The organism is Paenimyroides ceti, from assembly GCF_030409925.1.
This window is the reverse complement of record NZ_JAUFQU010000001.1, coordinates 3,112,417-3,521,785: the sequence shown is the minus strand read 5'-3', so window position 1 is coordinate 3,521,785 and position 409,369 is coordinate 3,112,417. Positions and strand designations below refer to the sequence as shown.

Annotated in this window: 372 protein-coding genes, 2 tRNA genes, 6 pseudogenes and 1 riboswitch (1 of these 381 cut by a window edge); of the genes and pseudogenes, 190 read left to right on the top strand and 190 right to left on the bottom strand. The window is 36.1% G+C overall.

Going from position 1 to position 409,369, the window contains the following annotated elements; translation table 11 throughout:
• From QW060_RS17160 to QW060_RS17090, 15 genes and pseudogenes are all read left to right on the top strand, one after another.
• Nucleotides 1-355 (top strand): annotated as a pseudogene (locus tag QW060_RS17160) (toll/interleukin-1 receptor domain-containing protein); the annotation flags it as partial.
• Between the two features lies 1 nt (nt 356).
• Complete coding sequence (locus QW060_RS17155; protein ID WP_290362366.1) at nt 357-1,022, top strand: hypothetical protein; 666 nt, start codon at nt 357-359, stop codon at nt 1,020-1,022.
• A gap of 2 nt (nt 1,023-1,024) precedes the next feature.
• Nucleotides 1,025-1,249 (top strand): hypothetical protein, encoded by a 225-nt coding sequence (locus tag QW060_RS17150; protein ID WP_290362367.1) that lies wholly within the window; start codon nt 1,025-1,027, stop codon nt 1,247-1,249.
• Nucleotides 1,250-1,314: 65 nt separating this feature from the next.
• Nucleotides 1,315-1,824: a hypothetical protein gene (locus QW060_RS17145; RefSeq protein ID WP_290362368.1), complete on the top strand. Its 510-nt coding sequence runs from the start codon at nt 1,315-1,317 to the stop codon at nt 1,822-1,824.
• 39 nt (nt 1,825-1,863) lie between these two features.
• The gene (locus QW060_RS17140; RefSeq protein WP_290362369.1) at nt 1,864-2,334 is read left to right on the top strand and encodes a TIR domain-containing protein; all 471 of its coding nucleotides are present in this window, start codon (nt 1,864-1,866) and stop codon (nt 2,332-2,334) included.
• Complete coding sequence (locus QW060_RS17135; protein WP_290362370.1) at nt 2,328-2,969, top strand: Nmad2 family putative nucleotide modification protein; 642 nt, start codon at nt 2,328-2,330, stop codon at nt 2,967-2,969. The genes QW060_RS17140 and QW060_RS17135 overlap by 7 nt, the downstream gene beginning before the upstream one ends.
• Nucleotides 2,970-3,001: 32 nt before the next feature.
• Nucleotides 3,002-3,160 (top strand): hypothetical protein, encoded by a 159-nt coding sequence (locus QW060_RS17130; protein ID WP_290364648.1) that lies wholly within the window; start codon nt 3,002-3,004, stop codon nt 3,158-3,160.
• Between the two features lie 86 nt (nt 3,161-3,246).
• Nucleotides 3,247-3,948 (top strand): dCTP deaminase domain-containing protein, encoded by a 702-nt coding sequence (locus QW060_RS17125; protein ID WP_290364647.1) that lies wholly within the window; start codon nt 3,247-3,249, stop codon nt 3,946-3,948.
• A 105-nt stretch (nt 3,949-4,053) separates the two neighbouring features.
• The gene (locus QW060_RS17120) at nt 4,054-4,626 is read left to right on the top strand and encodes a nucleotide pyrophosphohydrolase (protein ID WP_290362373.1); all 573 of its coding nucleotides are present in this window, start codon (nt 4,054-4,056) and stop codon (nt 4,624-4,626) included.
• A gap of 182 nt (nt 4,627-4,808) precedes the next feature.
• A complete protein-coding gene (locus tag QW060_RS17115) occupies nt 4,809-5,657 on the top strand; it encodes a nucleotide kinase domain-containing protein (RefSeq protein WP_290364794.1) in 849 nt (282 codons plus the stop codon).
• A 410-nt stretch (nt 5,658-6,067) separates the two neighbouring features.
• Nucleotides 6,068-6,373 carry a helix-turn-helix domain-containing protein gene (locus QW060_RS17110; protein ID WP_290362376.1) on the top strand — a complete coding sequence of 102 codons (306 nt, stop codon included), beginning with the start codon at nt 6,068-6,070 and terminating at the stop codon, nt 6,371-6,373.
• Entirely contained in the window at nt 6,370-6,636 is a 267-nt protein-coding gene (locus QW060_RS17105; RefSeq protein WP_290364646.1) for a HipA N-terminal domain-containing protein, read from the top strand. The genes QW060_RS17110 and QW060_RS17105 overlap by 4 nt, the downstream gene beginning before the upstream one ends.
• Nucleotides 6,637-6,773: 137 nt before the next feature.
• On the top strand, nt 6,774-7,598 hold the full coding sequence (locus QW060_RS17100; protein WP_290364645.1) for a type II toxin-antitoxin system HipA family toxin: 825 nt from the start codon (nt 6,774-6,776) through the stop codon (nt 7,596-7,598).
• A 394-nt stretch (nt 7,599-7,992) separates the two neighbouring features.
• On the top strand, nt 7,993-8,406 hold the full coding sequence (locus QW060_RS17095; RefSeq protein ID WP_290364644.1) for a hypothetical protein: 414 nt from the start codon (nt 7,993-7,995) through the stop codon (nt 8,404-8,406).
• Nucleotides 8,349-8,669, top strand: coding sequence for a hypothetical protein (locus tag QW060_RS17090; RefSeq protein WP_290364643.1), 321 nt, complete (start codon nt 8,349-8,351; stop codon nt 8,667-8,669). Before QW060_RS17095 ends, QW060_RS17090 begins: the two co-directional genes overlap by 58 nt.
• A gap of 199 nt (nt 8,670-8,868) precedes the next feature.
• Here QW060_RS17090 and QW060_RS17085 read toward each other — a convergent pair.
• A pseudogene (locus QW060_RS17085) lies at nt 8,869-9,212 on the bottom strand (PadR family transcriptional regulator).
• 139 nt (nt 9,213-9,351) lie between these two features.
• Between QW060_RS17085 and QW060_RS17080 the strand changes: the two are divergent.
• A pseudogene (locus QW060_RS17080) lies at nt 9,352-10,399 on the top strand (2Fe-2S iron-sulfur cluster-binding protein).
• Between the two features lie 26 nt (nt 10,400-10,425).
• Here the strand turns inward: QW060_RS17080 and QW060_RS17075 are convergent.
• Nucleotides 10,426-11,028 carry an FAD-dependent oxidoreductase gene (locus tag QW060_RS17075; RefSeq protein ID WP_290361715.1) on the bottom strand — a complete coding sequence of 201 codons (603 nt, stop codon included), beginning with the start codon at nt 11,026-11,028 and terminating at the stop codon, nt 10,426-10,428.
• Between the two features lie 52 nt (nt 11,029-11,080).
• On the opposite strand from QW060_RS17075, the gene QW060_RS28055 reads away from it, so the two are divergent.
• Nucleotides 11,081-11,212, top strand: coding sequence for a hypothetical protein (locus QW060_RS28055; RefSeq protein ID WP_317623155.1), 132 nt, complete (start codon nt 11,081-11,083; stop codon nt 11,210-11,212).
• Between the two features lie 54 nt (nt 11,213-11,266).
• On the opposite strand, the pseudogene QW060_RS17065 reads toward QW060_RS28055, so the two are convergent.
• Nucleotides 11,267-11,787: pseudogene (locus QW060_RS17065) on the bottom strand (MarC family protein).
• Nucleotides 11,788-11,954: 167 nt separating this feature from the next.
• Here QW060_RS17065 and QW060_RS17060 point away from each other — a divergent pair.
• Nucleotides 11,955-12,536, top strand: a complete 582-nt coding sequence (locus QW060_RS17060; RefSeq protein WP_290361713.1) for a DUF3109 family protein — start codon at nt 11,955-11,957, stop codon at nt 12,534-12,536.
• Here the strand turns inward: QW060_RS17060 and QW060_RS17055 are convergent.
• Nucleotides 12,522-12,971 carry a retropepsin-like aspartic protease gene (locus QW060_RS17055; RefSeq protein ID WP_290361712.1) on the bottom strand — a complete coding sequence of 150 codons (450 nt, stop codon included), beginning with the start codon at nt 12,969-12,971 and terminating at the stop codon, nt 12,522-12,524. The genes QW060_RS17060 and QW060_RS17055 overlap by 15 nt on opposite strands.
• Before the next feature lie 35 nt (nt 12,972-13,006).
• Here QW060_RS17055 and QW060_RS17050 point away from each other — a divergent pair, with 35 nt between their 5' ends.
• From QW060_RS17050 to QW060_RS17005, 10 genes are all read left to right on the top strand, one after another.
• Entirely contained in the window at nt 13,007-13,780 is a 774-nt protein-coding gene (locus tag QW060_RS17050) for a TatD family hydrolase (RefSeq protein ID WP_290361711.1), read from the top strand.
• Between the two features lie 57 nt (nt 13,781-13,837).
• Nucleotides 13,838-14,971 carry a 1-acyl-sn-glycerol-3-phosphate acyltransferase gene (locus QW060_RS17045; protein ID WP_290364649.1) on the top strand — a complete coding sequence of 378 codons (1,134 nt, stop codon included), beginning with the start codon at nt 13,838-13,840 and terminating at the stop codon, nt 14,969-14,971.
• Nucleotides 14,964-15,995 (top strand): asparaginase, encoded by a 1,032-nt coding sequence (locus tag QW060_RS17040; protein ID WP_290361710.1) that lies wholly within the window; start codon nt 14,964-14,966, stop codon nt 15,993-15,995. Before QW060_RS17045 ends, QW060_RS17040 begins: the two co-directional genes overlap by 8 nt.
• A gap of 110 nt (nt 15,996-16,105) precedes the next feature.
• Nucleotides 16,106-16,849, top strand: a complete 744-nt coding sequence (locus tag QW060_RS17035) for a DUF3575 domain-containing protein (protein WP_290361709.1) — start codon at nt 16,106-16,108, stop codon at nt 16,847-16,849.
• A gap of 105 nt (nt 16,850-16,954) precedes the next feature.
• Nucleotides 16,955-17,131, top strand: coding sequence for a hypothetical protein (locus QW060_RS17030; protein WP_290361708.1), 177 nt, complete (start codon nt 16,955-16,957; stop codon nt 17,129-17,131).
• A 1-nt stretch (nt 17,132) separates the two neighbouring features.
• Nucleotides 17,133-18,362, top strand: coding sequence for a metallophosphoesterase family protein (locus QW060_RS17025; protein WP_290361707.1), 1,230 nt, complete (start codon nt 17,133-17,135; stop codon nt 18,360-18,362).
• Between the two features lie 2 nt (nt 18,363-18,364).
• The gene (locus QW060_RS17020) at nt 18,365-21,400 is read left to right on the top strand and encodes an AAA family ATPase (protein WP_290361706.1); all 3,036 of its coding nucleotides are present in this window, start codon (nt 18,365-18,367) and stop codon (nt 21,398-21,400) included.
• A gap of 84 nt (nt 21,401-21,484) precedes the next feature.
• The gene (locus QW060_RS17015; RefSeq protein ID WP_290361705.1) at nt 21,485-22,063 is read left to right on the top strand and encodes an outer membrane beta-barrel protein; all 579 of its coding nucleotides are present in this window, start codon (nt 21,485-21,487) and stop codon (nt 22,061-22,063) included.
• A gap of 137 nt (nt 22,064-22,200) precedes the next feature.
• The gene (locus QW060_RS17010; protein ID WP_290361704.1) at nt 22,201-23,019 is read left to right on the top strand and encodes a UDP-2,3-diacylglucosamine diphosphatase; all 819 of its coding nucleotides are present in this window, start codon (nt 22,201-22,203) and stop codon (nt 23,017-23,019) included.
• Entirely contained in the window at nt 23,016-23,993 is a 978-nt protein-coding gene (locus tag QW060_RS17005; protein WP_290361703.1) for a glycosyltransferase family protein, read from the top strand. The genes QW060_RS17010 and QW060_RS17005 overlap by 4 nt, the downstream gene beginning before the upstream one ends.
• 69 nt (nt 23,994-24,062) lie before the next feature.
• Here the strand turns inward: QW060_RS17005 and QW060_RS17000 are convergent, their stop codons facing one another.
• The 8 genes from QW060_RS17000 to QW060_RS16965 form a co-directional block, all read right to left on the bottom strand.
• Nucleotides 24,063-25,607 carry an acyl-CoA carboxylase subunit beta gene (locus tag QW060_RS17000; RefSeq protein ID WP_290361702.1) on the bottom strand — a complete coding sequence of 515 codons (1,545 nt, stop codon included), beginning with the start codon at nt 25,605-25,607 and terminating at the stop codon, nt 24,063-24,065.
• 2 nt (nt 25,608-25,609) lie between these two features.
• The gene (gene accC / locus QW060_RS16995) at nt 25,610-27,055 is read right to left on the bottom strand and encodes an acetyl-CoA carboxylase biotin carboxylase subunit (RefSeq protein WP_290361701.1); all 1,446 of its coding nucleotides are present in this window, start codon (nt 27,053-27,055) and stop codon (nt 25,610-25,612) included.
• A gap of 3 nt (nt 27,056-27,058) precedes the next feature.
• Nucleotides 27,059-27,544 carry an acetyl-CoA carboxylase biotin carboxyl carrier protein subunit gene (locus QW060_RS16990; RefSeq protein WP_290361700.1) on the bottom strand — a complete coding sequence of 162 codons (486 nt, stop codon included), beginning with the start codon at nt 27,542-27,544 and terminating at the stop codon, nt 27,059-27,061.
• Between the two features lie 93 nt (nt 27,545-27,637).
• Entirely contained in the window at nt 27,638-28,954 is a 1,317-nt protein-coding gene (locus QW060_RS16985; protein WP_290361699.1) for a cryptochrome/photolyase family protein, read from the bottom strand.
• A gap of 123 nt (nt 28,955-29,077) precedes the next feature.
• Nucleotides 29,078-30,088 carry a sugar phosphate nucleotidyltransferase gene (locus QW060_RS16980; protein WP_290361698.1) on the bottom strand — a complete coding sequence of 337 codons (1,011 nt, stop codon included), beginning with the start codon at nt 30,086-30,088 and terminating at the stop codon, nt 29,078-29,080.
• A 20-nt stretch (nt 30,089-30,108) separates the two neighbouring features.
• A complete protein-coding gene (gene dut / locus QW060_RS16975) occupies nt 30,109-30,543 on the bottom strand; it encodes a dUTP diphosphatase (RefSeq protein ID WP_290361697.1) in 435 nt (144 codons plus the stop codon).
• Nucleotides 30,540-31,994, bottom strand: coding sequence for an oligosaccharide flippase family protein (locus QW060_RS16970; protein ID WP_290364642.1), 1,455 nt, complete (start codon nt 31,992-31,994; stop codon nt 30,540-30,542). Before QW060_RS16970 ends, dut begins: the two co-directional genes overlap by 4 nt.
• A 10-nt stretch (nt 31,995-32,004) precedes the next feature.
• Nucleotides 32,005-32,769, bottom strand: coding sequence for a DUF3298 and DUF4163 domain-containing protein (locus tag QW060_RS16965; RefSeq protein ID WP_290361694.1), 765 nt, complete (start codon nt 32,767-32,769; stop codon nt 32,005-32,007).
• 88 nt (nt 32,770-32,857) lie between these two features.
• Between QW060_RS16965 and QW060_RS16960 the strand changes: the two genes are divergently transcribed.
• Nucleotides 32,858-34,006: a cystathionine gamma-synthase gene (locus QW060_RS16960; RefSeq protein WP_290361693.1), complete on the top strand. Its 1,149-nt coding sequence runs from the start codon at nt 32,858-32,860 to the stop codon at nt 34,004-34,006.
• 110 nt (nt 34,007-34,116) lie between these two features.
• Nucleotides 34,117-34,527 (top strand): DUF2059 domain-containing protein, encoded by a 411-nt coding sequence (locus tag QW060_RS16955; protein WP_290361692.1) that lies wholly within the window; start codon nt 34,117-34,119, stop codon nt 34,525-34,527.
• Nucleotides 34,528-34,557: 30 nt separating this feature from the next.
• Here the strand turns inward: QW060_RS16955 and QW060_RS16950 are convergent, their stop codons facing one another.
• Genes QW060_RS16950 through QW060_RS16940 form a run of 3 tightly spaced genes read right to left on the bottom strand, consistent with a single transcriptional unit; the run spans nt 34,558 to nt 37,343 of the window.
• Nucleotides 34,558-36,213 carry a ribonucleoside-diphosphate reductase subunit alpha gene (locus QW060_RS16950; RefSeq protein ID WP_290361691.1) on the bottom strand — a complete coding sequence of 552 codons (1,656 nt, stop codon included), beginning with the start codon at nt 36,211-36,213 and terminating at the stop codon, nt 34,558-34,560.
• Between the two features lie 6 nt (nt 36,214-36,219).
• Nucleotides 36,220-37,194 carry a ribonucleotide-diphosphate reductase subunit beta gene (locus tag QW060_RS16945; protein ID WP_290361690.1) on the bottom strand — a complete coding sequence of 325 codons (975 nt, stop codon included), beginning with the start codon at nt 37,192-37,194 and terminating at the stop codon, nt 36,220-36,222.
• A gap of 11 nt (nt 37,195-37,205) precedes the next feature.
• Entirely contained in the window at nt 37,206-37,343 is a 138-nt protein-coding gene (locus QW060_RS16940; RefSeq protein WP_290361689.1) for a hypothetical protein, read from the bottom strand.
• A gap of 78 nt (nt 37,344-37,421) precedes the next feature.
• On the opposite strand from QW060_RS16940, the gene porZ reads away from it, so the two are divergent.
• The gene (gene porZ / locus QW060_RS16935) at nt 37,422-39,833 is read left to right on the top strand and encodes a type IX secretion system anionic LPS delivery protein PorZ (protein ID WP_290364641.1); all 2,412 of its coding nucleotides are present in this window, start codon (nt 37,422-37,424) and stop codon (nt 39,831-39,833) included.
• Complete coding sequence (recO, locus tag QW060_RS16930) at nt 39,833-40,549, top strand: DNA repair protein RecO (RefSeq protein WP_290364640.1); 717 nt, start codon at nt 39,833-39,835, stop codon at nt 40,547-40,549. Before porZ ends, recO begins: the two co-directional genes overlap by 1 nt.
• A 66-nt stretch (nt 40,550-40,615) precedes the next feature.
• Here the strand turns inward: recO and QW060_RS16925 are convergent, their stop codons facing one another.
• The 5 genes from QW060_RS16925 to QW060_RS16905 form a co-directional block, all read right to left on the bottom strand.
• Complete coding sequence (locus QW060_RS16925) at nt 40,616-41,878, bottom strand: hypothetical protein (RefSeq protein ID WP_290364639.1); 1,263 nt, start codon at nt 41,876-41,878, stop codon at nt 40,616-40,618.
• A 132-nt stretch (nt 41,879-42,010) separates the two neighbouring features.
• Entirely contained in the window at nt 42,011-43,906 is a 1,896-nt protein-coding gene (locus QW060_RS16920) for an OmpA family protein (RefSeq protein WP_290364638.1), read from the bottom strand.
• Between the two features lie 17 nt (nt 43,907-43,923).
• Nucleotides 43,924-44,844, bottom strand: a complete 921-nt coding sequence (locus tag QW060_RS16915) for a PorP/SprF family type IX secretion system membrane protein (RefSeq protein WP_290364637.1) — start codon at nt 44,842-44,844, stop codon at nt 43,924-43,926.
• Between the two features lie 269 nt (nt 44,845-45,113).
• Nucleotides 45,114-48,563, bottom strand: a complete 3,450-nt coding sequence (locus tag QW060_RS16910) for a choice-of-anchor L domain-containing protein (protein WP_290364636.1) — start codon at nt 48,561-48,563, stop codon at nt 45,114-45,116.
• Between the two features lie 106 nt (nt 48,564-48,669).
• Nucleotides 48,670-52,896 (bottom strand): choice-of-anchor L domain-containing protein, encoded by a 4,227-nt coding sequence (locus tag QW060_RS16905; RefSeq protein WP_290364635.1) that lies wholly within the window; start codon nt 52,894-52,896, stop codon nt 48,670-48,672.
• Nucleotides 52,897-53,130: 234 nt separating this feature from the next.
• Between QW060_RS16905 and QW060_RS16900 the strand changes: the two genes are divergently transcribed.
• Complete coding sequence (locus QW060_RS16900; protein ID WP_290364634.1) at nt 53,131-53,289, top strand: hypothetical protein; 159 nt, start codon at nt 53,131-53,133, stop codon at nt 53,287-53,289.
• 78 nt (nt 53,290-53,367) lie between these two features.
• Here QW060_RS16900 and QW060_RS16895 read toward each other — a convergent pair whose 3' ends face one another.
• Nucleotides 53,368-57,597 (bottom strand): choice-of-anchor L domain-containing protein, encoded by a 4,230-nt coding sequence (locus QW060_RS16895; protein ID WP_290364633.1) that lies wholly within the window; start codon nt 57,595-57,597, stop codon nt 53,368-53,370.
• 46 nt (nt 57,598-57,643) lie between these two features.
• On the opposite strand from QW060_RS16895, the gene QW060_RS16890 reads away from it, so the two are divergent.
• Complete coding sequence (locus tag QW060_RS16890; RefSeq protein ID WP_290364632.1) at nt 57,644-57,817, top strand: hypothetical protein; 174 nt, start codon at nt 57,644-57,646, stop codon at nt 57,815-57,817.
• A gap of 332 nt (nt 57,818-58,149) precedes the next feature.
• On the opposite strand, the gene QW060_RS16885 is transcribed toward QW060_RS16890, so the two are convergent.
• The 5 genes from QW060_RS16885 to QW060_RS16865 form a co-directional block, all read right to left on the bottom strand.
• Nucleotides 58,150-61,167, bottom strand: coding sequence for a choice-of-anchor L domain-containing protein (locus QW060_RS16885; RefSeq protein WP_290364631.1), 3,018 nt, complete (start codon nt 61,165-61,167; stop codon nt 58,150-58,152).
• The gene (locus tag QW060_RS16880) at nt 61,107-62,342 is read right to left on the bottom strand and encodes a choice-of-anchor J domain-containing protein (protein ID WP_290364630.1); all 1,236 of its coding nucleotides are present in this window, start codon (nt 62,340-62,342) and stop codon (nt 61,107-61,109) included. Before QW060_RS16880 ends, QW060_RS16885 begins: the two co-directional genes overlap by 61 nt.
• Nucleotides 62,343-63,169: 827 nt before the next feature.
• A complete protein-coding gene (locus QW060_RS16875) occupies nt 63,170-67,381 on the bottom strand; it encodes a choice-of-anchor L domain-containing protein (protein WP_290364629.1) in 4,212 nt (1,403 codons plus the stop codon).
• A gap of 125 nt (nt 67,382-67,506) precedes the next feature.
• A complete protein-coding gene (locus tag QW060_RS16870; RefSeq protein WP_290364628.1) occupies nt 67,507-71,334 on the bottom strand; it encodes a T9SS type B sorting domain-containing protein in 3,828 nt (1,275 codons plus the stop codon).
• Between the two features lie 136 nt (nt 71,335-71,470).
• Nucleotides 71,471-75,295, bottom strand: coding sequence for a T9SS type B sorting domain-containing protein (locus QW060_RS16865; protein WP_290364627.1), 3,825 nt, complete (start codon nt 75,293-75,295; stop codon nt 71,471-71,473).
• A gap of 219 nt (nt 75,296-75,514) precedes the next feature.
• Between QW060_RS16865 and hflX the strand changes: the two genes are divergently transcribed.
• On the top strand, nt 75,515-76,747 hold the full coding sequence (gene hflX / locus QW060_RS16860; protein WP_290364626.1) for a GTPase HflX: 1,233 nt from the start codon (nt 75,515-75,517) through the stop codon (nt 76,745-76,747).
• 44 nt (nt 76,748-76,791) lie between these two features.
• On the opposite strand, the gene QW060_RS16855 is transcribed toward hflX, so the two are convergent.
• The 5 genes from QW060_RS16855 to QW060_RS16835 are packed head-to-tail and all read right to left on the bottom strand — an operon-like array spanning nt 76,792 to nt 80,214.
• Nucleotides 76,792-77,652, bottom strand: coding sequence for a DUF3078 domain-containing protein (locus tag QW060_RS16855; protein WP_290364625.1), 861 nt, complete (start codon nt 77,650-77,652; stop codon nt 76,792-76,794).
• A gap of 41 nt (nt 77,653-77,693) precedes the next feature.
• A complete protein-coding gene (locus QW060_RS16850; protein WP_290364624.1) occupies nt 77,694-78,206 on the bottom strand; it encodes a DUF2480 family protein in 513 nt (170 codons plus the stop codon).
• 40 nt (nt 78,207-78,246) lie between these two features.
• Nucleotides 78,247-78,570, bottom strand: coding sequence for an iron-sulfur cluster assembly protein (locus QW060_RS16845; RefSeq protein WP_290364623.1), 324 nt, complete (start codon nt 78,568-78,570; stop codon nt 78,247-78,249).
• Nucleotides 78,571-78,572: 2 nt separating this feature from the next.
• Nucleotides 78,573-78,989: a SufE family protein gene (locus QW060_RS16840; protein WP_290364622.1), complete on the bottom strand. Its 417-nt coding sequence runs from the start codon at nt 78,987-78,989 to the stop codon at nt 78,573-78,575.
• A gap of 10 nt (nt 78,990-78,999) precedes the next feature.
• A complete protein-coding gene (locus QW060_RS16835; RefSeq protein ID WP_290364621.1) occupies nt 79,000-80,214 on the bottom strand; it encodes an aminotransferase class V-fold PLP-dependent enzyme in 1,215 nt (404 codons plus the stop codon).
• 190 nt (nt 80,215-80,404) lie between these two features.
• Here QW060_RS16835 and QW060_RS16830 point away from each other — a divergent pair, with 190 nt between their 5' ends.
• The 4 genes from QW060_RS16830 to QW060_RS16815 are packed head-to-tail and all read left to right on the top strand — an operon-like array spanning nt 80,405 to nt 84,130.
• Complete coding sequence (locus tag QW060_RS16830) at nt 80,405-81,256, top strand: heme/hemin ABC transporter substrate-binding protein (RefSeq protein WP_290364620.1); 852 nt, start codon at nt 80,405-80,407, stop codon at nt 81,254-81,256.
• A gap of 17 nt (nt 81,257-81,273) precedes the next feature.
• Nucleotides 81,274-82,305 (top strand): FecCD family ABC transporter permease, encoded by a 1,032-nt coding sequence (locus QW060_RS16825; RefSeq protein ID WP_290364619.1) that lies wholly within the window; start codon nt 81,274-81,276, stop codon nt 82,303-82,305.
• Nucleotides 82,305-83,090: a heme ABC transporter ATP-binding protein gene (locus QW060_RS16820; protein ID WP_290364618.1), complete on the top strand. Its 786-nt coding sequence runs from the start codon at nt 82,305-82,307 to the stop codon at nt 83,088-83,090. The genes QW060_RS16825 and QW060_RS16820 overlap by 1 nt, the downstream gene beginning before the upstream one ends.
• The gene (locus QW060_RS16815; protein ID WP_290364617.1) at nt 83,090-84,130 is read left to right on the top strand and encodes a hemin-degrading factor; all 1,041 of its coding nucleotides are present in this window, start codon (nt 83,090-83,092) and stop codon (nt 84,128-84,130) included. Before QW060_RS16820 ends, QW060_RS16815 begins: the two co-directional genes overlap by 1 nt.
• A gap of 51 nt (nt 84,131-84,181) precedes the next feature.
• Here the strand turns inward: QW060_RS16815 and thiL are convergent, their stop codons facing one another.
• The 4 genes from thiL to QW060_RS16795 all read right to left on the bottom strand — a co-directional run bounded on the left by thiL (nt 84,182) and on the right by QW060_RS16795 (nt 86,948).
• Nucleotides 84,182-85,228 carry a thiamine-phosphate kinase gene (thiL, locus tag QW060_RS16810; RefSeq protein WP_290364616.1) on the bottom strand — a complete coding sequence of 349 codons (1,047 nt, stop codon included), beginning with the start codon at nt 85,226-85,228 and terminating at the stop codon, nt 84,182-84,184.
• Between the two features lie 145 nt (nt 85,229-85,373).
• Nucleotides 85,374-86,207: a mechanosensitive ion channel family protein gene (locus QW060_RS16805; protein WP_290364615.1), complete on the bottom strand. Its 834-nt coding sequence runs from the start codon at nt 86,205-86,207 to the stop codon at nt 85,374-85,376.
• Nucleotides 86,200-86,412 carry a hypothetical protein gene (locus tag QW060_RS16800; RefSeq protein WP_290364614.1) on the bottom strand — a complete coding sequence of 71 codons (213 nt, stop codon included), beginning with the start codon at nt 86,410-86,412 and terminating at the stop codon, nt 86,200-86,202. The genes QW060_RS16805 and QW060_RS16800 overlap by 8 nt, the downstream gene beginning before the upstream one ends.
• 5 nt (nt 86,413-86,417) lie before the next feature.
• Complete coding sequence (locus QW060_RS16795; protein WP_290364613.1) at nt 86,418-86,948, bottom strand: RNA polymerase sigma factor; 531 nt, start codon at nt 86,946-86,948, stop codon at nt 86,418-86,420.
• A gap of 57 nt (nt 86,949-87,005) precedes the next feature.
• Here QW060_RS16795 and QW060_RS16790 point away from each other — a divergent pair, with 57 nt between their 5' ends.
• The 9 genes from QW060_RS16790 to QW060_RS16750 all read left to right on the top strand — a co-directional run bounded on the left by QW060_RS16790 (nt 87,006) and on the right by QW060_RS16750 (nt 103,495).
• Complete coding sequence (locus QW060_RS16790) at nt 87,006-87,176, top strand: hypothetical protein (RefSeq protein ID WP_290364612.1); 171 nt, start codon at nt 87,006-87,008, stop codon at nt 87,174-87,176.
• A 105-nt stretch (nt 87,177-87,281) separates the two neighbouring features.
• Nucleotides 87,282-88,832 (top strand): tetratricopeptide repeat protein, encoded by a 1,551-nt coding sequence (locus tag QW060_RS16785; protein ID WP_290364611.1) that lies wholly within the window; start codon nt 87,282-87,284, stop codon nt 88,830-88,832.
• A 66-nt stretch (nt 88,833-88,898) separates the two neighbouring features.
• On the top strand, nt 88,899-89,852 hold the full coding sequence (locus QW060_RS16780; protein ID WP_290364610.1) for an AraC family transcriptional regulator: 954 nt from the start codon (nt 88,899-88,901) through the stop codon (nt 89,850-89,852).
• Nucleotides 89,794-90,981, top strand: a complete 1,188-nt coding sequence (locus tag QW060_RS16775; RefSeq protein WP_290364609.1) for a helix-turn-helix domain-containing protein — start codon at nt 89,794-89,796, stop codon at nt 90,979-90,981. Before QW060_RS16780 ends, QW060_RS16775 begins: the two co-directional genes overlap by 59 nt.
• Before the next feature lie 657 nt (nt 90,982-91,638).
• Entirely contained in the window at nt 91,639-96,405 is a 4,767-nt protein-coding gene (locus QW060_RS16770; RefSeq protein WP_290364608.1) for a beta strand repeat-containing protein, read from the top strand.
• A 2-nt stretch (nt 96,406-96,407) separates the two neighbouring features.
• Nucleotides 96,408-99,266: an Ig-like domain-containing protein gene (locus QW060_RS16765; protein ID WP_290364607.1), complete on the top strand. Its 2,859-nt coding sequence runs from the start codon at nt 96,408-96,410 to the stop codon at nt 99,264-99,266.
• 54 nt (nt 99,267-99,320) lie between these two features.
• A complete protein-coding gene (locus tag QW060_RS16760) occupies nt 99,321-100,580 on the top strand; it encodes a gliding motility-associated C-terminal domain-containing protein (RefSeq protein ID WP_290364606.1) in 1,260 nt (419 codons plus the stop codon).
• Between the two features lie 15 nt (nt 100,581-100,595).
• Nucleotides 100,596-101,528 (top strand): PorP/SprF family type IX secretion system membrane protein, encoded by a 933-nt coding sequence (locus QW060_RS16755; protein WP_290364605.1) that lies wholly within the window; start codon nt 100,596-100,598, stop codon nt 101,526-101,528.
• Nucleotides 101,529-101,539: 11 nt separating this feature from the next.
• Entirely contained in the window at nt 101,540-103,495 is a 1,956-nt protein-coding gene (locus QW060_RS16750) for an OmpA family protein (protein ID WP_290364604.1), read from the top strand.
• A 52-nt stretch (nt 103,496-103,547) separates the two neighbouring features.
• Here the strand turns inward: QW060_RS16750 and QW060_RS16745 are convergent, their stop codons facing one another.
• The 4 genes from QW060_RS16745 to QW060_RS16730 all read right to left on the bottom strand — a co-directional run bounded on the left by QW060_RS16745 (nt 103,548) and on the right by QW060_RS16730 (nt 108,225).
• Nucleotides 103,548-104,243, bottom strand: coding sequence for a tyrosine-protein phosphatase (locus QW060_RS16745; protein WP_317623181.1), 696 nt, complete (start codon nt 104,241-104,243; stop codon nt 103,548-103,550).
• Between the two features lie 53 nt (nt 104,244-104,296).
• Entirely contained in the window at nt 104,297-105,424 is a 1,128-nt protein-coding gene (locus QW060_RS16740) for a lipoprotein N-acyltransferase Lnb domain-containing protein (protein ID WP_290364602.1), read from the bottom strand.
• Nucleotides 105,424-106,494 carry a putative type IX sorting system protein PorV2 gene (locus QW060_RS16735; RefSeq protein WP_290364601.1) on the bottom strand — a complete coding sequence of 357 codons (1,071 nt, stop codon included), beginning with the start codon at nt 106,492-106,494 and terminating at the stop codon, nt 105,424-105,426. Before QW060_RS16735 ends, QW060_RS16740 begins: the two co-directional genes overlap by 1 nt.
• Before the next feature lie 306 nt (nt 106,495-106,800).
• Entirely contained in the window at nt 106,801-108,225 is a 1,425-nt protein-coding gene (locus QW060_RS16730) for a tetratricopeptide repeat protein (RefSeq protein ID WP_290364600.1), read from the bottom strand.
• A 270-nt stretch (nt 108,226-108,495) separates the two neighbouring features.
• On the opposite strand from QW060_RS16730, the gene QW060_RS16725 reads away from it, so the two are divergent.
• Nucleotides 108,496-109,458, top strand: a complete 963-nt coding sequence (locus QW060_RS16725; protein WP_290364599.1) for a T9SS-dependent choice-of-anchor J family protein — start codon at nt 108,496-108,498, stop codon at nt 109,456-109,458.
• Between the two features lie 359 nt (nt 109,459-109,817).
• Entirely contained in the window at nt 109,818-110,558 is a 741-nt protein-coding gene (locus QW060_RS16720) for a CDP-alcohol phosphatidyltransferase family protein (RefSeq protein WP_290364793.1), read from the top strand.
• A 12-nt stretch (nt 110,559-110,570) separates the two neighbouring features.
• On the opposite strand, the gene QW060_RS16715 is transcribed toward QW060_RS16720, so the two are convergent.
• Complete coding sequence (locus QW060_RS16715) at nt 110,571-111,161, bottom strand: riboflavin synthase (RefSeq protein ID WP_290364598.1); 591 nt, start codon at nt 111,159-111,161, stop codon at nt 110,571-110,573.
• 59 nt (nt 111,162-111,220) lie between these two features.
• Between QW060_RS16715 and pdxA the strand changes: the two genes are divergently transcribed.
• From pdxA to QW060_RS16680, 7 genes are all read left to right on the top strand, one after another.
• On the top strand, nt 111,221-112,270 hold the full coding sequence (gene pdxA, locus QW060_RS16710; RefSeq protein WP_290364597.1) for a 4-hydroxythreonine-4-phosphate dehydrogenase PdxA: 1,050 nt from the start codon (nt 111,221-111,223) through the stop codon (nt 112,268-112,270).
• Nucleotides 112,271-112,342: 72 nt separating this feature from the next.
• The gene (locus QW060_RS16705) at nt 112,343-112,876 is read left to right on the top strand and encodes a YceD family protein (protein ID WP_290364596.1); all 534 of its coding nucleotides are present in this window, start codon (nt 112,343-112,345) and stop codon (nt 112,874-112,876) included.
• 9 nt (nt 112,877-112,885) lie between these two features.
• Nucleotides 112,886-113,080: a 50S ribosomal protein L32 gene (rpmF, locus tag QW060_RS16700; RefSeq protein WP_290364595.1), complete on the top strand. Its 195-nt coding sequence runs from the start codon at nt 112,886-112,888 to the stop codon at nt 113,078-113,080.
• 177 nt (nt 113,081-113,257) lie between these two features.
• Nucleotides 113,258-114,256, top strand: coding sequence for a beta-ketoacyl-ACP synthase III (locus QW060_RS16695; protein WP_290364594.1), 999 nt, complete (start codon nt 113,258-113,260; stop codon nt 114,254-114,256).
• Between the two features lie 31 nt (nt 114,257-114,287).
• Nucleotides 114,288-114,779 carry an acetyl-CoA carboxylase biotin carboxyl carrier protein gene (gene accB, locus QW060_RS16690; RefSeq protein WP_290364593.1) on the top strand — a complete coding sequence of 164 codons (492 nt, stop codon included), beginning with the start codon at nt 114,288-114,290 and terminating at the stop codon, nt 114,777-114,779.
• Between the two features lie 81 nt (nt 114,780-114,860).
• Nucleotides 114,861-116,210, top strand: a complete 1,350-nt coding sequence (gene accC / locus QW060_RS16685) for an acetyl-CoA carboxylase biotin carboxylase subunit (RefSeq protein WP_290364592.1) — start codon at nt 114,861-114,863, stop codon at nt 116,208-116,210.
• Nucleotides 116,211-116,414: 204 nt separating this feature from the next.
• Nucleotides 116,415-116,612, top strand: coding sequence for a cold-shock protein (locus QW060_RS16680; protein ID WP_290364591.1), 198 nt, complete (start codon nt 116,415-116,417; stop codon nt 116,610-116,612).
• A gap of 91 nt (nt 116,613-116,703) precedes the next feature.
• Here the strand turns inward: QW060_RS16680 and QW060_RS16675 are convergent, their stop codons facing one another.
• A complete protein-coding gene (locus QW060_RS16675) occupies nt 116,704-117,957 on the bottom strand; it encodes an aspartate kinase (RefSeq protein ID WP_290364590.1) in 1,254 nt (417 codons plus the stop codon).
• Between the two features lie 179 nt (nt 117,958-118,136).
• Here QW060_RS16675 and fbp point away from each other — a divergent pair, with 179 nt between their 5' ends.
• Nucleotides 118,137-119,144 (top strand): class 1 fructose-bisphosphatase, encoded by a 1,008-nt coding sequence (gene fbp / locus QW060_RS16670; protein WP_290364589.1) that lies wholly within the window; start codon nt 118,137-118,139, stop codon nt 119,142-119,144.
• 26 nt (nt 119,145-119,170) lie between these two features.
• On the opposite strand, the gene QW060_RS16665 is transcribed toward fbp, so the two are convergent.
• The gene (locus tag QW060_RS16665; protein ID WP_290364588.1) at nt 119,171-119,494 is read right to left on the bottom strand and encodes a single-stranded DNA-binding protein; all 324 of its coding nucleotides are present in this window, start codon (nt 119,492-119,494) and stop codon (nt 119,171-119,173) included.
• 183 nt (nt 119,495-119,677) lie between these two features.
• On the opposite strand from QW060_RS16665, the gene QW060_RS16660 reads away from it, so the two are divergent.
• The 3 genes and pseudogenes from QW060_RS16660 to QW060_RS16650 form a co-directional block, all read left to right on the top strand.
• The gene (locus tag QW060_RS16660; RefSeq protein WP_290364587.1) at nt 119,678-120,289 is read left to right on the top strand and encodes a hypothetical protein; all 612 of its coding nucleotides are present in this window, start codon (nt 119,678-119,680) and stop codon (nt 120,287-120,289) included.
• Between the two features lie 2 nt (nt 120,290-120,291).
• Nucleotides 120,292-120,849 carry a hypothetical protein gene (locus QW060_RS16655; protein WP_290364586.1) on the top strand — a complete coding sequence of 186 codons (558 nt, stop codon included), beginning with the start codon at nt 120,292-120,294 and terminating at the stop codon, nt 120,847-120,849.
• A 127-nt stretch (nt 120,850-120,976) separates the two neighbouring features.
• Nucleotides 120,977-121,312: pseudogene (locus QW060_RS16650) on the top strand (class 1 fructose-bisphosphatase); the annotation flags it as partial.
• Nucleotides 121,313-121,338: 26 nt separating this feature from the next.
• On the opposite strand, the gene QW060_RS16645 reads toward QW060_RS16650, so the two are convergent.
• On the bottom strand, nt 121,339-121,662 hold the full coding sequence (locus QW060_RS16645; RefSeq protein WP_290364585.1) for a single-stranded DNA-binding protein: 324 nt from the start codon (nt 121,660-121,662) through the stop codon (nt 121,339-121,341).
• Nucleotides 121,663-121,829: 167 nt separating this feature from the next.
• Between QW060_RS16645 and QW060_RS16640 the strand changes: the two genes are divergently transcribed.
• The 5 genes from QW060_RS16640 to QW060_RS16620 are packed head-to-tail and all read left to right on the top strand — an operon-like array spanning nt 121,830 to nt 125,721.
• Nucleotides 121,830-122,528 (top strand): hypothetical protein, encoded by a 699-nt coding sequence (locus QW060_RS16640; protein WP_290364584.1) that lies wholly within the window; start codon nt 121,830-121,832, stop codon nt 122,526-122,528.
• 1 nt (nt 122,529) lies between these two features.
• Entirely contained in the window at nt 122,530-122,988 is a 459-nt protein-coding gene (locus QW060_RS16635; RefSeq protein ID WP_290364583.1) for a hypothetical protein, read from the top strand.
• A gap of 27 nt (nt 122,989-123,015) precedes the next feature.
• Nucleotides 123,016-123,363, top strand: coding sequence for a hypothetical protein (locus tag QW060_RS16630; protein WP_290364582.1), 348 nt, complete (start codon nt 123,016-123,018; stop codon nt 123,361-123,363).
• Between the two features lie 31 nt (nt 123,364-123,394).
• Complete coding sequence (locus QW060_RS16625; RefSeq protein WP_290364581.1) at nt 123,395-124,924, top strand: bifunctional GNAT family N-acetyltransferase/carbon-nitrogen hydrolase family protein; 1,530 nt, start codon at nt 123,395-123,397, stop codon at nt 124,922-124,924.
• The gene (locus QW060_RS16620; protein WP_290364580.1) at nt 124,921-125,721 is read left to right on the top strand and encodes an NAD(P)H-binding protein; all 801 of its coding nucleotides are present in this window, start codon (nt 124,921-124,923) and stop codon (nt 125,719-125,721) included. Before QW060_RS16625 ends, QW060_RS16620 begins: the two co-directional genes overlap by 4 nt.
• Here QW060_RS16620 and QW060_RS16615 read toward each other — a convergent pair.
• From QW060_RS16615 to QW060_RS16600, 4 genes are all read right to left on the bottom strand, one after another.
• Complete coding sequence (locus tag QW060_RS16615) at nt 125,718-125,957, bottom strand: hypothetical protein (protein WP_290364579.1); 240 nt, start codon at nt 125,955-125,957, stop codon at nt 125,718-125,720. The genes QW060_RS16620 and QW060_RS16615 overlap by 4 nt on opposite strands.
• A 130-nt stretch (nt 125,958-126,087) precedes the next feature.
• Nucleotides 126,088-126,480, bottom strand: a complete 393-nt coding sequence (locus tag QW060_RS16610) for a hypothetical protein (protein WP_290364578.1) — start codon at nt 126,478-126,480, stop codon at nt 126,088-126,090.
• Nucleotides 126,481-126,564: 84 nt separating this feature from the next.
• Nucleotides 126,565-127,119 (bottom strand): pentapeptide repeat-containing protein, encoded by a 555-nt coding sequence (locus QW060_RS16605; protein WP_290364577.1) that lies wholly within the window; start codon nt 127,117-127,119, stop codon nt 126,565-126,567.
• A gap of 79 nt (nt 127,120-127,198) precedes the next feature.
• On the bottom strand, nt 127,199-128,269 hold the full coding sequence (locus tag QW060_RS16600) for an endonuclease/exonuclease/phosphatase family protein (RefSeq protein ID WP_290364576.1): 1,071 nt from the start codon (nt 128,267-128,269) through the stop codon (nt 127,199-127,201).
• 135 nt (nt 128,270-128,404) lie between these two features.
• Between QW060_RS16600 and QW060_RS16595 the strand changes: the two genes are divergently transcribed.
• From QW060_RS16595 to QW060_RS16585, 3 genes are all read left to right on the top strand, one after another.
• A complete protein-coding gene (locus QW060_RS16595) occupies nt 128,405-131,215 on the top strand; it encodes a TonB-dependent receptor (protein ID WP_290364575.1) in 2,811 nt (936 codons plus the stop codon).
• Between the two features lie 35 nt (nt 131,216-131,250).
• Nucleotides 131,251-132,645, top strand: a complete 1,395-nt coding sequence (locus tag QW060_RS16590) for a DUF5689 domain-containing protein (protein WP_290364574.1) — start codon at nt 131,251-131,253, stop codon at nt 132,643-132,645.
• A gap of 383 nt (nt 132,646-133,028) precedes the next feature.
• On the top strand, nt 133,029-136,214 hold the full coding sequence (locus QW060_RS16585; protein ID WP_290364573.1) for an AsmA family protein: 3,186 nt from the start codon (nt 133,029-133,031) through the stop codon (nt 136,212-136,214).
• Nucleotides 136,215-136,229: 15 nt separating this feature from the next.
• Here the strand turns inward: QW060_RS16585 and QW060_RS16580 are convergent, their stop codons facing one another.
• The gene (locus QW060_RS16580; RefSeq protein ID WP_290364572.1) at nt 136,230-136,739 is read right to left on the bottom strand and encodes an acyl-CoA thioesterase; all 510 of its coding nucleotides are present in this window, start codon (nt 136,737-136,739) and stop codon (nt 136,230-136,232) included.
• A 61-nt stretch (nt 136,740-136,800) separates the two neighbouring features.
• The gene (locus QW060_RS16575) at nt 136,801-137,772 is read right to left on the bottom strand and encodes an HU domain-containing protein (RefSeq protein WP_290364571.1); all 972 of its coding nucleotides are present in this window, start codon (nt 137,770-137,772) and stop codon (nt 136,801-136,803) included.
• Between the two features lie 21 nt (nt 137,773-137,793).
• On the opposite strand from QW060_RS16575, the gene dprA reads away from it, so the two are divergent.
• Entirely contained in the window at nt 137,794-138,990 is a 1,197-nt protein-coding gene (gene dprA / locus QW060_RS16570) for a DNA-processing protein DprA (RefSeq protein ID WP_290364570.1), read from the top strand.
• 25 nt (nt 138,991-139,015) lie between these two features.
• On the opposite strand, the gene QW060_RS16565 is transcribed toward dprA, so the two are convergent.
• The 15 genes from QW060_RS16565 to QW060_RS16495 all read right to left on the bottom strand — a co-directional run bounded on the left by QW060_RS16565 (nt 139,016) and on the right by QW060_RS16495 (nt 155,130).
• On the bottom strand, nt 139,016-139,705 hold the full coding sequence (locus QW060_RS16565) for a Bax inhibitor-1/YccA family protein (RefSeq protein ID WP_290364569.1): 690 nt from the start codon (nt 139,703-139,705) through the stop codon (nt 139,016-139,018).
• A 51-nt stretch (nt 139,706-139,756) separates the two neighbouring features.
• The gene (locus tag QW060_RS16560; protein ID WP_290364568.1) at nt 139,757-140,347 is read right to left on the bottom strand and encodes a lipoprotein signal peptidase; all 591 of its coding nucleotides are present in this window, start codon (nt 140,345-140,347) and stop codon (nt 139,757-139,759) included.
• Between the two features lie 86 nt (nt 140,348-140,433).
• Nucleotides 140,434-140,820 (bottom strand): TraR/DksA family transcriptional regulator, encoded by a 387-nt coding sequence (locus QW060_RS16555; protein WP_290364567.1) that lies wholly within the window; start codon nt 140,818-140,820, stop codon nt 140,434-140,436.
• 11 nt (nt 140,821-140,831) lie between these two features.
• Nucleotides 140,832-144,233, bottom strand: a complete 3,402-nt coding sequence (ileS, locus tag QW060_RS16550) for an isoleucine--tRNA ligase (RefSeq protein ID WP_290364566.1) — start codon at nt 144,231-144,233, stop codon at nt 140,832-140,834.
• A gap of 160 nt (nt 144,234-144,393) precedes the next feature.
• The gene (atpG, locus tag QW060_RS16545) at nt 144,394-145,257 is read right to left on the bottom strand and encodes an ATP synthase F1 subunit gamma (protein ID WP_290364565.1); all 864 of its coding nucleotides are present in this window, start codon (nt 145,255-145,257) and stop codon (nt 144,394-144,396) included.
• 70 nt (nt 145,258-145,327) lie between these two features.
• Nucleotides 145,328-146,902: a F0F1 ATP synthase subunit alpha gene (gene atpA, locus QW060_RS16540; protein ID WP_290364564.1), complete on the bottom strand. Its 1,575-nt coding sequence runs from the start codon at nt 146,900-146,902 to the stop codon at nt 145,328-145,330.
• Between the two features lie 37 nt (nt 146,903-146,939).
• Nucleotides 146,940-147,473, bottom strand: coding sequence for an ATP synthase F1 subunit delta (gene atpH / locus QW060_RS16535; RefSeq protein ID WP_290364563.1), 534 nt, complete (start codon nt 147,471-147,473; stop codon nt 146,940-146,942).
• 10 nt (nt 147,474-147,483) lie between these two features.
• Nucleotides 147,484-147,984, bottom strand: a complete 501-nt coding sequence (locus tag QW060_RS16530) for a F0F1 ATP synthase subunit B (protein ID WP_290364562.1) — start codon at nt 147,982-147,984, stop codon at nt 147,484-147,486.
• Nucleotides 147,985-148,078: 94 nt separating this feature from the next.
• On the bottom strand, nt 148,079-148,273 hold the full coding sequence (locus QW060_RS16525) for an ATP synthase F0 subunit C (protein ID WP_014165720.1): 195 nt from the start codon (nt 148,271-148,273) through the stop codon (nt 148,079-148,081).
• Between the two features lie 44 nt (nt 148,274-148,317).
• The gene (atpB, locus tag QW060_RS16520) at nt 148,318-149,475 is read right to left on the bottom strand and encodes a F0F1 ATP synthase subunit A (protein WP_290364561.1); all 1,158 of its coding nucleotides are present in this window, start codon (nt 149,473-149,475) and stop codon (nt 148,318-148,320) included.
• 80 nt (nt 149,476-149,555) lie between these two features.
• Nucleotides 149,556-149,975 carry a hypothetical protein gene (locus QW060_RS16515; protein ID WP_290364560.1) on the bottom strand — a complete coding sequence of 140 codons (420 nt, stop codon included), beginning with the start codon at nt 149,973-149,975 and terminating at the stop codon, nt 149,556-149,558.
• Nucleotides 149,968-150,195: an AtpZ/AtpI family protein gene (locus tag QW060_RS16510; RefSeq protein ID WP_290364559.1), complete on the bottom strand. Its 228-nt coding sequence runs from the start codon at nt 150,193-150,195 to the stop codon at nt 149,968-149,970. Before QW060_RS16510 ends, QW060_RS16515 begins: the two co-directional genes overlap by 8 nt.
• A complete protein-coding gene (gene porW, locus QW060_RS16505) occupies nt 150,173-152,752 on the bottom strand; it encodes a type IX secretion system periplasmic lipoprotein PorW/SprE (RefSeq protein ID WP_290364558.1) in 2,580 nt (859 codons plus the stop codon). The genes QW060_RS16510 and porW overlap by 23 nt, the downstream gene beginning before the upstream one ends.
• A 208-nt stretch (nt 152,753-152,960) precedes the next feature.
• Complete coding sequence (locus QW060_RS16500) at nt 152,961-153,656, bottom strand: ABC transporter ATP-binding protein (RefSeq protein ID WP_290364557.1); 696 nt, start codon at nt 153,654-153,656, stop codon at nt 152,961-152,963.
• A 4-nt stretch (nt 153,657-153,660) separates the two neighbouring features.
• Nucleotides 153,661-155,130 carry a DUF5687 family protein gene (locus tag QW060_RS16495; RefSeq protein WP_290364556.1) on the bottom strand — a complete coding sequence of 490 codons (1,470 nt, stop codon included), beginning with the start codon at nt 155,128-155,130 and terminating at the stop codon, nt 153,661-153,663.
• A 130-nt stretch (nt 155,131-155,260) separates the two neighbouring features.
• Here QW060_RS16495 and QW060_RS16490 point away from each other — a divergent pair, with 130 nt between their 5' ends.
• Nucleotides 155,261-155,410, top strand: coding sequence for a hypothetical protein (locus QW060_RS16490; protein WP_290364555.1), 150 nt, complete (start codon nt 155,261-155,263; stop codon nt 155,408-155,410).
• Entirely contained in the window at nt 155,407-155,814 is a 408-nt protein-coding gene (locus tag QW060_RS16485) for a hypothetical protein (RefSeq protein WP_290364554.1), read from the top strand. Before QW060_RS16490 ends, QW060_RS16485 begins: the two co-directional genes overlap by 4 nt.
• A 27-nt stretch (nt 155,815-155,841) precedes the next feature.
• Here the strand turns inward: QW060_RS16485 and QW060_RS16480 are convergent, their stop codons facing one another.
• The 7 genes from QW060_RS16480 to QW060_RS16450 all read right to left on the bottom strand — a co-directional run bounded on the left by QW060_RS16480 (nt 155,842) and on the right by QW060_RS16450 (nt 161,724).
• The gene (locus QW060_RS16480) at nt 155,842-156,018 is read right to left on the bottom strand and encodes a DUF4177 domain-containing protein (RefSeq protein ID WP_290364553.1); all 177 of its coding nucleotides are present in this window, start codon (nt 156,016-156,018) and stop codon (nt 155,842-155,844) included.
• A gap of 1 nt (nt 156,019) precedes the next feature.
• The gene (locus QW060_RS16475; RefSeq protein WP_290364552.1) at nt 156,020-157,027 is read right to left on the bottom strand and encodes a TerC/Alx family metal homeostasis membrane protein; all 1,008 of its coding nucleotides are present in this window, start codon (nt 157,025-157,027) and stop codon (nt 156,020-156,022) included.
• Between the two features lie 187 nt (nt 157,028-157,214).
• A complete protein-coding gene (locus tag QW060_RS16470; protein ID WP_290364792.1) occupies nt 157,215-158,210 on the bottom strand; it encodes an NAD(P)H-dependent glycerol-3-phosphate dehydrogenase in 996 nt (331 codons plus the stop codon).
• Nucleotides 158,211-158,444: 234 nt separating this feature from the next.
• Complete coding sequence (locus tag QW060_RS16465; protein ID WP_290364551.1) at nt 158,445-159,611, bottom strand: iron-containing alcohol dehydrogenase; 1,167 nt, start codon at nt 159,609-159,611, stop codon at nt 158,445-158,447.
• A 61-nt stretch (nt 159,612-159,672) separates the two neighbouring features.
• Nucleotides 159,673-160,254, bottom strand: coding sequence for a nicotinate (nicotinamide) nucleotide adenylyltransferase (gene nadD, locus QW060_RS16460; protein WP_290364550.1), 582 nt, complete (start codon nt 160,252-160,254; stop codon nt 159,673-159,675).
• Nucleotides 160,255-160,266: 12 nt separating this feature from the next.
• Nucleotides 160,267-160,839: a guanylate kinase gene (gene gmk / locus QW060_RS16455; RefSeq protein WP_290364549.1), complete on the bottom strand. Its 573-nt coding sequence runs from the start codon at nt 160,837-160,839 to the stop codon at nt 160,267-160,269.
• A gap of 24 nt (nt 160,840-160,863) precedes the next feature.
• Nucleotides 160,864-161,724, bottom strand: a complete 861-nt coding sequence (locus QW060_RS16450; RefSeq protein ID WP_290364548.1) for a YicC/YloC family endoribonuclease — start codon at nt 161,722-161,724, stop codon at nt 160,864-160,866.
• 275 nt (nt 161,725-161,999) lie between these two features.
• On the opposite strand from QW060_RS16450, the gene QW060_RS16445 reads away from it, so the two are divergent.
• The 6 genes from QW060_RS16445 to QW060_RS16420 all read left to right on the top strand — a co-directional run bounded on the left by QW060_RS16445 (nt 162,000) and on the right by QW060_RS16420 (nt 167,837).
• Complete coding sequence (locus tag QW060_RS16445; protein ID WP_290364547.1) at nt 162,000-163,070, top strand: NADH:flavin oxidoreductase/NADH oxidase; 1,071 nt, start codon at nt 162,000-162,002, stop codon at nt 163,068-163,070.
• A 150-nt stretch (nt 163,071-163,220) separates the two neighbouring features.
• Nucleotides 163,221-164,378: an MFS transporter gene (locus QW060_RS16440; RefSeq protein WP_290364546.1), complete on the top strand. Its 1,158-nt coding sequence runs from the start codon at nt 163,221-163,223 to the stop codon at nt 164,376-164,378.
• Nucleotides 164,379-164,567: 189 nt separating this feature from the next.
• Nucleotides 164,568-164,945, top strand: a complete 378-nt coding sequence (locus tag QW060_RS16435) for a hypothetical protein (RefSeq protein ID WP_290364545.1) — start codon at nt 164,568-164,570, stop codon at nt 164,943-164,945.
• Between the two features lie 97 nt (nt 164,946-165,042).
• The gene (locus tag QW060_RS16430; RefSeq protein WP_290364544.1) at nt 165,043-165,435 is read left to right on the top strand and encodes a hypothetical protein; all 393 of its coding nucleotides are present in this window, start codon (nt 165,043-165,045) and stop codon (nt 165,433-165,435) included.
• 12 nt (nt 165,436-165,447) lie between these two features.
• Complete coding sequence (locus tag QW060_RS16425; protein ID WP_290364543.1) at nt 165,448-166,410, top strand: helix-turn-helix transcriptional regulator; 963 nt, start codon at nt 165,448-165,450, stop codon at nt 166,408-166,410.
• Between the two features lie 206 nt (nt 166,411-166,616).
• Nucleotides 166,617-167,837: an MFS transporter gene (locus QW060_RS16420; RefSeq protein ID WP_290364542.1), complete on the top strand. Its 1,221-nt coding sequence runs from the start codon at nt 166,617-166,619 to the stop codon at nt 167,835-167,837.
• A 29-nt stretch (nt 167,838-167,866) separates the two neighbouring features.
• On the opposite strand, the gene QW060_RS16415 is transcribed toward QW060_RS16420, so the two are convergent.
• From QW060_RS16415 to QW060_RS16400, 4 genes are all read right to left on the bottom strand, one after another.
• Nucleotides 167,867-168,334 (bottom strand): DinB family protein, encoded by a 468-nt coding sequence (locus QW060_RS16415; protein ID WP_290364541.1) that lies wholly within the window; start codon nt 168,332-168,334, stop codon nt 167,867-167,869.
• 72 nt (nt 168,335-168,406) lie between these two features.
• The gene (locus tag QW060_RS16410; protein WP_290364540.1) at nt 168,407-169,489 is read right to left on the bottom strand and encodes a carboxypeptidase-like regulatory domain-containing protein; all 1,083 of its coding nucleotides are present in this window, start codon (nt 169,487-169,489) and stop codon (nt 168,407-168,409) included.
• 8 nt (nt 169,490-169,497) lie between these two features.
• Nucleotides 169,498-170,784: a branched-chain amino acid transport system II carrier protein gene (gene brnQ, locus QW060_RS16405; protein WP_290364539.1), complete on the bottom strand. Its 1,287-nt coding sequence runs from the start codon at nt 170,782-170,784 to the stop codon at nt 169,498-169,500.
• Nucleotides 170,785-170,786: 2 nt separating this feature from the next.
• The gene (locus tag QW060_RS16400; protein ID WP_290364538.1) at nt 170,787-172,544 is read right to left on the bottom strand and encodes a T9SS type A sorting domain-containing protein; all 1,758 of its coding nucleotides are present in this window, start codon (nt 172,542-172,544) and stop codon (nt 170,787-170,789) included.
• 178 nt (nt 172,545-172,722) lie between these two features.
• Between QW060_RS16400 and aspS the strand changes: the two genes are divergently transcribed.
• From aspS to QW060_RS16380, 4 genes are all read left to right on the top strand, one after another.
• Entirely contained in the window at nt 172,723-174,474 is a 1,752-nt protein-coding gene (gene aspS, locus QW060_RS16395) for an aspartate--tRNA ligase (protein ID WP_290364537.1), read from the top strand.
• A gap of 256 nt (nt 174,475-174,730) precedes the next feature.
• The gene (locus QW060_RS16390; protein WP_290364536.1) at nt 174,731-175,885 is read left to right on the top strand and encodes an efflux RND transporter periplasmic adaptor subunit; all 1,155 of its coding nucleotides are present in this window, start codon (nt 174,731-174,733) and stop codon (nt 175,883-175,885) included.
• Nucleotides 175,886-175,901: 16 nt separating this feature from the next.
• Nucleotides 175,902-179,075 (top strand): efflux RND transporter permease subunit, encoded by a 3,174-nt coding sequence (locus tag QW060_RS16385; RefSeq protein ID WP_290364535.1) that lies wholly within the window; start codon nt 175,902-175,904, stop codon nt 179,073-179,075.
• 2 nt (nt 179,076-179,077) lie between these two features.
• Entirely contained in the window at nt 179,078-180,547 is a 1,470-nt protein-coding gene (locus tag QW060_RS16380) for an efflux transporter outer membrane subunit (RefSeq protein WP_290364534.1), read from the top strand.
• Nucleotides 180,548-180,582: 35 nt separating this feature from the next.
• Here QW060_RS16380 and QW060_RS16375 read toward each other — a convergent pair whose 3' ends face one another.
• The 4 genes from QW060_RS16375 to pth form a co-directional block, all read right to left on the bottom strand.
• The gene (locus tag QW060_RS16375; RefSeq protein WP_290364533.1) at nt 180,583-181,671 is read right to left on the bottom strand and encodes a T9SS type A sorting domain-containing protein; all 1,089 of its coding nucleotides are present in this window, start codon (nt 181,669-181,671) and stop codon (nt 180,583-180,585) included.
• Between the two features lie 104 nt (nt 181,672-181,775).
• A riboswitch (cobalamin riboswitch) is annotated at nt 181,776-181,933 on the bottom strand.
• A gap of 7 nt (nt 181,934-181,940) precedes the next feature.
• Complete coding sequence (locus tag QW060_RS16370; protein WP_290364532.1) at nt 181,941-182,363, bottom strand: energy transducer TonB; 423 nt, start codon at nt 182,361-182,363, stop codon at nt 181,941-181,943.
• Complete coding sequence (locus QW060_RS16365) at nt 182,364-182,897, bottom strand: hypothetical protein (RefSeq protein WP_290364531.1); 534 nt, start codon at nt 182,895-182,897, stop codon at nt 182,364-182,366.
• Between the two features lies 1 nt (nt 182,898).
• Nucleotides 182,899-183,465 (bottom strand): aminoacyl-tRNA hydrolase, encoded by a 567-nt coding sequence (gene pth, locus QW060_RS16360; RefSeq protein WP_290364530.1) that lies wholly within the window; start codon nt 183,463-183,465, stop codon nt 182,899-182,901.
• A gap of 47 nt (nt 183,466-183,512) precedes the next feature.
• Between pth and cls the strand changes: the two genes are divergently transcribed.
• On the top strand, nt 183,513-184,976 hold the full coding sequence (cls, locus tag QW060_RS16355; protein ID WP_290364529.1) for a cardiolipin synthase: 1,464 nt from the start codon (nt 183,513-183,515) through the stop codon (nt 184,974-184,976).
• Nucleotides 184,977-184,978: 2 nt separating this feature from the next.
• Here the strand turns inward: cls and aspA are convergent, their stop codons facing one another.
• Complete coding sequence (gene aspA / locus QW060_RS16350) at nt 184,979-186,376, bottom strand: aspartate ammonia-lyase (RefSeq protein ID WP_290364528.1); 1,398 nt, start codon at nt 186,374-186,376, stop codon at nt 184,979-184,981.
• Between the two features lie 99 nt (nt 186,377-186,475).
• Between aspA and QW060_RS16345 the strand changes: the two genes are divergently transcribed.
• A complete protein-coding gene (locus tag QW060_RS16345) occupies nt 186,476-187,129 on the top strand; it encodes an NAD(P)H-binding protein (protein ID WP_290364527.1) in 654 nt (217 codons plus the stop codon).
• Here the strand turns inward: QW060_RS16345 and QW060_RS16340 are convergent.
• Nucleotides 187,117-187,476 (bottom strand): YraN family protein, encoded by a 360-nt coding sequence (locus QW060_RS16340; RefSeq protein ID WP_290364526.1) that lies wholly within the window; start codon nt 187,474-187,476, stop codon nt 187,117-187,119. The genes QW060_RS16345 and QW060_RS16340 overlap by 13 nt on opposite strands.
• Nucleotides 187,463-188,371 (bottom strand): S66 peptidase family protein, encoded by a 909-nt coding sequence (locus tag QW060_RS16335; protein ID WP_290364525.1) that lies wholly within the window; start codon nt 188,369-188,371, stop codon nt 187,463-187,465. The genes QW060_RS16340 and QW060_RS16335 overlap by 14 nt, the downstream gene beginning before the upstream one ends.
• A 301-nt stretch (nt 188,372-188,672) precedes the next feature.
• Here QW060_RS16335 and QW060_RS16330 point away from each other — a divergent pair, with 301 nt between their 5' ends.
• On the top strand, nt 188,673-190,445 hold the full coding sequence (locus QW060_RS16330) for a T9SS type A sorting domain-containing protein (RefSeq protein ID WP_290364524.1): 1,773 nt from the start codon (nt 188,673-188,675) through the stop codon (nt 190,443-190,445).
• 210 nt (nt 190,446-190,655) lie between these two features.
• Here QW060_RS16330 and QW060_RS16325 read toward each other — a convergent pair whose 3' ends face one another.
• From QW060_RS16325 to QW060_RS16205, 25 genes are all read right to left on the bottom strand, one after another.
• Complete coding sequence (locus QW060_RS16325) at nt 190,656-191,144, bottom strand: hypothetical protein (RefSeq protein ID WP_290364523.1); 489 nt, start codon at nt 191,142-191,144, stop codon at nt 190,656-190,658.
• 82 nt (nt 191,145-191,226) lie between these two features.
• Nucleotides 191,227-191,838, bottom strand: coding sequence for an RHS repeat domain-containing protein (locus QW060_RS16320; protein ID WP_290364522.1), 612 nt, complete (start codon nt 191,836-191,838; stop codon nt 191,227-191,229).
• An 834-nt stretch (nt 191,839-192,672) separates the two neighbouring features.
• A complete protein-coding gene (locus tag QW060_RS16315; protein ID WP_290364521.1) occupies nt 192,673-193,287 on the bottom strand; it encodes a hypothetical protein in 615 nt (204 codons plus the stop codon).
• Nucleotides 193,229-193,555 (bottom strand): RHS repeat domain-containing protein, encoded by a 327-nt coding sequence (locus tag QW060_RS16310; protein ID WP_290364520.1) that lies wholly within the window; start codon nt 193,553-193,555, stop codon nt 193,229-193,231. Before QW060_RS16310 ends, QW060_RS16315 begins: the two co-directional genes overlap by 59 nt.
• 287 nt (nt 193,556-193,842) lie before the next feature.
• A complete protein-coding gene (locus QW060_RS16305; protein ID WP_290364519.1) occupies nt 193,843-194,076 on the bottom strand; it encodes a hypothetical protein in 234 nt (77 codons plus the stop codon).
• Nucleotides 194,012-194,563 carry a hypothetical protein gene (locus QW060_RS16300; RefSeq protein WP_290364518.1) on the bottom strand — a complete coding sequence of 184 codons (552 nt, stop codon included), beginning with the start codon at nt 194,561-194,563 and terminating at the stop codon, nt 194,012-194,014. Before QW060_RS16300 ends, QW060_RS16305 begins: the two co-directional genes overlap by 65 nt.
• A 151-nt stretch (nt 194,564-194,714) precedes the next feature.
• The gene (locus QW060_RS16295) at nt 194,715-195,278 is read right to left on the bottom strand and encodes a hypothetical protein (protein WP_290364517.1); all 564 of its coding nucleotides are present in this window, start codon (nt 195,276-195,278) and stop codon (nt 194,715-194,717) included.
• Between the two features lie 153 nt (nt 195,279-195,431).
• A complete protein-coding gene (locus QW060_RS16290; protein WP_290364516.1) occupies nt 195,432-195,578 on the bottom strand; it encodes a hypothetical protein in 147 nt (48 codons plus the stop codon).
• Between the two features lie 882 nt (nt 195,579-196,460).
• Nucleotides 196,461-197,999, bottom strand: coding sequence for an RHS repeat domain-containing protein (locus QW060_RS16285; protein WP_290364515.1), 1,539 nt, complete (start codon nt 197,997-197,999; stop codon nt 196,461-196,463).
• Between the two features lie 78 nt (nt 198,000-198,077).
• Entirely contained in the window at nt 198,078-198,353 is a 276-nt protein-coding gene (locus tag QW060_RS16280; RefSeq protein ID WP_290364514.1) for a hypothetical protein, read from the bottom strand.
• 158 nt (nt 198,354-198,511) lie between these two features.
• The gene (locus QW060_RS16275) at nt 198,512-199,477 is read right to left on the bottom strand and encodes an RHS repeat-associated core domain-containing protein (RefSeq protein WP_290364513.1); all 966 of its coding nucleotides are present in this window, start codon (nt 199,475-199,477) and stop codon (nt 198,512-198,514) included.
• Between the two features lie 45 nt (nt 199,478-199,522).
• Nucleotides 199,523-200,011 (bottom strand): hypothetical protein, encoded by a 489-nt coding sequence (locus QW060_RS16270; RefSeq protein ID WP_290364512.1) that lies wholly within the window; start codon nt 200,009-200,011, stop codon nt 199,523-199,525.
• Between the two features lie 82 nt (nt 200,012-200,093).
• Complete coding sequence (locus QW060_RS28505) at nt 200,094-201,107, bottom strand: RHS repeat domain-containing protein (protein WP_397386083.1); 1,014 nt, start codon at nt 201,105-201,107, stop codon at nt 200,094-200,096.
• Nucleotides 201,108-201,273: 166 nt separating this feature from the next.
• Nucleotides 201,274-201,603, bottom strand: coding sequence for a hypothetical protein (locus QW060_RS16260; RefSeq protein ID WP_290364511.1), 330 nt, complete (start codon nt 201,601-201,603; stop codon nt 201,274-201,276).
• 69 nt (nt 201,604-201,672) lie between these two features.
• The gene (locus tag QW060_RS16255) at nt 201,673-201,912 is read right to left on the bottom strand and encodes a hypothetical protein (RefSeq protein ID WP_290364510.1); all 240 of its coding nucleotides are present in this window, start codon (nt 201,910-201,912) and stop codon (nt 201,673-201,675) included.
• Between the two features lie 583 nt (nt 201,913-202,495).
• The gene (locus tag QW060_RS16250) at nt 202,496-203,368 is read right to left on the bottom strand and encodes an RHS repeat domain-containing protein (protein WP_290364791.1); all 873 of its coding nucleotides are present in this window, start codon (nt 203,366-203,368) and stop codon (nt 202,496-202,498) included.
• Between the two features lie 166 nt (nt 203,369-203,534).
• The gene (locus QW060_RS16245) at nt 203,535-203,810 is read right to left on the bottom strand and encodes a hypothetical protein (RefSeq protein ID WP_290364509.1); all 276 of its coding nucleotides are present in this window, start codon (nt 203,808-203,810) and stop codon (nt 203,535-203,537) included.
• Nucleotides 203,807-207,379, bottom strand: a complete 3,573-nt coding sequence (locus tag QW060_RS16240; RefSeq protein WP_290364508.1) for an RHS repeat domain-containing protein — start codon at nt 207,377-207,379, stop codon at nt 203,807-203,809. The genes QW060_RS16245 and QW060_RS16240 overlap by 4 nt, the downstream gene beginning before the upstream one ends.
• 6 nt (nt 207,380-207,385) lie before the next feature.
• Nucleotides 207,386-210,397 carry an RHS repeat domain-containing protein gene (locus QW060_RS16235; protein ID WP_290364507.1) on the bottom strand — a complete coding sequence of 1,004 codons (3,012 nt, stop codon included), beginning with the start codon at nt 210,395-210,397 and terminating at the stop codon, nt 207,386-207,388.
• A 6-nt stretch (nt 210,398-210,403) separates the two neighbouring features.
• Nucleotides 210,404-211,369 (bottom strand): T9SS type A sorting domain-containing protein, encoded by a 966-nt coding sequence (locus QW060_RS16230; protein ID WP_290364506.1) that lies wholly within the window; start codon nt 211,367-211,369, stop codon nt 210,404-210,406.
• Nucleotides 211,285-211,827, bottom strand: coding sequence for a hypothetical protein (locus tag QW060_RS16225; RefSeq protein ID WP_290364505.1), 543 nt, complete (start codon nt 211,825-211,827; stop codon nt 211,285-211,287). Before QW060_RS16225 ends, QW060_RS16230 begins: the two co-directional genes overlap by 85 nt.
• Nucleotides 211,828-212,215: 388 nt before the next feature.
• Nucleotides 212,216-213,529, bottom strand: coding sequence for a Fe-S cluster assembly protein SufD (gene sufD, locus QW060_RS16220; RefSeq protein ID WP_290364504.1), 1,314 nt, complete (start codon nt 213,527-213,529; stop codon nt 212,216-212,218).
• Between the two features lie 59 nt (nt 213,530-213,588).
• Nucleotides 213,589-214,338 (bottom strand): Fe-S cluster assembly ATPase SufC, encoded by a 750-nt coding sequence (gene sufC, locus QW060_RS16215; RefSeq protein WP_290364790.1) that lies wholly within the window; start codon nt 214,336-214,338, stop codon nt 213,589-213,591.
• Nucleotides 214,339-214,474: 136 nt separating this feature from the next.
• Nucleotides 214,475-215,929, bottom strand: a complete 1,455-nt coding sequence (gene sufB / locus QW060_RS16210; protein WP_290364503.1) for a Fe-S cluster assembly protein SufB — start codon at nt 215,927-215,929, stop codon at nt 214,475-214,477.
• A gap of 69 nt (nt 215,930-215,998) precedes the next feature.
• Complete coding sequence (locus QW060_RS16205) at nt 215,999-216,328, bottom strand: HesB/IscA family protein (RefSeq protein ID WP_290364502.1); 330 nt, start codon at nt 216,326-216,328, stop codon at nt 215,999-216,001.
• 231 nt (nt 216,329-216,559) lie between these two features.
• On the opposite strand from QW060_RS16205, the gene QW060_RS16200 reads away from it, so the two are divergent.
• The gene (locus tag QW060_RS16200) at nt 216,560-219,085 is read left to right on the top strand and encodes a M1 family metallopeptidase (protein ID WP_290364501.1); all 2,526 of its coding nucleotides are present in this window, start codon (nt 216,560-216,562) and stop codon (nt 219,083-219,085) included.
• Nucleotides 219,086-219,156: 71 nt separating this feature from the next.
• Here QW060_RS16200 and QW060_RS16195 read toward each other — a convergent pair whose 3' ends face one another.
• The 3 genes from QW060_RS16195 to QW060_RS16185 all read right to left on the bottom strand — a co-directional run bounded on the left by QW060_RS16195 (nt 219,157) and on the right by QW060_RS16185 (nt 223,735).
• On the bottom strand, nt 219,157-221,055 hold the full coding sequence (locus QW060_RS16195; protein ID WP_290364500.1) for a M1 family metallopeptidase: 1,899 nt from the start codon (nt 221,053-221,055) through the stop codon (nt 219,157-219,159).
• 99 nt (nt 221,056-221,154) lie between these two features.
• Complete coding sequence (locus QW060_RS16190; protein WP_290364499.1) at nt 221,155-222,789, bottom strand: S8 family peptidase; 1,635 nt, start codon at nt 222,787-222,789, stop codon at nt 221,155-221,157.
• Between the two features lie 85 nt (nt 222,790-222,874).
• Complete coding sequence (locus QW060_RS16185) at nt 222,875-223,735, bottom strand: MBL fold metallo-hydrolase (RefSeq protein WP_290364498.1); 861 nt, start codon at nt 223,733-223,735, stop codon at nt 222,875-222,877.
• 189 nt (nt 223,736-223,924) lie between these two features.
• Here QW060_RS16185 and QW060_RS16180 point away from each other — a divergent pair, with 189 nt between their 5' ends.
• From QW060_RS16180 to QW060_RS16165, 4 genes are all read left to right on the top strand, one after another.
• Nucleotides 223,925-225,724 carry a hypothetical protein gene (locus QW060_RS16180; protein ID WP_290364497.1) on the top strand — a complete coding sequence of 600 codons (1,800 nt, stop codon included), beginning with the start codon at nt 223,925-223,927 and terminating at the stop codon, nt 225,722-225,724.
• A 142-nt stretch (nt 225,725-225,866) separates the two neighbouring features.
• Nucleotides 225,867-226,256 carry a ribonuclease P protein component gene (gene rnpA / locus QW060_RS16175; RefSeq protein ID WP_290364496.1) on the top strand — a complete coding sequence of 130 codons (390 nt, stop codon included), beginning with the start codon at nt 225,867-225,869 and terminating at the stop codon, nt 226,254-226,256.
• Nucleotides 226,257-226,282: 26 nt separating this feature from the next.
• Nucleotides 226,283-227,122 carry a DUF4349 domain-containing protein gene (locus QW060_RS16170; RefSeq protein WP_290364495.1) on the top strand — a complete coding sequence of 280 codons (840 nt, stop codon included), beginning with the start codon at nt 226,283-226,285 and terminating at the stop codon, nt 227,120-227,122.
• 25 nt (nt 227,123-227,147) lie between these two features.
• Nucleotides 227,148-229,124: a KUP/HAK/KT family potassium transporter gene (locus QW060_RS16165; protein ID WP_290364494.1), complete on the top strand. Its 1,977-nt coding sequence runs from the start codon at nt 227,148-227,150 to the stop codon at nt 229,122-229,124.
• On the opposite strand, the gene QW060_RS16160 is transcribed toward QW060_RS16165, so the two are convergent.
• The 7 genes from QW060_RS16160 to QW060_RS16130 all read right to left on the bottom strand — a co-directional run bounded on the left by QW060_RS16160 (nt 229,121) and on the right by QW060_RS16130 (nt 235,144).
• Nucleotides 229,121-229,561 (bottom strand): GNAT family N-acetyltransferase, encoded by a 441-nt coding sequence (locus QW060_RS16160; RefSeq protein WP_290364493.1) that lies wholly within the window; start codon nt 229,559-229,561, stop codon nt 229,121-229,123. The genes QW060_RS16165 and QW060_RS16160 overlap by 4 nt on opposite strands.
• Complete coding sequence (locus QW060_RS16155) at nt 229,562-230,545, bottom strand: DUF4837 family protein (protein WP_290364492.1); 984 nt, start codon at nt 230,543-230,545, stop codon at nt 229,562-229,564.
• A 132-nt stretch (nt 230,546-230,677) separates the two neighbouring features.
• A complete protein-coding gene (locus tag QW060_RS16150) occupies nt 230,678-232,243 on the bottom strand; it encodes a lytic transglycosylase domain-containing protein (RefSeq protein WP_290364491.1) in 1,566 nt (521 codons plus the stop codon).
• Between the two features lie 55 nt (nt 232,244-232,298).
• A complete protein-coding gene (locus QW060_RS16145; protein WP_290364490.1) occupies nt 232,299-233,486 on the bottom strand; it encodes a phosphoglycerate kinase in 1,188 nt (395 codons plus the stop codon).
• A 244-nt stretch (nt 233,487-233,730) separates the two neighbouring features.
• A complete protein-coding gene (locus QW060_RS16140) occupies nt 233,731-234,381 on the bottom strand; it encodes an NAD(P)-dependent oxidoreductase (protein ID WP_290364489.1) in 651 nt (216 codons plus the stop codon).
• A gap of 82 nt (nt 234,382-234,463) precedes the next feature.
• Entirely contained in the window at nt 234,464-234,664 is a 201-nt protein-coding gene (locus tag QW060_RS16135) for a helix-turn-helix transcriptional regulator (RefSeq protein ID WP_290364488.1), read from the bottom strand.
• A 6-nt stretch (nt 234,665-234,670) separates the two neighbouring features.
• Nucleotides 234,671-235,144: a hypothetical protein gene (locus QW060_RS16130; RefSeq protein WP_290364487.1), complete on the bottom strand. Its 474-nt coding sequence runs from the start codon at nt 235,142-235,144 to the stop codon at nt 234,671-234,673.
• A 367-nt stretch (nt 235,145-235,511) separates the two neighbouring features.
• On the opposite strand from QW060_RS16130, the gene mgtE reads away from it, so the two are divergent.
• The 4 genes from mgtE to QW060_RS16110 all read left to right on the top strand — a co-directional run bounded on the left by mgtE (nt 235,512) and on the right by QW060_RS16110 (nt 240,391).
• A complete protein-coding gene (gene mgtE, locus QW060_RS16125) occupies nt 235,512-236,828 on the top strand; it encodes a magnesium transporter (RefSeq protein ID WP_290364486.1) in 1,317 nt (438 codons plus the stop codon).
• 44 nt (nt 236,829-236,872) lie between these two features.
• Nucleotides 236,873-238,027 (top strand): DNA polymerase III subunit, encoded by a 1,155-nt coding sequence (locus QW060_RS16120; RefSeq protein WP_290364485.1) that lies wholly within the window; start codon nt 236,873-236,875, stop codon nt 238,025-238,027.
• An 80-nt stretch (nt 238,028-238,107) separates the two neighbouring features.
• Nucleotides 238,108-239,898 carry an XAC2610-related protein gene (locus QW060_RS16115; protein ID WP_290364484.1) on the top strand — a complete coding sequence of 597 codons (1,791 nt, stop codon included), beginning with the start codon at nt 238,108-238,110 and terminating at the stop codon, nt 239,896-239,898.
• Complete coding sequence (locus QW060_RS16110; protein ID WP_290364483.1) at nt 239,879-240,391, top strand: hypothetical protein; 513 nt, start codon at nt 239,879-239,881, stop codon at nt 240,389-240,391. The genes QW060_RS16115 and QW060_RS16110 overlap by 20 nt, the downstream gene beginning before the upstream one ends.
• 11 nt (nt 240,392-240,402) lie before the next feature.
• Here the strand turns inward: QW060_RS16110 and QW060_RS16105 are convergent, their stop codons facing one another.
• From QW060_RS16105 to ybeY, 5 genes are all read right to left on the bottom strand, one after another.
• On the bottom strand, nt 240,403-242,670 hold the full coding sequence (locus QW060_RS16105; RefSeq protein ID WP_290364482.1) for a helix-turn-helix domain-containing protein: 2,268 nt from the start codon (nt 242,668-242,670) through the stop codon (nt 240,403-240,405).
• Nucleotides 242,671-242,758: 88 nt separating this feature from the next.
• On the bottom strand, nt 242,759-243,370 hold the full coding sequence (locus QW060_RS16100; RefSeq protein WP_290364481.1) for an OmpH family outer membrane protein: 612 nt from the start codon (nt 243,368-243,370) through the stop codon (nt 242,759-242,761).
• 203 nt (nt 243,371-243,573) lie between these two features.
• On the bottom strand, nt 243,574-244,482 hold the full coding sequence (locus tag QW060_RS16095) for a class I SAM-dependent methyltransferase (RefSeq protein ID WP_317623180.1): 909 nt from the start codon (nt 244,480-244,482) through the stop codon (nt 243,574-243,576).
• Nucleotides 244,483-244,553: 71 nt separating this feature from the next.
• Nucleotides 244,554-246,428 (bottom strand): tRNA uridine-5-carboxymethylaminomethyl(34) synthesis enzyme MnmG, encoded by a 1,875-nt coding sequence (gene mnmG / locus QW060_RS16090; RefSeq protein WP_397386082.1) that lies wholly within the window; start codon nt 246,426-246,428, stop codon nt 244,554-244,556.
• Between the two features lie 42 nt (nt 246,429-246,470).
• Nucleotides 246,471-246,890, bottom strand: a complete 420-nt coding sequence (gene ybeY, locus QW060_RS16085; RefSeq protein ID WP_290364480.1) for an rRNA maturation RNase YbeY — start codon at nt 246,888-246,890, stop codon at nt 246,471-246,473.
• Nucleotides 246,891-247,537: 647 nt separating this feature from the next.
• Between ybeY and QW060_RS16080 the strand changes: the two genes are divergently transcribed.
• Complete coding sequence (locus tag QW060_RS16080; protein WP_290364479.1) at nt 247,538-248,137, top strand: hypothetical protein; 600 nt, start codon at nt 247,538-247,540, stop codon at nt 248,135-248,137.
• Nucleotides 248,138-248,254: 117 nt separating this feature from the next.
• Here QW060_RS16080 and QW060_RS16075 read toward each other — a convergent pair whose 3' ends face one another.
• The 3 genes from QW060_RS16075 to QW060_RS16065 form a co-directional block, all read right to left on the bottom strand.
• Nucleotides 248,255-249,760, bottom strand: coding sequence for a glucosyltransferase domain-containing protein (locus QW060_RS16075; protein WP_290364478.1), 1,506 nt, complete (start codon nt 249,758-249,760; stop codon nt 248,255-248,257).
• Nucleotides 249,753-250,697, bottom strand: coding sequence for a glycosyltransferase family 2 protein (locus QW060_RS16070; protein ID WP_290364477.1), 945 nt, complete (start codon nt 250,695-250,697; stop codon nt 249,753-249,755). Before QW060_RS16070 ends, QW060_RS16075 begins: the two co-directional genes overlap by 8 nt.
• A gap of 76 nt (nt 250,698-250,773) precedes the next feature.
• A complete protein-coding gene (locus tag QW060_RS16065; protein WP_290364787.1) occupies nt 250,774-252,024 on the bottom strand; it encodes an NAD(P)/FAD-dependent oxidoreductase in 1,251 nt (416 codons plus the stop codon).
• Between the two features lie 106 nt (nt 252,025-252,130).
• On the opposite strand from QW060_RS16065, the gene QW060_RS16060 reads away from it, so the two are divergent.
• The 35 genes from QW060_RS16060 (at nt 252,131) to QW060_RS15890 (ending at nt 285,654) form a co-directional block, all read left to right on the top strand.
• A complete protein-coding gene (locus QW060_RS16060) occupies nt 252,131-253,657 on the top strand; it encodes an HAL/PAL/TAL family ammonia-lyase (RefSeq protein ID WP_290364476.1) in 1,527 nt (508 codons plus the stop codon).
• A gap of 52 nt (nt 253,658-253,709) precedes the next feature.
• Nucleotides 253,710-254,441 carry a 3-oxoacyl-ACP reductase FabG gene (gene fabG, locus QW060_RS16055; RefSeq protein ID WP_290364475.1) on the top strand — a complete coding sequence of 244 codons (732 nt, stop codon included), beginning with the start codon at nt 253,710-253,712 and terminating at the stop codon, nt 254,439-254,441.
• Nucleotides 254,442-254,444: 3 nt separating this feature from the next.
• Nucleotides 254,445-255,668, top strand: a complete 1,224-nt coding sequence (locus tag QW060_RS16050; protein ID WP_290364474.1) for a beta-ketoacyl-[acyl-carrier-protein] synthase family protein — start codon at nt 254,445-254,447, stop codon at nt 255,666-255,668.
• An 8-nt stretch (nt 255,669-255,676) separates the two neighbouring features.
• Nucleotides 255,677-255,931, top strand: coding sequence for a phosphopantetheine-binding protein (locus QW060_RS16045; RefSeq protein ID WP_290364473.1), 255 nt, complete (start codon nt 255,677-255,679; stop codon nt 255,929-255,931).
• 1 nt (nt 255,932) lies between these two features.
• Nucleotides 255,933-256,811 (top strand): LpxL/LpxP family acyltransferase, encoded by an 879-nt coding sequence (locus tag QW060_RS16040; RefSeq protein WP_290364472.1) that lies wholly within the window; start codon nt 255,933-255,935, stop codon nt 256,809-256,811.
• A gap of 141 nt (nt 256,812-256,952) precedes the next feature.
• On the top strand, nt 256,953-257,864 hold the full coding sequence (locus QW060_RS16035) for a dialkylrecorsinol condensing enzyme DarA (RefSeq protein WP_290364471.1): 912 nt from the start codon (nt 256,953-256,955) through the stop codon (nt 257,862-257,864).
• Entirely contained in the window at nt 257,861-258,994 is a 1,134-nt protein-coding gene (locus QW060_RS16030) for a beta-ketoacyl-ACP synthase III (protein ID WP_290364470.1), read from the top strand. The genes QW060_RS16035 and QW060_RS16030 overlap by 4 nt, the downstream gene beginning before the upstream one ends.
• Before the next feature lies 1 nt (nt 258,995).
• Nucleotides 258,996-259,424 (top strand): hypothetical protein, encoded by a 429-nt coding sequence (locus QW060_RS16025; RefSeq protein ID WP_290364469.1) that lies wholly within the window; start codon nt 258,996-258,998, stop codon nt 259,422-259,424.
• On the top strand, nt 259,425-259,904 hold the full coding sequence (locus tag QW060_RS16020) for an ABC transporter permease (RefSeq protein ID WP_290364468.1): 480 nt from the start codon (nt 259,425-259,427) through the stop codon (nt 259,902-259,904).
• Complete coding sequence (locus QW060_RS16015) at nt 259,891-260,295, top strand: hypothetical protein (protein WP_290364467.1); 405 nt, start codon at nt 259,891-259,893, stop codon at nt 260,293-260,295. The genes QW060_RS16020 and QW060_RS16015 overlap by 14 nt, the downstream gene beginning before the upstream one ends.
• Nucleotides 260,296-261,291 carry a BtrH N-terminal domain-containing protein gene (locus QW060_RS16010; RefSeq protein ID WP_290364466.1) on the top strand — a complete coding sequence of 332 codons (996 nt, stop codon included), beginning with the start codon at nt 260,296-260,298 and terminating at the stop codon, nt 261,289-261,291.
• Complete coding sequence (locus tag QW060_RS16005) at nt 261,292-262,044, top strand: ABC transporter ATP-binding protein (RefSeq protein ID WP_290364465.1); 753 nt, start codon at nt 261,292-261,294, stop codon at nt 262,042-262,044.
• Nucleotides 262,034-263,311 carry an ABC transporter permease gene (locus QW060_RS16000; RefSeq protein WP_290364464.1) on the top strand — a complete coding sequence of 426 codons (1,278 nt, stop codon included), beginning with the start codon at nt 262,034-262,036 and terminating at the stop codon, nt 263,309-263,311. Before QW060_RS16005 ends, QW060_RS16000 begins: the two co-directional genes overlap by 11 nt.
• On the top strand, nt 263,286-263,735 hold the full coding sequence (locus tag QW060_RS15995; protein ID WP_290364463.1) for an acyl-CoA thioesterase: 450 nt from the start codon (nt 263,286-263,288) through the stop codon (nt 263,733-263,735). Before QW060_RS16000 ends, QW060_RS15995 begins: the two co-directional genes overlap by 26 nt.
• A complete protein-coding gene (locus tag QW060_RS15990; RefSeq protein ID WP_290364462.1) occupies nt 263,705-264,853 on the top strand; it encodes a beta-ketoacyl-[acyl-carrier-protein] synthase family protein in 1,149 nt (382 codons plus the stop codon). Before QW060_RS15995 ends, QW060_RS15990 begins: the two co-directional genes overlap by 31 nt.
• A gap of 1 nt (nt 264,854) precedes the next feature.
• Nucleotides 264,855-265,454: a beta-ketoacyl-[acyl-carrier-protein] synthase family protein gene (locus QW060_RS15985; protein WP_290364461.1), complete on the top strand. Its 600-nt coding sequence runs from the start codon at nt 264,855-264,857 to the stop codon at nt 265,452-265,454.
• Nucleotide 265,455: 1 nt separating this feature from the next.
• A complete protein-coding gene (locus tag QW060_RS15980; protein WP_290364460.1) occupies nt 265,456-265,713 on the top strand; it encodes a phosphopantetheine-binding protein in 258 nt (85 codons plus the stop codon).
• Between the two features lie 4 nt (nt 265,714-265,717).
• The gene (locus tag QW060_RS15975; protein ID WP_290364459.1) at nt 265,718-266,911 is read left to right on the top strand and encodes a beta-ketoacyl-[acyl-carrier-protein] synthase family protein; all 1,194 of its coding nucleotides are present in this window, start codon (nt 265,718-265,720) and stop codon (nt 266,909-266,911) included.
• Complete coding sequence (locus QW060_RS15970) at nt 266,911-267,963, top strand: beta-ketoacyl synthase N-terminal-like domain-containing protein (protein WP_290364458.1); 1,053 nt, start codon at nt 266,911-266,913, stop codon at nt 267,961-267,963. The genes QW060_RS15975 and QW060_RS15970 overlap by 1 nt, the downstream gene beginning before the upstream one ends.
• On the top strand, nt 267,960-268,736 hold the full coding sequence (locus QW060_RS15965) for a polysaccharide deacetylase family protein (RefSeq protein WP_290364457.1): 777 nt from the start codon (nt 267,960-267,962) through the stop codon (nt 268,734-268,736). The genes QW060_RS15970 and QW060_RS15965 overlap by 4 nt, the downstream gene beginning before the upstream one ends.
• Nucleotides 268,726-269,355 carry an outer membrane lipoprotein carrier protein LolA gene (locus QW060_RS15960; protein WP_290364456.1) on the top strand — a complete coding sequence of 210 codons (630 nt, stop codon included), beginning with the start codon at nt 268,726-268,728 and terminating at the stop codon, nt 269,353-269,355. The genes QW060_RS15965 and QW060_RS15960 overlap by 11 nt, the downstream gene beginning before the upstream one ends.
• A 546-nt stretch (nt 269,356-269,901) precedes the next feature.
• A complete protein-coding gene (locus tag QW060_RS15955) occupies nt 269,902-270,480 on the top strand; it encodes a porin family protein (protein ID WP_290364455.1) in 579 nt (192 codons plus the stop codon).
• A gap of 27 nt (nt 270,481-270,507) precedes the next feature.
• A complete protein-coding gene (locus QW060_RS15950) occupies nt 270,508-271,089 on the top strand; it encodes a porin family protein (RefSeq protein WP_290364454.1) in 582 nt (193 codons plus the stop codon).
• Nucleotides 271,086-271,661 carry an outer membrane beta-barrel protein gene (locus tag QW060_RS15945; RefSeq protein ID WP_290364453.1) on the top strand — a complete coding sequence of 192 codons (576 nt, stop codon included), beginning with the start codon at nt 271,086-271,088 and terminating at the stop codon, nt 271,659-271,661. The genes QW060_RS15950 and QW060_RS15945 overlap by 4 nt, the downstream gene beginning before the upstream one ends.
• Nucleotides 271,662-271,663: 2 nt before the next feature.
• Nucleotides 271,664-272,254, top strand: coding sequence for a porin family protein (locus tag QW060_RS15940; protein WP_290364452.1), 591 nt, complete (start codon nt 271,664-271,666; stop codon nt 272,252-272,254).
• A gap of 94 nt (nt 272,255-272,348) precedes the next feature.
• On the top strand, nt 272,349-272,720 hold the full coding sequence (locus QW060_RS15935) for a hotdog family protein (protein WP_290364451.1): 372 nt from the start codon (nt 272,349-272,351) through the stop codon (nt 272,718-272,720).
• On the top strand, nt 272,720-273,202 hold the full coding sequence (locus QW060_RS15930; protein ID WP_290364450.1) for a hypothetical protein: 483 nt from the start codon (nt 272,720-272,722) through the stop codon (nt 273,200-273,202). Before QW060_RS15935 ends, QW060_RS15930 begins: the two co-directional genes overlap by 1 nt.
• 1 nt (nt 273,203) lies before the next feature.
• Nucleotides 273,204-274,394 carry a DUF2062 domain-containing protein gene (locus QW060_RS15925; protein ID WP_290364449.1) on the top strand — a complete coding sequence of 397 codons (1,191 nt, stop codon included), beginning with the start codon at nt 273,204-273,206 and terminating at the stop codon, nt 274,392-274,394.
• Nucleotides 274,387-278,052, top strand: coding sequence for a 1-acyl-sn-glycerol-3-phosphate acyltransferase (locus QW060_RS15920; RefSeq protein WP_290364448.1), 3,666 nt, complete (start codon nt 274,387-274,389; stop codon nt 278,050-278,052). Before QW060_RS15925 ends, QW060_RS15920 begins: the two co-directional genes overlap by 8 nt.
• Nucleotides 278,030-279,556, top strand: a complete 1,527-nt coding sequence (locus QW060_RS15915; RefSeq protein WP_290364447.1) for a phytoene desaturase family protein — start codon at nt 278,030-278,032, stop codon at nt 279,554-279,556. The genes QW060_RS15920 and QW060_RS15915 overlap by 23 nt, the downstream gene beginning before the upstream one ends.
• Nucleotides 279,492-281,198 (top strand): C45 family autoproteolytic acyltransferase/hydolase, encoded by a 1,707-nt coding sequence (locus QW060_RS15910; protein ID WP_290364446.1) that lies wholly within the window; start codon nt 279,492-279,494, stop codon nt 281,196-281,198. The genes QW060_RS15915 and QW060_RS15910 overlap by 65 nt, the downstream gene beginning before the upstream one ends.
• On the top strand, nt 281,195-282,484 hold the full coding sequence (locus tag QW060_RS15905; RefSeq protein ID WP_290364445.1) for a phenylacetate--CoA ligase family protein: 1,290 nt from the start codon (nt 281,195-281,197) through the stop codon (nt 282,482-282,484). Before QW060_RS15910 ends, QW060_RS15905 begins: the two co-directional genes overlap by 4 nt.
• 42 nt (nt 282,485-282,526) lie before the next feature.
• Nucleotides 282,527-284,038, top strand: coding sequence for a glutamate--tRNA ligase (gene gltX / locus QW060_RS15900; RefSeq protein ID WP_290364444.1), 1,512 nt, complete (start codon nt 282,527-282,529; stop codon nt 284,036-284,038).
• An 87-nt stretch (nt 284,039-284,125) separates the two neighbouring features.
• Nucleotides 284,126-284,614 (top strand): lipocalin family protein, encoded by a 489-nt coding sequence (locus QW060_RS15895; protein WP_290364443.1) that lies wholly within the window; start codon nt 284,126-284,128, stop codon nt 284,612-284,614.
• A 29-nt stretch (nt 284,615-284,643) separates the two neighbouring features.
• Entirely contained in the window at nt 284,644-285,654 is a 1,011-nt protein-coding gene (locus QW060_RS15890; RefSeq protein WP_290364442.1) for an SPFH domain-containing protein, read from the top strand.
• A 63-nt stretch (nt 285,655-285,717) separates the two neighbouring features.
• On the opposite strand, the gene QW060_RS28500 is transcribed toward QW060_RS15890, so the two are convergent.
• From QW060_RS28500 to QW060_RS15870, 4 genes are all read right to left on the bottom strand, one after another.
• On the bottom strand, nt 285,718-285,972 hold the full coding sequence (locus QW060_RS28500) for a DUF6327 family protein (RefSeq protein WP_397386081.1): 255 nt from the start codon (nt 285,970-285,972) through the stop codon (nt 285,718-285,720).
• 11 nt (nt 285,973-285,983) lie between these two features.
• Nucleotides 285,984-286,334 (bottom strand): competence protein, encoded by a 351-nt coding sequence (locus tag QW060_RS15880; RefSeq protein ID WP_290364440.1) that lies wholly within the window; start codon nt 286,332-286,334, stop codon nt 285,984-285,986.
• Between the two features lie 5 nt (nt 286,335-286,339).
• Nucleotides 286,340-286,687, bottom strand: a complete 348-nt coding sequence (locus QW060_RS15875) for a YtxH domain-containing protein (protein WP_290364439.1) — start codon at nt 286,685-286,687, stop codon at nt 286,340-286,342.
• A gap of 167 nt (nt 286,688-286,854) precedes the next feature.
• Entirely contained in the window at nt 286,855-287,043 is a 189-nt protein-coding gene (locus tag QW060_RS15870) for a hypothetical protein (protein ID WP_290364438.1), read from the bottom strand.
• Nucleotides 287,044-287,087: 44 nt separating this feature from the next.
• Here QW060_RS15870 and QW060_RS15865 point away from each other — a divergent pair, with 44 nt between their 5' ends.
• Nucleotides 287,088-288,503, top strand: coding sequence for a dicarboxylate/amino acid:cation symporter (locus tag QW060_RS15865; protein WP_290364437.1), 1,416 nt, complete (start codon nt 287,088-287,090; stop codon nt 288,501-288,503).
• Between the two features lie 58 nt (nt 288,504-288,561).
• Here QW060_RS15865 and QW060_RS15860 read toward each other — a convergent pair whose 3' ends face one another.
• On the bottom strand, nt 288,562-290,247 hold the full coding sequence (locus tag QW060_RS15860; protein ID WP_290364436.1) for a glutamine--tRNA ligase/YqeY domain fusion protein: 1,686 nt from the start codon (nt 290,245-290,247) through the stop codon (nt 288,562-288,564).
• A 102-nt stretch (nt 290,248-290,349) separates the two neighbouring features.
• Between QW060_RS15860 and folB the strand changes: the two genes are divergently transcribed.
• From folB to QW060_RS15845, 3 genes are all read left to right on the top strand, one after another.
• A complete protein-coding gene (gene folB, locus QW060_RS15855) occupies nt 290,350-290,709 on the top strand; it encodes a dihydroneopterin aldolase (RefSeq protein ID WP_290364435.1) in 360 nt (119 codons plus the stop codon).
• 59 nt (nt 290,710-290,768) lie between these two features.
• Nucleotides 290,769-290,839 (top strand) — tRNA-Cys (locus QW060_RS15850).
• 110 nt (nt 290,840-290,949) lie between these two features.
• Nucleotides 290,950-291,501 (top strand): hypothetical protein, encoded by a 552-nt coding sequence (locus tag QW060_RS15845; RefSeq protein WP_290364434.1) that lies wholly within the window; start codon nt 290,950-290,952, stop codon nt 291,499-291,501.
• 9 nt (nt 291,502-291,510) lie between these two features.
• On the opposite strand, the gene QW060_RS15840 is transcribed toward QW060_RS15845, so the two are convergent.
• The 7 genes from QW060_RS15840 to rnr all read right to left on the bottom strand — a co-directional run bounded on the left by QW060_RS15840 (nt 291,511) and on the right by rnr (nt 297,573).
• Nucleotides 291,511-291,981: a hypothetical protein gene (locus tag QW060_RS15840; protein WP_290364433.1), complete on the bottom strand. Its 471-nt coding sequence runs from the start codon at nt 291,979-291,981 to the stop codon at nt 291,511-291,513.
• Between the two features lie 165 nt (nt 291,982-292,146).
• A complete protein-coding gene (locus QW060_RS15835) occupies nt 292,147-292,623 on the bottom strand; it encodes a lipocalin family protein (protein WP_290364432.1) in 477 nt (158 codons plus the stop codon).
• A 59-nt stretch (nt 292,624-292,682) separates the two neighbouring features.
• Nucleotides 292,683-293,375: a LysE family translocator gene (locus QW060_RS15830; RefSeq protein WP_290364431.1), complete on the bottom strand. Its 693-nt coding sequence runs from the start codon at nt 293,373-293,375 to the stop codon at nt 292,683-292,685.
• A 105-nt stretch (nt 293,376-293,480) separates the two neighbouring features.
• A complete protein-coding gene (locus QW060_RS15825; RefSeq protein ID WP_290364430.1) occupies nt 293,481-293,861 on the bottom strand; it encodes a DUF1634 domain-containing protein in 381 nt (126 codons plus the stop codon).
• The gene (locus QW060_RS15820; RefSeq protein WP_290364429.1) at nt 293,862-294,698 is read right to left on the bottom strand and encodes a sulfite exporter TauE/SafE family protein; all 837 of its coding nucleotides are present in this window, start codon (nt 294,696-294,698) and stop codon (nt 293,862-293,864) included.
• Between the two features lie 19 nt (nt 294,699-294,717).
• Nucleotides 294,718-295,389, bottom strand: coding sequence for a head GIN domain-containing protein (locus tag QW060_RS15815; RefSeq protein WP_290364428.1), 672 nt, complete (start codon nt 295,387-295,389; stop codon nt 294,718-294,720).
• Nucleotides 295,390-295,392: 3 nt separating this feature from the next.
• Entirely contained in the window at nt 295,393-297,573 is a 2,181-nt protein-coding gene (rnr, locus tag QW060_RS15810) for a ribonuclease R (protein ID WP_290364427.1), read from the bottom strand.
• 278 nt (nt 297,574-297,851) lie between these two features.
• On the opposite strand from rnr, the gene rpiB reads away from it, so the two are divergent.
• Nucleotides 297,852-298,283 (top strand): ribose 5-phosphate isomerase B, encoded by a 432-nt coding sequence (rpiB, locus tag QW060_RS15805; RefSeq protein WP_290364426.1) that lies wholly within the window; start codon nt 297,852-297,854, stop codon nt 298,281-298,283.
• Nucleotides 298,284-298,366: 83 nt separating this feature from the next.
• A complete protein-coding gene (locus QW060_RS15800) occupies nt 298,367-299,890 on the top strand; it encodes an NAD(P)H-hydrate dehydratase (protein ID WP_290364425.1) in 1,524 nt (507 codons plus the stop codon).
• Here the strand turns inward: QW060_RS15800 and QW060_RS15795 are convergent.
• Nucleotides 299,880-300,143, bottom strand: a complete 264-nt coding sequence (locus QW060_RS15795; protein ID WP_290364424.1) for a DUF1294 domain-containing protein — start codon at nt 300,141-300,143, stop codon at nt 299,880-299,882. The two genes, QW060_RS15800 and QW060_RS15795, sit on opposite strands and share 11 nt — an antisense overlap.
• Nucleotides 300,144-300,198: 55 nt before the next feature.
• On the opposite strand from QW060_RS15795, the gene QW060_RS15790 reads away from it, so the two are divergent.
• Both QW060_RS15790 and QW060_RS15785 read left to right on the top strand, forming a co-directional pair.
• Nucleotides 300,199-302,322 carry a Tex family protein gene (locus QW060_RS15790; RefSeq protein ID WP_290364786.1) on the top strand — a complete coding sequence of 708 codons (2,124 nt, stop codon included), beginning with the start codon at nt 300,199-300,201 and terminating at the stop codon, nt 302,320-302,322.
• Between the two features lie 220 nt (nt 302,323-302,542).
• Complete coding sequence (locus QW060_RS15785) at nt 302,543-302,815, top strand: hypothetical protein (protein WP_290364423.1); 273 nt, start codon at nt 302,543-302,545, stop codon at nt 302,813-302,815.
• 291 nt (nt 302,816-303,106) lie between these two features.
• Here QW060_RS15785 and QW060_RS15780 read toward each other — a convergent pair whose 3' ends face one another.
• Entirely contained in the window at nt 303,107-303,298 is a 192-nt protein-coding gene (locus tag QW060_RS15780; RefSeq protein ID WP_290364422.1) for a Sec-independent protein translocase subunit TatA/TatB, read from the bottom strand.
• A gap of 21 nt (nt 303,299-303,319) precedes the next feature.
• Nucleotides 303,320-303,523, bottom strand: a complete 204-nt coding sequence (tatA, locus tag QW060_RS15775; protein ID WP_290364421.1) for a twin-arginine translocase TatA/TatE family subunit — start codon at nt 303,521-303,523, stop codon at nt 303,320-303,322.
• Nucleotides 303,524-303,733: 210 nt separating this feature from the next.
• On the opposite strand from tatA, the gene QW060_RS15770 reads away from it, so the two are divergent.
• From QW060_RS15770 to purD, 13 genes are read left to right on the top strand one after another with little or no spacing between them, the layout of a single operon-like run.
• Complete coding sequence (locus tag QW060_RS15770; RefSeq protein WP_290364420.1) at nt 303,734-305,224, top strand: GH3 family domain-containing protein; 1,491 nt, start codon at nt 303,734-303,736, stop codon at nt 305,222-305,224.
• Nucleotides 305,224-306,102 carry a carboxypeptidase-like regulatory domain-containing protein gene (locus QW060_RS15765; RefSeq protein ID WP_290364419.1) on the top strand — a complete coding sequence of 293 codons (879 nt, stop codon included), beginning with the start codon at nt 305,224-305,226 and terminating at the stop codon, nt 306,100-306,102. The genes QW060_RS15770 and QW060_RS15765 overlap by 1 nt, the downstream gene beginning before the upstream one ends.
• Nucleotides 306,103-306,107: 5 nt before the next feature.
• Nucleotides 306,108-307,796, top strand: a complete 1,689-nt coding sequence (locus QW060_RS15760; RefSeq protein WP_290364418.1) for a DUF6909 family protein — start codon at nt 306,108-306,110, stop codon at nt 307,794-307,796.
• A 4-nt stretch (nt 307,797-307,800) separates the two neighbouring features.
• The gene (locus QW060_RS15755; RefSeq protein ID WP_290364417.1) at nt 307,801-308,754 is read left to right on the top strand and encodes a hypothetical protein; all 954 of its coding nucleotides are present in this window, start codon (nt 307,801-307,803) and stop codon (nt 308,752-308,754) included.
• 10 nt (nt 308,755-308,764) lie between these two features.
• Complete coding sequence (locus QW060_RS15750; RefSeq protein WP_290364416.1) at nt 308,765-309,979, top strand: oligosaccharide flippase family protein; 1,215 nt, start codon at nt 308,765-308,767, stop codon at nt 309,977-309,979.
• A complete protein-coding gene (locus tag QW060_RS15745) occupies nt 309,980-310,903 on the top strand; it encodes a glycosyltransferase family 2 protein (RefSeq protein ID WP_290364415.1) in 924 nt (307 codons plus the stop codon).
• The gene (locus tag QW060_RS15740; protein WP_290364414.1) at nt 310,893-312,203 is read left to right on the top strand and encodes a hypothetical protein; all 1,311 of its coding nucleotides are present in this window, start codon (nt 310,893-310,895) and stop codon (nt 312,201-312,203) included. The genes QW060_RS15745 and QW060_RS15740 overlap by 11 nt, the downstream gene beginning before the upstream one ends.
• Nucleotides 312,157-313,329, top strand: coding sequence for a glycosyltransferase (locus QW060_RS15735; protein ID WP_290364413.1), 1,173 nt, complete (start codon nt 312,157-312,159; stop codon nt 313,327-313,329). Before QW060_RS15740 ends, QW060_RS15735 begins: the two co-directional genes overlap by 47 nt.
• Nucleotides 313,316-314,545 carry an O-antigen ligase family protein gene (locus tag QW060_RS15730; protein WP_290364412.1) on the top strand — a complete coding sequence of 410 codons (1,230 nt, stop codon included), beginning with the start codon at nt 313,316-313,318 and terminating at the stop codon, nt 314,543-314,545. Before QW060_RS15735 ends, QW060_RS15730 begins: the two co-directional genes overlap by 14 nt.
• Nucleotides 314,523-315,602 (top strand): glycosyltransferase, encoded by a 1,080-nt coding sequence (locus QW060_RS15725; RefSeq protein ID WP_290364411.1) that lies wholly within the window; start codon nt 314,523-314,525, stop codon nt 315,600-315,602. Before QW060_RS15730 ends, QW060_RS15725 begins: the two co-directional genes overlap by 23 nt.
• A gap of 51 nt (nt 315,603-315,653) precedes the next feature.
• Complete coding sequence (locus QW060_RS15720) at nt 315,654-316,637, top strand: UDP-glucuronic acid decarboxylase family protein (protein WP_290364785.1); 984 nt, start codon at nt 315,654-315,656, stop codon at nt 316,635-316,637.
• On the top strand, nt 316,638-317,972 hold the full coding sequence (locus QW060_RS15715) for an exopolysaccharide biosynthesis polyprenyl glycosylphosphotransferase (protein WP_290364410.1): 1,335 nt from the start codon (nt 316,638-316,640) through the stop codon (nt 317,970-317,972). It begins immediately after the preceding gene.
• A gap of 28 nt (nt 317,973-318,000) precedes the next feature.
• Nucleotides 318,001-319,272: a phosphoribosylamine--glycine ligase gene (gene purD / locus QW060_RS15710; RefSeq protein WP_290364409.1), complete on the top strand. Its 1,272-nt coding sequence runs from the start codon at nt 318,001-318,003 to the stop codon at nt 319,270-319,272.
• Nucleotides 319,273-319,317: 45 nt separating this feature from the next.
• On the opposite strand, the gene QW060_RS15705 is transcribed toward purD, so the two are convergent.
• On the bottom strand, nt 319,318-319,551 hold the full coding sequence (locus QW060_RS15705) for a DUF6341 family protein (RefSeq protein WP_290364408.1): 234 nt from the start codon (nt 319,549-319,551) through the stop codon (nt 319,318-319,320).
• Nucleotides 319,552-319,666: 115 nt separating this feature from the next.
• Between QW060_RS15705 and QW060_RS15700 the strand changes: the two genes are divergently transcribed.
• Complete coding sequence (locus QW060_RS15700) at nt 319,667-320,596, top strand: DUF6427 family protein (RefSeq protein ID WP_290364407.1); 930 nt, start codon at nt 319,667-319,669, stop codon at nt 320,594-320,596.
• On the opposite strand, the gene upp is transcribed toward QW060_RS15700, so the two are convergent.
• Nucleotides 320,591-321,232: a uracil phosphoribosyltransferase gene (gene upp, locus QW060_RS15695; protein WP_290364406.1), complete on the bottom strand. Its 642-nt coding sequence runs from the start codon at nt 321,230-321,232 to the stop codon at nt 320,591-320,593. The genes QW060_RS15700 and upp overlap by 6 nt on opposite strands.
• 65 nt (nt 321,233-321,297) lie before the next feature.
• Here upp and QW060_RS15690 point away from each other — a divergent pair, with 65 nt between their 5' ends.
• From QW060_RS15690 to QW060_RS15680, 3 genes are all read left to right on the top strand, one after another.
• A complete protein-coding gene (locus QW060_RS15690; RefSeq protein ID WP_290364405.1) occupies nt 321,298-321,903 on the top strand; it encodes a DUF4254 domain-containing protein in 606 nt (201 codons plus the stop codon).
• A gap of 69 nt (nt 321,904-321,972) precedes the next feature.
• Complete coding sequence (locus QW060_RS15685; protein WP_290364404.1) at nt 321,973-322,248, top strand: hypothetical protein; 276 nt, start codon at nt 321,973-321,975, stop codon at nt 322,246-322,248.
• Between the two features lies 1 nt (nt 322,249).
• A complete protein-coding gene (locus QW060_RS15680; protein WP_290364403.1) occupies nt 322,250-323,278 on the top strand; it encodes a glycosyltransferase family 9 protein in 1,029 nt (342 codons plus the stop codon).
• Nucleotides 323,279-323,298: 20 nt separating this feature from the next.
• Here QW060_RS15680 and QW060_RS15675 read toward each other — a convergent pair whose 3' ends face one another.
• The 9 genes from QW060_RS15675 to QW060_RS15635 form a co-directional block, all read right to left on the bottom strand.
• On the bottom strand, nt 323,299-324,606 hold the full coding sequence (locus tag QW060_RS15675; RefSeq protein ID WP_290364402.1) for an NAD-dependent succinate-semialdehyde dehydrogenase: 1,308 nt from the start codon (nt 324,604-324,606) through the stop codon (nt 323,299-323,301).
• Nucleotides 324,607-324,650: 44 nt separating this feature from the next.
• Nucleotides 324,651-325,412 (bottom strand): tetratricopeptide repeat protein, encoded by a 762-nt coding sequence (locus QW060_RS15670; RefSeq protein ID WP_290364401.1) that lies wholly within the window; start codon nt 325,410-325,412, stop codon nt 324,651-324,653.
• Between the two features lie 5 nt (nt 325,413-325,417).
• Complete coding sequence (locus tag QW060_RS15665; RefSeq protein ID WP_290364400.1) at nt 325,418-327,214, bottom strand: BatD family protein; 1,797 nt, start codon at nt 327,212-327,214, stop codon at nt 325,418-325,420.
• Nucleotides 327,215-327,216: 2 nt separating this feature from the next.
• Nucleotides 327,217-327,990, bottom strand: a complete 774-nt coding sequence (locus QW060_RS15660; protein ID WP_290364399.1) for a tetratricopeptide repeat protein — start codon at nt 327,988-327,990, stop codon at nt 327,217-327,219.
• A 3-nt stretch (nt 327,991-327,993) separates the two neighbouring features.
• Nucleotides 327,994-329,028, bottom strand: a complete 1,035-nt coding sequence (locus QW060_RS15655) for a VWA domain-containing protein (protein ID WP_290364398.1) — start codon at nt 329,026-329,028, stop codon at nt 327,994-327,996.
• Nucleotides 329,029-329,032: 4 nt separating this feature from the next.
• Nucleotides 329,033-330,034: a vWA domain-containing protein gene (locus tag QW060_RS15650; RefSeq protein ID WP_290364397.1), complete on the bottom strand. Its 1,002-nt coding sequence runs from the start codon at nt 330,032-330,034 to the stop codon at nt 329,033-329,035.
• On the bottom strand, nt 330,027-331,634 hold the full coding sequence (locus QW060_RS15645) for a BatD family protein (RefSeq protein ID WP_290364396.1): 1,608 nt from the start codon (nt 331,632-331,634) through the stop codon (nt 330,027-330,029). The genes QW060_RS15650 and QW060_RS15645 overlap by 8 nt, the downstream gene beginning before the upstream one ends.
• Before the next feature lies 1 nt (nt 331,635).
• Nucleotides 331,636-332,499: a DUF58 domain-containing protein gene (locus tag QW060_RS15640; RefSeq protein ID WP_290364395.1), complete on the bottom strand. Its 864-nt coding sequence runs from the start codon at nt 332,497-332,499 to the stop codon at nt 331,636-331,638.
• A 93-nt stretch (nt 332,500-332,592) separates the two neighbouring features.
• Nucleotides 332,593-333,597, bottom strand: coding sequence for an AAA family ATPase (locus tag QW060_RS15635; RefSeq protein ID WP_290364394.1), 1,005 nt, complete (start codon nt 333,595-333,597; stop codon nt 332,593-332,595).
• 151 nt (nt 333,598-333,748) lie between these two features.
• Here QW060_RS15635 and QW060_RS15630 point away from each other — a divergent pair, with 151 nt between their 5' ends.
• Genes QW060_RS15630 through QW060_RS15620 form a run of 3 tightly spaced genes read left to right on the top strand, consistent with a single transcriptional unit; the run spans nt 333,749 to nt 336,186 of the window.
• Entirely contained in the window at nt 333,749-334,894 is a 1,146-nt protein-coding gene (locus QW060_RS15630; RefSeq protein ID WP_290364393.1) for an ATP-binding protein, read from the top strand.
• The gene (locus QW060_RS15625) at nt 334,887-335,615 is read left to right on the top strand and encodes a metallophosphoesterase family protein (RefSeq protein ID WP_290364392.1); all 729 of its coding nucleotides are present in this window, start codon (nt 334,887-334,889) and stop codon (nt 335,613-335,615) included. Before QW060_RS15630 ends, QW060_RS15625 begins: the two co-directional genes overlap by 8 nt.
• A 19-nt stretch (nt 335,616-335,634) precedes the next feature.
• Nucleotides 335,635-336,186: a DUF3575 domain-containing protein gene (locus tag QW060_RS15620; protein WP_290364391.1), complete on the top strand. Its 552-nt coding sequence runs from the start codon at nt 335,635-335,637 to the stop codon at nt 336,184-336,186.
• A gap of 31 nt (nt 336,187-336,217) precedes the next feature.
• On the opposite strand, the gene trpS is transcribed toward QW060_RS15620, so the two are convergent.
• A complete protein-coding gene (trpS, locus tag QW060_RS15615) occupies nt 336,218-337,186 on the bottom strand; it encodes a tryptophan--tRNA ligase (RefSeq protein ID WP_290364784.1) in 969 nt (322 codons plus the stop codon).
• A gap of 115 nt (nt 337,187-337,301) precedes the next feature.
• On the opposite strand from trpS, the gene QW060_RS15610 reads away from it, so the two are divergent.
• Nucleotides 337,302-338,066 (top strand): lysophospholipid acyltransferase family protein, encoded by a 765-nt coding sequence (locus tag QW060_RS15610; RefSeq protein ID WP_290364390.1) that lies wholly within the window; start codon nt 337,302-337,304, stop codon nt 338,064-338,066.
• 11 nt (nt 338,067-338,077) lie between these two features.
• Here the strand turns inward: QW060_RS15610 and QW060_RS15605 are convergent, their stop codons facing one another.
• The 3 genes from QW060_RS15605 to recA all read right to left on the bottom strand — a co-directional run bounded on the left by QW060_RS15605 (nt 338,078) and on the right by recA (nt 340,545).
• Nucleotides 338,078-339,085: a TQO small subunit DoxD gene (locus tag QW060_RS15605; RefSeq protein WP_290364389.1), complete on the bottom strand. Its 1,008-nt coding sequence runs from the start codon at nt 339,083-339,085 to the stop codon at nt 338,078-338,080.
• Between the two features lie 47 nt (nt 339,086-339,132).
• Nucleotides 339,133-339,444 (bottom strand): hypothetical protein, encoded by a 312-nt coding sequence (locus QW060_RS15600; RefSeq protein WP_290364388.1) that lies wholly within the window; start codon nt 339,442-339,444, stop codon nt 339,133-339,135.
• A 96-nt stretch (nt 339,445-339,540) separates the two neighbouring features.
• On the bottom strand, nt 339,541-340,545 hold the full coding sequence (gene recA / locus QW060_RS15595) for a recombinase RecA (protein WP_290364387.1): 1,005 nt from the start codon (nt 340,543-340,545) through the stop codon (nt 339,541-339,543).
• A 211-nt stretch (nt 340,546-340,756) separates the two neighbouring features.
• On the opposite strand from recA, the gene QW060_RS15590 reads away from it, so the two are divergent.
• The 11 genes from QW060_RS15590 (at nt 340,757) to QW060_RS15540 (ending at nt 350,435) form a co-directional block, all read left to right on the top strand.
• Nucleotides 340,757-341,683, top strand: coding sequence for a L,D-transpeptidase (locus QW060_RS15590; protein ID WP_290364386.1), 927 nt, complete (start codon nt 340,757-340,759; stop codon nt 341,681-341,683).
• A gap of 345 nt (nt 341,684-342,028) precedes the next feature.
• Complete coding sequence (locus tag QW060_RS15585) at nt 342,029-342,592, top strand: AraC family transcriptional regulator (RefSeq protein ID WP_290364385.1); 564 nt, start codon at nt 342,029-342,031, stop codon at nt 342,590-342,592.
• Between the two features lie 158 nt (nt 342,593-342,750).
• Complete coding sequence (locus QW060_RS15580; RefSeq protein WP_290364783.1) at nt 342,751-345,165, top strand: heavy metal translocating P-type ATPase; 2,415 nt, start codon at nt 342,751-342,753, stop codon at nt 345,163-345,165.
• 77 nt (nt 345,166-345,242) lie between these two features.
• Nucleotides 345,243-345,452 (top strand): heavy-metal-associated domain-containing protein, encoded by a 210-nt coding sequence (locus tag QW060_RS15575; RefSeq protein WP_290364384.1) that lies wholly within the window; start codon nt 345,243-345,245, stop codon nt 345,450-345,452.
• Nucleotides 345,453-345,553: 101 nt separating this feature from the next.
• Entirely contained in the window at nt 345,554-345,754 is a 201-nt protein-coding gene (locus QW060_RS15570; protein ID WP_290364383.1) for a heavy-metal-associated domain-containing protein, read from the top strand.
• Between the two features lie 183 nt (nt 345,755-345,937).
• Nucleotides 345,938-346,486: a helix-turn-helix domain-containing protein gene (locus QW060_RS15565; protein WP_290364382.1), complete on the top strand. Its 549-nt coding sequence runs from the start codon at nt 345,938-345,940 to the stop codon at nt 346,484-346,486.
• 147 nt (nt 346,487-346,633) lie between these two features.
• On the top strand, nt 346,634-346,864 hold the full coding sequence (locus QW060_RS15560; RefSeq protein WP_290364381.1) for a heavy-metal-associated domain-containing protein: 231 nt from the start codon (nt 346,634-346,636) through the stop codon (nt 346,862-346,864).
• A 33-nt stretch (nt 346,865-346,897) separates the two neighbouring features.
• A complete protein-coding gene (locus QW060_RS15555) occupies nt 346,898-347,341 on the top strand; it encodes a DUF3347 domain-containing protein (protein WP_290364380.1) in 444 nt (147 codons plus the stop codon).
• A 160-nt stretch (nt 347,342-347,501) separates the two neighbouring features.
• Nucleotides 347,502-348,539 carry a L,D-transpeptidase gene (locus tag QW060_RS15550; RefSeq protein WP_290364379.1) on the top strand — a complete coding sequence of 346 codons (1,038 nt, stop codon included), beginning with the start codon at nt 347,502-347,504 and terminating at the stop codon, nt 348,537-348,539.
• Nucleotides 348,540-348,666: 127 nt separating this feature from the next.
• A complete protein-coding gene (gene trhO / locus QW060_RS15545; protein WP_290364378.1) occupies nt 348,667-350,034 on the top strand; it encodes an oxygen-dependent tRNA uridine(34) hydroxylase TrhO in 1,368 nt (455 codons plus the stop codon).
• A 47-nt stretch (nt 350,035-350,081) separates the two neighbouring features.
• Entirely contained in the window at nt 350,082-350,435 is a 354-nt protein-coding gene (locus QW060_RS15540; protein WP_290364377.1) for an arsenate reductase family protein, read from the top strand.
• Between the two features lie 130 nt (nt 350,436-350,565).
• Here QW060_RS15540 and QW060_RS15535 read toward each other — a convergent pair whose 3' ends face one another.
• The 19 genes from QW060_RS15535 to QW060_RS15445 all read right to left on the bottom strand — a co-directional run bounded on the left by QW060_RS15535 (nt 350,566) and on the right by QW060_RS15445 (nt 369,927).
• Nucleotides 350,566-351,597, bottom strand: coding sequence for an Atu2307/SP_0267 family LLM class monooxygenase (locus QW060_RS15535; RefSeq protein WP_290364376.1), 1,032 nt, complete (start codon nt 351,595-351,597; stop codon nt 350,566-350,568).
• 77 nt (nt 351,598-351,674) lie between these two features.
• On the bottom strand, nt 351,675-352,877 hold the full coding sequence (locus QW060_RS15530; RefSeq protein WP_290364375.1) for an oxygenase MpaB family protein: 1,203 nt from the start codon (nt 352,875-352,877) through the stop codon (nt 351,675-351,677).
• Between the two features lie 85 nt (nt 352,878-352,962).
• Complete coding sequence (locus QW060_RS15525) at nt 352,963-354,336, bottom strand: NADH-quinone oxidoreductase subunit N (RefSeq protein ID WP_290364374.1); 1,374 nt, start codon at nt 354,334-354,336, stop codon at nt 352,963-352,965.
• A gap of 55 nt (nt 354,337-354,391) precedes the next feature.
• Complete coding sequence (locus QW060_RS15520; protein WP_290364373.1) at nt 354,392-355,804, bottom strand: complex I subunit 4 family protein; 1,413 nt, start codon at nt 355,802-355,804, stop codon at nt 354,392-354,394.
• A gap of 10 nt (nt 355,805-355,814) precedes the next feature.
• Nucleotides 355,815-357,704, bottom strand: a complete 1,890-nt coding sequence (gene nuoL / locus QW060_RS15515) for an NADH-quinone oxidoreductase subunit L (RefSeq protein WP_290364372.1) — start codon at nt 357,702-357,704, stop codon at nt 355,815-355,817.
• Between the two features lie 6 nt (nt 357,705-357,710).
• Complete coding sequence (gene nuoK / locus QW060_RS15510; protein WP_290364371.1) at nt 357,711-358,031, bottom strand: NADH-quinone oxidoreductase subunit NuoK; 321 nt, start codon at nt 358,029-358,031, stop codon at nt 357,711-357,713.
• Nucleotides 358,032-358,033: 2 nt separating this feature from the next.
• Entirely contained in the window at nt 358,034-358,540 is a 507-nt protein-coding gene (locus tag QW060_RS15505) for an NADH-quinone oxidoreductase subunit J family protein (RefSeq protein WP_290364370.1), read from the bottom strand.
• A 1-nt stretch (nt 358,541) separates the two neighbouring features.
• The gene (locus tag QW060_RS15500; RefSeq protein ID WP_290364369.1) at nt 358,542-359,081 is read right to left on the bottom strand and encodes a NuoI/complex I 23 kDa subunit family protein; all 540 of its coding nucleotides are present in this window, start codon (nt 359,079-359,081) and stop codon (nt 358,542-358,544) included.
• Between the two features lie 10 nt (nt 359,082-359,091).
• Nucleotides 359,092-360,123, bottom strand: a complete 1,032-nt coding sequence (gene nuoH / locus QW060_RS15495) for an NADH-quinone oxidoreductase subunit NuoH (protein WP_290364368.1) — start codon at nt 360,121-360,123, stop codon at nt 359,092-359,094.
• Nucleotides 360,124-360,125: 2 nt separating this feature from the next.
• Nucleotides 360,126-361,154 (bottom strand): 2Fe-2S iron-sulfur cluster-binding protein, encoded by a 1,029-nt coding sequence (locus QW060_RS15490; protein ID WP_290364367.1) that lies wholly within the window; start codon nt 361,152-361,154, stop codon nt 360,126-360,128.
• Between the two features lie 58 nt (nt 361,155-361,212).
• On the bottom strand, nt 361,213-362,580 hold the full coding sequence (nuoF, locus tag QW060_RS15485; RefSeq protein WP_290364366.1) for an NADH-quinone oxidoreductase subunit NuoF: 1,368 nt from the start codon (nt 362,578-362,580) through the stop codon (nt 361,213-361,215).
• Between the two features lie 6 nt (nt 362,581-362,586).
• Nucleotides 362,587-363,117 (bottom strand): complex I 24 kDa subunit family protein, encoded by a 531-nt coding sequence (locus QW060_RS15480; RefSeq protein WP_290364365.1) that lies wholly within the window; start codon nt 363,115-363,117, stop codon nt 362,587-362,589.
• Between the two features lie 5 nt (nt 363,118-363,122).
• Nucleotides 363,123-364,358 (bottom strand): NADH-quinone oxidoreductase subunit D, encoded by a 1,236-nt coding sequence (locus QW060_RS15475; protein ID WP_290364364.1) that lies wholly within the window; start codon nt 364,356-364,358, stop codon nt 363,123-363,125.
• 11 nt (nt 364,359-364,369) lie between these two features.
• Nucleotides 364,370-364,891: an NADH-quinone oxidoreductase subunit C gene (locus tag QW060_RS15470; protein ID WP_290364363.1), complete on the bottom strand. Its 522-nt coding sequence runs from the start codon at nt 364,889-364,891 to the stop codon at nt 364,370-364,372.
• 2 nt (nt 364,892-364,893) lie between these two features.
• A complete protein-coding gene (locus tag QW060_RS15465; protein ID WP_290364362.1) occupies nt 364,894-365,445 on the bottom strand; it encodes an NADH-quinone oxidoreductase subunit B in 552 nt (183 codons plus the stop codon).
• Nucleotides 365,446-365,455: 10 nt separating this feature from the next.
• A complete protein-coding gene (locus tag QW060_RS15460; RefSeq protein ID WP_290364361.1) occupies nt 365,456-365,821 on the bottom strand; it encodes an NADH-quinone oxidoreductase subunit A in 366 nt (121 codons plus the stop codon).
• Between the two features lie 177 nt (nt 365,822-365,998).
• Nucleotides 365,999-367,393: a di-heme oxidoreductase family protein gene (locus tag QW060_RS15455; RefSeq protein ID WP_290364360.1), complete on the bottom strand. Its 1,395-nt coding sequence runs from the start codon at nt 367,391-367,393 to the stop codon at nt 365,999-366,001.
• A gap of 69 nt (nt 367,394-367,462) precedes the next feature.
• Complete coding sequence (locus QW060_RS15450) at nt 367,463-368,545, bottom strand: imelysin family protein (RefSeq protein ID WP_290364359.1); 1,083 nt, start codon at nt 368,543-368,545, stop codon at nt 367,463-367,465.
• 23 nt (nt 368,546-368,568) lie between these two features.
• Nucleotides 368,569-369,927 carry an autotransporter outer membrane beta-barrel domain-containing protein gene (locus QW060_RS15445; RefSeq protein WP_290364358.1) on the bottom strand — a complete coding sequence of 453 codons (1,359 nt, stop codon included), beginning with the start codon at nt 369,925-369,927 and terminating at the stop codon, nt 368,569-368,571.
• A 650-nt stretch (nt 369,928-370,577) separates the two neighbouring features.
• Here QW060_RS15445 and QW060_RS15440 point away from each other — a divergent pair.
• The 4 genes and pseudogenes from QW060_RS15440 to metG all read left to right on the top strand — a co-directional run bounded on the left by QW060_RS15440 (nt 370,578) and on the right by metG (nt 377,448).
• The gene (locus QW060_RS15440; RefSeq protein ID WP_290364357.1) at nt 370,578-371,087 is read left to right on the top strand and encodes a hypothetical protein; all 510 of its coding nucleotides are present in this window, start codon (nt 370,578-370,580) and stop codon (nt 371,085-371,087) included.
• A gap of 185 nt (nt 371,088-371,272) precedes the next feature.
• A complete protein-coding gene (locus QW060_RS15435; RefSeq protein WP_290364356.1) occupies nt 371,273-374,671 on the top strand; it encodes a hypothetical protein in 3,399 nt (1,132 codons plus the stop codon).
• Between the two features lie 205 nt (nt 374,672-374,876).
• Nucleotides 374,877-375,185: pseudogene (locus tag QW060_RS28895) on the top strand (hypothetical protein); the annotation flags it as partial.
• Nucleotides 375,186-375,387: 202 nt separating this feature from the next.
• Nucleotides 375,388-377,448 (top strand): methionine--tRNA ligase, encoded by a 2,061-nt coding sequence (metG, locus tag QW060_RS15425; RefSeq protein ID WP_290364782.1) that lies wholly within the window; start codon nt 375,388-375,390, stop codon nt 377,446-377,448.
• 52 nt (nt 377,449-377,500) lie between these two features.
• Here metG and QW060_RS15420 read toward each other — a convergent pair whose 3' ends face one another.
• The 3 genes from QW060_RS15420 to QW060_RS15410 form a co-directional block, all read right to left on the bottom strand.
• Nucleotides 377,501-378,943, bottom strand: a complete 1,443-nt coding sequence (locus QW060_RS15420) for an amino acid permease (protein WP_290364354.1) — start codon at nt 378,941-378,943, stop codon at nt 377,501-377,503.
• Between the two features lie 126 nt (nt 378,944-379,069).
• Nucleotides 379,070-379,441 carry a GreA/GreB family elongation factor gene (locus QW060_RS15415; protein ID WP_290364353.1) on the bottom strand — a complete coding sequence of 124 codons (372 nt, stop codon included), beginning with the start codon at nt 379,439-379,441 and terminating at the stop codon, nt 379,070-379,072.
• A 415-nt stretch (nt 379,442-379,856) separates the two neighbouring features.
• Nucleotides 379,857-379,936: transfer RNA gene (locus QW060_RS15410), tRNA-Leu, on the bottom strand.
• Nucleotides 379,937-380,102: 166 nt separating this feature from the next.
• Between QW060_RS15410 and QW060_RS15405 the strand changes: the two genes are divergently transcribed.
• On the top strand, nt 380,103-381,044 hold the full coding sequence (locus QW060_RS15405) for a ribose-phosphate pyrophosphokinase (protein ID WP_290364352.1): 942 nt from the start codon (nt 380,103-380,105) through the stop codon (nt 381,042-381,044).
• Between the two features lie 24 nt (nt 381,045-381,068).
• Complete coding sequence (locus tag QW060_RS15400) at nt 381,069-381,674, top strand: 50S ribosomal protein L25/general stress protein Ctc (RefSeq protein WP_290364351.1); 606 nt, start codon at nt 381,069-381,071, stop codon at nt 381,672-381,674.
• Nucleotides 381,675-381,724: 50 nt separating this feature from the next.
• On the opposite strand, the gene pyk is transcribed toward QW060_RS15400, so the two are convergent.
• The 5 genes from pyk to QW060_RS15375 form a co-directional block, all read right to left on the bottom strand.
• A complete protein-coding gene (gene pyk, locus QW060_RS15395; protein WP_290364350.1) occupies nt 381,725-383,155 on the bottom strand; it encodes a pyruvate kinase in 1,431 nt (476 codons plus the stop codon).
• Nucleotides 383,156-383,157: 2 nt separating this feature from the next.
• Nucleotides 383,158-383,661, bottom strand: coding sequence for an IPExxxVDY family protein (locus tag QW060_RS15390; protein ID WP_290364349.1), 504 nt, complete (start codon nt 383,659-383,661; stop codon nt 383,158-383,160).
• A 69-nt stretch (nt 383,662-383,730) separates the two neighbouring features.
• Nucleotides 383,731-384,480, bottom strand: coding sequence for a ribonuclease III (gene rnc, locus QW060_RS15385; protein ID WP_290364348.1), 750 nt, complete (start codon nt 384,478-384,480; stop codon nt 383,731-383,733).
• A gap of 4 nt (nt 384,481-384,484) precedes the next feature.
• Nucleotides 384,485-385,738: a beta-ketoacyl-ACP synthase II gene (gene fabF / locus QW060_RS15380; protein ID WP_290364347.1), complete on the bottom strand. Its 1,254-nt coding sequence runs from the start codon at nt 385,736-385,738 to the stop codon at nt 384,485-384,487.
• 180 nt (nt 385,739-385,918) lie between these two features.
• Nucleotides 385,919-386,155 carry an acyl carrier protein gene (locus tag QW060_RS15375; RefSeq protein ID WP_002988156.1) on the bottom strand — a complete coding sequence of 79 codons (237 nt, stop codon included), beginning with the start codon at nt 386,153-386,155 and terminating at the stop codon, nt 385,919-385,921.
• 204 nt (nt 386,156-386,359) lie between these two features.
• Between QW060_RS15375 and purN the strand changes: the two genes are divergently transcribed.
• On the top strand, nt 386,360-386,923 hold the full coding sequence (purN, locus tag QW060_RS15370) for a phosphoribosylglycinamide formyltransferase (RefSeq protein WP_290364346.1): 564 nt from the start codon (nt 386,360-386,362) through the stop codon (nt 386,921-386,923).
• On the opposite strand, the gene QW060_RS15365 is transcribed toward purN, so the two are convergent.
• Nucleotides 386,920-387,420, bottom strand: coding sequence for a hypothetical protein (locus QW060_RS15365; protein ID WP_290364345.1), 501 nt, complete (start codon nt 387,418-387,420; stop codon nt 386,920-386,922). The two genes, purN and QW060_RS15365, sit on opposite strands and share 4 nt — an antisense overlap.
• A gap of 88 nt (nt 387,421-387,508) precedes the next feature.
• Between QW060_RS15365 and rnhA the strand changes: the two genes are divergently transcribed.
• The 3 genes from rnhA (at nt 387,509) to QW060_RS15350 (ending at nt 390,960) form a co-directional block, all read left to right on the top strand.
• Entirely contained in the window at nt 387,509-387,985 is a 477-nt protein-coding gene (gene rnhA, locus QW060_RS15360; protein ID WP_290364344.1) for a ribonuclease HI, read from the top strand.
• Between the two features lie 79 nt (nt 387,986-388,064).
• Nucleotides 388,065-388,994, top strand: coding sequence for a PfkB family carbohydrate kinase (locus tag QW060_RS15355; protein WP_290364343.1), 930 nt, complete (start codon nt 388,065-388,067; stop codon nt 388,992-388,994).
• 64 nt (nt 388,995-389,058) lie between these two features.
• Nucleotides 389,059-390,960 carry an amidophosphoribosyltransferase gene (locus QW060_RS15350; RefSeq protein ID WP_290364342.1) on the top strand — a complete coding sequence of 634 codons (1,902 nt, stop codon included), beginning with the start codon at nt 389,059-389,061 and terminating at the stop codon, nt 390,958-390,960.
• A gap of 8 nt (nt 390,961-390,968) precedes the next feature.
• On the opposite strand, the gene QW060_RS15345 is transcribed toward QW060_RS15350, so the two are convergent.
• Nucleotides 390,969-391,127, bottom strand: a complete 159-nt coding sequence (locus QW060_RS15345) for a hypothetical protein (RefSeq protein ID WP_290364341.1) — start codon at nt 391,125-391,127, stop codon at nt 390,969-390,971.
• Here QW060_RS15345 and QW060_RS15340 point away from each other — a divergent pair.
• A complete protein-coding gene (locus QW060_RS15340; RefSeq protein WP_290364340.1) occupies nt 391,126-391,545 on the top strand; it encodes a hypothetical protein in 420 nt (139 codons plus the stop codon). The two genes, QW060_RS15345 and QW060_RS15340, sit on opposite strands and share 2 nt — an antisense overlap.
• 58 nt (nt 391,546-391,603) lie before the next feature.
• On the opposite strand, the gene QW060_RS15335 is transcribed toward QW060_RS15340, so the two are convergent.
• The gene (locus tag QW060_RS15335; protein ID WP_290364339.1) at nt 391,604-392,896 is read right to left on the bottom strand and encodes an aminopeptidase P family protein; all 1,293 of its coding nucleotides are present in this window, start codon (nt 392,894-392,896) and stop codon (nt 391,604-391,606) included.
• 96 nt (nt 392,897-392,992) lie between these two features.
• Here QW060_RS15335 and QW060_RS15330 point away from each other — a divergent pair, with 96 nt between their 5' ends.
• The 6 genes from QW060_RS15330 to QW060_RS15305 all read left to right on the top strand — a co-directional run bounded on the left by QW060_RS15330 (nt 392,993) and on the right by QW060_RS15305 (nt 399,557).
• Nucleotides 392,993-393,847, top strand: coding sequence for a ChaN family lipoprotein (locus QW060_RS15330; protein WP_290364338.1), 855 nt, complete (start codon nt 392,993-392,995; stop codon nt 393,845-393,847).
• Between the two features lie 147 nt (nt 393,848-393,994).
• Entirely contained in the window at nt 393,995-394,855 is an 861-nt protein-coding gene (locus QW060_RS15325; RefSeq protein ID WP_290364337.1) for a succinate dehydrogenase cytochrome b subunit, read from the top strand.
• An 18-nt stretch (nt 394,856-394,873) separates the two neighbouring features.
• Nucleotides 394,874-396,874 (top strand): fumarate reductase/succinate dehydrogenase flavoprotein subunit, encoded by a 2,001-nt coding sequence (locus QW060_RS15320; protein WP_290364336.1) that lies wholly within the window; start codon nt 394,874-394,876, stop codon nt 396,872-396,874.
• 54 nt (nt 396,875-396,928) lie between these two features.
• Nucleotides 396,929-397,672: a succinate dehydrogenase/fumarate reductase iron-sulfur subunit gene (locus tag QW060_RS15315; protein ID WP_290364335.1), complete on the top strand. Its 744-nt coding sequence runs from the start codon at nt 396,929-396,931 to the stop codon at nt 397,670-397,672.
• A 410-nt stretch (nt 397,673-398,082) separates the two neighbouring features.
• On the top strand, nt 398,083-398,595 hold the full coding sequence (locus QW060_RS15310) for a hypothetical protein (protein ID WP_290364334.1): 513 nt from the start codon (nt 398,083-398,085) through the stop codon (nt 398,593-398,595).
• A 194-nt stretch (nt 398,596-398,789) separates the two neighbouring features.
• Entirely contained in the window at nt 398,790-399,557 is a 768-nt protein-coding gene (locus QW060_RS15305) for a nitrilase family protein (protein WP_290364333.1), read from the top strand.
• Nucleotides 399,558-399,607: 50 nt separating this feature from the next.
• On the opposite strand, the gene QW060_RS15300 is transcribed toward QW060_RS15305, so the two are convergent.
• Nucleotides 399,608-401,221 (bottom strand): Ig-like domain-containing protein, encoded by a 1,614-nt coding sequence (locus tag QW060_RS15300; RefSeq protein WP_290364332.1) that lies wholly within the window; start codon nt 401,219-401,221, stop codon nt 399,608-399,610.
• A 61-nt stretch (nt 401,222-401,282) separates the two neighbouring features.
• Nucleotides 401,283-401,963 carry a ComF family protein gene (locus QW060_RS15295; protein ID WP_290364331.1) on the bottom strand — a complete coding sequence of 227 codons (681 nt, stop codon included), beginning with the start codon at nt 401,961-401,963 and terminating at the stop codon, nt 401,283-401,285.
• Nucleotides 401,964-402,079: 116 nt separating this feature from the next.
• Between QW060_RS15295 and QW060_RS15290 the strand changes: the two genes are divergently transcribed.
• Nucleotides 402,080-403,621 carry a glycine--tRNA ligase gene (locus tag QW060_RS15290; protein ID WP_290364330.1) on the top strand — a complete coding sequence of 514 codons (1,542 nt, stop codon included), beginning with the start codon at nt 402,080-402,082 and terminating at the stop codon, nt 403,619-403,621.
• A gap of 36 nt (nt 403,622-403,657) precedes the next feature.
• On the opposite strand, the gene QW060_RS15285 is transcribed toward QW060_RS15290, so the two are convergent.
• A complete protein-coding gene (locus QW060_RS15285; RefSeq protein WP_290364329.1) occupies nt 403,658-404,098 on the bottom strand; it encodes a TerB family tellurite resistance protein in 441 nt (146 codons plus the stop codon).
• A gap of 216 nt (nt 404,099-404,314) precedes the next feature.
• On the opposite strand from QW060_RS15285, the gene QW060_RS15280 reads away from it, so the two are divergent.
• A complete protein-coding gene (locus tag QW060_RS15280) occupies nt 404,315-404,767 on the top strand; it encodes a deoxycytidylate deaminase (protein WP_290364328.1) in 453 nt (150 codons plus the stop codon).
• Nucleotides 404,760-406,331, top strand: a complete 1,572-nt coding sequence (locus QW060_RS15275; RefSeq protein WP_290364327.1) for a S41 family peptidase — start codon at nt 404,760-404,762, stop codon at nt 406,329-406,331. Before QW060_RS15280 ends, QW060_RS15275 begins: the two co-directional genes overlap by 8 nt.
• Before the next feature lie 179 nt (nt 406,332-406,510).
• Here the strand turns inward: QW060_RS15275 and QW060_RS15270 are convergent, their stop codons facing one another.
• Nucleotides 406,511-408,556, bottom strand: coding sequence for an insulinase family protein (locus QW060_RS15270; protein ID WP_290364326.1), 2,046 nt, complete (start codon nt 408,554-408,556; stop codon nt 406,511-406,513).
• Nucleotides 408,557-408,570: 14 nt separating this feature from the next.
• A protein-coding gene (locus QW060_RS15265) for a M16 family metallopeptidase (protein WP_290364325.1) crosses the window boundary here: on the bottom strand, nt 408,571-409,369 show its 3' portion. It continues 527 nt past the right edge of the window; only the last 799 of its 1,326 coding nucleotides appear in the window; its start codon lies beyond the right edge, outside the window; its stop codon occupies nt 408,571-408,573.

Below are 409,369 nucleotides of genomic sequence, written 5' to 3'. Positions count from 1 at the left end.
GGATGATGGAATGCCGAAAACCACATCTGGAATTACAGCCTCAAGAATTAAAGAAAAAATTAAAGAAAATGATAAATTCATATTATTAGCAACAGAAAACGCTATTAATTCAAAATGGTGTAATTGGGAACTTGGACTAGGTGATGCAGCTAAGTATATAAATAATATTGCGATCCTTCCTATTAAAAAGGATTACTCAGATTTTAGTGGAAATGAATATTTACAAATCTATCCATATATAGTAAATTTTGAAGCAATGACTTATTTTAAATCTAGCTATAGACATGCAGGTGCTTATGTTGTATTCCCCGATAACAGAGTTGTTTCATTAAAAGATTGGCTAAAATCAAAATAATATGGATGACAAAGTATTAAAGCATTTAGAGTTTATACAGAATACAATTAACCGTATGAGTACAAATTCATTTATCATAAAAGGTTGGGCAATTACATTGATTGGGGTAATTATAAGTTTTACAGAAATTGAGGGGAAATATTTATTTTATAATTCCACTTATAACTTCCCTATCGAGATGGTAATACTATTGTTAGTAATAGTATTATTTTGGTCATTTAACGCTTATTTTTTACAGCAAGAAAGAAGGTATATTTCAATTTATACGAAAACTATTGAGCAATTCAATAGCAACAATAGCTTAATTTTAGATATGAACTTTGAGAATTACTTTCCTTCAAATTCAAATAAACGAATATATTGGATAAGTTCATTTTTATGCTTTTTAGGATTTATATTTTCTGTTACATTTATAGATGAAATGATTTTCAAAATTATTTTTTCAGTTGCACTAGTATTTCTATCTATTTTCTTTGTTACTTATGTTATGCCTAAAAATCAATTATGTAAATATTGGACTTGTTTTATAGGTCGTACAATAGTTTCAATTTATGGTACAATGATTATTTTGTTATTATTAGTTAATCATTCGATGTTTAATAGCTACTCAAAAAAAATAGTCTCTACAACAATATGCAAATATGAAATTAATTCTTCAAAAAATTAGTTATGTACATAGGTTTTGAATTAAAGAATTTAGATTTTGAAGCTTTTGAAGCTTTTTATGAAATTGGAAGAAGAAGTTTTAATAAGTATAAAAGAACAGTAACAAAGACGCTTGAAAGCTTCATAAATGCAAATGGAAGTCTTAATGGCGATAAAATGCAATCAGCTTGGTTTCCAAAAATTAAGGCTGATGTTTTTTATCCCATTCTCATGCAGATAAAGATTTAGTAATAGCATTTGCCGGATGGTTAAAACATACATTTGATTTAAATGTTTTTATTGATTCCTGTATTTTGGGGAATTCTAAAAATCTACAAAAAATTATAGACGAAAAATATAGTAAAAACCTTGATGAGAAGTACATTTATGATAAAGTTTTATATGCTTCAAGTCATGTTCATATGATGCTTAATGCAGCATTGATGCAAATGATAGATGCTTGTGAGTGTATCATTTTTGTTAATACTCCATACTCTGTCAAACCAAGAGACGTTGTGAATAAAGTAGTGTCTCCTTGGATTTATTCAAAAATAGGAATGACTAAATTGACAAGAAAAAAGGAATTAAAGGAATATAGAGTGCAACCAATTTTTGAAAGTGATCGAACTTTTTCAGATAAGTTGAATATAGAATACAATTTAGATACTGATCACCTAACTAAATTATCAATTAATGATTTGAATAATTGGAAAAATAATTTTACAAAATTTAAATCCTTACTTACTTATATGAATAACGCTCTCACTGACAAAAGAGCACTAGATTATTTATATGAGTTGAAAGAATTTAGTCAAGTAAAATAAATTTATTTGATAGTATTAAAATCTTTAACATAAAACAATATGGGTAAAAAACATAACATTTTTATTAGTCATTATTATAAAGATGATGATAAAGTACAAGACCTAAAAAAAAGGTTAATTGATTCAGGATACGATGTACGTAATTATTCGGTAGATAGTACAAAGCATAAAGATGGACGTACTCCTTCAAAAGCGGTTATTGAGCGATATTTAAAAGCTAGGATAGCAGCTTCTAGTACATTTGTTTGTGTTATTGGTGATAAGACACATACACGTCCTTGGGTGGATTTTGAAATAAAAGAAGCTATTAAACAAGGAAAAAAAATTATAGGAATTTATAACCACGGTGATAAAGATAAGGTAGAAATTCCAAAGGCTTTAAAGGAAAATAATGTGAATATAATAGGTTGGAATTCTGTTGATAGAATAGGAGATTTAATTGAAGAGAGTAACGATAACAACCATAATTCAAACAGCCCAAATTACGCAATACAAAGAGTAAAATGTTAAGTGTATATACCTATGTAATTGACCATGATCTAGGTCTCGCACCTAATCCTTTTTGGGGTTACTGTACCTTAGCTGTCTGTAAACCAAAAATTCGCAAAAGTAAATTATTAAAAATTGGAGATTGGATTGTTGGTACTGGATCTGTGGCACTGGAGAAAAGGTTGAAAAGACCTTCTGGACATTACATTAATAAGATTATATGTGCCATGGAGGTAAGTGAAATTCTAACTTTGGAAGAGTATTGGAATGACCCAAGATTTTTTGTTAAAAGACCAAATGTAAATGGTTCATTAGCTCGCAAATATGGTGATAATATTTATTATCCTATTAATAACAATTGGGGACAATTAGATTCAGCACATTCAAACTCTGATGGTTCAATGAATATTAATCATCATAAAAAAGATTTAAGCGGCAAAAATGTTATAATTAGTGATAACTTCTATTATTTTGGTGACAATTTAATAGAGGTACCAACAAAATTTTTTGAATTATTCAAGTATGGTGTTGGTGAAAAGAAAAACCAGACTCCACTAGCTATAGAACTTATTGACTGGATTAAAAAAACACAAACAAAAGGAATTACAGGAGACCCAATTGATTGGATGAACCATATACAAACTAAGCTTTTTTAGAAATTAAAACAATTGGACATAAAAATTATATAATGAGTTGGAAAATAAAAAGAGAAAAAATATTTAATTTAAGTATTATTTGCATAATACTCGGTGCTTTATTTATAGGAGGAGCAATAGGGTGTATTTTTGAACATTTTTGGGTAGGTTTGTTTATTGGTTTGGGGATTGGTTTTTTCTTTCGGCGTTAATTTTACTCAAAACTCATAAGGAATTATTAGTTTATAATAAGGAAACTATTTGAATTTAACAAATTTTAAAACACACTTTATAAATTATGGCATTTTTAGGAAAAGAAGATCTAAAAGATATTCTGTGTAAAGAGAATATTATATTAGATGACAATGACACATGTTGTTATGAAAAAGATAATTTAAAACAAGCTTCTTATGAACTAAAGCTTGGTAAAGAGGTTTATCTCACCGATAATAAAAAACAAGTTAAAACAATTTTGACAGATAAAAAAGATGTAATAACTATCAATCCAGGACAATTTGCTTTATTGTTAACAGAAGAAACAGTCAATATGCCAGGTAATTTACTAGGATTTATTTCGATTAAGGCTTCTGAAAAATTAAAGGGGCTTATAAATGTATCGGGTTTTCATGTAGATCCAGGTTTTAAAGGGAAGTTATTGTTTTCTGTTTATAACGCTAGTCCTTCAAAAATTCAATTAACAAAAGGTAGTCCTTACTTTTTAATTTGGTTTAGCGAAATTAGAACCCCTTTAGAAAAGGAAGACTTATATAGTTCCAAAAATCATCAAGGACAAAATACAATAGAATCAAAATATATAACTCCATTAATTAATGGAGAAATGGCTTCACCGCACGTACTTTTGAAAAAAATTAATAGCCAAAAAGACTTCATAAATAGATTATTATGGATTGCAGGAATAATAACTACTATTTCCATCGGAATTACTATTAAAATATGGAGCGACTCTGATACTTTTAAAAAGGATATGAAATGGGATTGAAAGAAAAATCTATCAAAGAAGAAATTAAGGCTAAAAGTAATTTATATCTAAATGATTCATTATCTTTGTCAAAGATTGATAGTCTGATAAATAGGAAAATTAAAAATGAAAAGCTCAATAATAAATAGTCTTCATTTTGATAACGAAAACTTACCTCAAAACTTTAAAGTAAGATTTGAGGAGTATGATTATTTAGCTTATCCACAAGTTCGTGTCACTATTGATGGGAATCCTGTTGGAGATACTATTGATGATAACTCTTATAACAACGATGGTTACAGATACCACGATATTTTTCACCTTACTTTTGCGGCTTTACTTGGTTGGTCTCCTTGTACAAGATCAATGCTAAAAAGGAAAAGAAAAAGTGACATTGAAATAGACCGAATTGAAGATGGAGCTAGAGCTACAATTACTGAAGAGTGTATTTCGCTAATGATTTTTAGTAGAGCAAAACACAAAAACTTTTTTCAAAATATAAATGATATAGACTCTGATTTACTTTTAACTATAAAAGAAATGACATCGCCTTTTGAAGTTGCTACAAAAACCACAGAAGATTGGCGTAGTGCTATATTTGAGGCTTATAAAATGTTTTCTTTACTTATGAAAAATAAAGGTGGAAACGTTTTGTTTGATACAACTAATAAAATAGTTAAATTTGAAGAAATAAATTAATTTACTTTTAAATTTATATATAAGCTGGATTATTTCCAGCTTAATTTTTTTATGGAAATAATTAAAAAGTTAAGCAAACCTAAAAAGAGTATTGTATTTGATACATATTGGAAATTTGCGGCTAAAAGACAGGATATCTTTTTTAATAAAATTAATCATATAACCCATTAACTTCTGATCCAATACTCGAACGTCATCGTTTCACTAATGTATATAGAGCTTCCGATAGAGTAAGCCAATATTTAATACGTAATGTTATTTATAGAGACGGAGTTTCTTTCACTAAAAATGATTTATTGTTTCGTATACTTTTATTCAAAATTTTTAATAAGATTTCAACTTGGAAATATTTAGAATCAGAGATTAAAACTATCACAGTTGAAAATTTTGATTCTAAACTATACAGCACATTACTTTCAGAAGCTAAAAAAGCGAGAGAAGTAATCTATTCAGGAGCTTACATCATGACATCAGGAAAAAGCATATTTGGATACGATTTTAAACATGAAAACCACATTGAATTATTAAAGCAGTATGTACAAAGTGGTAAATTATTAAGACGTATTGAAAATGCTAAAAGCATGGAGGAGGTTTATAAAATTCTTCTAAATGTACCTACGTTTGGTAGTTTTTTAGCATATCAATACACAATTGATATTAATTATAGTACACTAACAAATTTTAGTGAAATGGATTTTGTTAAAGCAGGTCCCGGAGCTAAAGATGGAATAAAAAAATGCTTTATTGACCGTGGCGATTTTTCAGATGAAGACGTTATAAAATTTATGTGTGATATTCAAGAAAGTCAATTTGAAGCATTAGACCTAGATTTTAAGGATTTATGGGGTAGAAAACTTCAGTTAATAGACTGTCAAAATTTATTTTGTGAGGTAGATAAATATTCAAGAGCTATACATCCTGAGATTTCTGGAATTTCGAATAGAACAAGAATCAAACAAATCTATAAACCTGAAAAGAATAAAATTGATTATCTTTTTCCACCTAAATGGAAGTTAAATGTACCTCTATAAAGTTAAAATATAAGCATTTAGAAAACTTTAATTAACTTGATAAAATATTAAGAATATTGGATGCATTGTATGTTTTTTTAAGAATCTGAACTAGTACAAGAAATTAGTCCTCTGCGTTTGGCTAAATGAGAGAAGAATAATCACAACCGAAAATATTTCGAAAGATTTGCTTCTGCATTACAACTTAACGAAAAGCAAATGAACTCTGCTTTTACCGTATTTCAGAATGGATACCAAAAGCAGAAAAACTAATTCAAGAATCGTTTCTTACAAAAGAATTACAAGCTGATTATATAAAAAGTATAAACAGACAACTAAACAAATTGCTGTAATAAAATATTAGTTTTTTTGTATATTTGTACTACAATAGTAGTAGTTGTTTTGATTAAAGCTACTTAAATGCTACCATAATGTTATTTATATCTTTATCAAAAATACAAAAAAAAATCGTTGAAAGTATCCGTGCTCGACGATTACAAATGGAACTGACTCAAGAAGGTTTGTCGGAAAGAGCTGGTGTCCCATTATCAACATTGAGAAAATTTGAACAAAAGGGAGTAATTTCTTTGGATTCATTTTTAAAAATACTTTCAGTTGTTGGTGGATTAGAAGAGATAGTTGATGCTTTAAAACCCAAAGAGCAATATTTTAAATCTATTGATGAAGTGCTAAAATCAGAGGAAAAAACAACTAGAAAGCGAGGAAACAGAAAATGAAAACAGCTGTTAAAGAAATAAAAGTAGGTTTAAATTTCGGTTCTGGAATTCAATCTGTGGGGCGTTTAGCAATTCGTAATAGCATTATCTATTTTGAATATGATGAAGCTTTTTTGCAAAGTAATTTAGAAATTTCTCCCATAAAATTATCTTTAAAACGTGGAGTGATCGAGCTTCCTAAAAATCCTTTTGAAGGTCTAGCGGGAGTTTTCAACGATAGTTTACCCGATGGTTGGGGAAGGTTACTTTTGATCGTTTACTGAGTTCGGAAGGTGTTTCTCCGGCAGATATATCTCCGCTTGATCGTTTAGCGTATGTTGGATTAAATGGTTTGGGTGCTTTAGTTTATGAACCCGATCAAAGCCTAAATATAAACGATGAAATAATTGATTTGGATGTTTTGGCTACACACACCGAAGAAGTTTTAGAAGGTGAATCAGAAGAAGTCATTACAGAACTTTTAGCTTTGAATGGATCTTCTGCCGGAGCTCGACCAAAAGCATTGATTGGTGTTGATTCTGAAAGAAAAAACATAATACACGGCACAGATCAGTTAAGCAATGGTTTTGAACATTGGATGGTAAAATTCCCGAATTCGCAAGATGGAATGGATGCCGGTGCAATAGAATATGTTTACGCATTAATGGCTTTGGATGCTGGAATTGAAATGCCAACGATTCATTTGTTTCCATCACAAAAAGGGAATGGCTATTTTGCTGTAAAACGTTTTGATAGGAATGGAAACAAACGTTTACACATGCATACAGTTAGCGGTTTGATTCATAACAATTTTAGATTTCCGTCTCTTGATTATGAAGACTTACTATCATTAACTGGTGTATTAACAAAAGATATTAGAGAAGTAGAAAAAATGTTTCGTTTAGCCGTCTTTAATGTGATGGCACACAATCGAGACGATCACTCAAAAAATTTCACATTTCTGATGAATGAATTTGGCGAATGGAAATTATCACCTGCATATGACCTCACTTTTTCTAGCGGCCCAGGAGGAGAACAAAGTACAATGGTTATGGGAGAAGGGCGAAATATAAGTATCAAACATCTTACTAAATTAGGATTAGAAGCGAAGTTGTCAAAAGAATTCGTAGAAAATGTTATTGAACAAACTCGTTCTGCACTTGCTAAATGGATGCTTTTATCAAAAGATTTTGGAATCAGTAAGCCTAACAGAGAACTAATTCAGAAGGTAATTTCAAAATCATAAGCAATGATACAATTATCAAAAAATATTAAATAAAGTATTTTATTTATTTCTGTACCACTATTGTACAACACATTACTTATAACCCCTTGTAAACAAAGAGAGGTAAGATATTGTATCGGTAAATAATATAGTTCATATATAGAATAGGAAACGTTATAGTAAATGCTACAACGTTTTTTTTTAGATAGGTTTTGTTAGCCAATGCCTGTGGTACAAATTTCGAATATGACTAAAAGGTGTTTAAATTGTTTTTTTTAACATATTTTTTGTTATTTTTATAAAAACATGTGTTTTTTTAATAAAATATATTATCCAATTCAGAGAAAATAAGAAGCTTATACAGCGCTAAAGATATAAAAAGCATTATTTCCGAAAACAATAAACAATATAGTCTATGCAAAACAAACTACCCACAATCCATTTCAAAGCATCGCTTCGAGTAGCAAAGTATGTCGGGATATTAACATCTCATTTTCAAATCTTTCTGTTAACCAATCTTTTTGTTCTATTCTCAATATCTGCCACAGCACAACAATATGAGTGGAGCTGGGCAGTAAGCGCAGGTGGAGTACAAGGTGCCGATCTCATTTATGATGTAAAAGTAGGAAGTGACAATAACTATTATTTTATAGGTAGCCTGTATGGTAATATCGGGGTACAGCTCAACGGAAATCCTGTTGATGTTTATAACAGCTCGTTAGGCGGTGACGATATTTTCCTTTTTTCTACCACCTGCGACGGACAAATAAGATGGAGCCAGGCAATTGGAGGAGCAGTTCCGGGGATTTTGCCTATAACCTTGAATTAGACAGTAATGATAATGTATATGTAGGAGTCCAGATAAACGCTCTCAGTACTACTGTTTCTTTTAGTCCGGACGCTAACCATTCGATAGCTCCGCTTCCTAATCCACAAGCCTATAATCGTATTTATTTGGTGAAATATAATAGTAACGGGCAATATCAGGGAAAGAAAGCCTTGCAGGGTACTATCAGTTCAGTAGTAGATAGCGAAGCAAAGATTTCTGATATCGTAATAAAAAATGATACCCTACATTTTATTGTTGGCTGAACATCATAGTATTCAACAAAATGTTTCCGCGTAATTCAAAAAGTAATTCTACTTGTTGCTCGTTAATTTTTTTCATCTTTTCAGTTATTTGTTTCTTGCCAATTAAAACCCTCCATAAATACTTACAAACTATAAAGAAAGTATATTATGACACAGCATATTTATCTGATACATCCGAAAATCAGTAGATTCTAATCTTTTATAGATCCACACCAAAATCAGGGCGTACAATCGTTTGCATATTGCGTATAAAATTTTCAAGCTCTTCCATACGTGAAACCGTTTCCTTTCACCGCTTTCCGTCAATCTGTAATATTTACGGATTCTTCCATCCACTTTCTCCATTTCCACATCAAGATGACCTTCAGCCTCCAGTTTATGTAAGGCAGGGTATAATGCTCCTTCGGTAATATTCATCTCTCCCCCTGTAATCTCTTTTACTTTTTGTGTGATTTCGTAACCGTACATTTTTCCTTTTTGCTCTAGAAGTTTCATAATAATAGTACTCAAACTCCCTTTATAGAGTTGCTGTTGCTTTTTCATCGATAAACAATTTAGGTATAGCAAATATACATAAAATACTTATACATCCAAATTCTATGCATAAAGATTTCAAAGGTGACAGATGTCATAAAGGAAGTTTTTTATATTTTTTCTACATTTGCAGAAATTAATATTATATATGTCTAAATTCAATCTTTTAAAAGTTAAGGATATCCGTAAGGAAACCAGTCAGGCTGTTTCCATAGCATTTGAAGTTCCTGAACCATTAAAAGCTTCGTATCAATTTATTGCCGGGCAATATTTGAACATCAAATATATGCATGAGGGAAAAGAAATCAGAAGAGCTTATTCTATCTGTTCTTCTCCCAACAGTAAAGAATTACGAATTGCTGTAAAAGGAATCGATGGCGGTGTATTTTCTACTTTTGCAACTCAAAACCTGAAGATTGGAGATTCATTGGAAGTAGGCGTACCGGAAGGGAAATTCATTTTTGAACCTCAGCCTCATGTCCGAAATAATTATGCTGCTTTTGCGGCTGGTAGCGGTATCACTCCGTAATATCAATTGCTCAATCGGTTCTGGAAAACGAACCGGAAAGTACTTTTGTTCTGGTTTATGGAAATAAAAGACCGGAAGACACTATCTTTTACAGTCAGCTTCACGAATTACAACAAAAATATATAGGCCGATTTTATGTATACTATACCTTTACTAAAGTTCATCCGGAAGGAACTCTTTTCGGTCGTATTGAAAAATCTACTATCAATTTTGTTATTAATAACAAACACAAAGGAACTGATTTCAAAGCCTTTTACGTTTGTGGTCCTGAAGACATGATCGCTCTGGTGGGTAATGTATTAAGAGAAAACAATGTACCTGAAGATGCTGTTCTGTTTGAATTGTTCACTCCTTCTAACGATGGAAATGAAATCATAAAAACCGAAGGTACTGCTACAATAACCGTATTGGTCGATGATGTGGAAACTACTTTTGAAATCTCAAAACAAACTGATATTTTGGATGCAGCACTCAAACAAGGCATTGATGCGCCATACTCTGTCAAGGTGGTATTTGCAGTTCATGTATGTGCCGTGTAGTGAAAGGTACTGTAGAAATGAAGACAAACCATATTCTTACTGACAATGAAATCGCTGAAGGTCTGATCTTATCATGTCAGGCGTATGTTACTTCAGATGAAATATATGTCGATTATGATGATGTTTAAAAAAAGACTGCTTATAGCAGTCTTTTTTATTTCTTATCATGACTCTGAGCATCTGCTCCTCCATTCCATAAAGTAAGTATATCGGTAGCTACAGCAGCTCCACTTCCGGCAGCTATTGAAAGCTGACTTCTGTGCCCGGCAATGCTACCTGCCGCATATATTCCCTGCGTCACCAGATGATCTTCATTAACCAACTGAATCCTCTTCTTCTCAGCAATTGATTTTTTATGTGGAATCACATACTGCATAAGACCCTCAATGTTAAAGGCATTTCCATAATTGGTAGCGATAACGATGATTTTTGAAGCGTAGCTGTTTTTATTAGTATATACCATAAAATGATCAGACACCTTTTCTATTTTCATCACCTTTTCATCTGCTATCTGTTCTACATGAGGATATGTTTCTGACAAATCTCTGAGAGAACTTTGCAGTAAATCACTTCCCAATGTTCCTGGCTTTACACCATACACATTATTAAAAAGGGCATCTTGTAAATGTGAGGCTTTTTGGTGAGCAATAATTCCTATTCTTTTATTTTGGGCATATATTTTTTTATGTGCTGATCCAAGAATCAGAGCACAAGAAACTCCTGCAACACCACCTCCGACAATTAAAACATCAAACATGAATTATTTTGATTTTTCGTCAATTGATTTAGACATATTGAAAATAAGTAATATGCAAATCGCACACAAAAGTGCTACAATACATATTAAAGCAACGACACTGTCTCCTTTAAAAAGATTGTCGAAGTCTAATTTTAGAACATTAACAACAATCAAAGCAATAGCTATAGTGATGATAATGTAAGTAACATATTTCATTATAAAAACTTTTGAAGGAACTAAATTACTAATTAAAAAACTAAACGAACAAGCCTTTAACATTCGTTGCAAATAATTTAACAGCAATCGCTAATAAGATTACTCCGAATACTTTCCTGATGACACCAAGACCGTTTGACCCGATAATCCGTTCTATTTTTCCGGATAATTTCAACACAATATACACCAAAATAATATTAAGTAAAATAGCCAGTACAATATTGATCGTATGAAATTCTGCCCGTAACGATAAAATGGTCGTCATAGTACCGGCTCCTGCAATCAGCGGAAAAGCCAATGGAACGATAGATGCCGTATTCGGTTCTTCATCTCTGTAAAGACGGATGCCCAATATCATTTCTAATGCTAAAAAAAAAGCACAAAAGCACCCGCTACAGCAAACGAATTGACATCAATACCAATCAGTGATAAAATAGATTCCCCCACAAACAGAAAAGAAATCATGATAGCCGCTGCCACAATAGATGCCTTTTCAGACTGAATATGTCCGACTCTGGTTCTGAGATCTACCACTACCTGCTGTAATAATTTCTTTAAAATTAATTTCCATAGCTATACTTTAAAGAGTTTTTTCATATCTGACACTTTTACAAAGTTATTCGATAAAATTTAATATTCCTCTCAATACAAATGATTTATGATGGTAAATTTCAATGCTATTTTTAAAGTTTGTAACTTTGCAGGTTCAATTTAAAATAAACAACAAAATGTTTCAAATAGGAAATGCAATCGTATCTGACGAAGTCATTGAAAAAGAATTTGTTTGCAATTTAACAGCCTGTAAAGGGCAATGTTGTATTGATGGTGATGCAGGAGCCCCGCTTGATGAGAACGAGACAGAGATTTTGGATGAAATTTATGAAACAATAAAGCCTTATCTGAGAGCAGAAGGCATTAAAGCAATTGAAGATCAGGGAAAATGGGTTATCGGATCAGATGGTGAATATGAAACTCCTTTGATCAACGGCGGCGAATGTGCTTATGTTATTTTTGACGGTAATACAGCATTATGCGCGATAGAACAAGCGTACAATGAAGGATTAGTGAGCTGGAAAAAACCTATTTCATGTCATTTATACCCAATAAGAATAAAAGAGTATTCGCAATTCTCTGCCGTAAATTATAATAAATGGCACATTTGTGATGATGCCTGTACGCTTGGAAAAGAGCTCGAAGTTCCTGTTTACCGGTTTCTAAAAGAGCCGTTGATCAGAAAATATGGAGAAGACTGGTACAAAGAACTCTCGCTGGTAGCAGACGAATGGCAGAAGCACTCATCTAAGAAATAGCTTTTTATTGGCGTAATCGATGATCGCATGACTTCTCATCAGAATATCGGCACCGATAATTCCATGAACCGGTTTTACTTTATACTGATCTAAAGCGGCATTTACATGCGAGAGATCAAATATAATAATGGGGGTATTATCCGTTTTCCAGCGGCCGATAGACAAGGAATTATTGTTGGCAATTTTAGTTGCCATATTAATTGCCCCAGCTCCAGAAGCTGTTGTTTGAGAAGAAGTTGCCAAAAGATTAAAATGCTCAATAACAGAAAAATCAACACAACTGGTAGAAGCACCAGTATCTAAAATAAAATCGCCCAAAACTCCGTTTAAGCGAACTTTTATTAGCAGATGCTGCGTTTTTGAGATTTTGAAATTGATTTTTTTATAGCCTTTATCTTTTAATATAAAGTGTAATTCATTGTTTATATCGTTCATCCTAAAAATAAATAAAACCTAAAATACAAAAACAAATGCTTTTAATTGATACACACACTCACTTATATAGTGAAGAATTTTCACAAGACAGAGAGGAGATGATTCAACGGGCAATTCATGCAAATGTAAAGCATCTTTTTGTACCAGCCATTGATTCTGGCTATACAAAAGAAATGTATAAAGTAGAAGAGCAATTTCCAGACCATGTACACCTCATGATGGGATTACATCCCTGCTATGTAAAACCGAACACTTATTTACAGGAATTAGAATTTGTAGAACATGAGCTACAAAGAAGACCCTTTTTTGCTGTAGGTGAGATTGGTGTAGATATGTACTGGGATCAATCAACAAAGGAGATACAACAAGAAGCATTTCAAAAACAGATACAGTTGGCAAAAAAGCATCAGCTTCCCATAAACATTCACTGTAGGGATGCATTTGATGAAGTGTTTGAGGTACTCGAAAAAGAAAAAGCACCAAACCTATACGGTATATTCCATTGCTTTTCCGGAGATATCGATCAGGCAAAAAAAGCACTCTCCTACAATTTAAAACTCGGAATTGGTGGTGTAGTGACGTTTAAAAACGGAAAAATAGACCAATTTCTGAAAGAAATTCCAATCGAAGAAATTGTACTGGAAACAGACGCACCTTATCTCGCACCTGTTCCGTATCGTGGAAAAAGAAATGAAAGCAGCTATCTCACCTTAGTAGCAGATAAACTATCTGAAATTTATGGTTTATCTTTACACGAAGTAGCAGATATCACTACAAAAAACGCAAAAAGTGTCTTTAATTTCGAATAAAGCCTGTGAATTATAAAAAATAGTTGTTCATTTGCATCAATTAAATTAATGAAGATAATGTCAAAATTTGATTCAATACGCTTTTACGACGATTCAGAAGTCAATGAAGTTGTCATGAAAGTTGCATCCCACCCGATGCTGAAAGCGTTGGTTACCTATACTTTTCCCGATAAAACAGACGAAGAAATTCTTGCTATATATAAGAATATTCACTCAATAAGAGACTTTCAGAGAGAGATTATTTATCAAACCATGCAACGTGTTTTGAGAGATACCTCAGCAGGTCTCACCACTACCGGATTTGAAAAACTGGACAACAATACCGCTTATCTTTTTATATCAAATCACAGAGACATTTTATTAGACACAAGCTTACTGAATGTCAAGCTTCTGGAACATGACAAAATTATGACAGCCTCAGCTATAGGCGATAATCTTGTACAAAAAGCATTTACACTCATTCTGGCACATCTTAACAGGAATTTTTTGGTAAAAAGAAATCTTTCTCCAAGAGAATTACTGATGAACTCAAAACTTATGTCTGAGTACATTTATCATCTGTTGTCAGAAGAAAACCGCTCGGTTTGGATTGCTCAGCGCGAAGGAAGAACAAAAGACGGAAACGATGCTACGCATCCGGGAGTATTAAAAATGATCAGTATGGCATCAGATGAAAAAGATCTGATGGATTATTTTAAAAAAATCAAAATTGTACCGATTTCCATTTCATACGAATACGATCCTACTGACAAACTTAAAATGCCGCAATTGATGGCACAAATGAATCAGGAGGTATATATAAAAGAAAAAAACGAAGATTTCAATAATCTTATGAGTGGCGTTCTTGGTCAGAAAAAGGGCATTCATATTCATATAGGAGATTGTCTTGATCAAGAATTGGATGAGATAAAAGCAACGTATGACAACAGCAACAAACAGATTCAGGCAGTAGCCAAGGCTATAGACCATCAAATTATTGCCAATTATAAATTGTGGCCTACCAATTATATCGCTTATGACTTATTGAATAAAACCAATGCGTATGAAACATTTTATACAGAAAAAGAAAAACAGCTTTTCCTGAAACGTCTTGAATTGCGCATTGATAAAGAAAATACGGCTTTGGTCAATAGCTTTTTAGCCATGTATGCCAATCCGGTTGTTAACAAAGCAAACTTAGGCAATGAATAAGAAACCCTCTATCCTGCTAATCTATACCGGTGGAACCATAGGAATGGTAAAAGATTACCAAACCGGAGCTCTGAAAGCTTTTAATTTCAATCAGCTTTTGGAACGTATTCCGGAATTGCATCTTTTAGATTGTAGCATAGAAACGTTTTCTTTTGAAAATCCTATTGATTCTTCTGATATGAATCCGGCACATTGGGTACAAATGGCAGAAGTAATCGAAAATAATTATAAAAATTTTGACGGCTTTGTCGTTCTGCACGGTTCAGATACCATGTCATACTCCGCCTCAGCGCTGAGCTTTATGCTGGAAAACATTCAGAAACCCGTAATTTTGACCGGTTCACAGCTACCAATCGGCGATCTGCGTACAGATGCAAAAGAAAATCTCATAACAGCAATTCAGCTTGCGGCTCTGACAGAAAATAAAGTCCCGGTTATTCAGGAAGTGGGTTTATATTTTGAATACAAACTCTACAGAGGTAACAGAACCTCAAAAATCAGTGCTGAGCACTTCAATGCATTTACATCACCTAATCTCCCGCATATTGCAGAGTCAGGAGTACATTTAACCGTCAACCATACCTTATTACACCACTCTTCAGCAGATCACATTTTTCATATACACAAAAAAATGTCTTCAAATGTGGCCATAATAAAACTTTTCCCTGGGCTTACCGTACAGGCTCTCAATGCTTTCTTAGCGATTCCGGGGTTAGAAGGTCTTATTTTAGAAACTTTTGGAGCGGGTAATGCTCCATCCGGTTCCTGGTTTATCGATCCCTTACAAAAGGCAATTACTGCAGGACTGAAGGTAATTAATGTTACCCAATGTTCAGGAGGGAGTGTCAACATGGGCCAATACGAAACCAGTACTGCTTTAAAAGAAATCGGAGTAATTTCAGGAAAAGATATTACCACAGAAGCGGCTATAACCAAACTCATGTATTTATTGGGCAAACAGATTCCTACTGCTGATTTCAAAAAACAATTTGAAACCCCTATTTGCGGAGAAATGTCTTATTAATTTTCTATTTCACCTTCTTTTACACTTTTTTTTCAGATTAATTTTCTATAACTATCTACATAAATCTTTATATTTGATAGACCAGAGAATGCTTTGTTATGAAAAAAAATTTGCTACTCCTCTTTTTGTGCTTTATTGTCCTGAGCGGAAAAGCACAAGAATTTTCTTCTTCTTTAGATGAAGTAGCCCCTGTGGACACTCAAAACATTATTAAAATAAATATGATGGCTTTTGCAGCCCGAAATGTTTCTTTACAATATGAAAGAGCTATCGGGAACAAGACTACATTGGCAGCTAATGTGAATTTTATGACGCGTGGTAAGCTTCCTTTCTTATCTCAGTTTGAAAGCATTATAGATGATGACTTTACTTATCAATATGCCAAAACATTTAAAGTCTCAGGATTTCTTTTTACACCTGAAGTACGTTTCTATCTGGGGCAATCGGCTTTCAGAGGTTTTTACATTGCTCCGTTTGTTCGATATTCTACTTATAAAGGAGATATTAACCTTGAAATAGAAGTTGAACAGGGAAGAACAGATTCTTTTCCTATTTCAGGTCGTTTGAATGCTTTCTCAGGTGGTTTTTCACTCGGAGCCCAATGGAGGCTTTCAGAACATTTTTATCTGGACTGGATGATTATGGGACCTCATTTTGGGTTTTCGAACGGAAAATTTTCCGGAAGTAAAGATTTATCAGAATATGAAATTGAAGAGTATAAAGGCGAACTGAGTAATTTCGATATTCCTATGCTCAAAGTGGAATATGTGGTGAACGATAAAGGTGCCACAGCCCGTTTCAAAGGTCCATGGGCAGGTATCCGAACAGGATTTTCTCTTGGATACCGCTTTTAAACAAATCTATATATTATTCTTTACTAACGTCATTGACTTAAACACTCTCATTTGTCGTTTCTATAAAATCCACTTCTTCTGTAAAATATAAAAATATACCGTAAATTGCATACGATTTATTCAGATATGGGAAGAAGAAACGAAACCAACCGACTGGCTCATAAAAAGAAAGTCGATCAGAAAAAAACCAAAGAACAACAGACAGAGCGCATTCGAAAAGAAAAGTTGCAAACCATCTATAACAAACTCAATAACGACAAAGAATCAGGAAAACAGGAATAAGATGAGAATCCTTCATACAGCAGACTGGCATCTGGGCAAAAGACTCGATTATTTTTCCCGTTTTGAAGAACAGGTTGCTGTGCTCAATGAGATCTGCACTATCGCTGACCGGGAAAAAGCAGATGTGGTATTGGTTGCTGGCGATCTCTATGATAATTTCAACCCTCCCACTGAAGCAATAGAACTTTTATATAAAACCTTAAAAAGGTTGACCAACAACGGAAAAAGACCTGTTATAGCGATAGCCGGTAATCATGATTCTCCGGATAGAATTGATTCTCCAGATGTATTGGCACGCGAAAACGGAATTCTTTTCGCTGGTAAACCTACACTCGAATTTTCAGCTTTTACAGTAGAAAACAACTTTGCTGTTACCAAAGGTGAAAAAGGTTTTTTAGAAATACAATTACCACACTACTCGTATCCCCTGCGTTTACTTATTACTCCTTTCGCCAATGAGCATCGACTTAAAGAATATCTTGGAGAAAACGAACAAATCGGTCTTAACGAGGTTTTATCTAAAAATTGGCAGGAGTTAGCAGATAAATATTGCGACGAAAAAGGAGTCAACCTGCTTACTACTCATTTATATATGAACAAACGGGGAGGTCCTGTATTGGAAGAACCAGAAGGTGAAAAACCATTGCGGATTGGTTTTGCCGATATTGTCTACACTGACGCCATTCCCCGACAAATACAATATACTGCTCTGGGCCATCTACACCGCTATCAGGAAATCGGAGGGCATAACGCTCCTGTGGTTTATTCCAGTAGTCCTTTGCAATATTCATTCTCTGAAGCCGATCAGGAAAAAAAGGTCGTTATCATTGAAGCCGTTCCCGGACAAGAGGTGAGCTATTCTCCTATTGCGCTTACACAAGGAAAGCCGCTTATTCGTAAAAAAATGTATGATATCAATACAGCTGTCAGCTGGCTCGAAAACAATCCGGATTGTTTAGTAGAGCTTACATTGGTCACTGATACCTCAATATCTCAAAACGACAAAAAACGTATTGAAAAAGCACATAGTGGTATTATTTATATCATTCCTGAGGTTTTGGGTAACTCTGTACGAATAACGGATAGCGAACTATCGTCCAGAAGAAATAAAAGTATTGATGAAAATTTCATCACATATTATAAAAACAGAAATAATGATCAGTTGCCCTCAGAAGATTTGCTAAAAATATTTAAAGAGGTTTTAGGAAATCAGACTGATAAAGACACTTAATTATGCTTCCAATTTACCTATCTATTGACGGCCTTTATTCCTACAAGACAAAACAGGAAATAGACTTTACCCGACTTACTGAAGCCGGATTATTTGGTATATTCGGAAAAGTAGGTTCCGGAAAATCTTCTATTCTGGAGGCCATGACTTTTGCTCTGTATGGAGACACAAATCGTCTCAACTCAAAAAACAGAGCCTATAATATGATGAATCTCAATACCGATCATCTGAAAATTGTTTTTGAGTTTATAGGAAAAGAAAATAAAAAATACTCTTTTGAAGCCGGATGGAAAAGGAATGGTAAAAATTTTGAAAAAGTTTCTACTATTGAACGCAAAGCCTATGTATATGAAAACGGTATAAAAATTCCTCTTGAAAGTAACGATGCAGAAGCAGTCATCGGCATCAGTTATAAGAACTTCAACCGTACAGTAATTGTTCCTCAGGGTCAGTTTAAAGAGTTTTTAGAGTTAAAAGGAACTGATAGATCCATCATGATGAAAGAGCTTTTTAATCTCGACAGATATGATCTGTATCAAAAAGCTGCCGACCTGAAATCGGTTAACCAATCGGCTGTAGAACAGATACAGGGCTCTTTACAAATACTGACGGATTATACAGAAGAGACTTTTACTGCTCTGACACAAAACTTAGAGCATAAGGAAGCCTCTTTGATCCTTAAAGAAAAAGAATTTACGGTTAAGGAGGAAGAGATCAATAAACTGCATGAGATGAAAAAACTGCAATCTGATCTCATAGAAAGAAGGCAGGAATTAGAACTGATGAAGCAGCAAAAACAAGCCATTACAGATTTAAAACAGCGTGTCATCCTTTTTGAAAAAACAGAAAAAACCTTTAAAAACCTTTTAGAGGCTTTTGAGAAAGAATCAGACAACTTTCAACGTCAGAAAGAAGCATTAAAAGATACAGAAGAGAAACTCAGCAAGAAAAAAGCTCAGACAGAAGATGTTGCATCCGAATTTGAAAAAATTAATGATGAAATTTCAAAAAACGAATATTATAAAATTCTTATAGCTGATCTGGAAAATATGCTTTCGTACAAAAAGCAGTTAGGAGAACTTGACACCATCAATAATCGATTACAAAAGGCTGCTGTCTTTATTGAAAACACCAAAAAAAACCTTGATTCCAAACAGAAAGAACTTACATTAAAAAAAGAAAAAACAGAGTATCTCAAACGACAGAAAGCTGACACAGGTCTTCTGTTTGCGGTTGAAGCCTGGTTTCAAAAAAATAAAACCCTTAATCAGCATCTTGAGCAATCGCTCAAAACAATCGCCGATAAAGAAGTAATGCAAACAGAATTACAGCAATTTTTCATTGAGCACCAGCTAAAACCAGAAACGGCTAAAGAAACTCTGATGCAAAGAAATCTGGAATTGAAAGAACAGATACATCAGACACAGCAACATATCAACCAGCTTAATGTTCAAAAGCAACTGGTACAGTATGCAGATGAACTGCATAATGGAATCCCATGTCCTCTCTGCGGCTCAGAAGATCATCCGCATATTATGAAAAGTAGCGATGTAACAGAACGCTTACAGGAATTTGATTTACAATATGAGAAACTTTCAAAAAATCTGGATCAGTTGATCCAGCTTCAGAATCAATTAGAAATCATTACCGGTAAAACGGAATTGCTGCACCATGACCTGAAAAATGAAAAGGATACAAAAGAAGCTACTCTTGCTTCACTAAAGAAGCATCAGGAAGCTTTTATATGGGATGATTTTGATGCAGAAGACTATACTACATTTCATACTGTAAAAGAAACTTCGCAGAAAATTGAAAAAGAAATTGAGAACCATGAGATAGAACTGAAATCCATAAACAGTGAAGTAGAAAAGCTTCAAGGAGAATTGGAAAAATATACTTCAGCTGTAAAAAATATTGAAAAAGATGCCTCTCAAAAAATAGGTTCTATAGGGCAGCTTAAAGAGGCTTTCAAACAATTGAATACAGAAGATTACCTGAATCTCACTAAAGAAGATATTGTATCCAAGAAGGAAAAAATTACTGAAACCGTACAAACTAATGAAAAGCGTTACACAACGCTGATTGCTTTAAAAGAGAAGGTTCAGACAGATATGATACGCCTTGAATATCAGAAAACCTCTCAGGAGAAAAGTGTTGCTGAGATAGAAAATGCTGTTAGGACCTATTCTACCTCTATCCAACTTTTGTTACATCAAAATAATTTTGAGACCATAGAAGAAGTTCTCGCTATTCTCTCTCTCAATCTTGATACAGAAACCTGTCACAAAGAAATACGTGAATTTGAAGATCGTTTTCACCTGACAGAACACACAGTAGCCCAACTCGAAGAAAAAACCAAAAACCAACAATGGGATGCTTCTTATTATGACGCAGTTTTACTCAACTATCAACAATTGAAAGAGGGAAGAGAAATCTTAATTGGCGAAATAAAATCCGTTAAAGATCAATTAGAAGAACACAAAAAACGCAGTACAGAAAAAAAGAAATTATCAGAACAGCTTGAACAACTCGATTTACGGTCTAAAAACCTTAGTGTTTTAATGAATCTGTTTAAAGGAAGTGGTTTTGTAAATTTTATCTCTACTCAATACCTCGAAGAATTGTGCTGTATCGCCAATCAGCGTTTTGAAAGACTTACGAGAGGACAGCTGACCTTGGTTATTAATGAAGATAACGATTTTGAAGTTGTTGACCATCTGAATTCGGATAGACAGCGTTCCGTAAAAACCTTGTCGGGCGGGCAATTTTTTCAGGCCTCTCTTTGTCTTGCTCTTGCTTTGGCGGAAAACACCCGAAGCCTGAACAAAAATGAGAAAAACTTCTTCTTTATTGATGAAGGTTTTGGAACACAAGACAATGAGTCAGTGAATCTGATCTTTGAAACGCTTAACAATTTGCGCAATGAAAACAGAATTGTAGGTATCATCTCTCATGTTGAGGAACTGCAGGAGCGCATTCCAGCTTCTGTATCCGTTGTAAAAGACTCTGAAAGAGGCAGTTTAATAAAAATAAATTAGTTTTTAAGATAATTTTATCTTAAATTTTGTCAGTTTTGGCACATTATTTGTTTTATAAATGTTAAATCAAATATTAATTTACACATGAAAAAGAATTTATTTTTAATCGGACTTTTATTTTCTGCAGTAAGTTTTGTAAACGCTCAGGAAATTACTACACCTCAATATGCTGAAAAAGTAGGTACTAAACCTATTCAGCAAGGAAACTGGATGATTGGAGGTTCTTTAGGATCTTTAGGTTATTCATTTGAGGGAGAAAACTTTAATATCAACGTAACCCCAAGAGCCGGTTATTTCATTTCTGATGGAATTGCAATTGGTTTAGGAGTAAATGCAGGTTTAGAAACTGTAAAAGACGGTGATAATATCTGGAACTATGGTGTAATGCCATTCGTAAGATATTACTTTCCTGAAGGAGCAAGTTCTACAGGCCGTTTCTTCGGACAGGGTGAAATCGGTATTTCAGGTTCTAACGGAGGAACATCAGACACTTCGTTTGCATTTGGTATAGGTGCAGGTTATGCACATTTTATCTCACAAAACGTAGCATTAGAAGCTATTGCGGGATACAATTACTCAAAATCAAACGCTTCTTCAGCTCAGGCTCAGAATGGTTTAGGTTTTGCAGTAGGTTTCCAAATTTATTTACCAGGCAAAAAATAATCTTTACGATTATCGAATAGGAAAAAGAGGCTTTAGTAGCCTCTTTTTTTATGCGTAACTATTTGAAACTTCACTTTTTGATAAGAATTTTAAAACGTTTAAGTGACATTAGGAATGTATTTTTGAAAAAACTGACAATGAAAAGAAAAGTAGATCTGGTTGTAGTTTCTGATGTTCATTTAGGAACTTATGGTTGTAAAGCGAAGGAATTGTTATGTTATTTAAAATCTATCAAGCCCAAAACCCTTGTCCTTAATGGGGATTTTATCGACATCTGGCAGTTTAAGAAGAGTTATTTTCCCAAAAGTCATCTTCAGGTGATTAAGTATATCCTCAATCTTTCTTTAAACGGATGTAAAGTCATTTATATTACAGGAAATCATGATGAATTTCTCAGAAAATTTTCACCCATGAATTTTGGAAAAATTTTATTGATGGATAAAATAGTGATGGATTTACACGGGAAGAAAGCATGGTTTTTTCATGGCGATGTATTTGACGCCTCTGTACAGCATTCAAAATGGATTGCGAAACTGGGCGGCATTGGATATGATTATCTGATTCGCCTGAACAATTTTTCTAATTGGATTTTATCATTGATGGGAAAGGAAAAATACTCTTTTTCCAAAAAAATCAAAAACAGTGTAAAGAAAGCCGTCAAATTTATTACCAACTTTGAAGAAACTGCTTCTGAACTGGCTATTGAAAATAATTTTGACTATGTCATCTGCGGACATATTCACCAGCCACAAAAAAGAATGGTTGCCAATCATAAGGGAAAATGTATGTATCTGAATTCAGGAGACTGGATTGAAAATCTTACTGCTCTGGAATATCATTATGAAGAATGGAGTATTTATACCTACGATCCTTCCCACTTTACCATTACAGAAGAAGAGGATATTGACCTGAAACAGGAAGAAGAACTTATGAAAATTTATGCACTGCTCAAATGAAAATACTATATGCCCTCCAAGGTACGGGAAACGGGCACATTGCCAGAGCTAATGAACTGATTCCTAAATTCAAACAAGTCGCTGAGGTTGATGTATTCGTATCCGGAAATAATACTCAGCTTCCGTTAGATGGCTTTTACAAGCAAAACAAAGGACTTTCGCTTTTCTATTCCAAAAAGGGCGGACTTGATTATAAGAAAATTGTAGTCAAAAATTCACTGACACAGTTTTCCCGGGCGATTCTAAACTTTCCCATTCAAGAGTATGATCTTATCATTAATGATTATGAGCCTATCACGGCTTATGCCGCAAAATGGCATGGAAAAAAAATCATCGGACTCAGTCATCAGGCAGCTATTTTTTATGAGAATGTCCCAAAACCTCCCGGTAAACATCCGGTAAGTAAGCTGATTTTCAAAAAATATGCCCCAACAGATATTTCATACGGATTTCATTTCCAAAAATACCATGATGATATTTTTTATCCGATTTTAAGACAGCAGATAAAACAGCTGCAAACTGTTACGGGTTCCTATTTCTTAGTGTATTTACCGAGTTTTAATGATGTTGTTTTACAGAAAATTCTTACCCAAATCCCAGAGGTACACTGGTTGATTTTTTCTCCTTTTAAAAAAAATCCTGAACGCTATCTCAATGTCTCCTTTTACCCTATTGATCAGGAACTGTTTTTTAAAAAATTGGCAGCTGCGCAAGGTGTTTTGTGTGGTGCCGGATTTGAATTTCCCGCTGAAGTACTCTATCTGAAAAAAATGTTATATGTGATTCCTATTAAAGGACAGTTTGAGCAATACTGTAATTATGCCGCATTGACAAAAATGGGCGTAAGCGGTTCAGAGGATCTGAACGTTTCGAAGATCAGAAACTGGATTGATTCCCAAAAAATCATAACCGTTGATTTTGAGGATGAATCAGAAAAAATCATAGAAAAGGTATTCATAAATAATCCGCTATAAATCGATTTATTCTTCCAAAAAGACAAAAAAAAGCTGAAACCACTGGTTTCAGCTTTTTTATCAGATCGCTTACAAAGGAATATTGCCGTGTTTGCGTTTTGGTGTGTCAACCACTTTATTTTCAAGCATGGTAAATGCTTTAATAAGCTTGCGTCTTGTATCCTGTGGAAAAATTACCTCATCAATAAAGCCACGCTGCGCAGCTCTGTATGGGTTGGCAAATTTCTCTGCATATTCAGCTTCTTTTTCTGCCAGTTTGGCTACTGAATCTGCTGCTTCCGCAATTTCTTTCTTAAAGATAATTTCTGAAGCTCCTTTTGCTCCCATTACTGCAATCTCTGCTCCAGGCCATGCAAAGTTAAGATCTGCCCCAATGTGTTTGGAATTCATTACATCATAAGCTCCTCCATAAGCTTTTCTTGTAATAACGGTTACTTTAGGCACAGTTGCTTCTGAAAGGGCATATAATAATTTAGCTCCATGTACGATAATTCCGTTCCATTCCTGATCGGTTCCGGGAAGGAAGCCAGGAACATCTACCAATACCAGCAATGGTATATTGAAAGCATCACAAAAACGAACGAATCTGGCTGCTTTAATAGAAGAATTTACATCTAAACATCCGGCAAGAAACATAGGATTATTGGCTACGACTCCTACTGACTTTCCTCCGATACGAGAAAAACCTACAATGATGTTTTCTGCATAGTTTTTATGGATTTCAAAAAAGGAATCTTCATCGATGATATGATTGATTACTTCATGCATATCATACGGTTTATTCGCATTATCCGGAACAACCGTATTGAGTTCTTCTCTGTATTCTTCTACAACCTGATAAGGCAAATCAGCAGGAATTTCAGTATTATTCTGTGGAATATAGCTCAATAGTTTTTTTACATCTTCAAGGCATGCTATATCGTTTGCTGAGGTAGTATGTGCAACTCCTGATTTAGTAGAATGCGTAGAAGCACCTCCTAATTCTTCTGAAGTAACGGTTTCATTGGTTACCGTTTTTACTACATTGGGTCCCGTTACAAACATATAAGACGTATTTTCTACCATCATGGTAAAATCTGTCATTGCAGGAGAATAAACGGCTCCTCCGGCACAAGGTCCCATGATAGCAGATATCTGAGGAATCACACCGGACGCCTGCACATTTCTGTAAAAAATGTCTGCATAACCTCCTAAAGAACGTACTCCTTCCTGGATACGTGCACCACCAGAATCATTTAAACCAATCATCGGAGCTCCCATTTTAAGAGCCATTTCCATTACTTTACATATTTTTTCAGCATGAGTTTCAGACAATGCGCCTCCAAATACTGTGAAATCCTGTGCAAAAGCATATACAAGACGTCCGTTTACATTTCCATAACCGGTAATAACACCATCGCCTAAGTAATGTTCTTTATCCATTCCGAAATCTTTGGTACGATGGGTTACAAAAGCTCCTATTTCTTCAAAAGAGCCTTCGTCAAAGAAATACTCAATGCGTTCGCGCGCCGTAAGTTTCTTTTTTGAATGCTGGGTTTCTATTCTTTTTTCGCCGCCTCCTAATTTAGATTCGGCAATTTTATCTTTTAATATATTGAATTTATTGGATTCCATTTTTACAGTTGGTTTGGTAATCTTACTATTTTCTGGTCTGTTAGATATTGTTTCAATGCGATCAAAGCAGCTATCTCCGCCTCTTTAGCCTGATGTTCTTTAATGATATCCGCGCTGTAATATTTTTTTACAAAATTGGTATCAAAGTTACCTGAAACAAATGCTTCATGCTCAAAAACAAATTTTCCGAAAGGAAGCGTGGTACTTACTCCTTCAACTTTGTAATCTTCAATGGCTTTTAACATCAACTGAATCGCATCTTCTCTGTCTTTTCCATAAGTGATCAGTTTTGAAAGCATCGGATCATAGTATATAGGCACATCCATTCCCTGTTCAAATCCGTTATCAACACGTACACCTTCCCCTTCCGGCAAACGATATACTTCCAGATTACCAACAGACGGTAAGAAGTCGTTCATAGGATCTTCTGCATAAACCCTTAATTCCAGAGCATGTCCTTTGATCTTAAGATCTTCCTGTTGAACGGGTAATTTTTCTCCCCGTGCAACGCGAATCTGTAGTTCTACCAAATCCATTCCTGTAATCATCTCTGTTACCGGGTGCTCTACCTGTAAACGGGTATTCATTTCAAGAAAGTAAAAATTCTTGTTTTCGTCTAACAGGAACTCAACTGTACCCGCTCCAACATAATCACATGATTTGGCTACTTTTACAGCTGCCTCTCCCATTGCTTTTCGAATTTCAGGTGTCAATACTGCGGAAGGAGCTTCTTCTATCACTTTTTGATGACGTCTTTGTACTGAACATTCTCGTTCAAAGAGATAAACAATATTTCCATGGGTATCAGCCATGATCTGAATTTCGATATGTCTTGGTGAACCTACATATTTTTCAATAAAAACAGAACCATCCCCAAAAGCAGAAGTTGCTTCTGAAATGGCTCTCTGCATTTGATTTTCAAATTCTTCTTCCTTTTCAACGATACGCATTCCTTTACCTCCACCACCTGCAGATGCTTTGATAAGAATAGGAAATCCTACCTCTTTGGCTACTGCTTTGGCTTCATCAATATCAGTAATGGCATGATCTAATCCCGGCACCATAGGAATGTCATACGCTTTAACCGTTTCTTTTGCTGCAAGCTTGCTTCCCATAATATGGATGGCATGAGAACGAGGACCTATGAAAGTGATGTTGTTTTTTTCTGCTAATTCGGCAAAATCAGCATTTTCAGAAAGAAAACCATATCCCGGATGAATAGCATCTACCTGTAGCATTTTTGCTACTTCAATGATTTTATCCCCTAAAAGATAAGACTGATTTGACGGTGCTTCACCTATACATACGGCTTCATCAGCAAATTTCACATGAGGAGATTGTCTGTCGGCTACAGAATATACTGCTACCGTTTTTATACCCATTTTTTTTGCGGTTTTCATTACCCGCAGGGCAATTTCTCCGCGATTGGCTACTAATATTTTTTTCATGTTTTACTCAAATTCAATTAATAACTGTCCTTTTTCAACGGCCTGTCCTTTGTTTACTGCAATGGACTTTATGATACCGGAACGAGGGGAATCAAAACTGTTTTCCATCTTCATTGCTTCAAGAATCAGAAGATTTTCACCCTGCTGTACTTCTTGCCCTACTGATACATTGATTTCGAGGATCAATCCCGGCATTGGTGCTTTGATCGCATTGATGAGTTTTGCAGCACCAACTTCAAACCCCATTTCTTTAATAAGCTGATCCAGTTTATCGGCTATTTCCACTTCATACGCAGTATTATTAACTACTACTGTGTATTTCTTTGCATTGAAATCTTTAGAAGGAATCGTTGCTTTGTAAGAGGTATTGTGATGTAAAACATGAAACTCGTCCTTGTAGTTTTTTACGGCATCCAATGTTGCTGCCTGATTTTCAGAAAACTCAAACGTATCTGTCTGATTTACTGAAATCTTGAAAGTATGACTCATTATTGTTATTGTTTTTTTTAAGAATGTAAATTTATTGAAATAATAAATTTTCTCAAAAGATACTATATTAATTTTAAATGGAATAAGAAAAATTTAATTGTTTAAAAGAGCCTTTTTATAAACGTCAAGCGCCCTTTCTCTCGCTTGTCTATGATCTATTATCGGCTCAATATAGCGCTGTGTTCCATATTCCGGAACCCATTTTTTTACATAGTGAAGCTGTTTATCAAACTTTTTTGTCTGCTCTTCCGGATTAAAAATCCTGAAGTACGGAGCTGCATCACAGCCACAACCCGCTGCCCACTGCCAGTTACCATTATTGGCAGACAGATCATAATCCAGTAATTTTTGAGCAAAATAAGCTTCTCCCCAACGCCAGTCAATCAATAAATGTTTGCACAAAAAACTTGCTGTAATCATGCGCACCCGATTGTGCATAAATCCGGTTTCATTGAGTTCTCTCATACCTGCATCTACAATCGGATACCCTGTTTTTCCCTGACACCAGCGTTCAAATTCTGCTTCATCATTTTTCCAGGGAATACGTTCATATTTTTCCTTAAAACAGCGGTGTACTACTTTAGGAAAATGAAAAAGGATTTGCATAAAGAACTCTCGCCAAATAAGTTCATTGAGCCAGATTTCATTATGTTTTAACGCAAATTGAACACATTTTCTGATGGAAATAGTTCCAAACCGCAACGCCACTCCCAGATGTGTGGTATGGTCTAAAGAAGGGTAATCTCTGTAATGATCGTAAGTATCTATTATGTTTTTATCTAGTACAGGTACTGTATATTGAATGGCTGTTTTCTCAAATCCGATTTTATCCAAAGATGGGGGATCAGAAGGCTCTGTTTTGTATAAATGAGAAAGCAGTTTTTCCGATTCATATAAATATAGCGGTTTTTCTTTCAATAATACTTTCCACTTTTTGGAATACGGTGTAAAAACAGTATAAGGTGTTGCATCCGATTTAAGTATTTCATGTTTCTCAAATACTACCTGGTCTTTATATCCTGAGAAAAGAATATTTTTTGACTTTAAAAAAAGAGCGACTTCTTCATCTCTGTGTATCGCCTGGGGTTCATAATCCTGATTGGTGATGACCTCATGAATCGTATAGGTATTTACCAGTTCCTCAAAAACCTGTAAGGGCGTTCCGTAAGCTATATGTAAAACACTTCCATATTCTGAAAACCTTTTGTTTAGTTCTGTAACCGCCTGATGGATATAATCAACGCGAAGATCATAAGAATTCTCTAATCTCTTTAATATTGTTGTATCAAAAATAAAAACAGGTAAAACAGGATGACCTGATTGCAAAGCTTTATAAAAACCATGATTATCATCAATCCGCAAATCGCGTCGGAACCAGAAAACAGTTATTTTTTGTTGTGTGTTACTCATAAGTATCTATTAAATCATATGATTATACCAAAAACCAGATTGCTAAGAAATTTTGAAATCGATATATAGAATTTCGGCTAATGCTATAAAATCAATAAACCAACCGTACGGTTGGTTTATTGATTATTCTAAAACGGAATAATCACCGATGCTTACGTTTGTAAACTTACCATTGAATACAGCATGGTTTCCAATCATGGCATTGTCTAATGCTGCATTTTTGATAACTGCATGCGTTTGTATCAGACTATTTTTTATCGTAGCATTCTCTATTGAACTATGGTTTCCTACCGATACATTTGGACCGATTGTTGCATTTTTGAGTACGACATTTTCACCGATATAACAAGGCGGAATAATCGTAGCATTTTCTATAACAACTGTTTTAGAAACTAATTGCTCCCCGTCTTTATCCAGGAAGTTCAGCATGCGATTATTAGTATCAACCGTTACGTTTTTATTACCACAATCCATCCATTCCTCTACTTTTCCGGGAACAAATTTCAATCCTTTCTGTTTCATATTCTCAAGAGCATCTGTAAGCTGATATTCACCACCTTTAGCAATATCATTATCCAAAAGATACTGGAGTTCCATACGCAGGTTTTCTGCTGATTTGAAATAGTATATACCAATGATTGCCAAATCAGATATAAACTCTTTTGGCTTTTCAACAAAATCTATAATTTCATTCTTTTCGTTGAGCTGCACTACTCCGAATGCAGCAGGATCATCTACTGCTTTTACCCAGATTACACTATCAGCTGTCTGATCAAGTGTAAAATCTGCACGAAATAAAGTATCTGCATAGGCTACTACAACCGGTCCCTGCATACTATCCTTAGCACATAATATAGCATGTGCAGTACCCAAAGCTTCATTTTGATAATAGATCGTTCCTTTTGCTCCTAATTTTTGAGCAATTGCCAGTAAATCTTTTTCAACCTCTTTGCCAAAGCTTTTATGTATGATAAAAGCAATTTCTTCTACAGATTCTTTTAGGACTTTTGTGATGTCTTCTACCAAACGATGTACGATTGGCTTTCCGGCAATTGGGATTAATGGTTTTGGTATTGTTAGAGTATGTGGTCGTAATCTTGACCCACGCCCTGCCATTGGAACTATAATTTTCATTGTTTCGTTTGTTTTGTTTGTTATTTTACGCCTGTGCTTCCGAATCCACCGGCTCCTCTTTCCGTTTCAGTCAACTCAGACACTTCCATCCATTCTGCACGCTCATGTCTGGCAATAATCATCTGAGCGATACGCTCACCATCCTCTATAACAAAAGCTTCATTTGACAGATTGATGAGGATGACTCCAACCTCTCCGCGATAATCTGCATCTATTGTTCCTGGTGAGTTTAAACATGAAATCCCTTTTTTCAAAGCTAAACCGCTACGGGAACGTACCTGTGCTTCATAACCAATTGGTAATTCCAGAAACAGTCCTGTTGGTACCAGTATGCGCTGCATAGGCTGTAAGGTTATGGTTTCAGAAATATTGGCCCGTAAATCCATTCCGGCAGAAGCGATGGTTTCGTAGCTTGGCAATGCATGTCTGGAGTTGTTTATGATTTTTATTTTCATTTTAAAATTCTTTGAATTAGTTTTTGTTCTTTATAAGCAATAAGGGCAATAAACAGCAATAAGAATGTTATTCCTACGATATAGTTTTCTCTAAAATTATAAAAATATATATATGAGAAGAGTACTGAGGAACCCAAATAAAGTCCTATGGCTTTTTTATCATAAGGAATCGGATATGATTTTTGTCCCAATATATACGATACAGTCATCATAAATGCATACGCAATCAATGTAGTGATCGCAGATCCCAAAATACCGAGATATGGGATAAGTATAAAGTTAAACAGAACCGTAACCACAGCTCCTGCTACAGAAATATAAGCTCCTATTTTTGTTTTATCCTGTAATTTGTACCAAACAGACAAGTTGGTATAAATTCCCAACATCAGATTGGCAAGGATAATATACGGAACGATTTCCATCGCAGACCAGAAGTTTTCATTGGTGATATAAAACTGTTTGATGAAATCGGCGAAAACAATGATGACTAACATCATAAGACTCCCACATAACACAAAATATTTGGTAATAGTAGCATATTTTGTAGGGGCATCGTCATTTTTGGCATAACTGAAAAAGAAAGGCTCTATTCCTAACGTATACGCCATACGAAACAACACCATAAATACACCTAATTTATAGCAGGCTCCATAACGGGCTACATCAAATACAGCGGTTTCTTCAGGTAATAACTCTTTTAAAAATACTTTATCAAATGTTTCATTTACTACGAATGCCAACCCGGCAATCATAACCGGAAAACCATAAGTAAGCATATCTTTCCACAATTGAATATTGAAATGAAAACGCAGTTTCAAATAATATTTAGACAATACTATAAGGGTAAATATACTTGCTATAAGATTTGACAGGAACACATAGCCCACTTCAAAATGAGGTCTATACATTGCTTTAAAAAATTCAGAACCGGTTTCTTTAATGATGATCGGCAACAAGTATAAAAAGAAAATGGTCAGCAACGCATTGACTGCAACATTCATTATTCTTATTGCACTGTATTTTACAGGTCTTTGATGTGCTCTCAGTATAGCAAACGGAATTACAACCAATGTATCTAATACTAAAATCCATAAGAGAAAAGTGGTTACAACAGGTTGAATTTCGAAATAATGATCAATCTCATTTTTAAAAAGAAAGGCTATCCCTAAAAAAACAAAAGAAACGAGAAACAAGTACCATATAGAATTGTTGATAACTTCCTTTTTATTTTCGCGCTTATTGTAAAATCTGAAAAAGGCCGTTTCCATACCAAATGCGAGAATGACGTTGAAAAACATCATCCAGGAGAAGATTAGGGTATAATTTCCGTAGGCATTGTCCGGCAACCATTGCATGTGCAAAGGTGCCATAATAAAACCGATCATCTTTGGTATCACTGCGGCGATACCATAAATCAATGTTTGTTTAAATAATTTTTTATAGACACTCAATTTTTTTCACTTATTCTTTAAAATACAAGGGATTTAAATAGGATTTTATTTCTTTATAAGAAAACTTTAATTCCGTCGGTCCTTGTGCATACGGAGCAATTTCATAATGATTATATCGCACAATCAATTCGTCTTTGTTGATGATGATGTTTTCTGCCAGATAGAATTTATCATCTTCAAACATATACCCTTTCTCATTAAGAGAAACATTTTCTTCGAGATGGTTCATGGCATAAAACTTTTTCTTTGCAAGGTTTTTAAACCCTTCATAATTTACGAAAAGGTCTTTTTGAGCAACTTCTTTACCCGTAGTCAAGTCATAAAAGACAGAAATAACTCCCTGACTTCCATGAGCACCACCTGTAAAAGTATAGTGATCCATATCTATATTTACCAGCTCTTTTCCAAAGACGGTGTATTTGCTTTCTATTTTTGCCTCCCAGGGTACCGGTTCATTTGGAAATTGTTTTTTGATATCTTCGTAAGAAGTGATGAAGGAGTTTATTGCTTCTTCATATGTCTTAAATCGCTCGTTGTCCTGATCAAATACGACAATTTCTTTTACGATATCAAAAACCTGCTCATTGATTCTTTTAGAAACAGAATCTTTACTTAAAGCATGCGGAATTTTTACGATTACTTCTGTACAAGCCCCTTCTTCACATGGCAAAGTTGACTTTTGTTGGTAAGTAACCATCTCAAAAGCGATTTTTTGCTGCTTTTTGCAGCTGAGTAAAACAACTGAAAAACAGATTAATAGTATTATTTTCTTCATCTAATGCTTTTTTTAATTTTAATACAAAGCTATAATAATTGCGTCAGATTGGAGTATATTTGTATTAGTTTTTTTAAAAGCTCTTATTATGAAATTTAACACTAAAGTTATACATGGAGGACAGCAGCATGATCCTTCTACAGGAGCCGTTATGCCTCCTGTTTATCACACTTCTACATTTGCTCAAAAAAGTCCGGGTGTACATACCGGCTATGAATACAGCCGTGCAGACAATCCTACCCGTACTGCTCTCGAACACGCTCTTGAAAGCATTGAAAACGGAGCGCGTGGACTGGCTTTTTCATCGGGACTGGCAGCTATTGACTGTGTAATGAAATTACTAAAACCCGGAGATGAAGTTATCGCTATGGATGATCTTTACGGAGGCACTTATCGTCTTTTTACCCGTTTTTATGAAGACATGGGGATTCGTTTTCATTTTATCAGCATGAATGATTTGGCTGATTTTGAAGCTAAGATCAATGAAAAAACAAAGTTGGTATGGATTGAAACCCCTACGAATCCGTTGATGAAGCTTGCTGATATTGAAGCCATTGCCAAAATCACTAAGAAACATGGGGTTTTATTCGCTGTTGACAATACATTTGCTACTCCATATTTACAAAAACCTTTGGATCTGGGAGCTGATATTGTGATGCACTCTGCTACCAAATATCTCGGAGGTCACTCTGATGTGATTGCCGGTGCTCTTGTTATCAAAGAAGAAGCATTAGGAAAGCAATTGCATTTTACACAATTTGCCACCGGAGCTACATTAGGTCCACAGGAAAGCTTTTTGGTATTGCGCGGTATTAAAACGCTTCACTTACGAGTAGAACGTCATTGTTTTAACGGACAGAAAGTAGCTGAGTTTTTAGAACAACATCCATTAATTGACAAAGTATTGTATCCGGGATTAGCTTCTCATCCACATCATGAATTAGCTAAAAAACAAATGAAAGGCGGATTCGGAGGAATGGTTTCATTTACTTTTAAATCAGGAGCAAAACAGGATGCTGTTTCTTTCTTAGAAAAGCTTAAAGTATTTACACTTGCAGAATCTTTAGGAGGCGTAGAGTCGCTTGCGAATCATCCGGCTTTGATGACACACGCTTCAATTCCAGCTGAAAAACGTGCTGAAATAGGCGTTACCGACGACATGGTACGTTTGAGTGTAGGAGTTGAAGATATTGAAGATCTCATCAGTGATATCGAACAGGCATTGAATGCCAACTAAAAATAGCTGCCTATCGGCAGCTATTTTTAGTTTGGTCAGTTACTAAGTCGCATTTATAAAGAAATGTATGGGTAAAAAATTGTATCTTACATCCTTTAAATTGAAAAATCATGAAAAAAATAATTCTTACTATAGCATTTATAGCTGTAGCCCATGCAGGCTTTGCACAAAGCGATGCTTTTAAAAAAGATCTTAAGAAATTAATTGAAGTTTCAGGAGGTGGTCTGGAACAACAGATGAAGCTTATGGAAGGTCAGCTGGCTCCATATGTTTCTAAAGAAAAATTACCCGCCATCATGAAAGATATTACGGCAGAGATGGATAAATTAAACGAAAAAATAGTAGCTATTTATGCGAAACATTATACACCCGAAGATGTAAAAGAATTATTAGCTTTCTATAACTCCCCTCTTGGAAAAAAGCTAACAAGTAAGACTCAGGAGATTACTCCGGAGGCCTTAAACGCAAGTACAGAATTTCAGACATCCATCCAGGGTATTGTTTTAAAACATATGCAATAAAAAAATCCGCTATTCAGCGGATTTTTTATTTTATGCTTCACAACTCTGGCAGGTAACCAGATTGGCAACAAATTCTTTAGAAACACTCTGACTACGTTGGTAGTATAATGTTTTCACTCCAAGCTTCCACGCTTCTATCAATAGAGTATTTACTTCTTTGATAGGAATATTGGAAGGTATATTAATGTTCAGACTTTGTGCCTGATCAATGTATTTCTGACGAAGAGATGCCTGTAATATAATTTCGTACTGGCTTATTTCTTTGAATGTTTTGAATACATCTTTTTCTTCTTTAGTCAATTCATCCATGTGTTGTACACTACCGTGGTTCAACATGATGCTTCTCCATGTTTCTTCGTTGTCAATACCTTTTTCAATCAGCAATGCTTTAAGGTATTTATTTTTACGCATGAAGTTTCCTTTTGCCAGACCTGCTTTGTAATAGTTACTGCTATATGGTTCTATTCCGGGAGATGTTTGCCCTAAAATAGCCGAAGAAGATGTTGTAGGAGCTATAGCCATCAAAGTCGTATTTCTTCTTCCGTACCCTTTTAATACTTCCGGTTCTCCATAAATCTTTGCAAGATCCTGAGATGCTTTTAATGATTTTTCCTGAAGTTCTTTAAAGATTTTATTGGTCAGCATTTTTGCATCTAAACTTTCAAATGGAATTCTGTTCTTTTGCAGATAAGAATGCCATCCCATAACTCCCAATCCTAATGCACGGTGGTTTTTGGCAAATTTGTTGGCAGATGCCAGATAATAATTCCCTTCCGTTTTTGCGATGAATTCAGACATTACCGCATCCAGAAAATAGGTTGCCAGTTTTACAGCCTCTGTATCTTTCCATTCGTCATAGAGTTCTAAATTCATAGAAGATAAACAACAAACAAACGATTCGTCTTCTGATGAAGGCAGTGCTATTTCTGAACAAAGGTTACTTGAAGAAATCTTCATTTCTTTGTCAATATATACTTCCGGTTTGTTTCTGTTGACGTTGTCGGTAAAAAATAAATAAGGCAATCCTTTTTGCTGACGACTTTCTAAAACTCTTGCCCAGACTTCTCTCTTCTCACGATCTCCTTCAATCATATCCTGCATCCAGTAATCCGGGATACAAACTCCGTAAAATAAGTTTTGGATCGGGTTTCCGATGTCTTTGATCTGTAAAAATTCTTTAATATCCTGATGGTCTATGTCCAGATAAGTAGCAAATGCTCCTCTACGTACACCTCCCTGTGAAATGGTATCCATTGCCGTATCAAACAATTTCATAAAGCTTACCGCTCCACTACTCTTTCCGTTATCGGTTACTGCACTACCACGCTCTCTTAACTCTCCAAAATAACCCGAAGTACCACCTCCGATCTTGGTTTGCATGATTACTTCTCCAAGTTTATGCGTAATACTTTCAATATTATCTGGCACATATACATTGAAACAAGAGATTGGCAATCCTCTTTCTGTACCCATATTAGCCCAGATAGGAGAACTCAAACTCATCCATCCCTTTTCTATCATTTCAATAAAGGCTTCCGCTAACTCCGGTTTATATAAACGTTGAGCAGCAGCAGTTGCGATACGCTCAATTGCTTTTTGAGTCGTCTCTCCTTTTAATAAATATCCTCTATTTAAAATTTGCTCACTTTCTTCATTGAGCCACCATAATCTTTCTGTGGTTTCCATAGCTAATTAAAATAAATCGTCTGCTGTAATACTTTTGTCATGTTTTGTATAATCTACCGGTCTTTTTGCAAAGAAATCGTCCAAACTGTTTGCAAAGATTTCTTCTTCAAACCAGACCATCGGACTGTAATCATGCTCGCTTACATTGTATATTTTTTTCAATCCGATTTGTTGTAATGAAGTATCCAAACGATATTTCATAAAGTTGATCAGATTTTCTTTTGAGATGGTATCTAAACCTCCATTTTCAAAAATCCAGTCGAGTATTTCGCTTTCAATGTTTATGGAATGTTTTACAATTTCATTAATTTCTTCTACAGTTGCTTCATCAAAATAAGCAGGAAATTCTTCTTTGATTTTGTTGATGATATAGATCCCTGCGTTAGCGTGAATCTGTTCATCTACTGAAGTCCATGCAATGATATTGCTTACGTTTTTCATTGCTCCTTTGAAACGTGTAAATGACAATATGATGGCGAACTGACTGAACAAAGAAACATTTTCAATAAGAATCGTGAATAAAATCAAGGATTGCATATAGTTTTTCTTATCATCAGCCTTGGAATGTTGTAAAGCGTTTGAAAGATACTGGATTCTCTTATTGATCACAGGAATTTCTACTACTTTCTCAAACTCATTGTTATATCCCAATACTTCTAACAAACGGGAATACGCTTCTGAGTGACGAAACTCACATTCCGCAAAAGTACTTCCCAAACCATTGAATTCCGGTTTTGGCAAATGGTTGTATAAATTACCCCAGAATGATTTCACGTTTACCTCAATCTGAGCAATTGCCAACAAACTTCTTTTTACAATCTCACGTTCATTTAAGGTAAGATGCGAATGAAAATCCTGAATATCTGCAGTAAAATCTACCTCAGAATGCACCCAAAAAGATTTATTAATAGCATTTGTAAAATCCAAAATTTCAGGATATTCAAATGGTTTGTAATTTATACGTTTGTCAAAAATACTCATATCGAAAGCTTTTATTTTGTTAATGGTAATACTGTCTTATTTTTGAATTCCTCTAAAGAACTGCCGAATCTCTTCACAAGGCTTATTGCTGCTGAAGAATAACGGCAATATTGGAAAGATAAATATGAAAAACACTCATAAACAAGCATTTAAAAACTGTTATATTTCCCTCTAAAAGATTTTTAAAGATACTTATTAATCTTTCCATTCATAAAAAAACCTCCAAAATGTTATCCACAATTTGTACTCAAAATGTTCAAAAGATTTTTATTATTTTGAATAAATATTCGATTATTTACGTTATCTACCTATATTTGTCTAACATAAAAATAGATATGAAATTTTCTTATTCCTTATTCCTGTTATTCTTTTCAACTGTTTTGTTCGCACAGAATGAGGCCTGGAAAGGATATTTTTCGTACAATACGATAAGAGCTATTTCTGCCTCAGAATCAAAAACCTATTTTGCTACGGAAAATGCTCTCTTTTCTGTAAACGAAAATGTTTCAGAAAAAGACATATATAACACCATTAACGGATTTCAACTCAACGACATTACCAATCTTATCTATAGTGAAACTTATAAAAAGCTTGTTGCAACCAGCTTATCAGGCAGAATTGTCATTGTAGATGAAGCAACCGGTACTATTTCAAATCTGAACGATATCTATAACAAGCAATCGTTATCAGGAGCTGAAAAACAGATTAACAATATTGCTATAGCAGCCGGGTATGCCTATTTGGCAACCGGGTATGGAATTACCGCAATCCGGCTAAATGACAATAATTTTGGTGATTCTTATTATATAGGAGATAACGGTGCTTCTGTAAAAGTAACAAGTGTTGCAGTTATCGGCAACCGGATTTACGCTAATATCGAAGGTGTCGGCATCAAGTCTGCTTCTTTAAACACTAATTTGATTGATTATACCAACTGGACATTTTATAATACAGAAAACTGGCTGGATATTATTAATTTTCAGGATCAGCTTGTAGGCGTAAAAGAAGATCTTAGCATTCACAGAATTAATGCGACCGAAACAGTATCTTTCGGACAGGTGTTTGAAAATTTTATCCGTTTGTCGGTATTCAAAAATAATCTAACAGCTACTTCTACTTATAACTCCCTTAGTTATGATCAAAATTTTAACACCGTTTTTACCTATGGAACGTCAGCAAATGCAAAGGATTATAATGCTTCTCTTTTGAAAAACGGTCAATTATATGCCGGAACCTCTATGGACGGAGCATTTAAAATTGCGGTTTCCAATGCAGATTCTCCTATCTATATTTCTCCAAAAGGACCTTTGAGCAACAATGTCTTCAGAGCGTTTTACAATGAAAAAACAAAAGATTTATGGGCTATCTTCGGAGGATATACATTAGAATATAATCCCTATAATCCTGATCTGTCAAAGTATGGTATCAGCAGACAAAAAGAAAACGGTGAGTGGCAACTAATTCCTTATGACAAGATTGCTCCTCTTGAATCTACAAGTCACTTAAGTTTTCATCCGACTAATAATAATAAAATATACGTGAGTTCTTTTAATTCAGGACTTTTAGAAATCAATTTAAACAATAGCGATATTGCCAACAGCGAATTTATCCATTATAATCAAAATAATACCGGATCAGATGGCTTGGAACAATATGCACCGGATGTAAACTCTGTCCGTATCAACGGACCCGTTTTTGACCGACAAGGTACTGCATGGCTGACCAATACAGGAAGACCAACTAAACATCTGAAGTCTTTTAACAAAAACAATCAGTGGAAATCTTATGACCTCAGAGGCTATTTAAGCAATTCTCAACAGTTAGATAACTTTACCATACCCGTTATTGACAAAAACAATACAAAATGGATGGGAACCTCTTACAGCGGTATTATCGCCTTTAACGAGACCAGAAACAATAAGATTGTAAAAATAGACCGCAACAGTAACCTGCCAAGTCCTGCGGTATTTTCAGTCGCTCTGGACAACAACAATCAGTTATGGATTGGTACCGGAGCCGGTCTTCGCGTTCTTGCCTCTACTGATCAGTTCCTCACTGCAAGTAACCTGACTCCTTCTTCTATCATTATCATGGATGACGGAAAAGCTCAGGAGCTGTTCTATCAACAGACTATTTTAAAAATCAAGGTAGACGGATCTAATAACAAATGGGTTTCTGTAGCCGATGCCGGAGTATTTTTAGTTTCAGGAGACGGTCAGAAAACAATTTATCGCTTTGATACATCTAACTCTCCTTTACCTTCAAATAACATAATGGATATTGAAATCAATGATACTACCGGAGAAGTTTTCTTTGTAAGCGACAAGGGTATGGTCTCTTATAAAAACTACGCTACTTCACCTACCGATAATTTAGATGATGTTTATGTGTATCCAAACCCGGTCCGGCCTGATTTCACAGGAGAAGTTAAAATATCAGGATTAAAGGTAAAATCCAATATAAAGATTACGGATGTTTCCGGAAATCTTGTATACGAAACTACTTCTGATGGTGGAACGGCTTTATGGAATACCTTTAATTTTAACGGGAGAAAAGTAGCTTCAGGAGTTTATATGATTTTTGTTTCATCAGAAGACGGGTCTGAAAAGACAACTAAAAAACTTATGATTATCCGATAATGCATTTTAAAACAAAAGCCATTGTTTTACACACAGTGCGCTATCAGGAAAAGAGTTTGATTGTAAGATGTTTTACCGAAGCTTTCGGTATCACATCTTACTTTATTAAGAATGCTTTTTCCAAAAACAAAAACACTCTGAATATAGCTTATTTCCAACCTCTTACCTTATTAGAAATTAACGCCACACATAAAAACAAAGGTAATTTAGAATACATTACCAATCTGAGTCTGCTGCATCCCTATCAGAATATCAACAATGATTTCAGTAAAAGTACTGTTTTTATTTTTTTAGCAGAATTATACAGTATTGTCCTTAAGGAGGAAAAAGAGAATTCTTCCTTATTTTCTTTTCTTGAAGAATCATTGATTTGGTTTGACACCCATCCTTATTTTGCAGATTTTCATCTTTTTTCCATGATGGGAATTACTAAATTTCTTGGTTTTTATCCAAACACGGAAGATATTAGGGGCACTTATTTTAATCCTATTGAAGGAAAATTTATGTTTACTCCGGAACACCTCTGCTTCAATGAAGATGAGTCCTTTTTATTCAAGAAACTTCTGACTCACAATTACGTTTCTGATATTCCTGTTTTTAACGGAAATGAGAGGAAACTATTAATACGAATGCTATTACGGTATTTTGAACTTCACACAGTCGGGTTCAGGCAGCCTCTTTCTCTTGATATCTTATCTGAAATATATACACATTAAAAAAGACTGCTTTTAGGATAAAACAGTCTTTTTTTATAATTAATAATTAACGAAAAGAATTCATACTTATCGGGAGCTTCTTCCGCCACCGCCACCGCTTCTTGAAGAACCTCCGCCAGTACTCATACCGCTTGATCCTCTTGACATGGTAGCTCCTGAACTTCTTGAAAAAGATCCTCCGGAGTTAGAAGGTCTTGAAAATGAGCTGTTGGAACTTCTTGAACTGCTGCTGTCAAATGATCTTGATGGCGTCGATCTTTCAATGCGCGAGCTGTTTACTGGGGCACTTGATCGTGAACTGTTTATTGGAGCACTTGATCGTAACGTACTGCTGGAACGGTTTATGGTAGAGGAATTATCTGATCGTAGATTTACTCTTGAAGAATTGCTTCTTCCTCCGTTTGCATTAAAGTCTGAACGTACTGTTGCGCCACTGTTTCTTACACTTGAGCTGTTTCTTGATGAAGAAAAATCAGTCCCTCTTGAAGAAGCATTTACACTTCCTCTGTTATTGATCGTTGATCCGGTAACTGAATTTCTGGAATTTTCTCTTGATGCATTATTTCTTGAAGCGGCACTTCCACGAGATTGATCTAAAGCATATCGGTTGGTTACATTAGCATTTCTATTTGTAAATGATCTTCCCGGATTGCTTCTTTCATAAGCATTTCTACTTACCCCTGAATACATTCTATCTGCTCTTGAAATTCTTCTGTTGTCTGTATATACATATCTGTTTCTTGTGTTAATATGAGGATACACATGTCTTTGATATCTGAACACTGGCATTGGAGCCCAATAGCTGTAATAGGTTGGATAATATCCCCAATACCAAGGGGAATAATAAGGTCTGTAAGTTGCAAGCCAGAAATAATCAAAGAATATAGGCGTTCTGTAATAATAAGGCTCGTAGATATAGTTAGGACCATAAATATATGGATTACCAACAATCTGAACATTTACTGTACTTGAACGTTGTTTTTCTATTTCAATCGTTGCTACATCCTGAAAGGTATCCTGACCTAATACTGCCTGAATAACAATTACTCTGTTATCTCCTTCTGCCACTTCTATTACTCTCAGATAATCAACATAATTATCACCGTTTAAATCAAGGTTAGATAATTGTAATGAAGGGTCGTTCAGTTTTTTTTCAAAATCTTCCAAATCTCTTGCATCACCAAAAACAGATGCTACTGCCTGAAGATCAAGATTGTCAGATATATCGTAATTTTTCGCCACTACTGTTGCAGTAGAATTTCTTTGTGCTGTAACGAACTGCGTGCCCAGCAACAAGAAAAAAGCGAATATGATTTTATATGTTTTCATGACGGATTATTTAATTGTTTATTTTATTTACCATGCTTATTTCAAGGACTGTGCCAAAATAGAAAAGCCTCATTCTTTTAACAAAAAAAATGACCCGTAAGGGTCATTTTAAAAATTTATTGTAACAGAACTTTATTTCTGTGTGATGATGAATTCTGATCTTCTGTTGATCGCATCCTGCTCAGGTGTACAGTTTTCACCGCAATCAACTTTCGGCTGACTTTCTCCGTAACCCTGTGCCTGTAATCTGTTAGATGCAATTCCTTTTGATACAATATACTGTAACGTAGTTTTTGCTCTTTGATCAGAAAGTCTCAAGTTATAAGCGTCGCTTCCTTTATTATCAGTATGTGCTTCTATTTTAATTTTCATGTTAGGATTTCTTTCTAAAATCTGAACAAGTTTGTTTAATTCGAAAGCTCCCTGTTGTGTAATATGAGATTTATCAAACTCAAAATAGATATCTCCCAATACTATTTTTTCATCAATAATCAATAATTCGATCGGACGTAATTGTACCTCAACAGGCGCTTTTCCATTTTTAGTTTTTTGCAATGGAACATTTTTACTGTCATAATCTTTTCTTGATACCTGCAAAGAGTAATTTCTCCCACAATCTACATCATATCTAACTAAACCATAAGCGTCTGAATATTTTGTTTCAATGATGTTTTTATCCTGATCTAAAATACTTACCTGTGCATCTTTTAAGATTTCTCCTGTTTTTTCATCTTTTACAGTGATAAGGAATTCCGTTAAACATACGGGATGGACTTTGTATATATCATCTCTTCCCACACGGTTTGTAGAGATAAATCCGATGTTTTTATCAGTATAGAAAGACAATGCAAAATCATCTTTAGCCGTATTTATAGGATCTCCCACATTCATGGCAACAGAGCCCGGAACTTCTAAATCGATTGAGTATACGTCTAATCCTCCAAAACCTTGTCGGGCATCAGAAGCAAAGTATAATTTGTTATTATCTGCGATAAAAGGAAATGATTCGCGTCCTTCGGTATTAACTTTTTCACCCATGTTTACAGGCTCACCGTAACTACCGTCTTCATTAATAGATACCTTCCAGATATCCATTCCTCCAAGAGTACCTGGCATATCAGAAGCAAAATATAATGTTTTACCATCTGGTGTAACACTTGGATTACTTACCATATAATCTGCCCCGTTGAAAGGTACCGGCTCTAATTTACCCCATTTCTTTCCATTAAAGGTAGCTCTGAAAACACTTACCTTTCCTAATTTCAGACGTTTCTTTTTATCTACAGCATACTTTCTGTTTCTGAAACTCTCTGTTGAGAAATACATAGTTTGTCCGTCTGCAGTAATGGTTACAGGTCCATCGTGTAACTTCGAGTTCAATTCACTTACCGGTGTGATCTCTTTAAATTTACCTTCTTCAAGATCATAAGGAGCCGAATAGATGTCTAAATAAGGTTGATTATTCCATCCGTATGTTTTTTTCTTACCCGATCTTGATGATGTAAAATAAAAAGTATTGTCTTGTGTAAGAATTCCCGCAAAATCAGAATACTTAGGATCATTCATCCCACTGTCTTCAAATGTAAATAAAGCTTCCTGCTCTCTTAACTTTGGTATATAATCCGGATTCTGTAAAAATTTTATAGAGCGTAAATCATCCGGTTTCAAGTTAGCAAATTTTTTCATTGCTGCATTTGATGCCTCATATCTTCCGCTCGCTTTTAGCATCTGTGCATACTTATAATGAATTTCTGCATCAAGCCCAGGGTTTACTTCTAACGCTTTTGCATACCATTTAGCAGCTTCAACTGTATTAAAGATATTGTAATAGGATTCTGCTAATTGAATGTTTATGTAGTTATCGGTTTTGTCTCCTCTTGTTAATTTTTTGTATTGTTCAGCAGCATCCATAAACTGATATCTGCTGAATAATTCGTCTGCTAATTTTAAACGTTCTTCTGGAGTATTTTGTGCAAATCCTGTCATTACACACCCCATAAGCATTAAACTCAAGTATATTTTCTTCATAATTTTTATCTAAGTGATTAGAAATAACGAGGTGAACTGGATACTCTTTTCTTAAAGTAAATATCAAATAGTACAATTACTTCATGAGAAGCGGTTCCTGCTACTTTCAAATCCGAAACAATGTGATCATATGCATATCCAATACGAAGGTTTGGTAAAACAGCATAATTGATCATTGCTCCAAATGAGTCTTCTAATCTATAGGTAGCACCAAATTCCAATTTATTATTCCACATTGCATTTACTGAAGCATCTACTGATACCGGCGAGTTCATTGCCATTTTAAGCATGGTAGAAGGTTTTAGTTTCCATTCTTCATTAAGATCGAAAACATATCCACCTGTTAAGAACATGTGCATTACATCACTACCGAATTTTCTGTTATTTTTTTCGACATATGTATTCTGTAAGAAATTCGGCACACTCAATCCAATATAATACTTATCTGTATAATAGAATGCTCCGGCTCCAACGTTGAAAAGAGAATTGTTTTCATCTGAAGCAAAAGCAGGATCATTCGGATCAGGAACTCCCGGATTAATATCACTAAAGTAACCGATATTTTGCAAGGTTACACCTCCTTTAACCCCTAATGCTAAACGATGCTTTCCTCCCAGATCCAGCGTATAAGAAACGTCTGCATAGATTTTATTTTCTGTAATTGGTCCGATTTCATCTGATATAGCAGAGATACCGACTCCGACACTTTTACCGACTTTACTATGTCCAAAAATAGTAGTTGTCTTTGGAGCACCATCTAAACCAACCCATTGCTGGCGGTGCAAAACTCCTAAAGAAAGGCTCTCTTTTGAACCGGCGTAAGCAGGATTGAAAACACTTTGATTATACATATACTGTGTATAATGCGGATCTTGTTGTGCAAATATTTCATTACTACATAAAAACCCTAGTAAGACAGATACTAAAATTTTTTTCATATATCGATTTTTAATGTTAACAATAGTTTAATACTCAATTCTTTTTGTTTCATAATTTAAAACTTTATAATCCTGCAGTTTCTTTAGGAAAATCAAATATAATCAAATTTATTTTTTTTTTAACAAAAGTCACATTTTTAACAAAAAAAGAAATATCCTGAATAAAAAAGAGCTTCTTTTTGCGTCATTTTAACTTTGTATGTTGGTTATTATAAGACAATAACGTGTAAAACAATTACCACTATCAGTCTGACCGTCTATATACCTTATTATTTTATTTCTCTGGCAATCTGAACATATCCGGTCAATACCTCTGTTGTGGTTGTTATTTTATAATAATAAGTACCATCAGGCAGTTCTTTTCCGTTTTTGCTCTGTCCGTACCATTGATTTGTATATCCGTTACCATAGGAATATACTTCTCTTCCATCTCTGTTATAGATCGCAACCGCTAACGGATGATAATAGGTAAGATCAAAGGAGTCATTTAGCCCGTCTCCGTTAGGTGAAATTCCTTTAGGAACAGAACAGTTAATCACTTCAACTGAATAACTGCTGGAAAAAACACAATTGTCTTCATTTTTAATGTTTATGAAAACAGTATACTTTCCTAAAGAGAATATTTTTCCACTTTCATAAAGCTCTCCTTTTCCAAATTCTTCAGAAGAGTAAAACTGTCCCTGTGGTAGTTCTGGTAATACATAATTGGTACAGCTTACAATATCATCAGCTTCAAAAGGCATTAATTCTTCGGATGCTATAATTTGAAATGAACTAACCGACTGACAACCTGTTTCGTTATCTATAAGACTAATATAGATTGTTTGTGGCAAATTGTAGGGTTGATAAGCAGTTGCCCCCGAAATCGGAGAGACTTCATTTATAGCCTCACTTTCCGATTCATAATATGTAATGGTTACATTATTATTATTAATGTCGCTTATTATAGCCGCTTCTATACTTGTAAGGTCCACGATTGACGCAACTTCATTATATACACAGGTGATAATATCATCCGGTTTTTTCAGATCGATGATTGGTTTTCTTATGATTCTGAAAGAAACTATTTTATAACATCCTAAATCATCCTCTACCCTTACAAAGATTTGCTGTGGCAACTGTATTGGCTGATAGTTTTCCGGAGAAACGATTTGCTCTTCAACATCTTCAGCATCTTCTATATTTTCGTAATAGCCTACAATGAGTTGACTGGTATCTCCGAATTGAGAAAGGAGCTGGTCTTCATTGACAGTCAGATCTACCATTGGAATCTGATTTCTGAAGATACAAATCTCAATATTATCCGGAACAGTTACTGTTAATTCAGGATAAATTTCTATAATAATAGAATCGTTAATAGCACAGGTACTTCCTATAAATGTAGCCTCAATTTTGTATTCACCCGATTCGTTTACTTCTAAAATAGTTCCGTTTGCTCCAGGGATTAAAACCCCGTTTTTAAACCATTCAATTGTATAATTATCTGGATTAAGCTGTGAATCCAGCAGAACACTTTCTCCATAACACAAAGCTGTTCCTTCATCAATTAATCGGTTATCACCTATATTTACACTACCTAAATCAAAACTACCCCCTTCAAGAAAAACAGCTGAATCGTAAGAGGAATCCGGAAAACCTGATCCTCCAAAATCAGCAATCACAAGCTTTATATGATAGGTTTGCCCAGGAACAACCTGTGATTGTGCAATTAAAGGCACCGTATATCCTCTAAAGTTAATCGGTGCATTCATCGAAGCAGAATTCGTTCCGTTATAGTACTCTGCAAAATATTCCGGATTTACAGAGGCACATCCTCCATTATAAGCATTATTTCTGATAGTGGTAACTGAAACAGGTATATTGGTATTTGGAACAACCGCTAAATTGGTTGTCGTATTGGTTGCCAAATCTGTTAACAGGAAGGCAAATGCATCGGAATAATTACACTGAAACGTTCCATACTCTTCAGAAGCAAATATAAAGTTGAAACTGATTTGATTGGTTATCGCTACGAAATCAAATTCTAATTTTGTAGCATTTAAAAGTGGACCGGTAATTCCCTGTTGTGTCAATACATTTGTTAAATCAGTATCTCCTCCCCATACAGATCCTCCGGCACCCTGCACACCTAATCCTTTTGGTCCCGGTGCCGATGCAAAATTACCTGTTGATAATATAATTCCATCACCGAAAGGAAAAGAAGAACCATTTTGTTCAAAGTATCCGATTCCGTTAACGGTTCCAAAATTGGTTCCTGTACTCCATGTAATATTTGAAATATTAGCACAATCATTGTCTATCAAAACATCAGTCACTAACTCAGGTACTGTATACTGAGTATCATCAACTTTTATTGGTGGAGTCGGAGTTGTTACACAGACATCAAAATTTAGTGTATTATAAAAAGATGATGTATAAATTCTTATTTTGTAAATCTGACCGATCGCTAAATTATTTAATGTTAATGCCTGTCCTGTAACACATCCTATGTTTGCCATAGCTGTAGTACAATCTTCACCCTGATACACTACAATATAAGTTGTAGCATACGTTATGGACATGTTTAGCAATCTTATCATATGAGTAGGTGCTTCAGCGGTAAACTCAAACCATACATCATTCGCAGGAGTTCCGGCACATACTGTTCCGGTAGCCGACGGGGTTGCTCCTATTACTGTTCCCGGTACAGTCTCTACACATTCTATTCCATCATTTACCGGAACTGTAATTGCATCCGGACAATTATCATTAGAGATCAGTGCATTTACTGCCATAGGTCCCTGCCATACACTTGTTCCATCAACAGCTCCACAATTGGTACGCACCCAAAAATAATAGGTTACAGCCTGTGCCAAGTTTCCTACTGTCACAGTAGTATTTGTTGTATTTCCGGTGGGTGTTGTACCAGGAGTTACTGTATTTACTGGGCTTATATAGTAATCATATCCGGTTACAGAAGAACCTGTTGGTGCTGTCCAGGTGAGAACGGCGCTATCTGTTGTCTGCCCACTTACTGTAATACCTGTCGGAGCTGAACAAACCACACGTTTTACCAAAATATTGTCTATTGCTGCAGGCGGTTGTGTTCCTAATATGCCATCATTACGCCATTCAAAAACTAATTTTATATTTTGCCCAGCAAGAGCTGATAGATTAACAATACTGCTATTAGTTGTAAAAACGGAACCCTGATAGAAATCTCCTCCAACACGTACTCTTCCTCCACCATTAGTGATTTGTGTTCCCGGAGTAGGTACATAAGCTTCTGGCACTACCCAAACTCTGAAATAATCATAGAGACCGGTTTCTCCTACAGAGCGCCAATCAAATTGAATTTCCACATCTACTGTATTTGAAGGTAATGTGATAAGCTTAAAAGCCTGAGTTACTGATGCCGCACTTACGTTGTAATTATTAGACACCCCATTATTATCTGAAATGTATAAAGATTTTGTTCCTCCGTTGTTTACTGCTGTTCCAACAGACCATTTATTTGTTTGTGTTCCGTTTAAAAATTCCCATCCATGAGTTCCTTCGAAATCTTCTGTGTAAATGTCATTCACTGCAAGTATATCATACATCTTTTTACTTACATTCTGCTGAGCTATTTTTTCTGTTTCTAAATGTGGCCTTTTTTCATTTATCAAATGAATTATCTTAGGTACAAACGCAAAAGATGAAAGTGCAATAAATAAAAACAATAAGGTAATTTTTTTCATATTTGTATCGTAAAATTTGGTTGACTAACAAATATAAAAATATTTAGTTAACATTTAGTTAACAACCCAACAAAAAAACCTTTTTATTTAAAAATTCAATAATTAATTATTTAATTTCCCGTATTAATTGCACATAACCTGTAAACAATTCAGTATCAGTAACGATCTTATAAAAATAAGTATCGTCCGGTAGTGGTTCGCCCTGTTTGTTCTGACCATACCACTGATTCGTGTAACCCGGTCCGTAAGCATACACTTCCATTCCTTCTCTGTTATAGATCAATACTTCTAAAGGATGGTAATTTGTTAAATCAAACGTATCATTAAGACCATCACCATTCGGAGAAATTCCTTTTGGAATCGAGCAATCTATTACTTCTATTGTATAACTGCTGCTAAACACACAGTTATTTACATTTTGTACATTGAGATAGACAACATAATAACCCGGACCATAAACGGTCCCGCTTTTTATCAGTTCTCCTTTACCAAATGCTTCTGTACTGTAAAAATAACCTTCCGGCGCTTTTGGCAACGTATATTTGGTACAAATGATAATATCCTCTACTTTCACAGGTATGATTTCAGGGGATGCCACAATATCAACTGAGGTCATTAACTCACAACCCGTAGCTCTATCTGTAAAACGGATATAAATTGTTGCTGGCAAAGTATCTGGCTGATAATTTTGAGGAGAAGCGATAGCTCCAATTCCATCAATAGCATTTTGGTATGTTTCATAATAGTACAGCATTACATTTGGATTTGTCAACTGACTCACAATACCTGATCTTACACTTGTAAGATCTAAGGAAACCGGAATTCCATCATATACACATGCCACTATTTTTTCCGGATTTTTAAGGTCAACAACTTCTTTTGCGACCAATTTAAAGGACACAATACGGTGACAACCGGTTTTGTTATCGTCAATACGAACAAAAATTTCTGCCGGTAACCCTGAAGCCACGTAGTTTTCAGGATCGGTTATGACTTCATCTTCGAGCTCTGCCGCTGTTTCTGTTTTATAATACGCAACTTCTATATCAGAAAGATCCGGTATCAAAGACAGCATTTCATTTTCGTTTATGGTAAGATCAACTATAGGTATAAGCTGATTGAAAACACAGATTTCTATATTTTTAGGAAAAATAACTTTAATCTCCGGATAGATTTCTACCTTTACAGTGTCTGTTAGAGGACAAATGCTGTTTACAGGTATTGCCTCTATTTTATATTCTCCACTTTGAGTTATTTCTAAAGTAGGACCATTAGCTCCGCTAATCAAGACATTATCTTTATACCATTTAATAGTATAATCTTCAGAACTTAACTCTGAATCAATAATATAAGACTCTCCGGGACACAAAGCATTACCATTTTCAACTAATAAATCGCCCCCCAATTCAACGTTACCCAGATCAAAACTGCCTCCTTCTATAAATACTGCAGAGTCCATACTTATATCTTGCCTATCCTGAATTACCAATTTTATATGATAAGTCGTTCCCGGAACAACTTGACTTTGTGCTACCATCGGCACTGTAAGACCTCTAAAGTTTATTGGAGACAATAACGGATTAGCTCCTCCGTTCAAGTTATAATATTCCTGAAAATATTCCGGATTGGCATCTGTACATGCCGGAGCTCCAGTAATTGGATTTAGAGGAGAATAAATTCCTTTTCTAATAGTCACCACAGAAATCGGATCACTGGTATTCGGTACCAACGCTAAATTGGTAGTAATACCGGTAGTTGAATTGGTTAGAAAGAATGCAAAAACATCAGAATAACGACATTGAAACATACCATATTCATTGGAAGCAAATATAAAATTAAACTTGAGCTGTTCAGTAACTGCTACAAAATCGAATTCCAAAACAGATGCATTCCTATACACCTGATCAGGTTGATTCAGATAGTTATTGATATAAGTCGTTAACTGTGCATCACCACCCCAAATATTTAAACCAGATGCAGGATTACCGCCTCCGGGTCCCTTTGCCAGCTGTACATCTCCCGTAGAAAGAAGAATACCATCCTCAAACGAAAAGCTCGAATTATTTTTATCAAAATAACCAATACCATTTACATCGCCAAAATTCGATCCTGTACTCCAGGTAATGTTTGAAACGTTAGCACATGGATTATCAATTAACACTTCGGTTACCAGCTGAGGCACTGTATATTGTGTTTCACTTACCAAAACTGGATTGAGAAGCGTAATCACGCATATATTAAAGGTTGTATCAGTATTTATTTCAGAAGTATAAACCCGTACCTTATATGTATTTCCAACAGTAAGTCCTTCCAGACTTAATACATCTGTCTGAGCGCATGCAACAGGTATCAAATTTTGACCTTCACAAATACCTTGTTTATATACTGCAATATAAGTAGTTGCAAATCCGGCTTCAAGTTTTACAGAGTGTTTAGTAGAAACAGCTGTAAATTCATACCATACATCGTTATAAGGATTTCCTTCACATACCTCACCTGTATTTGAAGGGGTCGCTGCTTTTATTGTCCCCGAAACACTTTCAATACACTCAGGTCCCGAATTTACAGGTATTACTATTGCGCTATTACATTCATCATTAGGAGGTGCAGTAGTAAGTTCTAAAACAGAAGACCAGTTACTTTTTTCTATAGGGTTACATATTGCCCGTATATATACATCATAGGATGTACTATTTTCTAAATCACTTATTGTAATTGAGGTTGTATTAGTCGAATAGACTGTAATAGTACTCAGATCAGTAGGAATACTTTGTCCATGAGGCAGTATGATAACTTCCCATGAAGCTACCGTTCCATATTGCTGCCATGAAATGCTCAATGATTGATCAGTAACTTGCGTGCTTACTAACTCATAAGGTTCCGGACATAGCGGAACAGGTTCGATAATTACTTTATCTATATATATTTGTCGATTATTACTATTGCCGACATACCAAGCAATAGCTCCCTCACCCGTAAAAGCCGGTAGATATACTGTTTTTTCTATATATTGCTTATTACTATATCCTTGTTCGGCCAATACCGTTTCTGTAAAATCAACAACAGAGGTACCTCCGTTTTGTGACCTCTTTACACTAAACTTCTGGGGTAGTTCACCTAAACCCATTTTATAATGATATTTCAAACGGTATTGTCCGTTAAAATTAAAGATCGGGCTCACTAAATAATCATCATTACCCGCTGAATTCGATACATCAATAGGCAATTTAGCAAATTGATCCCCTTCAAATGCTCCCCAAACAGTATTTGTACTCCATTGTACATCATCATTATTGTTGTTGATGAATGTCCAGCAATTATCTGTTGTTGAATCAGAATTAAACGTTTCTGTAAAAGGTAGATTAATCGCCGTACAATGAGTAAAAAAGGTGAAAGGTCCGGTCCATAAACTTTGCCCATCAACACTTCCGCAATTACTGCGTACCCAGAAATAATATTGAGTACCAGGCATGAGATTTTCGAGCTCTGCTGAAGCAGTGGTTACATTTCCGGTAGGAATGGTTGTGTTCAAAATAGTGTTTGTTTGACTTATATAATAATCATGAGAGATTCCATTAGTCATAACCGATGGGGTCCATGAGATTTGTGCTGTAGTAGTTGCTACATTCTGTAGCTGTACATTTAAAGGCTTTGAACAGCTTACTCTTTTCAATATCACATTATCAATAGCTATAGGTGGTTGTGCTCCTGACCAACCTTCATTACGCCATTGAAATACCAATCGTATGCTCTGACCTGAAAAAGCAGTAAAATCTAAGATTGTACTATAATTAATCCATGTTGGCTGTCCATTTAAATTTCCCACAATTTGGGTTATATCCATTCCTCCCGGAAAGATTTGAGTTCCGGGTGTAGGAATAAAGCTTGTCGGAACAATCCAAACTCTGGCAACATCCTGCCAAGCAACCCCAATACTTCTCCAATCAAATGAAAACTCTACATCAGTAGTATTAACAGGAATAGAGATATCGGTGTAGGCATGTGTTATACTTGGCCCGGTAATATCATATTGATTACTTGCACCATTATTATCAGAAATATAGAGAGACTTTGTGCCCCCATTATTTACCGCTGTACCCACAAACCATTTGTTGGTCTGTGCTCCATTTACAAGTACCCAATTATGTACTCCTTCAAAATCTTCTGTATAAATCGGGCTGGCAAAATATAGTGCGGTATTGTGCTGAACTTTATCAGCCCCTGAAGGGTCACTGATAATTTTACTTTTATTGATTAGCTCTCTGTTTCCATCTGAAATGAAAGCAAAAACGGAAAACGTATAAAGTAAAAAAAGAAATATATTTTTTTTCATGAGTAAACTTTTTTAAAAACATTGTGTCAATAGAATCCTTTATAATTTAGTTTGTAAATCTGTATCAGAAGTTTTCTCATGCTCAGATACAGTTTTTTGTCATCACTCACTCATTATTTACAATGAGTTAATAGAATAGTACTTTTTATTTACTAAAATTCATCATTACAATAAATAATATCTACAATAATGATTGGCATATAATCAACATGGAAAAAATGAATAAGGAGAGGATTGGCTGTTAGCTTATTTACCCGTTGCTCAGCATTAAAGAAATTGCTTTTTAATCAGTACGGGAAAGGAATACACAGATGGGTAGATTTACTGTATATTGTGTTTTTAAATATATATCAATACAAATTTAAAATTAAATTGAATATTCTTGACAACTAATATAAAATCAAAAAGTTAAATTTTAAAAAAAGAAAAGCTCTGAAATATTTCAGAGCTTTTCTTTTTTTAAATCATTAATTATTTTATTTCCCGTACCAATTGCACATAGCCAGTTAAAACCTCATATTCAGTAACAATTCTATAGAAATAAGTACCATCCGGTAACGGTTTGCCCTGTTTATTCTGACCATACCACTGATTCGTGTAACCCGGTCCGTAAGTATACACTTCCATTCCTTCTCTGTTATAGATCAATACTTCCAACGGATGGTAGTTTGTTAAATCAAACGTATCATTAAGACCATCACCATTCGGAGAAATTCCTTTTGGAATCGAGCAATCTATTACTTCTATTGTATAACTGCTGCTAAACACACAGTTATTTATATTTTGTACATTGAGATAGACAATATAATAACCCGGACCATAAACGGTACCGCTTTTTATCAGTTCTCCTTTACCAAATGCCTCTGTACTGTAAAAATAACCTTCCGGTGCTTTTGGCAACGTATATTTGGTACAAATGATAATATCCTCTACTTTCACAGGTGTGATTTCAGGGGATGCCACAATATCAACTGAAGTCATTAACTCACAACCCGTAGCTCTATCTGTAAAACGGATATAAATTGTTGCTGGCAAAGTATCTGGCTGATAATTTTGAGGAGAAGCGATAGCTCCAATTCCATCAATAGCATTTTCGTATGTTTCATAATAGTACAGCGTTACATTTGGATTTGTCAACTGACTCACAATACCTGATCTTACACTTGTAAGATCTAAGGAAACCGGAACTCCATCATATACACATACCACTATTTTTTCCGGATCTTTAAGGTCAACAACTTCTTTTGCGACCAATTTAAAGGACACAATACGGTGACAACCGGTTTTGTTATCGTCAATACGAACAAAAATTTCTGCCGGTAATCCTGAAGCCACGTAGTTTTCAGGGTCGGTTATGACTTCATCTTCGAGCTCTGCCGCTGGTTCTGTTTTATAATATGCAACTTCTATATCAGAAAGATCCGGTATCAAAGACAGCATTTCATTTTCGTTTATGGTAAGATCAACTATAGGTATAAGCTGATTGAAAACACAGATTTCTATATTTTTAGGAAAAACAACTTTAATCTCCGGGTAGATTTCTACCTTTACAGTGTCTGTTAGAGGACAAATGCTGTTTACAGGTGTTGCTTCTATTTTATATTCTCCACTTTGAGTTATTTCTAAAGTAGGACCATTAGCTCCGCTAATCAAGACATTATCTTTATACCATTTAATAGTATAATCTTCAGAACTTAACTCTGAATCAATAATATAAGACTCTCCGGGACACAAAGCATTACCATTTTGAACTAATAAATCGCCCCCCAATTCAACGCTACCCAGATCAAAACTACCTCCTTCCAGAAAAATGGCAGAATCCCGATAAGGGTCTACTCTATCCTGAATCACCATCTTTATGTGATAAGTAGCTCCGGGTACTAAAACACTTTGTACAGTCATAGGTACCGTTAGTCCATAAAAATTGATTGGAGAGCTCATAGGGTTCTGACCATTGAAAGCCGGATCATAACAAGCCTGAAAAAATTCCGGATTATTATCTCCACATAGGGGTTCACCTGTAATTGAATCATATCCGGAGTGAATCGCCTTTCTTATAGTGGATATTGAAATCAGATCCGTAGTACCTGGAACCACTGCCAGATTAGTGGTTACCCCGGTTGTTGTATTGGTCAGAAAGAAAGCAAATGAATCTTTAAAACTACATTGAAAACTTCCGTATTCGTTGGAAGCAAATATAAAATTGAATTTGAGCTGATCGGTAATTGCTACAAAATCAAATTCTAACACACTCGCATTATAAGTATCTATATCCGTTTCATCCAGATAATTGTTCATTAAGGTGGTCAACTGGGTATCACCAGGCCAGTAACCTTCTCCTGTACTTGTTGCTTGGTCTGCAGGTCCACGAGCCCATAACATTTTTCCTGTAGAGAGAATAATCCCGTCTTTAAAGGAAAAACTTGTATTGTTTTTATTAAAATAACCTATCCCGTTGACATCATTAAAATTAGTACCTGTACTCCATGTAATATTTGATACAGTTGCACACTCATTGTCTATGAATATATCTGTCACCAGTTCAGGAACAGTATATTGTGTATCACTGGTTTTAATAGGAAAAAAGGTTAGTATACATATACTAAAATTAACTGCAGTGTCGAAACTCGATGTATATACACGTATTTTGTATGTATTCCCGACTGTAAGATCAATCATACTCAAGATACTCGTCGGAGCACATATTATTGGTGTAAGTGTCTCTCCATTACAAATACCCTGTTCATATACGGCAATATAAGTAGTTGCAGGATTTTCTGTTTGTAGCTTGATTAAATGATTTTCAGAAGTCGCTGTAAATTCATACCATACATCATTATAAGGATCACCCTCACATACCTCACCTATATTTGACGGCGAAGCTGCTTTTACTGTACCGTTTACAGTTTCAACACATTCAGGTCCCTGATTTACAGGCAATGTGATCGCTTTATTGCATTCATCATTAGAAGGACGTGTTGTTATCTCCAACATAGAAGACCAGTTGCTCTGCTGTGCCGAATTACAAACTGCTCTGACATATACATCATAGGCTGTCATATCTTCAAGATCATTAATAGTTATTGAAGATGTATTGGTCTGATATACCGTAATGGTACTCAGGTCAACGGGAATACTTTGCCCATGTGGCAGTATAATGACTTCCCAAGAATTAACTGTACCGTATTGCTGCCAGGCAATAGTTAATGTTTCATCTGTTATCTGTGTGCTGAGCACTTCATAAGGTTCAGGGCAGGCAGGTACTGGCTCAATTACTACTTTATCAATATATATTTGTCTTTTACTGCTACTGCCCACATACCATGCAAGAGCTCCTTGTCCTGTAAAAGCAGGCAGATATACAATTTTTTCGATATATTGTGTATTACTATAAGCTTGTTCGGCTACCACGGTTTGAGTAAAGTCTGATACCCCAATACCTCCGTTTTGTGACATTTTTACACTGAAAGTCTGGGGTGCCATCCCCCATCCCATCTTGTAATAATATTTTAAGCGATACGAGCCATTGAAGTTAAAAAGCGGACTTATTAGATAATCATCATTTAGTGCCATTGAAAGCATATCTATAGGTATGTTGGCGGATTTATCTCCTTCAAAAGGTCCTGTAGCCACATTTGTATTCCATTTAATGTTATCGTTATTATTATTAAGAACCGACCAACAATTTACAGTTGTTGAATCAGAGTTAAATGTTTCAGTAAAAGGCAAATTGAGTATGGAGCAATTCGTAAAAAAAGAAAATGGTCCTGTCCATAAGCTTTGCCCATCTACAGTGCCACAATTACTGCGTACCCAAAAATAGTATGAAGTACCTGCTGTTAAATTTCCAACACTGACGGAAGTAGTTGTTACATTTCCAGTAGGAAGAGTTGTTGGGGCAATTGTATTGGTCTGGCTCAGGTAGTAGTCATACGAAGCGACATTAGCAGTGGTTGGTGCTGTCCACGAAATCTGTGCGTTTGTAGTAGTAATATTCTGAGCATTTATGTTGGAGGGAGAGGAACAGGTAACTGATTTTAATAAAATATTATCTATAGCAGCTGGTGTTTGCATCCCTTCCCATCCTATATTAACCCATTGAAATACCAACCGAACGTTTTGACCTGCATAAGCCGAAAGATTCACTATCGTACTGTAATTATTCCAGATTGACTGTCCGCCAAAAGCCCCTCCTACCTGAATTCTATCTGCACCGGCAAATATCTGAAAACCAGGTAATGGAGTAAATGAAGAAGGTACAATCCATACATTAAAAATATCTGATTGGACATTTCCCATACTTTTCCAATCAAATGAGAATGCTACATCAGAAGTGTTTGCAGGAAGAGCTATATCTTTATAGGCATGGCTAATACTGGCTGCTGCAATATTATACTGATTAGCCACTCCGTTATTATCAGAAATATACAATGCTTTTGTACCACCGTTATTTACTGCCGTCCCTACATACCATTTGTTGGCATTAAGTCCATTTGAAAATAGCCAACCATGCGCTCCTTCAAAATCTTCTGTATAGATATCATTTGCTGCCCAGTACTGTATAGATCTATTTCTATCTTTATTCAGTTCTGAAATTTTCTTAGTGTTTTTATTTACCGTTATCACTTCTTTATAAATATCTGTGACAAGAGCAAAAGACGATAATGTAAAAAGTAAAAAAAGAAATAGGTTTTTTTTCATGGGTAAACTTTTTAAGAAATTCTGTCAATAAATCTTTTATAATTATTTGGTCAATCTGCATCAGAAATTTTATATCCTTACATCAGATCCCACTTGTATTATCCAAAAAAAGGTGAAGTCTGCTTTTTATGAAGAAATCCAATCAGATGATACTCTTAATTATTTATCCGTTTTATTAAAATCTATCGTCTCAAAAGACTATATCTCTCGTTTGGAATGAATATATAACAATATGCAAGAACCATGGCTGTCAGCAGATTTTCCTGTTGTTCAATTAAAGAAATTGATTTTTGAAGCTTTAATACAGGATGATATACAGATGGGTAGATGTACCGTATATCTATTTTAAAACATCCATATTAATATGGATTTCATACAAATATAAAATTAAATTTTAAACTTATTAAAACATTATCATAATTAAACGTTAAAAATCACATAGAATCTTTAATAAAATAAACATTGACAACGTATATATAACCAACACAAAATTATTTCAAAAAATAAACCCTCTGATCGAGATAGATGAGAGGGTTTTTAAAGATTGAGTTCTTATTTAATTTCACGTACAAGTTGTACATAACCTGTAAATACTTCAGTTGCAGTGGTGATCTTATAGAAGTAAGTACCATCTGGTAAGTCTTTTCCGTTTTTATTTTGTCCATGCCATTGATTGCTGTAGCCTACTCCATAGGCATACACTTCCCGCCCGTCTCTATTGTATATTACAACCTGTAAAGGATGGTAATACGTAAGGTCGAAACGATCATTTAATCCATCTCCATTCGGAGAGATAGCTTTAGGAATACTACAATCAATTACTTCTATTGCACAGCTGCTACTGAAAATACAACCATCTGCATTCGGTATATTCAGATAAATTTTATAGGAACCTAAATTATAGATGGTTCCCCATTTTACCACCTCTCCCTGTCCGAATTCTTCGGTACTGTAAAAATAACCCTCCGGTAGTTTCGGCAATACATAATGGGTACAGCTGATAATATCTTCTACCCGTATTGGTTGTATTTCCGGTGATTCTATAATCTCAAGAGAGGTAAGTAACTCACAACCTGTAGAAGAATCTGTAAAACGGATATAAATTGTTGTTGGCAAAGCATCCGGTTGATAGTTTTGTGGTGTAGTTATGGCTCCTGTTTTATTAATAGCATTTTCATATGTTTCATAATAGTACAGCATCACATTCGGATTCTCCAGTTGGTTCACAATATCTGATCTTATACTTGTAAGATCTACTGCTACCGGTACTTCATTGTACACACACGTAACAATATTATCCGGTTTTTTCAAATTAACTATAGTCTTTCTAATAAGTTTAAAAGGAATAATCAGATGACAACCGGTTTTGGTATCATCAATACGTACAAAGATTTCCTTTGGCAATGTAATAGCCTGATAATTAACAGGTGTATCTATTGCTCCTGTTACATCATCTGCATTTTGCTGTGTTTCATAATAATGTATTACAACATCAGAAGTATCGGGTATTAAAGACAACATTTCATTCTCATTTACCGTTAGGTCTACCGAAGGTATTTCCTGATTAAAAACACAAACTTCTATATTTTTAGGTGGTACAATTTTTATTTCCGGATATATTTCTACTTTTAAAGTATCATTTATGACACAAGTACTTCCTGCAAAAGTAGCTTCAATTTTGTACTCTCCGCTTTCGGTTACTTCTAAAGATGTTCCCTCTTCACTTTCTATCAAAACATTGTCTTTGTACCACTTGATTTCGAAATTATCAGCGTTAAGCCCTGAATCCAGAACATAAGTATCACCATAACACAGCGCATTTCCAGTATCAATCAACAAATCTTCACCAAAATCAACATTTCCTAAATCGAAACTACCTCCTTCAAGAAATACCGCAGAATCCATTGATGAATCTCCCCGATCCTGAATTACTAGTTTAATATGATAGGTAGTTCCCGGAACTACTTCGCTTTGTGCTGTCATCGGTATAGTCAATCCATAAAAATTAATCGGTGAAGTCAATGGATCCAGACCGTTAAAAAATGGATCATAACATGCTGCAAAATAATCCGGATTGGCATCTCCACATTCAGGCAGTCCAGGTATCCAAGAAGGTGAATGAATTCCTTTTCTAATTGTTACCACCGAGACCGGATCAGTGGTACCAGGTACAATTGCCAGATTGGAGGTAGTACCTGTTGTGGTATCCGTCAAAAAGAATGCAAAGGCATCAGAATAACTGCATTGATAAGCCCCATATTCATTCGAAGCAAATATAAAGTTAAATTTAAAGTCGTTAGTTAGCGGTATAAAATCAAATTCTAAAACAGACGCATTATAGTATTCATCAGATTCTCCCAAATAATCATTCATATAAGTCGTTAACTGCGTATCGCCTAACCAGCCATACATTTGTCCGGAACTTGTCGATCCTCCTACTGGTCCAGGAGCTAAATGGATATTTCCTGCAGAAAGAATGATACCCTCTTCAAAGGGAAATTCTGAACTGTTTTTATTGAAATAACCAATCCCGTTTACGTCATTAAAATTCGTTCCTGTGCTCCAGGTAATGTTTGAAATGGTTGCACAAGGGTTGTCAATAAGCACCTCAGTTACCAGTTCTGGAATCGTATATTGGGTATCACTTACCGATATAGGCGGGTTCAGTGTAATCACACAGATATTAAAGGTTACCTCTGGGTTCCAATAAGAAGTATAAACACGTACTTTATAAGTAGTTCCAATAGTTAATCCATCCAAACTCAGTAATTGGGTTGCAGCACAGGCAATTGGTGTCTCAACATCTTCACTACAGATACCTTCTTCATATACGGCTATATAAGTAGTTGCCCAACCATCCACTTCTAATTTTACTGAATGATTAGCGGATTCCGCAGTAAATTCATACCATACATCATTGTAAGGTGTCCCTTCGCAGACTTCTCCAATATTAGATTGAGTTGCTCCTGTAACCGATCCCGGCACGCTTTCAATACATTCAGGTCCTGAATTTACAGGTAATACTACTGATTCATGACATTCATCATTGGAAGGTGATGTTGTAATTTCTAAAGCCGATGACCACTCACTTAGCTCTGTAGGGCTACATAACGCACGTACATATACATCATACGCTGTAATATCTTCTAAATCATCGATTGTAATGGATGCCGTATTGGTTGGATAGACCGTTATTGTTGTTAAATCATTCGGTATACTTTGTCCATGTGGCAATATAATTACCTCCCATGACGCAACAGTACCATATTGCTGCCAGGTAAGACTTACCGACTCATCGGTAATCTGTGTCGCAAATAGTTCATAAGGCTCCGGACATGTAGGAACAGGTTCAATAACCACTTTATCAATATATATTTCCCGATTATTACTATTTCCTACATACCACGCAAAAGCGACTTGTCCCGTAAAAGACGGAAGATATACTATTTTTTCTACATAATCTTCATTACTATATCCCTGTTCTGTTACTACAGTCTGTGTAAAGTCTGCTACTCCGGTTCGCCGTTTTGAGACATTTTTACACTGAAAGATTGCGGATCTGACCCCCATCCTATTCTATAATAATATTTTAAACGGTACACACCATTGGAGTTAAACACAGGACTTACCAAATAGTCATCATTTACTGTCGGATTCCAGTTAAAGATTGGTATATGAGCTGATTGATCGCCTTCAAAAGGACTCCAGGTAGTATTTGTATTCCATTGAACACTGTCATTGTTATTGTTGATGACTGTCCAGCAGTTTACCGTTGAGGAGTCTGAATTAAAGGTCTCGGTATAAGGCAGATTGATCGCCACACATTGTGTAAAAAAAGTAAAAGGTCCCGTCCATAAACTATTCCCATCCAGAATACCACAATTACTGCGTACCCAAAAATAGTACTGCGTTGCAGGTGTAAGATTATCTAAATTTACTGTGGTCGTAGTAACATTTCCCGTAGGAATTGTTGTACCCGTAATATTATTGGTTTCACTAATATAGTAATCATAGGATGCCATATTGGTTGTTATTGGTGCTGTCCATGTTAACGCTGCTTCTGTAGTTGTGACATTCTGTACATTGATACCAGAAGGAGCAGAACAGGTGATTGTATTTAACAGAACATTATCAATGGCTGCTGGCGTCTGAACTCCATCCCAGCCAGTGTTTGTCCATTGAAAAACCAAACGCATGGTTTGTCCTGCATAGGCAGATATATTCAGTACTGTACTGTAATTGCCCCAGAAAGGCGGACCATTAAAAGCGCCTCCTACTTGAATTCTGTCTCCACCCGGAAAAATCTGAGCTCCGGGTCCGGGTAAAAAGCTCGTTGGAACAATCCAGACATTGAAATAATCTCCCCATCCAGTCCCTACACTTCGCCAATCAAAAGACAATTCTACATCTGCCGTACCGGTCGGAATAACAATATCTTTGTAGGCATGCGTTGTGCTCATTCCGGTAGTATCATACTGATTGTCAACCCCATTGTTATCTGATATATATAAAGATTTTGTACCACCATTGTTTACCGCTGAACCTACAAACCATTTGTTGGTTTGGGCTCCGTTTACAAATACCCAATTGTGTGTTCCTTCAAAATCTTCTGTGTAAATTGGCGTTGTTACCAAATAAGTAAAGGTATTACTCTGTTTTATAATTGCCTCTTTTTTATAAATATTTGAGATAACAGTAAGAGAAGAGAGAGCAAAAAGTAAAATTAAAAGTAGTTTTTTTTTCATACGTGTATTCTTTAATAAAATTAGTTCCTATTCTGTTTTGTTATTTTTATATATACTACGGTAAAAAAGCATTTAAACTAATTCATATACTCTATACAAATCAAGCTAGAATATTCTAAAGAAATTAAAAACGGACATCCATCTATAGCACTACTACCGGATTTAAGCAAGTATTTCTATTATAAAGAGGCTATTTAATATTCATTTGAAATCAAACGACTCTTTTTATCTTTCAAAAATTTTTTCTGTAATTACATCTCATTGAAACTTTTTATTTACAGTAAGTATCATCGAATATTTTGTCTTTAGACAAGAGTACATTATTTACTATTTTACATACAGCACCTCTTTTTTGTCCATTAACAAAAATTGTTACAGTCATCAGTCTTTGTTTTTTCTATTTGTAATACATGATAACTGATTTAATATTTCCTTAGATTTAATTTTAAGTAATTAAATTTTCTTGTACTATTATGATCTGATGTCAAACCACCCTATAGTATTGGAAATTTCACACAAATTGGTAGAATTGTTGTGTGGTATTTAGAAAAAAGTGTTACTGTTTTTGTATATAAAACAGCAAACAACCTGTAATACAAACACAAATATAACATAATATTTAAATCATCAGCAATAATTTCATATTATAAGCAATTCTAAAAGCCTATTTATAAAAAATATTTTGATAGCTATCAAAATATTAATTACATATCAATATTAACTTGTTTATGAGTGAAGGAGTATCCGTTTTGTATTCAAAAATGGAATTATACAAAAAAAGCCTCTGATCTATATAGATCAGAGGCTTTTTTAAACATAGTACTTATTTACTTTATTTCTCTCAATAGTTGTACATATCCGGTAAGTACTTCTGTAGTGGTAGTTATTTTATAATAATAAGTACCGTCAGGTAATTCTTTCCCTTCTTTATTTTGCCCGTACCACTGGTTGCTGTAACCGGGTCCGTGAACATATACTTCACGTCCGTCTCTGTTGTATATTACAACTTCTAAAGGATGATAATAAGTAAGATCAAATGCATCATTTAATCCATCACCATTTGGAGAAATCCCTTTAGGAATACTACAATCAATTACTTCAATTTCATAACTGCTGCTGAAAACACAACCATCTGTGTTTTCTATGTTCAGATAGATTTTATAGGAACCTAAATTATAAATAGTACCACTTTTTACAACCTCTCCCTGTCCAAATTCTTCTGTACTGTAGTAATACCCCTCCGGTAATTTCGGTAATACATAATGCGTACAGCTGATAATATTTTCAACTTGTATTGGCTGTATTTCTGGTGAAGCTACAATATCAACCGAAGTAAGCAACTGACATCCCGTATCTGCATCTGTGAAACTTATATAAATTGTTCTCGGCAGTATACCCGGCTGATAATTTTCCGGAGATGTTATCGCTCCTGTTTCATCAATGGCATTTTGCTGTGTTTCATAATAATATAATGTCACATTCGGATTCTCCAGCTGGCTTACAAGACCTGCTCTTACACTTGTCAGATCTACTAAAACCGGTACCTCATTGTATATACAGGTAACTATATTATCTGGTTTTTTCAAATTAACTACTGTCTTTCTAATAACTCTAAAAGAAACGATGAGATGACAACCGGTTTTAGTATCGTCAATGCGTACAAAAATCTCTTTTGGTAATGTAGTAGCCTGATAGTTTTCAGGTGTATCTATAGCTCCTGTTTCATCGACAGCATTTTGCTGTGTTTCATAATAATGTATTACAATATCAGAAGTATCCGGGATTAAAGACAGCATTTCATTCTCATTTACCGTAAGATCCACTGGAGGTATTTCCTGATTAAAAACACAAACTTCTATATTTTTAGGTGTAACAATTTTTATTTCCGGATAGATTTCCACTTTTATAGTATCACTTATTACACAAGTACTTCCAACAAAAGTAGCTTCTATTTTGTACTCCCCGCTTTCAGTCACTTCTAAAGTAGTTCCCTCTGCACCTTCTATCAATACATTGTCTTTGTACCACTGAATTTCGAAATTATCAACATTTAGTCCCGAATCCAGAACATAAGTATCACCATAACACAGTGCATTTCCGGTATCAATTAACAAATCATCTCCAAAATCAACACTTCCTAAATCAAAGCTTCCTCCTTCCAGAAATACCGCTGAGTCCATACCGGCATCTCCGCGATCCTGAATTACTAATTTTATATGGTAGGTTGTCCCTGGTACTACATCGCTTTGTGCTACCATCGGCACGGTTAATCCATAAAAATTGATTGGGGAAATCAAAGGATCCTGACCGTTATAATCCGGATCATAGCACGCCTCAAAATAATCGGGGTTAACATCTCCGCAGTCCGGTTCTCCCGTTTCCCAGTTTAATGGTGAATGAATCGCTTTTCTAATTGTTACCACCGAAACCGGATCTGTAGTGTTAGGTACAATAGCCAGATTCGTTGTAACTCCTGTAGCAGTATTGGTCAGGAAAAATGCAAACGAATCGGAAAAACTACATTGAAAAGTACCATATTCATTGGAAGCAAATATAAAGTTGAATTTAAGCTCATTGGTCAGTGCCACAAAATCGAATTCTAAAACAGACGCATTATGATATTCCTGCTCTGGTTGATTCAGATAGTTATTCATATAAGTAGTCAACTGAGCATCGTCCGGCCAGTCATACATTAGTCCGGAACTTATTGTACCGCCTGCAGGTCCGGGTGCAAGATGTATGTTTCCGGAAGAAAGAATAATCCCTTCTTCAAAAGAAAAAGTCGAATTATTTTTATTAAAATAACCGATACCATTTACATCACCAAAATTCGTTCCTGTGCTCCAGGTCACGTTAGAAACTGTCGCACAAGGGTTGTCAATAAGCACTTCCGTTACCAGTTCAGGAACCGTATATTGTGTATCACTTACCGATATTGGTGGATTCAGTGTTATTACACATACATCAAAAGTTACATTCGTATCCCACTGAGAAGTATAAATACGTACTTTATAGGTATTACCGATAGTAAGTCCGTCAAGATTTAATAATTGTGTTGACTCACACGCAATAGGTGTAAGCACATCTTCATTACAGATACCTTCTTCATATACGGCAATATAAGTCGTTGCCCAACCATCAATTTCTAATTTTACAGAATGGTTTGCAGATTCCGCAGTAAATTCATACCATACATCGTTGTAAGGTGTGCCTTCGCAGACCTCTCCAATATTAGATTGAGTAGCTCCTACAACTGAGCCCGGTACACTTTCAATACATTCCGGACCCGGATTTACAGGTAATACTACCGCTTCACCACATTCATCATTGGAAGGTGCTGTCGTGATTTCTAAAACCGATGACCATTCACTTTGCTCTGTAGGGCTACATACTGCACGTACATATACATCATACGCTGTAATATCTTCCAAACCGTCAATCGTTATTGAGGCAGTGTTGGTTTCATAAATGGTAATTGTGGTTAAATCATCGGGAATTGTTTCTCCCTGAGGCAATATAATAACTTCCCATGAAGTAACTGTTCCGTATTGTTGCCAGGTAAGACTTACCGACTCATCTGTAACCTGCGTTGTGGTTAACTCATAAGGTTCCGGACATGTTGGTATTGGCTCAATAACCACCTTGTCAATGTATATTTCACGATTATTGCTATCCCCAACATACCAAGCAAATGCTCCCTGCCCAGTAAATGCCGGAAGATATACTATTTTTTCTACATAATCTTCATTACTATATCCCTGCTCTGCTACTACTGTCTGTGTAAAGTCTGCTACTCCGGTTCCGCCGTTTTGAGACATTTTTACACTGAAAGATTGTGGGTCAGATCCCCAGCCCATTTTATAATAATACCGTAAGCGGTATGCCCCGTTAAAATTAAACACCGGACTTACCAGATAATCGTCATTTACTGTCGGATTCCAGTTAACAACAGGGAAGTTGGAAGATTGATCACCTTCAAAAGGATTCCATGTTGTATTGGTATTCCACTGAACATCGTCATTATTATTATTGATTACAGACCAACAATTTACTGTAGAAGAATCAGAATTGAAGGTTTCTGTATAAGGCAGATTGATGGCCACACATTGCGTAAAAAAAGCAAAAGGACCTGTCCATAAACTGTGTCCGTCAGTAGTACCGCAATTACTTCGTACCCAAAAATAGTATTGGGTTGCCGGTGTAAGATTTTCTAAATCAACAGAGGCTGTAGTAACGTTTCCGGTAGGAGTGGTTGTACCCGTGATGCTATTGGTTTCACTAATATAGTAATCATAGGATGCCACATTGGTTGTTCCCGGCGCTGTCCATGAAACTTCCGCCTCCTCAGTAGTAATATTCTGGGCTTCAATATCTGAAGGTGAAGAACAGGTTACTGGTGCCAATACAATATTATCTATAGCTGCCGGAGTTTGTGCTCCAGACCATCCTCCATTAGTCCATTGAAAAACCAAACGCATGGTTTGTCCAGCATAAGCAGAAATATCTACCACCGTGCTGTAGTTCGTCCAGGTTGACTGACCATTAAAAGAACCTCCAATCTGGATTCTGTCTCCACCTGCAAAAATCTGAGCTCCGGGTCCGGGAATGAAACTGGTTGGGATAAGCCAAACGTTAAGATAATCTGACCATTCATCCCCTACACTACGCCAGTCAAAAGAAAGCTCTACATCAGCAGTATTAGCCGGTATCACAATATCTTTGTACGCATGAGTAACACTCGCTCCAGTAGTATCATATTGATTGGCGGCTCCGTTATTATCGGATATATAAAGCGATTTAGTACCCCCATTGTTTACAGCAGTACCGACAAACCATTTATTGGTCTGCGCTCCATTTACAAATACCCAGTTATGTACCCCTTCAAAGTCTTCAGCGTACAGATCATTTGCATCAAAGTATTCTAAAGAATTATTTTTCTCTAAATCAGTATTTTTTGTATTGAGTACCCGATACATACTTGGGATTACTGCAAATGCAGAAATCGTAAAAAGCAGAAAAAGTAGAGTATTTTTTTTCATTTTGTAAATTTTAAATTGACGAACAAACAAATATATAAATATATCGTTAAGTTTTTAATAAAAAAAAGGTCTATGAGCAGAAAAAAACACTCATAGACCATAAAAGAAATATCTTTTCTTAAGGATTACTTAATCTCTCTAAGAACCTGAACGTATCCTGAGAGCACTTCAGTAGCTGTAGTGATCTTGTAAAAGTAGGTTCCGTCAGGCAATTCTTTACCATTTTTATCCTGTCCGTACCATTGGTTTGTATAGCCAGGGCCATGTGTATAAACTTCTCTTCCATCTCTGTTATAGATCACAACCTGTAAAGGATGATATAACGTCAGATCAAAATTGTCGTTCAAACCATCGCCATTTGGAGAAATTCCTTTGGTTACTGTACATGGTACTACTTCAAAATTAAACTGCGTACTGGTAACACAACCATTTTCACTATCAATATTGATATATAGGGTATGTTGTCCTAATCCATATACTGTTCCGGCTGCAATAACAGTACCTTTTCCGGTCTGTTCTGTACTATAATAATAATTATTTGGCAAAGCCGGTAACACATAGTTGGTACATATCAGTACATCATCTATCGTATAAGGATCTAAGAAATTACCCGCTATGATTCGGAAATTGGTCACGGCCTCACATTGTGTAGAAATATTAGAAACTCTTACATAAATAGTTTTTGGCAGTCCATCAGCCTGATAATTATTGGCATTCAAGATAGGATTTTGATTTAAAACCGCTTCATTCTGTGAATTATGATAAGTAATAACATGATTGTTCAGATCAGGAATCTGAGACATCAATTTTGTTTCTGCCTGGTGCAGATCTACATTTGGAATAATTCCATCGTACACACATACAATAATATCATCCGGTTTGGTTATTTTTATTGCTTCTTTAGGGACAATATTAAATGAAGTGGTGGCATAACATTCTGTATCTGTATTTTCTACTCTTACATAAATGGTTTTTGGCAACATATCTGGCTGATAATTTTCAGGTGTTGGTATTCTGCCCGTATCGGTATCTGCTCCATTAAAAGTTTCATAATAATTGACTTCAAAATTGGTAGTATTCTCAATCTGAGCCAAAACTTCAGCATCTTTATCCCGTAAATTAACTTCCGGTATTTCTCCCTGGAAGACACATAATTCAATATCCTCAGCTTTGGTTGCAATTACCTCTTCACTTACTTTAACAGTAAAATCTTTTACAATTTCAAAATCTTCATCTCCACATCCAGGGTAACTGATGCGTGCCTCAAAATGAGTTGTCTCACTGATGGTAATGGCATGTTGAGGATCTGTAGAAATCAATTCTCCGTTTGCATACCAGCCAAAAGTCACAGAAGTTTCACCATTTGGTCTGAATCTCCATGCTTCCTGCTGTGCAGTCCATGTACCTATATTTCTATTTGGAGGAAAAGTTCCTGCTGTATGATCTTCATTAATCAATCCGATAACACCTTTTCCATCGTTGAATGCTGCACAGGAATTTCTGTTACCAACATATACTTCGATGATGTTTGTAATCTCATAAATCACAATTTGATAATACTGCCCCGGATTGGAAGTAGCACAACCATTAAAATTACTGTATAAATCAACATCATTAAAATTTACCACCAATGCTCTACATGGATACGTTCCCAATACCTGATAGTTAATATTCGGAGTAGATCCTGAATTAGTTATACTTGGATCAATATCCTGATAAACTCCCAGTATACAATTCTTTAATCTTGCCCCATTCCCCAAGGCCAAATATTGAGGATCAGGAAAAGAGGTGTACCCTGTCATACTATAAGGTGCTGAACCACCTACGTTTGGAGTATAATTGGTGCCAAATACCACCATTCCGTTAGATCCTACCTGTGCTTTTGTAAAATGATTATCATAAAAACAAACACTGAACGGAAGATTGATAACCGGTGACCAGGTATCGTCAATCGAGACATTCATCGGTGTACCTCCCGTAAATGGAAATGGTGGATCATAATCTATAGATTCAACCGTATATTCAGTAGTAGATTTAAAAAAACTTGTATCAAACTGAGCATCTAAATTAATTGTAACCTCTCCTTCAGCTTCACAAAAGATATATTCTCCGTTTTCATTAACATTTAAGTCTAACGGTGACACGTCCAAATCTGCACAAGCCGGTGGATTAAAGTCTGAGAATTGCACCGGATCTGTCCATAAACTCTTATCAGCATCACCACACACAGCTCTGATATACACATTATAGATAACTCCTTGCTGACCTTGAGTATATATATATTGAGGTGTTCCGTTAACAACAATACCGGTAGTGGCATCTGTTGGCGGCGGATCAGTAGCAGGCTGAATGATAATTTCCCACTGTGTCTCTGTTCCCGTCGGCTGCCAGGTAATCACCATATTTCCCTGATTGTTTTTCTGTACCTGAATGTTGATAGGTCGCGGACATGTAATCAACTTCATTTCTACATTATCGATTGCTGCAGGTGGTTGTGTACCTCCGCTTGAGTCATTACGCCATTCAAATATCAGCCTTCTTGACTGTCCTGCATAAGCATTTACATCTAAAAGCTGACTATAACTCTGCCAGGTTCCCTGCTGATTGAATGTACCTCCTATCTGAACCGCTCCCTCTACGTCATCAGCTATAAGGGTTCCCGGAACCGGATTATAAGTAACCGGAACGAGCCATACTTTAAAGTAATCATATACAAATGAAGTACCCTCTCCAACAGCTCTCCAGTCAAAAGAAAGTGTCGCTTCAGAGGCATTTACCGGAAATGCCAGATCGCGGATTGCATGGGTTGTTGTTGATGAAGAAGTTGTATAGGCATTTGAGGTGCCGTTGTTATTTGTAATATATAATGATTTAGTCCCGCCATTGGCAACTGCAGTTCCAATAATCCATTTATTAGTCTGATTACCGTTTGTAAAAGTCCAACCACTGGTGTCGCCTTCAAATCCTTCGGTAAAATCTACCGGAGCCGGATTCTGAGTAGTAGTTATCTGTATAGGACCGGTCCAGAAACTTGATCCGTCTGTGGTACCGCAATTAGTACGAACCCAGAAATAATATTGAGTATAAACGTTCAGCCCTTCTATGGTAACTGTAGTTGCTGTAGTATTACCTGAAGGTGTGGTAGGTGCTGTAGGTGAAGTACTGTAATAGTAATCATAAGAAGCTACATTGGCCGTTATAGGTGCCGACCAAGATAATTGTGCACTCGTAGCGTCAATTGCTGTAAGCACTAAATTACTCGGTGATGAACATGTTACTCCTTTTACTACGACATTATCAATAGCTACAGGCGGCTGTGTTCCCGCAGAACCGTCATTTCTCCATTCAAATACCAATCTTACATTCTGTCCGGCAAAAGCTGATAAGTTTACAACCCCATTATAGGTTGTCCATGACGGATTCAGGTTAAAACTTCCTCCAACCTGAACTCTGCCACCTCCTGCTGCAATTTGTGTTCCAGGAGTCGGAGTAAAAGTTTCAGGAACGACCCAAACCCTGAAATAATCGTAAAGAATAGAACTACCTTCACCATCTGCTCTCCAGTCAAATCCAATCTGAACATCTGATGTATTGACTGGTATAGCGATTTGCTTGTAAGCCTGTGTCACAGAAGTAGTTGTTATTGTATAAGTATTGGCAGTACCATTGTTATTGGAAATATACAATGATTTAGTTCCGCCATTGTTTACCGCGGTACCTACATACCATTTATTTACCTGAGTACCATTGGTGAACTCCCATCCATGGGTTCCTTCAAAATCTTCTATGTAGTTTAAATCTGCCGGATTTAAATAAAACATGGAAGTATTATTCCTTTGAGATAGAGATTTCCCTTCTTCCGGAGACATATCTACAATAGAATCTTTAAAATCTCTTAAAGCATTTTTCTGGAATATAAATCCATATCCCAAAACGGCTGAAAGAAATAACACTAAAAGTATTTTTTTCTTCATAAAGCAACTAAATAATTAATAGACAAAACAAATATATAAATATATTGTTAAGTTTTTATCAAAAAAAAACCTCAAACACAAATGTTTGAGGTTTTCCTTAACAACAATTATAATATTATTTAATTTCTCTTACTACCTGAACATAGCCAGAAAGTACTTCGGTAGCCGTTGTTATCTTATAAAAATAGGTTCCGTCCGGTAATTCTTTACCGCTTTTATCCTGTCCATACCATTGATTGGTATAGCCTTGACCATAACTGAAAACTTCTCTTCCATCCCGGTTATAGATCACAACTTGTAATGCATGGTATAATGTGAGATCAAAATTGTCATTTAATCCATCCCCATTTGGTGATATCCCTTTTGGAATACTACAGTCAACGACTTCAAAATTCAACTCGCTTGTTGCTACACATCCGTCTTTGCTATCAATGTTGATATATACCTTATGCTGCCCTAATCCGTATACTTCTCCTGGCTTGAGCACATCTCCTTTACCAATATCCTGTGTACTATAATAATAACCTTGCGGCAATTCAGGCAATACATAGTTTGTACAAATCAGTACATCATCAATAACAAAGGTATCTAAAACTTCTCCCTGAATGATTCTAAAACTGGTTGTTGCTTCACATTGTGTTTCATTATTGGAAAGTCTGACATATATGGTTTCTGGCAGAGTTCCTGCCTGATAGTTTCCGATATTAGTAATCGGATTTGCATTTAATATAGCTTCATTCTGTGTATGGTGATAACTAACTGTATGCACCTGCGGATCTGCAATCTGTGACATTAATTTTTGTTCTACCTGCTGAAGATTTACTTCAGGAATGATACCATCATACACACATACTATGATATCATCCGGCTTTGTAATTTTGATAGCCTCCTTTGGAACAATTCGGAACGATGTAGTAGCATAACATTCCGTATCTGTGTTTTCCACTCTTACATAAATTACTTTAGGCAGCATATTTGGCTGATAATTTTCCGGATTTGCCAATCTTGCTGTATCAGCTTCAGCATCTTCTGCAGTCTCGTAATAATTTACCTCAAAATTAGTTGTGTTTTCAATCTGAGCTAATACTTCAGAATCTTTATCGCGTAAATTCACTTCAGGGATTTCTCCCTGGAAAACACATAGTTCAATATTCTCTGCTTGAGTTGCAATTACTTCTTCACTTACTTTTACTGTAAATGCTTTTACGATTTCAAAATCTTCATCTCCACAGCCCGGATAACTGATACGTGCTTCAAAGTTTGTTGTTTCACTGATAGTAATTTGATGTTGAGGATCAGTCGAAATTAATGCTCCATTTGCATACCAGCCAAAAGTTACATTCGTTTCTCCGTTAGGTTTAAAACGCCATGCTTCTTCAGTAGTTGACCAAGATCCGGTATTTCTTCCGGGAGGAGTATAAGCCAAAGTACCTGCAGCATTCTGAATTCCCAGTACACCTTGTCCAGCATTTGCGCCTGTTGGCCAGTTCAAACAAGCGGTTCTTTTCTTTACATACACCTCAATAATATTTGTAATTTCATACAATACAATCTGAGTAGTAGTTCTGTATTGCGGATCCGTACAATCGTTGGATCCGGTTCCAAAGGCAGGAACTTCATTAAAATTCACTACTAAAGCTCTACAAGGATAGGTTCCTAAAATTTGATAATTGATCTGAGAATTAGGTCCTGGATTATTAGTAGTATGCATATCCTGAAAAACACCATATATAGCATTCTTAATAGCAAAATTTGTATTCGGTATCTGAACACCCTGTAAATTCCATGGACAAAATTCGCCATAGGTAGTTGTAAAAGGCAATCCAAAAGTAATAACCCCATTATCCCCGATTCTACAAAATGAATAACTATTCTCAAAGAAACAGAAATTAAAAGGAAGATTAAAACTGGCTGTATAATCATCATCTGATGTGATAGGCATTACTGTACCTCCCAAGAAAGGAAATGGTGGTTCATAATCAATAGACTCTACCACATATTCACTGGTTGACTTGAAAGACTCTGCATCAAAACTCGCATCTAAATCAATAGTTACCTCTCCTTCAGCTTCACAGAAGATATATTCTCCATTTTCATTAACATTTAAATCTAATGGCAACACATTCAAATCTGCACATGCCGGTGGATTAAAATCAGAAAATTCTATAGGATTTGTCCAAAGACTTTTATCCGAATCACTACAAACAGCTCTGATATATACTTTATATATCACACCTTCTTGCGCTTGTGTATAGATATATTGTGGAGTACCATTAACGATAATTCCTGTAGTAGCATCTGTCGGCGGCGGATCTGCTGCCGGCTGAATGATAATTTCCCATTGAGTTTCTGATCCTGTCGGTTGCCAGGAAATCACCATATTTCCCAGATTATTTTTCTGTACATGTATATCAATCGGTCGCGGACATGTAATAAGGTTTATATTAACATTATCAACTGCTGCCGGTGGCTGATTACCGCCTGAACCGTCATTTCTCCATTCAAAAATCAATCGGCGGGTTTGCCCTGCATAAGCGTTTACATCTATTATCTGGTTATAGTTTTGCCAGTTTGCCTGCTGAAAAAAGTTCCCTCCGATCTGCACTCCTCCACTATTTGCCTCAGTAATAAGTGTTCCTGAAACAGGTGTAAAAGTAACCGGAACTAACCATACTCTCATATAATCATATATGCCGGTTTCTCCTAAAGCACGCCAGTCAAAGGAAATGGTTGCTTCCGATGCACCTACTGGAAATGCCAAATCACGAATAGCGTGTGTTGTTGTTGATGAAGAATTTGTATAGGCATTTGATGTACCGTTGTCATTGGTGATGTATAAAGATTTCGTTCCTCCATTGGCAACAGCAGATCCAATAATCCATTTATTTGTCTGTGTACCATTTGTAAAAGTCCATCCGCTACTGTCACCTTCAAATCCTTCATTGAAATTTACAGGTGCCGGAATCTGAGTTGTTGTTGCCTGTAAAGGACCTATCCAGAAGCTACTACCATCAGTTGCTCCACAGTTGCTTCTCACCCAAAAATAATATTGTGTTGAAGGCGTTAAATTCTCTATTGTAACCGTTGTACCAGTTACATTTCCTGAAGGTGTTACAGGAGGTGTTGCTGTGGTTGCGTAGTAATAATCGTATGATGCAACATTAGTAGTCGCAGGTCCTGTCCATGATATCTGCGCCATATTTGCTTCTAAGGTAGTAATAACCAAATTGGAAGGAGCTGAACATGTTACTCCTTTCACCAATATATTATCTATTGCAGCCGGTGGTTGAGTGCCTGCAGAAGCGTCGTTTCTCCATTCAAATACTAATCTGACATCCTGCCCCGCAAAAGAAGATAAATTTGCAACAGCATTGAACGTTGTCCATGAAGATTGCTGATACAGATCACCACCAATTCGTATTCTGCCACCACCAGTAGCGATTTGATTGCCAGCTGTAGGTGTAAAAGTTACAGGTACAATCCACACTCTTAAGTAATCATACACACCTGTTTCTCCTAAAGCACGCCAATCGAACTTAATCTGCACATCTGCAATATTAGCTGGAATAGAGATTTGCTTGTATGCCTGAGTTACAGAAGATGTAGAGGTTGTATAGTTATTACTTGTTCCGTTATTATCCGATATATACAGAGATTGCGTACCGCCATTATTCACAGCAGTACCAATATACCATTTATTCGGTTGAGTTCCGTTAGAAAAATCCCATGTCGGACTTCCTTCAAAATCTTCGGAAAAATTTAAGTCAGCAGGATTCAGATAGAAGATTGAAGCATCTTGTGCTTGTGTTCCAGACTGCCCGTTAACATAAAAAACATTTTTCACAAAACCTTTAATATCCTCATAAATATTTTGCTCAAAAGCAAAGCTATAAGCAAAAAATCCACAAAGAAACAAGGCAAAGAGTGATAATTTTTTCATTTTTTATCAATTTTATATGTATAAAATATACTTACATTAAAAAACAAATATACTCTTTTTGAAATCGAGGTTAAGAAATTCTTATTAAAAAGTTCCTTTTTTAACAGTTAAAATAATTATCAAATTCAGAATTGTCTGAATAGAATTTGTAATTAGAAGGAAAAGACAGTCCATTTTTTATTTAAAAGCGTTATTTTTGTTATTACACAAATTTTAAATATGCTCGAAAAAGAAACTATTAAATACGAAAAAGCAATTATTGTAGGTCTTATTACCCAGCAACAGAATGAAGAAAAGTTAAATGAGTATTTAGATGAGCTTGCTTTTTTAACCTATACTGCAGGAGGAGAAGTTATTAAACGATTTACCCAAAAAGTAGATAAACCAAATCCGAAAACTTTTGTTGGAACGGGTAAACTTGAGGAGATTGAACTCTATGTTAAAGAGAATGCTGTAGATACAGTTATTTTTGATGATGAATTATCTCCTGCCCAACAAAAAAACTTATCCAAATTACTGGACTGCAAAGTGCTTGACCGCACCAATCTTATTTTAGATATTTTTGCTCAACGGGCACAAACTTCTTATGCTCGTACACAGGTAGAACTGGCTCAGTTTCAATACTTACTGCCTCGCCTGACGGGTATGTGGACTCACCTTGAGCGCCAGCGAGGAGGAATTGGTATGCGCGGTCCCGGGGAAACAGAAATTGAAACAGACAGACGGATCGTTCGGGACAGGATTTCCCTGCTCAAGGAAAAACTACAGACTATTGATAAACAAATGGCAGTTCAACGAAGTAACAGAGGTGCTTTGGTTCGTGTGGCGCTGGTTGGCTACACTAATGTAGGAAAATCAACGCTTATGAACGCTATTGGAAAAAGTGAAGTTTTTGTAGAAAATAAACTTTTTGCTACTCTGGATACTACAGTAAGAAAAGTAGTAATTAAAAATCTTCCTTTTCTTTTATCCGATACAGTAGGTTTTATACGAAAATTACCAACACAGCTGGTTGAATCTTTTAAGAGTACTTTAGATGAAGTAAGAGAAGCTGATTTACTATTGCATGTGGTAGACATATCTCATCATGATTTTGAAGAACATATTGCTTCGGTAAATCAGATATTAAAAGATATCAAAAGCGACGATAAGCCTACTATTATGGTTTTTAACAAAATTGATGCTTACAAGCCTGAAAATTTTGATGCTGAAGATCTGACAACAGAACGAACCACCAAACATTACTCTATTGAGGAATGGAAAAAAACATGGATGAGTAAAGTAGGAGAAAACAATACCATTTTTATATCTGCTACTGAAAAAGAAAATTTTGAGGAATTCAGACAAAAAGTTTATGAAGCTGTACGTCAGATTCATATCATGCGTTTTCCTTACAACAATTTTCTATATCCTGAATACACTGAGAATGAAGCTGAAGAGAACGAAGAATAAAAAAAGCCTGAGAAATATCTCAGGCTTTTTTTATTCTAATTTTTTTAGAAGGCATAGTTAAGACCTACTCCTAATGTATGACGAGTTTGAAATCCGCGATACGCATTATCATCATAAATAGTCTGGAAAGTAAAATTCGTAGAAATGTATCTGTTAACTTTTAAAACAGCATTTAACTGATAGTCAATATCGACATTTTGAGGATCTTCTCTATAATTCGAATAAAGATTTAAAATGTTTTCTACAGTAAAATTCTCCATTACCGTAAACTTATAATACGCATTTACAGCAGCTCCGAATTCAAAACGCATTGTTTTCCCCTGTTCTACACCAAAGGAAGTACCCAGTTCAGTAAAATGTCTGTGCACAAAAATGAAACGGGAAGTAGCAGGAGCAATGTTGACCTTCAGGTTATCATTTTTCTTCCAAAGCATACCCGGTCCTATCTGTAAATAAGCCGGTGACATAAAGTGTGAAATACGTTCGTCCGGATTATCAGGATTCATCCCGGTATCAAATTGCGTTTTAAAATTCACAAAAGCAGAGTAGTACCAATCACCGCTGGCTTTTTTACCTAATAACGAGTTCAGCTCAAGACGGTCATCTGTTTTTTGCTGTTCAGAACCTTTAATCTTATTGATTCCATAAGAAGCTATGATTTTATTATCCCAGGTCCAGTCTTCTTTTTTATAATTAAAGTCATAATTCAACGCAGCATTGGCTGCAAAATTATTGGAACCTCCGGCCTGCCACTGACTGAAACTGGATTGGCTACCCAATAACGAAATGGTACCTTTTTTTGTCCACGGGCTCACAGGTCCCAATGTGTCATTTTCTACTTGTGCCTGTGCATACGAAGCGCTAACTGCCAAAAGAGAAAAACTTAAAAATAATTTTCTTTTCATAAATACTTGTTTTACAACAAAGTTAGCATTTTATGTTTTTATTACAATTTTTTCTTTTTAAAAATGGGAACTGCTGAACAAGCTTCTCCAAACATAATAGACCGGGCGTACAGCATCATTTTCTGTGTTGCCATAACATAAGCCTCTTCCGGTATGCTTTTTTTTGAACATCCTTTTATTATCGTAGGTTTGTTTGTATAGACAGAAAAATCAATCTCTTCCATTATTTTCTGATAAAAAGCAATATCCAGATCGTGTAATGTACCCTGAACTACCATCTTTGCGTAAGGCTGTAGATAAGAAGACGTAAGCATCAATGCCCAAGCCGGCAAAATAGCATCCGTTGAACAATGCAGTGCTACCAGTTTACCTCTGTACTGCTCCCAGTCGTGATTTTTTAACGCTTCCCGAAAATCTTTCTCTTTTAAAAGAAAACCTTCATACAACCACGGAGAAATATCTAACGGAAGCCTTTCTTCCTCAGGAAAATAATCTTCAAGATCAAATACTTCCAAAGCGCTTTTGGCAACTTTATTTATAATTTCTTCTGACATCAAAAACAGTTTTAATATTTACTCTATTTTATCACACCTTTTACAGCATTCCCAATTCTAATTTAGCTTCTTCGCTCATTAGGTCTTTATTCCATGGCGGATCAAAAGTAAGCTCAAGTTCCACATCTTTTACCATATTGATGGAAGATACTTTCTCTTTAACTTCCATAGGCAGTGTTTCAGCCACCGGACAATTAGGAGATGTCAGTGTCATCAATATTTTCACTTCTCTGTTTTCGTTTACAAACACATCATAGATTAATCCTAATTCATAGATATCTACGGGAATTTCAGGATCAAAGATGGTTTTTAATACTTTTACGATGCTCTCACCAAGAGCGTTCATATCTATTTCGTTTTCCATATTTATTTAGCTTGAAACGCTAATGCGTACATTTTTATTTGTTTGATCATAGACACCAGTCCATTGGCACGGGTTGGCGACAAATGTTCTTTTAATCCTATTTCATCAATAAATGATGTATCGGCTTCTAAAATCGCCTGAGCATTTTGATTCGAGAAAACACGTATAAGAATCGCAATAATGCCTTTGGTCAGGATAGCATCACTATCTGCTGTGAATACAACCAAATCATTTTGCTTTTCCGCATGCAACCATACTTTAGACTGGCATCCTTTTATTGTATTTTCCTCTGTCTTATACACATCTTCAATAATAGGCAGGCTTTTTCCGAGTTCTATAATATATTCATATCGCTGCATCCAATCATCAAACATGGAAAACTCGTCTATTATTTCTTCCTGAATTTCTTTTATGGTCATTTGTCTCAATTTATGAAAGCATACTTTGCGCTTTTTTTAACGCATCCATCATGCGGTCTATTTCTTCTTTCGTGTTATAAAATGAAAAAGAGGCTCTTATGGTACCCGGAATTTTATAGTACTCCATAATCGGCTGGGCACAATGATGACCTGTTCTTACTGCAATTCCTAACTTATCTATAATAGCCCCAACATCATAAGGATGTAATCCTTCAAAATTAAAAGAGATCACAGAAGCTTTTTCTGTAGAAGTTCCGTAGAAAATAATACCGGGCATCTCTTGCAACTTTTCCGTAGCATACTTCAAAAGTTCTTTTTCATAGGCTTCAATATTCTCAAAACCTATGGAATTTAAATAATTAATAGCAACTCCAAGTACAATACCCGCTTCTATATTAGGTGTTCCTGCTTCAAACTTATGAGGAAGGCATGCGTACGTCGTTTTCTCAAAAGTTACTTCCTTGATCATTTCTCCTCCACCCTGATAAGGAGGCAATTTGTTTAACCAAGCTTCTTTTCCGTATAATATTCCTGATCCTGTAGGAGCACACATTTTATGCCCTGAAAAAACATAAAAATCACAATCCAATTCCTGAACATCAGGTTTTATATGAGGTACAGCCTGGGCTCCATCAATCAAAACGGCAGCGCCGACTTTATGTGCTTTATCAATTATTTCTCTGATCGGATTAATAGTACCCAAAGCATTTGAAATGTGGTTGACAGCCACCAGTTTGGTTCTGTCTGTCAGAAGTTGATCATATGCTTCCATAACAAGTTCTCCCTTTTCGTTCATAGGAATCACTTTAAGTGTAGCACCGCTTCTTTCACACGCAAACTGCCACGGTACAATATTCGAATGATGTTCCAGATGAGAAACAATCACCTCATCCCCTTCTTTAAGCATCTGACTAAAACCATTAGCCACCAGATTAATTCCGAAAGTAGTACCTGACGTAAAGATTACTTCATGCAACTGAGCTGCATTTATATGATTTTTAACAATCAAACGCGCTTCTTCATAAGCATCTGTTGCCACCTGGCTCAGATGATGTACTCCCCTATGAATATTAGCGTTGATCTCCTTATAATATTTTTCGATAGCTTCAATGACCACAACAGGTTTCTGGCTTGTTGCTCCATTATCGAAATAAACCAAAGGCTTACCGTTTATTTCCTGATGGAGAATGGGAAAATCAGCTCTTATAGATTGAATGTCTAACATTTTTCACTTTGTTTAGTGCAAAGGTACTAACTTGAATTACTTAATACCCAAATTTTAATACAAAGATAACGATTCTGATTATTAGTAACCCGTGAAAAAAATATTATTTAAATTAATTCTAAATAGCGTTTGGTAACTACAAAAAAAATAGTATTTTTGCTCCAACAATTAAGTTTTTAAACGATAAACGATGAAAAAAATTTTCTCAATTTTATTACTTACAGTTGCTTTTGCATCATGCAAAAAAGAAGGGCAAAATACTGTAGAAACCGACAAGAAAGACACCCTTTCTACTGCTAAAATTGTTTCGCTAAACGGCGCTATCACAGAAACTTTAGCACAGTTAGGAGAAGAAAACAATATCATAGGAGTTGATGTTACAAGTAATTATCCTGAAGGATTGAAAGCTCAGAATTTAGGGCATGTAAGATCTATTACTGCCGAATCTATATTAGCACTACAACCAACTGTGATATATGCTTCCAATAAGGATATGAATCCTGATTTATTGGAAAAACTGAAAGCTTCTAAAGTTAAATTAGAGTTAATTGATCAGGAGTTTTCTGCTCAGGGAACAGCGAATTTAATCACTACAGTTGCCAAATCTCTTAATAAAGAAAATTACCAGCCAATTATTGACAATATTAATGCAAAACTTGCTACTGTAAAAACGCTGGAAAAGAAACCAAAAGTTTTGTTTATCTACGCACGTGGAGCAGGTAACCTTATGGTGGCTGGAAAAGATACACCACTTGAAAGAATCATTACTATTGCAGGTGGTGAAAACGCTGCAAATGATTTTTCCGATTTTAAACCTTTGACTCCTGAAGCATTGGTATCGTCAAACCCTGACGTTATTTTAATGTTTGATTCAGGATTGGCGAGCATCGGAGGTGTAGACGGTCTTTTAAAAATTGAAGGTATATCAGCAACCAATGCAGGAAAAAATAAAAAGGTAATTGCTATGGAAGGACAATATCTTTCAGGATTTGGTCCACGTCTTGGTGATGCAGCAGTTGATTTAAACAAATTATTACAATAATCAACTGACCTGAAAAAATGCAAAAAAAAGTTCAGCTTTATAGGCTTCTATTAATCTTGTTATTAATCACTTTAGTCGTAATTTCATTATTTGTAGGAGCCTATAACTTTGAAAACAGTGTACTTAATACGTTCTTAAATTTATTTACCGGATCAGAAGGGATTTCTGCCTCAGACCATTTTGTACTTTTCCAGTTGAGAATGCCGCGTATCATAATGGCTATTCTGATTGGTAGTGCTTTGGCAGTTGCCGGAACCTGTCTTCAGGGGATGTTCAAAAATCCGCTGGCTTCACCCGATCTTATCGGTATTACATCAGGAGCTGTTCTTTTTGCTGCTGTAACCATTGTCTTGGGAGCAAGCATTCGTCCCTTTATACCGGAAGCACTCCACTACTCTCTCATCAGTATCATGGCCTTTGTAGGTGCTATACTGACCATGAGCTTTGTTTACAAAATGTCTACCACCAATGGAAGAACAAATGTTGTTATTCTTCTTTTATCTGGCGTAGCAATCACTGCTCTTACGGGGGCAGCAACCGGAATGCTAACCTATCTTTCTACCGATGAAGAACTCAGAAATCTTACTTTCTGGACGTTGGGAAGTCTGGCAGGAGCTAACTGGACAAAGAATTTAGTACTCGCTATCGTTGTTATAACAGGTCTTTTGTTTTTAGTAGGAAAAGGGAAAGCACTGAATGCAATGATGCTTGGAGAAAGAGATGCTCAACATTTGGGAATTGACGTAGAAAAAACAAAAAAACAAATTGTTATTTTCTCTGCCCTGATGGTAGGAACAGCTGTTTCTTTTGCAGGAACAATTGGATTTGTAGGACTTATTGTTCCCTATATTCTGAGACTGCTCTTCAAATCAAACTATACTGTTATTTTGCCTTTATCCATTATTTTAGGAAGTATCATTATGGTACTCGCAGATACAATAAGCAGAGTGATCGTTCAGCCGGCAGAATTACCAATCGGTATTTTAACAGCTATTATGGGTGCTCCAGTTTTCATTGCCATACTAATTCGATTTAAAAAAACATTGTAATGTTAAAGGCAAAAAATGTACGATTCGCTGTAAAAAACCATCTTCTTTTAGATGAAATAAGCTTTGCTGCTGAAAAAGGCGAATTCATTGCCATATTAGGTCCCAATGGAGCAGGAAAATCTACTCTATTGAGCTATATAAGCAATGAACTTGAACAGAAAAACAAAACCGTTCTTTTTAAAGAGAAGCTTATTAGTCAATGGGATAAAAGAGAATTACCATTGCACAAGGCAAAGTTTTCACAGCATCAGGCAGGAGACATCACTCTTGAAATAAAAGATGTAGTTATGATGGGACGCTATCCTTATTTCGACAATACACCATCTGAAAAAGACGGACAAGCAGTGGAAAAATGGATGGAAGCAACAGATACCACACATCTGAAAAACCGCTCATACGAACATTTATCTGGCGGCGAAAGACAACGCGTACATTTAGCACGCGTACTGACACAGCTGGAAAACAATATAGAAAATAAAATCATATTGTTAGATGAGCCACTCAACAATCTGGATGTTTCACATCAGTTTAAGACGCTGGAAATCATAAAAAATCTGACAGAGAAAAACAATACGGCAATTGTAGTGCTTCATGACATCAATTTAGCATCTCAGTTTGCCGATAAAATTTTATTATTAAAAAAAGGTAAGCTGGTCGCTTATGACACTCCTGCAAATGTTCTGACCGAAGAAATGATCTCTGAGGTTTATAACTTTCCCTGCTATGTAAGTGTAAATCCGATCAACCAACAGCCTTTAATATTATTCGGACAAAATAAGAAATAATGCATACAACCTCATCATCATTAAAAGAACAGTGGAATGCTCTGAAGCAAGAGCGTCCCCAGTTAAGAATTCGAAACGCAGCGCAGGAATTAGGCGTGAGCGAAGCAGAATTGTTGGCAACACAAACAGGAGAGACGGTAACCCGATTACGTCCAGATTTTCAGGCGATACTTTCAGAGGTAGAATCTCTGGGGAAAGTAATGGCCCTGACCAGAAATGAAGAATGCGTACATGAGCGTAAGGGAATTTATTTAAACGCTGATTTCTCTTCACCACATGCCGGTCTTTTTGTAGGAGAAGATATCGATTTACGTATTTTCTGGAGTCATTGGAACAAAGCGTATGCGGTTGTTGATGAAACCGCTCACGGAATCAAAAAAAGCATTCAGTTTTTTGGGAAAGACGGTGAGGCGATTCACAAAATTTATCTTACAAAAGATAGCAATGACGAAGCTTTTGACATTTTAGTATCAAAATACAAAGCGGAAGATCAATCAACAAATGAAACATCCGAAAAAATGCCACTTAATCTGGATGAGAAACCAGACGGAGAAATTGATATAAAAGGGTTTCAACAAGCATGGTTAGATTTAAAAGATACGCATGATTTCTTTATGATGATGCGTAAATTTGGTGTGACCAGAACACAGGCTTTACGATTGGCTCCTGATCATTATCACGCAAAAGAAGTAAGTAAAGATGTTATCGTTTCTATGCTTGAAGAAGCATCTGCTGCAAAATTACCTATTATGGTATTTGTAGGAAATAAAGGAAACATACAAATCCATACAGGAAAAGTAAATAAAACATTATGGCATGGAGACTGGTTCAATGTAATGGATCCGGATTTCAACATGCATTTAGATATGAGCAAAATTGCTCAGACCTGGATTGTCCGTAAACCAACTGAAGACGGGATTGTTACTTCAATCGAAGTATTTAATGAAATGGGAGATATCATCATTCAGTTTTTTGGTAAACGCAAACCGGGGATCCCTGAATTAGAAGATTGGAGAACACTTATCAATAAGTTGTCTTAATTTTTTTGTTGTTTTTGTTATGAAGCGCCGGTCTGAGACCGGCGTTTCTTTTTACTCTTTAAAAGCATTCCATCCTTTCGCTTTTAAAGGGATTTTTGTGTTTTCTCTGGTCACGATATGCAACCCTTCATTTTCAGGTACAATGTGTCCAATTACACTCAAATGAGGGTTTCCTTTGATCTTGTCGTAATCTTCCATTTTAATGCTAAACAGCAACTCGTAATCTTCTCCTCCATTAATGGCAATAGTAGTGCTGTCAATATTAAATTCTTCACAAACATTTATAAACTGAGGATCAAGCGGAAGTTTATCTTCGTATACATTACATCCGACGCCAGACTGTTTACAGATATGAAAAAGCTCTGAAGAAAGTCCATCTGAAATGTCAATCATTGAAGTAGGTTTTACATCAAGATCATACAATAATGCTTTGATATCTTTGCGGGCTTCCGGTTTTAACTGCCTTTCAATTAAATAAGAATAATGCTCTAAATCCGGTTGGTTATTCGGGTTGACCAGAAAAACCTGTTTTTCTCTTTCTAAAATTTGTAATCCCATATAAGCTGCTCCCAAATCTCCTGTAACGACAAGCAGATCGGTATCCTTAGCTCCGGAACGATATGTAATATCTTTTTCTTCAGCCTCTCCTATCGCTGTAACACTAATGATAAGCCCTGTCTGAGAAGAAGTGGTATCGCCTCCGATTACGTCCACATTGTAGTAATTTGAAGCCAATTGTATTCCAGCATAGAATTCTTCCAATGCCTCTAATGGAAAACGGTTAGAAACAGCAATGGAGACTGTAATTTGAGTGGGTACGGCATTCATAGCACAGATATCAGAAATATTTACCACAACAGCTTTATATCCAAGATGTTTCAATGGCATATAACTCAAATCAAAATGTACACCTTCTACCAGTAAATCAGTAGAAACAACGACTTTATTCGATTTAAAGTCAAGTACGGCTCCATCATCACCTATTCCTTTTTCTGTACTCTGCTGCTCACTGACAAAATGTTTTGTCAGATGTTCTATCAGTCCGAATTCTCCCAACTGCTCTAAGGAGGTTCTTTTATTTTCTTTGTTGTCTAACATGAATCTGCCTTTATGATTTAATATTTAATGCGTTTGCATACAACATCTGATAATGTCTGAATAACAAAACTCAACTGAAGCTTTTTTTAAGAAAACCTCTCTAGGAATCCTTATACAGCAAAAGGTTTTGTGATCTTGAATCCGATTATAAAATTTCTATTTTCAGATTTTTTATTTTATTGATCGGATACAATATGTATTTATTTTCTGATTTAAGTTTTAAATTTATGCTGTCTATATACACAACAATACCGGAAACATCATCTTCTATCTTAATGACATCACCTACCTGAATCGATTTTTTCAGATAATAACTATACAAAACTTCGGTAACAATATCCTTGGATCCCAAAGCGAAAGAAAGTGATATGGAAGCGACAATCAATCCGAGAATAATACTTAGATTGTTTGTGATAAGACTCAGATCAAACCCCATCTGATTTAAGGCGATCAAAAGGAAAAAAAGAAAAACTCCACCGAGTATAAATGACTTAATAATCTTTAATCCGGCATTGAGCTGTAAAATCTGAAGAAATAAGTTTAATTTGCTTTTGAGCAAATTCGTCACATAAACCCCTATCGATAAAATAATCAGTCCACCTATGATACGCGGCAGATAACTGATGATTTCATTAATCACCAGAGTAACTCCCGGCATATTGAAAATATCGGCTCCGATTACAACAATGATCAGTACATAAACCAGTTTTATAAAACCGATTATAATTTTCCGGATGTCAAACTTAAAATTCAGGCTGTTTAAATAATCAATATTATTTACATAATGATTAATTTTATCAACCTTAGCAAGAATGAGAACTCGGCTTAAAATCTTAACAATAACTTTGAATAATATCCAGGAAACAAGGATAAAAAGCAGTACATAAAAAAACTTTATGAGAAGCATTTTTATATTATCATGCCAGATGCCTGACCATACAGCGGGATCTGAAATATTGTAAAAAAAATCACTATTCATTATTATTATCTTTTGAGTTATTGTCTTCTTTTAGATCTTTATTGGGTTTGTCACTGAATGAGGAAAATACCTGTGGAATACCAACCAGATAAAGTTCCGATAAGTCTATGGTCAATTTAATCAAATCGATATCATCCATCACCTTATCTTTTATCAAGCCAGGCAAATCTTCTTTAATTAATATTTTTTTAAAAGGGTTCTCCATACTAATTACAATGATTTATATTTCTTCATTACCTTTTGCTTGGATCGTTGTAATCTCATTTTAACTGCACTTACACCAATTTTTAATAACTCTGAAATTTCTTTAATTGATAAATCATCCTGATATTTCATTAACAATATAATTCTGTCCTGCACATCAAGCATTCTAAGAATTTCCTGCAATTTAGCATAATTAATCTGTAAAATATCAAAATCTTCTTCAGTGCCATTTTCTTCTCCCTCATCCTGAATATGCCCCAATTGATCGATATCTAAGTTGTATTTAATTTTTTTCTTGCTTATAAAATTGACACAAAAATTATAAGTAATTGAGTATAACCAAGTAGAAAACTTAGATTCATTTTTAAACGTCTTTAAGCTTAAATAGACCTTAATAAAAATATCATGTGTCAGATCCTGAGCTTCCTCTTTGGTATCCACAAATGAAAAACATTTGTTATACACATACGGAGCATATCTGTCATATAAAACAGAGAAAAAACGAGAATCTTTAGTGCTCAATGTCAACTTGATCAATTCCAGGTCATCTAATTCTTCTAAACTATTTTTATCTATTCTATTCATGTTTTATAAATGAATACAAAATTTAAGGTGGGTATCTCCTGTTTTAAAATGCAAATATACTATTTCTGTATTCGTTTTGAAGAGAAGATGTTACATATTATTTCCCCTCAACTGTACGGAATTTCAGAAATTCTTAAAAACATACTATTTATTTATGAATTACTGCACATATTAATATGATATGCATTATTTTTGTAGCTACTTATAACATTATAAGTATTTTATGTAAAATAAGAAAAAACATATCTATTACTATCCATTTCTTATTTTATAAGAGCAATATTTATGAGACAGCACTACTACTTGTTTTTATCCTTTTTGTTATCATATAGTTTGTTTTCTCAATCTACAGATAGAAAATATTCTTTTGACAGCATATATAACAAATTAGCCCGGGAGAAAACAGACTCCAATACAGACAGTGCTTTAAAAACAGCAGATTCTCTGTACAAAATTGCTCAAAACGACATTCAGCGGATTCAATCTCAAATGATTACCTCTCAGCTCCTGCAGCAAAAGGGGAAAAAAGATCAGGCTATTCAGATAGCTCTGAAAGCGTATGATATTGCACAAAACAACGAAAATAAGGAATGGCAGGCAAAGATACTGGGTCATTTATCTTCTTTGTACAGAGACAGCGGATTAAATGAAAAAGGAAAAGAGTATTTACATAAGGCGTTGGAAGTTAGCAAAAAGATTGTGAACAAAGATGAATCTTATCGTTTTCAGGGAAATGTATATCAGGAACTCTCCTATTATTCAAAGAATGAACAAAAAATAACCGACGCAATCACAAATCTAAAAAAAGGAAATCTTTACTTTGAAAAAATTTCAGATGTTCAATCAAAAAATTTTCTACTGGCTACCAATATGGAATTATTAGGAAGTAATTTTTTCTCACTCAAACAGATTGACTCCTCTCTTTATTATTACAACAAAGGATTAGATCATCTCAATCAGATCAATTTTAAAGAAAGTGCTCTCACAGGTTTTATATATAATGGATTAGGAGAAATTTATCTTTATTTGGGTATGTATGAAAAAGCAATTGATTATCTTCATAAAGCATATCTATTAGGAGAAGAATCCGATTTTTTTGCCTTGAAAGAGAAAAACTATCTGATTCTTATGCGTTATTACAAAGAAACCGGAAACCAAAAAGAATATCTGACGATTAATGAAAAATATCTGGCTTTAACATCCCAACTTGAGATTGCAAAAAAAAACACAACAACTACCCTCATAAGAGATTTGAATCATCAGGAAATGAAGAGTCAAAAAAAATTACTTTTATTGACATTCATTATTAGTTTACTGGTAATTATTATAGTTGTCTCTTTTTATATTTACCATAAAAAAAGAAAAAGAGACCTTTTAAATTTTGAAAAAATTCTGCTCACTCATGATGCAAATAAAAAAGTTGAAAATAGTTTCTCCAAGGTACAGCATCCTTCGGCAGAGACTACAAATATGGCTTTTGAAACAGAAGAAAGGCTTTTGAAAGAATTGAAGTTATTTGAAAAAAAACTGCTCTTTCTAAATGAAAATATTTCTTTAGCATCACTTGCTGTTGAGTTTAGTACCAATACAAAATATCTTTCCCATATTTTACGCAAACAATATCATAAAGATTTCAGTACTTACATAAATGAACTTAAAATAAATTACATTTTAGAGAAACTCAAAACAGAAAAAAAATACAGACAATATAAAATAAGTTATATGGCTTCTGAATGCGGATTTTCTACTCATAGTAAATTTACATCCGTTTTCAGACAAATTGCAGGAATAACTCCTTCACAATACATCAAATATCTGGAAAACAATAAGCTGTAAATATAACAGTCTGTTTTTCGTTATTTTCATTTGTTTAAATTATAAATTTATAAAAAACTCCTTTTAATGAGATGGTTACTCAAAAACTATGACAATGATGGAGAACATCAGAATTTTCAACGGATATTGATTGCGTTGATGTTTTTTCTTATCCTTCATTCCGTTCTCTTTTTAAACGGATATTTCAGTTTTGTAACCTTGCTATACGGTCTGATTCTGCAATTAAGTATCGATAGTACCAATAAAGATTTAAAACTTCTGACTATAAAAAATATTCTGTTATGTCTGCCTTTTATTTGTTTTTCTATGGGACTTTATTTCTATCCGGAGACATTGACCATGTATTTTATTTTTATAATCAATGGAGTGTTCCTTATCGGATATTCTTTCTTGGTTAACAGAAAATTATACAGTGGTAAAAAAGATATCCACAGTAATTGGGTTTTATTCAATAAATACTTCCTCATCATTTCTGGGCTTGTACTCATCATTTCCGGGTTCGAAATAGAAAGTGATTATTATTTTGATTTCGGTCCAAGAATTATTGCTGCTTGTTTGTTATTTGTAGAACTCATTTATGTATGGGTCATTCTCATTATACTCAACACACCTAAACTTATTACTGAAAATCAACCGGACATAAAAATTCTCAAATTCCCTACCCATAAGAGTAGTTTTCTCCATAAGATTGAAGATTATTTTTTAAGTTGTAACGATTATTTAGATCCTTCCTATAACTTTGAAAAGTTTTCAAAAGATATGAAAATGAATAAACAACAATTATCCCATTTTTTAAATAATGAATTACAGCTAAACTTTTATCAATTACTTGCTTTTTATCGCATCAAGTTCGCAAAAAAAAGAATCAGGGAATCTGCTCATATCTACACAATAGAAAGTCTTATCTTGGAATGCGGATACCATTCAAAATCAACATTTAATAAACATTTTAAAAATATTGTTGGAAAAACACCTTCTGAGTATAGGAATTTTCACCTTAAAAACAATGGATCAGATTAATATTTCTCAGTTATTATCGTCAATTTTTCTTTCTAATACCTTAATGCTTGCATCAACAGGCATCTATCTGCTTACACTAAAAAAAAGAACAAGGCTTGAAAAGTATGCTATTCTTATTTTAGCATTCATGATATTTCACGCTTTATGCGCATTTGTAGCGAACCTCTTTTTTTATGAAAATCTTTTTTTTAATATAGGCGCTCCTTTTAGCTTATTCTATGGGGTATTTCTCTTTGCCTTTGTTTTCTTCTTTTCTAAACAAGAAAAACAATCCGGTAAAATAATATTATGGCATTTCATAATTCCACTACTCTATAGCTTTGCCTTTCTTATCATCTTATCGGGACCGGAATACTGGAAAGATTATATTTATTCTTATATCCTTACACTGTATGTATTTACAAGCATGAGTTTTGTGATGTATGCTGCCTATACGTATTATATAGTAAAAACCAAGAAAGCAGTAAAAAACTACTTGAATGTCTATAAAAATCTACTCACAGAATTACTCATTTTACTTTGCTGTGTAGCGGTTCTTTTTATAGGATATACTTTTGGTTACAAGCCAGATAAATCAGGAGATCGTATTATTGTATCTTTAATACATTTTGCCTTGTTTGCTGCTACAGGTATCATATTCAGGCAACTCATAAAGAATAATTATAAAGAAAAAACAAATAATAAAAAGATAATATCCCTGAATGCATCGGTAAAGGAAACGGATAGTAAGCCGCAGAATACGCAAAATGAAATGGATTCTAAATATAAAAAATCCAAGCTTACTGATTCCATTCTAAGGAACTATGTTGAATTATTAGAAAATATAGACAATACATATTATTTGAATCCTGAACTCTCCCTACAGGCGGTAGCCAAAAAGATAGGGATATCCAAATATAATCTTACTCAGGTTTTTTCTGCAGGATTAGACACGAATTTCAATCAGTATGTCAATAAAAAAAGATTAACTTTTGCTGTTGAATTTCTGAAATCAGAAGATGATATGAGTATGGAAAGCATTGCATATGCCTGTGGATTCAATTCCAGAACCTCTTTTTACAGAGCTTTCAGCAATGAGTTTAAAATTACTCCTACTCAATTTAAAAATGTGAATAGTCATAATAAATAATTTCTTCAATTCTTGAATTTGGACAGCATTATAAAAATTAAAATTATAAACACCTGAAAATCAATGTTTCATTTTATTATCTCGAACTTTCACCTAATTTTTTGAAACATCTGAAGCCGATAGATATCCTATTTTTGCAGCTATTATTTGGTGACAAATCAGCTTATCAGAAAACTAAATTCATTTTCTGTCAAGGGCAATGAAGTTATTTATATTTATCAGAAAATTATAGAAAATATTTTATTTTTTCTTTAAAAAGTAAAAAATAGTCTTCGATAATACAAGGATATTAATAAAGCAATATAGTAATAATAATTAATACATACAATGCTTTTTTAAAATTTAAATAAATAAATGTGACTTTTTCTGATCCAATTGTCTAAAAAAGTACAAATCCCAACAAGGGAACAAATTATACAACTATTACAGAACAATTTTTAACGATATGATGACATACTACTACAAAACTTAGACTGAAGACGATTTAAAAAAAACTACTTTTTTTAATTTAACTATTTTATTCAGCAATTCCGAAACAACATTCTGAACTGGCTGTCTTTCCAATCGTGTCAATTGATCTCATTCAATAGCAGAAAAAAATTAACTATAAACAACTGCATGGTATTCCATGTAAAACATAAATCAAAATAAAAAAGAATGAAAAATAAATTACTTCCTTTAGCGGTAGTACTGCTTTCTGGCGCTTCTTATGCTCAGGTAGGGATCGGTACATTAACTCCGAACAAATCATCACAATTAGAAATAGTAGCTTCTGACAAAGGTATTTTAATCCCTCGTGTGGCATTAAATAATACAACAGATACGACAACAATAACAAACGGTAACATTAACAGCTTACTGGTTTTCAATACAACTGATAGTAATAATATCAAACCAGGATATTATTATTGGTTTATAGACAAATGGTTACGTATTATCAATCAAACCGATTTGGAAACTACCAATACAACAAATGAAAGCTTAACTGTAAATCCTGATCATAACTTAGTACTTACAGATAGCGATGGTAATACTATTTTTATTCCAATTGCTGATCTAAATATTATTACAACGCTTGTAAACAACAATGATGGTACGTATACCTATACTTCTGAGGACAACACCGTTACAACCATCAACGTTCCAGCTGATGTTATCAGTAATTTTCAAAACATCGTAAATAATACAACCGTATTAAACGAACTGATTGAAGTATTGAATGAAACTAAAGTAGGCGGTAATGTATATTACGACGGAACTACTTTTACCTATGTAGATAACGCAGGGATATCACAAACCATCAACTTCCAACAGATGGTACAGGATAATGAAACTGTGACTACTTTGGTAAACAACAATGACGGAACATATACCTATACTTCTGAAGACAACACCGTTACAACCATCAATGTTCCAGCTGATGTCATCAGTAATTTTCAAAACATCGTAAACAATACAACTGTATTAAACGAACTGATTGAAGTATTGAATGAAACTAAAGTAGGTGGTAATGTATATTACGACGGAACTACTTTTACCTATGTAGATAACGCAGGGGTATCACAAACCATCAACTTCCAACAGATGGTACAGGATAATGAAACTGTGACTACTTTGGTAAACAACAATGACGGAACATATACCTATACTTCTGAAGACAATACAGTAACTACTATCAACGTTCCGGCTGATGTCATCAGTAACTTTCAAAACATCGTAAACAATACAACCGTATTAAACGAACTGATTGAAGTATTGAATGAAACTAAAGTAGGTGGTAATGTATATTACGACGGAACTACTTTTACCTATGTAGATAATGCAGGGGTATCACAAACCATCAACTTCCAACAGATGGTACAGGATAATGAAACTGTGACTACTTTGGTAAACAACAATGACGGTACGTATACCTATACTTCTGAAGACAATACAGTAACTACTATCAACGTTCCGGCTGATGTCATCAGTAATTTTCAAAACATCGTAAATAATACAACTGTATTAAACGAACTAATCGAAGTATTAAACGAAACAAAAGTAGGCGGTAATGTATATTATGACGGAACTACTTTTACCTATGTAGATAACGCAGGGATATCACAAACCATCAACTTCCAACAGATGGTACAGGATAATGAAACCGTTACAACGTTAGTTAACAACAATGACGGAACATATACCTATACTTCTGAAGACAATACAGTAACTACTATCAACGTTCCGGCTGATGTCATCAGTAATTTTCAAAACATCGTAAACAATACAACTGTATTAAACGAACTAATCGAAGTATTAAACGAAACAAAAGTAGGTGGTAATGTATATTACGACGGAACTACTTTTACCTATGTCGATAATGCTGGGGTATCACAAACCATCAACTTCCAACAGATGGTACAGGATAATGAAACTGTGACTACTTTGGTAAACAACAATGACGGAACATATACCTATACTTCTGAAGACAACACCGTTACAACTATCAACGTTCCGGCTGATGTCATCAGTAACTTTCAAAACATCGTAAACAATACAACTGTATTAAACGAACTAATCGAAGTATTGAATGAAACTAAAGTAGGTGGTAATGTATATTATGACGGAACTACTTTTACCTATGTAGATAACGCAGGAGTATCACAAACCATCAACTTCCAACAAATGGTACAGGATAATGAAACTGTGACTACTTTGGTAAACAACAATGACGGAACATATACCTATACTTCTGAAGACAACACCGTTACAACCATCAATGTTCCAGCTGATGTCATCAGTAACTTTCAAAACATTGTAAACAATACAACTGTATTAAACGAACTGATTGAAGTATTGAATGAAACTAAAGTAGGTGGTAATGTATATTATGACGGAACTACTTTTACCTATGTAGATAACGCAGGGGTATCACAAACCATCAACTTCCAACAGATGGTACAGGATAATGAAACTGTGACTACTTTGGTAAACAACAATGACGGTACGTATACCTATACTTCTGAAGACAATACAGTAACTACTATCAACGTTCCGGCTGATGTCATCAGTAATTTTCAAAACATCGTAAATAATACAACTGTATTAAACGAACTAATCGAAGTATTAAACGAAACAAAAGTAGGCGGTAATGTATATTATGACGGAACTACTTTTACCTATGTCAATAACGCAGGGATATCACAAACCATCAACTTCCAACAGATGGTACAGGATAATGAAACCGTTACAACGTTAGTTAACAACAATGACGGAACATATACCTATACTTCTGAAGACAATACAGTAACTACTATCAACGTTCCGGCTGATGTCATCAGTAACTTTCAAAACATCGTAAACAATACAACTGTATTAAACGAACTGATTGAAGTATTGAATGAAACTAAAGTAGGTGGTAATGTATATTATGACGGAACTACTTTTACCTATGTCGATAATGCTGGGGTATCACAAACCATCAACTTCCAACAGATGGTACAGGATAACGAAACTGTGACTACTTTGGTAAGAAATGCAAACGGAACTTTCACTTATCTGAATGAAGCCAATGCATCAGTAACTATTGATCCAAATATGGTAAATGTTACGTATGAAAACGGTGTTTATACCTTTAAAGATGCAACAGGTACAACAATTACTGCTATAGATGCAAACGCTTCAGGTATTGTATACAACAATACAACTTCACAGTTAACTGCAGACAATGTACAGGACGCAATTGATGAATTAGCAGGGCGTAGAGGAAATATTTCCGGAACAGGACTTACAATTACTAATGGTGATAATGCTACATTAAAAAACACTTCTATCGCCATAACTCCGGGAACTGCAGGTCAATTGATGATCACTAAAGCTGACGGAACTACCGGATGGGTAGATCAGGATCAGATTGTTCCAATAACAACAAATACTTATGTTAATAACGGAACCAATACCCTTACATCAACGGTAAACGGAGAGATCGCATCCGCATCTATCATCAATACAGTTACCAATGCTATTAACGGAACATCTCTTGTAACAACGGTAAACGGTATTGCTTCCACAACTACAGACCTAAAAACAGCTATACAGGCTGGTCAAAAAACGACCAGAGTAAATGCAGGATCCAATAAAGTAGCAGTTACAACTACCAATCCTACAACTGATGAAACATTGTATACGGTTGACGTAAATGAAGCAAACCTGACCCTCAACAATATCGGAGGAACGCTTAATACAAATAAAATTACTCCTGGAACTGCAGGTCAGATACTAAGTGTCGTGAATGGCGTACCAACATGGGTTAATGATTCTCAAATTACGCGTGTAACTTCGAACACATTGACGCTCAATGGTAATCAGCTAACAAGTGATGTAAACGGTAATACTTCAAGTGTTTCCATAACAGATCTGAATGTAAACAGTACTAAAACCCTTACAGGAACAGGCATTACAATCAACGGATCAGCGTCATTAACAGGTGCTGTATTAAAAGATGCTACACTGGCAATTGCTAATGATGCGATTACTACAGATAAAATTGCACCGGGTGCTGTACAAACATCTGATATCGCCAATAATAATGTTACTGCCAATAAACTTAACTCAACGGGTGCTACAGCAGGTCAGGTAGCTACAGCAGACGGAAACGGAAATGTTACCTACCAGACGCCATCAGTCAATGCGGATAACGTAACCAACGGAAAAGCATTATCTTCTACCGATTTAGATTTATCAGCTAATGCAGCGACATCACTGTTAAAAAATGTGACTGCTAACATTAAAGCTAATGCTGTAACAGCAGATAAACTGGCAGATAACTCTGTTACACCTGTAAAAATTGACACTGCTGTAGCTGGTAACGGTTTAGTAAAAAATGCTACGACAAATGCTTTAGAAGTACAGGCAAATAACGGTTTGACAGTTGATGCTACAGATGATGCAGTACAATTAGGCGGCGCTTTAAAGAAAGCAACTGTAATTACTACGACTTCTAACTTTACATTGGCTTTGGCCGGTCTGCAAAGAGGAACCGCAGCAGACAGAATAGTAGTAGCTGATGCAACTTCAGGTGTGTTAAAACAATTAAAAGCAGCGATGCCTAAATTTTTCTATATGCCTTCGATTGTGATCCCTACACACAGCTCACAATTTGTTGCAGATCCAAATATTCCAGGAGAAAGTTTTGGTACTTTAAATTTGTATGCACGCTATACCCGTCAGTTCAATACACCGATGGCTTCTAATCCTGGAAAAACAACTGCATTACCAATACTACCGGCAAATGAACTGGATTACTATATTACATGGTATGACACTACTGTTTTTGCCAGTGTAACAGTTTCCAATACGGGAATATTAACATACACTATACAACCGGATGCTGATGTAACAGTAGGTTCATTTATGAATATAATATTTGCTGTAAAAGAAAACTAATGATGAATATACCATTAAATTTAAAAGAAAAGAGCGCTGCTTTGTCCGGTCTAATCTTAAGATTTTGCCTGACAGGAGTATTCTTGCTGTCTTTCCTTTCCGCAAATGCCCAGTTTACCATTACAAATGATTTCCGAAGTTCACAACCAACCGGAATCATAACTGGTGGTGGTGGTGGTACACAGGGAGTAGCTTCTTTTACCTCAGGGATTGTGGACCCTGTCGGAGCAGGATGGCTGCGACTTACTGCATCACAAACCAATCAGAGAGGATATGCTTATATTGATAAATCATTCCCTTCTACGTTAGGGGTTTTAGTTGATTTTGAATATAAGATGTGGCGCAATGACAGTAATAGTACAAGTGAATATTATGGAGGAGACGGTATCGGAGTTTTTCTATTTGATGCTACTTCAACCTTTCAATTGGGAGGATATGGTGGTTCATTAGGATATGCACCGAATACAGCAGGTGGTGTAAATCAGGGGTTAGCCGGAGGATACATCGGAATCGGACTGGATGCTTATGGAAACTACGGAAATAATAATGAAGGAAGAAATGGTCGTATTACAAGAGATGCCAACAATGATGACGTAGTCCCTAATACGGTTGTGTTAAGAGGACCTACTACAACAAACAGTACATCATCCACGGTAAATGGTGTGTTACCTACAAACCGGTTTTTATTCGGTACTAAATTAGGAGACAGAAGCGGAACTGCAGGAGCTATCAGACAACGCAATGAAGTTGATTACAACACAGCTCCGTATAACATCAGACCTACAGATAGTCAATTCTATAGAAGAGTACAAATAGAAATTAAACCTTTAGGGGGAAGTCTATACAACATTGTAGTAAGATGGCGCAAAAGTGGTTCAGGAGCTTTTACGGAATTAATCAATTATAATACACAGGATGTTCCTCCATCCTTGCTAAAATTAGGTTTTGCCGCTTCTACTGGTGGTGCGTATAATTATCATGAAATCAGAAACCTTTTAGTAACGACTCCGGGGAATCTCCGGGTAACCAAAAGAGCTGATAAAGAAACGTTGAGAAGTGTTGCTTCAACCAATAGTGCTAATGTTATCACTTATACAATTGAAGTAACAAATGATACTGATGCTGCCCTGCAGAATATTATCTTCTCAGATAAATTAACAGATACAAATGGCAATCTGGTTCCTAAAACAATGTTTAATATCACGAATATAACCAATTCAGGATTTTTAGCAGGCTCTTCATTGACTCAAAGTGCTACAACAAATGAGATCAACGGATCCTTGAATCTTGCAGCTAATAGTGTTGGTATTATTACGGTGACTGGTACATTGAGCAGTATTCCTACAGGAAATACACTTAAAAACACTGTAAATGTAATGCCTACAGATATTACAGACAATGATTTAGGAAACAATACAGCTGTTGTAACCACACCTGTTATTGCAGAAGATGTGGATCTTACGCTGTTAAAACAAACTATCGGACAGGAATGTATCAACTATACGACTGGCAATACTTATGAGCTTCGTGTCACAAACCTCGGTATATTAGAAGCTACCTATTCAAGACTTGGCAACAATACCAATCGTATTGTAGTAACAAAAGATATCCCTACCGGATATACATACAATGACAGTCAGACGAATTATACGACAAGTACAGCTACAGGCGGTACTGAGAGATGGTATCGTACTACACAGAGTATCACCGGCGGTACACGTTACACTTACGTAGCCAGAGGAGCAGCTAACGGAGCTCAGACCCTTAACGGATCCGGTATTATTATGGAGCCTAATTTTCCTATACGATATACCATAACACCTCCTGCCGGCACACAGTCGTATGATGATGTAGCAAAAGTTGAATATCGCGGTTCTAATGGTGCAGATTCATTTAACGGGACTGATATTGAGTTACCAGTCAACAGATTAAACAATACAATTACACAGACGGTGGTTTCAACACCTTCACAGCCTACAATTCCTAACAGTACAATATATTACTGTATGAGAGAAACCGCTACAGCACTTGTTGCTACTCCAAGTACAGGAAATACTCTGATCTGGTATTTAAATCAGGGAGGTACACCGGCTACAGTAGCTCCGACTCCATTGACCACATTAGCAGGAACAACCAGATATTATGTGAGCCAGACAAATGGAAGTTGTGAGGGACCAACCGCTACAATTGATGTTGTGGTATTACCGGCTCCATCAGCAGGTAGTCTTGGCAACAGTCAGATACTATGTTTAAACGGTACGCCTTCGGCTTTTTCCAGTACCCAAAACGGAACTGCAACAGGTTGGCCTACAGGCACAACAATCAGTTACCGTTGGGAAATTTCTAATGACGGATCAACAAACTGGACTGCTATTCAAGGTGTTACAACAGCAACCTATACACCTGCTATGCTGACAGCTTATGGCATCCGATATTACAGACGTATCACTTTGGCAACAATAAATGGGCATACTTGTCCGTCAGGAGTTTCCAATACTGTAACACTAAGAATGATCACTCCTACTCCGGGATCTATCTCAGGAGAACAAAAAGTATGTTCAGGACAAACCCCTGCACAAATAACATCTGAGAGTGTTGCGATGAGTATTTCAGATGCTGTAATTACCTATCGTTGGGAAGAATCTTTCAACAATGCAGCCTGGACAATAGTACCTAATGCAACGGCTATAACCTATACACCGGGTGTTAAAAACAAAATCGGTATATGGAAATACCGTCGTATTGCAATAGCTACAGTATCAGGAAACAGTTGTGAAACAGCTTCAAACGAAGTAATCATTACTGTTAAAAATTGTAAGACAATTTCAAATCCTATGTTACCTAATAAGGCAAAGAAATAATATACAATTTAAGAGTTACTAAGAACAATATTTAGGTAACAAAAAACAAAAAAGATGAAAACAAAAATATATTACGGAGCCCTGCTTTTACAAAGTGTTTTGTATGCACAAACACCGGCAGATTTTGTAAATGAGGGCAACCTTTCCGTAGCACCTTCTACTTTGGTATCCAGTTACTTTGACTTTTCCAACAAAGGCACTGGGAATGTAATCAACGATGGAGAGTTTTATTTCTATGGAGATTATAACAACGAAGGGCTGTTTAGTTTTACCACCAATCAGCGTACGGGTTATGTCGTTTTTGAAGGCAGCAACAAAACCATCCAAAGCATCAGCGGAGATTCTCCGAGTATGTTTTACGATGTGTTGTTCAATAAAGCGGGAACAACTTATTCCTTTGATCTTACCAATGACATCTCTTCTCAGGGTAAGGTTAACCTTCTTAACGGAGTAGTATTGATGAACAAAGAACAGGGAGGTGTTTTTATTTTCCTGAAGGGAGCTACTCATATCAATACTTCTGATAAAAGCCATGTTGACGGAGAAGTAACTAAAAAAGGAAATGAAAAATTCCGTTATCCAATCGGAAACGGAGGATATTATCGTTATGCTCAGATATCGGCTCCGGCAGCTGAAGCCGATCACTATACAGGAGAATATTTTCTAAAAAACTCTAATCCTTTATATCCACATACCAATAAGACAGGAGTTATTGAACTTATTGATGCTCAGGAATACTGGGCGGTAGAGCAAAAAGAAAATACTCAGGGATCAGTATTGCTTACCCTCTCATGGGATGAGCGTACCACCCCTGCAGCATTACTTGCCAATGAAGCCAAAGATCTGCGCATTGTGCGTTGGGATGCTTCTCAAAAACTATGGGTAGATGAAGGTGGTGTCGTAAATACCTCTGACAAAACAGTAACCACTCCTGTAGTAGTAGATGGTTTTGGCGTATTTACACTGGCAAAAATAAAAACGGACTTAGTATTGCCGGATGATATCGTTATCTATAACGGTGTAACGCCAAACGGGGATGGTTCTAATGATTATTTCATTATCGACAACATCCAGCGTTATCCGAACAACAGTGTTCGTATATATAACCGCTGGGGTCGTGAGATCTTTAAGACCACTAACTACGATTCCAACGGAAACGTGTTCAGAGGGTATTCAGAAAACAGTGCCAACTTCAAAGACGGAGAAAAACTGCCAACAGGAACGTATTACTACATTTTGGAATACGAATATACCAAAGACAATACTTCTCGTATGATCAAGAAAAGCGGCTTCCTTCATTTAGAAAACGACTAACCTGACAAGAACATCATGAAAAAAGTAACAATCAACCTACATCTTTCGCTCTTGTTAGGCTTGCTTTCCCTGAGCGGATTCGCGCAACAAGACCCACAGTTTACCCATTATATGTACAATACCACCAACATCAACCCTGCCTATGCCGGCAGCCGTGGTTCTTTGAGTATGTTTGGTCTGCACCGCAGCCAATGGGTAGGCCTTGACGGAGCTCCTACCACGAATGCTTTTTCTGTAAACACCCCTTTACAGAACTCTAAACTGGGACTTGGAGTCTCTTTTATCAACGATAAAATCGGAGTGATGAGTGAAAACACTCTTGCAGTAGATTTGTCTTACACCCTTGATCTGGCCGGTCGCAACAACAACAAATTGTCTTTCGGTATCAAAGGATCAGCCAATCTGCTGGATGTAAGCTACAGCAAGCTGAACCTTCACAATCCTACCGATCCGCAGTTTTCAGAAGACATCGCCAATGAGTTTACTCCCAACATCGGAGCGGGTATCTATTACCACAACGACAAAAGTTATCTGGGATTCTCGGTACCGAACTTTTTGGAAACCAAACGCTATAATGACAATGTGCAATCTACCATGCGTACCAAAATGCACTATTATCTGATGGGAGGTTATGTATTTGACCTTAATCCGGGCTTGAAATTCAAACCAGCCTTTCTGGTAAAAGCAGTTGAAGGAGCTCCGCTGCAGGTAGACCTTACTGCGAATTTCCTGATTCAGGACAAGCTGACCCTTGGAGCCGCCTACCGTTGGGATGCTGCCTTTAGTGGCCTCATAGGTTTTCAGGTTACCGATGGTCTTATGGTGGGGTATTCCTATGATGGAGAAACCACCAAACTGGCCAATTACAATTCAGGTTCCCATGAGATTTTTCTGCGTTTTGAACTGTTTAACAAATACAAACGAATCGTATCACCTCGATTCTTCTAAAGCGATCTTCTATGAAAAATATCTATAAAACGTTATCGCTTTGTCTCTTTGGTCTTCTGAGTCCGGTTGTTCTGGCTCAGCCCGGAGTAAAGAGAGCAGCGAAGGACTTTGATCAGTATGCGTATATTGATGCGATCAAAATCTATGAAAAAGTAGTCAAACGCGGTCACAGCAGTGCTCAAATCTATAGTGAACTGGGAGATGCGAACTATTTCAATGGTAACTATAACGAAGCAGCCCGCTGGTATGGCGAACTGTTTGCTCACTATCCGGATCAGGTTACTCAGAGCGCTTACTATTACCGTTATGCACAGAGTTTAAAGAGTACGGGAGCGGATGCATCAGCAGAGCAGTATCTGGAGCAGTTTGTGCAAAAGGCGGGAAGTGAATCAGCGTCTGCCGCTTTGATTCAAAAAGAGCGGGACTACAAAAAGGGCATTGAGAAAAACTCCGGCCGCTATACCATTGAAAACCTTTCCATCAACAGTCCTTATTCCGATTATGGAAGCAGTATTCACAATGGAAAGCTGCTATTTACCACGGCCAGAGATACGGGAAGTTTGTCTAAAAAAGTACACAGCTGGACGGATAAGGCATTTACAAGTATTTACAAAGCAGAGGTTGATACTGACGGATCTGTGACGGATGCCACTCGTTTTGACAAAGGCATCTGCAGCAAGTTCAATGAAGCGACACCTGTGGTTACCAAAGACGGGAAAACGATGTATTTTACCCGTAACAACTACAATGGTAAACGCGGATATGATGAGCATAAAACCACCTTACTGAAAATCTATAAAGCCACGTTTAGAGATGGTAAATGGGGTGATGTAGAAGAACTGCCTTTTAACAGTGATGCGTTCAACACGGCACATCCGGTGCTTAACGATAAAGAAGACATGATGTATTTTGCATCTGATCGTCCCGGAGGATTCGGAGCGTCTGATATCTGGCGTATTGCGCTGCACCCGAACGGTACTTTTGGCGGTCCTGAAAACTTAGGTCCTCATATCAATACCGAAGGCAGAGAGAATTTTCCTTTTGTAACAGCGAACGATGAACTGTACTTCAGCAGTGACGGTCGTCCCGGACTTGGAGGACTGGATGTGTTTGGAGTAAAAATCAAAGACGGCGGAGCATTTGGAGAAGTGATGAATGTAGGAACCCCGGTCAACAGTGCGTACGATGATTTTGCTTATATGATAGAGCAGAAGAGTCAGAGAGGCTTTTTCAGCAGCAACCGTCCCGGAGGTAAGGGCAGTGATGATATCTATGGCTTTACACAGACACGGGCACTGGAATTGGACTGTACACAGAAACTAACAGTACGGGTGATGGATGCAGCTACACAAGAAGTGATCACAACGGCTCTTGTGGACTTATACAGCAGTACATATAAGGAATATGGCAGCGGTAAAGCATCTCAAAACGGAGTGTACACCTTCACGTATGAATTTGAATGCGGCATGCCGTATCGTATAAAAGCGGCAGCTAAAGGGTATGTCACCAAAGAAGATTTGGTGGTATTACCACAAACTTCATCTGAGACGGTACATAACATTGCCTTGTCAAAAGAGAAAGTAAGAGTAGAAAAAGGGGATGATTTATTTAAAATTTTCAAATTAAACCCGATCTATTTTGATCTGGATAAACACGATATCCGTCCGGATGCAGCCACAGAACTTGCCAAGATTGTGGAAGTAATGAAAGAATATCCTCAGATGAAGATTGATGTGCGTTCGCATACTGACAGCAGAGGTTCTGACAGTTACAACATGAAACTCTCACAACGCAGAGCACAGTCTACAGCAAACTGGATGGTAGCTCAGGGAATCGACAGAAACCGTATTACCTACAAAGGATATGGAGAAACGCAGCTGATCAACTCCTGTGTAAACGGTGCCAAATGTACGGATGCCGAACATGAAGAAAACAGAAGGAGTGAGTTTATCGTAGTAGAAATGTAATATTACATATCTGTATAAAAAAAGCCTGACACCAATGATGTCAGGCTTTTTCTTATTTAAAAACCGAATTATTTTCGAGTAGTTCAGGGATCTGATTGTGATTTTTTATAGCTACTTTCATTCCGAAGGCTTTGATATGCTTCGCATGGTGAGCATCTGTTGCAGCAAAATCATACATTCTTTCTTTTAATAGTTTATCAGCTGTCTGAGCAACAGAATCTCCATAATAACCAGTCGAAGACAAAAGGTTTAACTGAAAAAGACACCCTACCTCTTTCAATCTTTTATATACATTAAAATCATTATGATAAAAGTTATAACGTTCAGGATGTGCCAGAACAATACGATATCCTTTATTGGCTAACTGAAACAGAATATCAAAAAGTTCCATCGGAGGGTTTATATAAGACATCTCTACAAGTACATAATCTTCTTTCAATGTCAGCAATCGCTCCTCGTTTAATCGTTGCAAAAAACTTTCATCCATCAAATACTCTGAAGCCGTATGAAGACCTACATCGGCAGACAATTCAGGTAATTCTGTTTTGATTTTTTCATACTGAGAAAGTATGGCTTCTTTTGTATTATCCCATACCATAGGAGTAGTATGAGGTGTGGTAATTAGTTTTGAAAATCCGATCTCTTTTAATGAGTCAATAAGGAAAACGGTGTCTTCTTTGGTTTTTGCCCCATCATCCAGTCCATACAAAATATGAGAATGAAAATCAACTGATTCTTGAGGAATCAATTCTTTTAAGAGAGGTTTTTTACTAAAAAATGAAATCATGGCAACTTTAGATACTATTTAAATTTTCTTTTCAGATTTCTTTGCTCCAAAAACAGTACCACAATGTTTAAAAAAATCAATGGCATGAAAACTTTTAATTTTTCAAGACCAACGAACGATAAATAAAGTACAAATAAACCTACTATACTATAATATAAGATACGCTTTATTTTTGATTCTTTTTTCACGAATATATACACTAAAAACAGCGGATTACACATGAGTACTACGTTATTGAGAGCCAACTCCTGATGAAAAGAATAAAAACCAGCCCCAATAAAAAAGACACCTAAAAATCCCATTACAAAAAAGTATGAATTTCGGAAAGACTGAAAGACAGATAAAACCATAATTATGAAACATATAGCTGAAAAAGTATAAATACTGTTCCAGGTTATACCTTTTTTCATAGGTGAAGCCTTAAAAACAGTAAGTGTTTCATCTGTCAATTTTTCATGTCCATTTTTAGAAATCTCAATAGAATGCATCAATTTATCCGGGAGAAATAGTTGATTGTTAATACGATCTACCTTAGCACCAAAAATAAGATTGATCCCTAATTTTTCAAAATAATGGGTTTCCAGATAATCATTTAAAATAGCTCTGTAAAACCTCTCGTTTTCTGGAAAATCTGTTTTTAAAGGTACAGGAAGTACTTCATTTAATAGATCAACTACTTTGGTTGTACAATTGTTATCAATGAATTTATATTGATAATAACGTTCTTGCGAACTCATATGTCGCCTTACCTCATCCCATATTTTTTGTTTTTGCGCAACAGATAAATTTAATGGCTGTTCATATACCGATCTGTTATCTTCTCTGTAACTCTCAACAAAGTCAGTATACCGGTTTGCGTCAAGATAATAGATCAAATCTCCTTTTACGAATTTGCCGTAAAAATTAGGCGTTCTGAAATCAAACATCCCATAATTGAAAACAACATCTATCTGCTCCTGTTCATCAACAACCCGCAAGGCTGTATGTCCAAACAAAGCATATAATTCATCAGAAGTTCCACAGGTAAGAACACTCATACGGGCATTTTCAGAAAGTCTCTGCGGTTGTGAATATCCTAAAAAAGAAAAACAACAAATTATCATTACAATTTGTTGCTTCATATAGTTAAAAATCAGTTTCATTATTTGCTAAAAATACTTAAATCCATTTTTAAAGAAAAGATATTGGAATACAAAGCTGCACTTTGATCACCTATATCCGTCAGTGCATAATCAATCTGTATGCCTTTATATTTAAATCCTAAACCAATATTGGGCTGAAAAGTAACTTTTTCTTTTCCGTCAATTTGTAATTCGTTTTGAAAATTACCCATTCCGGCTCTTAAAAATACCATCTCAGTATAGCCGACCTCAAATCCTAAAGATGGCTGAATACTGAAACCTCCTGAAGAAATCAATGCATTCGTTTCATAAAACTCTGTGTGAAGCACAGCAGCTGCCGTCAATCTCATCTTTTCTGACAAAGCAAAATCTTTAGAAGCTCCAATCTGGAATTTTGGCAGAGTAATCTCAGTAGTTTCCGGTAATGTCTGATTCTGACCTTCTACAGCATCTTTAATTTTGTCATATTCTTTCTGATTGATACTCCATGTATTGTAGGTTGTTGTAATATCTCTTACCATAACACCAAATTTCCAGTTACTTGGCGAGTGATACTGCACTCCTAAATCAAACCCAAATCCCCAGGATTTCGCAAAATCGCCGATGATACGGCGGACAACTTTTGCATTTGCGCCTATAGACAGCCCTTCAACTGAAAGCTTTCGTGCATAAGAAGCAGTAAAGGCATAATCAGCAGTTGAAAAAAGCTTGATTCTGTTATAATCGATATTACCATTCTGATCAATAAGTTCGGTAGTATTCATAATATCATCTACACCAAAACGGATTACAGATAAAGCAACTGCACTCTGTTCATCTACCGGCATAGCAAAGGCAGCATAATCATACTGAGCTATATTGGCAAAATAACTCGCATGCATAAGCCCGACCTGTTTATCCTTTAACTGCGTCAAACCTGCCGGATTCCAATAAGCTGAATTCACGTCGCCTGTCTGAGCAATCACGCTATTTGCCATACCCAGAGAAGCTGCATCAACCCCGATATTCAAAAACTCATTTGAATACTTACGTGTCTGTGCAAATCCCACGCAACTGATTAAAAATAAGAAATAGGATAAATGTTTTTTCACTTCGATAAAGTTTTTACAAAGATGATAAAAATTCTCAAATACTAAACTCAAAATATATCTAACTTATTGTGCCTTTTTATTATTAACACACAAAAATAAGATAGAATCTGTACTTGTAAACAACGATTTATAATATAATCTGACTCATTTTATATATGTTGAATAAGCTATTCATTTTGTATACATTATATCACAATCCACTTTTTGTTTTTTCAAAGGTCATTTAAAATTCCCTTTGCTTCTATTAGTTTTAGTTATAAAGAGTTTATATATTTTTCATGACTATTTCTATTTTATGGAGAAAGATTATACGATGCTGATTAGGAAATTAATTATATTTTCATGCTCCTGAAGGTTTAATTTTTTTCTAAGTCGGTGTCTTGCTATATTGATGCTGTTTTGGCTTTGCCCCGTAATAGCTGTAATATCTTTAGTAGAAAGATTTAGACGGAGAAAAGCTGCCAGTCTCAGATCGGTTCTTGACAAGTCAGGATACGACTCCAATAATATTCTGTAAAAATCCGCATGGGTCTCTTTAAACACTTTTTCAAACTCTTCTATATTTAAACCTTTTTCATTACTGTTGATTTCACTTAAAATAGAACTAATTTGCCTGTTTACTTCAGGTTTTCGCTTTAAATCTGTCAACTTCCTTTTTGTTACATCCAATATTTCATTCTTATGAAGTACTTCAAGACTTTTTTGAGTAATTTCTTTATTACGTTCCTCAAGTTTTTTAAGAAGTAATCTGTTTTCTAAACCTGTTTTTATCAATTTCACTTTCTGTAGTTTATAAACAAGAAACAGAATAACGCAACCAGTGACAAGAATCAGAAAAGAAGTAAAATAAATCCAGTTTTTTCTCCTTTGTTGTAAGGTATATAGCTGCTCTTTTAATTTTTGCTCATACTTAAACTCTATTTTTCCGATTTGTCCATCAATCATCTTATCAAGCTCATCTCTATATCCTCTGTTTACTTCATGTAAATAGAAATTAGCAAGTTGATGCTTTTTTTGACCCTCATATAAACTAATTAATATTTCTGAACTTGCTTTTTGAATCGTTTTATATTCAGACTCTTTACTTAATAAAAAGGCTTCTCTGAGATAATACTCTGTAGAATCTTCATTTTTAAGAGGTAAATTATAATGTAAATACCCTAAATTATAAAGTATCTTAGCCCTTTCATTTACTTCTTTGGATTGGAAAGCAACTTGTTTTGCCTTATAAGAATAATTTAATGCTTCCTTAAATAGCTGTAGTTTAAAACTGACTATGCCTAAATTTTGATATGCCATAAATATCCCCATGTTATCTCCTAATTTTATACTTTGGGACAATGCACTCTCATATATTTCTTTTGCTCTCTTATAATTTCCTTCTTTTTCTTCTAATATGGCGAGGTTATTATACAAAACATACTTCTTTGAAAGGCCTTCTTTTTCGTATCCTTGTAATGCTTCAGACCAGTATTCTTTTGCAACATTATTTTTGCCAATGTTGTAATACAGATTTCCAATATTCTTAAGAGTTATATATTGGTCTTTTGAATTTGTACTCTTTTGCAGGAGCAATTCAGAATGGTAGTAATTTAACGCATAAACATGTGCATCCTGAGAAGCATACAACGTAGCAGCCGTATCGTAAAGCTTTATCAGCAAGCTGTCTGGAAGTTTTTTTTCATAAGCCAAGATTTCATTAAGTAAGTTTAAAGCGCTTTTTTCATCCACATCCTGCAAACGTCTTATTTCCTTTAATACAGCAGTTATGTTATTATCGTCAATTGTATGTTAAGCAAACAGTTTAGAAGGGGAAGCAAAAAACAAAAAACACAGAAACAACGACAATAAAATACTGTACAACAAACCTTTAAATGTCATTAGAAATATTTTGAAATACCAAAATGCATCTTCGAAATATTTTGTAAGAGTAGTATTTTCTTTTTCCATAGTGGTACTATATTAAATTTGATATTAATAAAATCTTAAAAAAAAATTATCATGAGAAACAACCTTTTACTTACAATTTCTTTTTTATCCTCATCCTTTATTTGGGGACAAACTACAACTACTCTTTTCCACGATAGTTTTGAAAGTTATCAAGACTGGACTTATTCTGAGATTGGAAATTGGACACTCATTGACTCAGATGAAGAAGAACAAATGGGTATTTTGGGTGTCAGCTTTCCAGACAATTTGATGCATCCTTTTGCGGCAAAAATCATTAACAGCACAACAGCCGTCTCAAATGTAGCAGACATTAATATTCCCGGAATAAGAAATTATGAGGCCAGAACCGGGAATAAAGCACTTGGTATGTTTGCTGCCCTGCTTCCTTCTAACAATGATTGGATTATCTCTCCTAAAATTAATCTGGGACAAAGTGGAAACAAACTGAGTTTTTATGTGAAATCTGCCTATATGGACAACAATAAATATGAAAAATTCAGAGTCCTTATCTCAACAACAGACACTAATCCTGAAAGTTTCACAGCTTTTCCACAGGTTTATAACGATAATTATTTCAGCAACTCTGAATGGACTGAGTTCGTTATTGATCTCGATAACTACAGCAATATGGAAGTTTATCTGGCAATCAATTATATATCTGAAATTTATAATATTGATGAAATAGTTTTCCCTGAGCATCTTCAGAAAAGAGCTAATGCCCTCCTTTTAGATGATTTTACGGTAACTACCCAATCTTCCTTAGGAATTATTGACCATCAGAAAAACAAAAGAATCAATCTATATCCAAACCCATTTAAGAATGAACTACACATTCAGTCTGATGAATACATTCAAAAAATCAAAGTGTTTGACATGACTGGTAAACTCGTATTTGAAGAAGACACAAATTTCACAAAAGAGGCAATCAATCTATCCTTTTTAAAACCAGGAATTTATATTACTGAAATACAATATAACCAAGAAACTGAGCGTATCAAGATAATAAAAAAATAATTATAAGAAAAATAATTACATTAATCAAAGCTAAAAGATGATTCCATCATCAGAAAGTTGGTTTTTGAAAAATACCAGATAAGACATAAGGCTTGGAGATAGAATCCTGGCCTTTATTCAAAACCATAAAATGAAATTACTATTATCAGTTACTGTAGGCTTCCTCTACCCAATATGATCATGTCACCCGAAGAAGATATAGGTATATTCATATAGAAAATCCATTCTATTGTTTACCCCACAAAAATTATAATCCAAACCGATAAAACAAATCTAATAAAGAGATTCTCATCAATATATATTTAACTTATTTTGTACATTTGTTATTTAATCTCTAAAACACGATTCAACTTATGTCTATTAAGAAACATATTCCCAATGCCATTACTTTATTAAACCTTTCTGCCGGTTTGATTGCCCTGACTTTTGCATTTGACGACAATTTAGATATGGCTTTTTTCTGGGTTTGTATGGGAATTTTCTTTGATTTCTGGGATGGCTTTGCAGCCAGAACCCTAAAAGTGAAAAGTGAAATCGGATTACAGTTAGATTCGTTGGCAGACATGGTAACAAGTGGTGTTGTACCGGGACTTATCATGTATCGTATGCTGGCAAATATTCAGGAAAATCAGGAAATTTATAACCTGACACCGGAAACGTTTTATATGGGATTAGTGCCCTTTTTAGGATTTGTAATCACATTGGGAGCCTGCTACAGACTGGCAAAATTCAATGTAGATACCAGACAAACAGACTCTTTTATTGGTCTGCCTACTCCGGCAAATGCACTTTTCATACTGAGCATTCCTATGATTACCAAAACAACAGATTTTGAGTTTATTGAAACATTTTACAGCAATCCGTACACTTTGGTTGTGATCAGTTTTTTCAGTGCCTTTATAATGAATGCCAATATTCCGTTATTTTCATTGAAATCTAAAAATAAAGCGTTGAAAGACAATAAAGTTTCTCTATTATTTTTAGGAATAGCCGCTGTTTTATTACTGCTGTTTAAGTATGAAGCAATTCCGCTTATCATTATATTCTATATACTCTTATCCGTTATCATTAACTATACAAGTAAAAAAGCTGTTTCATAGAAACAGCTTTTTTTATTGTCCGAGTCCCATAATACGTTTTACATATTTGCCTACAACATCAAATTCGAGATTTACAGTCGTACCTACTTTATATTTTTTGAATAGCGTATTCTCTAAGGTATAAGGTATAATGGCTACACTGAACGTATTTTTTCCTGAATCAACGACAGTTAAACTGGTACCGTCAATAGTAATGGATCCTTTTTCGATGGTAATATTCTGAAGATCTGCATCATACTCAAAAGTAAAATAAGTGCTTCCTTCTGCATCCTTAATATCTTTGCAAACCGCAGTCTGATCTACATGTCCCTGTACAATATGTCCATCTAACCGATCACCCAGCTTTAGTCCTCTTTCCAAATTAACCAAATCACCAACAGACCATTCACCAATACTGGTTTTGAGCAAGGTCTCTTTAATAGCAGTAACTTTAAAAACAGATGCGTCAATAGCCACAACTGTTAAACAAACCCCGTTATGAGACACGCTCTGGTCTATTTTAAGCTCCTGAGTAAAAGTACTTTTAATATACAAATGAACATTTTCTGCCTCCTTTTCAATATTGACGATCTCGCCAAGTGTTTCCACTATCCCTGTAAACATAACTAGATTTATTTTACTAACTTTGTATCAAAATTAGCAATAATTACCCTTAAATAAAAATGTATAAAAAAGGAGAAAATATAATATTAGGAATTTCAATCGGTGACATGAACGGTATCGGATCAGAAGTTATTCTAAAAACTTTTGAAGATACAAGAATGTTAGAATTCTGTACTCCGGTTATTTTTGCCAACGCGAAATTACTGACTTTTATAAGAAAGATAACTGAGAATCCTTCCATCTCATTACACGGTATCGATGACCTGAGCCAGATTGTACCTGGAAAAATAAATGTATTAAATGTATGGAAAGAAGGGGTCAACATTGAACTGGGTAAAGAAGATGAAAATGTAGGAAAATATGCTGTAAAATCTTTTGTAGCCGCTACAGAAGCATTAAAAAACGGCTCTATTGATATATTAGTTACAGCACCCATAAACAAACATAACATTCAATCTGAAGATTTTTCATTTCCGGGGCATACAGATTATCTGAATCAGGAACTTGAAGGCCAGGCATTGATGCTCATGGTACACGATACCCTTCGGATAGGACTCCTGACCGATCATATCGCTATTGATCAGGTTAGTAAAGCACTGACACCAGAACTGATTACACAAAAAATCCAAACAGTTAACCAAACATTAATACAAGACTTCAATGTGATACGCCCGAGAATTGCTATCTTAGGGTTAAATCCGCACAGCGGAGACAATGGAGTGATCGGAACAGAAGAACAGGATGTTATAATTCCGACAATAAAATCCTTGTTAAATGACGGCTATATTGTTTCGGGTCCTTTTCCAGCCGATGGTTTTTTCGGATCAGAACAATACAAAAATTATGATGCAGTAATTGCTTGTTATCACGATCAGGGGCTCATTCCTTTTAAAACACTGGCATTTGGAAATGGAGTAAACTACACAGCCGGACTCAATAAAATAAGAACGTCTCCGGATCACGGAACCGCTTACAACATTGCCGGAAAAGGAATAGCAGACCATACCTCTTTTAAAGAAGCAGTTTACTTATCTCTGGATATTTATAAAAATAGAAACGAGTATTTGCAAAGCATAGAAAACCCGTTAAAAGTGAGACAAATAAATTAATAACAAAAAAATGTTGATAACTTATTTGTTATTGTAATATTTTTTTATCTTTGCACGCTCAAATAGATTGTTATGATTAGTGAAAAAGATTTTTTAATCCAGTTCTCTGGATTAAAGGTGGGAAAACATCAATTTGAATACCAGATTGATAAAGATTTTTTCAATTTGTTTGAATATGATGAATACAACGGCGCAGACATTGTAGTAAAAGTGCTTTTAAACAAAAAAAGCACCATGTTAGAGCTAAGTTTTCAGCATAAAGGAACAGTAAACGTTCCGTGTGACATTACCAATGAAGATTTCGATCTTCCTATAAAAGGAAATCTGTCTTTATTAGTAAAATTCGGAGAAGAATTCAATGATGAAAATGATGCGTTCTTAATCCTTCCGCACGGAGAATTTCAAATGAGTGTAGCACAATACATTTATGAAATGATTGTACTATCGGTTCCGCAAAAAAGGATTCATCCGGGTGTAAAAGACGGTACGTTAGAGTCACCAACTCTGGATTACCTATCGCATCAGGCGGATGAAGAACCAAAAGAAGAGAATAAAGAAACAGACCCCAGATGGGATAAATTAAAACAACTATTAACGGATAAATAAGACTGTAAGATGGCACATCCTAAAAGAAAAACCTCGAAAACAAGAAGAGATAAAAGAAGAACTCACTACAAAGCAGTAGCACCAACTATCGCTACCTGCCCTGTAACAGGTGAAGCTCACTTATTACACAGAGCTTACTGGCATGAAGGAAAATTATACTACAGAGGTCAAGTTGTAGTTGATAAAACACCGGCTGAAGCATAGTAATCAGGTTTTAAAAAATAAAAGAAACTCTCGCATCAGTGAGGGTTTTTTTTTATCAAAAAACAGCATTTTGAGTTCAAAAAAATCATTTTCAGACTAAAAAAGAGCTTAATCCGTTTTTTTTTTGTAATTTTCACGACTTTTTGAACTTTTTAAAAAATAAAAAGTAAGCCTTTTATGACAAAGATAACAGCAGCCATTACAGCCGTTGGTAAATATGTGCCAGATTTTGTTCTTTCTAACAAAGTGTTAGAAACAATGGTAGATACAAACGATGAATGGATTACTAGTAGAACAGGAATTAAGGAAAGAAGAATTCTGAAAGACCCTACAAAGGGAACTTCTTTTCTGGCCATTAAAGCAGCCGAAGATTTAATAGAAAAATCCGGCATTGACCCAAAAGAAATAGATTTAGTATTGCTGGCAAGCACAACTCCTGATATGCCGGTAGCAGCAACAGCAGTATATGTAGCTACTCAAATCGGAGCAACAAATGCTTTTGCTTATGATCTGCAGGCTGCCTGCTCGAGTTTCTTGTATGGTATTTCAACCGTTTCAGCTTATATTGAATCTGGTCGTTACAAAAAAGTATTACTGATCGGAGCCGACAAAATGTCTTCCATCATTAATTATAAAGACCGTGCTACCTGTATCATTTTCGGAGACGGAGCCGGAGCTGTTCTTTTTGAACCTAATAACGAAGGACTCGGGTTTCAGGATGAATTCTTAAGAAGTGACGGTATCGGAAGAGAATTTCTAAAAATAGAAGCCGGTGGATCTTTACTGCCTCCATCAGAAGAAACGGTAAAAAACGAACAACATTATGTGCACCAGGATGGAAAAACAGTCTTTAAATATGCTGTTTCCGGAATGGCAGACGTGAGCGAAAAGATCATGCAGCGCAATAACCTTACAAAAGAGCAGATTGATTGGCTCGTACCTCATCAGGCCAACAAAAGAATCATAGATGCTACTGCCAACCGTATTGATTTAGACGAATCAAAAGTAATGATCAACATTCAGAAATACGGGAATACTACCTCAGCAACCCTACCCCTATTATTAGCAGACTTTGAGCAACAACTTAAAAAAGGAGATAATCTGATATTAGCTTCTTTTGGAGGAGGTTTTACATGGGGAGCCATATACCTAAAATGGGCATACGACACAAAATAGAATACTGAATAACAAAATAAACTAGAGAGAAATGGATATTAGAGAAATTCAAAATTTAATTAAATTCGTAGCAAAATCAGGTGCTACAGAAGTTAAATTAGAAATGGATGATTTCAAAATCACTATTAAAACAACAACGGAAGGAACTGCAACAGAAACCACTACTTATGTACAACAAATACCTGTAGCTGCAACAGCTCCTCAAGCACAACAACCAGCGGCAGCTCCGGCTCCGGCTACAGAAACAGCAGCTCCTGTTGCAGCAGCAGAAGACAACAGTAAATACATCACTGTAAAATCTCCGATTATCGGTACATTTTACAGAAAACCGTCTCCAGACAAAGCTCCTTTTGTAGAAGTAGGCGCGTCTATCAAACAAGGTGATGTGGTATGTGTTATTGAAGCAATGAAATTATTCAATGAAATTGAATCAGAGGTAAGCGGAAAAATCGTAAAAGTATTAGTTGACGATTCTTCACCTGTTGAATTTGACCAACCTTTATTTTTAGTAGACCCATCATAAGAAATTTTAAACAGAAGTTCTATTAAAACTATCTAAGAGAACCTTTTAAAATTTAGAATCTAATTTAAAATTTCAAAAAAGATGTTTAAAAAAATATTAGTCGCTAACCGAGGGGAGATTGCATTACGCATCATCAGAACCTGTAAAGAAATGGGTATCAAAACAGTCGCTGTTTACTCAACTGCTGATGCCGATAGCTTACATGTTAGATTTGCTGATGAAGCTGTTTGTATTGGTCCTCCTCCAAGCAATCTGTCATACCTTAAAATTCAACATATTATTGCAGCAGCAGAGATAACTAATGCAGATGCAATACATCCGGGATATGGTTTCCTATCAGAGAATGCCAAATTTTCCAAAATCTGTGAAGAACACGGCATTAAATTTATTGGTGCTTCTCCTGAGATGATTGAAAAAATGGGTGATAAGGCTACTGCTAAAGAAACCATGAAAAAAGCCGGCGTACCAACGGTACCCGGATCTGACGGTTTGCTGGAATCGTTAGAGCATGCAAAAAAAATTGCAAAAGAAATCGGTTTGCCAGTGATGATGAAAGCTACTGCCGGTGGTGGTGGTAGAGGAATGAGAGAAATCTGGAAAATCGAAGACCTTGACAAAGCATGGGAAAGCGCTCGTCAGGAGGCAGCAGCTGCATTTGGAAACAATGGTATGTATATGGAAAAACTTATCGTTGATCCAAGACATATCGAAATTCAGGTGGTTGGTGATGCTTATGGTAAAGCATGTCACCTTTCTGAAAGAGACTGTTCGATCCAAAGACGCCATCAAAAACTTACAGAAGAAACACCTTCACCATTTATGACAGACGAATTACGTCAGAAAATGGGAGAAGCAGCTGTAAAAGCAGCAGAATATATTAAATATGAAGGAGCGGGAACAATCGAATTTTTAGTAGATAAAGATCGTAATTTCTATTTTATGGAGATGAATACCCGTATTCAGGTAGAACATCCTATTACAGAACAGGTAATTGACTATGATTTAATCAGAGAACAAATTCTTGTAGCTGCAGGGGTGCCTATCTCAGGGAAAAATTATCTGCCACAACTTCATTCCATTGAGTGTAGAATCAACGCAGAAGATCCGTTTAATGACTTCAGACCTTCACCGGGTAAAATCACGACGCTTCATGCACCGGGTGGACATGGTATCCGATTAGATACTCACGTTTATTCAGGATATACGATACCACCGAATTACGATTCAATGATTGCTAAACTGATTACTACAGCTCAGACCAGAGAAGAAGCAATTAACAAAATGAAACGGGCACTCGATGAGTTTGTAATAGAAGGAATTAAAACAACTATTCCGTTTCACAGACAGCTGATGGATGATCCGAACTATGTTGCCGGAAATTACACAACAGCATTTATGGAAACTTTTCATATGAAAAAAATAGAAGAATAGTCATTCCTCTGTTTATAATAAGCTAAAGGTCAGGAAATTTTCCTGACTTTTTTCATTTATACCAAAGAACCCGAAGATTCAGGCATAGATTGAAAAGGTATTTTATCGAAAATATAATTCACAGAAAGATAACATAAAAAAATAATTGCAAAATTTAAAAAAAAGTATATCTTTGATGCATTATTAATTATATTTTTTATTAAAATGAGAACAGGTAAAGTAAAGTTCTTCAATGAATCTAAAGGATTCGGTTTCATTACTGACGAAGAAACAGGTAACGACATTTTTGTACACGTTTCAGGAATTAAAAGTAGAGAGTTACGTGATGGTGACACCGTTTCTTACGTGGAATCTGACGGTAAAAAAGGTAAAATTGCTTCAGATGTTGTTGTTATAAGTTAATCATATTACAATATATATTTTTTAGTACAACCTTTACAAAAAAGCATCTCTAACGAGATGCTTTTTAGGTTTATCAACATATATTATATACTTACTCCTTAGTTACAATCTGTACTGTATCTCTGTTTACCTGTTTTAATAAAACCGTTTTATCTTTTACCACACGTTCCAATGCTTCTTCTGTAAAATGACGGATGGTATATAACGACACTTCCTCATTAAATGTGACATTGAATTTTTTTGACAATTCGTCTTTCAACGACTCAAAATTATTAAACTTGTCCTCTACACATACAGAAAAACTGATTGCCGAATTTTGAATAACATTTACTTTAATATGATTTTCATCAAATATCTTAAAAATATCACTGATATGAGATTCCATAATAAAAGAAAAATCTTTAGAGGCTACTGAAAGCAGCAACTGCTTTTTCTTTACAATAAAACAAGGAACATACGGTATCAGATCTGCTCCTTTAGTTACAGAAGTTCCAGAAAGTTCAGGATGTATAAAGGATTTCACATACAACGGTATCTCTTTGTTTCTTAAAGGCTGAAGTGTTTTCGGATGTATTACTGATGCACCATAAAAGGCCATTTCAATAGCCTCATGATACGAGATCTGATCAAGTAATATGGTATCTTCAAAATATCTTGGATCGGCGTTAAGAACACCCGATACATCTTTCCATATAGTCACACTTTCTGCATCAAGGCAATAAGCAAATATAGCAGCGGAATAATCAGATCCTTCTCTGCCTAATGTCACAGAAAAATGATTGGGATCGGAACCAATAAATCCCTGCGTAATATAAAGCTTATGGGACTGAATCTGACTTTGAATTGCTGTAGCTGTTTTCGACCAGTCCACAACAGCATCCCGGTAGGTAGTATCCGTTTTAATAAGATTTCGGGCATCGATCCATACATTATCAACAGCATGCTCATTCATATATAAACTTAGAATCGTAGTAGAAAGAACCTCTCCATAGCTCACAATCTGATCGTATACAAAATTATAATTGGGTGATTTATTATTGCTCAGAAAAAAACTCATCTCATTAAACAAAAGCTCCGTTTTGCTATAAACCAGATGGTTTTTATCTTCAAACAACTCATTAATGATATCAAAATGGTAGCGCTTGACAAGTTGGAGGCTTTCATCAAGATTTTCCGGTTTATCAAAATAGTTATTTACGACATCTTCCAAGGCATTTGTCGTCTTGCCCATAGCCGAAGCTATAATCATACTATTGGTAAACCCTATTGTTTTTAAAACATGCAATACATTGTGTACTGCTGTAGCATCTTTAATCGATGCTCCTCCAAATTTGAATACTCTCATTTTTTTTAATTAAAAGTCATTGTAAAAAGATTAAATTCTGTTTATTTTTTTAAAACATACGAAAATACGAATCCTTTTTTCTTGTTACAAAAACATTTTCCTTATCCTGTAGAATATTTTCAATATGGGGAAAAGAATGTTTTTTTTGTCGATATTTGCACAACAAAACAACACAAACAATGGAACAAAGACACATCACTTTAGGTGAGTTCATTATTAAAAAACAAACAGATTTCGCTTACTCTACGGGAGAATTATCCCGTTTGATGAATTCGATACGTCTTGCAGCAAAAATTGTAAGCCAGAAGGTAAATCAGGCTGGACTTGTAGACATTTCCGGATCATTCGGAAAAGAAAACATTCAGGGAGAAGACCAACAAAAATTAGACGTGTTTGCCAATGATGTTTTCATTCAAACTCTTATTAACCGTGAGATCGTATGTGGAATCGCTTCTGAAGAAAATGATGATTTTATCTGTATTCCGGGAAGAGATAAATCTTATTCCAATAAATATGTTTTATTAATGGACCCATTAGACGGGTCTTCCAATATAGATGTGAATGTATCTGTAGGAACCATTTTTTCTATTTATCATAGAATTTCTCCTATAGGAACACCTGTAACTAAAGAAGACTTTTTACAAAAAGGAGTCAATCAGGTAGCAGCGGGTTACGTCATATACGGTTCCTCTACTATGCTGGTATATACTACAGGAAAAGGTTTGAACGGATTTACATTAGACCCTGCTTTAGGTACATTTTTTCTTTCTCATCCAGACATGAAAATTAAGGAAGAAGGATATATTTATTCTATCAATGAAGGAAATTACATCCAATTTCCTCAAGGTGTAAAAGACTATATCAAATATTGTCAGGCAGAAGGAGACAACAGACCCTACACAGCCCGGTATATCGGAAGTCTGGTAGCAGATATCCATAGAAATATGCTGAAGGGAGGTATCTATATCTATCCGGGATCAGCAAACAGACCGGAAGGGAAATTACGACTACTGTATGAATGTAATCCTTTTGCCTTTATCATTGAACAGGCAGGAGGTAAAGCATCAGATGGCTTCAGAAGAATAATGGAAATAGAACCAACGGAATTGCATCAGAGAATTCCTTTTTTCTGCGGAAGCAAAAAAATGGTAACAGATGCAGAAGCATGTATGCAGAATGCAAAATAAAAAAAGCTGGCAGTTGCCAGCTTTTTTTATAGAAGCAATACTTCCTGAACAATTACCTCCGTTACATACCTCTTATTTCCTTCCTTATCTTCATAGTTCCGATAAGTCAGCTTACCTTCAATGGCAATCTCCTTTCCTTTCTCGACAAATTTTTCAAAAATTTCTGCGTGATTCCAGCTTACCAGATGATGCCACTGAGTAGTTTCCACCTTTTCTCCTTTTTCATTATAATAAACCTCATTAGTGGCAAGTGAAACGTTCGCCACCTTTTTTCCCTGTCCCACCTCTTTTACTTCAGGAGTACTTCCTACTCTACCGATTAACTGTACTTTGTTTCTTAATGCATTCATGGCTTAAATTTTTTAGTTATACATTTTTATCGTCACAAAGATGCAACAGCCAACAACCTTTAGCCGTATATAAAATACTTACTTTCGATTGTAAGTATTTGTTGTCGAATATTATTTATCATAATTATGAAATACTGTTATTTTTTTTTACATTAGATCTAATTAACTTAAAAACAAACAATTATGATCAATATATTAAAGAAAACAAGTTTTTATTTGATGTTTGCAGCTCTATCTGTTTCAATGATTATTTCTTGTAATAATGAGAATGGGGATCAAGATCAAACTAAGAGAAATGAAAACTTAATAGTAAGAAAATCGGCTGAACAGTTTAAAGCTTATTACACGTCGGATGATGATAAAGAAGCTGTTATCGGTCAACTTGTAGGAGAATTTTATTGGTATATAAATACTGATTTAGGCTTTGACGCAGATAATGGAGATGAAATAGAATTTGATGTAGCAGATAATAAAAAAGAAAAAAGCATCTCTATTATGATAGACAATCGAATTATTAACAGAAGTTTGTCTCCTGATGAGATGATGTGGGCAAATGCCTTTGATAATAATTTAGACAAAACTAATAATACTATATTAGCGGCCGGAAAACAAAAACTATATTCACAGTGTTCAGGGGGTAAAAATGATAGTAAAACCCTTACTGTTGATAGACCCTATGATATAGAGACAGCGACTAAATCCGGAAAAGAAATGGCCCCTTTTATAGACGCTTGTTTAAAAGGAGGTGGATGTGTTTTAATTTGTAAATCAAGTGTTAAAGTTTCAAAAGGTTAAATATGAAAAATAAAATTTTAAAATTATCTTTAATATTCCTAAGTGTAATAGGAACCTCTTGTTCAAATGATGAACAAAATTTTAACAGTAAAGATGAAAATCAGCAAAAAGTAAAATTGTCTGGAAAGGATTCTAAAGAAATTGTATTCAAAGAAGTGCCATACAACAGTTCAAACAAACAAATAATTATGGACGCTTCAATGGAAGATCTATTAAATTATATATATTTTGACTTAAAATTTAATTCCGATATACAAGAAGTGACTATAATTGTTAATGATAACAAGATGGAGAATAGTTTTACACTTAGTTATGATTTACATGATTTAAATTTAGAAAAAACACCGACAGGAAACATAACATTTGCAGCAGGAAAAGAAAAGTTACAAATACATTGTTCAGGTGGTAAAAATGATGGAAAATATAAAATAGTAGATAAGCCTACTTCTGAATTGGGTGCTAAATGGCTTGCTATAAGGTTAAACAGTTTCTTTAATGACTGTTTAGATAATGGTGGATGTATAGAAGTTTGTACATATTCAGCCACAATAAAGAAATAATTTTAAAATTATATTGTATTTAAACAGTTTGATTGTTTATTAAACCATTTTACTTTAGCTTCAATAAAATTCACTTGTTGAGTGTTGCTTAGACTTTCTCGATACATTGTAATTAACTCTATGTGAAAAAGACTATATCAAATATTGTCAGGCAGAACGACACAAACCACCTTAAACAGCCCGGTATATCGGAAGTCTGGTAGCGGATATCCATAAAAATATCTTAAAGGGTGGTGTCTATATCTATCCGGGATCAACGAATAGACCTGAAGGAAAATTACGACTGCTGTATGAATGTAATCCTTTTGCCTTTATCATTGAACAGGCAGGAGGTAAAGCATCAGATGGCTTCAGAAGAATAATGGAAATAGAACCAACGGAATTGCATCAGAGAATTCCTTTTTTCTGCGGAAGCAAAAAAATGATAACAGATGCAGAAGCATGTATGCAGAATGCAAAATAAAAAAAGCTGGCAGTTGCCAGCTTTTTTTATAGAAGCAATACTTCCTGAACAATTACCTCCGTTACATACCTCTTATTTCCTTCCTTATCTTCATAGTTCCGATAAGTCAGCTTACCTTCAATGGCAATCTCCTTCCCTTTCTCAACAAATTTTTCAAAAATTTCTGCGTGATTCCAGCTTACCAGATGATGCCACTGAGTAGTTTCCACCTTTTCTCCTTTTTCATTATAATAAACCTCATTAGTGGCAAGTGAAACGTTCACTACCTTTTTTCCCTGTCCCACCTCTTTTACTTCAGGAGTACTTCCTACTCTACCGATTAACTGTACTTTGTTTCTTAATGCATTCATGGCTTAAATTTTTTAGTTATACATTTTTATCGTCACAAAGATGCAACAGCCAACAACCTTTAGCCGTATACAAAATACTTACTTTCGATTGTAAGTATTTGTTGTCGAATAATTACATAGAAAAGATCTTCGGAAATATCGTATTTTTGTAACAAACTATAAAAACTATGAAAAGCATTTTATTCGTATTGTTTATTGCTCTTTCTGGCTTGAGTGTAAAGGCACAGTCAAAGCTGGCCGTAGTACAAAAAGAAAAAGCAGCTCCTGTATATATTACCAGAACAATCGATTCGGAAATTATTACGGAATTGGCTCCCGGAACCTTTGTATATACTGAAAACTCAACTCAGAACCTTGTAAACATCCAATTCTTTTCAACTAAGAATGGAGAACTTACGGAAGGTTTTGTAGAAAAAAACCTGCTTTTTGTCATTGAAAATAAAAAAGCAAATGAGAAAAAAATATTCTATAAAAACTTTTTAGAAACTTTCATCACAAATGCGAACAAAAATAAAATAGATATCAAAACACTTGATTATAATTATAATCTATTGAGCAGTTACATCACAGAACAAATTTGTGAAACCAAAGATTCAGAATTACTTGTCAAGTTTGTAGAGTCTTTGGCTTCAATCTCAACTTATCTTGACGAAAAACAGGAATTTACTTTGGCAGAATTACTGATCTGTATGCAAAACAGTTTTATAGACTCTTTAAATGCCATTCCGAACATCAATGAAAAAAGAGCGCTGACCAACCACCTGATTACTGGTTTAAAAGATTACTATGCGATAGATGATGTAGAAGATCCTACTCATAAAGAATTTCAAAAAAATTATCTGCTCATTAAAAAAATTACATTTTAATATGATCACATCAAAATTCAGCCCTTCTGTTTATTTTTTCAGTTTTCTGCTGTTAAGTTTTCCGTTTATAGCAGCCTATTTTATCATCAAAATAAACAATCTGCTTAAGGGAGAACTGACTTGGGGAGTTATTATTTTCTTTATTATATTCGGAATTATCGGAGTACTCGTTACCATTTGGGGATTGTTTGTAGAGATGAACCTGCGAATGGCAAAACTGCGTATCGATGCTGCTTCTATTGAAATCATACAAATGCTTGGATTTGGAACCAAAAGAAAACTGAACTTTTCAGACATTGACGGGTACATTATTAAAAGTTTTAAATCACGAGGACAAACACAGGAATATTTTTATCTGATCAAAAATCAAAAAGCCATAGGCGTTTTTTCAAGCCTGTATTTAAAAAATTATTCTGAAATTAAGGAGGCTGTAGCCTCACATTTGAAAAATTTTGGCTAAATTTAGTCTGAATCGATTCAGAAAATTATGTCTAAAACGTGTTTGGAATGTGGAGATAAAATTATCGGTAGAGAAGATAAGAAATTTTGCAACGATGCATGCAGAAATACTTACAACAACAAAATAAACAAAGACACTACCAATCTGATGCGCAACATCCACAATCAGTTGCGTAAAAACTATCGTATCCTGACAGAAACAAACACAGAAGGTAAAACCACGATTAGCAAATCCAGGCTTTTATCACTCGGATTTGATTTTACCTTGTTTACATCGATTTATACAACAAAAACCAACAACATTTATTATTTCGTTTATGATCAGGGATACCGGCTGTTAGACAATGACTGGTATGTATTGGTTCAAAAAAAATAACCCTTGACATCAGCGACAAAAAAAGCATGAAATGAGTTCACCCATCAACAAAATTGAATTAAGAAATTTAAACTTAGAAGATTATTTAGAACTGAAAACCTCCATGGTTGACGCCTATTCCGATGAAGGTATAGACGATTTATACTGGAATAAAACGGAGATAAAAAGACTTTTAAAAGTTTTTCCTCAGGGTCAGCTGGTCATTTTGGTAGATGACGTAGTAGTCGGTGCCGCTTTGTCTATTATAGTAGATGAAAAACGTATCACAATGAATCACACTTATAATCAGATAACGGCAAACGGAATGTTTACGACTCATAGTGAGAAAGGAACGGTTCTATACGGAATTGATGTGTTTATACATCCAAACTACAGAGGACTTCGCTTGGGAAGAAGGTTATATGATGCACGGAAAGAAATGTGTGAAAACCTGAACCTGAGAGCCATAGTATTTGCAGGCAGAATGCCAAACTATTCACAATATTCCAAAGAACTAACTCCAAGACAATACATAGAGAAAGTAAAGAATAAAGAGATTCATGATCCGGTAATATCTTTTCAGCTCAACAATGATTTTCATATCGAAAAACTGATGCGAAATTATTTGGAAGGCGATCGTTATTCAAAAGAATATGCTGTTTTGCTCGAATGGAACAATATTCTGTACGATCCGGAATCCAGCATCATTAATACCAGAAAATCCGTAATCCGGCTTGGACTTATTCAATGGCAAATGCGCCCGCTGAACAACCTTGAAGAATTTTTTGACCAGGCAGAATTCTTTATTGATGCAGTGTCTGGCTATGAAAGTGATTTTGCCACTTTTCCCGAATTATTCATTGCTCCGCTGATGGCTGACTATAACCATTTGTCAGAATCAGAAGCCATACGGGAAATAACAAAGTTCACTCCTGCTATTCACAATAAGTTTCAGGAATTTGCCATTTCATACAACATTAATATCATTACAGGAAGTATGCCTCTCCTCGAAGATGGTGTACTGTATAATGTAGGATTCTTATGCAAGAGAGATGGTACATCTGAAATGTACCGAAAAATTCATATCACCCCAAACGAGCGCTTGTATTGGGGAATGCAGGGTGGCTCTGTGATACAGACCTTTGATACGGACTGTGGAAAAATAGGAATCATCATCTGTTATGATGTTGAATTTCCTGAATTATCCCGTTTGCTCGGTGAACAGGGAATGGAAATACTATTTGTTCCTTATCTGACAGATACTCAAAACGGATACACACGCGTACGCAATTGTGCACAGGCACGTGCCATAGAAAACGAGTGTTATGTAGCCATAACAGGGTGTGTAGGGAACTTACCGAAAGTAAATAATATGGACATCCAGTTTGGTCAGGCAGCGGTATTTACACCTTCTGATTTTGCTTTTCCTACCAATGGGGTCAAAGCAGAAGCAACCCCTAATACTGAGATGACACTGATTGTTGACGTAGATTTAAATTTACTAAAGGAGTTACATGAACACGGAAGTGTCCGAATAAAAAAAGACCGCAGAAACGATTTATATAGTTTAAAAGCAAAATGAAAAACATCACTATTTTAGGAGCCGGATGGCTTGGATTCCCTTTAGCAGTTGCGTTACAGAAAGCTGGTCATACCGTAAAAGCATCGACTACATCTTCTGAAAAAATGAAATCTTTTGAAGACCACCATCTTCATGCATTTCACATCAATCTGGATGAGACAGAATCATCAGAAAAGCTACTGTCATTTTTACAAGATACAGATATTCTCATCATTACTGTTCCACCTGCTTTCCGAGCTGATCCCAATGATAACTATGTCAACAAAATAACAGCTTTAATTCCTTTTATTGAACAAAGCGGTATTAAAGAAGTAATGTTTACAAGCTCAACTACCGTTTATATTTCTACTTCTGGCGAAGTTGATGAAACAACCGTTCTGGAACCTGTTTCTGTTATGGATAAACAAATAATTGAAGTAGAAAATCATTTGCTCCAAAACACCCTTTTCAACACTTGTATATTACGCTTGGGAGGTTTAATTGGAGAAGACAGGCATCCTGTTTATTTTCTTGCAAAAAGAGATGTTATAGAAGAGGCCAATGAGCCTGTAAATATGGTGCACAGAGAAGATATCATCCGGTATATAGAAGCCATAGTTAAACAGCCCGTCCCAAATGAGATTTTTAATATTGTAGCTCCGGTTATGGAAGACAAGCGTACATTTTACAGCAAAGCAGCAAGGGAATTAAATGTAACTTTACCTCCTTTTAAAGACAATGCGAATCCTAAAATGAGAAGAGTAATAGGAAGTAAAATTGCTAAAAGATATGATATCGCCTACTACAATCTGGTTTAAAAGAAATCTTTAAGGATCATAAATGCAGCTGCAAGAGAAAGCAATACAGGCAGTAGCCATACAATTCTTTTTTGCTTGTTCCGAATGAGATTATAAAGTGAAACGGGAAAAACAATAAAGGGTATAAGAAGTATTGGAATACTAATAATTTCTAACACAACGCCCAATAAAACATGATCCCACTTCTGTTGATAGGCAACTTCTAAAAAGACCCAGTACAAAATGCTGATCAACACTAAAAGTAGTAATAGATATGGTCTTTGTATTCTTTTAATCATATTTCTGAACTGTTATTTCAGTTAAAAATAAAAAATAAAAACGGATATGAAAATTCATATCCGTTTTAAATTTAAAGATTTCTTTAAATTATTTTACTTCTTTAGCTAATTCCTGAGCTAATTTGCTGTTATAGTCAGCCCATAACTTTGCATCTTCTGGAGTTAATTTTGCAACAAACTCTTGAGATTTTTTAGACCAGTCTTGTGCTTTAGCAGCTAATTCCTGTACTTTAGCAGCATCTCCGCTTTTAGCAACAGCAACTTGTTCTTTTGCAAAAGCAGTATATTCTTCAACGAATTTTTGTACTTCAGGGTTGCTGAAAGTAGGAACTACAAGAGTAGCTTCTTCAGTTACTGGGGCTTCTTCAACCGGAGTTTCAACTGCTGGAGTTTCTACTACTGGCTCTTCTTGAGTTTCTTTTTTACATGATGTAAATGCTACAGCAGATACTAACGCTAAGCTTAAAATTACCTTTTTCATATCTTTTATTTAATTAATTAATTTGAAACAAATGTAAACATTTTTCTAATTCACAAGTTTTTTTCAAAAAAAAATTTATTTTTTTTATTTGACAACAATATCAAAGGCGCTGAGAAGTCCTAAAAGCCCGTCAATACTGAACTTTGCTTTCTTCAAAAAGTTCTGGGAAGGATCAATCGTGTAGTTTTTCGCTGTAAAAAAGTCGGCTTTTTCTAAATTTGTCTGATAAAAAACAGCATGTAAAAGATTAGAATCAGAAAATTTAGCTTCTGAAAGTATTGTTTCTGTAAAATCAACTTGTTCCAGACCACAGGAAATAAAAGACGCTTTTTTCATATTTTTTCTATAGAAAGAAGCGTATGTTAACTGACAGTTCTTAAAATTTACGGTAAATAATAAATTGTTTGCTGTATCAAACCGTACTCCGACCAGTTTGCATTCTTCAAAGTTCACTTTTTTAAATGCTGTATTGTTTGTAGAAATCAGACTGAGATTACAATTTCTGAATGTGCAATCTGAAAAAGTGTAGTTGGCAAGATCGCCATTGGAAAAATCACAATTTTCAAACAGACACTCTTCATATTCTCCATATTCTAAAGAGGTTTTATTGTCAATTAAGAGCTCAAAAAAAATCTTCATATCTTATAAATAAAGCTATAAAGTTAGTGCTTTAACACGGGTAAATAAAAAAACTTCCTGAATCAGGAAGTCTTTTTTATTAATTTTTCTCTTTTATCAAATAAAGGTAAACAGGGAAGTGGTCGCTGTAACCCGGCTCACCGCTCGATTGATTTCTCAATGGATATCCTCTGTAAGCACCTGTTTTTTGAACTAGAAAAGGCTTATTGAATATTCTTGCCTTATAGTAACGTAAACTCGAATAATCTTTTCGGATCAAAGGTTCAGAAATAATCATCTGATCAAATACATCCCATGCATCACGATAAGCAAGCGTTCCCAAACCATCCTGAGACATCTGCCACATAGGGTTAAACAAACCTAAAGGTTTTACTTCTTCTCTTTTTCCTTTAGCATTCAACACTTCTTTTACACTCTTATTATAAGGTCCGTCATTTAAATCGCCCATAGTGATGATTTTTGCATCCGGATTTATTTTATACAAAGAATCTATGATCTTTTTATTTAAGGCAGCTGCTCCTTCCCTGTTAGGACTACTCTTTTTTTCTCCACCCGAACGTGAAGGCCAGTGATTTACAATAAAATGCACTTCCTCTCCTTCCAGGATTCCGGATACCACTAACTGATCGCGTGTATATATTCTCTTTCCTTTTCCTCCATTTTCATTTTTGCTTTTGGCATCAGACTTATCATATATATATAAAGGTACATTTACAGAACTTGTAGGTTGGAAATGACGTTTTTGATATAAAAGTCCCACATCGATCCCTCTTTTGTCAGGAGAATCGTAATGAACAATACCATAATCTGCATTTTTCAGTAAAGGCATTTTTACAAGATCCTCCAAAACAGATTTGTTTTCAACTTCAGCTACCCCTAAAATGGTAGGCATATTTACATTTTCATCGGTTCCGATTTCTGAAATTGCCTTACTGAGCATTTCCAGCTTTTTACCATATTTTTTTGAACCCCAGCCACGAGGTCCGTTTGGCGTAAATTCTTCATCAAAGTTTCGGGGGTCTTTAATGGTGTCAAATAAATTTTCAACATTATAAAATGCTACTGTATGCATTATATATTGCTTTCCTTGCGCTAAAACCGTACAATTCCAAAGAATAATGCACAGTATCAATAGGGGTCTAATTCTCATCTCAATATTAAATTATCATAAATTTTTTTACAAATCAGGGTACAAATTTAGTTAATAATACTAAAAGATATACCTTTGCGCTGTGTTAAGTTTTTTTTAACAACGCTAAAACTAGATTAATAATTTATTTACTTTATGAAAAAACTAATATTAGGTATTTTTCTGATGCTTTTCAGCCTTACTACTTGGGCACAAAGCAATTTTGAGGTAAGCGGAAAAATGGTTGACGCCAAATCTCAAAAACCCCTACAAAATGTGACTGTAGTCATTGTCAATACTAATTTGACAGCGACTACTGATGCAGAAGGAAATTTTACAATTGCAAATCCGGCACATGGCGATCAGAGATTGAGATTGTCTTATGTGGGATATGCTACAAAAACATTGCCAATTGAGATTGTCATGAACGAATCTCTTGACTTGGGTACTATCTTATTAGAAGAAGATATAACAACCGAGCTTCAATTGAGCCTTGTTACTTTAACGGAGAGTGATCTGGGAGATGACAACAGCGGATCGGAGAATACCTCAGGTCTTTTACAGGCTTCACGAGATGTTTTTCAACAAGTTGCTGCATTTAACTGGGGGCAGGCTCGTTTCAGAGTAAGAGGATTGGATAATGAGTATGGAAATACCTTTATAAATGGTATCTCTATGAACAAGATCTATGATGGAAGACCTCAGTATTCAAACTGGGGAGGATTAAATGATGCTACACGTAATCAGGAATTTACAACAGGTACACGTCCTTCAGACTATACCTTTGGAGGTATTTTAGGAACACAGTCTATTAACATGCGTGCTTCTTCTGTTCGTGCAGGAACAAGATTATCTGTTTCAGGAGCGAATACCAATTATAACTGGAGAACAATGGCTACTTATGGCTCAGGTTTGAACAAAAACGGATGGGCGTATGCTTTTTCAGCTTCTTACAGAGGAGCTCAGGAAGGCTACTTTGAAGGAACAGACTATGATGCAAAATCATTCTATGCAGCTGTTGAGAAAAAAATCAATGATCAGCATAGTTTGAATTTAACAGCAATTTATGCTCAAAACAGCAGAGGAAAAAACTCTCCTAATACACAGGAACTTATTGATCTTAAAGGTGAAGATTACAACTCTTACTGGGGATACCAAAACGGTAAGAAACGTAACTCAAGAGATAAAGATGTAGAAGAGCCCATTTTCATTTTAAGTCATGACTGGAAAATAAGCGACAGAACAACCTTAAACACGAATGTAGGATACCAGTTTGGAAAAATAGGAAACAGCCGTTTAGATTTCAACGGAGCAAGAAACCCAGATCCTACTTACTATAGAAATTTACCAAGTTATTATTCTACTATGCATACTTCTGACGGAGATTATGTAGGGAACAGTCCTGAAAACATAAGATTGGCTGCAATGGCACGTGATGCTTTTATGCAAAACAGTCAGATCAACTGGGATGAACTTTATCGTCAGAACATTGAAAACGCTGCTTTATTCGGAGGTGAATCTTTAACGATTCTATATGAAGACCGCACCGATGACAGACAACTTACTGCTAATACATTTTTAAGCACGCAATTGACCAATAACATTGCTTTAGATGCAGGTATTACATATAAAAAATTAAAATCTGAAAACTATCAGAAAGTATTGGATTTATTAGGAGGTTCTTTCTATTCAGATATTGATCCGTTCCTTGCAGGTGACGGAAGACAATCTGACTTAAACAACCCTGATCGTAAAGTAACAGTTGGAGACCGTTTCGGATACAACTATAACTTACATGCTAATGTGATTGATGCTTTTGCTCAGTTAAAATTTGCCTACACTTCTTTTAATTCTTATTTAGGAGTGGGCGGTACTTACACTGAATACCAAAGAGAAGGAATCTATAGAAACGGAAATTATGCCAACAATTCTGAAGGAAAAAGTGAAAAAATCAACTTTAATGACTTTGGTGTAAAAGGAGGTGTAAATTACCGCATTACAGGTCATCATTTCTTAGACCTTAATGCTGCCTATATGACAAAGGCTCCTACAATGAGAAATACATTCCCTAATGTTCGTATGAACAATAACATCACAAGAGAGATTGACAGTGAGAAAATTGTAAGCGTTGACGGAAGTTATATCTTGAGAACGCCGAAGATAAAAGCAAGACTTACAGGATATTTCAGTCAGGTAGAAGATGCTACTGAAATCGCTTTCTATTTCGCTGAAGGTTTAGGAACGCTTTCTTCAGGAGAAGAATCTATCTCAACCAACGGAAATGCTTTCGTATCTGAAACAGTAAGAGGAATCAGCAAACAAAATATGGGTGGTGAATTAGGTTTTGAATATCAGATTACACCAACAATTAAAGCTACTGCTGCTGCATCTTACGGACAATATATTTACACGAACAACCCGAATGTTTCTTTAAATATTGACAATACAAGATCTACAGTTAACTTCGGTGAAGCAACGATGAAAAACTACAAACAGGCAGGTATTCCTCAACAGGCATACTCTTTCGGAATCGAATACAGAGACCCTGCATACTGGTGGATCGGTGCTAATGTGAACTATTTGGATGATATCTATTTAGATGTTTCTCCTTTATTAAGAACGAAAAACTTCCTGATCGACTCAAACGATCCTGACAGATTCCCGTTCCCTGATGCAACTGAAGACAAAGTGCGTAAGTTACTAAAACAGGAAAAATTAAATTCATTCACGTTAGTAAACCTTTCAGGAGGTAAATCATGGAGAATCAGCGGAAAAACCCTTGGATTCTTTGCAAGTGTAAACAACGTATTTGATGTAAGATACAAAACCGGTGGTTTCGAACAAGGTAGAAATGCAAACTACGGAGAACTTACAAAAGATTTACAAGGAGGTGTACGTTCATTTGGTCCTAAATATTTTTACGGATACGGAAGAACCTACTTCTTAAACTTATACCTTAATTTCTAATAATTCATTAAAAAGACAAAAACAATCATACTAATATGAAAGCAAGATTTTTAAAAGCAGTTTTATTACTTTCATTATCGGCAGTTATCACCACAAGTTGTGCAAGCGATGATGATTTCTCAATTCCTAATGTGGACTGTGTTGATCCTAATATTACCGTAACAAAAACAGTTCAGGAAATATATGCGATGGCTACTACAACAGCTGTTCAGTATACGGAAGATGATGTGATTGAAGCTATCGTAGTTTCAAGTGATAAAGGAGGGAATTTTTACAAAAAAATGTATTTAAATTCTGTAGACGGAGAAAAAGGGTTTAGCGTAGCTATCAATCAAGCAAAATTATTTTCTGATTACCAACCGGGTCGTAAAGTATATATCAAATTAAAAAACTTATACATCCAGATCAGAAGCAACACCTTAGAAATAGGAGCTTTGTATAATGGTAATGTAGGACAAATCGCTACATTAGAGTATAAAAGCCATGTATTGCGTTCATGTACTACAAAACCAGAGAGTGAATTAGTACACACTTTAAACCTGAATGAGGCAATCAACGATGCTTATTTAGGTAAATTAGTTGAGTTACAAAATGTACAGTTCACAGACAGTTCATTAGGACAAAACTATTACAATGCTGCTAATGTGGTAGGTTCTGAAACAAACCATTATATCACAAACAGTGAAAGTGAAGCGATCAAATTGATCTTCAGAACAGGACAATATGCTGAATATGCTGGCTTACCGGTTTCTGAAAAAAGTGGTAAAATCAGAGGGGTTCTTACAAAATTCAACAACGACTATCAGTTTGTAGCACGTTATACATCTGATATTCAATTGACAGAAACAAGAATCGGAGGAAGTCCTGAAGGACCGGGAGAGCCTGAGCAACCTGAGCAACCTGAACAACCGGGAGAAAATGCGGCTCCATTGTTTCCTGGGTTTAACTTCGAAGACTTTGCAGCATTTACCGGATCATTAAACAGTTTCGGATTACAGGCTTATGCAACACAAAGTGCAGGTACCGGGATTGATAACAGCACTTCTTTAAGAATCAATACTACTGGAGCAGCAGGAAATGATTATGTATTTACAACACTTTATAACAGTGCTATACCTGCTAATGCAACTAAAATACAGTTCTATGTAAAAGGTACAGCAGCTAAAGGAATTTCTTTAAATGTGTACAAACAAGGAACAGGTTATTTCGCATTTAACTTAGGAGATTTAACAACAAGCGCTACGTTCTCTGTTGCAGAAAACAATCAGTATGCAGGTAGTGTTAACACCAATGGTCAATGGGTATTGGTAACTTTAGACATCAGTAGTCTTACTGGTCTGCAATCAACAGTAGGAGGTAACTTCTTTGCATTGAAGATAGGAAAAGAAGCAGCATACGATGTACATTTTGATAATTTTACTATTGAATAATCTTTAGAAAATAATGATATAAAACCGGTCAGATAAATCTGACCGGTTTTTTTTATCTTTTTAAGCAGTTAACCTCTTTATACTATTTAACACTAACTTCATACAATCAGAATCTAAGGTATTTATTATACAATTTTCAATTTCTATATCTTCATTATAATATTTTTACAAAGTCTTACTATATTGATCGCAAATCATTTTTTTTATTTTCATTTTGTACTTTTAAATAATCGCAATAATACAGTTCATTTACTACCTAAAGATACTATTTAAATGCTCAATACAACTCTGAGGCATTGCTCTTTCAGATAAAAATATATAAATAAAAGCAATTCTCTTTTTATATATCTTTGCCGGGAATAAGTCTTTATATTTTTGCACGTATGAAAAAGGAAACTGTAAAAAAAATTATTAAAAAGACGCTTGCGATAACAGGAATTTTATTTGCTGCGATGCTACTGGCGATGATTTGTATACCTTATTTCTTCAAAGACAGTATCAATAGAAAAGTAAAAGAAGTAATCAATGAAAATCTTAACGGCGGTATTGACTACACGTCACTCGACCTGACTTTTTTTAATCAATTCCCGATTCTTACCGCTACTTTAAACGAAGTTGATTTAAAGGGTTCTGCACCTTATGAAAAAGAAAGTCTTATCAAGGCAGAAAAATTCAGTCTGGGTATTGACCTTTTAAGTTTATTTTCAGACACTATAAAGATTGACGGTATCTATCTGGAAAAAGCTGTAATCCGGATACAGGTAAATCAAAACGGAGTTGCCAACTATAATGTCTACAAAAGCACTGACAACTCAGATGCGTCTTCTTCCGGTTTGGCGATAAAACGCATCCTCATCAGCAACTCTGAGGTTTCGTATGCAGATGCCTCTATTCCTATGGAAATCCATACTACAGATTTTAATTATGACGGAAAAGGCGATCTGACAAAAGCGGTATTTGATCTGAAAACAAAAGCAGATATCGGTTCTCTTACTTTAAAATATGACGGAGAAACTTATGTGGATCACAAAGCGGTAAATGCCAATCTGCTGACCAAAATCAATACTGATAATCTCGCTTTTATATTTGAAAAAAACGATCTGAAAATCAACAAGCTTCCAATCAGCTTTAAAGGATCGTTTACCTTCCTAAACAATGGTTATGACATTGATTTAAAACTAAAATCAGAAAAAAGTACGCTTGCACATCTTTTATCGTTAGTTCCACAATCATACTACCACTGGCTTGACAATACGGAACTCAAAGGAAATGTAGCCCTGTTTGCCTCCCTGCAGGGAAAATACATTGTTGAAGAAAATCAAAAACCCGATTTCAATTTGGGATTACAGATCGACAACGGGCTTATGGCGTATAACCATACCAGTATCCCGCTCAAGAATCTAGCCCTTCGTTTCAAAATCAATTTACCGCAGTTGAATTTCGATTTGTTAAAAGTAGATCTTCAAAAAATGGATTTTAATCTCGGAGACGGATATTTTAAAACCCAGACCAACATCACTGGATTTGATCCGTTTACAGTAAAATCTACAACTGATTGTCATCTTATTTTAGATGATCTTCAGAAAGCAATTGGCTGGAAAGGACTTACAGCGCGCGGAAATTTCATTCTCAAAGCCACTGTTGAAGGCACTTATGCCACACAACTGATCACCTCCGGACTCAAAAGCGAAAAACAGATTTCAGAAATTATATCGGTACCAACTTTCCTCATTGAGAGTTCCCTAAAAGGAGGTTATTTGAAATTGGACAAAATGCCCAAGGCCATAGATTTAGCAGAATTTGATCTTACTGCCGTTTCTAAAGATCACAAAGTAAATAATATTGATACCCGGGTTCAAAACATTCACTTAAAATCCATGTCTAATTATATCAAAGGATTTATTCATCTCAAAGGACTCACTTCTTTTGATATGGATGCCAATGCAGAAGCAAAAATAAATTTGGGGGAGCTTAAAGAAGTCTATCCCTTGAAAGACATAGAAGTACGTGGAAATCTTTTTGCAGAAGTTATTACCAAAGGAAAGCTTGACATCAGAAAAAAAATAATTCCGGTTATCAATACCACATTAAAAATGAATGACGGCTATTTGAAAACCGCTTCATCTCCTGTTCCGCTCACCGATATCAAAGTGGAAGCCTATATTAAGAGTGAACGGGGTTCTTTAAAAGATTTATCCGTGCAAATCGTTCCGGTTTCTTTCAAAGTAAACAATCAGCCTTTTTATTTAAATGCCGATCTAAAAAATTTTAATGACATCCGTTATAAAATTGTTTCAAAAGGAACACTGGAACTCGCACCACTATATGAAATCTTTTCTATTGAAGGTGTTAATGTAAAGGGAAGAGTAAAAACAGATTTTCAGTTAGCAGGACTTCAGAGTGATGCTCTGAAAGGAAGATACGGACGTTTACAAAACAAAGGGGTTATTGAAGTGGGCAATATTCAGGTAAAACATACTTCTTTTCCCAAACCGTTTATGATTACACAAGGTAAATTTAGCTTTAACAATGAAAAGCTCAATTTCAATAATTTCAAAGCGCGATATGGTTCCAATTCCTTTACAGCTAAAGGAGCTTTAGACAATATCATTGCTTATGTAACCACGAACCAAACGGTTAAAGGAAACTTTGAGATCAACAGCAATAGTCTAAATGTAGATGATTTTACAGCATTTGCAAGCACTTCTGCTTCATCGGCTGCCTCTACCCCTAAAAGCAACACAGGAGTTGTTCTACTGCCTTCAAATGTAGATTTGACATTAAAAAGTGCAGTTCAGAAGATCATCTATAATCAAATAGAACTTAAAGACTTTAAAGGAACAGTTCAGCTCAAAGACGGAAAGCTGAATCTTACCGATACGGGCTTTTTTGTTGCTGGTATGGATGTAAAGATGAATGGCAGTTATAAACCAATAAATACAAAAAGAGCTCTTTTTGACTATGCCGTGAAAGCGGATAACTTTGACATACAAAAGGCATATCACGAAATTCCACTTTTCAGAGAAATGCTTACTTCTGCCAAAAGTGCTTACGGTATTGTTTCGCTTGATTATAAACTCTCCGGTTTTCTCGACAAAAACATGGAGCCTCTGCTGCCTTCACTTGAGGGAGAAGGAATTCTTACACTGGAAGACATTTCTTTTAAAGGGTTTAAACTACTAAACTCTATCGCTAAAGAAACCGATCGCGACAAACTCATTGACAGTTCAGTAAACAAGGTTGTGATCCGATCGAGTGTAAAAAATAATGTTCTAACAATAGAACGCACCAAAACTAAAATGGCGGGTTTTCGACCAAGGTTTGAAGGAAAGATTACACTGGATGGAAAATTGGATTTAGGTATGCGCTTAGGGTTACCTCCGTTTGGTATTATAGGTATTCCGTTTTCGGTAAGCGGTACCCAGGAAAACCCGATTATTAAAATGCGCCGGCATGCCCCAACTGATACAGAAATGGAAGAAGAAATGGATGAGGAAGACAGAGCGCTTTATCTCAAACAAAAAGAAGAAGAAGAAAGAATAAAACTACAAAACCAATCTCCGCAATAGAGATTGGTCTTTTATTTAGCTGAACAATGCTTTTAGTTCTGTCGCTTCATCCGGTTTCATTTTACCTGCTAATACCAGGCTCAATTGTTTGCGTCTTAAAGCGGCCTCAAAACGCTGTTTTTCTATTTCCGTTTCTGGAATTATAGGAGGTATTTCGACAGGCTTTCCGCGTTCGTCAACAGCAACAAAGGTATAAATTGCTTCATTGGCTTTTAGCCTGTTGCCTGACTCACGGTCTTCAATCCATACATCAATAAATATCTCCAATGATGTTTTAAAAGTTCTCGACACTTTAGCTTCAAGTGTTACCACACTGCCCAGTGGAATCGCATTATTAAAAGCTACATTATTTACGGATGCCGTTACACAAACGCGTCTCGTATGTCTTCTCGCAGAAATACTCGCTGCGCGATCCATTCGTGCCAGAAGTTCTCCGCCAAATAAATTATTCAGAGGATTGGTTTCCCCCGGTAATACAATATCCGTTGTAATGGTTGCTGATTCTGAAGGTGTTTTAGCTTGCATTTTTTTCTGCAAAGATACTTTATATAAATAAAAAAAAGGAACTTTTTCAGTTCCTTCTCTTTTATTCGTCTATATAAATCCAGGCATCTTTATTAACCTTTGTATGGATCAGTTTTAAATCCTGTTTTGCTTCTTCAAGAGTTTCGTAACTGTTGTAAACAACCTGACGCATACCGTGTTTGGACGGATTAAGGTATTTAGCATTTACATATCCTTTCTCCAATAACTGTTGTACCATGATCTGAGCTTTTGCTTCTGTACGGAAAGCTCCGGCGATGATATGAAATCCTTTTGCAGGTGCTGCCGTTTCTTTTACGATTACAGCCGGTGTTTCAATAAAGAAAGTAGCCTGTTGCAATTTTTCCTGAACCTGATTTTGTACCTGTTTCTCAACAGCCATCATTTCCTGTTCGGCAACCATTTGCTGTTGATATGTAGTATAAGCGGTTGCAAGCCCTAAACCAACGACAAAGATAGCGGCATATTTAAGCAATGCTTTTCGTTTTGTTCCTGTTCTGTTTATCGGAATAACCAATGCTTCTGTTTTATCATCCCGAACCACAACAGGCGCTATGACAGAACTCAGTCCGAAAGAGGAAGTAAGATAATTAGTTGACCCTATTGGTTCAAAGATAATTTTCTGCTCTTCATTCATTCTCAATTGTCCGATATGCGACAAAGCAACACATTCTTTGTTACGCAAAGAAGCGTTCCATGCATTTACTGTATTCCGTACCTGTATCGCTGCTGCTTCAAAAGAGATACCTTCTTCTAACGCAATATGATTCGTCAGAAGACCATCATTATTTCTCAAAAGGGCATTAAACAAAATATTTTTCTTTGGCGGAGAAAAAGTACCGCTCACTTCGTTATAACGCGCAGAAGAAATTTCTGTAATAAATGCTCCGAATTCAGGAATGCTTACGCACTGATAACGATACAATAAAGCCGATATGTGTTTTTCAATCATCATATCACAAAAATAAAAAAACAATACTTCAAAGTAAAATTTATTGACAAATGTTATCAACAATTTTTGCGATTTCCCAATTAATTGTTAATAACTGTTTTAGCCTTTGAATGGCATTTGGTTTTTTTTACCTATTTTAGATACAATTCTGATTTTCAACAAAATAAAATGAGACCAACTGATGAACATACACTCTCTTTTTTAATAGCGCTTACAAGGATTGAGGGCATCGGAAGCGTCAATGCGCAGAAATTGTTACAATATTTTAATGAGCCTGAAGAAATATTCAGAGCCGGAAAAAGAGAATTACAATCCATAGCCGGGATAGGCGGCAATATTTCTGAAAAGATTATTTCCTTTAAAAATTTCGACCTCATTGAAAAAGAAATACGGGTAATGAAACTTCACGGCATTCAATTTACAACCCTATATGATAATGAATATCCAGAGTTTTTAAAGCATTGTTGCGATGCTCCGCTGTTCTTATTTAAAAGAGGTAATATTGCGCTGGAAAATAAAAAAATCATCAGTATCGTAGGTACCCGTAAAATCACATCCCGGGGTATTGACTTTATCGGGCAATTACTAGAAGAACTTTGCATTTTTGACCCCGTAATTGTCAGCGGATATGCTTATGGAGCCGACATACACGCTCATCTTGGCGCAATAAAAAACAAGCTTCAAACGGTGGCCGTTTTAGGTCATGGTTTACATACCACCTATCCTAAAAGCCATTATAAGTACAATAATCAAATGGAAGAAAATGGTGGTTTTCTATCAGAATTTCTAACGTCTGACCCTGTCAACAGAGAAAACTTTATCAGACGCAACCGAATCATCGCCGGGTTGTCTCAGGCAACGCTTGTTATTGAAAGTGCTCAACGCGGTGGTTCGCTGATTACAGCTGCCTTTGCCAATGATTACAATCGGGATGTTTTTGCACTTCCCGGAAGAAGTAATGATGCGTATAGCGAAGGCTGCAATTACCTTATTAAAACACACAGAGCCAATTTATTTACCACAGCACAAGATGTGGTTTCCTTTCTTAACTGGGAAGTTCAACCATCAAAAAACACAGCTATTCAGCGACAGCTGTTTATTGCACTCACAGAAGAGGAGCAACTTATTTATGACTACTTAAAGGGAAAGAAGGGTGAAGCTTTTGACTTCATCGCAAGAGATAATAAAATTGCTGTACACAGACTCCATGCTATTTTACTCAATATGGAACTCAAAGGCGTACTCAGAACATTACCCGGCAGATTTTTTGAACTTGCATAAAAAAAGCACCCGAAGGTGCTTAGTGTTAATTTCTGCTCATAAGAATTCGCAGTATGTACCAGAATAAAAGCATCAAAGAGGCAAATAACGATAATGCCGCAGGTATATACTGGTCTGTATCGTAATTATTTTTTATTGTATAAGTATTATAAAGTATAGATCCGGATGCCAAAAGCACCATCGCAGCTGAAAACCAGAACCCTAAATCAAAACCGAAAATGATTCCTGAAATGATCGCTCCAATGGCTACAAAAAAGCCGATGATAAGAACGCTTTTCAGAAAAGAAAAGTTAATACGGGTTGTAAAAACAATGATGGATAAACCTGTAAAAAGCCCCCCCGTAATGATGGCTGCCTGATTGATCAGATCAAAGCCGCCTGTAGAATAAATAGCAATATACAGCAACGGCACAAAGATTATAGCTTCAGCAAGAATATAAAGTCCGTATCCGAGATATTGTTTTGGTTTGCTCACAGCTTTTACTGCCATATTCTGAGCTACCCAGGTAATGAGCATAAAACCGCCTAAAAGGGCCAGCCACAAATATCCCTGTGTCATACTCAATAAAAATTCAACTAAAGGCTCTATTCTCAACAAAACAGATTCCGCCAGAATGAACGCCAGAACTCCCAATGCAAGATGCAGGTATGTTTTCTTATAAAAAACGGCTTGTTCTTCTGTGCTTACTTCAGCAACTAATCTTGTAGTATTCATAAATAAAGGTGTTATTGGTTTATATTCTCAAATTTAATTATTTTTTTATAACTATTTAAAAACGCGCTTATTAAAAACAATTAACATTCCGACTCCTACCGAAATAGCCGCATCAGCCACATTGAAAATAGCATTGAAAAAGGTAAAATACTGACCTCCCCATCCCGGAATCCAATCCGGAAGATAGCCTTTCCATATTGGAAAATAAAACATATCTACTACGCGACCATGAAACCAGGTTCCATAGGGCTGGTCTGAAAAAAGTGTTGCCAAGTGATGATGGCTGTCGTCAAAAATTACTCCGTAGAATACCGAATCTATAATATTACCCAAAGCTCCGGACAAAATCAGTGCAATAGCAACAATCAGTATTTTTGAACTTTTTTTCTTTATCGCATCTTTCAACCAGTAAAAAATTCCTCCTACAGCGACAATACGAAACAGAGTCAGCACAAGTTTACCATAATTACCCGGAAGCTCTACTCCCCATGCCATACCGTCATTTTCAATAAAATGAATGCGAAACCACTCAAAAACATATATTTCTTCGTTTAACAAAAAGTTGGTTTTGATGTATATTTTTAAAACCTGATCTATAAGTAAGACTAAAAAGGCAATGATAAGTGCTTTATTTAACGACATTTGCTTGAAAAATTTTAAGCAAATGTAACTTCTTTTTGGCATAAAAAAAAACGCTCTTCCGAGCGTCATTAAAGTTTTGGTATTGTTTAACGTTGTTGCATCTTAGCTTCCATGCTCATTGTAGCATGAGGAACCAGTTTTAAACGTTCTTTTTCTATTAATTTTCCTGTGACTCTGCAAATACCGTATGTTTTGTTTTCAATACGTATTAACGCATTTTTCAAATCTCTGATGAATTTTTCCTGACGGATCGCTAACTGTGAATTTGCTTCTTTAGACATGGTTTCGCTGCCTTCTTCAAATGCTTTAAACGTTGGAGACGTATCATCTGTACCGTTGTTTAAATCATTCATATAAGCACTTTTAATCAGTTCTAAATCTGCCTGTGCTTTTAAAATTTTCTTTTGTATCAGTTCTTTGAACTCTGCCAGATCGGCATCTGAGTATCGTACTTGTAAGTTTTCTGCTTCCATATTTTTTTGTGTTATTTTTTTATTTCCAATTTTGTTTTGATATCATCGAATTCAATTTCTGTACCGTTTTCCAATACAGCTTTAAATTCAAGCGTTTCGGTCAATGTTTCCGATTTTATATATTCCAGATTATTCAAAACAGCTTCTTTTACTGTTTCATTGTCCAATAAATATACTTTAATCTTGTCTGTAACTTCATATCCGGAATCTTTTCTTATGTTTTGGATACGATTTACCAATTCTCTGGATATTCCCTCTTTTTTTAATTCTTCGGTTATGGTGATATCCAATGCTACTGTTACTCCGTTGGCATTTGCTACCAGCCACCCTTCAATATCCTGAGAGGTTACTTCCACATCTTCCAATGTTAATTTAATTTTTTTATCCGATATATCCAAAGATATTTCACCGTTTTTCTCAATTTCACTGATTTGTTCCTGAGTAAAGTTCTGAACGGCTTTTGAAACTGCTCCCATATCTTTTCCGAAACGAGGCCCTAATGTTTTAAAATTAGGCTTAATTTGTTTTACCAACACCCCGGAAGCATCATCCAGCAATTCAATTTCTTTCACATTTACCTCTGCTTTAATTAAGTCTGATACCGCCTCAATTTCTGCTTTCTGAGCATTATCCAGAACGGGAATCATTACTTTTTGCAAGGGCTGGCGTACTTTAATCATTTCTTTTTTTCTCAGAGATAATACCAGAGAAGATACTGTTTGTGCTTTTTGCATTCTGCTTTCAAGTGCCGTATCAATAAATGAAGGATCACTTTCCGGAAATTGCGCCAAATGTACAGATTCAAAGCTTTCTTTTTCAGTAGCTTGTGTTAAATCTTTGTAAAGTTTATCCATAAAAAACGGAGCAATTGGTGCCGATAATTTTGCTACCGTTACCAAACAAGTATATAAAGTCTGATAGGCTGCGATTTTGTCCTGAGCATACTCCCCTTTCCAGAAGCGGCGACGGCATAAACGCACATACCAGTTGCTCAGATTTTCCTGAACAAAATCAGAAATGGCTCTTGCTGCTTTTGTCGGCTCATATTCTTCATAAAAAACATCCACTTCTTTTATAAGAGTGTTGAGTTCTGAAAGAATCCAACGGTCTATTTCCGGTCTGTCCTGTAGAGGCACTTCTTCTTCGTTATAGGTGAATCCGTCTATATTTGCATACAGCGCAAAAAACGAATAGGTATTGTATAACGTCCCAAAGAATTTTCTTCTTACTTCTGTAATGCCTTCCAGATCAAATTTAAGATTATCCCACGGATTGGCATTTGAAATCATATACCAACGCGTCGCATCCGGTCCGTGCTCCTCCAGTGTTTCAAAAGGATCTACCGCATTGCCCAAACGTTTAGACATTTTTTGTCCGTTCTTATCTAAAACAAGACCGTTTGAAACTACATTTTTATAAGCCTTTTTCCCAAACACCAAAGTTCCGATAGCATGTAGTGTATAAAACCAGCCTCGTGTCTGATCTACTCCTTCAGCAATAAAATCTGCAGGGAAACTTTCATTTCCGTCAATCATTTGTTGGTTTTCAAACGGATAATGCCACTGTGCATAAGGCATGGCTCCGGAATCAAACCAAACATCAATAAGATCTGATTCTCTTTTCATTGGTTTTCCTGAAGCAGAAACCAATACAATTTTATCTACAACATTTTTATGCAGATCTATCAAATCATAATTCGCTTCAGACATATCACCTACCACAAAATCCTTAAACGGATTTTCTGTCATAGTTCCTGCCTGTATCGCTTTGTTTATTTCACTCACCAATTGTTCTACAGAACCGATAATGATTTCTTCCGTTTTATCTTCTGTTCTCCAGATCGGCAATGGAATTCCCCAGTATCGGGAACGCGACAAGTTCCAGTCATTGGCATTTTTGAGCCAATTTCCGAAGCGTCCTTCTCCGGTAGCTTTTGGTTTCCAGTTGATGGTTTCATTGAGTTCAAACATTTGCTCTTTTACTTCCGTCACTTTGATGAACCATGAATCTAACGGATAATAAAGAATCGGTTTGTCGGTTCTCCAGCAATGCGGGTAACTGTGTACATATTTTTCTACTTTAAAAGCTTTATTTCCTTCTTTTAAAGCAATGGCTATTTCAACGTCTACTGATTTTTCAGGAGCTTCGCCATCATTGTAATATTCGTTTTTCACGTATTTGCCTGCCATCTCTCCCATCTGAGCAACAAAACGTCCTTGCAGGTCAACCAACGGAACCGGATTTCCGTTTTCATCTAACACCAACATCGGAGGTACTTCCGGAGTAGCTTCTTTAGCTGCTTTGGCATCGTCTGCTCCAAAAGTTGGTGCTGTATGAACGATACCTGTACCGTCTTCTGTTGTGACAAAATCTGCCGCAATCACACGGAAAGCATTTTCAGGGTTTTGATACGGTAACGTATAAGGCAATAACTGTTCATATTGTATCCCTACCAAATCTATTCCTTTGCATTCTTTAACGATGTAGTAAGGAATTTTTTTGTCTCCCTCTTTATAGGCTTCTAAATCTTCTTCGTTATCAACCTGGGTAAACTTACCTGCAAATTGTTTGTTTACCAGAGGTTTTCCAAGAATTACAGTAATCGGTTCAAAAGTGTATTGATTAAACGTTTTAACCAGTACATAATCTATCTTTGGCCCTACTGTCAAAGCAGTATTTGACGGTAAAGTCCACGGTGTGGTTGTCCATGCCAGGATATGTATGGGACCGAAACCTTGCAGAAAGTCCGGCAGTGATTCGCTTACAGCTTTAAATTGCGCTACAACGGTTGTATCTGTCACATCTCTGTACGATCCGGGCTGGTTCACTTCGTGTGAAGAAAGTCCAGTTCCCGCTTTTGGTGAGTACGGCTGAATGGTGTAGCCTTTGTACAATAAATCCTTATCATAAATCTCTTTCAAAAGCCACCATACACTTTCCATGTATTTCGGTTTATAAGTGATATACGGATCTTTCATATCTACCCAGTATCCCATCTTTTCCGTAAGATCGTTCCACAGGTCTGTATATCGCATAACCGTTCTTTTACACGCTTCGTTGTATTCTTCAATAGAGATTTTGGTTCCGATATCTTCTTTGGTAATGCCCAGTTCTTTTTCTGTACCTAATTCTACCGGAAGTCCGTGTGTATCCCATCCTGCTTTCCGTTTTACCTGAAAGCCTTTTTGGGTTTTATAGCGGCAAAAAATATCTTTAATCGCACGAGCCATCACGTGGTGAATACCCGGTTTACCATTTGCTGAAGGCGGACCTTCAAAAAAGACAAAAGGCCGGTTTCCTTCTCTTGATGTAATACTTTTATCAAAGATGGATTGCTCTTTCCAGAATTGTAACATTTCTGATGCTACAGTTGGCAAATTCAGTGCTTTATATTCTGTAAATTTTTTGCTCATTTCTATAAAAATTTCTTGTAAAATGCGAATTTACGGAATTTGCTTCAAAAGCAGTATAAAACTTTATACAACAATGAGGTAATAATTCCGCAAAAAAAAATAAAAAAACAAAGACCCCAAAGGGTTGCTTTGGGGTCTGATGATTTACTAATTATATTTTTTAATTGTTCAAAGCTTCTGCCCCACCCACAATTTCTAAAATTTCGTTTGTAATCGCTGCCTGACGTGCTTTGTTGTACGTCAATTTTAACTGATCTCTCAGGTCTTTTGCATTATCAGTAGCTTTATGCATTGCTGTCATACGTGCTCCATGCTCAGAAGCATTAGAATCCAATACTGATTTATACAATTGTGTCTTTAATGAAGCCGGAATCAAACTTAAGATGATTTCTTCTTTTGAAGGCTCAAAAAGGTAATCGGAAGTTACATTTGTTTCTTCAGATTCTATTGGTAATAATGGCAGAAACTGCTCAGTAATAACAATCTGTGTTGCGGCATTTTTAAACTGATTATAAATCACTTCTACTTTATCATAAGTACCTTCAATAAAGGCATCCATGATTTGCTGTGCAATCGCTGCAGTATTATCAAACGTCAGAGCATCGAATAAATCACTGCGGTTTTCGATTACATTAGCTGTTTTATGAAAAGCATCATATCCCTTTTTACCAATGGTAATAATATCTATATTTTTACCTGCATATGCTCCATCGATCAACTGACGTGTTGCTTTAATAACATTAGCGTTAAAAGCACCACACAAACCTCTGTTTGAAGTCACAACCACTAAAAGCACGTTGTTTACTTCTCTTTGCTCTGCATACGCTCCTGAAGCATCACCTTCTAAAGTTGCACTGATATTCTGAATTAATTCTGTAAGCTTTTCTGCATACGGACGCATTGCTGTAATGGTGTCCTGTGCCTTTTTTAATTTTGCAGCGGATACCATTTTCATCGCAGATGTGATTTGCATCGTGGATGAAACAGAACTGATTCTATTACGGATCTCTTTTAAGTTTGCCATTTTATATAAAGCAGTTTAGTATTACAAACCGGAAACGCATTTTCCGGTTTGTAATTCTTTTAAACTAATATTAATATTTTGAAGAAATTTCTTTTGCAACTTTTTCGATTGTAGCTGTCGCTTCATCTGATAAGTTACCTGCTTTTAAAGCACTTAAAACTTCTTTATGAGACAAGTTTAATACTTGTAAGAATTCTTTTTCGAATTCTTTTACTTTTTCTACAGGAACGTTTCTCAATAAGTTTTTAGAACCTGCATAGATAATCGCTACCTGATCTTCTACTTTAAACGGATCATTTACCGCCTGTTTCAAGATTTCAACGTTACGTTTACCTTTTTCAATTACGTTCATTGTTACTGCATCCAAATCCGAACCGAATTTAGCAAAAGCTTCCAACTCACGGTATTGTGCCTGATCTAATTTTAAAGTACCTGATACTTTTTTCATTGATTTGATCTGAGCATTACCCCCTACACGAGATACAGAAATACCTACGTTGATCGCAGGACGAACTCCTGAGTTGAATAAATCTGACTCTAAGAAAATCTGTCCGTCTGTAATCGAAATTACGTTTGTAGGAATATAAGCAGAAACGTCACCAGCTTGCGTTTCGATGATTGGCAATGCCGTTAACGAACCTCCTCCTTTAACAATCGGTTTTAAAGATTCCGGTAAATCGTTCATCGTTTTTGCGATTTCATCATCAGCAATTACTTTTGCAGCACGCTCTAATAAACGAGAGTGAAGATAGAAAACGTCTCCAGGATATGCCTCACGACCCGGTGGTCTTCTCAAGATCAAAGACATCTCACGATACGCTACCGCTTGTTTTGATAAATCATCATAGATGATCAAAGCAGGACGACCTGTATCACGGAAATATTCACCGATTGCTGCACCTGCCATAGGAGCATATACTTGCATTGGTGCAGGATCAGATGCATTAGCTGCTACAATAATTGTATAAGCCATAGCCCCTTTTTCCTCTAATGTTTTTGCAATTCCAGCTACTGTAGATGCTTTTTGCCCTACAGCCACATAGATACAATATACTGGTTTACCAGCGTCAAAAAATTCTTTCTGATTTAAGATGGTATCGATACAAACAGTTGTTTTACCTGTTTGACGGTCACCGATAACCAACTCACGTTGTCCACGACCTACAGGAATCATAGCATCAATTGCTTTAATACCTGTCTGTAAAGGTTCTGTTACCGGCTGACGGAAGATAACTCCTGGAGCTTTTCTTTCGATTGGCATCTCATATAAGTCTCCTCCGATCGGTCCTTTACCGTCGATTGGATTCCCTAAAGTATCCACAACGCGACCTACCATTTGCTCACCTACTTTCAAAGAAGCGATACGTCCTGTTCTTTTAACAATTGCACCTTCTTTTACTCCTGTTGAAGTACCAAATAATACAACACCTACATTGTCTTCCTCTAAGTTCTGAACCATTCCTTCTAATCCGTTCTCGAACTCTACCAACTCTCCGTACTGAGCGTTAGCCAATCCGTGAACACGAGCGATACCGTCTCCTATTTGTAGCACTGTTCCTACCTCTTCAATAGAAGTTTCCGATCCAAAACCAGATAACTGTTTCTTTAAAATTGCTGAAATTTCAGCAGGTTTAATTTCTGCCATTTGTTTATTATTTTAACACGAAACCCGTGTGGTGATTTTAATTAGTAAATTCTCTCTTTAACTGACTTAATTTATCTGCAACTGATGCATTAAATTGCTGATCTCCTATTCTGATAATAAACCCTCCGATGATGTCCGGATTTACTTTATTAACGATGGTAACACTTTTGGATGACAGTTGTTTTATTTTACTCAAAACTTTTGTTTCCAATTCCGGAGTCATAGGCACAGCAGTAGTTACATAAGCTACTTCTACACCTGCAAACTCATCATACAGTACATTGTACTGTTTTGCAATTGCATTCAGGATATCAAATCTTTTATTCTGCAACAGCAAATGAAACAATGCTTTTGTGTCTTCGTCTGCACCGGCAAACACTTCAAGCAAAGCGGCAAGTTTTACTTCACCTTTGATTACCGGATTCCCGATAAAATCATTTAATTCTTTACTTTCAGAAATAGCATTTACAATATCGTTCATATCGCTTTTTACTACTTCGGCTTTCCCTTTTGCATTTGACACTTCAAGAATTGCCTTTGCATATCTTATTGCTGCTCTTGTACCTGCCATGACAATTCTATTAGTTTAATTTAACATCTTCTAATAGCTTCTCTACCAATTGCTCTTGAGCCGCTTTATCAGATAATTGATTTCTTAATAACTTTTCAGCAATGTCTAAAGATAAGCTTGAAACATGTGCTTTTAATTCGGCCTTAGCAGCATTCTTTTCACTTTCGATAGTCGCTTTTGCCTGAGCAATCATTTTTGCTCCTTCTGCCTGTGCTTCACCTTTTGCTTCAGCAATCATTTGCTCTTTCATCTCACGTGCCTCTTTCAACATTGTATCTCTTTCTGCACGGGCTTCTGCCAATAATTTCTCATTGTCAGATTTTAAATTTTCTAAATCTCTTTTAGCATTTTCAGCCGCAGCAAGAGCATCTGCAATTCCTTCTTCTCTCGCTTCTAACGCATTTACGATTGGTTTCCATGCAAACTTCCCTAACAAAAAGATGATTACCAATAAGATGATAAATTGCCAGAAAAATAATCCGAAACCAAAGTCATTAATTAACTTATCCATTTATATAGAATTATGTTATACTATTTTATTTGTTTAATTTTTAAAATTCACCTTTAACCAACCGTTAAAGGTGAATTTTATTTTTTTATTGGGATTATGCACCTAAGATTAAAGCACCGAATGCTAAACCTTCTAATAATGCTCCAATGATAATCATAGCAGTTTGGATTTTTCCAGCAGCTTCCGGCTGACGTGCAATAGCGTCCATTGCTGAACCACCGATTTTACCTAAACCTAAACCTGCACCGATTACGATTAAACCTGCTCCTACTAAATTTGGAATTGTCATGATAAATGATTTATATATAATTAAACAAAATTTTTATTCAACTCTTAATGATGATCATGCTCCTGTACAGCCGAACCAATAAACAATGAAGATAACATTGTAAAGATAAATGCCTGTAAGAACGCAACCAGAATTTCTAATACCGTCAAGAATAATGTCAACAAGAAAGATACTCCTACAGCCCCACCTGTCCCTAATACTTCTTTCATTAAAAATGCTACCGCAACCAACCCCATTACTACCGAGTGACCTGCTGTAATATTTGCAAACAAACGAATCAACAAAGAGAATGGTTTTGTAAACATACCCAACACCTCAATTGGCGCCAGTACAATTTTCATCGGAACCGGTACACCCGGCATCCAGAAAATGTGCTTCCAGTAATCTTTATTCGCACTGAACTGAGTAATAAAGAATGTAAACAAAGCCAAACAAACGGTTACAGATATATTTCCTGTAACATTCAGTCCTAATGGCGTAAGACCCAATAAATTCAATAAGAAAATCAAGAAGAAAACACTTAATAAAAACGGCATGAATTTTTTATACTTTTTATCACCAATGTTTGGTTTTGCCATTTCATCTCTTACATAAATCACCAACGGTTCTAATGCTCTTGCAAAACCTTTCGGCAACGCATTCACACCTTTTTTATATGTTCTAGCCAAAGATGTAAACATAACAAACAATAGGAAAGTTGCCAATAATAATCCCGCTACGTTTTTTGTAATTGAAAAATCCAAAGGTTTCGGATTTTTAGGGTAATGCTTTTCATTATATTCAATTGTTCCGGCAGCATCTGTTTTATAGATTTTTCCGTGATACAATTTATACGTTTGCCCGTCTTTCTCTACCAGTTTATGTCCATGATCGAATTCAGAAGACATAAAAACCTTCAAACCATTATCAATCAGGATTACCGGCAATGAAAAGCCGTAATGCTTACCCGTCTCTTTATCAGAGAAAAAAGTATAATAGTAATCGTCCTGCAAGTGGTGCTGAACATACTCATTTACTTCTTGCTTAGGTGTTTTTTGCACATGAATTTCGTCATGATGCGCTTCATGAGTTTCATCAACATGAATCGTTTCAGCTGTATTGTGCTGTGAAGTTTCTACATGTTGATCAGCTTGTGAAAAGGCTGGCATGACCGCAAATAAAACAGCGGCTAATAAATGAAGTGATTTCTTTAAGGTCACCATGTCTTTACCTGGATTGAATTTATAGTTCCAAAAATTTTGTGCAAAAATACATTTTTATTCCCAAACCTCCGGTATATATTTTAAACTTTTTTATTGTTTTTTTCTTGTCCTTTTTCTTCATTTAAAAGTTTGAAAGTTACATATACATCAAACACTAAAAAAATGACAAAAACGAGTAAAAAATTGTGCTTTACAAATGATTGATCTCCTTCAGATTTTAACACCGGACTGATGAAAAGATAATTTGCAATCGTTTTTACTGTAATGAACGCCAAAAACATATATCCCAGATTATGAGGCATTTTGGTTTTTGTCATTACAATTCCAACCACCATCAGTAATGACAGTATAAACTCAAAAAAATAGATCTGAATAAGATTATAGGTACTTGTACTCCAATGATCAATTGTATTAAAGACACTGTGAAACATATAATGCAACCCAAAAGCAACAGCAGCTACTATGAGAAGTTGCCCGGCAAAACCAAAAATTTTATTCATTTTTATTTAATTTATTTACTTGTTTTATCACTTGGTATAGGGACAAAAATATCCCTATAAGTGTACTAATTTTAGTCACCCATTGATCGGGTACAGACCATTTTTGATCTAACCAACCTCCCAAACGGTAAAAAAGATAGATGGTTATTCCCATCTGAAAGGGAATCCCTGTCAGTATCAGCCATTTATTCGGCTTCTTATTGGGCTGGTTGGGCGTCATTACTATTTGAACCGTAACGGGATTTCATGTATTCATCCCAATTTTTCTTAATGAGTACTACTCCATAATCATCGGAACTGATCAGTACCGGATTTTCTTTAATTTGATAATCTCTTTCTATTTCGAGATACACCTGAGCAGATTTTGCGATATTACCTGATTTAATTCCATGAATTACAAGGAACATTTTATCTTTTGAATACTGATCTGCCGAGAATGAAATTCCGGTATGTGCGCGGTCATTGGCATAACGCTGCAACTTGTTTCTCAGTTCAATCCCCTGTTCAGTGAACGGAAAATCTACTACATAAATTAATTTCAGATTTTTAGAAAGATCATTCTTAAACTGTAATGCCTGCAATTTCGGAAGATCTTTGCTGATGATACGCTGCGCTTCCTGTCCTTCTTTGGAGTTAGGATAGGTAACCGCCACATAGTTAAGTGCTTTTTTATAATCTTCGAGTCCGTTTAGCTTACCAATAGTTGTAGCTTTCAATATTTCATATTTTGTAACCATTCCATCGTTCATCAATGTCGGAATTTTGGCATTTAATGTTTCGAGCACTTCTGAATAAGCACCGTGGTTGTACATGGTATATATTTTTTCATATTCCTGTACAGGCGATCCGTCAATCTCAATTTTAGCATTCGGATTTAATATGATTTGTGTGTATTGCGAATTCGGGTGGTTGCGTTTCATATCTTCCAGCATTGCCTGTGCTTTAGCAGGATCAAGCTTCAGATATATTTTATAAAGGTTGTATTTAATCGGTTCAATAAGCCGTTCTTCCGGTTTATAGGTCAAAAGAGTTTCCAGTTTATCTGCTGCTATCTGATATTCTTCCAGCAAGTCACTATACAATAATCCCAATTGGTAATAGGCATTATCCCGATCTGTCTTCAATTTCTTGATTTCGTTTTCATCTTTTGGAATCTGACTGAGGAAGAAGTCAACATTATACCGCATATCTGTTTCTGCAGCAGCCGTTTCCACACCGGAAGAAGCATTTTGCTCCGTAGCCGATGCATTATTGGGGTTATTTGCTACTGCATTTTGAGCTTCATCTGCCCAACGCCAATTATCCGTCAAGGCTCTTTTCCCCCATTTTCTTGAGAAGTCCTGTTTTCCTTTTTGGACAGCGGCATTTGAATAAAAGTAAAAACTGGAGGCAACACCCCCTGTCATCGGCAAACTATTCGAACCTGACGTCTGCCCCTGTCCTTTTTCAGCTGCTTTTTCAGCTGTCTGATCCGCTATACGTTTTTTATCCAGAAATTCTTTTAAGACTTGTCTGCGTTGTTCTTCCGGCAAGGCCACCAAACGCAGAATACTGTCGTTTTCCCGGGCAACCAATTCATATTTGACTACATCAACAAGGTTATTTCTGAGACGCTTTACTTTGAGGTATTCTCTTGAATTAGGATTCATAACTACGAGCGTGCTGTCATAGTATTTACCAGCCATCTCATACGTTTTCTTGGCATAATACAGATCAGCCAGTTTTCTGTAGTTGGCTACTTTAAGGTATTCATTGGTTGTAATCTTTTTTAAGGATTTATTAAAGTTCGCAACTGCCTGCGCATCATTTCCGTAAAAATTGAAAAGGGATCCCATCTGATGGTAAATAACATCATGAAATCCTCTGTTTTCTCTATCAGCCAGCAAGGCATTGTATTCTTTTAAAAAAGCTACCGTATCAATTTTCTGCGGATCCTGATTGGCAAATTTTTCTGCATGTGCATTGATTACATAAACACGCGGCACACGGTATTTATAATCAATGATTTCCTGAAATGTTTTTACGGCTTCTTCCTTGTTATTATTTTTTCCATACAATTGTCCCAAAATATACGTATAACGGGCTTTTTCATCTTTATCCTGTGTCGTTTCTATTGCTTCTTTTAAAGGCACAATAGCACTGTCAAGCGCTTCAATATTAATATACCCCTGAGCCAGTGTTGCAAGAGCATCTGCTTTTGTCTGCCCTTTTACTTCTTCTTCTTTAAGGAGCCTTTTCAGATTCTTTATAGCAAGATTATCATAGTTCAGGCGAATATTCGCTTTTTCTTTCCATACTCTTGCATCATAAATCAGGTCACTATCAGGGTATTTCAGAATGATGTAGTTAAATGCTTCTATTGCCGGAATGTAGCGTATATCGTGATATCGTGATTTTCCCAGCAGCATATAGGCTTCATCCATCTGCGGATTGTTTTCTGTTCCCGCAATGTAAATGGAGTGTAGTTGAGAAGCTTTAATCGCTTTGTCTTCTGCCCTTTGGAAATTAGGATCTTTTTGTTTTGCCGTCACCAATGTTTTCTCATCTGGCTGCATTCGTTCTACGGGTAAAATATTATAGAAATCATCATAATATTTTTCCTTTAAAGATTCTATTCCTTTTTCGTAGGCAAGCCGTCCGTTGTATAAAATATTATATTTCGTAGTAACAGAGTGATATCCCCGGGACATCGCTGTATTCTTTTTTGTAGAACAAGCGATCATTACCGTTAGGAATAACGCAGCAAGTATATAAAGTAACCCTTTTGATTTCCGCACAATACAATAATCTTTATCTTTTAAAACCTAATAAGTATTCGTTTTAGTATCTCTCCTAAGAAAATATTTTTCGAATGGTAAAAATATAAAAAAACACTTTAAAATATACTTCTAAAGTGTTTTATATAACTAATTCTATTTATTTAATATATTATATCATGGCGTTTGATTATATGTTCTAAGAAATAAGCGAAAATCATACCAAAAATCAGACTGCAAATAAATTTTCCAATTCGCTCATGGTATTCTCATCTGTTTTGAGGTCTTTAATCACTCTTCCTTTTTCAAGAGCTACGATTCGGTTTGAAACCTCAATCGTATGCTGTAAATCATGACTTGAAATCAACATAGTGATTTTTTTGGTAGCCGCTATGTCTTTTAAAAGGTTTTTTAAACGGATTTGGGTTGTTGGGTCCAGGTTGGCAAATGGCTCATCTAATATTACAACTTCCGGATTTCCCAAAAATGCACCTGCAATACCAACTTTCTTCTGATTTCCCTTTGACAGATCTCTTATGTATTTTTTTCCGTCTAATATTTCATCATTAAAAAAGGCTTTGAAAGGAATGAGAAATTCGTCTACATTTGGTTTTGACAGACCTCTCAATTCTCCAATAAAATACAAATATTCAACAGGTGTCAGATATCCGATCAGAAATGATTCGTCTAAAAAGGCACCGGTAAATTTTTTCCAGTTTTCAGACTCGTGTATTTTAATACCATTGCTTGCTATATAACCTGTAGAAGGTTCAATAAGATCCAGCAAAAGGCTAAAAAAAGTTGTCTTACCTGCTCCGTTATTTCCTACCAATCCAAAACTTTCTCCTTTTGGAATTTCTAACTGGTCTATATTCAAAACGGTTACTCCGTTATATGATTTTGATAAATTCTGTACGTGTATCATAGTCTTAATTTTTTTGCTTGTATGCCTGAATGGTTTTGTATTTTTCTGCTTTATAAATTCTCTCAATCTGTTTAAAGATAAGGTCTCTGAATGCCAAACCAATAATTCCTACCAAACCAACAAGTATACAGCCGAGAACATCATTGTAAATTATCTTTCCTATAAAGAACAGGATAACCGGTAAGAAAATCTTTGGCATTGCCAGTAATAGGCTGTTGATATTAAATGCCGTTTTATCTCCCATAAGATTTTTATTTGTTGACAAATCTATGGGTGTTTTCACAAAAGCCCCGCTCAACATTACCAGATAAGAATTAATCCCTATATTGAATAAAGCCGCTGAGAAAACCATCAGATACACGGGCCATCCGAAATAAAGATAGAACGTAGCTAAAAAAGTACACAGTATCGTAGCGATAACCATAAGCCACCATTTAGACTTTAAATAATTTTTATAGGTAATGTTCTGGGTCATCATAAAAGGGTAATAAGATGAATCCCAGCTTGGAATATAATTACCGAAATTGAATACGAACCCTCCGGTTACAAAAATGGCTCCGAATATATAGAATACGGGAGAACTATACATATCTACAATATTGGTAAAAATAAGCAGTCCGTAGAAAATGAAAACAAAGCTGGAAATCATGGCTGTTTTTGAACGCTTGTTTCGCATCAGCATTTTTATATCCAGTTTTAAGAAAGTGCCCGTTACTCCAAAACGATCCAGCCAGGTAAGGTTTACATTTTGTACTTCGTCTTTTTTCTTCTGTAACCCCTTATCTAAGTATAGACTGTTTTTATAAAAGGTAAAAGAATAACGGTACATAAAAAACAAGGCCGCTACCAATACCAGAATCAGAAACGGATATTCATAAAAAGCGGTATAGAAATATTGTGTATAAACTGTAATATCGATTATCTGCCAATAATGCAATGCCCCGCAAACAGCAAGAATTCCGAATACACTGAAGAAAACGGCATTCTTTTTATTCAACAGCAGATTCAGAAGGTTATTGACATTCACCAAAGCCAAAAGACTGATGCCCCAAACCAATAGCTTTAAAGAAAAACCATCATTGATTAAAAACACCACCGTCAACGGTATCAAATAAAGGTAATTGATGATATTAAAGATAGAGATTGTGCTTTTGGCCAATATGAAATTGACAATTTTTTTCTTGGATACATTGGTTGCCAAAAGTGGTTTTATATTCAACGGATTGAACCTCTGAAATATATAACGTACAAACAAATCAACAGTAAAATAATAAATAATGTATTTATTGACTACTTCAAAAGGAACCATGTCCATTTCTTCAATAAAGAAATACGTTCCCGCTCCATATACCAATGCCAAAAGAGCAAACAGGAATAAGTAAAAGTAGACCAGAATCTTTAAAATAATATTGATTGCCAAATTGGGTGATCGGAAGAATGATTTCCATTCTAAAAATAAAAACTGCTTAAACATAGTTATCTTTAAATATTTATAGTATTAGTGCCGTTTTTTTCAAAACGTTACACATAAAATAAAAAAACCGCTCAAATTTCGGAGCGGTCTTTCTTTTTTCATAGTAATTCTTATAAATCAAATACTGTAAATGAATAACAAATGCTATGCCATAAGATTTACAGAACCGGATACAGCTCTGGTCTCTTGGATACTTTGTAGCTCAAGCCGAACAGTACTTCCCTCCTTTTACGATATTTTGAAGTATATTTGCGCTTTAATTATTGTAAATAAAGGATGAGAAAGGATATTGAAATACCCGTTGCAGAAAACGTATATATGGCTGCAATAAAAGAGTGGAATGAAGATTTTCAGGAAGATTGCTGGTATGCTTATCTGATAAACGATACTAATGAATTGTTAGAAATGCCTATTGTAGTATCCAGAGCTTACGGTATCATTAACGGTGAACAACGGAAAACAGGTACTTTCCGTCATTCTTTTAAGGAAACGGAAGCCAAGAGTTTTTTAAAAATAGAACTGTTAGAAAACAATGTACTGGCTTTAAATAATGAATTTGCCGTAACGTATTTTATAGGCAACAAGCTGTATGATAAAACATTTGTTTTTAAAGCAAAGTCTATTAATGATCTTGCGATGAGAGATATTCCTGTTATGCAACAACGTGGCATACTTATAAAATAAAAAAACGGCTTTGAGCCGTTTTTTATTTTATACTTCTCTTTTGAGAAAAAGAATCATCTGGTACAGGTTGTCATTCGACGCTACTGAAACAAGTTCCCAACCACTCATTCCCAAAATATTCATTCGCTTTTCAAGTTCCGGTGTATTGAGTCCTTTAAAAAGAGATATTTCTATTTTCTCTACTTTATATTCAAACCTTTTCATTTTAGCTGGTTTTATGTTTTACAGGAAATAACAATGAGGCTGCTACAGACAGTATCAAAACAGATCCGATAATGGCAAGTGAGACCATTGAATCAAAATGATAGAAAGGCATGATCAGCATTTTCACCCCAATAAACACAAGTATTACTGCCAGCCCGTAATGGAGCTTGGAAAACATATCCATTGAATTTGCCAGCAGAAAGTATAAAGAACGCAATCCCAAAATAGCAAAAATATTAGAAGTATAAAGAATAAACGGATCATCAGGAGCAATAGCAAAAATAGCCGGAATACTGTCAACCGCAAATACCAAATCTGTGATTTCAATTACGGCGAGTGCCACAAATAATGGCGTAACCATTTTAACTCCTTTTTGAACGGTAAAAAATTTATCCCCATCAAAATCATTCGAAACTTTGAAGAATCTATGTACTAAACGTACTCCTATGTTTTTGGACATATTATCTGACTCAGAATCATCGTTGCTGGAAAACCATGATTTAAAACCTGCCACGAGTAAAAATAAACCGAAAATAGTAAGTACTACATTTACTTCCAGCGGATGTTCGCCAAAAGGAATGTGCACGTAGGTAAGTTTGATGAGTTCTACTCCGGCAAAGATGAAGATGGCTCTGAAAGCCAATGCGCCTAATATACCCCAGAATAGTACTTTGTGCTGGTACTTTTTGGGTATTTTAAAAAATCGGAAAACAAGTATGAATACAAACAGATTATCTACTGATAATGCTTTTTCTATCCAATAGGCCGCCTGATATTTAGAAAAGTTATCCGTAATTCCCTGAGGTTTGTCGAGTACATAATATACAACCCCACTAAAAACCATCGAGAGGAAAATCCAAACCAATGACCATATAAGCGCTTCTTTATTGGAAACTTCATGGCTGTTTTTATTAAAAACTCCTAAATCAAGTAATAGCATAATAATAACTGCTACCCCAAAACCGATAATCAATCCCGGATGATTAATCAAATGATCTGCGTGTCCCATGTTTATTTTTTTTTAAGCTCCAAAAGTAATTTTTTATTTTTAAACCAAGGGAAAGTACTATAACCTCCGTTTAATCAACAAGATACAATTATTTTTTAACGTATAAAAAAAGAACAAAAAAAATGATAAGTATCTAAAAAACAGAAACTTATCATTAATATCGTTTTAAAATAAGAAGAAACGTGTTCTAATCTAATTTTTCGGTTAATTTTTTAAAAACTTTTTTAGGCTCTTTTCCGTTGTATAAAACATCGTATACAGCGTCTATGATAGGCGTTTTTGCTTTGAGATCCGTGTTCATGATATAAGCACTTCTCGTAGCATAATATCCCTCAGCAACCATATTCATCTCCATTTGTGCCGATTTTACGGTGTATCCTTTGCCAATCATATTTCCAAACATACGGTTTCTTGAAAAAAGGGAATAACCGGTAACGAGTAAATCTCCTAAATAGGCAGAATCATTGATGTTTCTTTTCATCCGGTGTACTTTTTTGATAAAGCGTTTCATTTCGCGGATGGCATTACTCATTAACACAGCCTGAAAATTATCTCCATATCCCAATCCATGAGCCATACCACAGGCTACTGCATAGATATTTTTAAGCATGGAGGTGTACTCAGCCCCAAAAACATCATCTGACACTTTTGTCTTTATATAATGACTTTTCAAGCAATCAGCCACGATTTCAGCTTTTGGCAGATCGATTCCGGCAATGGTGATATAGGAGAGTCGTTCTAATGCCACTTCTTCTGCATGACAAGGTCCTGCAATCACACAAATATTTTCTCTTGGTATCCGGTAGGTCTGACAAAAATGTTCTCCGACAATCAGTCCGCTTTCAGGAATAATTCCTTTTATAGCCGAAATAATAATTTTGTCAGAAATATCTATAGTAAGTTTTTCCAGCTCATGTCCTAAAAAGGCAGAGGGAACCGCAAATATCAAATAATCGGCAAAAGCGATCGCCTCATTGATATCTGAAGTGAGCCGCAATTGGTTGGTATCAAATTCCACAGAACTTAAGTAGTTCGGGTTGTGATGATTTTCTAATATTTCTTCAATTGCTGAATCGTTTCGCATATACCATGCGATCTCTTCTAAATTATGGCAAAGCATTTTTGCGATGGCTGTTGCCCAGCTTCCACCCCCGATTACAGCAAACTTTGGTTCTTCATTCATTATAAAATGTTTGTTCTGCAAAATTAATTATTTTACTATGTAAAGCAATTATTTTACTATTAAGCTGTTTTTTTTCTTTTCTGAAGATCTGTGTTTTTAACAATTTTTTAAGTAAATAAGCGCAATTTAAGAACCAACAAAGACGTTATTCTTATATAATTAATCATTTGAAATAAATTAATATTTTTTTGTTTTTATGAAAGCGTTTAGATATGGTGTCTAAACGCTTTTGCTTTAGTAAGCCATTTCTACTATTTTTTCTATTTCAAGCGGCGTAATGTTCTGTTTTTCTCCCATTGCTATCCAGTTTCTCTGTTTAAAACGGTTTACAATTGTCTCTGCACTTTGCTGATACTGTGACGTATACTCTGAAATTTTTGTATCAATGCCTACGGCATGATAAAACGCAATGGTTTTTTCAATGGCCTCTCTTGCCGTTTCTTCTTCGGATTTCCCGGTTATACCCCATACTCTTTCGCCATATTGTGCCAGCTTCTCTTTTTTGGTTTCAAACATAACTTTATAAAGATTAGGTCCGATTATGGCCAATGTTCGCGCATGATCGATCTCATACATCGCCGTGAGTTCATGACCAATCATATGGGTTACCCAATCAGTAGGCACTCCTTTATTGAGCAAACCGTTAAGCGCCATTGTACAGCACCACATAAAATTGGAAGCCAACGTATAATCTTCCGGCTTTTGTATTACCTGAGGACCAATCTCAATCAATGTTTGCAATATTCCTTCTGCAATTCTGTCCTGTAAAAAGGCGTCGTGTTTATACGTCAGATATTGTTCTAATACATGTACAAAAGAATCTACTACTCCATTTTGCAGCTGTCTTTTAGGCAGGGATTGTATGACGGTAGGATCTGCAATCGAAAAAACAGGGAATAATGCTTCTCCGCCAAAACTCAGTTTTTCATGAGTAGCTTCAATCGTTATTACTCCGCCGGAATTCATTTCGCTACCTGTTGCCGGTAAAGTCACGACTGCTCCAAAAGGTACTACCTGCTGCGGATCTTTTATCAGTAACCGCTGTTGAAGAATTTGAATAGGATCGCCCTCAAATTTTACCGCAGCAGAAATAAATTTGACACCATCTATAACGCTTCCGCCACCGACTGCCAATATAAAATCTATTTGTTTTTCGCGGATGAGCTGCACCGCTTTCATCAGGGTTTCAAATCTCGGATTTGGTTCAATGCCTCCAAATTCAACCACTTCAAATGGCATCAGTGCTTTGCTTACCTTTTCATATACGCCGTTCTTAAAAATACTTCCTCCGCCATACGCGAGGAGTACTTTACTGTTTTGCGGAATAAGATCTGTAATTCTGTCGTGCAGATTTTCTCCAAAGATCAAACGGGTCGGATTGTATAACTCAAAATTTCTCATGTTTCTATAAATTAAAAAAGAACCAACTACTAAGTTAATTCTTTTTGTTCTTAAGGATATGTTATTTTCTGTAAAACAAATTATGATCGATATATTCCCACACTTTTTCCGGAAGCATCGGCTCAATGTTTTTGCCTTCTTTAATGTTGTTTCTTATAAACGTAGAAGAAAGTTCAATCACAGGTGCTTCTATTTTATGAATATGCGGGTGGTCTTTAAATTGTTCAGGTATTGTACTCTCTGATATGCGCGGATAAACATATAAATGGTAATGTGCTAAAATAGCTTCATAATTTTTCCATTTATGAAAACCTTTAAGGTTGTCTTCGCCCATAATCAGAGAAAATTCATGTTTAGGAAATTTTTCCTCCAGATGTACCAGTGTATTGATCGTATAATTGGGCTGAGGTAATTTGAATTCAATATCTGAAGCCTGTATCTTTTCAAATTTTTCTGTTGCGAGATGTACCATATGCAACCGGTGATAATCTTCCAGCAATCCTGCTTTTTTTTTCAAAGGGTTATGCGGTGTAAGCACCATCCAGATCTGGTCGAGTTCTGAATTTTCTGCCAGATGATTAGCAATGATAATGTGTCCGATATGTACCGGATTAAACGTACCGAAATACAAACCTACTTTCATTCTTTTTTTGTTTTATGAATTTACAAACTCATCGATAAGAATATAGGCTTCTTTCTTAGCCGTTTCTAAATCATGGTTTTTCAATATCACGTCAAATTTGGGTGCTTCAGCAATTTCTTTTTCTGCTTTATCAATCCGCATCTGTATTTTCTCATCAGATTCCGTCTGTCTGAAACGCAATCTCTTTTCAAGTTCTTCAATAGAAGGCGGGCTCACAAATATCGCAAGTGTTTGTTCCGGATACTGTTTTTTTATATTCAAACCACCAATAACATCAATATCAAATATGACGTGTTTACCCTCATCCCAAATGCGCTGAATTTCCGATTTCAAAGTTCCGTAAAAATTATCTTTGTATACTTCTTCGTATTCTACAAAAGCATTTTCTGCTATTTTTTGCTGAAATGCCTCAGCAGAAATAAAGTAATAATCTTTTCCGTCTATCTCTCCTTCTCTTTGGTAACGCGATGTTGCGGAAATAGAAAAGTCTAATCCTAAGTTTTTATGGTTTAAAAGGTGTTTTACGATCGTTGTTTTTCCAGATCCTGAAGGTGCTGAAAAAACAATTAATTTTCCCGTACTCATTTTAGTTGTGTTGTTGTAGTTATATTAAAGCACGTTCAAAACCTGCTCTTTTATTTTCTCTAATTCGTCTTTCATCTGTACAACCAGTTTCTGCATCTGCGAATGGTTGGATTTTGAACCTGTAGTATTAATTTCCCTTCCCATTTCCTGCGAGATAAAGCCTAATTTACGTCCATTTGCTTCATCGCTGTTCAGCGTTTCCAGAAAATAGTCCAGATGGTTCAGCAAACGTACTTTCTCTTCTGTAATATCAAGTTTTTCCAGATAATAAATTACTTCTTGCTCAAACCGGTTCTCATCAATAGTAATCTGCAATTCATTCAGATTATTTTTGATACGGTCTTTTACGGCAACAATACGCTCCGGATCCAAAATCAGAATTTCATTCATCAACTGACGGATGTTACCAATGCGTAAAATAAAGTCGTCCTGTAACTTCTTACCTTCCTGCGCTCTGAATGCCGCAATATTCTGCAAGGCTTCTGTGATAACACTCTGTATTGACTTCCATTCATTCTCATCAATTTCAAGACGTTCCGTTTTTAAGGAATCAGGCATACGTACGGCCATCTTCATCAACTCCGTTTCATCTGCATGCGGAAGAATTTCCTTCATCTGATTGATATAAGCTTTGACAATAGGAGCATTGATACGGCTCGCTGTTTCTTCTCCTGTAACTTCTATAAATAAAGAAAAATCTATCTTACCACGCTCAAGTTCGCACGCAATAAGATTGCGTATTTCTAATTCTTTTTCTTTATAAACCTGTGGTAACCGTACGCTTAAATCTAAATTCTTACTGTTTAGTGATTTTACCTCAACGGTTATCTTTTTTAAGGGTAGTTGTAAGGATGCTTTACCAAAGCCGGTCATTGAATTTATCATACTGATCTAAATAAAGCTACAAAGGTAATCAAAACGCTTTATTTTTAATGCATTGGCACTATAATTCCATTTTAGTTGCTCAAAACTAAGGTTGTAACAAAAAAGGAACACGTTACAGAGAGAGCGGTTTAGATCTTTTCGGTTTTTTTTAGTCTTTTAGCACTCTCTAAGCTTTAAAAGTGCTATCTCTTCCTTTATGGAATTGTCTTAAATGCCGTTAAATTGTCTTCCATAAAAAATTATTACCCTAACTTTGTTGTTTCAAAATGTCTATTATGAGTAAACTATTCACCCCGCTTCACCTAAAAAATCAAATCTTACAAAATAGAATTGTAGTTTCTCCTATGTGTCAGTATTCCGGAAAAGACGGATATGCTACAGATTGGCATCTGGTACATTTAGGACAGTTTGCTATAGGAAAAGCAGGTGCTGTCATTCAGGAAGCTACAGCAGTATCGCCTGACGGACGTATTACGTATGCAGATTTGGGTATTTGGGAAGATGGCCAGATAGAAAAATATAAACAAATTACATCTTTTATAAAATCTCAGGGAAGTATTCCCGGCATTCAGCTGGCACATGCCGGCAGAAAAGCGAGTTCAAATAAACCCTGGATCAACCGCAATCAATTTGCACCGGAAGAAGAAAACGGCTGGCAAACTGTTGCCCCTTCCGCTCTTGCTTTTCACACAAAAGATGTCCCTCCTTTTGCGTTGACCATTCCGCAGATAAAAGAATATGTCCATTATTTCAAGACCGCTGCTCAAAGAGCCGTAACAGCCGGTTATGAAATTATTGAACTCCATGCTGCTCACGGTTATCTGATTCATCAGTTTCTCTCTCCTTTGATTAACAAAAGAGAAGATGCTTATGGAGGATCTTTTGAAAACAGAATCCGCTTTTTACTGGAAATCATCGATGCTGTACAGCCTGAGCTATCTACACAATCTTTATGGGTTCGCGTATCAGCAACGGATTGGGCAGAAAACGGATGGAATATTGATGAAACTGTTCGCCTGTGCGCTATCCTGAAACAAAAAGGTATTGAAGTAATTGATGTTTCTACAGGTGGCGGGGTACGGGAACAAAGCATCCCTGCCGAACCGGGCTATCAGGTGCCGTTTGCTGACCGTATCAAAAATGAAACCGGTATCATTACGGGTGCTGTCGGATTGATAACCAACGGTAATCAGGCAGAGACGATTTTAGAAAATAATCAGGCCGATTTTGTCTCTATTGCCCGTGCATTCCTGAGAAACCCTCATTTTGTCTATCAGGCAGCAGAAGATCTGGACGAAACCATTGACTGGGCAGATCAATATGAGCGCGGAAAAGAAAAACAATAATTTTTATTACTTAACCCAATGATCTTTTAGTAAAGAACTCGCTGGGATTCTCTACCCGATGACACTGCTTTTGTACGTTTCATCCTTTTCAGAGAATGCCCTAAATGATCTTTCTCTAAGATATACGGGCACTATATAACTATACATTAAATGAAAAAAGGATTAATAGCCTTAGCCTTCGGTGGATTGGCTATTGGAATGACTGAATTTACCATGATGGGTATTCTACCCGACATTGCAAAAGATTTATCTGTAAAGGATACAGATGCCGCTCATTTTATCGCTTTATACGCATTAGGCGTAGTGGTAGGAGCACCAACACTGGTCATGTTTACCAGTAAATTTTCACCTAAAAAAGTATTGTTGTTTTTAATGCTTTTATTTTTTATTTTCAATGGATTGTTTGCCATCCTTCCCGATTTTAAAACGCTTTCTGTTGCTCGGTTTATTTCAGGTTTACCACACGGTGCTTTTTTTGGGGTAGGATCAGTAGTTGCTGCAAAACTGGCAGACAAAGGAAAAGAAGCACAAGCTATTGCTTTTATGTTTACCGGAATGACGATTGCAAATCTGGCGGGTGTTCCGCTGGGCACCTATATCGGACATCATTATACATGGCGTATTACTTATATAATAATTGCCTCTTTAGGGCTGGTAACCTTTCTTGCCATTCTGTTTTGGCTGCCTAAAACAGAAACCCGGGGCAATACCAGTATGCTATCTCAGTTAAGTTTTTTTAAGACAATAAAGGCCTGGCTTTTAATAGCTATTATTTCGATAGGAACCGGAGGATTGTTTGCATGGATCAGCTATATAGCTCCCATGTCTATTAATGTTTCTAAAGTTCCTGCTGACAACATTCCTTATATTATGATTCTTGTAGGCACAGGAATGTTTTTTGGGAATATTTTAGGAGGTAAACTTTCTGACAGCATCTCTCCCACAAAAGCAGCTATTTTGTGTTTGTCGTCTATGGTAGTATGTCTGATTATAGTTTATTTTACAGCTCATATCAACATAATGGCTTATATCATGGCTTTTATAACCGGACTGGTAGCCTTTACGATTGGTTCTCCTTTGCAAATGATGCTGATCAGAAATGCTCAGGGAGCAGAAACCCTCGCAGCCTCTGCCGGGCAGGCAAGTTTTAACATAGGAAACACTTTGGGAGCTTATTTAGGCGGAATCCCGATTATTATAGGATACTCGTATAATACTTCTGTTTTGATGGGTGCCGGAATGGCAATGACAGGTGCTTTATTATCGTTTGTATTTCTCAAGAAATTCAATATTTCTCAAAAAATGTAGAAATATTAAATCAAATGTGTAAAAAATACCCATTCAAACAGACTGTTTAGCAATATGAAAGACCGATGTGAAATCTGTATAAAACACTGTCATTCAAAAACCTATCTGCAAAAGAACAAGAATTAATGTAATTTGGCATTTCAATTGAATAAAGATTATTAGAATTAAAAACTAATAAATAAAAATTGTATGAAAAGTTTACTTAAAATTTTTGGAGTGTTAATGTTGAGTATTGTTGTTTTTACTTCTTGTAGTGATGACGATGATCCGGCAGACAACGATTTATTCGTAGGAACATATAATGGTTCTATATCGTTTCTTAAAGACGGAGAAACTAAGTCTGTAAGTGATGGTTCAGTAACAGTAGCAAAAGTTGGAAACAAATATAACTTTGCTTTCTCTGACGGAATTGAGAACATCACAGGTATTGAATTCAAAGAAGATGGAGATAACATGTATATCAACATCGGAGGTGACGAAACGAGTTATATTAGAATTAATGCAAGCACTTTAAAAATGCTTTACATTAAAGACGGAAAAACTTGGACAGCTAACTGTACAAGATAAATACTTACGAAAAAAATAGCTATGAAGAAGAAAAAGTCGGTTTATAACCGACTTTTTTCTTGAAATTATAGTTTATCTTCGCTATAAAATTGTTGCTATGAAAAAATTTCTGCTGTTGTTATTGATCCTCAACTTAACGTATGCATGTACTACAATGAAAAATAATTCTGCTCAGGCACATGTAGGAGAATGGGTGTTAATTCAACGTTCAGGAGGTATTACGGGTCAAACGGTCACTTTTGATCCCGAGAAAAAGCAACATATTATCAAGATTACCCCTTCTACTTTATCTGTTTATGAGAATTCACATAAACTTTCTGAAAAGCCCTATACCATTGAAAAAGGAACTGTAATTGAAAGCAGTGAACCCCAAAACATCTTAAAAACCGGGGTCATGAACAAACAGTCTATCAATGTTGAAAATGAGCAACTTATTCTTAAAGCACAGTGCTATGATTGCTTTACAGAAGTGTATCAACGCATAAAATAATCCTTGCATTTTATGGAAACAAAGCGCTTTGATCGTATTGTCGCCATCCTCATTCATCTGCAGTCCAGAAAAATTGTCAAAGCAAAAGACCTCGCAGACCGATTTCAGGTGAGCCTTCGAACCATTTACCGTGACATCAGAAGTCTGGAGCAAGCAGGCGTACCCATTTACAGCGAAGCCGGATCGGGATATGAACTTATGGATCACTACAAGCTTCCTCCGGTTATGTTTACTCAGGAAGAAGCAATGAGTTTTATTGCAGCAGAGAAATTAGTAGGAAAATATGTAGACCGGGATTTGTCACAGCATTTTATGAATGCAATGTTCAAAATAAAATCCATCCTGAAAGGTTCCGAGAAAGAGTGGCTTCAAACCATAGAATCAACCATTGTCATGAGCTCCCCGGCTCAAAGTCTTTTTAATTCAGAAGCTCCGGAAACCCTCACATTACTGTTTGAAAGCATTGCAAAAAAACAGCAGACGCTCATTCATTACAAAGGAATACAAGATACTTTCGCTGCCAACCGGATTATTGAACCTATTGGATTATTCCATGAAGGCGGCTTTTGGTATGTGTATGCCTATTGCCTGAAAAGAAGTGATTACCGCCAGTTTCGTACCGATCGTATTTTTACGATTACTTCAACGGAAATACCTTACACCCTTCAACACCCATCGGTTCATACCTTTTTGCTTCAGAAAAAAGAAAACGCTCCTAAAACAAAAGTACGCATCCGTGTGGATAACGAGGTTGTTCATTTCCTCAAATGGGAACGTGTTCACTTTGGTTTTGAATCTGAAATCATTTCAGAGCATACTACTGAAATGACTTTTTATTGCAGAGATACTACAGAAGGATTCTCCCGGTGGTTTTTGATGTTTGCCGATCAGGCAGATATTATTGAACCTGAAGAACTTAAAGACGATATCAGACAAATGCTCACAACTATTCAGAGACGAATAAACAAGGTTTAATCCGGCTGTAAAAAAACTTTTTAAAATTCATAAAATTGCGTAATTTTGCACAGAATTTTATGACATGTCAACCATGTGGCACACCACTTTTTTATTGTTTTTCTAGCGTAGAAAAACCTTAACTCCGTTTTTCATACAGATTTCTTCATCTGTATCCCTCCATTATATTTATAACTTCTTTTTCAGAAAGAACAATTCTTTTTTATATGAAAGAAACTTGGATGAGAAAATTTGCTCTTATTTGGGCAGGTCAGTTTATCTCTTTAATCAGCAGTTCGGCAGTTAATTTTGCCATCATTATATGGCTGAGCATTGAAACCGGCTCAGCAGAAACACTTGCTTTTGCCGCTATTGCCGCTTTGCTCCCACAAGCCATTATAGGTCCGTTTGCAGGAGTGTATATCGATCGGTGGGATCGTAAAAAAACCATGATTTTTTCAGATGCTTTCGTAGCTCTATGTACTGCTTTTATGGCGCTCAATTTTTATATGGGCAATCAAAGCCTGTTTTTTATTTATATTATGCTTGGCTTGCGCTCTGTTGGCTCGGCTTTTCATATGCCGGCTATGCAGGCAGCCATTCCTATGCTTGCACCAAAAGATCAATTGCTGCGTATTGCTGGTATCAATCAGATTATTCAGTCTGTTTCCAGTATTGCAGGTCCGGCACTGGGCGCTCTGCTTATCGGATTATTCAGCATCGGAAATGTACTTTTGTTTGATATTATAGGGGCTGTTTTTGCCATTACCTCCTTACTCTTTGTGTATATTCCCAATCCGGAAAAGGCTCCTGATGATGATTCCTCTAAACTTGCCAAGGTATGGAAAGATTTACGCATTGGTATTGTGGAAGTTTTCAGAGATAAAGGAATTACGTGGATGTTTATTTACTCCATTATTGCTACCTTTTGTATTTTGCCGGTAAGTGTTTTATTTCCATTACTGACGCTTAACCATTTCAACGGAGGCAAATTTGAAATGAGTATCATTGAAATTGTTTGGGGCGTAGGAATGCTCATTGGCGGCGGACTGATCGGAATCATAAAACCAACAGTCCGAAAAATTATCTTTATAAATATAATGCATATTGTGCTCGGACTTACCTTTACAATATCCGGAATTCTACCTACTGATGCCTTTATTCTGTTTACAGTGCTTACGGTTATAGGTGGTGCCGCTGCCTCTATATACAACGCCAACTTTGTAGCCATCATACAGGAAGAAATAGATCCGTCAAAAATGGGACGTGTATTCTCTATGTTTTACAGTATTGCCATTATCCCTTCTATGATCGGATTGCTCAGTACCGGATTTGTGGCAGACAATATAGGAGTAAACTTAACTTTTATTATTTTGGGAGCTGTCATCAGTTTTGTAGGAATAATTTCTTTTTTTACACCAAGTTTAATGCAATTAGGAAAAAAATAAAAGGCTGTGAAATCACAGCCTTTTATTTTTTATCGTTCCCAGAAATAAGGAGGTTCGATGCCCAATGAGCGCAGATACACATAACCTTGTCCGCGGTGGTGAATTTCATTATCAATAAAGTAAAAAATATTGTCTATTATTTTAAACTCATACTGACCAAAAAGATTAAAAGTCTCCTGAAACCGCTCTTCTGACAGCAAATTGTAATAATGGTTGATGACAGCTGTTTCTTCATCCCATTTTGTCAACAGCGCTTCTTTAGTCTTTATTCCGTCCGCTTCCTGATACGCATTTGTTTCATTATTTACAATACTTTTTAAGGCAGGACCGGCAATAGCGATCATTTCCTGTACCAACAATGCAAAAGGTCGCATACCACCTACTGCGTACTCAAATAATTCTTTTTCGGGAAAAGCCAGAATAACTCTTCTTGTCAGATTCCGATGTCCTTGCCAATGTTCTAATAATGCCTGTTTTGATAAAACTGATGTCGTCATAACGTTTTGTTTTTAAATTATATTTCAAAATTAATGGCGTGAAATGACAACAGTTTGTCAGCAGTAAAAAAATTATTCACTGTAATCTACCGGAAGCATATCCGCTACTTTGAGATCACCGAAAAAACCTCCGAAAAACACCTGATTTGCTTTTAAAAGATTTCCCCTTTTATCGATGGAAATAGCATCGGCTCCGATATAAAGCACAGAAGTAGCATTGGTTTTGGTATTCATCACATGAAAAGGTTGTTCTTCTGATTTCCCGGCAACTGTTACATCCTTGTTATCTACTTTCATAACTATTGACGGCAACTGTTTGACGGGTTTTTTCAGCACGTTAATACTATATCCGGCAGGTGTTGTATGTATGCTGAAATATTGTGTTTCCTCAATTGGCAAACTATTCGCATACAACAGAAAATGATGCTCAGAAAGAGCATGCTCCGCCAGACTTCTAAAGAAATTAGCCGGTGAATTCTGATATACCTCTTTTCTGTTTTTTATTATTCTGTTTTTATGGTTTCCTATATCCTTAAAAAAAGTGTAACCATACAACAGACTGTATTCATTATCTGTCGGGATAATTGATAACCTTCTGAATTTAACTTCAAATTCTGCCAGGTGAAAATCTATTTCATATCCGAGATTGCTGTTATATACTTTAATGGGTTTATCGGCCCAGGCTGTTAATTTGAAGTTTTCACCATCATAATATAAATGAATGTCATCTTCATTTTTGATCTGTGTTTTTTTTGCATTTTGCGTTGCTCCTACAAAAAAGGTCTTAAAACACTTCAGTAATTCTTCTCTGGTAAAAAATCGTTTATCAATAATCATCTCCTCCATTTGGTTTTCATCGACTGTAAGATATACGATACGGTTGTTTTCCGGACGGGCATTTTCAATAAGATGGTACTGATATCCCAAAGCACTGATGATAACCGTAACTTCCTTTTCAGGAATCAGCGGAATAGAAAAATAGCCATTTTGATCTGTCACCACACCAGTTGAAGAGTTTTCTATAAAAACGGAAGCATCGGCAACAGGCAGATTCGTTGCCTGATCCAGAACTTTTCCCGTCAGTGCCTGAGCAACGCTTATAAATGGTACCATCAATACTACAAACAAAATGAATTTGCTCAGAAAAGAGGACATATAATTTATTATTTAGAAATTCTGGTAATCAAAAAGGCCAATCCGAAACTTATAAACGCCGGGATAACCCATTCTAACTGATATCTTACCAATGGCAAGCTATACAGAATTGACTTTATATTCGGTTCCGGATTCCATTCGTAAAAGATACGGATAAAAGAAATAACTGTCGTTACAATAATAGCAGTGAGTATTGGTCCTTTGGAAGTTACCATATTACCAAATAAAAAGGTAAACAAAACCAGCACCAAAATGATCGGATAAATAAAATTCAAAAGTCCCATCGCATAGTCCAGAATGGTTTCTACTCCGTTAATTGCCAGTATAATGGAAACCAGAGTACAAAGAATAACACCTTCCTGATAGCCAAGTCTTCCTTTTGTAATACGGTCAAAAAAACGTGCAAAACCTGCTGTTAAGGCAATTGCTGTGGTCAAACATGCCAAAATCATGATTACAGAAATAAGATATACGCCATTATTATTGAAAAGCCGGCTACTGATTTGAATGAGAAAAGAAGCTCGAGAGACATGATCTCCGGTCGGTTCAAAACGATGTCCCAGATAGAAAAGCCCCGCATATATGATCAGTAAGCATAAACCTGCTATAAGTGCCGCATTAATAACAACTTTTCTCTTATCTTCCGGATGGGTATATCCATAGCGTTTGGCAGCAGAGATGATAACTACTGAAAAAATAAGTGATCCTAAGAAATCCATTGTCTGATACCCTTGCTGAAACCCTACTAAAAAGCTTTGATCTGCTGTCATTTTGTAGTTTTCTGCACTTAGATTTCCTAAAAAAATGCCCGGTATTATGAGAAGCAATAATAAAGCGATCAGAATGGGCGTCATGACTTTACCCAGTACTGTAATGATGTTTTTTCTGGATATTGACAAAATGAGCACTGCTGCAAAGAAAATAATACAAACCCAAACCGGTTGCGCATCTGGTATTAGTGGTAATACAGAAACTTCATACACAGAAGCTCCTGTTCTGGGAATTGCAATGAGCGGACCAATACACAACAGGTTAATCGTGGCTAATATATATACCAGAGTTTGATTACTTTTCTTTCCCAAATCAGTAAAGTAATCTCCGGATTTTAAAATGGAAAGGGTCGCTATAATAGGAGCCAGAATGCCTGTAAATGAAAATCCGGCCAGTGAACTCCACCAGTTATCTCCTGTCTGATAGCCTAAAAAAGGGGGTAATAATAAATTACCGGCTCCAAAGAACATGGCAAAAAGAGCTAATCCAAAAATGAGTGTTGACTTGGTTTTATCTGTTCCCATTGCTAATTGCTTTTAATAAATTTTGAATATTGTTTTACGTTACCTGTGCTGTCATAAATACTCAGAAAATAGATTCCTGCTGATAAACCCGATATATCAATGCCGCTCAGCACAGCTTCTTTCTTTTGCATTCTCCCTATTTTTTTTCCGCTCACATCCGATATCTCAAACTGCGTTTCCTCTGACAGATTTTCTACGTCTTTGATGAATAAAACATCTGTTGCCGGATTTGGATAAACGGTGTATGCTCTTGCGTCAAATTCTTCATTTGATGCCGTCTGTGATTTGCGTTTGGCAATATATAAATGGTTAATCTGATTAGTAGAAAAATTTAGATTATTCAGCTGAAGATTTCCATATACATTAGATATTATCGAAAAATCTGTTCCTGAGCGCAATACTTTTAAATTGGCTGCCGAATTGGGATTATACGGATATAATTCGGCTGATTGAACAGTACCAAGTTTATTATATTTTGCCAGTATGAGATAGCTCTGCGGTTCAAGATTGTACACAAAACCCGAACCTAAATTGAGATACTTATAAAAATTACCCCCAATAAAAATTGTGTCTTCTGCATCTATATACAATTTAGAAAACCAGGAAGAGCCTAAACCGGTACCCGGTGCCTGATCAGAAGAAATACCCCCTTTTTTTGCCCATAACAGATTACCTGCTGTATTATATTTAACTAAGAAGCTACCATAATTACCCGGAAACTGTAAAGAAGTACCCTCAAAATTAATGGTTGAATTATAAGCAATTCCTGTGATATACACATCGTTAGCGGAATCTACTCCCATATCAAATACTTTTGCATCGGAAGTAGCTCCAATAGTAGCGGTTTTTGCCCAGGCTACAGCACCGGAACTATTGTAACGTACGAAAAAGACATTTGCATTTGTATTGGAAGTTCTGTTGAGTGTAATAGTACCAAAGGTGACTGATTTAGCAAAAAAATCACCTGCGATATAAACATTTCCGTTATTGTCAATCGCCAAAGTTTTTACCTGAGCTCCGATTCTGTCGGAAGAAACAGTTGTATTAGGCCCTGTATATTTTGAGGAAGAAACCCATACAAGACTACCGTTTGATGCGCTAAACTTGGCTACGAGGTTCTTATCCATACCAACAATTGTTGGGTTATAGTTGGCTTCGGGTAAAACAGTATTCTCAAATGTGAGTTGATCCCACGCATAATTTCCAGCCATATAAAGATACCCGTTTTTATACTTCAGATAGGTGCTGCCAATATACTGATCAAAAACTTTTGACCAGATAAGCTGTCCTGACAAATTAAATTTGGCAATAAAGGTTTTAGATGCTGTCAAATCCTGATTTTCCAATACCGTAGTACTGTTTAGCTTCATCGTTCCTTTATAATCCCCACTGATATAATAATGATCTTCACCATCGTATTCTATTGAGGTAATGGTTTCGGAATGACTGCCTTCAAAATGAATGACATTCATCAGGGCTCCGTCACTATCAAACCGTGCAATAAATGCATCAGATTTAAACGGAGCAGTTACTATACTGGAATTTTGAAGAGTGGTTCCCTGTACGGTCGTAGAAGTTCCGTTAAAATTTCCCACCATAAAGTGATGTCCGTTTTTATCGATAAATCCGAGAGACTGACTCCCTGCAATAGAGGTGTTCTCCACATGAACCTCCCAGAGCCATTCACTTTGATTCAATCCCTGCGCATAGGTGTGCAGAGCGCCAATACTAAGAAAGGTAAAAAGTAGTTTTAATTTCATATTCCCATTATTATTGTTATTTTGTCTAAAATAAATAAATTAAATCAAAAAATAACTACACACCTTTGATTAATTTTAACAAATAATTATTTTTTATAGAAAACATCAAATTATATTTAAATTTTCGGAAGTACCCGTAAAACTTTTTACCTTTGTTCTCAACTATAGAGTCTTAACAATGTATAGAAGTCATACTTGCGGCGAATTGCGAATTGCCGATAAAAATAAAGAAGTTACCCTATCGGGCTGGGTTCAGAAATCACGTGATAAAGGTTTTATGATTTGGGTTGATTTACGCGACCGATATGGAATTACACAATTAATATTTGACGAGGAACGCACAGAAAAAACAGTAATGGAACAAGCGAAATCATTGGGTCGCGAGTTTGTTGTTCAGGTAAAGGGAACCGTTATTGAGCGTGAAGCAAAAAACAATAATATGGCTACGGGTGATATTGAAGTTTTGGTATCTGCCTTAACCATTCTCAATTCTTCTCAACTGCCTCCGTTTACCATAGAAGATGAAACAGATGGTGGAGAAGATATTCGTATGAAATACCGCTATCTGGATATTCGCAGAAATCCGGTAAAAAACAGTCTGATGTTTCGTCATAAAGTAACTCAGGAAGTTCGTAACTATTTGTCTAATCTGGATTTTTGTGAAGTAGAAACCCCATATCTTATAAAATCTACTCCGGAAGGCGCAAGAGATTTTGTGGTACCTTCCCGTATGAATCCAGGTCAATTCTATGCTTTACCACAATCTCCTCAAACCTTTAAGCAGCTATTAATGGTCGGTGGAATGGACAAGTATTTTCAGATTGTAAAATGTTTTCGCGACGAAGATTTGCGTGCAGATCGTCAACCTGAATTTACACAGATTGACTGTGAAATGTCTTTTGTAGATCAGGAAGATATTCTTAACGTTTTTGAAGGAATGACGCGTCACTTACTGAAAGAAATTCACCATATTGATGTTCAGAGTTTTCCAAGAATGACTTTTGATGAAGCGATGAAGAAATATGGAAATGACAAACCGGATATCCGTTTTGGAATGGAATTCGGAGAACTCAATGAAGTAGCTCAACATAAAGATTTTGCGGTATTCAACAATGCTGAATTAGTTGTTGGTATTGCTGTTCCGGGTGCCGCATCCTATTCCCGAAAAGAGATCGATGCCCTTATTGACTGGGTAAAACGCACTCAGGTAGGTGCACTGGGTATGGTATATTGTAAGTGTGAAGCTGACGGAACATTTAAATCATCTGTAGATAAGTTTTACGATCAGGAAGATTTAGCGCAATGGGCTGAAAAAACAGGTGCCAAAGCCGGAGACCTTATATTGGTTTTATCAGGTGCAGCTCACAAAACACGTTCTCAGTTAAGCGCTTTGCGTATGGAACTTGGCAATCGAATGGGGCTTCGCAAACCGGATGAATTTGCACCTCTTTGGGTCGTTGATTTTCCTTTATTGGAATGGGACGAAGAAAGTGAGCGTTTCCATGCTATGCATCATCCGTTTACTTCTCCGAAAAAAGAAGATATGCATCTGCTGGATACAGATCCCGGAAAAGTACGTGCCAATGCTTATGATTTAGTATTAAACGGTAATGAAATCGGAGGCGGATCTATTCGTATCCATGACAAAGATACACAAGCCCTTATGTTTAAGCATTTAGGCTTTACAGCAGAACAGGCACAAGAACAGTTTGGTTTTCTGATGAATGCTTTTCAATATGGAGCACCGCCACACGGTGGATTGGCTTTTGGACTGGATCGTCTCACTGCTATACTCGGCGGACAAGAAACCATTCGTGATTTTATCGCATTCCCTAAGAATAATTCCGGAAGAGATGTCATGATTGATGCCCCGGCAGCGATAGACAACGCTCAATTAGAAGAATTGTCATTAGCATTACATATAAAATAGTCATTTTATATATTTTATACAAGCCGCTAATCATGATTAGCGGCTTTTTTTGTTGCTCCTATACTCATTTTGTAGAAATATACTTACCCAAAAGGACTATGAAACAACACACAACGTTAACACTTTCCTAAAAAAACAATGTTGTTTTTCAGATTTCTTAAAAATAATTTAAAAAAACATCTCAATCATAGATTATTTATATGAGAGGTCTCAAATTTGTAATGTATAAGGGTCTAATACAATCTTAAAACATACCATGATTTTTAAAAAACACACTAAAATCTGTATTCTTTTTGGTTTACTGCTCCTCGCCCTTCCATTCAGTCTTAAGAGTTGTAAAAAAGGACAGCAAAAAGAACCCAATGAACAGGAAAATGCTCTTACATTACCTGTTATTAAAATAGATACTACATCAGCCATTACCGTTAAGGACTATATCGGAACCATAGAAGGAAAAGTAAATGTAGAAATCCGTCCTCAGGTCGAAGGGCTTTTAGAAGAAATTTATGTAGACGAAGGTGACTATGTAAAACAAGGACAAGCACTCTTTAAGATCAGTCCGTTACCGTATCAGGAAGTTTTGAATGATGCTTTGGCTACTGAAAATGTTGAAAAAGCAAAACTAAAAAATGCCCAGTTAGAAATTGACCGGTTAAAACCACTAATTGAAAATGAGGTCATCGCCGGCGTTCAGCTTGAAACGGCTAAATCTAATTATGAAGTAGCTAAGGCTTCTTTGGCAAGAGCCAGTTCGGCAGTTGCGTCTGCAAAAATCAATATGGAATTTACGGTTATCAAGGCTCCTGTAAGCGGTTATATAGGGAGGCTTCCCAAACGTATCGGAAACCTGGTAACCAAAGGAGAAACACAACCTCTTACCGTTTTAACAGATATCAGCGATGTGTATGTTTATTTCAGCATCAGTGAATCCGATTACCTCTATTTTACCAAAAATAAACTACAGCAAAACGATCGGGAAAATTCAGAAAAAGGCGGTAAGCTTATGAGCGATGTGCAACTTATTCTTGCAGATGGCACTGAGTACTCAGAAAAAGGATATGTGGATGCGATTAACGGTCAGGTAGACCGATCGACAGGCTCTATTTCATTACGTGCCAGTTTTCCAAACTCTCAGGATCTTATGCGCTCCGGAAATACAGGTACCATAAAGCTTAAAGAAAGTAAAAGCAATGTGATTCTCGTACCGCAACAAGCGACTACCACCATTCAGGACAAAACATTTGTCTATATTCTGGATGAACAAAGCCGTGTGAAGTTTCAAATGATTGAAATTCAAGATGTATCGGGTCAGAATTACATCGTATCCAGTGGCTTAAAACCCGGTGATTTAGTCATCAAAACAGGTTTAAACAAACTTGCAGAAGGCGACATCGTGAAGCCTCAGTTCTAATTTCCAATAGTACATTATGCTAAAATCCATTATACAACGCCCTATACTGGCAACGGTTATTTCTATTCTCTTTGTGTTACTGGGATTGATTGGTCTAACCAAACTACCGATTACACGGTTTCCAGAAATCGCTCCTCCGAGTGTAACGGTTTCCCTGTCGTATCCTGGTGCCAGTGCAGAAACCGTTGCGGAAAGTGTCTTATTACCCATTGAGGAAGCCATCAACGGGGTTGATAATATGACGTATATTTCCTCCAAAGCGAGTAACAGCGGATCGGGAACTATCAACATCAATTTTGAAGCGGGAACCAATCCTGATCAGGCTGCCGTAAACGTGCAAACCCGTGTTTCCAGAGCTACCAGCCAGATTCCTTCAGAAGTCAATGAAGCCGGTATTTCTGTAACTCCGCGTCAGAGTGGAAATATTATGACCATCAATATTTATAGTGATCATCCGGACGGTATCTATGATGAAACTTTTTTACAGGCTTTTTCACAAATCAACCTCAACAGGGAAATACTCAGAGTTCCCGGAGTGGCTGCGGTATCCCGTGTAGGTGCCAGAGATTATTCTATGCGTACGTGGATCAATCCGGAAAAACTGGCGCTTTATCAACTGACGCCTCAGGATGTGATGAAAGCCATCCGGGATCAGAATTTTGAAATTGCACCGGGTAAATTCGGAGAAACTTCCGAAGAAGCTTTTGAGACTCCTTTGCGCCATCAGGGACGTTTCAGCCTGCCCGAAGAATACGAAAACCTGGTTATTAAAACCAATCAAGACGGTTCAGTATTACTATTAAAAGACATTGCACGGGTAGAGTTTGGCGCTTCAAATGTAGGAAGTGACAACAGTGTCAACGGTTTTCCGGGACTTACCTTAAACATTACCCAAACCAGCGGATCCAACGCACGCGATATCGATATGGGCATTCGTACGGTTCTGGAGCGTGTTTCCAAAACCTTTCCGAAAGGGATAAAATACGATATCAGCTATTCGGTAAAAAATCAGATAGATGAATCCATCAATCAGGTAAAAAGTACCATTTTTGAAGCTTTTTTTCTGGTTTTTATCATTGTATTTATCTTTTTACAGGATTTCAGATCTACGATTATTCCGGCTATTGCCATTCCTATTTCCTTATTGGGTACTTTATTTTTTGTTTACCTGTTAGGGTTTTCTATCAATGTGTTGACCATGTTTGCTCTGGTGCTTGCCATTGGTATTGTAGTAGATGATGCGATTGTGGTGGTAGAAGCCATTCATGAAAAAATGCACACCACCGGTCTTAAAGCTAAAGAAGCGACTATTTCTACAATGAATGAAATTACCAGAGCTATTTTATCCATCACTATGGTAATGGCAGCTGTTTTTTTACCGGTTGGTTTTATGGAAGGACCATCGGGAATTTTTTACAAGCAATTTGCCTATACACTGGCTATTGCGATTCTGATTTCTGCTGTCAACGCATTAACCCTGACACCTGCGCTATGTGCGGTTTTTCTGAAACCCATCGATCACGAAGTGCACGAAGCTAAATCCGATAAAAAAATCATCCGAAAAGGAATAAGGGGTAAGCTTCGGTACCGAAAAGAACGCTTTTTCAATTTGTTCAATATTGCCTTTGACCGGTTCACAGGCAGATATACCGATATCGTTAAAAAATCGATTGCCAACAAGAAATTTTCTTTACTGGTATTGGGTATCATCATTCTATTGGGCATATTCAGTATGCGTCAGACCCCTTCAAGCTTTATTCCTACAGAAGACGACAGCTTTATTACATATTCATTAACAATGCCTCCAGGAGCTTCTCTGGCGCGGACAAAAATTGCTTTAGCAAAAGCAGACAGTGTGTTGCAGGGACGTCCTGAGATTGAAGGCATGACCAATATATCCGGTTATAATACCATCGATGCCAATGCAAGTCCGTCGTTTGCTGTGGGCTATATCAACCTGAAACCCATCAACGAACGCGGAGCAGTAAGAAATATTCAGGAAATCATCAGCAGTATTCAAAAAGATCTGTCTGCGATCAATGAAGCCAGTTTTAATGTATTTCCACGCCCTACAGTACAAGGATTCGGAGATTTCAGCGGACTGGAATTTGTATTACAGGACCGTCTTGGCGGTGAATTCGGAAAGTTTAATGAAGTAGCCGATGATTTCATCAAAAAGCTCAACGAAAGAGAAGAAATAGCCAATGCTTTTACCTCCTTTAATGCCAATTTCCCTCAGTATATATTAGATATAGACTATGTAAAATCCCGGGCTTTAGGAGTCAATGTAAAGGAACTTATGAATACCATCCGCGCTTATTACGGCCGGGTACAAGCGGGAGATTTCAGCCGTTTCGGAAGACAGTACCGGGTATATATGCAGGCTGATATTGATTACCGGACCGATCCGGAAACCTTTAATAATATTTTTGTAAAAAATGATAAAGGTGAAATGCTACCTGCCAATACGCTTGTAAAATTGCGAAAAGTATTAGGTCCTGAAACGGTTAACCGTTACAACCTTTTCAACGCTATCTCTATTAAGGCCACACCCGCAGACGGGTACAGCACCGGAGATGCTATAAAGGTAGTGGAAGAACTCTCTAAAGAACTACCCGGAAATTTCTCTTATGAATTTACAGGAATGACGCTTGAAGAAAAACTGGCAGGTAATCAGGCGATTATTATTTTCTCTCTGAGCATTATTTTTGTCTTTTTTCTCTTAGCCGCACAATACGAAAGCTTTATGCTGCCTTTTGCTATTTTATTATCTGTACCAACCGGTTTATTGGGGGTTTACTCTTTTGTAAACATGGCGGGACTGCAGAACAATATTTATGTACAGGTTGGTTTGATCATGCTTATCGGACTGTTGGCAAAAAATGCGATTCTTATTGTAGAGTTTGCATTACAGCAACGTAAAAAAGGTAAAAACATAACCGATGCTGCTATTGAAGGCGCCAAAATGAGACTGCGCCCCATTCTGATGACCTCTTTTGCGTTTGTAGCAGGGCTTGTTCCGCTGATGTGGACAGTAGGACCTTCTGCACAGGGAAATCATTCCATCAGTTTCAGTGCTGCCGGAGGTATGCTGTTCGGAGTAGCCACAGGTATCTTTTTTATTCCCTTATTATTTTGTGTATTCCAGACACTGGATGAAAAATGGAAAGCAAAATTTAAAAACGATTGATTATGACCCTTTATAACAATAAATATTACACGATTGGATTGAGCCTGCTTATGGTTTTAGTGCTGCATTCCTGTAAGCTTCAGAAAGAATATCAGGCTCCGGCTATTGAAGTACCGGATGCTTTCAGAGGTCAGGATTCCCTGCATGTTGCTACAGACAGTCTCGATGTTGCTGAGATTCAGTGGAAAGCGTATTTTGAAGACCCCTATCTTATCTCTTTGATTGAGCAGGGGCTTCAATATAACTTTGACATTCAAAAGGCGCTGAAAAACATTGAAATAAACAACCTCAGAGCCGGACAGGCAAATATGGAATGGCTTCCTTCTGTCAGTGCTACTTTAGGCAATGTAAATTATCAGTACCGTTCCAAAGATTTTTACAGTACGGCTTCTTCTAAATACTACAACACTCAGGGAAAAGAAGCTCCTGAAAACATGTATTGGTACACTATGCAGAATGCCAGTTCTCTGAATGTAAGCTGGGAAATAGATATCTGGGGTAAGATCAAAAATCAACGCGATGAAGTACTCGCAGGCTATCTGCAAACCAAAGAAGCCCAAAAGACAATACAAACCGAAATCATCAGTAAAATTGCTGAAGGATATTACAATCTGCTGTTGCTGAATGCGCAGCTTGAAGTTGCGCAATCGAATTATGAGCTTACTCAAAATACTCTAAAAATCGTTGATTTGCAATATCAGGCGGGTAACACCACAGCACTGGCAACACAGCAGACAAAATCACAGATGCTGGTAGCCAAGGCACTGATTCCTAATCTCAAGCAACAAATCGGGGTTCAGGAAAACGCATTGCGTTTGCTGATAGGTCAGTTTCCTGATGAAGTAAAATTCGGAAATGCCATGCTGTCTACACTCATTCCTAAAGATACCCTCACTATTGGTGTTCCGTTAGAACTGGTGCGTCACCGCCCTGATGTGGTAGCTGCTGAACTGGAGCTCGATGCCAAAAATGCCGTAGTGGGTGTTACACAGGCAAAGCGCTATCCGTCTCTGGAAATCAACCTCAGTGGAGGTGTCAACAGTATGCTTCCTGAAAATTGGTTCAACATACCCGGAGCCTTATTCGGAAGTGTTATTGGTGGGCTTACACAACCCGTATTCAGTAAAAAGAGATTAAAAACGGACTTTGAAGTGGCTAAAATTGAGCGTGAACAGGCTGAAATCGATTTACAGAAAACAGTTTATACTGCTATCACTGAAGTCTCTGACGCCCTTATTGTAATTAAAAATGTAGAAGAACAGCTTGCTATCGCAGAAGATCAGGTACAGACAACCAATCTGGCGATCAAACAATCCAACCTGCTTTTTAACAGCGGATATGCTACTTATCTGGAAGTAATCACGACACAGAAAGCAGCACTTGAAAATGAGCTGAACCTCAACAGAATAAAACATGCAAAACTACTTTCGCGTGTAAAATTATACAAATCGCTGGGTGGAGGCTGGCAATAAAAAAATGCGCTTTGGGTTCAAAGCGCATTTTTTTATTATTTTTTCCATAATTTTTGAGCCGTTCTCCCCGTCTCAGTCCATACTTCTATAATATATATTCCGGAACTCAAAGCAGATACATTCACTACCGTATCAGTTCCTTCCTGTATCTTTTTCCCGGTACTGCTATACACTGTATATTTTTTAAGTGGCTGCTCTGTCTTTAAGGTAACCGTCTCAACTGCCGGATTCGGATAGATGCTGAATGAAACCTTATGATGCTCCCCGTTTGCAAGAGTTCCTTCTTCACGAGGCGTAAAAGGTCGTCTTGAGCCCAGGCTCAGTCCAAGCCATTGCCCGTTTTGTAGAGCAACCTGAGCAATAACTGTTTCTTTCCAATCCGAGAGATCTGTTCCCGTATAAGATTTCCATTCTCCTGCCCCGCTATATGATGTCCAGTTGATTTCGCTAAGATGGGTAGCATCCATTACATAATCAAATGCATCGGCTTCTGTTTGTATCAGTTCTAAAGCTTCTTCTGCAGTTATCGTTTCTGTCTCATAGCGGATTCCAAAAACAAAAGAGTCTGCTCCGGCTTCAGAATCGGTTCCGAAATCAACCACAACAAGACTTTTATGGGTTCCTGTTCCAAACCAGGTAACAATATCTTCTTCTGAAAACCATTGTGAGCTGTAAGCCGCTACCGGTGTTGAAGGCTCTTCAATATCATCCGTCATCGCCGTCATACCAAACCACATACCGTCATATAGATCTGTATAGCCCACTCCGTTATTCATAGATAAATTTTCCAGTGATGTTCCGTCAAAAGTAGCCCAACCAAACTGATCCGGCAACTCGGTATGGTGGTTATAAGTAAGGGAAGATAAATATCCACTGTCAATCTGAGCCTGCAGCTTTGGTTCAGCAGCAAGAAGAGCATTCAGCATATCTTCTACTGTCAGATCTTCGTTTTCAAAACGGTATCCCCAGGCATAGGAATGAATGGTTTCTTCTCCTTTGAAATCCGCTACTAAAAAAGCTTTTTTAGTACCTTCTCCCACCCAAAACCGGATATCATTTTCTGTAAATTGTGCAAAAAGGGATTGTGTCAGTAATAACACGAAAAATAAGGTAATTTTTTTCATCCTAAATATGTTTGTTGTTAAATATACAGTATGACAACTTTTAGGATATAAAGAAAATAAAGCAGAGCCAATGCACTATTCTCATCAACTTTAACTCCCGAAAGTTTAATGTTGTGAAAATGGCAGGTATCCTGACTTGCGCCCTTTTTCTTATACAAGAATATGGTATCGCCTACAGTTGCGGGTACAGCTCAAGATTTGATGTAATCGTACTTGATTCCCTATTAATGAACAATGTTCAACCGATTTCGGCGCAAAAGTAGTAAAAATTATTCAGCGAGATTCAATGTAATGGGAAGAGAATAACGCGCTTTGACCGGTTTTCCGTGCTGATCGAGTCCGGGCTCAAATTTTCTGAGTAGCTTTACGACTCTTAATGCCTCCTGATCGCAAGGCACACACACTCCTTTTTTTATGGTGACATCAGCCACATTTCCTTCTTCATCCACAATAAATTCAACCATAATAGTTCCGGTAATGCCCTCATCTATAGCCTCACGCGGATAATTGTAACTCATGGCCACTGTACGGCCTATTGCTTCAATTCCACCGATATACTGAGGTTGTACCGAAAGTTCCGGAAAATCTGTGGTGTTTGATCCGCGACCGACAACAGGTACTATGCTGTCATTTTGTGCGTTGAGCAACTGTACGGAGCAAAAAAACATCACTATAAAAAATACGTTTTTCATCTATCGCACTTTAAAATTAAGTTCTTCAAAAAGCTGAGGTACCGCTGCCTTAAAGCGCACGCTTACCTGTGTTTCTTCCTCTGAATGGTCGATTTGTAAATCGCCTTGTGTTACTCTGAAATTGCCCGCAAACCCTTTACAGTAACATTGTCTTCCAAAAACCATAAAAACATTTTGCAAATCAGCATCCTTATATTCTTTTTTGAATGCCTCAGCCGGGATCTGGAAAAAGAGTTCTTCTGTATGAAAATCATCCTGATACTTTCCACTGGCCGTTTTTTCATATTTATAGTGAACGACATAACTGCCTTTCTGATCGATCACTTCCACATATACCTCTCTTCCATCTTCGCTTTCCCGAAGTGACAACGCTTTATCTTTAAGACGCTCTGCCGTGCAATTGCCTTGCTCCGGACATGGATTTTTGATTATTGCCGCCATCGTTTCTGCTGTTTTTGTTTCTGTTTTCCTATTAAACATAGCACAAGCTGTAAACAGATTGGCTAATAATAAATACAATATTGCCTTTTTCATACTATTTTCCGTTAAATGAAGTCATTGTATTTCCCAATCCAGCTAAAGCAAAGGATTTAACTGCTTCTGCAGCAACTTTGAGACGCTCTTTTAAAGCTTCCTTTTCCTCTTCTGTCCAGTCTCCCAATACATAATTTGCCTGCTGTCCCTTTTTAAACTCATCGCTGATTCCGAACCGGAAACGCGGATATTCTGTGGTACCCAATAGTGCCTGAATGCTTTTCAGACCGTTATGGCCACCATCTGAACCTTTTGGCTTGATGCGCAAAGTACCGAATGGCAGATTGAGATCATCCGTAATCACCAGCACATTTTCAGCGCTTATCTTTTCTTTTTCCATCCAATACTGTACCGCTTTTCCGGAAAGGTTCATATAGGTATTCGGTTTTAACAGCAATAAGGTTCTTCCTTTTATTTTTACCTCTGCCATACTTCCCAGTTTTACGGTTTGGTAATCTGCTCCCTCTTCATTTGCTAAAAAATCCACTACTTTAAAACCGATGTTATGGCGTGTATTTACATATTCGGCTCCGATGTTGCCCAAACCGACGATTAAAAACTTTTTCATTTGCTGTTTTATTTTTCTAAATTACAAAGGTATTAAGAAATAGCAAAATGGAATACATACATTTGATATGGGATTTTATAAAAGAATGGTACTGGATACCTATATCTCTGATTTATATTTCTGTTATCATCACTATCCTCATTGAAAACCGCAATCCGGAAAAAACGATTGCATGGATTCTTATCATCGTATTTGTTCCGTTGCTCGGTATTTTGTTTTATTATCTGTTTGGACAGAAATTCCAGAAAGAAAAATATTTCCGGAAACTGGACAAACATCTTCAGCAGGAGATTCTCACGCGTTGGAAAGATTTGCATCCCATCATGGAAAAAGAAGTTCAGGCCATTGGAGAGCCTTTTGGAAGTGTTTTTCAATATTTGGTAAACACCCGTTCTTCTTCCCTTACGCTGAAAAATAAAATATCCTTACTCTTCAATGGTGAGCAAAAGTTTCCGGTCTTGTTGGAAGCTATGGAAAATGCCCGACACCATATCCATCTGGAATACTATATTTTTGATGATGATACTACAGGCCGTACGTTTATAGAACTGATGAAGAAAAAAGTGAAGGAGGGTGTTATTGTGCGGTTGATGACCGATGATTTTGGTTCTCCCCGGCTTTCAAAACTGCGCAAGGAACTGCTGGACAGCGGTATTGATTTTCAGGTGTTTTTGCCCGTGCATTTCAATTCTCTTGCCAACAGCAATTACAGAAATCACCGCAAAATTGCCATTATTGACGGCAACATCGGCTTTACGGGCGGTATCAATATTTCTGATAAATATTATAACCAAACCCCTCCAAAAAACAAAAATACCCTGTACTGGAGAGATACCAGTGTCCGTCTGGAAGGAGATGCGGTACGCCTGCTTGAAATTTATTTTTTTATGAACTGGCGTATTACACGCGGTGCTCTGTATCATCTTGACGAAAACTATCTGAAAGAGACAACTCTACCATCCTCTATTCCGGTTTCTTTTGCCCTTACGTCACCCGGAGAACTGATTCCGTCCGGTATGGAATCCGTTATTGCAGCTATTATGAAAGCCAAGACTTCTGTACGCATTTGCACTCCTTACTTTATTCCCGGAGAAGCTTTTAAATCGGCTTTGATGATTGCAGCTTCCAAAGGGGTACATATAGAACTCATGCTGCCTTTAACAGGAGATTCTACCGTGGTACAATATGCATCGCTTTCTTTTCTGAAACCGCTGTTAGAACGCAACGTAGAGGTGTTTTTATATGAAAAAGGATTTATGCATGCCAAAACCGTAGTTGTAGATGACCAGCTTTCTTTTGTAGGTACGATGAACCTTGATATCCGCAGTTTTTATATCAACTTTGAAATTACGTCTTTAATATTGTGTGAAAAGACAGCAGCCGAGCTGAACAGACAGTTTGATGAAGACCGTTTGGTATCACGCCGTATGACGCTCAACAGCTGGACTAATGAAAAATGGTATAAAAAGGGGTTCGCCTCTGTATGCAGACTGCTTGCCCCTTTGTTATAAGATCAGATATGAGGTCCGAGCATGTTTTTCGGATCCAGTATTTCGTTTAGTTTTTCCTCAGTAAGCAGTTGATGCTCCAAAACGAGATCGTATACACTGCGCCCTGTTTCCAATGCTTCTTTGGCAATTTTTGTACTTGCTTTGTATCCGATATGCGGATTCAATGCCGTTACAATCCCGATACTGTTTTGCACTTCCTGACGCAGATGTTCGGTATTGGCAATAATACCTTCTACACATTCTGTTCGCAGTGTGCGTATGGCGTTGGTAAGGTACTGAATGGATTCCATGATTGAAAAAGCAATTATGGGCTCCATTACGTTTAACTGTAACTGTCCGGCTTCCGCGGCGAACGTTACCGTAAGGTCGTTTCCGATGACTTTAAAACACACCTGATTGACTACCTCCGGTATTACTGGATTCACTTTACCCGGCATGATGGAAGATCCCGGCTGTTTAGGTGGTAATTTCAGCTCAAACAATCCGGTTCTGGGTCCCGAAGCAAGCAGACGCAAATCGTTGCATATTTTGGAAAGCTTGATGGACAGCCTTTTGAGTCCCGATGAATATTCGACAAAGGCGCTGGTATCGGAAGTGGCCTCCACGAGATTCTCCGCCAGTTTTACCGGTTCATTGGTAATCGCAGCTATTTTTGAAGTACACAGTTGTGCATAATCCGGGATGGCATTTAAGCCTGTGCCGATTGCCGTAGCCCCCATGTTGATTTCCAAAAGGTTTAAAGCGCTTCGGGTAATGGATTGTATTTCCTTTTTAAAGGTGATCGAAAATCCTTCAAATTCCTGTCCCAAGGTCATTGGAACGGCATCCTGCAACTGTGTTCTACCCATTTTGATCACGTTTTCAAACTCTGCTGCTTTTTTATCAAAAGCAAAATAGAGTTTTTCCAAAGCTGCTAACAGTTGTTTGTTCATTTCAAACAAGGCGAGTTTTAACGCAGACGGATAGGCATCATTCGTCGACTGCGAAAGGTTGACGTGATCATTCGGCGAACAATACTGGTAATCTCCTTTTTCTTTGCCCAGATATTCCAAGGCAATATTGGCAATTACTTCATTCGCATTCATGTTGACGGAAGTCCCCGCTCCGCCCTGAATCATATCAATCGGAAACTGGTCTGTAAACCGACCTTCCATGAGCTCATTACAGGCGTAACTAATGGCTTTGTATATGTCTTCGTTAAGAATGCCCAGTTCAAAATTAGCCTGCGCCGCTCCGAGCTTTACTACAGCCAGTGCTTTTATAAATTCAGGATAATGGGCAAGTTGGTGATTGGATATTTTAAAGTTGTTGATGGCTCTTTGAGTCTGAACGCCAAAGTAGGCATCCACGGGAATATTAAGTTCCCCTAACAAGTCAGATTCTACTCTATATGCTTGCATAACACTTGGTTTGATTAGTTGTTCTAAAATACAAAATATGCTGTGATCTCTGCTATTGTTTAGCAAATTTTTAATACATTGCTTTTATAAACATTTTTTATGAAAGCATTAGTAATCGGAGCCACGGGAGCCACCGGAAAACCATTGGTTGAAAACTTATTGAATGATCCTTTTTTTGAAGAGGTAATTGTATTTGTGAGAAAGGCACCTGCTGCGGTTCACGAAAAGTTAATCGTGCATGTGGTCGATTTTAATGCAATGGAGCAATGGCGTGATCTGATTACGGGAGATGTGGTTTTTTCGTGTATGGGAACTACGATAAAAGAGGCGAAAACGAAAGCCAATCAATGGAAGATCGATTATGAATATCCGTATCAATTTGCAAAATATGCCAAAGAGAATGGGTGTAATACGCATGTTCTGGTTTCGTCTTACGGGGCTTCTTCCCAGAGCCGGATGTTTTACCCGCAGATGAAAGGCAAGCTTGAAGAGGCTATAAAAGCCTTAGCCTATTCCTGCAATATTGTTTTTCAACCGGGTGTGCTGATCCGAAAAAATACGGACCGTGCTATGGAGCAACTTTCAGTGGGTCTGATTCGCTTTCTCAACAAATTGGGAATCTATCGCTCGTATGAACCGTTACCCACAGAAGACCTCGCTTCTGCAATGATTGCTGCAGCCAAAGAAAATACTTCGGGTGAATATGTCTATGCGCTGGACGCCATCAGAAAAACCTGGCTTCACAAAGGATAAAAAGCTTCCTGTATGTGTTCAATTGCAGTTCCCTCAGGTGTAAACTGTACGGCAATGATGTCAAACCGTGCGTGAACATCCAGATCTCTTTGGGTGATATACGCGTCAAATGCCGCAATGAGTCTTTTTATTTTGGTCTGATTTACAAAATCCTGAGGCAAACCATACGCTGCAGATGAACGGGTTTTTACCTCAACGGCTATCAATGTGTTTTGTAAACGTGCAATAATGTCTATTTCTGCTTTTTGGTAATACCAGTTGCGTTCCACAATCTCATATCCGTTTTGCAACAGATAATCCACCGCGAGATCTTCTCCTTTTTTTCCGGTATCGTTATGCTCCGCCATCGCTAAATGTTAAAGAAGTACGCTCTTTTTCTACTGCTAATACTACTTGCTGTCCCAAACGCAATGCCCGATTGTCCTGAACATGCCCGGCCGGAAAATCAAAACAAACCGGAAACGCATATTCTTTGGTGATGTCCAGTATAATCTGAACGGCATCAAATCCAAAAGGGATAGCATTATCGTACATATCTGTCATTCCGCCCACAACCATTCCCTGTAAACCTTCAAAATAACCGTTTCTTTTAAGATTGTACATCATCCGGTCAATATGGTACAGATATTCATCCAGATCTTCAATGTACAGAATTTTACCTTTGGTGTCCAGACTTGTTGCAGATCCGAGCAAACTGTATAAGATGGAAAGATTGCCTCCTACAAGCTCACCCGATGCCTGCCCGGTTTTGTTGGCAGGATGTGACGGTATCTCATACGAAAGTGTTTCGCCGAATAATGCTTTTCGTAAAGAAACGACAGCGCTTTCTATCGTATTCGGAACGGTAAAAGGCATGATGGCATGTATGCTGGGAATCTGAAGGGTATTGACATGGCTGTGCAAAACAGTAATATCACTGAAACCTACAATCCACTTAGGTGCTTTAATAAAAGCTGTAAAATCCAGTTTATCGAGAATACGCACAGTACCATATCCGCCTCTTGCTATCCAGATGGCTTTTATATCTGCACGGTCAAGCATCTGCTGCAAATCTGCTGCCCGTTCTTCATCAGTACCTCCCAATTGAAAATTGTCTTTGCCGATGGTATCACCCAATACCGCTTTTAAACCCCACGAAGCCAATAACTGTATGGCAGGCTCACAAGCTTCTTTTGTAAATTTTCTGGCGGTACACACAAGGGCTACCTGATCGCCCTTTTTTAAGTAGTGCGGTTGTTTCATCTGTTCTCAAGTTTAAACCGATGTAAAAATACTGTTTTTAACAGGAATACACGATGCATACTGCTTGATTTATAACTGCGTTTTATTTTCTGTTACATCAGCTATTCAGATATCTTCTTAAACACAGCCGGTATTTATTTTCTCCAAAAGCAATAAACATTTATTTATTATTTCACAACAACAACTAAAATAAACTATCATATTACTAATATTTTTGTTTTATTATTGAATTTTTATTATTAATATTGTCAGTTGTTAACAAACTGTTAACCCGCTATGTGAATTATTAACCCGTTCGATTATGAAAAAAATTTACTTATTCTTTTTATTGTTTATCGTACATCAATCGTTTGCTCAGGCAGATTTTGATCTGGTAAAAATTTTTAATATTAACGGAAATGTCTATACCCACGAAAAAATATGGCTTAAGGACAATACCTATCTGGTTCCTATTTCGTTTAATACGGCTACTTATACGTTAGAACCCGGAGTTGTTGTGACCAACCCGAATTACCAGCAGGGAAATTTCAGAATACTGCTTGCTCATTATGATGATGAAGCACAGCTTATTGACCATTTTATGCTGAACAGCACGGGGTATGAACAATTGTTTGATATCACTGTAGATGATAAGGATAATATTTATCTGACCTATGGGGTACAACAAGGCTATATTCTGGATGGTCAGACGTATTTTGCCAATACCGATGCTTTAACGTCTAAAGTAATGATGCTAAAACTTTCAAAAGGGAGAGTTGTTGCCTGGAAGAAAACATTTGAAGGAGGTGATCTGATGATGTTCAGTCTTGCCGTTGCCAAAAATGAGGATGTGTATGTCGCTGCAAGAGCTTCTCAGCAAAATATTAAAGTAGATGGTATTAATTATTCAAACCCGACAGCGCATCCTACCCAAAAACAACTGACGCGCATGGTCATCGGAAAGCTGAATGTAAACGGTAACGGAATGCAGTGGTTTCATTCTTCCACGAATCCAGTGAATGAAACCTACCCTTCTATTTTTGTATTTAACAACCATACCCCTGCACTCAGACTTGATTCCCAAAACAATGTGTATATGGTGGGAACTATGATGGGTACTAAGGCAACTTTTGGGACTGCTACGCTTCAAAATGCGGTCGCTCAGAGAAGCAAGTTTTATATGGTAAAATACAGTTCATCCGGACAGTTTATGTGGGCGAAGTCACCGACAATTCCGAACAGCGCTTTATCAATGGAATTTGTGCAGTTTCAGATTGATTCCAATGACAATCTGTTTCTGATGGATGAGTATATGTCCGGTAACTTCAGTTCTTCTACGACTGTTGATTACTGGGGACAAAGTTATACTACGAGTTATGCCACCAATGAGAGAACCAATTCCCTTATTAAGCTGAATACAAATGGGGTGGTAAACTGGATCAAAAAACCTACACAGATTCCTTCTTTAAACAGTGATACCTATAGCCGATTTCTGTATTTTACACTTGTAAAAGATAAGATTCTTGCGTTCGGCTATTTTCTTGGACATTATAATTTCGGAAATGGTGTTGAAATCGTTGCCGATCAGACGCCCAAATGGTTTAGTTTTGAATTTAACAGCAACGGTGATGTAGATCATCATTATGTACTGGACTCTTCTCTTAAAACGTTTCCTTATAATCTGATCGGGATGGACAACCAAAACAGGTTATGGTTCTGCGAAAAAACGTATTGGACGGGCGGGTTTACGAATATGTATATCGGATCTTTGAATTATACCGTAACCACAAGTGGCAGCAATCAGAAATTATTGATTTTCCGATCTGCAGCCGTTACATTAGGCAATGAGGTGTTTGAAAATACAGATTTAACGCTGTATCCGAATCCTACACATGATTTTCTGCATCTGAGCGGTAAAGATCTGTCACAGCAAAATTATCAGATTTATGATCTCAGCGGCAAGTTAATCGGATATGGAAGAATTGATGATAACCGTATCAGTGTGGAAAGTTTACAAACAGGTATGTATGTGCTTAAAATATTTGACCGTAATGATTCTCGTACCAAAAATACGTTTACGTTTAAAAAACAATAAGCTTTTATTGCTAATGTTATCCAAAAACGCCTCCGAAATTCATGAATTCCGGAGGCGTTTTTTATAGGTTTAGGAGGTTTTTTAATTTGTAAAACAGAGATTTCCCTATAAGAATTTTATTGAAACTATTACACCGTTATAGTAACCATCTGTTGATGAGTACAATTGTAAAAAATGGAGAGAGAAAATTTTTGCTTTAAAAATAAAATGTTAATTCTTACAACCTTTTTTAATAGCTTTTTTTATATTTTTAGCAGACACCTCAGATTTATTAGTTCGCCATTTACTAACTATTTTATTATTTGTTTTACAAACAAGATAAGTATTTACTTTTAACCTATCATTAGTCATAATTGTTCCTTTACCTTTACCAATAACATCCCAATCTAAAAGCCCCTGTTTAACTTTAACCATTGTAGAATCAATTAAATCTTTTTCTTTTAACAACGTAAAAATTTTAGGAGAAGGCTTGGTTGTAATTTCTCCATCAATAAAAAAGATTTTTTTTCCAACTTTAATATAATCTAAAGGGAAATAACCACTACCGTCCGAAGACAATACTACTTTGTTTATTTGAGGAGACACCCTATACATAATGAAATCTGTGCTATCTATGTAATCTTTACTTAATCTAAAATATTTATATTTTAAAGTGTAAGTAACATTTTTTTTACAATAATTCTTGATAATATTTTCCATTATTTCCTCTTGAGGACAATTAGTTTGATTTATTGACTTACAGCCTAACAAAGTAGTTAAACAAAAAAATAAAATCAGAAATTTATCTGGATTTTGCTTCAAAAACATTGACATCATTATATTGTTGGTTATATTTCTTACTAATTATAAAATGAGGAATACTTTTTCCTTTAAAGTTTAATTTATCGTCATCACTTGCTAATGAATTATCAGGATGGCTATGATAATGATATTTAGCATACCTGATTTTACCTAAATAGGGTTTTGAACTTTTTAAATATTGCCAATCTATCTTTTCATTCTCATTGTATCTAGCAGAATTAGATGTTGTTGAAGTATTACTTTTATGAGCTTCAACTAAAAATCCTGAAATATCTTTACCCATAGCATTATTTCCTAAAGCGTATCCATATGGATTCATATTCCAATACTGCTCCGCCAACGGATCTATGTTCATCCATCTTCCTAAAGCCGGATCGTAGTTTCGTGCTCCAAAATTATATATATTCATGTCTTTTTCGGGTTGAAATTCTTTTCCTCCAAAGGTGTATTTATATCTTGTATTACCAGTAATAGTACTGTAATTCTGGTGTTCAAATCCAAATGGATAATAATGATGCTCTTCCAGAATTTCCGTGGGTTCTATTACACCGTTATTATTACCATCGGCATAAACCACCTGGTTATTGTCCAAATGGTCTTTATGGGTGTAAGGGTAAATAGCTATTTAATAATATTTTTATTAAGTCCGGTTTTTTTGAATTTGTAGATAATAATTTAAGAATTAAATCATAAAAATATTAGGAATACTATAAACAACAAAGCCCTACGACATGTATGACTTTGTTGATTTATTATAATTATTTTTTTTTGTTCTTCAATAAACGCTTCTAAGAAAAAAAATAATTCCAATAATAACAATTAATATTCCTCCCGCAAATCCTCTTAAATTCATTGAAACATCCCAAGAATTAGTCTTCTCCTTTTTTCTTTTTAATAAATAAATTATATATATACTCCCACTTAATATACATAATAGCGAATAAAATAGTTCCATCAATATCTCATTTTCAATTTAAGTCCTGCTCCTTATTTAATAATTTCTTTTCCTAAATCATTTTTAGGACCAGGTATTAGTTTATTTAAACCAGTATTAAGCTTTTTCTTACCAATTTTATTTTGCCATCACATATGTGACTTGGATATTACTGCCGCTTCATTTCATCTAAGATCATTTGCAAATTATTAGCAGTAAAATTCTCTCGACAAGATGGCGTTTTTATTTATTATATAGAGAATCAATAAATTACCAAAGTTTTACTTATACTTTTCATCCCTTTTAAATTTTATTAATTAACATAAGTAATCCTATTAAAAAAGATCCAATACCTCCAATATATCCCTTTAAATGCATAACATAACTTACGGTTAGTTTTCTTTCCCTATTTTTTTCGTCTCTTAAAGTAATATAAAAAACGAAAACACCTACTATCATTAAAATTATTGAAAAAAACATATTATTTTCTTTTTATTTCTTTTTATTATTTTCTTGTTTCTCATTATAAAATCGTTGTAGTCCGATAGTTTTTAATGATGCACCTTGTGTTATTATTTCAGTTCCTAAATTAAACCCTTTCTCGCCAACTTTTTTTCCTGCTCCGGGCAGAACTCTATTTAGCCCCTTTTCAACTACTTTTCCCCCTATGAAAAAACCAACAGCAGTTCCTGCTTTATCTAAATCTTTGTCATATATACTTACACTTACTTCAATAGTTGCACCAACTGTTGAAATTCCCGTTCCTATAGCTGCTATTGGAGCACCTATTCCTGCTCCTGCTCCTGATAATGTCAATGCATATCCCGCTAAAGCCATACCATCTCCAGTATTTTGTAAGCCCTGAGGTAAATCATATTTAAATGCTTCTACAGCATTTCCATACAGTTGAGAAATGTCTGCATTACCATCACCTCTACTTAAAGTACTTATAGGTGTATTGTCATAACTTGGTCCAAAAGCTAAATCATACATATAATTATCCGTCATTGTTTTGGTTCCGTCAGATTCATAAATATATTGATAATCATTAAAAAACATCCCCGTACTCAAAACCTTCAGGAGTATTTTCAGCTGTGTATGATTCATCATAACTCATTTCTCCATTTAAAAGATTTTTTATCCATCCGTCAGGTGCCATTCCATCAGGATCAATAAAGTATATAGGATTATTAAACGCATAATTATACGGAGAATGTCTGCGCATTTTCTCCGCCAACGGGTCAATATTCATCCATCTTCCTAATGCAGGATCATAATTTCTCGCCCCAAAATCATATAGGTTTAATCCCATTTCTTCCTGTAACTCTTTACCGTTGTATTGATACTTATAATTGGAAGCCGTATTTCCTGTCATATCATTATACCCCTGATGTTTACTTTTTATTTCAAAATCATTCTATGGATTTTAAAAGTATAAAACTCAGAATAAAGGGAAATAAAATCAAAAATATTTGCCAACCTATTCTTAATTCTCTTATTATGAAAGATATTATTATCTGAAATAATCCTATTATACATATTATTAAAAACAAATAAGTTGGCCATGTTTCTTCTATAAACATTTAAAATAATACTAATAATTACACATATTACCCCAAAATATCTAAGAACCCTATTTTTATTTTTCACATTCATCATTATCTAAAATTCAACTTCTTCATCTACTGGAATTAAATCTTTACTATTACCACTTACATTAATCTTTTTTTCCATAGGTGGAAATAATGCTGTAGGAGTATCACCCGTAGCTGCTGGATCGCTTCTGTGAAGTAAAAAAAACTCCATGTCAGGAAAACATGGAGTTTCGATTTTATTCAGATACATCAAGATTCTTTTTATTAGGTGAATTCGTTTGATAGCCACCTTCTGAGTCATCTGAAGTTGTTATAATCTCTTGCCATTTATTATCGAAAGTAACCCAGTAAGTCTTCTCGTATATCTTATAATATTGTTTTATTTTTTTCTTTTCTTTTAATAATTCTAACAGCTCCTTGTTACTATAATCCCGCGTAGAAAATATCTGATCTAAACTGTTTAATAAAGGATATAATTCTCCATCTATATATACAGCATGATTACTGTTTTTTACTAAAAAGTTATCTCTAAAATTAAATTTTTCCCCATCACATAATATGAGAGTATAAAGTATTTTAGGTTGTTCATAATAATTATCTAGAATAAAATATAAATTACTTTTCTCTGATATACTATTTCTATCGGTAATTATATTTTTAAACCAATTCTGAACCGTATCCGGTACCACATATATTATCCTTTCTTTTTGAGAAGCTTTATTTTGCTTAACCGAAGAACAGCCTATGATAGATAAAAAAAACACTGTAGTTAAAAATCTCAATTTCATTTTTTATAGTTTTATGTTCCTCAGAGTATTTTACAGCAACTTCCTTATTATTATAGAGTTCGTAAAAAAATCTCTTTATTGCCTTTGAGTACTAATAAAGTGTTTATTAAATAATAATAAGCACTTTAAATATTTTATAGCCTCAGATTGACTACCATTCAACTAACCAATAAATTATCGTTTTCTCTTCTTTATCAATAGCTATTCCTCTTGAATAACCATTTTTCCATTGATTTGGCATTTGATTATTGGGGTTTAATTTGAATTTCCCTTCAACTTTTTGAGGTTTTGCCTCTAATACATAAATTTTAGCTTTTTTTAAATTAAATTCACTATTTGTGTAAGAAAATCTTTTGAAATTAGGTATAGGATACAATCCCTTATAACAATCTTTTTCTACACTAACACTATCAGGTATAATTACAGTTTGATAGGACTCATAAGTTTCTTGAGTTTCATATCTATTTACAATTAAAAGACACTCTTTTTTTGAATCATATACAGCAATTGCTACACTATTTATTTCTTTTTCAAAAGAGTCTATTTCATTATCTTTTAATCCGCTTTCAAAAAGTAAAAGACCAATATCGTTTTTCTTTTCATTAGTAGTTGCTACCATTCCATTTTGAATATGCTCAATTTCTTTTGGAAAATGATTCAATAAACTATCACTAAACATTTTCTTATACTGAGTATAACTATCATTGCTCTTCATAAGAACATGTCTTTTGTCGCTACATCCTACTAATATTGAAATTAATAATAAGTAATGTATGCATTTTTTCATTAGAAAATAGATTTATGATATTTATAAGTTCATTTATTACTATTGCTCCAACTCATATTTTGTTTCCTTAAAGAAAAGTATTTATGATTTGATTTTATAAACCTTTTGGCTTCTATATATCTGAGACAAAACGAATCCTACGACTGCTACAAGAAATACCCATTGACTATAATGTAAAGCAAAATAAACAAAAGGAATACTCACTATGAGAGTTTGTAATATGAACATTATATATAACTTTTCTTTTGAAGATTGATATATTAATAATAAATCAGTTATAAATAAGATTACAATAAAGAATATCCAAAAAAGTACTCCATAAAGAATAACCAAAATTAGTGCAGAGAGCATCCCTTGTAAGATATTAAAATCTCCTTCATTGATAGCACGAATAATAGAATAAATATAAACTATTGTGAAAACAACCCATATATTAATCAAGTTTGTTTTTATTATTCTTTTCATTATTGAGCTGTTTTTTGATTTTCAAATAGTTTGCTCCATGCATTATAAACATATATTGTTAAGTTCCTCTTCTGTCCACAAAATTTATTAATTGTACAGTGAGTTACATAATCTAATGCGTAAAAACTTAAAACAAAATAAATAAGTTTCACTAAGGTATATCTTAATATTTAGATTGTCAGACGCTTAAAATTATAAACTCTATGGCAATATATCAACTCCTTCATACCCTTCCATTATTTAAAAGCTTCACATGAATTTATATAGTACGGGTAGCTAGAATAAGTATAAATACAGTGAGATTTACTTGTACCAGGTGGATTCTTTCCCGCAGTAACACTCATAGTATTATTTACGTTTCTAATAGAATATACAAAACAGAGAGTATCGTTCTCTATTTTTAAAAAGCTGGTTTGTTTAAGATTTGTAGCGTCAATTACCTTTTTGCTACCTGTGCAGTTTTTTATAAATTTTGTATCAGCAACAAAAACAATAGTATCTCTGTTTTTTATACCATTAAAAAAAGTATAGCCGTTTTGTTCATACATTCTATAGATACTTATCTTATTATCTTTAGAATTTACGTTTGTATTTGCACACGAATAAAGTGCAAATATTGCGATTAATAGGAGTACATGTTTCATATTATTTTTGTAAAATAAACCATCCTTGACTGGTCTTACTATTTGCATTAGGGCTTAAGTTCATCCATATTGTATTACTTGGATTAGTTTGTAAGTAAAATTGATTGACCTTAACATTGTTTAAATTATAATTACTATCCATTCCTGCAGCCTGACTATGGGCTTGATAATAAACGTTCCGAGTAAAAGAAGGTGGTACAAAGTCTGGACTTTGTGTTGTATTCGAAGCTGGAGAGTTCACAATTGATAACGCAGCCCCACCTTCAAAAATTTCATGCCTAATTGTAGTACCAGCTGTCTGCCCTCCATTGGCCTCTAAAGATTGTGCTTGTAGAACGTTAACTTCTTGATTACTGGTAGTTTCAGTTTGTCCATTATATGCTCCAAATAAGAACATCGTTTGATTTCCAGCACTATCTGTCCTAACAATATCTTGCGTAGTAGAAATATTTACAGTTTTATTTTTGTCCTCAATTATATCATATAAGGCTTTATCCTGAATGCTAAGCTTACTATAATCCAGTTTACTTTTATCTGCCATAGTTACTTTACCTGTTGTTGCATCTCTAACCATATTTAATTGTGAATCATCGTTTAGCTCCTTTAATGCTGTATCTGCATCAGCACCATTAATAATTAAATCAAACGGCATCATCCCATCCGGGTCAATAAACCGAATAGGATTATTGAATGCATAAACGTACGGAGAGAACCGTCTCATCTTCTCGGCTAATGGATCCACATTCATCCATCTTCCTAATGCAGCATCATAATTTCTTGCTCCAAAATCATATAGGTTTAATCCCATTTCTTCTTGTAACTCTTTACCATTGTATTGATACTTATAATTGGAAGCTGTATTCCCTGTCATATCATTATACCCCTGATGTTTTAGTCCAAACGGATAATAGTTGTTTTCTTCCAGAATTTCCGTGGGTTCTATTACGCCGTTGTTATTGCCATCCGCATACACCACCCGGTTGTTGCCCAAATGGTCTTTATGGATATAATGGTAAATATACTTATAATTCTGATAGGCTGTATAACCTTCGGGCTGAGGAAAGAACTGCAAAGTTCCGTTAAGATACTGAAAACCGTCTATATACTCGGTAATCTGATTAGGCCCGCTATTGGCCAATACACTTTTCTTTAATTTATTGCCCGCTGCATCATAGACATAATAAATACTTCCCTGATCTGTATCGATGACTATGGGCAAATTCAGATGGTTATACGTGATTTTAGTAATCCGTTTGTTGGTATCGGTGATTAAGTTTCCGGATCCGTCATAGGTATAGGCAGCACCCTCAGAAGGGATTTCTTTAAATCCGTCAGGGTTGTTGGTATAGTCTCTTACCATAGTCAGCTGATTGCCATTATAGGTATAATCGCGTTCGTCCATATCCAAAACCTGTCCGTCTACCATAGCTCCGGTACGGTTTAAGGTGCGGATGTTGCCGTTTAGGTCATAATTCATACTTTCTCTGTGTGCCTGATGGCGCATAAAGCCCATGGTCCAGCCTCCGTGAAAAGACATCATCTGCTTCCTTTTATACGAGACATGTAAGTAATATGTACTATGCTATAAGATAAGTGATACGTCAGTGTGGGAGAGAAATTATCTCCTTTGTATAGTATCCCATGCACTTGATTCCATCCATTTATTTTTCCACTCTTTAGGAAATGTCCAATGGTTTCTATTTTCCAAAGGAATTCTTATATAATAAAACTCTTTCTTATCTCCATTTGGCTTCTTTACATAACAGATATTTTCATCTTTTATTTTTATTAAACTATCTCCCACTGAAATGTAATCCATGATTTCAGAACGCAATGGAAATCCCTCTTCAATTCCATCGTTTCTTTTTATTAATACAGAAGTCATGACATCCATACTTTTTCTCCTATTATATTTTTCAATTATAATAGCTCTATAATTATCTTTAATATCGTTTTCTATTAACGAGTTATAATTCACTTCTCGGATTATAGTTACTATCATAAAAATAAAAAAGATAATGCCGAAAAAGATAAGATATGGTTTAAGTGCTTTCATTTTTTCACCTTTTTAGATTTGAATTCTCTTGACAAAGTACTGGTTCCTCCAGAATAGGTAGCACTTGCTTTCCCAGCTTTACCTAACACTTGTGACAAAGTCTTAGGCGCGCTACCATATCCTAAAGAACGGGATGTCCAGGTAGTTGGATACCGATGTCCGGGATAAACTTCATCATGTGTACCTTCTGTGTTACTCCACGTTACAGAGTATCCAAAACCAGCAACACCTATCGAAGCAGCATTATAACCTCCCTCAAAGCCTTTAACATCAAAAAAATCAGTTGCTATATCTTTATTATACTTAGATCCAAAGAAACTAAAACCAGCACCACCTCCGACACCTACATTTCCTCCTTTAGAAGTATAAATACCCAAATTACCCTCGCTTTCACCATTTAAGAAATACGCAATCGACAACCCAAATTCCATACCTCCACCAACAGTTGCAGAACCACTAAGATTTATACCTATAGCATCATATTGTTTTTTAAGGTCTTCCATACTCATACCTGTATCAAAAACAAGTGGTTTGTCAGGATTAATATTGAGTTCGGTATCAAAAACATAGTCTTTATCTCCAGTATCTACTATTATTCTTATAATTTCCTTTTTATCCTTATTATTGATGATGATATCATCTTTAATCATTCCCGTAGGATCGGTAAACCTAATCGGATTGTTACCTACATATGAATATGCTTCCATCGTTTTCTCCACCAACGGATCCACATTCATCCATCTTCCTAAAGTCGGATCATAATTTCTTGCGCCAAAATCATACATATTCATATCTTTTTCGGGTTGAAATTCTTTTCCTCCAAAGGTGTATTTATAGCCTGTATTTCCTGTAATGGTACTGTAATTCTGATGTTCTAATCCAAATGGATAATAATGATGCTCTTCCAGAATTTCCGTTGGTTCTATTACACCGTTGTTATTGCCATCTGTTGATGAGTACAATTGTAAAAAATGGAGAGAGAAAATTTTTACTTTAAAAATAAAATATTAATTCTTACAACCTTTTTTAATAGCTTTTTCAATATTTTTAGCAGACACCTCAGATTTATTAGTTCGCCATTTACTAACTATTTTATTATTTGTTTTACAAACAAGATAAGTATTTACTTTTAACCTATCATTAGTCATAATTGTTCCTTTACCTTTACCAATAACATCCCAATCTAAAAGCCCCTGTTTAACTTTAACCATTGTAGAATCAATTAAATCTTTTTCTTTTAACAAGGTAAAAATTTTAGGAGAAGGCTTGGTTGTAATTTCTCCATCAATAAAAAAGATTTTTTTTCCAACTTTAATATAATCTAAAGGGAAATAACCACTACCGTCCGAAGACAATACTACTTTGTTTATTTGAGGAGACACCCTATACATAATGAAATCTGTGCTATCTATGTAATCTTTACTTAATCTAAAATATTTATATTTTAAAGTGTAAGTAACATTTTTTTTACAATAATTCTTGATAATATTTTCCATTATTTCCTCTTGAGGACAATTAGTTTGATTTATTGACTTACAGCCTAACAAAGTAGTTAAACAAAAAAATAAAATCAGAAATTTATCTGGATTTTGCTTCAAAAACATTGACATCATTATATTGTTGGTTATATTTCTTACTAATTATAAAATGAGGAATACTTTTTCCTTTAAAGTTTAATTTATCGTCATCACTTGCTAATGAATTATCAGGATGGCTGTGATAATGATATTTAGCATACCTGCTTCTACCTAAATAGGGTTTTGAACTTTTTAAATATTGCCAATCTATCTTTTCATTCTCATTGTATCTAGCAGAATTAGATGTTGTTGAAGTATTACTTTTATGAGCTTCAACTAAAAATCCTGAAATATCTTTACCCATAGCATTATTTCCTAAAGCGTATCCTGACACTTCAACACCAGCCAGTTTAGTATAATCGGCAATAAAATTTTGAAATTGAGATTCTGTAGGTTGATCTGTTCCGTTTATTTCTATAACATTATTGTTTTGTTTAAAATTTATACCATCTTTTAAAATTCCTTTAACAATATTATCAACTAAAACACCTTTGACTTCTCCCTTTTTATTCAGGTTTACAATCCTATCAGGATTATTATTCTTTTCTCCATGTTGTTTTATTTCTCCGGTTTTTCTATTAAAAGTATAATCCGTATCAATACCATCCGATGCTAACAGAATTTGTAAATCCTTAGCAAAATTAACTGCAGCTTGTCCACTAAAACTCCAACTCTGCATTCCATCAGGATCAATAAAGTATATAGGATTATTATACGCATAGTTATAAGGAGTCCATCTTCTTGAATTTTCCGCCAACGGATCTACATTCATCCATCTTCCTAAAGCCGGATCATAATTTCTTGCTCCAAAATCATATAGGTTTAATCCCATTTCTTCCTGTAACTCTTTCCCGTTGTATTGATACTTATAATTGGAAGCTGTATTCCCTGTCATATCATTATATCCCTGATGTTTTAGTCCAAACGGATAATAGTTGTTTTCTTCCAGAATTTCCGTTGGTTCTATTACACCGTTATTATTGCCATCTGCATAAACCACCCAGTTATTGCCCAAATGGCCTTTATGGGTGTAAGGGTAAATAGCTATTTAATAATATTTTTATTAAGTCAGGTTTTTTTGAATTTGTAGATAATAATTTAAGAATTAAATCATAAAAATATTTGGAATACTATAAACAACAAAGCCCTACGACATGTATGACTTTGTTGATTTATTATAATTATTTTTTTTGTTGTTCTTCAATTGCTTTTTCATAAAATGGAGCTATCTCCAATATTATTTTTTCTCCATTTCGAAAAACTTGTATAACTGAGTCTCCTTTTACTTTACTAATAGAATCTCCAATTCGTAACTTGCCCCAAAAATACGGATGAATCCCTCTACTCTTATTGTCAACAAATTTAATCATCGAAGCATTGTGATTAAATTTATCATAATATTTCCTTTCGATTTTCCCATTATAGGAATCCTCAATTTCTAAATTATAATTTTCTGTCATAATTGATAATACATCCTTTTTAAAAATGAATTTAAAAGCTAAAAAAGACATATTCCTATCATTAAAACAAAAACTATCGGATGAACCTTTATTCCTCTTTGCTTTTCCATATCAAAGTAATTATAATTTTAAAACCCATGTTCTCGTAGAACTAATCATAGCTCCAACAGAGACTTTTCCTACTTGAATTCCCGTAGAAGGATATTGTGAAGATTGACCCCCTCCATAATATATATAAGGTCTAGAGTTAGATTCAGTACGATTACCAAAATTAGAGAAACCATTTCCTTGAGTTCCTCCGTATTCAATACCTCCACTTGCTATACCTATCCCAACACTTAAATTTACTGAATTACCCATACCATTGAAATCATTGATTGCAAAAGTTTGATTATTTGTAGGATTAATTACACCCGAAGTAATTCCAATACCTCCTCCAAGTCCGGCATTTACACTAAATAGAAAGTAAAAAGAGAATAGTACGTCTCTTACTCAGACTTATTTTTAAATACACAATCACAACCGATCCTTATCAATCTTTAGTGATACATAAACCTTTTATATTATCTGCATAATGCAAATCGTTTATAGAATCTCTTTCGAGGCATATTTCTGTATTCTCATTTAATTGAATACAATTGATATAATTATTATACTTAAGACTGACATTAGAATTTCCTACATGTTCTTCTTTATTCCAGATAGAATGTAGTTTAAATAAATATTTCTTATTTACTCTTATTGAATTACATTTTTCTACACTCTGTTTTTCTGATATTATTTTAAACAGAGAATCGCTTCTCTTGGCATAGATTAAATAATAATTATTGATAGAGTCAATTTTATAAACTGAATATTCTAAACTTGAACTTGAGTTTACCTTATGTGTTTTACATGAAAATATTAAAGCACATAAAAAAATAAAGATTATATTTTTCATAATTTAATTTCTTATTTCTATAATTACTGGTGCCTTCTTGCCGTCCTTTACAGAAAATTGTACACTTATTGCTGCTTGTGGAACAGAACCATTACTACTTCTATATAAAGTATTTCCACTTTTATCTAAAAAACTTTCATATACCTGACCTGCCTGCGGAGTAGCCTTATTGTGTGCAGAAGTATATACAGACCCCACTTTGTCACCAGCTGGAGAAGATACACCTGATTTTTGTGATATCACTCCTCCTTGATATGCTTCCGTTACTTCATGCAAAGTATTACTCCCAGGCTTATTATAATATGAATCAATCTTACTTAATGTTAATGGATTAATTTCTTGATTTGCTTCCACGATTTTTTTGCCCGACGCAGAATCTACATTATTTGTAACTGTATTTCCTAAAAAAGCTCCACCTAAATAAGGCGTACCTCCTGCAGTAACATTATAATTCTCTGCTGCTACATTAACATTAACTGAATGGTCGTCAATTGCCGAAGTTAGTTGTTTACTATCTGAATCTAAAGTTGCTCCTTGCACGACTGTATAGCTTACTTTTCCCGCTGAATCCATACTCAAATTCAATTGCCCTTGAACTGACTTCTGCAACTCCGCAAAAGCAGCGGCAGACTCAGAACCAATAATAATGACATCATTTGGTCCCATCCCATCAGGGTCAATAAACCTCATTGGGTTATTAAAACCGTAGTTATAAGGAGACCATCTTCTCATCTGTTCCGCCAACGGATCAATGTTCATCCATCTTCCTAATGCAGGATCATAATTTCTCGCACCAAAATCATACATATTCAGGTCTTTTTCGGGTTGAAATTCTTTTCCTCCAAAGGTGTATTTATATCCTGTATTTCCTGTAATAGTGCTGTAATTCTGGTGTTCTAATCTAAAGGTATAATGTTGTTATAACTTTAACTTATTGAACAATAGAAAAATAAAATTGATGTAAGGTAAGTTTACCCATTTACCTCTTTTACAAGTTTTTTTTTCCATAATAATTTATTTTCTAATTCAAATAATCTAAAAATCAATATTCCGTTTTACTTTTGATATGTCCTAACAATAATGTCACTAGAAATATTATTATTCCTAATAAAGAGCCTATTAAAATTATTATTAACCACCAATAAGGCAATACCCATAATAGAAAATATTTAATAGAGCTTAATACATCCTTATACCAAACTCCCTCATAATATTGTTCAATGTAAACATCATCTTGTAAACCAGAAATGTAAGAAAATGTTAAAATAATAATAACACCAATTAACCAACAAATTATAATCTTTTTATGTCTTCTCATTTTTTATTTTTTTTATGTGGATCAGCATTTTCAAAACGTGCATTCCATTCTTCTATACTGTAAATTTTATCACTCCCATCATTTTTATAAATCCCTTCAAAATTACCGTCTTTATCTATTTTTATAAGAACATTAAACTCGCTAATTTGTCTTTCATTTTTACCAAATAAACTTGTGAAAGGAGATCCTTCATAGAATCCAATACCAAGAAAAACACTTTGTCCACTTGGATCACTTATAAAGGCTTCAGTACTAGGGAAGTTATCACCTACTAAACTCCCTATAACTTGTAAAAAGCCTTTTTCTTTATTTTCATTTATATAAAAATTTGATTCTACATCTATATTCGGAGCTCCAGGTGTTAATGGATTTGCACCGGCATAAGAAGTCTTAAAACTATAATTCTTATCAGACCCATCTTTGAATATACCAAAACCAGTAGTAAAACCACCAGAAGGTTCTGCTGTTCTTCTAAAACCTGGTGCTGAACTATGCCAAGTAGGTGAACTCCAATTAGAAAGTGATATATTTGACTTATCAGTATCAAAATTAATCCTTTGGTGAACTCTTGCTGAAGCACTTGCTGATGTAGAGTACCCTCTATTATCTCCGTGAAATCCTCCTCCAAATGTTTTAAATGGAGCAAACGATCTAATAGTAATTGGATATGGTATTCTACCATCCGGATCTATAAAATAAACAGGATTATTGAATACATAAACATACGGAGAGAACCGTCTCATCTCTTCCGCCAACGGATCTACATTCATCCATCTTCCTAAAGCCGGATCATAGTTTCGTGCTCCAAAATCATATAGGTTTAATCCCATTTCTTCCTGTAACTCTTTACCGTTGTATTGGTACTTATAATTGGAAGCTGTACTCCCTGTCATATCATTATACCCCTGATGTTTTAGTCCAAACGGATAATAGTTGTTTTCTTCCAGAATTTCAGTTGGTTCTATTACGCCGTTGTTATTGCCATCTGCATACACCACACGGTTGTTGCCCAAATGGTCTTTATGGATATAATGGTAAATATACGCATTGTTCTGATAGGCTGTATAACCTTCCGGTTGAGGAAAGAACTGCAGGGTTCCGTTAAGGTACTGAAAACCGTCTATATACTCGGTGATCTGATTAGGTCCGCTATTGCCCAATACACTTTTCTTTAATTTATTGCCCGCTGCATCATAGACATAATAAATACTTCCCTGATCTGTATCGATGACTATGGGCAAATTCAGATGATTATACGTGATTTTAGTAATCCGTTTGTTGGTATCGGTGATTAAGTTTCCGGAACCATCATAGGTATAGGCAGCAGCCTCAGAAGGGATTTCTTTAAATCCGTCAGGGTTGTTGGTATAGTCTCTTACCATAGTCAGCTGATTGCCGTTATAGGTATAATCGAGTTCGTCCATATCCAAAACCTGTCCGTCTACCATAGCTCCGGTACGGTTTAAGGTGCGGATGTTGCCGTTTAGGTCATAATTCATACTTTCTCTGTGTGCCTGATGGCGAATAAAGCCCATGGTCCAGCCCGTCTGAAAATACATCATCTGCGCATTGGTCAGCCGGTTGAGTCCGTCATAATCATAACTGTAACCTTTGCTGATGTTGTCTGTAGCCGTTTTCCAGAGCACACTGTTGATGTTACCGTTGTATAACGCTTTTCCTGTATTCCCTTTTTCATCGTCTTTGCGGTTGTAGTTGATCTTAAAGCTGAACAGGTCATTGTCGGTTGTCTCACTGAACATTCCCGGATCGTTGATTTGCGTGAGCCAGCCACGGATGTTGTACTGATAGTCGGTTGTCTGTAATCCGTTGCCCGAAGCTGCCAATCCGCCTGTTTTTTTACGGATAAGCACTCCGAGTTCATCGTATGCATTGGCCGTAATAAGTTCTTCCTGCTGTGCGTTGATTTTTTGGGTATGTTTGGTAAGCCGGTCTTTAAGATCATAGGTATAATTATCCGTGATCTCCACCGGGGTACTGTTGCCCATACGCTGGTGCGTTGTCACGGTTTGCAACGGAAGTCCGCTAAAGCTGAGCTTGCTCAGGGTACGGGTACTTGTGCCGGAGGCTTGCTCGCTATGGGTCGCTATCACGCGTTTTTTGACATCATACCAGTTGTATTTTTTGGTCCATTCTTCGGTTTCAATTGCGCGGATATGCGATACCAGCGCCAGTCCTTTGGTGTTGAGTCCGCCCGCAGGCTGATCTGTCAGTACCGTTTGCCCCAGGATCTGACTGCCCACATTAGGAGTATGGGCAGGATAACGGTCGTAATAATCAACCGTAAGTATTACCATACTGCCCGTAGGAAAGGCTTTTTTGGTATAATAGATATCGATCCCGTTCTGAGTAAAAGGCGTGCTGCTGCGCTCTTCATTGTTATACCAGTTGTTGAGCATGCTGTTCACGGCATTCTGCATGGCCATACGCGTAGCGGTGTTGATAAAAAAGCCGGTATAAACCACGCGCCCCTGCGCATCGTATTTGGTGAACATCCAGCCTTTCTTTCTAAAATTGTTGTTGTTGGTTCTCAGATTGCCGTCCTGAAAAAGAATCAGACGGTCCTGTTTGTCATAAACCATATACTCCCAGTCTTTTTGCGGCAGCTTTTTTTCTGCTATGCGCTTTTTGGCATCGTAGTGGTACTGATAGCCCAATTGGTTCAGAGTTTCCGCATCAACAGATCCCTTTGCCAATGGCGGCAATACGGCAGCCAGCAGATCGCTCTGGTTATAGATATAGTAGGTATCGTGGGGTTGATCTTCGTTATAGGTTCTCTTCAGTACTACAAAACCTCTGGGATCTTTAAACTCTTCGCTGGTGTTGTTGCGCCCGTCCTGCGCTTTCCAGTTTTCATTGCGTACTATGGTTTTGGTCAGGCTTGCCGCCGGATAATAGCCGTCTTGACTGATGCTGTTTTTATAAATTCCCTCCGAAAAAGTCGTTGTCACACGGTAGCGTCTGACTTCATCGGGTCTGTTCAGATCGTATTGCATACGCAGGGTGTTGCGCTGGTCTGCGGAAATAGCACCGCCATAATCTTCCAGACTCCAGTCTCTGCCCGGAAATCCGGTTTCGACTATGCGCTGGCGGGGAGAAACCTCTAAACGGTTTTCTGTATACGGATTCGGAGTGTATTCGTATTTATCGGTATTGTAAAAGTTCTGCGTCTGATTTTTTGCCTCTTCTACATAGTTAGAATGGTAGGTGATAAGCGTACCGCCACCGATCTGGTTTTGCGTCACCGTTTTTCCCGCACTGGTAAAAGGCAGATACTCTTTGATCTGACCGATGTTTTTTTCGTATTCGATATGCGTAACGATGTTTTTATTATCATCGGGAGACTGGTTTTGCTGTATCTGCTGAATCGGACGTCCAAGTCCGTCATAATACGTTGTGGTAACAAAATTCTCCGGAGTGTTGAATATGGGAGAACCCGGATTTAAACCGTTTTTGTAAACGGTTTCGCGTACATAGTTATGGGTACCGTTTTGTGCGTATAACCCTGCACCTGACAGTGCTGTAAATAATATAAAGAAATACCGTAGCATAGCAGATTAGTTTTTATAGTTGTATTGATAGCGTTGGGTTACCAGTCCTTCGTGGTTCACTACCTGATAGAGTCGGTTAAAGGTATCGTACTGGTAGCGTTCTTCTCTGCCTGCGGCATCAGTGATGCTGGCAATACCCACCATAGGGCGGTAGGTGTAAGTGGTTACCATCGCCTCCGGGAACAGCGTTCTGAGACTGTTCAGTGCGTTTTTCAGATTGGTTTCGTTATACGTGGTCGCCGTCTGATTGCTGTAATTGCCAATGTTGATACGGCTGCCCAAATAAACCGTATTATTGGAGTAGTATAAAGAAGCCTCTACATTGACCAGTTTGGCCACAATACGGCTGCTGTTATATCCATACACTAAAGTTACCGGCAAGCCTGCTGCATCTATATAGCCCGTGAGTAAACCAGCCGTATAGTGTGTGTTTTCAACTCCGATTTTTTCAGGAGCAACTTCCGGCGTTCCAAACTGGGTTTTGAGCAGGTTGGCAGCGGTGTCATAGCTATACAATGTACGTTCCCGCATCACATCATTGATCAACTGTTGTTGCGAGGTGGTTACAATAGTATTGTTGATCTGATTGTATTTCATATTCACCTGTTGGCTGCGCGCCAATAACGGTTCTTCCGTACTGGTATATTCCACCTGACGCAGCTCATCGTCATAGCGTGTTCTGCTAATGCTTTGAATGGCATCATCTCCGTTTTCATATTGACGGGTACGGGTAACAACCGATCGGATATGAGGTTTGATGTCCGTATCGTCTACATAGCCATTGATCGCCGGTTTGCCATATTCATATTCATAATCGCTTTCGGATAGAAGCTCTCCCGATGCAGAGAAGACCGCAGAGCGTTTCAGGTCTGTTCGTTTTAGCTTCACAAATGAAGCCGGAATATCATAATACAAACTGGTTTTTCCGATACCGCGCACCTCTACATCAACCCGGTCATAAACCAGATTGTTGGGTGCTGCATCAAAATAACTATAATAACTAAGGCTGACATGTCCGGAGCTGCTGTTAGGTGTACTGCCCGGATAGGTAAAATTGATGAGCTTTTCTGCTGTGTTGGCACCCGAAGGTGTGTCTAAAATGTTTTTAGCAACATTCTCTTTAAAATAGGCCATTTGCGCAATACGCATACCCGTCTCATAACGGAATGCATAATACGTATCGCTATAGCGGAATTTATACGCTCCCAGATAATACGGTGAGGCTCCTGCTCCGGTGTACCGTAAAGTATATTGGTTGTTGGGTGCTGCGGGTAATACGATGTTCGAAAGTGCTCCCTTACAGGCCATTTCAAAAGAGGCACTTCCGGAAGGTGCTTTGACTGCATTTATCAACAGATCAGAAGCCGCCAGGGTGGTTCCTTTGTAGAACTGTAAAACATTGCCAGGATATTTGTTTATAAGAAAAATCTTGTCTCCGGCATTGGCGGTAAACTGAAAGGTTTGGCCATTTACCTGAGTCAAAGCAATGGGCTCATAGATATGGTTATCGTAATTAAAATCACGGAAATCGGTCATATAATTGAGTCCTTTGGAAAAAGTATGCGGTTCAAATTTATAGACCACCGATCCTCCCGTCGGATATTTGATTTTCTGAAGGGTATAATAATCGGTTTTATACGTACTGGGGTGTACATAATCTCTGCAACCATAATAGCCGCTTAAAAAACCAAAGCCATCGATGATGAACCCCGACGATGCGTTATCTTTGTATTCTATAGCGGTATCCAGACTTTTTTGCTGTGTATTGTCATATTCTTTAATGCCTTTGAGCAACTTTTTGTAAAATCGGTTTTTGGCAGGGATATCCGTCTCTGGTTTAATGATGTGCAGATTGCTGATATTGACCGTCTGATAATCAAAGGCGATCTTTTTGATGAGATTGCCCTGCAGGTCTTTTATTTCCATGGCATTCGTAAAAGAATTAACCAGTGCACCGGGATTGCTTGCTGCCAGTGTATTGCTAAATGAAAGGGTTCCCTGTCCGTGGATACGGATATTTTTTACATACAGTTTGGTATAGCCTTTTACTAATCCCAGACCGTTCATCCAACGGTTCTCCCGATCCGGTATGGTTACAGACAGTTGTTCGTATTCATAAGAGACCAGCAGATTGTTATGACGGTCATAAATTTCAGAAATCTCCAGGTTTTTCCAGTAACGGAAACCGTTGGCATGCATCTTACCCGATATCAAATGCCCCGCAGGAAATACCTTCGTTCCGGTATGACCGTTGCCGGGATGCAATACATGACCCGTCGCTATTTCAAAATTACAATTCTCATACAGCGTTGCCGGTTCTGTGAGATAGGTTTGCTCATAAGATTCATTATGGCTGATGTTAGATTGTGCTGCAAAACGGTAGCGGTAACCGTTTTTATCATAAATGGAAATGGCCGTAATTAAAGCTCCCCAGTCCGGTTGTTCGATCTCTATTTTTACAAAATCAGAGGATTCATACACCTCTGCTTTGAGTTGATTGTTTTGATTATAAAGAATAAATTTACCGCTGAGTCCCAGAAATGAAAAGGTATACAGATCACGGTTGTCGCGATAGCTCGCTCCGGGATTGTTATAGTAATAGTTTTCATCAGGAACATCATAATTCTTTTTAAGGGTTTCTGTCGTATATTGTATGATAATCTGATTCCCTCCACAGTTGCTTCCTGTTGTTTTGGTTGAATAGGTGTACGATCTGTCTGTAATTTCGCGACTGATGGTACCGATAGCATTTAAGTTCCAGGCATCGCCAAACTGACTGCCGATATAAAAGGTGTTGGTATTACCCATCATGTCGTATGCCAGTGCAACGGGCATTTCAAAACCACGCGTGGCTATTTTATAAAGCGGCAGCTGCACATCAACACCTCCCGTTGCTTCTGTCTGGGGAAATTCATACAAATCTACCATAGAGGTAAAGGTATATTTATTAGGCGCCTCCTGAGCCCGAAGCAATACCGTAGAAAAGAATAATAGAAGTAGTAAGCAGTTCTGTTTCATGTTGTTTTATTTTTTGATGACTTTTACCGAACGGTTGATGACGTTGGTTTTGATGTTGATGATGTAAACTCCCTGAGGATATCCGCTCAGATCTACTGCAATCATATCGTATTGCAAAGGTGCCGTATGCAGTACTTTGCCACTTAGATCCGATAAAATCATCTGTCCTTCTTCGTATTCATGGTTGATGACCACATTGGTAAATCCTTCGGTTGGGTTTGGAAAGGCTTCGATCTGTATTTCCGGAGTTTTGGTTTTTTCTTTGGTGTTGAGCTTTACAATCCAGTAGTCGTTTCGTCCCTGATAGCCCTTTTTAAGCGCAGAGGTTTTCCCCGTAGAGTTTCCTGCAAAGACATAACCGCCATCACGTGTGATGATCGCTTTGCGCAGCAGATCGTCTCCGTCTGTAGAGAGTTCTTTTTCCCAGATTTTTTCGCCTTGGGCATTGATATGGATCGAAACATAGCTCTTTTTATGGGTTTTGGGATGTATCGTATAACCCGAAAGCAACAGGTTTTGATCGCTGTCTAATAGTACTGAGGTCAGTACATCATCGCCTTTAAAGTCATAGGTTTTCTGGTCTGTCGGCTGCATTTTCGCATCGAGTTGTACCGTCCAGAAATCGTTTTGTGTTTCTGCCGATACAGTTTTAGTACCGCTGCTTTCGGAACTGCTCGTTCCTGCCAAAAGATAACCGTTGTCAACAGGCAACAGATCGGTCAGAAAATCGTCTGCCGTTCCGCCATAGCTGTGTTGCTGCAACAGGTTGCCGTTGTGATCCAGGGTCAACAGCCAGATGTCATAACCACCGTTGGTGTCCACGGCTTTGTTGGCGCCGATCGGGGAGTTGGATTGTGCACCGATGATAAAACCGTCTTTTGTCGGTACTATGGTTTTGACTTCATCATTATAGATACCACCAAAGGTTTTTTCCCAAAGCAGCTTGCTTTTTTGTCCAGTCGCAGTATCCATAAATCGAGTCCGCCGAGGTGCTGCTGGCTTTTTTCACCGGATACCGGGGAATTCGTGTTGGCTCCGATGATATAACCACCGTCTGACAGGCGTTTGATCGTCACCAGTCGGTCATCTCCCGAGCCTCCCAGGGTCTTTTGCCATTCTTCTGCTCCGGCTGCATTAATCTTTATGAGCCACAGGTCGTTTTTGCCGCGGGAAGCTTCTGTTTTATGACCGTCTTTTGGGGAGTTGGAAGTACCGCCAAGCAGATAACCCGCATCTCCCGTAGGAATCAGGCATTGCAGCAGGTCCATACCCGAAGCACCAAAGCTTTTTTGCCATTCTTCTTCTCCGTCTTTATCCATCTTCCAGAGCCAGTAGTCCAGATTGCCCTGGCCTTCGCTGGTTTTAGAGCCCGTTTTGTCTGAAAAGGAACTCCCCGCTAAGAGAAAACCATAATCTACGGTAGGCACCATATCAAATAAATACTCGGAGTGTTTGCCGCCAAGGGTTTTTTCCCATACGACTTTTTGCGCATGAGCAGAGAGCAGCGCAAAGCCTGTACACAGGCACAGCAGTGTTTTTTTCATCGTGTTTCGTAAAAACTAAGGCAGCGGTAGAAGGAAACTGCCTAAGATTATTTGGAAACAAACATATTGCATTTGTGTTAATAACACAAGTAAAAAACGAATATTTTTTAATTTGTTACAGTATTGTAACAGATTTTATGACAAAAATGGAAAATAATCCCCAATCCCAACTTTCCCACGCCCAATATCTTACTCAAAAGCCTGTTGGGTGGTCTTACACCATAAAAAAGCCCGGCAGTATTGCCGGGCTTTTATTTTACTGTATCGGGAATATTTATATTTCAAATCCCATATTTACACCGAGTTTGGTAGCAATCACACGGCTCAATTTATTTTTAAGATCCGGAATGGCTACAGAAGAGAGTACCTCATCTGTAAACGCATACATCAGTAAAGCACGGGCTTCTTTTTTAGGAATACCTCTCTGCTGCATATAAAACATGGCCGATTCGTCTAACTGTCCTATGGTACATCCATGCGAACATTTTACGTCGTCAGCAAAAATTTCTAACTGCGGCTTGGTATTAAGCGTTGCTTTATCACTTAGCAATATGTTGTTGTTTTGCTGAAAAGCATCGGTTTTCTGAGCAATTTTTTCTACATATATTTTTCCGTTGAAAACCCCCGTAGAGCGATCATCATATATCCCTTTGTAATTCTGGTGGCTCTCACAGTTGGGCTGTGCATGATCTACCAGAGTATAGTGGTCTACGTGCTGTTTGTCGCCAATCAATGTGATTCCCTTTAGCGTACTGTCAATACGCTCTCCCTGATGATGGAAGTTCAGGTTGTTTCTTGTAATATTACCCCCGAAAGAGAAGGTGTGAACCAATACACGGCTTTCCTGTTTCTGAGCCGCATAGGTATTGTCAACCAGATTGGCGGTCTGTACATCATTTTGCAGTTTGTAATAATCTACAATAGCGCGTTTCTGTGCAAAGATCTCCGTTACTGAATTTGTCAGTACAGGTGCCGATGTGAGACTCTGATGGCGCTCCAGTATCTGTACGTGTGCATTTTCTCCAACAATCACAAGGTTACGCGGCTGTACAAAAACCGGCTGATCATGATGGGTCAGATATACGATTTCTATAGGTTTGGCTACCACCGTAGATTTCGGGATGTTGATAAACGCACCCTCATACGCATAGGCTGTATTCAGATTGGTAAGGCTGTCGTTTTTATCGGATATCTGATTGAAATAGGTATCGATAATCATTTTGTATTTTGGTTTGGTCAATGCCGAAGACATTAAGCAAACATCCAGACCATCATGTGTGGTAGAGGAAAGATGCGAACTGAATACGCCGTTTATAAATACAAGTTTATAGGTATCTACATCATTTAAAAAGTATTTTTTGACCTCTTTGAATTCTATCGCTTCGTCATTTTTTGGAAAAATGCTGAATTCGTTGTTTAAAACAGCGTTTAAAGAAGTGTATTTCCACGCTTCTTCTTTTTTGGTAGGAAATCCTTTTTCTTCAAATACTTTTAATGCTTCCGTACGGATATCGTGTAACTGTGAATCGGTATCTACGCGTTGTTCAAAAGCAATAAATGATGATAATAATTTTTCTTTTAAATCCATTTAAATGTGGTTTAACGTTTGCTGTTCCGTGATACAATCTCGAAACAGTAAACCGGTCACTAAGCTAATTCTGCTTTAATCCAATCGTATCCTTTTTCTTCTAATTCCAATGCCAGTTCTTTGGTACCTGACTTTACAATTTTTCCATCCATAAGTACATGGACAAAATCCGGCACAATGTATTCGAGCAAACGCTGATAGTGGGTAATGACTACAACAGCATTTTTATCGCTTTTGAGTTTATTTACGCCGTTGGCTACAATACGCAACGCATCGATATCCAAGCCCGAATCCGTTTCATCCAGAATGGCTACTTTCGGATCCAGCATCGCCATCTGAAAGATTTCATTACGCTTTTTCTCTCCTCCTGAAAAGCCTTCGTTTAATGAACGGGAAAGAAATTTACGGTCAATCTCCAATAGTTCTGCCTTTTCTTTGATGAGTTTCAACATTTCATTCGCCGGCATGTCTTCCAATCCTCTTGCTTTGCGCGATTCATTGATCGCTGTTTTCATAAAGTTGGTTACCGAAACTCCGGGTATTTCTACCGGATACTGAAAGGATAAAAAGATTCCGTGGTGTGCTCTTTCTTCCGGACTCAGTTCACTAAGGTCTTCTCCATCCAAAGAAACAGATCCTTCCGTAACTTCAAAATTTTCATTTCCTGCAATTACAGAAGAAAGGGTACTTTTTCCGGCACCGTTTGGTCCCATTATCGCATGAATTTCTCCTGGTTTTACCTCAAGATTAATGCCTTTTAATATCTCTTTGTCCTCAACAGAGGCATGTAAGTTTTTTATTGATAACATAATTAATTGGGTCATTTGAAAATTTGAACATCCAACCTTTAGCATTGCTTTTGTAACAGGTTGCATCAAAATTTCGTGTTGTTTTTGTTTTGATGTTATTATTTTTTAGCCCGCATACGGCAGGAATGCATTTTTATTATCCTACCGATCCCTCTAAAGAGATTTCGAGTAATTTCTGTGCTTCTACAGCAAACTCCATTGGCAGTTTATTCAACACTTCTTTAGAAAATCCGTTTACGATCAAAGCAATGGCTTTTTCTGTCGGTATTCCTCTCTGGTTGCAGTAAAAAATCTGGTCTTCTCCGATTTTGCTCGTCGTAGCCTCATGCTCCAGTTTTGCCGTACTGTTTTTAGATTCGATATACGGAAATGTATGCGCTCCGCATTCATTGCCCATCAACAGGGAATCACACTGCGAAAAGTTACGCGCATTTTCTGCACGCGGTCCTATCTGAACCAATCCTCTATAGCTGTTTTGTGATCTGCCCGCAGAAATTCCTTTTGAAATGATGGTAGATTTGGTGTTTTTACCCAAATGGATCATTTTGGTTCCGGTATCTGCCTGCTGGAAGTTGTTGGTTACCGCAATGGAATAAAACTCCCCTACCGAATTGTCTCCTTTAAGGATGCATGAAGGGTATTTCCAGGTTACTGCCGATCCGGTTTCTACCTGTGTCCAGGATACTTTTGCATTTTTCTCACACAAAGCACGTTTGGTCACAAAGTTAAACACTCCGCCTTTTCCGTCTTTGTCTCCCGGAAACCAGTTCTGTACCGTAGAATATTTGATTTCTGCGCCGTCAAGAGCAATGAGCTCCACAACTGCGGCATGCAGCTGGTTTTCATCACGTGAAGGTGCTGTACATCCTTCGAGATAAGAGACATACGAATCCTGATCTGCAATCAGCAAAGTTCTTTCGAACTGCCCTGTTCCTGCCTGATTGATACGGAAGTACGTAGACAATTCCATCGGACAACGCACTCCTTTTGGAATATAGCAGAACGATCCATCAGAGAAAACCGCCGAGTTCAAAGCTGCATAAAAGTTGTCTTTCTGAGGCACTACCGTTCCCAAATATTGCTGTACCAGATCTCCGTGTTCTCTGATCGCTTCAGAAATGGAACAGAAAATAATTCCTTTTTCTGCTAACGTATCGCGAAAAGTCGTCGCTACCGATACGGAATCCATAACGATGTCCATGGCAACTTCTACACCGGATAATCTCTTTTGTTCTTCAATAGAAATTCCTAACTTTTTAAAGGTTTCCAATAATTCAGGATCTACCTCATCCAGACTTTTATACTGGTCTTTTTTCTTCGGAGCCGAATAATAAGAAATGGCCTGGAAATCCGGTTTCTGATACGTTACATTTGCCCAATCCGGTTCTTTCATTTCCTTCCAGATACGAAAAGCCTCTAAACGCCAATTCGTCATCCATTCCGGTTCCTCTTTCTTTTTCGAAATCGCTCTTACAATCTCTTCATTCAAACCAATAGGAAATGTTTCCGATTCTATATCCGTATAAAATCCGTATTCATATTCCTTTGTCTCAAGTTCTTTCTTTAATTCTTCTTCTGTATATTTTGACATATTTTCTTTTAAATATTAAAACCCTTTTTGTGAAAGCGCTTTAAAAATTCAATCTTTATCGTATGGTTATTATAGCGAAAAACTTTCTCCGCATCCGCAGGTTCTCGAAGCATTCGGATTGTTAAAAACGAATCCTTTTCCGTTTAATCCTCCCGAATATTCCAATGTGGTTCCTATTAAATACAGGAAGCTTTTTTTATCAACGGCAATTTTTACGCCGTTGTCTTCAAAAACTTTATCGGTATCTGTTGTTTCTTTATCAAATTTTAATTCATACTCCAACCCGGAACATCCGCCGCTTTTTACACCCACGCGCACAAAATCGTTCACCGGGCTAAAACCATCATCTTCCATTAATAGCGCTACTCTTTTAGCAGCAGATTCTGAAACTTTTATCATGATTTTTTTGCTTTAAACTTTATCATCCGCAAAGATACCACATTTTATGATTTTTATCATGTTTCGTAACACTTTTATAACGTATGGAAGTATAGATAAAATTTATGCTCATGGCTTTTCGCTTTAACGTATGACTTCCCACGCTGACGAGAATTTTTAAAAATCTGGTTTTTGTTTTCTTAAAAAGAGTATTTTAGTAGTCTAATTTACAGACTCCAAATGCGTTTTCTTATGAAAAAAATTATTTTAACGGTAGCAGTAGCTTTTTGTATACTTGAAACCGTTCACGCACAGGTTACCACTCTGCCTCCGAGCTATTCTGAAAAAAAGGATAATAACCTCACCATCTACAGAGCGGAACCTGAAATACAGCACAATCTGATTCATACCAAAATAGCCATCAGTTTTGACTATCAGAAACAGGAAGCTGAAGGGGAAGCATGGATTACGCTGAAACCACATTTTTATGCAACTGATAAACTCATACTTGATGCTAAAAATATGGTCATCAAAGAAGTGGCATTAGCTCAGGGTAAAGCGCTTAAAAAACTCAAATATTCCTATGACGATCAGCAGCTTTTGATCACATTGGACAAATCATATCAGCGGTCAGAAACATTTGATATTTATGTAAAATATGTGGCACAACCCAACAAAGTGACCCATGAAGGCAGTGAAGCGATTCACGATGCCAAAGGATTGTATTTTATAAACCCGACAGGAGCCGATACCGACAAACCGATACAGATCTGGACTCAGGGAGAAACGGAATCATCATCGGGCTGGTTTCCGACAATTGACAAGACCAATCAGAAATCTACCAGTGAAATCTATATGACGGTTCCCGACCAATATGTGACGCTGTCTAACGGGGTTCTGAAAAACCAGACGAAAAACAGTAACGGTACCCGTACCGATTACTGGAAGATGGAACAAAAGCATGCTCCTTATCTGTTTTTTATGGGAATCGGTGATTTTGCTATCGTAAAAGATCAATGGAATCAGATTCCTGTAAACTACTATGTAGAAAAAGAATACGCTGCTTATGCAAAACAGATTTTTGGAGATACACCAGCTATGATGCAGTTTTTTTCCGATTTGCTTGACTATCCGTATCCGTGGCCAAAATACGATCAGATGGTGGGTAGGGATTTTGTCAGCGGTGCTATGGAAAATACTACCGCTACACTGCACAAGGAAGATGCACAGCAAAAACCGGGACAGCTGATCGATGAAAACATCTGGGAGTCCGTGATTGCGCATGAGTTGTTTCACCACTGGTTTGGAGATCTGGTAACAGCAGAAAGCTGGTCGAATCTTACGGTAAATGAGTCTTTTGCCAATTACTCTGAATACCTGTGGTTTGAACATAAATACGGTAAAGATAAGGCAGAAGATCACCGTCTGGCAGACTTGAGTGCTTACCAATCGGGCAACGGATATGAAAAAGATCTGGTTCGTATTCATTATAACTCCCGTGAAGATATGTTTGACGACATATCCTATAACAAAGGAGGAATGGGGGTTTTACACATGCTGCGCAATTATCTCGGAGATGATGCTTTTTTTAAAGGTCTGAATCGCTATCTGAAGCAGCATGAATACGGAAAGGCAGAAGCTACACAATTGCGTCTTGCTCTGGAAGAAGTGAGCGGACGCGATCTGAACTGGTTTTTTAATCAATGGTACTATGGTTCCGGCCATCCGAAACTGACGGTACAACAGTCGTATGATGCTCAAACCAAAAAAGTAACCCTGAAAATCCGTCAGACACAGAAAAATTTATTTGAATTTCCATTGGATATTGATGTGATAATCAATGGTAAACCTATGCGTCATCAGGTATGGATTGCTAAGGAAGAAAATAGTACTCTGATGTTTGATGCGGCAAAAAAGCCGGATGTAGTGCTGATAAATCCGGAAAAAGTATTGCTTGCAGAAATCGAGGAAGACCGTTCTGTTGAAGAGAATATCGCTGCTTATCTGAGTCCCGGAGCAAGTTATGGCATAAGAAAAGAGGCACTTGACGGATTATATGACCAGCAGACAAATACCCGTGTAACAGAAACTTTAAGAAAGGCTCTAACGGATCCGTATTACGGATTGCGAAAAGAAGTGATTGAAAAACTGTCTCCTGAATCGGTAAAAAAGACTTTTACAGCCGAACTGAAAACCATTGCTGAGAAAGACAAGCAAACGCTTGTACAAGCCGCTGCACTGACCGCATTATGGGAAGCAGACATAAAAGACACGCCTCTTTTTGAAAGGGCTTTGAAAAGTCCTTCTTTCAGCGTACAAAGTGCTGCATTGAGCTATCTGATTAAAAACAACCCGAAAGAGATGGAACGTTATATGAAGAATATGGATGAAGAAGTACTGGCAAAAAATCAGGAAGCTTCATTGCTTATGATTCCGCAATGGATCCGAAATAACGATTGGAATAAAGCAAAGCTGATTGCAGAATCTGCAGCGTTTTATTACCTCATAAAATTTCAGGATCCCGACACCGGCAAAGTACTGGAAGATGCCTTTGACTGGATCATGCAAAATGATACTCCGGATGCTACGAATAAAATAGCGATGCTTTACCGGCAGTTAAAAAAAGAATTGGGTGACGGACCTCAGGTAAGTATGATTGTTAAAATTATGATTACAAACGGGCTCACTCAAAAGAAAGCCGCACAGCAAAAAAATCCGGCTTCTCAAAGCCTGCAAGAGCAGGTAAAATTACTTGAAACGCTTTTATCAGAGTTTTAAATATAAAAAAAGAGAGATGGAATCATCTCTCTTTTTTTTCTCGTCGGTTTAAGTCGCAAGGCGTACTATGCTTATTGTGCTACCTGCGGATATACATTGTTTTTCTGATCGATGTCTGCCATCAGCTGTGACGGATCAATAACAATGTTTTTAATTTTCTTTCCTTTGGTATCAAAACTAAAATCGTAAGTAGAATAAGCCCAATCCCACGGTTTTAATACGCTTCTTTTGATTTCCGGATACGGATTTTCTTTGATCCAACGCATTAACGTATTAGGAATATAAAAGGATTCTGTGGTATCGTCTTCATAGATCACAAGAATATCCAGCGGCATCGGCATACGTCCGATGCGTTCCAAAACCACTTTGGTTTGCCCTGCATTTTCATTAACGCTTTTAATACCGTAATCAATGGTGTTGGTAGTCTGAGTGAAATCTACAAGATACCAGTCCAGATTAGCCCCCGAAACACGCTCAGCCGTACGTTTAAAATCATTTGGTGTCGGATGAGAAAATTTATAATCGTTATAGTAGCGTTTAAGCGTTTTAAACGTATTATCCCAACCGATAACATACGCCAGTTGCGTGATGAAAATAGCTCCTTTGGAATATGCCGATATACCATAGTTCATATTATCATCAAATCGGTCTGCATGTGTGGTCAGAGGCTGCTCACCTCCTTTTTTTACCATATAGTAATAGTTGGCATACATAGAGGCAAACGGATGCTCATCTTCCTGATTTTCTTTTTCCATGATCTGATTGACCGCAAAATCGGAAATAAAAGAGGTAAATCCTTCGTCCATCCATTCGTGTTTAGATTCGTTTGTTGCCAGTATATGCTGAAACCACATATGTGCCAGCTCATGTGCAGTAACACCAATGAGGCTTGGCAGACTGCGCTCTCCGGTAATGAGGGTACACATAGCATACTCCATACCACCGTCGCCACCCTGAATAACAGAGTATTGTTTATACGGATATTCTCCGATTGCTTTGTTGAAAAAGTCGAGTAAGGCTACGGTTTTAGGCTGTAGCTTTTTCCAGTTTTCAACTACATTCGGCTTGTTTTTGTAAAAGAAATGAAGTTCTACATTATTAGGCCCGATTACCTTGTCATGGATAAAATCATTATCGGCTCCCCATGCAAAATCATGTACATTCGGAGCTATAAAATGCCAGGTAAGCTTTTTCTGCTTTTTATCATGCTTTACCACCACTCCCTCATCTTCATACCCATGTCCGATTTCATTTTTGTTTTGAAGGTATCCCGTACCTCCAATGGTGTAGTTTTTATCAATGGTAATTTTGACATCAAAATCTCCCCAAACCCCGTGAAATTCTCTTCCGATATACGGATCTGCATGCCAGCCTTCGAAATCGAATTCGGCCATTTTCGGAAACCACTGGGTCATCGACAAGGCAACACCTTCTTCTGAATTGCGTCCGGCTCTGCGCACCATCACCGGAGCCTGTCCTTCAAAATTCATGGTAAAAGTAGTGGAAGTACCCGGCAACAAGGGTTTCGCCAACACAACTTCCAATACGGTACCCACCACTTTGCTGGTCAGTGCAACACCGTCTTGTTTGAGATTGGTAACCTTTAAAAACCCGATTTCATTGGGTTTCATATCCGCTATTTTGCTTTGCTTTTTTATCTGACCATCAGGTGCCTTGAAGCTTTTTACCATTCTTTTGTCCGGATCTGCTATAGCCGTAAGCCGTGCATCCATCTCACTGCCGGGCTGAAATGCATTGAAGTATAAATGGTAGTAAACATTTTTAAGTGTATCAGGAGAATTGTTGGTATAGACAAGCTCCTGTGTTCCCGTATAGGTAAAGGATTTAACATCCATGTCTACATTCATCTTGTACTTCACATGCTGCTGCCAGTATCCTTTGTTCGGATTGTTGTGCTGAGCAAAAACGGAAGTTGAAATGCAAACAATAAAAAATAAAAGATTTTTCATAATCATTTAAAAAAATTAAACCACTTATTTACGTTATTTTACTGAAAGTCAATAAATATAAAGAAAATAAGTGGTTATAAATAAATTCGTTATGCTGAATTATTTTTTCCCTCTGGAAATTTTGTCTGCCATAATTAACGCATTATAAGCATTTACAAATTTTCCTGAAGTTGAAATAGCACTGAAATCGCGTTTGTCTGTTTTCTTACCTGCAACAATTACTTCTTTATTTACCGCTACTCCGGAATCTTTTAAGATTTGTTTTACCTGTCCTGCTTTTAAGTTAGGATAGTAAGAACGGATCAATGCCGCAACACCTGCCACGTTTGGCGATGCCATAGATGTTCCCTGTAAGAAATCATATTTACCAAAAGGTACCGTTGCATAAATCTCTACACCAGGTCCGAATACATCAACATCTTTGCTTCCAAAGTTAGAAAAGCTCGCCACCATTCCTTCTCCGAATTCCGGATTTAAAGCTCCTACTACCAAGAAATTGTCAGAAACTTCTTTTCCGGTCTTAGGATCAACATCATTCGGGTATCTTTCTACATCTCCTGATGCAGGGTTCAGATCTTTAGAATCATTTCCGGCAGCTACTACAATCAATACGTCTTTATCTCCGGCATATTTGATAGCATCACGTACCCACTGACTGTTTTCCTGATAGTATTTACCAAAACTTCCGTTGATTACTTTAGCGCCGTTGTCAACCGCATAGCGAATTGCTAAAGCTACGTCTTTATCATACTCATCTCCGTCCGGAACGGCTCTTACTGCCATGATTTCTACAACGTCAGAAGCGACTCCGTCTCCGCCCAATCCGTTATGTCTTGTCTGAGCAATGATTCCCGCAACGTGTGTTCCGTGTTTGGCATGTTTTCTGTCTCCGAGAACATCATTATTTCCGTAGTTGGTATCATTGATGTCTGCAGGATTATCTCCTACAATGCTGCGCCCGTCGAAATTTACATTTAAGTTGTATTTTTCCTGACCATCATAGTATTCTTTATATTCTTCCAATTTTTCTCTTGTAAGATTATTGGCCAACACCACATACATGATGTTTTTTGCCTGAAGAACTTCTGCAGGAGCATCAGCAGAGATATTGTCAACATCTTCTTTGGTGATGTCTTCTTTTTTAAGGTATTTTGATACTGTATCAAAAGAGTTATACAGCATATCAGCCTGAATACGACCTGAAGTTAATTTCGCTTTTTTCTCTTCCAGTTCTTTTTTAGCTCTTTTGTAGGTTTCAGAACCATCATCTCCGCGTTTTACGATACGTGTCAATTCCAGATTTTCTTCATTGGCTTTACCTAAGAAGTTCCATCCGTGTATATCGTCTATATAACCGTTTTTATCATCGTCAATGTTGTTTCCTGCTTTTTCTTTAGGATTGGTCCAGATCGCAGCTTTCAAATCTTCATGATCAATTTCAACACCGGAATCAATAACTCCTACAATTACTTTTTTTCCTTTTTTTCCTTTGATGAGTTCTTCATAAGCACGGTCTACAGACATTCCCGGAACGGTATCTCTTAGAATATCCAGATGACTCCATCTTTGCAAGTCTTTTTCTGAAAGATCTGAAGTACGGGTTGGCAGGTGATCTGCATTTGTAATAGGCTCTAATTTACTTATGTTTGGCAGGTAATACTGCTGGGTAGAACTACATCCTGTCAAAGCAAGTGCGAGAACCGCAGACAGATAAAACGCTTTGTTGATTTTCATATTTATACTTGTTTGTTTATACTTTATTTTTGTTTATTGGTGTTTATGACGTGGATATTGTTACATCTTCGCCGAAGGTTTAACATTACTTTAATACATCTTCAAGAGCCAGTATTTCTTTGAGGCGCACCCCTTTTTCGGTATGCTGTACCGTAATAACAGGATTGTGGGCATCATGCTCCAGAAACAACAGATAGTTGTGGTCAGCAGCCTGGTTCAGAAATTTTTCTTTTTCGCCTAATGTAAGCAATGGTCTTGTATCGTATCCCATCACATACGGTAACGGAAGATGTCCTGCGGTTGCCAGCAGGTCGGCACAAAAAACAATAGTTTGTCCTTTGTACTCTATATGCGGTATCATTTGTTTTTCGGTATGTCCGTCTACAAAATAGATACCGAATCCCAATTCTGATTCCGTTTTAAAATCAGTTGAAGGATGTTCGATAAAATGCAATTGCCCCGCTTCCTGTATCGGAAGAATGTTTTCGGAAAGAAAAGAGGCCTTTTCCCGTGCATTGGGTTTGGTTGCCCATTCCCAGTGATTTTTATTAGACCAATACCGGGCATTTTTAAAGGTAGGCTCATATCCGGTTCTGTCTTTATTCCAGCTCACAGCACCACCAGAGTGATCAAAGTGAAGATGGGTAAGAAATACATCTGTAATATCCTCAGGAGCAAATCCTTTTTCTTTTAAGGATCGATTCAGGCTAAAATCGCCCCACAGGTTATAATATCCAAAAAACTTTTCTGACTGCTTGTTCCCCATTCCCGTATCAATCAGAATAAGACGGTCTCCGTCTTCAATAAGCAGACAACGGGCAGCAATATCAATCAGATTATTAGCATCAGCAGGGTTGGTTTTGTTCCAAAGTGTTTTGGGAACAACCCCAAACATAGCTCCGCCATCCAGTTTAAAATTTCCGGCTTCTATCGCGTGTAATTTCATCCTTTTTTTATTTAAACAGTAAAAATACAATTTTTATAGAAATTATGCTGTTTTTACTTTTTTTATCCAGTGCCTTACAGCATTACATCATCCCAAAAAACATTTTTTTCATAAGAAAACAAAGGAATATGATATTTATCAGCTGTTACATGTTTAAAATTCGCAAAATTCGCATCTTATTCTTTTTATATGAACCCAAATACCATTCATACTTTTCATATTCCCGTTATGGGACTTTCATATACCGTTGATACGCCTCTTCGTGTGGCACATTATGGTATTTCATCTGTAGTTTCGATCACAGACGATGAATTGCTCGAAAAAATGAGGGCTTTTTACAGTGCTCAATTTTCAGTACCTTATCAGGAAATCAAACAGAAGTTTAACGATTACAGAGCACAAAGGATTACCAGTTATCTCAATTTTATGGATAAGCTGGTGCGCGATAAAGTGGATGCTTTTAAAAATGAGCTTTCGGGTAACAGAGAAGCTTTAGAGAAATATATTACAACGCTGCCACACGCTTCTGAGTTTAAAAAGAAACTTGAATCTCTGCTGCACACCGGAGAGCATATTAAAGAAGCTGTAAAAACATATCTGGACAACTTCTTTTTACCCGGTGCTATTGATGTAAATGTGATGACGAAGGTAGACAAACCTCATTTTGATAAAGAAAACACTCCTCTGCCTGTTGCCTTTAACGATGCACATGCGGCTGTACGTGGTTTTGCGCAAAGCAGTCTGAACTCTTCTCTGGTATTATCTGCCGGGATGAATCCCAAGCTGTATAGTTATCTGGAAACCTTCAGTGACTTTTTTCCAGATGCAGCCGGACAACTGAAAAAGAAGATTGTTTTGAAAGTAAGTGATTTCAGATCTGCAATGATACAAGGTCATTTTCTTGCCAAAAAGGGTTTATGGGTTTCGGAATACCGAATTGAATCCGGACTGAACTGCGGAGGACATGCTTTTGCAACGGACGGTTTTTTACTGGGCCCTATTTTGCAGGAATTTAAAGACAAAAAACATCAACTTGTAACCTCAGCCCATGAATTGCTGAGTAAAGCTCTGGAAATAAAGAAGCTGCCGGTACCTCAGGATCTTTTACCACTCAAAATTACGGCTCAGGGAGGCGTTGGTACTGCAGAAGAGCATGCTTTTCTGCTCTCATACTATGAATTGGACTCCGTAGGATGGGGTTCTCCGTTTTTACTGGTACCCGAAGCTACTTCCGTAGATGAGGAGACACGTACTTTGCTGAAAAATGCCCATGAAGAGGATTTTTATCTGAGTAACATTTCTCCTTTGGGAGTACCGTTTAATTCGGTTAAAGGAGTCAGCAATGATTTCTGGAAAGAAAAGAGAATTGCCGAGAATAAAGCCGGCAGTTCCTGTCCAAAAAAACTTCTGGCACTGGATACTACCTATGAAAATTCCGGTCTGTGTACTGCTTCTAAAAAATATCAGGATATAAAATTAAAGGAATTAGAATCCATAAGAGCGCAACTTACCTCTGCCGATTTTGACAAAAGAAAACACGGCATTACGGTTAAGGCGTGTTTGTGTGTGGGCTTGGCCAATGCAAGTTATCTGGAAAACAATATACCTATCAAAGGGCAGCAGCAGGGTGTGGTGATTTGTCCCGGTCCTAACCTCGCTTATTTTGATAAGGAAGTTTCTCTGACAGAAATGGTGCAGCACATTTATGGAGGTACGTCTGTAATGACACAGGAAAACCGCCCTCATTTCTTTATAAAAGAACTCGGAATGTACACAAACCATCTTCAAAATGAAATGGCTTCTTTTTCAGATAATTCTACCGCTGTGCAAATAAAAAAATGGAGCTCTTTTAGAGAACATCTGCTCAACGGAATTGCGTATTATGAACAGTTGTTTTCTGAAGTTGCTTTTTTTACCACCCAACGACTAACTATTTATACTGCCTTACAACATTATAAAACTGTTTTGACAGGAATAAAATTCTCTTAAGCTGAAAATGAACATTCAGAGGCTCCGGAATTCGCTTTTCCGGAGCTTTTGTTGTAAGGGAAAAGTAATACGCTCTACAATTAATAACAGATGAGTTTCATTTGTTCAGGTTTTAGTAACTTTGCCCCATTAAAAATGTCAAATGGCTCTTAATTACCCTCTTAACGAAAAACTGAAAAAGCAAAAAGTAATCGATCTCCTTTTTACAGAAGGAAAAACCGTGACCAAATATCCGTTGCGGCTCGTATATGTAGCTTTGGAAGAAAGTGAAGAACCCTTACAAATAGGGGTTTCTGTTTCTAAGAGGTATTTTAAAAAAGCGGTTGACCGCAATTATTTTAAACGCGTATTGCGGGAATGTTACCGGCATCATAAGCATATTTTGCTGGAACAGTCTGATAAGCCTTATGCAATGATGTTTTTTTATCAGACAAAAGAGCGGTTAACCTATCAGGAGATTTTTGAAAAAACGGAAATCCTTTTTCAGAAATTCATTGATACCCTATCTGTTCCATCTGAAAAAACGAAATAATTTCGTTATTTTTAATAAAAAAAGGCATGAAAAAAGTTTCTATTCTCTTATTGCTGATGGTTCTGCTGAGTTGCGGAAATAATCATACAGAAACCGTTTCTAATGAGTATCAGTCAACGCAGGCTGGTATGGCTGAAGCCGCACCACCAATGTCAGATAAAGCATCCGGTGGTGCCGAAAATATAACGACTGTTACTCAGGAAGCCGAAAAGAAAATCATCAAAACGGCTGATATCGTTTTTGAATCTAAAAATCTGGAAGATAGTACGGTTAAAATCAAAGAACTGGTTAAAAAACATAAAGGCTATATCACCACCGAAACGTCTGAAGGCAATGAGTATCAGCCTTCTCTTAGCTTTTTTATCCGTGTGCCATCCGAGTCTTTTGACCTTATGATTGCAGATCTCGGAAAGGAAACCGCTTATTTTGACCGTAAATCAATTGAACGCAAAGATGTTACAGAAGAATTTATTGATGTAGAAAGTCGTCTGAAAACAAAGAAAGAACTTGAAAGCCGGTATCTGGAAATTTTGCGTCAGGCAAAAAACATGAGCGATATCCTTGAGATTGAACAAAAACTCTCTTCTATCCGAGAAGAAGTCGAAGCCACAGAAGGACGATTGAAATATCTGCAGAATCAGGTAGCCATGAGCAGTATAACGCTGCATATCTATAAAAAAATGCCTTACAGTGTGTCTCAGAAAGAATCGTTCTTTTCTCAGCTGGGAACCGCATTCGTTAAAGGGTTTTATAATTTAACAGATTTCTTTATCGGCATTATATACATTTGGCCGTTTATTATTATAATTTCGCTCGTTTTTTATTTTTTCATAAAACGAATGAGAAAAAGAAAACAGCAAAAATAAAGGAGTATTATCTAAATTTCAGGATTTGAAATCTCAACAATCAAGCGGTCATTTCAGTACCGTAACTTTTGGATCTCTATTGGTAACCTTAGGTATCATCTATGGAGATATCGGTACATCACCTCTGTATGTGATGAAAGCCATTTTCGGGCATGTACCCATCAGCAGATCGCTGGTTATAGGAGCTGTTTCCTGTGTCTTCTGGACACTGACCATACAGACGACCATCAAATATGTATTTCTTACCCTGAAAGCGGATAATAACGGAGAAGGCGGAATTTTTTCGCTATATACGTTGGTGAAACGGCTCAGAAAAAGATGGTTGATTATTCCAGCTATTATTGGTGGTAGTGCTATGATTGCCGATGGTGTGATTACGCCGCCTATATCGATCTCATCGGCGATTGAAGGTCTTAAAATCTACCAGCCTGAAATACAAACGGTTCCTATTGTCATTGCGATCATCATCATTCTGTTTTTCTTTCAGAGTTATGGTACCAAACTGATCGGAAAGTTTTTTGGTCCTATTATGCTGCTTTGGTTTCTTATGCTGGGTGTTCTTGGATTTTTTCAAATCATCAGTCACATCAGCATTCTGGAAGCTTTAAATCCGGTACACGCTATTGAACTTCTGCAACTGCATCCGGATGGTTTCTTTGTATTGGGATTCGTGTTCTTATGTACTACCGGTGCAGAAGCTTTGTATAGTGATTTGGGACACTGTGGTATCAAAAACATTCGTATCAGCTGGATTTTTGTTAAATCGATGTTGGTTTTAAATTATTTCGGTCAGGGTGCTTATCTGATTACACAGGAAAACCAATCTCTTGAGTATGTCGCTGACGGTGTTGCCTCTGTAAAAAATCCTTTTTACCTCATCATGCCTGAATGGTTTTTACCTGTAGGTATCTGTATTGCAACTGCCGCTGCCATTATTGCTGCTCAGGCATTGATTACCGGTTCTTTTACCATGATTAATGAAGCTATGCGTCTGAATTTCTGGCCAAGAGTCCGTGTAAAATATCCTTCGATTATCAAAGGACAGCTTTATATACCTTCTATCAACTGGCTGTTGTGCATCGGTTGTATTCTGATCGTACTTCATTTTCAGGAATCGAGTAATATGGAAGCCGCATACGGTTTAGCCATTGTCATGTGTATGATTTCGACTACCATACTGCTCACCTATTTTATGATCCTGAAACGGTATAATAAAGTGTTGATCTTTTTATTTCTGACATTTTATATCGGGTTGGAAATCTGTTTTTTTATTGCCAATGTAGAAAAATTTCCACATGGAGGTTATGTTTCTATCATCATTGCCTCTTTACTCGCATTTGTTATGTGCAGTTGGTTTCTGGGCAAGAAGATCCGAAATAATTATACGGAATTTGTTAAAATCAGTGATTATTCAAAAGTCATCTGCGATTTGAGCAAGGATGAATCAATTGCCAAATATTCTACCAACCTTATTTATCTGACCAACTCCAGAATCAAAGAAGATATAGAGTCGAAAATCGTGTATTCGATTCTTCGTAAACGTCCTAAAAGAGCGGATATATATTGGCTTCTACATGTCAACGTACTGGATGCTCCTTATACAATGGAATATCAGGTAAAGAATATATCAGACAATATTATCCGGGTTGATTTTTATCTTGGATTCCGTGTCATTCCTAAAATCAGTCAATTGTTTTTAAAAGTTTTGGAAGATCTTACCGCTTCCGGAGAGATAGATACGCTGAGTACATATGAATCTCTGAGAAAAAACAATATTTTAGGCGATTTTAAATATGTGATTATTGAAAAGGCCATTACGTATGATAATGACCTGCCATGGTATGAAGCATTTATTCTGGATGTATATTCGTTTATCAAACGTTTGAGCTTATCAGAAGAAAAAGCATTTGGTCTGGATAACAGTTCGGTAAAGATTGAATATTATCCGATGATTTTACATCCTAAAAGTACGATTAATCTCAAGAGAAGACCTCAGAGTTAGTTTCTTTTCATTTTTACATGAGGAATATCATCTTCAAGGTATTCTTCAGAGACTGTGACAAATTCGTGTTTGCCATAAAATCGCTGTAGATGTGCCTGAGCAGAAATGGTGATGCTTATTGTTTTATAATGCGTTTCAATGGCTTTAATGGCCTCGTCTACAAGCAAATCGCCCAATGCGCGATTGCGGTATGCCGGAGCAACTATTACCCGGCCAATTGCTGCTGTATCATAAGCAATTCCTTTGTCAAAAAGCCGTGCATAGGCCGCTAAGGAACTTCCTTCATAAAGCAATACATGAAGTGCTTTCTGGTCTTTGGAATCGATGTCCTGATAAACGCAATTTTGCTCCACGATAAAGACTTCATTTCTCAAAGCCAGTATATCATATAGTTCGTTTAGAGATAACCCGTTAAATGCTTTTATTTTTACTTCCATCTATTCGTATAAATTTAAAGTTTTAGATATGGCTTCCAATTCAAATATAAGGTCGCGTTTGGGTTTATACGGATTGTTTACAAATCCGAAAAGAAATAAATAACGGTTGTAATAATCATCCCTTACCGCATAGCAAATAAACGGACCATACATGAAATCATTTACAACATTCCAGTCGCCTTTTATTTCATAAGTAGTAAAGTCCTGTAGCTTTGTTTTCTCAAATAAAGGTGTGATGCTGTCTTCAACAAACAGATAAGAGTGAGACCGGCTTCCTTTAATAAACCGATAACTCATAGAATCTATTGCCTGCAACAGGTTGTTATGTAGGGTATTTTTTGTGTTTTCTATAGCTGTAAGCGGCACTTCAAATAAGGCCAGATTACTGTTGCCTGAAGCAAGGTCTCTCTGCAGCCAGACAAAGTGTTCGTTACTGGATGAAAGGAGTTTAAACTGAGAGGGTACTTTTAAGGTACACGCAAAGTATTTTTTTATCTGTGGTATATCCTGTTCTTTATTTCTGGATATGGTATGCAGTTCTTCATTTAATTCCGATTTTTTAAATACCGAGATAATGGAATCTGCCTGTTGATGAAATAACTGAATAAGATCTTTACTACTCTTGGCACGTAAGAAGAAAAAATTCTGAGGGGTAGCATAAAAGCTTTTTTCCAGCCAGAATTCATAAGCAACATTATTGGAAAAAGAAATAACATTGCGGGCCAGCCGAGCTTTAGAATTGAATATTTTTGGACTGTACTGAACCAGATCAAATAAAGGTTCATCCTGCAGGTTACCATATAACGGAACAGCCAGCCGTTGGCGAATACTATCGCCAACGGCTCCGTTCCATAAACTGTCTTCTATAACAAGTGTCAGTTCATTGCGTTTTCCTGTAGAATCTACAAGTTTTCCCGTTCTGATTTTATCTGATTTCTGACACGAGAACAATAACAATATCACTCCAACCCAAATGAATCTCACCTGATGATTATAATTAAATTAAGACTATCCGTATACTTTGTTCTAAAGTCTGTTTTAGCATCATTATTGGGGCCGGGTATCTCTAAGAATCTGAAACCAATACTTCTTTTAGTAGTAGTCTCCGACCTCTTTTTAGATTACTTTTAATTTCATTCCCGGACGCAAACTTTTTGCACTTTTAATATTGTTGATCTTCATAAGATCTGCCACTGAAATATTACCGTATTTTTTAGCAATACCATCGAGCGTATCTCCTTTTTTGACGGTATACATCACTGCTTTTGAAGCCGACTTGGCTTTTGAAGCTTCTGATGCCGATACTTTTTTAGCAGGAGTTGCAGAGGCAATGTATTTGGTATTTTCAGCGATTTTTAATTTTTTCCCTACGGCAATGGAATTCGTTTTTAATCCGTTGAGTTTTTTTAATTCTGCAACGGACAGATTATTTCTTGACGCAATCTGTCCTAAATTATCGCCTTTGCGTACGGTATAGTATTGAGATGATTTTACAGATCTTTGTACAATAGCCTCTTCTTCATAAGGCTCTTTGTACTCCTCAATAATCATTTTTGCTTTTTTATACTCCTTCTCATAATTCAGATACGCATAGATCTTTTTTTCATTAGAAGTAAATCTTCCGATTTTGTCTATAGGCAAACGAAGAGAATGCATTTTGCCATCATAAAAAGGAATCATGTCCAGCTTATATTTCGGATTCAAGAGCTTAATTTCATCTACAGGAATATCGATAAGATTTGAGATTTCATCAAAAGTGATGGCTTGTTTTAAATGTACAGTATCCGTTTTTACATAAGGTATGCTGGCTCTTTTAGGTACAATTCCATGTTCTTTATGATATTCATAGATGTACATAGTTGCAATAAAGGCTGGTACATATCCCTGTGTTTCTTTCGGAAGATTTTTTCGTATTTGCCAGTAATCGGTTTTTCCTCCTGATCGGCGGATGGCTTTGGAAACGGTTCCCGGACCTGAATTATACGATGCCAATACAAGCTGCCAGTCTCCGAAAACATTATAGAGATCCGCAAGATATTTTGCAGCTGCTTCTGATGAAAGAATCGGATCAGAACGCTCATCTATATGTGAATTTACGTCTAACCCATATTGTTTTCCGGTCGGATACATAAACTGCCATAAACCTGTAGCCCCTACTCTTGAGCGTGCTTTGGCATTTAAAGCAGATTCTACAATGGCCAGGTATTTAATTTCAAGAGGAACATTGTTTTTTGCTAAATGCTCTTCAAATAAAGGAAAATAATATTCTGATAACGCCATCAGCCGTTCGTATGATTTTGAACGGTTTTTGAGAAAACTCTTGATGACTCTCTCAATGGTTTCGTTATACTCAATATGGAAAAGCGATTTTTGATCTAATTTTCTCAATCGTTCTTTTAAAACGTCTGTAGGCAAATCATACGCTACATCTTCATCTAAATACACACGGTCAACATCATTTTCCATAGCGGAAAACAGATCTTCACTCATCAATTCATTAATCCATTTTTTGTCGATGTTTCCGACGGCTTTGTGGTTTACAAATGTCTTCTTGATAGAATCAAGATACATCTGAGGCGTTTTTAATTCTGATTGAACTGTTTTGGTTTCAATGGCATTGGTTTGCGAGAAACCGGCAATGGAAAACAACCCAAAAAGAAAAGTGATAAGTCTTTTATTCATTTCTTATGTACTTTCTCTGTTGGTTTTACTTTTTTTACTTATCGGATAAGTAAGTTTACTTTAAAATTGCTGCGATACCCGGCAGGGTTTGTCCTTCTAACATCTCTAACATGGCACCTCCACCAGTAGATACATAACTCATTTGAGATTCCAAACCAAACTGTTTTACAGCGGCTACTGAATCTCCTCCTCCAACCAGCGAAAAAGTTCCGTTGCTTGTTGCTTCTGCTATATAATTACCTAAAGTAACTGTTCCTTTTGAAAATTTTTCCATTTCAAAAACACCCAAAGGCCCGTTCCATAAAATGATTTTTGATTCGGCAATTACGGGTTTTAGAAGTTCCAGTGTTTTAGGACCTACATCTAATCCCTGCCATCCGTCCGGAATATGATTTACATCCACAACTTCTGTATTGGCATCATTTGAAAAAGCATCTGCTGCTACTACATCTACAGGTAAATGAATGGTTACATTTTTTTGCTTGGCTTTTTCCATGATTTCTAAAGCCAATTCCAGTTTGTCGTCTTCACATAAAGAATTTCCGATTTTTCCACCCAATGCTTTGATAAAAGTAAAAGTCATTCCTCCTCCAATAATCATGTGGTCAATCTTATCCAGTATGTTTTCTATGATGGTAATTTTTGAAGATACTTTTGATCCGCCTAAAACTGCTGTAACAGGCTTTTCTTTGCTGTTGAGTACTTTGTCAATGCTTTCTATTTCTTTGGCCAGCAGATAACCAAAACATTTGTTCTGGGGAAAAAACTCAGCGATTATTGCAGTGGAAGCATGTGCTCTATGAGCTGTACCAAATGCGTCATTGACATAGATATCACCTAAAACGGCTAATTTTCCCGCAAATGTTTTATCTCCTTTTTCTTCTTCTGCATAAAAACGCAGATTTTCTAAAAGAATAACGGATCCCGGTTGTGCTTCTGAGATAAGATTTTCAACTTTTTCACCGATACAGTCATCTACAAAAGTAACCGGAACACCAAGAACTTCTGATGTTTTTGAAACAATGTGCTGCAGTGAATATTTTTCTTCTTTGCCTTTAGGTCTTCCTAAATGTGACATTAAAATAGCGATTCCGCCGTCTTGGATAATTTTTTCAATTGTTGGTTTTGCTGCAACAATACGGTTGTCATCGGTAACCTTAAAATTTTCATCTAAAGGAACATTGAAGTCAACACGAATAAGCGCCTTTTTGTCCTTGAAATTGAAATCATTAATTGTTTTCATTAATGGATATTTATGATTTGTGGTGTTGTATAATCTACAAATATAAATAAATAATTTTCTATAATGGGACTGGTTCCGGTGTTAATAAAAAACTAAAATACTCATTATCAAATTTTAACAAAAAAAACTCTTTCTCCAAAAAGAGAAAAGAGTTTTCGAATTAAGCAAATTAAACTATTTTCTAAGTAATTTTTTACAGGGTTGAGCACTGTGAATCCCTTAAAATTAACTTGTCTTTTTACGATCAGTACGCTGCGGTAAATTGTTTTCGGATAAATTTTGGTTCTTCCAATTCATCAACAATGGCTACGGCCACATCTTCTACAGAAAGAATACTTCTGTTGTTTTCATCATATACGGGATGGCTGAGCCCCGTACGATAGCTGCCTTTTCGGATGCCTGCTGTACCGGGATGCATTTCTATTGCCGGACTGAAAAAGGTCCAGTTCAGGGTATTATTTTCTTTGAGAAGGTTAAAATAATCTCTGACCGCCAAAGCACCCGGTTTTATTTGTGCCGGAAAATCCGGTGCATCTACCAATTGACGGTTCTCCTGATCAAAAAGGCTTCCGGCTCCGCCAATTACAATAAATCTTTTAACACCATCCAGCATTACTGCTTTTTCTATGGCCTGGGCTCCCTGCAGATAGTCGTGGTACAGATTCGGATTTTCCCATCCTGCATTATACGCACTTACTACGGCATCGGCTGCATTAATGGCATTGACGAGTTGGTCTGTCTTCAATACATCAATAGCTTCATATTCTACGTGTTCTTTATCTGATACTTTAGACAAATCTCTGACAATTCCCTTTACAGAATGTCCTCTGTCAACGAGTTCGTCTACGATTTTTGAGCCTACAAAACCCGAAGCTCCAATTACTACAACTCTCATTTTATTATTTTTTTAATTAATTCTCTCCATGGTTCTTATAAAGGTACGTCAGTTTAACTACGTATGCAACCCAAAATAAAAATTAATCGGTTTCTTCTAAAATGAAAATTTCTTCTACAGGTTTTCCGAAATAACGGGCAATTTTTAATGCCAATACGGTAGATGGAACGTATTTGTTTTTTTCCATCGCATTGATGGTCTGTCTGCTGACTGAAATGATATTGGCCAGATCTTCCTGGGTAATATCTTTTACAGCCCTTTCTATTTTTATGGTATTTTTCATCGCGCTCTAATTTTTGTTTTTATACAGTAAATAATGGAATCTACAAATAAACAAAATCAGCATTACAAACATATAATATTGTAAAACAAACAGAAATTCGAATCCATACATAAAGAAGAATAAAAGAAATAATACCACATAGTTACACAGAAATGCCCATTGAAAAGATTGTAATCTAAGCTTAGCAATAAATTCGTCTTCCGTTTTTTCTTTTGAAAAAGCCAATAAAAGACCTCCCAGAATAAACAGAAGTGCAATCATTGTAGGAAAAATATCTGTTTCCAAGAAACTAAAATATTTTGATTCACTTCCTCCTTTTCCAAAGGCATCATTTCCGTAAATAACAAAAACTTTTGTTCGTAATTGAACAGTATCTGCCGGGTAAAATAATACAGAATAAGCCCATACCAAAGCACTGCCAATAAACAATAACCAGCCCACAGGTTTGAATTTGTTTGATAATAAAAATTTTGTTTCCATTTTTTATGATTTTAAAATTATACGACCAATGTAAAACAAATATTTCAATATGTAAAATATATTTTACTTTTTATATGATATTTTTTACAATAAGTATGCTATATCATACTTTTAATAGTGGTTATAATGGTGTTAATCTTAATATATTTTTCTTTATTTTCCTCATTATATCATTTTCAGGAAAGGAACTCTTTACAGGTTATTGATTTAGATTACCTTTAATATGGCCTATTTTACAGAATTAACGATTAATTGTTGTTTTAAAATTTTTATTCTCAAAAAGGAGGTGTAGTTTTGCAAAAAATACAGCTTATAATAGCTATCTTCATTTTTTCTTCTCTCAATTATTAACTAAAAAAATCAGACGATGGATCGTATACAACATAAACACCCGGCTGACATTGCAGAAGAACTGGCATTACTCGATCATAAAAGCAGAGATGTTGCTTTTATCATGCTTTCAAATGAAATGAAAGTAGAGGTTTTTTCTTATTTTGATGTAAGTACTCAAACTGAAATTGTAAAGAGTCTCGGAGACAAGGAGCTTGCAGAAGTTCTTAATAATCTGGAACCGGATGACCGGACCGAGTTATTTGAAAATTTTCCGGATGAACTCATCAAGCACTCCATCAATTTATTGAATAAGGAGGAGCGCAACATTGCATTGAATCTGATTGGTTATGAAGAAGACAGCATTGCAAGGCTGATGACTCCATTGTATATTCAGACGAAAGAGAATAAAACAGTTGAAGAGGTTTTTGATCATATCAAAAGATATGGTAAAAAAGCAGAAACACTGAATTTTATTTATGTTGTAAACGATCAGAATGTACTGATTGACGATTTGAAGATAGGACAATTACTCCTCGCTGAGAAAACGACTACCATATCAGAACTTATCGATCATAATTTTGTGGCGATTACTACTACCACACCGATGGAAGAAGCTTTTGATATTTTTGAAAAATACGATCGTTCCGCATTACCGATTATTACTGAAAAGGGCGTTTTAGTAGGTATTGTTACGTTTGATGATATACTCGATCGTATCAAAGAGCGTGATACAGAAGATATTCAAAAGTTTGGAGGTATGGAAGAACTGGATGTTTCTTATACCAAAACACCTATTTTTGAACTGATCAGAAAACGTGCCGGATGGCTTATTATTCTCTTTTTTGGGGAAATGCTTACTGCTTCTGCAATGGGATATTATGATGGTGAAATCGAAAAAGCTGTTGTATTGGCACTTTTCGTACCATTGATTATTTCGAGTGGTGGTAATTCCGGTTCTCAGGCTGCCTCTCTCATCATCCGTGCAATGGCTATCGGAGAGCTAAAAATAAAAGACTGGTGGTATGTCATGCGAAAAGAACTTGCATCAGGTCTTATATTGGGCGGTATTTTGGGCTTGATTGGTTTTTCACGCATCCTTATCTGGCAGGAAACAGGCTTATATGACTATGGCCCATATTGGATATTTATCGGATTGAGTGTTTCTATTTCCCTTATTTTTATTGTTTTATGGGGTACATTATCAGGATCTCTTATTCCGTTTATTTTAAGAAAAGCCGGACTGGATCCAGCAACTGCTTCTGCTCCTTTTGTAGCTACTCTGGTTGATGTTTCAGGATTGATCATTTATTTTACTATTGCTTCCTTCTTTCTTTCCGGAAAACTTTTATAAAAAAGAATGTCTTTCAAAAAATCATATTTTCGTTACATTTGCGTATGAAGTTTTCAGAAATTATAGGTCAGCAAAATATAAAGAATCATTTATTGCAAAGTGCTTCTTCAGGAAGAATACCCCATGCACAATTGTTTATCGGAGCTGAAGGGACAGGAACGCTGCCCATGGCCATAGCTTATGCTCAGTATATCATTTGTCAGAATACCGGAAGTGAAAATGAAGGGGGTAAAACCGCCTGTAATTTAAAATTTGATCATTATCAGCATCCCGATCTGCATTTTGCGTTTCCTACGGTATCGGTTGAGGGTGGAAGCGCTTCTAAAAAAACAACAAGTGATGATTATATGGATCAATGGTTTGATTTTTTAAAAAAACAGCCTTATGGTTCTGTCAATGACTGGTATAATACCATTGAAATAAAAAATAAACAGGGTATTATCAACGTACATGAAGCCGCCAGTATTCTCAAAAAGCTATCTCTGAAATCGTATGAAGGCGGTTATAAAATCATGATCATCTGGATGGCTGAAAAAATGAATGTCGAAGCTTCCAATAAATTATTGAAATTGCTGGAAGAACCACCACAAAAAACTGTTTTCATCTTGATCTGTGAAGACGAAAAAGCTATTTTGCAGACCATCTTATCACGCTGTCAGATTCTTCATTTCAACCATCTGTCTGAACATGATATTACTGAAGGTCTTAATCAGCTTGAAGACAGTATTCCTGCCGATACAATACGATATGCCAAACAGGCACAGGGTAATTATAACAAAGCGCTGAAACTTTTTTATAAAGAGGAGGAGGAACTGCCTTTTGAAAAATGGTTTGTAGAATGGGTTCGCGCAGCATTTCGCGCCAATAAAAATGCCAAAGTTATTTCTAATCTGATTGCCTGGAGTGAAGAAATCGCCGCTATTGGAAGGGAAAAACAAAAATTATTTCTGGAGTATTGTATGGAAATGTTCCGACAGGCTTTGTTGCTGAATTATAATGTGAATGAACTTGTTTATATGCAGCCGGCAACAGAAAATTTCAAACTCGAAAACTTTGCTCCTTTTGTAAATGATAAAAATATTCTTGAAATTTTTGAAGAAATTTCTGAGGCTATGTACCATGTGGAACGAAACGGTAATCCTAAAATTATATTTACCGATTTATCGATAAAACTTACCCGCCTGATTCACAAAAAATAGAAAATCACTATTTTTAGCGACAGCTGTAGATCCGTTTTGGTACGAATTATTAAGTATCTTTATTCCCTAAATCAGGATGTATGCAATCAATCGGTTCCTTTCTTTTACTTCTTCTCGTTTCTACTGCTACAAATGCTCAGACAAAAGGAATTTATATTCTCAACCAGCCTTCAGCATACCTGAGCCGCATTGATTTATCGGCTTTGGAAAACTATTATTCAAATACTTCTAAAATATCCGTCCAGAGCATTCCCTTGTCGTCTGTGACAGCAAATGACACCCGGTATGCAATAATTGCTGAAAAGAAAGAAAAAGAGATTAAAACGATACAGGTTTATTATCTCAACCAAAACGATTTTAATCCGGACCAGACCTTTGATCCCTACAATAAACCTATTACTTTTCAGACAGATTCTCTTCAGAACGTTTTTACTTTTTTGAATTACGGCGATTATTACCGGTATAGTTTTTATGAAGATGAATTTGTGGTGCAGAAAAATCTGGTAAGCAACTTAAATAGTTATTATGACAGTATTACTAATCAATATCTGTACACTAATGATCTGAAAATTGAAGCATCCGGTTTTTACAAATATGATGGAAATCGGTCGTACATCAGTATTCAACAAAATACAAATGTAGATAGAATTCATTTATATAAAAATCCTGATGAACAAGCAGAAGTAATAGATGCATTTTATTTAAATGAAGCAGTATTTATCCGAAAAGATTCTGCCAATGGCAGCTGGCTCAAAGCAGATAAAATACTACTACAGGATGTCCCTTATGACGGTTTAAGAAAGTTTCTCGAAGGCCCTAAAAAATATTCACAGCTTATTACGACCACCGGATGGATCAAAAGTACCGATTTTTATGATGGTAAGTGGATCGCTCAAAAAGAAGAAACACCGGACTATCGTTTAGAAATTTATGCAGATGATGCTGATAACGAATCAGAAGGTGCGCTGTATGCAATTCGTATTATTGACAAAAAAAGCGGAAAAATACATCAGGTAATCCATCCTGACTTTTTTGAAAGCACTATTGATGGTGCTTCAACACTAAATTTTATCGATGTTAATTTTGATGGTTATCCGGATATACAGACCCCGATTGCTACCATGGGAAGTGTAAATTATGTCCGGAATTACTATGTTTATAATCCGAAATCTCATTTGTTTGAATTTGATGCATTACTATCTGATCTGAGTCAGATTGAGATTGATGTAAAAAATCAGCAAATCAAATCTTACTCACGCGGCGGTGCCGGTATGTATCAATCGCAGATATATCAATATGTAAACGGAAAACTCACCTTATCAGAAGAAACTAATTTTAACTACGGATGGGGCTATTTTCCTTCGAAAGAGACGACGTTTTGCGGAAAAACAAAATCAAAAACCATAGTATCTTATTATCTTACAATTACTTCCGATACGCCCGTTTATACCGAACCCGGTAAAAATGGGAAACGCATTGCTGTGCCCATAAAAGGTGAAGTGGAAATGATGACCACAGAAGACAATGGCATGTATTATCAAATTGAAAATGAAGAACACCATCTGAAAGGCTGGGTTGAAAAAAAGCTCTTTTTTGACGGAATATGGAATGATTATGCTTTGGAAAAAGATACCGGAATATCCGTAAAAACATGTGTTTCTACGGAAAGTGATGAAGTTATTGCCGTAGAAATACAACATAAAAATTTTCATCAGATTCTCGGTCCTTTTTCTTATCCGCATCAGCAATTCAGAATTCGTTTTTCGGACCGGAATAAAACCATTACTATTTTTGACAGTACCTATCCAGAATCTAAATTGCGTTTGATTTATAATAAAAAGAAAAAGATATATGAATATGCAACAGATTAAAAATAAACCGATACTAATTCCTAAAACAGTTCTTATCGTTTTTGGGTGCTGTATGTTATGTATATCCTCAGCATGGTCTCAGATCATTGGTTTTGGATACAAAAATGAAAAAAAGGGAATGTTTCAGGCTACTGTAAATCTTCCGCTTACTTATTCAAAAGACAATTGGATTGATGTTGCTGCCGGTCTTGATTATACTACAAAAAATCATCTTGCCCCTTCCGGTTTCAGTATGAATGTTTCTGCTTATCATTATCTCATTGGAGATGATAACATTCAGGCTTCTCTTATCGGACTTGAATCAGGCTATCTGATCAATACTGGCTTGGGAAATGATACATATAAACTGACTCCATATGTTTATTACGAACGCTCCTTATTTTATATCCGTGCGGGAATGGATTATTATTTCAGAGAGGAAAAAGGATATCCGTTCGTATCGGTCGGATTTGGCGGACTTCATATCATGAGAAATATGAAATTCTCTTTTTAAATTGTATACGGTTACTTCTCATTTAGCGTCGCTTTATACAAGCGCAATTCTTCCCATGAAATGGTATCGCCCACTTCTGCTTTTATTTCTGTCAGGGTTTTATCGCCTGAATCAGTAAAGGCTTTTTCAAGATCTTTTATACGGTTTTTTGGAATGATTTCGGTAAGTTTTATTTTTCCCTCTGCAATGAGCTTAGCCATGTGGTTGTAAATGGTTTGCGGTGTCAGTTTTCTGAAATCCGCAATCTCATCAATCGTTTTCTTTTTGAGCCACAATTCATAGGTAACCTCAAAAGTAGATTTTTTATCGGTTTTCTTTTTTGTGGTTTCATAATACCCATCTTCTTCTCCTTCTTCTTCAAACTGAAGACTTGTACGTGAAATAATATCCTGTATGGTTACCAGATGATTGATACGGTATTCTGACAGTGAATTGATCTCAAGTGTATTTTTATTGATGGGCTGTCCAGCTTCAATTGCCCATAAAAGCTTATTGGCTTTTTTAAGGTTTAAAACCATCTGGATCTGAACGATTTCCAATTCGGATAATTCTTCAAAAAATGCTTTCATCTTTTTGGTACGCTTTACTTTTTCCAACGTAAATAACGTTTCAAAAGCCAGCTGATCTACTTTCGGATAAAAATATTGATAGGCTTTTTCAAACCGTTCTTTCAAATACTTAAAATCAAATTCTCTTGCCTGAAATATCTGGCGTATCTGTTTGCAAAAATTTTCTGAATGCATGTAAATGGCCTGTAAGCGCTTGAGCTGATCGCCTGCCCAGTTTTCATATATTTTCTTTTTACTTTTTTCTGCTTCTGTTTCAAACGATTTCGAAAAGTTGATCCACTGCATTAATACGGGAAACCAAGAAAACGTCTGTAATAGCTGGTTCTGAAGATAATATCTGAATTCTTTATCAAAATCGTCAGCGAGTACGGTTATTTCCTTTTTATTTTTTGCATACTCAATGATATCACTATCTGACGAAAGGTGTTGCAGTTGTAGCTCAGAAAGCAAAATAAGCCCATTTAATGAACGCAAACGCGAAAGTGCTACATACGCTTGTCCGGCAACAAAAACACCTGATACATCAAGCACAGCACGGTCAAATGTCAACCCCTGAGATTTGTGAACGGTAATTGCCCATGCCAGTTTGATAGGATAATGGGTAAAAGTACCTAAAACTTCTTCTTCAATTTGTTTGTTTTGCGGGTTGAGGGTATATTTTATGTTTTGCCATTCGTACTTTTCTACTTCTATAGTTTGATTATCTTCCGGAAAATGGACCAGAATTTCATGAGCTGAAAGAGAGGATATTACTCCCATTTTACCATTGTAAAATTTCTTTTCAAATGAAATATCATTTTTTGTAAATATAATCTGAGCTCCGACCTTCAGAGAGAGTTCATAGTCCATCGGAAACAATTTTTCGGGGAAATCGCCCACAATATCCGGATGAAAAAGATATTCCTGATGGTTTAAATATTCCAATGCCCTATGATTGATCTGGTCTGCTTTGGCATTATGTGTTGTAAGTGTTATATACCCGGGATTTTTCTTATTATCAAAATCTTTCTGTACAAACTGATTCAGATATTCAACTGACTTTTCGGTGAGTTTATTGTTTCTCAATTCATTAAGAATTGTAATAAACACATCATCTGTCTGACGGTAGATTTTACTCAGTTCAATATACAACGGCGGATTTTGCTGAAGACATTGCGCATTGAAAAAATACATCCCGGGATAATAGTTTTTGAGTATCTGCCATTCATCATTTTTTACTACCGGCGGCAACTGCAGCAAATCGCCTATGAACAATACCTGAATACCACCAAATATTTCATCTGATCTGCGTACGCTCTGAAGCATGAGGTTCATAGCATCAAGTACATCAGCACGCAACATACTGACTTCATCAATGATAAGCAATTCAATATTTTTTATCAAGGTTTTTTTTTGTTGGTGCATTTTAAAATGGCGCAACAATGTCTGCTGATTTTCTATGCGAAGTCCATAATCTACACTCACAAATTCAACAGATGGAATGAAGGTAGCAAAAGGCAGCTGAAATAAAGAATGTATGGTAACACCTCCTGCATTTAACGCGGCAATACCCGTTGGTGCCACCACAACGGTATTTTTATGAGTTGTTTCTACAATTTCACGCAATAAGGTTGTCTTTCCTGTACCGGCTTTACCCGTAAGAAAAACAGAACGATTGGTTTGATTGATGAATTTCAGGGTCAATTCAGCTTCACGTGAAACACTTTGCATGAGGTATATATCTTAACGGTAAATTTACACTTTTCCGCTTAATAAAAAAACCACCTATAAGGTGGTTTACAGAGGATTTTCAGATCCCTTATTTTTTAGCTTCCGCTTCTTTTTTTGGTTCTTCTTTTGCAGAAGTTCCTTTGCTTTTAGCGTATTCTTCGTTCATGATTTTAAGAATTTCTTCCGTGATTTCATATCCGTCTTTTGCATATAATACAGTAGCGGCATCACCCGTACCAAAAACATAATCATAGCCTTTTTCTTTTCCGTATTGTTTGATAAAGGTTTTCATTTTCGATACCATACTGTCGCGTTCTACTGCTCCTTCTTCCTGGAACTTTTTCATATAGTTCTGTTCTTTTTCTGCTAAGGTTTGCTGACGTCTGGTTAGTTCAGCTTCTCTTTTCTGCGCCCATTCCATTCCTTTTGATTGTGCACTGCGTTGTAAATCCTGAACATCACTTTGAAATTTTTTCATATCAGACGAAAGTTCATTTTGAATACGTTCTGACATGCTTTTATATTTTGCTTCGAAATCAATTGACTCCTGATATTCTTTCATTAATTTTTCAGTATCGATATACGCAGTTTTAAATCCTGATTCATTTACCGGTGCTGATGGAGTTTCTTTTGTTGTTGTTGCTTTATCACAAGATACCATTAAAGAAACAATACCTACAATTAATAAAATTTTTTTCATTGCTGTTTTAAATTAATTTTTTGTAAAAATAGAATAATTTTCTCACAGACTAAAATTTATTAAAAAACTAACCATAAAGAAAATTAATATGTTTGATATTTATAATAATTTTTATTTATAAAAAATGGCCGCTATATTTTGATTTTAAGACACGATCTAAAAAAAGCAATACTTACAGATATCCGGAATCATTACATTTGAAATTAGGTACCTTTATGTACTTTTTTCATTAAATAGATGTGTGAAGAATACTCTTTTGTAAAAAACCCGCTAAGATTTGAGATAAAGCCATAGTAAAATCCTTTAATAAAATTCATTTTACCTGTTTTGTATTTTTCAGAGAGTAAGGATACATAAAAGCTGTCATAATACATAGGTTTTATGTGTATAAGTTTGAAATCATAGGTTTCAAATATTCTTTTTATAGCATGTTTACTAAAATGCCAGATATGTCTCGGTACATCATAAGCTGCCCATTTAGTTCCATAATGTTTTGCATCGTATGATTTATAATTGGGTACTGCAACAATAAGTAATCCATTATTTTTTAATAGCTGCTGTACTTGCTGAATATAATATTCTAAATTCGGAACATGTTCTAAAACATGCCAAAGCGTAATAACATCAAATTCCTGTTCTCTTAGTTTTTCAAGATGTTCAAATACCTTTACATTTTTATTACGTGCTAAATCTGCAGCCTGTTGATTGGGTTCTACGCCTACTGTTTCCCAAACTGTATTCTTTTGTATCGCTGCTAAAAAGTCTCCAGTACCACAACCAATATCCAAAACTTTTATTTTAACTGAAGATGGAGAATGGTTTTTATTGATCAGTTTTATTTTATCAGAAAGCGTTTTATTTTTCACAGACTGATATAATTTTTCAAAAAAATTTCTTCTAGAATCTGTATGTGAAATATAATTCTCACTTTTATAGTAATCTCCTAACTTTTCCTTTTCCGGTCGCGGAAAGGTTTCCAACAAATCATATTGTTTATGATAACGCAGGTTAAAAATTTCTTTACTGATGGATTCATCTGTTACCTGTAAATAATTTTCAGCTGTTGCTGTATCAAAATGTAATTTAGATTCTTGGATGTTTTGCATACTCATATTTCAAAAAATAAACCCCAACGAATCATTGAGGTTTGTAAATATACTAAATTGTTTCACGTGGAACTATGTTATCTTCCCATATGAATTAACAAAATGGAAATATCAGATGGAGCTACTCCACTGATTCTGGATGCTTGGGATATAGTAGCCGGACGTATTTTTTTAAGTTTCTCGCGAGCTTCAAAAGACATTGATTTTATTTTATCAAAATCAAAATTGTCCGGAATTTTTACATCTTCCAAACGGTTCAGTTTGTCTGCGTTGTTCTTTTCTTTTTCAATATAACCCGCATATTTTACCTGAATCGTTGCCTGCTCAATCACCTCTTCATCTAAATCATGTTCTGCTATATATGCTTTTACTTTATCAAACTGCAGCATGTCTTCCAGTTCAATCTGTGGTCTTGAAAACACCTTAAACATTTTATCAGGCTGCGACATCAGAGCGGAACCTTTTGCTTCGAGTATCGGATTTGCTTCTTTTGTTTTTAAAGAAGTCTCTCTAAAAAACTGAACAAAATTATCAGAAGCCTCTTTTTTATATTCCATTCTTTTTAAACGATCTTCTTTAGCCAAACCTATTTCAAAAGACTTTGGAGTTAATCTGAAATCTGCATTATCCTGTCTGAGTAAGGTTCTGTATTCTGCCCGGGATGTAAACATTCTGTACGGTTCTTCAGTCCCTTTTGTAATCAGATCATCAATCAAAACTCCGATATAAGCCTCATTTCTTTTCAAAATTAACGGTTCCTTTCCTTGCACTTTCAAAGCAGCATTAATACCTGCCATCAGACCCTGAGCAGCTGCTTCTTCATATCCGGTAGTTCCGTTTATCTGACCTGCAAAAAACAATCCTTCAACCAATTTGGTTTCGAGTGAATGCTTTAATTGCGTTGGTGGAAAATAATCATATTCGATAGCATAACCGGGTCTGAAGAATTTTACATTTTCAAAACCAGCAACAGAACGCAGCGCTTTGAATTGTACATCTTCGGGTAAGGATGTAGAAAAACCATTTACATATACTTCTACAGTATCCCATCCTTCAGGTTCTACAAATAACTGATGGCGTTCTTTATCTGCAAAACGGTTGATTTTATCTTCAATCGAAGGACAATATCTCGGTCCTAAACTTTTGATTCTTCCGTTGAACATTGGCGAACGATCAAAACCTTCTCTTAACACATCATGTACCTCATTTGAAGTGTAGGTCATATAACAGGAACGTTGTACCTGTAAAGGTTTTGTTACGTCTAAATAAGAAAATTTAGCCGGATTTTCATCACCGGGCTGTTCTTCCATTTTTGAATAATCAAGGCTTCTCCCATCTACACGCGGCGGAGTTCCTGTCTTCATACGACCAGCTTCAAAACCTATTTTCAACAGATCTTCAGTAATACCAAATGAAGCCCCCTCACCTGCTCGGCCACCACCAAATTGTTTTTCTCCAATATGAATCAAACCATTTAGAAAAGTTCCATTGGTCAGTACAATTGTCTTTGCTTTTATCTCTATCCCCAGATTGGTTTTTACACCAACTACTTTATGGTTTTCTACCAAAACGCTTGAAATCATTTCCTGATAAAAATCGAGATTTGGAGTATTTTCCAACATGATTCTCCATGTTTCAGCAAAGCGCATTCGATCACTCTGAACTCTTGGTGACCACATAGCAGGTCCTTTAGATTTGTTCAGCATCTTAAACTGAATGGCAGTATTATCAGAAACAATTCCGGAGTATCCTCCCAAAGCATCAATTTCTCTTACTATCTGTCCTTTAGCAATTCCACCCATTGCAGGATTGCAAGACATTTGGGCAATATTTTGTAAACTCATTGTAACCAAAAGAGTTTTCATTCCCATATTAGCTGCGGCTGCGGCTGCCTCAGATCCGGCATGACCAGCACCAACAACTATAACATCATATACATCAAACATACTCATTGTTCCACGTGAAACATTAAATTAATTTTTCAAGAAAGTATGCTATTGTTCCACGTGAAACATCTGCATTTTCTCTTCTTCTTTTGAGCGCATTAAGGCTGCTTCTTCTACAGATTTATCTTTGTATCCGCAATAGTGCAATACACCATGAGCCATAACTCGTAATAATTCTTCTTCAAATGATACCTCGAATTCTTTTGCATTCTCTTGTACTCTTTCTAATGAGATAAAAATATCACCTGATATAAGATTTCCTATTGTATAATCAAAACTGATGATATCAGTATAATCATCATGATTCAGATATTCTACATTAATTTTATGAAGATAGGCGTCATCGCAAAAGATATAATTGATCTCACCAGATATTTTGTTTTCTGACTCCACAACAGCATCAATCCAGTTTTCATATTTGGATTCAGACGCTAACTGAAATTCAGTTTCGTAATTAAATAGTACCATTATAAAAAAATATCTACAAAGGTAAACAGAAAAATAAAAAGGAAATACTAAAAAATAAATAAAATTTTAAACTAATTATTTGAAAATCAATACAATAGTATATGATACCCATTTTATGCCCTAAATCAAACATAAGTTGTTATCAACATCTTTATAATAAAAGAAAAAAGATTTTTAAAAATTTAAAAAAAGATTTCTTCTTTATATTGCTTGTTAATTGTTAGCATAAGTTTTTTGAATACGCTTTGTTTATTGACTTATGAATACTTATCAACACTATATCAAATTATAACTGATTGAAAATTAAATACCTTTTATATTATATCAACATTGCGTTAAGGTTAAGTTAATGTTATGAACTGAAAAGTTTAGGGACCAAGTGATGTTGATAAGTACTTAAAATTGTTTGATAATATTCTGACGGATTTTTAAAACTTCTCTTGCTTTTGTCTTTCCAATTCTTGTATTGTAATTATTATCTGTATTTCAAAAAAAAGTTGTTTTTATTTATTTAAAGTTTTCAACAATTAAATTAATTTCTTAATGTATTGAATACAAGTAACATAACGATAATAATGAACAATGTTAAAATTTAAAGGTAATAATTCATTTTGTTGGTTAATTTTGAGGTCTTTAAAAAACTATATATGAAAACAAATGTATTATTATTAGTGTTGGTTTCTTTTACAGTGAACGTATTTTCACAGAAACTAAAGACCGAACAGGGTTCTATAAACAATCTAAAAGGTATTAAGTCTTATAATCTGGTATTTGATTACTCGAATCTGAAAGTGGATAAGTTTGAAACAGAAGAAGCATTTTTGAAAGATAAAATGGCAAAAAGAGAAGAAAACGGAACGCATGAAGAATTTAAACAATCCTGGTTTGCGGATCGTAACAATAGATATGAACCTAAATTTATTGAATCGTTTAACAAGCGTTTTGACAATGGCTCTATTAAGGCAGATAAAAATTTATCCTCTGCCACTCATGAAATGCTGATTACAACTACCTGGATCTATCCCGGATATAATGTGGGCGTTATGAGACAACCTGCAAAAATCAATGCAACAATTACAGTGTATGATAAAAATAACCCTGCTGACATTCTTTACAAAGCGAGTATTCAAAAAGTAGAAGGTAACGGTACTATGGGTACTGATTATAACAGTGGATACCGTATATCTGAAGGTTATGCTAAACTTGCTAAAATACTCGCAGCAGATCTTAAAAAAGCGAATAAATAATAAAAAAAACCGTTACTCAGTAACGGTTTTTTTTGGACTTCAAGTATTTTAAACCTTGCGTTTTTGTCATAAAAATTTTACACAACCAACTTATACATAAATTCATTTGATATGTATTTACTCATTTTTATCAAAATCAACAATAGCGATACCGTCTTTAATTCTTAGTGTATAATAGACGTTTTGATCTATAATAGGAAATTCTTTCATCTTAGCAAGAACATCTAAACGTTCCTGCCCTCCAATATATTCACTTGATATATTATCAAATTTATTCAGTCTGATAATTCCCCAACCCCAACCATTATTTTCATATATCGGTGCCAGTTGGTAAATAAGCGGCATGGTGCTGAAATTAATCGTGATGTTTCGGTGTGCTGTTTTGTTTACTCCGTTTATAATTACTTTTGGCTTACCATGCTCAAACAATTTAGGAGATAGAAGATTGATGATGTAATCGGAAAAATCATCTTGATTTTTTAAGTAAATAGCCAATTGTGACGACATTAAAAAAGAATAATAAATAAACGGTATAAATGAAATTACAGCCATAATATTTTTATAATTACTATTTAATGAAATTGCAAAATAGAGTCCGTAAATACCTACTGCCCAACCAATCATTGCACGTGGAACCCAGCGTGGCTCATATACAAACATATTTACACCTGCCATAAATATTAAAATACAAAAAATTAAAACAAGAGTAATACTTACTTTTATGAGTAAAGATTTATTAAACAGCGCTTTAAAATTATTTTTAAAGTAAATAACGATACTTAAAACACTAAAAAAAAGCAGGATATAAAAAACAAATCGGTAGGAAGACAACATTAAAAGTTTTACCAAATCAAGCATGCTGTAAAAACGTTCTTCCAATAGCATTTTAAAATTATCATCAGTAAAGATAAAATCAGCTCTTCTATCTTGCAGCAAGTTTAAATCTAACCATTTTAAAACTATTTTATAACTAAAAAAACCGATTATGAATGCGCTGGAGGCAATAAGTAAGCTCATTATTGCCGTTTTAAATTGATTGTTCCAAACCTCTTTCAGCAAAAGAAAACACAATATGATGCAATATGACAATGCTGAGGTTTGATACAACCCTAAACATAAAAACACACTTATAACTGATACCGCAAAAAAGATCTTTTTATTATTATAAAATAAAAACGGAACGGCAATGCTCAATATAGATAAGCTGATCGGGATGCAATCGAACCTATATAATAGTATTTCCAATAAAAACGGACAGGTCAACAGCAGAAAACTACCAATAAAAAGCATTAATTTATTGCGAACACCTACAGAATACGAAATTATAAAGCCCGACAACGCCAAAATAACCGCGCTAATCATGTTTGAAAACGGATACAAACTGTACACAACTTCCTTTTGGAAAGATAATAAATGCATTATTTTTGAACTTACAAACCGTCCGTCATGATCCCAGTTATATCCTGCAACCGTTCTGTTTAAATCGTCTATATAATGCGTATTAGCTAAAACAATTGGTAAAACATATAAAATGGCAAGTGCTACTATTGATAGTATATAGGTTTTATTATTTTTAAGAATTTGAATGGATTCTGAAAACGGTTTAGATAAATAATCATTCATGTTTTTTATCGATTTTATGTTTTATAATATAACGTGGTCTGCGTTTGCTTTCTAAGTATGTTCTTCCTAAATATTCGCCTAAAACTCCGATACCAATTAGTTGAACACCTCCAAAAAAGAGTATGGCAACCATTAACGATGCATAACCCGACGCGTTTATTCCGAAAAAGAGTTTTTCAATAATAATTTTTAGTCCGTATAAGAATGATATAAAGGCAATAAAACTTCCAAAATACGTCCAGACTTTTAAAGGCAGGGTTGAAAAAGACGTGATTCCCTGTACAGCCAAATTCCATAATTTAATGTAGTTGAACTTGGTTTTACCTTCTGTACGGCCTGGTCTGCTGTAATTTACTACAGTGGTTTCAAAACCAACCCAGCTCATTAATCCTTTCATAAAAAGCTGGTTTTCCTGTAAACTCACAATTTCATTTACAACCTTGCGGGTCATTAATCTGAAATCGCCTACATTTTCTTCCAGTTTTAAGGTCGACATTTTATTGTTCAACCTGTAAAACCATTGTGCCGAAAATCTTTTTACAACGGTATCGGTTTCTCTGTTGGCTCTCCTTGCCAAAACTACATCTGCCCCTTTTTCGTAAGCGGTAAGCATTTCAAAAATCAATTCAAAAGGATCCTGCAAATCAACATCCATAGGAATCATTAAATCACCTTCGGCATGTTCCAACCCGGCAAATAAAGCTGCTTCTTTCCCAAAATTTCTCGAAAAAATTAATGCTTTACAATTTGTATGCTCAGTAATCAAGTGGTTTAGAATGGTTGGTGTTTTATCTTTACTTCCATCATCGACAAATAAAACGCTTGCAGAGTATCCTTTATTCACTAAAGCTTCGTTAAATTTCAAAAACGTATTAAAAAAGGTATCAATACTTAATTCTTCGTTATAAACAGGAACAATTATACAGATCTGTTTCATAAATGACTGTAATTATAGGTACAGCCAAAAATACATTTTTTAATTTTACTAAAGTAAAAATAAAAACCGATGGTACTCAATCGGTTTTATTTTCTTTTTCCAGTTGTATCAGATGTGCCATATTCTTTATCACTTTATCGTGTTTTAGAACAAAAGGATTTTCTTTATTCCACACATAACCGGCAAGTACGGCGCATATTTTTTCTTTTACATCAGGGTTTTCAGGCTGATGGTAGAAAAGTTCCTGCAAATTTCCTGTATACCATTCTTTTACATACGTTGTAAAAACACTAATGCCTTCTTTCATATAATCGGCATATTCCGTTTCCCAGTTCACCATTTCTCCATGCAGTTGTCGGAATGCCAGTTTAGCAGCCAGTATGCCCGATTCGGTAGCAAAACAGACACCTGAAGAAAATACAGGATCTAAAAATTCCGTACTGTTTCCGGTCATTACAAAACCTTCACCATACATTTGTTTCACAGCAACGGAATAATTGGTCAATTTTTTAGGTTCAAAAAGAAACGGAAGGCTTCCAAAACGTTTGATATAATAATCTGATTTTGAAATTGCATTTTGAAGTGCTTCTGTAGTATTTTCATCTGTTGAAAGAGCATTGATAAAATCCGTAGGACCGACAATACCTACACTGGTATTGCCATTTGAAAAAGGGATGACCCATAACCACACTTCTGTTTCCAGAATATCAAAAGAAATAAGGGTTCCCTCCTCACCTGCCGGTCGGTTAACATCTTTTATATGCGTAAAAATAGCCGAATGAGGATTGAGTTTCGAAGGTTCATCCAAATCCATTAATCGGGGTAAAACCCTTCCGTAACCGCTGGCGTCAATTAGAAACTCAGCTTCAATGATTTTTAGAGCACCTTCTTTTGTACGGATCGTAGTTTTTGAACGCGTACCTTCAAATACTACTTCGATTACTTCACTTTCAAATTCGATGTCAACACCTTTATTTTGTAGTTCATCTGTAATGGCTTTATCAAAATCGGCACGGGGTACCTGCCAGGTCCAGTCCCATCCTTTTCCGAATTTCTTACTGAAATCAAAAATGCATATTTCTTCTCCTCGGATAAACCGAGCACCTAATTTTTTTTCAAATCGGTAGGTATCCAGTTTTTCAAATAAACCGGCTTCATCGAAATGATCCATCACCCGTGGAATCAAACTTTCGCCTACCACGATACGCGGAAATTTCGTTTTTTCAACAATCTTTATATTTATATTCTTTTTATGCAGGTATCCTGCAGCCACACTTCCGGACGGGCCGGCACCGATTATCAACACATCAACATTTTCTGTGGTCATCATATCATATAATTTTAAAAAGATTAAATTTGCTGAAAATTATAGGGTCAAAGTTATTAACTATTTGCCATATTTTTCTATTTATTAATTTATCTTTTAGCCGATAATGAACATTATCAATGAATATTTAACGCTGAGTGAATTTTCAAAAATCATTTTTGAAAATAAGCAGATTGAAGTCCATCCTGAAGTAACCAGACGCGTGATTGAAAGTTTTGAGTTTTTAAGAGACTTTTCATCCAATAAAGTCATTTATGGTGTCAATACAGGTTTCGGACCAATGGCTCAATATCGCATAAAAGAAGAAGATTGCCTGCAATTACAGTTCAACCTGATCAGAAGCCATTCTTCAGGTACGGGACAGCCTTTGTCAGCATTGCATACAAAAGCGGCAATTCTGGCTCGTTTAAACACTTTATCCAGAGGTAATTCCGGCATTCATATATCCGTGATAGAACTGATGAAAGAATTGATCAACAGAGACATCACACCGTTGATTTTTTCTCATGGAGGCGTTGGTGCAAGTGGTGATCTGGTACAATTGGCTCATCTTGCTCTGGTATTGATCGGTGAAGGTGAAGTGTTTTATAAAGGGGAACGCAAAAGCACACAGGAAGTATTTGCTATTGAAAATCTAAAGCCGATTGAAGTAAAAATAAGAGAAGGCATCGGACTTATGAACGGTACATCGGTGATGACGGGGATTGGTATTGTAAATGTGCGCCAGGCAGAAACCTTATTGGATTATGCTGTAAAAGCTTCTTGTATGATTAATGAACTGGTACAGGCGTATGACGACCATTTGTCAGAAACCCTGAACCATACAAAGCTTCATAAAGGACAGCAAAAAATCGCTGCGGAAATGAGAGCCCATCTGGCAGATAGTCAACTGGTGCGCAAAAGAGCCGATCACTTATACAGCGGTACCAATAAAGAAGAGGTATTTAAAGAAAAAGTACAGGAATATTATTCCATTCGCTGTATTCCTCAGATATTGGGACCTATTTCCGATACCATAGAAAATGTTGGTACCATTCTTGAAAATGAAATCAACTCTGCCAATGACAACCCAATCATTGATGTTGCAACACAGCAGGTATACCATGGTGGTAATTTTCACGGAGATTATGTTGCACTGGAAATGGATAAACTGAAACTGGTGATTACAAAACTGAGCATGCTGGCAGAGCGTCAGCTCAATTATTTGCTCAATGCCAAAATAAATGAACTATTACCTCCGTTTGTTAATTTAGGAAAACTCGGATTTAATTTTGGAATGCAGGGAGTACAGTTTACTGCTACTTCTACTACAGCAGAAAATCAGGCATTATCCACTTCCATGTATGTACACAGCATACCGAATAACAACGACAATCAGGATATTGTAAGCATGGGTACCAATGCAGCCCTTATGTGCAGTAAAGTAATAGAAAATGCTTTTGAAGTATTGGCCATAGAATACATAACCATTGCACAGGCAATAGATGCACTGGAGATAACGGCTAAACTGTCACAATCTTCTAAAAAAGAATACGACAACATACGCCGTATCGTGGCAACCTTCAGTGAAGATCAGATCATGTATCCTTATGTACAAAAAGTAAAAGAATATTTAATGCAAGCCATAAATTAATAAACATAATTTAATTTAAATTCGTGTTTATACTATAAATAAATGACAATCAATGAAGTGTGCTTTAGTTACCGGAGGTTCAAGAGGAATAGGAAAAGCAATTTGTTTAAAACTGGCATCGGAGAATGCCTACCATATACTCATAAATTATCAGTCCAATAAAGAAGCTGCGTTGCAGACATTGGCAGAAATAGAGGCTTTAGGAGCTACTGCAGAAATACTTAAATTTGATGTAGCAGATCATGAAGCAGTCAATAAGGTATTGCATACCTGGAAAGAAAACAATCCGCAGGCGGTTGTGGAAGTCATTGTTAACAATGCCGGAATCACACGTGACGGATTATTTATGTGGATGCAGCCTGAGGACTGGAAATCAGTTATAGATATCACATTAAATGGTTTTTATAACGTGACCAATTTCTTTATTCAGGAAATGCTGCGCAGCAAGTACGGCAGAATCATAAACATGGTTTCCGTTTCCGGAGTAAAAGGAACTCCGGGCCAGACCAACTATTCAGCAGCCAAAGGAGCACTTGTTGCGGCTACAAAAGCCCTTGCTCAGGAAGTTGCCAAACGAAAAATAACCGTGAATGCTGTAGCTCCGGGTTTTATAAGAACCGATATGACAGCGGATCTCGATGAAAAAGAACTCATAAAAATGATACCTGCCAACCGATTTGGAGAAGCGGAAGAAGTAGCGAATCTCGTTGCTTTTCTGGCGTCGGATAAAGCAGGCTATATTACGGGCGAAACCATAAATATAAACGGAGGTATTTATTCTTAAGGTATGGACAACAGAGTAGTTATTACCGGAATGGGAATTTATTCCTGTATTGGAACTTCTCTTGAAGAAGTAAAACAATCATTATACGAAGGAAAATCAGGAATTGTTTTTGATCCTGAAAGAAAACCATACGGATTTCAGTCTGCTTTAACCGGAAAGGTTCCGGTACCCGATCTGAAAAAAGTACTGCACCGCCGTCAGCGTATTACCATTGGTGAAGAAACGGAATATGCATATCTGGCTACAATGGAGGCACTTAAAAATGCAGGTATAGATGAAGCCTTTTTTAACAAAAATGAAATAGGACTTATATACGGAAATGACAGTGTCTCAAAAGCTGTCATTGATGCAACCGATATTGTGCGTGAAAAAAAGGATACGGCTTTGATTGGTTCGGGGGCTATTTTCAAATCAATGAATTCCACGATCACCATGAACCTCTCCACTATTCTCAATATTACGGGTATCAATATGACCATCAGTGCTGCTTGCGCAAGTGGTTCTCATGCTATTGGTTTGGGCTATATGATGATCAAAAACGGTTTACAGGATACTGTGATTTGTGGTGGAGCTCAGGAAATTAATAAATATGCCATGGCGAGCTTTGACGGATTAGGCGTTTTTTCTCCTCAGGAAAAAGAGCCGGCAAAAGCTTCACGGCCTTTTGATGTCTCACGGGATGGATTAGTTCCCAGCGGAGGCGGAGCAACCATCATTCTCGAGAGTTATGAATCGGCTGTAAAGAGAGGGGCTCCTATTATTGCAGAAATTGTCGGGTATGGATTTTCGTCTAATGGTGGTCATATCTCCACACCCAACGTAGAAGGTCCCGCAACGGCTATGAAAAAAGCATTGAAACAGGCCGGACTAAAACCAGAAGAGATAGCCTACATCAATGCTCATGCTACCTCTACTCCTGTTGGAGATGCCAATGAAGCGAAAGCTATTCATGAAGTATTCGGAGCATCAAGACCGTACGTGAGTTCGACCAAATCAATGACTGGCCATGAATGTTGGATGGCAGGTGCCAGCGAAATTATTTATTCAACGTTGATGATGCAGCATTCTTTTATAGCGCCCAACATCAATTTAGAACAGCCTGATGAAGATGCAAAATTGTTAAATATTGCAACTAAAACAATAAATAAAGAATTTGACATATATTTGTCCAACTCTTTTGGGTTTGGTGGCACGAATTCTGCTATAATCGTAAAAAAGATAAAATAAAAGCATAAATGAAGATGGAAGCAATCATTGAAAAGGTAAATGATATTTTAGTTGAAGAGTTTGAAATCGATGCAGAACTTATTTCCGACGAAAAAAATTTAAAAGAAACATTGGATCTGGATAGCCTTGACTATGTAGATCTGGTAGTAATTATTGAATCTAATTTTGGGGTAAAATTAGGAGAAGCAGACTTTGTCGGAATTAATACATTCCAAGACTTCTATAACGTAATTGAGGATAAAATTACGGTAAAAGCATCGTAACATGAGTCAGTGGGACGGTAAGTCTAAAGGAACCCTTTTAGGATATAAAATATTTGTTTTTAGTATAAAAAAGCTCGGAATCAGAGCAGCTTACGGACTGCTGATTTTTGTAGCTTTTTATTATTTTATATTCTATCCCAAGAGTTTCCGCGATATCTTTTATTACCTGCACAAAAGACAGGGGTTTTCCTATGTAAAATCCATTTTTATGGTCTATGGGAGTTACTTTACGTTTGGAAAGGTATTAATCGATAAAACGGCAATTTCTGCAGGAATGCGCGAAAAATTTACCTATGAGTTTGACGGTATAGAAACACTTAAAGAATTATTACACGAAAAAAAGGGAGGTATTCTCATCAGTGCTCATGTAGGTAATTTTGAAGTAGCGGAAAAATTCTTTGCGGATATCGATATGGATTTTCAAATCCATTTGGTTACGACTGATCAGGAACATTCGGTTATAAAAAAATATATGGAAGGTATTTCCGGAAAACCCAAGATGAAATTCATTTTTGTAAAAGAAGATATGTCCCATATTTTTGAAATCAACAATGCATTGGCTGCCAACGGACTGATTTGCTTTACCGGAGACCGCTATTTTGAAGGATCTAAAACCATGTCTGAAAAATTTTTAGGAAGAGAAGCTACTTTTCCTGCAGGACCGTTTTTAATTGCTTCCCGCCTTAAAGTTCCGGTTGCCTATGTATATGTAATGAAAGAAAAAAATCTGCATTATCATTTATATGCCCGCAGGTCAGAGACGATTAAACACAGAGATGCGAAAGGATTACTATATTCATATGTACAAAGTGTGGAACAGATGGTAAAAAAATATCCGTTACAGTGGTTTAACTATTTTGATTTTTGGAAAAACGTTTAACGGAGCTGTTTTGTTTTTCATCCTATAACAGAAATGGGAAATATTTCCCCGGTTTTTAAGAGATAAAATAAGCGAATCCAAAAAAAGATACCGGTCTAATTTAATAAATTGTAATACTTTTACAACTCGCAAAAGAGGAAGATGAAAAACGTATTGATACTATATTATTCACAATCAGGCCAGCTAAAAGAAATTGCAGATTCCATCTGTAAGCCTTTTCTGAATGACAACGAAATAGAAGTAACATACTATCAGATTAAAATGCAGCAGGAATTTCCTTTTCCGTGGAATTCAGAGGCTTTTTTTAATGTTTTTCCGGAAACATTTCAGCAGATTCCTCAGCAAATCATACCTCCGGAACCGGAAATAACATCCAAAAAATACGATCTTATCCTGTTTTATTATCAGGTTTGGTACCTTACCCCTTCTCTACCCGTCATTTCGTTTCTGAAAAGCAATTATGCTGCTCAGTTGCTTAAAGATACTCCGGTAATCACCGTAAGCGGCAGCAGAAATATGTGGGTATTTGCACAAGAAAAAATAAAAAAGCTACTGGCAGCTCATAAGGCTGTATTAGTAGGCAATATTGCATTGACAGACCGAAACATCAACCTGGTCAGTGTTATTACGGTAGTGGACTGGATGTTTTCCGGAATCAAAAGAAAAACATACGGTTTTCTTCCTTTACCCGGTGTTTCCCAACAAGAAATCACAGCAGCCGAAAAATTCGGTCATCTCATCAAACCATATCTGATGGCAAACTATTACGAAGGATTGCAAAAAGAACTGGTGCGTAATAATGCGGTTGAAATAAGGCATTTTTTGGTCTCTATGGATAAAAAAGCTAACAAAATGTTCCGTATATGGTCCCGTCTGATCTTAAAAAATCCCTCGAAAAGAAAAATGCTAATCCGGCTTTTTAATTATTATTTATTTATAGCCATCTGGTTGTTATCACCGATCGTACATTTAATAGAAACCCTTTTGTATCCTCTTTTGTATTTTAAAATCAGGAAAGAAAAGAAATATTATCAAGGAATAAGTCAACGATGAAAGAAGTTTACATAAATAAAACCTCTCATTTTTTACCTAATGATGCCATTTCAAACGAAGAAATGGAACAGATTTTAGGACAAATAAATGATAAGCCTTCAAAAGCCCGAAGAATTGTTTTAAGAAACAATGGTATCTTATCACGTTACTATGCGATTGATAAACAGCTTACCATAACACATAACAATGCGCAACTAACGGTTGAAGCTGTAAAACGCTTGTTTGATACTGATTTTTCTGCAGCAGATATGGAATTACTATCATGTGGTACTTCAACTCCTGATCACTTACTTCCCTCTCATGCAGCGATGGTTCACGGACTTTTACAAAACAAATCGGTAGAATTAAATTCATCGTCAGGTGTTTGCTGTTCGGGAATGAATGCACTTAAATTCGGCTATCTGTCTGTAAAATCCGGCAATTCAAAAAATGCTGTTTGTACAGGTTCAGAAAGAGTATCAACCTGGATGATGGCAGATAAATTTCAAAAAGAAATTGAAAACCTTGACAGTCTCGAAGAGCAGCCGATTATCGCTTTCAAAAAAGACTTTTTAAGATGGATGCTTTCAGACGGTGCTGCTGCTTTTTTACTGGAAGATAGTCCTAAAGGAGCACATCCGTTAAAAATAGAATGGATGGAAGCCTATTCGTATGCATATGAGCTTGAAGCCTGTATGTATGCAGGCGGAGATAAGCTTGAAGACGGAAGCCTGAAACCCTGGAGCGATTATAAAACAGAGGAATGGCTTTCAGAATCCGTTTTTTCTTTAAAACAGGATGTGAAAATTCTCGATAAAAATATCTTAGAAAAAGGAGTGGAAAGCATGCGGGAAGCGATGTTGAAACACAGCATTACACCGGATGACATTGATTATTTTTTACCCCATGTATCCTCACATTTCTTTGTAGACGGACTGTATCAGAAATTTGCTGAAGCGGGATTGGAAATTACAAGAGAAAAATGGTTCATGAACCTTCATAAAGTAGGAAATGTCGGAGCGGCGTCCATTTATTTAATGCTGGATGAACTCATGCATTCCGGAAACTTAAGAAAAGGAGACAGAATATTGCTCTCTGTACCCGAAAGCGGACGGTTTTCATATGCGTATGCTTATCTAACAGTGTGTTAATATGAAAATACCCAACACAGATATCACATTTATTCAATCTCTTATTCCGCAAAGAGCCCCTTTTATCATGGTAAGCAGTTTGCTGGAATATTCAGAAACGCATTTAAAAGCGGGCTACAGTGTCAATAGTGAGAATATATTTTTCAAAGAAAATAGGTTTCTGGAGCCCGGAATCATTGAACACATGGCACAATCAGTGGCCTTGCATACCGGATATCAGTATCATCTGAAAAACCAAAAAGCACCAACAGGTTACATTGGTTCAATCAACAAAATAGAAATTTATGAATTGCCGAAGCTAAGCGATGAGCTAACGACAGAAGTAAGCATCCTACAGGAATTTTTAGGAGTAACATTGGTAGACATCCGTACGCTGTGTAATAACCGTTGCATTGCTCAGGGACAGATGAAAACCGTAATTGCAAAATAGATGAACGTATTTCAAAACCAGGACATAACCCGGATCGCCAGATACCTGCCCCATTGTCAGCCCATGCTGATGGTAGATATCATTGATTATATTGACGATGAAAATGTAGATACCAGTTTTGAAATAAAACCCTCTACCCTATTTGTAGAAAACGATTTTTTTACAGAAGCGGGACTTATTGAAAATGCAGCACAAACCTGTTCAGCAATTGTAGGACAACATTATTTTTTTGATGACAATAAACAGGAAATTGAAAATGTAAAAGTCGTAGGATTTATCAGTGCGATCAAAAAAATAGAAATATTTTCATTGCCTAAAGTACATACGGTAATAAAGACAAAAGCCAAATTGGATTCAAAATTCATGTCTGACGATTATCAGATTTGTACGTTGCAGATAGAAATATTTAATGATAACGAGTTAACTTTGAGAGGAATAATGAATTTGTTTTTACAAAAAACGACGGATGAAAAAATCTGAAGTACCTCAGGATAAAAGCAGCCTTAACAATAAAAATGTAAAAGAGCTCTACTATGCAGTCGATGAAGACGGCAAATATACTACAGAGCTAAGCTCAGGATGGGAGCCGAAAACAATTGTTCAGGAAAAAACTTTTGAGCTTATCAACGAAAGAATTGAAGAAGCCAGACAAAACGTAAAAAAAGGGATTTGCAGCCCTGTTGTGTACTTTATGGAAGTAAATAAAATGGATTGGGCCATTTTATCGGACTATATGGAAATGTGGAAATGGAGAATCAAAAGACATGCTCAACCCAAAGTATTTAAAAAACTGAGCGACAAAACCATACAGAAATATGCGGATACCTTTGGTATTACAGCATCAGAATTAAAAGCATTTAAAGGAGAATAAATGACATTGGATTTCAAACATCATCAATCGGCTCATTGTGAAAACGGAGTTGCCTCTAACTTGCTCAGAAATAAAGGAATCAATTTGAGCGAACCGATGGTATTTGGAATCGGTTCAGGCTTATTTTTTGTTTATTTGCCTTTTATAAAAGTAAATCATGCTCCGGCCATATCATACAGGCCTATGCCCGGGTTGATATTCAACCGTCTGGCAAAGAAATTAGGTATAAAAATAAAGCGTCAGAAATTTTCCAGCACAGAAAAAGCACAAGAAGTACTGGAATACAATCTGGCACACAATATTCCATCAGGTTTACAGGTAGGTGTCTACCACCTTTCCTATTTTCCCGACGAATATCGTTTTCATTTCAATGCTCATAATCTGGTTGTTTACGGAAAAGAAGAAAACAATTTTCTCATCAGTGACCCTGTTATGGAGCATGTTACCACACTTACGACAGATGAACTGGAAAAAGTACGCTTTTCCAAAGGAGCATTATCACCGAAAGGGCACATTTATTATCCGGTGTATATACCAGAAAATCTGCCGTTGGAACAAGCCATCAGAAAAGGAATTCGAAAAACCTGCACGGATATGCTGGCTCCCGTACCCATAATCGGAGTAAGAGGAATACGGATGGTTGCACGTCACATCCTCAAATGGCCTAAAAAGCATGGTGTCCGTAAAGCCAACCATTATCTGGCACAAATGGTACGGATGCAGGAAGAAATTGGTACCGGAGGCGGCGGATTCCGATTTATTTATGCTGCTTTCTTACAGGAAGCGGCTGTAATACTTAAAAACGAAAGACTAAAAGAACTGTCTGCAGACATGACAAAAATCGGTGATCTGTGGAGAGATTTTGCTGTAAATGCATCTCGTGTATACAAAAAACGCAGCCATCAGGAAAATGTCTATGAGTCCTTATCAAAAGAACTCATGCATATTGCTGATTTAGAAGAAAAATTTTTTAAAGAACTAAAAAAAGCGATTTAAATGAATACCGTCATCCAGATCCATGAGCTTTTTAAAAAATATAAAGGGGCTGATTTCTTTTCAGTAAAAGAGCTCTCACTTGCTATTCAACAACAGGAAATAGTCGGACTCATAGGCCCTAACGGTGCAGGAAAGACCACTCTGATTTCTATATTGTGCGGGTTAATCCACCCTACTTCAGGAACATTTACCATAAAAGGACTTACCTATACAGATCATGCTTTACAGATTAAAAATCTGATAGGAATAGTACCACAGGAATATGCCCTCTATCCTACTCTTACGGCAAGGGAAAACCTGACCTATTTCGGAAGTCTGTACGGATTGAAAGGAAAAAACTTAAAAAATAAAATAAACGAATATCTCACCATTTTAGGTTTGATTCATTTTGCCGATAAGCGCATCGAAACCTTTTCAGGAGGTATGAAAAGACGCATCAATCTGATAGCAGGCATATTGCATGATCCTGAAATTTTGTTTTTAGATGAACCTACAGTCGGTGTAGATGTTCAGTCAAAAAATGTCATCATTGATTTTCTCAATGAACTCAACCGCAAAGGAACTACCATTATTTATACCTCTCATCATCTGGCAGAAGCAGAAGATTTCTGTACCCGTATTGCCATCATAGATGAAGGACGGATTTTTATTGAAGGTACTCCTGAATTTCTCATTCAGTCTGTGGCCGGAGCAACAAATCTTGAAGAGGTCTTTTTAACACTAACCGGAAAAAAACTAAGAGATGCTTTATAAAATCTGGCAATCCGTTTTTAAAGAATTTCTTTTACTCAAAAGAGATATCGGCGGGCTTATTACCCTTTTTGTAATGCCTGTAGTTTTGGTAATTACAGTTACCCTAATCCAGGATAGTGCCTATCAGGTAGTTTCAGAACACAAAATGCCGCTATTATTGTTAGACAATGATCAGGGAAATGTTTCGGCTGATATCAAAGAGCAACTCAACGCCTCTGATATATTTGAAGTAGTCACGGATATCGATGGCAAAAAACTTACGGAAGAACTCGTAAGAGATCAGGTATATAAAGGCAATTATCAATTGGCCATCATCATTCCGCAACACCTGTCGCGTGATTTGAATTTAAAGGTAGAACAGAATGTCAACAGCATCCTTTCTGATTTTGGAGTAGAGGAGGCCGGTGTTGTATCTGAAGAAGAAATACCAACCAAAGAAATAAGGCTTTATTTTGACCCGGCAGCACAGATTGCTTTTAAAAACGGTGTAATGACCAACATCGATAAAATGGTCTCACAGATAGAAAACAGACTTATTTACCAGTCTTTTGAAGAACAGCTGGGAGACACGAAAAGTTTTAAGGCAGATGCCAGTTTTATCTCGTTTAAAGAAATGGTACCGCAAACCAGACAGAAAGAAGTAGTGCCCAATTCAGTACAGCACAATGTACCTGCCTGGACCTTATTTGCGATTTTCTTTATTATTGTTCCGTTTGCAATTAACATTGTCAAAGAAAAAAACCAGGGTACAAAAGTGCGTTTGATTACCAATCCCACACCATATGCTGTATTGATGATGGGTAAAACCATTACATATCTTATCATTTGTCTTCTGCAGTTTTATATCATTCTGGCGGTTGCCTTATATCTTTTTCCGTATTTCGGATTACCGGAATTGCATTTACATGGAAAATTACTGGAAATGTCTGTCATGACTCTGTTTGCAGGCCTTGCAGCCATAGGATGCGGCATTCTATTGGGAACCATAGCCAAAACTCAGGAACAGTCAGCCCCTTTCGGCTCCACATTTGTCGTAATTCTGGCAGCATTAGGAGGAGTATGGATACCGGTTTTTGCAATGCCTTACTATATGCAGATTGTGTCAAAAATATCACCAATGAACTGGGCATTGAACGGATATTATGATATTCTTTTGAGAAATGGAACCTTAAAAGACATACTTCCAGAAATGTTATTGTTATTTTTGTTTTTCATTGTTTTAGCCTTTTTAGCCCTCATCTATGATAAAAAGAAAAGATTTGTTTAAAGAGATAGCCGAACTTACGGTCAGACAGCCCTTTCAGGTACGTTTCAATGAAACAGATGCTTTGGGTATTGTCTGGCACGGAAACTATATAACCTATTTTGAAGATGGGAGAGAAGCTTTTGGTCGGAAACACGGAATTTCTTATTTAGATGTGCAGCACCATGGCTTTACAACGCCCATCGTTAAAACAGTATGCGAACATAAAATCTCTTTAAAATACGGAGATACAGGATATATAGAAACGGTGTTTATCGATACTCCTGCAGCAAAAATGATCTTTAAATTCAACATATATAACCAGCACGGACAATTGGTTTGTACAGGAGAATCTACACAGGTTTTTCTGGATAAAAACGGGGAACTGGTTTTAAACCTGCCTGAATTTTTTGCGGTGTGGAAACAAAAAGTAGGATTACTCAAATGAAAAAAGTATTCATAAAAGAGACCAACATCATTACCCCATTAGGATTTGATGTTTCAAGTAACTGGACGGCTTTAGTAAAAGATCAGTCCGGTATTGAAATACAGAATCAGTGGGAAAATATACCTTCTGTATATGCTTCCTGCATCAATACAGCCGCATTAAACAAAGCATTTGATGCAGTAGTAACCACCAGTGCTCCTTTTACAAGAGTAGAAAAAATGCTCATTCTGGCATTGGAGCCGCTTATAGAAAAACAGGGTGTAAAAGAAGATACGCTATTGATACTCTCAACGACAAAAGGAAACATTTTTTACTTGGAAAGTGGAGAGACAGCTCAGGCGTATCTTAACGAACTGGCAGAAAAAATCGCTCGTTATTTTCATTTTCAAACCAGACCGATCGTTATTTCCAATGCATGTGTATCAGGGGTAATGGCATTATCTGTTGCCAAGAGAATGTTACAGATGAACACAGCTTCTGATGCCTATGTCATAGCGGTAGATGAGGTAACAGAATTTGTACTTTCCGGATTTCAGTCTTTTCAGGCATTAAGCCCTCAGCCTTGCAGACCTTATGATGAAAAGAGAAATGGAGTGACATTGGGTGAAGCAGCAGCAGCAGTATATGTTACGGTGCAACCGGACGATGCGAAAGCTGAAATCATAGGAGATGCCAATATTAACGATGCCAATCATATTTCAGGACCTTCAAGAACAGGAGAAGGGTTGTTTTTAAGCATACAGGCTGCGATAAAAGAAGCGGGTATTTCACAACACGCTATTGATTTCATATCTGCACATGGAACAGCTACCTTGTACAATGATGAAATGGAAGCTGTTGCCTTCAACAGGGCAGAGTTGAATAAAGTACCGATAAACAGCCTTAAAGGTTATTACGGGCATACATTAGGAGCATCCGGGTTACTTGAAACGGTCATCACTATAGAATCGCTGTGCAGGAACCTGTTGATTTCTTCCAAAGGATTTGAAAATCCAGGTGTTTCGCAACCCCTAAATATAATACAGCAGCATACAGAAAAAGAAATGAAAGTAGCGTTAAAAACAGCTTCCGGATTTGGTGGGTGTAATTCGGCTGTGATATTTAAAAAAACAGAGTAGGATGGAACAGCCTCTATACATATCTCAAACCGTTGTCATAAAAAACGGAACATATATTCACAACGGAAAGGAACTATTGCATTCTTCAGCGTCTGATATGACAGGATTTATTAAAGAATGCTATAAAATGCTGGGCATAGAATATCCGAAATTTTTTAAAATGGATAATTTAAGCAAGTTAGCTATTTTAGCCGCTGAAAAAATACTGCAGGGAAAACAGCAAACCAATACGGCATTATTGTTTTCCAATGCTGTTTCAAGCCTGGATTTTGATCTGAAACACCAGCAGACAATCGCTGATAAAGAAGCCTATTATCCGAGTCCGGCGGTATTTGTTTATACCCTGCCTAACATTTGCATCGGAGAAGTTAGCATCAGACATCAGCTAAAATCAGAAAGTGCCTTTTTTGTTTCAGAAAAATACGATACGGGTACCATGTTTGATTATACAAATTATCTTATACAGCAAGGTAAGGCAGATCAGGTACTTTGCGGATGGATCAACCAGTTACATGATGCCTATGAAATAGTGATGTATCTGGTAGATAAACAGGGCGAAAGAATACACACAAAAGAAGAAATAAACAAAATATTTAATTAGAATGGAAGCTTTAAAAAGAGAATTAAAAGAAAGAATTATTGAGGTATTAAATTTGGAAGACATTGCAGTTGATGATATTCAGGACAATGACCCGCTGTTCGGTGACGGATTAGGATTGGATTCAATCGATGCGTTGGAATTAATCGTTTTGATGGACAAAGAATATGGTATTAAACTTAGCGATCCTAAAGAGGGGAAATCGATTTTTCAATCGATAGAAACAATGGCGCAGTATATATCAGAAAACAGAACAAAATAATAACGTGAAAAAAGTTGCTATAACAGGTATGGGAATCATCTCCGCCATCGGAAACGATAGCGAAGAAAATTTTAATGCTTTAATTCAGAAAAAAACGGGTATTGCTCCCTTACAAAATGTAGCGTCTGTTTTTACCCATAAACTTAAAGCAGGAGAAGTAAAGAAAACAAATTCCGACCTGATAGCAGAACTAAGGCTGCCAGAAGATAATTCCTATACGCGCACAGCCTTACTTGGAGTCTATGCTGCAAAACAAGCTGTGCAAAATGCGGGTATTGAAGATATCAATGAATACACCACAGGACTCATTTCTTCGACAAGTGTTGGCGGAATGGACTTTACGGAAAAACATTTTTTTGAGTATTTTAAAGACAGCAGTTTAGATAAATACATCACAAGCCATGACGCTGGTGATACTTCTAATAAAATAGCAGCGTATCTGGGTATCAAAGGATATGTTTCCACCATCAGTACAGCGTGTTCATCTGCTGCAAATGCCATCATGTTGGGGGCAAGACTCATCAATGCCGGAAAACTGGATAGAGTGATTGTAGGAGGGACAGATGCATTATCTAAATTCACCATCAACGGATTCAATAGCCTTATGATCCTGTCTGACGATTACAACAAACCTTTTGATGACGGGCGTAACGGTCTTAATCTGGGTGAGGCAGCAGCCTATCTTGTATTGGAATCGGAAGAGAGCCTACGCCAATCGCAAAAAAAAGTATTAGCCTATGTGAGTGGCTTTGCCAATACCAATGATGCGTTTCATCAGACCGCTTCATCAGAAAACGGAGAGGGAGCGTATCTCGCAATGGAAAAAGCACTAAAAGTAGCACAACTAAACAAAGAAGCTGTTGACTATGTCAATGTACACGGAACAGCAACGCCCAACAACGATTTATCTGAAGGCAGAGCATTGGTACGCCTCTTTAAAGAAAAAGTGCCTGATTTCAGTTCTACAAAAGCCTATACAGGTCATACACTTGCAGCGGCAGCGGCAATTGAGGCGGTATACAGTGTGCTGGCATTACAACACGGTGTGGTATATCCGAATCTGCATTTCAAAACGCCGATGAAAGAAATACCCCTGATACCCAACACCGAACTAAAACAAAAGCAGATACAACATGTACTTTCAAATTCTTTTGGATTTGGAGGCAACTGTTCTTCTATAATATTTTCTAAAGCCTGATGAAAAACGTTTATATCAATGGAGTAGGAGCCGTCACTGTTCAGGGAGTTTATGATGAAAACTTCTTCGGAAAAGAAACAGTACCTCTAAATAATGTAAATTATGCACAGCATCCTTCTTATAAAAACTGGATTACTCCGGCTATGATAAGAAGAATGTCCACGGCAGTAAAAATGGGTATTTATGCGTCACAGACTGCTTTAGATGATGCACAACTTACTACTCCTGAAACCATTATTACAGGAACCGGAATGGGGTGCCTCCAGGACTCCGAGAAATTTCTCAGAAGTCTTATAGAAAATCAGGAACAATTTCTGACACCTACCTCTTTTATACAATCTACCCATAATACAGTAGGAGCGCAGATTGCTCTGCGGCTTCAGTGCAAAGGATATAATTTTACGTATGTAAATGGTGCCAATTCTTTTGAAAATGCTCTTTTGGATGCTAAACTTCAGATACAAAACAGCGAAACACAAAATGTTTTGCTTGGTGGTATTGATGAAATATCAGATTATACATTAAGCCTGTTAGAAAAAATACAGCATATAAAAAAAGAAGGAGAAAGCATTGATTTCAAAAATCCTCAAACCAATGGAGTGCCTTTTGGGGAAGGTGCTGCATTTTTTGTTTTATCCGATGAAAAAACAGCAGAAACCTATGCAGAAATAAAGGATGTTTCTGTTTTCAATACCCCGAATAAGCAGGATATAAAGACTGAGATAAATGATTTCCTACATCAAAACCAACTTGAGTTGGAAGATATTGATGCCATAATATTGGGTAAAAATGGAGATATGGCATTTGATGCTGTTTACAAAGAAGTTGCTGAGATGTTCCATAAAACTCCACAGATTTATTACAAACACTTATCAGGAGAGTACAACACAGCTTCTGCAATCGGGTTCTTAGCAGCCAGCCATCTTATTAAAAAACAAACTATCCCTGTGATGCTACAATTAAACCCAATACAGCCTGTAGAAATAAAGAAAGTATTATTATTCAATCAATACAGGGCAACGGATTTTAGTTTTGTCTTATTGTCGCAATGATAAAACATAAGTACATATGGTTCGTTGCCGTTTTGGCATGTCTTTTTATATTGGCAGCACACCATTATAATCAGGCACAACTGCATTGGATCCTATATGTTCTTATCATCTGTGTGGGCATAACAGCCTGGGGCTCATTTGATATACGGTCCAATTATTTTACTAAAGTCTGGTATAGAAACAAACAACTGGCAGAAAAAAAAATAGCCCTAACGTTTGATGACGGCCCACATCCGATCACGCATCAGATATTAGATCTGTTGCGGAAATATGAAATGAAAGCAACTTTCTTCTGTATCGGTAAAGAAATAGAGAAATATCCGGAAATACTAAAAAGAATACATCAGGAAGGGCATACAGTTGGAAACCACACCTATACACATTCTACTAAAATGGGTTTCTTATCTGCCAGAAAAATTAACCAGGAAATAAGAATTACAAATAAGCTAATTGCGGAAAAAATTCATCAGAAACCACAATTATTTCGCCCTCCGTTCGGAGTTACCAATCCTAATATTGCGATTGCAACAGAAGACCTCAAAATGAAAGTGATCGGTTGGAATGTACGCTCTCTTGATACTGTACTGTCAAAAGAACACGATATACTGGGCAGGGTATTACCCCGAATAAAACCCGGAGCGATCATCTTATTTCACGACACTTCAGAACGTACGCTGCACGTATTGGAACAATTATTGCCTTATATGAAAACTAAAGAATACCAGTGCGTAACAGTAGATCAACTCTTAAACCTACAGCCTTATGAAAGCTAAAATAACGTATATAATCATCTCCTTCTTTTTATCTGTTGCTCTGTTTGCACAGCAAAAGATGACCGATGCAGAAATTAAAACATTCAAGGCTTCTATAGAAAAAGAGGCGGCAAAAATGACCTCTCTGACAGCTGATTTTGTTCAGCAGAAACACATGGATATAGTATCAAAAGTGATTGAATCTAAAGGTGTTTTCTACTTAAAATCACCCAATAAATTACTGTTGGAATATCAAACCCCGCAAAAAATGAAGATTGTTTTTAAAGAGGGTAAAATGCATGTAAAGAGCAATGGAAAGGTGACGACAACTGATCTTGCAAAAAATAAAAAATTCAAACAGCTCAACGACCTCATTGTAGGTTCCTATAATGGCAATTTGCTAAATGATAAGGCTTTTGATATAGTGTATTCTAAAAAAGGAACCACTAAAATCGCTAAACTCACTCCAAAAGAAAAAGCAATTACCAAATACATCAAAGCCATAGAGCTGTATTTTAACAATAACGAAACAACGGTTTCGGAAGTGAAAATGATGGAATCTTCCAGTGATTATACCCTGATCATCTTTAAAAATAAAAAGGTAAATGTGGAGGTTAACGATTTAATATTTAATTTTTAGTATATTTGGTTCATACAAGATAACAGGAATAAATACTTTTTTCCTTAAAAACCTCTGAAATAAATAACTTTTATTTTTCAGATATCATTTATAAATATCTGTATCACACTGATATCAGAATTTCAATAAAGAATTTTCAGATAAAATTCTGGTTAAAAAATTGGAGAACGAGTATATGGTCTCGTTATTCTTTATCATGTTTTGCAATGCCTTGACTGACAATATAGTACATCAGTAAACAGATGTCTATTATATACTGGGATACCCGAACAGATGCTCACAGTACTTACAAATGATTTGGTTACAAACCGTTCAGCAATCTGAACAGCGATAAATAAACGACCAAAAAGCCATCTACAATATAGAGAATAACTTTTTACTTCTATTCACATACCGGGCAGTAATTGAAAAAAAAGAATTTAGTATAAAATTCAAAAGAAAAGATTATATTCGAAATTTAAAAAAAATGTGAATAACCTTGCTGAATAGATTTTTTATCTACTATAAAACAATACTATTAACGATAAAAATGTATAAAATTAAATTATGAAAAAAACTACTCTAACTATCTTATTTATTATTACGGCACTGTCCGCTACGGCTCAGGACAAATTTACAAAAGGTATAAGAGCCGGAGTTAATCTAAGCAGTATTTATAATGTTGGCGGGGAAACAAAAGCCGATTTTTACATCGGAGCTGTCGGTGCCATCAAATTCACCAGATTCTACACGTTACAGCCCGAGTTGAACTATTCAAGACAAGGGATGAATAATGTGCCGCTAGGCAGAATAGGCGATGCTTCCAATTCCGTGGCCGAATATTCTGATATCAATCTCAATTACATCAGCATTACCGTTATGAACAAGTTCAATCTCAAAAAGTTCTTTTTACAGGTAGGCCCAAGTTTTGATATCTTGACCAAAGAATCCAAATACAGTTCCAATAACATAGATCTATCTGCTAATTTCGGTTTGGGGATGGATGTAACTTCAAAATTTACGATTGAAGCACGGTATAAAGTGGGGGTAGCTGATTTATACGAACAGAATAATTATAATTTTTTTCCGTTTGATGACCTTAATTACGGATCTACTTTTCAGATAGGAGGAATTTTTAAATTCTAAAAAAAGTTCTTTTTAAGATACAGTTCTATGAAAAAACACCATTTTTTACTCGTATTGCTTACAGCCGGTTTTCTGAGTCATGCTCAGAATAAAATGGAAACCGGAGTGCGTGCCGGAATTAATTCTTCAACATTTACCAACATGGAAGGTTCTTCTTCAACCGGATTTTATGCCGGATTTTACGGAGAATTGAAAATTACGGACACGTACGCTCTACAACCTGAGTTCTCCTTTTCCAGACAAGGAATGAATGCAAAAGCAAAACCCTATAACATAGATGGTGTCCAGGGAATAATGGAAGATCAGATACATCTCAATTATTTTGCAGTTGATATTCTTAATAAATTCAACTACAACCGTATCAACTTTCATATAGGTCCTACCTTTGATGTACTCATCTCTTCAGAAGATTATATAAACACAGGGGTTGATCTGGGCTTTACTTTTGGAGTAGGTTATCAAATTACCGATCAGATCGGGATAGAAGGGCGCTACAAAAAAGGGTTGCTGGACACCATTGATTCAGATTATTACTACTCAATGAACAACTCCAGAAGTAATACCAACAGTGTTTTTCAAATAGGACTCACGTATACATTCAAACAATGATAAAGCAGCTTATATACGCAATAGTCCTTTTTTCAGCGATCAGTGCTACTGCTCAGAATGATAAAAGCATGAACCTCCGTATAGGAGTTAACCGCTCCAATATAAAAAACGTTCAAGGCGATGTAAAAACAGGTTTTTATGTAGGCTTGGCTCGTAAAAGTCAGAAATCAAAACTATACACACTGCAATATGAATTTGGATTTTCAAGAGAGGGAGAGAAAAATGTAAGAGCTTATTTTGATGAAAGAGGCGAAAATGTATTGCGTGTAAAAACAGTACATTTAGATTATTTCACTGCTGAGGTCATGAACAAATTCTATCTGATCCCAAATTTCAATCTTCAGATCGGACCGAGTCTTGGTTTATTGGTTTCCAAATACGGCAATGGAGAAAACAGAGTAACCTTAGCCGCTGTTTTCGGTGCAGCCTATGATATCAACAGCGACTTGAGCATAGAATCACGAATGAAAGTTGGCGTATCAGACAATGCCTTCACGCCCGGTTATATTCCGGATACCTCAAACTATAACAATATGGTTTTTCAGGTAGGACTAACCTATAAAATAGATTAAACATGAAAAAAAGACTTTTATTTATCGCAGTACTGGCATGTACTTTTACTTCACAGGCACAGGTGACTTTTACTCCGGGAATCAGAGCTGGTGCTAATATCAGCACAATTTCCAATACAGACGGATCTTCTAAAACAGGATTTTATATTGGAGCTGTAGGATCTCTGAAACTGGCAAAGTTTTACACTTTGCAGCCGGAAATAAGCTATTCCAGTCAGGGAGCAAAAGATATATCATTATATAACTATGATGATTCCTATAATGGATACATAGAGAAAAAAGATATCAACCTTGATTATGTATCGATCACTCTGATGAACAAATTTAACTTTCAACAACTGTTTCTTCAGGTAGGACCAAGTATAGATGTATTGGTATCTTCTTCAAAATATATCGCAAATGATATAGATATAGCCACCAATATTGGTTTGGGAATAGACATCACCAAAAACTTTACCATTGAGGCCCGCTTCAAAATGGGAATGATTGGTCTTATAGATGATTACTACAACTCCTATGAGAATTCAAATTATTACATCTATAACAATAATCGCGGAAGAACCTTTCAGATAGGCGGTATTTTCAAATTTTAAACACACCAAAAAGAACTTATACTAATAAGTTCTTTTTTATTTCATCAAAAGTTTTTTGCAAACAATGTATATTTGTTCTTAAAAAGAAGGTTTTATGCTGATAAACGATTTCTACACTCTTTCAGATTTTCACGAGGAAGAAAACAGAATACTCGCTCATATTGTTTTAAATGCGTCTCATGAGATTTTTAAAGGACATTTCCCGGGAAATCCTGTAACACCGGGCGTATGCATGATGCAGATTATAAAAGAGCTGGTAGAAAAAAGAACGGCAAAAAAACTTTTTATGAACCAATGCTCAAATGTAAAATTCATGGCATTGATCAATCCCGAAACCAATGCTGATCTAATGATAAAAATTGATCTTCAATCAATTGGTGAAGAAGAAATAAAAATAAAATCAGAAACCGTATTTGATGAAACGGTGGCACTAAAATTGGTTTGTAATTTTAAAATTGTAGCGTAATGAAGACAGTTATCGTATTATTCGTATCGATGATCAGTTTTTTGATGACTGATTTGGGATCTGTGAGAAAAGCCTATAAAACGGCTCCGGCTTCAAAAGAAGCGGCTCAGGCTTTTTTAGGACAATTAGAAAATTATAACGGAAACAATCAAACCCTGAAAGCTTATCAGGGGGCAGCCTATACCTTAAAGGCTAAGTTTGAAAAAAAACTGATCCTAAAAAAAGACCTTTTTGTAAAAGGAGCTACCATGATCGAAGAGGCGATAAAAAAAGACCCCAACAATATTGAAATCCGGTTTATACGTCTTAGTATTCAGGAAAATACGCCGAGAATCATGGGATATAAGGGAGAAATTAATGAAGATAAAGAAAAAATCCTGAAAGAATTTTCAAAACAGGAAAAAGACATACAAGCCTTACTGAAAGATTTTGTAAAAACATCAGAGTCGTTTACAGCAGAAGAGAAAAAGCAATTATTATAACGTGCAATTACAAGAAAATCTCAGTGACTCCATTCAACAATTAAAAATATGTATACTCATACCGACCTATAATAATGCGAAAACACTTCGCAGAGTTATACAGGGTGTTTTGGAGTATACTTCCCATATCATTGTGGTAAATGATGGAAGCACAGACCATACGTCATCTGTTTTGGCAGACTATCCTTCTCTCGAAGTGATTACTTTGCCAAAAAACAGAGGTAAAGGATATGCCTTAAGACAGGGTTTTAAAAAAGCATATCTTACAGGCTATGACAATGTCATCACCATTGACTCAGACGGACAGCATTATCCGTCAGATCTTCCTGTATTTGTAAATACGCTTAAAGCAACAGAAGAGCCGGTATTGCTTATTGGTAGCCGGAATTTAAAGCAGAACGGAGTACCCGTAAAAAGCAATTTCGGAAACAGATTCTCCAATTTTTGGTTTTGGTTTGAAACCGGAATCAAGCTGCAGGATACACAATCGGGTTATCGGTTATATCCTTTAAAGTACATGCCTAAAAAGTATTTCACTACAAAGTTTGAATTTGAAATTGAAGTCATTGTGCGCTCTGCATGGAAAGGGATTCCAGTGAAAAATATACCCATATCCGTTTTATATGATCCGGATGAGCGCGTATCTCATTTCAGACCATTTACTGATTTTACACGCATAAGTATTCTCAATACTATTCTGGTACTTATTACACTCATCTATATCAAACCAAGAGATTTTGTAAAAAAACTCAAAAAAAAAAGTTTTAAACAATTTATAAAAGAAGATATTCTGCAAAGCAATGATACCAAAGAAGTAAAAGCTTTATCAATTGCGTTGGGAACATTTATCGGAATTGCTCCACTATGGGGACTTCAAACTTTTCTGGCCATCTTTTTACCCAGTATTTTTCGTTTAAACAAAGTTCTTTCCTTTGTTTTTTCCAACATAAGTATACCGCCTATGATTCCGATCATTATCTATTTGTCGTTAAAGACGGGGAGCTTATTCATAGCATCAGAAAAAGGGTTAGCTTTTGACCTCGATACCATCACACTGGAATCAGTTGCCGATCATATTGCACAATATCTCGTAGGAAGCATTGTTCTTGCTTCAGTAACAGCTCTGATATTTGGAGTTATGAGTTACTGTCTTTTAACCCTTTATTCAAAAAAAAGCCTTAAAGATGGATAAGATATTTTATGCCATACATAGGTTTGTGGAAAAAAACAAACTTCTGTCCTGTTGTATTGCAGTTGCATTTTTACTCCTTACGGGATTTTTTACCTCTAAAATAAAGTTTGAGGAAGACATTACACGCATTATTCCTAAAAATGAAAAAACCACTGAAACGGCAAAAGTGCTGCAACAGCTCAATTTTACGGATAAGATAGCCGTTATTATTGAAAAGGATGCTGAGGGAACTGAAGAAGATATGATACAACTGGCGCAGCAATTTCTGGATACAATTCCTGTTGTGTCTTCCTATATCAAAAGCATTCAGGGAGCAGTAGATGAGAGTTTTATTCAGGAGTCTTTCGATTTTGCCTATCAAAACCTGCCTTTATTTCTGGAAGAAGCAGATTATAAAACGCTGGAAAATAAAATCCGGACAGACAGCCTGAAAGACAGAGTAGCTGACAATTTCGAAATCATATCATCCCCCTCAGGCATTGTTGCCAAAGATTTTATTGTAAAAGATCCTTTAGGGCTTACATTTATCGCCTTAAAACGCTGGCAGCAGATGAATATGGGCGCAGATATGGTTTTAGAAAACGGCTTTCTCTTTACCAAAGACAAATCAAAGATACTGCTGTTTATTAACCCTGTTCTCAAAGGAAGCGAAACCGAACAAAATACCTCATTTGCAGCACAGCTTTACGGAATTCAGAACACGTTGAATCAACATTATTCCGGCAAAGCCTCGATAGATTATTTCGGATCCTCGTTAATTGCTGTTGCCAATGCCAAGCAGATAAAAACGGACATCTTTACCACAGTATTGATTTCGATGGGAGCTTTGATGCTCATTCTTATGCTTTTTTATAAGAGAATACTCATACCCATTCTTATATTTATTCCTTCTGTATTCGGTGCATTGACAGCTCTCACTGTACTGTATTTTGTAAAAGATTCTATTTCCGCAATTTCAGTGAGTATTGGAGCTATATTGCTCGGAATTACCATAGATTATTCCCTTCATATACTTACACATTATAAATCTAACAGCGATATAAAAGCACTATATAAAGAAATTACAAAACCGCTTATCATGAGCGGTACTACAACAGCCGTGACCTTCATCTGTCTGCTGTTTGTCAAATCCGAAGCCTTGATTGATCTTGGAATATTCGCTTCTTTGGCTGTAATCATCTCAGCTTTGTTCTCGCTGCTCATCATACCTCACTTATACAAACCGGCTTCAACAGAAAGTTCAGGAAATAACCTCATTGACAAAATGGCAAAATTCTCTTTTCATTCCCATAAGGGATTGTTGGGAATTAGCATAGTGCTGATCATCATAAGTTGCTTTACATACAGTAAAGTACATTTTGACTCGGATTTGTCTAAACTTAATTTCATCCCTGAATCTCTTCAAAAAGCAGAACAAAAACTGACAGATACAGAAGATAAAAACCTTAAGGCTTTATATGTTACAAGTTATGGGAATGATATTGAAAAAGTGCTCACAACTAATCATCAGCTGAATGAGCAACTAAAAGAGAAAAATAGTGTGGTAGCCAACCTCAGTTCCGTTTCCGATATCATCCTGTCACAAAGCCTGCAAAAAGAGAAAATCGAGCGTTGGAATGCTTTCTGGAAACACCACGACAGAACTGCTCTCGAAAGACAACTTGTTGGGTACGGACAGGAATATGGTTTCAAACCTGAAACACATGCTCCTTTTTATCAACTGCTGCAACATCATTTTATACCTCTTACCATTTCAGATTTCAGAAAGTTCAATTCTTTGCTTTTTGATGAGTTTATAACCGATAAAGAGGGTTTTTATACGGTATCTACTGTCGTAAAAGTACCTTTTGAAAAGAGAGATGAATTCGTAAATCAATTTTCAGAAACACCTCATATAATGGTTATTGACCGCCAGCAGATGAGTGAAAATTTTCTGGGAGAGCTGGTTCATGACTTCAACGCATTGATCAACTATTCCTTTATCGCAGTCCTCCTCATTCTTTGGCTCTTTTTCAGACGTATTGAACTCGTGATCATAAGTGCAATTCCGATCGCAATAACAGGCTTGGTTACCGCGGGTCTGATGGGAATTTTTGATATACCCTTCAATATCTTCAGTTCCATTGTCTGTACATTGGTTTTTGGGCATGGAGTAGATTTCAGTATTTTTATGACCAGTGCCTTACAAAAACAATACAGTACGGGTAAAAACGAATTACAAACCTACAGAACATCCATACTTTTGGCTGTGCTGACTACGATTCTCGCTATCGGAGCCTTGATATTTGCAGAGCACCCGGCATTGAAATCCATTTCTCTGGTCTCTCTTATAGGAGTGTTTGCTGCTCTAATCATCACTTTTGTTTTTTATCCGATATTATTCCGGATCGTGATTTCAAGCCGTCCCGAAAAAGGAAAATCGCCTGTATCGCTGCTATTATTTCTACAAACGGTTGTTTTCTTTATCTATTACAGCATCATGGGAGTATTCTTGTCTTTGATGCTGCGTTTTTTCCTGTGGATCATACCGGCTTCCAAAGAAAAAAAATACAAATGGTTTGGTAAGGCGATGTCGCTTTTTATGAAATCAGTATTACACTTAAAACCTACCGTTACAAAAAAACTCATCAATATACCAAAAGATGATTTTAAAAAGCCCGCTATTATTATTGCCAATCATACTTCATTTCTGGACACGCTGGCTATCGGTATGTACAATCCCAATATTGTATTTCTGGTAAACGACTGGGTATGGAAATCACCTATTTTCGGACGTGCAGTACGTTTGGCAGGTTTCTATCCCGTTTCTCAGGGAATAGACGGAAGTGTAGAACACTTACGGCAACGCATGGGAAATACTTTTTCGCTGATGATTTTCCCGGAAGGAACACGATCATACACCAACGAAATACAGCGATTTCATAAAGGAGCTTTCTACCTGGCAGAAAAACTGCAGTTAGACATTCTACCGGTTTATATTCATGGAAATTCAGAAGTAATTCCCAAAGGAGATTTTATTATTTATGATGGTCAAATCATAGATTATATCGGAGAGCGGATTTCCATAGCAGATGAGCGATTCGGAACGAATTATACAGAGCGGACAAAAAAAATCAGCCAGCACTTCAGAGAAACGTTTGAAAAAGTGCGTCATCAGTTGGAAGATGAAAACTATTTCAAAAAGAAATTGTTTTTAAGCTTTCTGTATAAAGAAACCGAAATAAACAGAGCTGTACGAAAAGATTTCCACCAGCACAAATCCGTATATCACGAACTTAACAGCTATCTTGGTAAAAAAGAAAAGATCGTACATTTTGCGGATGATTACGGACAGCTTGATTTCCTTCTGCTTATGCAGCAAGCCGGAAGAAGTATTCAGACCTATATGGCGGATATAGAAAAGAGAGCAGTGGCTTCGACCAACTACATAACAAAAATTCGTAATTTAGTTTATCTGGATGCCTACCAAAACAGTAATGAAAAATATACGGTATGGTTATTTTCAACCAAAATAGAAAATATAAACATACCGGATCATATTCAGAAAATTGTTCTTCTACTATCGGGTTACGACCAATATATACCGGGTTTCAGACAGGCACAAAAAACGGAAAAAATTATTGTTTTAGAACGCAATGGAAGAGAAGAAGAGATATGATGTTATTGTGATTGGCAGCGGATTGGGCGGATTAATATCTGCTCTGATACTGGCAATGGAAGGTAAAAAAGTGCTGGTTCTTGAAAAAAACAATCAGTATGGTGGTAATTTACAGACGTTTGTAAGAAATAAAACCATCTTTGATACTGGCGTACACTATATCGGAGGGCTTGCGCCCGGTCAGAATCTCTATCGTTATTTTTCCTATCTGAATATCATTGATCAGTTATCGCTGGAACAAATGGATGCAGACGGATACGATTATATCTCTTTTGGAAATCAGAAAATTCAATATCCGCATGCCCAAGGGTATGAAAACTTCGTAAAACAGCTGTTGGTTTATTTTCCTGAAGAGAAGACAGCTTTGGAGCAGTATGTGAAAACAATACGTGAAATCTGCAATAGTTTTCCTTTATATAATCTGGCAGAGGGTACGGGTTATGATGAAAATAAGATGAGCATCAATGCCAAAGCATTTTTAGACGAAATTACGCACAACGAAACCCTCAAAGCAGTTTTATCAGGCTCCGGTTTTTTATATGCAGGGACTGCCGAAACCACGCCGCTATATGTACATGCCCTCATTGTAAATTCCTATATTTCAAGTGCCTGGCGCTGTATAAAAGGAGGAAGCCAAATTTCTAAGGCATTAGTAAAGCAATTGAGAAAATATGGAGCTGACTTATACAAACACCAGAGAGTAACCGGTTTTGAATCAGAAGCAAACCGTATCATAAGCTGTACAACGGATAAGCATACTTTTTACGGAAATTTGTTCATCTCCAATATCGATATCAAGCAGACTATTGATATGGTTGGTGCCGAAAAATTCAAACTACCTTTTGTAAAACGGATAAAGAAATTAGAAGTAACACCTTCCGTTTTTTCTGTTCACATTGTCTTAAAACCCGAGACCATTCCCTATTTCAATTACAATATTTACCATTTTAATTCTGAAAATGAAGTTTGGAACTGGCAAAATCCTCTGAATGAACAGTGGCCTAAAATGTATGTACTTACCACAAATCCTGTAAAACACGATCAGCCTTTTGCAGACAGCCTTACTGTAATGACCTATATGGATTTTGATGCGGTAAAACAATGGGAACATACCCATAATACGGTAACGGACAGCAATAAAAGAGGAAATGATTATGAGGATTTTAAACAAAAATATACGCACAAAATCATGGATGCACTCGAAAAAAGATTTCCTGAAATAAGAGAGCAGATATTGGAAATTTATGTTTCTACTCCGCTCTCTTACAGAGATTATATTGGGAATGAAAAGGGAAATATGTATGGGTTTGTAAAAGACTCTGAAAATTACCACCGCACAGTAATCGCATCAAAAACAAAAATGGATAATTTATTCTTTACCGGTCAGCATGTACGCATGCATGGAATCCTGGGGGTTACCATAAGTGCATTTTTTACCTGTGCAGAAATCCTTGGTCGAGAATACTTCCTGTCAAAAGTTCAACAAAAAACAGCACATGTATAAAGTAATTACCTTATTTCTATGGATAGGATTACTATCATCATGCTCTGTAAGTAAAGGAGTTCATAAAGATTATGAATTGTTTTCCAAAGAACAGACGCAAGCCTATACGGTTCAGAAAAAAGAAACAGTATGTGTGATTGGTCGTGACTTTTTGAAAAAAAATGAAGTGGGAAACTGGGAACTTTTTATTTCGGGAACACCGGAACAGTTGGGAGCCAAACAAGGATTGCTTACACAGGATTTGTATGCCCATCAGGAAGCCGTTTTCTTTAGCCAGATCGATAGTCTAATTCCGCAGAAAAACAGACAGAAATGGTTGCTCAGATTTGTAAAATGGTACCACAGAGATATCACAGACTACATTCGCAAAGAATATAGGTCTGAAATTTTTGCCCTCTCGCGCCAGTCATCCTATACAAACGACTTAATGGAAAATGCCTATCAGAGAGCTTTACTGTTACACGGCGCGCATGATATAGGACATGCCATGCAGAATCTCATGCTTGTGGGCTGTTCTTCTTTTGCCGTATGGGACAATAAAACAAAAGATAGCACGCTTTATATTGGTAGAAACTTTGATTTTTATGTGGGAGATGCTTTTGCTGAAAACAAACTGATACAATTTGTAAAACCGGATAAAGGCATTCCGTTTGCTTCTGTTTCATGGCCGGGAATGATTGGGGTTGTTTCAGGCATGAATATGGAAGGTCTTACGGTAACAATGAATGCCGGTAAATCATCTATACCGCTTAAAGCCAAAACACCGGTTTCGCTCGTGGCAAGAGAAATTCTGCAATACGCCTCCAACCTGGAAGAAGCAGTACAGATTGCCTCTCAGCAGAAAGTATTTGTTTCAGAAGCGTTACTCATTGGAAGTGCAAAAGACCGTCGCGCCATTGTTCTGGAAATGTCACCTAAGAAGATAACTGTTTATGAACCCGAGGAAAAAGATCAGCTCATTACAACCAATCATTTTCAAAGCGAATCCTACAAAAAGGACAGAAGAAATCAGGACCATATAAAAAACAGCCATTCACTCTATCGCTATCAGAAAATTGCTCAACGGTTAAACGAAGAGACTGAGGTATCGGAAAAAGAGGTAGCAGAGATTTTACGGGACAGATCAGGATGGCAGCATAAACCTATTGGCAACGGAAATGAGAAAGCACTCAATCAGCTGTTGGCGCATCATGCCGTAATATTCAAACCGGAAGACAAGCTTATGTGGGTTGCATCAGCACCCTATCAGTTGGGCACTTTTAAAGCCTATGATCTGAATACCATCTTTAGTGACAGCCTTGATTTTACAAAGGATATTGCGGAAAAAAGGTTTGAAATTCCACCTGATGATTTTCAATACACAAATGAATATGCCGATTATCAAATGTTTAAACAGTACGATAAAAAAATGGATGAGGTTATTTCTGCAAAACAAACAGTTGATAATTCATTTATTAGTAATTTTATCCGGCTAAATCCAGATTATTGGCTTGTGTATTATAAAGCAGCAAAATATTATTATATTCATAAACAGTATGATTTGGCAAAAGAGATGTTTGAAGCTGCTTTGAGTAAAGAAGTCACTACCCAATACGATGTACAAAACATACACAAGTATCTAAAAAAAATCAGAAAAAAATGATACCGGAAATTGAAATGCAGTCTGCAGAAGAAATTAAGAAATTTCAGGAAGAAAAATTAGCCGGAATGCTGCACTATGTCAATCAACATTCTACTTTCTATCAGAAAAAATTCAAGGCAGAAAATATAGACATACAGCGCATCAAAACACTGGAAGATTTGCAACAGATTTCTGTAACAACCAAAACGGATCTACAAAAATTCAACAACGATTTCCTGTGTGTACCTCTCAATAAAATTGTTGATTTCTCTACTACATCAGGTACTTTAGGAGAGCCTGTAACCTTTGGTTTATCGGATGCAGACTTAGATCGGCTCGCTTATAACGAAATGATTTCTTTTGAGTGTGCCGGTATCCGAAAAGGAGATACTGTTCAGCTCATGACCACTATGGATAGAAGATTTATGGCAGGTTTGGCTTATTTCTTAGGCTTGCGCAAGCTTGGAGCGGGTGTTATCAGAGTGGGAGCCGGAATTCCGCAGCTTCAATGGGACTCTATTTTGAAATACAAACCTAAATACCTTATCGGAGTTCCTTCGTTTCTACTAAAGCTAATAGAATATGCCGAGCAGCATGCTATAGATTATAATGCCTCGGGAATAAAAGGAGTCATCTGTATCGGAGAAGCATTGCGGACTCCTGATCTGAAACCGAGTATATTGGCACAAAGAATACAGGAAAAATGGAAGATTGAATTGTATTCTACTTATGCTTCTACAGAAATGAGCGCAGCTTTTACGGAATGTAATCAGTTTCACGGAGGTCATCACCATCCGGAACTTATCATCATTGAAATACTTGATGACAATGACCGTCCGGTTCAGAAAGGTGAGGTTGGAGAGCTGACCATTACGAGTATTGGTATAGAAGCATTACCCTTGATTCGTTTTAAAACAGGTGATATGGTTCGGTTGCATACGGCAGCCTGCAGCTGTGGAAGAAATACACCGCGTGTAGGACCTGTTGAAGGACGCAAAGAACACATGATAAAATATAAAGGAACTACAGTATATCCGCCGGCAATGCACGATCTCATTGCCTCATTTGAAGAAATCAGTTTGCACCTGATTGAAATTTCTACCAATAGCATCGGAACAGATGAGATTCTGATTCGCATTCATACAGCAGATGCTTCTGTAGCATTTTTACAGAAATTAAAAGATGCTTTTCGCGCCAAACTCAGAGTCACACCTCAGATTCAATTTGAATTAGCAGAAGATTTACAAAAGATTATTTTTAATCCGGTCAGCCGAAAACCGATAACATTTATAGACAAAAGAGCATAAAAGACATCGCCAAAATTATATCTTTGTACCAAAATATAACTTATGGCTCAAAAAGTACGCGTTCGTTTCGCGCCAAGTCCCACTGGCCCGTTACACATAGGAGGGGTTCGCACTGCTCTGTTTAATTATTTATTTGCTAAAAAAAATAATGGTATTTTTTATGTTCGTATAGAAGATACAGATCAGACCCGATTTGTACCTGGTGCAGAATCATATATTTTTGAAGCACTTAAATGGTTAGGAATAGAACCTGATGAAACCATTGGTAAAAACGAAAAATTCGGACCTTACCGTCAGAGTGACCGCAAGCATCTGTACAAAGAATATGCTTTGCAACTTATACATGAGGGAAAAGCCTATTATGCTTTTGACACTCCGGATGACCTTGAGGCTTTGAGAAAAGAAGCAGAAGCCAACGGAACTACCTTTATTTATAATCACAGTATTCGCGAAACACTCAAAACATCCCTGAATATGGAGCATGATGAGTTAGAAGCGCGTTTGTTTAATGAAGATCCGTATGTGATTCGTTTCAAAACCCCGGTAGATGAAACCCTGATTGTAAATGATATCATCAGAGGCGAAGTAAAATTCAACACCTCTCTGCTGGATGATAAAGTATTGTTTAAATCAGATGGTATGCCTACTTATCATCTGGCAAATATTGTAGACGATCATTTACAGGAAACATCGCATGTTATTAGAGGAGAAGAATGGCTTCCTTCACTGCCGTTACACTATATGCTCTACAGAGCTTTTGGATGGACAGCACCTGAATTTGCCCATCTTCCTTTAATTTTAAAGCCTGTAGGTAACGGAAAATTATCAAAAAGAGACGGAGATAAATTAGGCTTTCCTGTTTTTCCTTTGGAATGGAAATCGGAAACAGGAGAAACAGCATCGGGCTATCGTGAAAAAGGATATTTTCCTGAGGCTGTAGTCAACTTTTTAGCTTTATTGGGGTGGAATGATGGTACTGATAAAGAAATTTATTCTCTTGAAGAACTTATCGAATCTTTTGATTTGTCAAGAGTAAACAAATCTGGAGCGAAGTTTGACCCTGAGAAAAATAAATGGTTCAACCACCAGTTTCTGATCCACAAAGAAGACAAAGAATTGGCCGCTTTATTTATACCGGTTCTTCAGGAAAAAGGAATTGAGGTAACAGCTGAATATGCAGAAAAAGTAATCGCTTTGGTAAAAGAAAGAGCGAATTTTATAACAGATTTATATGATCTGGCCGATTTCTTTTTCACAGCGCCGACTGCCTATGATGCTAAAGCACTCAAAAACTGGAAAGAAGATACAGCAGACAACCTCATACGTTTAAGCGAGGTATTAAATGCGATAGAGGATTTCTCTGCAAAAAACGTAGAAAAAATCGTAAAAGACTGGATTACAGAAAAGGAACTCCCTGTAGGGAAAATAATGCAGCCATTCAGAATTTCATTAGTTGGCGAAATGAAAGGACCTGATGTATTTGAAATTGCGGCTCTTTTAGGAAAAGAAGAAACCATAAAACGCATCGGGAAAGCAGTTGACACTAATCGTTAATCTTTTAAGATTCATATAGAAATATCCCTTTTTAAGGGATATTTTTGCTTTTTTTAAAGTATATTTGATTGATTTAAAATACGTTTTATGAAAAAGTACTTTTTAATAGTAAGTCTGCTGTCTGTAGTCGGATTTACATCCTGTTCTTCAGATGATAATTCCGGAAATGAGGGACAGCCAAACGCACTCATAGGTAAGTGGGTTCCTGAAAAAGCAAGCGCAGTAGTTTTTGGGCAGGAAATACCGGATTATACGTATCAATATCCTCACACTGCCGGATGTACAAAGGATTATATACAATTATCAGAAAATAACATTTCCAATCTCCATCGGTTTGAAGGTACAGCCTGTGCAGAAACAACTTCTGAACATCCGTGGTCAAGAAGCGGAAATATGTTGACATTGAATGTATTGGGTCAGCAGATAACAGGAGAGATCAAAACAGAAACCAATAATATATTAGTGTTAGAAAGCAGTGCCTCAGAATATGCAGACATCATAGCGCAGATTGCTCCTGAAATACCGGCGGCGCTACTGTCTACTGCAAAGATCAGGTTAACACTCAATAAAAATTAATTTATTTATTCAATTTTAATTATAAGCACATGATTTTAATCTATGTATTAATTTTTTTAGGAGTTATCTTACTCTTAAGTTCATTCTTTACCGTGAAGCAGCAATCTGCCGTTATTGTGGAACGTTTTGGAAAATACAACTCTATCCGCCAGTCAGGATTACATTTAAAAATACCTATTGTTGACAGAATCGCCGGTCGTGTAAACCTTCGTATCCAACAATTGGATGTAATCATTGAAACAAAAACAAAAGACAATGTATTTGTAAAATTAAAAGTTTCCGTACAGTTTAAAGTAGTTCAGGAAACGGTATATGAGGCATTTTATAAATTAGAATATCCGCATGATCAGATTACTTCTTATGTTTTTGATGTAGTGCGTGCAGAAGTTCCTAAATTGAAACTGGATGACGTTTTCGAAAGAAAAGACGATGTAGCTGTTGCCGTAAAAAGAGAATTAAACGACGCAATGAAAACATACGGTTATGACATCATTAACACATTGATTACTGACATTGATCCGGATATACAGGTAAAGAATGCTATGAACCGTATTAATGCTGCAGATCGTGAAAAAACAGCAGCTGAATATGAGGCAGAAGCAAGCAGAATCCGTATTGTGGCAAAAGCAAAAGCTGAAGCAGAATCTAAACGTCTTCAGGGACAGGGTATCGCTGATCAGCGCAGAGAGATCGCGAGAGGATTAGTAGAAAGTGTTGATGTACTCAATAAAGTGGGTATCAACTCACAGGAAGCTTCTGCATTGATTGTTGTGACGCAGCATTATGATACATTGACTTCTATTGGAACAGAAAATAATTCTAACCTTATCCTATTGCCAAACTCACCTCAGGCAGGAAGTGATATGCTAAACAATATGGTAGCTTCTTTCACAGCCAGCAATCAGGTTGGTGAAGCAATGAAGCACGCAAAAGGTTCAAAAGGAAATAGAAAACAGAGCAGAAATTATGAAGATCCGTCTGAGGATCGTAACAATCCGCAGAATCCATATCGTTCTGACGAAGAACAGGATCTGTTGTAATAGTAAACAAAAAATAAAAACCGCTATCAAAGCGGTTTATTTTTTATAAAGAAAAGAGACGCATTAGCGTCTCTTTTTTATAAATCTGTTAATTAGAAATTTAATGGCTGCTGATATCAGCATTGTCTTCAGCCCTGTTGACTTTCCTATCGAACTTCCAAAGCTTGAAAACCCTGATTTTAAAAGATTGGCTGGAGAAAGAGCATTTTTAATCCCTTGTGTAGATCTTAAAAACCGTTGAAGATGTAATTCCCGTTCAACGCGTAAGATTTCTAATTCCCTGTCTATTTCCTGATATGAACTATATTTTGTTTTCATAAAATATGGTTTTAATTAAAGAAAATATCGGAGAACTTCCTAATCATTGAATGATCAATCAATTTTCTTCTAAATGAATAAATAAACAGACACACGAGTAAATACGTACCTCCTATGATTAAAAAACCTAAGGTTGTACTATCTAATGCAGATCCTATTGCAAAGGCTGCTGCAAAAGACAGAAATAATAAAGCAAGCAGTAATAAAAGGCTTAAAACAAAAATTTTAAGAACTAAACCGGTTGCTTTCGTTGTGATTTTAAATGCCCAAAGCTGATAATAATCAATATTGGAATCTAAGAAAGCCTTTGTTTCTTGCTTAATTTCTTCAAAACTCTGTTTTATCTCTTCGTTTAAAGCCATAGAAATTATTTTACTTGAGCTTTCGCTGCGTCAGCTGCCTTATGTGCCCCTCTTTTTAATTCATCTAATTTCTTTTCTAAAGCAGCAATCACATCTTCTGATTTATTTTCTGCTTTGTCAACCAATCCATTAATGGTTGATTCAATATCCACTTTTTTAGATGCTAATAATCCTTTAACCTGATTTTTTAAATCATCAAATTTAGAACCTAAGTCGTCTGCGCCAGATTTAAATCCTTTTCCGATTCTCTTACGGGTTTTTTCTCCCTGATCCGGAGCTAATAAAACACCTGCTACTGCGCCAACGGCTGCACCTGCTAAAATTGCTACTAATGTATTACCTGTTTTTCCCATAACATTTTATTTTAGATTAATAATTTTAAATAAAGTTAATAAAAAAAATGAGCGAATCCGTTAAATAAGGGTTAAAAAATATGTGCTAAAAATCCAATTCACTGGTTTTTTGATGGATAAAAATTAAATAATTAGTGGAAGCCAAATAATGTCAAAAATCTTGAATGTTATGGTGCATTTTTTAAGAAAAAAGTATTAAACAGCATTTTTTCACTTTCTTCTTGAAGGAGAGATTTTTTTAAGAGCGGAAATAATAACAAAAAGAGGTATGGAATAATAAAGTAATTAGCACTTTCATTTACAATATCGTATAAATCATGAGGATTTTTGGAGATTAGTTTGATTAACTGGCTCATTTTTATATTTTTGCTTTCTAACTATTTATAAAACGTACTTGTTTATGTTTAAATCAAAAATGGGTATAGTTACATTAGTAGCTATAGCTATCGCTCTTATCATTACTTTATTATATGAATTCTCTGTCGTTGAGTTTTCTCATGAATTTCTCATGGCAACACGTTGGATTCTCGGAATCCTCCTTACCATAAATGCTGTACTAAAGAAAAACCTTACTACATGGATTCTTACCTGTATGGTGTTAGGAATTTTCATAGGGGTTGATTTTCCTAACTTCGCTGCAGCGCTTCAACCTTTAAGCAGCGGTTTTATAAAGCTTGTCAAAACCATTGTAGGACCTATTTTATTTGCTACTCTGGTATTTGGTATTGCAGGTCATTCTGATCTGAAACAGGTAGGGCGTATGGCATGGAAATCCATGTTGTATTTCTTTTGTGCCACCAGTTGTGCCATATTTATTGGTTTGGCAGCTATCAATCTTACGAAAGCAGGAGTTGGTGTTGATATTGAAAATATGCCACATGAAGAACTTCCGTCTGTAGGTCCAAAAGTAGATAAAGCTATGGAGATTTTGCCGGAGCATGTACATGGCGTTTATAAATTTACATCTTTTATCAAGGATCTTTTTCCTGAAAATATTGTAAAAGCAATTTATGAAAATCAGGTATTACAGATTGTTGTTTTTTCTGTAATCTTCGGAATAGGTTTGGCAATGGTAGAAGAAAAGAAGCGAAAACCTCTTGTAGACTTTACCGAAAGCCTGTCAGAAGCAATGTTCAAATTTACCAATCTTATTATGTTATTTGCTCCTATAGGAGTCGGGGCGGCTATGGCTTATACAGTAGGACATTTGGGAGTAGATATTCTTAAAAACCTTTTTATGCTTTTAGGAACGCTGTATCTTGCATTGATCGGATTTTTAGTGCTCGTTTTATTTCCGGTAGCACTGTATCTTAAGATACCGGTTAAAAAATTCATAAATGCAATAAAAGAACCCGTATCCATTGCATTTGCGACAACGAGTTCCGATGCTGCTCTTCCAAAAGCGATGAGCGCTATGGAAAAATTCGGTGTACCCAGAAAAATTGTTTCGTTTGTAATTCCTACGGGATATAGCTTCAATTTAGACGGCACCTCTCTATACTTATCCCTGGCATCCATATTTGTGGCACAGGCAGCAGGAATTCATCTGTCTCTGGGCGAGCAGTTAATGATTGCTTTTACACTGATGATTACTTCAAAAGGAGTAGCTGCAGTTCCGAGAGCTTCGCTTATCATCCTGATTGCAACGGCAGATCAGTTTGGTTTACCTGTTTTTATCATTGCAGCAATTCTGGGAATCGATGAATTGATGGATATGGCGAGAACATCTGTAAATGTAATCGGAAATTGTTTGGCAACAGTAGTGATTGCAAAATGGGAAGGTGAGTTTGATGAGGAAGCTCCCTATCGGGAATAAAGAATACATAAAAAAGGCTTCTATATAGAAGCCTTTTTTATTTTATATGTGAAGAAGATTATTCTTTACTTTCTACTTTTGCCCAGGTATCTCTTAAGCCAACGGTCTTGTTGAAAACAAGCTGTTCATCAGTCGCGTCTTTATCTACAGCAAAATACCCCAAACGTTGAAACTGAAACTTATCTCCTGCTTTTGCATGCGCTAAACTTGGTTCTACATAACCAGTTATGATGTTTAGCGAATCAGGATTGATGTATTCTTTAAAATCGATTTCTTTATTACCATCAGGGTTTTCATGTGTAAACAAGCGATCGTAAATGCGTACTTCTGCTTTTATAGCATGCGGTATAGAAACCCAGTGTATCGTTCCTTTTACCTTTCTTTTACTTGCTTCAGAGCCGCTTCCGGATTTAGAATCTGCATCATAGGTGGCATGAATTTCTGTAATACGACCGTTTTCGTCTTTCACAACACCCTCTCCTTTGATGATATACGCATTCTTTAAACGTACCTCTTTACCTAAAGTAAGACGAAAGAATTTACTGTTGGCTTCTTCTAAAAAGTCTTCTCTTTCGATGTATAATTCTTTAGAAAAAGGAATCTGACGATAGGTCATAATTTCCTCTTCCGGATTATTTTCTGCTTCTAACCATTCTTCCTTTCCTTCCGGATAATTGGTAATGATGAGCTTAACAGGGTCTAATACAGCCATTACACGCGGAGTGATTTTGTTAAGATCTTCCCGTACACAAAATTCCAGCAACGACACATCGATAAGGTTGGTTCGTTTGGCAATTCCTATCGTATCTGCAAAATTACGGATAGCAGCAGGAGTATATCCGCGTCGTCTCATACCTGAGATAGTAGACATGCGGGGATCGTCCCAACCCGTCACATGACCCTCTTTGACCAATTGCATTAGCTTTCTTTTAGAAACTACAGTATGGGAAAGATTTCTTCTTGCAAATTCACGTTGCTTCGGGCGTACTTTATTTTCATCATAAATCTGATCCAAAAACCAGTCGTATAATTCACGGTGTGGTAAAAACTCCAGAGTACAGAAAGAGTGCGATATCTGTTCAATATAATCACTTTCTCCATGAGCCCAGTCATACATAGGATAAATACACCATTTGTCTCCTGTACGGTGATGTGAAGCTTTAATAATGCGGTACATGATCGGATCACGCATCAGCATATTGGGAGAAGCCATATCAATTTTCGCTCTAAGAATATGAGTTCCTTCCTCAAATTCACCGTTTTTCATACGCTCAAACAAATCCAGATTCTCTTCTACAGAACGATCTCTGTAAGTAGAAGCCGTTCCTGCCTGTGTAGGTGTTCCTTTCTGCTGTGCTATTTCTTCTGAGGACTGACTGTCTACATAAGCTTTACCTTTTTTTATCAGTTCAACAGTCCAGTCATACAATTGTTGGAAATAATCAGAAGCGTATACTTCTTTGTCCCATTTATAACCCAGCCATTCCACATCATTTTTGATGGCATCAACAAATTCCTGTTCCTCTTTTGCAGGATTTGTATCGTCAAACCTTAAATTTACAGGGGAATTGTAATCAAGTCCCAATCCGAAATTAAGGCAGATAGAAGAGGCATGGCCAATATGCAGGTAACCATTCGGTTCCGGCGGAAAACGAAAACGCAATTTATCTTGTGGCAATCCATTTTTTAAATCTTCTTCAATGATTTGCTCTATAAAATTCAATGATTTTTCTTTTGTTGACATAAACTCAAATATAAGAAGACAAATTTAATCATTTTTAAGCAAACATTTTATAGTTGTTTCTTTTGAATTATGGTTAATTTAGCTGCTGTAAAATAATAGAAAATGGGAATTATCCGATTAAAAAACATTCGTACATTTTCCTATCACGGATGTTTGGTTGAGGAAAGCAAGATTGGATCCGAATATGTTGTGGACCTTGAAATTGAAGCAGATTTTTCTAAATCTTCAGAAACAGATGAGCTGATGGACACTGTAGATTATGTTCATTTAAATAAAATTGTATGTGAAGAGATGGCTATCCGTTCCAAATTACTGGAACATGTTTCAAAACGTATTCTAAATCGCGTTTTTAGAGAAATTGCTATTGTTGAGCGCATTATCGTAGGTGTTTCGAAAATTAACCCGCCAATTGGGGGAGATGTAGAACAGGTCACTGTTGTTTTAGAAGAGAAACGCAGATAATTTTTTAGATTTGATTTTGAAATTTAAATAAATGTAGTAGATTTGCAAACCAAAGACAAGGCATCTTGTCCGAGTGGCTAGGAAGCGGTCTGCAAAACCGTCTACAGCGGTTCGAATCCGCTAGATGCCTCTAAAAAAAACCTTCAGGTACCTGAAGGTTTTTTTTGTGCTTTATTTTCTTGAAGTATTCCAATAAATTAAAATTCAATTTTAATATCTTTATCTATAAAAAGATAAAGTATGAAAAAGTTATATTTATTATTGCCAGTTTTGATCTTAATGGCTTGCAGCTCGGAATCATTATCAGTAAGAGATGCAAAAGGTTTGATCGACACCTACACAGAAAAGAATCAGGTTTTTGAGAGTACTACGATTGATCTGGGAGAGCGAAAATTACGCATAAAAAAGGATGAAGCTGAAATCACAGCATTAAAATCTTTGGAAAGTGAAGGTCTTGTATCTATGGATAATTCGGAAAAGTATAAGAAATTTCTTTCAAAAGATTCAGTTATGGTGGTCAATATACGGCTCAATGCAGCAGCAGCACCTTATGTTATTAACCAGAAAAAGAATAGAGCAGAGGTTATGTCTTATGTATTCGAACTCCAATCAGATGCAGATGTTTCGTTGAAGCTAAGCGGAAAAAGAAAAGCAACAGCAACGGCGAAATTGATCAAAAAACCAACTCCTTTTGCAGTTATCGGAAAAGATAAAAATCCGAATACCGCTTTTATAAACAGGGATTTTACTTTAAAATATAAAGAAGATAGCGGGTGGTATGTAGCAAAATAAACCACAAAATTATTTTCTGAAATCGATGTAGAAAGCTATTTCTACATCGGTTTTTTTATTAGTGTCTTTGGTGAGTTCACCGTTATAATAGCCCTTGATTACATTTTTATAACTCTGCATTGCATGATCAAAAAGGAGAGGGTTGAGATTCAAGGAAACCGGATTAGACGCTTTTTTCAGTACACCATTTTCTGTATAGTACCATTCTATCTGTTCCAGTTTGTAGATGTTTTTTTCAATACTAAAATCCATAATTAAAGTATTTTCCATTTCTTCTGAAAAATAATAGCCTGTGACCCTTTTTCCGGTGACTTTTTCATTGCGTATGATACTATGAGTTTCTATTCTGTCAACAATAAATTCTAAACCTTCTTTTTGCTTTATTATAATTGAATTATGCGATTGTTCATCAAAAGGAAAAACGTCTTTATCACAACTGATAAATAAGGTTACCAATAAAAAGAGTAGAAGTTTTTTCATATAAGAATTTGGTTTATAGATGAATAGTTTTTATTATGTACTATAATATGGAATGGATTTATAAAAATAAATAATATTTGCATAGTAATTTATCTTTAACGCATTATTTATAAAAAAAGCCCAAAAAGATATTCTTTTTGGGCTTAGGTATACATTGGTTTATTATTATTTATTTAAAAACATAAATACTTCGAAACCTTCCGGAAAAGCATCTCCTCCATCGGAAATCAATTTTATTTTTAAAGAAGTAGTATTTATTTCTATGACTTCGGCAAGCAGTTCATAACCATCTTCGTCATCAATTAAAGTAACTTGTTTTAATGAGGCATTATATGACCATGTTCCAGGGGTTGCATCCTGAGCACAATCTGCTTCACTATCATGATAAACTTCATTTTTTACTCCATTTTCAAACAATTCATAGAAATCGTAATCACAGTTTTCGGATTTCAGATCTTCGGTTTGAAACAACTCCCCATTTAAATAAATTTCTCCTTTGATCATTTTCCATTTTCCGGTGAGAAGTTGTTTTTCTGTAGGTGTTTCAGGAATAACAGTTGTTGGAGTATTATCATCGCTTGTACAAGAAACAGCACTATATGTAAGTGCTACTACAGCAAGTGCATAAAAGATTTTTTTCATTTTATAGTATATAATTGTTTAATGGACAAAAAAACATATTTATTTAAGAAAAACAAAACTTATTTTTCGTCTAATTGCTTTATTGGAGAAGGTAAATGTATTTTGTCTTTGATAAACTTAGGCTCTTCTGTGATAAAGGCTTTTGACATTATAATAAAGCCGAATAATACCAGCAATACGCTGCTTATCTTTTTTACTTTGAGAATGTTTTTTGGAGTCAGTTTTTTACGCAGTTGTTTTGCCAGAATAATTTTAATGATATCTGTAACGAGGTAAGCGCTTATTACAAATATAAAAAACTGTATCAGTCTGTTGGTATGCATTTCCATTTGAGGACCAATGGTAATGATAATAGCCAGCCAGAATCCCAAAACTCCTACATTGATGAAATTCAATAAAAATCCTTTGAGAAATAAACTGAAATAGTTTTGCTTATAATCGGGTGATTCTATGTGTATCTCCGTTTTATTCAGTTTTTGAAGTTTTACAAAAGATATAATTCCATAAGTAACCATAATTGCCCCTCCGAAAAGAAACAGACCCGGCTCGTCTTTTATTTTACTGATCAGTTTGAAACTACTGAAATAAGCAATGGCAATAAAACAGATATCAGCTAAAATGACACCCAGATCAAATGTTAATGCTGCTTTAAATCCTTTTGTAAGACTGGTTTCAATAAGTATGAAAAAAACCGGACCTATCATAAAACTAAGAAAAAAACCTAAAGATATGCCGGTAAAAAAATCGTCCATAAATGTTTTTTAAAAATAAAAGCTATCGGATAGCTTGTACGTATTTTTATACGTGCAAGTTACAATTTTTAATGGTAAATAAAAACCCGGAATTCTAATACCGCATCAATGGGCGAATCCGAAATATACACTCGTGCAGATGATGCCAATTACAACAACTGTAATAAAGATGTATAGAAGATCTTTTTCCAGAATAAAAGAGATGAGTGATAAAATCAGTCGTATGAAAGGTGTCAGAAAAAGCAAAAAGATACCTGAAAAAATGATCGCTTCTCCCTGAAGATTTTTTGCTCCGGATACCGTTTCTGAAAGTACGGCAAAAATGCTCTGGTCATTTTCGACAAAATGTTCGTAATGAACGGTTTCATGTCCGTGATTGATAAGGTACAAGGCTCCGCCGGTGAGGGCTATAATTAAAACCAGCCATACACCATATTTTAATACGGCACCTATTATTTTTTGTAAATCTTTGTCTGTAAATGTCATTTAAATATTTCCTTTAATCCCGTTATAAATCATGTTTATCGCAAGGAACAAAATGATAAACGCAAAAAAGACCCTGAGTTTTTTCGGGTCTGCAACCATTAATATTTTAGAGCCAATCATGGCACCGATAAGTACCCCGATCATTACCGGTAAGCAAATACCGGGCTCTATATATCCTTTTTGTATGTAAATTACCGAGCTTGCCAAAGCGGTCACTCCCATCATAAAATTACTGGTAGTGGTAGATACCTTAAAAGGAATTCTCATGATGGTATCCATCGCAATTACTTTAAAAGCTCCGGAGCCGATACCCAAAAGGCCTGACATCATACCTGCCAATCCCATCATGCTGAATCCGCCGATGACATTTTTTGTTCCGTAGGCAACTTCTTCACCTTTTTTTACAGGATAAGTGGAGGGCAGTTTTAATTTTACGGCAAGTGAGCTGGATTCTTTTACCACATGTTCTTCTTTTTTTCGCAAAGAATTTACAGCTGAAAAAATCAGGGCACCACCAAAAATTACAGCAATATAAGAGCTTGGAGCTACAGTTGCAATCAAAGCTCCCGCAACAGCTCCTGCTGTGGTGGCAATTTCTAAAAACATACCAAGCCGCATATTGGTTATCCCTTCTCTTACATAGGCTGCGGCTGAACCGGAAGAAGTAGCGATTACCGAAACCAATGCCGCTCCAATGGCGTAATGTAAATCTACCCCGAGTAATATTGTCAGAAGTGGAATAACAACAATGCCACCGCCTAAACCCGATAGTGAACCTATGATACCAGCCGTAACTGCACCCAGAAATAAAATGATTGTAAATGATAAAATAGTCATACGCAGTTTCTCCTATCCGTTATTTCTTTTTGATGACACCTCCGGCTGTTGTTTTTTCCTTAACAATTTCCGGATTTCCATAAATAGTAATAACTCCGCCGGCTCTTGTAGTGGCTATAATACTTTTGATTGCTTTTACATCAATAGTTCCTCCGGCGTTAATAGTAGCTTCGACCTTTTGAGCGTTGAGATCACGACTTTCAAAGATAGAACCTGAATTGTTGACCACATCTAATTTTTCAGTTGTCCCGGATAACGTTATCTGTCCTCCTGTATGCAGACTGGCAATGATTTCCTGTGCATTCATCTGTTTTAATCTGATATGTCCGCCCAGTTTTGCTGAAATTTTTATGGATTCTGTTTTAAAAACTTTTTCATTTTCAATAAGAGAGCCGCTTTCAGCATCTATCTTTTCTAAATTTTTGTAGAATACCTTTACATAGATATCTGTATTGCCGTCAATGAGTTCTTTAATAGTGTTCTTTACAACCAAGCGTCCTTTTTTATTGACAAGGCTAATGCTCTTTTCATCTACTTCTCGGATTTCTACTTTTGCTTCATCAGAAGGAATCAGGGTTATTTTGATTCCTTTCGCTGATTTTATTTCTGTAAAATCACCTACATTTTTTACCACTTGTGCATTACAAAAGCTAATGCACATCAATAATACCGCTATATAAAATTTCTTCATGTGTTATTCTTTTACCTGTTTTATTAAAGTGAAATCTAATTGTTTTTTTACCAGATCGGCATTTTTAACTTTTACAATTACCTCATCTCCCAGTTGCAGAATGTTTTTACTTACTTCTCCTACAAGAGCATATTGTGTATCATCAAACGTATAATAATCATCTTTGATATCGCGAATACGCACCATTCCTTCACATTTATTTTCAACAATTTCCACATATATTCCCCATTCGGTAACTCCCGAAATAACCCCTAAAAATTCTTCATCTTTGTGATCTTGCATGAATTTTACCTGCATGTATTTGATACTGTCCCTTTCTGCATTTGCTGCCAGATTTTCCATTTGTGAACAATGAACTGCTTTTTCTTCCAGTTCTTCCTGACTTATGGTAGCACCTCCGTCAAGATAATGTTGCAGCAGACGATGGGCAATAACATCCGGATAACGTCTGATCGGTGAGGTAAAATGCGAATAATAATCGAATGCCAATCCGTAATGGCCAATGTTTTCAGTAGAATAGGCTGCTTTGCTCATGCTTCGAATGGTAAGGGTATCTACCATGTTTTGTTCCTTTTTGCCGGAAACATTAGTAAGCAGTTCATTCAGCGATTTGGAGATGGTATCTTTTGATTTAAAATTAATACTGTAACCAAATTTATTGATGACCGATTGCAGGTTAAATAATTTGTCCTGATCCGGTTCATCGTGAATGCGATAAATAAATGTTTTCTTTTGTTTGCCAATAAATTCAGATACTTTTCTGTTAGCCAATAACATAAATTCTTCGATAAGGTGATTAGCGTCTTTAGAAATCTTAAAATAAACTCCGGTAGGCTCATCATTTTCGTTGAGATGAAATTTAACTTCCACTTTATCGAAAGAAATTGCTCCGTTTGCCATACGTTTTGAACGCAGTATTTTGGCAAGTTCATCCATTTTCAGAATAGCATCCACTACAGGCTGTTCAATTTTCTGTTCTTCGCCGGTAAGAGAAATTTCTGCAGGAATGGTATTGCTTTTTGTTTCAATAATCACTTGTGCCTCTTCATAAGCAAAACGTTTGTCCGAGTATATTACTGTTCTTCCAAACCATTTATTCACGATTTCGGCTTTATTATTCAACTCAAATACAGCAGAGAAAGTATATTTTTCTTCATGAGGTCTGAGGGAACAGGCAAAGTTGGAAAGTACTTCCGGTAGCATTGGTACTACACGGTCAACCAGATAAACAGAGGTAGCACGTTGATAGGCTTCATCGTCTAATATGGTACCTTCCTGTAAATAATGGGCAACATCCGCAATATGAATTCCGATTTCATAATTTCCGTTTTCCAACACCTGAAAGGACAAGGCATCATCGAAATCTTTCGCATCGCGTGGATCAATCGTAAAGGTGAGTACCTCACGCATATCTCTTCTGCGTTTGATTTCTTCCTCACTGATAGAAGTGTCCAGTCGTTGTGCAAATGTTTCTACTTCAATAGGGAAATCAGTCGGTAATCCGTATTCAGCCAGGATGGCATGAATTTCAGTGTTGTGCTCTCCAGGTTTTCCAAGCACTTTAATAACCTTTCCATACGGATTATTTGCTTTTGCCGGCCAATCGGTCATTTTTACCAGAACAACATCACCATCTTCTGCATCACCTAATTTTTCTTTTGGAATAAAAAGATCGACATACATTTTAGGATTGGCAGAGATCACAAACGCAAACTTTTCATGCATTTGAATAACCCCGACAAATTCATCTTTTTTACGCTCTAATACTTCAATTACCTCCCCTTCAGGCTTTTTACCTCTTCTGCGGTTATAGATATAGACCTTTACTTTGTCTCCATGGAGCGCTTTGTTAAGGTTGTTGGTTGGAATAAATACATCATCTTCCAGCATTTCAGAAATAAAATAAGCTGTTTTACGGGAAGTCATATCCAATGTGCCTTCAACATAATCCGTTTTCTCAACGATCTGGAACTTACCCCGGTCAACTTCCTGAATCTTTTCTTTAGAAGCGAGATATTTCAGCTCTTTGATGATTTCATTTCTGCTTTTAGTATCATCTACTTCAAAAGCAGCTGCAATTTGTTTGTAATTATATGATTTTGTGGAGTTTTGTGCTAAGAGTTTTAATATTTTTCCGGAAAAATCTTTTCCCTTTTTTCCAGGCTGTTTTATTTTTTTATTCATTCTGTGTTTATTATCGACAATTAGCCGAATTAATTTTATTTAAAAGTACAAAATATTCTCATTAAATAATGTTAAGCAAAATTTAAGAGATTTTATAAGCGAATAATGAAGCTCTTGATACATCTATAATTGGCACAAAGAATCTTTTTTTAAAACAGCTTTTTGAAACTTTAATAGAAAAGATATTGTGTAAAAAACTAAATGAAAGATAAGGTACTCTATAGCATGTATATCGAATAAATAATTTTATTTTTGTAGAGATATAAAATCATTTTTTTATGAAAATAGCTATTGGAAATGACCATGCAGGTCCGGAATATAAAAAAGCAATTGTTGAAATGTTGCAAAAGAAAGGATATGAAGTGGTCAATTATGGGACTGATTCATTCGATTCTGTAGATTATCCTGATTTTGGACATCAGGTAGCACAGGATGTTGAAGATAAAAAAGTAGATTTTGGAATTGTTATCTGCGGAAGCGGTAACGGGATTGCCATGACAGCGAATAAACATCAGGGAGTACGTTGTGCATTGTGTTGGACAACAGAAATTGCTTCTTTGGCCCGCCAGCATAATGATGCCAACATCATTGCTATACCAGCTCGTTATACAGCTGTAGTACAGGCGGTAGAGATGGTTGAGACATTTCTAAAGACAGCATTCGAAGGCGGAAGACACGCAAACAGAGTCAATAAGATTGCCTGTATGTAGTGCAGACAAGAAATCATAAAAAGGAACACTTATGCAATTTGTATAAGTGTTTTTTTTTGACTACATTTTAATAAAAAAAGAATATGAAGATTCCGTCTGCCCAGCAATTAAAAAGCATCGATAAACAGACTATTCTCAAACAGGGAATTGCTTCATTCGACCTTATGGAAAGAGCTGCCCGGGCTGTATTTGAAGCGATTAGGGAAGATATTCTCTCTAAAGCACCGGCTACTTCTTTTACAGTTATCGCAGGCTCCGGCAATAATGGTGGGGATGGTCTGGCTTTGGCAAGAATGCTATTTCTCTCGGGGATTACAGTACAGGTTTATTTATATAAGAAAGAAACCTACAGTGCTGATAATTTGTATAATCAGCAAAAGTTAGCGGAACTTGGTATTAAGATGGAATATTTTGATCTGTCTGATCAATTATCCTTTGACAGGAATTCGGTTCTTGTAGACGCTTTATTCGGATTCGGACTTACACATGCTTTATCTGAAGAGTGGCGCGGCATCACGGAACAGATCAATACATGTAAAAACGTAATTTCCGTTGATCTTCCGTCCGGACTCAGAGCGGATGGCAAAACAGAAAAAAGAAATCCTGTTGTACGGGCACAGATGGTGTATACTTTTCAAGTTCCAAAAGTAGCTTTATTACTTCCGCAATCGGCAGATAGTATGGAACAATTTCAGGTGCTGGATATCGGGCTTGATGAAGAAGCGGTACAAGAAGTGGAAACGGATGTTTATTATTATACGCTTTCTGATGCTAAAAAGGATCTCAAAAAGAGAAGAAAGTTTGATCATAAAGGTACGTACGGTCATGCTTTGATAGTTGGCGGCAGTTTTGGAAAGATTGGTGCCGCAATGATGAGTACAAAATCCGCTTTAAAAACGGGTTGTGGTATGGTCACTGCTTATATACCAAAATGTGGATATACGGCTTTTCAGAGTTATTTTCCGGAAGCTATGGTGTTGACGGATGCTTACGATGACCATATTACTTCTTTTCCTTCTGTGAATTTATACAGTGCAACAGGCATTGGTGTAGGAATGGGAAAAGTAGAAGAAACCGTTGCCGCTTTTGTTTTGTTTCTGAAAAAAAAGAAAGATACAAGACTGATTCTGGATGCAGATGCTATAAACATACTTTCAGAAAATCCTGAATTGTTTGATCTTTTGCCTACAAATACCATACTTACGCCTCATCCAAAAGAATTAGAACGTCTGATAGGAACATGGACAAATGATTTGGATAAGATAGAAAAAGCTAAAGGCTTCTGCGCTAAATACCATTGTATTTTACTTATCAAAGGCGCTCATACCTTGACCTTATTGCCATCGGGTAAAATGTATTTCAATTCGACCGGAAATGAAGGGATGGCCACTGCTGGTAGCGGAGATGTACTGACCGGAATCCTTACTTCTTTACTGGCTCAGGGATATGCTGCTGAAAAAGCAGCTGTATTCGGTGTGTTTTTACACGGACTGGCAGGAGACCATGCCAAAAAGCAGTATGGGGCACAGAGTATGACGGCTACAGATATTATATCACATCTGTCAGATGCTTACTTCACTATATCCGATTCCGATATCACCTTCTGAATACAAAAAGTAAAAGAAATAATTGAAAGGCAATGATAATATAAAAACTGATTTTAAAAGAAGTTTTTTTTGTTTTATGCCTGAAATGCTGCATGCCAAGCCATGAACCAAAGCTTCCTCCCAAAGCACTTGCTATCAGAAGATTTTTTTCTGAAATACGCTTTCTTCCCTTTATCGCCCGGTCTTTGTCGATATGAAAAAGGCTATATGCAATATAATTAATGATGATTATATAAAGAAAGAAGTATTTCATGTGTTTTAAAAATGATGACAAAGGTAGTATTTTAGCATTTTATTTAAAATTGATGATGAATTTAACTTCCTATATTCAGCAAACTGTTGTTACAAGTCCGAAAAATATTGAGCAGACATTACAGTTATTAGCAGAAGATTGTACGATTCCTTTTATTGCCCGCTATCGTAAAGACCGGACAGGCAATCTTGATGAGGTAGCTATCGAACAGATTGCCAAACAAAAACAGCAATTTGATACTATTGTAAAAAGAAAAGAATCAATTCTGGCTTCGATTGAAGAGCAGGGAATGCTTACTGATGTGTTGGAACAAAAGATAAAAAACAGTTTTGATCTGAATGAACTCGAAGATCTTTATTTGCCTTTTAAAAAGAAGAGAAAGACAAAAGCTGATACGGCACGTGAAAACGGATTGGAACCTTTGGCAAAAATGATCATGTCACAAAAAATAGAGGATGTATATACAGTGGCCTCTAAATATAGAAATGAAAAAATAAACTCTGAAGAAGATGCCTTACAGGGAGCAAGAGACATTATTGCGGAGTGGATCAATGAAAACGGTTATCTGAGAAAAGTAATAAGAAGAAAATTCCAAAGAGAATCGGTTATTACTTCGAAAGTAGTAAAAACTAAAAAAGAAGAGGAAAGTGCACAGAAATTTAGTCATTATTTTGACTGGTCTGAACCTCTTTATAAAACCGCTTCTCACCGGCTTCTGGCTATGCTACGGGCGGAAAATGAGGGATTTGTAAAGATAAATGTAGCCATTGAGCCCGTTGATGCGATTACCTTTATGGAGGAAACGGTGATCAAAACAGAGAATGAAACGGCTGCTCAATTGCGTATGGCTGTAGCTGATGCGTATAAAAGACTCCTGGCACCCAGCTTGTCTAATGAGGTTTTGCAGGAGGCTAAACTCAAAGCAGACAAAAACTCAATCGGTGTTTTTGCCGATAACTTATCTCAACTTCTTTTAGGTGCTCCTCTCGGTGAAAAAAGAGTTCTGGCAATAGATCCGGGTTTTAAAACAGGCTGTAAAATCGTTTGTTTAGACGAAACGGGCGGGTTATTGTATAATGAGACTATTTTTCCACATGCACCGCAGAAAGATACAGCGATGGCGATGAAAAAAATCCGTTCAATGGTTAATTCCTATAAAATTGAGGCCATTGCTATCGGTAATGGTACAGCGTCCCGGGAAACAGAATTTTTTATAAAAAAGATTGCCTTTGACAAACCCCTACAGGTTTTTGTAGTGAGTGAAGCAGGGGCATCGGTATATTCTGCTTCCAAAGTCGCCAGAGATGAGTTTCCCAACTATGATGTTACAGTACGTGGAGCTGTTTCTATCGGCAGAAGATTACAGGACCCTTTGGCTGAATTGCTGAAAATAGAACCTAAAGCTATCGGAGTAGGGCAGTATCAGCATGATGTAGATCAAATGTTACTCAAAGAAGAATTGGATCAGGTAGTAGGGCGTTCTGTAAATGCAGTGGGTATCAATCTCAATACCGCAAGTAAATCCTTACTGAGCTATGTATCGGGTATCGGAGAAAAAATGGCAGAAAATATTGTTGCGTATCGCAAAGAACATGGTACTTTTTCTAATAGAAATGAATTAAAGAAAGTAAACCGGCTTGGAGAAAAAGCTTTTCAACAGGCAGCTGCTTTTGTAAGAATTAAAAACGGAACGAACCCTTTAGACAATTCTGCAGTACATCCGGAAGCCTATAAAGTTGTTGAGAGAATGGCGAAAGACCTAAATGTTTCTTTAAAAGAATTGATTGGAAACAAACAATATATCGAAAAGATTGATAAACAACGGTATTATACGGATGATATCGGATTACTTGCGATAGAGGATATTCTCAATGAATTGGAAAAACCGGGATTGGATCCGAGAAAATCTGCTAAAATATTTGAGTTTGATGCTACTGTAAAAACGATTAATGATCTTAAAATCGGACAAGTTTTGCCCGGAATCGTCAATAATATTACTAATTTCGGATGTTTTGTGGATATTGGTATTAAAGAAAGCGGATTGGTTCATATCTCTAAACTCAAAGCTGGTTTTGTAAGTGATGTAAATGAAGTAGTAAAACTACATGAACAAATTATGGTAAAGGTAACCGATGTTGATTTGGGAAATAAACGCATACAGTTGAGCATGATATTGTAAATAAAAGAAACAGGATGAGGAATTTTTAAATAAGATTCCTCATTTTTTTGTAGAATTCCACAAACGTTAAGCGGTTGTTAATTTGTTGGTTTACAGTTTTTTATTTCTTGTTTTGCTGGGGTTTTAATATAAAAAGGATGTTAAAATAAAAAGGTTTGATAATGAGGCCTTATTCTTGAATTTTAAAAGGATGAAATTAATCCATAAAAATTATATAATCATGAAAAAGGTATTTTTAGCAACATTGGTTTTTGCAGGAGCAACTACTTTTGCACAGGCTCAGGAAAAGAAAGAGATGAAAACAACTTCTCAAAATAAGGAGACTGCTACGGAAACTACTGTAGAAGCACCCGCTCCTCCAAAAGCAGAGCATCATCCTCAAAGAATTCAGGAGGCTTCAAAGCCACAGCAAGAGCCACAAAAGGTGATAGCCCCTGCGCCTGTACCTAAAGAGCAACCAAAAGAACCAAAAGTTCAAGGAGCTAAAAAGTAAGTTGAGGTCTTTTTCCACAACAATTTAATTCAGGTGAGTAAAACAGGAACAGTTTTTAAAAATCTGAAAAAAGCGAAATTAATATAACTTATTGTAATTCAGTTATTTGTGTTTTTTTGCTTTATTTGGCATTTGAATTGCACTATTGATAATAGCTAAGAAAAACAAAATGGTATAAAAACCATTTATGAAAATATTTGAAAAGGAAAGAAAGTAGTGTTTTTATTATGTTTTATAAGGGAAATGCCCATCTAGAAATAGATGGGTGTTTTTTTTCCATTAACTCAGAAATTATTCTTCTGTTGATTTGTTTGCTGGGTTTGTAGTCTGTTGTGCCTTAGAATTCTCTTCTTTTGTAGCATTTTTAAACTCCTTTATCCCGTTCCCTAATCCTTTCATTAATTCAGGAATCTTTTTTCCTCCAAAAAGTAGCAAAACCACTACTATTATAGGAATTAATTCTGTAAATCCTATTCTACCCATTATTGATTGATTTTATTAAAGTTATTGTTTGTTTTCAGTATCTTTTTTTGAAGCAGGGTTTTGATCCTCTTCTTTTGTAGCGTCTTTGAATTCTTTAATTCCACTTCCTAATCCTCGCATTAGTTCAGGGATTTTCTTACCACCGAACAATAGCAATATTACTGCGATGATTAATACTATATTCCATGGACTAAGCATCCCTAAAAATACCGCTAATGAATTCATACTAAACATATTTATATTATAATTGTACAAAGATAAAACAAAAAGGATTCGCAACAGAGTTAAGATTCTATAATTTTAACACAACCTTATCATAAATATAAGTTGACGCGTTTTTTGATGAAACAAAATGGATATTTCATATCTTTGTTTTTATTTGGAAAAAGTACGTAATTACCAACGGTTGTTCTTTTTTTATCAACAGAAAACAGTATGTCAATTAAATCTTTTTTTGCGAAAATTTATGCAAGATCCGTCTACAAGAAAGCAACAAAATGGATGCAAAATCCGGTCGAAACACAGGAGAAGGTTTTTCAGAAACTTATAAGTGAAGGTGCTTCAACGGTGTTTGGAAAAGATCATTTATTTTCGGAGATCAATGATCATGCTGATTTTTGCAACAGCGTCAACATTACAGATTATGAAGGTTTAAAGCCTTATATAGAAAGAGTTGTAAAAGGAGAAGAGAATATCTTATGGGAAGGAAAACCGATTTACTTTGCCAAGACTTCCGGAACAACTTCCGGAGCAAAATACATACCCATTACAAAAGACTCAATTCCTAATCATATTGATGGAGCAAAAAACGCTTTGTTATTTTATATCCACGAAACCGGAAAAACGGATTTTGTCAACGGAAAAATGATTTTTTTACAGGGAAGTCCGGTTTTAGAAGAAAAGCACGGAATAAAGTTTGGAAGACTATCGGGAATAGCGGCTCATTATGTGCCATCTTATCTTCAAAAAAACCGACTGCCAAAATGGGAAACCAATTGTATTGAAGATTGGGAAACCAAAGTAGATGCAATTGTAAGAGAAACCCAGAAAGAAGACATGAGGCTAATTTCGGGAATTCCCTCCTGGGTACAGATGTACTTTGAAAAATTGGTTCAGGTATCGGGAAAACCAGTCGGAGAATTGTTTGCCAACTTTGATCTGTTTGTTTACGGTGGAGTTAATTATGAACCTTACCGTACAAAGTTTGAAAAACTTATCGGAAGAAAAGTAGATTCTATAGAGTTGTTTCCGGCTTCTGAAGGATTTTTTGCTTTTCAGGATTCTCAAAAAGAAAAAGGAATGCTGTTGCTATTGGATGCGGGAATCTTTTATGAATTTGTAAAAGCAGAGGAGTTTTTTAATGAAAATGCCCGTAGATATACCATAGGTGAAGTAGAACTGCAGGTAAATTATGTTCTGATTATTTCAACCAATGCGGGTCTTTGGGCGTATAATATCGGAGATACCGTAATGTTTACGAGTCTTGATCCGTATAGAATTGTAGTTACAGGCCGTATCAAACATTATATTTCTGCATTTGGAGAACATGTAATCGGAAAAGAAGTAGAACTGGCATTGCAGAAGGCATTGGAAAATACAGGCGTAATTGTAAATGAGTTTACTGTAGCACCACAGGTAAACCCTGAAACAGGATTGCCTTATCATGAATGGTTTATTGAATTTGAAAAAGAGCCTGAAAACATGGAATACTTTTCTTTGGCAATTGACAATGAATTGCGTCAACAAAACGTTTATTATGATGATCTGATAAAAGGAAATGTTTTACAGGTGCTTAAAATAAAAAAGGTGCCCGTCAATGGGTTTCAGGAGTATATGAAATCGATTGGAAAACTGGGAGGACAGAATAAACTGCCCCGATTGTCTAATGACAGAAAGATTGTAGACCAACTAAAAACAAAAAAATAATGCTGAAGATTTGCCGTGTATTTCTGTTATTTGCTTTTCCTGCCTATGCACAGGTTGGCGGTACAGTGGTCGATGGTGAAACAAATGAGCCGATACATTATGCGAATGTCTGGAATAATGATGCATCAGCAGGCGCTACAACTAATGTGGAAGGTACCTTTGAGGTAAAAAAAGCAGTTGAAAATGATGTGTTTATTGTAAACGCATCCGGATACGAAACTCTTTTGACAAAAGCATTAGAAGGTGATACTATCCGTTTGGTAAAAAATCATGTGATGAAAGATGATCTGATTGTGTATCCGGAAAAAACATTACACCATACGATCGGAGATGCACACTATGAAAATTTGTATTTTAATCCGGGTAATATACCATGGATTTATGCGAAGTTTTTTGAAAACACGTCAGAAATCAGACATGTGCAATACCTGAGTAAAGCTATTGTTTATACCAAAAGTATTGTCAATGATGCGACTTTTAAACTCCGGATACTGAAACCTGATGCCGATGGCTGTCCCGGAGAAGACCTCATTGTTGAGCCTATTATTGTTCATGTAAAAAGAGGCAACAAGAAAAATATTGTTGACCTTTTGTCCTATAATGTAAAGATGCCTGAAAAAGGAGTTTTTATTGGAGTTGAGTGGCTCATGACTGATAATAACAGGTTGAAGACCATGACGTATGTGAAAGGACAGGAACTCTTTGAAGATTATCGCTATGCCCCTGATCTCATCAGTAATACGGTAGAAAAATCTTCTGCCTTTAGGTATATGTTCGGAGACTGGTTCAGCAACGAACAATTTATACAACAAAAAGAACCATTAAAAGAAATAAAAACATATATTGATCCGGCTATCGGATTGATTTTATCAAATTAAATAGAATGAAAGAATTAAAAAATATATCAAGAACACGATCACAGGAATCATCTGCTGCGATTGAAAGAATTTATATTACCATGCGCCATCTGTTTAACAGAGGGTTTTATAAGCCAATGGGTGTTTCCGGAGAAACATTAAGAGAAGCATTGTTGCAACTGCGACCTGAAATTTACGGATCTATTGCTGATGAAAAAGTAGAGCTAAATGGTCTGTTATATGTAATAGAGCGTTTGCCGATTGGGATAGAGGAATGCCGTTTTATAAACCTGACTTCAGATGAAGGGTATTCAGAATCGCATTTCAAAGCAATCGTGCCGCCAAAAAGACGCAGAAATTGTTATCGTATTGACGATGAACAAATGAATATAGAAATTACGAGAGGGCGATCAGATATCTATGATGTACTCACGCATCTTACCTTTATTTTTATAGAGTCGCACAAAATCAAGAATCGTATTTTTATTGAAGATGAAGAGAAATTCTCCAGAGACTGGCAAAAGCTTGAACAGGCGGTTTTAAAAGAGGACATGCTTGAGCAGAATGAAAAAGAAGTCGCTATTTCGCATGTTTCTAATATTCTGGGAAGAACATTTTCTGAAATAAACTCTATATATGATCAGTTTGCCGTTTTAGAAAATCCGGACCGTTTTTTACATATTATTTATTGGTTAGGGAAGCTTGCGATTGATGAAGTGGTGTATAATAATAAAAGAACAATTACTTTCAGTCCTATTTTGAGAGAGCGTCTCGGACATCATATTTATGGTGAAATCTGGGCAGATAATATTAAAAATGCTCTGAAAGAACTGAATCTTTTACAACGCCCGATTCATATTATCAGTGCGAATATGCACAGTGTGATGAATTCTATCTTTGCCGTTCCGGTACTGAAATCCAGACTGAAAGATAAGATTGATATTGAGATTTATGAAGAACTGAGCAAGTCTGAGAATGATGTATTGAGAAAAGTAGTCAAAGAGCGCGCAGACCGGGAAGGAATGTTGTTTTTACCGGATACGTCAGGTACCAACATCGATGTGCAGTTATTTGATACAGCGAAGATCGATCCGGAGACTTCCACTCTCGTGCACGCTTTAAAAGGAAAACCTGACGAAGAAAAACCTGTTATTATTGTTATGGATTATGCCTTCGGAGAGCAGGCTTATGAAACGATTGACGAGCTGCTTAAACCGTTTAAAAAAGATGTATATTTGAACGTTGAATCTGTATCTATTATGGGTAAAGCCGGAATTCTGGTTGGAGACAAAGGAGATATTATGATTCCGTTTGCACATATCAATGAAGGGACAGGGGATAATTATCCTTTTGAGAATGAGTTGAAACCGGAAATGTTTGAAGGACATGGTATTCCTGTTTGTGGAGGAACAATGATTACTGTTTTAGGAACTTCATTGCAAAATAAAGATCTGTTGAAGTTTTTCCATGATTCTACATGGAGGGTGATAGGTCTGGAAATGGAGGGAGCTCATTATCAGAAAGCAATTCAATCTGCTTCCAAGATCAGAAAGAGCATCAATCCGGATGTAAAAGTACGTTATGCCTATTATGCATCGGATAATCCTTTGGAAACCGGAAGTACGCTGGCATCGGGCGGATTGGGATCAACAGGTGTAAAACCAACGTATTTGATTACTATAAAAATATTGGAACAAATTTTTAATACTCTCTAAAAATATGAGCGAACCATTTGATGTTAAGAACACTATCCCTCAAGAATCAGAAGTTGACCTTCAACATTTTTCTAATAGGATAAACGGTTTTTATGACCGCTTTATTTATAATATCTATCGCTTATTTCGATTTTTGAAGAGAAATAAATTTGTTGTATTGATTCTTTTACTTATTGGAGGAATTCTTGGCTTTTTTAGCGATCAGTCAAATGATGACCGATCTTTGAACGAAATATTGGTAGTACCCAATTTTAATAGTGTTGAGTATTTGTATAATACGGTAGAAACGTTTGATATAATTGGTTTTAATAATGAGTTGAAAGCATCTGATAATAATGAAGTGCTATACAACATTAAGATAGAACCGGTTTATGACGCCTATAATTTTATTATTAGTGATCGTACACATTTAAAGGCTTTTGAAATATTGAGTGATCGTTCTATAGATTTAGAGAAATATTCAAAAAGTAAATTAGCGTCTAAGAATTATAAATTTCATCTTCTGAAAATTTATACAAAAGGCAATGGTAACACGACTGCTTTGGTTGATAGAATATTAGAGAAGATGAACAATGATAGCTATTTTAACAAACGCAAAGAAATTGAAAAAGTAAATACGTTGAACAAACGTAATGAACTGGCAAAGTCAATTGATTTAATCAATGGTATGTTTCAACGTTTAGGAGAAGAACAGAAAACCAGTGACTTGTCTTTAAATTCTTACAATCAGGTTGGAGATGTTTTAGAAATTAAAGAGGACCTAATTCGTCAGGTAAATGCTACTGATGTGCAATTGATAGAGCAGGATAAAATTATATATGATGCCTCGCGAATTATGAACATTAAGGTTACGTCTTTAATTCCTAATATTATACTCTTTCCTTTCTTGTTTCTTGTTTTATTTCTTATATATGGTTATCTAAAAAGTAAATTTAATCGATTAAAGACAAGCTTCTAATTATGGTATAGTGAGTCAGACAAAACACTCCCTTATTAATTTTATAGTACATGGCGCCGGACAAATTGTAAACCTGTTAGCACCATTTATAGTCATGCCTTATATTATTAAGGTTTGTGGTGTCGAAAATTGGGGTAAAATAGGTGTAGCTACTTCTTTATTTATTGTTCTTTGTTTATTGATTGAGTTTGGTTCTAATTTAATAGGTGTAAAAGAGGTAAGTGCCTATAGGAGTGCAACAAATTATCTGAAAAAATATATAGGTACTTTATATGAATATAGAATGTTTAGTACCATCATTTTATTGGGAATTTGTATTTTTACTTTCTTAATACTAAACGTTGAGGCGGTTTTTTATTTTGGATTGTTGAGTTTAGTTGCCCAGCTTTTTAATCCGATATGGTTTTTTCAAGGGTTAGAAGATTTTAAAACCATTAATAAAATCATTATCATCTCTAAAGTTCTGTATGTAGTACTCGTTTTTATATTAGTAAGAAAAACAGAAGACTATGTATATGTAGTCGGTATCTTAGGTTTCGCAAATACATTGGTGTATGCTTATTATTATAGTAAAATTCCCAAAGTATTCAGTACTTCACAAAAGCGGTTGTTATCATTTGTGAAAAAAAATCAGGCAATAGTCATTTCTAATTTTGCGATTACTTTTTATTCTAATGCACCCGTATTTATAATCAGTATTTTTTTAGGAGATTTTTATACAGGAATCTATAAAATATCGGATATGATCATTACCGTTTTTAGAAGCTATTTAGGCGTGTTTTTTAACGTAAGCTATCCGAGATATTGTTATTTACTACAAGAGAAATGGAGTGAAGGCATACGATATATTAGAAAAATAACGGGTTTCAATATATTATTTTTAGGCTTTGTCACAACGTTATTGTTTTTGCTATATATAGTTGGAATCGATTATTTTAATATAGAAACATCTTTAAAAGAAGGACTTTCTTTATCTAAATATTTATGTTTTTTACCGATCATTATTGCATTAAATATTCCATATTATCAGACCTTATTGTATTTTCATAAGACAAAAACATTGGTAAACTTTTCTTTATTTGGTGCTATGGCAATGTTCGTGTTAGGAACATTACTAACATGGAAGTTTCACTTAGAAGGTACAATTGTTAGCATTTATATCGTTGAAATGTTTATTACATTGGCTATGTTTACAAAGGGAAAACCATTATTAAATGCAAAGTAAATGGTGCATACATTTGTTATATTATTAAACTACCACGGAAGTGAGGATACTAAAGCTTGTATAGATTCGCTTTTAACTCTGACCAATGCTTTAACGATTGTAGTGGTAGATAATTCCAATGGTTTAGAAGAATGGGAAACGCTAAAAGCGTATGCAAAATTTGTTGAAGTACCTTTTCTTTCATTTGAAGAAGGAATCACATCTAAATTTTCGAATGAAAAAATAGTGTTCATTAAAGCACAAAAAAACAGAGGATTTTCCGCGGGAAATAATATCGGTATTTCTTTTGCGTTGCAACAAAAAGCAGCATCCCATTTATGGATATTAAACAATGATACCATAGTGTTGCAAAATACCCTCACAGCATTGATAAAACAACAGCAACAGCAGCCTAAAACAATATTAGGTTCAAAATTGCTCTATTTCCATGACCCCAAGATTATTCAGGCTGTTGGAGGCGTATTTAATAAAAGGTATTATATTTCTGAACATATTGGAGAAGGATTATCGGCTGAAACTCCTAAATCGGAATTGCCAAAAATTGATTATCCTGTCGGAGCTTCTATTTTTGTTTCGAGAGACTTTGTTGAAACGGTTGGTTTATTGGATGAGAATTTCTTTTTGTATTATGAAGAATTAGATTGGGTGTACCGAGCAAAAGAAAAAGGGTATATTGTTGACTGGTGTGAAGATAGTGTGGTATATCACAAAGAAGGAGCCAGTATTGGTTCTTCATACAAAAAGAAGAAGTCTTATTTTTCTGAAGTAGCTTTATTTAATAGCAGACAGAAATTTGTAAAAAAGCATTTTGGTTTAAATACTATGTTTTACTTTGCTACGTTACTCTTATTAATAAATCGCTTGCGTAAAGGACAATTAAAGCTTGTGATGACGATATTTAAAAACACCATACATGGCAATTAACAAGCAAGTTCTCATTTATTTTGTGGTTTTGTTTGCCGCTATATATCAGGATTTTCCGCTGTATAATCTCATCGGAGAGATAGGACGATCACCTATTTTTTTAATGGCACCGTTGATGTTGGTGTACATCTTTTCAAATAAGCGGATCGGAATCAGTATTTATGCCCAGCACTATATTAAATATTTGTTGTATTTGTTTCTGATTTCCCTCATTTTTCTGGTTATATCTTATATACATAATGATTCTTTTGAGGTATTGGATGAAAATATAATTGTAAAAACGATTAAAATGAGTATTTACCCAATAATCATTTTAATCTTATACCAATTTGTGTATTCATACATCAATAATAATTTTAATAATATTACAAACCTATTTACAGCTACTTATCTGATACAGTTGTTTTTGACTGGATATATCACATTAGAAATTTACTTTTTGAAAAAGGCCACTATTTTTCTACCTTTTTTACATAGTTTACCTCATAAATACTGGCGGGTTCGTTTGTTAACTCCTGAAGAAAGCTGGACAGGTACCATACTTATCTTATTTATTTTTATGCCGGTTTTCCTGGTCAATTATGTTAAAGCAACCAAATTCTTTAAGACGACTACTTATATAATGAGTATGTACTTATTCTTTTCGTATGTATTGGTAAGCGAGTCTAAAGGATTTCTTTTACTGGCATTGTTGTCTATATTACCCTTGACGTTTGCATACATTAAGAAAAATAAATATCTGAGAGGGTTATTATACGGTTTGATAATCATTTTTGTGATAGTAGGTATATTTGTAGGTATTACCTTAAAAGAAATTATCCTTGATCAATTAACAACGAGTGGTACTTTTGGTACCCGCTTATCTTCTGTTTTTACATCTGTTGTTGTTTTTGGGATGAGTATTATAGGAGTTGGATGGAGCGGTTTTGTAAATTATTATCCGCAAGTATTAGAATACATTTTGGAGCATGGTTATTTTGACCAGTTTAATTTACAGGAAATACGATCCTATCTTTCCACAACCAAGGCGTTATCTACAAAAAGCGAATTTTTTGACCAACTGATGTATGGAGGTGTTTTTTATTTGTATTTCTTTTATCAGTTTTTTATCAAGCGGTATCTGCAATTGTCAAAAAAACAAAATTTGGATGTTTATTTTTTAAGAATCCCATTGGCTTTTATGATTATGGCAGGAATTGTTTACATTACTTTTCATGTAAAATATGAATTATGGTTTTTCTTAGCCATGCTTGATGTTTTCCAACAAAGACTTAAAACAAAAGAACCTGATGCAGCATAAAAAAATATTAATAGTTTCAGGTTTTACGCCATATCCGGCCAATTTTGGCGGAGCTATAGACGTTTGGGAGCGCATTAAAGGATTGCACCAATTGGGATGGCAAGTGAGTTTACTGGTTACAGATAAAGCGGCTCCAAAAGCAGCAGCATTATCTGTGATAGAAAAAAGGGTATCAAACTTTTATTATGTTGAAAGAAAAAACAGAGCCATAGACATGCTTGGTACTTTACCATTACAAGTACGCAGCAGAGAAAAATTAGAAAAGGTATTAATAAATGACAGCTTTGATGTGGTGTTGCTGGAAGGCGAGTTTTGCTTACCCATTATCAAAAACAAAAGTATTCACTACAAACATTTGGTGATCAGAGTACACAATAATGAATCGGCTTATTATAAAGCATTGGGAAAAAGTAGTATTTCTATCAAAGAAAAATTGTATTATAGTATTGAGGCTGGGCGCATTAAAAAATTTACGGATTGTGCTTTTAACAAAGCAGATCAGTTATGGTTTATTTCTCAGGACGATTTAAAAGAATCAGCATATAAAAAAAAGGGTGTTTTTATGCCTTTTCCTATTAATGAAGAAATGGTACCTGCTTGTATAAAAGAAACCAAAACAATATTATTCATGGGATCTTTGTTCATGCAGAATAATTTGTATGGGTTAGATTGGTATCTGAAAAAGGTACATTTTCATTTATTAAAATATCCGGATTATAAACTCGTAGTAGTTGGTTCTACCAAAGGTAATGATACAGAACTTCGGAGAAAATATAAAGATCACGAACGATTAGAACTGTATTTTAATCAAACAGATTTAAAGCCTTTTTATGATGGAGCTGTTGCTTTTATTAATCCTATGTTTCATGGAAGTGGTGTAAAGGTGAAATCTATCAATGCTTTGGTAAACGGATTACCATTAGTAAGTACTGATATTGGTTCTGAAGGTATCGGACTGACGAGTGATATGTTCTGGATTGCCAACGATGCTGAAACTTTTCTAAGTCAGATAGAAGAACTATTTGGTAATACTCAACGTATTGTGCGTGTTAATAAGGCACAAGAGCATCTGAAAGAAACCCGTTATCTCACTATTTTAGCAAAGCAATTAAATGAAATGGAGTAAACTATATACCTTTAGTACGTTAAGTTTAGGCTTATTTCCGATTGTAAAACTTAACCATTACAGCCTGTTAATGATGATATGGGTGTTGATTTCACTATATATCACGATAAAGAATAAAACCTATAAAAGCATCAGTAAAAAGGATTATGGATTAATAGGTATCATGAGTTTCCCTTTTGTTGCTTTAATAATCTATCTGCCATTGGCGATCGATTATAAGACAATGGGAAATTTACTAAACCGAAGTCTGCCATTTTTGTTATTTAGTTTCTTTTTTCTACTGAATTATAGTTTCTTTTCTAAACAAATGCTAAGAAGAACTCTGGCCGTTATGATTGTAGCTACTGTGATGGTAGTGCTAAAGTCTTGGAACAGTATTTTTTCTGAAGGATTCGGAACATTATGGCGTGAAAATTCCTTTTATAATCCCACGTTCAGAAATATTTTTCAGAATACTACTCATATTCATTTGCCGTATTTAGGACTTATTTGTGTTTTTGCTTCTCTGATACTTGTGTACCAATGTTTCAATGTTCGCAGAATAAATTATATCTCAATAATTACCATTATATTCTTACTATTCAGTGTTTATTTATTCTCTGCACGTATGGCATTGATTTGTTTTTTTATAGGATTTTTAGGTATAGTAATACGGGAGCTTAAATCTTTTATGGCTAAAGTAACGGTGTTTGGGAGTATGATATTACTTATTGGAGTAGCTTTTTTGTATACACCGATGAAAGAGCGTTATCACAATTTGGTTGAGTGGAAAGCACAACTTCCCAACAAAGATATGCAGCCACATGAAGTCAATTATCGATACGCAATTCTGCATTGCACACAGCATGTTTTAAACCAACATTGGCTTATGGGCGTAGGTCCGGATAACGTACAAAAAAGTTTAAACGATTGCTACAAAAGTTTTGATTATGTTGGCTATGATGATTTTCAAACACAAACCTACAATTCGCATAACCAGTATTTTGATTATTGGATGAAATATGGTATAATTGGACTCTTGTCTTTTGTGGGATTTATAGGTTTCTTTATTATCAAAGGTTCTTATTACCACAAATTATTTATTTTATTATTTGCGATTAATTTGTTGACAGAAAATTTATTTGACCGCCAATTAGGAGTGGTTTTATTTACATTATTTAATGCTATTTTTGTAGTAGTTAAGAAACAGCGATTTGAAAAAAGTTTTAGTAGTTGATTGGTTAGACAAATATGGTGGAGCTGAGCGTGTCATTACCGCCTTACAAAAAGCGGCAAATTTTGATCATCTCTATGCACTCGTAAATGTGATGCAACCGGATGATTTGAAAAAAATAAGTCCCACACCACTAAAAGTAACCACTACTTATTTAAACCGTTTTGGAACAGCTTTCAGGACAATGTTTTTTTTGATGCATCATGCTGTTGAAACTATAAAAGTTCCAGAAGAGGTTGACCTCATTGTTTCATCATCACATGCTGTAGCTAAAGGGGTTAAAAAATCAGCAAAACATCAGGTACATATCAGCTATTTTCAGGCGCGCAATTTTAAATATATCTGGGATGATCAGTTTTTATATTTTGGTCGTGCTACTATTTTATTACAACCATTGATTCGCTTTCTTCAAAGAAAAGATGTCAAACAGGCACAAGCCCCCGATTATATCATTGTAAATTCTAATTATGTAAAAAAATGGGTGGAAGATAGGTATAAAAGAATTGCAAAAGTTATATATCCACCAGTAAATTTACAGGCGTTTCCATTAGAAGTACAGAAAGAAGATTATTATGTAGCAGTTGGACGTTTGGTTGCTTATAAACATTTTGATGTCATCGTAAAAGCGTTTGTACAATCTGGTAAAAAACTTGTTTTAGTAGGTGATGGTGCACAAATGAAGGCTTTGAAATTTATGGCAACCGATAATATTATCTTTACAGGATTTGTATCTGAGCACAAAGTTTATGAATACATCAGCAAGGCAAAAGCCTTTATACATGCAGGTATAGAAGATTTTGGCATTGCTGCCGTTGAAGCTCAATCATGCGGTACTCCTGTGATTACATTTGAAGAAGGCGGAATGTTAGAAACCATTATTTCAGAAAAAACGGGACTTTTCTTTAAAGAGCGGACGCCGGAAATGCTCAATCAATGTATAGAAAAATTTGAAAACTATACATTTGATTATGCTCTGATACACCAGCACGCACAACAATTCTCGGAAGCACAGTTTCACGATAAAATGCAACAATATATTTCTGAAGTAATGAAAAAATAGCTTTAAAAGCCGTTAATTATTATGTAATTTTACAAAGTTCGAAACAGTATGATGAAAAAAATACTTATTACAGGGGCAGCAGGGTTTTTAGGATCCCATCTTTGCGATCGGTTTATCAATGAAGGATTTCATGTAATAGCAATGGATAACCTTATTACGGGAGATTTAAAAAATATTGCCCATCTTTTCCCTTCCGAGCATTTTGAATTCTACCATCATGATGTTACCAAATTTGTACACATACCCGGTAAACTCGATTATATATTGCATTTTGCCTCCCCGGCCAGCCCGATTGACTATTTAAAAATTCCGATACAAACATTGAAAGTCGGTTCTTTGGGAACACATAATCTGCTCGGTTTGGCAAGAGTAAAAAAGGCACGTATACTCATCGCTTCAACTTCAGAGGTATATGGAGATCCGTTGGTACATCCACAGACAGAAGCCTATTTTGGAAATGTAAATACCATAGGTCCCAGAGGGGTCTATGATGAAGCAAAACGTTTTCAGGAATCCTTAACTATGGCCTATCATTCTTTTCACGGTTTGGAAACAAGAATTGTTCGTATCTTTAACACCTACGGTCCGCGAATGCGGCTAAACGATGGAAGAGTAATTCCGGCTTTTATGGGACAGGCGTTGAGAGGGGAAGATTTAACTGTTTTTGGAGATGGTAACCAGACACGATCTTTTTGTTATGTAGACGATCAGATAGAAGGAATTTACCGATTGCTTATGAGTGATTATGCCTTACCTGTCAATATTGGAAATCCGGACGAAATTACCATCAATGAATTTGCACAGGAAATACTCAAACTTACCGGAACGGATCAGAAAATAGTATACAAACCATTACCTGAAAATGATCCGTTGCAGCGTCAACCGGATATTTCGAAAGCCAAAGAGCTTTTAGGTTGGGAACCAAAAATAAAAAGAGAAGAAGGGATGAGACTTACATATAATTATTTCCAGTCCTTATCTGATCAGGAGTTATTAAAAGAAGAACACAAAGATTTTACTAAATATATCAACTAAGTGATAAAACAAGTCGGCAGATATTCAAAATACCTCAGGCCTTTTACGGTGTTATTAGACCTTGTGCTACTCAACCTGATAGCGGGTATCATCTTGCCTTTCGGATACATTTCTCCACCGTTTCATGTATTTGTTTCTGTCGTTTGGATCGTATTGAGCTGGATTACTAAATATTACGATATTTATCGTTTTACCAAGCTTATACAGATTGCGAGTAAAGTATTGAAACAGTTTGCATTATTTACTATTTTCTGTTTTGCGTATATTGGATTCATATCCGGCTATATAGCTCCACTTTCTCTATTGTCCTATATAGCCATTACCTTTGTCTGTATTACATTTCTTAAATATGCCATTTTCTCGGGGCTCAAATATTTCAGAAGACATTTTAGAGGCAACCAGAGAAAAGTGGTCATCATTGGTCAGGATCCGATATCCAATCAACTGGCAACTTTTTTTCATGAAGAAAAAGATTACGGGTATGATTGTTTAAGGCAATTTCCAATAACAGAACTTGAAGAAGCACTCCAATACTGTAGAGAGGGAGTAGATGAAATTTATCTTTCCCTTAATAAAATAGAAAGCAAACAAATAAAAAGAGTCATCTTATTTACAGATAACTTTTTTATGAACCTCAAGTATATTCCTTCAAGAAAAGAAATATTATCGAACTCTGCTAAAATTCAGTATTACGGATTTATTCCTGTAATTCCGGAGCGTAAAACACCTTTGGAAATCTATTATAATCGTCTGATAAAACGCACATTTGATATCATATTTTCTATTTTTGTAATTGTATTTGTCATGTCCTGGTTGTTTCCCATTATCGCCATTCTGATAAAACTGGAATCCAAAGGACCGGTATTGTTTAAACAAAAGCGAAACGGTATTTATTTTGAGGAATTTTACTGTTATAAATTCCGGTCTATGATTGTCAATGTTGAAGCAGATACACATCAGGTAATAAAGAATGACAAACGCATAACGAAACTGGGGGCTTTTCTCAGAAAATCGAGTATAGATGAAATGCCTCAATTTTTTAATGTACTTATTGGCAATATGTCGGTATGCGGGCCGAGGCCTCATATGGTGAACCTGACCAATAAATATGTAGAAGAAGTAGAACGGTTTAAGCTGAGACATTTTATAAAACCGGGAATTACCGGAATGGCGCAGACACATGGGTATAGAGGAGAGATAGAAAGTCAGCGCGATATCATTAACCGTGTAAAATATGATGTTTTCTATATTGAAAGCTGGTCACTGTTACTCGATCTCAAAATCATCTACCTTACAGTAAAAAATGCTGTAATGGGAGATAACAAAGCATATTAAAAATGAATATAACAAACACACAACAAATATGAATATTCTTCTTTTAGGTTCAGGCGGCCGGGAACATGCATTGGCATGGAAAATGCTCCAAAGCGAAAAGCTTTCCAAACTCTTTGTAGCACCAGGAAATGCAGGAACCGGTAGCATTGCACAAAATGTAAACATAAATCCGAATGACTTTCAGGCAGTAAAAGAAACCGTTCTTTCTTTTGAGATACAAATGGTAGTAGTGGGTCCTGAAGATCCTCTGGTAAAAGGAATTTATGATTTTTTTAAAAATGATCCGGAGTTGCAACATATACCTGTCATTGGGCCTTCAAAAAGAGGAGCTCAGCTGGAAGGTAGTAAAGAGTTTGCCAAAGAGTTTTTAGTAAAGCACAATATTCCAACGGCCCGTTATGAAAGTTTTACGAAAGATACCGTAGAAGCAGGAAAAGAATTTTTGAAAACCCTTACTCCACCTTATGTATTGAAAGCGGATGGTTTGGCTGCAGGAAAAGGAGTTTTGATTTTAAATGAACTGAATGAAGCGCAGCAGGAGTTAGAAAATATGCTTGTAGATGCTAAGTTTGGAGATGCCTCTTCAAAAGTAGTGATCGAAGAATTTCTTGACGGAATAGAGTTAAGTTGTTTTGTTCTCACAGATGGTAAATCGTATAAACTGTTACCAACAGCTAAAGATTATAAACGAATCGGAGAAGGAGATACAGGTTTGAATACTGGAGGTATGGGAGCCGTATCGCCAGTGCCGTTTGCAGATGCAGAACTGATGCGCAAAATCGAAGAACGCATTGTAAAACCAACTATTGATGGATTACAAAAAGACCAGCTCGATTATAAAGGGTTTGTGTTTATCGGATTAATCAGAGTAGGCAATGATCCGTTTGTAATTGAATATAATGTGCGTCTCGGAGATCCGGAAACGGAAGTAGTACTTCCGAGAATACAATCTGATTTAGTAGCGCTTTTTGAGGCCGTTGCAGCTGAGAAATTAGATCAGGCAACTCTTGAAATTGATCATAGAACAGCTACCACGGTAATGATGGTTTCTGGTGGATATCCCGAAGATTATGAAAAAGGTAAAACAATCACAGGAATCGATACAATAGAAGATTCATTGGTTTTTCATGCAGGAACTGCTTTGAAAAATGAAGAGATTGTTACTAATGGAGGTAGAGTTATTGCTGTTACTTCTTATGGAAACGATTTTAAGGAAGCTTTAGAGACTTCTTATAAAAATGTAGCGAAGATAGATTATGACGGTAAATACTATCGAAAGGATTTAGGATTTGATTTATAAAAAAAAGCAGGTTTATTAAAACCTGCTTTTTTATTTTTATTCTTTTTATTTCAAGAAAGAATGTGCTGTTGTATCTTGTTCGTCTTCGTTATTTGCTTTGAATATTTTTAGTTGTTTTAACCAATAAACGAAAGCAATACTACAGATGATGATAAAAATCCAGTTGAGCGTATTGGCAGCCCACCAATTTGTCAACTCTAATTTTGCCAACCAATCCATAGGAACCATTAGAACGTCTACTGTCAAATATTGAATTGCATTGAAAAATGAAGTCCACATAATATATTGTTGTTAAATTAATTCGAATAAATTATACTTAAATAGTAACTTTGCTACAAAAGTAATAAAATTTATCAACAAGTTATTTACAACACATAAAAATATTATTCAATAAATGATTACAACGTTATTTAGCAAAAGTCGTCCGATAGGATATATGGTAATATCTGTGATGTTACTGATCGTTTATGTACTCAATGTGATGAATGACTTATCGTGGACTGTCGATTTTTATGGAGTTGTAAAGAAATCTATATTGTTTGTATTGATTGTGCTGTCTGTTTTTTTAGTACAATTTATTACCTTTAAAAATCAATTATCAGATCAGAACCTGTATTCCTTATATCTATATGCCTGTTTTTTGATACTGTTTTCATCCTATTTTGACAACTCAGATATCATCATCTCTAATTTTTTTATATTGCTTGCTTTAAGGAGATCTTTTTCACTGCATACACTTAAGGCTTCTAAATTAAAGATATTTGATGCCGCTTTGTGGATCCTTGTAGCCATGCTTTTTGAGCCGTGGACGGTTTTATTTATGTTGCCTTTGTATTTTGCAATATTGTGGTATCTGTCAGAAGATTATAGAAACTGGTTTATACCTTTAGTAGCAGTTTTTTGTATTAGCGTTTTATTCTATACCTATTGTCTGTATACTGAGCAATCCTTTACTGACTTTTTCAGACATCATTTCTTTGTAGATTTTAATTTTTCTTATTTTGAAAATGTTTATCAGAACATTGCTCTGGCCATTTTTTCTTCTATTGTTTTCTTATTTGTAACCTCTCAGATATTCAAACTGCGTTCATTACCTATAAGTGATTATACTACTTATAAAAAAATTCTGATCTGTTTTATAGTTGGAGCTGCTATTTACGTTATTTCAGCTGATAAAAGCAACAGCTTATTGGTGTTTACCTTTTTTCCTCTTTCTATTTTTGGAGCCAATTATGTACAGAGTCTTCCTCGAAAATGGATGAAAGAAACGGTACTCATAGCTATTTTTGTTATAAGTTTTTTCCTGAGTATGGCAGGGTTATAATTTCTCTCCATAGGCAAGATCACCTGCATCTCCCAGACCAGGTACGATATAATTATCTCCGTTTAACCCTTCATCAAGAGTTGCTACCCAAAGGTGACAATGATCCGGAAGGTTTTTTTCAAGAAATGAAATGCCCTGAGGAGTAGCGATAACAACACAGATGTGAATTTCTTTAGGCGTTTCTTCAGTGATAAGTTTGTTGAATACAGCAACAAGGGAGTGTCCTGTCGCAAGCATCGGATCTAAAAGAAGCAAATGTTTTCCTTCAAAAGAAGGAGCGGCCTGATATTCAACTTTAATGTCCATACTGCCATGTATCCGGGAAGCGGAAACAAAACCGTTTTCTGCATCATCAAAAAAATTCATAAATCCGGTATGTAAGGCGAGTCCTGCTCTGAGTATAGAACATAATACTACATTGTCTTCAATGACAGCAGTATTTTTTATTCCCAGTGGAGTCTGAACGTTCACTTCACTATAAGGCAATGTCTTACTCAGTTCATACGCCATTATTTCACCAATCCTTTCAATGTTTTTTCGAAAACGCATACTGTCTTTCTGGACGTTTACATCTCGTAGCTGGGCAAGAAAGTGATTCAAAATACTGTTTTGTTCTGATATATAGTGTACGGTCATTGTTTCTGAATGTTATTAGCGGGATAAAATTATTAAAACTATATTTGTAAATAAAATTTATAAGTATGTTTTCATCGATAGCCTTTCCGATTTTTGAAGAAAGTATCCGCGATTATCACAAATTTGATAATGTAGATCAACCGATTAACAATCCGTATCCAAAAGATCAAATAGAACATTTACTCTATTTGAAAAACTGGATAGATACCGTTCAATGGCATTTAGAGGATATCATCCGTGACCCTCAGATCAATCCTGTAGATGCTTTGGCATTGAAAAGACGTATCGATGCGTCTAATCAGGAACGAACAGATATGGTAGAATATATAGACAGTTATTTCTTACAAAAATATAAAGAAGTACATGCGAAACCTCATGCAAAGATAAATTCCGAAAGTCCGGCCTGGGCTATCGACCGCCTGTCTATTCTTGCTTTAAAAATTTACCACATGAACGAGGAGGTAAACAGAATTGATGCAACTCCGGAACATAAAGTAAAATGTCAGGAAAAACTGAATATATTATTGGAACAACGTCAGGATCTGACAACAGCCATCGATGATTTGCTTGATGATATCCAAAGTGGTGATAAGTATATGAAAGTATACAAGCAGATGAAAATGTATAACGATGATGATTTAAATCCTGTGTTATATCAAAATAAAAAATAGTAACTTTGAAAGGCTTTCTTACAGAAAGTCTTTTTTTTATTCAAGACTATGCAAAAACTTATAAAAATCTTGTCTATACTGATTTTTACAATTCTTATTGTCATCATCGGTGTATTTATCTGGTCATTTTTCAATCCATATGCTCAGGTACTTTTGATTCCTCTGGGTATCCTTAGTATTTATTACGCGTTTCTCTTCGGATTTTGTAAGCTGGTAAATTCCAACAGCCGTTATTTTGAATATATAATGATCTTTCTTATTGTTATTCCTTTAATATCTGTAAGCTACTCTTATGATAGGTTTGTAACCTTATCAATAGATATGCTGAACTATTTTACCCACTAAAATGAAGCATATAATTGTTTTCAGATTATCGGCTATGGGAGATGTAGCTATGACCGTTCCGGTGATCACCGCTTTGGTACAGCAATTTGAAGATGTGGAAGTGACAGTTGTAAGCCGTCCTTTCTTTCGTCCCTTTTTTGAACATTTGCCAAGAGTACATTTTTTTGCGGTTGATGTGCAGGGAAGACACAAAGGATTTTTAGGTTTGTGGCGGCTTTACAGAGAACTCAGTAAGCTAAAGCCCGATGGTTTTGCCGATTTTCATAATGTATTGCGTTCCAAAATAGTGCGTATTTTTTTCTGCCTGTCAGGTATCAGAACCGCTTATACAGATAAAGGAAGAGCGGAGAAAAAGGCATTGACCCGGGCAGAAAACAAAGTATTTAAACCATTGAAAACAATGGTACAAAGACATTGTGATACTTTGTCTGCATTTGGGTTTCAAGTGCAGTTAAACAATATCATACTTCCGCAGCCCAAAGTGTTAAGTGCTAAAATACAGAATATCACTGGGGTTAAAATAAAGAAATGGATAGGAATTGCCCCTTTTGCACAATATAAAACCAAAGTATATCCGGAGGATCTAATGCGGGAAGTCATCCGTAAACTGGCTCTTGATGACCACTATCAACTGTTTTTATTAGGAGGTGGTACAGAAGAAACGGAGCTTCTTAATCAGATGCAGCAAAAACTGGATAATGTGATAGTAGTAGCCGGTAAGCTTACTTTAGAAGAAGAAATGGCATTGATTTCCAACTTTGATCTGATGCTTTCGATGGATTCCGGTAATGCCCATATTGCAGCCATGCTGGGAGTAAAAGTTCTTACTTTGTGGGGGCATACTCATCCGTATGCGGGATTTCTGCCGTTTAACCAATCTTTTGACAATACCCTTACAGCTGATCGCACCCGCTATCCGAAAATACCAACGTCTGTTTATGGCAATAAGCAGGTAGAGGGGTATGAAGAGGTAATGCGCACTATCAGTACAGATGCAGTAGTGGAAAAAATCAAAGATCTTTCCAAATAAAAATAGGGTGTTTATACACCCTATTGAATAACTACCGATTTAATATTAGTAAACTCATATAACGCAAAATGAGACAGTTCACGGCCATATCCTGAATTTTTAATGCCTCCAAACGGCATATTAGGATCGCTGATTACCATTTCATTGATAAATACGGCTCCTTCTTCAAAAAAAGGAACTTTAGATTTAATCAATTCCGTATTCGTAGAGAAAACAGAAACTCCCAATCCAAAAGAAGAGCGGTTGCTTATGGCAATTGCTTCATCAAAGTCATCAAAAGTAATAATAGACGCAACAGGACCAAAAGTTTCCTCTTTAAAAACAGGCATATCTTCTGTTACATCACTCAGAATGGTAGGCGCGTAAAAAGCTCCGTTTCTTTTGCCTCCGCAAATGAGTTTTGCTCCGGCTTCTATACTTTTTTGTACTTGTATCTCAAGCTCTTTTGCAAGGTCTTCTCTGGCCATCTCTCCTATTTCAGTAGAAGAATCGAATTTATCTCCTGTTTTTAATGCTTCAATTTTTTCTTTATATTTAGCTATAAAAGATTCCGCAACTGAGGTGTGAATGATAAATCTTTTTGCGGCAATACAGCTTTGACCTGCATTCTGCATCCGGGCATTTACAGCTGTAGTAACAGCCAGATCCAGATTGGCATCTTTACAAACAATATACCCGTTACTGCCACCCAATTCCAAAACACATTTTTTCAAATGTTTACCTGCAGCTTCAGCTACTGAACGTCCTGTATTTTCACTGCCTGTCAGAGAAACGGCTTTTATCACAGGATGTGCAATGACCTCTTTGATAAGATCACTTTTTAAAAATAAATTCTTATATACCGGGAAATCTATTTTTTTAGAATCAAAAATTTCTTCAAGAAGTAATGCTGATTTTGGAACATTTGAGGCATGCTTTACAACAAACGTATTTCCTGAAAGTAAATTGGGTACTACAAATCGGAATACCTGCCAGAAAGGAAAGTTCCAGGGCATTACGCCCAGCAGTACACCTAAAGGTTCAAAAGTTACAAAACTTTCCTTCCATTTGGTTTTTACGGTTTGTGGTTCTAAAAAAGCTTCGGCATTCTCAATATAATAATCACATAAATAGGCACACTTTTTTACTTCAGCTATAGACTGCGTAATAGGCTTATTCATATCTGCGGTAATGGCCTCAGCGTATTTTTTTGTATCGCTTAAAAGTTTTTCTTTAACGTCTTTGAGTACTTCAATCCGTTCTTTTATGGAAAATATTTTCCATTTCAAGAAAGAACCCTCCATCACTTCAAGGGTTTGAAAAGCTTCTTCAACAGGTATTGTAGACATATTATTTCGTTTTCTATTAAAAATACAAAAAAGAGCCGTAAAACTTACAACTCTTTCATACTTTGTTTCTCAATATATCCTTCGGTCAAATCAGGAAGGGTAACCTTATGCCATTTTGCTGTAGTCTCAAGCACAAAAACTTTGGTACCCTCATGAACTATTTTTTCATTTTTTGAAGTGATTCTCGGTTCTTTTTTTACCGCTACTGTTTCATGAACGATAATACCATACCGTTCATTTTCATGGTACTTTTTTTCTGTAAAAGCTGCTATCAGACTCAGGACAGTTACGACCACGAAAAATAAAATTCCCAAAAAGAAAATTCTTTTTAAAGTACTGTTACTGATAAAGTAGAAGGCAACAAAGCTGAGAAGAATCATAAATGATCCTACAACAGCGCTTACAGCCCATTGATTATAGGTGAAAAATCCGATAGCATTGTGAATAATATGCTGGGTAGACAATTTTGTCTTTGGTTCGAACGTATCCAGCCTCATCTTCTCTGCAAATTTCAGATTGGTTCGTACTTTTTCATTATTCGGATTCAGTTGCAAAGCTTTTTCATAATTATAAATAGATAAACCTACATTTCTCAATTTATAATAACAATTTCCAAGATTATAATAAACAGCTTCTGAAATATAATCGTCTGTTAATAGTTGTTCATACTTTTCTGCAGCAGCGGCAAATTGCTGGTCTGCATACAACTTATTTGCCGAGTCAAAATCTTTTAGAGCCTGCTGATTTACTGCGAATGTATAATTCACACATAACAGCAGCATTATATATAACAATACTTTTTTCATCTGAATTAAGATTTAAACTGTTTTTCCAGATTGGTAATAACATCAAGGGCTTTTGCAAAATCATTTTGCATAGACGTAATATCAAATTGAGAATATCTTGCCATTTCACAGGTCGATTTTATATCGATAAACTGCTGAATATTTTCTTCCTGTATTTTTCTTTGCTGCAACAACTCCCGGATATTTTCATTACTCATTTCAGATGTTTCAATACTCAGTTTGGCTTTTAAGAAGTTGTGTAAACATCTTTCCAAAGCTTCATAGAAACCGTTTTTATCACCTAATTTTCGCTTCGCTTCACCTAAATATTTTTTCGCGAGTTTATTGTTGTTTCTGATGCGGTTGCCTGTAAGATCATTACGCTTGCTGGCTTGTCTTCTGTATCCCAATATCAAAAACGGAATAAGGGCAAGAGGAGCTATTAACAGTGCATAAAACATTTTTGAATCAAAGAAATCGTCTGCCTTTTTCTGTTCAAAAGTAGTTGTTGTTACAATTTCCTGAAATACATCTGCATTGGATAAATCTTCTTTTTTAGGCGTGTTTTGAGGCAGTTCAGGACCTTCTGTTACATCAATCACAATCTCCTGTGAAGTGATGGTTTTGTAGGTTTTTGAGGCGGTATCAAAATATGAGAACGACATTGGTTTTATCGTATATTGTCCTTTATACTGAGGTACAATAACATATTTTTCGCTTTTACTTCCCTCCATACCTGAAGCGATGTTATTACTGACTTTTTCACTGAGTTCCGGATCATATAGTTCCAACGCTGCCGGTGCCAATGGTTTTGGTAAAGTAAACAACTGCAGATTTCCTTTTCCGTTAGCTGTTACCGTAAGTTCAATGGTTTCATTTGCTTTGACAGTAGTTTTATTCGCTTTGACGTCAAAGGTGTAGTTTCCGACTGCACCTGTGAAATTATCCGGTTGGTTTTCAAGTGGTAAAGGTTTTACATTCACTACTTTAGTACCGGTAGAATAGATCTTTTTAGATACGGTCATTTCAGGATATCCGAAGAAATCATAACGGCCTGTAGGCGTTTCTACCAGCAATTCCAGTTCTAAAGGGTCAATTGTAAGTTTGCCTTCTTTTTGTGGTAATAAAACGGTGTTTTGTAAGACTACATATCGGTATTCTTTTCCCTGAAATTTCCCGAGCTTAACTTCCATATCTTTAACCTGAACCGTATGATTCCAGAAATTAGTATATTTTGGAGAAGCTACTACATTAAGACTTTTAAAACCAGCCTGATGGCTTACATAAAGTTTATAGACAACCGATACAGGCTCGTTCAGATACGGATTGGTTTTGGAAACTTCTGCAACCAAATGGATTCCCTGCCCGATATTTTCCGGATTAATTCTTTCCTGTTGAGGCTGTCGTCCATAGCCTCCATATCCCTGAGACTGTCTTGGTTCTTCTTTTACAGCATCACCAACGGTAATAGTAATTGGTTTGGTGCGGTAAATAGTACCTTTATATTCTATAGAAGCAGCTCCGACTGTCAGAGTCCCTTTTTTGGAAGGCGCTAAAAAATAAGAATAACTTTTTCTGAATGAAGTTTTTCCGTTAACCCATGATTGGCTTACAGAATGCATAGGACCGCTGACAACACTGAAATCTTTAAAATCAGGAGGCGAAAAATTGTCACCGTCTTCATTGATGGTAAAGCTGACTTCAACTCTTTGATTGATGCCAATACTATTTCGGCTCACCTGAGCAGTAAAAGAAACCTGTGCGAATAATACATTCGAAACCAACAGGAATAAAACACTAAATAACTGTGCTGTCCACTTCATTTTTACCAATCTTTTGTACCGGATGATTTTACGGGTTTACCTTCTTTATCTCTGTTCTGTAGTCGTTCACGGACTTGTTTTTCTTTATTGTCAAGAGCATTTAGCATATTTTCCATCTGCTGTTTGCTTTGTTCTTGTTTTTGTTGTTGCGGATCTTTTGGTGCCTGATCTTTTTTAGGATCGTCCTTCTTATCTTTAGGATCGTCACCTTTTTCCTGATCTTTTTGGTCTTTATTGTTCTGTTTATCTTTCTGATCCTGTTGGTCTTTCTGATCCTGCTTATCCTTATCTTTTTGGTCTTTGTTATCTTTGTTGTCCTTATTATCTTTATTATCCTTATTTTGATTCGGATTATCTTTCTGCATTTGTTTGGCCAGAGCAAAGTTATAACGGGTTTCCTCATCATTAGGATTGTTCCTCAAAGCATTTTTATAGGCTTCAACAGCTCCTGCATAATCTTTTTTGTTCATAAGAGCATTACCAAGATTATGAGAGATTTTATGCTTCTCTTCCTTCGTTTTTGCATTTTTTAATGCCTGCTGATAGGCCGTAACAGATTCGCTACTCTGGTACTGGCGATAGATGGCGTTGGCTTTATTATAAGCGGGTAAACTGCTCTTAGCTTCTTTTGAAGCAGCTATACGATATCTGGATTCTGCCTGTGAATATTTTCTGTTATTGTATTCCTTATTACCTGTTGTAAGCGCTTTTTCAGCCGATTGTGCTGAAAGCTGTAAGGTACAAAAACCAATTATGATTAATAAATACTTTCTCATCTCTTATCGTTTTTCATTAAAAAGATTCCACTTACTCATCCAGGATGTCTTTCTTTCGAAAATAAATAAATCGGCTATTAATAGTAAAAAGGCAAGACCGATAAACCATTGAAACTGCGATTGGAAATCAGCGATCTGTTGCGATTCAAAGTCCGTTTTTTCAATATTTTGTAAAGTTTTATTTACCAGATCTACTACTTCTGCTGTATTGTTGCCATACATAAACTGTCCGCCAGTAGCTTTGGCAATCTGTTCAAGTGTCGCTTTATTCATTTTGGTTATCACGGTAGATCCGTCAGTATCCTGTTTATAACCAACAATTCGCCCGTTTTCCTTCAGTGGTATATTTCCTCCCTGTTCTGTACCCACACCAATCGTAATGATTTTGATGCCTTTTTCCTTAGCAATAGCGATAGCATTGTCAATCCCTTCATTGTGATCTTCTCCGTCAGAAATCAGGATCATTAACTTTCCTGTTTCAGGATCATCAAAATATTCGCTACCTACTTCAATTGCTTCACTAAGAGCAGTACCCATAGAAGAAACCATATCGGTATTCATATCCTGTAGATACATCTTTGCCATGTTATAATCAGTCGTGATCGGTAACATAGGAAAAGCACTGCCAGCATAACCTACAATTCCGATTCTGTCTGATTGCAGGTTATTAATAATTTGTGAAGCCAGTTGTTTTGTTTTTCCAAGGCGGTTAGGAGCAATGTCTTCTGCAAGCATACTTTTGGAAACATCAATGGCAAAGACAATATCAATACCCTGGCGTTTTACCGTTTCTATACGTGTACCTATTTTGGGGTTTACAAGCCCGATAATAAGAATAAAAAGACTAAATAAAGCAATTATTGCTTTTAAAACCGGTTTTGAGGGCGATGCTTCCGGAGCCAGTTTCTTTAAAAATGAACCGCTACCAAAATCTTTTATTTTTCGCTTCTTCCACAAGGAATTCCATATAAAAAGACCTGCTAAAAGCGGAAGAAGGAGCAATAAGTAAAAATAATAAGTGTTATCTAATTCCCACATAATCTTATATAAATCCTTTGAAAAGGGTACGTTTTAATATGAATTCGAATGCCAGTAAAATAAAAGCCAGCAGCGCAAAAGGACGGAACAATTCATTTCGCTGAACAAATTTTTGCTCGTCTATTTTGGTTTTTTCCAACTGGTTGATTTCATCATATATATTCTCTAATTTTTTTGTATCGGTTGCTCTGAAATACTTTCCTCCGGTTTTTTGGGCAATTTCTTTCATCAGTGCTTCATCTATTTCTACTTTCATCTTTTTATAGAGCAGTTCACCGGATGGAGTAAACTGATAAGGAAAATCTGCCATACCATTAGTACCTATTCCAATCGTATATACCTTAATTTTATATTCTTTTGCAATATCAGCAGCCAATTCAGGATCTACCAATCCTGCGTTGTTTACCCCATCCGTCATCAGTATAATGACCTTACTTTTTACAGGACTGTCTTTTAAACGGTTCACGGCTGTTGCAAGACCTACTCCAATGGCCGTTCCATCCTGAATAATGCGGTCATATTTAATATCAATTAAAGCATTCAGTAAAACATTCTTGTCACTGGTAACCGGAGATTTAGTATAAGCTTCTGCCGCATATACGACTAATCCCATACGATCGTTTATCCGCTCTTTCACAAAATCTGAAGCCACGACTTTCAAGGCTTCCATACGGTTGGGCTTCAGATCTTTTGCCAGCATGGATCCTGAAACATCCATTGCCAATACAATATCTACTCCATTAGTAGATTTAGTTTTACTGCTGGTATCGACAGTTTGAGGTCTTGCCAAAGCAACAATTAATGCAGCCAATGTAAGCAGGCGCAAAACCAGAAAAACAGGCTGTAGTCTGGCTAATAATGTCGGTTTGTTTTTAAAGCCTTCAATAGAGCTGATTTTTAAGGCAACTTTTTGTTTTCGCTTATTCTTAAACCAAACAAATGCTACAATAGGCAACAAAAGCAACAACCAGAAAAAAAACGGATGTAAAAATGTTATATTATTCATTTGTCTGTACGCTTAATTGAATAGATTCTACAATACGCTGTGCAATTTTTGCCCCGTATTCATCTCCCTGATTATACATAATAGCCACTTCCTGAATTCCGTTTTTTTGTATAAAAAGATACATCTCAAACTGCATAAGCTCATTTTTGCCACTTAACGGATTTACGGCTTCAAATGTTCCTGAGCTGCGAACACCGTTGATACCTTCTAAAGTGAATTTTTCTGAATCTGATTTGAAATCCTTTGCATTAAGGATCTGCTCAGTCATTTTCAGCTTTTGATTCATAAGGTCTTCAGCATTTGTGTTTTCATCCGTTTGTGTTGCCGTTGTATGTACAGTAATACTCAGATTTGTTTTTGCATTAGCATACACAAACTGTGCAGTATTTTCTTCTTTATTTTTTTTGGTTGTATTGGGTAATTCAAGTCGGTTGAGTACTTCGGGAGTTTCTATGACAATACCTGGAAATCCGTATTCACTGCTGACCCATTCTCCTTTAAGAAGACGCTTGTTTGACTGAAAAAAATCTATTTCCAGTCCATCTTTTACCGAGTTGAATAAGTAAACGCCACCTGTAATCAACAGAAGCAGAGCTGAAACACCAATTGGTATCCATGTTCTCATCTGTTTTCTCTTGCGGTATCTGCGTTCTCTTAAACGGACTCTTTCAGATTGTTCCTCTGCAAATTTGGGCAAAGCTTTATCTATTGAGATTGAAATAGTTTCGGTTTTTTTCCGGTCATTCTCAATCTCATTATAGGATGGCTCTGATTTGGCAAACTTTACCAAATCGGCTGTTTCTAAAACCCTTTTTAAATCATGGATGATTTCCTTACTCAATTTGATTTTTTTGGTTTTTACAGCTTGTAATAAGAGTTTTATAAGATCTGAAGTTGTCGATTCCTTTGCCGGAATTTCAAAAACTTCTTCAATATATTCTCTTGTAATATCTGTTATTTCAGAGTAATAGCTTTTAATGTCCCCATTCATAATAAGGCGTTTTCCATCTAAAAGCTGTAGCTTTTTAGAAACTCTTTCTAAAGGTGTTTTAAACAGATCATCTTCTGTAAGGTTTTTACTCTGCTGTTTTTTAATGAACCAGTAAACGGCAAATCCAACCACAATACACAAAATCAAAACAATGATGTAATAAATCAGTGATGAGGTATCAGTAGTAGATCCCATATTGGATTTAATGTCATACATCTTTTGTTTAAGGGTATCTACTTTTACATTGGTAACCTCAACATCAAATAAGTTGGTCTGATAATTTTTGCCGTTTACAAGAATACTAAGTCTTGGTACGGTGTATTTCCCGGAGTCAAACTGTGTCAGAGTATATTTCTTAATCAGTTCCATTTTCCGGTTTTCTAAAACGGTATCAATTGCTGAAGATTCTATTACTTCAAAAGGGCCTATATTTTTTACATCGGGGAAAACGACCTTATCCCCTTCACTGGTCTGTGTTTTTATAGTTAAATCAAAAGCAGAACCAATTTTTATCTTAGTAGAATCCACCGATGAAGTTACCGGATTTTGTGCCGATAAGCTTAAAGTAAACCCTAAAAATAATACTACATATAAAAAGTTGCTTTTCATTTTATCGTGCTTTAAAATAGGCTAAAAGTTTTTTTACATAACTTTCATCTACCCGGTTATTGATGATGCCTGCACCAGATTTTGTAAAAGAGTTTTTGAACACATCAGCCATCTCATCAAAATGTTTTGCATAAGCCAGGCGAACATTTTTGTCGCTGGTGTTTACATACATTTCTTCATCAGTTTCAGCATCTTTCATAAGTACAAAACCTACATCGGGCATTTCCTGTTCCCTTTTGTCATAAATCCGTATGCCTGTAATATCATGTTTTCGGGCAGCAATCTTTAGCGTCCTCTCATAATCCTTTGCTACAAAATCAGAAATTACAAAAACAATGGCTTTCTTTTTCATTACCTGAGAAAGATATTCCAGTGCCAGTGCCACATTTGTTTTTCTGCTTTTTGGCTCTGTCTGTATTAAATCCCGGATGATACGGAGTACATGTGATTTTCCTTTTTTAGGCGGAACGAATAATTCTATGGTATCAGAAAATAAAATCAGACCTATTTTATCGTTATTGGTGGTAGCAGAAAAAGCAAGGGTTGCTGCTATTTCTGTAATAATATCTTTTTTGAAATTTTCAGAAGAACCGAAATCCGCTGATCCGCTGATATCAACAACCAGCATCATTGTAAGCTCTCTTTCTTCTTCAAAAACCTTTACGTAAGGTTCATTATACCGCGCCGTAACATTCCAGTCAATCGCCCGGATATCATCTCCATACTGATACTGTCTTACTTCGGCAAAAGACATACCTCTTCCTTTAAAGGAAGTGTGGTATTCTCCGGAAAAAATGTGATCGCTGAGACGTCGTGTCTTGATCTCAATTTTTCGAACTTTCTGTAAAATTTCTTTAGTGTCCATAATTTAATTGAAGAAAAATTCTTAAAAATGTGAAACCTATTTTACCCCGAATACAAGAAATAAAATAGGTTATAATTTTAAGCCAATGAAAATTTATGGCACTTCTATCTCGTTAACTATTTTGTTGATGATGTCAACTGTCGTTACATTTTCTGCTTCTGCTTCATAAGAAATACCTATTCTATGGCGCAATACGTCAGTTACTACAGCACGTACATCTTCAGGAATCACATAGCCTCTTCTTTTTATAAAGGCATAGCATTTAGCTGCTGTAGCTAAATTGATACTTCCTCGTGGAGAAGCTCCGTATGTAATAAGTGGTTTCAGGCTTTCAAGCTTGAATTGTTCCGGATAACGCGTAGCAAAAATAATGTCTAGTATATATTTTTCTATCTTCTCATCCATATAAACTTCTTTTACAGTTGCCTGAGCACGAAGTATCTGATCCAGTGAAACAACCGGATTAATTACCGGAGATGTTCCGCTTAAGTTTTGTCTGATGATGAGGCGTTCATCTTCTAATTTAGGATATTCAATAACCGTTTTCAGCATAAAACGGTCCATTTGAGCTTCCGGTAACGGATAAGTTCCTTCCTGTTCTACAGGGTTTTGAGTAGCCATTACCAAAAAAGGTTTTTGTAAAGTATGGGTGTGTTCACCAATAGTCACCTGCTTTTCCTGCATCGCCTCCAATAGTGCAGACTGTACCTTTGCAGGAGCTCTGTTGATCTCATCAGCCAGAATAAAGTTAGCAAAAATAGGACCTTTCTTGATAGAAAAATCGTTTTCCTTTACATTATAAATCATTGTACCTACTACATCAGCAGGTAATAAATCAGGTGTAAACTGAATTCTGCTAAACGATCCGTGAACAGCTTTTGACAGCGTATTGATTGCTAAGGTTTTTGCCAAACCCGGAACTCCTTCCAGTAAAATATGCCCCTGACCCAGTAAGCCAATAAGCAAACGATCAATCATGTGCTTTTGCCCGACAATCGTTTTATTCATCTCTGCAACCAATAAATCAATAAAAGCACTTTCTCTTTCTATTTTTTCATTAATCGCTCTAACATCAGTGGTTATAGTAGCTGCTTCCATTTTAAGTAATTAGTATTTTTTGTGCTTACAAATTGATAAATTTATTTGAATTAAAGTTGTTAATAAATGGTTAAAATAGCCATAGCCTTATTACCTTTAAGTATGATTTATGAATTTGTTTTTATAATTTTAAGAAAAATAAGATAACCCCGTGTTAAATAAGCGATTACTTATTAAAAACTTGCTGGCTCATCAGGACGAAAATAGCTTTTTTGATAAGAAGAGACAACTTAATCTTCACATAAAAGACGGTAAAGCCAAATTTGTAAAACACATTTGTGCCCTTTCCAATTCCAATCCACACAACAATTCTTATCTGCTGGTTGGTTTTGAAGACGAAACGAATGAGATTATAGGAACTGATTTTTATGATGATAGCCACATTCAAAATCTGGTAAATGCTTTTTTGGAGCATCCACCAAAGATCCAATATGAAAATATTGTTTTCCCACATCTTTCCAATGATAAGGTAGTGGGGTTGATTACTATTTTTCCAAAAAGAGGGATCAGTTTTTTTAAGAAAAAAGCATTGAATATAAGAGAGGGTACTGTTTTTTCACGCATTGGAAGCACTACTGTTCCTGAATATATAGAACAGGTATTTGACAATAAGGAGATTGTTGAGAGTATTGAAAAGAATTCGCGAAACAGCATGAAGGAAATGATTGATCACGTGGTCACTTTTCTTACCAGTACACATCAGGACATGCGGCCTAAATATCATGTGTTTAAAGAATATTTTATCGTTTGCTGGGCAGGAAAAGCGACCTACAAAAGAGGACAGCGCTTTTTATCAAGAGTAGATATTGCTCTGATAAACGAACAGCTCAAACTCTTCTATTCAGCTCTGGATGAAGTAACTATAGAATATAATGAAGATGAATTTATCATCACTGAATTTGTAAAACTCGGTTTAAAAGATTCTACGTCTCACTATCCTTTTAGCCGGCAAACCATCACTTTTAATGAAAATATTACTTATAAAATCCAGTCCGAATTAATTTTCAGTCCGCCAAAATACAATCAGCGTATGCTGCATCATATCTATAATTCCAATCTGGCATTGCTGAATAAACTCCATATCGGGCAGAGGCTATCCGAATCAGAAGAGAAAGATATGAACAATCTGTGTCATGCAATGATGATCTGTTATCTAAACGGTTTTAAAGATGCTAAACGTTTGTTAATTGAGTACAAACATGAACTCAAAAACCATGAAAATAAGGATATTTACATTTCCTTTAAAGAAGTAATGCGTATCTTACGCAAGTTGAAATACGAAACTATTAATGAGTAATACATTTGTTATAGGCGATATTCATGGCGGGTTGATCGCTTTGAAACAAGCTTTAGAACGTGCGGAAATTAAAAAAAACGATCAACTGATTTTCTTAGGCGATTATGTTGATGGCTGGAATGATTCAGCTCGTTTGATTGATTATCTGATGGAACTGAACACTCAGTATGACTGCGTTTTTATGCAGGGAAATCATGAAGAAATGGTGTTGAAATGGCTCAGGTATGAAGAAGATAATGAATTGTGGCGATTTCACGGAGGACAATCTACCGTTGATGTATACAAATTGCTTACAAGAGAAGTAAAAGACCGCCATATTACCTTTTTTAACTCACTCAGGGAATATTATTTAGACGATCAAAACCGTTTGTTTGTCCATGCGGGGTTTACCAATCCGAAAGGAGTAGAATTTGAGTTTTTCAGACCGTTGTTCTGGTGGGATCGTACCTTATGGGAAACTGCGATGGCACTTGATGAACGACTACCAAAAGATGACATACGCTATCCGTCAAGATTTAAGCTTTATAAAGAAATTTTTATCGGACACACTCCGGTTACGCGTTTTGGTCAAAACACACCGATGCATTGTGCCAATGTATGGAATATGGATACCGGAGCGGCGTTCAATGGAAAAGTGACAGTCATGAATGTAGATACCAAAGCTTACTGGCAGAGTGATATTGTACAAGAACTCTATCCTGAAGAAAGGGGTAGAAATTAATATATTTGTAAAAAAGAACATGAAAAAAATTGTTTTATCCATCGCCTTTTTTGGCAGTATATTCAGCATGAATGCTCAGGCGCTGAATGAGGTTAAATTAAATATTTTTAATACGATTGTCAACCAGTCGGTAGAAGTGGGATATGAACACTTTATCGATCGTGACCAATCGGTAGGAGTTGATCTGATGATTAACGATCGTTTTTCTTACTGGTCAGAAAGCGGTAAAAGTGGTAAACTCAAAAAATTTAATACCAACAGTATTGCTGTAAACTATAACTTCCATTTTGGAGGAAGAAGTGGGGAACATGCTTCCGGTATGTATGTGTCACCATTTTTGAAATACCGTTTCGGAGATTATGAGAAAGATATCAACGGAGGTGCAAATCGTCTTGAAGTTGATATGAACTCTTTTATCATAGGAGTAGGGATGGGATATAAAATAGTAAAAAATGATGCTTTTGTGATAGCACCATTTGTCAATATAGGTCGAAACTTCAGTCAGGAAGTAACAGATGAATTTTCGGGCATCGAGTTCAATGCGGGTATCAATTTAGGATTCCGTTTCTAATAAAAATAGCAAGTATACACTTGCTATTTTTTTAATATCCTAATTTTTCACGAACCCTGTTGAGTGTGGCAGTAGCAACCTTACCGGCTTTTTCTGCTCCAATGAGTAACAGTCTGTCCAGTTCGTCCAGATTATTCATATAATACGTATATTTTTCACGAGCAGTTTTAAAACGCTCTGTAATCAAATCATATAAGGCGGTTTTGGCGTGACCATATCCGTAATTACCAGCTAAATAGTTAGCTCTCATGACAGCTGTCTGCTTTTCGGTTGCCAAAAGGCGGTACAAAGCAAATACATTACACGTATCCGGGTTTTTTGGATCTTCTAAAGGAGTCGCATCCGTAACAATTGCCATAACCTGCTTTTTTAAAGCTTTATCATCTAAAAAGATATTGATATAATTATTGCGGGATTTACTCATCTTATGTCCGTCTGTTCCCGGAATAATCATTACATTCTCCTCAATTTTTGCTTCAGGCAGCACAAATGTTTCTCCCATTTGGTGGTTGAATCTTGAAGCAACATCTCTGGTAATCTCTATATGTTGTAATTGATCTTTACCTACAGGTACAAAATTAGCATCGTACAATAATATATCGGCAGCCATCAGCATCGGATAAGTAAATAATCCGGCATTTACATCGGCAAGATAATCCTGTTTATCTTTAAAGGAATGTGCCAGTGTCAGACGCTGAAACGGAAAGAAACAACTCAGGTACCAGGTTAATTCTGTTGTCTGAACCACATCTGATTGTCGGTAAAAGGTCGTTTTCTCTACATTCAAACCACATGCAAGCCAGGTTGCTGCCACACTATAGGTATTTTCTCTTAAAATTTTCGCGTCTTTTATCTGAGTCGCCGAATGCAGATTCGCAATAAAGATGAAAGATTCGTTTTCAGGATTGTTTGCCAGTTCAATAGCTGGTAAAATCGCACCTAAAAGATTTCCTAAATGTGGGGTTCCTGTACTTTGAACACCGGTTAAAACTTTTGCCATTTTGTGATTAAAAACTAAATTGAAAAGCAAATTTAGCCTTTTTAAAATAAACTTAAAGCGCCAAACACGAGAAATACTATTTATATTTTATAAATTCGTGCATAAAAACACCCGTATGCTTTTTTTTAAAAATCTGTTTTGGATTCTTTGGAAAATATGGTTTTACGTACTGATGCTTATTGTCATCGTTGTACTGTCGCCTTTCTTAATAATCACCTTATCATCAGATAAAACGTATAAATATTTTTTTGTTTTGGCGCGTATATGGGCCAAAGCTATTTTTTATGGAATGGGATTTCGGATGGAAATCATCAAAAATCAAACATTCAATCCAAATCAGAGCTATATGCTGGTAGCCAACCATACTTCAATGATGGATATTATGCTGATGCTGATTCTGGTAAAAGACAATCCGTTTGTATTTGTTGGAAAAAAAGAATTGGCAAAAATTCCTATTTTTGGGTTCTTCTATAAAAAAGCCTGTATTCTGGTTGATAGAAGCAGTCCTAAAAGCAGACATGATACTATTGTAAGGGCAAAAGAAAAACTGGCTGCAGGACTGAGTATCTGTATTTTTCCTGAAGGAGGCGTTCCGGATGATGAAACCATTGTTCTTGATAGTTTTAAAGACGGAGCTTTTCGGCTGGCCATAGAATTTCAGATACCGATAGTACCGATGACTTTTACCGACCTTAAAAAACTTTTTCCTTTTCGTTTTTTTGCCGGAAGACCTGGAAAAACAAAAGTGTATATCCATGATTTTATTGAAACTGAGGGATTGGTTCAGACAGATAAGCCATTTTTAAAAGAGAAAGTGCGCAATGTAGTGTTGATGCCTTTGGAAGCTTCAAAACATATAGAAAAAAGAGCCGTTGTATAACGGCTCTTTTTTTATTCAATCAATGAAGACCATTCGAGACCGCTGATATCTGTAAGTTGTATCCGGGCAATATTTTCTTGTGTGGTAATCGGTAAGCTTATAGATGCTTTTGCACCCAGGGGTAATAATAAACTGTTTTTGTGAGGGACAATTTTTGCAACATAAAAATTTTGAATCTGATGGGGTTTCAAGGTGCGCAGTTCCTGCATAGACCATTCTTCGATTTTTTCATTATTTTCGTTGTAAGCAGCAATTTCAATAAGAAAGGAACCGTATACATCAGCCCCTTCAACACGCATTACCGTAAAATTCAGATAGCCTTCACGGGTATACACATTGCTGATTTCAAGTTTTGGTTTCACTGATTTATTATGTAGTGTTCCGAAAACGCCTCCGTGAAAATACTGATTCGTAAAAAGAGTAAGCACCGTTATACAGATACTGCCCGTGAGAATTATCTTGTTTTTTGTTTTTGCAGTCCAGGACAATATTCCGGAACCGACATAAGCAAAACTCTTTTTTTGAGTAAGAGGGTGCTGTTTTTTCAGCAGATAATAATCCACTGAATATTTTCCGCTGCCTGTAAGCATCAGTACAAAACCAGAGGCAACACCCAGTACACCGATCTGCCATTCATCAAGACAGGTGGTGCCCAGCCATCCCGATCCTAATAAAATACCAAGAGCAAGGTTAAAGACACCAAAAGCCATCAAACGGGTGAAAAGCCCCAAAATAATCATCAGACCTACAAGGGCTTCGATGATTGTAAAAATAACCATGGCATACCAAAGAGTTTCCGGATGGGTAACCAGATATTCAATAATGGGTTTTATCCCTAATGCATTCGGTAAAAAATGATTGAATTTTTCTCCGATATATCCGGCTTCTTCCGGATTTAATTTATTTTCTAATACGATTCTTCTCCAAAAAGCGGAAAAATAAGTCCAGCCGATAACCCATCGGAGAACCAATGTGAGGGTTCCTGCTTCAAAAGCAGTTTCTTTTATATTCTTTATCATAAAAAGTGTTATATAGTTTGTGTAAAATCTTTTATTGGATCAACAAACTACAAGGCAATTTTTATGTTTTTGAAGAGTAAGTACAATGGGATTTTTAGGGGATAATACGTTTCGGAAATTCTGAAAACAGTTTTCTGAGCACCATAATCAGATGATAGCGTACCATTTGAGGGAACGGAGGCTGACGTTGTCGTTTTTTGGATTCGGCTGCTGGTCCTTTCTTGTGCTTTGTAAACAGAACAATGAAAGGAAGAGGTCGTTTTACTTGCTGCAATGTTTTTGCTCAGCGTGATATCCAGCAGAGATTCTATGGATTTTTTTGTCTGACAAGAGGCTATAAAGAAAAGAAAGACACTCAACCATACGATTGACTTTTTGAAAAAAAGATATGTGCCGTTTTTCATCATATCAACAAATATACAAAAAAACGCTGCCGGAAGGCAGCGTTTATATGCTTATTGATCTTTATTCTTAATCGCTTCTTTGATTTTGTCTTCCAGTTCTTCCTGTAATTCAGGATTATCTTTTATCAAACTTTTTACAGCATCTCTACCCTGACCTAATTTGGTATCTCCATAGCTAAACCATGAACCGCTTTTTTTGATGATTTCAAAATCAACAGCCAAATCAAGAATTTCTCCTACTTTAGAAATACCTTCTCCATACATAATATCAAATTCTGCCGTACGGAAAGGAGGAGCCACTTTATTTTTGATCACTTTTACTTTAGTTCGGTTACCCAACACGTTGTCTCCGTCTTTAATCTGTGTAGATTTACGGATGTCTAAACGTACAGAAGCATAGAATTTCAGAGCATTTCCACCTGTAGTCGTTTCCGGATTACCGAACATAACGCCTATTTTCTCACGCAGCTGGTTGATGAAAAACACCGTACAGTTGGTTTTGCTGATTGTAGCCGTTAATTTTCTCAATGCCTGTGACATTAAACGGGCATGAAGTCCCATTTTGGAATCTCCCATTTCTCCTTCAATTTCACTTTTAGGAGTTAATGCCGCTACAGAGTCAATAACAACAAGATCAATAGCACCCGATCGGATCAGGTTTTCTGCAATTTCCAACGCCTGTTCTCCATTATCAGGTTGAGAAATGATGAGGTTCTCTACATCTACTCCTAATTTTTGAGCATAAAAACGATCAAAGGCATGTTCTGCATCAATGAATGCAGCAATACCGCCTGCTTTTTGTGCTTCTGCAATTGCATGTAATGTTAACGTGGTTTTACCTGAAGATTCAGGTCCGTAAATTTCTATGATTCTACCTCTTGGGTATCCCATTACTCCCAAAGCTAAATCTAAGCCTAAGGATCCGGACGGGATCGCTTCCACTTCTTCGACTGCACTGTCACCCAACTTCATTACAGTCCCTTTACCGTATGTTTTATCCAGTTTATCTAAAGTAAGCTGTAATGCTTTCAATTTTGCTTCTTTGTCTGCGCTCATTCTTTTATATAATTATTAAAGGTAAAAATACGCTTTTTTCGGTTACAAAAAAAGAAGTTTACCTGCTTTATAAAAACAGTTTTTATTTCTTTATTTCATTAAAAACAACCTGTGGAAACTTTTTGTGAACTTCTAAAAAGTATGTGAAAAAGCCGTTATGAGATTAGAGATTTCAATAAAAATTATTATCTTGAATAAAAATGAAAAAATTATGAATAAGAAAATTTTATTAAGTATCCCATTGATGTGTTTGGCCGGACTTGTTTCGTGTAATGATTCCAATAAAAAGGAAGACGGTAACGGTACGGTTGTTGAAAATCATGACAAACCAAAGAGAAAATACGATAAGGCGCAAGACTTTACGTACACCAACTGGAATCTGAAAGACAATGATTCGGTTAAGAAAACATTTAAGCAAAAATTTACAGCACAGGAGCTTGCAACCATAGTCGCTTTAAACCGGGTTGATAAAAACACGTTCCATACTGTTGATGTTCTTACAATTCCGGACAAATTTGATGATGATTTTATGGCCTATTCACCTTTTCCGTTCACGGTAAAAAGCGCAGATAAAATCAATAAACTGGTTGTCTTTTCTTATCCGATACAGGCGTATGGGGTTTATGAAAACGGTGAACTTGTGAAATGGGGACCTACCAGTATGGGTTCCAAACAACATAAGACACCGGAGGGATTATATTTTACGAATTGGAAAGGAGAAGAAGTACAGAGTACTTTTGATGATGAATGGATTCTTAGATGGAATTTTAATGTACAGAATGAAGAAGGAATCGGATGGCATCAGTACAGTCTCCCGGGATATCCTGCCTCTCACTCTTGTTTACGCTTGTTAGAAAGTGATGCAAAATGGCTTTATGACTGGGCAGATGAGTGGATATTGGCGGATAAAGAAAATGTTGAAGCGAAAGGTACTCCTGTTATTGTTTACGGAGCGTATAATTTTGATGGAGAGAAACCATGGTTGCAACTTGCGGCAAATAACAAAGCTAATGATATTGCTACAGAAACATTGGATGGTCTGATAAAAAAATATGAACAAGAGATTTTGAAAGAACAGGAAAACAGAGCCAAAGTTGTAGCAAATAAGCCTCAAAAGCAGAAAGAGACAAAATCGTAATTTTTTGAATTATAGAGTCAGACAATGAACCTTGGAAGTTCTTTTTCTGTTTTTATAATTTATAGTATCAGAGCCAGATACATGTTTTTTGTATCTGGCTCTGATAATTATCAAAGTACACAAGCCTCATCGTTTAAACGTTTTTTGGGTAAGATTTTGTTTATATATTGAAATTTAGTTTATTTGTTAGAGAAGAACTCAAAAAGGCTCACATCCGTATTAAAAAGGCCGCTAAAATAGTAATAGTACTTATTCAGAGATGATGCTTCGATAAAGCAGAATTTGTTCAGACGATCTTAATTTCAATCATAAAAAGCATGGTTTCAAAAACCGAATAATCAAAATATGGTAACACTTTTTATAAAAAACATGGTATGCAACCGTTGTGTCATGGTCGTTCAGAATGAACTTGAAAAACTCGGAATCTCTTTTGTTAGCATTAAGCTTGGAGAAGTAACTCTTGAGAATGACCTTTCGATAAAAGAAAAAGAGGTTTTAGAGCAAAATCTTACGGCAATTGGCTTTCGGCTGATTGACAGCAAAAAAAAACAGGTTATTGAACAAATAAAGAATCTTATAATTGATCTGGTCCATTATCAGGATACAAGCCTGAAACACAATCTCTCAGAACTTCTGAGCAAAGAGTTACAATTTGATTATAATTATCTGTCCAATTTATTTTCTGAAGAAGAAAACACAACCATTGAAAAATACTTTATTGCTCAAAAAATAGAAAAGGTAAAAGAACTTCTCGCTTATGATGAACTTTCACTAAGTGAAATTGCGCAGCGTTTAAATTACTCCAGTGTTGCCTATCTGAGCAACCAGTTTAAAAAAGTTACCGGGCTTACGCCCAATCATTTTAAAAATCTAAAAGAAGAAAAAAGAAAACCATTAGACAATCTTTAATAAAATGTAAAGGCAATTTTTTCAAAAAAGGTTTTAATCTGCTAACTATATGTTTATTCTTAAAGTAAATTTTACAAATCTTTCCTAAAATAATGTAATAATAAACTGCTTGTTTGTTGCCAACTTTGTCATGTAAATATAGCATACAATATTATATTATGGCAACGAATGACAACCAAACCATTTTCCTGCCTTTGGAAAATGTCGACAGTGAGCATTGTGCATTAATCGTAGATAAAGGATTGGCACAGGTAAAAGGCATTGAAAGCCACTCTGTAGAACTCAACAACCGCAGAGCCGCCATCACAGTAACAAACGCAAAGGTTGTGACAGAAGCTGTAAAAGCGATTGAAGATCTCGGATATGGTGTTACAACAGTTAAAAATACATTTCCTGTATTGGGAATGACATGTGCATCTTGTGCCGGCAGTGCAGAAAGTATCGTAACATACGAACCTGGTGTAATAAATGCTTCCGTAAATTTTGCTACAGGAAATCTAACCGTAGAGTATCTTCCAAATGTAACAGATGCCCTAAAACTCCAAAAAGCAGTTCAGTCTATAGGGTATGATTTGCTTATTGAAGATGACAACAAACAGCAGGAAACACTTGAGGCAATTCACGAAAAGAAATACCTGGTATTAAAAAACAAAACCATTTGGGCTGTTCTGTTATCGCTTCCTGTTGTGGTTATAGGAATGTTTTTTATGAACATGCCTTATGGCAATGAAATCATGTGGTTATTTTCAACACCGGTAGTATTGTGGCTGGGTAAGGATTTCTATATCAACGCATGGAAACAGGCAAAGCATCGCTCGGCAAATATGGATACTCTGGTAGCTTTAAGTACAGGTATTGCATATCTGTTTAGTGTTTTTAATATGGTGTTTATGGACTTCTGGCATCAGAGAGGGTTGCATGCCCATGTGTATTTTGAAGCAGCGGCAGTGATTATTGCTTTTATTCTCTTAGGCAAATTACTGGAAGAAAAGGCAAAAGGAAATACTTCTTCCGCTATAAAAAAACTTATCGGTTTACAACCTAAAACGGTAATAGTCATAACACCGGAAGGAGAAGAAAAGCAGACTGTTATTGAAGAAGTCAATGTAGGGGATATTATTTTGGTAAAGCCGGGAGAAAAAATAGCCGTTGATGGTATGGTAACCTCTGGAAGTTCGTATGTTGACGAAAGTATGCTGAGTGGAGAACCTGTACCAGTATTCAAAAGTGAAAATGAAAAGGTATTTGCAGGGACCATCAATCAAAAAGGAAGTTTTCGGTTTGAAGCTGTAAAAGTCGGAAAAGAGACCATGCTTGCCCAAATCATCAGAATGGTACAAGATGCTCAGGGAAGTAAAGCACCGGTTCAGAAACTGGTCGATAAAATAGCCGGAATATTTGTTCCTATCGTAATTGGGATTGCTTTAATAACTTTTGTTTTATGGCTGATCTTAGGAGGTGATAACGGTGTAGTTCAAGGATTATTGGCTGCTGTTACAGTATTGGTTATTGCTTGTCCATGTGCATTGGGTTTAGCTACACCCACTGCTATTATGGTAGGTGTAGGTAAAGGTGCCGAGCAGGGAATCCTGATTAAAGATGCGGAAAGTCTGGAGCTTGCAAAAAAAGTCGATGTTATCGTTTTAGATAAAACAGGAACCATTACGGAAGGAAGACCACAGGTAACCGGAGTCAGATGGCTGAATAATGACATTACTTTTCAAAATGTATTGTTAAGCATTGAAAAACAATCCGAGCATCCACTGGCGGAAGCAGTAGTGAAATATATGGAAAACGTATCAGTAACCTCACTATCAGGATTCGAAAGTATCACGGGAAAAGGAGCCAAAGCACTTCATAATGATGAATATTATTTTGTAGGAAACAAAAAACTACTCGCAGAAAATAATATTACGATTTCCAACGAATTACTGGAACAGGCAGAACAATGGAGTATAGAGTCTAAAACCGTTATCTGGTTTTCTGATAGCAAAAAAGCATTAAGTGTGATCGCAATCTCTGATAAAATTAAAGAAACGTCAGTTGAGGCCATCAAACAGATGCAGGAAATGGGGATTGTTCTTTATATGCTTACGGGAGACAATGAAGCTACAGCAAAAGCAATTGCTGACCAGACAGGGATTCAGCACTATAAAGCTGAGGTTTTGCCGCAACATAAAGCAGAATTTGTGAAAAAATTGCAACAAGACGGCAAAGTAGTCGCCATGGTTGGAGACGGTATTAACGACAGTACTGCACTGGCAACAGCAGATGTAAGTATTGCTATGGGCAAAGGAAGTGATATTGCAATGGATGTTGCCAAAATGACCATAATTTCATCTGATCTGACTAAAATTCCACAGGCGATTCGTTTATCTAAACAAACTGTTGCAACCATAAAACAAAATCTTTTCTGGGCATTTATCTATAACCTTATAGGTATTCCTGTTGCTGCGGGTATCCTTTATCCGATTAATGGATTTTTGCTAAACCCAATGATTGCCGGAGCTGCAATGGCATTAAGTAGCGTCAGCGTTGTGAGCAATAGTTTACGATTAAAATGGAAAAAATAAATACATTATCTGATAGCATAAAATATTTCTGTCATGATAATTACTTAAGAATGTTTAACACTAACAAAAGATTAAAAATGAAGAATATAACAATAAATGTGTCTGATATGCAAACTCCGCATTGCCAGACAACCGTAAGCAACGCAATTACAAAAATTGCAGGTGTACAAATTCAATATTTGGAAGCAGGTAAAGTGTCTGTTTTTATCGAAACAGACCAACTGGAAAATGAGGTAATAAAAACCATACAACAAGCAGGTTATACGGTAACTCCTCGGATAAAATAACAATATAATACAGAAAAAACGGAGTACGTTTTTAGATGTTTACTCAATTTATTTTATGTAAATACTCCGTTTTTTCTAACGAATTAAAAAAATAAGAAAAAATGAAAAAACTAACATTAAATGTGTCTGATATGCAAACTCCGCATTGCCAGACAACCGTACGAAATGCCATCAAGAATATTGAAGGTGTTCAGATTCAATTTGTTGAACCAGGTAAAGTATCTGTTATAGTTGAGAGAGATCAGCTCGAAAAAGAACTGATAAATACTATTCAAAAAGCAGGTTATACTGTGACAACTTAGGATTAAGGCATTTCCTGATAGGTCTGCAATGGGACGTTGTAACGACTTACAGGAAAATATAGGAATTTTTTTTTAAAGTAGTGCCGACGGTTTTTTATGAGCTGTCGGTACTATCTTTCTTACTGCAAAAACAGGAGTTTAGATCTTACCTGATTCTTCTTTAAAAATAAAATACTGGAATTCATGAAAAACACTTCAAAATTGTTAATCAAAGGTATGGTGTGTAACAGATGTATTTATGTACTTACCGATGAATTGTCAAAATTAGGATTACTTATTTCTGAAATACGACTTGGAGAAGTTGTTCTTAAAGAAAAAGCTGCTATTGATGAACAAATGATCAGAAATGTACTACAGGAGATAGGTTTTGATATTCTCTATAATAAGAAACAGCAATTGGTAGAAAAGATAAAAATAATTGTTGCAAGGGCAATTTCAGAGCAGATGAGTACGGGAGAGAATATTAAATTTTCTCTTCTTATCAGTCGTGAATTACATAAAGACTATGATTCATTGAGTGCTCTATTTTCATTAGTACATGGGTCTACTCTTGAAAAATACATCATCTCTGAAAAACTTGACAAAGTGAAAGAATTGCTCATGCATACAGATCAGTCTTTATCTGAAATTGCTTATACTTTAGGATATAGCAGCCCTGCACATCTTTCTAATCAATTAAAGAAATATACAGGTTTTACCTCTTCTTATTATAAACAGTTGAAACAAAACTGACCACTTCATTATAGAGAGTTCGTATATTCTACTCTTTCAACATTTCTGTAATAGCAGAAATTTTACAAATTAATTCGATAATAACGTAAAACTAATACCCTTGGTTTTTTTCAACTTTGTACTATTAATAAATAATACGTAAATAAAATGGAACAGAAAGATATTAAGTTCAAGACAAATATAAACTGTAGTAGTTGTGTAGCAAAAGTTACTCCTTTTCTGGATGCTGTTAAAAGTATCTCTCACTGGGAAGTGGACACAAAAAACAGAGAAAAAATACTGACGTTAAGATCTGATGGTGCCAATGAGAAAGAAATCATCGAAAGCGTACAGAAAGCAGGATTTAAGATTGAGCCTTTGATATCCTGCAACAGTTAAAAAATATAAATGATAATTTAATAAACAATAGTGATGAGAAAGAGTCTGTTTTTATTTGCTGGTCTGTTGTTAGGATATTCAGCACTGGCACAAAATACGAAAACGTTGTTTAATAATTATATCAACGTGAAAAATGCTTTGGTAAAAGGTGATGGTAAGTCTGCCAATCAGGCAATTGAAGTGTTCTATAAAAGTATTAAAGGAGAAACTAATTTTGTTTTGAAAGATGCTTTGCTAAAAGCTACTGAAAAAATGAGCAAGTCAACAAATCTTGAGAAGCAGCGAACTGCCTTTAATGATGTTTCTACTACTTTATGGCAAGTTGTAAAAGGTTCTGATAAAGTAACTCAGCCTGTTTATTATCAATACTGCCCAATGAAAAAAGCATATTGGTTAAGCGAAGAAAAGGACATCAAAAATCCCTATTATGGTTCCTCTATGCTGACCTGTGGCACGGTGGCCGAAACAAAAAAATAAAAAAACCGGTGAAAATATTTTTCACCGGTTTTTTTTAAACAATACATTATTAGAGGAGCAGAAAGTAAAGCTACTTTCACCATCTCCCTATTAATAGCCATTTTGAATGTTTCTGATATAGGATATAAAAAAAATGTGTATTTTCATTTAAAAATTGGAGATGAGAAAAACACTTATATTTACTACAATCAGCCTGTTATTTTTGATGTTGGGCAGCTGTAAAAAAGAACAAAAAGACGAAATAATTCCTGATCATGATACAATTCGTTCGCATCCGGCAGAAAAAATAGATTCATTGACAATCAAAGCACAAGACAGTATTGCCAGAGAAGACAGTCTTCAGCTTGTTAAAAAGAAAAGAGCTGATAAATATGCCATATATAATGGACAAGAATACATGTCCTGGCCCATCAAGGTAAGTGATTCTTTACGCAAAGCCTTTTACAAAAAATACAGTAAAGAAGAGATATATATCATTGCTGCACTAAATCGTATTGATACGGATAATATCAACAGAAGAGATACGATTATTGTACCTAAAGAGGTGCGAACTGATATTATGAGCTACTCTCCCTTTCCGCATGAGCTTACTATATTGGACAGTATTCCTAAAATTGCTGTATTTTCTTATCCGATTCAAGCGTATGCGTTGTATGAAAAAGGGGTATTGGTGAAATGGGGACCTACCAATATGGGGAAAAAGACAGCCCAAACACCCAGAGGACTGTTCTTTACGAACTGGAAAGGCAGAAAAATAAAGAGTACTGCAAATGATGAGTGGATTCTCAACTGGAATTTTAACATCAGCAATTCCGGAGGCGTAGGCTGGCATCAGTATGCTTTACCGGGATATCCTGCGTCTCATTCTTGTTTGCGTTTACTGGATGCTGATGCACAATGGATGTATAACTGGGCTGACCAATGGGTACTCGAAAACAAAAACACCGTAAAGGTAAAAGGTACTCCGGTTATAGTTTATGGAGATTACGCTTTTGGTAAAAAGGGAATATGGAATGACCTTGTAAAAGATCCGCAAGCAACCACAATCTCAGTTTCGCAAATGAATGAAGTGATCAGTAAGCATCTTCCGGAAATAAGGAAACAGCAAAAGATAAGGGAGCTGTATAATGAAGAAAAGCAGCTTCAGAAATCAGATAAACAGGCAGAAACGGCTAAAATATCCAAAGACAGTCTGTAATTATATAATTCAAAGACCTTTATTCCAAAGGTCTTTTTTTATTTTATAAAAAAACATGTAATTTTGCAGAGAATTCTTCCATTTAGAGTTCACAGAAATAAATTACTTACACTTAAAAGTTTATAGCATGCAACTGTACAACACTTTAAGCGCTGATGAACGCGCACAATTAATTGAGCAGGCAGGACAAAAAAGATTAACCCTTTCTTTTTATGCTTATGCAAACATCCAGGATCCCCAAAAATTCAGAGACGACCTATTTATTGAATGGAACCGATTAGATGCCTTAGGAAGAACGTATGTTGCCCACGAAGGAATCAATGCACAGATGAGTGTGCCTGCAGAAAATTTTGAAGCTTTCAGAGAAACGTTGGAAGTGTATGACTTTATGAAAGGCATTCGCCTGAATGTAGCTGTAGAACAGGATGACTTGTCTTTTTTGAAACTGACGGTTAAAGTACGTAAGAAAATTGTTGCTGATGGTCTGGATGATGCTACTTTTGATGTAACCAATAAAGGAATTCATTTAAAGGCACAGGAATTTAATGAACTTTTAGAGGATCCGGATACGATTGTTGTTGATTTCAGAAACCATTACGAGAGTGAAATAGGACGTTTTAAAAATGCCATTACACCCGATGTGGATACTTTCAGAGAATCGTTACCTATTATTGAACAACAGCTTGCCGCTCATAAAGAGGATAAAAAACTGCTCATGTATTGTACCGGTGGAATCCGTTGCGAAAAAGCCTCTGCGTTCTTTAAACACAAAGGATTCAAAAATGTATTTCAGTTAGAGGGTGGTATTATTGAATATACCCGACAGGTAAAAGCAGAAAATCTGGAGAGCAAGTTTATTGGGAAAAATTTTGTTTTTGACCATCGTTTAGGAGAGCGAATTACAGATGATATTATCGCAAACTGCCACCAGTGCGGTAAACCATGTGACACCCATATCAACTGCGCTAATGAAGGATGCCATCTGTTATTTATTCAGTGCGATGAATGTGCAGAAAAAATGCACGGATGTTGTTCGGATCGATGTATGGAAATTATCCAGCTGCCGGTAGAAGAGCAAAAGAAACTCAGACAAGGTGTTCAAAAAGGCAATTTGATTTTCAAGAAAGGAAAATCATCTGCGCTTACGTTCAAAAAGGAACGCAATATCTTTGAAGAAGTCAAACCGGTACGCGTAGCCAAAGTAACTGAGATTCGGAAGAAGAAACAAACGGAAAGAAAAATATTGGTTGGTAAAGGACAACATTATTTTACCAAAGCTTCTGTAGCTCAATTTTTAATTGAACAAAAGCAACTCAATATGGGTGACGAAATCATTATTCAGGGGCCTACAACCGGAGAAGAACGCATGGTGCTGCATTCTATGAAAGTAAACGGTAAAGAAGCAACCAAAGCTGTTGAGGGAGATAAAGTAACATTTGAAGTGCCTTTCAGAATCAGACTTTCTGATCAGTTGTTTGTAACAGAAAAAATATAAATCACAAAAAGCAAATAGCAGTATTTGCTTTTTTTATTTTTAAGCTTATGAAAAAAATTTATTATTTAAAGACTTGTGATACCTGTAAGAGAATACTTAATCAGATTGATAATCTGGAGCAGTTTGAGTTGCAGGATATCAAAGAAAAGAGCATTACGGTAAAACAGTTAGAGGAAATGTATGCTCATACCAACAGTTATGAAAAACTGTTCAGCAAACGGGCAAAACTTTATAAGGAAAGAGGCTTAAAAGATGAGGTTCTGTCAGAGAATGACTATAAAAATTATATTCTTGAGCATTATACTTTTTTAAACCGTCCGGTAATCTTTTACAAGGATAAAATGTTTGTCGGTAGTAGCAAGAACAGTGTTGAAGAAGCATTGAATATGATTAACACCTAAACAGGATTTTTAACTGTTGTCTTTTGAGCAGATAAGTTATTTATCCGGTATCAGAAAGAATAACTGTGCTGTCAATTATTATATTCAATAAAAACCATGGCTATAGACCATGGTTTTTACTTTTTTATTTTTACTTTGAAAGATGTTTTCGTACTTCAGGAGCTACTCTTGTACCGAATAGTTCAATTGATTTCATAATAAGCGAATGATCAGGTCCGCCTACATCAATCTGTCCTACAAAACGCGTATGATTAAATATTTCGTGCTGCTGTAGTATTTTGTCAGTGATTTCTTCCGGACCGCCCATAAAGTAAGCTCCGTCCGGTGCTGCTGTTGCTTCAAATTGCGCTCTTGAAAAAGGTGCCCAGCCTCTCTCTTTACCAATATGGTTCATTTGAGCCGCATAATATGGAAAATAAACATCTCTTACAGAAGCATCATTCCCTACAAACAAATGGGAATTGACGCCAAGCTGATAGTTTTCTTTTGAATGCCCGTTTGCAAAATACTGTTCTTTATACATTCTCAGTAAAGGTTCAAACTGTACCGGATAGCCTCCTATAATTGCAATTGTCAGCGGCAGTCCTAATTTTGCAGCACGCAATACAGATTCGGGTGTACCACCTACAGCGATCCATACCGGCAATTTTTGGTGCAGCGGTTTTGGAAATATTTCCTGATGCTTTATAGGGGCTCGGAAATGACCTTCCCAATTGATGATTTCATTATTATTCAGGGTTAGTAATAATTGCAATTTTTCTTCGAATAAACGGTCATAATCCTTAAGGTCATAACCGAAAAGAGGGAACGACTCAATAAAACTGCCTCTGCCTACCATGATTTCTGCACGGCCGTCTGATATCAGATCAATCGTTGCAAATTGCTGGTATAACCGAATGGGGTCGTCGGAACTTAAAACAGAAACGGCGCTTCCCAATTTGATGTTTTTGGTAATCGTTGCAGCTGCTGCGAGTACGGTTTGTGGTGATGAAACGCTATAATCCGGGCGATGGTGTTCTCCCAGTCCGAATACATCCAGACCAACTTCGTCTGCCAGTTTTATTTCTTCCAGCATTTCTTTTAAACGTTGCTGTGCTGTTTTTCTTTTTTGTGTTTGTGAATTGTAGGCCAAGTCACCAAACATAGAGATACCCAATTCCATACTGATGTTTTTATCAAAGTTATTTTAAATATCCCGAAAAACTCTTAATATAGATTATTTTCCTTGAAGCCCCCTTTTTAAACCGTTTTTTGGTGATACTCTTGTTTTTTATACAGCTTCAAAACGTTGAGCTGTTCTTTGTTTCCCTTTCTTATCATATATCGGTACAGCGTTGGGTGCAGGGAAGCAGCTTTTTGTTGTAATGAATTCATCATTGTGATAAATTTTACCCATCGGATAGCCTTTGTATAAGGTAATCCTAACTTTTTACAACTCTCCTTTCCCAACAAGAAATTATTATAGCCCAGATTGGTGTACTGTACAAAATTTTTAAGATATTGAGATTTTGTAAAGGTGACCCGTTGAGGTTCTTCGTATAGGGAATAGGCAAGTGAAATGGAATCTTCATCAGCACCTTTCTGTGTTTTACTCCAAAGAAATAGGGCATCAGCTGCCTGAGTTTCCGTATCTGCAAGTAAATGTTCAGGAATTCCTATAAGATACCCAATATATTTCCACAGATGCAGTACTCCGGCAATCTCTTCTTTTGTTGGCTTCAATCCCAATTTTTGAAGACCGTCAAGAAATACTATGGAAAAACCTAAATTAGTAGCCAGCATGTCCCATGTATTCAGAGGTCTGCCCCAATCTTGTGTTTTCCAGTCCGGTTGTCTTTCAATCATGATTCGCGAATACGAATGAATAAGACGGGTAGTAACTGCGCTGAAAAAGCCTTTTTCTTTTATTTTCATACCGTCTTGTGCAGTAACATTTATCCAGAAAACGACTGTGTCAGACAATCTTTTTACCGCTCCTTTTTTTAAGGCTCCTGTAAAAATCAACGGCTTGTTGATGGCTGATGATTCGTAACCGCCCATCAGACAATAATTGCGGAGCGTTGCAAGTCCGGATGTACCTGTTCTGTTACAAAAATTGCTGCCTTTTTGGAGCAAATCTGTATCCAGCCATTGGGGAAGAGAGAAAATTTGCTCTAAGAAAAGTTGGGTTTCTGAAGAATAGGTTTCTTTATTCAGAGGATAGGTGGCCAGCATCTGATGCAGCTCTTTCATGCCTTGCTGAAATCCTTTTTTTATAAGAAATTCTAAAGCTACTGCATCGCCGATAGCGTCTGCTTCATAATAGTAAGGTACCATTTGCTGTGCCGCTTCAAGTTTTATTTGCGGTGACAGATGATGTGCTAAATAATTTGGTTTCTCTGTATTCCAATAACTGGAAAAAGCATTTGAATTTTTAGGAATATGACGCGATGGTAGGTCCATATTTTTTTCTTTCCATAAAATTACACAAAAAAAGCCGGACTTCACGAAGTCCGGCTTTTCAAGAAATATAAATCTAAGGATTAAATTAAAAAAGATCCAATAGTAAGGCCGGATAAATACCGATGATGATATTTAAAGTGATGGCCAGAACTGCTACAAATTGATAAATAGCACTATTGGTAACTTCCGGTTCTTCTGTTTCTGCACTTTGGCTGTACATAGCAGAAATTACTTTAAAATAATAGTATATACTGATGATAGAGTTGACTACTCCGAATATGACTAAGGTTATATAACCATTTTCCAAGGCATTGTTTAATAGAAAGAATTTTCCGAAGAACCCTGCAAAAACCGGAATACCTGCCATAGATAATAACGCCATGGTAAGCACTGCTGCCAAAACAGGTTTTTTCTTTCCTAAGCCTTTAAAATGCTTTATTAATTCATCTTCTTTTTTGCTGCATACCGACATGATTACTGCAAAAGCTGCAATTCCTGAAAGGGCATAAGCTGAAGCATAGTAAAACAGGTTGGCATTGGCATTTTCTATTACCAAAAGGGCAATCATCATAAAACCTGCATGAGAGATTCCTGAATAAGCCAGCATTCTTTTTATGTTTTCCTGACGCAGTGCCATAACATTTCCGACACACATGGTTGCAATCGCTAAGAAGACCAGAAGATAATGGAAGTTTTCCGGTAAAATGGGCTGAAATGCCGTTAATAATTTATAGAAGGTTGCTACAGCAACTACTTTTGCCAAAGTACTCATAATTGTTGTAGTGAGCATTGGAGCTCCCTGGTAAACATCAGGTGCCCAGAAATGGAAAGGGAAGGCTGCAATTTTAAATAACATTCCGATACAAATAAGTACAATACCAAGATACAGCCAGGTTGGAGCGGTAACTGCTGTAAGGCTATTAGAGATGGTATTCATATCAAATGAAGCCGTAGCACCATATACCAAAGCGATTCCGAATAACACAAAACCGGAAGCAAAGGAACCCATTAAGAAATATTTCATTCCGGACTCATTACTTTTGACATCTGTTCTGTCGCTACCTGCCAAAATATAAAGGGTGATGGATAAAATTTCCAAACCGATAAAAAACATGGTCAGATTTCCGAAGGTTACCATGGAAACAGCCCCTATCAACAAAAATATTTTTAAGGATACATAATCCGAAATCTTATCATAATGCGGCTTGTAAAAGTCTTCACTAAGCATTACTATAAAAACCGTCAATACAATAAACAGGCTTGTATACAGCATATTTGATTTGTTTACAACAATCATATTGTGGTAGTAGCCTGCTTCGTTAGCCATATCACAGATTGATATTCCCAACGCAGCCAACAAACCGATAATAGTAAGCGGTACAATAATTTTACGCAGGTTTATTATTTCTAAAACCAATATTAAAACGGCTAATCCTGCTAAAGCAATTAATGTATTCATATGTCTATTTTATTAAAATGAAACCGTATTTCGGGTCATTTTTGATCTTTATTTGTTATACAATCGATGTGAATAAGAGGTCTGTAAGTGGTTTTGGGTACAGTCCGAAAAAGATAACTGCAGCAGCTAATACAGCTAATATCAGACATTCGTTTGTATTTAAATCAGCAAACGTATTTTTGTTTTGCGGACCCAAAACGGCTTTCTGAAACATTTTCATCATATAATAAGCACCAAGTATGATGGTGGTTCCTCCCAAAAGTGCATACATAAGGTTTATCTGAGATAAACTGTATAGTATGGTAAATTCTCCGATAAAACTGAAAGTTCCCGGTAAACCGATAGAAGCGAACATGAATATCATGAAAAAAGAGGTAAACTTTATTGCCTGAGATCGGATACCACCCATTTCTCTGATGGTATAAGTCTGATATCTTGCATAAATAATTTCTGTAAGAAAGAAGAGACCTACGATCACCAGTCCGTGTGCGATCATCTGTAATACTACACCATGATATCCGTCTGTTGTGTAAGTATATGCTCCCGCAGCAATAAGGCCTACGTGCGCCATAGAGGAATATGCCAATAATCTTTTGAGATTGGATTGCCTTAAAGCAATTAAAGAAGCATATATAACACCGATAAGACAAAGGATGATTACGGTATTTAATATGCCTTCATTCATATTTGGTGTCAAAGGTAACTGCCAGCGTAAGATAGAGTAAATTCCCATTTTCAGCATGATTCCAGATAAAAGCATCGTTCCTATAGCCGGAGCTTTTTCATAGGTATCAGCCTGCCAGGTATGGAAAGGAAAAATAGGGATTTTAATAGCGTATGCAAGGAAAAAGCCTAAGAATATCCATGTTTGTTCTGTTGAACTCAAAGCAGTGTTTACTAAATCTGCTAATAAAAAACTTCCTGTTTTCTGGTACAGATAGATGAAAGCTACAAGCATGAAGAGCGATCCTGCAAAGGTGTAGATAAAGAATTTAAGAATTGCTTTTTTACGCACTTCCCATGTATCACTACCCCACAATAGGGCAATAAAGAAAATTGGTATCAGAGCCAATTCCCAGAAAATATAGTAAAGAAACCCGTCTGTAGCAAGGAAAGTACCTGTCATAGCAAATGACATGAATAATACCAGAGCGTAGAGAATATGAGGGTTTTTATAATCTTTTTTAATGGTGGTAAGCAGGATGACTGGTGTTAGAAAAGTATTCAACAAAACCATCAACATGCTTAGTCCGTCTGCTTTTAAAGCAAAAGAGATGTTTGGTTTTGAAATCCACTGTACCTGATAAGAGATATCTGTACCATTATTGAACTGATTTAATAAAAACAGCGAAAAACCAAAACCGAGAATACTGAATAAAAGGGCTGTTGTATGTGCCAACTTTTTGCCGGAAGCTAAAGTAAGCAAAGCGCCGATTAGTAGAGTAAGTAAGATAAATGTTACGTTCATTTTATATAAATTATCTTGCTATGAATAAATAATAAATAATCACACAGACACCGATGACGAATGCAAATAAATACAATCCGATATTTCCGTTTTGTGCTTTTTTTCCTTGATAAGACAATTCGTCTGCAAATTTTGCAAACCCGAAAACAACTCCGGAGATTATTACTTCCGTTACTTTTTTAAAGAAATTCCCTAAAATGTTAAGCGGCATAATAATCAAGAAATTATAGATGTTGTCTATATAGTAACTGTTTACCAATACTTTATGAATACCGTTTGACTGGTTGTCATTCAATGGCAGTTCCTGTTTTTTGATGTACTTGCTGTATGCAATTCCGATACCTATTAAGGCTCCTATTACAGCTACTCCCATAAGAATGTATTCTGTAGTTCCCAAATGATGCGGATGTGCAGCTGCATTGTTAAGGATTACAGGAGCAAGATACGTGTTTAACCAACTGCTGCCCGGTAAACTGATGGCTCCGCCTATGATTGCTAATACTGCAAGGATGATCAACGGCATTGTCATTGCTGCAGGGCTTTCGTGTAAATGATGTTTTTGCTCTTCCGTACCTCTGAATTTGTTGAAGAACGTCAGGTATAGTAATCGGAACATATAAAAAGCAGTCATGATAGAAGCTAAAGAACCGATCACCCATAAAGTGATGTTTTCGTGGAAAGCCACCATAAGAATTTCATCTTTGGAGAAGAATCCGGAAAATGGAGGAATACCTGAAATGGCTAACGAGGAGATTAAAAAGGTAACATACGTTATTTTCATCACATTTTTTAATCCTCCCATATGGCGCATATCCTGCTCACCGTGTATGGCGTGTATCACTGAACCTGAACCAAGGAAAAGGCATGCTTTGAAAAAGGCATGTGTGATGACATGGAAAACGGCGATCTCATAAGCTCCGAATCCGAGTGCCATAAACATAAGTCCCAATTGAGAAACAGTAGAGTAGGCCAATACTTTTTTGATGTCATTCTGAACAAGACCGATAGAGGCAGCTACCAAAGCAGTAAGACCTCCGACCACAGCGATAAGATGTTGGACATTCGGTGTAAGATCAAATAAGAAATTTAGCCGTGTGATCATAAAAATTCCGGCAGTTACCATTGTTGCTGCGTGAATAAGAGCAGAAACAGGTGTTGGTCCTGCCATTGCATCCGGCAGCCATGTATAAAGTGGTAATTGCGCACTTTTTCCTGTAGCAGCGATGAAAAGCGCCAGGTTTGCACAGCCCAGCAAAGCAAGTGTTGAAGTAGCAATACCACCGGATAAGCTTTCACGAAGTTCCATGAAATCTACGGTTCCGAATGAATATGCAATGATAAAAGTTCCGATCAGAAATCCTAAATCTCCGACACGGTTCATGATAAATGCTTTTTTAGCAGCATTGTTGTATTCCTGATTCTGATACCAGAACCCGATGAGCAGGTAGGAGCATAAACCAACTCCTTCCCAACCGATGAACATGATCAGAAGGTTGCTTCCGGTAACCAATACCAGCATGAAAAACACGAACAAATTCAGGTAAGCAAAAAACTTATGAAAGTTTTCGTCTTCTTTCATATAACTCGTAGAGTAGAGGTGTATCAATGATCCGATTCCCGTTACAAATAATAACCATAAAACCGATAATTGATCAAAATAAAAAGCAAAATCAATTTTAAATTTTTCTAAGGTGATCCAGTCAAACAGATGAAGTCTTACCGGCTCCTGTGTTTCTTTGATCTGTAAGAAAAGAATAACTGAGATCACAAAAGAAATAACGATAGTCAGTGTTCCGATGATTCCCGATAGATTCTTTCCTATGGTTTTTCCAAAAAAGATATTGATTAAAAATCCGATAAAAGGTACAATCAATAAAAGCAGCAAAATATTTGTATCCATCTATAATTAACCTTTTAAATTTTTTAATTTATCGATATCTATTGAACCGACGTTTCTGAAAATAGCGACCAGTATAGCCAGTCCTATAGCAACTTCAGCGGCTGCTACCGCCATGGTAAAAAATACGAATACCTGTCCGCTCCCATCCTGATGATAGTTTGAAAAAGCAACTAACAGCAAATTGGCAGCATTGAGCATTATTTCAATAGACATGAACATAACAATGGCATTTCTTCGGTACAAAATACCAAATACACCTATACTAAATAGCAGTACTGCCAGATAGATATAGTTTTCGATTCCTATGATTTGTAATATATTTTCCATAGTTATACCGTTTTTTTATCTTTTTTAGAGATGAGTACAGCTCCAATCATGGCCATCAGTAATAATACGGCTGCCATTTCAAACGGAACGATAAATTCATCCAATAGTATTTTTCCAAGCACTTCAATAGACTGATAATCCTGTCCTGAATTTACATAGCCGTCTATGGCTGTTGCATGCTGTGCCAATACAGAAACTAATAATAATCCTACCAGACAGAAAGCAACCACTGCTGTTATTTTTGTAACAATCGGTTTTGATATTTCATTGCTGATGTTTAGGTTCATAAGCATGATGGTAAACAGCATTAGAATCATGATGGCTCCAGAATACACAATAATGTGAACCATAGCTAAGAATTGTGAATTCAATAAAGCATAATGACCTGCAATACTAAAAAAACTGACTACGAGCCAGATGGCGCTGTGGATAGGATTTTTACTTAAAATTGTAATCATTGCACTTCCGAGCGTCAGCGCTGAAAGAATGTAAAATAATATCTCTATCATACTATGCTAATTTTTGAGTATTCTGAATGGCTGCATCCAATGGCATTACCAATTGTTCTTTTCCAAAGATAAAATGTTCTCTGGAGTAATCTGCATGCACAATCTTTTTAGATTTTGTAAGATAGATGGCCTGTTTCGGACATGCTTCTTCACACAACCCGCAAAAGATACAACGCAACATATTTATCTCATATATCTCAGCATATTTTTCTTCTCTGTACAGGTGCTTTTCTTCCGGTTTGCGTTCTGCTGCTTTCATGGTGATAGCTTCTGCAGGGCAAGATAAAGCGCACAATCCGCAGGCTGTACAGCGCTCACGACCTTCTTCATCACGCATAAGTGTATGCTGGCCTCTGTATACATCACTAAACGGACGTTTTTCTTCGGGATAGCTTATGGTCACTTTCTTTTTAAATAAGTGTTTTAATGTTGTAGCGAGTCCCTTAAAGATGGCTACAAGGTACAGACGCTCAATAAAACTCATTTTTTTATTGGCAACCTGTTTTTTTCTTCCTGATAATGATATGGTTTGTATAGACATTTTCAGTAGTTTATTGATTTAATAAAATAACCACAGCGGTTATAATAATATTGATTATCGCTAATGGAATAAGCGATTTCCATCCTAAGTTCATTAACTGATCGTATCGGAAACGCGGAATTGTCCAGCGAACCCACATATAAACGAAAAGGAAGAAACATATTTTTGCAAATAAAACAGCAATTCCGATTCCGTTTGCCACATTAATACCCCAGTTTTCTGCTGCCCATGTCATACCCGGATAGTTGTAAGCTCCGAAATATAAAACGGCCAACAGCGTTGAAGATATAAACATAGCTGCATATTCTGCAAACAGGAAGAATCCCATACGCATGGACGAATATTCAGTATGATACCCTCCGATAAGCTCTTGTTCACATTCTGCCAAATCAAATGGCGTTCTGTTGGTTTCTGCAAATGAACAGATGAGAAATATTAAAAATCCAAGCGGTTGGTAAAAGACGTTCCAATGCCATTCGTTCTGGTTGGCTGCAATTTCTCTCAAACTCATAGAACTATGCATCATAAGCAGCGCTACGATAGATAACCCCATCGCTATTTCATAAGAGATCATTTGTGAAGCAACACGCATGGCACTCATCAGAGAGTATTTGTTGTTAGATGCCCATCCGCCAATCATGATTCCGTAAACGCTAACGGATAATACGGCAAATACATACAGCATTGCTACATTGATGTCAGTTGCCTGCAAGATCACCTCGCGTCCGCCGATGATGAGTTTGTCTCCCCACGGAATTACAGCACTGGTCATCAATGCCATCGTCATGGAAATCGTTGGTCCTAATACAAATAGGAATGTATTAGGAGTATTTGGCATAAATTCTTCTTTTGAAAAAAGTTTTAGTCCATCTGCAAGTGGTTGAAGAATACCTCCTTTACCTGCTCTGTTGGGACCTCTACGATCCTGTATCCAGGCAGCAATTTTTCGCTCTGCCAGTGTACAGTACATAGCAAATAGCATAGTAATGGCAAAAACTACCAATATGATGACGCCTTTTTCTATAATGATTGCTTGCTCCATACTTATTGTTTTAGCGTATTACCTTCGTTCAACGGAACGTCTTTCATACTGATTTTTTTACGATCCAGATCACGTCCCATTAAAATCTGCTTTTCCGTTGCGATTTTTACTGTATCCATTTTTCGGGTGTAATTGTTCTGATTGATTACAGAGAATTTTTCGAATTTACGAGGACCTTCTATTACCCAGTCATTTACTTCTTTGTGATCGAAACGGCATTCGTTGCAGATGAATTCTTCAACTTCATGGTATTCATCCTTTCTCGCTGTTACACGTTGTATTTCATTTCCAAACATCCAAAGCGTTGTTTTTCCACAACATTTATCACAATCTCTATGAGCATTGAAAGGTTTATTGAACCACACTCTCGATTTGAAACGGAACGTTTTATCCGTTAATGCTCCTACAGGGCATACATCGATCATGTTTCCTGAAAACTCATTATCTATTGCTTTGGAAATATAAGTAGATATCTGTGCATGGTCACCACGTCCGATAACTCCGTGAGAACGGCAGTCTGTAAGCTGGTCTGCCGTATACACACAACGGTAGCACAAAATACAGCGGTTCATGTGCAGTTGGATGTTTTCTCCTATGTTTTCAGGTTCGAATGTACGTTTCTCTTCATGAAAGCGTGTTGCTTCTTTTCCGTTGTTGTAGCTCAGGTTCTGTAAATCACACTCTCCTGCCTGATCACATACCGGACAATCCAAAGGGTGGTTGATCAGCAAAAATTCGGTTACGGATTTTCTTGCTTCCGTTACACGTGGAGAGGATGTACTTTTCACTTCCATGCCATCCATCACTCCGGTTACGCATGATGCCATTAGTTTTGGCATCGGACGCGGATCAGCTTCACTTCCTTTTGATACTTCTACAAGACAGCAACGACATTTTCCTCCGCTGCCTTTTAGTTTAGAGTAATAACACATTGCCGGCGGAACTACTTCTCCACCGATCATACGAGCAGCCTGGAGGATCGTTGTCCCCGGTTCTACTTCTATTTCGTGTCCATCTATTGTAACTTTCATACTCTTTAGTTATTACAAGCTGGCTTTTAGGCTTGACTTTTTTGTTGTTTTTGTTATGTTATACGGTTTGTCCCTGTAAAAAGTGTTTTACTTTCTCAAAAGGTTCGGCCGTAAAGTGGTCTCTGTTTTTGATTTTTTCAGGGAATCTGATATGAAATTCAAATTCATCTCTGAAATGGCGTATCGCTGCCGCTACCGGCCATGCCGCAGCATCTCCTAATGGACAAATCGTGTTTCCTTCGATTTTGCTCTGGATATCCCATAGCAGATCGATGTCTTCCATACGGCCTTGTCCGTTTTCTATTCTCCACAAAACTTTTTCCATCCATCCTGTTCCTTCACGACATGGCGAACACTGTCCACAACTTTCGTGATGGTAAAAGCGGGCAAAATTCCATGTATTTCTAACGATACAACTGGTATCATTATACACAATGAAACCTCCTGAACCCAATGATGAACCGGTTGCAAAACCACCATCAGCCAATGATTCATAGGTCATAAGGCGATCTTCTCCGTTGGCTGTTTTGTAAATGAGGTCTTTAGGAAGAATCGGTACTGATGAACCACCCGGAATCAGGGCTTTTAGCGGGCGGTCATCAACCATTCCGCCAAGGTATTCATCAGAATTAATAAATTCTTCTACAGTCATACCCATTTCAATTTCATATACTCCAGGCTTTTTTACATGTCCGGATGCAGAGAATAATTTGGTTCCTGTAGAACGTCCTATTCCTATTTTTGCATATTCTTCTCCTGAGTTTAATACGATCCATGGCACAGTTGCAATAGACTCAACATTATTAACCACAGTAGGGTTTTGCCATAGACCTTTTACTGCAGGAAACGGCGGTTTGATACGCGGATTTCCTCTTTTTCCTTCAAGGGACTCTATTAGTGCTGTTTCTTCTCCACAGATGTAAGCTCCGCCACCACAGTGAACGTGCAAATCAAGGTCAAAACCGCTGCCCAGAATGTTTTTTCCGAGCCATCCGGCTGCATAGGCTTCTTTAATCGCTCTTTCCAACGTTTTGAATACCCACATATATTCTCCGCGGATATAGATATAAGAAAGGTTGGCTCCCAAAGCAAAAGAAGAAGTTATCATTCCCTCTATCAATAAGTGAGGGATGTATTCCATCAGATAACGGTCTTTAAAAGTGCCCGGTTCTGATTCATCTGCATTGCACACAAGGTGTCTTGGATTTCCTGATTTTTTGTCAATAAAACTCCATTTCAGTCCTACTGGGAATCCGGCACCTCCACGTCCTCTAAGCCCTGATGTTTTTACTTCTTCGGTAACTTCATCAGGAGTCATGTTTTTTAATGCTTTTTCCACAGAAGCATAACCTCCGTGCTGGCGGTATACTTCATAGGTTTTGATACCCGGAATATTAATCTTGTCTAATAATATCTTTTTTCCCATGGTATATTATTTATCGTGTAAAACAACTTTGCCAACTCTGCAGTCTTCAATGATGGCATCGATTTTTTCTTTTGTAAGATGTTCGTGGTAGAAATCTCCTACCTGCATCATCGGTGCATATCCACACGCTCCGAGGCATTGTACACCGACAACGGAAAACATACCGTCTTCAGTAACCTGTCCCGGCTGTACACCAAGCTTATTGCAGGTGTATTCCATCATGTCTTCTGCTTTGTTGATGGCACAACATGAAGTTGTACAGAATTCGAACATGTATTTTCCTATCGGTTTTTGATTAAACATGGTATAGAAGGTAACTACTTCATATACTTCAATAGGTTGTATCTGTAATAATTCAGCAACTTTATTCTGTAGTTCTACACTAAGCCAGTTATCGTGAGCATCCTGTACCTCATGAAGAACTGGCAGCAAAGCCGATTTTTGTTTTCCTTCCGGATAATGGCTGATGAGTTCGTTGATACGCTCCATTAACTGAGGCGTTATGTTGATCTCTTGTTTATGATTCGTTTTCTCCATGATGATTAACAATCTAATTCTCCAGCAATAACATTCATACTTGATAAGGTGATAATAGCGTCTGATAGACTTTGCCCTTTTACGATCTCATTGTAGGCCTGATAATAGATAAAACAAGGTCTTCTGAAATGCAGTCGATAAGGGGTTCTGCTGCCATTAGTGATTAAATAAAAGCCAAGTTCTCCGTTTCCGCCTTCCACTGCGTTGTATACTTCAGTGTTGGGAACCGGGATTTCACCCATCACTATTTTAAAGTGATAGATAAGGGCTTCCATGTTTTCATATACATCTTCTTTAGGTGGAAGATAGTAATCCGGAACATCAGCATGGTAGGGTCCTTCCGGCATTTTTTCCAATGCCTGACGGATGATTTTGATACTTTCCCATACTTCAGCGTTTCTCACTACAAAACGATCATAACAATCACCATTTTGTCCTACAGGAATGTCAAATTCAAAATCTTCATATGAGCAGTATGGCTGTGCCACACGAACATCATAATCTATACCGGCTGCTCTCAGGTTTGGACCTGTAAAGCCATAGCTCATGGCCATTTCTGCTGAAACTGCTCCTGCACCAATGGTTCTGTCCATGAAAATACGGTTTCGTGTAAGCATATTTTCAAATTCAGTCCATACTGCCGGGAATTCGTTTAAGAATTCATCTATCTTTTGGAAAGCTTTTGGCGACCATTCTCTTTCAAATCCACCGATTCTTCCCATATTGGTTGTCAGTCTTGCGCCACAGATTTCTTCATAAATTTCATAGATTTTTTCGCGGTACTGCATTACATATAAGAAACCTGTAAGTGCTCCGGTATCTACTCCCATTACTGAACTGCAGATGATATGATCGGCTATTCGAGCCAACTCCATGATGATAACACGCAGATATTGTACTCTTTTTGGTATTTCAATACCCAATGCTTTTTCTACAGTCATCCACCAACCCGTATTGTTAATAGGTGATGAACAGTAGTTCAGACGGTCGGTAAGGACGTTTATTTGATAAAAAGGACGGTTTTCAGCTATTTTTTCAAAGGCACGGTGAATGTATCCTACAGTTCCTTCTCCGTCTAATATTTTTTCACCATCCATAAGCAGGATGTTTTGAAAAATACCGTGCGTAGCAGGGTGAGTAGGTCCCAAATTTAAAATAGAAAGTTCAACACCGTCTTCTTTTAAACGAGCCTCGATTTGTTTTTGAAATCTATTTTCTGGAGTTAATAATAAATCAGACATATATTTTTATATTAACAGTTAGGGCCGGTTCTTCCGAAGAAACGGTCATCTTTGTCAGTTCTTCCCTGATCTTCAAGAGGAAATTCTTTTCGCAAAGGGAAGGATTGCATCTCATCCATATTGAGAATCCGCTTTAATTGCGGATGCCCCTTAAATTGTATTCCGTAAAAATCGTAGGTTTCTCTTTCCTGCCAATTGGCTCCAGGGTATAAGGTTACAATAGAATCAACTTCTGGTTGTGATGCTTTTAAATAGGTTTTGATACGGATACGAACATTTTCGAACCAGTTGTGCAGATGGTAAACAACTGCGAACTGACGACTTTCTTCATAGTCAGGATAGTGTACACCACACACATCAGTAAGAAAGTTAAAGTTCATTGCGGTATCTTCTTTGAGGAAGCGAATGACTTCATAAAGCGCATCTGCCTGAACCTCTAAAGTAAGAATATCATGTGACTGGTGAAATTCTGATACTTTCATACCAAAATTTCCGATCAGTGCCTTTTGTATGTTTTCGTTTGTTAAGCTCATAGTTATTCGATATTGTATGAGTTTAATAAGTGTTTATATTCTTCCGAACTTCTTCTTCGTACCGATTCATTTTTTACAATTTCCTGAAGCTGTAAAATACCGTCGAGAATTTGTTCCGGTCTTGGAGGACATCCCGGTACATATACGTCTACCGGTATTACTTTATCAATACCCTGTAAAACGGAATACGTATCAAATACACCTCCTGAACTGGCGCAGGCTCCAACAGCAACTACCCATTTAGGTTCTGCCATCTGTTCGTATACCTGACGTAAAATAGGAGCCATTTTTTTAGCAATAGTACCCATTACCAATAGCATATCGGCCTGTCTCGGAGAAAAACTCATTCGTTCCGATCCGAATCTTCCGATATCGTATGTTGCTGCCATCGTTGCCATGTATTCAATACCGCAGCAAGAAGTAGCAAAAGGCAAAGGCCATAGTGAGTTAGCTCTTGCTAAACCTACAACTTCACTTAGTTTTGTTGCAAAAAAACCTTCTCCGGCATATCCTTTCGGAGGATCTACTTTATTTATTTTTGAATCAGTGCTCATACTTTCTGAATTAATCCCATTCTAATCCTTTTTTCTTGAATTCGTATAACAAACCGATCACCAGCAGGAACATAAAGATGCCCATTTTCCATAATCCATCCCATCCAAACTCTTTAAAATTTACTGCCCAGGGATACATAAATATAACCTCAACATCGAACAGAACAAAAAGAATGGCTACGAGGAAATACTTTACATTGAAAGGTATTCTGGCGTTTCCGATAGATTCAATTCCACACTCAAAGTTGATGTCTTTATTCTTAGATGCCCTTTTAGGCCCAAGCAGACTTGATATGTAAATAGTCAATATTACAAACCCTGCAGCGAAGCCTAATTGCATTAATATCGGTACAAAATCAAACTGATTAGAAGTCATATTTGTAAAAATTTTTGATATAATTCACAAATATAAAACTATAATGGCAGTTTAAAAATGGTTTAAGATTAAGTATCCGGTTTTATTGAAGCTTTGAGACTAATTTAAAATTAGTTTAAATAAGAAAAGAGAAACCTGAGGAAGGTTTCTCTTTTCATTTTTTTTGTACTGTGTCGGTTATAATGATTGAATAAACTGTAATAGTGCTTCTCTGTCTTCTTTAGATAACTGCTTGAATTTTTGCTTAGCGTTTTCTGCTTCACCTCCATGCCATAAAATAGCCTCTGTGAGATTTCTCGCTCTGCCGTCGTGTAAGAAATTTGTGTGGTTGTTTACTACGAAACTCAGACCAATTCCCCAAAGCGGGCGCGTTTTCCATTCTCTGCCGTTTGCAAGAAAGTCAGGTCGGTTATCAGCCAGTCCGTCACCCATATCATGCAGCAGCATATCTGTATAAGGATAGAACGTCTGATATGATAAAGCCCTTATAGAACTGTAGCCCGTCTGCTGTTTTGGGGTATGGCAAGTAGCGCATAGTAGATTCTCAAAAATTCTGGCTCCTTTGCGAACGGTGATATTATCAGTGTTTCTTGGTGCCGGTACTGCGAGCGTTTGTGTATAAAATGTAATATTTGCCAGATTTTCATCTGGTAATTCAGGATCATCATCAAATCCATCGGAACCGTTAGATTGTCCATATCCGGTTTCAAAGGGAAAGATATAATTGGTAATACCCATATCTTCAACATATGCAGCTGCACACTGTATCAGAAGATTAGAAACGTTGGCTTTCCAGCCAAATCTTCCTAATTCTGATCTTTGAGTCAGCGGATTCCATACATAATTCGCTTTTCCATATATACCATCCTGATTATGATCGTTAAGATCCTGCGCTGCCAGAATAGCTTGTTCGGGTATCGCTTCTAAGAGTCCAAGACCGAATACGGGTGGTGCAATTCTGGGGGAGAGCAATGCATCCTGAGGAAAAGGGATGTAGGTATTGATAACCCCAAAAACAGGCTTTCTCAACGATACAATAGTTCCGTCCGCGAGTGTTTCCGTAATTTCTTCGTATTGCACTGTATATTCAGCTTCAGGCAGAAAATTGTATAATGCCTGATTTTGTATTTGTAGTCCAAAGCCGCTAACAGCTACAGGACCTCCGTTAATACTGGTTCCGGGAAGGCTTGTGCGTAACAATAGACCGCTTCTTGATGTCATGTTTACCGGATGAGCAGCTCTGCCATCTCTGGGATGACATGAGATACATGATGAATTGTTGAAAATCGGGCCTAATCCTGAATTGACATCGTTTGGAGCCGTTACAAAAATGGATTCAAAATCTAAATCTCCTTTGAGATGGGTTGATAATTCATCTACTGTCAGAGCGGGTGAAGGTGTACTGTAAGAGTTGCTTGTATTGGTAAAAATGGTATTATCGCCTCCGGCCATTTTTCTCAGTGAGAGATCAGGGTAGTTACTTTCTTCAATTGATGTATAATCATCGTTTGAGGAACAGCTGACCAGAAACAAGAGCAACGATAACAGTAAAATGACTTTACTGATTTTCATTCGTTAATTTTTATGCAAGAGCCCCCACATAATAATATGTAAGGGCTTTTGGTGAATAATTAGTAGTGTTTACTGCAGATTATTAACCACAAATGGTTTTAATTCTGCCTGTAGTATAGTTTGTAGATCTCTCACTTTTTGCTGTGCATCTTTTACGGCATTTTTATTACTGTAAATTGCTTCGGTAAAAGTACCTGGAATTGCATTAATTGCATTGATTGCAGCTGTAACAGCATTTTTTATTTTGGTATCCAATGCAGGATTTTTAGCTGCAATAAGTGTGGTTAGCCCTTTTCCATTTCCGTTTGTTCCATATTTTCCTAAATAGATATTTTGAATACTTCTCATATTATCTGCAAAATCCAGTTTAGAGTTGTTGCTGAAACGCGATTCTTCCAACTCCGGTTTTGGAGTTGATGATTCCGGATTTAACGGATCTTCTATTTTTCCGTTAGCTACTTCATCAGCAATGATAATCAAACCTTCAGTAATTTCTTCAAGTACAGCTGTGTAAGAAGGATATACTTCTGGAGAAGGGTTAAGGAAGTTGTTTACAAAATTACCTCCTGATGCAATCCATCCGTTGTATAATTTTTGGGTATTGTTTTGCAAATCAGTAGCTGCTGCTTTTAATAACTCTAATTGGCGTACGGTAAGTTGCTGCGCAGTTTTATTACCTGCTTCTCCCCATAGTAAAAACTCAATTAAATGGAATCCACGTGCCTCATTATTGTTTTCTATTGTTTGTACAGTAATGGCATTGCTGCTGTTAAGGATGTTGTTCATCGCTTCTACATCTACCGGCCATGTGTCCATAGCAGGATCAATACCTTCGCTGTCAACAGGTCCGTATAAAAAGCCTTCTGTCTGCTCCCATGGTGCTCTGGCAGCTACCCATGCCTCTTTTGCTGCCTGTAAATTAGCTGCGTTAGGCGTTGTTGCCAACTGATTGATTACAGAAGTCAATGCAATAGCTTTTTGATTTAAATCATTGTAAGTAGCAATAATCACATTGTTTGAAGTATTGCTCACTACTTCCTGTAAAGTAGCGTTTTGAGGATCTGTTCCTGTGCTGTCATCGTTATCACTACATGCAACAAAACTTAATGTTGCAAATCCGACACATGCCATTTTAAAGAAATTATTTTTCATTAGTTATATATTTAAGTTGTTTTTTAGAATGAAAATGCGATACCGGCAGAAAATGTGTTTTCTTTTTGTTTTTTACCTGTACCTAAAGAGGTGATAGGATCAAAGTGTTCTGATCCCAGAGTTCTATTTTGATAATGGGCTTTAGCCACAATGTTTGGTGTTATCAGCCAGTTGATTCCAGCTGTTGCTGCGTTCCTTTCCCATCTGGGTTTTTTTACAACAGCACCTTCTGTTTCATACATAGTATCATAATAATCATAGCGTACAAACGGATATACCTGTTGTTGGGCATCTGCTTTAATAAAATGCAGAACTTCATAGCCTATTTCTGCTGAAACACCTACTGCTTTTTTACCAACAGGGGTTCTTTTTACTCCTAAATTGTTAGATAGAGAAGCATTCTTGCGGGTTACGAGGTCTGAGTTTTCAATGTCACCATATAAGCCTATGGCATTAAATCTAATGTGTTTTTCGTTATATGTGATATGGGCTTCTACGATTTTTACGTAGGCTGATTTATCCATATCATTTTTTGGTCGGTTGGCAGCGGCATCATTCACGTAAAAGGCCATACCGGCATAAGTGTTTTTATGGGTGCCGAACTTATAATCCAGTCGCAGAGTATAAGCTAAAGATTCTCCTACAGACATCTCAAAACGCTGTTGATATCCGTCTTTAATCCAGCCTCTTGAACTAAAACCGCTGGCATCTAACCCACTTGTAATCGATACTTCGTATAATAAGCGGTTTTTCCAGAATTTTCCATAAAACTGTAAACCGTTTTCATACCAGCCCAGCGGAAGTATTTCATTTTCCATCTCTTGCCGATGTGTGGTAAAATAGCTGGTAGGACGGTCCAAGTTCTGTGCAAGTCCGAAGTGGATTTTCATGCGTCCTGCACGCACGTTAAATGCGGGATGTATAGAGAAATCGAGATAGAGCTGCTCGAGTTTCACTTCTCCTCCCGACTCAATTTCCTGTTCGTATTCACCAAATTCTTCCTGAGTATCAAGCTCTATTGTGGCACCTGTTCCGCCATGTTCAAACTCGATTTCCGTTTTCAGTTTAATCCAGCTGTTAAATTCATAATTTAGATACAAATTGAGTCGCTCAGGATCAAATTTATCTTTGATGTTTAAATCAGTATCGTATTTGGTGTAGTTGTAATAATTTACTACTCCATAACCGCTTAGGGTAAAATTACTCCAGCTAAAAAGCGACTTATTTTCTTTAGAAAAATCGTTTTTTATTTCTGTCTTTAATTCTTCACGAAGCTCTTGTTTAATTTCTGCTTTTATTTTCTGTATATCTAAAGAATCTACTTTTTGAGCAAGCAATGATACAGATGAAAATAGCGTGAAAAAGAGGAATACTTTTTTCATTGTAAAGGACGAATTTTCGGCAAATATATAATTTATTTAAATACAGTCTAAATAAAAATAATTTATTTTTTAACTTTTTATTTAGAGTAATGTTGTGATATATAACCTGTAGTTATGATGGCAGCTCAGAAAGTAGTTTTCTGTAGATGAACAGATAAAGAAATATTTTTTTGTTTTGTATTAAAAGTTTATATATTTGTCATAGCAATAGGAAACAGTTGCCTGTTTATAAAAGAAATCTTAAGAAGTTGCAGGATGTTTCAGCAACTATTATAAACAGATTGATATGACTTTCAACAGTTCTGTATAGAACAATAAAAGACGGATATTAAGATAAGCTATTTTATTACTTAGGATATAATGACTGTTATGATTATCTCAAGCTACATTAAATAGTATTATTTTTTATGGGTATGATTTAAAAGAGAATACGATTAAAGTATTAGTCTTATAATATTTTCGTTGAGAAATCTTCACTAACCACTATGATTTCTCCATTTAATCAATTCGTTGATGGATTTAATACAAATATCCAGAGACTTAATTCTATCTCATTGCATAGCCTATTCACTACAGAATGACAACCATTTTTAATACGATTAGAATCGGATAAGAAATAAATAAGTATAAATAATCTTAAAACATAAAAAATGAAAAAAAAGAAAACACTATCAGTATTAATTATCTCTGCTCTTTTTCTTGTTAACTGTAATAAGGATGATTCCAGTGTTGCCACTCCGACTAAAAATGTAAATCCTATTATTGGTATCTGGAAATTGGTAGAAGAACATGAAAATGGAATTGCTTTACGGCTTAGCGATTGCTCTTTAGAAGAAACTTATATATTCAGCGCAGAGCAATTTGTACATGAAATTTATGCTGTTTCTCAAAGGCCTAAAGCTTTGTTTGAGCATGATAATTCCAATGCTGTTGTTGAAAATCTTTCACAGGATAATAATAACGTAATAAAGTGTGAAAAAGATTGGCAGGGTGTAGGTTCTTGGTCAGCACAGGAAAATAACTATACACTTAAAATTAATGGTACAACAGAAAATCGTACCATCCGCTTTACAAATGCCAGTCATAAATTTTATTATGAAGAAACTACTACTACATTTGGAGTAACAAAAGTAAAACGATACGTTTATCAAAGACAATAAAGTTTTTAAAAATGCAAAAACGGTTCTTTAGGAACCGTTTTTTTATGGCTGAGTTATATATAGCCAATTATTTATTATGAAATAACCAACATCCAGTTATTTATAAAATTCTGTAGCATAACATTAATTCGCAACTATTTTATATGTAAAATACACTACTTTTGATCTTTTGGAGTTATTAAACTATGTTTCGTTGGCTGTTGTTTGGTATCGTATTCTTTTCTTTTTCCTGTATGTTAGCACAGGAAACGAAATCTTTGTATCGTAGTAAAACAATACCTGCGCAGGAAACCAATATCATCATTGATAGTGTGGCGCTCAACTCAGGATATTTTAACCTTACTGATTTTTACGGGAACAAAATTGACAGTACCTTATATACAATAGATTTTTCTAAAGGGATTCTAACCCTTTTACAGCCAGTAAATGATTCTTTAAAGCTCGATTATCTGGTATATCCTGATTTTTTAACCCAAACCTATTCGCTGTACAATACCAACCGTGTGGTGTCTAATGAAGCGGGGCAGCATCTGTTTGTAATACCGGAAAAAAAGCAGAGCACATTTGTACCTTTTGACGGATTGGTAACAGATGGAAGTATAACCAGAGGAATTACTGTTGGAAACAATCAAAACCTTGTGACCAATTCCAATCTCGATTTACAGATAACGGGTAAACTCTCAGATGATGTGAGTATTAGAGCTTCTATTCAAGACAGTAATGTGCCTTTGCAAAATGGGGGCTATTCACAGAAAATGGATGAATTTGATCAGATATTCATAGAACTGTTTTCAAAAAACTGGTCTATAAAAGCAGGAGATTTATTTATTGAAAACAGAAAATCCAGTTTTTTAAACTTCAATAAAAAAGTACAGGGTATCTCTACAAAATTTATACTGAATGGAAAAGATTCCAAAACAGAAATTGAAGCAGCAGCGGCGTTGGTAAGAGGCCAATATGCCAAAAGCGAGTTCACAGGGCAGGAAGGGAATCAGGGACCATATAAACTAAAGGGTTCTAATGAAGAATTATACATACTCATTATCTCAGGCTCAGAAAATGTGTATGTAAACGGACGTTTGCTGACACGTGGCGAAAATAACGATTATGTAATCGATTATAATTCTGGGGAAATCAGATTTACATCTTTATTTCCGATTACTGCTGATATGCGTATTGCCATTGAATACCAGTACACAGACCGTAACTATACCCGCTTTTTAGGATATGGAGGAATCACTCATCAGACAAAAAAGTGGAATTTTGGAGGATATGTATACACAGAAACGGATATAAAAAACCAACCCTTACAACAGAATCTTAGCAAAGAACAGGTCAATATTCTTAAGGAAGCCGGAAATGATCCGTCAAAAATGATGGCACCATCAGCCTATGAAGACACGTTTTCTGAAAATAAAGTGCTGTATAAAAAAGTAACAAATAATGGTTTTGAATATTTTGAGTATTCCAATAATCCACAGGACACCTTATATATGGTCAACTTCTCGGTAGTTGGAAACAATCAGGGTAACTATGTACTGGCTTCATCAGCAGGTATCGGTAAAATATTCGAATTTGTAGAACCTGTTGGTGGAATACCTCAGGGGAATTATGAGCCGGTTATCCGTCTTATCGCTCCTACAAAAACAACTATGGCTACGGTAATGGCTAAATATAATCCGGATGAAAAAACGCTTATCGATACTGAAATTGGATTCAGCAACAATGATCAGAATCTCTTTTCCCCTTATGATGATCAGAACAATAAAGGATGGGCAGGAAGGTTGAATGCCAGAAAAAGAATTCTTTCTACTAAATGGAAAGTAGATGCTTTTACCAATTTGCAATTTGTACATCAGAATTTCAGAACACTGGAGCGCCTGTATAGTATTGAATTTGATCGGGACTGGAGTTTAGATGAACAGTTGGGAAATCAGAGCCTGTTGACATTAGGTCTGATCGCGAAACCGAATGAAAACAGTACTTTTACATATCAGCTTGATAAATTGGAATACAGTCAGTCCTATCACGGACTTAAAAATGTATTGACAGGAAACTTTGTAAAAAATAATTTTACATTGACCACCAATTCCAGTATTCTCAGGGCGAAATCAAATATCAATACCACACAATTTGTACGCAGTAATACAAGAGCTGTTTATAAAAAAGACAAACGTTGGGTAGGTGCTGTGATTGATCTTGAAGACTATCAGATCAAAAATAATGAAACCAATTTATTTCAGGGACTAAGCCAAAAATATTTTCAGACAGATGTATTTGTCGGAAAAGGAGACAGTGCTTCTATGTATGTAGAAATAGGCTATCAGTTCCGAACCAATGACAGTCTTCAGAACGAGCGTTTGCAGCGAACTACTCAGGCAAATTCGTTTTATGTAAAGTCACAATTGTTTAAAACTCAGAAATCAGATTTAAATGTATATGCCAATTACAGAATTCTGGATTATAAATATGGAGATACACCTACAGAAAATACATTAAACTCTCGTATTGCCTATAACGACCGTTATTTTAAAGATTTTCTGCAACTCTCTACATTATATGAAACAACTTCAGGGGCTATTGCCCAGCAGGAATTTACCTATATAGAAGTAGAACCGGGACTGGGAACGCATATGTGGATTGATTACAACAATAATGGCATACAGGAACTGGAAGAATTTGAAATTGCACTGTATCCAGATCAGGCAAAATATGTGCGCATGTTTTTACCGAATCAGATATATGTCAAAACACATCAGAATAAATTTACCCAAATGGTCAATTTTAACTTCAGTAGTTGGCAGAATACTACAGGGATTCGAAAATTTATGAGTCAGTTTCACAATCAGACTACTTATTTAATTGACCGGAATATCCTTAGGGAGGGCAACAGCATTCCTTTAAACCCGTTTGACAACAGTACAGAAGATCTTGTAGCGATCAACTCCAATTTCAGAAACAACTTTTATTTCAACAGAGGAAAACAGCGGTATTCCACCACCTATTCCTATATCGAAAACAGAACCAAAAATTTATTAAATTTCGGTAGCCTTGAAACCCGTATAAAAACCCATCAACTCGTGTTCAATCATCTGGTACAAAAAACATGGCTGTATCAGCTAACAGCAAAAACGGATCAGGTGATCACCTTGTCAGAAAATTATGAATCTAAAAACTACAGGTTGATGAATTATACATTGAATCCTAAAGTCTCTTATCTGTTTTCGACCAACGCAAGTCTTGATTTCTTTTATGAATTTAAAGATAAACGAAACCAGCAGGAATCTTTTGAAGTATTGGTACAGCATCGGTTGGGAACTTCTTTTACTTACAATACCAATAAAAAATTCTCTATGAACGGGGAGTTTTCGTTTTATGAAAATAAATTCACAGGAAATGCTTTATCTGCAGTTGCTTTTCAAATGCTGGAAGGGTTGCAGCCGGGTAGAAACATGACATGGCGTTTTTTACTTCAGCACAATATAACTAAATATCTTGATGCCAATATCAGCTATCAGGGAAGAACTTCTGAAACCTCAAAAGCAATCCATACGGGAAGTATCCAATTGAGAGCTTTCTTTTAAAGAAAAGTTTTATATTTGTTAGAAAAGTATATAAAGTATGAGAATAATTCCCTTTTTAGCAATTGCTGGTGTTTTGTCATTAGCATCGTGCAATAAAACTGCTTCTGAACCTGCAAAGGAAACAGAAAACACTGCAACAACTCCTGTTGCTGAAACGCCAGCAACGCCATCATCAACGAATAGCGGGCAAAAAACAGCAGAATCAGGTGTGAAATTAAATCCACCTCATGGAGAACCAGGCCATCGTTGTGAGATTCCGGTTGGGGCACCTTTAGACAGTCAGCCTTCAACTGCAGTTCCTACACAGCAGAACCAAACACCTGCACAACCTGCAAACGGAGGAAAAGGATTTTTGAGTTCAGGAAACAATGCCGCACAGCAAGGACAGCCACAACAGGTACCACAGCAACAAACGGCGCAAAAAACAGCTCCTGGTTTTTCAGGAAAACCAAATCCTGCACACGGACAACCGGGTCACCGTTGCGATATTCAGGTAGGCCAGACGTTACCATAAAATAGTATACAACCACTCTTCGGAGTGGTTTTTTTATTGTTAAGGAATTCATTTTTAAACAATAAATAAGATGTATGCTTTTACAGATAGGAGTTTTATATCGGCTACAATTCGTATAATCCATAAAAAAGAGTGTCAGATAAATGAGAGATAGTATAAAATTCTTCCTTATTTTTGTTGCTTTATTAAAGTTTTGAATTACATGATACAAAATCCTAAAAGATATACGGTTACTGCGGCTTTGCCTTATACAAACGGACCTATACATATCGGGCATCTGGCCGGTGTATATGTACCTGCTGACATTTATGTGCGTTTTCTGCGCCAGCAACATCAGGATGTTGCGTTTATTTGTGGAAGCGACGAGCACGGAGTAGCTATTTCAATGAAAGCCAAAAAAGAGGGCATTACGCCACAGCAGGTAATTGATAAGTATCATACCATAATAAAAGATTCTTTTCGTGATTTTGGTATTTCGTTTAACAATTATTCACGAACCTCTGCACCAATACATCATGAGACTGCTTCAGAATTTTTCAGAAAATTATATGACAACGGAAAATTTATTGAAGAAATAACGGCTCAATTATACGATGCAGAAGCAGATCAGTTTTTGGCAGATCGCTTCGTAAAAGGTACTTGCCCTAAATGCGGTAATGAAGAAGCCTATGGAGATCAGTGTGAGAAATGCGGAACCTCTTTAAACGCAACGGATCTGATCAACCCAAAGTCAACCATAACAGGCTCAACACCGGTTCTTAAAGAAACGAAACATTGGTTTTTGCCTTTAGATCAGTACGATACTTTTTTGAGAGAATGGATTTTAGAAGGGCATAAAAATGACTGGAAGCCCAATGTTTACGGACAGGTAAAGTCATGGTTGGATGATGGTTTGAAGCCACGTGCGGTAACCCGTGACTTAGATTGGGGGATAGATGTTCCGGTTGAAGGAGCGGAAGGAAAAAAACTATATGTATGGTTTGATGCTCCAATCGGATATATTTCATCTACTAAAGAATGGGCAAAAAAAGAAGGAAAGGACTGGGAGCCTTACTGGAAAGATAAAGATACCAAACTGGTTCATTTTATCGGAAAAGATAATATTGTTTTTCACTGTGTCATATTTCCTTCAATGCTTAAAGCAGAAGGAACGTATATATTGCCGGACAATGTTCCTGCGAACGAATTCCTTAATTTAGAAGGAAACAAACTTTCTACTTCTAAAAACTGGGCCGTTTGGCTCAATGAATATTTAGTAGATTTTCCGGAAAAGCAAGATGTGTTACGATACGTACTGACCTCCAATGCACCGGAAACCAAAGACAATGACTTTACATGGAAAGATTTTCAGGCAAGAAATAACAATGAATTGGTAGCCATTTTCGGTAATTTCATCAATCGTGTAGTGGTATTAACAAACAAATACTACAACGGAGAGATTCCTGCTCCAAATGAATTCTCAGAAGTAGATCAGGCTACTTTGGCAGAACTTAAAGCCTATCCTTCAGTAATTGCAAGTTCTGTTGAAAGATATCGTTTCCGTGAAGCTTTGGGAGAAATGATGAATGTAGCGCGCTTAGGGAATAAATACCTGGCAGATGAAGAGCCATGGAAATTAATCAAAGAGAATCCGGAGCGGGTAAAAACCCAAATGTATATCGCTTTACAGATTGCTGCGGCATTAACCACGCTGGCAGAACCTTTCCTGCCTTTTACAGCAGCTAAATTAAGTGTGATTCTGAAATTGGAAACACCAATTGACTGGCAAAAACTTTCACAAACAACAGACCTTCTTTCGGCAGGTCATACAATCGGAGAAGCGGAATTGTTGTTTGGAAAAATTGAAGACGAAGACATACAGAAACAGATAGAAAAACTGGAAGCTACAAAAACGGCCAATGCTGCAGAAGCAAAAACCATTGAACCGCAAAAAGAAACAGCGCAATTTGAAGATTTTGCTAAAATAGATTTGCGTGTCGGAACCATTGTTGAAGCAGAGAAAATGCCAAAAGCCAATAAATTACTGGTATTAAAAGTAGATACAGGATTAGATGTCCGCACAATAGTTTCAGGTATTGCAGAACACTTTTCTCCTGAAGAACTTATTGGAAAGCAAGTTACCGTTTTATTGAATCTTGCTCCAAGAAAATTAAGAGGAGTAGAAAGTGAAGGAATGTTATTACTGACAGAAAATGCAGAAGGAAAACTTGTATTTGTTAATCCGGACACAACAGGTGTGAAAAACGGAGCTACAATAGGATAGTTACGTTCTCTCTATAATCATAAAAAAGACCGCTCGAAAGAGCGGTCTTTTTTTATGTCTTATTATTTTTTGTTCTTTTATTGTGCTGTACCAGTCGGTAACTAATGTATAACAGTAACATCCAGATAGGGATAAGCTCTACAGAAATTTTCATTCCTGTGATCCACATAATACTCAGAATACCCACTAAAAACACCAGACAGATATAATTGGATAGCGGGTAGATAAAAGAAGGAAATTTTGTCTTGACAAGCTCCTGATCTTTTTGCTTTCTGAATTTTAAATGGGTAATAGCAATCATGACCCAATTAATAATAAGAGAGGATACCACCAGCGACATTAAAATGCTGAAGGCTTCTTCGGGTACAATTTTATTAATCACAATACAGATAGCAGCAAAACAGGAAGATACTACAATAGCCATTACTGGCACCGAATGCTTGTTTAATCTTTTTAGAAAAGCAGGGGCATTTCCTTGTTCTGCCAAACCAAAAAGCATACGGGAATTACTGTAAACACTACTGTTATATACTGACAAAGCAGCGGTAAGCACAATCAGATTAAGCGCATTTGCGATAAGGTTTGTAAAAGAAACAGTTGTTCCGAACAAATGTACCTCATAGCCTTTCAGATTATCAAAAACGGTTACAAATGGGCTTGTTTTTACATCAATCATCTCCCATGGTGATAAAGAAAAAAGAATGATCAAAGCACCTACATAAAAAATCAGAATGCGGTAAATTACCTGATTAGTTGCTTTGGGAATGTTTTTCTCAGGGTTTTCTGCTTCAGCAGCTGTAATTCCAATGAGTTCTAATCCTCCAAATGAAAACATGATAAGAGCCATCGCAGACAAGAGACCCTGAAAACCTTCTCCGGATTTTTCCAGCCAGCCTTTTGGAAAAAAGCCGCCGTTATTCCATAGATTCTCTACTGATGCCTGTTCTCCTCCGGTTCCGGAAAGCAAAAGATATCCTCCGAAAAGAATCATGGCAATAATAGCAACCACTTTAATAATAGAAAACCAGAACTCTGCTTCTCCAAAAAGCTTTACAGAGCCTAAATTTAACGCGTTAATAGCTAAAAAGAAAAACAGACTTGAAGCCCATAAAGGAATTTCAGGCCACCAGTAGTTGATGTAAATACCAATAGCGGTAAGCTCAGACATACTTACCAGTATATATAAAATCCAATAATTCCATCCGGAAGCAAATCCTGCAAACGACCCCCAATATTTATAGGCAAAATGAGAGAAACTTCCTGAAACAGGTTCTTCTACAACCATTTCTCCTAATTGACGCATGATAAAAAAAGCAATAATTCCTGCAAAAGCATATCCTAAAATCACAGAAGGTCCTGCCAATACAGCAGCGGGTCCTATACCGAGAAAAAGCCCGGTTCCTATAGCGCCACCTAATGCAATCAGCTGAATGTGCCTGTTAGAAAGACCTCTTTTTAATTCTGTAGCAGGGGTTTGTTGTTGAGTGTTTTCCACGTAAAATGTATTATTTTTTTACGAAAATAGAAAAAAAAGACTAAAAAGAACCATAAAACTAAAAAGGTTGTCCTTATGGACAACCTTTTTTATAGAAAGACGGGCTATTGTTATTATAGCAATTCTCTAATCTTCAATACGAATAACTTCCAGTTTTAAATTACCTTTTTTCGCAGGCCATTCAATGATATCTCCGATTTTGCGTCCAATTATGGCTATTCCTTCATCAGATAGAACAGAAATTTTATTCTTGCTTGGTTTTGCTTTTTGAGGACCTACAAGAGTAACTGTTTTATTTTCGTTGGTATGATGGTCTTTATAAGTCACCATACGATTTACAGTAACAATCTCGTCTGGGAGATTTCTTCTCAGCACTTGTGAGGCATTTTTTAATTCACTAAGTAAAAGTTCTTCTTCGGCTATGGTAACTTTTTTTCTTCGTACATGATCTTTTATTAAGTCATACAATCCGGTGGTTAATATTATTTTTTGTGACATGATATTCGCTTTCAATTTAATTAATCAAAGAGTGACTCGCTTTAAATGTCTGAGCTGTAGAGGATCAATAGCGACTGTATAGACCTATCGGGCATCTGAAGAAGCAATTGCATTTAAAAATAGAATAAAGTGGTTCCCTGTCCGGAGTCGTGACAGGGCTTACTGAATAAACTCTTTGGAGTTTTTTAAGAAAGTATCATCATGCAGATATAATAACGAGCCCACAAGCCGTATCAACCGATTATCCGTTAAATAAAAGTTTGAAATAGTCATTATACCTAATAATTTTGACTAAGATACAATATATAAGGCATTAAAAAAAATCCGGGAGATTTTGAAGAAAGATAATGGGGGGTGAATAATCCTAAAAAATAAAAAGAGCTTAACATCTAAATGATGATAAGCTCTTTTTTAGTACCTGAGGTGGGAATCGAACCCACACTCCGAAGAACACGAGTTTGAGTCGTGCGCGTCTACCAATTCCGCCACTCAGGCATAATCTTTACGACTTTGAGATTGCAAATGTAGGTAAAAAAAATAAATAACAAATAAAAAAATGAAAAAATGTACAATGTAAAAATATAATTTCTAAATTTGCAACGCTTTAGACAACATAAGGCAAACACAACACAAAGCTAACTACTAAAATAATAAATAACTAATGGCGTATTTTGAACCGGAAGCAAAAATATTTGCTTGTTCTCAAAGTTTAGAATTAGCTGAAAAAATTGCAAAAAACTATGGTGTAGAATTAGGTAAAGTTACCTTTTCACATTATAGTGATGGAGAATTTCAGCCTTCATTTGAAGAATCGATTCGTGGAATCCGTGTGTTTTTAGTCTGTTCTACCTTTCCAAGTGCAGATAATTTAATGGAATTATTGCTGATGATTGACGCTGCAAAACGCGCTTCAGCAAGACACATCACCGCGGTGATTCCATATTTTGGATGGGCAAGACAAGATCGGAAAGATAAGCCACGTGTGCCGATAGGGGCAAAATTGGTAGCAAAAATGTTGGAAACTGCAGGTGCAACACGTGTGATGACAATGGATTTGCATGCAGACCAGATACAGGGGTTCTTTGAAAAACCGGTAGATCATTTATTTGCATCAACCATTTTCCTGCCTTATGTACAGTCATTAGAGCTTGAAAACCTTACTATAGCTTCTCCGGATATGGGTGGATCGAAAAGAGCCTATGCGTATTCGAAATACTTAGGTTCAGAAGTAGTTGTTTGTTACAAACAGCGAAAAAAAGCCAATGTAATTGATACAATGGAGTTGATAGGTGAAGTAGCAGGCAGACATGTAATTCTGGTAGATGATATGATCGATACCGGAGGAACACTTGCAAAGGCAGCAGATGTTATGATTGAAAAAGGAGCTCTGAGCGTTCGTGCAATTTGTACACATGCCATTTTATCAGGTGGCGCTTATGAAAAGATTGAAAAATCCAAACTGACGGAATTGATCGTCACGGATTCGATACCGCTCAAACAAAAAAGTGAAAAAATAAGAGTATTGAGTTGTGCTGAATTATTTGCAGATGTAATGCACATGGTGCAAAACAATAATTCAATAAGCAACAAATTTATAATGTAATTTATTAATTTATATATTTAAAAAATGAAATCAATTTCAATTAAAGGACAAGAAAGAGAAAGCGTGGGTAAAGTAGCTACGAAAGCCGCACGTAATGCTGGATTAGTTCCTTGCGTGATTTACGGAGGAGAACAACCAGTGCATTTTACAGCTGAAGAAAAAGCTTTTAAAAGCTTAGTATACACTCCAGAAGTACACACTGTTGGTGTTGATTTAGGAGGAAAAACAATTGATTGTGTTCTACAGGACATTCAATTTGATCCGGTTTCTGACAAAATTTTACACATTGATTTTTACCAGTTACATGCTGATAAAGAAATCACTATGGAAGTTCCTGTAAAAGTTGTTGGTAACTCAAAAGGAGTTATGGCTGGAGGTGTTTTACGTTTAAACCAACGTAAATTAAAAGTAAGATCTTTACCAGCAAACTTACCGGATTTCGTAGAAGCTGATATCACAGAATTAGAAATGGGTAACAAATTATATGTTACTAAAATCCCTACAAACAACTTCAAATTGTTACATCCGGATAACACAGTTGTTGCTCAGGTGAGAATTTCTCGTGCTGCAATGAAAGCTGCTCAGGAAGCTGCAAAAGCAGACAAAACAGCAAAAGGAAAGAAAAAATAATTTTCTTTACAGCTATAAAAAAAGCTCCGGATTTCCGGAGCTTTTTTGTTTTATTCAATAATGGAAACTCTTACAGTGTTTACCATTCCTTTTTCCACAAGAGGCATAGAAGCCAGGTTAATTGTGAAATCTCCCTTATCTACATATCCGTGTTCTTTTCCAATATTATTGATGTCTTCAATAGTGATATCGGTACTATCGTATTTATCATAATAAAATGCTTTAACACCCCAAAGAAGGCTTAGTTGTGTAAGCATACGGCGGTTTGATGTAAAGGCAAGAATATGCGATTTCGGACGCCATGCCGATATCTGAAAGGCAGTGTACCCTGAATTGGTAAGCGTATTGATTACTTTAGCTTCGATATCATTGGCCATGATGGCAGCGTGGTAACATACTGCTTTAGTCACATATCGTTTTGTTTTGATTTTTGCATCGTTTACTGAAAGTTTGATAAGGTCTGAATCCTCAACACTTAAAATAATCTGACTCATTTTTTCAATTACCTGAACCGGATAATTACCAACAGAGGTTTCTCCGGAAAGCATTACCGCATCAGCACCATCCATAACAGAGTTGGCTACGTCATTTACTTCGGCTCTTGTAGGCGTAAGGCTCGTAATCATTGTTTCCATCATCTGAGTAGCAATAATCACCGGGATACGTGCTGCTTTGGCTTTGTGAACCAGCTGCTTTTGTATAAGCGGTACTTCCTGTGCAGGAATTTCTACTCCAAGATCTCCACGTGCAACCATAAGACCGTCACAATGAGAAACAATTTTATTGATGTTCTCTACGGCTTCGGGTTTCTCTATCTTGGCAATAATAGGAATTTTATGATCGGAATGTTCTTTAATAAGCATTTGAAGGTCTTCAATATCTTCAGCAGTTCTTACAAAAGATAAGGCAAACCAGTCTACCTCCAGCTTTATAGCAAAAATAGCATCTTTGATGTCCTTCTCAGTAAGGGCGGGTAAAGAAACTTTGGTGTTAGGAAGGTTAACCCCTTTTTTAGATTTTAAAGGACCTCCTTGAACAACTACTGCTTTAACTTCATGTTTGCGGTCGGTTTCAAGAACATTAAAAATGAGTTTTCCGTCATCCAGTAAAATGGATTCTCCGGGATTTACATCTCTTGGAAAACTTTTGTAATTCATATAGACGCGGCTCGCAGTTCCTAAAAATTCATTTTCAGTCGAAAAAGTAATCAGGTCTCCCTGTTTTAAAACGACTTCATCTTTCATAACACCAACACGTAGTTTAGGACCTTGTAAATCAGCTAAAATACTGGTGTTGTAACTAAATTCTTCATTAAGCTCACGGATTATTTTTACTTTTTCTTCAATATCAAAATAATCGGCGTGAGAAAAGTTTATTCTAAAAACATTCACACCCGCTTCTATCATTTCTTTAATGATTTCTTTGGTACCACATGCGGGTCCAAGCGTAGCGACTATTTTTGTTTTTTTTCGTTGTAACATATTTAAAATATTAAATTGTTGATTGATTTTATGTTTTCGGTATTTGCAGCATACACAGTTGATACATTTCTGATATCACTGATTTGATGAATGATTTCATCGCTGCTGTAAAAAACGTCCACATTTTCGATTTGTAATAAATAATCGAAATTTTTTAGCTCAGGAATCAGGTAAGTGGAAGTTTCGAACGGATGTGACAATTCATTGAATAAAGAACCCTGTTTCATTTCTTTAGATAAGATATTAGTCTTATTTTCAATCAGCCGCCAGATCAAATCCTGTTTCAGATCTTCATATACATAATATGAAAAAAAGCTGTCTCCCTTATCATTGGTCAGATGAATGTCTTTTTTTTCGCGAACCAGATAAAGGTGCAAAATTTTATTAAGATGAAAAGCCAGCCTGTAATCTTCAAGCCCGGATTGGATGGCTATCAACTCAAAATCATTGAAGTCGAAGCAATCTAAAGCAAATTTTACAATATTTTTATTCTTAGGAGCTGCCATATTATCTTCATCGGTACAAAAATACTATTAATAAATAACATTTGATGGAGATAACCGCACTAAAAACAATTATTTAATATTCACGTTGATTTTGTTTTGAAGGGCAAAGTAAGCCCTTTGAGCTGCTTTTTCTTCAGCTTTCTTCTTGCTGGTGGCTCTTCCTTTGGCGATTATGCGCTCGTTGTAGTAAAGTTTAGAACTGAAATATCGAACGTGTTCGTTAGTGTGGTCTTCTGAAGATTCGAATCGGAAAGAAATTTTTTCTTTTTGACAAAATTCGATAAAAAGGCTTTTGTGACTGGTGATTTTTCCTTCGAGTGTATTAATATCTTCGATTTGAGAGAGAATATGTGTTTTGATATAGCTTTCACAATAGTCAAATCCTTTGTCAATATAGATGGCTCCTATAAAAGCTTCAAATAAGTCTCCGAAAATATTATCTCCAAACTGGTTTTTGTAAATCTTACTTTCAACCAATTCTGTAAGGCATAACTTTTTTCCGATCTTATTCAGATTCTCCCGGCTTACAATTTTTGACCGCATTTTAGTCAGATATCCTTCATTTCCCTGAGGTACGGACTGATAAAGATAAGAAGCAACAACTGTTCCCAGAATGGCATCACCTAAAAACTCAAGACGTTCATAATTCAGGGGATTTCCGTTTTTATCGGATTTATTCGTAGAGCTATGCGTAAATGCTTGTTTAAAAAGGGGAGCGTTCTTGGTATTAAACCCAGTGAGTTGTGCTAATTTATCGCAAAAAATCCCGTCGTTATCTGAGCGGGATTTTCTGTAAAATATGCTTAAAAAAGATTTCATCTTTTTATAAATCAACTTTTTTTACCAATACACAGGCATTGTGACCTCCAAAACCAAATGTATTACTCATCACTACATTCATTTCTCTTTTTTGAGCCTGATTAAAGGTAAAGTTCAATTTATTATTGATGCTTTCATCATCAGTAAAATGGTTGATGGTTGGTGGAACAATTCCGTGTTTGATAGATAAAATACAGGAAATGGTTTCAATAGCTCCGGCAGCTCCCAACAAGTGACCGGTCATTGATTTGGTTGAGTTGATGTTCAATTTGTAAGCATGCTCTCCAAATACCTGTTCAATTGCTTTAGATTCTGCAATATCACCTAAAGGAGTTGATGTTCCATGCATATTCACACCATCTACATCACTTACCTGTAATCCTGCATCTCGTAAACAATTAATCATAACATTTTTTGCTCCCAAACCTTCCGGGTGTGGTGCTGTAATGTGATGGGCATCTGCAGACATACCGCCACCACCGATTTCGCAATAAATTTTTGCTCCTCTGGCAACTGCATGTTCATATTCTTCCAATACCAAAGCTCCGGAACCTTCACCTAACACAAAGCCATCTCTGTCTTTATCCATTGGACGTGAAGCCGATTTCGGATCATTATTTCTTGTAGATAGAGCGTGCATGGCATTAAATCCTCCAATACCGGCAATGGTTACAGCAGCTTCTGAACCACCTGTTAAGATTACATCAGCATGACCTAAGCGAATATAGTTAAACGCATCAATCATGGCATTAGTAGATGACGCACAAGCCGAAACGGTCGTAAAATTCGGACCGCGTAAACCGTATTTTATAGAAATCAAACCTCCTGCAATATCCGCAATCATTTTTGGAATAAAGAAAGGGTTGAATTTTGGAGTTCCGTTTCCTGTAGCGAAATTGGTTACTTCGTCCTGGAAAGTTTGCAAACCGCCAATACCTGATCCCCAGATAACTCCAGCACGATCTTTGTCAAGCTTGTCAAAATTGAAATTAGCGTCTTCCATCGCTTCAGTAGCAGTTACCATGGCATATTGTGTAAAACGATCCATTTTACGTGCTTCTTTTCTGTCGATGAAATCTTCTGCGTTAAATCCTTTCAACTCACATGCAAATTGTGTTTTGAAGTTTGTAGCGTCAAAATAAGTAATTGGGGCTGCTCCACTCACACCATTTATTAATCCGTTCCAATATTCCTGAATGGTATTTCCAATAGGTGTTAATGCACCTAAACCAGTAACTACAACTCGCTTTAATTTCATATAATGTGTATTATAGTTTAATTTAAAAAACAAAACCCAGCGTTTCAATTAAATTAAGAGAAAACATTGGGTGCTATTTATTTACTGAGATTGTTTCCAATCGTTTTTCTTTTTTAAAGCCTATTATGCTTTAGAGGAATAATAACACCCACGCGAAGCTTCGCGTGGGAGATTATGTTATTATTTCTTAGCCTCTTCGATGTAAGAGATAGCTTGACCTACTGTAGCAATGTTTTCAGCTTGATCATCTGGAATCTGAATGTCGAATTCTTTTTCGAACTCCATGATAAGCTCAACAGTGTCTAATGAATCAGCTCCCAAATCATTTGTGAAGCTTGCTTCAGCTACAACTTCATTCTCGTCAACTCCTAATTTGTCAACGATAATCGCTTTTACTCTTGATGCAATGTCTGACATAATCTTTTTCTTTTTTTAAGTTTAATTTGTATGTGGCAAAAATAAAAAACTTTATTATATGTCCACGATAAAAAATTTAATTTGTAACTGCGAATTTATAAAAATAATTTGTACTGGTGGTTTTTTTTACGGTTTTGTCATAAATAATTCTTTTTTTTGCACTTTATTTCATTGTAAAATAATATACGTATTTTGACTAACTAAATGAAAAAAGTTATTTTATTCGCTTCTGGCTCAGGTTCTAATGTAGAAAATATTATCGGGTATTTCAAAGAAAAGCAACAAAAAATCAGTTTTTATGTTTTTACAAATAATGAAAAAGCTTTTGTTTTGGAAAGAGCCCGAAAACTTCAGGTACCTGCTGTGATCTTTTCACGTGAAGAAATGAATGAAGGAAAGGTTGGTGAAAAAGTAAAAGAAATAAACCCTGATCTGATTGTTCTGGCCGGCTTCCTATGGAAGTTTCCGTCGGCAATAATTGCGGAATACCCGAATAAAATCATTAACATACATCCGGCGCTACTTCCAAAATACGGAGGAAAGGGAATGTATGGGAAGTTTGTTCACGAGGCTGTACTCCTTAATAAGGAAAAAGAAACAGGGATAACCATTCACTATGTAAATGAACATTATGATGATGGGGCACCTTTGTTTCAGGCAAAAGTTGCTCTAAGTAACAATGATACGGTAGAACAGATAGCTGATAAAGTGCATCAGCTGGAATTTATCCATTTTCCTGAAATAATAGAAAAATTATTGAAGGATTAAAAACTGTTAAAAAACCCTTCTACTACCACTGTAGTTTCCTCTTTATTTAATATTCTGCGTATTCCTTTCTGGCATGCCCATAGTTTAAGAACATCCGGAATTTCCCAAACGGTAGGTTCAAAGATGATTTGTCGGTTGGTCGTTTTGATTTTGACCAATTCTCCGGTTGCTTCATTTTTCAGTGAAAGTTTTCCGAGAAGAGGCTTTTGAAGGGTGTAGGTTTCTCCATATATAGTGATTGATTTGCTTGTATAGGTACCTATAAGATTCTCATAATCTTCATCTACTTCATAGATGTTGCCATCTACAAAAACATAATATTCATTATCAATAATATCATTGCTAAGATCCATTACTGTATGGTTGTAATCATGAGACCATAATCTCGCATACCCTTCTTCATTTATGTCGAATTCGAAAGTATCAGTGCCTAAATATTGAGAAGAGGCATTGTATCCTGCCAGTAATAATAAAAGCAGCATGTATAGTTTTTTCATATATAATATACTTTTTCGTGTTGCAATCAAAACGCGTACCAAGGTTGTGATGTAGCAGCGTTTTGACCTATATTTGCAAAAAAAAGTTATGCATCAGAAACCAGACGTTATTCTTTATACAGACGGGGCTTCAAGAGGAAATCCAGGGCCGGGAGGTTATGGTCTTATTCTGGAGTGGGCTGGTAAAAATGTTTTTAAAGAATTTTCACAGGGTTATCGGCTTACAACTAATAACCGTATGGAATTAATGGCGGTTATAGTAGGGTTGGAAAAACTAAAAAAACCGGGACTTTCTGTATTAGTCGTTTCTGATTCTAAATATGTGGTTGATGCCGTTGAAAAAAAGTGGGTAATAGGCTGGGAGAAAAAGAACTTCAAAGACAAAAAAAACCCGGATTTGTGGATGCGTTTTTTGAACATTTACAGACAACATCAGGTGCGATTTCAGTGGATTAAAGGTCATAATAATCATCCGATGAACGAACGCTGTGATGTTTTGGCAGTAAATGCCGCATTGGGTAAAGATTTGATAGCCGATCAGTACTATGAAAATACATTAGGTTAATAAACCTACAAACTTACTTATTACTTTTGCGATTTTTTTAAAATAGCATTATATTTGCATCTTCATTTATAAAGAACGCATGAACAAATTATTGATTGTAGGAACTGTTGCTTTCGATGCTATTGAAACCCCTTTTGGTAAAACAGAGAAAATATTGGGAGGTGCAGCTACTTATATTGGTTTGGCGGCTTCTCATTTCGATGTGAAATCGGCAATTGTCTCTGTTGTAGGAGACGACTTTCCTCAAGAATATTTACAATTATTAAAAGATAAATCCATTGATATTTCCGGTATTGAAATCGTAAAAGAAGGAAAGACTTTCTTTTGGAGCGGTCGTTATCACAATGATTTGAATTCAAGAGAAACTCTGGATACTCAGTTAAATGTCTTAGCAGATTTTAATCCGGTTGTTCCTGCAGATTTTAAAGATGCAGATGTGGTTATGCTGGGCAACCTGCATCCGAATATTCAGATCAGTGTTTTAGATCAGCTGACAAGAAAGCCAAAGCTTGTTGTTTTGGATACCATGAACTTCTGGATGGATTGTGCGCTTGCTGAATTAAAAGAAGTAATGAAGCGGATAGATGTGATTACGATAAATGATGAAGAAGCCAGACAATTGTCGGGAGAATATTCATTGGTAAAAGCAGCCGAAGTGATTCATGAAATGGGACCTAAATATGTGGTCATTAAAAAAGGAGAGCATGGTGCCTTGTTATTTCATGATAGTAATGTGTTTTTTGCTCCTGCTTTACCGTTAAAAGATGTCTTTGATCCTACCGGAGCCGGAGATACTTTTGCAGGTGGTTTTTCAGGATATCTCGCACAATCAGAAAATATTTCTTTCGGAAATATGAAAAATGCGATCATTTATGGTTCTAATTTAGCTTCCTTTTGTGTTGAAAAATTTGGAACTGAGCGCATGGAAAATTTATCCAAAGAGAATGTCGAAGCACGCTTACAGCAATTTAAAATGTTGACACAATTCGACATCGAATTAGCAGAATAAAAAATAGAAAGCCTCATTGTGGGGCTTTTTTTGATAACTATACAACAACAACACAACAAATAATATGAGCGACGCGATCAAACACGAATGCGGTATAGCACTTTTAAGACTAAAAAAACCTTTGTCTTATTACAAAGAAAAATACGGAACTTCTTTTTATGCCATTCAAAAGATGTATCTGTTGATGGAGAAGCAGCACAACCGTGGGCAGGACGGGGCTGGTCTGGCCAATATTAAACTTGATATGGACCCGGGTGAGCGCTATATCAGCAGAGTACGTTCCAATAACCCGCAACCGATACAGGATATTTTTTCTCAGATTAACGGAAGAATCAACGAAGGGTTAGAAGAAAATCCTGAACTGATTAATGATGTAGAAGCTCAGAAAAAATTATTGCCTTATATAGGAGAAGTATATTTAGGACATGTCAGATATGGTACTTTCGGAAAGAACAATATTGAAAGCGTACACCCTTTTCTACGTCAGAATAACTGGATGCACCGTAATCTGATTGTTGCGGGAAATTTTAATCTTACCAATGTAAAAGAGCTTTTTGATGACTTGGTTCGCTTAGGACAACATCCAAAGGAAATGGCAGATACCGTTACCGTAATGGAAAAGATAGGTCATTTCTTAGATGATGAAGTAACGGATTTATATTTTGATTTAAAAAACAAGGAAGGTCTTTCAAAAAGAGAAGCATCGCCTATCATCGGAGAACGATTAGATGTGGCGCGTATTCTGAGAAGAGCTTCCAAAAACTGGGACGGTGGATTTGCCATGGCAGGTATGTTAGGTCATGGAGATGCATTTGTGCTTCGCGATCCGGCGGGTATTCGTCCGGCTTTTCATTACGAAGATGATGAAATTGTGGTCGTGGCATCAGAACGACCTGTTATTCAGACGGCATTTAATGTACCTTTGGAGCAGATTAAAGAGTTGAATCCGGGAGAAGCTATCATCATCAAAAAAGACGGTAGAGTATCCTTTGAGCGTATTTTGGAGCCACTTGAGAAAAAAGCATGTTCTTTTGAAAGAATTTATTTTTCAAGAGGGAATGATGCTTCTATTTATCAGGAACGAAAAAATCTTGGACGACTGATGATGCCGGTCATATTAAAAGAAATTAATGAAGATACGGAAAACGCTGTTTTTTCCTATATTCCCAATACGGCAGAAACTTCCTTTTTCGGAATGTTGGAAGGAGCTCAGGAGTTTTTAAATAAAAAGAAAACTGCAAAAATACTGGCAGAAGAAGGTCATTTGTCGACAGAAAAACTGGACGAAATACTTTCTACAACCATCCGTACAGAGAAAATCACCATAAAAGATGCCAAATTGCGTACTTTTATTACGGATGACAGCAACAGGGATGATATGGTGGCGCATGTATATGATGTTACATATGGTGTTGTGAAGCCAACTGATACGCTTATTGTAATTGATGATAGTATTGTAAGAGGTACTACTTTAAAGAAATCCATTATCAAAATGCTGGATCGGTTAAATCCAAAAAAAATCATCGTAATATCTTCTGCTCCGCAGATTCGTTATCCTGATTGTTATGGGATCGATATGGCTAAAATGGAATCGCTTATTGCCTTTAATGCTACTTTAGAATTATTAAAGGAGCGTAACCTGTACCATATTGTTGAAGATGTGTATCAGAAATCAAAAGCACAGGAACATCTTCCTGATGCTCAAGTGGTGAATTATGTAAAAGAATTATATGCTCCGTTTACCGATCAGGAAATAGCGGATAAAATATCAGAAATGCTGCACCCGGAAGATGTAAAAGCAGATGTAAAAATAATGTTTCAGACAGTAGAGAATTTACATAAAGCCTGTCCGGATCATTTAGGGGACTGGTATTTTACCGGAGATTATCCTACTAAAGGCGGTAATCGAGTGGTCAGCAGAGCCTTTATGAATTTCTATGAAGGTAAAGATGCGAGAGCATATTAAAGCGGATTTTATATTATTTTAATTGTTAGGGAGCATCGGATTATATTCGGTGCTTTTTTATTTACCGCTATTATTGCCGGGTTTGCCTTGCTTTTAAGCAGTTTTTTTATTTTTGGCACAGGAGTTGGTTTGTACAGAGTAACGAATACATAAATAGAAGAAATCATGAAAAGATTAGTACTCATAGCAATGTTAGCATTATCACTTAGTGCAGTTGCGCAAAACAGACCTCACGGTAATAACCGTAATGCAAACCAAACAAACAGCCGTTATGTATATTCGGCTGACAGAAATAATACATCTTATAACAATTCATTTTATTTCTACTCAGACCGGTTTTATAAAGATATTCATAGGTTAGATCTTTCTCTTTATCAGGAAAGAGAGTTGAGAAATATGATTGCAGTAATGCATAATGATATACAATTTGCTCAGCGAAAATACCGAAATCCACAAAATACAATCTTACGCATAGAACGTGATTTTGACCGGAAACTGGTAAAACTGTTAAATGCCAAACAGTATAAAAAATGGAATCAGTATTATGCGTATCAGTATGTGAGCAAAGGCTATGGAAGAGTCTGATTAATTATATATAAAAAGAAAACCCCAAAATCAATTTTTGATTTTGGGGTTTTTGATTTTATTGGTTCATCAGACTTTCAATTTCTTCTGCTTCCAGTGGAATATTGCGCATCAGGTTAAATGGTAATCCGGTTTTTTGAATTACATAGTCATCTTCTAATCGAATACCGAAACCTTCTGCAGGAATATAAAAACCAGGTTCATTGGTAAACACCATTCCTTCCGTAAAAGTATCGGTCAGAATACCGTAATCATGAGTGTCTAATCCCATGTGGTGAGACGTTCCGTGCATCATGTATTTCTTATAAGCCGGCCAGTCTGCATTTTCATTCTGTACATCGGCCTTGCTCAATAATCCCAGACCCAAAAGTTCAGAGGTGTATATTTTACCCATTTCTTTGTGATAATCATGCCAGTTGTTTCCGCTGACCAGAAGTTTTTCTGCTTCTTTTTTACATCTCAGAACCGCATCATAGATCTCTCTCTGACGTGTGGTATATCTTCCATTCACCGGAATAGTACGTGATAAGTCTGAGGCATAGTTGGCGTATTCAGCCGCTACATCAAATAAAATGAGGTCACCATCTTTACATTCTTTATTGTTTTCGATATAGTGCAGTACATTCGCATTATTTCCGGAAGCAATAATTGGCGTATACGCGAAACCTTTTGAGCGGTTTCTTAAAAATTCATGGGCAAATTCCGCTTCAATTTCATATTCCCATACTCCGGGCTTAACAAAACCTAAAATTCTTCTGAACCCTTTTTCTGTAATATCACAGGCTTGTTGAATCAAAAGAATTTCTTCCGGTTCTTTTATCGAACGCAGTCGCTGTAAAATAGGGTTAGAACGTTCTACTTTATGAGCAGGATACGTCTCTTTCCACCATTTGATAAAACGGTCTTCACGGGTTTGTGTTTCAACATTTGCACGGTAGTGTTCATTGGTATTGATGTACATGGTGTCTGCATAGCTCATCAACTCCTTCAAAACTTTATGAAAATCCTGTAACCAGTAAACAGATTTGATACCGGAAGTAGTATAAGCAACTTCTTTGGTCAGTTTCTCACCTTCCCATATAGCAATATGTTCATTTGTTTCTCTTAAAAACAGAATTTCTTTGTACTTCTCAAACGGAGCATCAGGGAACAAAACCAATATGCTTTCTTCCTGATCTACACCTGATAAATAAAAAATATCTCGGTGTTGTGCAAATGGTAAAGTAGAATCTGCACTTACAGGATATATATCATTAGAGTTGAAAATGGCAATACTGTTTGGTTTCATTTGCGCCGTAAACTTTTTACGGTTTTTAATGAATAAATTTTGGTCTATCTTGTGGTATTTCATAGATTTGATGTTTATAATTCTTTGAAAAGATCTTCAAATTTACATAAATAAAATAAGGACAATTGTATCCATCATCTTAAATATTACTAAAAGTATATGAAAAATATTTTATACCTGCTGTTGTTTGTTTCTGCGCCTGTTTTTTCTCAAAATGGTCAGGCGTATCAGATTTACAATGCAAAAGGAAAGAAAGTGACGTATGATAAAATGGTAAAACAGCTACAGGATAAAGATGTAGTTTTGTTTGGTGAATTTCATGATAATTCTCTGGCTCACTGGTTGCAGTTAGAGCTGACTAAAAGCCTGGCTCAGAAAAGAGGATTGACATTGGGTGCAGAAATGATTGAGGCAGACAACCAGTCGCAGCTAAACGATTATCTGGCTGGCAAAATTGATCAGAAAGCATTTGATACTATTGCGCGTTTATGGAATAATCATAAAACAGATTACAAACCGTTAGTCGATTTTGCAAAAAAGAGCAAAATACGTTTTATAGCGACTAATGTACCGCGAAGATATGCGAGTAAAGTGTATAAAGAAGGTGTGGAAAGTCTGGAGCTTTTAAGTGCTGAGGAGAAATCCTGGATAGCACCGCTTCCTTTTCCGTATGATGAAAATCTACCGGGTTACGTGAAAATGATGGAAATGTTTAAAGACAGTAATCATGCAAATCCGAATTTTCCAAAATCACAGGCCATAAAAGATGCAACAATGGCTTATTTTATCTCAAAAAACATAGAGGCTGGAAAACTGTTTGTGCATTTTAACGGTTCTTATCACAGCAACAATTACGAAGGTATTTACTGGTACCTCAATACGTATAATCAAGCGTTAAAAGTTGCTACTATTGCTACTGTTTCTCAGGCAGAGGTTAAAAAAATGGATCCGGAAAATAAAAACCTTGCTGATTTTATAATTGTCATTGATGAAGATATGACAAAAACCTTCTGATGAAGCCGTTGAGAATTAAATACTTGTGAGACGACTTGCGATGCTGTTTAAATTCAGTATAAATAACACAGGCAGGTTTGATTGTTTTTGTAAATAGCCGTATTTTTGTCTGATTTTTTTAAGGAAAAAAACTATTATAATTTCATTATGGCAAAATCTGCACTTTTAAAGTCGTCAATCGGTAAAAAATACTGGATGGCACTTACGGGTTTATTTTTATGCTTGTTTTTAGTGGGTCACTTAGCAGGAAACTTACAGTTGATTTTCGGAACTGATTTACAGTTCAATCAATATGCTTTGTTTATGACCACTAATCCGGCAGTAAAAATTCTATCTTATTTAACGTATTTATCTATTTTATTTCATGCGATCGATGGAATTGTTTTGACTATTCAGAATAAAAAAGCGAGACCAATCGGGTATGTGAAAAACAATGCGTCAGCAAACAGTACTTGGCAGTCTCGTAATATGGCTGTTTTGGGAACTCTGATTCTGATTTTTATTGCTACTCACATGATGAACTTCTGGGCAAAAATGCACTTTTCAGATATGCCGTTGCAATCTCAGAGAGTGATCATTGAAACTCCGGCAGGACCACAGGAAATAGATGTGCATAATACAACAGACGGTTCTTTTATTGTGATTCAGAAAGATCCTGAAGGAAAGACAGTATATGCTGATGTATCTGCTGGTCAGGTAGAATTGAAAGATGGAAAAGATTTTTACATAGGAGAGTTGAAAGTTAAACAAGGATATAAAGACTTGTATAAAATCACGATTGATTTCTTTAAAGATCCTGCGTACGGATTATGGTTTACACTATTTTATGTGTTCTCTATGGCAGTTTTAGCATTCCATTTATTGCATGGATTCAAAAGTGCTTTCCAATCGTTGGGTGTCAATAATCCAAAAGTAAATGGTTTAATACGTTGTGTAGGTACTGGTTTTGCAATCATCGTTCCTCTGTTATTTGCGATTATTCCTATTTACATTCACTTTATTAAATAATCATTAAAGAATTTGATGATGAGCTTAAACAACAAGATTCCTCAAGGTTCCATAGATAAGAAATGGACAGATTATAAAGATCATATTAACCTGGTAAACCCTTCAAACAAGCGTAATATTGATGTTATCGTTGTGGGTACAGGGTTAGCAGGTGGTTCTGCTGCTGCAACATTAGCAGAATTAGGTTATAATGTAAAAGCATTCTGTTATCAAGATTCGCCTCGTAGAGCACACTCAATTGCTGCTCAAGGAGGTATCAATGCTGCTAAAAACTATCAGGGAGACGGTGACTCTGTTTACAGATTATTTTATGATACTGTAAAAGGAGGTGACTATCGTGCGCGTGAAGCTAACGTACACCGTTTGGCAGAAGTTTCAGTAAACATCATCGACCAGTGTGTTGCTCAGGGAGTTCCGTTGGCACGTGAATACGGAGGTTTGTTAGATAACCGTTCGTTTGGGGGAACTCAGGTTTCACGTACTTTTTATGCAAAAGGACAGACTGGACAACAATTATTATTAGGGGCGTATTCAGCAATGAACCGTCAGATTGGTCGTGGAAAAATAAAAATGTATAACCGTCACGAAATGCTTGATTTGGTAATCGTGAATGGTAAAGCAAGAGGTATTATCGCACGTAACCTGGTTACAGGTGAAATCGAAAGACACTCAGCTCACGCAGTTGTGATTGGTACCGGAGGTTATGGAAACGTATTCTTTTTGTCAACAAATGCAATGGGATCTAACGTAACGGCTGCATGGAAAGCACACAAACGTGGAGCCTACTTTGCAAACCCTTGTTATACACAAATTCACCCGACTTGTATTCCGGTAACGGGAGACCATCAGTCAAAATTGACATTGATGTCAGAATCGTTGCGTAATGACGGTCGTATATGGGTGCCAAAAAAATTAGAAGATGCACAGGCAATTCGTGAGGGGAAATTAAAACCTGCTCAGATTGCGGAAGAAGACAGAGATTACTATTTGGAAAGAAGATACCCTTCTTTTGGTAACTTAGTACCTCGTGATGTTGCTTCGCGTGCTGCAAAAGAACGTTGTGATGCCGGTTTTGGTGTTAACGCAACCGGAGAAGCGGTTTATCTTGATTTTGCATCGGCAATTGAGCGTTACGGAAAAGAACAGGCACTTATTCATCACTTAGATGTAAATGATGCTAAACTTGTTTATAAATTAGGAAAAGACGTTGTAGAAAATAAATACGGAAACTTATTTCAGATGTACTACAAAATTGTAGACGAAGATCCGTATACTACACCGATGATGATTTATCCTGCGGTTCACTATACAATGGGTGGTATATGGGTTGATTACAATCTGATGACAACCATTGAAGGATGTTACTGTATCGGAGAAGCAAACTTCTCTGATCACGGAGCAAACCGTTTAGGAGCTTCTGCATTAATGCAGGGATTAGCAGACGGATATTTTGTACTGCCTTACACAATTGGTAACTATTTATCTGACGATATCAGAACCGGTAAAATTCCTACTGATACTCCTGAATTTGAAGAAGCTGAGCGCAATGTAAGATCCATGATTGATCACTTGATGAACAATAAGGGAGCTCATACGGTTGACTACTTCCATAAGAAATTAGGAAAAATTATGTGGAACAAAGTTGGTATGGCGCGTAATGAAAAAGGATTAAAAGAAGCAATGGTAGAAATTGCTGAACTGAGAGAAGACTTCTACAAAAATGTAAAAGTATCAGGAACTGCTGAATCCTTTAATCAGGAACTTGAAAAAGCATTACGTGTGGCCGATTTCTTGGAATTAGGAGAATTGTTTGCCAAAGATGCTTTACACCGTGAAGAATCTTGTGGAGGACACTTCAGAGAAGAACACCAGACAGAAGATGGAGAAGCAAAACGTGATGATGAAAACTTTGCGTATGTAGCGGCTTGGGAATATAAAGGAAAACCAAGTGATGCTGTTCTTCATAAAGAAGACCTGGTATATGAAAACATTAAATTGGTAACTCGTAGTTATAAATAATATTTGAGCTTAGACTTTTTATATTTCTAAACTCACTGTAAAAATTCTGTACAAATGAATCTTACATTAAAAATATGGCGTCAAAAAAACGCACAAGATAAAGGTAGTATGGTCGATTATAAAATCGGCGGTATTGAACCAGATATGTCTTTCTTAGAAATGCTTGATGTATTAAACAACGAGCTTGTTGAGAAAGGTGACGAACCTGTGGCATTCGATCACGATTGTCGTGAAGGTATCTGCGGTATGTGTTCATTATTTATCAATGGAGAAGCACACGGACCGGATCGTGGTATTACTACTTGTCAGTTGCATATGCGTAAATTCAAAGAAGGGGATACTATTTATATTGAACCTTTTCGAGCAAAAGCATTTCCGGTAATCAAAGATTTGGTTGTAGACCGTTCTTCTTTTGACCGCGTACAACATGCCGGAGGTTTTATTTCTGTAAATACTTCAGGTAATACACAGGATGCAAACAATATTCCGATTAAAAAGCACGATGCAGACAGAGCTTTTGATGCAGCTACTTGTATTGGTTGTGGAGCTTGTGTAGCTTCTTGTAAAAACTCATCAGCAATGCTTTTCGTTTCTGCAAAAGTTTCTCAGTTTGCTCTGTTGCCACAAGGTAGAGTTGAAGCTACGGAACGTGTATTAAACATGGTAGAAGCAATGGATAATGAAGGTTTTGGTAACTGTACCAATACGGGAGCATGTGAAGTGGAATGTCCGAAAGGAATTTCATTAGAAAACATTGCCCGTATGAATAGAGAATATTTAAGTGCTTCTGTAAAATAATAAGTGCTTAATTGATATCAAAAGCCCAACGGAAACGTTGGGCTTTTTTATTTTTGATAATAAGCAGGTTTTTATTTTTTTTCTTTTTATTGTGACTATTGTTATATTTGTCGTTAAAACATACTTTTATGAGAATATATATTACAATCCTGCTTAGTTTAATTGTACAATGTATAACAGCACAGCATCTGGCTGGTGTAGGTTATCGTAAAGCTATTCTTACCTATGAAGATGGTAGTCACGAAACAGGTTATATAAACATTAAAAAAAATGTTTATGAAACTTTTTTCGTTTCATCTAGTTCTAAAGAGCATATAAATTTTAAAGCTGAAGGATCCAAAAAAGCTGAAAAAATACCAACCAGAAATATATATACCATAGAAATAGAAGAGAGAGACAATACAAAGTTCTTGCTTTATAAAGTGGTAGTTAAGAATATAAATGATAAAACAGGAGAATATAGACGTAGAGAAGATGTAATGTTTCTGAATAAATACATTGATGGTCCAATGGAGGTTTATGGATATCTTTTAACACTGTATGAAGGTAATATGAAAGTAACAACGGGTAGTTTCATCAGTGTTATAAAAATGCCTGGAAGTAATTTTGGTGTAGCAACTAAAGGGATCCGATGGATTAACACCGTTCCAAATTTTAAAGCTATTAGTCAGCTGTTGAAAAGCTGTCCGGAAGCAAAAGCCTATTTAGATGAACATTATACAAATATCGGTTGGTTCAAGCTTAATTATGTAGGTAAAATTCAAAAAGAAATTCGAACCGTATTACGAGAGAATAATAAAGAAAATGAAGCAGCTGACAAAGAGAAATATAAATCGGTATCAGATGTAGAATTGGAAGTCCAGTTGCGCTTTTATGAAGAAATAAATGAAAAATACAAAGAGTTTTGTGGTGATATGATATAGAGTATTGGCTGATTTTTATCTTATATATAAAAAGATCAGTACGAACATTTTAAAATCCAGTTATTTAATTCCGCTTTATTGTTAATCAGATTTTAGGATGGAATAACACATTTGTGTGACTGTTGTTGTAACTTTATAGATATGAAACAATGTGAAAATTATTTCCTGTATCATTTATTTCAAATATTTAGCCAATGAAAATAGCTCTTGTACAATTCTCTCCTGTATGGCAGGATAAACAAAAGAATCTTGACCTTCTGACACAGAGGTTGGAAAATATAGATCAGACAGTAGATTTGGTAATATTGCCTGAGATGTTTACGACGGGGTTTACAATGTCGCCTCAAGAAGTATACGATACTCAGGATGGAATTACCTTGTCATGGATGCAAAAAATGGCAGAGAAGCATCAGTTTGCCATCACAGGAAGTGTTGTGATTAAGGAAGATAATCGCTATTTCAACAGATTATATTTTGTATTGCCCAATGGTGATTATTATACCTATGATAAAAGACATCTTTTTACACTCGCCGGCGAAGACAAGGTTTATGATGCAGGAATAAATAAATTAACTGTAATTTACAAAGATTGGAAAATAAGACCCTTGATATGCTATGATCTCCGATTTCCGGTTTATTCAAGAGTTGTTGAAGAAGACTATGAGCTTTTGATTTATGTTGCTTCTTGGCCTGATCAGCGAATTTACGCCTGGGATGCGTTATTAAAGGCCCGCGCGATAGAAAATATGTGTTTTGTAGCTGCTGTTAATCGTAGTGGTACCGATCCCGCAGAAAATAAATATTCAGGACATTCTCAAATGCTTGATTATATGGGGCAATATCTTCAGCAGCCTGTAATAGGAGATAAAATTGAGATAATAGAACTGTCAAAAGAAGGACTCAAAAAAGCCAGAGAGAAGCTTGCTTTTCTAAACGATGCCGATCATTTTGAACTTTATTGACAAATAAATAATAAAACGCGGCATATACAAGCGGCGTTTTTTATGTGTTATTATTCCCTGGGAACAGGAAGTATGAGTGTTTCTTTCATTTCCCAATTTGGTCGGACATCAATCTCTTTGGCAAAATAATATACTTCTTCGGGTTGCCGGCGATCCAGATATTTACCTGTATCCCATTTTCCATTATTATTTTCATCATAAATAACGCGGATAAAGTATTTGTTAGGCGTAAGGTGATTAAATACCACAGGTTTGTTTTCTGTAAGAATCTCAAAAGCTGTCAATACTTCTTTATCATTCAGAATCTGTACAATCAGAGGGAAATTTTTTGTGTTTTCAAGTGTTATTGTTAGGTTGCCGTAATCAGTATACGCCTTCGTGGTGAGCTGACTCACAATGCTATCATTTTGTTTGCCATAAAAGTCGGTAATGGCTCCTGGTAATAAAGTCAATGTATACTTTTCTTTTTCCTTTTTCTCAAAATGGATCGTTGTTGCCAGATTAAGGGAATCGGCAAAAAGAGTAAAAGGAACATTTGCAGAATCTTTACCGATCAATTGTATTTTATCAGCTGCTAATTTCCGAACAGGGGTTGTAGTACTTATCTGAAGACTGTCTCTGAAATCAAGCGACCCTGATTTGTTCAGACTTACTTTCAAAGAATCCTGCATCTTTACCTGCCGTGTTTTAATTGTATATTCTTTTTCATAGTCTTTATTTTTGAAACGGAAAGTTACAGAATCCATTGGAGCTAATGGAGTAAAGACATGTAGAGAATCTTTTTGAGGAACTTTTGAAAAAGCAAAATCAATAGGTTTATTATTGCCCAAGAGTTCCATTTTCAAATTTTTATAATCACCTTCATAAGGCACCAGCCATTTATTTTTACTCGTCATTGAGGGTCTGCCGGCACTTTCTTTTTTTACTTCTTTAAACAGGGTCAGGTCAAATGTTTCCTCTGTAGGCAATGTTATGGGTTTTTCGTAAAAAGCAATTTTATCAGACTGTGGGTCAAACTTGTAATTGTTGTTCTGGTCTTTTAAAGCAAATAAATAATAACTTCCTTCTTTGATGTTTTCAATAGAAAAAGAGGTAAGGCTATCAAGGGTATTGGTGATATAGATAGGTTTTTCTTTATAAATAGTTGAATCATTGAATTGAGTCGCATCATATAAAACAACATTTACAAAATTATCCGTTTTTTTACTGTATGCATCCTTGATATTACCGCTTACTTTTAAGGAATCAATGTAATCACCTGTAGAAAAAACATATTTAAAAGCGGTAAAAGGATTTCCTTCGTTATTATCTACTATGCTTCGTCCAAAGTTAAAGCTGTAGGTTGTATTGCTTTTAAGGGTGTCCAGTATTTTAATGGTAATCGATTTACTTGCAAATCCCATAGGAGTTACTTCAGGTATAGTATTCATCGGAGGAGATATGATAAGGTTTTGATTCAGCTTATCGATCTTTATATACTCATCAAACACGATTTTTATATCCTTTTTATCAAAATGAACGGAATAATTTTCAGGAGAACTACTTATTATTACAGGCGCTAAAGTATCCATGGGACCTCCGGTAATCATTCCCCTTTTGGCACAACCAGAAAAAAGAATCAAACTGATAAAAGCAAAAAATAGCAGAACTCTTAAAAACTTCATAGAATATAATTTCGTACAAAGTAAGCGATTTTTTATTTTATCGAAAACGTTTTGGTTACAATTATCTGGCACAGGCTATTGTAAATATGCTTAATTGTACATTTTCTATTTTCAAAAGTTCATTTCCTGCTTTTTCAATTGTGGATCCTGTTGTAACGACATCATCAATCAGTAAAAAATGTTTGCCTGAATCTGTATTGTCAAAATTCACTGTAAACATATCCTGATGAATCTCACTACGGCTAAAAAGCGATTTTTTAGTTTGTGATTTACTGTAAAAATTCTTTTTAAGTCTTTCTCCGTTATAGGGAATGTTGAATAGTTCTGAAAGTTTCTGACAAAAAAAATCGAGCTGATTGTAGCCTCGCTCCTTCTGTTTTTTTGGATGTAGCGGAATGGAAACAATTTCATCAACCGTATTAAACAGTCTATGGTTAGTGGAACGCTCATAGACCATCTCTGCCAAAAAGATCCCGATTTCCTGTTGATTCTTGTATTTTAAGTGGTGAATCAACTGTTTAGCGATACTTCCGTCTTCATAGAATAATAAGGCTGAAGCGTTTTTTATTTTCAGCTTACCATAAAACCTGCGAAGGAGCTCCGGAAAAGCGTTTTCACTGATTGGAACTCTTTCTAAATGATGCAGACAATAGGTACAAATATAAATTTCCCGATGCATTAAGATCTCATTGCAACCATAGCACAATGGAGGGAATATAAGATTGAAAAAACCCTGGCGCATAACTGTTATATTTATATTTTCTCAATTTATGGAAAAAATTTAGCAAGAGCAAAAAAATCTTATTTAATAGTAGAGATAAACCTTTAGAATTTAGGCATTTTTAGTATTTTTGCACCATGGCAAAACAAGAAGATATTTTTAAGAATGTAATTTCGCATGCAAAAGAATACGGATATATATTTCCGTCAAGCGAAATTTACGATGGATTGAGCGCTGTATATGATTATGCTCAAAACGGAGTAGAATTAAAGAAAAACATCCGTGAATATTGGTGGAAGTCAATGGTTCAGATGCATGAAAATATTGTAGGGATAGATGCTTCTATTTTTATGCATCCTACTACCTGGAAAGCATCAGGACATGTTGATGCCTTTAACGATCCGTTAATTGATAATAAAGATTCCAAAAAAAGATATAGAGCAGATGTGCTTATTGAAGATTACTGTGAAAAATTGTATCAGAAAGCGCAAAAAGAGATTGAAAAAGCAAGAGGGCGCTTTGGTGACTCATTTGACGAAGAACAATTTGTGGCAACTAATCCAAGAGTAATAGAATATCTGTCAAAGAAAAAAGAAATTCTGGAAAGAATGGCACACGGGCTTGATTCGGGTGATTTAGCTGATGTAAAAGCACTTATTGAAGAGTTGGGCATTTCAGATCCTGAGACCGGTTCTAAAAACTGGACAGAGGTACGCCAGTTCAATCTTATGTTCGGAACCAAACTTGGAGCTTCAGCAGATACAGCTATGGATTTGTATCTGCGCCCGGAAACGGCACAGGGTATCTTTGTAAATTTTCTAAACGTTCAGAAAACAGGGCGCATGAAAATCCCTTTCGGAATTGCTCAGACCGGAAAAGCATTCCGTAACGAAATTGTTGCACGTCAGTTTATTTTCCGTATGCGTGAATTTGAACAGATGGAAATGCAGTTTTTCGTAAAACCCGGAGAGGAAATGAAATGGTATGAGTACTGGAAAGAAACCCGTCTCAAGTGGCATTTGTCTTTAGGATTAGGAAAAGAAAATTATCGTTTTCACGATCATGAAAAATTAGCGCATTATGCCAACGCAGCAGCGGATATTGAATTCAATTTTCCGTTCGGATTTAAAGAATTGGAGGGGATTCACTCCCGTACAGATTTCGATCTAAAAGCACATGAGCAACATTCCGGAAAGAAACTACAGTTTTTTGATAACGAAACCAATAGTTCTTATGTACCATACGTGGTAGAAACATCTGTCGGGCTTGACCGTATGTTTTTATCGGTGTTCTCGAAATCCCTGAAAGAAGAAGTTTTAGAAGACGGTTCTACGCGAACAGTTTTGCAATTGCCATCTGTATTAGCTCCGACAAAAGCTGCTATCTTGCCGTTGGTTAAAAAAGACGGACTTCCTGAATTGGCGCGTACGATTATTGATGAACTGAAATGGGACTTTAATGTGGCTTATGATGAGAAAGATGCTGTAGGGCGTCGTTATCGCCGTCAGGATGCTTTGGGTACACCGTTTTGTATTACAGTAGATCACCAGACTATTGAAGATAATACGGTAACGATTCGTCACCGCGATACCATGCTTCAGGACAGGGTAGCTATTTCTGAATTGAGAAGAATTATCGAAGAAGAAGTTTCTATGAGAAACTGGTTAATGAAAATGTAATAAAAAAGCGACTTTGAAGTCGCTTTTCTTTTGGGGTTAAACTTTATGTTTTTTAATATATTGGCTTATTTCATCCATGAATTCATCCATGGATACTTCAAGTACCAATAACGAGAGTGCTTTGTCGGTGATGCCATTGATGTCGCCGGCAAAACCCAATGCGGAGGTAAACTTTCTCAGGATCTCCTTTTGTTTAGGACCCAGCACATGATTTACATATACCATGCGTGCGAGATCATACAAGCGCTCAATGCGTTGTGTCTGCAAATAGGGAGGATTTACAGGGTAATTATTTGGATTTGCTAAAATTTTCGTATAGTCTTCTTCTGAAATGTCTAATTTTTTAGCTAATTCATTGATAAAATGCATTTCCTCCTCACTGAAATCGCCATTTGAAAGTGCTACTCTCACAATAGATGCGAAATGACCTTTGTTTCTTTCTTTGAAACCTGAGTCATAGATGTCGTAACTTAACATAATCGAGGTTTTTATTCATAAACAAAAATAGAAATAAAAACGAGGTACGCAATAAAATTAAGAAATATTTACATTTTATACCTTTTTAGAATCTTTGAATATTTAGTCCTAAAAAATTTTTATAACACAAACTTATCTTTATTTTTGTTGTGCGAATCCGGCAAGAGACAAAGTGTTGTTTTGGAGTCTTAGAATGCTGGATTTCAGATTTGTTATATGGAAAATCATATAGAAAGTAAGCGTGAAAAATATGATAAAGCCTATCTTAGAATTGCAAAAGAATGGGGGCAGTTATCATATTGTCATCGCAGAAAAGTAGGTGCCATTATTGTAAAAAACAAAATGATCATTTCTGACGGCTATAACGGAACGCCTTCAGGCTTTGAAAATTGTTGTGAAGATGAAGAAGGAATTACTAAATGGTATGTATTGCATGCTGAGGCAAATGCTATTTCAAAAGTAGCAAAATCTACCCAAAGCTGCGAAAACGGAACATTGTATATAACAATGTCTCCTTGTAAAGACTGTAGTAAACTGATTCACCAATCAGGAATTACACGGGTAGTTTACGAACAAGGTTATAAAGACCAATCGGGAATTGATTTTCTAAAGAGGGCAGGAGTAGAAGTAATGCAGATTTCAAATTTGGAAGCATCAATAAATGAATAAACGTACTTATTTGTGGCCTGTTGTTGTGACTGGTGCACTGGCGGCAGGAGTTTTTTTAGGAGGTTTTATTGAACGTACTACTTCTCCCCGTACTTCCTATGACGATAAAGCAAGAATCAAGCTTAATAAGCTTATTGATCTGATAGAACAGGAATATGTTGATAACGTAGATACTGATTCTATCATAGATTTGACGATGAATAATCTTTTGGAACATCTTGATCCGCATTCTGTTTATATTGCACAGAGTGAAATGGAAGAGGTACAGAAATCAATGAAAGGTTCATTTGTCGGAATTGGTATTAATTACAATCTTTTTAACGATACGCTGGCTATTATCAAAGCCATTCCGGGCGGTCCTTCCTATAAAGCCGGATTGCGGGCAGGAGACAGAATTCTGTTTGCGGATAACCATAAGATTTTTGGTAACAATCTTACGAATGACTCTCTGGTCAATATCCTCAAAGGAAAAATGGATTCCACTGTCAAGTTAAAAGTATATAGAAAAAAAGATGGTAAGTTTCTCAACGTTGATGTAAAGAGAGGAGAGATTCCACTGAAAAGTGTTGATGTTGCCATTAAGATAAACGATACACTCGGGTATATTAAAATCAATCGTTTTTCAGAGACAACGTATAAGGAGTTTAAAGCAGGATTGGATAAATTACAGGCTAAGGGAATGAAATCACTTGTGCTGGATTTACGGGATAATGGTGGTGGATATATGGAGCCTGCAATTCAGATTGCCGATGAGTTTCTTCGAAAAGATGAAATTGTTGTCAAGACAATAAATAAAAAAGGAAGTGTCACTCTTAATAAAGCAACCGAAAAAGGGAGCTTTGAAAAAGGAAGCCTGTTTTTGTGGGTTAATGAGAATTCAGCTTCTGCAAGTGAGATCATTGCGGGTGCAATACAGGACAATGACAGAGGTATAATAATAGGACGCAGAACGTATGGAAAAGGATTGGTTCAGAGAGAAATGTATCTCGGTGACGGATCAGCGGTAAGATTGACTACCGCAAGGTACTATACTCCATCCGGACGTTCTATTCAAAAACCGTACACCAGCGGTTATGAAGATTATAATAATGAACTCTCACATCGTTTCGAAAGCGGGGAGTTGTACGAAAAAGACAGTATTTACTTATCTGATTCTTTACAATTCAAAACCAAAGCAGGAAGAATCGTATATGGCGGCGGCGGTATCGTTCCGGATGTATTTGTACCGTTGAAAAGTAAACATGGAGAGGACGCTATTCAGCTCTTAATGCGTACCGGGCTTGTAAGCTATTATGTATTTGAAGAAATAGATAAAGAACGAAACGTTTTAGAAGCGCTTGATGTGAATACATTGTCTCAAAGAGTTTCGACACAACCGAAATATTTTAATGATTTAAAGAAACACCTCATTGCAAACGGACTTTCTTTTAATCTGGACAGACATAAAAACAATATCATCTTCTATCTGGTAGCAGAATATATTAATCAGTTAAAAACAGACGATGACTATTATATGTGGATCTTAAAAGAAGATCCTATGTTGAAAAAAGTATTGAATAAATAATAGGCAATATTTTACAGAGTAAAATATCCTTTGTTTTACACATTAATACATTACAATAAGACCACTGAAGCAGTGGTCTTATTGTTTTATTAGTATGTATGCATGAGGTTTTATAGAATGATTTCATAAAAAAGCCCGATAGATTTATCGGGCTTTCGTAAAGAATAATATGTTATTGATTATTTAAAATCTGCATCAGAAACGCCTTCGTTTACTTTTACATCTTTTGTAATCATTTCAATATCGATACCAACATTCATTGACATTTTATAAGGAATTTTGATTCCTTTTACATCTTTATAGTCAGAATAATAGATTACCTGATTCATTGTCTGACCCTGTACATCCATTTCTGTTGAAGTTGCGATTTTTAAACCTGTGGCAACATCATAATAAGAAGTCGTTTTGTTCTCTTTTACAGCATAAGCGTCTGTTCCGTTGATGTTCTCAATACCTGTTAGGGTAACGCCTGCTTTACCGGCAGAAGTCAATTCTCCGAATAAAACAGCTGCTTCCTGAGCTTGTTTAAGTTCTTCTCCTTCTAAAGGTATTTTTTGTCCTTGTTGTTCAACAAAACCAGTTGTAGGTGTAATAAGTTGTTTAGACATTACTTGTCCCATAACAGTTGTTACAGATAATAACTGACCTTTATTAGTTTGTTTGGTAACTGATGTTAATTCCATTCCCTGAACTGTAGCATTTGCAGTTGTGAAAAGAGTTTTTACAGTTTTCACTTTTGCTTCTCCTCCAATTGCTTTAATATAATTGTCTAAAACAGACTTTGCTGTAACACCAGCTGGAATTGGTTTGTTTACTTCCGGCTTTGCAACAGGGTTACCGAATTTGTCGTAATAGTTTACTTTGTAAGGTAATTTTTCAAGACCTGGTAATACGTCACTTGCTTTACCAACAACTAAGATTCTAAGATTTTCAGCAAGGAAATATTTGTTAGCTGCATTTTTGATATCCTGTACCGTTACTGCATTGATGTTTTTAATGTAGTTTTCGTAGAAATCTGCAGGTAAATTCTGTGTTTTTGTTCTTAATGCAAATGAAGCAATAGTACCTGGTTTTTGTGTTTCCATTACGAAACTACCGATGTATTTTGCTTTTGCTAATTTTAATTCATCTTCATTCACAGGCTCTGTTCTGATTTTGTGAATCTCTTTCATGAATTCAACTACCGCACTGTCAGTTACCGCATTTCTTACCGAAGCAGAAGATCTGAATTTAGAAGTATACTTTCCTGAACCAACAGAAGAATAAGCACCATACGTCCAGCCATGAGCTTCACGCAGATTTAAGAACAAACGTCCTTCACCACCGCCACCAAGAATCTGGTTAGCCATTAATGCAGCAAAATAATCTTTGTCTGTCATTCTTAATTCTACAGCGTTTACTAAAGCGATTTCTGACTGTACTGCGTTTGGCATGTCAACGAAATCAATCTGTGTTTTTCCAACATTTTTAGTAACCGGATATTGTTGTTTTGGAGCAGATGCTTTTTTCCAGTTTCCAAATAACTTCTCAACTGATTTTTTTACTTTTTTGAAGTCAACATCACCAATAACTACTAAATATGCTTGTTCCGGAACGAAATAAGATGAATAGTTGTCTTTTACATCCTGTAATGTAACATTGTTTAGTGTTTGTTCTGTAACGTATTCTCCGTTTGGATGATTGATGCCAAATAATAAAGCATTTTCTACTCTTGAAGCGACAGCAGAAACACTTTTCTCACTTGATTTTAATCCTTCAATAGATTGTGCTTTTGCTTTGTCAAATTCTTCTTGAGAGAATAAAGGATTTAAGGCACCATCAGCCATAATTTCAAGAATACGATCAGCATATTTAGACAATCCGCTTCCTGAAGCACCGGTATTCCAGAAGTTAATATTGGCTCCTAAAAAGTCAATTTCTTCATTGAATGCTTCTTTAGAAATCTTTTTTGTTCCGTTACCAACAACAGCACTTGTTAAAGATGAAACACCTGCTTTTTTTCCTTCTACATAAGGTGGTGTGTCAATAGTTAACATATAGCTTACACGAGGTAATTTATGGTCTTCTACTACCAATACTTTTAAGCCGTTCTTTAAAGTAAATTCCTGTGGTTTAGATACATGAACTGTTGGAGCCGGTCCTGGTTGTGGTTGTGATCTTTTAATCTGAGCTTCCGAGCTTAATGAAAGCATTAAAGCTGTTGCTATAATAAATATTTTTTTCATTGTCTTAAATAGTCTTAGTTTGCAGCCTCTTCTTTAACAGGAACATAATCTAAAAGTAAACGTGAGTTTGGTTGTAAATACTTTTTCGCTACTTCTCTGATTTCTTCTCTTGTAATAGAACGATAGATATTGATTTCTTCATTGATCAGGTTGATATCACCATACAATAAATAGTATGTTGCTAAGTTTTCAGCCAAACTTTCTAAATCTGAGTTACTGTTTACATAGCTGTTTTCAAACTCATTTTGTAATTTTTGGTAATCTCTTTCAGAAATTAAATTGGTTTGTAAATCTTTGATTTCAGCATCAATCTCAGCCTGAATCTGATCACGTGTGAAACCTTGCATTGGAATACCAAGTATTATATACATACCGTAGTCTTCCTGACCCTGGCTGAATGCTGCAACCTGTAGCGCCATTTTCTTGTCATCAACAATTTTTTTGTGTAAACGGGAAGATTTTCCTCCTGACAAAATAGATGAAATCATATCCAATACGCGGGCATCTCTTGTTTTGTTAGATGGGGTTCTGTATGCTGTGATGTACATTGGTAATTGGATGTTCGGATCCTGATATTCAGCAACGATTGGTTTTGTAATCGGATCTTCCTGAATATTTACACGTTCCACTTTAGCACCTTTTTTGATGTTGCCAAAATATTTCTGAACAAGATCTTTCGTTTGTTTGTAGTCAATATCCCCTGCAATAACTAAAACAGCATTGTTTGGAACATAGAATTTTTTATTGAAAGCTTTAAATTCCTCTAAAGTAGCAGCATCTAAGTGCTCCATAGATCCGATTGGTGCCCAACGG

Coding starts and splice junctions, on each gene's coding strand:
- QW060_RS17155 (WP_290362366.1), top strand. CDS start 357: ATGGATGACAAAGTATTAAAGCATTTAGAGTTTATACAGAATACAATT.
- QW060_RS17150 (WP_290362367.1), top strand. CDS start 1,025: ATGTACATAGGTTTTGAATTAAAGAATTTAGATTTTGAAGCTTTTGAA.
- QW060_RS17140 (WP_290362369.1), top strand. CDS start 1,864: ATGGGTAAAAAACATAACATTTTTATTAGTCATTATTATAAAGATGAT.
- QW060_RS17135 (WP_290362370.1), top strand. CDS start 2,328: ATGTTAAGTGTATATACCTATGTAATTGACCATGATCTAGGTCTCGCA.
- QW060_RS17130 (WP_290364648.1), top strand. CDS start 3,002: ATGAGTTGGAAAATAAAAAGAGAAAAAATATTTAATTTAAGTATTATT.
- QW060_RS17125 (WP_290364647.1), top strand. CDS start 3,247: ATGGCATTTTTAGGAAAAGAAGATCTAAAAGATATTCTGTGTAAAGAG.
- QW060_RS17120 (WP_290362373.1), top strand. CDS start 4,054: ATGAAAAGCTCAATAATAAATAGTCTTCATTTTGATAACGAAAACTTA.
- QW060_RS17110 (WP_290362376.1), top strand. CDS start 6,068: ATGTTATTTATATCTTTATCAAAAATACAAAAAAAAATCGTTGAAAGT.
- QW060_RS17105 (WP_290364646.1), top strand. CDS start 6,370: ATGAAAACAGCTGTTAAAGAAATAAAAGTAGGTTTAAATTTCGGTTCT.
- QW060_RS17095 (WP_290364644.1), top strand. CDS start 7,993: ATGCAAAACAAACTACCCACAATCCATTTCAAAGCATCGCTTCGAGTA.
- QW060_RS17090 (WP_290364643.1), top strand. CDS start 8,349: ATGGAGCCAGGCAATTGGAGGAGCAGTTCCGGGGATTTTGCCTATAAC.
- QW060_RS17075 (WP_290361715.1), bottom strand. CDS start 11,028: ATGTTTGATGTTTTAATTGTCGGAGGTGGTGTTGCAGGAGTTTCTTGT.
- QW060_RS28055 (WP_317623155.1), top strand. CDS start 11,081: ATGCAAATCGCACACAAAAGTGCTACAATACATATTAAAGCAACGACA.
- QW060_RS17060 (WP_290361713.1), top strand. CDS start 11,955: ATGTTTCAAATAGGAAATGCAATCGTATCTGACGAAGTCATTGAAAAA.
- QW060_RS17055 (WP_290361712.1), bottom strand. CDS start 12,971: ATGAACGATATAAACAATGAATTACACTTTATATTAAAAGATAAAGGC.
- QW060_RS17050 (WP_290361711.1), top strand. CDS start 13,007: ATGCTTTTAATTGATACACACACTCACTTATATAGTGAAGAATTTTCA.
- QW060_RS17045 (WP_290364649.1), top strand. CDS start 13,838: ATGTCAAAATTTGATTCAATACGCTTTTACGACGATTCAGAAGTCAAT.
- QW060_RS17040 (WP_290361710.1), top strand. CDS start 14,964: ATGAATAAGAAACCCTCTATCCTGCTAATCTATACCGGTGGAACCATA.
- QW060_RS17025 (WP_290361707.1), top strand. CDS start 17,133: ATGAGAATCCTTCATACAGCAGACTGGCATCTGGGCAAAAGACTCGAT.
- QW060_RS17020 (WP_290361706.1), top strand. CDS start 18,365: ATGCTTCCAATTTACCTATCTATTGACGGCCTTTATTCCTACAAGACA.
- QW060_RS17015 (WP_290361705.1), top strand. CDS start 21,485: ATGAAAAAGAATTTATTTTTAATCGGACTTTTATTTTCTGCAGTAAGT.
- QW060_RS17010 (WP_290361704.1), top strand. CDS start 22,201: ATGAAAAGAAAAGTAGATCTGGTTGTAGTTTCTGATGTTCATTTAGGA.
- QW060_RS17005 (WP_290361703.1), top strand. CDS start 23,016: ATGAAAATACTATATGCCCTCCAAGGTACGGGAAACGGGCACATTGCC.
- QW060_RS17000 (WP_290361702.1), bottom strand. CDS start 25,607: ATGGAATCCAATAAATTCAATATATTAAAAGATAAAATTGCCGAATCT.
- accC (WP_290361701.1), bottom strand. CDS start 27,055: ATGAAAAAAATATTAGTAGCCAATCGCGGAGAAATTGCCCTGCGGGTA.
- QW060_RS16990 (WP_290361700.1), bottom strand. CDS start 27,544: ATGAGTCATACTTTCAAGATTTCAGTAAATCAGACAGATACGTTTGAG.
- QW060_RS16985 (WP_290361699.1), bottom strand. CDS start 28,954: ATGAGTAACACACAACAAAAAATAACTGTTTTCTGGTTCCGACGCGAT.
- QW060_RS16980 (WP_290361698.1), bottom strand. CDS start 30,088: ATGAAAATTATAGTTCCAATGGCAGGGCGTGGGTCAAGATTACGACCA.
- dut (WP_290361697.1), bottom strand. CDS start 30,543: ATGAAAATAAAAATCATAAACAACTCCAGACATGCATTGCCAAGCTAC.
- QW060_RS16965 (WP_290361694.1), bottom strand. CDS start 32,769: ATGAAGAAAATAATACTATTAATCTGTTTTTCAGTTGTTTTACTCAGC.
- QW060_RS16960 (WP_290361693.1), top strand. CDS start 32,858: ATGAAATTTAACACTAAAGTTATACATGGAGGACAGCAGCATGATCCT.
- QW060_RS16955 (WP_290361692.1), top strand. CDS start 34,117: ATGAAAAAAATAATTCTTACTATAGCATTTATAGCTGTAGCCCATGCA.
- QW060_RS16950 (WP_290361691.1), bottom strand. CDS start 36,213: ATGGAAACCACAGAAAGATTATGGTGGCTCAATGAAGAAAGTGAGCAA.
- QW060_RS16945 (WP_290361690.1), bottom strand. CDS start 37,194: ATGAGTATTTTTGACAAACGTATAAATTACAAACCATTTGAATATCCT.
- QW060_RS16940 (WP_290361689.1), bottom strand. CDS start 37,343: ATGCTTGTTTATGAGTGTTTTTCATATTTATCTTTCCAATATTGCCGT.
- porZ (WP_290364641.1), top strand. CDS start 37,422: ATGTTATCCACAATTTGTACTCAAAATGTTCAAAAGATTTTTATTATT.
- recO (WP_290364640.1), top strand. CDS start 39,833: ATGCATTTTAAAACAAAAGCCATTGTTTTACACACAGTGCGCTATCAG.
- QW060_RS16925 (WP_290364639.1), bottom strand. CDS start 41,878: ATGAAAACATATAAAATCATATTCGCTTTTTTCTTGTTGCTGGGCACG.
- QW060_RS16920 (WP_290364638.1), bottom strand. CDS start 43,906: ATGAAGAAAATATACTTGAGTTTAATGCTTATGGGGTGTGTAATGACA.
- QW060_RS16915 (WP_290364637.1), bottom strand. CDS start 44,844: ATGAAAAAAATTTTAGTATCTGTCTTACTAGGGTTTTTATGTAGTAAT.
- QW060_RS16910 (WP_290364636.1), bottom strand. CDS start 48,563: ATGAAAAAAATTACCTTATTGTTTTTATTTATTGCACTTTCATCTTTT.
- QW060_RS16905 (WP_290364635.1), bottom strand. CDS start 52,896: ATGAAAAAAAATATATTTCTTTTTTTACTTTATACGTTTTCCGTTTTT.
- QW060_RS16895 (WP_290364633.1), bottom strand. CDS start 57,597: ATGAAAAAAAACCTATTTCTTTTTTTACTTTTTACATTATCGTCTTTT.
- QW060_RS16885 (WP_290364631.1), bottom strand. CDS start 61,167: ATGGGGGTCAGATCCGCAATCTTTCAGTGTAAAAATGTCTCAAAACGG.
- QW060_RS16880 (WP_290364630.1), bottom strand. CDS start 62,342: ATGAAAAAAAAACTACTTTTAATTTTACTTTTTGCTCTCTCTTCTCTT.
- QW060_RS16875 (WP_290364629.1), bottom strand. CDS start 67,381: ATGAAAAAAAATACTCTACTTTTTCTGCTTTTTACGATTTCTGCATTT.
- QW060_RS16865 (WP_290364627.1), bottom strand. CDS start 75,295: ATGAAAAAATTATCACTCTTTGCCTTGTTTCTTTGTGGATTTTTTGCT.
- hflX (WP_290364626.1), top strand. CDS start 75,515: ATGCTCGAAAAAGAAACTATTAAATACGAAAAAGCAATTATTGTAGGT.
- QW060_RS16855 (WP_290364625.1), bottom strand. CDS start 77,652: ATGAAAAGAAAATTATTTTTAAGTTTTTCTCTTTTGGCAGTTAGCGCT.
- QW060_RS16850 (WP_290364624.1), bottom strand. CDS start 78,206: ATGTCAGAAGAAATTATAAATAAAGTTGCCAAAAGCGCTTTGGAAGTA.
- QW060_RS16845 (WP_290364623.1), bottom strand. CDS start 78,570: ATGGAAAACGAAATAGATATGAACGCTCTTGGTGAGAGCATCGTAAAA.
- QW060_RS16840 (WP_290364622.1), bottom strand. CDS start 78,989: ATGACCATAAAAGAAATTCAGGAAGAAATAATAGACGAGTTTTCCATG.
- QW060_RS16835 (WP_290364621.1), bottom strand. CDS start 80,214: ATGTTAGACATTCAATCTATAAGAGCTGATTTTCCCATTCTCCATCAG.
- QW060_RS16830 (WP_290364620.1), top strand. CDS start 80,405: ATGAAAAAAATTTTCTCAATTTTATTACTTACAGTTGCTTTTGCATCA.
- QW060_RS16825 (WP_290364619.1), top strand. CDS start 81,274: ATGCAAAAAAAAGTTCAGCTTTATAGGCTTCTATTAATCTTGTTATTA.
- QW060_RS16820 (WP_290364618.1), top strand. CDS start 82,305: ATGTTAAAGGCAAAAAATGTACGATTCGCTGTAAAAAACCATCTTCTT.
- QW060_RS16815 (WP_290364617.1), top strand. CDS start 83,090: ATGCATACAACCTCATCATCATTAAAAGAACAGTGGAATGCTCTGAAG.
- thiL (WP_290364616.1), bottom strand. CDS start 85,228: ATGTTAGACAACAAAGAAAATAAAAGAACCTCCTTAGAGCAGTTGGGA.
- QW060_RS16805 (WP_290364615.1), bottom strand. CDS start 86,207: ATGAATAGTGATTTTTTTTACAATATTTCAGATCCCGCTGTATGGTCA.
- QW060_RS16800 (WP_290364614.1), bottom strand. CDS start 86,412: ATGGAGAACCCTTTTAAAAAAATATTAATTAAAGAAGATTTGCCTGGC.
- QW060_RS16790 (WP_290364612.1), top strand. CDS start 87,006: ATGAATACAAAATTTAAGGTGGGTATCTCCTGTTTTAAAATGCAAATA.
- QW060_RS16785 (WP_290364611.1), top strand. CDS start 87,282: ATGAGACAGCACTACTACTTGTTTTTATCCTTTTTGTTATCATATAGT.
- QW060_RS16780 (WP_290364610.1), top strand. CDS start 88,899: ATGAGATGGTTACTCAAAAACTATGACAATGATGGAGAACATCAGAAT.
- QW060_RS16770 (WP_290364608.1), top strand. CDS start 91,639: ATGAAAAATAAATTACTTCCTTTAGCGGTAGTACTGCTTTCTGGCGCT.
- QW060_RS16765 (WP_290364607.1), top strand. CDS start 96,408: ATGAATATACCATTAAATTTAAAAGAAAAGAGCGCTGCTTTGTCCGGT.
- QW060_RS16760 (WP_290364606.1), top strand. CDS start 99,321: ATGAAAACAAAAATATATTACGGAGCCCTGCTTTTACAAAGTGTTTTG.
- QW060_RS16755 (WP_290364605.1), top strand. CDS start 100,596: ATGAAAAAAGTAACAATCAACCTACATCTTTCGCTCTTGTTAGGCTTG.
- QW060_RS16750 (WP_290364604.1), top strand. CDS start 101,540: ATGAAAAATATCTATAAAACGTTATCGCTTTGTCTCTTTGGTCTTCTG.
- QW060_RS16740 (WP_290364602.1), bottom strand. CDS start 105,424: ATGAAACTGATTTTTAACTATATGAAGCAACAAATTGTAATGATAATT.
- QW060_RS16725 (WP_290364599.1), top strand. CDS start 108,496: ATGAGAAACAACCTTTTACTTACAATTTCTTTTTTATCCTCATCCTTT.
- QW060_RS16715 (WP_290364598.1), bottom strand. CDS start 111,161: ATGTTTACAGGGATAGTGGAAACACTTGGCGAGATCGTCAATATTGAA.
- pdxA (WP_290364597.1), top strand. CDS start 111,221: ATGTATAAAAAAGGAGAAAATATAATATTAGGAATTTCAATCGGTGAC.
- QW060_RS16705 (WP_290364596.1), top strand. CDS start 112,343: ATGATTAGTGAAAAAGATTTTTTAATCCAGTTCTCTGGATTAAAGGTG.
- rpmF (WP_290364595.1), top strand. CDS start 112,886: ATGGCACATCCTAAAAGAAAAACCTCGAAAACAAGAAGAGATAAAAGA.
- QW060_RS16695 (WP_290364594.1), top strand. CDS start 113,258: ATGACAAAGATAACAGCAGCCATTACAGCCGTTGGTAAATATGTGCCA.
- accB (WP_290364593.1), top strand. CDS start 114,288: ATGGATATTAGAGAAATTCAAAATTTAATTAAATTCGTAGCAAAATCA.
- accC (WP_290364592.1), top strand. CDS start 114,861: ATGTTTAAAAAAATATTAGTCGCTAACCGAGGGGAGATTGCATTACGC.
- QW060_RS16680 (WP_290364591.1), top strand. CDS start 116,415: ATGAGAACAGGTAAAGTAAAGTTCTTCAATGAATCTAAAGGATTCGGT.
- QW060_RS16675 (WP_290364590.1), bottom strand. CDS start 117,957: ATGAGAGTATTCAAATTTGGAGGAGCATCGATTAAAGATGCTACAGCA.
- fbp (WP_290364589.1), top strand. CDS start 118,137: ATGGAACAAAGACACATCACTTTAGGTGAGTTCATTATTAAAAAACAA.
- QW060_RS16665 (WP_290364588.1), bottom strand. CDS start 119,494: ATGAATGCATTAAGAAACAAAGTACAGTTAATCGGTAGAGTAGGAAGT.
- QW060_RS16660 (WP_290364587.1), top strand. CDS start 119,678: ATGATCAATATATTAAAGAAAACAAGTTTTTATTTGATGTTTGCAGCT.
- QW060_RS16655 (WP_290364586.1), top strand. CDS start 120,292: ATGAAAAATAAAATTTTAAAATTATCTTTAATATTCCTAAGTGTAATA.
- QW060_RS16645 (WP_290364585.1), bottom strand. CDS start 121,662: ATGAATGCATTAAGAAACAAAGTACAGTTAATCGGTAGAGTAGGAAGT.
- QW060_RS16640 (WP_290364584.1), top strand. CDS start 121,830: ATGAAAAGCATTTTATTCGTATTGTTTATTGCTCTTTCTGGCTTGAGT.
- QW060_RS16635 (WP_290364583.1), top strand. CDS start 122,530: ATGATCACATCAAAATTCAGCCCTTCTGTTTATTTTTTCAGTTTTCTG.
- QW060_RS16630 (WP_290364582.1), top strand. CDS start 123,016: ATGTCTAAAACGTGTTTGGAATGTGGAGATAAAATTATCGGTAGAGAA.
- QW060_RS16625 (WP_290364581.1), top strand. CDS start 123,395: ATGAGTTCACCCATCAACAAAATTGAATTAAGAAATTTAAACTTAGAA.
- QW060_RS16620 (WP_290364580.1), top strand. CDS start 124,921: ATGAAAAACATCACTATTTTAGGAGCCGGATGGCTTGGATTCCCTTTA.
- QW060_RS16610 (WP_290364578.1), bottom strand. CDS start 126,480: ATGAAAAAGGTAATTTTAAGCTTAGCGTTAGTATCTGCTGTAGCATTT.
- QW060_RS16605 (WP_290364577.1), bottom strand. CDS start 127,119: ATGAAGATTTTTTTTGAGCTCTTAATTGACAATAAAACCTCTTTAGAA.
- QW060_RS16600 (WP_290364576.1), bottom strand. CDS start 128,269: ATGAGAATTAGACCCCTATTGATACTGTGCATTATTCTTTGGAATTGT.
- QW060_RS16595 (WP_290364575.1), top strand. CDS start 128,405: ATGAAAAAACTAATATTAGGTATTTTTCTGATGCTTTTCAGCCTTACT.
- QW060_RS16590 (WP_290364574.1), top strand. CDS start 131,251: ATGAAAGCAAGATTTTTAAAAGCAGTTTTATTACTTTCATTATCGGCA.
- QW060_RS16585 (WP_290364573.1), top strand. CDS start 133,029: ATGAAAAAGGAAACTGTAAAAAAAATTATTAAAAAGACGCTTGCGATA.
- QW060_RS16580 (WP_290364572.1), bottom strand. CDS start 136,739: ATGCAAGCTAAAACACCTTCAGAATCAGCAACCATTACAACGGATATT.
- QW060_RS16565 (WP_290364569.1), bottom strand. CDS start 139,705: ATGAATACTACAAGATTAGTTGCTGAAGTAAGCACAGAAGAACAAGCC.
- QW060_RS16560 (WP_290364568.1), bottom strand. CDS start 140,347: ATGTCGTTAAATAAAGCACTTATCATTGCCTTTTTAGTCTTACTTATA.
- QW060_RS16555 (WP_290364567.1), bottom strand. CDS start 140,820: ATGGAAGCAGAAAACTTACAAGTACGATACTCAGATGCCGATCTGGCA.
- ileS (WP_290364566.1), bottom strand. CDS start 144,233: ATGAGCAAAAAATTTACAGAATATAAAGCACTGAATTTGCCAACTGTA.
- atpG (WP_290364565.1), bottom strand. CDS start 145,257: ATGGCAAACTTAAAAGAGATCCGTAATAGAATCAGTTCTGTTTCATCC.
- atpA (WP_290364564.1), bottom strand. CDS start 146,902: ATGGCAGAAATTAAACCTGCTGAAATTTCAGCAATTTTAAAGAAACAG.
- atpH (WP_290364563.1), bottom strand. CDS start 147,473: ATGGCAGGTACAAGAGCAGCAATAAGATATGCAAAGGCAATTCTTGAA.
- QW060_RS16530 (WP_290364562.1), bottom strand. CDS start 147,984: ATGGATAAGTTAATTAATGACTTTGGTTTCGGATTATTTTTCTGGCAA.
- QW060_RS16525 (WP_014165720.1), bottom strand. CDS start 148,273: ATGACAATTCCAAATTTAGTAGGAGCAGGTTTAATCGTAATCGGTGCA.
- atpB (WP_290364561.1), bottom strand. CDS start 149,475: ATGGTGACCTTAAAGAAATCACTTCATTTATTAGCCGCTGTTTTATTT.
- QW060_RS16515 (WP_290364560.1), bottom strand. CDS start 149,975: ATGAATAAAATTTTTGGTTTTGCCGGGCAACTTCTCATAGTAGCTGCT.
- QW060_RS16510 (WP_290364559.1), bottom strand. CDS start 150,195: ATGACGCCCAACCAGCCCAATAAGAAGCCGAATAAATGGCTGATACTG.
- QW060_RS16500 (WP_290364557.1), bottom strand. CDS start 153,656: ATGATACACGTACAGAATTTATCAAAATCATATAACGGAGTAACCGTT.
- QW060_RS16495 (WP_290364556.1), bottom strand. CDS start 155,130: ATGTTTAAGCAGTTTTTATTTTTAGAATGGAAATCATTCTTCCGATCA.
- QW060_RS16490 (WP_290364555.1), top strand. CDS start 155,261: ATGAATAACAAATGCTATGCCATAAGATTTACAGAACCGGATACAGCT.
- QW060_RS16485 (WP_290364554.1), top strand. CDS start 155,407: ATGAGAAAGGATATTGAAATACCCGTTGCAGAAAACGTATATATGGCT.
- QW060_RS16480 (WP_290364553.1), bottom strand. CDS start 156,018: ATGAAAAGGTTTGAATATAAAGTAGAGAAAATAGAAATATCTCTTTTT.
- QW060_RS16475 (WP_290364552.1), bottom strand. CDS start 157,027: ATGGGACACGCAGATCATTTGATTAATCATCCGGGATTGATTATCGGT.
- QW060_RS16470 (WP_290364792.1), bottom strand. CDS start 158,210: ATGAATGAAGAACCAAAGTTTGCTGTAATCGGGGGTGGAAGCTGGGCA.
- QW060_RS16465 (WP_290364551.1), bottom strand. CDS start 159,611: ATGAGAAATTTTGAGTTATACAATCCGACCCGTTTGATCTTTGGAGAA.
- nadD (WP_290364550.1), bottom strand. CDS start 160,254: ATGAAAGTAGGTTTGTATTTCGGTACGTTTAATCCGGTACATATCGGA.
- gmk (WP_290364549.1), bottom strand. CDS start 160,839: ATGAGTACGGGAAAATTAATTGTTTTTTCAGCACCTTCAGGATCTGGA.
- QW060_RS16450 (WP_290364548.1), bottom strand. CDS start 161,724: ATGATAAATTCAATGACCGGCTTTGGTAAAGCATCCTTACAACTACCC.
- QW060_RS16445 (WP_290364547.1), top strand. CDS start 162,000: ATGAGTAAACTATTCACCCCGCTTCACCTAAAAAATCAAATCTTACAA.
- QW060_RS16440 (WP_290364546.1), top strand. CDS start 163,221: ATGAAAAAAGGATTAATAGCCTTAGCCTTCGGTGGATTGGCTATTGGA.
- QW060_RS16435 (WP_290364545.1), top strand. CDS start 164,568: ATGAAAAGTTTACTTAAAATTTTTGGAGTGTTAATGTTGAGTATTGTT.
- QW060_RS16430 (WP_290364544.1), top strand. CDS start 165,043: ATGAAAAAATTTCTGCTGTTGTTATTGATCCTCAACTTAACGTATGCA.
- QW060_RS16425 (WP_290364543.1), top strand. CDS start 165,448: ATGGAAACAAAGCGCTTTGATCGTATTGTCGCCATCCTCATTCATCTG.
- QW060_RS16420 (WP_290364542.1), top strand. CDS start 166,617: ATGAAAGAAACTTGGATGAGAAAATTTGCTCTTATTTGGGCAGGTCAG.
- QW060_RS16415 (WP_290364541.1), bottom strand. CDS start 168,334: ATGACGACATCAGTTTTATCAAAACAGGCATTATTAGAACATTGGCAA.
- QW060_RS16410 (WP_290364540.1), bottom strand. CDS start 169,489: ATGTCCTCTTTTCTGAGCAAATTCATTTTGTTTGTAGTATTGATGGTA.
- brnQ (WP_290364539.1), bottom strand. CDS start 170,784: ATGGGAACAGATAAAACCAAGTCAACACTCATTTTTGGATTAGCTCTT.
- QW060_RS16400 (WP_290364538.1), bottom strand. CDS start 172,544: ATGAAATTAAAACTACTTTTTACCTTTCTTAGTATTGGCGCTCTGCAC.
- aspS (WP_290364537.1), top strand. CDS start 172,723: ATGTATAGAAGTCATACTTGCGGCGAATTGCGAATTGCCGATAAAAAT.
- QW060_RS16390 (WP_290364536.1), top strand. CDS start 174,731: ATGATTTTTAAAAAACACACTAAAATCTGTATTCTTTTTGGTTTACTG.
- QW060_RS16385 (WP_290364535.1), top strand. CDS start 175,902: ATGCTAAAATCCATTATACAACGCCCTATACTGGCAACGGTTATTTCT.
- QW060_RS16380 (WP_290364534.1), top strand. CDS start 179,078: ATGACCCTTTATAACAATAAATATTACACGATTGGATTGAGCCTGCTT.
- QW060_RS16375 (WP_290364533.1), bottom strand. CDS start 181,671: ATGAAAAAAATTACCTTATTTTTCGTGTTATTACTGACACAATCCCTT.
- QW060_RS16370 (WP_290364532.1), bottom strand. CDS start 182,363: ATGAAAAACGTATTTTTTATAGTGATGTTTTTTTGCTCCGTACAGTTG.
- QW060_RS16365 (WP_290364531.1), bottom strand. CDS start 182,897: ATGAAAAAGGCAATATTGTATTTATTATTAGCCAATCTGTTTACAGCT.
- pth (WP_290364530.1), bottom strand. CDS start 183,465: ATGAAAAAGTTTTTAATCGTCGGTTTGGGCAACATCGGAGCCGAATAT.
- cls (WP_290364529.1), top strand. CDS start 183,513: ATGGAATACATACATTTGATATGGGATTTTATAAAAGAATGGTACTGG.
- aspA (WP_290364528.1), bottom strand. CDS start 186,376: ATGCAAGCATATAGAGTAGAATCTGACTTGTTAGGGGAACTTAATATT.
- QW060_RS16345 (WP_290364527.1), top strand. CDS start 186,476: ATGAAAGCATTAGTAATCGGAGCCACGGGAGCCACCGGAAAACCATTG.
- QW060_RS16340 (WP_290364526.1), bottom strand. CDS start 187,476: ATGGCGGAGCATAACGATACCGGAAAAAAAGGAGAAGATCTCGCGGTG.
- QW060_RS16335 (WP_290364525.1), bottom strand. CDS start 188,371: ATGAAACAACCGCACTACTTAAAAAAGGGCGATCAGGTAGCCCTTGTG.
- QW060_RS16330 (WP_290364524.1), top strand. CDS start 188,673: ATGAAAAAAATTTACTTATTCTTTTTATTGTTTATCGTACATCAATCG.
- QW060_RS16325 (WP_290364523.1), bottom strand. CDS start 191,144: ATGGAAAATATTATCAAGAATTATTGTAAAAAAAATGTTACTTACACT.
- QW060_RS16315 (WP_290364521.1), bottom strand. CDS start 193,287: ATGAATCATACACAGCTGAAAATACTCCTGAAGGTTTTGAGTACGGGG.
- QW060_RS16310 (WP_290364520.1), bottom strand. CDS start 193,555: ATGACAGGAAATACGGCTTCCAATTATAAGTATCAATACAACGGTAAA.
- QW060_RS16305 (WP_290364519.1), bottom strand. CDS start 194,076: ATGACTCAGAAGGTGGCTATCAAACGAATTCACCTAATAAAAAGAATC.
- QW060_RS16300 (WP_290364518.1), bottom strand. CDS start 194,563: ATGAAATTGAGATTTTTAACTACAGTGTTTTTTTTATCTATCATAGGC.
- QW060_RS16295 (WP_290364517.1), bottom strand. CDS start 195,278: ATGAAGAGCAATGATAGTTATACTCAGTATAAGAAAATGTTTAGTGAT.
- QW060_RS16290 (WP_290364516.1), bottom strand. CDS start 195,578: ATGTTCATATTACAAACTCTCATAGTGAGTATTCCTTTTGTTTATTTT.
- QW060_RS16285 (WP_290364515.1), bottom strand. CDS start 197,999: ATGATGTCTTTTCACGGAGGCTGGACCATGGGCTTTATGCGCCATCAG.
- QW060_RS16280 (WP_290364514.1), bottom strand. CDS start 198,353: ATGGATGTCATGACTTCTGTATTAATAAAAAGAAACGATGGAATTGAA.
- QW060_RS16270 (WP_290364512.1), bottom strand. CDS start 200,011: ATGGAAAATATTATCAAGAATTATTGTAAAAAAAATGTTACTTACACT.
- QW060_RS16260 (WP_290364511.1), bottom strand. CDS start 201,603: ATGTCTTTTTTAGCTTTTAAATTCATTTTTAAAAAGGATGTATTATCA.
- QW060_RS16255 (WP_290364510.1), bottom strand. CDS start 201,912: ATGGGTAATTCAGTAAATTTAAGTGTTGGGATAGGTATAGCAAGTGGA.
- QW060_RS16245 (WP_290364509.1), bottom strand. CDS start 203,810: ATGAGAAGACATAAAAAGATTATAATTTGTTGGTTAATTGGTGTTATT.
- QW060_RS16240 (WP_290364508.1), bottom strand. CDS start 207,379: ATGCTACGGTATTTCTTTATATTATTTACAGCACTGTCAGGTGCAGGG.
- QW060_RS16235 (WP_290364507.1), bottom strand. CDS start 210,397: ATGAAACAGAACTGCTTACTACTTCTATTATTCTTTTCTACGGTATTG.
- QW060_RS16230 (WP_290364506.1), bottom strand. CDS start 211,369: ATGGATACTGCGACTGGACAAAAAAGCAAGCTGCTTTGGGAAAAAACC.
- QW060_RS16225 (WP_290364505.1), bottom strand. CDS start 211,827: ATGGTGCCTACCGTAGATTATGGTTTTCTCTTAGCGGGGAGTTCCTTT.
- sufD (WP_290364504.1), bottom strand. CDS start 213,529: ATGGATTTAAAAGAAAAATTATTATCATCATTTATTGCTTTTGAACAA.
- sufC (WP_290364790.1), bottom strand. CDS start 214,338: ATGTTATCAATAAAAAACTTACATGCCTCTGTTGAGGACAAAGAGATA.
- sufB (WP_290364503.1), bottom strand. CDS start 215,929: ATGTCAAAATATACAGAAGAAGAATTAAAGAAAGAACTTGAGACAAAG.
- QW060_RS16205 (WP_290364502.1), bottom strand. CDS start 216,328: ATGATAAAAGTTTCAGAATCTGCTGCTAAAAGAGTAGCGCTATTAATG.
- QW060_RS16200 (WP_290364501.1), top strand. CDS start 216,560: ATGAAAAAAATTATTTTAACGGTAGCAGTAGCTTTTTGTATACTTGAA.
- QW060_RS16195 (WP_290364500.1), bottom strand. CDS start 221,055: ATGAAAAATCTTTTATTTTTTATTGTTTGCATTTCAACTTCCGTTTTT.
- QW060_RS16190 (WP_290364499.1), bottom strand. CDS start 222,789: ATGAAAATCAACAAAGCGTTTTATCTGTCTGCGGTTCTCGCACTTGCT.
- QW060_RS16185 (WP_290364498.1), bottom strand. CDS start 223,735: ATGAAATTACACGCGATAGAAGCCGGAAATTTTAAACTGGATGGCGGA.
- QW060_RS16180 (WP_290364497.1), top strand. CDS start 223,925: ATGAACCCAAATACCATTCATACTTTTCATATTCCCGTTATGGGACTT.
- rnpA (WP_290364496.1), top strand. CDS start 225,867: ATGGCTCTTAATTACCCTCTTAACGAAAAACTGAAAAAGCAAAAAGTA.
- QW060_RS16170 (WP_290364495.1), top strand. CDS start 226,283: ATGAAAAAAGTTTCTATTCTCTTATTGCTGATGGTTCTGCTGAGTTGC.
- QW060_RS16160 (WP_290364493.1), bottom strand. CDS start 229,561: ATGGAAGTAAAAATAAAAGCATTTAACGGGTTATCTCTAAACGAACTA.
- QW060_RS16150 (WP_290364491.1), bottom strand. CDS start 232,243: ATGAATAAAAGACTTATCACTTTTCTTTTTGGGTTGTTTTCCATTGCC.
- QW060_RS16145 (WP_290364490.1), bottom strand. CDS start 233,486: ATGAAAACAATTAATGATTTCAATTTCAAGGACAAAAAGGCGCTTATT.
- QW060_RS16140 (WP_290364489.1), bottom strand. CDS start 234,381: ATGAGAGTTGTAGTAATTGGAGCTTCGGGTTTTGTAGGCTCAAAAATC.
- QW060_RS16135 (WP_290364488.1), bottom strand. CDS start 234,664: ATGAAAAATACCATAAAAATAGAAAGGGCTGTAAAAGATATTACCCAG.
- QW060_RS16130 (WP_290364487.1), bottom strand. CDS start 235,144: ATGGAAACAAAATTTTTATTATCAAACAAATTCAAACCTGTGGGCTGG.
- mgtE (WP_290364486.1), top strand. CDS start 235,512: ATGGATCGTATACAACATAAACACCCGGCTGACATTGCAGAAGAACTG.
- QW060_RS16120 (WP_290364485.1), top strand. CDS start 236,873: ATGAAGTTTTCAGAAATTATAGGTCAGCAAAATATAAAGAATCATTTA.
- QW060_RS16115 (WP_290364484.1), top strand. CDS start 238,108: ATGCAATCAATCGGTTCCTTTCTTTTACTTCTTCTCGTTTCTACTGCT.
- QW060_RS16110 (WP_290364483.1), top strand. CDS start 239,879: ATGAATATGCAACAGATTAAAAATAAACCGATACTAATTCCTAAAACA.
- QW060_RS16105 (WP_290364482.1), bottom strand. CDS start 242,670: ATGCAAAGTGTTTCACGTGAAGCTGAATTGACCCTGAAATTCATCAAT.
- QW060_RS16100 (WP_290364481.1), bottom strand. CDS start 243,370: ATGAAAAAAATTTTATTAATTGTAGGTATTGTTTCTTTAATGGTATCT.
- QW060_RS16095 (WP_317623180.1), bottom strand. CDS start 244,482: ATGAGTATGCAAAACATCCAAGAATCTAAATTACATTTTGATACAGCA.
- mnmG (WP_397386082.1), bottom strand. CDS start 246,428: ATGAGTATGTTTGATGTATATGATGTTATAGTTGTTGGTGCTGGTCAT.
- ybeY (WP_290364480.1), bottom strand. CDS start 246,890: ATGGTACTATTTAATTACGAAACTGAATTTCAGTTAGCGTCTGAATCC.
- QW060_RS16080 (WP_290364479.1), top strand. CDS start 247,538: ATGAAAACAAATGTATTATTATTAGTGTTGGTTTCTTTTACAGTGAAC.
- QW060_RS16075 (WP_290364478.1), bottom strand. CDS start 249,760: ATGAATGATTATTTATCTAAACCGTTTTCAGAATCCATTCAAATTCTT.
- QW060_RS16070 (WP_290364477.1), bottom strand. CDS start 250,697: ATGAAACAGATCTGTATAATTGTTCCTGTTTATAACGAAGAATTAAGT.
- QW060_RS16065 (WP_290364787.1), bottom strand. CDS start 252,024: ATGACCACAGAAAATGTTGATGTGTTGATAATCGGTGCCGGCCCGTCC.
- QW060_RS16060 (WP_290364476.1), top strand. CDS start 252,131: ATGAACATTATCAATGAATATTTAACGCTGAGTGAATTTTCAAAAATC.
- fabG (WP_290364475.1), top strand. CDS start 253,710: ATGAAGTGTGCTTTAGTTACCGGAGGTTCAAGAGGAATAGGAAAAGCA.
- QW060_RS16050 (WP_290364474.1), top strand. CDS start 254,445: ATGGACAACAGAGTAGTTATTACCGGAATGGGAATTTATTCCTGTATT.
- QW060_RS16045 (WP_290364473.1), top strand. CDS start 255,677: ATGAAGATGGAAGCAATCATTGAAAAGGTAAATGATATTTTAGTTGAA.
- QW060_RS16040 (WP_290364472.1), top strand. CDS start 255,933: ATGAGTCAGTGGGACGGTAAGTCTAAAGGAACCCTTTTAGGATATAAA.
- QW060_RS16035 (WP_290364471.1), top strand. CDS start 256,953: ATGAAAAACGTATTGATACTATATTATTCACAATCAGGCCAGCTAAAA.
- QW060_RS16030 (WP_290364470.1), top strand. CDS start 257,861: ATGAAAGAAGTTTACATAAATAAAACCTCTCATTTTTTACCTAATGAT.
- QW060_RS16025 (WP_290364469.1), top strand. CDS start 258,996: ATGAAAATACCCAACACAGATATCACATTTATTCAATCTCTTATTCCG.
- QW060_RS16020 (WP_290364468.1), top strand. CDS start 259,425: ATGAACGTATTTCAAAACCAGGACATAACCCGGATCGCCAGATACCTG.
- QW060_RS16015 (WP_290364467.1), top strand. CDS start 259,891: ATGAAAAAATCTGAAGTACCTCAGGATAAAAGCAGCCTTAACAATAAA.
- QW060_RS16010 (WP_290364466.1), top strand. CDS start 260,296: ATGACATTGGATTTCAAACATCATCAATCGGCTCATTGTGAAAACGGA.
- QW060_RS16005 (WP_290364465.1), top strand. CDS start 261,292: ATGAATACCGTCATCCAGATCCATGAGCTTTTTAAAAAATATAAAGGG.
- QW060_RS16000 (WP_290364464.1), top strand. CDS start 262,034: ATGCTTTATAAAATCTGGCAATCCGTTTTTAAAGAATTTCTTTTACTC.
- QW060_RS15995 (WP_290364463.1), top strand. CDS start 263,286: ATGATAAAAAGAAAAGATTTGTTTAAAGAGATAGCCGAACTTACGGTC.
- QW060_RS15985 (WP_290364461.1), top strand. CDS start 264,855: ATGGAACAGCCTCTATACATATCTCAAACCGTTGTCATAAAAAACGGA.
- QW060_RS15980 (WP_290364460.1), top strand. CDS start 265,456: ATGGAAGCTTTAAAAAGAGAATTAAAAGAAAGAATTATTGAGGTATTA.
- QW060_RS15970 (WP_290364458.1), top strand. CDS start 266,911: ATGAAAAACGTTTATATCAATGGAGTAGGAGCCGTCACTGTTCAGGGA.
- QW060_RS15965 (WP_290364457.1), top strand. CDS start 267,960: ATGATAAAACATAAGTACATATGGTTCGTTGCCGTTTTGGCATGTCTT.
- QW060_RS15960 (WP_290364456.1), top strand. CDS start 268,726: ATGAAAGCTAAAATAACGTATATAATCATCTCCTTCTTTTTATCTGTT.
- QW060_RS15955 (WP_290364455.1), top strand. CDS start 269,902: ATGAAAAAAACTACTCTAACTATCTTATTTATTATTACGGCACTGTCC.
- QW060_RS15950 (WP_290364454.1), top strand. CDS start 270,508: ATGAAAAAACACCATTTTTTACTCGTATTGCTTACAGCCGGTTTTCTG.
- QW060_RS15945 (WP_290364453.1), top strand. CDS start 271,086: ATGATAAAGCAGCTTATATACGCAATAGTCCTTTTTTCAGCGATCAGT.
- QW060_RS15940 (WP_290364452.1), top strand. CDS start 271,664: ATGAAAAAAAGACTTTTATTTATCGCAGTACTGGCATGTACTTTTACT.
- QW060_RS15935 (WP_290364451.1), top strand. CDS start 272,349: ATGCTGATAAACGATTTCTACACTCTTTCAGATTTTCACGAGGAAGAA.
- QW060_RS15930 (WP_290364450.1), top strand. CDS start 272,720: ATGAAGACAGTTATCGTATTATTCGTATCGATGATCAGTTTTTTGATG.
- QW060_RS15920 (WP_290364448.1), top strand. CDS start 274,387: ATGGATAAGATATTTTATGCCATACATAGGTTTGTGGAAAAAAACAAA.
- QW060_RS15915 (WP_290364447.1), top strand. CDS start 278,030: ATGGAAGAGAAGAAGAGATATGATGTTATTGTGATTGGCAGCGGATTG.
- QW060_RS15905 (WP_290364445.1), top strand. CDS start 281,195: ATGATACCGGAAATTGAAATGCAGTCTGCAGAAGAAATTAAGAAATTT.
- gltX (WP_290364444.1), top strand. CDS start 282,527: ATGGCTCAAAAAGTACGCGTTCGTTTCGCGCCAAGTCCCACTGGCCCG.
- QW060_RS15895 (WP_290364443.1), top strand. CDS start 284,126: ATGAAAAAGTACTTTTTAATAGTAAGTCTGCTGTCTGTAGTCGGATTT.
- QW060_RS15890 (WP_290364442.1), top strand. CDS start 284,644: ATGATTTTAATCTATGTATTAATTTTTTTAGGAGTTATCTTACTCTTA.
- QW060_RS28500 (WP_397386081.1), bottom strand. CDS start 285,972: ATGAAAACAAAATATAGTTCATATCAGGAAATAGACAGGGAATTAGAA.
- QW060_RS15880 (WP_290364440.1), bottom strand. CDS start 286,334: ATGGCTTTAAACGAAGAGATAAAACAGAGTTTTGAAGAAATTAAGCAA.
- QW060_RS15875 (WP_290364439.1), bottom strand. CDS start 286,687: ATGGGAAAAACAGGTAATACATTAGTAGCAATTTTAGCAGGTGCAGCC.
- QW060_RS15870 (WP_290364438.1), bottom strand. CDS start 287,043: ATGAGCCAGTTAATCAAACTAATCTCCAAAAATCCTCATGATTTATAC.
- QW060_RS15865 (WP_290364437.1), top strand. CDS start 287,088: ATGTTTAAATCAAAAATGGGTATAGTTACATTAGTAGCTATAGCTATC.
- QW060_RS15860 (WP_290364436.1), bottom strand. CDS start 290,247: ATGTCAACAAAAGAAAAATCATTGAATTTTATAGAGCAAATCATTGAA.
- folB (WP_290364435.1), top strand. CDS start 290,350: ATGGGAATTATCCGATTAAAAAACATTCGTACATTTTCCTATCACGGA.
- QW060_RS15845 (WP_290364434.1), top strand. CDS start 290,950: ATGAAAAAGTTATATTTATTATTGCCAGTTTTGATCTTAATGGCTTGC.
- QW060_RS15840 (WP_290364433.1), bottom strand. CDS start 291,981: ATGAAAAAACTTCTACTCTTTTTATTGGTAACCTTATTTATCAGTTGT.
- QW060_RS15835 (WP_290364432.1), bottom strand. CDS start 292,623: ATGAAAAAAATCTTTTATGCACTTGCTGTAGTAGCACTTACATATAGT.
- QW060_RS15830 (WP_290364431.1), bottom strand. CDS start 293,375: ATGGACGATTTTTTTACCGGCATATCTTTAGGTTTTTTTCTTAGTTTT.
- QW060_RS15825 (WP_290364430.1), bottom strand. CDS start 293,861: ATGACATTTACAGACAAAGATTTACAAAAAATAATAGGTGCCGTATTA.
- QW060_RS15820 (WP_290364429.1), bottom strand. CDS start 294,698: ATGACTATTTTATCATTTACAATCATTTTATTTCTGGGTGCAGTTACG.
- QW060_RS15815 (WP_290364428.1), bottom strand. CDS start 295,389: ATGAAGAAATTTTATATAGCGGTATTATTGATGTGCATTAGCTTTTGT.
- rnr (WP_290364427.1), bottom strand. CDS start 297,573: ATGAATAAAAAAATAAAACAGCCTGGAAAAAAGGGAAAAGATTTTTCC.
- rpiB (WP_290364426.1), top strand. CDS start 297,852: ATGAAAATAGCTATTGGAAATGACCATGCAGGTCCGGAATATAAAAAA.
- QW060_RS15800 (WP_290364425.1), top strand. CDS start 298,367: ATGAAGATTCCGTCTGCCCAGCAATTAAAAAGCATCGATAAACAGACT.
- QW060_RS15795 (WP_290364424.1), bottom strand. CDS start 300,143: ATGAAATACTTCTTTCTTTATATAATCATCATTAATTATATTGCATAT.
- QW060_RS15790 (WP_290364786.1), top strand. CDS start 300,199: ATGAATTTAACTTCCTATATTCAGCAAACTGTTGTTACAAGTCCGAAA.
- QW060_RS15785 (WP_290364423.1), top strand. CDS start 302,543: ATGAAAAAGGTATTTTTAGCAACATTGGTTTTTGCAGGAGCAACTACT.
- QW060_RS15780 (WP_290364422.1), bottom strand. CDS start 303,298: ATGGGTAGAATAGGATTTACAGAATTAATTCCTATAATAGTAGTGGTT.
- tatA (WP_290364421.1), bottom strand. CDS start 303,523: ATGAATTCATTAGCGGTATTTTTAGGGATGCTTAGTCCATGGAATATA.
- QW060_RS15770 (WP_290364420.1), top strand. CDS start 303,734: ATGTCAATTAAATCTTTTTTTGCGAAAATTTATGCAAGATCCGTCTAC.
- QW060_RS15765 (WP_290364419.1), top strand. CDS start 305,224: ATGCTGAAGATTTGCCGTGTATTTCTGTTATTTGCTTTTCCTGCCTAT.
- QW060_RS15760 (WP_290364418.1), top strand. CDS start 306,108: ATGAAAGAATTAAAAAATATATCAAGAACACGATCACAGGAATCATCT.
- QW060_RS15755 (WP_290364417.1), top strand. CDS start 307,801: ATGAGCGAACCATTTGATGTTAAGAACACTATCCCTCAAGAATCAGAA.
- QW060_RS15745 (WP_290364415.1), top strand. CDS start 309,980: ATGGTGCATACATTTGTTATATTATTAAACTACCACGGAAGTGAGGAT.
- QW060_RS15740 (WP_290364414.1), top strand. CDS start 310,893: ATGGCAATTAACAAGCAAGTTCTCATTTATTTTGTGGTTTTGTTTGCC.
- QW060_RS15735 (WP_290364413.1), top strand. CDS start 312,157: ATGTTTTCCAACAAAGACTTAAAACAAAAGAACCTGATGCAGCATAAA.
- QW060_RS15730 (WP_290364412.1), top strand. CDS start 313,316: ATGAAATGGAGTAAACTATATACCTTTAGTACGTTAAGTTTAGGCTTA.
- QW060_RS15720 (WP_290364785.1), top strand. CDS start 315,654: ATGAAAAAAATACTTATTACAGGGGCAGCAGGGTTTTTAGGATCCCAT.
- purD (WP_290364409.1), top strand. CDS start 318,001: ATGAATATTCTTCTTTTAGGTTCAGGCGGCCGGGAACATGCATTGGCA.
- QW060_RS15705 (WP_290364408.1), bottom strand. CDS start 319,551: ATGTGGACTTCATTTTTCAATGCAATTCAATATTTGACAGTAGACGTT.
- QW060_RS15700 (WP_290364407.1), top strand. CDS start 319,667: ATGATTACAACGTTATTTAGCAAAAGTCGTCCGATAGGATATATGGTA.
- upp (WP_290364406.1), bottom strand. CDS start 321,232: ATGACCGTACACTATATATCAGAACAAAACAGTATTTTGAATCACTTT.
- QW060_RS15690 (WP_290364405.1), top strand. CDS start 321,298: ATGTTTTCATCGATAGCCTTTCCGATTTTTGAAGAAAGTATCCGCGAT.
- QW060_RS15680 (WP_290364403.1), top strand. CDS start 322,250: ATGAAGCATATAATTGTTTTCAGATTATCGGCTATGGGAGATGTAGCT.
- QW060_RS15675 (WP_290364402.1), bottom strand. CDS start 324,606: ATGTCTACAATACCTGTTGAAGAAGCTTTTCAAACCCTTGAAGTGATG.
- QW060_RS15670 (WP_290364401.1), bottom strand. CDS start 325,412: ATGAAAAAAGTATTGTTATATATAATGCTGCTGTTATGTGTGAATTAT.
- QW060_RS15665 (WP_290364400.1), bottom strand. CDS start 327,214: ATGAAGTGGACAGCACAGTTATTTAGTGTTTTATTCCTGTTGGTTTCG.
- QW060_RS15660 (WP_290364399.1), bottom strand. CDS start 327,990: ATGAGAAAGTATTTATTAATCATAATTGGTTTTTGTACCTTACAGCTT.
- QW060_RS15655 (WP_290364398.1), bottom strand. CDS start 329,028: ATGTGGGAATTAGATAACACTTATTATTTTTACTTATTGCTCCTTCTT.
- QW060_RS15650 (WP_290364397.1), bottom strand. CDS start 330,034: ATGAATAATATAACATTTTTACATCCGTTTTTTTTCTGGTTGTTGCTT.
- QW060_RS15645 (WP_290364396.1), bottom strand. CDS start 331,634: ATGAAAAGCAACTTTTTATATGTAGTATTATTTTTAGGGTTTACTTTA.
- QW060_RS15640 (WP_290364395.1), bottom strand. CDS start 332,499: ATGGACACTAAAGAAATTTTACAGAAAGTTCGAAAAATTGAGATCAAG.
- QW060_RS15635 (WP_290364394.1), bottom strand. CDS start 333,597: ATGGAAGCAGCTACTATAACCACTGATGTTAGAGCGATTAATGAAAAA.
- QW060_RS15625 (WP_290364392.1), top strand. CDS start 334,887: ATGAGTAATACATTTGTTATAGGCGATATTCATGGCGGGTTGATCGCT.
- QW060_RS15620 (WP_290364391.1), top strand. CDS start 335,635: ATGAAAAAAATTGTTTTATCCATCGCCTTTTTTGGCAGTATATTCAGC.
- trpS (WP_290364784.1), bottom strand. CDS start 337,186: ATGGCAAAAGTTTTAACCGGTGTTCAAAGTACAGGAACCCCACATTTA.
- QW060_RS15610 (WP_290364390.1), top strand. CDS start 337,302: ATGCTTTTTTTTAAAAATCTGTTTTGGATTCTTTGGAAAATATGGTTT.
- QW060_RS15605 (WP_290364389.1), bottom strand. CDS start 339,085: ATGATAAAGAATATAAAAGAAACTGCTTTTGAAGCAGGAACCCTCACA.
- recA (WP_290364387.1), bottom strand. CDS start 340,545: ATGAGCGCAGACAAAGAAGCAAAATTGAAAGCATTACAGCTTACTTTA.
- QW060_RS15590 (WP_290364386.1), top strand. CDS start 340,757: ATGAATAAGAAAATTTTATTAAGTATCCCATTGATGTGTTTGGCCGGA.
- QW060_RS15585 (WP_290364385.1), top strand. CDS start 342,029: ATGGTAACACTTTTTATAAAAAACATGGTATGCAACCGTTGTGTCATG.
- QW060_RS15580 (WP_290364783.1), top strand. CDS start 342,751: ATGGCAACGAATGACAACCAAACCATTTTCCTGCCTTTGGAAAATGTC.
- QW060_RS15575 (WP_290364384.1), top strand. CDS start 345,243: ATGAAGAATATAACAATAAATGTGTCTGATATGCAAACTCCGCATTGC.
- QW060_RS15570 (WP_290364383.1), top strand. CDS start 345,554: ATGAAAAAACTAACATTAAATGTGTCTGATATGCAAACTCCGCATTGC.
- QW060_RS15565 (WP_290364382.1), top strand. CDS start 345,938: ATGAAAAACACTTCAAAATTGTTAATCAAAGGTATGGTGTGTAACAGA.
- QW060_RS15560 (WP_290364381.1), top strand. CDS start 346,634: ATGGAACAGAAAGATATTAAGTTCAAGACAAATATAAACTGTAGTAGT.
- QW060_RS15555 (WP_290364380.1), top strand. CDS start 346,898: ATGAGAAAGAGTCTGTTTTTATTTGCTGGTCTGTTGTTAGGATATTCA.
- QW060_RS15550 (WP_290364379.1), top strand. CDS start 347,502: ATGAGAAAAACACTTATATTTACTACAATCAGCCTGTTATTTTTGATG.
- trhO (WP_290364378.1), top strand. CDS start 348,667: ATGCAACTGTACAACACTTTAAGCGCTGATGAACGCGCACAATTAATT.
- QW060_RS15540 (WP_290364377.1), top strand. CDS start 350,082: ATGAAAAAAATTTATTATTTAAAGACTTGTGATACCTGTAAGAGAATA.
- QW060_RS15535 (WP_290364376.1), bottom strand. CDS start 351,597: ATGGAATTGGGTATCTCTATGTTTGGTGACTTGGCCTACAATTCACAA.
- QW060_RS15530 (WP_290364375.1), bottom strand. CDS start 352,877: ATGGACCTACCATCGCGTCATATTCCTAAAAATTCAAATGCTTTTTCC.
- QW060_RS15525 (WP_290364374.1), bottom strand. CDS start 354,336: ATGAATACATTAATTGCTTTAGCAGGATTAGCCGTTTTAATATTGGTT.
- QW060_RS15520 (WP_290364373.1), bottom strand. CDS start 355,804: ATGAACGTAACATTTATCTTACTTACTCTACTAATCGGCGCTTTGCTT.
- nuoL (WP_290364372.1), bottom strand. CDS start 357,704: ATGGATACAAATATTTTGCTGCTTTTATTGATTGTACCTTTTATCGGA.
- nuoK (WP_290364371.1), bottom strand. CDS start 358,031: ATGGAAAATATATTACAAATCATAGGAATCGAAAACTATATCTATCTG.
- QW060_RS15505 (WP_290364370.1), bottom strand. CDS start 358,540: ATGATAGAGATATTATTTTACATTCTTTCAGCGCTGACGCTCGGAAGT.
- QW060_RS15500 (WP_290364369.1), bottom strand. CDS start 359,081: ATGTCTATACAAACCATATCATTATCAGGAAGAAAAAAACAGGTTGCC.
- nuoH (WP_290364368.1), bottom strand. CDS start 360,123: ATGGAGCAAGCAATCATTATAGAAAAAGGCGTCATCATATTGGTAGTT.
- QW060_RS15490 (WP_290364367.1), bottom strand. CDS start 361,154: ATGAAAGTTACAATAGATGGACACGAAATAGAAGTAGAACCGGGGACA.
- nuoF (WP_290364366.1), bottom strand. CDS start 362,580: ATGGGAAAAAAGATATTATTAGACAAGATTAATATTCCGGGTATCAAA.
- QW060_RS15480 (WP_290364365.1), bottom strand. CDS start 363,117: ATGGAGAAAACGAATCATAAACAAGAGATCAACATAACGCCTCAGTTA.
- QW060_RS15475 (WP_290364364.1), bottom strand. CDS start 364,358: ATGTCTGATTTATTATTAACTCCAGAAAATAGATTTCAAAAACAAATC.
- QW060_RS15470 (WP_290364363.1), bottom strand. CDS start 364,891: ATGAGCTTAACAAACGAAAACATACAAAAGGCACTGATCGGAAATTTT.
- QW060_RS15465 (WP_290364362.1), bottom strand. CDS start 365,445: ATGAGCACTGATTCAAAAATAAATAAAGTAGATCCTCCGAAAGGATAT.
- QW060_RS15460 (WP_290364361.1), bottom strand. CDS start 365,821: ATGACTTCTAATCAGTTTGATTTTGTACCGATATTAATGCAATTAGGC.
- QW060_RS15455 (WP_290364360.1), bottom strand. CDS start 367,393: ATGAAAATCAGTAAAGTCATTTTACTGTTATCGTTGCTCTTGTTTCTG.
- QW060_RS15450 (WP_290364359.1), bottom strand. CDS start 368,545: ATGAAAAATAATTTCTTTAAAATGGCATGTGTCGGATTTGCAACATTA.
- QW060_RS15445 (WP_290364358.1), bottom strand. CDS start 369,927: ATGAAAAAAGTATTCCTCTTTTTCACGCTATTTTCATCTGTATCATTG.
- QW060_RS15440 (WP_290364357.1), top strand. CDS start 370,578: ATGAAAAAAAAGAAAACACTATCAGTATTAATTATCTCTGCTCTTTTT.
- QW060_RS15435 (WP_290364356.1), top strand. CDS start 371,273: ATGTTTCGTTGGCTGTTGTTTGGTATCGTATTCTTTTCTTTTTCCTGT.
- metG (WP_290364782.1), top strand. CDS start 375,388: ATGATACAAAATCCTAAAAGATATACGGTTACTGCGGCTTTGCCTTAT.
- QW060_RS15415 (WP_290364353.1), bottom strand. CDS start 379,441: ATGTCACAAAAAATAATATTAACCACCGGATTGTATGACTTAATAAAA.
- QW060_RS15405 (WP_290364352.1), top strand. CDS start 380,103: ATGGCGTATTTTGAACCGGAAGCAAAAATATTTGCTTGTTCTCAAAGT.
- QW060_RS15400 (WP_290364351.1), top strand. CDS start 381,069: ATGAAATCAATTTCAATTAAAGGACAAGAAAGAGAAAGCGTGGGTAAA.
- pyk (WP_290364350.1), bottom strand. CDS start 383,155: ATGTTACAACGAAAAAAAACAAAAATAGTCGCTACGCTTGGACCCGCA.
- QW060_RS15390 (WP_290364349.1), bottom strand. CDS start 383,661: ATGGCAGCTCCTAAGAATAAAAATATTGTAAAATTTGCTTTAGATTGC.
- rnc (WP_290364348.1), bottom strand. CDS start 384,480: ATGAAATCTTTTTTAAGCATATTTTACAGAAAATCCCGCTCAGATAAC.
- fabF (WP_290364347.1), bottom strand. CDS start 385,738: ATGAAATTAAAGCGAGTTGTAGTTACTGGTTTAGGTGCATTAACACCT.
- QW060_RS15375 (WP_002988156.1), bottom strand. CDS start 386,155: ATGTCAGACATTGCATCAAGAGTAAAAGCGATTATCGTTGACAAATTA.
- purN (WP_290364346.1), top strand. CDS start 386,360: ATGAAAAAAGTTATTTTATTCGCTTCTGGCTCAGGTTCTAATGTAGAA.
- QW060_RS15365 (WP_290364345.1), bottom strand. CDS start 387,420: ATGAAAAAACTATACATGCTGCTTTTATTATTACTGGCAGGATACAAT.
- rnhA (WP_290364344.1), top strand. CDS start 387,509: ATGCATCAGAAACCAGACGTTATTCTTTATACAGACGGGGCTTCAAGA.
- QW060_RS15355 (WP_290364343.1), top strand. CDS start 388,065: ATGAACAAATTATTGATTGTAGGAACTGTTGCTTTCGATGCTATTGAA.
- QW060_RS15350 (WP_290364342.1), top strand. CDS start 389,059: ATGAGCGACGCGATCAAACACGAATGCGGTATAGCACTTTTAAGACTA.
- QW060_RS15340 (WP_290364340.1), top strand. CDS start 391,126: ATGAAAAGATTAGTACTCATAGCAATGTTAGCATTATCACTTAGTGCA.
- QW060_RS15345 (WP_290364341.1), bottom strand. CDS start 391,127: ATGATTTCTTCTATTTATGTATTCGTTACTCTGTACAAACCAACTCCT.
- QW060_RS15335 (WP_290364339.1), bottom strand. CDS start 392,896: ATGAAATACCACAAGATAGACCAAAATTTATTCATTAAAAACCGTAAA.
- QW060_RS15330 (WP_290364338.1), top strand. CDS start 392,993: ATGAAAAATATTTTATACCTGCTGTTGTTTGTTTCTGCGCCTGTTTTT.
- QW060_RS15325 (WP_290364337.1), top strand. CDS start 393,995: ATGGCAAAATCTGCACTTTTAAAGTCGTCAATCGGTAAAAAATACTGG.
- QW060_RS15320 (WP_290364336.1), top strand. CDS start 394,874: ATGAGCTTAAACAACAAGATTCCTCAAGGTTCCATAGATAAGAAATGG.
- QW060_RS15315 (WP_290364335.1), top strand. CDS start 396,929: ATGAATCTTACATTAAAAATATGGCGTCAAAAAAACGCACAAGATAAA.
- QW060_RS15305 (WP_290364333.1), top strand. CDS start 398,790: ATGAAAATAGCTCTTGTACAATTCTCTCCTGTATGGCAGGATAAACAA.
- QW060_RS15300 (WP_290364332.1), bottom strand. CDS start 401,221: ATGAAGTTTTTAAGAGTTCTGCTATTTTTTGCTTTTATCAGTTTGATT.
- QW060_RS15295 (WP_290364331.1), bottom strand. CDS start 401,963: ATGCGCCAGGGTTTTTTCAATCTTATATTCCCTCCATTGTGCTATGGT.
- QW060_RS15290 (WP_290364330.1), top strand. CDS start 402,080: ATGGCAAAACAAGAAGATATTTTTAAGAATGTAATTTCGCATGCAAAA.
- QW060_RS15285 (WP_290364329.1), bottom strand. CDS start 404,098: ATGTTAAGTTACGACATCTATGACTCAGGTTTCAAAGAAAGAAACAAA.
- QW060_RS15280 (WP_290364328.1), top strand. CDS start 404,315: ATGGAAAATCATATAGAAAGTAAGCGTGAAAAATATGATAAAGCCTAT.
- QW060_RS15275 (WP_290364327.1), top strand. CDS start 404,760: ATGAATAAACGTACTTATTTGTGGCCTGTTGTTGTGACTGGTGCACTG.
- QW060_RS15270 (WP_290364326.1), bottom strand. CDS start 408,556: ATGAAAAAAATATTTATTATAGCAACAGCTTTAATGCTTTCATTAAGC.